Source organism: Staphylococcus succinus, from assembly GCF_029024945.1.
GTDB lineage: Bacteria > Bacillota > Bacilli > Staphylococcales > Staphylococcaceae > Staphylococcus > Staphylococcus succinus.
Map to the genome: position 1 here is coordinate 2,305,417 of NZ_CP118976.1, position 452,567 is coordinate 2,757,983.

Genomic DNA, 452,567 nt, shown 5'->3' on the forward strand with positions numbered 1-452,567 from the left:
TTCACCTTTTTCAATTTTACTTCCAATAAAATTACATAATATTCTTCTGAAATATTCATGTCGCGTATAGGAAATCATGCTTCGCGAGTCTGTTAACATACCTACGAATTGTGACAACAATCCTATATTTCCATAATCTATGAGATGTTGTTCCATGCCCTCTTTAGTATCATTAAACCACCATGCTGCACCTAATTGAATTTTATGTTCACTATTTGTAAAATTACCTGCAGTCGCTTGAACCATCAAATGGTCGTTACCATTATTAGGATAAATAATGGTGTTAGATAATGCGCGATGGTGTTCAAGATGGTTTAACATTGCGTTTAATGCTTTCGCACTCAACTGCTCACCAACACTATCAAAACCACTATCTGCACCAACGAGTTGAAACATTTTCGAATTATTATTTCTAATTGGTCCTAAATGGAATTGTACAACCCAGTCCAGTTCTTTATAGACTTTACTAATTTCTGTTAAAATGTATCCTGCAAGTTCGTATTGCTGTGTTTCTGATATGCTTTGTCCATTTACTAAATCTTCAAAGGCTTGGTTCGCTTTTTCACTTGTCATGCTCATTAATGGGATTTTTTCAAAACTCTGATCAGCACTTTTAGCACCCTGTCTGTCAAAATAATATACTCGTGATTTAAGTGCATTAATATAGCTTTCTAAATTATTAATCGTACAATCTGTTACCTTGTCTAGTTGTTCAACTTTATCCTTAACGGATGTGTCGTTTAAAAATATATAACTATCTGGCCTAAATGTAGGACACACTTTAAATGTTACTTTTTTATCTTGATTTAACAATTGATGGTATTTCAATTCATCACATGGATCGTCAGTGGTACATACTACAGAAACATTACTCCGCTTAATCAATGCTTGTGGTGTATGTGTCGACTTTGCTAATGTGCGATTCAAAGATTTATATAGCTTTTTAATATTTACTTGATCTAGATTTGTATCTTGATTAAAATAACGTTTTAATTCTAGCGAACACCAATGGTACATCGGATTACTAGCAGCATAAGGTAACATTTGCATAAATGCTTTAAATTTATCATAATCGTCTGCATTTCCAGTAATATAATCCTCTTCAATACCGTATGCTCTCATTAGACGCCACTTATAATGATCTCCTCCTAACCATAATTGTGTGATATTATCATAATTTTTATTTTCATAAATTTCTTTTGGGTCTAAATGACAGTGAAAATCACAAATCGGTATCTCTTTTACTTTTTTATACAATTTAATAGCTGTTTTACTGTTCAATAAAAAATTATCATTAATTAACGCCATAATTTTTCTCCTTACTATTACTTATTTTAAAATTTATTAGGTGCTACTTTCTTCGTTAGTGTATGCGCTTACAAAATATACCAAAAAATTTTTTCTATCTTCTACACTATTTTATGCCATCACTTTATCGTTTTAATTCCCCAAAATGTGAGGATAATTTTAACACATCATTTTCACTAACAGACAACGCATCTTCAGTTGTTGTATGTTGCATTACAGAACATTTTGTCGCAAAGTCTATCGTTTCTTTCAACCCCCATCGATGAATCAAACCGTGTAAGACCCCTGCCATAAATGCATCGCCTGCACCTATGCGATTAAGTACTGTATAAGTATATGCTTGTCCTTGAATGTAATTTTCATCAGATAATATAATACCTTGGAGCGTACTCTCTTCAATGTCCCTATTACTAGAAGCGATGATTGGTATCTCATATTGATCTTGGATTGTTTTCGCACAAACTTTAATATCATCATCCATTGAATTAATTTCTAATAAATGTGTAGCGTCTTTTTCCCCGAAAAATAATATATCAACTAACGGTAACACTGATTGAATAACTGATACTGCTTCAGATTTTGACCATAAATTACTTCTATAGTTAATATCAAAGACAATGAAAACACCTTGTTGTTTTAATGTTGTAAGTATTTGTACAATTTGATTACGAAAACTCTCATTTACTGCAAGTGTAACACCTGTAAATACAAAATGATCACCACTTTGTATATTGCTATTTAATTCGTTTAATGCTAAGTCCCCGTGTTGGGCAAAGGTAGAATTTTCGCGATCATAAATTATATTGCCACTTCTGAAACCAAAACTTTCTTCCATGTAGTAAGTTCCTATACGTCCGTCCATTTTTTTTACAAATTGCGCACCAACATTTGATTGAACTATTTTTTGTGAAGCAATATTTCCCAATGCATGAGGGGGTAATACTGTAACGATTTCAGTTTGATGACCAAATTGGGCCAATGTTACGAGTGCATTCAGCTCTGTACCACCCACCTTCACACTAAAGTTGTGTGCATCTTTTAATTGTTCATACTGCGGTGGCGTATAGCGTAATAATATTTCACCAAATCCATATATTGTCATTGTTATACCTCACTTTTCAATCCTGAAATATATTGTTCTAATGCTAATTTTCCTTCTTGTGTATAAATTTTAGTGATTTCACTTCCTATTCCTACAGCAAAGCTACCCGCATCTAACCATGCTTTATGGTTATTTTTGCCAATACCGCCTGTTGGTATAATTTCAATTTGAGGTAATGGCCCCTTAAAGTCTTTAAGCGCATTAGGTGAAAACTGTGTTGCTGGGAACAATTTCAATACTTTACAACCAAATTGTAACGATTCAACCATTTCTTTAACTGTCATACAGCCAGGAATATAGGGTACATCATATAAATTAGCGATTTTTGCTGTTTCTTCATCAAAGGAAGGACTGACAATAAACTTAGCGCCGTTTAATATAGCTGTTCTCGCAGATACGCTATCAAGTACAGTGCCTACACCTATTAAAGCATCTTCTCTTTTCGATAATTGTGCAATGATATGCATCGCGTCTGGCGTTGTTAGGGTAACTTCAATAATATTAAGCCCCTGGTCGATAATGATATTAGCAATATCTAAGAATGATTCAGCATGATCTGTACGCATAACTGCAATATGCTGACCTTCATGAATCATTTTCAAGACTTTCGTGGATTTCATATCTTCATCCCCTTATGAGTTATAGTAGTATCTAATTACATTTTTAAAAATAACAACGTTGTTATTTTTAGTCAAAAAAATATTGTATGACTTATCACTATGGTATAATTAATTCTAAATTAAATCAATTAATATCAAGGAGAAGTTTTATGGCTGTGACTTTAAAAGATGTTGCCGAAGCCTGTGGTGTCAGCTATTCCACAGTCAGTAAAGCATTGAAAAATTCTCAACTCGTTAAACCTGAAACGAAACAAATGATTCAACAAAAGGCACTAGAAATGAATTATATTGCCAATCAATCTGCAAGAGCGCTTGTTTCTAAGAAAAGTGGTACCATTGGATTAATATGGCCTTCTGTAGATCGTGTAGCCGTAACACATCTAATATCAGAGATCAATCATGCTATTAAAGCCTTAGGTTATGTCATGTTTGTATCTATTGATGATGTGTCAGTTGCATCAAAGAAATTTGTAGAATTCGGCTGCGATGGTATTGTTATTTTTGATGAAGGAGATCATACAAATTTGCCACCTGAAATTTACAATAATATACCTGTTGTCGCTTATGGTGTAGATAGAGTAACACCTTATCCCATCATTAATGTCAATCACGCTGAAGCGATGATTATGGCTATTAAACGTTTATTAGCGCATGGTGTACAACAAATTGATTATATTGGCGCGGTTGATACTACAGATGTGCGCCAAATCGCTAAAAAAGATGCCGTTTTGCAATATTGTAAGCAACAAAATATCAACCATAGGATTATTGCTTCAAATGGCTTAAACGCCATAGAAGCTGAAGCATCGATTAAAAAATTCCTACAACACGACACACTTGCACCAGGCGTTATTTGTGGGAGCTATGACATTACAGTAGGTACAATTAATGCGATGGGCACAACACAACGACCAATCATTTACTCATATGACAATATACCTCAAATAAAAAAATTGGATTACCCTGTTCACGCAATTGGTGTACCAACAAGTGTTATAGCGCAAGCCATTGTGGATACTTTAGATAAAGTCATTAATGACTTACCAACAGAACAGACTTACCATTTACATCCTACATTACAAGATACGCACTAATCACATTATACACTTGTTTACAATTCAACAAAGCGACTATAACTACATTGGACGGTGTAGTTATAGTCGCTTTATTTGAGAGAGATATTTATCTAGAGGGTTAGTCTAATATCTTATTGTTCTACTTGATTTATAAGTATTTAAAAACATTACATAGAATCATTTAATTATTGTCTTTCACTCATAGCCAACTGACTTTCAAGGCTTATATAGTGTTACTACCTATAATCATGATTCATCTATAGCTCTGAGGTTATCAATATATCATCAACGCGCAAAGGTTCAATGCACCATCTCTAACCTGTGCGTATTTCTAAATATATTGCTTCTTCTCTAAAAGACTCCTTTAGTATCATTCAAATGTTTCAGTTATGAGTCCTGATAGTTAACTTATGTTTGCGATATAAACACACGTATTTACTCTACTATGATATTAATATGCCTCGAAATACTTACTTCATCAATATCTAATGACAATGCATCAGCACTCATAACCCTCTACATTATCTATTATATTACTGTATATTGTATGATTAAAATACATAGTTGGAATATTTTAAATTCCTCAGAGGAATACTTCGAAGCTCTATAATTTTCATATCCATGCTATCGTCTTATGTCATTTAAGAATTTAATCCATTCATCAGTGACATAATTAATATAACTTTCCTTCTTCCAAATCACGCCTAAATTCCACGATACATCTGCTCCATGAAGCGGAACACCAACAACATCTTCACTCAATACGTTCACGATACTTTCCGGTAGTATACTCACGCCTATGCCATCACGTATCATGTTTTCTATGAAAGTGATTTGAGACATCTTAGCTACAGTTTTAGGATGAAACCCCACTTTTCTACAACTTTCTATAATTTGATCTTTTAAATAATAATCATCATGAAACATAACGAAACTTTCTCTCTTTAAATCACCGAGATACACAGATGTATGACTTGCTAATTCAGTATTTTTAGCTACAACAAGCAGTAAATTTTCTTTGTACAATGGAATGGCATGATATATGTCATCATCAACTGGCAATGTCGTGATACCTACATCGATTTCATCATTATTCAAATAAAATTCCACTGCTTTACCACCACCTTCAATCACTTCATAAGTAACATTCGGAAATCTATGATGAAATTGGTTTAGGCTTTCAGTAAATAACCTGACATTCATAATAGCAGAGATACCTATTCGAATATGCCCTCTTTCCAGATTGGTAACGTCACCCATCTCAAGAGACAAATCATCGAGCGCTGCCATGGCTTTTTGACATTTTTCATAAAAAACACGTCCTACATCTGTCAAGACAATACGTTTTTTACTTCGATCAAATAACGTAATATTAAATTCATCTTCTATACTTTTAATATTTTTACTGATTGTAGATTGTGCTATAAATAAGTGTTCTGAAGCTTGAGTCATTCCACCGTTTTTAACGACTTCTACAAAATATTTCATTTGTTTTATTTCCATATGATGCTCCTCAGAATTACTCCATAATCTTCAAATCGAATTTTAAGTAGTGCGTGTTCAAATGTAATCATATTATGCAGCTAACAATTTATTCTATTTGTTTAATCGCAATTTGTGCTGCTTTTGCTATGACTTTATCGTCTGGTGTTCCTTCTTTATCATCTTTTTTAGTATATACTGCGAGGATGATAGGTTTATCGCCTTTTTTAGGATAAATAAATGCAATATCATTTCGAGTCGCATAGGTTGTGCCTTGCCCACTTTTATCTCCTACTAAGTAGTGATTAGGCACACCAGCTTTAATTAATTGGTCTCCCGTCTCATTCTCTATCATCACACGTTTAAGTAATTTTAAATTTTTAGTATCCATTTGATTACTTGTTAACAATTCATTTAATGTGTGGGCTGCCGCTCTTGGTGTTGTTGTATCTGCCGTATTTGTCGGGTCATAGTTGTTTAGGTTAGGTTCCAGTCGTTGCGGGTCTGAGACATGGTCACCCAAATGTTGTAAAGCTGCTTTAAAGGACGAAATGCCACCTATCTCTCCTATAATATAATTATTAGCAGTATTATCACTTTTTAACATCGCTGCTTCTATTAATGCTTTAAGAGTCATTTGCTTCCCTACATATTTTTCCGTTACTGGTGAATATGCCACAATATCTTTTTGCTGAATTTGTATTTTTTTATTTATTTCTTTCTCAGTATAATTATTTAATAAGACGCCGCTAGCTATCGCTTTAAATGTAGATGCATATCCAAACCTTTCATCCGAATGATGCTTAATTTCTTTTCCGCTTTCAGTATTAATCCCATAGACCCCTACTGTCGTGCTATTTTCTTTTTCCAACTGATCGAATTCATTGGCTGAAGCAACTTTAGTACTTAAAGTAGCAACGGATAAACAAATTAATGCACTATATAATATTTTTTTCATGGTACATCCCCTTTTATTTTATTTCCTTCAAAAATAATTTCTTGATTTAAATTCATTATAGTTATCACTACGATAGATTACAATGAATGTTATGTCTTTTTTATCATAGCAAAACCTCCACATTAACTATGATCAATAGTGGAGGTTCAAGCATTGCTATTCACTTTTTGTCGCTTCACTTATTAAGCAATTGTTACTTCCATCAAATTTCCTTTTGGATTAAAGAATGCTGTGTAATTGCCATCATTTGTCTCATAAGTTACATATGTGCCGTCTTCATTACCGAGTTTACCTTCTTCGATGATTTTATTTGAACTGTGTGCATCCTTAAATGTTGCTTTGGATACAGTATTAGGTTTAGTAAAGAAAGTGATTTGTACTACTTCATCATCACTATTAAAACTGACTGAAGTATCATATAGTTCCTTAGTATGATCGAATTCTTTTTTAGCGTCTTGATCTACTTTATAACCATTCATTGTGACATTATCGTATTTTAATGCTCTTACAAAATTATAATCTTGTGTAAATGCTGCATTATAAGTTGTATAACCTTCATATTTATACCACGGAATTTCTGCTTTCAGACTCATACCACTCTTACCGTAACCCCAAGTTGCTTCTTTATTTACTTTTTGCTCCGCTTGCGCCTCATGACCATTCGTTGATACATACGCTGCGGAAGAACCTACGACAAGTGCTGATACAATGGCTGTTGAAGACAATACTTTAACAATTTTGTTCATAGTAAATCACTCCCCATTTTGTAGTATCCCTATTGACTATAAAAACAGCTTATTTAATGCGCTCATTATCTACAAATATGTTACTTTTATTATGAAAATATTTCATTCCCCTTTAATGTATCCGACAAAATCTACTTATCTCATACAGTCCACATGCTTATTGTCATTACACTTACTTTGTACTTTAATTATCTTGGTAAAATAACTAGATTCAATATAATTTTAACAAATTCATGGAAATAGCTATTTTTTGGGGGATTTGATAACTAAATATAGTTGTGTAATATTTCATCTTAATCATACTCCTATTTAGGACAATTGCAAGTTTTTCTTATCTTATTACATCGTTTATATGAAACCGCTTTATTGATTTAAAATATAATTTACTCTAAAATTGATGATTATATCATTTTTTAGGAAGGATGTTTATTTTGATATATATTTTACAAGTAGATTTTTCTATGGAAGGACCTTTTAGTGAAGAAATGGCTCATCAATTTTCAGATTTAGCTAAGTCCATTAATAAAGAACCTGGTTTTTTATGGAAAATATGGACCGAAAATGAATATAGCAAAGAGGCTGGTGGTATCTATGCATTTGAAACTGAGAACGATGCTCAAAACTATCTGACAATGCATTCTAAGCGTCTCGCATCAATAGGTGTAAACGAAGTCAATGCTAAGATATTTACAATTAACGAGACATTAACAAAAATCACGCATGGCCCTATCTTCTAATTTGACCTATTCGATTACTCAAAAATAAGCCTTTCAATAAATCACATTTGCTGATGATTTTGAAAGGCTTATTTCAGTACCAGTTATATCATGTTTTAGATGACTTCATTAGTTTTATTAGATCTATCTAAATAATATCCCCTAGTGATTCTAAGACCTGTACTTTAGTGGAGGTCTTAGAATCATTTTTATCCATATTTAGTATTTATTTCCTCTTAAAAATTCTTCACTTTATTAAATGACTTCCACATAAGCAATATATCTGTAAACTATATCTCTAACTACGTTTGCTGTAATTTTGTCATACGTTCCCCAAACGTTTCAAAGGATATTTTATTTTGAGAAAATTCAGCAACAAGCTGATACATCTTTTCATTTTTAGTATATTCATGTTTATATAAAAGTTGCTCTGCGTATGCTTCTTCTGGCAATGGTACAGTCACATCTCGTTCTTTCGAAAAGGCTACGAAATATCTCATGCCTAATAATCGTTGAGATTGCGCGTTAATATGTATACCATCAGCATTGGCTAACAATTGCTCTCCTGTTACGTAATAACAATTAGACTGTTTTGTCGCTACAGCTATAATTTGCGCGTTAATTTGTGCAAATTCTGTAGCACTTTGACCAAAACCTTCACGCCCTAAATAATCGCCTAATAATCCCATGACAAAAGGTACAGTTGGTACATTTAATCTATCTCTGAAATGTTGTATTAATCGGCTAAGTTTAGGGGCATAATCTTGATACTTACCATCCATACTATCACTTTCACCTTGATGCCATAATATTCCTATAAGTTCACTTGTTTCCATCGCAAACTTTGCTTCTGAAATTGCATGTCTAGTTAAGGGTTGTTCCTCTGCCCAATCGTCTATAGATGTCCCACCATCTGCACATGGAATTAATCCAATCGTTTCCTCTGGGTGTTCATCTAACCATAATTTGGCAAAAGAAGCTGCCGGTCCAATACCTGCTACTGTACGATCACTATGAATAGGTTCATCCATCATTTGCCATCGACCATTTTTCAATACTTGAATTCGCTCATCAATAATCGGCTTCACGTTATCAATAAACCCACGTCCAGCCATATTAGACTGCCCTATAAGTAATATAGATTTCATGCTATGTCCCCCTTTATAAAAACAATAACTTACTAATAATTTAAAAATAACACAACCTATATGATATAGCTATACATAGACTAAATAAAAAAGAGGGCTTACGCTCCCTCTTTTTAGCTTTAAATTATTTATCCTGCTTAACGTCTTTTGTGTCAGGATCAAAATATTGTATTGATTGTCTGCGTAATTGATCTTTATATGTATCTGACTTGCTAAAATCATTTTCATACAGTGTAGACTCCCAACTACCATACATTGGATTTGGGAAAATAATATATTTCTTACCGAAATCTTTACTATGTTTGTTTACTAATGCTTCTCGGGATAGTTGCGTCGGCTGCTTAGGATCATCAAAGTCTAATAAATTATCTCCAAATAACATGATCAATCTATGGTCCTTTTTAACCGCTTCTCTTCGTGATGCTTTATTTTCATCATTTTTATCTTTAAGCATAATATGTTTATCACTAGCTTGTGGCAAACCTTCTGATTTAAGGTTATGTTTCGTCGCTTTAAAATCTTTTTCTTTATCTCTATCAGAAATATAGTAAATATCAATGCCTTTCTTATCTGCATATTCTAAAAATGATTTCGCTCCGTATACAGGCTTAGCTTGAGCGGATTGAATCCATTCATGCCAACCTTCAGGATAAGGTTGATTATGTAATGCTGCGTATCCTTGATATGGTGAATTATCTAAGACTGTTTCATCAATATCAAGTGCAATGGCTAACTTTTCTTTTCCTTTATGTTTTTTGAGTGCTTCATCTAAATTAGTCTTTGCATTATTATAGCCTTGTAAGTAAAGGGCTTTAGCCTCTGCCGAATTCTGATACCATGCCACTGCCATAATATTTTCAGAACCCAGATTTACCTGTTGTGGTGTTTGTTGAGATGCTTGTGTTAGCGCCTCAGTAGTTGCTTGAGCAGTTGATGTGGACGCGAAAGTCATAGCACTAGCTAATGTTAATACTGCTGTATATTTTGTGATTTTATTCAAACATATCACTCCTATTCATTTTTACATCTTAACACTATATTACTACGCTACTTATCAATTTCAATAGCTATTTTTTATTTAAAAAATATAATGTTACTATCTATTTTCAACATATTTTTATTTATCCTTAAATTCAAAAAAACGTTAGGACTTTTTAAATAAGCCCTAACCTATGTTTTATATTTACTTTTGTTGTTCTAGCACTTTTTGATAGAAATAATTGGCAACTGCAATGTCTACAATCGCTACACCTACTGATTTAAATACAGTGATTTCTGATTCAGTTAAACGCCCTTCTATTTTAGATGCTACAATATTTCCTAATTCCCCATGTAAATCTGCTTTAGTGAATAGACCTTCTGACACTGGTGTAATGAGGTCACCTGTTTCTTCCATTGCTACATCTACCGCTTCAACTACGACTTTATCTGCCTTGGCAATCGCATGTGATGGCAACTCTTGCATGTCAGGTTTAAATGATCCAACAGCGTTAACATGGACCCCTGGTTCTAATGCGCGATTAAATACGGGGTGCGTAGCATTCGTCGCAGTAACAATCACATCTGCATGCTCAATAGCTTTATCGACATGATTAAATACCTCTACATCTATATTTGTATATTCGCTTTGAACTTGCTTCGCAAAACGAATTGCCTTTTCATATGTGCGATTATAAAATTGGATACGTTTAATATCTCTGACCGCTAATACTGCTTTTATTATGCCTTGGGCTTGATCGCCAGTGCCTATCACACATAATGTTTCGGCATTTTGTCGTGCGAGATATTGCGTTGCTACGCCTGTAATAGCCCCTGTTCGAATTTTAGTTAGATAAGAACCTTCAAGCACCGCTAAAGTTTCTCCTGTTTCATAATCTGATAAAATGACAGAACCTACTATGGTATTTTTACCTGATTTAGCATTATTAGGCGCAACTGTTACTGTTTTTAATCCTACAACTTTTAATTCATCTGATAAGGCCGGCATGACTAAATAACGATTTGCTTCGTTAAATGGTAAAACATATCTCAAAGGCGTATCCGTCTTACCTTCTGAATATGCGCGTAATGATTCTGCAACTACTTCGACAACTTCTTCCATATTTAATAAAGCAGCTTGTTCCTTTTCATCTATAAATAGCATAAGTAGCACCTCTATTCATCATTAGTTTCTTTAAACATATCAGCCATAACATACTTTAAGTTCACTTATGATTGTCTGTTCATAATTATTCTATGCGTTCATTATTGAGCTGTATAACCACCGTCAATTAAGATTGCTTGCCCTGTCACACTTTTTGCGCCATCACTACATAAGAATAACGCATAGTCTGCAACATCTTGTATGTCGATGAGTTGTTTTTGTGGGATTAATGGAAATAATACTTCTTCTAATACCTGTTCAGAAGACACGCCTCTATGGCTGGCCAAATCTTCCATCTGATTGCGTACAAGTGGTGTATCGATGTATCCTGGACAAAGGGCATTAACAGTAATGCCTTCTGTTGCTGTTTCCAGTGCTGCTACTTTCGTCAATCCAATGATTCCATGTTTTGCACTATTATAAGCAGCTTTGCCAGCGAAACCGATGACTCCATTAATAGATGACATATTTAATATTCGACCATATCCTTGTTCTTTCATAATAGGTAAAACATGTTTTGTCCCGATAAAGCTGCCAGTAAGCATGATATCAACCATTTGTCGAAATTTTTCTGTAGAAAATGATTCGATAGGAGTCACATGTTGTAAACCAGCATTATTAAATAGTATATCTAAACGGCCATAGTGCCTCATTGTTTCTTCTATCATTTGTGCCATTTCATTTTCCTCTGTAACGTCAACGTGTATAGCTATACAATCAAAACCTTGTATCTTTAATTGCGCTACTTCTTGGTTTAACTTATCTTTATCTAGATCCGCTAAGACTACTTTTGCACCTTTATTTAAAAAGGCTTTTGCTATCCCTAAACCTATCCCACTTGCAGCTCCAGTCATAATCATTACCTTATCTTCTACCATTATTCCACCTACTTTAAATGATTTTCAAAGCGTGCATTTGTATGTGCTTCAACTTGTTCTAACGTTACACCAGGTTGTAATTCTACAAGCTTCATCACTCTATTTTCAAATTGAAATACAGCTAAATCTGTAATTAGTGTGTTTACTACGCCTACTCCTGTTAGAGGAAGTTCACATTGCGATTTAATTTTAGAATCACCATGCTTATTCATATGATCCATGATTACTACAACTTTCTTGGCTCCAACAACTAAATCCATAGCGCCTCCCATACCCTTAACTAATTTACCTGGAATCATGTAATTAGCTAAATCTGCTGTTTCTGATACTTCCATTCCACCTAAAATAGCTAAATCAATATGTCCGCCACGAATCATAGCAAAGGATTCAGCATTATCAAAATAAGAAGCGCCTTTCGCTGCTGTTACAGTTTCTTTTCCTGCATTAATAAGGTTTGGATCTACTTCTGCATCAGTAGGATATGGACCGATACCTAACAAACCATTTTCAGATTGAAAGAATACATTTTCTACATGGTCGTTCATCTCATTAGCTACAAGAGTGGGCATTCCAATACCTAAATTAATTACCATATTACTTTTAATCTCTTGTGCTGCACGCTGAATAATATTTTTACGCTTTATATGTTTATCCATGAACATCCTCCTTAACCGTACGCTTTTCAATTCTTTTTTCAAATTTTTCTCCTAAATAGATATAGTCTACATATACACCTGACATATGTACTTCATCTGGATCAATATCGCCTAATTCCACTAATTCTTCAACTTCAACTACTGTAGTTTTAGCAGCCATCGCACATAATGGATTGAAATTGCGTGCTGTTTTTTCAAATACTAAATTACCAAAAGTGTCTGCCTTCTGTGCTTTAACTATTCCAAAATCTCCCTTAATAGCCCGTTCCATAATATACATTTCACCATCAAATTCACGTGCTTCTTTGCCTTCAGCAATAAGCGTTCCCACACCAGTTTGTGTATAAAAGGCCGGAATACCTGCACCACCCGCACGTAATTTTTCAGCTAAAGTTCCTTGAGGCGTTAACTCTACATCTAACGTTCCATTTATTAATTGTTGTTCAAATATTTTATTTTCACCTACATAAGAACTTATCATTTTATTAATCTGTTGTTTCTCTAATAAACGTCCTAAACCAAAATCATCTACGCCACAGTTATTACTAACAACAGTAAGGTATTTCGTACCTTTCATACGTATCGCTTCTATCGCATGTTCAGGTATGCCACATAAGCCAAACCCCCCAGCTAATACTGTCATACCATCATTTAAACCATCAAACGCCATATTTATATCTTCTATTACTTTCGACATAATAACCCTCGTTTCATCTTAAGTTTTTAATACCTAGTACTAAATCTGATTATACTTGAAAACGGAATTGAATTCTTTAAATCATACTTTTGCTTATTTCCACAAAAGTGGTTAGGACGATGTATCACTATCTATTTTGCTGATAATGTGCCAATCGAGGAATAGTATCAAGGATTACAAGACTTGAGTCTTTTAACTAAGAGAGTAAATGCTCAAACACATTCTCAAAATCGCTCTACTTTGAAAATAACCATAAAAAAGCACACCTCCCTTTTAAAGGGAGGTGTGCTTTTTAAGTGCAGTACTTTATGTCACAATCTTTATATCATGTTAACGCCATCATAAGCATTGCTATCAATGATTTAAGCTATTTCAATTTGGAAACGGCGTATTACTGTACCATCTTCTAATGTAGATGGCTCAATTTCTTCTCCACCATTATGCTTAATTACTGCTGCTGAAGCTTCATTCTCTTTATCACATGTGACTAATGCTTCTTGAACACCTATTCTTGATAGATAGTCTAGTGATTTTTTTAAAAGTTTATTACCATAACCTTTGCCACGATATTTCTTTCGAATGCCGTAGCCAACATGGCCGCCTACTGTTTTTAGTTTGTCATTTAAATTATGACGAATATTTGCAGCACCAATGATTTCATCATCATCGATTAAAAATAACGTCGTATTATCCACGGTTTCATCATGTGATTTATTATCTGCTAATTCATGTACTAATTCTTCAAAATCATTATACTTAGTAATGTTTGTTATAGCAGGAACTATTTTTTCATCGTGATCAATCCACTCACCCATATAATCACAATATAACGATTCGTCACCCATTGTTAATTCTCTAAATTCAACCATGTTGACACTCCTTTCCTTTACAAATACTCATTTAATGTATTGTTGTGTGTATTAAGATAGTATACATATTGATCCGTCCACGAACCATTTTCAAATATAAATCCTTTTCGTATACATTCAAATTGAAAGCCTAATTTCTCTATTAAATGTAACGACTGTGGATTATCTAAATTGATATGCGCTTCAATCCTATGAAATTGCAAAGTATCTCGTGCTTGTTTAACTAATTCTGTTAATGCTTCAAAAGCATATCCTTGGCGCCAAAATTGATTGTGTATAAAGTATCCCATTTCGCCCCATTGAAAGTTATCTCTGCTCAAGTTCTTAATATCTAACATGCCTATATGCTGCTTTGATACTTTATCAAATATACCAAAGATGTATAAATCATCTGCTTTAATCTCTTGTCGTTGACGTTCTACAAGCGCAGCAAACCACGGCTCTGTTGCTTCGGACATATCAATGTGACCTCTGTCATGTTTGTGTTGCGATGGCTTACGGTTTACAAAACCACCAAGCCATGATTCGTAATCATTTTCTTCCAACGGTCTAATGATAAGACGTTGTGTAGTGAAATGCAACCTTAAATTTTTAGTCATTTAAAATCCCCTTCAAGCACAAACTTATTATACAAACTATAACACCATTTATTAGTAAATTATAGGCTTTAACATATCCTTCATCTCTCTTCGTAGAATTTTACATAGCTATATTTTATGTATTTATACGTCTTGTTCCGCTTTGCGTTAAATTTATGTATATGGGTATATATTATATGAAAGCATTATCATTTGAAGCTCGTACTTCTTTATTTAGATTTTGCCTTTAGCATAAAATCACCTCTATTAAACGTAGGATGAGCGGATTTTTATATTAAGGAGGTTGTTACTATGAATAGTAATACATCTAAATTACTCTTCACCTTTTTCGGAATTTTAGCATGGTTATCAACGATGATATTATTTATTTTGCCTATTTTAACACCTTACCAAAAGCATATCGAAAGTCAAAGTGGTTTATCTACAAATTGGGTTGTTGTATTACTGGTATTAATTACACTTTTTTATATTGGGATTTTAGTACTTGATATTTATAGTACAACGGCTACTCAAATCATGCAGTTTGTGCTATTAACTGTAGTTGTTGTATGTGCCCTGCCTTCTATTGCAGCGTTTATAATCATTTCATTTGTTGTTAATATTAGCATCATCGAAATATTTATACCAATTATACTGCTGATTTTAGCAATCATGATTCATATCTTATGGTTTGCTATTCCATTTATGCAAAATAAAGAAAAACAAGAAGACTTAAAAAACAAACGCAAAAAGTTAACAAGCTAGTTAGTGTATCATAACTAAGTCATTATCAAGCATGCTATATCTAGGTTAGGCATTCATACTTTCAAAACCATGTTGGCCATTTTATGCCTCATGGTTTTTGTTTATCGTTTTTACTATTTATTTTTATATCATTTTGAATTTTCAAGATAATATCCTCTTCACTCATTTCTGATGTAATAACTTTTTCATGATTTAAGCCTAAAAAGTCGTTAGCAACAAACCACTCAGCCAGTTTTTCTTCATCAAAATCAGTTTCTTTTTTCATTAGATGCCTGCGTACAGTTTCTTTGAAAGACAAATCAAAATAGTAAGCATATGTTTCTATACCTTCATATTCTATTAATCCCCTTAACATATCTCCATATTTTTTCTTATTTAGAATTCCTTCTAAAATCACATAATCACAATGTATAAAACCGTATAAAGTTATTGTCTCAATTAATTGAATAGCCATATTGTTTGGTCTATCACGCACATTTAACATGTGTCTGCGAACCATATCTTGCTCTATTAATAAGACACGTCCTCCTACTACATTGCGTAAATTTCTTGCAATAACCGTCTTGCCACTGCCAGAATTACCTCTAATAATAATGAATTTCGTCATTAATACACTCCCACTATTATGAAAAAAAGCCCGAAGACAGTTAAGCCTCGAACTTTTTTGTATTTAAATTGGTCTTTTCATATAAGCATTATATGCTCTATGCTTATATTGTACCTAACTCTTTTCCAACTCTTTCAAAAGCAGTGATAGCTTGATCTAACATTTCTTTCGTATGCGCTGCAGTTGGCATGTTACGCACGCGCCCTGTGCCTTTAGGAACTGTTGGGAATACGATAGATTTCACGTATACGCCTTCATCTTTTAAGCGACGGCTAAATTCTTGAGTTTCTTTCTCATCACCAATAATAACAGGCGTGATTGGTGATTCTGAGTTACCGATATCAAACCCTAATGATTTTAGTCCAGCTTTTAAATAATTGCCATTTTCCCAAAGTTTATCATGTAACTCTGTAGAAGCCATTAATTTTTTAACTGCTTCTGTAATAGCTTTAGTATCTCCAGGAGCTAATGATGTTGAAAATAAGAACGGTCTTGATTGGGCTTTTAACCAATCAATTAATGATTGTGTACCTGCTACATAACCTCCAACAACACCAATTGCTTTAGATAAAGTACCAATTTGGAAATCAATTTTATCTTGTAAACCAAAGTGTTTTACAGTGCCTGCACCGTTACCCATAACACCTGAACCATGTGCATCATCTACATATGTTATCAAACCAAATTCTTCAGCAATTTCAACGATTTCTGGTAATTTAGCAATATCTCCATCCATACTAAATACACCATCTGTGATATACATAACTTTATTATATTCACCTGATTCTACTGCTGCTTTTGCTTTAGCTCTCAAATCTTCCATATCAGAATGATTCACACGAATAATTTTTGCTTTAGATAAACGGCACCCATCAATAATTGAAGCATGGTTAAGTTCATCAGAAAGAATAGCATCATTTTTATTCATTACCGCAGAAATTGCGGCCATATTACAATTAAAACCTGATTGATACGCTACTGCTGCTTCTGTACCTTTAAATTTCGCAAGTGTTTCTTCTAATTCATCATGTAAATCTAAAGTACCATTAATTGAGCGTACTGCACCTGCGCCTACACCATGCGTATCAATTGCGTCTTTAGCAGCTTGCTTTAAATCTTCATCTGTTGCTAGTCCTAAATAATTATTTGATGACAAGTTAATATAACTTTTCCCGTTGATTTTAATTTCAGCGCTATTTGCGCCTTCAATCGTATCAATTTCATTATATAAACCGTTATCTTTTAAATATTGAATATTTTCATCTAAAAAGCCATGTAGTGATTGAACCACTGCAAGTCCCCCTTTGAATTGTCTTTGTGTTTAATCTAATCATAACCTATTTTGATATTTGAGGAAAGTAGAATAACATTTGAGAAGAAAGCCTTTCCTTTGATTCTATTTAAGAATCCGATTTGTCTCTACAGTTAAGTAATTTTAAATGGTATACTAATTAAAAAGTATAAGGAAGAAGGGTTGACGTTGTTTGATTGGTTTCAACTAGCAAATGACAAAGAAAATACAATGGTGCAAGTACGCCGTTATTTACATCAATATCCTGAATTATCATTTGAAGAACATCATACACACGACTACATTATGAATCAATTGAGTCAATTGTCATGCGAAGTGCGCTCGCCTGTTGGACGCAATGGAATAGTAGCAACTTTTACAGGTCGTGGCGATGGACCAACAATCGCTTTACGTGCTGATTTTGATGCACTACCTATTGATGAATTGAATGATGTTTCATACAAATCTAAAAATGCTGGTGTAATGCATGCTTGTGGACATGATGGTCATACTGCTATCTTACTTGGCGTCGCAGAAATTATAGAATCCCACTTACAATCACTAAATGGCAATGTAGTACTTATATTCCAATATGGTGAAGAAATTATGCCTGGTGGCTCACAAGAAATGATTGATGACGGCTGTTTGCAAGATGTAGATAGAATATATGGTAATCACCTGTGGAGCGGTTATCCAACTGGTACGATTTATTCGCGCTCAGGCCCAATGATGGCATCACCAGATGAATTTAACATTACCATACATGGTAAGGGCGGACACGGTGCAAAACCTCATGAAACCATCGATCCGGTCGTAATTATGGCTGAATTTATTATGAGTGCACAAAAAATCGTTTCACGTACGATTGACCCTGTAAAACAAGCAGTAGTAAGTTTTGGTATGATTCAAGCAGGCTCTGCAGATAATGTTATACCAGATTCAGCAATTTGTAGAGGTACTGTGCGTACATTTGATACAGAAATTCAAAATCACGTTATGACGAAACTCGATAAAATATTACAAGGCTTATCACTCGCAAATGATATCACATATTCTATGGACTATATTAAAGGTTACTTACCTGTAAACAATAATCCTTATTGTTCAGATGTCATTAAACAAGCAGCGAATGATATTAACCTTCGCTACAATGAATCAGAACTAATGATGGTTGGTGAAGACTTTTCACATTATTTGAAAGTACGTCCAGGCGCGTTCTTTTTAACGGGTTGTGGCAATTCAGAAAAAGGCACAGACTATCCTCACCATAGTCCTAAGTTTGATATTGATGAAAAAGCGATGAAATATGCAGTAAGTGAATTTTTAAAAATATTAGAATTAGAGAACGTTTTTATAGAACCTAAACAATAAAAATTTCATCATATTTTAATTTAAAAAAGCAAAGCGCTCAATGAGTGCTTTGCTTTTTTATTCAAGTTATTTTAATCACTCATCTGTAAAGATGACCTAACATCCTTGTTTTAAACTTACATATTGCTTTCGCTATTTCATTATTAAAACTAAGTTCTATAGTTTTTTGGCTTGGGTTTACAATAGCCTTTGCTATTGCATTAAGGGCACCTAACCTCTATAGAACTCTCATTTTATTAAAGCAGAGTTCTATAGATTTCTTACTTTGGTTTACAATAGCTTTGCTATTGCATTAAGGGCACCTAACCTCTATAGAACTCTCATTTTATTAAAGCAGAGTTCTATAGATTTCTTACTTTGGTTTACAATAGCCTTTGCTATTGCATTAAGGGCACCTAATCTCTATAGAACTCTCACTATCATTTTATTAAAGCAGAGTTCTATAGAGATAAGGTGCCCTATAAAAAAAGGAGTCCCCCAAAGGAGACTCCAAAAATTCTATTTAGAATAGAGATTATTTAATGATTTCAGTTACAACGCCTGATCCAACAGTACGTCCACCCTCACGGATAGAGAAACGAGTACCATCTTCAATAGCGATTGGTGAAATTAATTCAACTTCCATTTCAACGTTATCGCCAGGCATAACCATTTCAGTACCTTCTGGTAAACTTACAACACCAGTTACATCAGTAGTACGGAAATAGAATTGTGGGCGGTAGTTAGTGAAGAATGGAGTATGACGTCCACCTTCATCTTTTGATAAAACGTAAACTTCAGATTTGAATTTTGTATGTGGTGTAATAGTACCAGGAGCAGCTAAAACTTGACCACGTTGTACATCGTCACGTGAAACCCCACGTAATAACGCACCAATGTTGTCACCAGCTTCAGCGTAGTCTAGTAATTTACGGAACATTTCTACACCAGTAACAGTTGTTTTACTTGATTCTTCAGTGATACCGATAATTTCGATTTCTTCACCGACTTTGATTTGACCACGTTCAACACGGCCTGTAGCAACAGTACCACGACCAGTGATTGAGAATACGTCCTCAACTGGCATCATGAATGGTTTGTCAGAATCACGTTCTGGTGTTGGGATGAAATCATCAACAGCTTGCATTAAGTCTAAGATTTTTTGCTCATAGTCAGCGTCGCCTTCTAAAGCTTTTAATGCAGAACCAGAGATTACAGGTACATCGTCACCTGGGAAGTCATATTCGCTTAATAAGTCACGAACTTCCATTTCTACTAATTCTAATAATTCTTCATCGTCAACCATGTCAACTTTGTTTAAGAATACTACTAATGCTGGAACACCAACGTTACGTGATAAAAGAATGTGTTCACGAGTTTGTGGCATTGGACCATCTGCAGCAGATACTACTAAGATAGCTCCGTCCATTTGAGCAGCACCAGTGATCATGTTTTTAACATAGTCAGCGTGTCCTGGGCAGTCTACGTGAGCATAGTGACGTTTTTCAGTTGTATACTCGATGTGTGAAGTATTAATTGTAATACCACGTTCTTTTTCTTCTGGAGCGTTGTCAATCATGTCATATGATTGAGCAAGTGAGTCACCATGTTTTGCTAATACAGTTGCAATTGCAGCTGTTAAAGTCGTTTTACCATGGTCAACGTGACCGATAGTACCAATATTGGCATGTTCTTTTGAGCGATCAAATTTTTCTTTAGCCATTATAAAATCTCTCCTATTCTGTTAGAAAATTAATTTTTGAATTTATCTCTCATGACAGTTTCTCACCATCATGAGAAGATCTTTCATTTTTTGGAATAAAGGACCATATAGTACCTTTATAATGCATTTTTCCCAAAAAATCAATTGATAAACTGTAAGCTACATAACTAAGCTTTAAATGTATTGTACAGACAGATGTCGTACGACACAAGTTTAATTATTCGCCTTTATTTCCACTGTTTTTCTTAACAATTTCTTCAGCAATTGATTTTGGAACTTCAGCATAGTGATCAAAGTACATAGTATACGTACCGCGACCTTGAGTGTTAGAACGTAATGATGTAGCATAACCGAACATTTCTGAAAGTGGTACAAAAGCATTTACAACTTGTGCATTACCACGAGGTTCCATACCATCAACACGTCCACGACGAGATGTTACGTCACCCATGATGTCACCCATGTACTCTTCAGGCATTTCGATTGTTACTTTCATCATTGGTTCTAAGATAACTGGTTCACATTTTTTAGCTGCTTCTTTAAGTGCTAATGATGCTGCAACTTTGAAGGCCATTTCTGATGAATCGACATCATGGTATGAACCATCATAAAGTTTAGCTTTAACATCAATTAATGGGTAACCAGCTAATACACCGTTTTCCATTGAATCTTTAAGACCTGCTTCAACTGATGGAATGTATTCACGAGGAACTACACCACCAACGATAGCGTTTTCGAATTCGAAACCGCCACCTGTTTCATTAGGTGAGAATTCAATTTTAACGTCACCATACTGACCACGACCACCAGATTGACGAGCGAATTTACCTTGAACTTGAGCTGATTGCTTGAATGTTTCACGGTATGAAACCATTGGAGCACCAACATTACATTCAACGTTAAATTCTTTCTTCATACGGTCTACTAAGATATCCAAGTGAAGCTCACCCATACCACCAATGATAACTTGTCCAGTTTCATCGTCTGTGTGTGCATGGAAAGTTGGGTCTTCTTCTTGTAATTTAACTAACGCTGTAGTCATTTTATCTTGGTCGGCTTTAGATTTTGGTTCAACAGATAAGTGAATAACAGGCTCTGGGAAATCCATAGATTCCAAGATAATGTCATTTTTCTCACCACATAAAGTATCACCTGTTCCAGTATCTTTAAGACCTACCGCAGCTGCGATATCTCCTGCATATACTGTATCAAGCTCTTGACGAGAGTTAGCGTGCATTTGTAGTAAACGACCTACACGTTCACGTTTACCTTTCGTTGAGTTCTTAACATATGAACCTGATGATAATGTACCTGAATAAACACGGAAGAATGTTAATTTACCAACATAAGGGTCAGTCATAACTTTGAACGCTAAAGCAGCGAACTCAGCATTGTCATCAGCTTTTGCGATAACTTCTTCTTCTGGGTTTTCAGCACGATGACCAATAATTGGTTTAACATCTAATGGTGATGGTAAGTAGTCAATTACTGCATTAAGCATTAATTGAACACCTTTGTTTTTGAAAGCAGTACCAACAAGAACTGGGTAGAATTCTACGTCGTTAGTTGCTTGACGAATAGCATTTTTCAATTCATCAATACTAATTGCTTCGTCACCAAGATATTTTTCCATTAATTCATCATTAGATTCAGCTACAGCTTCAATTAATGCTGAACGAGCTTCTTCAGCTCTTTCTTTATGATCTTCAGGAATTTCAATTTCTTCAATTTCAGTTCCTAAGTCATTTGTGTATTTGAAACATTTCATTTCAACTAAGTCGATGATTGCTTCAAACTCATCTTCCGCACCAATTGGTAATTGGATTGGTTGTGCATTCGCTTGTAAACGGTCATGAATAGTACTTACTGAATACTCAAAGTTAGCACCTAATTTGTCCATTTTGTTTACGAATACGATACGAGGTACACCATAAGTTGTTGCTTGACGCCAAACTGTTTCAGTTTGAGGCTCAACACCTGATTGTGCATCAAGTACTGTTACCGCACCATCAAGTACACGTAATGAACGTTCAACTTCAACAGTGAAGTCTACGTGTCCTGGTGTATCAATGATGTTTACACGGTGGTCATCCCACTGCGCTGTAGTAGCGGCAGAAGTAATTGTAATACCACGGTCTTGCTCCTGTTCCATCCAGTCCATTTGTGAAGCTCCTTCATGAGTTTCACCAATTTTGTGGATACGTCCAGTGTAGTAAAGAATACGTTCAGTCGTAGTTGTTTTACCAGCGTCGATATGAGCCATGATACCAATATTACGAGTTCTTTCTAAACTAAAATCTCTAGCCATGTATTTTTCTCCTTCCAGTATAACTGCGAATAAATACTATAAATATGGCGATACCCTAAACATGCGCCAATGATAGTAATCTACCAATACGGAACATGCTCAGGGAGAAAGCTTCTATCCTACCAACGATAGTGAGCGAATGCTTTATTTGCTTCAGCCATTTTGTGAGTGTCTTCACGTTTCTTAACTGCACCACCAGTGTTGTTAGCTGCATCTAAGATTTCGTTAGCTAAACGTTCTTCCATAGTTTTTTCACCACGAAGACGCGCATAGTTAACTAACCAACGAAGACCTAATGTTGTACGACGTTCTGGACGAACTTCAACTGGTACTTGATAGTTAGAACCACCTACACGGCGAGCTTTAACTTCTAATACAGGCATGATGTTGTCGATAGCTTCTTCAAATACTTCTACAGCTTCACGACCACTACGTTCTTGAACTAGGTCGAAGGCAGAATAAAGAATTCTTTGAGCTGTTCCACGTTTACCATCTAACATGATTTTGTTAATCAATTTTGTAACTAATTTTGAGTTATGAATTGGATCTGGTAATACGTCTCTTTTTGGTACTGATCCTTTACGAGGCATAATGTAAATCCTCCCTTCCTATTATAATATATTTTCAATTTTCAATGCGAAAATTTACGCAATCTTAACCTTATTTTTTAGGTCTTTTAGTTCCGTATAATGAACGACCTTGTCTACGTCCATCAACACCTGAAGTATCAAGTGCACCACGTACGATGTGGTAACGTACACCAGGTAAATCTTTTACACGTCCACCACGTACAAGTACAACACTGTGTTCTTGTAAGTTATGTCCGATACCAGGGATATACGCATTGATTTCGATATTGTTAGACAAACGTACACGAGCATATTTACGTAACGCTGAGTTAGGTTTTTTAGGTGTCATTGTACCTACACGAGTACAAACGCCACGTTTTTGTGGAGAATTCAAAGTAGTAAATTTCTTCTGTTTACTATTGAAATTTCTGTTTAATGCTGGTGAATCAGATTTTTTTGATTTGCTTTGTCTTGGTTTACGTACCAATTGATTAATAGTTGGCATTGAATGTTCCTCCTCTCTTGATTTATAATCCCACACATCCAGGTGGTTCATTTTAAGGGTAAATAAAATTTAGTAAGAAGAATTCTTACTAATCTCATTTCAATAATGCAACAATTGTTGCACTAACGTTTATACCTACGTATTCTCCTAAAGCTTTCTTGCTTTCGAAAAATGAAACAGGTATGGGTTTGTGATTGATTTGGCTTAACACGCGAGTCAATAAATGAACTTCAACGTCCTCAGCGATAATCAATGATGTAACTTGATCTTTATTCAAAGCTTTGAGCGTTTGTTTAAGACCAATAACATGATGTTGTTTGTTAAAGCGTGCAACTTTTTCATTAGACATCAAAATATCCTCCAAAGCTCTGCTTGCATCAACCTTAACAATAATAACATCTTAGTTACCTTTGAGTCAACTTCTATTGCTATTATTTTTGAAAAAAAATTAAAAAAACAAGTGACCGAAATATATTATTTCGATCACATTGTTTGAGCACTTACTAAAATTATACTTCAGTTGTTTGAACTTCTTCAGTAACTGTTTGTTCAGGTGCTTTTTTATCGTATTTAACGTCGCTATAACGTCTCATACCAGTACCAGCTGGAATTAATTTACCGATGATAACATTCTCTTTAAGACCGAGTAAGTCATCACGCTTACCTTTAATTGCAGCATCAGTAAGTACACGTGTTGTTTCTTGGAACGAAGCTGCTGATAAGAAACTTTCTGTTTCAAGAGACGCTTTTGTAATACCTAATAATACTGGTTTAGCTGTTGCAGGGCGTTTACGCTCTTTAAATGCTTCACGGTTTGCATCAGTAAAGTTATGAATATCTACTAATGAACCTGGAAGTAACTTAGTATCTCCAGCTTCAATGATACGTACTTTACGTAACATTTGTCTTACCATAACCTCAACGTGTTTATCATCAATTTCTACACCTTGCATACGGTAAACTTTTTGTACTTCTTTTAGTAAATAACTTTCTGTTGCATTCAAACCTGAAACAGATAAATAGTTCTTAGGCTCGATAGAACCTTCAGTTAGAACTTCACCGCGTTCAACGCTTTGACCAATTTCAACTTTCAATCTTGATGTACCTGAAGCAAGGTATGATCTTGATTCATTTGCACCTTTAATTACGATTTCTTGTTGACGGTCTTTCGCAAGTTTGATGTCATCTACGACACCTTCGATTTCAGTAATCACTGCTTGACCTTTAGGGTTACGTGCTTCGAAAATCTCTTGGATACGTGGAAGACCTTGTGTGATATCACTACCAGCTACACCACCTGTATGGAATGTACGCATTGTAAGCTGTGTACCTGGTTCACCAATTGATTGGGCAGCAATTGTACCAACTGCTTCACCAACTTCAACTTTTTCACCAGTTGCAAGGTTTTTACCATAACATTTTTCACATACACCATGACGTGTATTACATGTAAATGCTGAGCGGATATACATTTGTTCAAAACCAGCATCCGTAATTTGTTTCGCTATTTCTGCAGTAATTAATTCATCTGGTTTGATGATAATTTCATCAGTTTCTGGATGACGAACTGTTTCTTTAGAATAACGACCTTCGATACGCTCGATAAATGGCTCAATCATTTCTGTACCCTCTTTGATATCAGAAACTAATAAACCACGGTCAGTTCCACAATCTTCTTCACGTACGATAACATCTTGTGCAACATCAACAAGACGACGAGTAAGGTAACCAGAATCGGCAGTTTTAAGTGCTGTATCGGCAAGTCCTTTACGCGCACCATGGGTAGAGATGAAGTACTCTAATACCGTTAAACCTTCACGGAAAGAAGATGTGATTGGTAATTCTATAATCTTACCTGATGGTGCTGCCATTAGTCCACGCATACCAGCTAACTGTGTAAAGTTAGATGCGTTACCACGGGCACCGGAATCACTCATCATAAAGATTGGGTTGGTTTTATCAAGTGATTGCATTAATTCACCTTGAATTTGATCTTTAGCAGCTGTCCAAGTTTCAACTACTGCGTTATAACGTTCAAATTCAGTGATTAAACCACGGTTAAATTGTTTAGTTATATTATCAACAATTTTTTCATGCTCATCTAAGATATCTTTTTTATCTGGTAAAACCACGATATCAGATACACCAACAGTGATACCTGCTTTAGATGAGAATTTGAAACCTAAGTCTTTCATTCTGTCTAACATCATAGAAGTATCTGTAATGCTGAAACGGTTAAATACTTCAGCAATGATATTACCTAAGAATTTTTTATTAAATGGTTCAATTAACGGCGCTTGATCGAAGTAGGCTTTCAATCCATCTTCCCCAAGTTCAGTAGCAGTAACAAAATATTTATCAGGTGTTACGCCTTCTAAATTAGCTTGAGTTGGTTCGTTAATATAAGCAAATGAATCTGGAATGATTTCATTGAATATCACTTTACCAACAGAAGTTAATAAGATCTTTTTGTTTTGCTCTTCAGTGAACGTTGGATTGTTGAATGAACCAGCATGAACACCAATACGAGAATGTAAGTGAACATAACCATTGGCATAAGCTTTTAATACTTCGTTCGTATCATTGTAAATTGTACCAGTATTGACTGAATCTTTACGCTCTAAAGTAAGGTAATAGTTACCAAGTACCATATCTTGTGATGGTGTAACAACTGGTTTACCATCTTTAGGGTTCAAGATGTTTTGTGCAGCTAACATTAACATACGTGCTTCAGCTTGCGCTTCTTTAGATAACGGTACATGGACAGCCATTTGGTCACCATCAAAGTCCGCGTTGTAAGCTGTTGTTACAAGTGGATGTAGACGTATTGCACGCCCTTCAACTAATGTTGGTTCAAATGCTTGGATACCTAATCTGTGAAGTGTAGGTGCACGGTTTAAAAGTACTGGGTGCTCACGAATAACATCTTCTAATACATCCCAAACTTCATCATCCATACGCTCTATCTTACTCTTAGCATTTTTAATGTTAGTAGCAATTTCACGTTGTACAAGTTCTTTCATAATGAAAGGTTTGAACAATTCAAGCGCCATTTCTTTAGGTAGACCACATTGATACATTTTCAAGCTCGGTCCAACTGCAATAACTGAACGTCCTGAGTAGTCAACACGTTTACCTAATAAGTTTTGACGGAAACGTCCTTGTTTACCTTTTAACATATGTGAAAGTGATTTTAACGGACGGTTACCTGGTCCTGTTACCGGACGGCCACGACGACCATTATCGATAAGTGCATCAACAGCTTCTTGTAACATACGTTTTTCATTTTGAACTATGATGCCAGGAGCACCTAAGTCTAATAAACGTTTTAAACGATTGTTACGGTTAATAACACGACGATATAAATCATTTAAATCACTTGTAGCAAAACGTCCACCATCTAACTGAACCATTGGTCTGATTTCAGGCGGGATAATTGGAAGTACATCTAAAATCATCCACGCTGGATTATTTCCAGAATGTCTGAATGACTCAACTACCTCTAAACGTTTGATTGCACGAGTAAGTCTTTGACCTGTTGCTGACTCTAACTCATCACGTAGTGATTTAAGTTCAGCATCTAAGTCTATTTCTTCAAGTAATTCTTTAATACCTTCAGCACCCATTTTAGCCGTGAATTGGCCTGGGAACTTGTCGTAATAGTCTCTGAATTCTGCTTCAGATAACAATGTCTTTTGTTCTAATCCAGTTGGACCTGGCTTAACAACAACATAAGAAGCGAAATAAATAACTTCTTCTAATGCTCTTGGAGACATATCTAATAATAGACCCATACGACTTGGAATACCTTTGAAGTACCAAATGTGTGATACTGGTGCAGCTAATTCAATGTGGCCCATTCTTTCACGGCGCACTTTAGATTTAGTTACCTCAACTCCACATCTGTCACAAACCATACCTTTATAACGTACACGTTTGTATTTACCACAACTACATTCCCAATCTTTTGTAGGTCCGAATATTCTTTCACAGAAAAGACCATCTTTTTCTGGTTTTAAAGTACGATAGTTAATTGTTTCTGGCTTTTTAACCTCACCAAAAGACCATGAACGGATTTTTTCAGGTGAAGCAAGTCCTATTTTCATATAATGGAAATTATTTACATCAATCAAGGAGCCTACCTCCTTCAATTTAGATTAGCTGTGCAAATTGATTGATTGCTCTATATCAATAAATGGAATAACCAATATTGAGATGATTACAGTCATGTAACACACCTCAATTTGGTTTATACCCTTATAAACTTAAATGCGATTAGTCAGTGATTTCTTTTTGTGATTCTGGAGCTTCTTTTTGTTGAAGATCTACTTTACGTTCAACAACTTCTTCTTCTTCTGTATCGTGCATGTCAATTTCATTGTCATGCTCGTCCATAATCTTAACGTCTAATCCTAAACTTTGTAATTCTTTCATCAATACTCTGAATGATTCTGGAACGCCAGGCTTAGCAATATTTTCACCTTTAACAATAGCTTCGTATGTCTTAACACGACCTACTGTATCATCAGATTTATAAGTTAAGATTTCTTGAAGTGTATATGCGGCACCGTAAGCTTCAAGCGCCCATACTTCCATCTCACCGAAACGTTGTCCACCAAATTGCGCTTTACCACCAAGTGGTTGTTGCGTAACAAGTGAGTATGGTCCAGTTGAACGTGCATGTAATTTATCATCAACCATGTGTGCAAGTTTCAGCATGTACATAACGCCGACTGAAATTCGGTTATCGAATGGTTCACCCGTACGACCGTCATATAATACTGTCTTACCATCACGAGCCATACCAGCTTCTTCAATAGTTGACCATACATCTTCATCACTAGCACCATCAAATACTGGAGATGCTACATGAATACCTAAGTTCTTAGCAGCCATACCTAAGTGTAGCTCTAATACTTGTCCGATATTCATACGTGATGGAACACCAAGTGGATTCAACATGATGTCAATTGGTGTACCGTCTGGTAAATAAGGCATATCTTCTTCTGGAACAATCTTAGAAATGACACCTTTGTTACCATGACGACCACACATTTTGTCACCAACGTGTATTTTACGTTTTTGAACAATATATACACGTACGAGTTGGTTAACACCTGGAGATAATGTATCGTCTCCTTCTTCACGGTTAAAGACTTTAACATCTAGAACAATTCCGCCTGCACCATGTGGTACACGTAATGATGTATCGCGAACTTCACGTGCTTTTTCACCGAAGATTGCGTGTAATAAACGTTCTTCTGCAGTTAATTCAGTTACACCTTTAGGTGTTACTTTACCAACTAAGATATCGCCATCATTAACTTCGGCACCGACGTATATAATACCACGGTCATCCAAGTTTTTAAGTGCACTATCTGAAACATTAGGGATATCACGAGTAATTTCTTCAGGCCCTAGTTTAGTATCACGTGCTTCAGATTCATATTCTTCGATATGAATAGAAGTATAAACATCATCCTTAACTAAGCGCTCACTCATGATTACAGCATCCTCATAGTTATAACCGTCCCAAGTCATGAAACCAACAACTACGTTTCTACCTAGAGCCATTTCACCAAGTTCCATAGACGGACCATCAGCTAAAATTTCGCCTTTAGTCACTACGTCTCCAGCACTTACAATTGGTCTTTGGTTATAACAAGTACCAGTATTTGAACGTTTGAATTTCGCTAATGGATAACGATCCAATTCGCCTTCATATTCTTGACCGTCTTCTTCAATAAGTTGACGAACAAGGATTTCATTAGATTCAACGTGTTCAACACGGCCTTTGCGTTTAACTACTACTGCTGCACCAGAATCACGTGCTGCCACGTGTTCCATTCCAGTACCTACAAAAGGTGATTCTGGGTTCATCAATGGCACCGCTTGACGTTGCATGTTTGCACCCATTAAAGCACGGTTAGAGTCATCATTTTCTAAGAAAGGAATACATGCTGTCGCAGCTGAAACAACTTGTTTAGGCGATACATCCATATAATCCATTTTTTCTTTAGCCATAACAGTATTATTACCACGGAAACGACATACAACTTCATCATCTACGAAACGACCATTTTCATCTAAAACAGAGTTTGCTTGTGCTACTACATAGCTGTCTTCTTCGTCAGCAGTTAAGTAATCAATTTTGTCTGTGATGGAATGCGTTTCAAGATCAACTTTACGGTATGGTGTTTCAATGAAACCAAATTCATTTACACGCGCATAACTTGATAAAGAGTTGATAAGTCCAATGTTTGGTCCCTCTGGTGTTTCAATTGGACACATACGGCCATAGTGAGAGTAGTGAACGTCACGTACTTCCATTTGGGCACGTTCACGTGTTAAACCACCCGGTCCTAATGCTGATAAACGACGTTTATGTGTTAACTCAGCTAATGGATTCGCTTGGTCCATGAATTGTGATAATTGAGAACTACCAAAGAATTCTTTGATTGATGCAATAACAGGACGAATATTGATTAATTGTTGTGGCGTGATTGATTCTGTATCTTGAATTGACATTCTTTCACGTACAACACGTTCCATTCTTGATAAACCAATACGGAATTGATTTTGTAACAATTCACCTACTGAACGTAAACGACGGTTACCTAAATGGTCAATATCATCTGTAAAGCCAATACCGCTTAATAAGTTAAAGAAGTAAGACATAGACGCAATGATATCTGCTGGTGTAATGCATTTCACTTCTGTATCTGGAAGCGCATTACCAATCACTGTTGTTGTACGTTCTTCTTCGTCATTCGGAACGTAAACTTTAATTGATTGTATTTCAACAGGTTCGTCAATAACACTGCCTTCTAACTCAAACACTTCACTGTTAGCATTAGCTTCTAATACGTCCATAATTTCATCTAAGTTACGACGGTCTAGGACTGTACCTTCTTCTGCAACAATTTCGCCTGTCTCAGTATTAACAATAGGTTCTGCTAATTTTTGATTAAATAAGCGATGTTTTAAATGAAGTTTTTTATTAGCTTTATAACGACCTACACTTGCTAAGTCATAACGTTTCGGATCAAAGAAACGTGAATATAAAAGACTTTTAGCATTTTCAACTGTAGGTGGTTCACCAGGGCGTAAACGCTCATAGATTTCTAATAATGCTTGATCAGTAGTTTCTGTACCATCTTTTTCTAATGTATTACGTAAATATTCACTTTCACCTAATAAATCAACAATTTCTTGATCAGTAGAGAAACCTAAAGCACGTAACAATACAGTTAATGGTAATTTTCTTGTTCTATCAATACGTACATAAACAACATCTTTAGCATCAGTTTCATATTCTAACCATGCACCACGGTTAGGAATGATTGTTGCATCGAAGTTTGTACGACCGTTTTTATCTAGTTTTTCATTGAAGTATACGGATGGTGAACGAACTAATTGTGATACGATAACACGTTCAGCACCGTTAATTACGAATGTACCTGTATCTGTCATTAATGGGAAATCACCCATAAACACTTCTTGCTCTTTCACTTCGCCAGTTTCTTTGATGATTAGACGTACTTTCACACGTAAAGGCGCAGCATACGTTGTATCACGGTTTTTCGATTCTTCTAAATCATATTTCGGTTCTCCGAGTCTATAATCTACAAACTCTAAAGAAAGATTGCCTGTGAAATCTTCAATCGGAGAAATGTCTCTAAACATTTCTAATAAACCTTCTTCTAAGAACCAATCGTAAGACTTAGTCTGAATCTCAATTAAATTCGGTAATTCTAATACCTCTGAAATTCTCGCATAGTTTCTACGTTTACGATGTCTTCCATATTGGACAAATTGACCTGCCAAACAGATTCACCCCTCAAAAATTGTGTGTTTACTTTTACTGAAATACCAAATATAATTAGACAAAAAGAAAACGGTAGCACACCTGATGACACCATTTTCTATTCTATCTTATATACTATGTTAATTCGTACGTAAAAGTACACACTTATTGAACATAAATTTTTACATTCTATAACTATATCAGAAGCCAGCACTTAATTCAACCTTTTACACTTCTTAAAATGTAATAGCCTTTACTTTTTTCTAATACTTCCACGTTATTAAATGTGTCTTGCATTTTTTGTTTTGCAGACGGCATACCTTGTTTTTTTTGAATTACAACACAAAGTGCACCACCATCTTTCAACTTTTCATAAGCATCTACTAAAATGCTATGAACAACTGTTTTTCCTGCTCTAATCGGTGGATTAGTAAGCACAAAATCATAAGCTTTATCTTCTACCTGTGATAAACCATCACTTTCTTTGATTTCCACATTTTCTATTCGGTTCTTTTTTTTGTTTTTTCTAGATAATGATAATGCACGTTGGTTAATATCAACCATCATTACTTCGTGATGTGGGGAAACTTTAGCAATCATTAAACCAATAGGACCATAGCCACAACCAACATCTATGATATTTTTCGTAGGACCTGGGGGATATGTTTTCAAAAAAGTTTTCACTAATAAATCGGACCCAAAGTCTATTTTCCCTTTCGAAAATACACCCGCATCTGATATTAGTTCTAAATTATGGTTATCGTAGGAGTATGTAAAAAGCGACTCATCACTTTCTACTTCAGGATTCTCATCATAATAGTGACTCATGACTACACCTCTTTTAATCTTATTCGTTTCAGATTAATACTATACCCAATTTGATAAGTAAAATAGTTATAAAACTAGGACTTGCTTTACTAGATATAGATCAAATAAGATAAAACCCCGTTATAGTGATAACGGGGTTTTCATTTCTCAAAGATTTCAGGTATTCTCGACTTAAGATTAACGTACCGAAGCAGTTAATGTGTTAAATCACTTAAATAACCTTCAATATATAATTATTAACTGTTAGCCAGCAAGAATTATTTTAATTCTACTGTAGCGCCAACTTCTTCTAATTGTTCTTTAAGTGCTTCAGCATCTTCTTTAGATAAACCTTCTTTAACTACTTTAGGAGCTCCGTCTACTAATTCTTTAGCGTCTTTTAATCCTAAACCAGTTGCTTCTTTAACTGCTTTAACAACTTTGATTTTAGAAGATCCAGCTGAAGTTAATTCAACATCGAATTCAGTTTGTTCTGCTGCCGCGTCTGCGCCGCCAGCTGCACCTGCTGCTGCTACTGGAGCTGCTGCAGTTACACCAAATTCTTCTTCAATTGCTTTTACTAAGTCGTTTAATTCTAAAACTGACATTTCTTTAATTGCTTCAATGATTTGTTCATGATTAGCCATTTTAATATTCCTCCATTAATTTTTAATAGTTACGCGCAATTATTCAGCGCTTTCTTCGTTTTGTTCTTTTTCTTCTCCAACAGCTTTAACCGCATAAGCGAAATTGCGTACTGGAGCTTGTAATACTGATAAAAGCATAGAAACAAGACCGTCATGTGATGGTAATGTACCAACAGTATTAACTTCTTCTGCTGAGATAGCACTGCCTTCCATAACACCAACTTTAATTTCTAAAGCTTGATGTTCTTTTGCAAATCCTGCAATAACTTTTGCTGGAGCAACAACATCTTCACTTGATGTTGCAACCGCTGTAGGACCTACTAAGAATTCATCTAATCCGTCAATACCAGCTTTTTCAGCTGCACGGCGAACCATTGTGTTTTTGTATACTTTATACTCAACACCAGCTTCACGTAATTGTGAACGTAATTCAGTTACTTCAGCAACGCTAAGACCACGATAGTCAACGATAACTGTAGATACTGAGTTTTTAAGTTGTTCAGCAATAATATCAACTTCTTGTTTTTTTGCATCGATGATAGCAGACATTTAGACACCTCCATTGATTTTAATTTGGTGCTTTTAATCTTGAAACATTGCCATGCAGTGTAAACTATATGCTCAACGCTCAATAAAAAAAGCACTTTCTACCCGTGGCAAAAAGTGCTTGAAAGATCTGAAATCTTCACGTTCAAGTCAATTTTAGCCTCGGCAGGATTTTACTTTTTAAGTTATTTCTAACTCCTACTGTCTTAGGTAAAATAATACATTAACCAATATAACTGGTCTCATGTATTATGTCAATATTTTATTTAAAGACTGAAGCATTAAATCTTCAGTCTTTAGTTTTAATTTTTAAAAAATTAAAGTTTGAAACTTGAAGTATCAACTTTAACTCCAGGACCCATTGTTGTTGTAACAGTAACGGATTTGAAGTAAGTACCTTTAGCTGATGATGGTTTCGCTTTTAATAAAACGTCTTGTAACGTTCTGAAGTTTTCAACAAGTTTGTCTGTATCAAATGATGTTTTACCAATTGACGCGTGAACAATACCTGATTTTTCAGCACGGTACTCAACTTTACCAGCTTTAATTTCTTCAACAGCTTTTTTAACGTCCATTGTAACTGTTCCAGTTTTAGGGTTTGGCATTAAACCTTTAGGTCCTAATACTCTACCTAATTTACCAACTTCGCCCATCATATCTGGTGTAGCTACTACGACATCAAAGTCGAACCAACCTTGTTGAATTTTTTCTACATATTCACCTTCACCGACAAAATCTGCACCTGCTGCTTCTGCTTCAGCTGCTTTGTCACCTTTTGCGAATACTAATACACGTTGTGATTTACCAGTACCATTTGGAAGCACTACTGCTCCACGGATTTGTTGGTCATTTTTACGAGTATCAATACCTAAACGGAATGCTACTTCAACTGAAGCGTCAAAGTTAGCAATGCTTGTTTCTTTAGCTAGTGCAACTGCTTCTTCAACATCATATTGTTTTGTGCGGTCGATTTTACTAGCTACTTCTTGATATCTTTTGCTTTTTTTAGCCATTTCATGTTCCTCCTTTAGTGGTTTTAGCGGAATTTCCTCCCACGTTTACTTGTTTTCACAAGTTAAGAGCAGATGACAGTGAGGTATAAAATTGTATTTTATCATAGGAATAAATCCTAAATAAATGACATTTTCCCTCATACTACGACAATATTGAACGCTGTCATCATGTTTGTCATTTCCGTCATCTGCTACTTCGTCTATCTATGATTTCATTACTGTTATAATTATTGAACTGTGATTCCCATACTACGTGCAGTACCTTCGATAATACGCATAGCTGCTTCTTCGTCTGCAGCATTTAAATCTTGCATTTTTTGGTTTGCAATTTCACGTACTTGATCTTTAGTTACTGAAGCAACTTTGTTTTTATTAGGTTCGCCTGAACCTTTTTCAACGCCTGCTGCTTTTTTAAGTAATACTGGAGCCGGTGGTGTTTTTGTAATAAATGTAAATGAACGATCTTCATAAACACTGATTTCTACCGGAATGATTAAACCTGCGTCTTCTTGTGTACGTGCGTTGAATTCCTTACAGAATCCCATAATATTCACACCTGCTTGACCTAATGCTGGTCCAACTGGTGGTGCTGGGTTCGCTTTACCTGCAGGAATTTGTAATTTAACTACTTTTTCTACTTTTTTAGCCACGATGTGCACCTCCTTGATATCGTGATGTGGTCACAGGACTAAGTTTTGCCCTCCCACTCTTCTACATTTCGTGACGAAATGAACGCTCTAAAAGCGCGACCACAGTATTATAACACTAATTCGAGTTATAAATCAATAGTTGATTTGTTATTTTCGAACTAATATTATATTTTTATTTCCTTTTTATTATTATAATTTTTCTACTTGATCAAATTCAACTTCTACTGGCGTTTCTCTACCAAACATGTCTACAAGAACTGTAAGTTTGAATTTTTCTACTTCAATTTCTTGAATTTCGCCTACTTGATTTGCAAAAGGACCTGATTTAATTCTAACTTGTTCACCTAAATCTAGTTGAACATCAATAGTTTTTTCTTTCATGCCCATTTGTTTAAGGATGAAACGTGCCTCATCAGGAAGTAGTGGATTAGGTTTAGAACCAGCGCCTGCTGAGCCAACAAATCCAGTAACACCAGGTGTATTTCTTACTATATACCATGATTCGTCAGTCATTACTAATTCAACCAAGACGTAACCAGGGAATGTTTTTTTAGTTAAAGTTTTAGACTTACCATCTTTAACTTGTGTCTCTTCCTCTTCAGGTATTACAACTCTGAATATTTGTTCAGTCATATTCATAGATTCAACACGTTTTTCTAAATTCTTTTTAACTTTATTCTCATAACCAGAATAAGTATGCACAGCATACCAACGCTTTGCGCCAACTTCTTCAGACATGTCGTCACTCCTAACTATTTAATTAACTCTATAATTCTACCAATTCCTAAGTCTAAGGCATAGAAGAATACTAAGAAAAATACTACCGTAGCTACAACAATGACTGTGTATTTAAACAATTCTTCTTTCGTTGGCCAACTTGTCTTTTCCATTTCTGACTTAACGCCTTGGAAGAAATTTTCTTTTTTAGCCATTAACAAGACCTCCGTATTATTTCGTTATTCCTTATTTGCTTATTCCATACAACAAATCAAGCAAATACAATACTCTCAACTTAGTTGGAATGATATATTTACTCAACCGATCACACTAAATATGTCGTCTTAATTACTTCGATTCCTTATGCAACGTATGTGCATTACATCTCGGACAGTATTTTTTTAATTCCAATCTCGATGTAAGATTGCTTTGTTTCGGAATATTGTAATTTCTACTGCCACACACTTCACAATTCATTGGTACTTTTTTCATTTGTCTTCACCTTACTCATTATAATACCAATCTACTATACATAACTTTGAAGTCAATTGTCAATCTTCGCTCGTATAGTAAAGTACACTGTTTTGTAATCATAGTACGTCGTTTTTCATGTTTCGTGGATGTGTGTATCACTTCAAATAATGTCTTATTTTCATTTTACAACGCTGTATCGTATTGTAAACTACTTTGATTTTTACATTTAATATTTGGGCGATTTCTTGTGGTTTATATTCTCTAAAAATATAAACCATCACACTTTGTTCAAGTTCAGTCAACTTTTCTAACCCACGGTATAAGTCATTAGAAATTTCATCAGCTATAATCTGTTGTTCTGTTAAATATATAGTTGTCGCATATTGATACTTAACTTTGAACTCGTTCACTAATAATTCATGTCGTTGCTGTGTGTACACTTTTTTACGAAGATAGTCGTTTTTTACCGTTGTAATAATTCGATTCACATAATGCTCAAATGGCGTACTTTTAGTGAAATCAAAATCACTCAGTATTCTTAATAATTTTAATAGCACTTCTTGACACAAATCTTCTTTATCATTCGGATGAATAGTAAAATGATTTAGCCTTTGCTTTATCATAGGTAAGACAGGCTCAATCATTTTAAGTGTTACTTGTGTATTTTTAAAATCGCATGGTGTTTGTGAGGTAAGTTCGTTGTTGTGTAAACTTTCAAACATGACTTGTATCCTTTCCTTAAAAGTAAACATAGGATACATAGTTGCACACCAAAAATCAAGACTTCAATACTAGTGTTTATGATTGTTACCGCGTCTTAATTTTTCAAATTCTTCAAGTATCTCATTTGACAGTTCTATGCGTGTACGTGGTTTTTGTTCATTAAAACCATCTAGCTCTTTTGATACTGATATTTCATTTTCTCTCAAATCTCTCCACATTTCTCTTGAAGAAACACGGTAAGCCCCCGCGCCAAATATTGCATGTTGCTCACTCATATCACTCGTTACAACCGTTATGTGTCGCGTATGTTTATCATATAAATCATAAACATATCGTTCAATGTAACTGTCGGCAGTTTCTTTTTCTTTCGTAAATATCGTTTTAACCCCATGGTACATATATTCTGAATGAGCGCCGGATTGCTCATAAGCATCAAATACGCAAACAACTTCATCTGCTATAACAGCATTGTAGTTTGCGATTGCAGTAAGTAATTGATCGCGCGCTTCTTCAAGATTATCTTTAGCTATGCGACTGAGCTCCTGCGACTGTCCAATCATATTATAACCATCAATGATTAAGTAACGATCTTTCATGTCTTATCTCCAATCTGGTGACGTTTACGATATACTTCGTACATCATTAAGCTAGCAGCTACAGAAGCGTTAAGGCTATTCACATGTCCAACCATTGGAATTTTAATATAGAAATCGCATTTATCTTTAACTAAACGACTCATGCCTTGCCCTTCACTTCCTATAACTATCGCTAGAGGCATTGCCGCATCCATTTCTCTATAATCTGTAGCATTTTCCGCTTCTGTACCAACTACCCAGTACCCGTTGTCTTTTAATTCTTCAATAGTTTGAGCAAGGTTAGTTACCCGAATAACTGGCACATGTTCAATTGCACCAGTGGAAGCTTTAACAACCGTTTGCGTCAGCGCTACTGAACGTCTTTTAGGTATAATCACTCCATCGACACCAGAAGCATCTGCAGTTCTCAAAATAGACCCTAAATTATGAGGATCTTCTAAGCCATCTAATATCAAGACCGTGGACAAGTCGTCTTTCGTCTTTTGTGAAGCTAAAAAATCATCAAATTCCGTATATTCATACGGGGCAATATACGCCGCGATGCCTTGATGTGGCGCATCTGACAAATTATCTATTTTTGATTTTGGTACTGATTGAACGATGATTTTATGACTATTTGCCAATTTTAAAATTTCATTTATTTGTCCCTTTTTAATAGTATCTTGTATTAAAATTTTATTAATAGTATGCCCTGAGACAATCGCCTCTTTTACTGCATGACGACCAACTATAACTATATCTTCCACAGGATCACTTCCTCTCATTTACATTTTGTATAATAGTCTCTAACAACGCTGATAGGCGGTCGTACTCTTTTTCTAAATATAAGAATCCAATGACCGCTTCTAGCCCTGAACTTTTTCTATATGTTTGTATGTCTGTATTTTTAGCTTTGGTATAACTTTTAGCATTTCTACCACGTCTAACAATATCCTGTTCACTTTCACTGAACCAATTGTGCTCCATAAGATATTCAAGTGTTTGTGCCTGGCTTTTAGCTGAAACATAGCGCTTCGCTTCTTGGTGTAATCGATTAGGTTTCGCCTTTAGCTTCAACACGATATATTCTCTTACATGTTGATCTAATACAGCATCGCCCATATATGCTAATGTCAAAGGGTTTAATAATTTATTATCCATATTAACCACGTTTAAATCTCACGCCTTGTGCCGTATCTTCTAAAATGATATTCTGCGCTTTTAGTTCTTCACGGATTTCGTCAGCTCGTGCAAAATCTTTTTGCTTTCTAGCATTATTTCTTTCTTCTATAAGCGCTTCGATATCTGCATCTAACAGAACGTCACTTTCTTTGCCTTTTAATGGCACACCTAGTACATCACTGAAAATTTTGTATACTTCTTTGAAACGACTTATCACTTCTGTAGATGTTGTGTTCTCTAACACATATTTATTAGCTAATTTCGCTAAATCATACCATGCAGTTATAGCATTAGCAGTATTAAAATCATCATCCATGACAGTTTCAAATTGTTCTAATACAGCATTAATGTCATCGATATATGCTGATTGTTCTGCAATATCTGTCGCAATTGCTTCACGATCTTCAATCGCTTTATAACTGTTACGTATACGCTCTAAGCCACTTTTTGCTGCTTCAACTAATTCCACATTATAGTTGATTGGACTTCTATAATGCACACTAATCATAAAGAAACGTAAAACATCTGGATCTATCTGCTTAATGATGTCATGAACTAATACAAAGTTACCTAATGATTTACTCATTTTTTCATTATCAATATTGATAAAGCCATTATGCATCCAATAATGAGCAAACGGAGCGTGGTTGTGTGCTTCTGATTGCGCAATTTCATTTTCATGGTGTGGGAATTGTAAGTCAGCACCACCTGCATGAATATCAATCGTTGCTCCTAATTCATGATAAGCCATTACTGAACATTCGATATGCCATCCAGGTCTACCTTCACCAAATGGACTATCCCAACTGATTTCACCCGGCTTCGCCTTTTTCCATAACGTGAAATCTAATGCATCTTCTTTCTGTTCGCCTTGTTCTATACGTGCACCGACTTTTAAATCATTCAAAGATTGATGACTTAACTTGCCGTATTCTTTAAATTTACGTGTTCTAAAATAAACATCTCCGCCACTTTCATACGCATTACCTTCATTTACTAAATCCTCAATAAACTTAATAATGTCATCCATATGATTCATTACACGTGGATTAGAAGTTGCTTTCTTTACATTTAGTGCGCCAACATCTTCATAAAATGCTTCAATATATCTATCGGCAATATCTGATACAGATTCATTTAATTCTTTAGAACGTTTGATTAATTTATCATCAACATCTGTGAAATTTGATACAAAGATCACTTCGTAACCTTGATATTCAAAGTATCTTCTTACTACGTCGTAATTGATAGCTGGTCTTGCGTTACCTATATGAATGTAATTGTACACAGTAGGTCCACAAACATACATTTTAACCTTTCCTGGTTCAATAGGCTCAAACGTCTCTTTTTGACGTGTTAGCGTATTATATAATGTAATCATCTTGTATCTCTCCATTTCTTGTTTTCTCAAGTTGTTTCTCTAATTCTTTTAATTGCTCGAAAAGCGGATCTGGTAAATTGCGGTGGTCAAATGTTTTACCTATGCGTCTGCCATCTTGTTTAACAATATGACCTGGTATGCCAACTACAGTAGAATAGCTTGGTACTGAACTTAATACTACAGAATTAGCGCCTATATTTACGTCAGATTCAATTTTAATATTGCCTAATACTTTGGCACCAGCAGCGATTAAAACATTGTCGCCAATGTCAGGATGACGTTTACCTTTTTCTTTACCCGTACCACCTAATGTGACACCTTGATAAATTGTGACATTATCTCCAATTCTACACGTTTCCCCAATAACTACACCCATACCATGATCAATAAATAAACGTCTACCAACCTGAGCACCTGGATGTATTTCAATTCCAGTGAAAAAGCGAGTGACTTGAGAAATCAACCTCGCTAGAACATATTTCTTTTTTTTATATAATTCGTGTGCGATGAGGTGGCTCCACACTGCATGTATGCCTGCATATGAAGTAATAACTTCCAATGTCGTACGTGCGGCTGGATCTTGTTCGAACACCATATTTACATCATCTTTTACTCTTTTCAAAATCTTAAACAAGGTTGCTACCTCCTTATTAAAAAAAGCGCCCCTAACTCACTTGTTAGAGGCGCTTTTGCACGGTTCCACTCTTATTTTTATATACAAGTCCTCACTATAAACCATATCTATGATTTAATCATTGCTTCCCAACTCATATTCACTCATCAAAGTTATTTAATTGATATTCATACAAAGGTGCATTCCGTAATTTCTGTGGTGTGCTCACAGCATCCGCACACTCTCTTGACACAATCCATTACCTACTAATCCTTTGCTATTTTCAGTTTTAATAATAGGTGGTTTGTTGTAATTTTTCAAGTATTAACTCCCCAATACTTTTACGTTACATACCGAAATTATTTAAACGTATTTTTTCAAACGTGACAACACTTTGTCTTTGCCTAATACTTCGATAGTATTAGGTAGTTCTGGCCCATGCATTTGGCCAGTAACAGCAACACGTATCGGCATAAATAATTGCTTACCTTTAATACCTGTTTCTTTTTGAACTTCTTTAATTGTTTTCTTAATTTCTGCCGCTTCAAATGGTTCAAGCGCTTCTAGTTTGCTATACAGGTGCGTCATTAGTTCAGGTACTTGCTCACCTTCAATGACTTCTTGCTCATCTTCTCCTAATATTTGTTCATCACGGAAGAATAACTCTGAAAGTGGAACAATTTCTCCAGCATAACTCATCTCTTTTTGATACAGTGCAACTAGTTTACGACCCCACTCTAATTCTGCTTCACTAGGATTTTCAGGAAGTAGTTCTGCTTTAATAAGATGTGGTAATGCTAAATCAAATACCGTTTCAGTATCTTTTTGTTTCATATATTGGTTGTTAACCCATGCTAATTTTTGTTTGTCGAAAAACGCTGGTGATTTTGATAAACGTTTTTCATCAAAGATTTTAATAAATTCTTCTTGAGAATAAATTTCATCTTCACCCTCTGGTGACCACCCTAATAGCGTAATGAAATTAAATAAAGCTTCTGGTAAGTATCCTAAATCGCGATATTGCTCGATAAATTGTAAGATTTGTCCATCACGTTTACTTAGCTTTTTACGTTCTTCGTTAACAATAAGTGACATGTGCGCGAATCTTGGCACTTCCCAACCAAATGTTTCAAAAATCATCAATTGTTTTGGCGTGTTCGAAATATGGTCATCTCCACGAATAACATCCGAAATTTCCATATAATGATCGTCAATTGCTACTGCGAAGTTATACGTTGGAACGCCATCTTTTTTAACAATAACCCAATCACCAATGTTATTTGAATCAAATGAAATTTCACCTTTAACCATGTCGTCAAATGAGAATGTAGTATCTTTAGGGACACGGAAACGGATCGAAGGTTGACGTCCTTCAGCTTCAAACTGTTGGCGTTCTTCTTCTGTTAAGTGTGCATGTTTACCGCCATAACGAGGCATTTCTCCACGTTCAATTTGTTGTTGGCGTTCTTCTTCTAATTCGTCTTCAGTCATATAACATTTATAAGCTTTATCTTCATCTAATAATTGTTGAATTAACGGATTATATATTTCAGCACGTTCAGACTGACGGTATGGACCATAACCTTTATCTTTATCGATAGATTCATCCCATTCAATACCTAACCATTTTAAATTTTCAAATTGAGAAGACTCACCATCCGTTAAATTACGCTTACTATCCGTATCTTCAATGCGAATTACGAAATCCCCATCATAATGTTTAGCAAATAAATAGTTGAATAATGCAGTTCTTGCATTACCAATATGCAAGTAGCCTGTTGGACTTGGTGCATATCTAACTCTTACACGATCACTCATTATGTTCACTCCTGTTTAATAATATTATTAGTAATTTTAATAGCATATTGCGTTTTGAAACTCATTACATATTCTGGTTTGTTAAGTTAAATGATTTTTAACATAAAACATTGAAAATTTATAATAAATTTAGTACTAACGCTTCATAAAGTTGTTATCTTGCCGCCTATTAATAATACCATAGCTTATATTTTTTTAAAGCACTACTATACAATCTATTAACACTTCATTTTATGATTTCAACACATCATATAGTAATACAATTTCGCTATCTATTGTAGCACTTTAAGGCCTATTATGATATCACTGTGCTTAAATTCACTCTTTCTCAATAATAAAAAGGTTTCAAATGAATTTATAGTAACCAATTCATTTGAAACCTTAATAACTCATCTAGTTTAGCTTTTTAGCAAAAATAATTCTTCCTGATGAAGTTTGTAATAAGCTGATAACTTCAATATCAATATGCTCCCCAATATGTTTCTTAGCGTTATCCACTACTACCATTGTCCCATCATCCAAGTATCCTACAGCTTGTCCCGATTCTTTACCCATTTTCGTAAGTAATAGACTAAAACGATCACCTTGGTGTACAGACGGTTTAATAGCTTCAGATAAATCATTAACATTTAGTGCTTGAATCCCTTGCACATGGCACACTTTATTAAGATTAAAGTCTGTGGTAATAATGTGCGCTCTATAGTGTTGCGCTAACTTAATTAACATTGCGTCAATGTCGCTATGTGACTTAGTCGGATGTATAATTCTCGTAGGGTGATTTGTATCATAAAGTTCATTTAAAATATCTAACCCACGCTGACCTTTTTCACGTTTCACACTATCATTCGCATCTGCAACAACTTGTAATTCGTTAATAACACCTTGCGGAATCAATATCTCTCCATCAATAAATCCGCATTCAATAATATCTAAAATACGACCATCTATAATAGCACTTGTATCGATAATTTTAGGCACTGCATTTCTAGCATTAATAGACATTGAGCGCGCCATATTTTCTGGTAAAAATAGCAACATTTCATCACGCTTGCGTAAGCCAAATTGGAATCCTAGATAACCTAGAATAATTGTAATTATAATGGGTACAAAGTGATTTAATACAGTGTTGCCGATTATTTGAAAAATGAAAGATATCATAACAGAAATAAGCAAACCAATAATCAGCCCAATTGTAGCAAATAAAATTTCTACAGCACTTTGACGCATAATTGTTTGTTCTAATTCTTTAAATGCTAAAGTTGCTCTTTTTATAAACCATCCAAAGATTAAAAAGAATATTAAAATCCCTAGTAGACCATTGAAATAGTTATTCGTTAATAGTGTATAGTCAGCTAAACCAGCATCAATTGTGATTTCAGGGATGAAATATACACCTAAACTTGCACCTAAAATAATATAGCACAAGATTACAATGAGTCTTAACATATTCAAGTTTTAATTCTCCCTTCTCAAGCAAACTAGCCAGACTTAACTTGAGTCATCTGTAAGCTCTTAAATTTATTATATGCCTTATTATTTAGCTAAAGCGTATCTCAAAGCGTCGTTTACACTTTTGACACCTATAACTTTAATATCGCTTGGGAATTGCCAACCGCCTATATTTGTTTCTGGAATAATGACACGTTTAAAACCTAATTTTGCCGCCTCTTGTACACGTTGTTCAATACGTGATACACGTCTTACTTCGCCGGTCAGACCGACCTCACCGATAAAGCAGTCTAAACCATCTACGGCTTGATCTTTAAAGCTTGAAGCTGTGGCTACAACGATTCCTAAGTCGACTGCAGGTTCGGTTAATCTTACACCGCCAGCAACTTTAATATAAGCATCTTGCTGTTGAAGTAAATAATTTTCTTTCTTTTCTAATACAGCCATGAGTAAACTCAAGCGATTATGATCAATACCTGTAGCCATACGTCGTGGATTATTAAAAGTAGTAGGAGTGACTAACGCTTGTACTTCTATCAATAACGGTCTCGTACCTTCCATAGTAGAAACAATTGTAGAACCTGGCACGTTAGTTGAACGTTCTTCTAAAAACATTTCAGAAGGGTTTGCAACGCCTTTTAATCCACTTTGCTTCATTTCAAAAATACCCATTTCATTTGTAGAACCAAAACGGTTTTTTACCGCTCTTAAAATACGATAGGCATGATGCTCATCGCCTTCAAAATAAAGAACAGTATCAACCATGTGTTCTAATAAGCGCGGACCAGCAATTTGACCTTCTTTTGTAACATGCCCGACAATAAATGTTGCGATATTCATTTGCTTAGCAATATTCATAAGGCTTTGGGTGCTTTCTCTGACTTGCGAAACGGAACCAGGCGCTGAGTTAATTTCAGGATGAAATATAGTTTGGATAGAATCGACAACAAGCAAATCTGGTTTTAATTGTTTTACGGTTTCATGTATAATTTCCAAATCTGTTTCAGCAAACACATTTAACTGACTTGAATCCTCATCCAATCTTTCTGCTCTCAATTTCGTTTGGTTTAATGATTCTTCACCAGTGATGTATAAAACATTATGTGACTGCGATAACGCTGCACAAATTTGTAGTAATAATGTGGATTTCCCTATACCAGGGTCTCCACCAATCAAGACTAATGAACCATTCACAATCCCGCCACCTAACACGCGATTAAATTCATCTGACTTACTCTTAACACGCGGTGTAGTTTCTTGTTTGATGTCATTTAACTTCTGCACTTTAGAAACATTATCGCGAGTTCGTACGCCGTGCTTCGGACTCGCTGTCTTTTGCTCGACAACTTCTTCCATTTGATTCCAACCACCACAGTTTGGACATTTTCCCATCCATTTTGGTGACTGATAACCACAAGCCATACATTCGAAAATCACTTTCTTTTTGGCCAAAATTGCACCTCCATCTTTCTTTGAACAAATCTATTTTATACTTCTCTTTGATTAAAAACAAATTTTAATCATGTACATATTATTTTTGTTTTTAATTTACGCGCTTTTATCGTGAGATATATTTGCACTTTGTTGATGTATGACTATCTACAATAACTATTTAAATAAAATATCACGCTTTCCTTAATAGTACCAACAATATTATATATATTTACCGGGAAATATAGCATACTCTTCTTTATAAAGTGTACATATTAATAGCACACTAACATACACATTTTCTAAATAATTATTCTCAAAATACGCATAATAAAATACGCTCCCCAAATGAATTTTATACATTTGAGAAGCGCACTTTTTCACATATTTTAATATTATGATTCTGTTATTTCTTTATCTTTTGATGGTGCTTGTCTTTCTTGAATATCATATTTATATTCTTTACCATCATGATCAATTTTAACTGCTTTGCCCTCGATTTGGTTACCATCTAAAATTAATTCACTCAAGTTATCTTCTACTGTTTTTTGAATTGCACGAATTAATGGTCTAGCACCATATTCTGGGTCATAGCCTTCTTCTGCAATTTTTTCTTTAGCCGCTTCTGAAACCTCGATGTTTATATCTTGCTCAGATAAACGTTTAGTAAGTTTATTAACCATCATTGTAACAATTTCTTTCAATTCATCTTTAGAAAGTTTGTGGAATACAATGATATCGTCTACACGGTTTAAGAATTCAGGGCGGAAAGCATTTTTCAATTCTTTCATCATTGTTTTACGGATTGTTTCGTAGTCTTCGCCTTCTGAAGCTCCACCAAATCCTGCAAAACGCTGATCTTGTAACTCTTGTGCACCAACATTTGATGTCATAATAATTACAGTATTACGGAAATCAACACGACGTCCTTTCGTATCAGTCAAATGCCCATCATCTAATACTTGTAAAAGTATATTAAAGACATCGGGATGCGCTTTTTCAATTTCATCAAATAAGATTACTGAATATGGTTTACGTCTTACTTTTTCAGTTAATTGTCCACCATCATCATGACCTACATAGCCTGGAGGGGCACCAACTAAACGACTGACTGCATGTTTTTCCATGAATTCACTCATATCAACACGAATCATTGCATCATCTTCACCAAACATAGATTCTGCTAAAGCACGTGCTAATTCAGTTTTACCTACACCTGTAGGACCTAAGAAAATAAAGCTGCCAATTGGGCGCTTAGGATCTTTTAATCCAGCACGTGCACGTCTTACTGCTTTACTTATTGAAGTTACCGCAGCTTGTTGACCAATGACTCTATGATGAAGTGTATCTTCTAAATTAAGTAGACGATCTGATTCTGTTTCATTAATTTTAGTTAATGGTATACCAGTCCATCCTGCAATAACTTCACCGATATCATCTTCAGATAAAGAAGTATTTTCACCGTTTTTCGTGTTCTTCCATTTGTCATTTGCTTCTTCGTATTGTTTTTCTAATTTAGTTTGTTTATCACGAAGGTTAGCTGCATTTTCAAATTCTTGTGCATGTACTGCAGCATCTTTTTCATTTTTAACTTGTTCGATTTCTTGTTCGATTTCTTTCAAGTTTGGCGGTGTTGTATGACTTTTCAATCTCACTTTAGAACTAGCTTCATCAATTAAATCGATAGCTTTATCAGGTAAGAAACGATCTGATACATAACGGTCACTTAATTTTGCAGCTGAAATTAATGCTTGATCAGAAATATTAATACGGTGATGTGCCTCATAACGGTCACGCAACCCTTTTAAAATTTCAATAGTATCTTCAACTGTTGGTTCAGCAACTTGAACGGGTTGGAAACGACGTTCTAACGCAGCGTCTTTTTCAATGTTCTTACGATATTCATCTAAAGTTGTTGCACCGATACATTGTAATTCTCCACGTGCAAGCGCTGGTTTTAAAATATTGGATGCATCAATAGCACCTTCAGCTCCACCAGCACCTACTAATGTGTGTAATTCATCAATAAATAGAATCACATTTCCTGCTTGATGGATTTCTTCCATTACTTTTTTAAGACGTTCTTCAAATTCGCCTCGATATTTAGTTCCAGCTACTACTGTACCCATATCAAGTGACATCACACGTTTACCTTTTAACGTTTCAGGCACTTCATTGTTCACAATTGACTGAGCTAAACCTTCTGCAATTGCAGTTTTACCTACACCAGGTTCACCGATTAACACTGGGTTGTTCTTAGTACGACGGCTTAATACTTCAATAACTCTAGTGATCTCTTTGTCTCTACCAATCACAGGATCTAACGTGCCATCTTTTGCAATAACAGTTAAATCACGTGCAAGACCATCTAATGTTGGTGTGTTATTTGATTTATTCGCTTGCGCATTTTTATTACTCATTTCAGGACTGCCTAAAGCTTTAACTACTTGTGCGCGTGCTTTGGTGATATTTAAATCTAAATTAGCAAATACACGTGCAGCTACGCCTTCATTTTCACGAATCAAGCCAAGTAAAATGTGTTCTGTACCTACAAAATTATGATGTAATTTTCTTGCTTCATCCATTGATAATTCGATTACTTTCTTCGCTCTAGGTGTGTAATGTAATGCACCCATTTGCTCTTGTCCATGACCGATTAACTTTTCTACTTCTTCTACTACTTTTTCTTCTGTAATATCGAATTGCTCTAATACTTTTGCTGCAATACCTTCAGGTTCTTTCATCAATCCTAAAAGTAAATGTTCTGTTCCAATATTTGAATGATTTAAGCGAATTGCTTCTTCTTGAGCATGTGCTAGTACGCGCTGCGCACGTTCTGTCAGTCTACCAAATAGCATAATAGCATGACCTCCTAATTTATATGTTCTCTTAAAATATCTGCTCTTTTTTCATTTACTACTCTTTCATCTTCATCATCTAATAAGAATGGTGACTGTATCGCAATCATCAACTCATTAAATTTGAAATCTTCTAATTCAATATAGCCTAAATCAATGCCAAGTTTAACTTCACTTAACCTCAGAGAAGCTTCCTCCATAGATATTAGTCTACTATATTTTAATATTCCTAACGAACGATATACTCTGTCTAACGTTTCGGTATGATTGTGTTCATTTAAACGTTCACGAATTTGCATTTCTTCGTTAATAATTTGCTGAACAACTTCGGTTAAACTTTCTATAATATTTTCTTCCGTTTTACCTAAAGTCAGTTGATTTGAAATTTGATATATATGACCATAAACTTGCGATCCTTCACCATATATACCCCTTATTGTAAAACCAAATCGGTTAATTGTTTGAGCAATACGATTCATACGCTTCATAATTGTTAGACCAGGTAAATGTAACATCACACTCGCTCGCATTCCTGTACCAATATTAGTTGGACACGTCGTTAAATAACCTAAATGTTCATCAAAGCTAATGTCTAACTCACTATCTAAAGTATCATCTAATGTAGAAGCTTTTTCAAATAAGGTTTGTAATGATAAATCATTGCCCATTGCTTGTATACGAATATGATCTTCTTCATTGACCATGAGGCTTAAAGATTCATCTTCATTTAATAACACTGCAGAAGCAGGTTGTCTAATAAGTTCTGGGCTGATAAGATGTTTGGCTACCAGTTTGTATTTGCTTTGTTGATCCATAGTGTCTAAACGTTGTATAAACAAATCTGGAAGTGCATCTTGAACCTCGTTAATTACTCTAAAACCTTCTTGCTCGGACGGAAACATGAGCGGATGAACATGATTTTCTAAATTTCTAGCTAATCGTATTCTTGAAGACATTACGATTGGGCTTTCATCTTTATCGCGCATCCATTCACTCATATATGCGCTGATATTATTTTCACTCATCACTACTCACCTCGCTGTCTTCTTTTAATGCTTTGATTTCGTCTCGAACAACGGCTGCCTCTTCAAAGTTTTGATCTTCTATAAGTTGGTTTAAATGTGTTGTTTTTTCTTCGATTTTCTTTTTTAAAGCTAACTTTCTATATGAAGATCGAGGTGTCTTACCAATGTGCTCAATTTGGCCACCTTGCACGCGTCGTACAATATCGATAATGTCATCTTTAAATGTAGCATAGCAATCTGCACATCCAAATTTACCGACATGTGCAATATCTTTCAAAGTCATGCGGCAAGTAGGACATCTTTTTTCTTCTTTAAAAGCAATTTCATCAAAATCAATACCATGTTTAGCAGCTAAGTGCTGTAATATTTGTTTTACAACAAAAGCACCTTCAATGTCATCTTGGGACTGTATATGTTGATTCTGTGTCCAAGGGTTACCTCCTTGCGCACATGTTGGACAGACCCATTTTTCATTAACGCCTTCTTGTCCTTTCACAGCTACTTTTACTTCTGCTTCGTTTAAATGACAATTTTCGCATAGCACGACTAAACACCTCACTTTTTAATAATAATTTATTACAGGCAATAATCTTTTTAAAATATTAGCCCGTATAATATCTCTCGATAATACATCCATTTTTAATGTTTCTCTATCAATCACAGCCGAAATCATTTTCGCTTCTCTTTCGTTGATATATTCTTTATCCAGTAAACCATCTATAATATAGTACGCTTGTTGCTGAGATATTGATGGTCCTATAAGTTGAAGTAAGTGATTAATGTAACCTGTTTCGTCTCTATTTTCAATTTTCGTGATTCTAATATAGCCACCGCCACCTCTTTTACTTTCAATCTCGTAGCCATGTTCATTTGTAAATCGTGTTTTAATTACATAATTCAATTGTGAAGGCACACAGTCAAAGCGTTGTGCTATATTTGCACGCTGAATTTCTACAACGTCTTCATTGGCGTCTTCAAATAATTTCTTAATGTACTGTTCTATGATGTCAGACATGTTGTGCATGATTATCACCTCTTTTGACCTTCTTTGACTATATTATATGACCAACTTTGACCTTTTTCAACCAATATGTTTCAAAAATTTTTAATTATGGATGTTAGACGTCCTTAATTTGTTGTATTATAGGTATTAAGAAAAAATAAAAGGGATGAAGTAATTATGCATATTATCATAGGTTTGATCGGTATTGCAGTATTTCTCGGCCTAGCGTTTCTTTTTAGTTCCGACAGAAAAAATATTCGCTGGCAATACGTAGGACTTTTACTCGTAATACAGCTTGTTTTTGCCTTTATTTTGCTAAAAACAAAATTTGGTATCACTGTCATTGGTGGAATTTCAGAAGGATTTAATTATTTGTTAGCAAAAGCAGCAGAAGGTGTAAATTTTGTGTTTGGCGGATTTGAATTTGTCGATCCGAAAAACCCACCGTTTTTCTTTAATGTATTACTACCAATTGTTTTCATTTCAGCGTTAATTGGTATCTTACAATATACACGTATTCTTCCATGGATTATCAATGTATTAGGTTTAGCAATATCTAAAATTAACGGCATGGGCCGTTTAGAATCATACAATGCTGTTGCAGCAGTTATTTTGGGACAATCAGAAGTGTTCATTTCATTGAAAAAAGAATTAGCACATATACCAAGACAACGTCTTTACACATTAACTGCTTCAGCTATGTCTACTGTTTCTGCTTCAATTATTGGTGCATACTTCACGTTAATTGAGCCTCGTTACGTCGTGACAGCAGTAGCTTTAAATCTCTTTGGTGGCTTTATTATCGCTTCTATCATTAATCCTTATAAAGTAGAAGCAAAAGAAGATAAGTTAATTGTTGAAGAAAGTGAATCTGGGAAACAATCTTTCTTCGAAATGTTAGGCGAATACATTTTAGATGGATTTAAAGTCGCAATCATTGTCGGGGCAATGTTAATAGGATACATTGCCATTATCGCATTACTTAATGGCGTAGTAAGTGCTATTTTTACAGGCATTTCGGGAGGAAGCATTACTTGGGATTTCCAAACGCTTATTGGTTTTGTATTTGCACCATTCGCATTCTTAATAGGTATACCTTGGAACGATGCGGTACAAGCAGGTTCAATTATGGCAACGAAATTATTATCAAATGAATTTGTGGCGATGCAAAGTCTTAGCACTGTTAAAGATATGAGTGATCACGCAAAAGGTGTTATTTCAGTGTTCGTAGTTTCATTTGCAAACTTTAGTTCAATCGGTATTATTTCGGGGGCAATCAAATCACTTAATAATGAAAAAGGCGATATGGTTGCACGCTTTGGTTTAAAACTATTGTTCGGCGCTACACTCGTTTCATTTATTTCAGCAGCAATTGCTGGATTCTTTATTTAATACAAAACAGAGCATGTAAGGTTTATAACCCTTACATGCTCTGTTTATGTTTACTATTAAAAGTACTAAAAGTATATTAAACTAAAGCCTTATACATATACCATACATTCAAGTACTTCTGAATCTTTATTACACTGTTTCAGTGAGCGCTGATTTTACAATATGATCTATAAAATATTGTGTCACTCTATAATCATCAGTCAACTCTGGATGGAATGATACACCTAAATACTGCCCTTCTTGCACAGCAACGATTTTTTCACCAACTGTACTAAGTAATTCTACACCTTCATGTATTTCGGCAATATGTGGGGCTCTAATAAACACACCTTCAATATCCTTAGCAATCCCTTTAACATCTAGTTCACTTTCGAAGCTATCTACTTGTCTACCAAACGAATTCCTTTCGACAGTGATATTTAATTTGTCTAAATACCCTTCTTCTCCAGCAATATGCTTAGCCATTACAATAAGTCCAGCACAGGTGCCAAACATAGGTAATGTAGATTGTTGTAATGCCTCTTTAAAGCCATAAAGATTCATCAAGCGACGTAAAGTCGTTGATTCTCCACCAGGTAATATTAAACCATCGATTTCATTTAGTTGTTCCACGCGTTTAACTGCTACGCCTTCATGACCACTAAGTTCGATATGACGTATATGTTCTCTGACAGCACCTTGTAATGCTAAAACACCAATTTTCATATTACCATCCACGCTCTTGCATACGATCTTCTAATGATAATTCATTGATATCTAAACCTTTCATAGCAGAACCAAGTTCTTTAGCTAAACGGCCAATTAATTCATAATCTTGATAATGTGTTGTCGCTTGCACAATTGCTTTCGCAAATTTTTCAGGATCTTCTGATTTAAAGATACCAGACCCTACGAATACGCCATCTGCTCCTAATTCCATCATTAATGCTGCATCTTGAGGTGTTGCCACACCGCCAGCAGCAAAATTAACAACTGGTAAACGTCCATTTTCTTTTATACCTTTTAATACTTCATATGGAGCACCGATATTTTTAGCCTCAGTCATAATTTCATCATCATTCATAACAGTTAAACGACTTACTTCTGAATTGACTTGACGCATATGTCTCACAGCTTCTACAATATTACCTGTACCTGGTTCACCTTTGGTACGTAACATCGCAGCACCTTCACCAATACGTCTCGCAGCTTCACCTAAATTACGACAACCACATACAAATGGAACTGTAAAAGTATCTTTACGTAAATGGTATTCTTCATCAGCCGGCGTCAATACTTCTGACTCATCAATATAGTCAACACCCATCGATTCTAAAACACGTGCTTCAGTAATATGGCCGATACGTCCTTTAGCCATTACAGGTATAGACACTGCATTCATAACTTCCTCTACGATTTTAGGGTTGGCCATTCTTGCAACACCGCCAGCTGCTCTTATGTCAGATGGTACACGTTCTAATGCCATTACAGCAACAGCTCCTGCTTCTTCAGCAATCTTAGCTTGTTCTGCATTAACAACGTCCATGATAACGCCGCCCTTTTGCATTTCTGCCATTCCTCTTTTAACTCTTTCGGATCCAGTAACTTTAGACATATTTATTTTACCCCTTTACTTAGTTGATTAAATTCATTTTAAAAGATAAACTGGTATTTAAAAAGGGACAATTTCAAAATAATTTAAGGGGTCAGAATAAAATGGCTAAAAAACATCTCTATATTGATTTATATGAAAATTTAAAAAGACAAATCATCGAAGGACAATATAATTCTGGGGATAAATTCCCTTCAAAACGTGCGCTAAGCGAACATCTTTCAGTCAGTAATACAACAATTGAGCATGCATACCAATTTCTATTAGATGAGGGTTACATATATTCTAAACCGCGTTCTGGCTATTTTGTATCAGACATAGAAACCTTACCTATTATTAATAGAAATAGACACACTTCAAATCTATCTAATTCTGATTATTTCGAAAATAATGTTAATCATACATATGATTTTGCATTTAATTTATCAGAAATAGACGCTGAGTACTTTCCAATGCAACAATTTAGAAAATATGCACGAGACGCTTTTGAAGACAATCAATTAAATCTCTTACAGCACACAAACCCTAAAGGACAATGGGGACTAAGACAAGAAATTGCACGTTATTTATTTAATAGTCGTGGTGTATCTTGTCATCCAGACCAAATTATCATTGGGTCATCCACAGAGCAACTCATTAATTTATTAACTGATATCCTAAATGATGCTCAGTTTTATATTGAAAATCCAAGCTACCCCCCAATTAAACAAGTCTTAGATAAAAAACAATTTAAATATCAACAAATACCTGTAAATCAAACTGGTATTGAATTGCATTACTTTAATGAATTTGATAACAACATTGCCTATGTCACACCATCACATCAGTTTCCTACTGGCTATGTAATGAATTTGAAAAAACGTACGCAACTTATAAATTGGGCACAGCAAAGTAAAGATAGATATATTATAGAAGATGATTATGATTCAGAGTTTCGTTACTTTGGTAAACCTATTCCTGCATTACAAAGTTTAGATACTCAAGATAAGGTTATCTATATCAGTACCTTTTCTAAATCTTTATTTCCAAGTTGTAGAATTGCGTATCTTGTACTGCCTCAAAATTTATTAGCGCTTTATAATATATTACCTAACAAAGAAGGCAATACTGTTCCTGCACATATACAAAAGATGGTTGCAAACTTTATGGAGTCAGGAAGCTTCGAGAGACATTTGAATAAAATGAGAAATGTTTATAGTGAAAAATTAAAATTTATTTTAAATGAACTTAAACCCTTTCAAAACCAACTAGAAATTGATGGTGCCTTAGCTGGAATGCATTTTACATTAACAGTTACAAATGGTTTAACTCTAGAACAATGCCTCAAAAATGCTGAGAAATACAATCTAAAAATTACACCCTTCACCAAATATGATCCGACAGAACAATCAGCAAAATTCATACTCGGATTTGGAGGTATCCCTCTTTCCAAACTCAAACCCCATATTGATGTACTCATTAAGTCATTAACTTTTTAGAACCACTTCTCAATTTATTGAGATTAGTGGTTCTTATGCATGAGCTTTAGCTCAGGTATTCCCTAAAGTTACACTTCTCAATTTATTGAGATTAGTGGTTCTTATGCATGAGCTTTAGCTCAGGTATTCCCTAAAGTTACACTTCTCAATTATTAGTTTATTCATTGTAGGTAATAATTCTTCTTTTATTGAACAGACTTAGTCGGATAAAAAAGAGTTGTATTTATATTTTATGATAAATAAAAAGAGACTCCTAAGAGTCTCAAATGATATTAAATTACTTTTTTATAATAAAAAAAAGAGACCCTCTAAGGTCTCAAACTGCCTGGCAACGTCCTACTCTCGCGGAACGTAAGTCCGACTACCATCGGCGCTAAAGAGCTTAACTTCTGTGTTCGGCATGGGAACAGGTGTGACCTCTTTGCCATTGTCACCAGACAATGAAATGTATGAAATTATACATTCAAAACTAGATAGTAAGTAAAATTTAAAAGTTACCAATCAAAACTGGTTTAATATTTGATTAAGTCTTCGATCGATTAGTATTCGTCAGCTCCACATATCGCTATGCTTCCACCTCGAACCTATTAACCTCATCATCTTTGAGGGATCTTATAACCGAAGTTGGGAAATCTCATCTTGAGGGGGGCTTCATGCTTAGATGCTTTCAGCACTTATCCCGTCCATACATAGCTACCCAGCGATGCCGTTGGCACGACAACTGGTACACCAGAGGTATGTCCATCCCGGTCCTCTCGTACTAAGGACAGCTCCTCTCAAATTTCCTACGCCCACGACGGATAGGGACCGAACTGTCTCACGACGTTCTGAACCCAGCTCGCGTACCGCTTTAATGGGCGAACAGCCCAACCCTTGGGACCGACTACAGCCCCAGGATGCGATGAGCCGACATCGAGGTGCCAAACCTCCCCGTCGATGTGAACTCTTGGGGGAGATAAGCCTGTTATCCCCGGGGTAGCTTTTATCCGTTGAGCGATGGCCCTTCCATGCGGAACCACCGGATCACTAAGTCCGTCTTTCGACCCTGCTCGACTTGTAAGTCTCGCAGTCAAGCTTCCTTATGCCTTTACACTCTATGAATGATTTCCAACCATTCTGAGGAAACCTTTGAGCGCCTCCGTTACTCTTTAGGAGGCGACCGCCCCAGTCAAACTGCCCATCTGACACTGTCTCCCACCATGATAAATGGTGCGGGTTAGAAATCCAACACAGCGAGGGTAGTATCCCAACAACGCCTCCACGTAAGCTAGCGCTCACGTATCAAAGGCTCCTACCTATCCTGTACAAGCTGTGACGAATTTCAATATCAGACTACAGTAAAGCTCCACGGGGTCTTTCCGTCCTGTCGCGGGTAACCTGCATCTTCACAGGTACTATGATTTCACCGAGTCTCTCGTTGAGACAGTGCCCAAATCGTTACGCCTTTCGTGCGGGTCGGAACTTACCCGACAAGGAATTTCGCTACCTTAGGACCGTTATAGTTACGGCCGCCGTTTACTGGGGCTTCGATTCGTAGCTTCGCCGAAGCTAACCACTCCTCTTAACCTTCCAGCACCGGGCAGGCGTCAGCCCCTATACATCACCTTACGGTTTAGCAGAGACCTGTGTTTTTGATAAACAGTCGCTTGGGCCTATTCACTGCGGCTCTCCTGGGCGTTAACCCTAAAGAGCACCCCTTCTCCCGAAGTTACGGGGTCATTTTGCCGAGTTCCTTAACGAGAGTTCGCTCGCTCACCTTAGAATTCTCATCTTGACTACCTGTGTCGGTTTGCGGTACGGGCACCAAAATTCTAGCTAGAGGCTTTTCTTGGCAGTGTGAAATCAACGACTCGAGGAAAAAATTTCCTCTCCCCATCACAACTTGACCTTAAGAGTACCGGATTTGCCTAATACTCAGTCTTATTGCTTGGACGTGCACTCCAACAGCACGCTTCGCCTATCCTACTGCGTCCCCCCATCGCTCAAAACGAATTTTGGTGGTACAGGAATATCAACCTGTTATCCATCGCCTACGCCTATCGGCCTCAGCTTAGGACCCGACTAACCCAGAGCGGACGAGCCTTCCTCTGGAAACCTTAGTCAATCGGTGGACGGGATTCTCACCCGTCTTTCGCTACTCACACCGGCATTCTCACTTCTAAGCGCTCCACATGTCCTTGCGATCATGCTTCAACGCCCTTAGAACGCTCTCCTACCATTGTCCTACGGACAATCCACAGCTTCGGTAATATGTTTAGCCCCGGTACATTTTCGGCGCAGTGTCACTCGACTAGTGAGCTATTACGCACTCTTTAAATGATGGCTGCTTCTAAGCCAACATCCTAGTTGTCTGGGCAACGCCACATCCTTTTCCACTTAACATATATTTTGGGACCTTAGCTGGTGGTCTGGGCTGTTTCCCTCTCGAACACGGACCTTATCACCCGCGTTCTGACTCCCAAGTTAAATTGATTGGCATTCGGAGTTTGTCTGAATTCGGTAACCCGATAAGGGCCCCTCGTCCAAACAGTGCTCTACCTCCAATAATCATCACTTGAGGCTAGCCCTAAAGCTATTTCGGAGAGAACCAGCTATCTCCAGGTTCGATTGGAATTTCTCCGCTACCCACAACTCATCCGCTCACTTTTCAACGTAAGTCGGTTCGGCCCTCCATTCAGTGTTACCTGAACTTCAGCCTGGTCATGGGTAGATCACCTGGTTTCGGGTCTACGACCAAATACTCAACGCCCTATTCAGACTCGCTTTCGCTACGGCTCCACATTTACTGCTTAACCTTGCATCAAATCGTAACTCGCCGGTTCATTCTACAAAAGGCACGCCATCACCCATTAACGGGCTCTGACTACTTGTAAGCACACGGTTTCAAGTTCTATTTCACTCCCCTTCCGGGGTACTTTTCACCTTTCCCTCACGGTACTGGTTCACTATCGGTCACTAGAGAGTATTTAGCCTTGGGAGATGGTCCTCCCGGATTCCGACGGAATTTCTCGTGTTCCGCCGTACTCAGGATCCACTCAAGAGTGAACAAACTTTCGACTACAGGATTATTACCTTCTTTGATTCATCTTTCCAGATGATTCGTCTAATTTGTTCTTTTGTAACTCCGTATAGAGTGTCCTACAACCCCAACAAGCAAGCTCGTTGGTTTGGGCTCTTCCCGTTTCGCTCGCCGCTACTCAGGGAATCGATTTTTCTTTCTCTTCCTGCGGGTACTAAGATGTTTCAGTTCTCCGCGTCTGCCTTCGAATATGCTATGTATTCACATATCGATAACACGACATAACTCGTGCTGGGTTTCCCCATTCGGAAATCTCTGGATCAAAGCTTACTTACAGCTCCCCAAAGCATATCGTCGTTAGTAACGTCCTTCATAGGCTTCTAGTGCCAAGGTATCCACCGTGCGCCCTTAATAACTTAATCTTTTTTGACTTTTAACACGACGAAGTCGGTTAAAAACCCAAAATGTTATTAATCTGTGAGTGTTCTTTCGAACACTAGCGATTATTTCTTTTTGAATTCAAGCTTATTTAAAACTCTAATTCACTCGGTTTTTCTTGGTAAAATCTATATATTTTACTTACTTATCTAGTTTTCAATGTACAAATAAAAAAATGGTGGGCCTAAGTGGACTCGAACCACCGACCTCACGCTTATCAGGCGTGCGCTCTAACCAGCTGAGCTATAGGCCCATTCTTTTGTTGAATACTCCGATGAGCATTCAAAACTGAATACAATATGTCAATGTTATTCCTCTGTCATCTTCTAAAGAAGATGTTCCGAATATATCCTTAGAAAGGAGGTGATCCAGCCGCACCTTCCGATACGGCTACCTTGTTACGACTTCACCCCAATCATTTGTCCCACCTTCGACGGCTAGCTCCATAAATGGTTACTCCACCGGCTTCGGGTGTTACAAACTCTCGTGGTGTGACGGGCGGTGTGTACAAGACCCGGGAACGTATTCACCGTAGCATGCTGATCTACGATTACTAGCGATTCCAGCTTCATGTAGTCGAGTTGCAGACTACAATCCGAACTGAGAACAACTTTATGGGATTTGCATGACCTCACGGTTTAGCTGCCCTTTGTATTGTCCATTGTAGCACGTGTGTAGCCCAAATCATAAGGGGCATGATGATTTGACGTCATCCCCACCTTCCTCCGGTTTATCACCGGCAGTCAACCTAGAGTGCCCAACTTAATGATGGCAACTAAGCTTAAGGGTTGCGCTCGTTGCGGGACTTAACCCAACATCTCACGACACGAGCTGACGACAACCATGCACCACCTGTCACTTTGTCCCCCGAAGGGGAAGGCTCTATCTCTAGAGTTTTCAAAGGATGTCAAGATTTGGTAAGGTTCTTCGCGTTGCTTCGAATTAAACCACATGCTCCACCGCTTGTGCGGGTCCCCGTCAATTCCTTTGAGTTTCAACCTTGCGGTCGTACTCCCCAGGCGGAGTGCTTAATGCGTTAGCTGCAGCACTAAGGGGCGGAAACCCCCTAACACTTAGCACTCATCGTTTACGGCGTGGACTACCAGGGTATCTAATCCTGTTTGATCCCCACGCTTTCGCACATCAGCGTCAGTTACAGACCAGAAAGTCGCCTTCGCCACTGGTGTTCCTCCATATCTCTGCGCATTTCACCGCTACACATGGAATTCCACTTTCCTCTTCTGCACTCAAGTTTCCCAGTTTCCAATGACCCTCCACGGTTGAGCCGTGGGCTTTCACATCAGACTTAAGAAACCGCCTACGCGCGCTTTACGCCCAATAATTCCGGATAACGCTTGCCACCTACGTATTACCGCGGCTGCTGGCACGTAGTTAGCCGTGGCTTTCTGATTAGGTACCGTCAAGATGCGCACAGTTACTTACGCATTTGTTCTTCCCTAATAACAGAGTTTTACGATCCGAAAACCTTCATCACTCACGCGGCGTTGCTCCGTCAGGCTTTCGCCCATTGCGGAAGATTCCCTACTGCTGCCTCCCGTAGGAGTCTGGACCGTGTCTCAGTTCCAGTGTGGCCGATCACCCTCTCAGGTCGGCTACGTATCGTCGCCTTGGTAAGCCATTACCTTACCAACTAGCTAATACGGCGCGGGTCCATCTATAAGTGATAGCAAAACCATCTTTCACTATAGAACCATGCGGTTCTATATGTTATCCGGCATTAGCTCCGGTTTCCCGAAGTTATTCCAGTCTTATAGGTAGGTTACCCACGTGTTACTCACCCGTCCGCCGCTAACTTCAAAGGAGCAAGCTCCTTATCCGTTCGCTCGACTTGCATGTATTAGGCACGCCGCCAGCGTTCATCCTGAGCCAGGATCAAACTCTCCATAAATAATTATGATGTTTGATTAGCTCATAAAATACTAATTTGTGTGTTATCTCTAACACGTTTGAACCAACAATTTAATGTTGTGTTCGGAATTAACGTTGACATATTGCGATTCAGTTTTCAATGTTCATTTCTTCAACACAAGAATTAATTTTACAGGTTTTGACTTAGAAAGTCAATAACTTTTTTAAATTAAATTGTATAAGGGTAAAACTTCCATAAAAAAACGACCCGAAGGTCAAAATGGACTGCCTGGCAACGTCCTACTCTCGCGGAACGTAAGTCCGACTACCATCGGCGCTAAAGAGCTTAACTTCTGTGTTCGGCATGGGAACAGGTGTGACCTCTTTGCCATTGTCACCAGACAATGAAATGTATGAAATTATACATTCAAAACTAGATAGTAAGTAAAATTTAAAAAGTTACCAATCAAAACTGGTTTAATATTTGATTAAGTCTTCGATCGATTAGTATTCGTCAGCTCCACATATCGCTATGCTTCCACCTCGAACCTATTAACCTCATCATCTTTGAGGGATCTTATAACCGAAGTTGGGAAATCTCATCTTGAGGGGGGCTTCATGCTTAGATGCTTTCAGCACTTATCCCGTCCATACATAGCTACCCAGCGATGCCGTTGGCACGACAACTGGTACACCAGAGGTATGTCCATCCCGGTCCTCTCGTACTAAGGACAGCTCCTCTCAAATTTCCTACGCCCACGACGGATAGGGACCGAACTGTCTCACGACGTTCTGAACCCAGCTCGCGTACCGCTTTAATGGGCGAACAGCCCAACCCTTGGGACCGACTACAGCCCCAGGATGCGATGAGCCGACATCGAGGTGCCAAACCTCCCCGTCGATGTGAACTCTTGGGGGAGATAAGCCTGTTATCCCCGGGGTAGCTTTTATCCGTTGAGCGATGGCCCTTCCATGCGGAACCACCGGATCACTAAGTCCGTCTTTCGACCCTGCTCGACTTGTAAGTCTCGCAGTCAAGCTTCCTTATGCCTTTACACTCTATGAATGATTTCCAACCATTCTGAGGAAACCTTTGAGCGCCTCCGTTACTCTTTAGGAGGCGACCGCCCCAGTCAAACTGCCCATCTGACACTGTCTCCCACCATGATAAATGGTGCGGGTTAGAAATCCAACACAGCGAGGGTAGTATCCCAACAACGCCTCCACGTAAGCTAGCGCTCACGTATCAAAGGCTCCTACCTATCCTGTACAAGCTGTGACGAATTTCAATATCAGACTACAGTAAAGCTCCACGGGGTCTTTCCGTCCTGTCGCGGGTAACCTGCATCTTCACAGGTACTATGATTTCACCGAGTCTCTCGTTGAGACAGTGCCCAAATCGTTACGCCTTTCGTGCGGGTCGGAACTTACCCGACAAGGAATTTCGCTACCTTAGGACCGTTATAGTTACGGCCGCCGTTTACTGGGGCTTCGATTCGTAGCTTCGCCGAAGCTAACCACTCCTCTTAACCTTCCAGCACCGGGCAGGCGTCAGCCCCTATACATCACCTTACGGTTTAGCAGAGACCTGTGTTTTTGATAAACAGTCGCTTGGGCCTATTCACTGCGGCTCTCCTGGGCGTTAACCCTAAAGAGCACCCCTTCTCCCGAAGTTACGGGGTCATTTTGCCGAGTTCCTTAACGAGAGTTCGCTCGCTCACCTTAGAATTCTCATCTTGACTACCTGTGTCGGTTTGCGGTACGGGCACCAAAATTCTAGCTAGAGGCTTTTCTTGGCAGTGTGAAATCAACGACTCGAGGAAAAAATTTCCTCTCCCCATCACAACTTGACCTTAAGAGTACCGGATTTGCCTAATACTCAGTCTTATTGCTTGGACGTGCACTCCAACAGCACGCTTCGCCTATCCTACTGCGTCCCCCCATCGCTCAAAACGAATTTTGGTGGTACAGGAATATCAACCTGTTATCCATCGCCTACGCCTATCGGCCTCAGCTTAGGACCCGACTAACCCAGAGCGGACGAGCCTTCCTCTGGAAACCTTAGTCAATCGGTGGACGGGATTCTCACCCGTCTTTCGCTACTCACACCGGCATTCTCACTTCTAAGCGCTCCACATGTCCTTGCGATCATGCTTCAACGCCCTTAGAACGCTCTCCTACCATTGTCCTACGGACAATCCACAGCTTCGGTAATATGTTTAGCCCCGGTACATTTTCGGCGCAGTGTCACTCGACTAGTGAGCTATTACGCACTCTTTAAATGATGGCTGCTTCTAAGCCAACATCCTAGTTGTCTGGGCAACGCCACATCCTTTTCCACTTAACATATATTTTGGGACCTTAGCTGGTGGTCTGGGCTGTTTCCCTCTCGAACACGGACCTTATCACCCGCGTTCTGACTCCCAAGTTAAATTGATTGGCATTCGGAGTTTGTCTGAATTCGGTAACCCGATAAGGGCCCCTCGTCCAAACAGTGCTCTACCTCCAATAATCATCACTTGAGGCTAGCCCTAAAGCTATTTCGGAGAGAACCAGCTATCTCCAGGTTCGATTGGAATTTCTCCGCTACCCACAACTCATCCGCTCACTTTTCAACGTAAGTCGGTTCGGCCCTCCATTCAGTGTTACCTGAACTTCAGCCTGGTCATGGGTAGATCACCTGGTTTCGGGTCTACGACCAAATACTCAACGCCCTATTCAGACTCGCTTTCGCTACGGCTCCACATTTACTGCTTAACCTTGCATCAAATCGTAACTCGCCGGTTCATTCTACAAAAGGCACGCCATCACCCATTAACGGGCTCTGACTACTTGTAAGCACACGGTTTCAAGTTCTATTTCACTCCCCTTCCGGGGTACTTTTCACCTTTCCCTCACGGTACTGGTTCACTATCGGTCACTAGAGAGTATTTAGCCTTGGGAGATGGTCCTCCCGGATTCCGACGGAATTTCTCGTGTTCCGCCGTACTCAGGATCCACTCAAGAGTGAACAAACTTTCGACTACAGGATTATTACCTTCTTTGATTCATCTTTCCAGATGATTCGTCTAATTTGTTCTTTTGTAACTCCGTATAGAGTGTCCTACAACCCCAACAAGCAAGCTCGTTGGTTTGGGCTCTTCCCGTTTCGCTCGCCGCTACTCAGGGAATCGATTTTTCTTTCTCTTCCTGCGGGTACTAAGATGTTTCAGTTCTCCGCGTCTGCCTTCGAATATGCTATGTATTCACATATCGATAACACGACATAACTCGTGCTGGGTTTCCCCATTCGGAAATCTCTGGATCAAAGCTTACTTACAGCTCCCCAAAGCATATCGTCGTTAGTAACGTCCTTCATAGGCTTCTAGTGCCAAGGTATCCACCGTGCGCCCTTAATAACTTAATCTTTTTTGACTTTTAACACGACGAAGTCGGTTAAAAACCCAAAATGTTATTAATCTGTGAGTGTTCTTTCGAACACTAGCGATTATTTCTTTTTGAATTCAAGCTTATTTAAAACTCTAATTCACTCGGTTTTTCTTGGTAAAATCTATATATTTTACTTACTTATCTAGTTTTCAATGTACAAATTATGCACTGAATACTCCAATGAGCATTCAAAACTGAATACAATATGTCAATGTTATCCCTCTGTCATCTTCTAAAGAAGATGTTCCGAATATATCCTTAGAAAGGAGGTGATCCAGCCGCACCTTCCGATACGGCTACCTTGTTACGACTTCACCCCAATCATTTGTCCCACCTTCGACGGCTAGCTCCATAAATGGTTACTCCACCGGCTTCGGGTGTTACAAACTCTCGTGGTGTGACGGGCGGTGTGTACAAGACCCGGGAACGTATTCACCGTAGCATGCTGATCTACGATTACTAGCGATTCCAGCTTCATGTAGTCGAGTTGCAGACTACAATCCGAACTGAGAACAACTTTATGGGATTTGCATGACCTCGCGGTTTAGCTGCCCTTTGTATTGTCCATTGTAGCACGTGTGTAGCCCAAATCATAAGGGGCATGATGATTTGACGTCATCCCCACCTTCCTCCGGTTTGTCACCGGCAGTCAACCTAGAGTGCCCAACTTAATGATGGCAACTAAGCTTAAGGGTTGCGCTCGTTGCGGGACTTAACCCAACATCTCACGACACGAGCTGACGACAACCATGCACCACCTGTCACTTTGTCCCCCGAAGGGGAAGGCTCTATCTCTAGAGTTTTCAAAGGATGTCAAGATTTGGTAAGGTTCTTCGCGTTGCTTCGAATTAAACCACATGCTCCACCGCTTGTGCGGGTCCCCGTCAATTCCTTTGAGTTTCAACCTTGCGGTCGTACTCCCCAGGCGGAGTGCTTAATGCGTTAGCTGCAGCACTAAGGGGCGGAAACCCCCTAACACTTAGCACTCATCGTTTACGGCGTGGACTACCAGGGTATCTAATCCTGTTTGATCCCCACGCTTTCGCACATCAGCGTCAGTTACAGACCAGAAAGTCGCCTTCGCCACTGGTGTTCCTCCATATCTCTGCGCATTTCACCGCTACACATGGAATTCCACTTTCCTCTTCTGCACTCAAGTTTCCCAGTTTCCAATGACCCTCCACGGTTGAGCCGTGGGCTTTCACATCAGACTTAAGAAACCGCCTACGCGCGCTTTACGCCCAATAATTCCGGATAACGCTTGCCACCTACGTATTACCGCGGCTGCTGGCACGTAGTTAGCCGTGGCTTTCTGATTAGGTACCGTCAAGATGCGCACAGTTACTTACGCATTTGTTCTTCCCTAATAACAGAGTTTTACGATCCGAAAACCTTCATCACTCACGCGGCGTTGCTCCGTCAGGCTTTCGCCCATTGCGGAAGATTCCCTACTGCTGCCTCCCGTAGGAGTCTGGACCGTGTCTCAGTTCCAGTGTGGCCGATCACCCTCTCAGGTCGGCTACGTATCGTCGCCTTGGTAAGCCATTACCTTACCAACTAGCTAATACGGCGCGGGTCCATCTATAAGTGATAGCAAAACCATCTTTCACTATAGAACCATGCGGTTCTATATGTTATCCGGCATTAGCTCCGGTTTCCCGAAGTTATTCCAGTCTTATAGGTAGGTTACCCACGTGTTACTCACCCGTCCGCCGCTAACTTCAAAGGAGCAAGCTCCTTATCCGTTCGCTCGACTTGCATGTATTAGGCACGCCGCCAGCGTTCATCCTGAGCCAGGATCAAACTCTCCATAAATGATTATGATGTTTGATTAGCTCATAAAATACTAATTTGTGTGTTATCTCTAACACGTTTGAACCAACAATTTAATGTTGTGTTCGGAATTAACGTTGACATATTGCGATTCAGTTTTCAATGTTCATTTCTTCAATGTTTATTATATTATTAATGGTGGAGACTAGCGGGTTCGAACCGCTGACCTCCTGCGTGCAAAGCAGGCGCTCTCCCAGCTGAGCTAAGCCCCCATATAATTTTTAAAAGAGTCGGGAAGACAGGATTCGAACCTGCGACCCCTTGGTCCCAAACCAAGTGCTCTACCAAGCTGAGCTACTTCCCGTACAAAATTCAGTTTAACTACATTAATTTTAATAATGGTGCGCCCGATAGGGGTCGAACCTATAACCTCTTGATTCGTAGTCAAGTACTCTATCCAGTTGAGCTACGGGCGCTTTATTAAAATAATGGTGCCGAGGACCGGAATCGAACCGGTACGGTAATCACTTACCGCAGGATTTTAAGTCCTGTGCGTCTGCCAGTTCCGCCACCCCGGCAAAATAATGGAGCAGAAGACGGGATTCGAACCCGCGACCCCGACCTTGGCAAGGTCGTATTCTACCGCTGAACTACTTCTGCAACATGGAACTGAATGAGCCATAGAGGATTCGAACCTCTGACCCTCTGATTAAAAGTCAGATGCTCTACCAACTGAGCTAATGGCTCATGAAATGGTGCCGGCCAGAGGACTTGAACCCCCAACCTACTGATTACAAGTCAGTTGCTCTACCAGTTGAGCTAGGCCGGCTATTAAATTGAAATGGTGGAGGATGACGGGTTCGAACCGCCGACCCTCTGCTTGTAAGGCAGATGCTCTCCCAGCTGAGCTAATCCTCCGAATTAAATTATGTATAAAGCCTGGCAACGTCCTACTCTCGCGGAACGTAAGTCCGACTACCATCGGCGCTAAAGAGCTTAACTTCTGTGTTCGGCATGGGAACAGGTGTGACCTCTTTGCCATTGTCACCAGACAAAATAACTTACTCAACTAATGATACAATGTTTAATGATCATTTGCAATAGTCAATTTTACACTATGTTAATGTTTTTTACATTGCGTTTACATTGAGTGTTGCGTTTGTCACCACTTGTTTTTGACGACTTTATTATGATAATTCATTTTCTCTTTTAAGTCAATACCTTTTATTAATTTTCTAAATTAATATTAGATTAATGATTCATCGTACTTGCCTTGTTTCGTTTCCTTAACTCGACTTGAATAAGTTTATCATATAGAAAGACCATATGCCATACCTTTTTTGGTATATTTTTATATTTTATTAGTACTATATTGCCAAATTGTATCTTATTACTAAATTAAATCGCTTGTTACTTGTATACTACTCATAATTCCTCACTTTCTCGAAGATATTTAGCTATTAAAAAGTTAAAAACAGATCAATTGCTTTATCCCGACATCACGGAACATTCAGCATTTGATCTGTTCAAGTTTAGTTATATTATTAAGATTCTATTTTTGTCTCATATAAGGGAAAAGTAATACATCGCGTATAGAAGCTGAATCAGTAAGTAACATTACTAATCTATCGATTCCGATACCTAAACCACCTGTTGGCGGCATTCCATATTCTAAAGCTTCAATAAAGTCTTCGTCCATTTCGTGTGCTTCATCATTGCCCTGTTCTTTTTCTACTAATTGAGCTTCAAATCTTTCTTTTTGATCAATCGGGTCATTTAATTCAGTAAAGGCATTACCATGTTCTCTGCCTACAATAAATAATTCGAAACGATCAGTGAATCTAGGGTCCTCTGGGTTTTTCTTAGCTAATGGTGATATTTCAATTGGATGTCCATAAACAAATGTCGGTTGAATTAATGTTTCTTCAACTTTTTGTTCAAAGAATTCATTTAATATATGACCATATTTCATGGTACTAGTTATTTCTATACCATGTTCTTTAGCTAACGTTTTAGCTTCTTCATCGCTTTGTACCTCAAAGAAGTCTACACCTGTAGCTTCTTTAACAGCATCAGCCATGTGGATTCGTTTCCAATCGGATTCTAAGTCTATTGTTTCTTCTCCATAACTTACTTTGGCAGAACCAAGTACTTTTTCAGATATATGTCTAATCATATTCTCAGTTAAATCCATAATATCATGGTAATCAGCATAAGCTTCATATAATTCAATCATAGTAAATTCAGGATTATGTCTTGTTGATACACCTTCATTTCTAAATACACGTCCAATTTCATAGACTTTTTCTAATCCACCAACTATTAAACGTTTAAGATGTAATTCAATCGCAATACGCATATATAATGTAGCATCAAGTGCGTTATGATGTGTAACAAATGGACGAGCAGCAGCTCCACCAGCAATTTGGTGCATCATTGGTGTTTCTACTTCTAAGAATCCCGCTTCATTTAAGTAACTTCTCATTTCCTGTAATATTTTACTACGATTAATAAATGTCTGCGTACTATCTTGGTTTGTGATTAAATCAAGGTAACGTTGGCGATAACGCTGTTCAATATCTTGCAAACCATGGAATTTATCTGGTAACGGACGTAAGGATTTAGTTAACAATGTAAATGATTTAGCTTTAACAGATAATTCACCTGTATTCGTTTTGAACATTACGCCTTCTATACCAACGATGTCCCCAAGATCAGAAGCATTCCACAATTCAAATTGCTCATCGCCTACTTGATCTTTTCTCACATATATTTGAATTTGACCAGATAAATCTTGAACATGTGCAAACCCAGCTTTACCTTTACCACGCTTAGTCATTAAACGACCTGCTATACTTACATGACTTTCTTCTTCTTTCTCATGTAATTCTTCTTTTGTAAATTGATCCCAGTCCTCATGTAATAATACTGCAGTTGAGGTACGTTCAAACTTTTGTCCAAATGGATCGATTCCTAAATCGTATAATTCTTGTAATTTTTGACGGCGGACTTGCATTTGGTCATTCATTTCTTCTGACATAACTGTCTCTCCTTTATGCTTCTTGTTCTACTTTTTTATTATCTTTTGCATTTATTTCTTTTGAAATTCTTGAAGTATATCTATCATTCATTGTTCTGTTTCAGATTAGTTTAAAGCTTTTTAGGCTTACCGTTACCACGAACGTCTTTAAGATATCATGAAGCATATTTACGCATTGTCATTGTGCCAACCATTTCACACTTCAATTCTACTAGACGAAGCAAATGTAATAAAGCAATTTCAACTTTAACTTCTACTATAGTTTCACCGATAAGTTCTCCAGTTTTCAAGTAATATACTGATAAATCATCCATGGATTCCCTTAACACTTTTCTACCAATCATAACTAATATGGATCTTGGACGTTGCTGGTTTGTTCAAACGTTCCACAACTGCAGACACCAACTATAGGAGCAAGAACTACACTATTATTTATCTCTACACCTCCAATTTCCCACATATTTATTACCTCTCAACCTTTATACTTCCTTACTGAATTATCTGTCATCACTATATTTCCAATTTTATTATTAGAATGAGGTTCAATAACATCTGCTGCTATATCATTTAAAGGAATTAATACAAATGCACGTTCCAACATACGTGGGTGCGGCACAATTAAATCTTCTTCTTCAATAATCTGATTACCATATAATAGAATATCAACATCTAAAGTCCTTGGTCCCCACCGTATGTCTCTCACACGATATAATTGCTGTTCAGTATTGAGACATACTTGTAATAAGTCGTGTGGTTTTAAATTGGTTTGAATCTCAACACATTGATTTAAAAATTGTGGCTGATCCACATAACCTACTGGCTCTGTTTCATAAATTGGTGATTTTTGTGTAACTTGAACACCTTCATAAGTATCTAAAATACGAATAGCTTCTTCAAGTTGTACCTCTCTATCTCCAATGTTACTTCCTAATCCTAAATATGCGTATATCATTATCGATTCTCCCTCACTATTTCAACCCCAACACCATCATAATGACCTGGTATAGGCGGATTTTCTTTAGTGATTCTAACTTTCGTTTCCATTACACGATTATAGTGTGAATTTATACGTTTTGCAATACGTTCAGCTAGATGCTCTAATAAATTTACAGGAGGCCCCTCCATAATATCTTTTACATCATTAAAGACTTCTCCATAATGTACTGTATCTGTTACATCATCAGAATGGCCTGCAGTATGCAATTCTACTTTCATAGTTATATCTACAATAAAAATTTGCCCGATTTCGTTTTCAGCTTTAAGGGCACCATGATAACAGTAAAATCTCATACCATTAAGAAAAATCGTGTCGCTCATTATCATTCTCCTTTAAATAATCCATACTTTGTCCTAAACGAACATTTAACGCGACATTGTGTACTCTGACCGCTTTTATGCCTTTCATTATACCATATGCCGTAGTTGCAGCAGTTGCTTCGTCTCTTTCAATAGGTGTTGTTTCTGCATTTATCATTTCTTTAATAAACCTTTTTCTACTCGTCGCTAATAGTACAGGATATTCCGTGGCAACAAGTTCATCTAATCGCGCCATAACTTCCTTCTCTTCATCGCGTGTCTTAGCAAAGCCAATACCAGGATCAATCCACACTTTGTCCTTAGGTATTCCCTTCATCTCAGCTATATTAGCTTGTTTTAATAAGTAAACTAACATCTCATCCACTACAGGTTCTGACCTTTCACCATTTCCATTATGCATTAAGACAATTTCAGCTTCATACTCGGCAACGACATCAAAAATACGTTCATCATATAGCCCTGCCCATTGATCATTAATCATCTTAGCCCCAAGCTTCAATGCAGCTTCAGCTACTTCACTTCTATATGTATCAACTGATAGCGTGATATCAAGATCTTTCAATGCTTTAACAACAGGAATAACTCGATTCATTTCTTCCTCCACACTAATTTCAGCATAACCAGGACGTGTGGATATACCACCGATGTCAATAATATCAACGCCTTCATTAACCATTGATTTCGCTCTCTTAACAGCACTTTCCACAGTATTATATTTACCACCATCTGAGAAGGAGTCCGGAGTTATATTTAATATCCCCATAATTTTTGTGTGCGCCATGTCCACTCTTCTTCCTTTCATTTTATAAAATGATTTTCGCCCAATCACTCTTATTACTATTCTATAATAACGTTATTTATTATTTTTTTCAGTAACCAATACTTAAAATCATTGTCTGCCACGTTATTCATACTATTGTAATGCTTGGAATTTTAAAAATACCAAAATAAATACCGGCCACACAATAAAAATGTGACCGGTATTTATTGAATTATCATATTTTAGTCTTCGAAAGAGTATAATGGAGTTGAAAGATAACGTTCACCATTACTTGGTAATACAGTAACAACTGTTTTACCTTTACCAAGTGATTTGGCTTTTTCAATCGCCGCATAAATTGCCGCTCCTGAAGAAATACCACCTAAGATACCTTCTTCTTTAGCTACTTTACGTGACATATCCATAGCAGTTTCATTACCTACTTTGATAATTTCGTCATAAATATTTGTATTTAATGTGTCTGGAATAAACCCTGCACCTAAACCTTGTAATTTATGCGGACCTGGTTCTCCACCACTTAAAACAGGTGAATCTTCAGGTTCAATTGCTACAAGATTAATATCTGGATATTTTTCTTTTAAAACTTTTCCAGCGCCACTTAATGTTCCACCAGTACCTACACCAGCTAAGAATGCATCAATTGTTTGGCCATCAAATTGTTCCACTAATTCAGGACCTGTTGTTAATTCGTGTACACGAGGATTAGCAGGATTTTCGAATTGTTGTGGTTCATAGTAACCAAATTCTTCTTTTAGTTCTTTAGCTTTTTTGATAGCACCTTTCATCGCTTCCGAGCCAGGCGTTAACACAACTTCAGCGCCATATGCTTTTAATAAGTTACGGCGTTCTTGACTCATCGTTTCAGGCATAGTGAATACAGCTTTGTATCCTTTAGCCGCACATACAAAAGCAAGACCGATACCTGTGTTACCACTTGTAGGTTCAACAATCGTATCACCTGGTTTAATCTTACCTGCTTGTTCAGCTTCTTCAATCATTGCTAAAGCGATACGATCTTTTACAGAACCGCCTGGATTTTGATATTCAAGTTTTACATATACGTCTGCAGCATCTTCTCCCACAACGTTGTTTAACTTAACTACCGGTGTATTACCGATTACTTTCACGATATTATCTACTGGTTTACTTGTCATAAGTATTGCTCCTTTTCATTAAAAAGTTTAAAAAACCTACTTTTTCTATCGGATATACTTTTATTTTATCAGATTTTTCTGTAAATACAACTATGAAAACCGAATTTATATATATTACTTAAATTAGAAGTTTATTCCCATTCATTGTAACCGTTTTACTTTAATTTTTCTAATAATTCCTGTAGTTCATTTTCAGAAAATTGATATTTCGTTCTACAGAAGTGACATTCTGCTTCAGCACCTTTATCTTCATCAATCATACTTTGAATTTCAGCTTCTCCCAATCCTTTAATTGCGTTCAAGAATTTTTCATGTCCACAGTTACACTCGAATTTTGAAGATAATTCATCTAAAATTTGTACATTTTCTTCTCCCAAAATTTCAAAAAGAATTTCTTCTGGAGATAAACCTTGTTCAATTAATTTTGAAACTGGCTTCATGTTATTAATTGCATCTTCCAATTTGCTAATTGTTTCTTCCCCTGCTCCTGGCATCACTTGTATGATAAACCCACCTGCAGCTTTAATTGTATTATCTGGATTCACAAGTACACCTAAACCAACTGAGGATGGCACTTGTTCACTTTTAGCGAAATAATAAGTGAAGTCATCACCTAATTCACCCGATACCAATTCACTAGAACCAGAAAAATAGTCTTTCATACCTACATCTTTAACTACAGTCAATGATCCACCGTTGCCTACAGCACGACTTACGTCTAATTTGCCCATATCATTTAATGGGAAGTGGGTTTGAGGATGTGTCACATAACCCCTGATATTGCCTTGTGCATCTGCGTCAGCAATAATCTTTCCGATAGGTCCATGCCCATCAACCGTTACCGTAAGTTTTTGGTTGTCATTTAACATAGCACCCATCATAACCGTTGCTGTCATCGTACGTCCTAGTGCAGCTGAGGCAGTTGGCCAGGTATAATGTTTTGTTTGTGCTTCTTGAACACTGTCTGTTGTCCATGCGCTATAAGCACGAATTTGCCCTCCAAATGCTAATGCTTTAACTATATAATCATTCGTCATTTTAATTTCTCCTTTTAAAGTTATCTCATTTAAATTTAAGTGGTTATTTCGCATTGAATACTTTCCATTATTTCAATTCAATTTATTGTACTGGTTACTATACGAAAATGCTAAACATTTGTTTGATAAAACTTAATGGGGTGTAATCAGCAGAAAAAAACTCTTCCTACTATCAATATGATAGCAGAAAGAGCAATTTATGTTCAGTCATTAATTTCTATTACTTGGATCATTTGGGTTGCTTGGATCACTTGGTTTATCGATATTAGGCGGTTGTTCATGACCAGTTTGTTCAGTGTCATTGCCCTGTTTATCTTCATCTTGTGAATCTTCACGACCTTCTTGTCTATCTTTATTTGATTGTTCTTGACGAACATCTTCATAAGATTTACCGTATTTTCCTTCTTCGAAGTTATCATCTTTGTTTTGCACGACTTCTGCGCCATCGTAATCAACTTCTGGTAATACGCCATCATAGAATAATGAATGGATTTGTTCAGCTACTAATGTTTCTTCTGTCAATAATGACTCAGCTATTAGTATCAGTTGTGATTTATGTTCTGTAAGGATGTTTTTACAACGCTCATATTGTTCTTTAATAATACGTTGCACTTCTTTATCAATTTCATATGCAATCTGACCAGAATATTCTGGGTCACCTTGCATATCTTTACCTAAGAAGACTTGTCCATTACTACTGCTGGCAAATTGAATTGGGCCAAGTTTTTTACTCATACCATATTCTGTAACCATCTGACGTGCAATTTGTGTTGCACGTTCAAAGTCGTTAGATGCGCCTGTTGATACTTCATTAAAGTTAATATCTTCAGAAACACGTCCACCAAGCAGACCACAAATTTTATCTAATAATTCTGGTTCAGTCATTAAGAAGCGATCTTGTTTTGGTAACATCATAGCATAACCGCCAGCTTGTCCACGTGGCACGATTGTAACTTTATGCACAATTTCTGCTTCATCAAGTACCATACCGATAATCGTATGACCAGCTTCATGATGTGCCACAATATTACGTTCTTTTTCTGAAATAACACGTGATTTTTTAGCTGGACCTGCAATTACTCTATCTGTCGCTTCTTCTATATCACGCATGTCGATTTTCTTCTTACCTTCACGAACAGCTACTAATGATGCTTCGTTAAGAAGATTTTCTAAATCGGCACCAGAGAAACCAGGTGTTCTTTGAGAAACAGCTTTTAAGTCAACTGTTTCGTCAAGTGGTTTGTTCTTAGAATGAACATGAAGAATAGCTTCACGCCCTTTTACATCTGGACGACCTACTTGGATTTGTCTATCGAAACGACCCGGACGTAATAAAGCTGGGTCTAAAATATCAGGACGGTTAGTAGCAGCTATCATAATGATACCTTCATTTTCACCAAATCCATCCATTTCAACAAGTAATTGGTTTAACGTTTGCTCACGTTCATCATGACCGCCACCAACACCAGCGCCACGTTGACGACCAACTGCATCAATTTCATCTATAAAGATGATACATGGTGCATTTTTCTTAGCGTTTTCGAACAAGTCACGTACACGACTTGCACCGACACCAACAAACATCTCAACAAAGTCTGAACCACTGATTGAGAAGAAAGGTGTACCTGCTTCACCAGCAACCGCACGTGCTAATAACGTTTTCCCTGTACCTGGAGGGCCAACTAATAGCACACCTTTTGGAATTCTTGATCCCATTTGTTTAAATTGCTTATTGTCTTTTAAGAAATCTACTATTTCAATTAATTCTTGTTTTTCTTCATCTGCACCAGCTACATCTGAGAAGCGTACACGTTTTTTCTGACTGTCGTACATTTTTGCTTTGGATTTACCAAAGTTCATCATACGACCGCCACCGCCGCCGCCACCTTGAGCTTGGCTAAGGAAGAATATAAATAATAGAGCAATAATTAATACTGGAATTAATGTTGTTAAAATACTAACGAACACACTTTGTTTTTCTTCTTCTTTAACTGTAAAATTCAATCCATCTTGACTTTGTGCTTTATCCGTTATTTTTTCGAGCTCTTTATCGTTGTTATATAAAATTGTTGAAGAATAATCTTCACCTTTTTTCGTTTTTCCACTTACCATATACACATTTTGTTCAGGTTGGATTTCAAGTGATTTTAAATCACCTTTATCTAATTGCTTCACAAATTGGTTATATGTAAGTTGCTTTGGCATATTCCCATTTCCGTTGAGCCACGAAAACAAACCAAAGATAATAACGCCAATGATTGCGATAACTAGCACATTACGAAAGGCCTTCTGCATGCGTCGTTTCCTCCTACTTCAATAATAAAACTAACAAAAATTGTAACACAAAGCGCCGGTTTTGGGCTAGTATTTCAACTTTTGCGTTGTGTTTACAATTCTTTATGTTTTATATTTAATTTTAGTTTTCATTTTACTTTAAATATGATTAAAAAGCGCCCATTAAGTTAAAGTATTTTGACATTTTAAAGCCTACCTAAGTTTATGTATTAAATTTAAAATGTTTTTAGTATATTTGTACTATTTTCATTTAACCATTTAAACTGACTTGAACTTATAGTATATAACAACTTTTCCCACGAATAAATTGTATTGCTTTAGTTTGAATAGATTTCTGGTTTCAATGTGCCAATATAAGGTAAATTTCTATAATTTTCAGCGTAATCTAAACCATAACCAACTACAAATTCGTCTGGAATTTTTTTGCCTACGTATTTAGCTTCGATATTAGCTTTACGACGATTAGGTTTATCAAGTAGCGTAACAATTTCAAGTGAATTTACGCCACGAGATTCAAGTAATTTAGTAATCGACTTCAAAGTAGTACCTGTTTCCAAGATATCTTCAATTATTAATACATCTTTATTTTCAATAGATGAACTTAAATCTTTTAAAATTTGAACTTCTCCTGTTGATTCAGTCCCACCGTGATAACTTGAAACATCCATGAAATCTATAGCTAAATGCGTATCAATATGTTTAATTAAATCTGCCATAAACATTACAGAACCTTTTAAAATCCCAATACAAACTAACGGCTTTCCACTATACGACGCTGTAATTTCAGCACCTAAATCCTTACAAATTTGTTCAATATCTTCTTCTGATAATAACACTTCTTTTAAATCATCTCTCATAATTCCATTCCTCTCCCGTATTTCTTATAAAAATTAATTGCTCATATTTTTGCTTTAAAAACAACGTTCCAATAGCAATGATTTCATTATGTGCATTTACAATAATAGGCATTTCATCACGTTCAGATTGTATCACCTTTTCATCAATAAACAATCGGCTCACTTTCTTGTGTCCGGCCCTGCCATTGAGTGCAAATTTGTCTCCATCTTTTCTTGTTCGCACTACAAGTGGAAAACAATCTAAAGGAACATGTTTAGTCACTTGGATAGTATAGTGACCAAAATTGTAAATCCCTTGCTGATTGATCTTTGTTGGTTGAAGCTTTGCTTCATAATTTGCCATTATGATAAATTTATCATAAGCTATATGAATTATCCATTTATCTGTTGTATATAATGTAGTTTGTGCTATATTTTCAGCCAGTTGTTTGAACCATTCATCATATGTTTTTTCAGTGATTGGTCTATCGAGCGACACTTTTTCAAAGATTTTATCTAATACCGCCATCTTCACAGCATGACGTAAATTCAAAAATTGACTCCTCGAAATCAAAATTTTAGTATTCTGTTGACAAAACTCTATTGAATTATCAATAAATTGATATGCTTCATTTCTAATAACTTCTAATTGTTCGTCATGCCAGTCCTTTAATTTTAGTAATTGTTCTGTCGAGAGATGTTGATTCGCTTCAATTTCGGGTAAAATTCGATTGCGAATGTCATTTCTAACATAATGGTTTTCAGCATTAGTTTCATCTTCATAATAGGGGATTTGATATCGTTTTTGATAATTATGGATTTCACTTTTAGCGATGGTTAACAGTGGTCTGTATAAACTATAATGACCTCTCAGTGCATGTTGTGACATACCTAAACTACTTCTAGTAGAACGACCAGTCATGAGTCTATAAAATATCGTTTCGATTTGATCATCTAAATGATGTGCAGTGAGCAATACATCTGCATTTAACTCCAACATCATCTCATCAAACCATTGATATCGTGCGTGTCTAGCTTCACTCTCTATACTGTTTCCTTTTGCAACCACACTAGATAAATCAAGATGATGAACATATAATGGTATGTCGTGTGTAGTGCAAAATGCTTTAATAAAAGCTTCTTCTTCTGATGCAACGGAACGTATCTGATGATTCACATGCAAACAAGTTAACTTCGCATATGAATGCTTTAAGTGTGAAATGAGTTGATGTAACAGCGTCATACTGTCAATACCAGTAGAAACTGCTAATACGACGTGATTATTTTCAGACCATCCTTCAGTGTTAACTTTCAAGACCTCTACCTCCCATACAAAACACTACTTTAGCTTTTTCCTATTATTAAAGTACTATTCCTAATATACAATAAAAAAGAGACTGTTTCCTTAAGAAAGAAAACAGCCTTAGATTGTTATGCACTCGCTCAATTTTAAAACATATATGGGTTATGCTTATTAGCGTTTAGCGCCTTTTCCACCACGTCTAGATTCTGTTTGACGTTTAATAGAAGTTAATTTATCTTCACTATCTTTCAAGAAATTTGTTAATTTCTTTTCAAAATCTTCACCTTTTGGTTGAGGTGGTTTGTGGCTCGGTTTACTTTGAGGTTTACGTGGACGATCTTTTGCTTTCTTAATTGATAAACTAATTTTTCCATCATCAGCAATTGAAAGCACTTTAACTTCTACTTCATCACCAACAGATAAGTGGTCTTCTACGTTTTCTACGTAATTATCTGCAACTTCACTTATGTGAACTAAGCCACTTTTTCCTTCAGGAAGTTCGACAAAAGCGCCAAACTTTTTGATTCCTGTGACTTTACCTTTAAGCTTGTTTCCTATTTCGATTGACATATTGTAAATAAATCCTCCCGATTTGTTTCGATTTTAACCTTATTATATGCCTGTTTGCATAATTTAACAATGGTATTATGATTCAAAAAAATAAATTTTGTTATTTATCTTGTTTGGCAGATTTGGATTCTGCTTTCGACTTATCCTCTGGTAGTTTAAAAACTACTTCTCCATCATTACTTAAATAGTAATCATCTCGAGCAACTTTTTCTATATAACTCTTATCATTAAGGTTGTTCAATTGTTCTTTTAACGCAAGTTCTTCATCTTGTTGTTTTTGATATTTTTCTTCTTTGTGTTGACGCTCGACTGCATCTTCACTATTACTTTGCTTTTGAGTGACAAGCATTATGGATAAAATGATAATAATAGCTAGTAAAATACCACCAAATAACGTGATACGTTTACGTACAACACGTCTTCTCATTCTCTGCTTTTGTTTCTTTTTATTCTCGGCAGAAGTAAACGTATTCCCTATGTTTTCTACTTTTTTACTCATAGCTTGTCACCTCCTGTTTAATTTTCACTAACTTTTTCTTCTTTAACTAATTCGTACATGCCTTTCGCATTTTCTTTCGTTGCATGTTCACTTAATCCAGTTACGTTTATAGTTACAATTTTCTGTCCAAATCTAATTGTAAGTTCATCAGTCACTTTGACGTCTGTTCCCGCTTTTGCAACCGAACCATTTACAGTCACACGCCCTTGATCACTGATTTCTTTAGCTAATGTGCGACGTTTCACTAATCTCGATACTTTGAGGTATTTATCTAATCTCATATTCCTTCTCCTCCTTGCTCCAAAAGACGCTTTAAAGCATCCTCGTCTAACGACATATTTTTTGTTTTATCATACAACTTCAAGAAATGCTCTGCAAATACTTTTTCGAATTTCACTCTTTGTGTTTTACCCTCTTTTGCTTTTGCATCTGCCCAAATATTTTTCAAATCATCCATACCTTTCGCATCTGCGTCACCAAAAATATGAGGGTGTCTACGTATCATTTTAGCTGAAAGACTTTCAATGACCTCATTAATATCAAGGTAGCCTTCTTTTTTACCAATACTTGTATGCAATAATACTTGTAAGAGTATGTCACCTAATTCTTCAATAATGTGCCAATCGTCTTCATTATCTATGGCTTCAAATAATTCAAACGACTCTTCCAATAAATAACGTTTCAATGTATGATGTGTTTGCACTTTATCCCACGGACAACCTTGTTCTTCATCCACAAGCTGGTCTATGATATTGGCAGCAAAATAGAAATCACTGTAGTAGAACACTTCTTGCTCAACTTTAGGAATCAGTACGCTAGTTAAGTTACTAAAAATTGATGCATAATGATCTAATTCAAATAATGGCGTCTCTATAACATTGGCGTCATTGTGTTTTGCGCCATCTACAATATACACGATTTGTTCATCGTCATACCTTTCCATTAAGGTAACTTTTAAATCGCCTGCCGTCATGGGGCTATATACTTGCGTTATGAGTGTATGGGTACGAATATTTAATTGATTCGCTTTTATTGCTGTTGCATCTAGCATTGTAAAACCATCATTGGGATCTATTTTAACCGCTTCAAAAATATCATCAATAAAGCTTTTGCCACCTAAAACTTCAATTTGAATATCGTTATGCGCCTTTGCATATGCTTCTAATTTCACAGTCGTTGTTTCAGCCACTCGAGGATGACCAGGCACTGTATAAACAACATTTTCATGCTCTGAAGCTGCTATTAAATTTTTTACAATACTCTCATAAACATCATCAAACGATTTGTGTGCTTCATATTGAGCATCAAAACTTCTGAATTCTATATCTTCTTTCAATTCATTAATTACAGGGTGGTCTAACGTTCGCGTATATACTGTCGATTGTTTTTTCAAGTATTTATATATACCTAAAGGTAAATCATCGAGACCATAGTTCCCTAAACCTACAATTGTAATATGACGTGCCATTAGTGTTTCCCTCTTTTCATATGATATAGCTTATTACCAAAAGGCAAATGCTTTAACTCTCTATAACTTAATAATTGTAAATGAATTGTAGCAAATAGGATGACCAACACGCCTATAGATGCTGCTATCAATAATTCTATCAAACCACCTATACGCCCATGTGTTGGAATAAGCCACATCGTCACTTGTACAGCTATAGATAACATAAGCATAGTTAATATCAATTTAAAGACAAATTTTCGCATAGTTTGAAATTTATAATGTTTTAATACGTTAAAATGCAAAATAAGTGTAAATAAGACTAACGATATTACTGTACTCAAACTACCACCTAGCATCAATAAATGAGGTATTAATATAACATTAAGTAAAACTTTACTGATAACACCCATCATAAAAGCAAATAAGACCACGCGCACTTGCTGTTTCACTTGTAGCAATGCAATATCCATCATTATAAGCGAGACACATATCACCGTAAGCATATAGATAGCTAATGTCCCTGTTAAACTATCATTTTTAAAAAACACAGTGTTCATGACCGGCAATAAGTTAATCAATCCCACTCCTGCAGCTACACTAAACATAACCGTAATCTTAATAGACGCATTTGCATAACGATTAGTTAGGATATCGTGCTTCTCTTTTATTGCTTCTGTCAGTAAGGGAATAAGCACGAAACTAAATGTAGTCGTTACAATCAACCCCATTTGTATAAAGGAAGCACCTCTATCATATATCCCTTTTTGGGTCGTTGCTTGTTGAAAATCCAAGCCTGTACTTTTTAATGCATGTAATACAGTGAAACTATCTACAACTTGCCAGACAATAACAATAAGTTGGCTGACTGCAAAAACGATAATTGCCAATGCTAATTTTCGCCATTCAATATTTGACTGAGCGTCTGGTCTTGTCAGTTTAAACGGCTTTTGTTTTATTAGAAATAGACTAGAAGCTAAAAACCCTGCTGCCGAACCAGCAATTGCTAAAGTTCCTGCTGCATATATCGACCATTGGTACGTCATAAATAATACAACAGCTACCATTATAATCGACACACGTACAAATTGCTCAATCACTTGTGATAGTGCAGGTGCATTCATCATTTTTTGTGCTTGATAGTAGCCTCTATATACGCCTAGTATTCCAATAAATAAAAAACTAAAACTTGCCGCTCTAAGCATTGGGGTCAAGTTGGCATCACCCATTAACGACGCGACCCATTTAGCACTTACAAGTAAAATCAAGAAAAACACAGCACTAATCATTTGTAAGTTTATCAATACTTTCGTATATTGTCTTACTTGACCTACAGTATCAAATGATTGTGTAATTGCACTCGGAATCGCATTCATTGTCAAAATAACACCTAAAGCAACAATGGGATATATTTGTTGATATGCGTATAACCCTTCATCACCCAATATATTTTGATATGGGACGCGATAAATAGCACTTAAAATTTTAACAATAACAAGGGCTAAAGTAAGTGCAACTACGCCATTAAAGGCCGTATTTTTATCAGACTTAGACTTCATCTACTATAACCATACTTTCTTCTAAACATTTAGCTAAAAATTTCAAATTATCCAACCATGCACCTGTTTTATTTAATGTTAATTTCATTTTACCATCTTGTACGCCAACTTTCATTGCACGACCAAGTGGTTGCGTTTGTTTGAACAATGTTTCTCCATTAATATCTGTCGTTCCTTTTTCAGATAAATAAATTTCTACTTGTTTATTAACATCTTTAATTGCAGTGACACCCGCATGTAATGCATGTACTTTAATTTCCATCATATCTAACAATCTCTCAACTTCTACAGGATAATCATTGAAACGATCTATTAATTCATCTTTGACATCCATCAGTTGATCTTGTGTCTCGATTTTACGTAATTTTTTATAAATTTCAATTTTCGCTTGTTCATTTTGAATATATTCAGCTGGTAAATAAGCATCGATATTAAGTTCTATTTCGACTTCTGGCGCATCTTCAGTTTCTACTGTTACACCACGTTTTTCATTAACTGCTTCTTCAAGCATTTGAGAGTATAAATCAAAACCAACAGAGTCGATAAATCCATGTTGCTGCTTTCCTAATAGATTACCTGCACCACGAATATTCAAATCTCTCATAGCAATTTTAAATCCTGAACCTAATTCAGTGAATTCTTTAATTGCTTGCAAACGATCTTCTGCAGTTTCAGTCAATACTTTATTAGTTGGATGCAAGAAATATGCATAGCCGATACGACTAGAACGACCTACGCGTCCTCTCAATTGATACAGTTGGCTAAGTCCAAAACGATCTGCATCTTCAATGATAAGCGTGTTTGCATTAGGGACATCTACCCCCGTTTCAATGATAGTGGTCGTTACAAGAATATCGTATTCATGATTGATAAATCCTAGCATCGTTTCCTCTAGATCGCCCTCACTCATTTGCCCGTGTGCTACACCAATGTTAGCATCAGGCATTAACATTTGTAACTGTTCACGTTTCTCATATATAGACTGCACTTTATTATACAGATAAAAAACTTGTCCTTCACGTGATACTTCTCTTTCGAGCGCTTCTTTTATAAAGTTAGTATTTTGTTCTAACACATAGGTTTGTACTGGAAATCGATTTTCTGGCGGTGTTTCAATAACAGATAAATCACGTACGCCTAACATACTCATATGCAATGTGCGGGGAATAGGGGTCGCTGTCAACGTCAAGACATCCACATTTGTTTTAAGTGATTTAATTCTTTCTTTATGACGGACACCAAAACGCTGTTCTTCATCCACAATAAGTAGACCTAAATCTTTATAGTGGATGTCTTTGCCAAGTAATTTATGTGTACCTACTACGATATCAACAAAGCCTGATTTCAAACCTTCTTTTGTCTCTTTAACTTCTTTAGTCGTTCTAAAGCGACTTATCAGTTGAACTTCAATTGGAAAATCTTGCATGCGCTCTATTAATGTTTCGTAATGCTGTTGGGCAAGAATTGTCGTTGGAACTAAGAAAGCAACTTGCTTACCTTCCATTACAGCTTTAAATGCAGCTCGAACAGCTACTTCTGTCTTGCCATAACCAACGTCACCACATAACAATCTATCCATTGGACGTTCTATTTCCATATCCTGTTTAATTTCATCAATGGATTTACTTTGGTCAGGTGTTAGTTCATATGGGAAATCCAATTCAAAATCATTTTGTTCGGCCGTATCTGGTCCATACTTATAACCAACAGACATTTCACGCTCTTTATATAAATCAATAAGTTCATCTGCAATGTCCTCAACACTTTGTTGTACTTTAGCTTTTGTTTTTTTCCAATCTGTACCACCAAGTTTGTTTAATTTTGGTGATTTATCTTCTGAGGCCACATATTTCTGCACTTGATCCATTTGATCTACAGGTACAAATAATTGATCAGTACCTTTGTATTGCAATTTGATATAATCTTTATGAACGCCACTTACTTCTAAAGTTTCGACCCCTAAATATCTACTCACACCATGATGGACATGTACAACATAATCTCCAACTTTTAAATCCTGATAAGACTTAATCTTCTCAGCATTTGTGAGTGCTTTTTGCTGTTTTGGCTTTTTCTTCTGCTTAGATTTAAAAAGTTCACGTTCTGTAACGACAACAAGTTGCATATAAGGCAATTCAAAACCTTCAGACAAACTACCTTCTGTAATAATCGCACTTCCGCCATTGCTACGATGACTTGGGGTATCGATAAATGTCGGTATATGCATTTCATTTAGCATCTCTTGTATACGTTCTTTTTTCACTTCAGTTTCTGCTAAGACTACTACTGTATAATCATTCTGTATATAGCGCTGAAATTCCGAACGCATAATATCATATTGCCCATAAAATTGTTGTACAGGTTTACACGAAAATTTAATAATTTCATTTAATTGAACCGGCATAGTTGCTGTAAATAATGTGAAATAAGTTAGTGGGTGAGATTTGAGTAATGTCTCGAATCCATCATATTGTAAAAAACTTTGCCCGATAAATCCCTTACCACTTTCTATTAAATTCTGTATAAAGTCATCCGCTTCCGTTAAAAGTGACGCTTCGCTTTCTTTAACTCTATTATATTCATCAATCGCTACGATAGCATCATTTTTAAAATAATCTATAATTGTAGCTGGTTGTTCATACATAAATGCCACTAGGCGACGCAAAACTTGATGGTCCAATATTGATGATTCATAGAGTTGGAAACTATCATAAGTTTCTTTTAATTCCTGACGGACGGATTTATCTATTTTAGGGCGTGTATGTTCATATGCTTCTTTAAGTTTTAACTTTGTATGTTTTAAGACATTATCAGTAATAATATAATCACTAGCTGTAGTTATATTTACCGAATCTATATTTCCCTCTGACCTTTGGGTTTCCACATCAAAATCACGTATTGAATCTACTTCAGTATCAAATAATTCAATTCTTACTGGTTTACCAATAAGTGGATAGATATCTATAATTCCACCTCTTAATGAAAATTCTCCTATGTGTGAAACGACACTTTCTCTACGATATCCCATATTTACCAGTTTGTTTAATAGGGTATCCGTATCAATATCGTCACCTACTGATAATGACAATTGATGGGATTTCCACATTTCTACAGGTGTAAGCCATTTTTTCAGGCCATTTAATGGTACGATAAATAACCCTCTCTTTTCTTGAGCAAGTGCCGTCAGTGTACGTACACGCTCACTCATAAATTGAGGGCTTTGCGTTGAAAATTCTTCAGTCATGATATCTTGCATTGGATATTTATATATATCTTCTGCCTTTACAAATTGTGATAAATCACTTTCCAACTTATCTGCTTGATATAAATTATTAGTCACAACTAATAATTGCTTTGAAGTATGCAAAAACTTTTCAGATATAATCGTTGCCTTAGCCGCCGAAGACAACCCAGTTACTAAAACATTCTCTTTGCCAAATACTGCGTCTAATTCTTGATAACGCTTATCTCCATTTATATATTCTGTAATTATTGATTTCAATTGACTTCACCATTATATTCATTCATCACACGATCAAATCTAGAACTTTCTATAAAAGCTTCAACCGCACGTGCAGAATGGTCTATTACTTTATCCATCGTTTCCATTTCTTGTTTTGAAAATTTTTGCAATACATAGTCAACAATTGCCATACCATTTGATGGACGGTCTACCCCAATGCGAATACGCTTAAATTCATCTGTTCCCAATACTTGAATAATTGATTTCATACCATTATGACCACCAGCACTACCTTTTTGTCTTAAACGTATTTCGCCTTGTGGTAAATCTAAGTCATCATACAACACTAATAATTCATCAATTTCAATATTGTAATATTTCATCAATGGACCTACTGCTTCTCCGGATAGATTCATCATTGTCATCGGTTCGATAAACATCACTTTCTCTCCTGCAATATGTTCAATAGTATAGGCACCTTTAAACTTTTGCTTATCTAACTTGAATTGGTTTTGGTCTAACATATAATCTATAACCTCAAAACCAATATTATGTCTTGTTTGTTCAAAGCGTTTACCTATATTGCCTAGACCTACAATACATTTCATTATGTTACCTCCAATTGTTGTTCTCACTTTTATAGCGCTTTTTTTATAAAAAGCTTGTACATTCGTATGTACACACACAAATTATTTTCCGTATCATTCACTATAATAACATAAAAAAGCACCTGCTTAACGTATTAAGCACGGTGCTTTTTTATAAGATGCTATAACATTGACAGCGTCAATGCGCAAGAAAATTTAAAGAGTAGAAATATTATTCTTCTTCTTTTTCTTTGCCTACAACTTCAGGCTCAGCAGTTTCTGAATCGCCTTCCATTGCTTCGATTTCTTCTTCAGTTGGTTCTTCAGTTGGAGCAACTACAGTTACTACTGAATCAGTGCCTTCATTTTCGATTGTAAAGTCGCCTGATACTTTAATATCTGCTACTGAAATACTATCGTTAATGTTTAATTCACTAATTTCAACTTCAATTGTTTCAGGAATGTTATCAGGAGTAGCTGTAACTTCAAGGTTGAATAATGGTTGTTCAACAACGCCACCTTCTTTAGTTCCTGCTGCTTCTCCTACTAATTGAACTGGTACTTCAACAGTACGTTCTTCAGTCATATTGATTGCTAAGAAATCAATGTGAGTGATTTGGTTTTTAAGTGGATCGAATTGGTAGTCTGAAACCATTACTTTAATAGTTTTAGAACCTACGCCTAAATCGATAACACCGTTACGTCCAACTTCACGGATAACTTTGATAAATTCTACTTCGTCTACTTTAACAGAAGTATTTTTTGTACCGAAACCATAAACGATTGCAGGTACTTTACCAGTGTTTCTTAATGTTTTAAGGTCAGAACGTGTTTGTTTACCTTGACGAATAATTGACTTTAATGCAGTCATATTCATTTCCACCTTTCATCTTTGCTCTTTAAAAGAGCCCCTCACTTACCCATCAACTTATCGTTGCTTGCAAGTGTTTATTTTCAGTGCTCGCTAAATCACGAACGAAACCATTATACATTCGTTATGTTTTTTAGTCAAATAGCACACTAACAGATTCACTTTCATATACGCGAATGATTGCCTGTGATAATAAACCTGCTACCGATAATTCTTTTGTGTTATTTGGTTTACGACTATCTTCTAATTGAATTGAATTCGTTACTACTAACTCTTTAATTGCTGAATTTTCGATACGTTCTCTTGCTGGACCAGATAGGACAGGGTGAGTACAACATGCATATACGTCTTTTGCCCCTTTATCTTTTAATGCTTGTGCTGCCAATGTAATTGTACCTGCTGTATCGATAATATCATCGATAATAATAGCTGTACGCCCATCGATATCACCAACAATATTCATAACCTCTGCTACGTTTGGTTTTGGACGACGTTTATCAATAATAGCAATTGGGGTTTTAAGGATGTCTGCGAGTTTACGTGCTCTTGTCACACCACCATGGTCTGGAGAAACTACAACACACTCTTCAAGATCAAGATTTGTATCATTTTTGAAGTATTCCGCTAAGATTGGCACACCCATTAAATGATCAATTGGAATATCAAAGAACCCTTGAATTTGTGGCGCATGTAAATCTAATGCAATCATACGATCTGCCCCAGCCGTTTCGATTAAGTTTGCTACTAATTTAGCAGTAATCGGCTCACGACTACGCGCTTTTCTATCTTGACGTGCATATCCATAATAAGGTACAACGATATTAATATTCGCTGCTGATGCACGTTTACAAGCATCTATCATTATCAATAATTCCATTAAATGCAAGTTGACTGGATTTGAAGTAGGTTGAATAATAAATACATCGCAACCACGAATGCTTTCTTCTATATTGATTTGAATTTCTCCATCGCTGAAACGTTTTACAGAACACTTTCCAAGTTCAATTCCAACATGATCTGCTACTTCTTGGGCTAACGGTTCATTTCCTTTCAAAGAAAATATTTTCAAAGCAGAGTTCTTGTACTCATTGTTTAACATTTATAGTCCTCCAATTAATTCATTCAATTAGTTTAATTTATATATACAAGGCAACATTATATTATTTATCAACATAAAAGCTTCCAAGTTCGTAACAAATTTAGTTACATTGAGTTTAACAGTTGTAGCTTAATTATCTAAACGTTGTGCATTTTATTTTTTCAAATAACCTTCTTTAGTCGTTTGTCTGGCTCTTCCTAATGCCAGACTATCATTTGGCACGTTATCAGTTATAGTAGAGCCTGCCGCTACAAAAGCACGATTTCCTAACGTTACAGGCGCAACAAGATTTGTATTACAACCTATAAATACATCATCACCGATACTCGTCTTGAATTTATTAATGCCATCATAGTTAACTGTAATTGAGCCACAGCCAATATTTGTACGTTCACCTATTTCAGCATCACCAATATAACTTAAATGAGGTACTTTAGCACCGTCTTTAATTATCGATTTTTTAACTTCAACGAAATTACCGACTTTCACTTTCTTACCAAGATCAGCGCCTGGTCGTAATTGAGCAAACGGTCCAACTGTTGCATAATCATCCACATTGGATTCATTGATGACTGACTGCTTAATTGTAACATTAGATCCGATACTACTGTTTGTAATTTCTGTATATTGTCCAATGATAACGTCTTCACCAATTTCACTATAACCTACAAGCTTCACGCCTGGTTCAATTACAGTATCCTCACCAATCTTCACGTTTACACCAATATAAGTAGTTGCTGGGTCAATAATCGTTACACCATTTTTCATATGATATTCATTGATGCGCTGTCTAAATGCACTTTCAGCTTCGCTCAACATCAATCTGTCATTCACACCCATAATTTCATCAAAATCGTCTGTATGATATACTTCAACGCTACCTTTATCTTCTAAAATTAATGAAAGTACATCTGGCAAATAGTATTCACTTTGTACATTATCATTTTTCACATGATTTAATTTATCAAATAGTACTTGATTATCAAAAGCAAAAATACCAGAACTAATTTCATTAATTTCTCTTTCATTCTCTGTTGCGTCTTTTTGTTCAACGATTTTAACTAAATGGTTATCTGAATCACGAAGAATGCGCCCATATCCAAATGGATTTGGTGCTGTAGCAGATAATACTGTAGCTTGTGCTTGATTTTGCTCGTGGTGATCAACTAAAGCTTTTAATGTTTCTGTAGTAATTAATGGTGTATCACCACAGACAACAAGCGTTGTGCCTTGTTTATCTTGTAAATGTTCACTCGCCATTTTCACAGCATGTGCAGTTCCTAATTGCTCTTCTTGAAAACTATAAAGTGACGCGTCACCTAAAGTTTCTTTCACGCTTTCTGCGCCATGACCAACAATTGTTACAAGTTGTTCTACTCCAGATCGCTTAACGTTATCAACAACATGTTCAATCATCGATTTGCCTGCAACTTCATGTAGTACTTTGTATTTCTTTGATTTCATACGTGTACCCTTGCCAGCTGCGAGTACTATTGCACGTCTTTGCATGTATGTTAACCCTCCATTAAAATATACACTTCCTCCTTATTATAATTTAACGCTAGCCCCACTTTCAAGGCTCAAAGCGTCAATATTAAATAATAAGAAAATTGAGATCGTCATAAACCAAATTATTCCATTTACTATTTGTCATCTTTATAAGTATTAGAAAACGCTTCATTAATGTACAATATTTTTCTCATTCTGCTATAATCATTTACTACATTTTATCAATATATGCTTTAATATGTATTTCTATTCATTATTTAGAAATGAATAAATCCAAATTTATAATTGTTTTGTCGGACATATTAAATATAATTATATAACAGATAATTTTTGTCACCTTTACACGTTTACATTAAATTAAAAAAATTATAATTCACTTTACTTTTCCACAAAAAAGAAGATTGAATTTCTGTCAAACAGAAGTTCAATCTTCTTTTTATATAATATTTGAATTATAATGATTATCACAAATTTTATTAAGCTTCTTCGCCAGAGTCTTCTGATGGTTGTGCATTTCTATCAGGAATAACCTCATCAGTTTCTTCATATACTTTCATCACTGCATCTTGTATTTCTTGTCTCATTTCTGAGTTAATTGGATGCGCGATGTCTCGGAATTCACCATCTGGTGTACGTTTACTTGGCATTGCGACGAATAGACCTGTGTTGCCTTCAATGACACGTAAATCATGAACCACAAATGATTCATCTAAAGTGATTGAAACGAGCGCTTTCATTCTTCCATCTGTTTGTATCTTTCTAAGTCTTACATCTGTCACTTTCATGTAGTGAGCCCCCCTAGTATCTCTTTGTTAGAAGCTTAACAATTTCATCAAAAATTATAAATCCTTACTTAACTTCTGCTATTACTTCGATTTCTACTTTAACATCTTTAGGTAACCTTGCTACCTCAACACAACTTCTTGCTGGTTGATGATTGTCAAAGTATTTGCCATAAACTTCGTTTATATTTTGAAATTCATTCATATCAGCAATAAAAATAGTAGCTTTAATAACTGAATCTATGTCAGATCCAGCTTCATCTAAAACAACCTTTAAATTCTCTAAGACTTGTTTTGTCTGTTCTTTTACATCATCACTGACAATTTCGCCATCTAAATTTAATGGGATTTGTCCAGATGTGAACACTAGACCATTAATTTGTGTTGCATGTGAGTATGGACCTAACGCTTCAGGCGCCTTGTTTGTATTAATTGTTTTCATGGTGCCGTTAATCGCTCCTTTAAGTAAATTTATTTAAACTGTTACCTTTTTCTACCTTAAATTCCTGATTGTATTCGTCTACATCAGATAATCTCACTAAGGAAGTATAATCTTCAATTAACCTTTGCTTAACTTCTTTTGATTCTACTAGTACCGATACCCCTTTCACATGAGCTTTAAACTCATTCATTAAATTCATTACGCCGTTGATAGAGCCACCAGCTCTCATGAAATCATCGACCACAAGTACGTTTGAATTTTCAGGTAAAGTTCTCTTTGAAAGAACCATTGTCTCAATTTTTCGTGAAGAACCAGATACGTAATTTATTGATACTGTTGAACCTTCAGTCACTTTATTATCTTTTCTAATGACCACGACTGGTATATTCAATACATTAGCTACTGCATTAGCAAGAGAAATCCCCTTCGTAGCAATCGTTACGATAGCATCTAGCTCTTCATCCATATACAATGTAGCAATCAATTTACCCACTCTATTGAGCAAAGTCGGGTTTCCCATTAAATCTGATAAGAATAAATACCCTCCTGGTAACAAGCGGTCTTTTTCTTGAAGCTGCTCAATAATGTCTTCTACAACTTCACTTGCTTCTTCTTTGCTCATCTCAGGTTTATATGTAACTCCACCACTCGCTCCAGCTGTCGTAATAACTGTCCCAAGTTTTTCCATTTGAAAAGTCGTTTTAATAATTTGGACGTCTTCACTTATTGACGATTTCGCCTGTTTAAATTTTTGAACAAAATAAGTTAAAGGTATCAATTTATTTGGATTATTCATTAAATATTGAGTCATATATACAATTCGTTCACTTCTTTTATAGCGCATTAAACTCATCCCTTCTCTTATCCTAATAATCTTACTATATATACTTCATTACAACAGCCATTGACAGCATTGTATACATGTCTTGCTTGTCGTTCTTTTTGTGTGAGACCATAAACAGTCGGACCGCTTCCACTCATCATAGCACCATCTGCACCGTTATCTAACATATTCTCTTTTATTTTTAAAATCTCAGGACACAGCTGATTCGAGATAGGTTCCAATCGATTTGAAAGACTCTTACATAGCAGTTCATAATCTCCTGTATTTAAAGCTGATTCGCACGCTTTAGTATCGACATTATGTGTTTGTTTTAAATCTAACATTTTAAAAATCTCAGGTGATGATATTCCTATATTGGGTTTGGCCACAACCACCCACGCTGAAGGCGGCTTATTCAGAAAGTTAATTTGTTCACCTTTCCCTTTACACAATGCCGTTTTCCCAAAAACACAAAATGGAATATCCGTACCTATGGTAACTCCAAGTTCACACAATTCTTCTAATGGACGATTCAAATTATATAGGCGATTCATCCCTCTCATTGTCGCTGCAGCATCTGTTGAACCACCAGCAAGACCAGCTGATACCGGTATATTTTTATCTATGCTGATTGTAACACCTTGTTCTAAATTATAATTCTGCTTCATTAATTCTGCAGCTTTATATGCTAAATTTTTACTATTGGAGGGAACATAAGTTTGCTCTACATCGACAACAATTTTATTGTCTTTACGTAGTTCAAATGACAAACGATCATTTAAATCTATTGTTGTCATAATCATTTCAACTTCATGAAAACCATCATCTCGTTTAAAGAGTGTGTCCAGCGTGAAATTAATCTTAGCCGGAGCTGTTTCATAAATCATATGCCCACCCTCTTTCAATTTCGATATGGTAATAAAATGATTTTAACATATTGTTATAGTTGATTTGTCAGTTTTTTAAAACTAAATCTGTTACAACATCATTCTTAGTAATTTATATTGCTATATAATTATAAATTATGAAGGATTGTAAAATCATTTCTTAATTTATTATTCTACAACATACTTAGTTTTCAATAAAATTATAACCACTTGATAAATCAGGGCAAAGAAAAAGGTATGTCAGCGTAATTGCGCCAACATACCTTTTTATCTATCATTATAATATTAAAGTTAAAATTAAAAAGTTCGACTTTGTAGCCAAACTTTACTTTATATCACTATTATTTAGTGTGCAACTGCTTCATGATGATTATCTTCTTCGAAAGAAACTTGTACGTTTTCAGTCAAAACATCAGTGTATGTATATGACACACGCTCAAAATTATGTTTATCTTGATCTAGCTCAACAACAAATACTGAAGGATATGTTTCTTTTAACACACCACTACGTTCAATAGTTTTTTTGCGTCCACCATTCGCTTTTAGTACAATACGATTTCCTAATTGACAATCAAGTTTATTTTTGATGTCTCCAATAGATTTTGGCATATTGCTCCACCTCGCTACAAGATGTATAATAACACAAATAGCGTGTTTTTGTCAAACAAAACATCAATTTTAGCAAGGTAAAGCGTACTTGTCAATAATTTAAAATTCTAATTCTGGGAAATTTTTCAATTCATTATATAAATTTGCAAATTCTTTTATTGAAAGCGTTTCTCCACGACGTCTTGGATCTATACCACTTGTTTCTAACCATTTTAAAATAACTTCTTTCTTGTTTTTTCCTTCAACGAACAAACTTTGGTAGTTATTATTTATCGTTTTTCGTCTTTGGCTAAAGGCAGATTTAGTCATTTTGAAAAATTTATCCTCATTGTCTACTTCAACTTGTGGCACATCCCGTTTCATTAGTTTCACAACAATTGAGTCTACATTGGGTGGTGGTAAAAATACTGATTTCGGCACAGTCAATACTTGACTTGTTTCTGTATAGTATTGTGCAACAATTGATAATGATCCATATGCTTTCGTTCCTACCTGTGCATTTAATCTTTCGCCTACTTCTTTTTGCATCATCACGACATAACCATCAATCGGTAAGCGCTGTTGCATTAAATTAAGTAATATAGGCGTTGTAATGTAATACGGCAAGTTTGCAACAACCATAATCTTGTCACAATCTGCAAGATTATCAGATACATACTGCGCAATGTTAGCCTTTAATATATCTTCATTAATAACTGTCACATTATCATAAGGGGACATGGTATCTTTAAGCACAGGAATCAAACGTTGATCAATCTCAAATGCAATAACTTTTTTCGCACTTTTAGCCAATTGTTCAGTTAACGATCCCATTCCAGGTCCAATCTCTATTACACCAGTATTTTCATCTATATCACTTGCGTCAATAATGTTATGAATAATATTAACATCAATTAAAAAGTTTTGACCTAAACTTTTTTTGAAGTTAAAACCATATTGATTAAGCAGTGCTTTTGTGCGGGATGGCGTAGCAATATCTTTAATATCCATTTACATTTCACTTCCTTCATTATCACTTAATGCATTTCTAACGTCCATTTCTGTATAACCAAATGCATTGAGTTTATTTATTAACTGTTTACCATTAGAATGTCCGATATGTAGCTTGCGTCCAAGGATTTCTCTCTTTCTTCGCGCATCTTTTCCAACTATTAATCCTAAATCAACTAACACTTCTTTACTAATCGTTTCGGATCCTTCTTCAAAAGGCGTACTTACATTCATTAGCGCTTCTTTGATATCGGAAAGTTTTGCATTTTCTACGCCAATTTTACCACGTTTGTTCTTTGCTTTTTCTTTATCTATATACGCATGTTTCACACCAGGTATATTTTTCTGAATCGTGTTTCGTATTTTATCACCCGGGAAATCTGGATCAGTAAAAACGATAACACCTCTCGTCTCAAAAGCCTGTGCGATTACATCTAAAATCTCTTTATTAATTGCGCTGCCGTTTGTTTCAATCGTGTCACATTCGACAGCTCTTTTAACTCGCTCGGTATCGTCTCTACCTTCTACTACAATAAATTCATTTATCTTCATTTATTGTTTCACCTTTCATAAATTTCATTCGATTTTGGTAAAAATAAAAAGACGCCGGTGCCAATAATGGTTTCCACTTAGTATTCGCTCTAAAAACTAAGCCACATCTCAGACCGACATCTTTCTTGTTCTATCTCTATGCCTTTAATTTAAACAATTGTTCTGCATTTTTAGTTGTTTGTTGGCAAACTTCCTCATAACTCACACCACGTAATTCAGCGATTTGCTCAGCTACAAGCGTCACACGTACAGGTTCATTTCTTTTACCTCTATATGGATGTGGTGATAGAAATGGTGCGTCTGTTTCAACTAATAGTCTATCGAACGGGACATGCTTTGCTACCTCTTTTGGTTGCTTCGCATTTTTAAATGTAACAGGACCGCCTAATGATACATAGAAATTCAATTTATTAATTACATCATCTGCAATTTCAGGAGAACCACTAAAGCTATGCATAATACCACCAATTTCTTCTGCGTGCTCTTCTTTTAATATATCAACACAATCTTGCGTTGCTTCTCTATTGTGTATGATAATTGGCAGATTAACACGTTTAGCTAAAGCAATTTGCTTTCTGAATAAAGCTTGTTGTATATCTTTAGGAGACTTATCCCAATGATAGTCCAATCCTGTCTCACCTATACCGATTACTTTAGGATGGGAAGCAAGTTGTTCTATCCATTCTAAACGCTCTTCTGTACAATCAATTGCATCTACAGGGTGCCATCCGATTATGCCATAGATAAATTCATATTGATCAATAAGTTCCATCGTACGTTCAATTGTAGGTGTGTCAAAGCCCACCACAAACATACGATCTACCCCATTTTCTCTAGCTCGCTCAATGACCGCTTCTAAATCCTCGTCATATTGCTCGGCGTTTAAATGAACATGTGTATCAATTAGCATACTATATCGCTCCCTTAAATTTTAATTACTTAATTATTGAACCATTAGGAATGGCATTAGGTAAACTCACAAGTGTTAGTACACCATCTTTTTCAGCAGATAAAATCATACCTTCTGATTTTCTACCCATTAATTTCGCAGGTTTTAAGTTTGTTACGACCGCAACTTTTTTACCGATGATATCTTCTGGTTGGTAGAATTTTGCGATCCCCGACACGATTTGGCGTTGCTCACTGTCTAAATCAACTTGTATTTTTAATAATTTATCAGATTTTTTCACCTGCTCTGCATCAATTATCGTTGCGGCTTTGATTTCAACTTTATCAAAATCTTTAATATCGATTTGTTCTTTGCTCGGCACTTCTACAGCTGTTTCTTCTGCTTTTGGTGGTTGCATTGATTGTTTAATATAATCAATTTCAACGTCACTATCTAAACGCGGGAAGATTGGTTGTGGCTTACCTATCACTATAATTGGTGCCGTTAAAGCACCGTATTGTTCTACACTATTCAATTCAGCCAGTTCAGGAGAATTAATATTTAATTGTTCGAAGATTTGTTTTGGCGCATGTGTAAGGAATGGGCGTAATAATACCGCTGCAATACGTATATTCTCAACTAAATGTGCCATTACATTTCCTAACATCTCTTTTTGGCTTTCATCTTTGGCTAACACCCATGGGGATGTTTCATCGATATATTTATTTGTACGGCTAATCAATTTCCAAATTGTAGAAAGTGCTACAGAGAATTGTAAATCATCCATATTTTCATGGAATGTTTTCACAGTATCTAACGCCATTTGTTCCATTTCTTCGTCTAATTCATGTTTTGGACCTTGATATGCAGGTAATTCACCATCAAAGTATTTATTAATCATAGAAATCGTACGGTTGACTAAGTTTCCTAAATCATTAGCTAAATCATAATTTGTACGTTCTACAAAGCCTTCTGGGGTAAACACACCATCTGAACCAAATGGTAACTCGCGCATTAAATAGTAGCGTGTTGCATCTAGACCATAACGATCGATAAGGACATTAGGGTCAACAACATTTCCTTTAGATTTACTCATTTTACCATCTTTCATTAGAATCCAACCGTGTGCAAATACTTTCTTTGGAAGCGGGATATCTAATGCCATTAAGAGGATTGGCCATATAATTGAATGGAATCTTACAATTTCTTTTGCCATGATATGAATATCTGCTGGCCAATATTTTTTAAATAATCCATCATCGTCTGATAAATAACCTAATGATGATATATAATTAACAAGTGCATCAATCCAAACATAAACAACATGCTTAGGATTAGATTTAACACGAATGCCCCAGTCGAATGAAGTACGTGATACAGCTAAGTCTTCTAAACCTGGCTTAATAAAGTTGTTAATCATTTCATTTTTTCTTGAAGGAGGTTGTATAAATTCAGGATTTTCATCATAAAATTCTAATAATCTGTCAGTGTATTTAGATAGATTAAAGAAATAACTCTCTTCTTTAACTAGCTCTACTTCATGACCAGAATCTGGACTTTTACCACCAATAATTTGCCCATTTTCATAAATAGGATCCACTAACTGTGTTTCAGTATAGTAAGTTTCATCTGGAACTGAATACCAACCTTCATATTCCCCTAAATAAATATCTCCTTGTGACAATAACCGTTCAAATATTTGCTCTACAACTTCTTTATGACGATTTTCTGTAGTGCGTATAAAGTCGTCATTAGAAATTTCTAACTTACTCCATAATTCTTTTATACCAGATATCATTTCATCTAAATATTCTAATTCAGATTTTCCTGCTTTATGTGCTTTTTCTTGAATTTTTTGCCCGTGTTCATCCGTTCCTGTTAAATAACGAACATCATAGCCTTGCATTCTTTTATAACGTGCGATTACATCACCAGCAGTTGTTGTATATGCATGTCCGATATGCAAATTCCCACTCGGATAATATATTGGTGTAGTGATATAAAATGTTTCTTTCGCCATCAATGTTCCTCCTCGATTCTTATGCTTTAAATTTACCTAAATTGATTCTCTTTTTCAATGAAACAGACGTTTGTTTTCATTATATTTTATTAATTCATCACTGTAATTGTCTATGATAGTATACTATTCACATTGAAGTTTTTTCATTAGTCAAATCAGCTTATATTTAAATATGATTAATAATCTCTATCCTATCTACATTACCATAAATCACACGAGTTATGGGAGTTTTTCACATCATTTTTTCTTGCTTTAATCGCTTTTTAGTTAATATAAACATTTCATACTATTTGTCTTGATTTGTTAATGTAACAAATCAAACAGTCTTGTTTTTCATTATTAAACATTATGATAAACATCATATACTTCGCCTGTTTTCATATGACGAATTTCAGCGACTTGTTTAATAGCTGCTTTGGTTTTCATATCTTGATCTATATAATAGTTAACATGCTCAACTATCGTCATTTCTTCGAACCATGAGGTATCTTCAACTGCTACAGCACCTTCTATTAACACTACAAACTCCCCCTTTGTTGGGATAAGTCCTTCTTGTAATTGATTTAACAAATCATCTACGTTACTCGTTGTGATTTGTTCGAATTTTTTGGTTAATTCTCTCCCCAATGAAACTTTTCTATTTTTATCTACTTTTTGGATAGTTTTTAATGTGTCTTTTACTCTATGTGGCGACTCATAAATAATAAGCGTACTATCTTCATACATGCGCTTTTCTAAAATTTCTTGTTTTTGCTTTTCCTTACGTGGTAAAAACCCAAGAAATGTATAAGTGAAGGAAGGTAACCCACTAGCCATAAGTGCTGTTAGACCTGCATTAGGACCTGGTACAGTTTCAACTTTAATTTGATGTTCTCTCGCAGCAACTACAAGTTCATATCCTGGGTCACTTATGAGTGGGAGCCCAGCATCTGATACTAAGGCTATACTAATGCCTTCTCGCAATTGTTCTATCAAGTATTCTGTTTGCTGTGCTTTGTTATGTTCATGATATGATTTAAGTGGTGTTGATATCTCATAATGTGCACACAATTTTTTACTTACTCTAGTATCTTCACAAGCAATCAAATCCACTTCCTTTAAAATTTTTACCGCTCTATATGTAATATCCGCTAAGTTTCCAATCGGTGTTCCTACCAAATACAATGTCCCCATATGTTACCCCTCACTTATTAATTCTAATTTTTTTGTTCTTGAATATGTTTTAATTTCATACTCTCTTTTTAGCGCTTCCGATTTAGTATCAAACATTTCTTGATAAACTAACTCTACTGGACGTCTTATTTTAGTGTATTTGGCGCCTTGCCCACGATTATGTTTAGCAACTCTCTGCACAATATCTTTTGCATACCCCGTATATAAACTTCCGTCTTTGCACTTAACAATATATATATAATGTTTATCCATAATATATTTCTCTCATTTCTTTCGTATAAGTTCCATCTTCATTGTAAATATAAAAAGGTGTTTGTATATCGAGTCCTTGATTACCACCTTTTCTACCTTCAACAACTATTGTTTGTGCAACCTTCCCTTGCTTACTATAAATAAAATGAAGTTTTTTTGGTTCAATTTGATACTGTCTCATACTACTTAAGACATCCATTAGACGTTCCGCTCTATGTACTATCAAGCAACGTCCTCCCTGTTTCAATAAATGTCTTGCTGCAAAACAACAATCTTCTAATGTACACATGATTTCATGTCGCGCTATCTTATGTGCATCTTTTTGATGTTGATGTTGCTGATTTACTTTGAAATACGGTGGATTGCATGTCACCACATTATATTGTGAAGGTTTAAAATGTTTATGCGCCTGTTTAAGATCCATATGATATACATGAATCCTCTCTTCTAGATCATTAAAACTGATACTTCTTTCAGCCATATCTACTAATTGTTCTTGAATCTCAATCGCTTCAATATTTTGTAGACCTTTAGCTGATAACAGCAAAGGGATTACACCATTGCCGGAACATAAATCTAATATCTTATCTCGATTCTTTACTTTGGTAAAATGTGCAAGTAATAATGCGTCTGTTGAAAAAGAAAAAACCTCATCATTTTGTATGATTTTAAGATTTTCTTTCATCAAACAATCAAATCTTTCACCATTTTTTAACATGTTCATACTAACCTCCAAAAAAAAGGATAAGCGAGCGATGCTTAATAATCAAGCCTATCACTACACCTTATCCTCACACACTTTCCATTTATTTTATTATAAAGTCCCTATCAGTCTTATTCACTTAAAACTTCTAAGCAAAATAAACAATCGTCACCTTTTCTATGTTTACCAAACAATTCACCATTACAGATATGAAAACCTTCTTTATACAACATTGCTAAATTATCTTTACTGCGTAGTGGTTGTTTATATTGTCCTTTTTTCCCACTTTCCACTTTTTTAGGTTTTTCTTCTTTATCTATTAAAGTTTTTAAATTTTCATTTTCTATTTGTAAGGCAACATTTTCTTCGATCAATTCGACCGTGAGATTTTTCAAATTAAACATATCACTATTAATTTGATTAATATTTTCTTCTAAATGTGCTAGCTTTTCAAATATATCACTACGGTTCAATGTCGTTAAAGCCTCCTAATTTAATGCTTCTAATTCTTCCATTTTATATTCTAGTGGTTGTTCCAAACCTTCTACTTTAATTTGCATAGAAATATCTAAAATGTTTAATCCTATTACTTTGCCATTACCTTCTGGTGTCTCAATCGCATCGCCAACGTCTGGTAATTGCGCACGTGCTTCTTCATAATAGTCATTTTCATATTTCAAACAACACATTAAACGGCCACAAGCACCAGAAATTTTAGTTGGATTTAATGATAAATTTTGATCTTTAGCCATTTTGATAGATACGGGTTCAAAATCACCTAAAAATGTGGAACAACATAACGAACGGCCACATGGACCAATACCACCCAATAGCTTTGCTTCGTCTCTCACGCCAATTTGTCTTAATTCAATACGCGTTCTTAATTTTTGAGCTAGTACCTTCACTAGTTTTCTAAAATCTACTCGGTCATCAGAAGTGAAATTAAATATTACTTTAGATTTATCTAAAGTAAATTCACAATTCACTAAACGCATATCTAAACTTTGCTGTTGAATGGTATCTTTACATAAATTCATAGCTTCTTCAGCGTCTAATTCATTTTGCTCATATTTCATCTTATCTTCTTCTGTCGCAAGACGTACAATTTGTTTTAATGGCAACATCACATCTTCGTCAGCTACATCTAATGGTTCATACTTTACACGTCCCATTTCTATGCCTCTTTTAGACTCAACAACGACCCAATCACCAACTTTTAAATCGAATTGTTTAGGCGCGTAATACTCCATTTTACCTGATTTTTGAAAATCAATACCCACTACATTTTGCATAGTTATTTCACCCCTTTTATAACAATCTGTTCGAATACCAATGTTGGATTCACATTTTGATTCAACTTTTTATGTGCTTCAGTTATTTGATCATACATCAAAATAATCTGATTATATGTTAATTTCTTAGTATACCCTTTTATATCTTCTTGTAAATCTTGATAGATCACATCATCTATAATACCTACTTTAGCATGCATAACATCTTCAAAGAAACCATTAACTGCTGCCAATGTAAGTAATTGTAACCGTCTGTTTTTAGCTTGCTTTAATAAATCTACAATAGCAATAAGTGCCATTGATCGATTTGTCAGTAATAACTGACACCATTTAACAATGCTTTTACGAAGTGCTGTTAAATCTGTTTCTTCATTAAGCGCAACTGCTATTTCTGTTTGCGTCGTATATGTACTTAGTAACTCAGCTACAGGTCTTGAAATATCACGTTCAACTAATCTATCAATAAAATGCAATTTATTAATCGGCTTAAAGTATACATGTTGGCACCTTGAGTGGATGGTATCTAAAATTTGTTCTGGCTTCGTAGATAATAAAATAGCGATGGTATTTTCAGGAGGTTCTTCTAAAAATTTTAAAATACTATTTTCACCTTGTACAGTCAGTTTCTCAAAGGATTCTATAATATACACTTTATAGTCTCCTTCGATTGGAAGTTGATTCATATGATGTACCAATTGCTCTACTTGATCTTTTTTTATTGTTGTTTCTTCAGAAGATACATACATAAAGTCCGGATGGTTTAATGATTCTACTTTCAACTGACATTGGTTGTTCTCGTTGCATAAGATAAGTTTGGCAAAATCAATTGCTACTTGTTGCATTTTCTGACCATCATCACCCTCAAATAAATAAGCATGTGATAGTTTATTTGAATAGTATGCTTTTGTCAGTCTTTCTCGTTCATCCATCATAAAGATACTCCTTTATATAAAAAGGCTGCTTATACATAATCACCCTACAAAGCACATTTCAAAAGAGTATCACTCGTATCTCCTTTGATTTAAGTGCAATTTGAGAGGCAACTATATATAGCAACCATGATTTTAGAATTGATGGAAAGCTTCAACTGGCATTACAAATACCGTTGCTCCTCCAACTTCTACTTCAACTGGATAAGGGATATAAGAATCCGCGCTGCCACCCATTGGTGTAATAGGTGAAACAAGCTGTTCTCTATTTCCACATGTGTCATCAATTACCTTTAGCATTTCATCTACACGATCATCTTCAACACCAGATAAGAACGTTGTATTTCCTGCTCTTAAAAATCCACCTGTTGTTGCGAGTTTTGTTGCTCTAAAATTATGTTTAACAAGTTTATCCGAAAGTTCTTGGCTATCCTGATCTTGTACGATTGCTATAATCATTTTCATAACTAAACACCTCTTCCCAATATTATATCATAATTTTTCTAAATATTTACTGATAGATTCATACGCTGCACTTACAACTTCTTCGATACTTCTATCAGCATCGATTACGATAAAGCGTTCAGACTCATTATGAATAATTTTTTTATAACCTTCAACTACTTTTTCGTGAAAATTTACACTCTCTTGATCTAAACGATTTTGCACACGCTGATTTTTCAGGATGCGTTTTCGTCCTATATCAACACTTACATCAAGGTAAATCGTAATATCAGGATACAATCCATCGATAGCAAATTCATTAATTGATTTAACTTCTGCTAATCCTATACCCCGTGCGTAGCCTTGATAAGCTAACGAACTATCAATATAACGGTCACATAATACAATCTTACCTTCATTTAATGATGGTATCACTTTACCTACAAGGTGTTCGCGTCTAGAGGCTGCGAATAACAAGGCTTCCGTGCGTTCATCCATACCATCTCCTTCAAGCAAAAGTTCGCGTATCTGCTCTCCAGTTTTTACACCACCAGGTTCTCTAGTCATTACAATATTGTATTCTGATTCTAGTTTTTGTGCTACTTGTTGTATAACTGTCGTTTTCCCTGAACCCTCTGGCCCTTCAAATGTTATAAAAGCTGACATATATTATTCATCCTTAATTTCTATTTTATGATTTTTTATTCCTTCTACTCTCAAATTACTATCTTGCCAATAATTCATTAATTTTACCATATTTTCAGTTATTTTTTCTCCTTTAAACATGAGAGGAATCCCTGGAGGATATGGAACAATATGTGTTGCCAATATTTTATTCACTGATTTATTAATGTTTATGTTACGTATCTTATCTATTTCACCAGAATAATATACACCTTTTTCAGTAAGGTATTCTATTTCAGTTTTATTATTTGCTTTTCTTTTTTCAAAATTAATATTTTTTAATCTTTCTAACAGTAATTCAAATGGATACATATCTTCTTCATGCCATAAAGGTAGTACCAATAATATTTGATTATTGTCAGCAAGTTCAATATATATTTTTTCCATTTCAAAAAGCTTTTGAAGTTCAAAACCTGTATAGCCGTTCCCACTTATATTTAATTTTAACGGATCATCCACTTCAATAACTTCCAAACCAATCTGCTTCAATGTACTTATCAATTCGTATCTCTTTTCAAAAAACAAAGCACTATCATATTTTTTATAAAAGTCATGTGCTAATTCCAAACTTGTCATCAATAAATATGACGGACTAGAAGATTGAAAATAAGTTAAATATTTAATGACATTTTTACGTTGTGGGGCATTTTTATGTATAAAAAGTATAGAACTCATTGTAAGTGAAGGCAATGACTTATGATAAGACTGCACAACATAATCAGCTCCAGTATTTAATGAAGAACTCGGAAAACCTTCTAAACCAAAATGTGCTCCATGTGCTTCATCTATTAAAACTGGAACACCCGCCTCTTTTAATTTCATTATAGTATATGATATGTCAAAACATTCACCATAATAATTAGGATATGTAAAGATTGCTAATTTAGTGTCTTGCATCTCGTCAGGTAATTTGGATAAGTTAGGTCCTAAATATTGATTTGTCTTTAAACTTATATCCATTTCTAGTAATAGCGCATTTTGACAGGTTAGCTCCAATGCATGAAAGACTGACTTATGTGCATTTCGCACCATAGTATATTTTCCCTTTTGGGCTGAAAAGCCTTGAATTACTGATAAAATACCCGAAGTAGTACCATTTACTAAATAGTAAGCCTCATAGTCAGGATGCTTTGATATGCCTTCCATGCTCTTTAATATAACGTCTTCTGGCTGATGTAGATCATCTAACCCCGTGATTTCTGTCATATCCATTTTAAAATCTAATTGCTCTAATTGACCAATTGTCATATTTTTATGACCAGGTACATGAAGAGAAATTGGCGATTGTCGCAATAATTTATTAAACTTATTAGTTAAAGGCTTTGACATCACATATTCCCACTTTCTATTACTAAATACAAGATTTGATTTTTATAACTGTTCATAATAGTTAACATTCTAACATAGTTTATAACAATATTAGTCGAACATTTTATATGCTCAAAAAAAGAGACTCATGAAATAAGCCTCTTCTTTTTTATATTATGTTAACTGTCAAAGTCTCAATAAAAAATTGCATAAAAAAAGAGACCTCTCGGTCTCGGCTCATCGCATCCTATAATGCTGCCTGGCAACGTCCTACTCTCGCGGAACGTAAGTCCGACTACCATCGGCGCTAAAGAGCTTAACTTCTGTGTTCGGCATGGGAACAGGTGTGACCTCTTTGCCATTGTCACCAGACAATGAAATGTATGAAATTATACATTCAAAACTAGATAGTAAGTAAAATTTAAAAAGTTACCAATCAAAACTGGTTTAATATTTGATTAAGTCTTCGATCGATTAGTATTCGTCAGCTCCACATATCGCTATGCTTCCACCTCGAACCTATTAACCTCATCATCTTTGAGGGATCTTATAACCGAAGTTGGGAAATCTCATCTTGAGGGGGGCTTCATGCTTAGATGCTTTCAGCACTTATCCCGTCCATACATAGCTACCCAGCGATGCCGTTGGCACGACAACTGGTACACCAGAGGTATGTCCATCCCGGTCCTCTCGTACTAAGGACAGCTCCTCTCAAATTTCCTACGCCCACGACGGATAGGGACCGAACTGTCTCACGACGTTCTGAACCCAGCTCGCGTACCGCTTTAATGGGCGAACAGCCCAACCCTTGGGACCGACTACAGCCCCAGGATGCGATGAGCCGACATCGAGGTGCCAAACCTCCCCGTCGATGTGAACTCTTGGGGGAGATAAGCCTGTTATCCCCGGGGTAGCTTTTATCCGTTGAGCGATGGCCCTTCCATGCGGAACCACCGGATCACTAAGTCCGTCTTTCGACCCTGCTCGACTTGTAAGTCTCGCAGTCAAGCTTCCTTATGCCTTTACACTCTATGAATGATTTCCAACCATTCTGAGGAAACCTTTGAGCGCCTCCGTTACTCTTTAGGAGGCGACCGCCCCAGTCAAACTGCCCATCTGACACTGTCTCCCACCATGATAAATGGTGCGGGTTAGAAATCCAACACAGCGAGGGTAGTATCCCAACAACGCCTCCACGTAAGCTAGCGCTCACGTATCAAAGGCTCCTACCTATCCTGTACAAGCTGTGACGAATTTCAATATCAGACTACAGTAAAGCTCCACGGGGTCTTTCCGTCCTGTCGCGGGTAACCTGCATCTTCACAGGTACTATGATTTCACCGAGTCTCTCGTTGAGACAGTGCCCAAATCGTTACGCCTTTCGTGCGGGTCGGAACTTACCCGACAAGGAATTTCGCTACCTTAGGACCGTTATAGTTACGGCCGCCGTTTACTGGGGCTTCGATTCGTAGCTTCGCCGAAGCTAACCACTCCTCTTAACCTTCCAGCACCGGGCAGGCGTCAGCCCCTATACATCACCTTACGGTTTAGCAGAGACCTGTGTTTTTGATAAACAGTCGCTTGGGCCTATTCACTGCGGCTCTCCTGGGCGTTAACCCTAAAGAGCACCCCTTCTCCCGAAGTTACGGGGTCATTTTGCCGAGTTCCTTAACGAGAGTTCGCTCGCTCACCTTAGAATTCTCATCTTGACTACCTGTGTCGGTTTGCGGTACGGGCACCAAAATTCTAGCTAGAGGCTTTTCTTGGCAGTGTGAAATCAACGACTCGAGGAAAAAATTCCCTCTCCCCATCACAACTTGACCTTAAGAGTACCGGATTTGCCTAATACTCAGTCTTATTGCTTGGACGTGCACTCCAACAGCACGCTTCGCCTATCCTACTGCGTCCCCCCATCGCTCAAAACGAATTTTGGTGGTACAGGAATATCAACCTGTTATCCATCGCCTACGCCTATCGGCCTCAGCTTAGGACCCGACTAACCCAGAGCGGACGAGCCTTCCTCTGGAAACCTTAGTCAATCGGTGGACGGGATTCTCACCCGTCTTTCGCTACTCACACCGGCATTCTCACTTCTAAGCGCTCCACATGTCCTTGCGATCATGCTTCAACGCCCTTAGAACGCTCTCCTACCATTGTCCTACGGACAATCCACAGCTTCGGTAATATGTTTAGCCCCGGTACATTTTCGGCGCAGTGTCACTCGACTAGTGAGCTATTACGCACTCTTTAAATGATGGCTGCTTCTAAGCCAACATCCTAGTTGTCTGGGCAACGCCACATCCTTTTCCACTTAACATATATTTTGGGACCTTAGCTGGTGGTCTGGGCTGTTTCCCTCTCGAACACGGACCTTATCACCCGCGTTCTGACTCCCAAGTTAAATTGATTGGCATTCGGAGTTTGTCTGAATTCGGTAACCCGATAAGGGCCCCTCGTCCAAACAGTGCTCTACCTCCAATAATCATCACTTGAGGCTAGCCCTAAAGCTATTTCGGAGAGAACCAGCTATCTCCAGGTTCGATTGGAATTTCTCCGCTACCCACAACTCATCCGCTCACTTTTCAACGTAAGTCGGTTCGGCCCTCCATTCAGTGTTACCTGAACTTCAGCCTGGTCATGGGTAGATCACCTGGTTTCGGGTCTACGACCAAATACTCAACGCCCTATTCAGACTCGCTTTCGCTACGGCTCCACATTTACTGCTTAACCTTGCATCAAATCGTAACTCGCCGGTTCATTCTACAAAAGGCACGCCATCACCCATTAACGGGCTCTGACTACTTGTAAGCACACGGTTTCAAGTTCTATTTCACTCCCCTTCCGGGGTACTTTTCACCTTTCCCTCACGGTACTGGTTCACTATCGGTCACTAGAGAGTATTTAGCCTTGGGAGATGGTCCTCCCGGATTCCGACGGAATTTCTCGTGTTCCGCCGTACTCAGGATCCACTCAAGAGTGAACAAACTTTCGACTACAGGATTATTACCTTCTTTGATTCATCTTTCCAGATGATTCGTCTAATTTGTTCTTTTGTAACTCCGTATAGAGTGTCCTACAACCCCAACAAGCAAGCTCGTTGGTTTGGGCTCTTCCCGTTTCGCTCGCCGCTACTCAGGGAATCGATTTTTCTTTCTCTTCCTGCGGGTACTAAGATGTTTCAGTTCTCCGCGTCTGCCTTCGAATATGCTATGTATTCACATATCGATAACACGACATAACTCGTGCTGGGTTTCCCCATTCGGAAATCTCTGGATCAAAGCTTACTTACAGCTCCCCAAAGCATATCGTCGTTAGTAACGTCCTTCATAGGCTTCTAGTGCCAAGGTATCCACCGTGCGCCCTTAATAACTTAATCTTTTTTGACTTTTAACACGACGAAGTCGGTTAAAAACCCAAAATGTTATTAATCTGTGAGTGTTCTTTCGAACACTAGCGATTATTTCTTTTTGAATTCAAGCTTATTTAAAACTCTAATTCACTCGGTTTTTCTTGGTAAAATCTATATATTTTACTTACTTATCTAGTTTTCAATGTACAAATTATGCACTGAATACTCCAATGAGCATTCAAAACTGAATACAATATGTCAATGTTATCCCTCTGTCATCTTCTAAAGAAGATGTTCCGAATATATCCTTAGAAAGGAGGTGATCCAGCCGCACCTTCCGATACGGCTACCTTGTTACGACTTCACCCCAATCATTTGTCCCACCTTCGACGGCTAGCTCCATAAATGGTTACTCCACCGGCTTCGGGTGTTACAAACTCTCGTGGTGTGACGGGCGGTGTGTACAAGACCCGGGAACGTATTCACCGTAGCATGCTGATCTACGATTACTAGCGATTCCAGCTTCATGTAGTCGAGTTGCAGACTACAATCCGAACTGAGAACAACTTTATGGGATTTGCATGACCTCGCGGTTTAGCTGCCCTTTGTATTGTCCATTGTAGCACGTGTGTAGCCCAAATCATAAGGGGCATGATGATTTGACGTCATCCCCACCTTCCTCCGGTTTGTCACCGGCAGTCAACCTAGAGTGCCCAACTTAATGATGGCAACTAAGCTTAAGGGTTGCGCTCGTTGCGGGACTTAACCCAACATCTCACGACACGAGCTGACGACAACCATGCACCACCTGTCACTTTGTCCCCCGAAGGGGAAGGCTCTATCTCTAGAGTTTTCAAAGGATGTCAAGATTTGGTAAGGTTCTTCGCGTTGCTTCGAATTAAACCACATGCTCCACCGCTTGTGCGGGTCCCCGTCAATTCCTTTGAGTTTCAACCTTGCGGTCGTACTCCCCAGGCGGAGTGCTTAATGCGTTAGCTGCAGCACTAAGGGGCGGAAACCCCCTAACACTTAGCACTCATCGTTTACGGCGTGGACTACCAGGGTATCTAATCCTGTTTGATCCCCACGCTTTCGCACATCAGCGTCAGTTACAGACCAGAAAGTCGCCTTCGCCACTGGTGTTCCTCCATATCTCTGCGCATTTCACCGCTACACATGGAATTCCACTTTCCTCTTCTGCACTCAAGTTTCCCAGTTTCCAATGACCCTCCACGGTTGAGCCGTGGGCTTTCACATCAGACTTAAGAAACCGCCTACGCGCGCTTTACGCCCAATAATTCCGGATAACGCTTGCCACCTACGTATTACCGCGGCTGCTGGCACGTAGTTAGCCGTGGCTTTCTGATTAGGTACCGTCAAGATGCGCACAGTTACTTACGCATTTGTTCTTCCCTAATAACAGAGTTTTACGATCCGAAAACCTTCATCACTCACGCGGCGTTGCTCCGTCAGGCTTTCGCCCATTGCGGAAGATTCCCTACTGCTGCCTCCCGTAGGAGTCTGGACCGTGTCTCAGTTCCAGTGTGGCCGATCACCCTCTCAGGTCGGCTACGTATCGTCGCCTTGGTAAGCCATTACCTTACCAACTAGCTAATACGGCGCGGGTCCATCTATAAGTGATAGCAAAACCATCTTTCACTATAGAACCATGCGGTTCTATATGTTATCCGGCATTAGCTCCGGTTTCCCGAAGTTATTCCAGTCTTATAGGTAGGTTACCCACGTGTTACTCACCCGTCCGCCGCTAACTTCAAAGGAGCAAGCTCCTTATCCGTTCGCTCGACTTGCATGTATTAGGCACGCCGCCAGCGTTCATCCTGAGCCAGGATCAAACTCTCCATAAATAATTATGATGTTTGATTAGCTCATAAAATACTAATTTGTGTGTTATCTCTAACACGTTTGAACCAACAATTTAATGTTGTGTTCGGAATTAACGTTGACATATTGCGATTCAGTTTTCAATGTTCATTTCTTCAACACAAGAATTAATTTTTACAGGTTTTGACTTAGAAAGTCAATAACTTTTTTAAATTAAATTGTATAAGGGTAAAACTTCCATAAAAAAACGACCCGAAGGTCAAAATGGACTGCCTGGCAACGTCCTACTCTCGCGGAACGTAAGTCCGACTACCATCGGCGCTAAAGAGCTTAACTTCTGTGTTCGGCATGGGAACAGGTGTGACCTCTTTGCCATTGTCACCAGACAATGAAATGTATGAAATTATACATTCAAAACTAGATAGTAAGTAAAATTTAAAAAGTTACCAATCAAACTGGTTTAATATTTGATTAAGTCTTCGATCGATTAGTATTCGTCAGCTCCACATATCGCTATGCTTCCACCTCGAACCTATTAACCTCATCATCTTTGAGGGATCTTATAACCGAAGTTGGGAAATCTCATCTTGAGGGGGGCTTCATGCTTAGATGCTTTCAGCACTTATCCCGTCCATACATAGCTACCCAGCGATGCCGTTGGCACGACAACTGGTACACCAGAGGTATGTCCATCCCGGTCCTCTCGTACTAAGGACAGCTCCTCTCAAATTTCCTACGCCCACGACGGATAGGGACCGAACTGTCTCACGACGTTCTGAACCCAGCTCGCGTACCGCTTTAATGGGCGAACAGCCCAACCCTTGGGACCGACTACAGCCCCAGGATGCGATGAGCCGACATCGAGGTGCCAAACCTCCCCGTCGATGTGAACTCTTGGGGGAGATAAGCCTGTTATCCCCGGGGTAGCTTTTATCCGTTGAGCGATGGCCCTTCCATGCGGAACCACCGGATCACTAAGTCCGTCTTTCGACCCTGCTCGACTTGTAAGTCTCGCAGTCAAGCTTCCTTATGCCTTTACACTCTATGAATGATTTCCAACCATTCTGAGGAAACCTTTGAGCGCCTCCGTTACTCTTTAGGAGGCGACCGCCCCAGTCAAACTGCCCATCTGACACTGTCTCCCACCATGATAAATGGTGCGGGTTAGAAATCCAACACAGCGAGGGTAGTATCCCAACAACGCCTCCACGTAAGCTAGCGCTCACGTATCAAAGGCTCCTACCTATCCTGTACAAGCTGTGACGAATTTCAATATCAGACTACAGTAAAGCTCCACGGGGTCTTTCCGTCCTGTCGCGGGTAACCTGCATCTTCACAGGTACTATGATTTCACCGAGTCTCTCGTTGAGACAGTGCCCAAATCGTTACGCCTTTCGTGCGGGTCGGAACTTACCCGACAAGGAATTTCGCTACCTTAGGACCGTTATAGTTACGGCCGCCGTTTACTGGGGCTTCGATTCGTAGCTTCGCCGAAGCTAACCACTCCTCTTAACCTTCCAGCACCGGGCAGGCGTCAGCCCCTATACATCACCTTACGGTTTAGCAGAGACCTGTGTTTTTGATAAACAGTCGCTTGGGCCTATTCACTGCGGCTCTCCTGGGCGTTAACCCTAAAGAGCACCCCTTCTCCCGAAGTTACGGGGTCATTTTGCCGAGTTCCTTAACGAGAGTTCGCTCGCTCACCTTAGAATTCTCATCTTGACTACCTGTGTCGGTTTGCGGTACGGGCACCAAAATTCTAGCTAGAGGCTTTTCTTGGCAGTGTGAAATCAACGACTCGAGGAAAAAATTCCCTCTCCCCATCACAACTTGACCTTAAGAGTACCGGATTTGCCTAATACTCAGTCTTATTGCTTGGACGTGCACTCCAACAGCACGCTTCGCCTATCCTACTGCGTCCCCCCATCGCTCAAAACGAATTTTGGTGGTACAGGAATATCAACCTGTTATCCATCGCCTACGCCTATCGGCCTCAGCTTAGGACCCGACTAACCCAGAGCGGACGAGCCTTCCTCTGGAAACCTTAGTCAATCGGTGGACGGGATTCTCACCCGTCTTTCGCTACTCACACCGGCATTCTCACTTCTAAGCGCTCCACATGTCCTTGCGATCATGCTTCAACGCCCTTAGAACGCTCTCCTACCATTGTCCTACGGACAATCCACAGCTTCGGTAATATGTTTAGCCCCGGTACATTTTCGGCGCAGTGTCACTCGACTAGTGAGCTATTACGCACTCTTTAAATGATGGCTGCTTCTAAGCCAACATCCTAGTTGTCTGGGCAACGCCACATCCTTTTCCACTTAACATATATTTTGGGACCTTAGCTGGTGGTCTGGGCTGTTTCCCTCTCGAACACGGACCTTATCACCCGCGTTCTGACTCCCAAGTTAAATTGATTGGCATTCGGAGTTTGTCTGAATTCGGTAACCCGATAAGGGCCCCTCGTCCAAACAGTGCTCTACCTCCAATAATCATCACTTGAGGCTAGCCCTAAAGCTATTTCGGAGAGAACCAGCTATCTCCAGGTTCGATTGGAATTTCTCCGCTACCCACAACTCATCCGCTCACTTTTCAACGTAAGTCGGTTCGGCCCTCCATTCAGTGTTACCTGAACTTCAGCCTGGTCATGGGTAGATCACCTGGTTTCGGGTCTACGACCAAATACTCAACGCCCTATTCAGACTCGCTTTCGCTACGGCTCCACATTTACTGCTTAACCTTGCATCAAATCGTAACTCGCCGGTTCATTCTACAAAAGGCACGCCATCACCCATTAACGGGCTCTGACTACTTGTAAGCACACGGTTTCAAGTTCTATTTCACTCCCCTTCCGGGGTACTTTTCACCTTTCCCTCACGGTACTGGTTCACTATCGGTCACTAGAGAGTATTTAGCCTTGGGAGATGGTCCTCCCGGATTCCGACGGAATTTCTCGTGTTCCGCCGTACTCAGGATCCACTCAAGAGTGAACAAACTTTCGACTACAGGATTATTACCTTCTTTGATTCATCTTTCCAGATGATTCGTCTAATTTGTTCTTTTGTAACTCCGTATAGAGTGTCCTACAACCCCAACAAGCAAGCTCGTTGGTTTGGGCTCTTCCCGTTTCGCTCGCCGCTACTCAGGGAATCGATTTTTCTTTCTCTTCCTGCGGGTACTAAGATGTTTCAGTTCTCCGCGTCTGCCTTCGAATATGCTATGTATTCACATATCGATAACACGACATAACTCGTGCTGGGTTTCCCCATTCGGAAATCTCTGGATCAAAGCTTACTTACAGCTCCCCAAAGCATATCGTCGTTAGTAACGTCCTTCATAGGCTTCTAGTGCCAAGGTATCCACCGTGCGCCCTTAATAACTTAATCTTTTTTGACTTTTAACACGACGAAGTCGGTTAAAAACCCAAAATGTTATTAATCTGTGAGTGTTCTTTCGAACACTAGCGATTATTTCTTTTTGAATTCAAGCTTATTTAAAACTCTAATTCACTCGGTTTTTCTTGGTAAAATCTATATATTTTACTTACTTATCTAGTTTTCAATGTACAAATTATGCACTGAATACTCCAATGAGCATTCAAAACTGAATACAATATGTCAATGTTATCCCTCTGTCATCTTCTAAAGAAGATGTTCCGAATATATCCTTAGAAAGGAGGTGATCCAGCCGCACCTTCCGATACGGCTACCTTGTTACGACTTCACCCCAATCATTTGTCCCACCTTCGACGGCTAGCTCCATAAATGGTTACTCCACCGGCTTCGGGTGTTACAAACTCTCGTGGTGTGACGGGCGGTGTGTACAAGACCCGGGAACGTATTCACCGTAGCATGCTGATCTACGATTACTAGCGATTCCAGCTTCATGTAGTCGAGTTGCAGACTACAATCCGAACTGAGAACAACTTTATGGGATTTGCATGACCTCGCGGTTTAGCTGCCCTTTGTATTGTCCATTGTAGCACGTGTGTAGCCCAAATCATAAGGGGCATGATGATTTGACGTCATCCCCACCTTCCTCCGGTTTGTCACCGGCAGTCAACCTAGAGTGCCCAACTTAATGATGGCAACTAAGCTTAAGGGTTGCGCTCGTTGCGGGACTTAACCCAACATCTCACGACACGAGCTGACGACAACCATGCACCACCTGTCACTTTGTCCCCCGAAGGGGAAGGCTCTATCTCTAGAGTTTTCAAAGGATGTCAAGATTTGGTAAGGTTCTTCGCGTTGCTTCGAATTAAACCACATGCTCCACCGCTTGTGCGGGTCCCCGTCAATTCCTTTGAGTTTCAACCTTGCGGTCGTACTCCCCAGGCGGAGTGCTTAATGCGTTAGCTGCAGCACTAAGGGGCGGAAACCCCCTAACACTTAGCACTCATCGTTTACGGCGTGGACTACCAGGGTATCTAATCCTGTTTGATCCCCACGCTTTCGCACATCAGCGTCAGTTACAGACCAGAAAGTCGCCTTCGCCACTGGTGTTCCTCCATATCTCTGCGCATTTCACCGCTACACATGGAATTCCACTTTCCTCTTCTGCACTCAAGTTTCCCAGTTTCCAATGACCCTCCACGGTTGAGCCGTGGGCTTTCACATCAGACTTAAGAAACCGCCTACGCGCGCTTTACGCCCAATAATTCCGGATAACGCTTGCCACCTACGTATTACCGCGGCTGCTGGCACGTAGTTAGCCGTGGCTTTCTGATTAGGTACCGTCAAGATGCGCACAGTTACTTACGCATTTGTTCTTCCCTAATAACAGAGTTTTACGATCCGAAAACCTTCATCACTCACGCGGCGTTGCTCCGTCAGGCTTTCGCCCATTGCGGAAGATTCCCTACTGCTGCCTCCCGTAGGAGTCTGGACCGTGTCTCAGTTCCAGTGTGGCCGATCACCCTCTCAGGTCGGCTACGTATCGTCGCCTTGGTAAGCCATTACCTTACCAACTAGCTAATACGGCGCGGGTCCATCTATAAGTGATAGCAAAACCATCTTTCACTATAGAACCATGCGGTTCTATATGTTATCCGGCATTAGCTCCGGTTTCCCGAAGTTATTCCAGTCTTATAGGTAGGTTACCCACGTGTTACTCACCCGTCCGCCGCTAACTTCAAAGGAGCAAGCTCCTTATCCGTTCGCTCGACTTGCATGTATTAGGCACGCCGCCAGCGTTCATCCTGAGCCAGGATCAAACTCTCCATAAATAATTATGATGTTTGATTAGCTCATAAAATACTAATTTGTGTGTTATCTCTAACACGTTTGAACCAACAATTTAATGTTGTGTTCGGAATTAACGTTGACATATTGCGATTCAGTTTTCAATGTTCATTTCTTCAACACAAGAATTAATTTTACAGGTTTTGACTTAGAAAGTCAATAACTTTTTTAAATTAAATTGTATAAGGGTAAAACTTCCATAAAAAAACGACCCGAAGGTCAAAATGGACTGCCTGGCAACGTCCTACTCTCGCGGAACGTAAGTCCGACTACCATCGGCGCTAAAGAGCTTAACTTCTGTGTTCGGCATGGGAACAGGTGTGACCTCTTTGCCATTGTCACCAGACAATGAAATGTATGAAATTATACATTCAAAACTAGATAGTAAGTAAAATTTAAAAAGTTACCAATCAAAACTGGTTTAATATTTGATTAAGTCTTCGATCGATTAGTATTCGTCAGCTCCACATATCGCTATGCTTCCACCTCGAACCTATTAACCTCATCATCTTTGAGGGATCTTATAACCGAAGTTGGGAAATCTCATCTTGAGGGGGGCTTCATGCTTAGATGCTTTCAGCACTTATCCCGTCCATACATAGCTACCCAGCGATGCCGTTGGCACGACAACTGGTACACCAGAGGTATGTCCATCCCGGTCCTCTCGTACTAAGGACAGCTCCTCTCAAATTTCCTACGCCCACGACGGATAGGGACCGAACTGTCTCACGACGTTCTGAACCCAGCTCGCGTACCGCTTTAATGGGCGAACAGCCCAACCCTTGGGACCGACTACAGCCCCAGGATGCGATGAGCCGACATCGAGGTGCCAAACCTCCCCGTCGATGTGAACTCTTGGGGGAGATAAGCCTGTTATCCCCGGGGTAGCTTTTATCCGTTGAGCGATGGCCCTTCCATGCGGAACCACCGGATCACTAAGTCCGTCTTTCGACCCTGCTCGACTTGTAAGTCTCGCAGTCAAGCTTCCTTATGCCTTTACACTCTATGAATGATTTCCAACCATTCTGAGGAAACCTTTGAGCGCCTCCGTTACTCTTTAGGAGGCGACCGCCCCAGTCAAACTGCCCATCTGACACTGTCTCCCACCATGATAAATGGTGCGGGTTAGAAATCCAACACAGCGAGGGTAGTATCCCAACAACGCCTCCACGTAAGCTAGCGCTCACGTATCAAAGGCTCCTACCTATCCTGTACAAGCTGTGACGAATTTCAATATCAGACTACAGTAAAGCTCCACGGGGTCTTTCCGTCCTGTCGCGGGTAACCTGCATCTTCACAGGTACTATGATTTCACCGAGTCTCTCGTTGAGACAGTGCCCAAATCGTTACGCCTTTCGTGCGGGTCGGAACTTACCCGACAAGGAATTTCGCTACCTTAGGACCGTTATAGTTACGGCCGCCGTTTACTGGGGCTTCGATTCGTAGCTTCGCCGAAGCTAACCACTCCTCTTAACCTTCCAGCACCGGGCAGGCGTCAGCCCCTATACATCACCTTACGGTTTAGCAGAGACCTGTGTTTTTGATAAAACAGTCGCTTGGGCCTATTCACTGCGGCTCTCCTGGGCGTTAACCCTAAAGAGCACCCCTTCTCCCGAAGTTACGGGGTCATTTTGCCGAGTTCCTTAACGAGAGTTCGCTCGCTCACCTTAGAATTCTCATCTTGACTACCTGTGTCGGTTTGCGGTACGGGCACCAAAATTCTAGCTAGAGGCTTTTCTTGGCAGTGTGAAATCAACGACTCGAGGAAAAAATTTCCTCTCCCCATCACAACTTGACCTTAAGAGTACCGGATTTGCCTAATACTCAGTCTTATTGCTTGGACGTGCACTCCAACAGCACGCTTCGCCTATCCTACTGCGTCCCCCCATCGCTCAAAAACGAATTTTGGTGGTACAGGAATATCAACCTGTTATCCATCGCCTACGCCTATCGGCCTCAGCTTAGGACCCGACTAACCCAGAGCGGACGAGCCTTCCTCTGGAAACCTTAGTCAATCGGTGGACGGGATTCTCACCCGTCTTTCGCTACTCACACCGGCATTCTCACTTCTAAGCGCTCCACATGTCCTTGCGATCATGCTTCAACGCCCTTAGAACGCTCTCCTACCATTGTCCTACGGACAATCCACAGCTTCGGTAATATGTTTAGCCCCGGGTACATTTTCGGCGCAGTGTCACTCGACTAGTGAGCTATTACGCCACTCTTTAAATGATGGCTGCTTCTAAGCCAACATCCTAGTTGTCTGGGCAACGCCACATCCTTTTCCACTTAACATATATTTTGGGACCTTAGCTGGTGGTCTGGGCTGTTTCCCTCTCGAACACGGACCTTATCACCCGCGTTCTGACTCCCAAGTTAAATTGATTGGCATTCGGAGTTTGTCTGAATTCGGTAACCCGATAAGGGCCCCTCGTCCAAAACAGTGCTCTACCTCCAATAATCATCACTTGAGGCTAGCCCTAAAGCTATTTCGGAGAGAACCAGCTATCTCCAGGTTCGATTGGAATTTCTCCGCTACCCCACAACTCATCCGCTCACTTTTCAACGTAAGTCGGTTCGGCCCTCCATTCAGTGTTACCTGAACTTCAGCCTGGTCATGGGTAGATCACCTGGTTTCGGGTCTACGACCAAATACTCAACGCCCTATTCAGACTCGCTTTCGCTACGGCTCCACATTTACTGCTTAACCTTGCATCAAATCGTAACTCGCCGGTTCATTCTACAAAAGGCACGCCATCACCCATTAACGGGCTCTGACTACTTGTAAGCACACGGTTTCAAGTTCTATTTCACTCCCCTTCCGGGGTACTTTTCACCTTTCCCTCACGGTACTGGTTCACTATCGGTCACTAGAGAGTATTTAGCCTTGGGAGATGGTCCTCCCGGATTCCGACGGAATTTCTCGTGTTCCGCCGTACTCAGGATCCACTCAAGAGTGAACAAACTTTCGACTACAGGATTATTACCTTCTTTGATTCATCTTTCCAGATGATTCGTCCTAATTTGTTCTTTTGTAACTCCGTATAGAGTGTCCTACAACCCCAACAAGCAAGCTCGTTGGTTTGGGCTCTTCCCGTTTCGCTCGCCGCTACTCAGGGAATCGATTTTTCTTTCTCTTCCTGCGGGTACTAAGATGTTTCAGTTCTCCGCGTCTGCCTTCGAATATGCTATGTATTCACATATCGATAACACGACATAACTCGTGCTGGGTTTCCCCATTCGGAAATCTCTGGATCAAAGCTTACTTACAGCTCCCCAAAGCATATCGTCGTTAGTAACGTCCTTCATAGGCTTCTAGTGCCAAGGTATCCACCGTGCGCCCTTAATAACTTAATCTTTTTTGACTTTTAACACGACGAAGTCGGTTAAAAACCCAAAATGTTATTAATCTGTGAGTGTTCTTTCGAACACTAGCGATTATTTCTTTTTGAATTCAAGCTTATTTAAAACTCTAATTCACTCGGTTTTTCTTGGTAAAATCTATATATTTTACTTACTTATCTAGTTTTCAATGTACAAATTATGCACTGAATACTCCAATGAGCATTCAAAACTGAATACAATATGTCAATGTTATCCCTCTGTCATCTTCTAAAGAAGATGTTCCGAATATATCCTTAGAAAGGAGGTGATCCAGCCGCACCTTCCGATACGGCTACCTTGTTACGACTTCACCCCAATCATTTGTCCCACCTTCGACGGCTAGCTCCATAAATGGTTACTCCACCGGCTTCGGGTGTTACAAACTCTCGTGGTGTGACGGGCGGTGTGTACAAGACCCGGGAACGTATTCACCGTAGCATGCTGATCTACGATTACTAGCGATTCCAGCTTCATGTAGTCGAGTTGCAGACTACAATCCGAACTGAGAACAACTTTATGGGATTTGCATGACCTCGCGGTTTAGCTGCCCTTTGTATTGTCCATTGTAGCACGTGTGTAGCCCAAATCATAAGGGGCATGATGATTTGACGTCATCCCCACCTTCCTCCGGTTTGTCACCGGCAGTCAACCTAGAGTGCCCAACTTAATGATGGCAACTAAGCTTAAGGGTTGCGCTCGTTGCGGGACTTAACCCAACATCTCACGACACGAGCTGACGACAACCATGCACCACCTGTCACTTTGTCCCCCGAAGGGGAAGGCTCTATCTCTAGAGTTTTCAAAGGATGTCAAGATTTGGTAAGGTTCTTCGCGTTGCTTCGAATTAAACCACATGCTCCACCGCTTGTGCGGGTCCCCGTCAATTCCTTTGAGTTTCAACCTTGCGGTCGTACTCCCCAGGCGGAGTGCTTAATGCGTTAGCTGCAGCACTAAGGGGCGGAAACCCCCTAACACTTAGCACTCATCGTTTACGGCGTGGACTACCAGGGTATCTAATCCTGTTTGATCCCCACGCTTTCGCACATCAGCGTCAGTTACAGACCAGAAAGTCGCCTTCGCCACTGGTGTTCCTCCATATCTCTGCGCATTTCACCGCTACACATGGAATTCCACTTTCCTCTTCTGCACTCAAGTTTCCCAGTTTCCAATGACCCTCCACGGTTGAGCCGTGGGCTTTCACATCAGACTTAAGAAACCGCCTACGCGCGCTTTACGCCCAATAATTCCGGATAACGCTTGCCACCTACGTATTACCGCGGCTGCTGGCACGTAGTTAGCCGTGGCTTTCTGATTAGGTACCGTCAAGATGCGCACAGTTACTTACGCATTTGTTCTTCCCTAATAACAGAGTTTTACGATCCGAAAACCTTCATCACTCACGCGGCGTTGCTCCGTCAGGCTTTCGCCCATTGCGGAAGATTCCCTACTGCTGCCTCCCGTAGGAGTCTGGACCGTGTCTCAGTTCCAGTGTGGCCGATCACCCTCTCAGGTCGGCTACGTATCGTCGCCTTGGTAAGCCATTACCTTACCAACTAGCTAATACGGCGCGGGTCCATCTATAAGTGATAGCAAAACCATCTTTCACTATAGAACCATGCGGTTCTATATGTTATCCGGCATTAGCTCCGGTTTCCCGAAGTTATTCCAGTCTTATAGGTAGGTTACCCACGTGTTACTCACCCGTCCGCCGCTAACTTCAAAGGAGCAAGCTCCTTATCCGTTCGCTCGACTTGCATGTATTAGGCACGCCGCCAGCGTTCATCCTGAGCCAGGATCAAACTCTCCATAAATAATTATGATGTTTGATTAGCTCATAAAATACTAATTTGTGTGTTATCTCTAACACGTTTGAACCAACAATTTAATGTTGTGTTCGGAATTAACGTTGACATATTGCGATTCAGTTTTCAATGTTCATTTCTTCAACACAAGAATTAATTTTACAGGTTTTGACTTAGAAAGTCAATAACTTTTTTAAATTAAATTGTATAAGGGTAAAACTTCCATAAAAAAACGACCCGAAGGTCAAAATGGACTGCCTGGCAACGTCCTACTCTCGCGGAACGTAAGTCCGACTACCATCGGCGCTAAAGAGCTTAACTTCTGTGTTCGGCATGGGAACAGGTGTGACCTCTTTGCCATTGTCACCAGACAATGAAATGTATGAAATTATACATTCAAAACTAGATAGTAAGTAAAATTTAAAAAGTTACCAATCAAAACTGGTTTAATATTTGATTAAGTCTTCGATCGATTAGTATTCGTCAGCTCCACATATCGCTATGCTTCCACCTCGAACCTATTAACCTCATCATCTTTGAGGGATCTTATAACCGAAGTTGGGAAATCTCATCTTGAGGGGGGCTTCATGCTTAGATGCTTTCAGCACTTATCCCGTCCATACATAGCTACCCAGCGATGCCGTTGGCACGACAACTGGTACACCAGAGGTATGTCCATCCCGGTCCTCTCGTACTAAGGACAGCTCCTCTCAAATTTCCTACGCCCACGACGGATAGGGACCGAACTGTCTCACGACGTTCTGAACCCAGCTCGCGTACCGCTTTAATGGGCGAACAGCCCAACCCTTGGGACCGACTACAGCCCCAGGATGCGATGAGCCGACATCGAGGTGCCAAACCTCCCCGTCGATGTGAACTCTTGGGGGAGATAAGCCTGTTATCCCCGGGGTAGCTTTTATCCGTTGAGCGATGGCCCTTCCATGCGGAACCACCGGATCACTAAGTCCGTCTTTCGACCCTGCTCGACTTGTAAGTCTCGCAGTCAAGCTTCCTTATGCCTTTACACTCTATGAATGATTTCCAACCATTCTGAGGAAACCTTTGAGCGCCTCCGTTACTCTTTAGGAGGCGACCGCCCCAGTCAAACTGCCCATCTGACACTGTCTCCCACCATGATAAATGGTGCGGGTTAGAAATCCAACACAGCGAGGGTAGTATCCCAACAACGCCTCCACGTAAGCTAGCGCTCACGTATCAAAGGCTCCTACCTATCCTGTACAAGCTGTGACGAATTTCAATATCAGACTACAGTAAAGCTCCACGGGGTCTTTCCGTCCTGTCGCGGGTAACCTGCATCTTCACAGGTACTATGATTTCACCGAGTCTCTCGTTGAGACAGTGCCCAAATCGTTACGCCTTTCGTGCGGGTCGGAACTTACCCGACAAGGAATTTCGCTACCTTAGGACCGTTATAGTTACGGCCGCCGTTTACTGGGGCTTCGATTCGTAGCTTCGCCGAAGCTAACCACTCCTCTTAACCTTCCAGCACCGGGCAGGCGTCAGCCCCTATACATCACCTTACGGTTTAGCAGAGACCTGTGTTTTTGATAAACAGTCGCTTGGGCCTATTCACTGCGGCTCTCCTGGGCGTTAACCCTAAAGAGCACCCCTTCTCCCGAAGTTACGGGGTCATTTTGCCGAGTTCCTTAACGAGAGTTCGCTCGCTCACCTTAGAATTCTCATCTTGACTACCTGTGTCGGTTTGCGGTACGGGCACCAAAATTCTAGCTAGAGGCTTTTCTTGGCAGTGTGAAATCAACGACTCGAGGAAAAAATTCCCTCTCCCCATCACAACTTGACCTTAAGAGTACCGGATTTGCCTAATACTCAGTCTTATTGCTTGGACGTGCACTCCAACAGCACGCTTCGCCTATCCTACTGCGTCCCCCCATCGCTCAAAACGAATTTTGGTGGTACAGGAATATCAACCTGTTATCCATCGCCTACGCCTATCGGCCTCAGCTTAGGACCCGACTAACCCAGAGCGGACGAGCCTTCCTCTGGAAACCTTAGTCAATCGGTGGACGGGATTCTCACCCGTCTTTCGCTACTCACACCGGCATTCTCACTTCTAAGCGCTCCACATGTCCTTGCGATCATGCTTCAACGCCCTTAGAACGCTCTCCTACCATTGTCCTACGGACAATCCACAGCTTCGGTAATATGTTTAGCCCCGGTACATTTTCGGCGCAGTGTCACTCGACTAGTGAGCTATTACGCACTCTTTAAATGATGGCTGCTTCTAAGCCAACATCCTAGTTGTCTGGGCAACGCCACATCCTTTTCCACTTAACATATATTTTGGGACCTTAGCTGGTGGTCTGGGCTGTTTCCCTCTCGAACACGGACCTTATCACCCGCGTTCTGACTCCCAAGTTAAATTGATTGGCATTCGGAGTTTGTCTGAATTCGGTAACCCGATAAGGGCCCCTCGTCCAAACAGTGCTCTACCTCCAATAATCATCACTTGAGGCTAGCCCTAAAGCTATTTCGGAGAGAACCAGCTATCTCCAGGTTCGATTGGAATTTCTCCGCTACCCACAACTCATCCGCTCACTTTTCAACGTAAGTCGGTTCGGCCCTCCATTCAGTGTTACCTGAACTTCAGCCTGGTCATGGGTAGATCACCTGGTTTCGGGTCTACGACCAAATACTCAACGCCCTATTCAGACTCGCTTTCGCTACGGCTCCACATTTACTGCTTAACCTTGCATCAAATCGTAACTCGCCGGTTCATTCTACAAAAGGCACGCCATCACCCATTAACGGGCTCTGACTACTTGTAAGCACACGGTTTCAAGTTCTATTTCACTCCCCTTCCGGGGTACTTTTCACCTTTCCCTCACGGTACTGGTTCACTATCGGTCACTAGAGAGTATTTAGCCTTGGGAGATGGTCCTCCCGGATTCCGACGGAATTTCTCGTGTTCCGCCGTACTCAGGATCCACTCAAGAGTGAACAAACTTTCGACTACAGGATTATTACCTTCTTTGATTCATCTTTCCAGATGATTCGTCTAATTTGTTCTTTTGTAACTCCGTATAGAGTGTCCTACAACCCCAACAAGCAAGCTCGTTGGTTTGGGCTCTTCCCGTTTCGCTCGCCGCTACTCAGGGAATCGATTTTTCTTTCTCTTCCTGCGGGTACTAAGATGTTTCAGTTCTCCGCGTCTGCCTTCGAATATGCTATGTATTCACATATCGATAACACGACATAACTCGTGCTGGGTTTCCCCATTCGGAAATCTCTGGATCAAAGCTTACTTACAGCTCCCCAAAGCATATCGTCGTTAGTAACGTCCTTCATAGGCTTCTAGTGCCAAGGTATCCACCGTGCGCCCTTAATAACTTAATCTTTTTTGACTTTTAACACGACGAAGTCGGTTAAAAACCCAAAATGTTATTAATCTGTGAGTGTTCTTTCGAACACTAGCGATTATTTCTTTTTGAATTCAAGCTTATTTAAAACTCTAATTCACTCGGTTTTTCTTGGTAAAATCTATATATTTTACTTACTTATCTAGTTTTCAATGTACAAATTATGCACTGAATACTCCAATGAGCATTCAAAACTGAATACAATATGTCAATGTTATCCCTCTGTCATCTTCTAAAGAAGATGTTCCGAATATATCCTTAGAAAGGAGGTGATCCAGCCGCACCTTCCGATACGGCTACCTTGTTACGACTTCACCCCAATCATTTGTCCCACCTTCGACGGCTAGCTCCATAAATGGTTACTCCACCGGCTTCGGGTGTTACAAACTCTCGTGGTGTGACGGGCGGTGTGTACAAGACCCGGGAACGTATTCACCGTAGCATGCTGATCTACGATTACTAGCGATTCCAGCTTCATGTAGTCGAGTTGCAGACTACAATCCGAACTGAGAACAACTTTATGGGATTTGCATGACCTCGCGGTTTAGCTGCCCTTTGTATTGTCCATTGTAGCACGTGTGTAGCCCAAATCATAAGGGGCATGATGATTTGACGTCATCCCCACCTTCCTCCGGTTTGTCACCGGCAGTCAACCTAGAGTGCCCAACTTAATGATGGCAACTAAGCTTAAGGGTTGCGCTCGTTGCGGGACTTAACCCAACATCTCACGACACGAGCTGACGACAACCATGCACCACCTGTCACTTTGTCCCCCGAAGGGGAAGGCTCTATCTCTAGAGTTTTCAAAGGATGTCAAGATTTGGTAAGGTTCTTCGCGTTGCTTCGAATTAAACCACATGCTCCACCGCTTGTGCGGGTCCCCGTCAATTCCTTTGAGTTTCAACCTTGCGGTCGTACTCCCCAGGCGGAGTGCTTAATGCGTTAGCTGCAGCACTAAGGGGCGGAAACCCCCTAACACTTAGCACTCATCGTTTACGGCGTGGACTACCAGGGTATCTAATCCTGTTTGATCCCCACGCTTTCGCACATCAGCGTCAGTTACAGACCAGAAAGTCGCCTTCGCCACTGGTGTTCCTCCATATCTCTGCGCATTTCACCGCTACACATGGAATTCCACTTTCCTCTTCTGCACTCAAGTTTCCCAGTTTCCAATGACCCTCCACGGTTGAGCCGTGGGCTTTCACATCAGACTTAAGAAACCGCCTACGCGCGCTTTACGCCCAATAATTCCGGATAACGCTTGCCACCTACGTATTACCGCGGCTGCTGGCACGTAGTTAGCCGTGGCTTTCTGATTAGGTACCGTCAAGATGCGCACAGTTACTTACGCATTTGTTCTTCCCTAATAACAGAGTTTTACGATCCGAAAACCTTCATCACTCACGCGGCGTTGCTCCGTCAGGCTTTCGCCCATTGCGGAAGATTCCCTACTGCTGCCTCCCGTAGGAGTCTGGACCGTGTCTCAGTTCCAGTGTGGCCGATCACCCTCTCAGGTCGGCTACGTATCGTCGCCTTGGTAAGCCATTACCTTACCAACTAGCTAATACGGCGCGGGTCCATCTATAAGTGATAGCAAAACCATCTTTCACTATAGAACCATGCGGTTCTATATGTTATCCGGCATTAGCTCCGGTTTCCCGAAGTTATTCCAGTCTTATAGGTAGGTTACCCACGTGTTACTCACCCGTCCGCCGCTAACTTCAAAGGAGCAAGCTCCTTATCCGTTCGCTCGACTTGCATGTATTAGGCACGCCGCCAGCGTTCATCCTGAGCCAGGATCAAACTCTCCATAAATAATTATGATGTTTGATTAGCTCATAAAATACTAATTTGTGTGTTATCTCTAACACGTTTGAACCAACAATTTAATGTTGTGTTCGGAATTAACGTTGACATATTGCGATTCAGTTTTCAATGTTCATTTCTTCAGTCACAAGAATTAATTATACATGTTATCGAAATGAAAGTCAATAACTTTTTCGAATTAATTTTCAGTGAATCATTTGTAAAGTTTGTTTGCGTTTGTCGTTTTGTTTCGTCCGACAAGTAAATACTATACACGCATTAAAAGCTTTTAACAACGCTAAAAATTACACTTTTTCACACTGTTCAATATGAGTTATAGTCATTTCACAAACTTTTATTATTTTGAAGTATATATAGTTCGTTTTTATGACGTTTTAATGTAAGTAAGACTATTGCCTCTTTATTTTATAGCTGTATATACATACTTTAATGTTTTTTACATTTTTTTAATATTATTTACAAAAGAACAGAGCTACCTATATAGATAGCTCTGTTCCTACTTGAAATATACGATTAACACATTGCTACATCTCGGTTCTTCCCATAATCGCTTTTGATAGAGTCACTTCGTCAGCGTATTCTAAATCCCCACCAACAGAGAGCCCTTGCGCCAATCTAGTTACAGTAATCCCAATAGGTTTCACTAGCCTAGAGATATACATGGCTGTTGATTCACCTTCTAAATTCGGATTCATAGCCAAGATGAGCTCTTTGACTTCCTCATTTTTCAAACGATTTATCAAACTTGGTATATTGATATCTTCTGGACCGATACCATCCATAGGTGATATAGAGCCGTGCAACACATGATACAATCCTTTGTATTCACGCATTTTTTCCATAGCAATAACATCTTTATCATCTTCCACTACGCAAATAACAGATCGATCTCTTTGCTTATCCTGACAAATATAACATGGGTCTTGTTCAGTTATATGTCCACACTCACTACAATAGGTAAGTTCTCTTTTGACATCCACTAATGATTTAGCAAATTGAACAACATCGTCTTCTTTCATATCTAATACATGAAACGCCAGACGTTGTGCCGTTTTCGGCCCAATGCCTGGCAGTTTCATGAAACTGTCAATTAGTTTAGAAATTGGTTCTGGATAATGCATATGATCACATTCCAGGGATGTTTAAGCCTTGAGTATGTTTACCTAAGCGTTCTTGTGAAAGCTCATCCGCTTTGTTCATTGCTTCATTAGTTGCAGCTATTACTAAATCTTGTAACATTTCGATATCATCTGGATCTACAGCTTCTTCTTTGATTTCTACATCAAGCACTTCTTTATGACCAGATACTGTTACAGTTACCATACCGCCACCAGCAGTACCTTGAACTTTCTCTTCTTTTAACTTTTCTTGTTCTTCGCCCATTTTCTTTTGCATTTTTTGCATTTGCTTCATCATTTGTTGCATATTTCCGCCACCGCGCATAATAAATCCTCCTTAAATCTTCTATATCATTGAATATAATGAATCTTTCGTTTCATTATACATGCCTTTTTATTCATTGTCATGTATCATTCTTCATCAAGCACATTCACTGTACTCTCTCCGAAAAGATCTTTAGCTTTTTGTACAACATCAACTTCTTCAGTGGAATTAGAAGCAACTTGATTCTCACTTCCACCTTCCACTTTCTCATTATTACTTCTAGTTTGTAAATATTCAGTTCTGACTCGCATCCATTGATCATCAGGAACACCCACTACTTTAACTGTTTTATCAATGATATTACAAACCACATTCTCGATATTTTCTCGTTTTTCATCATCTTTATTAACAATTTCACAATGTATTTCTTCATCAAATTTGATAAGTACATGTGTTTCACTCGCTGCAACAGGTTCAGAATTTTGTAAAAGACTTACTAAAGGTTTCATATCATTATCTTTAGCATGATTAACAACTTCTTGCCAATGATCTTTCAATAACTTTATATCATCTTTATTAGCTTTATCTAGTACTTTGGCAATTTGTTGCATAGAGAATGCATTCTTAGATTGTCCGCTTCTACTTGCTGAAGAACGTTTAGTTTGTTGAGCTGCATTGGCAGTTGTAACACCTTGTGTCTTCAGTGTTTTTAATTCACTTTCTAATTGTTCCATCCTTTGTAGTAATACATCATTATTAGGTTCTGCTGCAATGCTTGTAGTAGCTACAGTTTGTACATTTTGTGGTTGCCCTTTAATCATCTCTGCAATTTTCACTAATAATACTTCAAAATGCACGCCCTGATTCACACTAAATCTAATAGATACAAGTGTATCGTTAATAACATCAATCGTTTTATATAACATCTCTAAATCAAAGTGCAGCAAGGCATCAAATTCAACTTCTGTATTAGAGGTTTTATTCATAATAGTATCTCTGACAAAGTAAATCATATCATTGATTAGTCGGTTCACTTCTTTACCTTCTGAAATAAATTGATGATATGTAGAGAAAGCAGATTTCACATCTCCTGAAACAACCTCTTTGAATAAATCATTGAGTGCACGTTCATCCACACTCCCAGTTACATTCAAAGCATCCTGGATGGTAAGATGATCATCACCAAAGGCGATTGCTTGGTCCATAATGCTAAGTGCATCACGCATACCACCTTCTGAAGCTTTCGCTATAAATTCTAACGCTGCGTCATCGTATTTAATTTCTTGGGTATCAGCAACAAATTTTAAACGCTCAACGATTTCATCTTGACTGATTGCTTTAAAATCAAATCGTTGTGCTCTCGATATAATCGTTGGAGGTATCTTATGAGGTTCTGTAGTTGCCAATATGAATATAGCGTGTGCTGGAGGTTCTTCTAATGTTTTCAGTAAAGCATTAAAGGCTCCTGTCGTTAACATATGTACCTCATCAATAATATAAACTTTATATTTCGATTCACTCGGTGCATATTTAACTTTATCTCTAATATTACGAATTTCGTCTACACCATTATTACTTGCAGCATCAATTTCAATGACATCAGAATTTGTGCCTCGCGTGATTCCTTTACAAATCTCACATTCATTACAGGGCTCACCATCTGTACGCTCTAAGCAGTTTAAGGCTTTTGCAAAAACTTTTGCAATACTCGTCTTCCCCGTCCCTCTTGGGCCACTAAATATATACGCATGTGATTGTTTACTTTTTGAAATTGCATTACGTAAAGTTTTAGTTACATGTTCTTGTCCTACAACATCTTCAAAACTTTGCGGTCGGAACATTCTGTATAAAGCTTGATAATTCACTTTCGCACCTCCAATAGCATTCACCAATTATTATAGCATTGTACTTGATACTTGAATATTAATTAAAAGATTCAGGATAAATCACTTTACCATTAGGTTGGTCTGCTAGTTGCTCCCATAAGAATTTAACCATGAAATTTTTCGAAGGCACGTCAAAAGGACTATATATATCAAATTGCGCCGCTTCTTTATAATCAAACTTGCCGTAATATTCTGGATCTCCTAACACGATAATCGTTGTATAATCTTGTGCTTTCACACGTTCTTCCGCCGCTTGGATCAACGCTTTACCGAGACCCATATTTCTGTATTCTGGTATAACCGATAGAGGTGCTAACGCTAAAGCAATATAACTTCGCTTATCGTTAATTATCTCTATTTCAGACAACATTATATGTCCCACAACTTCACCATCGCCATTTTTCGCGACAACTTCTAATTCATAATTGTATTCTGGCGCTTCTCTCAACCTCACTACCAAGTCTTGTTCATCATGGTTTGACTCCATTACGTTTTCAAACGCTGCTTTAATTGCTTGTAGGCTCGTGTCATAATCATTTTCAGTTAAAGAACTTAAATAAATTTGCATTGGCGCCTCCTATAGCATTTCATTTTAAACTTTGCTTTAACTACTTCGTTTTTACATCAGTTTTTCCAAACGATATCTTTATTACACCAAAGTAAAGTATTGCTTATATTTTAATATAAAAAAAGAGTGACTGCTATCAAAAGATAAGTCACTCCACATTTATATGTCTTTATTACATTATTTAAAAATTAAAGCCGTGCACCTTCGCTTCGAATGCGTATCATAAACGTAACCAAAGTCGACAGCTAAACCTCAGCAACCCTACGGCACATACGATGATCCACTTAATGCTGCTTCCGTCAGGACCTGACATGATTCGTGGGTTCATATTGCATAGGACCGAAATCTTCAAACACTACGTGCTTTGGGCAGACTTTACAAAAACGCACCCTTAGCAAAGGAATTCAGTCTCGCATAAAGCGGATTTCGAATACAGGGAACCGCTACCTCCCCACCTAGCACGGCAAAATATATCATACTATAATATCAGACCTGAATGCAAGTGTTACATATCGTTGATTTTATAATTTATCTATATAAGTCATTCAAAATACACTCATCGCCCATCACATTTCACACCTTATGCCGCCTTGAAAAGTCATTAAACTTAAATTCCGTAGCTAGATGCTTAGAGATATTATATTGAAATTTCGTAGTATCTTTTAAGTGTACAATACCACGAACTGTTGCAGTATAAGGTGGTGTAACCTCGCCAAATGCTTCATATTCCAAATCTCCAAAATGTTCAAAAGTAATAGACTTATTAGAATAACTAATTTCTAACCGTAATTCTTGTTCAATATATTGATATAATGATTGTTTTGCCTTATCAATAGTCACGTTCGGAATAATATCAGCGACGAAATAATCTTCATCTATAATTTTCACCTTATTATTAATTACTCTCGTGCGGATAATATGCCACAACTTCGTACTTTGACGAACATTTAATATGTCCTTTACTAGAGGTACATCACCCGCAAAGATACTTTCTAATACTTTAACTTCCGTTTCATATGGAAGCCCTAAGCCATGTTGCACTTCTCTAAAACTCTTTAAATCTGCAAAAGGAAACTCGGTCAAGCCTTGATAAATTACAACAGAGCCTTTACCACGAATTTTTTGTATCATACCATCCCTAACCAATAAATTCAGCGCTTTACGCACAGTTTCTCGGGAAGCTTCATACGTTTCTACTAATTCATGCTCTGATGGCAATTGAGTACCATACGATAATCGTGTTTCTAGGATGTCTTTACGTATCGTTTCATATATCGTAATAAATTTTTTCTGTACCATTCGCACTCACTCTCTACCTTTTAATTATTGGGCAACTACAATTGCACTATATGCTCCAATCGCACCATTTTCAATATGACCATTTTGTATCATGACTTCTCCAGTTAAATTTATATCTGCTGGAAGGTCTACAGGTTCATTTGAGAAATTCGCAATAATTAACCATGTTTCATCATTAAGATGACGCTTATATACAAATAACGCTTCATGATTCATATATAATGGTTCGACACTTCCATATGTGATAATGTCATACTCGTGACGTAACTGTATGAGTCTTCTATATGTTTGCAATATAGATTGCTCATCTTGCATAGCTGCTTCAACATTGATTTTATCAAAATTATTTGGTATATCAATCCATGATTCACCAGAAGTAAATCCAGCTTGCGTTCCACTAGTCCACTGCACAGGCGTTCTAGCATTATCTCTAGACTTTTGACTTAATATTTTAAGTATCTCTTGTTCATCATACCCCGCATTTTTCATATTATGATAGGCATTTAATGATTCGATATCTCTATATTGGTTGATATCTGTGAAATGAGGATCTGTCATGCCAATTTCTTCGCCTTGATATATATAAGGTGTACCTTGCAACATATGCAACACTGTAGCTAGCATTTTAGCACTCTGTTGTCTTGATTCTTCTGTAGAATCGTCACCAAACCTTGAAACAACACGTGGCTGATCATGATTACACCAAAATATTGCATTCCATCCTTTACCATTGTATATACCAAGTTGCCATTCCATAAGTATCTGTTTCAATTTATGAAAATCAAGTTTGGCATTCGTCCATTTTTCTCCATTAATATAATCTACTTTTAAGTGGTGGAAGTTGAATACACTACTTAACTCTTGGCGGTGTTCGTTAGAATATTTAATGCAATCTCCTATTGTAGTCGAAGACATTTCACCTACCGTCATCATATCTTTATCTCCAAATGTATGACGATTCATCTCATGCAAATATTCATGAACACGAGGACCATCAGTATAAAATTCTTTACCTATTTTTTCAGAATCTTTAAATTCACCTTTAGAAATTAAATTAATAACATCGAAACGGAATCCATCTACGCCAAAATCAATCCAATAATTGATGACGTCATATAAAGCATGACGTACTTCAGGATTATCCCAATTCAAATCTGCTTGTGTTACATCAAATAAATGTAAATAATATTCATCAGTCGACGCATCATATTTCCATGCGTTCCCACCAAATTTAGATTCCCAATTGGTCGGTGGACATTCATTTGCTGACCTTCTGAAAAAATAATAATCTCTATAAGGGCTATTTTTATTTTTATAGGCCTCTTTAAACCATTCATGTTCTGTAGAAGTGTGATTAATAACGATATCTAACATCACCTTTAATCCACGCTTATGTGCTTCAAAAACTAATGTTTCTAAATCCTCAATTGTTCCAAATGCTTCATTTATCTTATAATAATTGCTAATGTCATAACCGTTGTCATTCATCGGAGACTCATATACAGGCGTTAGCCAAATGTAATCCACGCCTAAATATTGTAAGTAATCCATTTTTTCTATAATACCTTGTAAGTCACCTTCGCCATTTCCCGTCGTATCATTAAAAGACTTAGGATAAATTTGATAAACAACTGATTTTCTCCAATCATTCTGAGCCATACAATTACCACCTTTAATTCACTGTTTTTTCTATAAAGAAACTCACTAATTAATTTTAGCGAGTTTAATTGTAGTTATCTATATTATTTATTCTTTCACAAGTGTTTTTGTTTCTTCTTTACTAAATCGTGATAAGAATATTGTAAGAAGAAATGGCACAATGATACCAATTAAAATACAAATGCTATACACTACCCAATATTCTTTTTGAATCGAAATAATTGCTGGGACACCACCAACACCGACATTGCCAAGTACACGACTCGCACCAATAATTGCACCTAAGATACATGATGTCGAGATAGCGGCTATAAACGGGTACTTCAATGGTAAATTAACACCAAACATCGCTGGTTCTGTGACCCCTAAAAACCCTGAAATACCTGAAGTCATTGCTAAACCTTGTTCTTTTCTCATTTTACGTTTTTTATAAACAAACCATGCACCAAAAGCTGCAGACCCTTGACAAATGTTAGAAATCGCAAGTATTGGCCATAAATAGGTTCCACCTAATTGACTGCCCATGAGTTGGAAGTCTACCGCTAAGAACATGTGATGTAATCCTGTTATGACGAGCGGTGCATAGAGTAAACCATAAATCGCGCCGCCTAACCATCCAGCATGTTCAAATACAAATGTTACTCCATTCGTAATACCTGTACCAAGCCCTAAGGCTATTGGCCCTATGATAATAAATGCTAAAAATCCTGTAATAAGTAATGCTACTGGTCCTACGACCAACATCTTAATTGAATCATGTACGAATTTGTTTAAACCTTTTTCAATTTGAGCTAGTACATATGAAGCTAATAATATAGGTAATACTTGTCCTTGATAATTAAGCTGCTTAATTTCCAAGCCTAAAATATTCCATGTCGGAATATTCCCTTTAGCTATATCATATTGCGATACTAATTGAGGGTTCATCAGAATTAAACCAAGTACTAAACCCAATATTTGACTCCCACCGAACACTCGCATACTACTCCAACCAATTAATGCTGGCAAGAATATAAAGGCAGTACTCGCAATTACATTGATAATATTAGAAATATCACCCAACTGTGGAAATTGCTCTACTAATGGTTTCGGACCAAAAAGACCTTCCATAGTTAGTAAATTATTGATACCCATTAACAAACCTGCTGTAACGATTGCAGGTAATATAGGTATGAAGATATCTCCCAATAATTTAATGAGTCTCTGAATAGGGTTCCCCTTTTTAGCAGCTACAGCTTTAGCATCATCTTTAGATGCTTCACTCATTCCCGTCTCATCTATAAACTGCTTATAGACTTCATCTACCGTTCCAGGACCAATCACAATTTGATACTGATTATCTGCTTTAAATTGACCTTTCACTAAATCGTTGTCAGCCAGTCTTTCTTTATCTACCTTATCATCCTCTTTTAAAACCAACCTCAACCTCGTCACACAGTGTGTTGCAGTTTCTAAGTTATCCTTGCCCCCAATAGCTTCGACGATATCTTGTACATCTTTCTTTTTTACAGCCATGACGACCCACTCCCTTTTGTTCTTTTAATGTTATTAAAATTATAACTTGTCTATACAAGTTTTGTAAAGGCTTACATTAAAGAAAGAGAATCTTAATATTATCTACCTAGGCTTTAGCAATCCAATTTTTCGAGAACTTCGGTATTTTTCTTTTTTAAAGAGAGCGAACTATAAAAAAGAAAATAAAAAAGGCAAGTAATCAATACACGATTGAATACTTGCCTACTCTATTTATATTAGTCTTGGTATTTAAAAATAATGGCGGAGGAAGAGGGATTCGAACCCCCGCGGGCCGTTAAGCCCCTGTCGGTTTTCAAGACCGATCCCTTCAGCCGGACTTGGGTATTCCTCCAAACGAACACAATATTTATAATATTATAGCTCGCTATAAAAGTCAATAATTTTTATTATGTTAAACAAGTGTTTTTTCTTTCAAGTATTGATCTACAGAATCTGCAACTGCTCTACCTTCCTGAATCGCCCATACAACAAGACTTTGCCCTCTTCTAGCGTCACCCGCTGCAAAAATGTGTGGCTGGTTGGTTCTAAAATCTTTATTGTCCGCTACAATTTTATTACGTTCAGTTTGAATATTAAAAGCATGCGGAACTGTCGTTTCAGTACCAATAAAACCGATAGATAATAGCACTAAATCAGCTGGCCAATGACGCTCAGTACCATCAACCACAACCATGCCTTCATCTGTCTCTTCAAGAATTTGCGTATAAACACCCTTAACATTACCGATATGATCTACATCGTAACGCATCGTTTGTACGCCATAAGCACGTGGCTCAAAACCGAAACGTGATTTATATTCTTTATGTGCATAATCCATTTTAAATACTGGCATAGCAAGCGGCCAATACGTATTCTCATCAAATTCAATTTCTTCTGGCTGTTTTGTATATTTATTAAATTGAACAATAGATTTACAATTTTCTCGAAGTGCCGTCGCTACACAGTCAGCACCTGTATCACCAGCACCAATAACAATAACATTTTTACCTTCTGCTGAAATTGTTGGCTCACTGATTTCACCATTTAAAAGTTGCCCTTGTTCCGTTAGATAATCCATCGCAAAATGAATACCAAACCCCATACGTCCTTCTAATGGTAAATCTCTCGCATTTTGTGAACCTGTACATAAGATAATCGCATCGTGTTTTTCATCTAGTTCTTCATGGCTTATATCGACACCAATTTCTGTATCCGTTACAAATACTATACCGGATTGTTCCATTATACTGATTCGACGACGTACGACATCATTATCTAGTTTCATATTAGGAATACCATACATTAATAGCCCACCTGGTTCATGCGCACGTTCATATACCGTCACATTATACCCCAATTTATTCAATTCCTCTGCAGCAGTTAAACCAGCTGGACCGCTTCCTACGATGGCTACTGATTCAGCTTTACGCTCACTAGGAATCGTAGGTTGAACCCAGCCATTTTCATAAGCTTCATCTATAATTGTTCTCTCAATCCCTTTGATAGCAACAGATTCTCGATTGATTTTCATTACACATGATTGTTCACAAGGCGCTGGACAAACGCGCCCCGTAAATTCAGGGAAGTTGTTTGTTTCGCTCAAACGTTCATATGCCGTTTTAAAATCTTGTCTATATACAAGCTCGTTCCATTCTGGAATATAATTCCCTATAGGACAACCTATTGTTTCTCTACCAAATGGTTCACCTGTTTGGCAAAATGGTGTGCCACAATCCATACAACGCGCGCCTTGTTGCGCTGCTTCGTCATTAGTAAATCTTTGTTGGAACGCCTCATGGTTATTTAGGCGTTCAACTAATGATAATTCATGTAGTTGTTGTTTGTCATAATTCATAAATCCTTTGAATTCGCCCATGACAAATCCCCCCTCTATGTTTAATATACAGCAGTCAGTTGTTGTTCTGGTTCTATGTGCGTACGCTTATCATTAAAGGCATTTAATAATGCTTCATCTAATTCGCTTGACTCACGTTTTTGTAAATCTATTTTTTGCATCATAAGTTTGTAATCTTTTGGTATAACTTTTACGACTTTATTAGCCACATTTTCAAAATCTGCTAATATCGCTTTAGCTTTTGTGCTGTCTGTATATTTCACATGTTCTTCTAACATTTCTTTGAGTACAGCACGTTCTTCATCAACTGTAATCGCATCAAAATCCAATGTATCAAGACTATTTTCTTCTTTAAATTGTGCAATGTCTGAAGGGAAGATATAACTTACGCCACCACTCATACCTTGGCCAAAGTTTTTACCTACATCGCCTAGTACAACGATACGACCTCCAGTCATATATTCAAGCCCATGATCTCCAATGCCTTCAACTACTGCGTGGACACCACTATTACGGATACAGAAACGTTCACCTGCTTTACCATTAATAAATGCTTTACCATGTGAAGCTCCATAGAAACAAACATTACCAGCAATAATTTCACGTTCACGTTGTTCATTTGGCGCATTTACAATAACTTTACCACCAGACAAACCTTTACCAACGTAGTCATTTGCATCTCCTGTATGATGAATTGTTAATCCACTTGGTGTATATGCTGCCAAACTTTGTCCAGCATGACCAATCGTCTTAGCATAAATTGTATCTTCAGGTAAACCATCTCGACCGTGTACACGCGTAATGGCACTACCTGTAATTACGCCTACATCTCGTTGTTCATTATTTAAACGGTATTCACCTTTGAATGACTTACCTTGTTCAATAGCAGATTGCGCTTCAGGATAAAATTCTGTAAGGTCAAAACCAATATCTAAATGATGATTTTGTTCAATTTTTTTGAAGCGGTCACCTTCATGTTGATATAATAATGCTTCGATATCCATTGAAGCGGCTTTCGGACGACGCGAAGCCAAGTTTGTTGTACGTTGCAATAAGTCCGTTCTACCTATTAATTCATCAACAGATTTCAATCCTAATTCAGCTAATATTTCTCTAAGTTCTTCTGCAACAAAGTGCATAAAGTTAACAACATGATCTGCTCTACCTCTATATAATGCACGTAGGTCTTGGTTTTGTGTCGCAATACCTACTGGGCAAGTATCTTTATGACAAACACGCATCATGATACAACCTAAAACAACTAATGGAGCAGTCGCAAACCCAAATTCTTCAGCTCCTAAAGCACAAGCATAGGCAACGTCTTTACCTGTAAGTAATTTACCATCAGTTTCAACTTTAACTCTTGATCTCAAATCGTTTAACATTAATGTTTGATGCGTTTCAGCCAAACCAATTTCCCAAGGTACTCCTGCATGTTGAATACTTGTTTTCGGTGAAGCACCTGTTCCGCCATCATAACCACTGATAACAATCTTATCTGCATATGCTTTAGCGACTCCAGCTGCAATCGTACCGACACCTGTTTTAGAAACAAGCTTCACCGTAATGTTTGCATCTTTGTTAGCATTTTTTAAATCATGGATTAATTGAGCTAAATCTTCAATAGAATAAATATCATGATGTGGCGGCGGCGAAATCAATCCAATACCTGGCGTAGAGCCCCTTACTTCTGCAATCCATGGATACACTTTCGTGCCCGGTAGTTGTCCACCTTCACCCGGTTTAGCGCCTTGTGCAACTTTAATTTGAATTTCTTTTGCATGTTGCAAGTAATCACTTGTTACACCAAAACGTCCTGATGCTACCTGTTTAATCGCACTTGAATGATTACGCCCTTCTTCGTCGATAGTAAAACGTTCAGGGTTTTCACCACCTTCACCGCTATTACTCTTGCCACCCATTCTATTCATAGCTTCTGCAAGTGTCTGATGCGCTTCTTCAGAAATAGAACCGTAACTCATTGCACCTGTATTAAATCGTTGAACAATTGCACTCGCTGGTTCAACTTCACTGATATCAATCGCTTCACGTTTCTTAAACTCCATGAGGTGTCGAATGTGATCCGTACGTTTATGATTTACTTCTGTTGAAAATTGCTTGAATTTTGCATAGTCATTCGCACGACAAGCATGCTGTAACAAATGAATCGATGTTGGGTTAAAGGTATGATGTTGACCTTGTTGACGCCATTGGAATGTACTACCTGATTCTAAATATTCACTTTTAGGTGTTTGTCTTCCTTTATTCTCTTTATCAATCATATCTATAGATATACCTGACAATTTTGACTGTGTACCTGTGAAATATTTTTCTACAACTTCATCCGAAAGACCAATTGCTTCAAATATTTGTGCCCCTTGATAACTTTGCACAGTAGAGATACCCATTTTAGCCATGACTTTAATGACGCCCTCTGATAATGTATCTGTATAGGTTTGAACATTTTCATAAACATCCCCATCTATACGCCCTTCTAACACTAATTGTTCAATCGTACGTTGTGCTAAATAAGGTACTACGGCATTCGCGCCATATCCTAGTAAACACGCCACATGATGCACTTCTCTCGTTTCACCTGATAAAGCGACAATACTCGTACGCATACGTAAATCTTCTCTAATTAACAACTGATGAATATGACTCACTGCAAGTAAAATAGGCATTGCATAGCCCTCTTCAGTAGCTAACATACGATCATTTAGCACCAATATTTCATTTCCTTCTTTTACAGCACGAATCGCTTGATCACCCAATGCTTCTAATGCAACTTCTAAATCATCTTTATATAATGTTGAAAGATGCTTCACACTAAATCTACTATTTTCAATAGCATCTAGTTGCCCTTCAGTGATGACAGGACGTTTCAGTTGAATTCTATTCAATACATCTTCGTTTGGATTTAATAAATTACCTTCACTACCAAGATAAGTCAATTCACTCGTAACAATCTTCTCACGATACGCGTCGATAGGCGGATTAGTTACTTGCGCAAATAATTGTTTGAAGTAATTGAATAGTGTTTCATCTTTTTCATTCAAGGCTGCTACGGGCACATCATAACCCATGGCACCAATTGGATCTTTCTTACTTTCTACCAACTCTGTCATATATTTGTCCATTTCTTCTCTAGTATAGACAAATTGTTTTTGCAAACGCTCAAGTGTAGATTTATCCCATTGCGACGGTTGATAAGTAACATGATCTAAGTCCAAATCAACTGTAAATTGTTTTAACCAACTTTCATATGGAAGTTCATCTGCAATACGTGCTTTCAATTCATTATTTTCAATGACTTTATTTTCTTTAAAATCAACCAATAATAATTTACCAGGATTCAATTGTCCTTTATAGGCCACATTTTCCTCTGGCACATCAATGACGCCGACCTCAGATGAAAAAACTATATAATTATCATTAGTAATCGTATAACGTCCTGGTCTTAAACCATTTCTGTCAGTTAATGCCCCTATTTTGTCTCCATTACAGAACGAAATCATTGTTGGACCATCCCAAGGTTCCATAAGATAACTATAGAATTCATAAAATGCACGGACATTCGCATCATTCGCTTTATTATATAACCATGGTTCAGGAATCATTAACATAGCTGCTCTTTCTGGTTCCATCGCTAAAGATAAAAATTCCAAAGCATTATCAACAATTGCAGAATCACTTCCGTCTTCATCGACAACCTCTTTTACTTTATCTTTATCATCACCAAAAATAGTTTCAATAAGTTCTGCTTGACGTGCTCTCATCCAATTCACATTACCTTTAATGGTATTGATTTCACCATTGTGCATTAACAGCCTATTGGGATGCGCACGTTTCCAACTTGGGAACGTATTTGTACTAAAACGAGAATGTACAAGTCCTAATTTAGATACATATGTTTCATGATTCAAATCTTTATATAATGCTTTGATTTGATCAGAACGTAACCATCCTTTATAAACAATCGTTCTATTAGATAAACTTGTAAAATATAAATCTAAATGTTGTTGATTTGCGTAGTTTTCTATTTGTTTACGCGCTAAAAATAACTTGCGTTCTATATGTGAAACATCGTTTAATGCAACGAATACTTGTTGAATATGAGGCATTGTTTCAGCAACATGTGCAGCAATTGCATTGACGTCTACTGGCACATCTCTATAACCAATAACAGTTAATCCTTCAACTTCAAAATGCGCATTAAATTGAGCTTCATGTTGAGAACCCGCAATTTTCTCATTTGTAAAAAACATTCCAACTGCATATTGCCCTTCTTCTGGTAAATCCCAATCAGTTTGTTCAGCAAAATAAGCATAAGGTACTTCAGTCATAATACCTGCACCATCACCGGTAATACCGTCTGCGCCAATACCACCACGGTGATCTAATCTACGTAACATTTCTAATGATTTTTCAACTATATCATGATTTCTTTGATTATCCATATTGGCATAAAATCCAATACCACATGCATCATGTTCTTCACGACTATCATATAAGCCCAATTTTTTATTATATTCGAGCATGATGTTCACCTCTTTTAAGAAAATTCTGAATATTAAATAAGTAAGTAAACTATATAGCAGTTAATTAATCTGTTCAATATATAAAATAGATGATATCATTCTAATTATTAGAACAGTTGCAATGTTAGGAGGATGAATCATTGGAAATTAAACAATTAAAGTATTTTATAGAAGTTGCCAAGAGAGAACATTTATCTGAAGCAGCGCTTGAATTGGATATTGCACAATCTGCAATCAGTCGCCAAATCACACAATTGGAAAAAGAATTACAAGTTACTTTATTCAAACGCGAAGGAAGAAACATTTATCTTACCGAGGAAGGAAAACAATTATTTTCAGAAGCTACTAAAATCATCGAACAATTAGATGAAACAATTCGTTTATTCCACAACCAATCAGAGTCTAATCATTTTGTAATTCATATTGGCTATGTTGAAAGCTATATCTCTCAAGTTCTCACCTTACTCATTCAATCATTTGAAAACGAAAGTGATTCTATAGTCGAACCTATTCTAATGGAGGAAAGCGAAATTTTAAACGCATTACTTACTGATCAAATCGATATTGCCTTTACAGAATTATCACATGAAATTAAACAAAATCACACATTAAAAGTAAATCCATTATTTGAAGAAAATTATCATATTTACGCACCAAAAGATGACCCTATCACAATGGCTACCAATCCGCCATTAGCACAATTTTCAAATACATTGATTTATGAACTTTATGCTTTACCTCAGAGCATGAAACAGATATTAGGTAAAGTGATTGAATCGCCAATTCGTACAGTCACCCATCCTCAATTAGCTCAATATTTATTAAATCATCAACGCGCCTATATTATCACCGCTTCTTATCATTTATTAGATAAAAACCCTGGAAAATGGGTAGATATTTCACTAGAACATACAGAACTCAAACGTACTATTTGCAGTGTCACTCGTAAAGATAATAAAAAACATGATATACAGCTAATGAATGCAACTATCGATCAATTACTTAGTCGAAGTGCAACTTATCATTAATTTATTATTAAAACCAATAAACATATAAATCTTTGAATTCGTTATATTAGGGGCGTATAATCACATTGTCTATAAAGAGAGAGGACTGAATTAAGACAATGGCAGTGAAATCAGCATTCAACCGCCCATTTAATTGGGTCATCTTATTATTTTGTATCATCTTTGTAGGTTTATTTATTTTCACATTTGTAAATGAAAAGTTTTATCAAACGCCAATCGGGCAAATTACACATATTGAAAATAAATCAACTTCCCAAATTACAGATGAACATCATAATAAAGATATTAAGCATAAAGAAACTTTTAAAATCAAAATTTTAAACGGTAAATTTGAAGGAAAAACGGCAACGATTCAACATGATTATGTAGAATCTCAAGCAGATAGCGAAGCTTTTTCAAAAAATAACAAAGTACTCTTACATATAGATAAACATCCAAATGATGCTTATATTACCGAGAAAAAACGCGACAGTCTTGTGGTCGCTGTGACCGGCTTATTTTTATTAACTGTATTGCTCGTTGGTAGAAAAATCGGCTTACAATCCATTTTATCTTTAATTATTAATACTCTAATAGTTATATTAGCCATTTATATCCATAATCAATCACCCACAGTTAGTTTGTTTGCTTTAATGAGCGTAGGTATTGTTATTTCTACGACATTAACGCTATTATTAGTCACCGGTTGGCAATGGCGTACACTCATCACGATTATCAGTACCTTACTCGGAACTTTTCTTTGTATCGGGCTTACGCAACTAGTTATTCAACTGACAGGTGGCCAAGGCTTAAAATTTGAAACAATGACTTTCTTAACATTACCACCTAAAGAAGTGTTCCTCTCTTCAGTGATGATCGGTTCACTTGGTGCTGTTATGGACGTTGCTATTACGATTGCCAGTGGTATGAATGAAATATTACGTCGTACACCTAACATTAGCATGGCCAGATGGGCATTAGCTGGGCGTAATATCGGCCAAGATATCATGGGAACAATGACCAATATCTTACTCTTCTCATATCTATCTGGAAGTTTACCGATGATACTTCTATATTTAAAAAATGAAAATACCATTACATACACCATTTCCATGAATTGGTCATTAGAAATTTCCCGGGCAATCACAGGCGGTATAGGTATCGTCTTAACTATCCCCATCACAATTTTATTAATGCAATTATGGTTTAAATTGCGAGGTGTCAGACAATGAGTGCAATAACAATTTTAGCTATCCTACTCTTCATTTTAATGATTGCTTTTGGCGGTAAAAAAGGGTTAATTTCTTATTTGACGTTATTTTTGAATTTCGTCATCTTACTCATCGCCATTGTTATTATTATATTCGGTGCGCCTATTTACGTTGTGACAATCATTTTTTGTATCGTCATTGCATCGTGTAACTTATTTGTATTAAATAGTTATAATACTAAGACTAAAGCAGCGTTTTACGCTACTCTATTAACTACGATTATTTTGATTGCTGCCATCTATCTTTCTGTTGCCATCGGGCATTTACAAGGTTTCACTACCGAGCAACAAGATGAGACCTATATCTTTTCCATGAATATTGGTATAGATATGGTGAAATTTATGGTCTTCACTGTAGTTTTAGCAGTAATAGCAGTGGTTATCGATTTAGCAATCACAATAAGTTCTCCAATGTATGAATTAAATGAAGCCAATCCTAATTTAAGCCAAAAAGAATTATTTCATTCAGGTATGAGAGTAGGCAGAGAAATTTTAGCAACATCGGCAAATACGATTTATCTCGCATATTTCGGAGGCCAATTAACTTTGTTTTTCTGGTTCTTTAAGTTAAATTATTCTTTTGGTCACATCATTAATTCTAAGATTTTTGTGCAAGAATTCATTTCTATCTTATTAGGTGGTATCGCTGTTGCCATCAGTATTCCAATAACAGCTTGGTTATCTTCATTATTAATTAAAAATGAAAAGCCCATCGATAAAAAATCAGAACATACAGTAGATTAATAAACGACCACCAACACTATCATTTCACAATAGCGTTGGTGGTTTTTTAATTTAAAAGTAGTTCACTTCACTATTATTAATGTTTAATAGAAAGTTTTAAACAAAGCATTGTCCCTATAAATACTAACTTTTGTTATTAAACGGCTTTGTTTAGATAACTATCGTCACGGACGTCTATTAAATTTATTTAATTCTCCGCTAAAATATGCACGCTCGCCGTGGACCACATAATCCAAACCATGTTCTTCTTCTTTTTTATCTGTACCTAGTGCACTAAATAATCCAATGACCCTTGCAATAATATAAGTCAACACACCGCTAAAAATGATTGTGACGACCACAGCAATGATTTGTACAGTGATTGTTTGTATGCCGCCTCCAAAGATCAAACCATTGGTAACCCCTTCATTCACTTTATGGGATTGGAAAATACCTGTTAAAATTGCACCTACAACGCCTCCAATACCATGTATACCAAACGCATCTAATGCATCATTATATTTCAACTTCACTTTGATATAATTGATTGCAAAATAACAACAAATACCACCTATAAGCGCAATAATTATTGCACTCATATAGCCAACGAAACCAGCTGCCGGAGTAATTGCAACTAATCCAGCCAGCACGCCTGATAACATCCCAATCAAACTCGTTGTCTTTTTCATTAGATGCTCCATCACTGACCAACCTAATGCGCCAGCACTTGCTGCTAAGACTGTATTTACAAATGACGTCATTGCAATACCATCAAATGTCAAAGCACTACCAACGTTAAAACCATACCAACCTACCCAGACTAGTATAGCGCCAATAAGCGTAATGATTAGATTATGCGGTGGACGTTTATCAAAATTCTTTCCAGCTCCAATCATAATTGCTAGCACTAAGCCAGACACACCTGAAGTAATATGTACGACTGTACCTCCAGCGTAATCAATTGCGCCTATCTGATCAATCCAACCGCCGCCCCAAACCCAATGAGCTACTGGACTATATACAAGAATCACCCAAAAAAACACAAATACCAAATATGGTATAAACTTCATTTTTTCAGCAATTGAACCCGACAAAATAGAAACTGCAATTGTACAAAACATTAATTGAAATAGCATAAATAAAGCTAAAGGAATATTTGGAGAAATATCCGCTTGAGTACCGAAACCAACATGTTGCAGGCCTAAATATGTAAAATCACCTAAAAATGTATTTCCAGACCCAAAGCTAAGACTAAAACCCAAAATCACCCAAGCAAATGTCACCACTACGATTGCAGACATACTCTGCATAACAGTATTTAAAACATTTTTCGATTGTACGAGTCCACCATAGAATAAGCTTAATCCAGGCGTCATCAACCAAACGAGTAGCGTACATAAAAATAGAAATAGCGTATCATTCATATTCAATTCTCTCACCCCTTTGAAAAAAATCATACGATGCCTCAATTAAAATAGCAAAAACGCGTCATGTAAAATAACACTATGTGTTAACTTTCATGACGCGTTTTACGATTGATTTATATTCTATAACGCATAATATACACGGGTCGATCTTCTAATAAACTTTCTCCTACATATTCATACTGACAATGTTTATACAACTGTTGCGCCTTTTCATTATCATCATTAACTGTGAGATAAATCTCATTAATACTTGGAAAATATTGTTTCACATAATGTGGTAATTGTTGAATAACTTGCTTTCCGTATCCTTGGCCACGATAATCAACGCCTATACTAAATGATCTGAAAAATATCGCATTCGGATTAGCAGTATACGCTTCTACGCCTTGGCCTTCGTGTAAAGTAAAGAATCCAATACATTGCTGTTGCTGGTTGTATATTAAAGTCGGATGTCGATCTAAATCCTCTTTTGCAAGTTTGATATTTTCTTGAGGTGTTTTAGTAAATTGAAGGTCTGACTCTGCAATATTAATTCCTAGTACATCATCAAAAAGTGATGCACCATAGGGTTCGAATTCAAGTCTATCTTCTAACTTACAGTTAAAATCGTTATCTAACCATGTTAGAACGGCTGGTGCTATTATTTCACGATCTGTTTTATAGATCCATTTTAAATCCGTAATCTCTTGAGCAGGTTTTATATTGGACCAATCTATTTTTTCTGTTGTATAAAAACAATTAAGTTCAGTCTTTGTATTTTTTTGAGGGTAAGCATCGCCAACCACAGTTGTAATATAATGTAAGCTTGTTTCTGGTATATGAATTTGCAGTTCTTCTTGTAGCTCTCTATGTAAAGCTTGTTTATGTGTTTCACCCTCGTCTATTTTGCCACCTGGAAAGTAATACTTTTGCCGATGTCTCGCTTGTACAAGCAATATTCTCTCTTCCTCTTGCACTACTAAACAAACGCATTTAATCATGCTTGATTCACCTCACACGTATCAGTAATTTTATCTCACGAATTGAGCGTACTATTGTTTTAAATTCATAGCTTTATGGTATCATATTTTATTATTCAATCTCACCTTTACGTGCAATACAAGCATAGATTTAACTACTTCTCCCTAAATAAATGTTATAATATTGTACGATACACTTAACATGGAGGTTCTAAAGTAATGGCTAAAAAATCAAAACTCAATCGTGTTTCTAACACTATCAACTTTGTAGGTATAGCAGTAGAAGGATTTAACTGGTATGCTTATCAATCTAAAAATAAGAAATTAATGTATGCAAGCATGACTATATCAAGCGTGGGAGCTATACTTGATTTTTATACTGCCTTGAAATCACCACGTAAATTTACTAAAGTTTTCTCAACATTTACATTAGCAAGTACGTTATATACAACTGCTAAACGAGTGAAATCTTTGCGCAGCCAATCTAAATAGATGTTCAAATGATTTAGTAAACACTATCAAGGCTTCTGATATATAATAAAACACGTATAGAATACATTGGTTCTTCAATGTATTCTATACGTGTTTTTTATCTATAAAATGAATTAATGAATATATTTATATGAACTTACTTGTGATGCTGGTATTGTTCTCGTCGTAGCAATACCTGGAGAAGCACTATAGTTCATCTCAGAAACTGTAATACTACCATTTGAGTTAACTGATTCTACGAAAGCTACGTGGCCATAATACCCTGCGTCTGATTGCAATATAGATCCAACTGTCGCTCTATGATCTACAGTATAACCGTCTGCTGCTGATGCAGTATCCCAGTTATTAGCGTTCCACCAATAGGTACTGATTCCTTTACCAATTTGTGCACGTTTGTTAAATACATGCCACGTACATTGTCCCCAATCATACAAATTAGAATGATTAAATTTCGGTGTATAATATCCTGACGAACCTGAAGTACCTGAACCACTCGTTGAAGTCGAACCTGATACTTTTAACTTTTGTCCAGGATATATATTGAAGCTTGTTAAATTATTCAAACTCATAATTTTTTGGTATGTCGTTCCATATTTAGCTGCAATTGCCGATAAAGAATCACCTGATTTTACTGTATAAGTAGTTGTACTACCACTACTTGTGTTACTTGAACCACTTGTTGAAGTCGAACCTGACACTTTTAACTTTTGTCCAGGATATATATTATAACTAGACAAACCATTTAAGCTCATAATCTTTTCATAGCTTGTACCATATTTAGCCGCAATACCAGATAAAGTATCACCTGATTTTACTGTGTATGTTGAAGTTGATGACGTATTAGAAGCTGTATTAGAACTTGTTGTCCCAGATACCTTCAATGACTGATTTGGAAAAATAACATTAGATGTCAAATTATTTAATGATTTTAATTTAGCTACTGAAACATTAAATTTATTCGCTATTGACCAAAGTGAGTCACCACTTTTAACTTTGTATGTTGAAGCAGCTTCTGCATTCGTTGAAGTAGCAGCTGCCAACGCACTCGTCCCTATTACAGTTGCAATTATTTTTTTACGCAATTATGTAAACCTCCCAAAATTGTATTGTACGCTATGTACACATGATCACTACCCCATTATACATCTTAAAGCCACAATTTAGTATATTATTTATATGACATTATTATTACAATAGCAAGCAATTCTATAACACATAAGACAATATATTTCTCTTTCTCTTTATATACTGCACATTATATATTATTTCCAGTTCAATCCCCTTTGACCTATGCGTTAAAATGTACATCATATAGCATCATATTACGTTTTTTATTTTAATTATCGTTAGGTATAGCGTAGTATAATCAATATTTAGCATTGACATGTGAACGATATGTCTATACTGTGGGTACCGATATGGTATTGAAATTATTTTGGTATTTTACGTCTGAAATTGAATTTGTAATGGATATCAATAGCTATAGAAACGTATCCCAACACAGACGACTAATATCACACATCATTTTTACACATTTCCATAATATTTGTAGTTTTTAAATTATCAGAGTATTCTAACAATAATTAATTCGTATTACTGGAGGTAATCATTTGACTAAAGAAATAGAAAATAACGAAAATCATCAAGACTTGCGTATCCGAAGCAAAGTTATTAGTGAAGGTGTGAGCCGTACACCAAATCGCGCTTATTTACGTGCCCTTGGTTTTGAAGATGAAGATTTCAAGAAACCAATGATTGGAATTGCTAGTACCTGGAGTGAAGTTACACCATGTAATATGCATATCGATGGTTTGGCACGCGCCTCTAAACAAGGTGTTAGCGAAGCAGGCGCCTCACCATTAATTTTTAACACAATAACTGTTTCGGATGGTATTTCAATGGGAACTGATGGAATGCGCTTTTCTCTACCGAGTCGTGAAATTATTGCCGACTCTATAGAAACCGTTGTAAGCGCAGAAAACCTCGATGCAGTCGTAGCTATCGGAGGTTGCGATAAAAATATGCCTGGTTGCATGATTGGTATCGCACGCCTGAATTTACCAGCTGTATTTGTTTATGGGGGCACAATATTGCCTGGTAATTTAGATGGAAAGGATCTCGATGCCGTATCCGCGTTTGAAGGGGTTGGACAGTATAACAATGGAGAAATTGATGATGAAGCATTGCACAAAGTAGAATGTGCTGCTTGTCCAGGTGCTGGCGCATGTGGAGGCATGTTCACTGCCAATACGATGTCTTCAGCAATTGAAGCAATGGGTATGAGTCTACCTGGCAGCGCCTCTCATCCTGCTGTATCAGCTAATAAAGCTAAAGATAGTCGTGCCGCAGGTAAAGCAGTATATAAATTATTAGAACAAGGTATTTATCCAAAAGATATTATGACTAAAAATGCTTTTGAAAATGCAATTACAGTGGTTATGGCTTTAGGTGGTTCTACAAATGCCATTTTACATTTACTTGCCATTGCACACACTATAGAAGTTGACCTTACATTAGATGACTTTGAAAAAATTCGTAAGCGTGTCCCACATATCGCAGATTTGCGACCAAGCGGTAAATATGTGATGGCACACCTTGATGAAGTAGGCGGCATACCAGCTGTAATGAAACTTTTACATGACAAAGGATTGCTTCATGGTGACTGTCTTACTGTAACAGGTAAAACTGTTGCTGAAAATCTAGAACATCAAGCAGACCTTACAGATAATAAAGAAATAATTAATTTTGAGCAACCCAAACATGAAACAGGACCACTCGTAATTTTAAAAGGTAACCTTGCTCCCGAGGGTGCAGTTGCTAAAATTTCAGGGCTTAGTGTGACTTATATCAATGGACCAGCACGTGTCTTTGACTCTGAATCTGCAGCAACAAAAGCGATTCTTAATAATCAAATCAAACCTGGTGATGTTGTAGTCATACGATATGCCGGTCCTAAAGGGGCACCTGGAATGCCAGAGATGCTTTCAGCCTCTTCAATTTTAGTTGGTAAAGGACTTGGGGAATCCGTGGCCTTACTTACCGATGGCCGTTTTTCAGGTGGTTCTCATGGTCTCGTAATTGGTCATGCAGCACCTGAGTCACAAGTTGGTGGCCCTATGGCTTTATTGGAAGAAGATGATAAAATCACTATCGATGCCGACAATCTAGAAATTAGTTTCGATGTTTCTGAGAAAGAGTTAGAACGTCGTCGTGCACAATGGCAATGCCCTCCTTTAAAAGCGACCAAAGGAACCCTTGCGAAATATGCAAAACTTGTTTCATCAGCTTCTAAAGGTGCTATCACTGATTAAATTAAATTTATAATAATTAAACGATTTAAAAGCACAATCATAAAAACGCTTAGTATAAAGCTTATGATTGTGCTTTTATCTGTGTATTTAAAGACACTTAAGGATGCGCAATTGTTTTTAAAATTTATTTAAATTCATATAAGCATATTCCATTACTATTTAGGGATTGCAAAACAAAATGACGCACAATTATATTATTATGTAATTAACAAAACAAAGCGAGGTGAAAAACTATGTCATTTATCATCGACATCATCAAAAAAATCATCGGTTTATTCACAGGTAAATAATGCTTAAGGCTTATACAAGCTCTCAATATTATAATATTGAGAGCTTGTTTTAATTCCACTAAACACAAATGTTTGCGCTAACATACAAAAAAATATATTTACACACAAAAATAAAAACTTCTCGTACAAAATGCACGAGAAGTTTTTACTATATGAACTGAACGACAAAAATCAGAACTATAACTATTGGCAAAACAAACTTGATTAAATAATACCATGGCATAAATAACTTAAATTTATCTTTACCAAAATGCGCTTTCAAATCTTTTTTGTTTAATAACTGTCCTACTACCAACGTTGTGCCTAAAGCACCCAAAGGCATTAATATATTAGAAACTAAAAAGTCCATATTATCAAAAATTGTACCGGCTCCAAATTGTATACCGCTCAAACTACCGAACGATAATGTCGCTGGTATACTAATAATAAATACTAGAACGCTAGCACAAAATGCAACAGGTTTTCGTTTAGCATTATCATTCTTAGTGAAATTCGACACATTTAACTCTAATAGTGAAATTGAAGATGTCAGTGCTGCAAACAAGAATAATATTAAAAAGATTAAATAAAACCCTGAACCAAAGGCCATTTGATCAAATACTTTTGGCAATACTTTAAATAACAACCCTGGACCTTCTGTCGGTTTATAGCCGAAAGCAGTGATTGCTGGAAATATCGCTAAGCCTGCTAAAATAGAAACTAATATATTCATAGCTACTATAGAAACGGCTGAGGTCTTAATTGTCATTTCCTTAGAGGCATAACTTGCATAAGTAATCATACCCGTAGTACCTAATGATAATGTGAAAAAGGATTGTCCTAATGCAAATAATATACCTTGCATGGAAATATCTTCTAAACGAGGTTGTAATATATATTTTAGCCCTTCCATAGAACCATCAAGTGTGAGTGATTTAATAACTATGACAATTAAAAAGATGAATAGCAATGGCATCATAAATTTAGAGGCTTTTTCTAACCCTTTTTCTACACCCATCATCACAATAATCATCGTTAATAATATAAAAACACCTTGCCCTATTATTGTTAAAAATGGATTGCCAATAATTGCTTCAAATTGTATATTTCCTAGTTTATTATCACTAAACGTTACTATTTGTAACGCTACATTAAATATATATATGATAATCCATCCACCAATAACACTGTAAAAACCAAATAGTACAAATACTGCTAAATTACCATTCCATCCAATAATATTGAGCCATTTTTTCTTTGTTAATTTTTCATATATTTTTGTTGTATAAGTCTTCCCCATTTTACCTACAGTAAATTCCATCATAAGCAACGGCAAACCAACAAATATCGTAAATACTAAAAACATTAATAAAAATGCGCCACCACCATATATACCTGCCATATATGGAAATTTCCACATAGCGCCTAGTCCTATTGCAGAGCCTGCACTTGCTAAAATAAAGCCGGTCGACGACTTCCATTGTGATTGTTTATTCATAACGTTACATCCTTTATATTTTGCAAAACTTTATTGCGTTAAAGCGTTTGTGTGAGATAGCATATACTATACCATTTTTCGCACTTGCACTCAATAGTAATTTCAAGATATGTTCTACAGCAATAAAATTTCCTTCAAAATAGGTACTGTTAAGTTAAATTGTATATTCTGTGTCAATTCATAAAACACAATACTTTCAATATTATAAATTGTCAGAAATTTTATTGAATTAGGTTGTATTCTATGTTAAAGTTGCTTGTGTTTTGTGCAAGTAAATCTCCTTGAAATTGAGGTATATGAAATGAATAGACTCGTATTAATATCTGGTCTCATGCTCTTCTCATTTTTCTTTGGAGCAGGTAACTTAATATTCCCACCAATGTTAGGTTATACAGCTCAAGAAAATATGTGGATTTCTATGACTGGATTCGCTATAACTGGCATCTTATTGCCATATATTACAGTCGTTGTCGTAGCCTATATGAACGGCGGCGTCGAAAGTATTGGGAACAAAGTTCATCCTATTTTTGGAACAATATTTGCTATTTGTATATATTTATCTATCGGTGCATTATATGGTATCCCTCGAGCTGCTAATGTTGCTTACGAAATCGGGACAAATCATATTTTACCAGTACACAATCATTTAACATTACTTATTTTCTCTATTATCTTTTTCATTATTGTTTATTTTATCGCTTTATATCCAAGCCGTATTATAGATAACTTAGGAAAATATTTAACACCAATTTTAATTATTATCATAGCCGTTTTATGTATTCTTGTAATTATTAATCCTGATGGATCTATTGGTCATGCCAATGGAGAATACGCCAAGACACCTATTGTCTCTGGTATATTGCAAGGCTATTTCACAATGGATTTAGTCGCTGCTTTAGCATTCTCAGTAGTAATAGTACAAATGTTTAAGCTCAGTGGTGTAAATGATCATAAGACACTTGTGAAAAATGTTATCAAGTCTGGATTTATTTCCGCTATCTTATTACTTATCATTTATTTTGCTTTAGCATATGTAGGCGCCACAACAAGTCATGCAGGGCTACAAGATGGTACAGGTATTTTGACTTATAATGCCTTACGCGTATTCGGACCAGTTGGTAACTTAATATTTGGCGTAATCGTTATACTTGCGTGTTTAACAACATGTGTAGGTCTTGTAAATGCGTGCGCGGCTTTTGCTATGAAAAAATTGCCGAAGATATCTTATAAGATGTTCGTTCTTATCTTTTCTTTGCTCGGCTTCTTAGTTTCAATATTAGGTCTAGACCTAATATTACAAATCGCCGAACCATTATTAACGTTTATTTATCCAACTTCTATTGTTTTGGTCATTATTTCGTTGATTAGTATCTTTATTCCCTTTGAACTGAAATACGCATTTATCATACCAACGATAGTAACTTTAATAATTTCAATATTACAGATATTTAATGATTTCAACTTATTTACGCTTTTAGTACATCTGTACCAAGCCTTGCCATTAGCTAATATACAACTTGCTTGGCTTCTGCCATTCATTGTATTACTACTACTCGGTTTAGTCATAGATTTTTCCATTAAAAATCATAATAAAACTACACCATAAAATAAAAAAGTCCAACGAAGCTTAAATGCTTGGTTGGACTTTTTCGTCTACTTCCTATTATTAATATTATTAAACAAATACCTATTAACATGTTTTATATTATATAAATTTGCTATGATGAACATAATCAATATTATTTAATATTGAAGTATTATTATGTATCAAACCTGACCTGAGCACATTGCAATTTCAAAATTTTATTGTAGGAGAAATGATAAATGAGCCAATTTAACGACTTTTTACAATCTTTTGAGAATGATAAACATAAAGAAATTATGACAGACGTCTTAAAATGGGTTGTAGAAACATTTCCTGAACTTGAAACAACTATTAAATGGAATCAACCCATGTTTACACACCACGGCACTTTTATCATCGCATTCAGTAAATCCAAGCAACATTTTTCAATTGCCCCTGAAGCTAAATGTTTGAATGCATTTAATGAGCGTATCAATGTCGCGGGTTATTCACAAACCAATAATTTATTTCGTATAAAGTGGACACAAGAAATCGACTTCAATCTTCTTAAAGACATGATTCATTACAATATTGAAGACAAGGTAAACTGTACTACTTTTTGGAGATCTTAATTATTAATAAAAAAGCTGTGACAACGTCTCGAAATGTTGTCACAGCTTTACAGTTCAACCTGCAAAAACCTTAGTTTAAATATTATTCATAATCTTCAAAAAAGGCTATGATATCTTGTTCAACTTCAATATGACCTTCACCATAGGTCATCAAATGTTTGCATAACTTATATCCTTGAATCTCTTTTTGTTCATGTGAAATATGTTCATATATGTATTGCGCACTTGTTTCATATGACGCATCATCTTGTTCACCGTATTTTATCGTAATAGGTGCACTAATTTGGTTAACCTTTGACATGATATCTTCTACCATTAGCTGGAACTTGTTTAATTCAGGAGTATAGTCTTCAATTTGGTTTAGTTGATTAGTTATTTCCTGTTGCTCTAACCCAATTAAATCCCCCATACGCTGCCCATAATATTTTAATCTATCAGCAAGCCCAGCGTCGTCTTTTCTATACGGTGTGGACATGATTGCAACTGAATCAATCGGTTTGTGCTCTGCTAATTTCAATGCTAATAATCCACCTAAAGATAGACCACAGACACTAATTTTCGAATATCCTTTTTCTACTAAAAACTGATACCCCTCTAATACGTCTTGCCACCATTGATCTGTATCATAAGTCATAAGCGCTTCAAGCATTAACCCATGACCTTTGTATGAAGGCACGTAGCACGTAAATCCTGCAGTGTTTAATTGAGTTGCCAATAGCTTCATATCACGTACAGTACCTGTGAATGAATGTAATAATAATATAGCATGTTCTGATTGGTTGCTTTCCAAAAATATTGGACTTGGTGCTTTAACTTTGATCATTAATTGTCACTCCAAAATTCAAATTCATTACTCATTCTAATAGATATCAAAGAAACATACAAAATCCTATAGTTAACAACTGACTTTAATACTTTTTAACTAAGTCATTAACAATTAAAATGAAGTTACCTATAATGGCAACTTCATTTTAATTATATTGCTTTTTATCAAAAAATTGTAACTCATAGACAGATTTTTCATCATAAGTATTAAAACTATCTATTTTTCCATTAAGATGTAGTTCTTGTGTTTTTCTACTAACGTTATGTTTATAAGTGATTTTCACGTTTAAATCTGATTGATATCCGTTATTTTGAATGGTATTTTCTATTTCAGTAAATACATCTTTATTTATAGGAAGTAAATAACCTTCTTTACTTGGTAAAATGTTTACATATTTTTCTTGTAGTACATCCTCCGAGCCAATGTATATTTCAATTTTTATATTCTTAGCTGCCCCGCCACCCAAGTTATATAATTTCATATAATCTTGTTCAGATTCACTATCAATACCTGTATTTTTCAACTGTAATTGATTATGGTCACGCGTAATCAATATTTGATTAAAACTAAGCGCTGGCAGAAAGCTAATCTTCATTTGATACAATTGGATACTTACAGACACAAAATAAAATAGCGCCATGATAAATGTTCCCAGTGAACCGATTGCCGATATAATATTTATCATAATTTTACACCTCCAATATTTTAATTTATAAGGAAAGATATGTAGTGTAACATATAATCTATTGTTAAAATATAGCAATCACCTTTTCAAAAACAACTTATCAAATTCAATGATAAGCATTCACATAAATATACTACTAATTAATTTTATAACATGCATCCTTTTTTATGAAGTGTTTTTAAAAACAAAAATTTACTTAAAGTTATTATATATTTAATTTATAATAACTCAAATTATATGATATTATAAAATGTATAAATTACTTTTTAAAATTAAGAGGAGTCCTATATGATAATCAAAAATGAATACACACAGCGTTTTACTAAATTGAATATATGTATCATTACGCTCTTACTCTCATTCTTTTACCTGTTTATGTCCTCTTTCAAACCTATTTATGCTGCAGATACCTATGCTTCTATGTCAGAATTAATGGAAAATACCGAAGAGGGCTCCGACTGGATTATCTCAACGGATGAAACATATAGCGCAAACATTATTGCTGCCATACACGGAGGTAGTATTGAAGCTGGTACTACTGAGCTGTCAAAGATAATTGCTGACGATGGCAATTATAATTACTATAGTTTCGAAGGTATTCGCTCAGTTAATAATTCCGAATTACATGTAACTTCAACTCATTACGACGAACCTATTATTGAAAATATGCAAGCTCAAATGTCAAATTCTGTAATGATACACGGTGCTGGCGGGAATGAACCTGCTGTTTACCTTGGAGGCAGTGATGATACATTACGTGAAGCTATCAAAGAACAATTAGAACGTAGAAACTTTAATGTGGCACCAACGCCAAGCTATCTACAAGGCACATCATCTCAAAATATTGCAAATAGAAATGCCAAAGGGGCTGGAGTTCAATTAGAGTTAACAACTGCTCTACGCCAATCATTTTTTATTAATGGCAACCTCTCAAGTTACTCCCGAAATGATCCAAGTAATTGGAGTGATCAAATGTATGCATTTGCTAGCGCTGTAGATGCTGCTCTACAAGAAGTAAACTCATAAACATATCTAAGTATATAAAATCATTTCTTTTTAATTTTTGTAATATTCACACAAATTAGTGTATAAATTTCATCAATTTCAACAAATATTCGCTTTCTGTAATAAGGTATAATATATTATGACGTAATTTATAGAAAATGAGGTAATAAAAATGGATGCATTGAAAATTAATAAGCGCTTAATTATGACACCTGGCCCTGTAAGCGTGGACCCCCGCGTTTCTCAGGCTATGTCTAACTCTATTTTAGGTCAATTTGATTATGAATTTGTAGATATTATGAATCAAACAATGGCACTTATTCGCCAGTCATTTTTGACACAAAACAAATGGTCATTTCCTATTGATGGCACAAGTCGTGCTGGTTTAGAAGCAGTCATTGCAAGTATCGTGAAACCAGGAGATGATGTGCTCGTACCAATTATTGGTCGCTTCGGTTACTTGTTTACAGAACTTGTAACACGCGCTGGCGGAGTTGTACATAATATAAAAAAACCAATGGGAGAAGTTTTTGATCAAGATGAAATCATAGAAGCTTTAGATCGCATTAATCCAAAAGTTCTTGCAATCGTACACGGTGAAACATCTACTGGTCGTTTACAGCCTATTGATAAAATTGGCCACGCTTGTAAAACTCGTGGTATTTTTTCAGTTGTAGATGCTGTAGCTACATATCAAGGCATGGTCATCCCTGTTGATGATTGGGAATTAGATGCCGTAATCGGTGGTGCTCAAAAGTGTTTATCTATCCCTTCTGGTATCACCCCTATTACATTCAATGATAGATTTAGCGAAGAAATCAACCGTCGTAAACGTGTAGAACTCGGTATACGCTCTAATGAAATCACTGAACAAGATGATTTCATCAGAAGTAACTATTTAGATTTAACTCAGTTACAAGACTATTGGAGCCCTAAACGTTTAAATCATCACACTGAATCTACTACATCAATTTACGCTTTATATACCGGTTTAAAATTAGCACTCGCAGAAGGTATTGAAAATCGTGCCCATCGCCATAGCTATCATCAAGAAGGGTTAAAGTTAGCCTTAAAAGCATTAGGCCTTGAAATTTTTGGCGACGAATCTAATGAAATGAAAATGGTTATTTGCGTGAAAATACCACAAGGTGTAGATGACAATGCTTTTAGATTAGGATTACTCAAAAACTATGGTATCGAAATTGCAGGTTCTTTCGGCGAATTACAAGGAAAAATTTGGCGAATTGGAATCATGGGTTACGCCATAGAGAAGCAAAACATTTTAACTTTCTTATCTGCTTTTTCAATTTATCTCGCATATCAAGGCGTAGATAACCTTAACCTAGAACAAGCTGTAAGCACTTTGCTCAAATATTATGAAACAAGCGAATAATCTCCATACACAAAAAAGCAGCCGTTGACTCATAGCGGCTGCTTTTTATTTTTAAATAAGATGTAGTTAATTATCTTCAATCACGTTTTGTTTCGAGGCAGGATAACCAAAGATAAAGAATAGTATAGACATTATAATTAAAGCTATAATACCTGAAACCCAATTTCCTGTAGCATCATGTAGATAACCAATCAAGAATGGGCCGATAGCTGCTATTAAATAACCCACTGATTGCCCAAAACCAGACAATGCAATACTACCTTCACTCGTGCGCGCACGTATAGAAAAAAACGTCATACATAAGCTGAAGCATGCCCCCATCGCCAATCCAGCAATAATAATACCTACTACAAGCAATACGAGTGATTGAGTAAAGAATAAACTAAACCCTAGTAAAAATAAAATCGTGATAATCACTATTAAAATACGTTGGTCTTTCAACTTAGATGCGATAATTGGAAATGTGAACGTCATTGGCACTTGGGAAAATTGATTTAACATTAGTAAATAGCCAGCAGTTGATGGATCTAATCCTCTATCAACGAGTATTGATGGCACCCATGCCACAACGGTATAAAATATCATTGACTGAAAACCCATTGTCAAAGCAACCATCCATGCTAATTTTGATTTTACAATACTCACCTTTTTAGTTTTCTTTGCCTGATATTGAGTGGCAGTAGCTTTCTCCATTTCAGTACCTTTACGCGCTTTGGGCAACCAAAGTATAATGGCAATTACTGCAAGAATAATCCAAAATGCTAAAGATAGTCTAAAACCTATTGGCGTTATTTCTGAAAGGGGGAAACTTAATCCACCTCCTAATCCAGCAGTAAAGTTCATCGTCCCACTATAAATACCTGTAGCTAATCCGATCTGCATTGGAAAATACCATTTAACATAACTCGGTAGCATAACGTTACCAAATGCAATAGCGACACCGAGTAATATTGTCCCAATCAAAAACACATTAAAATCTCCAGCTACTCTTAAATATAAAGCTATAATTAACAGTATAGTAGAATATAATATCGTTCGAGACATTGTTAAACGAGATGTGACCTTTGATACCAGCGGAGAGACAATAGCAAAAATAATTAGCGGTATAGTAGTTAGAATGCCAGCAATACTATTATTAATATCCATGACTTGTTTAATTTCATCTACTACTGGACCCACTGAAGTAAGTGGTGCACGTAAAGTAGAAGCAATGAATATAATAGCTAATACCACGCCCCAATTTTCTTTAATTCTATGTATACGAACCGGTTCTGTCATCTTATACCACCTTTCTTTTTCATCTTTAGTTATAATAATAGAACGAATCGATCAAACATATCTTATTTGAACGATTCGTATATAAACAATTCTCTTTAATTAACTATTTCTGTCGCTTTTTCTAAGACAATACGTGTGCCGGCTTTACCATTAAGTGCATCAATTGCATCATCTAATGAACAGATAATAGATTCTTTACCCAATTCAGCAAATTGAATCGCAGCTTCTATCTTAGGTAACATACTCCCTGCTGGAAATTGTCCTTCCACAACATAATTTTTAGCTTGCTCAACAGAAATGGTTTCTAACTTTTGTTCATTAGCTTTACCAAAATTCACATATACATTTGGAACATCTGTCAGCATCATGAACGTATCTGCTTCAACTTGTTGCGCCAACTTTAACCCTGAGCGATCTTTATCGATAACAGCTTCTACACCATGGATTGTTCCATTTTCGTCTCTATAAACTGGTATACCGCCACCGCCAGAAGAAATTACAATCGCTTGATTAATTAACGACTTAATCTGCTCTACGCCATGAATCACTAAAGGTTCTGGAGATGGAACGACACGACGGTACCCTCTACCTGCATCTTCGACCATTACAAAACCGTGTGTTTCCTCTAAACGTTTAGCTTCTAATTCGTTAAAAAATACGCCAATAGGTTTTGATGGATTTTTAAATGCTGGATCATCTTTATCTACTTCTACCATTGTAAGTAAGGTTACAACACTGCTATCAATATTTAAAGATTCCAAGTGGTTTTTTAAGGCTTCTTCCATCATATACCCAATAAAGCCTTGTGATTCAGCATTACATGCGTTAATAGGTAACGGTTCTACAATTTCTTTCGCCGCTTCATTTTGCGCTATAATATTCCCCACTTGCGGACCATTACCGTGTGTGACTACAACATTGTAGCCTTTCTCTTTTAACTCTGCCATTTTACGTGTAGCAGCATATACATTGTTATATTGATTTTCATATGATGCTTCTTGTTTAGGTTGTAATATTGCATTCCCGCCTAAGGCAAGTACAACTCGCTTACCCATATGTTTCACTCCTTAAAGTTAGTGCTACATACATACCATACAATGTATCTTTTCCCGAAGTTGATCCAACTTCTAACAATTGGTTCATGTGATATAATGATGGATCATGTTGTAGCACTGAAATTTTCGAACTAAATTGTCCTTTTTGTGCACATTTCAAAAAAGTTTCACCGACTAGCGTAGTAAGCGGCTTTTCAAGTATATGTGCTAATATTTCTAAATTTCGATTCGTTATATATGGATGAATAAAATGAACAAATAACATACCTGTTAATATATCATCACCTGAAGGCGTGAGTCCTTGTCCTCTACCTATAATATGGCGATAATAAGTTTCAACTGTTTCCCCGTTTTCGTACTCTAATAAGTGCATAAACTTTTTCATTTTTTCGTAATCAAAGTCTGTTTGATGATACTCTGAAAAATCGTAGTGCTTTATGTTACATTCAAATTGCTTAATATGTGTAGTGCTATTCCAGTCATTAATTGGTAATTGTTCAACTTGCCATACAAGTTGATATGATGCATTAAGATAAATTGCATTAGGGCCTAATTTGATAGTTTGGCCCTTATCAATCACCTTAAGTAATTGAGCTTTTGTTTGTTGATCAATGACAATACCAAACGGAAAAGTTCCATTTTCATCACTTCCTACAAATATAAGCTCTTGTTTCTCACTTACAATATTAAATCCTTTTTTAAAAATACTATGCACGTAGAACGATTTTCTCTTTTCCAATATTTCCTGGGCAATCTTGCCTATCGCTGTAGCGTGAAAAATCACGCTTTAAAGCCTAATTTCTCAGCGTAAGCTGTAATTGCTTTTTCAAAACATTCTATTGGAGGATGGACAGTACCAGCACCAATTTGACCATAACCAGCTATTTTATGCGCAATACCTGTATTAATTACAGGTGTAATACCTGTTTCTACAACTTTACGTGCATCTATGCCTAGACAAGCGCCCTTAAAGTTCCATGTCGGAATCGCAAAGTTAGGATTTTCACCAATACAAATCTCTGTCATTTCATTACTGATTTTTAAGGCATCATCAAAACCGCCCGTTCCAACAAATCTCGTAACAGCAGGTGCAGCAATCATTGCCATACCACCTACACCAATCGTTTCCGTAATTGCAGAATCTCCAATATCCGTATTAGCATCATCCGCAGAATAACCAGTGAAATATAAGCCTTGTGGTGTATTAACGGGTGCAGTAAACCATTGATCGCCCATACCTGCAATACGTACGCCAAAATTTTCACCATTACGACACATAGCAGTCACTACGGTTCCATGTTCGATTTGACGCGCAGCATCCATCATTGCTTTTCCAGTAGCCATAGCAATATTTAAGAAAAATTGGTCTGTATCAGCTAAGAATTGAATAACTTCTGTACGCTGTGCTTGTTCAACATCTTCTAAGTCGCTAATAATTGGCGTCACTTCTTTAAGAAACGCTAATGAAGCTGCAATATTACGTTGATGGAATTCGTCACCCATGGCAATCGCTTTAGCAATTAACACATTTACATTCAAACCATCTTTCATTTGGTGCAAGGCTTTACTTAATACTGGACCTAATACATCTTTCATCCAATGCAGACGATTGACTACTGTTTCATTATAAGCACCAAAACGTAGCACCGCACCGATACCTTCATTCATTTGGCAATAAGCTTCATTACCACTTTCTCTATTTTCAACTACGAGTACAGGCATATTTGCAGATGTTATACCTCCCATAGGCCCCACAGCATTCACATGATGGCAAGGTATTAGAGTGATCTTTCCATTTTCTAATAATTCACGTGCACCTTGTTCGTTACTCGCCCAACCTTCAAAAAGAATGGCACCTACACAAGAACCTTGCATCGGATCAGTCATATTTTCATATTCAATTGGCGGTCCAGCATGTAGCAAGACATGGTCTGTAAGTTCAGGAATTTTAGATTTGGCAGGTACCACATCTACTAAAAATGGCGCTGCTGCAATCATTTTGTCAATAACCGCTTGGTTAGCTTCATCTATTGTTTTGTAACCCATGTTATACTGTCTCTCCTTCGTAGTTATTTAAAAATTGTAGTACTTTCATTAATTTTTCATCACCACCAGCAATTGGGCGCCAATTAAATTGAACCACTTGCGCTTCATTAGATTGAATAGCTTCAGTAAAACTTTGCAATCCAATATTAATGACACTTGGTTTATGATTTATCAAATTCATTATTTTATCATCTATAGTTAAATCCACTGGTTCCACATCAAAGTTCTGTACTTCTCGTTCTGGTTGTGCAACCGTACCACCAATTAAATTAATTGCCGTACGAACCATCTGATCATTGGTATCACAAACGATAGCGCCTGCTGCTTTTAAAGTATTAATTTGTGCATGATAGTCTTGATGATCATGTTCTGTCCCAACCACTGTAACAAGTATTGCTAGAGAACGACCATCTTCACTCACTTTAGCGCGTATATTTTGAATTGTTGGCGCAAGCTCACTCGCCATATCATCATGACTACCATAGCCGATGACATTATCTAACATAATCACTGCTGTTGATGGATCTTCTGCAGATTTTTCTAACATTTCAATACGCTTAGTCGGATCAATCATTGGATGTGGTCTACCTTGTGTATAGATATCATCACCTAAATCAATGATTTCATGATTACCACCTTTATAAGAAAATCCTTCCGGTGTTTCGCTATCTGAGTCATCTCCCAATGTATCTTTCACTAACATTGCCGCTTCGGAAGCTAATGTACCACCTGAATAATATCCTTTAATACCATCTTGTTTAGCAGTTAAGTTGACTGAAATATTATCCAAAACTTTTGGCTTGAAGTTTGGTGTATCTCCATTAGATAGTTGTACTGACACACGCGCCGCTTCTTCTAACGTATAAGCATGATAAATATTAGGTTCTGTATAGGTAGGTTTAGCGCCTAAGAACAATGCTACTACTGGTTTATCAATATTTCGTAATACATTAAGTACTTTTTCTTCAACTGCTTTAGCTGGTGGTTTAGAAATCACAGTGATCACTTTCACTTTAGGATCTTGATTTAAGGCTTTAATACTATCGAGCATTGTTATTGCGCCGACTTCTGTAGACAAATCTCTGCCACCAGTTCCAATCGCATTTGTCACGCCTTTACCTTCGCGATCAATAATTGTCGTTACTTCTTGAATACCTGTTCCAGAAGCACCTACCACGCCTATGTCACCTGCATTGACAGTATTAGTAAATGCAAGTGGCAAACCATGTATAATTCCAGTTCCACAGTCTGGCCCCATAACTAAAAGACCTTTATCATGCGCCATTTCTTTTAAACGTACTTCATCTTCTTTTGCAACGTTATCGCTAAACATAAATACATTCAAATTATGGTTAAGTGCATTTTCTGCTTCCATTGCCGCATATTGACCTGGTATAGAAATAAGTGCAAGGTTAGGATTTTCTGCTAGTTCTAATGCACGCTTCCAATTCGAAGCTTCATCTTGTTTGTGTGTCTGACTATCACTTTCTGCTTTTCCTTTTAATTCAGCTTCTACCTCTTGGTCAACTTCATCTATTTTCGTTTCATCATCTGTATCAATGACAATTAAAATATCATTAGGTTTAGCATTTTCTAATTCTGCAGTACCTAATCCCGAAGATTTGAAGATATCCTTGTTTGCAGGTGTGCCCATCATAATAGATACTTGATTCACACCTTCAATAGCAGATAATTTATTCGATAATAACATTAATACAATCGAATCTTGATACGTATTTTCTTTAATTATTGTGTATAGCATACTATTCCTCCGTTATTATTCAGCAAATCGATTTTTTCCGTGGTAACGATCATAGTGCACATTATCTGACACTAAATAGTTATATATTTCATCAACAATTTCAATACCATCACTGTCATATTTATCACTACGCAAGCGTCCGCGTTCGCCTGGATAGAATATTTCACCAAATCCTTCTGCAGCCGGCTGTGCTTTAAGTTCGTCTAACATTGTTGAAATTCTAACCTTAAATTGCTCTAAATCAGTAAAGAATGCTGGATTAATGACAATATGAAGCTGTCCTAAATCTCGCCCTTTCGTCAAATCTTTATACATAGATGAAACATGGACACCATGTGGCACACCTAGTAGACTTCCTGCCAAAATATCAACCATCATCATGAGCCCATAACCTTTAGGCCCCGCTACAGGCACAAGTGCATGTACATCTCTAGCATTTGTTGTTGGTTCGCCTTGCGCATTAACAGCCCATGTATCTGGAATGGATTGATTTTTTGCACGTGCATCAAGTACTTTACCCCAAGCTTGTACAGTTGTAGCCATATCAAATGTAATCATACGTTCATCATTTGAAGGTGCACTAAACGCAATTGGATTTGTACCAAAGTATGGTTCAGTTCCACCAAAAGGCACTACCATTGGGTCAGATTGGCACATACTTAAACCAACCATATCTTGCTGTGCTGCCATCTCTACGAAATAACCTAAAGCACCGCTATGAGAAATATGCTTCACACCTACTACAGCCACTCCGTTTTCTTTAGCCATATCAATCGCTTTGTCCATAGCTTCTTTTGCAGCTTGATGTCCCGGACCGTTATCTCCTTCAAACACACCTGTAGAAGGTCCAGTACGTTCAAATTGATAATTAGGTTTCGTAGTAATACCACCCTTAGCAATACGTTCTGCATAATATTCTACTCTTACCGCTCCATGCGAATGAATACCTCTATAATCTGCGAAAGTAAGTACATCAGCAACATCACTCGCAGCATCTTCATTCAACCCAGCTTTAACTAATTTATTTTTCATTAAGTCAAATAATTTTTCTTTTGATATACGCATCTTCATACCTCCTTATTTTTATCATTCTGTAACAATTCACTTTTTATCGATATTGTTGGATTTATACTTTATCCAATGTTAAAAATAATTTTTTCATAAATTAAATATTCAAATAATATGTGCATTAAAAAGAAGCTACTGAGAACAAATCGTCATTTATTATTTATACATACAATTGCCCTGTTCACTTCTTCAATGTATTTAATAACTAGCGTCAGAGATTAAGTAGTCATAGATACTGCGCGCTACTGGAATACCACTTTCAGCATAATTCTTTTTAACTTCTTCTTGAATTTCACCTGGATAGTAGACCTGATCGAATGCTTTCGCAGGTTCGATATCATGTAACTCATCTACCATGTCAGAAACTTGCCTTAAAAACTGTGCCTCATCCCCAAAGTAAGCAGGATTAATGACAATATGAAATTGCCCTAACCTACGATATTGACTTAAGTCTTCATACATTGAGGTAACATGTTTACCAAAGGGTAATCCTAATAAACTACCAGCTAAAATATCCACCATCATCATGAGCCCATAACCTTTAGGTCCCGCTACAGGCAATAAAGCAGCTACTTCAAATGGATCTGTCGTTGGTTCACCTTGTGCATCAACAGCCCATGTATCTGGAATAGCTTTTTGCTTTGAACGGGCATCTAAAATTTTCCCCCATGCTTGTACAGTTGTAGCCATATCAAATAGTATTGGATCCCCAGATTCTCGTGGCGAAGCAAAAGCTATTGGGTTGGTACCGAAGTACGGTTCGGTACCACCAAAAGGAACAACCATTGGGTCTGATTGACATACCGTTAGTGCAACCATTCCTTGTTGTGCAGCATGTTCTACAAAATAACCAATCGCACCACTATGTCCCATTTCTTGAACGCCCACCATGCCAATACCACTAGATTGCGCTAATGCTATTGCTTCTTCCATAGCCTCAAAAGCGACATAATGACCGATTGCATTATCTCCAAAATATGTCCCTGATGATGGTCCTTGTTGTGTAAATTTTAGTTTAGGTTGGAGATTATACCCCTTTTTCACTATACGTTCTGCGTAATACTGCATGCGTACAGAACCATGCGAATGTATGCCTCGAGCATCTGCAAATATTAATAAATCAGCTGTCTTATCAGCCTGTACTTCAGGCAAACCAACATTCATGAGTTTCTCTTTAAATAAATGTCGTAATTTACCTTTTTCGACATACACTAATCCTTCTGCGTCCATACTTAACAACCTTTCTTAAATTTCTATATCTCTATTGGCATCTTTTGAATAGATGTATGTAAAAGGTTCATCTAAACCAACCGCATAGGTCGCTTGAGGAGAATAAGCCCCCATAAATATATAATCTCCTTTATCTACAGGTAGCCAGTCATTATCAAGGTTGTACATACCGCGGCCACTTAATACATATGCACCATGCTCTTGCACATGTGTTTCAACGTAGCCATGTGAGGCACCGGGTTTAAATGAAAGAATATGGATATTCATATCATATGCTAACTCTTTTGGTAATAAATCGAGAATTTTCACTTCCTCCATACCTTCATACGGTTCTTGAGTCATATCATTTACATTTCCTGTGACGATGTCTGGCGTATACCCTTCGATAGGTTGGTAACGTTTTTTATATAAGAAAATGCGGCTATCATTGTTTTGATTACTATTTTCAAAAGTCATTACTAAATGTGGCGGTACATACAAATATCCACCTGCATTTAATTCATATTTTTTATCATCTGCATATGCGTTTATATTTCCATATTCTACATATATAAATGTTTGAACACCGTTACCACCAAATCCTTGTGTGTTGCCACCTTGATTTTTTAATGTCACTAAATAATCTACAAAATGCGCTCCAATTCTTGGTGATCCTAAAATTGTCACATCGCAGTCCTCGAAGCCAGGAACAACATTATTCACTAAACCATCTGGTGTAATTACCGCATAGTTATCTTTCTTAATCACTGAACGTGTTTCTAATAAACCTTCTCTGTAACCTTGATTATGATTTAAGTAACCCATAAATATAAAATCTCCTTTACCTTATCTATTTTTGTATATTTAGATATGCTCAATAGCACATTTGATGAAAAATTTAGCTTGATGATTGATATTATTCTTTGTAAGCCAGTTGATACAATACTTGTTTCAAGACTTCTATGCCTTTAACCAAATCCTCTATATCAGTTTCTTCTTCAACATTATGACTGACGCCGTTAATCGAAGGTACAAATATCATCGCTGTCGGTATATATTTAGCAAATATTTGAGAATCATGTCCTGCACCTGATGGCATTACTTTACAATCTGATGATCCAACAACGTGTTCTGCAGCCTTTTTGACTTCGCTTACCAGTTGTTCATCCATTAACGTTGGTGCTTCATCCATCCACAAGTCAATATCATATTCTACCGCTTCTTCTTCTGACACACGCTTGATGCATGCATCAATTTTTTCGGCAAATTGATTTAACTCAACTTGGTTAATATGACGACAATCTATAGAAAATGTAACTTCACCTGGAACCACGTTCACCGTGTTTGGTACTGGGTCCACACGACCAAACGTAATCACTAATGGATCCCCAAATGCGCGGGCTTGATCAGTTAATTCGTTTGCTATTTTACTAAAAGCAACGACCGCATCTTTCCTTAATCCCATAGGCGTTGTTCCCGCGTGATTAGCTTCGCCTTTGAGGTTAACTGTGTAGCGCTTCTGTCCTACAATTCCATTAACAATACCAATTGCTTTTTGTTCACTTTCTAGTACTTTACCTTGTTCGATATGCACTTCAACAAATGATTTTATATAACTAAAATCGTTGTCTACTGTACGATAATCAAATCCTGCTTCATGCATTGCGTCTTCAAAGTTGACACCTTCACCATCAGCGATAGATGATACGTCAGCTTTATTGGCTAAATTGAAGAAGTTTTTGCTCCCCCAAAACGCATAAGGAAAACGACTCCCCTCTTCTTCAGCCAATGCTAACAATTCCAATGACCGTAAAGGTTGGCCATGTTCAGCTTTTAATGATTGCATTGCAACCAAAGCAGCTAACACACCAAACTGGCCATCTAAATGTCCACCTTCTACTACCGTATCAATATGTGACCCAGACATAACTGTCTCATCAGGATATTTACTGCCTTCGATACGTCCTTTTAAATTACCTACACTATCAAAACGCGCTTCGAATCCTTCGTTTTCTAATGTACTTTTTAATGTATGTATTGCATTTGACCATGCTTCTGAATAAAGTAAGCGTGTAATACCGCCACCGTTTAAACCACCACATGATGTAAGTTTGTTATCTAAAGCTTCAAAAGAAGATCTGATGTCCATACAATTCAACTCCTTTTCTATTTCATAATTAATTATAAGCGTTTACATTTTAGTTATCATTCACATTTCTCACAATAATACTTAATACTTTTATTCGATTTATACAAATACTTCTTTTCATTTTTTTGAGATACTATATTTAGCAAAATGTATCTATAGGAGGATTGTCATAATGATTGAAACCACGACAAATTGCACAACCATAGATGGCTTTACATTACCATATACAATTATTGAGGCCAAAAACCCCTCAGCTAAAGGGGTTATTCTTTATTTTCATGGAGGTGGTCTCATATTTGGTCAATCCAATGATCTACCCCAAGATTATATTGATATACTCACAGAAAATTATCACCTTGTACTTGTATCGTATCGTCTAGCACCCGAGAGCAATATCGATGTGATTATTAACGATGCCTTGACCCAATACGATACAATACAACAACTATATCCAACATTTCCCATATTCACATTTGGCCGTTCAGCTGGCGCTTTTTTAGCAATGTTAACAGCACATCATCGTAACGTGGATGGTGTTATTGATTTCTATGGTTATTGTCGTATACACGTACCAGCATTTCTACGTCCAAACAAACAATATCAAGCGTTATCGTCACAAATTACACCAGCTATATTAAATCAACTCATTCAGTCGAAACCTTTGATATCTGGACCGATTCAAACAAGATATCCCATTTATTTATATGTCCGAGGACAAGCTCAATGGATGGCTTACTTAGGCATTCAATCTTCGACACAAAGTGATTACAATATTTCACCGAAACAACTCAAAGCATTTCCACCAACATTTATTGTTCATTGTACTGGAGATCCTGATGTCCCATATAGTGAAAGCGAGCATATTCATCGATATATTAACCACAGTCATTTCAAATCACTTTCCTTAGAAAGCCATGATTTTGATAGAGACGTAAATGAAACAGCCCAATCAATTTACAGACAAGCAGTACAATTTTTAGATCAAATTGTCCAAAGTAATGGAGGAGAGGCGTAATGCATTTACAAAATGTAATTGAAAATTTTCAGACCTTTAATAACTTTGCACGTAATGAAGCCAATGGCGGTATTAATCGTATTGCCTTTACACATCCTGAACGTTTAGCCGCATTGAAATTTTCTATGCTATGCCAAAAAGCAGGTTTAGATGTATATTTTGATTTCTTTGGAAATGTGATTGCACGTCGAGAAGGAAAATATCCATCCTTAAAACCCATCGTTTTAGGTTCTCATATTGATACAGTAAAAGATGGAGGCCAATATGACGGCTTGCTCGGCGTATTAGGGGCACTAGAAGTAGTCGAACATTTAAATACTCATAACATTGAAACTGACCACCCCATTATTATTATCGCTTTTGCTTGTGAAGAATCGACTCGTTTTAACGAAGCAACCTTAGGTAGTAAATATCTTACTGGTAAGATGACAAAAGAAGATATGAAATTTATTAAAGATAATGAGGGCAATATACTTTATGATATAGTGGCACCGCTCGCCCAAGATATGCACGGTAAGACAGCTTTATTTGAACGCAATAAAATCAAAGCATTTTTAGAATTACACATTGAACAAGGACCCATACTTGAAAATAATCATAAAGATATAGGCATTGTAACTGATATTGCTGCGCCACATCGTTTCAAACTAAAAGTGCAGGGTGTAACGAGTCATTCTGGTTCTACACCTATGCCTATGAGAGCAGATGCCCTCACAACCGCTGCTGAAATTATTTTGAAAATCGAAGCATTGGGACAAGCTTATCATGATAAAGGCATCGTCACTACTGTTGGCTATGCTCAAGTTTATCCCAATACCATGAATGCCATTCCAGGTGAAGTGACGTTACTCATAGATATTCGCGGAAAAGATAAAACTATTCGTGAACAAGTAGTTTCAGAAATGCATCAATCTATTGATGCAATTACTAAACATCGCCGTAGCAATTATCATATAGAGGATTTAGGTCAAGACACTCCTCGCAGTTTCAATAAAACGATTGCTCAAATTTCTGAAGAAAAATGTCAACATTTAAATTATAAATACCGTTATATGTATAGTGGTGCCGGTCATGATGCCATGAATTTTGCACCAATTTGTCCAACAAGTATGATTTTCATCCCTTGCAAAGATGGTATCAGTCATTCTCCAAAAGAATCCGTTACTTATGAACAAGTTGAAAAAGGTGTTAATCTCTTGATACACACAACGATTGAATTGGCAAAATCAGACATAATATTAGAAGATTAACATATTATAAAAATCTTTTTTAAAGCAAGTGCTTCCCAAGCGGTGCACTTGCTTTTATTGTTAAATGCATCACTCATATTTACTTCACCTTTTGAAAAATATTGCTATCCATGAGAAACTTATCTCTAGAAAATATAATGATTTACTTTTAAAATGAATGCAGATTTAGCAAACACATCGATTGATAACATTCAAATACGGATAAACGTATCACTATATAATAATTAGATGAAGGTTGGTTATAATGACTGAAATTTGTTTTGTAAGACATGGGGAAACTGATTGGAATACAATTGGAAAATTACAAGGTCGCACGGATGTTCCTTTAAACCAGTTTGGCATTAAGCAAGCCGAAGCATGTTCAGAGTTTCTCTCACAATCATCATGGGATGTAATTATCACAAGCCCTTTGCAGCGTGCTAAACATACCGCTACGATTATTCAACAAAAATTGGATATTCCACTCATTGAACGAGAAGCATTTATTGAAATAGCTTTTGGTGAGGCTGAAGGCTTAGCTCAACATGAAAGAGATATTTTATATCCAGATCGACAGTATCCTAATAAGGAAGCAGCTGATATTGTCACTGACCGTTTTCTTAAAGGAATCCAAACAGTAACTCAGGAATATCATAATCAACGTATTTTAATTGTCTCTCATGGCGCTTTTATAAGCGCTATACTTTATCATTATTCTAATGGAACAATAGGTACTGGCCTGACGAAGCTTGCAAACGGTGGATTAAATACCATTCGCTTAACATCAAAAGATAGTGATGTGGTAAGTTATAATCAAACTTCTCATTTACCTACGAGAAGTTCCACCCACTGATTATAAACAATACCCCCTCAAAATAGAGCCGCGCATTCGCGTAGCAATTTGAGGGGGTATTGTATAGAATTAAGAAAATCTTTAAAACAGCATACAATTTATAATGAATTGATTGATAGGCTGGTTTCACTTCATGTAAACCAGAATCTTTCATGTTAATCATCCACTAAATAAAACGACCAATTTTCACATCTGAAATGCCAGTTTGTTGATTATAAATTTCTTGACCTCTTAAAATAGTACGTGTTACTTGTGCGCCAATTTCACGGCCGATATAAGGACTCATTTTATTTCGATAAGCTAAATCTTCAGCAGATAACGTGTAAGAGGCATTAGGTTTAATAAATACAAAATCAGCATCTTTCCCAATAGCAATACTACCTTTTGATTCCATACCAAAACGTTGTGCTGGAGCTGTAGCGATGATTTCGGCAAACTTTTGTAATGACATTTGACGTTTTTGAACACCTTCATCAAATAGAATATCGACATTATTTTGTAAACCTGCGATACCACCCCATGCTTCAAAAGCATTATCTGTATCTTTTAAATCAGGCGTACATGGCGAATGGTCTGATGTGACAAAGCTAATATCACCCTCAATCACACGTTCCCACATACCCTCTAAACGTGATTGTTCCCGAATTGGAGGAGAACATTTTACTACTGCACCAATATCATCTAATTCTTCTTTATAGAAATATAAATAATGCGTACAAGTTTCACAAGTAATATCAACACCTTCTTGTTGTGCCTTAACCACCTCATCGACGCCTTCTTCACAAGCAACGTGTACAATATGTACGCGACATCCAGTTTCTTTAGCAAATAAGATAATTTTGCGAATAGGTTCTACTTCAGTAAATACAGGACGACTATCTACGTAAGCACGCATCGTTGTTTCACCATTTGCTTTTGCAATTTCACCTAAACGGTCTGTAATTGTCGCATTTTCAGAATGGATGGATAAAATTTTGCCAGTTTTTGCAATTTGTTTCATCCCCTCATACAATGAATAGTCATCTACATTTTCAAAATCACCTTCGATTGAACGATCTCCACAAGTTGCTAAGAAAGCTTTATATGCCACTACACCTGCTTCGTCTAGTTCTTGAATACCCCCATTTAAATTATAAGGTACCAGACCACCATAGCTCGCTACATCAACTGATAACTCACCTTCTCCAGCATCAAATTTCGCTTGAATAGATGCTTGATCTGTTGTTGCGGGCACTTGATTTAAAGGCATTTCAATAAATGAAGTAACGCCTCCTTTTGCAGCTGCGTTTGTACCAGTTACATACCCTTCCCAACCATCACGGTAACCGCCTCCAGGTTCAGTGATATGTACGTGTGCATCAACCATACCTGGTGAAACAATTTGGTTTTGCGCATCAATAATTTGTTCTGCTTCGCCAAGCGCTTGACCGATTGCAGCAATTTTTCCATCTTTTACAGCCACTTCTACATTGTGTTCACCATTTTCTAAAATTACCAAACCATTTTTAATAATCAAATCATACTTCATTATACTTCACTCCTTCTTTTTCCTTTGAGAATACTTTCGTTGTGTAGTGCAAAACAATGTAAATTGCACTAGATATCATAAATCCAATAAACCATGAGAAATCTGCTATTACAGCAAACGATGGTAAGAAACCAAGTAAAGAAATAACAACACCTATGATTGTGGCAATATAAGCTGAGACATTGATACGTTGTATTTTGATGTCTTTGTCATACAAATCAAAATATAGTTTATCAATATCGATATGACATCTAGATACGAAATAGAAATGAACAATCATTACACCTGCTACTGGCCCTAAAATTGCACCAATGGCATTTAAGAATAAAAATATACTGCCTTCATTTTCCATCATTTTCCAAGGCATAATAACTACACTTAAAACTGATGCAATGACTACACCACGGCGATAATTTATCCATTTAGGTAATAAGGCACTCAACTGATATGCAGCCGGGATAATGTTACTCGTTGCATTAGTAGAAATCGTCGTCATTAATAGTACGCCCGTAGAAATCAAAATAGCCCAGAAATTTCCCCATTCATTAATAATAGTTAGTATATTCCATTCTTGATGACCTAAATAGATAGAGCCACCAATAATAATAAATACGCTTGCAATAGCGAAGAGAATATGAGCAACAACAATTCCTGAAATTTGTCCTATAATTTGTGATTTCGTAGATTTAGCATTTTGTGTAAAATCAGCAACACTAGACCCCGGACCAGCCCATACGCCTAATAATGAATTAAATATTAAGATAAATGATAGCACGGCTGGGTAGATGATGCCGTCTGTTTTTGTTGCAATTTCATAGTTCATAATATTGCTTAATCCACCTGCTACTGTTACACCCCAAATAGCCATACCGCCGAATACGATATAAATCAATGGATTTAAAATAGCAGTAAATTTATTTAGTATTTCACCGCCACCAAAACCAATTGCAAAACTAATAGCCCAAAAAATTAAAAATGCTATAAGTCCTGGAATGGAAATACCTAATATATTTATGCCATGACCAACATCGCTGAATCCTGGAAAAATTTTATTTAATAAAATAAGTAGTGCTTGGGATCCTGCAAATGTTTGTAAACCAAACCATGCGATACCAGCGACAACACCACGTAATACGCCTGGTAATTTTGCACCAACATCTCCATATGTTGCACGGAGTTGCATCGCAAACGGTATACCATATTTGGATCCTGCATAACCATTAGCGACTAATAAAAGCGCAATAACAAATGAACTTAATATCAATGCAAAAATGACTTGAAGTGGAGATAATCCAATTAATAAGAATCCTCCAACAGCCGTGTAGTTAGGTATATTATGTACAGCACCCATCCATAATGTGAAAAAGTTAAACGCAGAATTATTTCTCTGCATTGGTGATTTCGGCATAATATCTTTATTATAACCACGCTTTTCAAAAAAGGTATGGTCATATACCGTTTCGTTCCCCTGTCTTCCCATCTATATGTCTCCTTTGCTTTAATAAGCTTATAACTTTATGTATCATGCTTAACTATTAGTTTAGTACTTATGAAAGCGTTTTTCTTTGTTTAGAATGACATATCTATATGTTGAAATTATATATTTCGAACAAAATATGTGTATAATTTATTATGTATAATATATAACTTAGGTCATTTCATACAATTATAAATAAACATTCCATGTTTATAAAAATACCATTTAACTAATAATTTTGCAGCTAAAAATTTGATTATTTTAATTTTTCTGATAATAATAAAGCTATAGACTCGGAGGACTGAATTATGACAACACTTAACGAAATTTTATCCGTTCCTCAATTTAAAGGACTAGAACTGATTAACAAGAACGGAGATTTATCATCGGAGGTCACAAATTTAGATATAACAGAGAATAATGATATCAAGCATTTTACTTCTGAAAATTCATTTATTCTAACAACTGGCGTACTTTTTCAAGACAATCAAGAAAACTTAAAAAAATTAATCAAAGACTTAAGCGATATTCATACAGCTGGTCTTGGAATCAAAACGTCTAGATTTTTACATGAAATTGATCAGGACGTTATTGATTTTGCTGATGCTTTAGCATTTCCATTAATTGAGATTCCTGAAAGTTGGAATTTAGGAGAAATCACACATCAAATATCTTCTTATATTTCAGATTCAGAAACTGGAAAATTAAATTATGCTTTACACATTCAACAAGAATTAAATCAGTTATTGATTAAAGGGTTTAGTATTAATTCTATGATTGAGCGTATGAGTAAGTTACTAGGCGTGCCTATTATACTTTTCGATCCATTCAAATCACCAGAAGCAATGAGTCATCAATATAAACAAAATAAAGTATTAGCCACTGACCATATAAGATACTTTCATAATCATTATCAAGAGGCACTCGTTTATGATAAAAACAAACAAGTTTTCGAAGATAAAGATCACGTAATTTTTAAAGTTCTAGGATATACTTATTTCCCATACTATCTTATGGTCTCCCAAGTTAATAAACTCTCCTACCCATTTAGTTTATTAACTATCGAACAAGTGGTCAGTGTCCTAAGTTTTGCACTATATAAAAACACTAAAATTGAAGAAGCAGAACAAAATGACATTAATCGTTTTTTTGAATCACTCGTTCATAATCAAACAGATCAAGCATTATCAATCAATAAGCATACTGAATTACTCAAGCAATACAATATTTTCAAATCAGATTATTATCAAATTATTATTTGTAATATCGATACTCAAAGTACTTTAGAAAATAGTTATTATCTTAATGAACGTCAACAGCTCACATTCCATTGGTTAAAGCATATGTTGACTGACATTGATCCTTATATAAGTATTTATAAACTACCAAGTAATAATCGATTCGCTATTTTATTACAAAATCATCATCAGCATTATTTTGATTATTTAAAACGTATTCAAGACGATTACGGCAACACTTTTGAAGGTAGTGTTTCTTTTGGCATTGGCAATGAAGTTACAGAATTTTCTCAGTTACCTTCATCGTTCTTTGAAGCAAATGAGGCTTATGAAAATGCCTTATTCAGTAATGAAAAATCATTTATTTCACAATATCATTCAAAAGATATCAAGGAACTGTTGCAACTTATTCCAAATGAAAAACTACAGCCCTTTATCAAACATACATTAGGGCCCCTAAGTTATCCTAAAACCAAAAAAGATTTGGAACTCAAACAAACGTTACAAGTTTATATGGATAATCAATGTGATATAACAAAAACAGCTGAAAAAATTTACATCCACCGTAATACAGTTAAATATAGAATTAATAAATGTAGCAATATGATAGGTACAAATATAGAAGATCCATTACATTCACTCAATATCCGGATCGCTTTATATGTCTCAGATATCATTGATTTCGATTCATAAAACTAAACACACCATACTAGACTTATTCTTTAGTATGGTGTGTTTACGTATATTAAGCTCTATTGCATATATTGACTCTATTATTCATTTTCTCTAACGCTTCAGATCCCACTCTAGCGCTTTTTGCTCTAATTGCTTTAGAAAATGGGCTTTGCCATTGCAATATCCTGTTCTATCATTTGGAAATTGCTGCGCTAATTTTACCTTTAATTCACCGTATTCATTCGCCACATCATGATGGTAAATCAAATAGTTTCTCACTGCTAAATGACGATTAATATCCAAACTATTGTCTTTTTGAAATACATGAATGTGATGTGTTCTTGGTTTTGCTCCCTTTATAAAAAATCTTCTACCTTTAATGCCATTTTCCCCTAAGACTTCATAACCTAAGCCTTCTATCCTTTTATTAAATTTATTTACTTTTTCTATATTTTCAACCACTAATAATATGTCTATTATTGGTTTTGCTTTCAAACCAGGCACTGCAGTACTCCCTATATGATGTATACTTAACATTTCTTTTTCAAAGAGCTTTTCAAGTTTAATTTTTTCAATTTCAAACACTTGTTGCCATTCATGATGAGGATTGTGAATTTCAATTTCCATTAAAAACATCCTTTCCTATTACTCCTATATTGTAGCTTAATGAATAAAATAAAACATTTTCCTATATCTTATACTTAATAATTTATTTCATTTAAATAACCACATAAATAGATTCCGACCAACCTTATAAAAATAATAACTTCAATAAAAAATAGTTTCAAATTTATTTAGTTTTTTAAACCTAATGGTTTGCTTTGCTAACTTAAATTTATTAAAATTTACTGTTGGGATGAAGTAAAAGGAGATGTAATTGTAATGTCGCAGAAAGTTTTATCGAGCAAAAAAAGAAATACTATTATTTTAGTTATGTTAAGTAGTGCATTTGTTGCCATGCTGAATCAAACACTACTTAACACAGCGCTACCTGCAATTATCACAGGGTTGCAAATAACTGAAACAACCGCCCAATGGCTTATTACGGGATTTATGTTAGTTAATGGAATAATGATTCCACTAACTGCATTTCTTATGGATAGATTCCATACCAAACCACTTTATATTTTCTCTATGAGTGCATTTTTACTTGGCTCAATTATCGCAGCATTATCACCTACTTTTGGTTTACTGATGTTTGCACGAGTCATCCAAGCGATAGGTGCAGGTATACTATTACCGTTAATGCAATTCACTGTATTCACATTATTTCCAACTGAAAAACGTGGATTTGCAATGGGACTTACAGGTATTGTGGCACAGTCTGCACCAGCAATTGGCCCTACACTAACTGGTTTCTTAATTGATTCCTATAGTTGGAGAGCTCCATTTTTAGTCGTTGCTGCTATAGCACTTATTGCATTTATTATTGGTGCAATTTTTGTAGAAAGTAACAATGAAACAAAACATACAAAATTAGATAAATCATCAGTAATTTATTCTACTTTTGGTTTTGGACTTATGCTTTACGCCTTTAGTAGTGCGGGTAACCTTGGTTTCACGTCACCAATCGTTATCATTTCATTAATTCTCGGACTAATTATCGTCGCTGTTTTTGTTACAAGACAAATTAAAATCGACAATCCTTTATTAAATATGCGTGTATTTGCAAATAGAACATTTTCACTATCTGCATTTGCATCAATGGTGTTATTTATTGGAATCGTAGGTCCTGCTTTATTAATTCCTATGTATATTCAATCTGGTCTAGGATTATCTGCAATCCTATCAGGATTCGTCATTTTACCAGGTGCAGTAGTCAATGCATTTATGTCAGTATATACTGGTAAAATTTTCGATAAATATGGGTTGAAAGTATTAGCGATACCAGGATTTATCTTATTAATTGTTATGACCATCTTACATTGTTTCTTAACAACAGATACGCCTTATTGGTATATTGTTATTATTTACGCTGTCAGAATGTTTGCCGTAGCATTAATCATTATGCCTTTAAACACAATTGGTATTAATGCTTTAGATAATAAAGATATCTCTCATGGTACTGCAATCATGAACTCTTTAAGAATTATTGCTGGTGCAATTGGTACTGCAATCATGATTACCATACTTTCTATAGTTCGTTCACATTATGTTGAATCTGGTAACAGTCACTCTATACAACACGCTACTGTACTTGGCGTAGATGCTGCCTTTGGATTTACAACAGTACTGTTGATTATCGGATTTATCCTAACATTGATGATTCGTACGAAAAAAGAAATCACAAACAGTCGTGAAGTATAATAAAAAACCCCCTCATCCATAGTGATGGGGGGCTTTTTATTTGAATTATAGCACTACACTTGTTTAGTACTTAAAAATCCCCTGTTCGAATCGCTTTACTCACAAACATCTTTTGCTCGGTCTAAAAACAATTGTGCTGCTTTTGAAAAAGTATGATCTTTTCTCCAAACAATATTATGTTTTGCAATTAATTGTGGTTTTAATGGTATAAAGCATAAGTTATTTTCAACAGATGCTTCAATGATACTGTCTAAAGTAATGGCATAACCCACATCTTCTTTGACCATCAATCCGGCATTATAAGCTAGGTTAAATGTTGCTACAATATTCAATTGGTCAAAAGCATCGCCAAACCACCCTGCAAACTCATTATTTGAAAGTGACCTATCTAGTACTTGTCTCGAACATATCAGTGGCATGTGGAGAAGCTCTTTTTTTTCAATAAATGATTTTTTGGATAAAGGGTGATCCCGCTTTACGACTATACCCCATTCATCATAAGAAGGTAAATTTAAAGCTTTATATTTATTTAAATTTGCTGGTTGAATTAAGATTCCAAAATCTAATAACCCTTTATCCAATCTACTTGTAATATCTTCCGCATTACCACTATAGACATGAAAATGTATATTAGGGTGTTGTACTTGAATGCGCCTAAAGATATCCGCAATAATTCTAATACCTTTTGTTTCTCCACAACCAATATAGACATTACCTTCTACTTGTTTATCTAAAAATTTAAATTCATCTTGTATTTTTTGCGACATTTCAAGCAATTCTTCTGCTCTTTTCTTTAATAAAATGCCTTCTTCCGTAATGTGAATATTGTGATTGCTTCTTTTAAATAATTTAACGCCCATTTCACTCTCCAAGTCTTTAATTTGGCGTGATAATGTTGGTTGCGTAATATGTAAGGCGTTTGCTGCACGTGTGATACTTTCTTCTTTTGCTACAGTGACAAAATAATATAAGGTTCTCAATTCCATTTAATACCCACCTTTGTTATTCATTTTTTGTATATCTGGAGATAATAATTAGGTATTTGTTATATCTTATTATACCCTTTACACTTTATGTATCAAACTTTGTATCATTTATTGAGGAGTGTATCGACTTTGAACAACAATAAATTAATCGTACTCATATTAACTATTGGTGTTTTTGGTATTTTAAATACTGAGATGGGATTTATAGGGTTAATCCCTCAAATTGCCAAACAATTTAATGTGACTACTGCTACTGCTGGCTGGTTAGTCTCAGTTTTCGCAATTGGTATTGCTTTATCTGGACCAATTACTCCATTACTACTGTCTAAAATAGAAAGAAAAAAAGTAATGTTATTCGTTTTAACCATCTTCGTAATAAGTAATTTGATATCTGTATTTACATCAAGTTTTGCTGTCTTATTACTTGCACGAATTATTCCAGCTATTTTCCACCCAGTATATACTGCTTTAGCTTTTTCAGTTGCAGCTGATTCAGTAGATAAAAAAGATGCACCTAAGGCTGTATCACGTGTATTTATTGGTGTATCAGCTGGCATGGTTGTGGGCGTTCCTATCGTTAATTTTTTAGCTACTCAATTTAACTTACAAATCGCCTTATTGTTCTTTGCACTAATAAATCTCATTGTTCTTATTTTGACTTTATGCTTTGTACCTACCATGCCAAGCGAATCATCTCACTCGTATGGTTCACAATTAAAAGTATTAAAACGACCATTGACTTGGATTTCAATCATTGCAGCTATATTTTTTAATGCAGCCATTTTTGGTGTTTATAGTTATTTGACTGATTACTTAAATATCGTTACAGAAATTCATGGAAACCTCGTTTCAATTACACTTTTCTTATATGGTTTTTCAAATATATTAGGTAATATTATTGCTGGAAAATTATTAACGATGATTCCTAAAAAAGCAATGTTATTATTACCTTTTGCTTTAATTATAGTATATGGATTTATGTTTAGTTTAGGATCATTTTTTATTCCTATGATGGTTATTACAATGGTATGGGGAATTTTAGCAGGCCTTACCGCAAATACAACTCAGTTTATGATTACTTCATCAGCGCCTGATGCACCTGATTTATCTAATGGAATCTTTTTATCCGCTGTTAATACAGGAACAACAATTGGTACGTTTATAGGCGGTTTATTCATCGCTACGTTAGGTTCGAATTATGTTTTGATGATTGGTATATTAGCTAGTATCGTCAATGTTCTATTAATTGTAATTAGAAATAAAAAGTTGACGACAGTTTTTAACTAAATAATATAAACAACCTCTATATTCATTATATAGAGGTTGTTTATATTATTAAAAAAAGACATAAAAAAAAGACGAGTTAGACTCGTCTTTTAACCGTTATTATAATTTAACAACGTTTGCTGCTTGAGGACCGCGGTCGCCGTCAACGATTTCGAATTCAACAGCTTGTCCTTCTTCTAATGATTTGTAACCGTCTTGAGTGATAGCTGAGAAGTGAACGAATACGTCGTTTCCACCTTCAACTTCGATGAAACCAAAACCTTTTTCTGCGTTAAACCATTTAACTGTACCGTTATTCATATTAAATTCCTCCATGTGCTTTTGCACGAATATTTGTAATCTGTCTAAAAAAATCAAAAGGAGTAAATTCAAAAGAATAAAACTACAAATCAATTTCACGAACTAAATTACTTAATACCTATTATAACTGTAATACTTGTGTTTGTATACCCCTTTTTGTAATTTAATTTAAATATTTAATCTGTAGCTTAAATATATTGTATTAAACTACATATTATTTTATATATAAATCCTTATGATTGTATGTATTTCATCATGAACAAGTAATTACTTCTCTTAATATTCATTGACTCAATGCGGTGAATAGTTTCAACAATTTCATGTATATATAAACTTTAATAAATACTTTTAAATTATGATTTTCACCCATTAGAATAAAAGTATCAGCACAAACCCCCCTTTAGCCTATGCCTAAGGGGGTTGATTCATTCTATACTATTATTCCCACTCGATTGTGCTTGGTGGCTTAGAAGTAATGTCATAGACAACGCGGTTAACGTGGTCCACTTCATTTACAATACGACTTGAAATCTTTTGTAAGACTTCCCAGTCAATACGTGCAAAGTCACTTGTCATACCATCAATAGAAGTTACTGCACGAATACCTACTGTATGATCATACGTACGGTAGTCTCCCATAACACCTACAGATTGGATGCCTGGTAATACTGTGAAATACTGCCAAATCTCGCGTTCAAGCCCTTCCTCACGGATAACTTGTCTTAAAATTGCGTCAGATTCACGTACGACCTCTAGTTTATCTTCTGTAATTTCACCTAAGACACGAATACCTAGACCTGGTCCTGGGAATGGTTGTCTCCATACTAAATGTTCTGGAATACCTAATTCGATACCTAATTCACGTACTTCGTCTTTAAACAATGTATTAATTGGTTCTATAAGTTGGAAGTCCATATCTTCTGGCAATCCGCCCACATTGTGATGTGATTTAATCGTTTGAGCAGTCTTCGTACCTGATTCAATAACATCTGTATACAGCGTACCTTGTGCTAGGAAATCTACGCCTTCTAATTTAGATGCTTCATCATCAAATACATACACAAACTCGTTACCGATAATTTTACGTTTTTGTTCAGGATCTGAAATACCTTTTAATTTACTCATGAATCGTTCTTGTGCATTGACACGAATAATATTCATGTTAAAGCCTTCACCGAACTGATCCATAACCATATCGCCTTCGCCTTTACGTAATAAACCGTGGTCTACGAAGATACACGTTAATTGATCACCAATTGCTTTGTGTAGTAATACTGCTACAACAGATGAGTCTACGCCACCACTCATGGCACATAATACTCTGCGATCTCCAACCAGGTTACGAATTTTTTCAATTTCAATTTCAATGAAATTTTCCATTGACCATTCTCCTGTACAATCACAGACACGGCGAACAAAGTTACGTAATAAATCATTGCCGAATTCAGTGTGACGTACTTCTGGATGGAATTGTACGCCATAAATGCGACGTGCTTTATCTTCAATTGCTGCATAATTTGTACTTGGACTATCAGCAATCACTTCGAAACCTTCTGGGATTTCGATTACTTTATCTGAATGGCTCATCCAAACATTTTGTTCTTCAGGTAAACCGAAGAATAACTCGTCTGTCTTAGCATTTATAACTGCTTTACCGTATTCACGTTCGTTGGCACGTTCAACTTTACCACCTAGTAATTTAGTTGTTAGTTGCATACCATAACAAATTCCTAAAATAGGAATGCCTAGATTATAAATTTCTGGATCAATCGTAAATGAATCCTCTTCATATACTGAGTTTGGTCCACCAGAAAGAATAATACCTTTAGGATTTAATTGCTTAATCTCATCAATACTTATTTCGTGGTCGTGTAATTCGCTATATACACCCATTTCACGAATACGACGTGTAATTAGCTGGTTGTATTGGCTACCAAAGTCTAAAACAAGTATGAGCTCTTGCTCTTTCGCCATTTCCATAACTTTAAATCTCCTTTAACTTAGAATGAATAATTTGGTGATTCTTTTGTGATTTGAATGTCATGTGGGTGACTTTCTGCTAAACCAGCAGGTCCCATGCGTGTAAATTGAGCTTCTTCTCTTAAAGCTTCCAAATTACGTGAACCAGTATAACCCATACCAGATCTTACGCCGCCCATAAGTTGATAAACTGTATCTTGCAGTTGTCCTTTAAAAGCAATACGTCCTTCAATACCTTCTGGAACGAATTTTTTAGGCGTTTTATCTTCTTGGAAATAACGATCGTTAGAACCACTTTCCATAGCGCCTAAAGAACCCATGCCACGATAAACTTTATACTGTCTACCTTGGAATACTTCAGTTTCTCCTGGGCTTTCTTCTGTACCAGCAAGTAAGCTACCTAACATAACTGCATGTCCACCAGCAGCTAATGCTTTAATGATGTCTCCTGAGAATTTAATACCGCCATCAGCAATAATCGCTTTACCATGTTTACGTGCTTCAGTTGCACAATCATAAACAGCTGTGATTTGTGGAACACCAACACCTGCTACTACACGTGTAGTACAAATTGAACCAGGACCTATACCAACTTTAACAACATCAGCGCCTGCTTCGTATAATGCTTTTGTACCTTCAGCTGTAGCAACATTACCAGCAATTAAAGTAACTTGTGGGAATTTCTCTTTAATGTGTTTAACTTGTTGTAATACGCCTTTAGAATGACCGTGCGCTGTATCGATAACTAATGCATCTACGCCAGCTTCTACTAATTTTTCAGCACGGATATCAGTATCTTTCGCAATACCAATTGCTGCTCCAACTAATAATCTACCATGAGCATCTTTAGCAGAATTCGGGAATTCAAGTACTTTTTCGATATCTTTAATTGTGATTAAACCTTCTAAACGACCTTCTTTTACTAATGGAAGTTTCTCGATTTTATGCTGTTGTAATAAATGTTCAGCTTCATCCAAAGTTGTACCAACTGGAGCAGTCACTAAATTATCTTTTGTCATAACATCAGAAATTTTAATAGAAAAGTCTTCAATAAAACGTAAATCACGGTTAGTAATAATACCTACAAACTGTCTATCTGATGTATTATTAACAATCGGCACACCTGAGATACGATATTTGCCCATTAATGCTTCCGCTTCATAAACACTTTCTTCAGGCGTTAAGTAGAATGGATTCGAAATAACACCATTTTCAGAGCGTTTTACTTTTTGAACTTCATCTGCTTGATCTTCAATGTTCATATTTTTGTGAATAACACCAAGACCACCTTGTCTCGCCATTGCTATAGCCATTTTTGATTCAGTCACTGTGTCCATACCTGCCGAAAGGATTGGTATGTTCAATTTAACACCTTCTGATAATTGAACACTTAAATCTACTTCTTTCGGTAAAACATCTGATTCTGCTGGTAACAATAACACATCGTCAAAAGTTAAAGATTCTTTTTCAAACTTATTTTCCCACATACTCGTACAGCCTCCTATTATTTGTTTGATAGTTACATTATTTCATAACTTCCGTTTTTTGTTGATACTTAATTCCATTAAAAAAGAAATTTAAAATAATTGCCGAAATTGCTCCAAGGACAATACCATTTTGCGTTAACCATGCAAACTGCTCACCTAAGGCTTTAAATGCTTGAGGTACTGCACTTATACCCGTTCCTAGTCCAACTGATACAGCAATAATCAACAAATTATTTTGATTCTTAAAATTAATATTACCTAATATACTAACACCATATGCCATAACCATGCCAAACATTGCTATCATAGCGCCACCTAAAACTGGAAGTGGGATCATATTTGCTAAGGCGCCTAATTTAGGAATACAGCCACAAATAAGCAATAATATAACCATGCCATAAATAACATTATTCTTTTTAGCGCCTGACAATGATACTAAACCAACATTTTGCGAATATGCTGTATAAGGAAACGCATTAAATATTGATCCTAATATGATGGCAATTCCTTCCGCAGTATAACCCTTGCGAAAATCTTTACGTTCAAGCTTTTTCCCAGTAATTTCACTTAAAGCGTGATATACACCTGTGGATTCAATTAAACTGACTAATGCAACAATAAAGAATACAAGTGTTGCACCGAAATCAAAACTAAACGTAGCAAATCTAAATGGTTGCGGTAGCGCAAACCAATGCGCAGACCCGATTTGATTTACATCTACGATACCTAAGAATGATGCTAGAACTGTGCCAACAATCAATCCTATTAAGATAGCAATGGATTTTAAAAATCCCGTCGTTAGTCGTTGTACTATAAGAATAACAATTAATGTCGTTACTCCAAGTATAATATTCTTAGCATCACCATAATCTTTTGCGCCTTCACCACCCGCTAAGTAATTCATTGCAACAGGCATTAAGTTAATACCAATAATTGTTACAACGCTTCCTGTAACTACTGGCGGGAAGAACTTCACTAGATGTGAAAAAAATGGCGCAATGATTACGACTAAAATTCCCGATAAGAATAAAGAACCGTACAAATCACTAATGCCTTTCGTTTGTCCAATTAAGATCATCGGTGCAACAGCTGTAAAAGTACACCCTAATACAATAGGAAGACCGGTACCCGTGCCTTTCCAAACTTGTAAGAATGTTGCTAAACCGCACATAAATATATCCACAGTAACTAAGAAAGCAATTTGTTCTGGCGTAAAATCTAAACTTGTTCCTACTATTATTGGTACAAGTATAGCCCCTGCATACATTGCTAACAGATGCTGTAAACTTAAAATGAAGGTTTTCATACTTCTTCTCCTACAAATGTTACCTTATTACCACTTAAAGAAGCCACTTTACATAATGATGAAACCTTAAGACCTGCTTGCTCTAATCGTTCTCTACCTGGTTGGAAACTCTTCTCTACTACTATACCCACGCCCACAGTTGTTGCCTGCGCTTGTTGTACTATCTCATTTAATCCAAGTGAAGCATCACCATTTGCTAAAAAATCATCGATGATTAATACACGGTCATGCGCTCCAAGAAACTCCTTAGCGACGATGACAGTGCTTGTTGTGTTTTTTGTGAATGAATGAATATCTGCTTGATAGGCCTCTTTTGTTAAAGTGCTAGGTTTTGCCTTTTTAGCAAATAAACATGGCACATCAAAATGCATGGCCGCCATAATTGCCGGCGCAATACCTGAAGCTTCTATCGTTAATATTTTAGTAATACCTGCTTCTTTAAATTGTTCATAAAAAGTCTGTCCCACGCTATGCATTAACTTTGCATCAATTTGATGATTTAAAAATCCGTCCACTTTTAAAATCTTTTCATCAATCACTACACCATCTGCTTCGACTTTCTGTTTCAACAAATCCACTCGAAAAAACCTCCTCATTTTGTGTACAAAAAAAACCCTAAACTAACTTAGTTTCAGGATCTATGAGTGAACTTGCAATACCAAAATCAGTGATTCTCCAACTTATAACTTGTGCTGTTGTAATTAAACCTTCTACATTCATTTCCCAATTATATGTATAAAAGTTATACTAACATCAACGTTGGTATATATGTCCTATATAAGGGTTTAAAGTCCAAACACCTTAAAGAACGGCTGAATACGAATTACTTGTGTATTGTATAGGTTACTCATAGTCACATCGTTAATGGCGACATGGTAGAAACTTCTAAAGCCGTATCCTTTAGATTATATGAGTTAGATAAATTATTAACTGATGATAGCAAACTTCGGCCTTCTTTTCAATATGAACTTTATATGTAATCGCTTTACACCAATGTTTATTTAACCTCATTCTCAACATGTAATCGCTTTAAATACTGTTAAATTCATATTTGTCTTGTCCAAAACTTCGTTATATAATAAAGTTATATTCGTTTTACATCATATTTATAAGGGTAAGTATTAATTATTCACAGAACAACGGATGGAGGGGCTTTAAATGTCAGATTTCACTATTGTAGAAAACAACGAAGACGCATTATTAAAAACGATTAGAACTAAGCTTTCTGAGGGCTATAAAGAATCAGAACTATCAGTAGTTAGTAAGTCTAAACTTCATATTGAAGAATTAAATGATTCTGAAGTGAGTTTAACTTCGACGAGTGGCACATTTAGTGATAAAATGGCACGACTTTTAGTTGGAGAAGATGGAGAAGATATTGTCTTGTCTTATTTCAATCTTTCCGAAAGTGATAAAGAAAGATATAAAAAAGAGATTTTAGATCATAAATATATTGTAATAGCGACAAAAGATACTTCTTCTCATGAAGAAGTAGAAGAAGCTAACGCTGCTTATGATCCGAATGAAGAACTTAATCACTATGCTGAAGAATCAAGAGGACCTAAATCTTAAGTAGATCAATCACTTTGTGGACATTAACGACCTAAGTTAATGTCCACTTTTAAGTTACATACATAACTATTCAAAGATTAGATTAATGATATAAAATTGACTATGTTATAATGAACGCAATAATTTTTGGGGGAGGATCATCTATGGAGTTTAAAACCATCACATCAATTGACGATCCATTGTTTGATTTAGCTATCAAACTATATGATGGAAAATTTGATATCGGTTTATCAGAAGAAGAACATATATTCAAACAATCTTTAAAGAATGTACATACAAAGGATGATTATGTATTTTTAGTAGGTATAGAAGATGGTGCCCCTGTAAGTCTAGCGACTGCACACTACGAAGCTACCACAAATTCTGCCTTTTTAATCTATTTAATCGCCAATGACCAGCCAAACCATGACGAATTAATCACTTTAACACTAGAACGTATCCAAGCTGAAATCAACACTTTATCTAACCAATTACATTCACATGATGTCAATTTCATTATGTTAGAAGTAGAAAAAGAACCAGATGAAATTTCTGAAGTTGATGTACAGGTCTTGGATAACAGACGTCAATTTCTCTTCGAACATGGTTTCGAAAGACAATTTGATATTGATTATTTATCACCGGGCATTCATGGAAACTCAAATGGTATACCAAAAGACTTGTTTATAAAATCGAATATCGAATTGACTAAAGACATCTTTGGTCCAAGCATTAAATCAAATTACATTTTGAAATATGTGTTTGCTAATAGAATCTCTAGGAGTATTATTTATCCATTACTTGAAGAAATGGATTTGCGCAAACGATTGTGAGAACCACTTGAAATCACTATTAAAAGAGGTTAAACTAACGTAGAGGTAAGACTGACGTTTCACTAACCGAAGACAAACGTCCGTATACATAAACCAATTATGAAAGGACTTATTTCTATGTTAACCAAAGAATTTGCACAACGCGTTGAGCTAAGTGAAAAACAAGTCCGTAAAATCGTTCAACATTTAGAAGAACGCGGTTACCAGCTTAGTAAAACAGAATACCGTGGCCGTGAAGCTACTGATTTCCAAGAAGAGGATATCGAACTTTTCCAAGATATTGCGGAAAAAGTTAAACAAACGAATAGTTATGACTTAGCTTTCGATGAGCTAGAAAAAGAAAAAGATTTTTTACAAGTACTTGTAAAAGAAGACAATAACCATTTACCAACTGATCAAAATGTTTCTCAACTCGTAGATGATTTACGTTCTGAAATTCAGAAGATGCGTGATGAACGTCAAATGCTTGGTCAAATGATTAACCAAGTACATCAACAGCAAACTGAATTACGTGAAATGCAGGAGCAAATCACAACTAAATTAGATTCAAATACAGAATCATTGAAAGCCATTCAAACATCAACAGACGAAATCAAAACAACACAAAATGCAATCCAAGATTCACAACAAGAACAAACAAGTATTGCACAAGCAAATGTTGAAACAAATCATATCAGTGCTGACCAAAGTACTACAACAGCTAGTACTAAAGACATACTGACTGACACTACAACAGAACAAACACATGCACACACTAACGAAATTACTAATAACACTTCTGAAGATAAAGACAATACTTCAGCCCAAGTACAAACAGAAGATACTGAAATTACAGCAGTAAGCGAACAACCATCTGTATCACCTATTACTGAAACGAAAACAGATGATACGCATACACCTAATGATTCAACTAGCAGCAATGAATCAAAAGATGTAACGATAGATGATCAAACAACAACTGATACTGCAACAATTCAAAGTGATAGCGTATCGGAAGATGACCAAACATACACATCAAATGAAGACGTTGCGACGGCTACATCAGATAATCAAACATACACATCACCTGTTACAAATGAACAACCAAAAGAAGAACGTAAGGGCTTCTTCGCTAAATTATTTAATTTATAATATCAATCACTCTATATAAACCATTCCATTTTATTGGGATGGTTTTTTTATCTACTCAATTAACCTCATCAAACATCGTCTTAAATAAGGTCCCCCCCACTCTATTTCGTCAATGTGAAGCATTTAAACGCACGCAATTATTGTCAGAAAATAAAGTCATTTTAATTTTATAAATTTATTGAGTAATAAGCTTGAATATTATTGAATTTGCTACTATCCTTAGTAGGCGTATCGGATTACAAAAATATTAAAAAGAAAGTGTGGGTCCTTATTTATGTTATTAACTATTCTAAACATTATTATTTTCGTGGCCTTCCTCATCGTATTATATGCAATGAATAAAAGACATGTTTCATTTCCAAAACGTGTCTTTACTGCATTAGGTATCGGTATCGTTTACGGTATTGTCATCCATCTTATTTACGGTGTGGACTCTAGCATAACTAAACAGACAACAGACTGGTTTAGCATCGTTGGAGATGGCTACATCGCATTACTACAAATGATAGTCATGCCATTAATCTTTATTTCTATCGTGTCAGCATTCACTAAAATTAAAATTGGCGATAAATTTGCTAAAATTGGTATTTATATTTTCACATTTTTAATTGGTACAGTTGCCATTGCGGCAATTGTAGGTATTATTTCAGCACTTGTATTTGGCTTAGATGCTTCAACAATCGATTTAGGAAATGCTGAAAGTTCACGTGGTAGTGAAATCGCAAGCCAAGCTAAAGATATGTCAGCCAATACATTACCTCAACAAATCTTAGAATTATTGCCAAGTAATCCATTCTTAGATTTCACAGGTCAACGTACGACATCAACCATTGCAGTCGTTATCTTTGCCGCATTCATTGGTTTCGCCTTTTTACGTGTTATGCGTAAACAACCAGAAAGTGGTAATTTATTAAAACGTGGTATAGATGCTCTATATGCCTTAGTGATGGCAATTGTAACGTTTGTCTTACGCTTAACACCTTATGGTATTTTAGCTATTATGACATCAACTATTGCGACAAGCGACTTCGCCGCCATATGGACGCTAGGTAAATTTGTAATAGCATCTTATGTAGCGTTAATCGTTATGTATATTATTCATCTCGTGATTATTTCTGGTATTGGATTAAATCCTGTTACATTCGTTAAGAAAACTGGGGAAGTCTTACTTTTCGCCTTTACTTCTCGTTCAAGTGCAGGTTCTTTACCACTTAATGTACAAACACAGACAAATCGTTTAGGCGTCCCAGATGGCATTGCAAACTTCGCCGCTTCATTCGGTTTATCTATTGGTCAAAATGGCTGTGCTGGTATTTATCCAGCAATGCTAGCTGTTATGGTCGCTCCAGCAGCTGGTGTTGAGGTTAATCTACAATTTATATTAACGGTCATCGGCGTCGTTGTGATTAGTTCATTCGGAGTTGCTGGCGTAGGTGGCGGTGCAACATTTGCATCTATCTTAGTACTTTCAACATTGAATTTACCAGTTGCACTTGCAGGTGTACTTATCTCTGTAGAACCATTAATTGATATGGGACGTACGGCGTTAAATGTAAATGATTCTATGCTAGCAGGTACAGGTACTGCAAAACTCACAAATAATTTAGACAAAGAGACTTACAATTCAAATGAATACGGTGAAATTACTGCCAATAGTTAATTTGATTTACAAAATATCAACTGCTTAAACTATTGTCCTCTAATTACTTCGCTGATTATAAATAAAAGGTTGGAACCCATCGCGCACACTTAACGTAACATTACGTCAGGTCGTTGCAGAGGGTTCCAGCTTTTTTTATTTCAAAATATCTTCAAATCATTTGATCTCTATAACACTTTTATACATGAACACAGAAAACATTGATTTACTTAACACAGTTAGCACTCACCTGCTTGTCTAATGCCCATTTTATCTATACATAAAAAACTTCTGGAGTGTTTATTAATCGTTAAATTAACAAACACTCCAGAAGCCAACGTAAATTATTCACTTAAAAGCCAACTTATTATACAGGCTTGAACGGCCCCCACGTTATTTTTTGCTTGCTGTCTAACGGGAGCCCATCAATATCTTTGGATACATCATCGAACCACTTCAAAAATGCAGGATCTTTATCTAATTGTGCTTCAACACTATCCTGTGTTATATCATGTAAATACCACGCTTTACTTTCAAACTCAAATTGAATTTGTGAATAAGCTATTCTTGTCATATCTACACTATCATATAAGCAATTTACTTGTTTTACTATATTAGGCGCTTGAGAAATCAAGTTATGTGAAATTTCTCTTTTATGATCTTCATCATCTAAATCATTCCACATTCTAAGCTGCCCATCCATTTGGAAAAAAATATCCATACTAGACGCTTTTTCTTCAAAAGACAGCAAAATAAAAATGCGCTCGGCTGTGTGATCCACGGAATTCATCGTACCAACCACAAGCTTTTGAGCCACCTTCACCCAATAATCCTGCACTTCATCAGGGGTTAGTTTGCTAGTAGAAGAATAGATGTATCTATCACTTGAATTCCGATGATCTATCGCATGTACCTTTTTACTAAATAACCTATTAAACATACTCAACAGAACCAACCCCTTCCTTTTGTAAATTAACTAAATAACCTTATATTTTAAATAATAACAACGAGACGTTCAAACCTTAATCGCCTATTTTTTAATAAAGCCGGCCTTATTTAATTGTTCCAACATATCTAATCTTTGTTTAGAACTCATAAAGTTAGAAATTTGATTAGACCATGTTTCAGAACGTTCACCATTCGTACGTGCCTGATAGTATTCACTTACTGTTTGGTCATATAATTTTAACGCTTCTCGTTGTTGCTCTTTGTCAGTATTATATCTATCTTGATGGAAAACGTGTTCAAACGGTAAACGTGGTTTAGGACTACCATCTTCATCATCTTCTGGTACACCCAGTGCCATACCAAAAAGTGGGAAAGTATGCTCAGGTAAATTTAATACTTCTCTAACTCTTTCTATATCATTTCTTAAAGAACCTAAATAAACGATTCCATAGCCCATGTCTTCAGCTGTAGCTGCAATATTTTGTGCTACTAAAGTTGCATCAATTGTTCCTACAAGTAAACCTTCTGCTGATTCAAATGATGTTTCCATATTACTTTTTGATTCTTCATTAATGATAGAATGTCTGTAATAATCCATTACAAAAACAAATAAGTAACCATTTTCCACAACATATGGTTGACCCGAAACTTCTTTTAAATCTTCTTTAATTTCAGGATCCTGTACACCAACGATAGAATAAGTTTGTAAATAGCTAGATGTAGATGCGCTTTGCCCTGCTTCTACAAGTTGTTTAATATGCTCTTCTGAAATTGGCTCTTTTTTAAAACTTCTCACCGAATGATGTTTTTTTAATAAGTTATAAACATGTTCAGACATGAAATCCTCTCCTCTTTACGTAGAAATTATATTCATATCTTAACAGACACACACATCGATTGCTTATATTATGTTTACCCATTTTTCCCCACCATTAAAAGAAAAACAGTAAATTAAATTTTAATAATACAGCACAAAATATTAATCGGAATTTCGAAAACGCTTCCTCACAAGGTGCGTATATAGATAACAATTTTATTTACTGAAAATAATAATTATCTATAGAAATAGTATCGCTAAATACAACTATATAGTTCCAGCTCAATTAAGTGTAAATGTTTCCTTTTAGTTTTTTGTGGAAAACAAAAATTGTGATAACTAAAAATTTAAATGTGGGGGGATTTTTTTGAGTAATAAAAAACAAAATCAATTAAATGAAGTTACGAAAAGCAATGACGATAAAGCAATGACAACAAATAATGGCGTTAAAGTTAGCGAAGACGAAAACACCTTAACAATTGGAGAACGTGGACCTAGTCTATTAGAGGACTTTCATTTCAGAGAGAAAATAATGCACTTCGACCATGAACGTATTCCTGAACGCATCGTCCACGCAAGAGGATTTGGCGCACACGGTGAATTCCAAGTTTACAAAGATTTATCCGAATATACTTCTGCCGATTTTCTTACTCAACCTAATAAAACGACACCCGTGTTCGTTCGCTTTTCCACTGTACAAGGTTCAAAAGGTTCACCAGATACCGTTAGAGATGTACGTGGTTTTGCAACTAAATTTTATACTGATGAAGGTATCTTTGATTTAGTTGGTAACGACATCCCTGTATTTTTCATTCAAGATGCTATTAAATTCCCAGATTTAATCCATGCAGTTAAGCCTGAACCACATAACGAAATGCCCCAAGGTGGTTCTGCTCATGATACCTTTTGGGATTTCTTCGCACAAAATCCTGAAACAACACACACAACAATGTGGGCAATGAGTGATCGTGGTATTCCTAAAAATTTTAGACAGATCGAAGGATTCGGCGTACACACTTTTCGTCTTGTTAATAGTCAAGGACAGTCTCATTTTGTTAAATTCCATTGGAAGCCACTGCATGGTTTGGAATCACTCGTTTGGGATGAAGCGCAAATATTACATGGCAAAGATGTCGATTTCCATCGTAAAGACTTATATGAATCTATTGAAAAAGGGGATTACCCTGAGTGGGAATTTGGTATCCAAGTGATTCGTCCTGAACAAGAATTTGATTTTGATTTCGACATTTTAGATCCTACAAAGATTTGGCCGGAAGATCAAGTACCGGTTCAAAAAATAGGGAAAATGACACTTAATAAAAACGTCACTAATGTCTTTGATGAAACAGAACAAGCCGCTTTCCATCCTGGACATATTGTTCCTGGCATTGACTTTTCAAACGATCCATTATTACAAGGTAGATTATTCTCATACACTGACACACAAATTTCAAGATTAGGTGGTCCAAACTTTAACCAAATACCTATTAATCGACCAGTAAACGAAGTGCACAACAATCAAAGAGATGCAATGCATCAAACGAATATCAATAAAGGCCAAGTTGCTTATCATAAAAATGCACTAAACAATAATGATCCTCATACTACAGCTAAAGAAGATGGTGGTTATGAGCATTATCAAGAAAAAGTTGAAGGCCATAAAATTCGTCAACGTAGTGAGAGTTTTAAAGACTATTATAGCCAACCTAAGCTTTATTTGAATAGCTTAAGTAAAGATGAATACGACCATACTGTCGATGGTTTTTCATTCGAAATTGGTATGTGCAATTCTATTATGGTCAAACAAAATGCAGTGAACCAACTCAATAAAGTGGATCGCGAACTAGCTGAACGTGTCGCCAAAAATGTCGGCGTAGAAGTCCCAGAGTCAAACGAGGAAGTTGACTCTAACGCTAAAGACAGTCAATTGACTATGGAAAAATATGACATACCTTTACCAGGTCATTCAGTCGCTGTCTTAATTAATGGGAACATTGATATAGAAACTTTAAAATTATATGCCCAAACATTCACAGAAAATAAATTGAACTATGCCTTTGTAGGGCAACACCCTAAAAATATCAGTGAATCATTCGGTATAACTGAAACATTTGATACAGCTCATCCAACGTTATTCGACAGCATTATAGTATTATCAGATGGTAGCGATATCCTTCCATCTGTAGAAGAATTTACAGAGCTCACATATAAGCACAATAAACCATTAATTTTAAATCAAAATGCAGCTCAAGTGTTATCTAAGTCTAATGCTAAAATATCATTAGAGGCTGCAGGTGTCTTTGTTTCAGACCGCCCTCAAACAATTTCTCAAGCTTTTAATAGAGCAAGATATTGGGACAGATAAGTTGAATTCACATCACTCAGCTGACTAAGTATCATACTTAGTCAGCTTTTTTACTGCGTCCAGATTACTACATCTCATACCCAATGACGGATTTACGCCCTATTTTAATAACAATCGTGTCCAATCTTCTCAATTTCATATGTTTAGTTGAGAATTAAACGGATATTCAATATGTAGTAAGCCTACATGTTTCATGTAAATGCTTTCTTAATTATATATAGATTAAATAACCTATTATGCCGTATACTCTAAATATATGGCGTTATTTTGTCGTTTCTATTATGTGAGTTTCCATTGTTGACGAATCATTCTGGAAATGTGATAATAGAAAACGAAAGATTAGAATTATTATAATTAAGTAATTATGATAATCTAATTTAATTTAACTTAAAAATCAGGAGGATGTTTTTATGTCTTTAATTAATAAAGAAATTGTACCATTCACAGCTAATGCTTATGATCCAAAGAAAGATGAGTTTTTTGAAATCTCAGATGAAAATCTAAAAGGTTCATGGAGTGTTGTTTGTTTTTACCCAGCAGACTTTTCATTCGTATGCCCTACTGAATTAGAAGATTTACAAGGTCAATATGACAAATTACAAGAATTAGGTGTAAATGTATATTCAGTTTCAACTGATACACACTTCGTACACAAAGCTTGGCACGACCATTCAGAAGCTATCAACAAAATTCAATACACTATGATTGGTGATCCTTCACAAGCTATTACTCGTAATTTCGATGTATTAGATGAAGAAGCTGGTCTTGCACAACGTGGTACTTTCATTGTAGACCCAGATGGTATTGTACAAGCAGCTGAAGTTAACGCTGACGGTATCGGCCGTGATGCTAGCACGCTAGTACACAAAATTAAAGCAGCACAATATGTACGTCAACACCCAGGCGAAGTTTGCCCAGCAAAATGGGAAGAAGGTTCAGAAACATTACAACCTGGTCTTGACTTAGTAGGTAAAATCTAAGGAGGCATTGATTTAAATGCTTGATGATCAGCTAAAATCACAACTAAAACAATTATTACAATTAATGGAAGGTGACGTTGTCTTAAACGCTAGCATTGGCTCAGATGACAAATCTAAAGAATTAAAAGAATTATTAGATGAAGTATCTGCCATGTCACCTCACATTACTATAGAAGAAACTAAGCTAAAACGTACACCTAGCTTCTCAGTTAATACACCTGACACAGAAACAGGTATTACGTTCGCTGGTTTACCAATGGGTCACGAATTCAACTCACTTGTCCTTGCTTTATTACAAGTAAGTGGACGTGCGCCTAAAGAAGAACAATCTGTAATCGATCAAATTAAAGCATTAGACCGCCCGCTACATTTTGAAACTTATATTAGTTTGACTTGCCAAAAATGTCCCGATGTGGTTCAAGCTTTAAACTTGATGAGTTTATTAAATCCTAATATTACTCATTCTATGATTGATGGTTCTATTTTCAGAGAAGAATCTGAAGATATCATGGCTGTCCCAGCTATTTTCCTTGATGGAGAAGAGTTTGGTAATGGACGTATGACTATTCAAGATATTTTAACTCAGTTAGGTAGTCAAGCAGACCCAGCAGAATTTAACGACAAAGATCCGTATGACGTACTTATTGTCGGTGGGGGTCCAGCAAGTGGTAGTGCAGCAATTTATACTGCGCGTAAAGGATTACGTACAGGTATTGTAGCTGATCGTATTGGCGGCCAAGTTAATGATACTGCTGCGATTGAAAACTTTATCACGGTCAAAGAAACAGATGGTCCTAAATTCTCATCTGCGCTTGAAGACCATATCAATCAATACAATGTCGACGTAATGACAGGTATTCGTGCGAGTGATATCGAAAAAACTGATAATGGCATTGTTGTCACTTTAGACAATGGTGCTCAATTACAAAGTAAAACCGTTATTATTTCTACAGGTGCACGCTGGCGCAAGCTAGAAGTTCCTGGTGAAGAGGCTTTAATTAATAAAGGGGTAGCATTCTGTCCACATTGTGACGGACCTTTATTTGAAAATAAAAACGTTGCTGTTGTCGGTGGTGGAAATTCTGGCGTAGAAGCTGCAATTGATCTTGCCGGTATTGTAAAACATGTTACTTTACTTGAACGTAATGCAAACCTTAAAGCAGATAACGTGTTACAAGAGCGTTTAAATTCGTTACCTAACGTAACAGTAATTAAAAATGCTCAAACAACTGAAGTACTTGGAGACGATGCAGTTACTGGCATTAATTATCAGGATAAGGCAACCGGCGAAGATCATACTTTAGAACTTGAGGGTATTTTTGTTCAAATTGGTTTATTACCGAATACAGAATGGTTAAATAACTATGTAGAATTAAACCAAGGTAATGAGATTATGATTGATCGTAAAAATGCAACAAGCATCCCTGGCATTTTCGCAGCAGGTGATGTTACTGATGATCGTAATAAACAAATCATTATATCTATGGGTGCCGGCGCAAACGCAGCCTTAAATGCATTTGATTATATCATTAGACATTAATCATTCCCTATCTTTACCGTGATGATTTATAGCAACTATAAATACATTGCTTCTTAAGCTACCACCAAGTCATAAGACTTGATGGTAGCTTTTTTGTGTATACTTTCATATGAACATAGATGATGACACGTCAGCATCTTAATTAGTTTCTTGATTCTATAAAAGAATGTATTTTGTTCAAAAGATTGTGCGTTTATTATTTAATAGAGCATTCAAATCGATAGCGCTACATGATACGCTTAAGTTATAATTTTTAAGAACGCGTTTAAACATTTAACATGGCAGTGTTATATTCGCATAACTATGACTAAAGGAGCAATAGTAATTTATGAAGAAAAGTATACTTTTAACGTTGGTATTGGTACTAAGCGTTATTCTATCAGCGTGTTCAAATAGCGATCCAGACGACGACAATCAAGATCACAATGAAAAACATGCACCAAAAAATGTGAAAAAAGTAACGGAAAAAGATATCTTTAAATCAGATAAACAAGGCGAAACAATTAGCGAAGCCGAAATGAACAAAGCAATCAAGAAATATTTAGATGTCAATTCAGATATCATCGATAATAAATATCTTATGCAATACAAATTAGATAAACAGTCCGCTTCAGATACTAAAATAACGGATAAACAAGCAAAATATCTATCAGAACTATCACACAATGCGATTAAGAATGACGTACGTTTTAAAAAGTTCGTAAAAAACAACAAATTACCAAAGGGCTATAAAGAAAATGTTGATCGTATTATCACCTACTTCACTTCTTTAAATACCACAATTAAAAATGCAGATGAAGATGTAGAACAATTAGACTATCAACCTCAGAATGAATTAAATGTCGTTGATGTTTCTACAAAATACGCTGGAGATGTTAACGGAAAACAACAAGATAAAATCAAAAAATTCTTAAAAGATAAAGGTATTAAATCAGATGCTGTAGATAAATAAACCTCAGCCGTCCTTTGGAGCATTATCATTTAACTGACATATTACAAAATGATGACATGCCAATTTACGCTATTAACACAGCGTTGACGCAATTCATCATTAAATAAGTCACCTATGTTGACTTATTTTCGTAAAAAACCTTACATAATTGTAAGGTTTTTTAATATGATATCTCTGTTTTTTTCAAAGTTAGATTTGTTATGATAAATACAAGTTAAATAACAAATCAATAGAAGCACAGCCACTCGTTAATCATTTTAAGGAGGCTCCCCCTATGGTACTCACAATTCTGTTAGGTGCAATGGCTGCTGTCTTCATAGCTTATAATCTCTTTGAGAAGCAAGAAAAGGATGGCGTCGTTTCTTTTAAAACGATTGCGCTAAGTGTTACCTACGTCATACTAGCCGTTATTGTTGGCAGCTTTTTAGACAATATCAATACTTTATTTCAAGGATTTCATGAAAGCTTAACAGCAGCTAAAAGATACTAACCTGAACTTACATATTTTGTAGTTCAGGTTTTTTTATTAATAAAATCTATTAAGTTCTTAAAAATCATTTTTCAACTTCGATAGGCACGCAATTTTCAACCTTTTTATCAACTGCGGTCTCCTCTGTTTCATATCCTAAATATACTAGGATACAACGGATAACCACTTGATGTGCAACAATAGCAATAGATTCTAACGACGTATCAATCTCTTCTTCAAAAAATTGCGCTACCCGATTTAGAACATCTCTATAACTTTCCCCTTCTGGCGCCTTTTGTGTAAAACTATGACGAAATGAACGATAATTATCATCATTAAAGTAAAGTTCATAATCCGGATTATGCTCTATCTCTTTTACTTTTACACCCTCAAATGCCCCTAAAGAACGCTCTCTTAACAATGACGTTACATGTGCAGGTATATCCTTATCAAATATTGCATTATATGTCTGTCTTGTTCGTGTTAAATCAGATAGATAAATATAATCAATTTTCTTTTTTTCAAAGTAATGTTGTAATAGTTGCGCAGAATGTGTACCTTTCTCGGTTAAAGATACATCTAATTGTCCACAAAAATAATCATTCCCATTTTTCTTATCATAGTTCGATTGTGATTCCCCGTGCCTTATCAAATAAATTTTCATATGTTTATGCCTCTTTTCTTTAATATATACGTGGTTTAATACATATCTTATATCTTTTCAAACACACTAAGCAATACATAACAATACTGTCATATGAAGCGATCAACCTTTATCTTAATTTATACTCTTGTTACTATTATATATGAGGTGATAAATATGAATGAACAAAACTTTCATAATGATACACAAGGCGGACGTGTATTAGCTGCAATCAGTTATTTTAGTATATTCTTCGCACCAATTATCGTTCCAATTATTATATGGATTTTAGCAGATAAACCCGCTGCCACACATGCTGCTAAATCATTGCTCTATCATATTATAACGTATGTAGGACCAATCGTATTAGTTATTGGTGTTGCATCAGGTTCAATGATGTTCGATCAACAGAACACAGCCATTGCGATTGTTACATTAATAATAGCCATTATTTTAATAATCATCACAATTTGGTATACTATCAAAAATGTTTATCGCGGTGTTAAAGTGCTTATATCTGAAAAAGCATACTTCCGTCCTTAATGATTAGCTATATTTTAGCAGTTAACACCAATCGATTACTTTGGCTAAGCATCTTTTTCAATCGATATAGAGGGTCTTTATTAATATAATTATGACAATATCGGTAACTTTAAATATCTGGGTATACGAATGCCATGTTATCACTTATGCTTATGAAAAGGAGAGATAACAATGAAGAAGAAATTAACAGTATCTTTAATTAGTGCATTAGTTATCATTGGTGTTGTCGTAACTGTAATGATGCTACTCTCTAGTCAAAAAAGTACATACTATGGTTACATGGCGAACGCTACAACTGCTGAAAAAGTAGTGAGTGAAAAAGATGGGCTTGTCACTGACAATATCAAATTAAAACACGACGAAAGCTTCAAACCTAAAAAAGGTGATTTTGTTAAATTGGTATCTAAAGATGATGGAGAAACCTTTTACAAAAAAGAAGTCGTTAGCCACGATGATATTCCTCATGGATTAATGATGAAAATCCATGAGATGGATATGTAAGGCATTTCAATCTAAAAAAGAACTGGAAAATCCACACGTTGAGTGTGTTTCCAGTTCTTTTTTTATTACATTATACAATTACAAATTTATAACGACTTAAGCCGCTCAAACTTAATGTTAATCACGTGTCTTTTTATCCCTAAAATATAGTAGCGCTTCTATTATAAATACGACGAGGATAGATAATCCAAATAATGGCATTAACAGACCTAGTATGACAAGTACGATAATTAATGAAATAGACATTGGTTTTTGAACTCTTACAGGTACTTTAACTTTACGATTCCCCATACGTTTAATCCACGACGTTAATCCTAGTCCAATTGCAACCAACAACGCTACACAAATAAGTAGGTTAATAACTTTATTGGCAACACCAAATAAATGCCCTTCATGTAATGGAATACCCCATGTAAACCATTTGCCTATCACACCATATTCTTGGTACTTCACTTCCCCTAAATTTTCCCCGCTATATTGGTCTAAATACAGCGTTTTTTCATCATAAGGTGATACATCCAATCCTGTTACGCCGGTGTTACTACCTTTAGATACTGTAAACGCTGCTTCTGCTTTTGCTGGATAAACTATCGAATAAGGTTTGGTTATATGTTCTTTTTTAGCTTGTGCTATTACTTTATCAATCGTAATTTGGTGTTGGATTTTTGTATTTGGTATCTCACCGCTACCATGGTGCGCTGACGTTTCTTTAGATGCCGGTTGTTGGTTACTACGTGTAGCCCATGGTATTTCATTCACATCGGACTTAGGAGGGTTTACAGCCAGCTCTGATTGTCCTAACGTACCAGAGTTATCCATAATACCAGCTATTTTAGCCCCCATAAAACCTGACCACGGTAAGCCAGTAAGCACTAAAATAAATAATGGTATTGCTATAATTAGACCTAATATACCATGCCATTTCTGAAATTTTAATTTTTTACTTTTATTTGAAATTAGCTTTTTCTTAATAAGCATATAGCTTCCAGATATAATCATGAAAATTGTCCAACATGCAGTAAGCTCTACTAAATAATTAATAAAAGTATTTTCAGTAAATAGTGAACTATGAATATTTCTCATTACATTTGCATATGTATGTTTAGCATTTTGATCGACTACGATTTGATTATGCTCATCTAGAAATACATACCTTTGATTTCCAGCCATGTCATCCAAAGTAATTCTATTATTATACGGTTCTTCCAATATACTGACTTTACTAATATAAAACCCTTCAAACTTCTCCTCTACTTGTTCCACAGCTTGATTCATTGTTTGGTGTTGTTGGTTAGAACTGTTGCCAAAGAACTCTGTCTTATACACATTATTTTCCACCTCTTGAAAGAACAGAAAACCAATCCCCGATATTGTTAATGTAATTAATAACGGTGTTATAAATAATGCTGCATAAAAATGAAGCCTTTGCATTGGGTTAAATATATTTTTCAAATTGTCTCTCCCCTTTCTCTTTTATTATTATAAATAAATAAAAAATTTAATATGTAGATAAATTATGACTATTAGTTCAAAAATCGAAATAAATCATCGTTCTTTTTATAGTTATTGACACTTAACATGAGTATTTATAAATTTTAAACATAGTAAAGAAGTTTATTAAAAATAGAAAAAGGCACCTCCCAACGTGAGGCACCTCTTTCTATTTAACATTACAAAGTAACAAGCTAAGTATATTAGCTGTTTTTACTGAACAATAAATTTATTGATAAACCGATCAAAACTGCACCTATGGTATAATCGAAAGCTGCTTTTACTTTGCGATTAGCAAATAATAATTTAATATATTGAAATATGAATACACAAAAAATAAACCATAGTAAAATAACAGTTGTCACAATTGCCGACAGTATTGCAACTTGAGATGATACGCCATCACCCGTTGTTATAAATTGTGGCAAGATACTTATATAATATAATAATGCTTTAGGGTTTAATACTGTACTAAAGAAACCTTGACGATAAGAATTCAAATAGCTCAATTGTCTTGACTGCAATTGAGTTGTAGAAAAATTCATGCCTTGGCGCGCAGCAATGATACTTTTTACGCCTAAATAAATAAGATAACATGCGCCTAAAATTTTAATTGTGACAAACACATAGTACATATTTGCTAAAATAAATATAATTCCAAATACTGCAAGTAATGAATAAAAAACATGCGCGGTTGTAATACCTAACGCAGCCATGGCACCATTACCTTTTCCTGCTACAATAGAATTCTTCATAACTACGAAAAAATCTGGACCAGGAACAATAATAATTATTAATGTAATTGTTATAAATGCAGCGAGCCCTTCCATCATACACACCTCCAGATTGATTTAATAATATCAATTCATTCATATTATCACAATACTCCTTCGGCAATCTATGTGGTAATGAAAACCAATTCGTACAACACTTTCATTGAACACGACTGTGAAACTTGTTATATTATAGATGTAGTTGAAAATCAACTACTAGTCTTTTATATTCATGAACATATTACTCTTAGGCGACACAAATGTGTCGTCTTTTTTTAACTCATTTTATATTCATAAATCAGCTTAGCTAAGTAGTTTTAAGCCGATTGTACTACCTAGTATTACTGCGATACATGCAATTCTTTTGATATCCTTTGATTCTTTATATAAAATCATTCCTAATACTGCACCACCAACAGCCCCTATACCTGTCCACACTGCATAAGCTGTACTCATCGGCAGTTGATCCATAGCCATAGACAATGCTATAAAACTTAAAGTAAAACTTCCTATAAGCCCTAATAGCGCTAACTTTCTTTGCGTATTTACAAATGCATTCAAGAATGTAATTCCAATCATTTCAAAAAGTCCTGCAAATATAAGAACAATCCAAGCCATTATGCTTCTCCTCCTTCTTTTGATGTAACTAATTTCAAGCAAATCACGCCTCCTAAAAGTGTCAAAATCAATATAATTTGCCCGTAATTCACTGCTTTACCAAATACAACAAAATCTAATAAAGTTACACCCGTTGTCCCTAAACCAACAAATATTGCATATGCTGTACCAACCGGTAATATTTTTGAAGCCTTAATTAACAAATAAAAGCTCATAAATATAGCGATTATTGTTAAAATCCATTCTAAATTCGTAGTCGCATGGTTTAGACCAACCACCCAAGCTACTTCAAAAATAGATGCAATGATAATTTTCAACCAATTCATTATAATGTCCTCCTTCATAACAAAAAGCCTGAGAGATAGCTATTACTACTATCTCCCAGGCTTTTATCCTTCCGTGTCACATATAAGATGTGGCTTTCTCTCGGACCAGACCAATCATTAACGTCGCGGAACCCTAGAAAGCATTTATTTAATTCCTTGTATCATATCAAAGTACATCGTCAATATCAATCCAAACCTTTATATTGTAATAATTATTATTTATAGATATTCATTTTATACTTTCCGCTTTAAAAATCCGCTCTAAATTATAATTATTTTAAAAAGATTAAGCATAATGCTCCACATTTTACTTATTTTATTGTATAATTAGCATTACATTATAATAATTACAATGTAATAAATGAGAGTGTGAAATACATTCTCAACTAAATAAAAATTAAAAGTGAGGGATTCCTATGCAACTATTAAATTATAAAATGCATAATGACGAATTAATTGCTACTGTCCTTTCCGATAAAAAGCAACTATTCAAATATACTTTCGATGTCACAACGCCAGAGTACGAAATTTTAGATGTACTAGAAGAAATAAATGACTACGTGGATAATGGTCACCATCCTCTAGGTTGCTCATTATTGAAAAATTATACGTATGAGGACGTGAGTCACCATTCTTTACAAATTTAATACCACACCAAAAAACTGAGTATAACTGTTCACTTTTAAACAGTATACTCAGTTTTTAATTTCTTATTCGAATACATAACCATGCCCGTTTTCAATTTGCGAAACCCTAACGATTCGTAAAATTTTTCGCTGCTATACATTGAAATTAAATGTATACACGACAATTCTCCTAGTCGTTTAATCATTAATTCCATAATATTTTTCCCTATCCCTTGTGATTGATACTTCACATCTACGACCACATCATATATCGCTGCATTAAAAACATCATCTGATAACGCTCTTGCAAAACCTACAACATTACCATCTTTTTTCGCTATAATGACGTGTGTGCTCATATTAAATATCGTTATAATGTCTTCTTGTGTATGTCCTTCCCAACCGTTCGAATGATATACATGCATCATTTCATCAACGTCATTGATATTGAATTGATATTCATATACTATATCCATATCAAATGCCCCCTTAAAAAGTCTACTATTTCAATATAACTTCAATAATATTGACTAACTCTATTGGCTTTCATCATAATCATTTTCCTGTCTACCAAGTTTAACATGTTTAATTTCGAAAAAATATTTTATATTTAATTTCACTATTATAATGCTCGTTTCTAAAATTCCTATATTAATCATTTTAGAAATATCCCTATCATGTTACAGCGTTAGTATGTACTACGTAACGGGTATTGATATAACACAAGGGTTTTTACCATGCAATGATGGCTAAGGAGGGACGCAAAATGTGGTTTGTCGCAGTGTTACTCATTCTCATTGGCGTCGTGTTGCTTGTATTAAATAAATTAACTCCCAAAAAGGAAGGCGTAAGTAAAAAGCAAAGTTATATCAGTATTGGTGTAGTATGTTTAATTGTAGGTGCTTTCCAACTTGTAGGGCAGATTATTAAATCTTTATTGTAATAAAGATCAACATATAAAAAGACTGGGATATAATTGTTTTCCCAAAACAATTATATCCCAGTCTTTTTTCATGAAACGATTATAGTTAGTTCATGTACAATTATAAATTAAATAAATCATTGAATGACTCAATCATCGTCGGATGCGTATAAATGCTATCTTTTAAAATTTTATATGATATCTTTTGATCTATTGCCAATTTTATTAAATTAATTATTTCTTCCGATTGTTGACCATAGAGGGACACACCTAAAATCTCTTCTGTATCTTTGTCTACCACCGCTTTGAACAATCCTCGAGTATCGTTATTAATTTTATGTCTTGGAATTGTATTAACAGGAATCGCATTCTCCAATATATTATACCCTTGCGCTTTCGCTTCAACCGCTGTCAACCCTACACGTGATAAGGGAGGATCTATAAATACGGTATAAGGAATAACACCTCGATTTTCAGTAGAGCGCTGACTGTCACCAAATAACTGATCTTTAACGATTCTGAAATCATCTAAAGAAACATAAGTAAACTGCATGCCACCTTTAACATCACCTATTGCATATACATGCGGTACGTCTGTTAGCAGATATTCATTCACACTAATTTCTCCATGTTGTCCAAGAACGATATCTGTGTTTTCAAGTCCCAAATCGACGTTTGGCTTACGTCCTGTAGCCAAGAGTACTGCTTCTGCTTCATATTCTCCCTTAGTAGTATGAACCATGGTGCTATTTTCACCGTCTTCAAAGCGTTCTGTATTTACATCAAGCACGACATCAATACCTTTATTTTTTAAATCTGATTTCACCTGCTCAACAATATCTTCATCTTCTTTAGGCATAATGTCTTCACCACGTTCAAGTACAGTTACTTTCGTACCAAAGTTTGCAAACATTGCTGCAAACTCAAGTGCAATATACCCCCCGCCAACTATCACTAAATGTTTCGGTTGTTTAGCGAGATTCATAATACCCGTAGAATCATATAAATTTTTTGAAGTTTCTACGCCTTCAATTTTTGGAATAACTGATTCAGCACCTGTATTAATAACAATATTTTCTGCCGTAATTGTTTCTATACTTTCTCCACGTTCATCGAATAAGGCAATTTCATTATTAGATTTAAATCTGGCCGTATAATCTAATACTTCTATATTTTTATCATCTGCAAGGTTCTTGTAATTTTTATTGTTTAGAGCAGTTACAACTTCTTTTTTTCTACTAAATGCTTCTTCAAAAGAACCATGCACAAGACCTTCATGAACGAGCGTTTTCGATGGAATACATCCGATATTGATACAAGTTCCACCATACATTGCTTTAGATTTTTCAATCACTGCCACTTTTTGACCTTGTGATGATGCATATTTAGCTAATGTTTTACCGCCTTTACCAAAACCCAGAATAATTAAATCAAATTTTTTCATATTAATTCTCCTTTATGCATCAATTTTTGATAAAATATTAGTTATTTTAGCATACTTAGTATAAAGCTCTTCATTTATATACTACGTTAAATATATGCCCTATTTCTTTAGAATCTAACATTCTTCACTTTTATTTAATTATATGATTACGCTAAATTTATAAATGCTAATGACATCATTATTTATGGGATAATGATGTTTATAGGTTATAATAGTGCCGCTCTTATTTTCACATTATGTTCTAAGTACGCTTTTAAACAGCTCAACATATATACCCAACCTTCTTTTTGCATAATGATTGAATCAATATCTTTTTCGTCAAATGCTTTCTCTATAGTGGTAACAATGGTACCCATTTCTGAAGCTTCAAATTGAATTGAGACAGATCGCTCTCCCCACGTGAATTCAATTTGGCTATTTAAATGCACCGCCTTCACTTGTATATCTAATACAGCATCATATTCTTTATATTCCAAGGTAATTGTTTTCCCAGCTTCCCATCTAGAAGAACTGGAAGAAAACCAAAATCCTCCTATTTCATTTGGATTAACGAAAGCTTCAAAGACTTTTTCTATTGGCACATCAACTTGCATTTTCGTAATAATATCCACATTATACCCTCCATTTAATTCATGTTATAAATTGTAGTTTACATGTCTTTTATAATTTTTTCGCAAAAACATAATAAATATGTTGATAAAGTTATTTAACTTTGAGTAATAGACTTAGATTTCATACTAAATAACTACCCAGGTATGTAGCAAAAATAACACCCAAAGATGTCATACAAAGTTTAAGGGAAACTTCATTGCAAACTTAAAACAGAGCCATTCTAAGGATGCCTCTGTTTTTACATATATTTACAAAAAATTCCTACTGTTTTAATTATATAGACAACAACATGGATTGATGGTAATCTAAGTAAATTGTTACATTTTATACTATAATAGTAGTTAAATGCTTAAAAGATGATACAACTCATTTCACCAAATTTCGTGCAATAAAGATTCATTCAAAATCAATATATCAGGAGACTATAATGAAACATTCTTTTCACCCTTATTTATATTACATCATTATGTTAACGCTCGTAGGCATCTTGTTATTAGCGTTATATTTTTTGTATGTATGGAAAACTGATGTGCCCGCCAATCAAGACTATTATAGGGATTTTACAGCCCTTAAATCAGACACTCAAGAACATCGTGACTGGCAAATTAACACAAAGACAACTAGCAATAAAGATATACTTATTACTGCGATTCACGGTGGTGGTATCGAGCCAGGCACTTCCGAATTAGCTAAAATCATCTCTAAAAAAGGCGACTATAATCTATATAGTTTCGAAGGCCTACTAAAATCAAATAATTCTAAATTACACATTACTTCTACACATTTTGACGATCCTAAGTTAAAAGAAATGAACAATAAGTCAGAAGAATCTATATCTATACATGGCGTTCAAGAACAAGAGAAAGTTGTTTATATTGGTGGTAAAGATAAAGCTATGGCTAAATCTATTCGTAAAGCATTGGAAAAAGCTGGTTTCAATGTCGAAAAGAGCCCACACCATATAGATGGTGACTCAGCACAAAATATCATTAACCAGAATGATACAGGTTCTGGTGTGCAAATAGAAATTTCTACTAAATATCGAAAACAATTTTTCGAAGATGGCCGACTCGATCGTGCATCAAGAGAACAAACACATCATTATAATCATTCCATCTATAGCTTCGCTGAAGCAGTAACTAAAGGCATTAAATCGCAGACCATAAAAAAATAAATGATTCATTCATATATTAAAAAAGCGGATAATACCGCTTTTCTAAATTCCTCTAATATTTCCAGTCATGCAGAAATAAATCATTTACTTTCACAAAAAAAATCCCGTAAGCTTATGCTTACGGGATTTTTCAGATACAATAAATATTATTGTTCTTCTTTAACATATGGTAATAATGCCATATGACGAGAACGTTTAATAGCTAAAGTCAACATACGTTGGTATTTAGCTGAAGTACCTGTTACACGACGTGGTAAAATTTTACCGCGTTCTGAGATAAAACGTTTTAATAATTCTGTGTCTTTATAGTCGATGTGTGTAATACCGTTTGCTGTAAAATAACAAACTTTTTTACGACGACGTCCGCCTCTTCTAGGTCCACCTGCCATGGTTAACTGCCTCCCTTTAAGTTATTATTTTTTCATAATACGATCATTTAAGAATTTTCATTAATCATTTTGGACATGATTAATCATTTATACATTTCTATTTTTAAAAGATTTATAATATGTGTGAAATATTGTATTAAATCTTGTGTGTGTGTATATGTGCACCATTAATAGTATAAAATTATTCAGCATTTGTCAATATGTTCCGACATACAAAACACATTTACTTTAAAATAATTTATATTTTTGCTTTACCATTATTTTGATTTAAAACGACATTAACGGCCTTACTAAAGCCTTCATAGTGATTGCTAATAAAGAAATGACCACCTTCAAAAAACTGATAATCTACATTACCTTTTGTTAAATCAGACCATTTATATATATTCTCATCGCAAATCACGTCTTGCTTACCAACAAATACAGATAAATCTACGCCGACCTCGTGTGCTTTCGGCTCATTTTCATAGCGATCTACAGCTAAAAAGTCATTTTTTAAAGATGGCTTAACAAGGTCCCATAATTCCTTATGGTTTAGTACTTCTTCTGATGTACCACCTTTATTTTTAATAAACTGTTTAAATTCTTCATCCGACATATTTTCAATGTCATTATTTTTATCTGACACACCGATAGGCTCATTTGCACACAGAATTAAATGTTCTGGTAATTGGTGACCCATCATTTCAAGTTTATAGTAAATTTCATAAGCCAAAATTGTCCCTAAACTATAACCAAGTAAAATGAATTTTTCAGGTTTTTCTTTAATAATTTGTTGTGTTAAGTCCTCAACCATATCTTCCACACTATCTAAAGGTGTTTCGATTAACCTTTCACCACGACCCGGTAGCTCTAACGGTTTAAATTCGATGTAACTTGGTAATTTACTTTTCATTGGATAATATAATGTTTTATTACCCCCTGCAAAAGGAATACAAAATAACGTTATTTTTGACATATACTCGCCCCTTAAAGTATACATTGTGTATTAAATGTATTAGTAATATCTGTTAGTTCTACAATTAAATTATCATTATTACTTGCTTCCATAATGACCGATAGTGCATATTTCCCAAAAATTATATCATGGAAACATGAAAAACTTCGATTCATCTTTGCTGTACAGTCAACGATACTATAATGATTTTGTTCCGGTGTAATAGAAAATGAATCTAATTCTTTATATATCCCTGTACCTAGCAATTTTAAATAACATTCTTTCATAGTCCAAACTTCAAAAAAACGATTTAACTGATTATTATTATGCTTTCCCTTCATAATATACTGATATTCTGCTGAAGCAAAGTACTTTTTAGCAATATCCAAATCAATCATCTCAATTTTTTCTATATCAATGCCAATATTATCTTCACTGACTACACACACAGAATAGCCTTCAGTATGGGAAATATTAAAAAATAAATCACTTGGGTTTTGTAATATGGGCTTACCATATTCCCCTTTTTCTATTTGTATATCATCAAAATGACAACCTGTATGCTGTTTTATACAAAAATACTTAAACAGTTCGGAATATTTAGCATTCCTTGGCTTATTTTTATAAAAGGAAGCATTTGTATCTAATAAGTATACAGTAATTTCCACAGTTACACTTCCACATCATTGATTAAATAAAGACAAATGAAGCAGCAAATAATTATTTTGCTGCCTCAATATTGTCTAGAAATTATTTTTTGGATGAGTAATCATTTTAGATAATAATTCATTATCTGTTACTTTCCATTCAAAATCTAATTTTTTAAGAATAAAGTTGGTTTTGAAATCCATTACTTCAAAATGAGATTTATTGAACATATTATTGTCTAGTATACCTGTGTGTAATAAGAAATCATTGATTTCATCACTCTTCACACCATTTTCAATACATTCCATTAAATAGTCCATTAATTCATTCCATTGTATTTTTTCAATATTATAATCATGTTGATTATATACACCCATTAACTGTTTAAGTGTTAAGTGATGTGTATTGTATATATGGTGTATTTCATTACTCAATTGATTATTTTTAATCAACTTACTACATGCTTCGGCTGCTTGATCAACTGGTGTAAATTCTAAACTATCATGCGGAAGATCCGGGAATTTTTGTAGTGACTTAAATGATTTTATAACACTGTAAAAGGCGTTATTTTCTTCATTTTTCTGGAATAAACCAGTTCGAGAATCACATTGTAAATTACCTAATCTGTAGATATTTGTATTTACGCCTTTGTCTCTACTAGCAATTAATAGTTTCTCGGCAGCAATCTTACTATCTAAATAAACATTATTAGGTTTTTGACCGATATCAATGTCATGTTCAGTGAACGTAAGTTGCGCTTTGTTTTCTACTTTACCAGAAGCAATAGAAATTGTAGACATATGATGTATTTCTTTTGGATTATCATCTTGAGCAAATTGTAATAGTTGTTCAATACCTACAACGTTAGCACCATATGAAGCACCTTTTGTGGCGAAGTGATTAACGTTAGCGGCAGCATTTACGATAATATCAATATCATGTGCTAATGCTTGGTACGTGTCGTCAGCTATACCTAAATGATCAGCTTCAATATTACCTTCGACGATGTGAATTCTATTCGCATATTCATCACTCATTTGAGATTCAAAGTAATAAATCCAGTTATTATTCAACTTAGTTTCGCCAGTTATCTCTTTGTTACTTCTCACCATTACATAAATATTAAAGTCTGTATCCTCTAATAAATAATTTAGTAAGTAAACACCAAAGAATCCTGTAGCACCCGTAAGCAGAACATTTTTGCCATGTTTCTCGGCATCCGAAGCAATCACTTCATATTCACGCGCACTATTATCTTTGTAATCATTGATTTCTTTCATAAATTCACTGCTAAACTGATGTGTTTGATCTAAGTTCATTTCTTTGAGTGACGCTAACTTAGTCAACAAGTTAGTATCTGCACTATCATCAAGCGCTTCACTTATGCGTTCAATCGTTTGTAATTCAAAGATATCTTTAATCGAGATATTATACGTTTTTGAAAGTTCTGATGTCAGCTTAATTGCCTTAATTGAATCGCCACCAATTTCGAAGAAGTTATCATAAACGCCTACGCTTTCAGTATTTAACACATTTTCAACTGCTTCTATAATTGTAGCTTCGACTGCATTTCTTGGGCCAACATATGCTTTACTTTCAATTTCTATTTCTGGTAATGCACGTTTGTTAAGTTTTCCATTTGCAGTAAGTGGTAACTGATCAATTTGCATCATATAAGCTGGAACCATATAGTCTGGCACTTTTTGAGTCAGCTCAGCTTTCACATCACTAAATGAAATATCAGTGTCTGAAACTAAGTAGGCACAAATTGATAAATCGTCGCCTACCATTGGTCTAACAATGACACCCACGTCTGAAATATAATCAATCTGACGTAAATGACTGGCAATTTCACCAAGTTCGATACGATAACCACGTATTTTAACTTGTTCATCAATACGACCGATATATTCAATCTCACCGTCTGATCTCCATTTCGCTAAATCACCTGAACGGTATAATTTACCTTCTCCAAATGGGTTGTCGATAAATTGTTGTTCTGATAATTCTGGGCGATTGAGATAACCATGTGTGACAGCAATACCGCCAATACACAATTCTCCTGGTACACCAATTCCAAGTAACTTATGTTTTTCATTTAAAATGTAAATTTGAACATTTGAAATTGGGCGACCGATAGGAATGATATCGTAAACTTTACTTGCAGGTAGCGGATTACACACAACCTCAATAGAAGCTTCTGTCGGTCCATATAAGTCGATTAACACTGTATCATTTGGTCCACCTATTAAATCATTAAAGCGATTGACTTGTTCTGGTTTCAACGCTTCACCACTTGCTGGGATATAGTTAATTGTAGCAATATCATTCACTCTATCCGCTGATTTAACATAATCTATGAATACACCAAGCATCGAAGGTACAAAGTGAACCATCGTAACTTGTTCTTTCTCAATCAGTGTAGCAATCGCATCTGGATTACCTTCTTCACCTGATGGTAATAGCACAGCTTGTGCACCAACCATTGCAAAGCCAAAGATTTCCCAAACCGATACATCAAAAGTATATAACGTTTTAAATAACACGATATCTTTACTATCGATATTAAATTCGTCAATCATCCAGTTAATTCGGTTCATGACACCTTCGTAAGATACGATTACACCTTTAGGTTTACCAGTGGTACCTGATGTATAAATGATGTACATCAAATCATCAGCATTTGTAACTTGTTCTAAGTTCTCTTCTGAGGACTCAGTGAAGATAGATTCAGCTGTTAAGTCTATCACTTCATTGTCGAATTGAATGGCCGTATCTAATGGGCTATCTGTCAGCAAGAGACTTGGTTGACTATCCTCTAACATAAAGTTAATGCGGTCAGTAGGATTATTAGGATCAACTGGAACATATGCCCCGCCTGCTTTCAAGATGCCGTAAATACCAACCATCATATCTAAAGTACGGTTTGTTAACATACCGACCAAGGTATTTGGTTTCACACCTTTGCCTCTTAAATAATGACCTAATTGATTAGCTTTAGCATTCAATTCGGCGTATGTCATACTTTCACCATCGTAAGTTATTGCCTTACGATCTGGTGTACGTTTAACTTGCGCTTCAAAATGATCAATAAATGTACGTCTATTATCCATATCTTTATACGTGTCATTAAACGTTTCAAGTACCTGAGTTCTTTCATCAGCTGTTGTGATGTCAATATCGCCAATATTTTTTTCTGGTTGTTGGGCAATATCATTCAATATTTCCATATAATGCGTTAACATACGTTCGATTGTTTGATCATCAAACAATTCTGCGCCGTACTCTAACGTCACTTTATAAGCACCATCATCTTCAATCATCATGTTCAAGTCAAACTTAGCGTTAGCGCTTGCCGCTTCTTTAGGCTCAACCGTCCAATCTTCAATCTGAATGCTTTCTCTTTCATTATTTTGTAATGTAAAGAGTACATCAAATAATGGATTACGTGTTAAATCACGTTTTTCAACAATTTCATCCACTAATTCCTCTAATGGGTATTCTTGATGGTCGTAAGCTTTCAATGAAACATCTTTGACTTCACTTAATAATTGTTTGAATGATTTGTTCGTTTCAGGATAAGCACGCATTGGTAATGTATTTACGAACATACCTAAGATATTTTCAGTATCTTGGTGCGTACGACCTGCAATTGAACTACCGACAACGACATCTTCTTGTCTACTATATTTATGCAGTAAGACCATAAATGAAGATAATAGAATCATATAATCTGTACTACCCGTTGTTTGTGTTAATTGATGTAATGCATTTCTAGTTTCTTCTGACATTTCAGCAGTCACCGTTTTAGCTGTGAAACTTTGTGATTTTGGTCTTATATAATCATAAGGTAAATCTAACACAGGTGCTTCTTCTTTGAATTGAGATAACCAGAACTCACGTTGATCGTTTAAATCACGAGAATGCATCCATTCACTATAATCTTTATATTGAACTTTCAATGTTTCTAGAGTTTGATCATGGTATAAAGAAGTAAATTCTTTAATAATCAAATTAATAGAGAAACCGTCAGAGATAATGTGGTGCATATCAAAGAGTAATGCATAATGTTTCTCAGCCAGTTTAACTATCTTAACTCTTAGCAATGGCGCTTGACTTAAATCGAACGGTTGTACAAAGTCATTAATTAATGTTTCATAATCATCTGTCGCAACTTCTTCAAATGCTACAGTAATAGGAGCTGTTTCATTAACAATTTGTACAGGATCGCCATCCACGTTTTCAAAATGTGTTCTCAATGTTTCGTGACGTGCAATCAATGATTGGAATACATTTTGCACACGGTCAAGATCTACTTCGCCTTGTATTTCTAACATACTTGGCATGTTATATGCCGTTTGACCTTTAGCCATCTCATTTAATACATAGAGACGTTTTTGAGGAGAAGATGTTAAATAGTAAGGCTTTGGTTGTGCTTTAGGAATAGTTTGGCCACTAAAATCGTTCGCCTGATCGTCGACAACTTTTGCAAGTTGTGCCACTGTAGGACTCTCAAACATTACTTTTAATGGTAAACGCACGCCCACGGCACCTTCAATTTTATTAATAACGCCAATTGCTTTTAGTGAATGTCCACCAATTTCAAAGAAGTTATCGTTAATACTCACTTGATCGATGTTCAATACATTTTCATAAATCGAAGCAAGTACGGCTTCTGTTTCATTTGTAGGTTCAACATAAGCTTTACTTTCAACTTTGATATCAGGTAGTTTTTTCTTGTCTAACTTACCGTTTGAAGTCACTGGTAATTGCTCAATTTGAGTCATATACGCTGGAACCATATAATCAGGCAGTTTTTGACCAAGTGTCGATTTAATCTCATCATTGTCGATTCCTTCATCAGACACCATGTAAGCACATATCGCTAATTCTTCGCCTGCCATTGGTTTAGCAACCACTGCAACATCTGAAATGTGGTCAATTTGACGTAATAAGCTTTCAATTTCGCCAAGCTCAATACGATAACCACGTATCTTCACTTGTTCATCAATACGACCAAGGTATTCCACGTTACCTTCTGTACTCCATTTCGCTAAATCGCCTGTACGATACAATTTACCTTCGCCAAACGGATTATCAATGAATTTTTCATCCGTTAAATCAGGTCGATTTAAGTAACCTTTCGTGACACCTACGCCCCCGATACATAATTCTCCAGGAACACCGATACCCATAAGATTATTATCTTCATTCATAATATAAGCTTGAATATTCGCGATTGGACGCCCAATTGGAATCGTGTCATACGTTTGATCCGCTGTACATGGATAATAGATAACCTCAATTGAAGCTTCTGTAGGTCCATATAAATCAATTAATAGTGAGTTATTTGGTTCACCAATCAAATCATTAAATTGATTTACTTGTTCTGCTTTTAATGCTTCACCACTTGCCAGTACATAGTTGACAGTTGCGATATCATTTACTTTATTTGTTGATTTAATAAAGTCGATAAACACACCTAACATAGATGGTACAAAGTGAACCATTGAAATCTTGTGCTGTTCAATAAGCGATGTTATTTTTTCTGGATTACTTTCTTCACCAGAAGGTAATAATATTGCTTGGCCACCAACCATTGATAGGCCAAAAATTTCCCAAACAGAAACATCAAACGTAAATGGTGTTTTAAATAGAATCGTATCCTCACTACTGATGTAATATTTATCAATCATCCAATGTAGACGGTTCATGACACCTTTATACGGAACCATAACACCTTTTGGTTTACCTGTCGTACCAGATGTATAAATAACATACATCAAATCTGTAACATCTGTAACTTGAGACAAGTTATCTGTAGATTGTGTCGCTACGATAGAGTCATCTGTTAAATCCAACACTGCTTGATTGAAGTCAATCGTTGCATCTAAAGTTTGATCCGTTAATAACACGCTCGGTTTACTATCTCCTAAAATGTAATTAATACGATCACTTGGATAATTTGGATCTATAGGAACATAAGCGCCACCTGCTTTAAGAATACCGTAGATACCAATCATCATTTCTAATCGACGATTTGTCATCAAGCCAACTAGTGTGTTGGGTTTTACACCTTCAATACGTAAATAATTCGCAAGTTGATTGGCTTTAGCGTTCAATGCTTCATAAGTTAAGCTTTCACCTTCATACGTAATAGCAGTTTGATCCGGTGTTTTAGCTACTTGTGCTTCAAATATTTCTACAAATGTTTTTGTATTATTAAATGCAACTGTTGTGTCATTAAAATCATTAAATATTGTTTCTTTTTCCTGTTTAGTAATCATTTCAAGTTCACTGATTTTTTGTTCAGGGTGTTGAACACTATTTGTTAGAATTTCGATGTAATGTGCTAACATGCGCTCCACTGTATCTCGATTAAACAATTCTTCTGCAAACTCTAATGAAATTTTATAACCATCGTCCTCAAAGATTGTCATACTTAAATCGAATTTGGCATTTGTTGTTTCAGGTTCTTTCTGTTCAACTGACCAGTCTTCAATTTGTAAGCTTTCTTTTTCATTATTTTGTAATGTGAATAACACATCGAATAATGGGTTACGTGTTAGGTCACGTGTTTCAACAATTTCATCCACAAGCGCTTCTAGTGGGTATTCTTGATTATCATATGCTTTCAATGATGTATCCTTCACTTCAGAAAGTAACTGACTAAATGTTTTACTTCTTTCAGGATACGAACGCATAGCTAGCGTGTTTACAAACATACCCATCATATTTTCTGTATCTTTGTGTGTTCTTCCAGAAATTGGACTACCTACCACAATATCTTCTTGACGACTATATTTGTGTAACAACACGTTAAATGAAGATAAGAGAATCATGTAATCTGTACTGCCCGTTGCTTGAGATAATTTATGAATGTCATGACGTAGCGCTTCTGGTACTTCTACACTAACCGTCTTACCTGTATAGCTCTGCTGAACAGAACGTGAATAATCATATGGTAAGTCTAACACTGGTGCTTCATCTTCAAATTGAGATAACCAGAACTCACGTTGATCCTCTAAATCACGCGTATGCATCCATTCACTATAATCTTTATATTGAACTTGCAATGCTTCCAATGCTTGACCATGATATAAAGAAGTAAATTCTTTAATAATCAAATTGATAGAAAAACCGTCAGATATAATATGATGCATATCGAACAACAATACATAACGCTGTTCAGCACATTTAACGACTTTAACTCTTAATAAAGGTGCATGAGCTAAATTAAATGGTCTAATAAAGTTATTTAAAAGTGTCTCATAATCATCCGTCGACGCTTCTTCATAATCAACCTCGATATTTGCATGCTCATCTATGATTTGTACTGGCTCACTGTCCACCGTATCAAAATGTGTTCTTAACGCTTCGTGACGATCTACTAAACTTTGGAAAGCATGTTGCACGCGTTCTACATCTACTTCTCCACGAACCTCTAACATGCTCGGCATATTATAAGCTGTTTGACCATCCATCATTTCATTTAATACATATAAGCGTTTTTGTGGCGATGATGCTAAATAATGATCTTTAGTTTCGGCTAATGGTATTTCTTGGCTGCTTACATCGTTCGCATGATTACCAATTGCTTTAGCTAATTGAGACACTGTTGGGTTTTCAAAAATTGTTTTCAATGGTATGCGCACTGATAACTTGCTTTCAATTTCATTGATAACACTAATCGCTCTCAATGAATGTCCGCCTATTTCAAAGAAATTATCTAAAGCACTTACGCGATCAAGATTTAATACATTACTATAAACTTCTGCAATCGTTGCTTCTGTTTCATCTCTTGGCTCAACATATGTTTTATTTTCCAGTTTGATTTCTGGCAATCCTTTTTTATCTAGTTTGCCGTTTGCTGTTACTGGTAAACTCTCAATTTGCATCATTAATGTTGGAATCATATATTCCGGCAATTTCTTACCAAGTGTTGCTTTAATTGCGTCGAAATCAACTGATGCTTCTGATACAACGTATGCTGCAATCATTAAATCTGCATTAGTTTCGCCTGATTGCGTAACAACTGCTACTTCTGAAATGTAATCGATTTGGGCGATTAAACTTTCAATTTCTCCCAACTCAATACGATAACCTCTGATTTTAACTTGTTCATCAATACGTCCAATATAGTCGATTTGGCCATCGTTACTCCATTTAACTAAATCACCAGTTCGATACATTTTACCTTCACCAAATGGATTGTCCACAAATTTTTCAGCAGTTAATTCTGGTCGATTTAAGTAACCATCTGTTACAGCTATACCGCCAATACAAAGTTCTCCTGGCACACCGATGCCCAATAAATTATTATCTTCATTCATCACATATGCTTGCGCATTCGCAATAGGTTTACCGATTGGAATTTCATGATATGTTTCATTTGCAAAGCATGGATAATATGTCACTTCAACCGTTGTTTCTGTTGGTCCATATAAGTTATATAATGATGTATTATTTTCAGCACCAATGAGTTGGTTGAATTGATTCACTTGCTCAGCTTTTAATGCTTCACCACTTGTAATGACATGATTCAATGATGCAATAGCTTTGTCATTAGTTGTTGTTTTAATAAAGTCGATAAATACACTTAGCATTGAAGGTACAAAATGGACCATAGAAATGTTTTCTGCTTCTATTAGTGATGTAATCTTCGCAGGATTACTTTCTTCTCCAGAAGGTAGTAAGACTGCTTGACCACCCATTACTGCCCAACCGAATACTTCCCAAATAGACACATCAAATGTGAACGGTGTTTTGAATAAGATTTTATCTTGATGTCCAAGATTAAACTCATCAATCATCCAGTTCAAACGGTTCATAACACTTCTATAAGGGACCATTACACCTTTTGGTTTGCCCGTCGTACCTGATGTATAAATCACATACATTAAGTTTGAAACATTCGTCACATGCGGCAAGTTTTCAGTTGGTAAATTATCAAGGAATGAATTATTAGTTATTTTAATAATTTCACCTTCATATTTAATACCATAGTCAACATTATCATCAGACAATAATACACGCGGTTGGCTATCACTTAATATGAAGTTTGTACGCTCATTCGGATGTTCTGGATCAAGTGGTACATATGCACCGCCAGCTTTGAGAATACCGTATATAGCTACCATCATATCTAAGTGACGACGTGACATTAATCCTACAAGACTATTCGGTTTAACACCTTCGTTACGCAATTGATGAGCTAACTGATTTGCACGTTCATTCAACGCTAGATATGTTAAGCTCTCACCTTCATATGAGATTGCAATTTGATGCGGTGTTTTTTCAACTTGCTTTTCAAAACGTTCTACAAATGTCACTGAATTATTAAGCGCTAACTCAGTATTATTAAATTGTTTCAGAATTGTTTCTCTTTCTGTATCAGTAATGATTTCAATATCACTAATGTTTTGCTCTGGACGACGAACAACATTAGAAATTATCTCTACAAAGTGGGCTAACATACGTTCTACAGTATCTTCACTGAATAATTCTTGTGCATATTCTAATGAAACTTTGTAACCATCATTTTCATGAATTGTCATACTCAAATCAAATTTTGCATTTGTATCTGAAGTTTCTTTTTGTTCTATAGACCAATCTTCAATCTGTAGATTTTGTTTTTCATTATTTTGTAATGTGAATAACACATCAAATAATGGATTACGTGTTAAATCACGTTTTTCCACCACTTCATCTAATAACTCTTCTAATGGATACTCTTGATTGTCATAAGCTTTTAACGCTACGTCTTTTACTTCAGACAACAATTGATTAAACGATTTATTTCTTTCTGGGTATGCGCGCATTGCTAGTGTATTTACAAACATACCTAACATATCCTCAGTATCCTTATGTGTACGTCCTGAAATCGGACTACCCACAACGACATCTTCTTGTCTGCTATATTTATGCAATAAGACCATAAATGATGATAATAAAATCATATAATCTGTGCTACCTGTTGTTTGTGACAATTGATGGATTGCGCTTTGAACGTCTTCAGGCATCTCGACACTTACTGTTTTACCAGTAAAGCTTTGTTGATTTGTTCTAGAGTAATCATATGGCAAGTCTAATACTGGTGCCTCATTTTCAAATTGAGATAACCAAAATTCACGTTGATCATTTAAATCACGAGAACGCATCCACTCACTGTAATCTTTATATTGTACTTTTATTGGTTCTAAAGCTTGTTCATGATATAAAGCAGAGAATTCTTTCGTGATTAAATTAATCGAGAATCCATCTGAAATTATATGATGCATATCATATAGCAATACATAACGTTGTTCAGCTATCTTAACTATTTTAACTTTTAATAATGGTGCTTTACTTAAATCAAATGGCTGTACAAATTCATTTAATAACGTTGCTTCATCTTCTGTCTCAGTTTCTTGATAATCTACAATGATATTTGCAGTTTCATTAATAACTTGAACTGGTTCACCTTTGATTGTTTCAAAGTGTGTTCTTAACGCTTCGTGACGATCCACTAGTTTTTGGAATGCGCTTTGAACACGTTCTACATCAACGTTACCTTTAATTTCTAACATACTCGGCATATTATATGCAGTTTGACCCTCTACCATTTCATTTAAAACGTATAGACGTTTCTGAGGCGATGAAGCTAAATAATATGGTTGTACTTCAGCTTGAGGAATGCTTTGACCCGCACCATTTTCAGTATATTCGTCGACTACTTTTGCAAGTTGAGCAATTGTAGGACTTTCAAATACTAATTTTAATGGTAGGCGTTTACCAACTTCACTCTCAATTTTATTAATGATACCAATTGCTTTTAGTGAGTGACCACCAATTTCAAAGAAATTGTCATTTGTACTTACCTGTTCGATATTTAAAACTGACTCAAAAATAGAAGCTAACATTGACTCTGTTTCTGTTTCAGGTGCCACATAAACTTTACTTTCAACTTTAATTTCTGGTAATGCTCTTCTATTTAACTTACCACTAGAAGACACAGGCAGTTCATCTATTTGAGTCATATAAGATGGAACCATATAGTCTGGTAATTTTTGATTTAATTCTGTTTTCACTGTTTCAAAGTCAATCTCTTGATCTGACACAATATAAACGCAAATCGCTAATTCGTCATCAACCATAGGTTTCGTAATGACTGCTACATCTAAAACGGCATTGTTTTGACGTAATACACTTTCAATTTCACCTAATTCGATACGGTAGCCACGAATTTTAACTTGTTCATCAATACGACCAGAATAAGAAATATTACCGTCAGCATTCCAACGAGCTAAATCTCCAGTGCGATACAATCTGCCTTCACCAAATGGATTGTCGATGAATTTTTCTTGAGTTAATTCTGGACGGTTTAAGTAACCATTTGAAACGTTTACCCCACCAATCACAAGCTCTCCAGAAACACCAATACCCATTACATGGTTATCTTCGTCTAAAATATAGGCTTGTGTATTCGCAATTGGTTTACCAATTGGTATTGCTCTATAGTGGACATCACTGTCCGTTTCAAAACTAGTTACATCAATAGTTGTTTCTGTAGGACCATATAAATTAATCAGTTGTGTATTATTTTTACCACCAATATATTCATTAAATTGATTTACTAATTCTGGTTTTAGTGCTTCACCACTAGCTAAAACGTATCTTAAGCTAGAAACCAAGTGCGCTTGTTTTGTCGCCTTAATGTAGTTGATAAATACATTAAACATAGATGGCACAAAGTGAACCATTGTTGCTTCAGATGTTTGGATTAGAGAAGTGATTTGTTCTGGATTACCTTCTTCACCTGATGGTAATAACACAGCTTGTGCACCAACCATTGCAAATCCGAAAATTTCCCACACTGATACATCAAATGTAAATGGTGTTTTGAAGCAAATAATATCATCGCTATCGATATTATATTTATCGTACACCCAGTTCAATCTATTCATTACACTTTCACCAGCAACAAGCACTCCCTTAGGTCGTCCTGTTGTACCAGATGTATAGATGACATACATTAAGTTAGAGACATCTGTAATGTGTTCTAAATTATTTGTTGGTAATGTTTTCAGCGTTTGGTTCTTAGTTAAATCAATCACTGTATTATCATAAGCGATATCACTGTCTGGTGTTCTATCAGTGAGTAATACCGTTGCTTGACTATCTTCTAAAATATAGTTGATGCGATCTTTTGGATAATTTGGATCTACTGGAACATACGCACCACCGGCTTTAAGGATACCGTATATACCAATCATCATTTCTAATCGACGATTTGTCATCAAGGCAACAAGAGAATCTGCTTTTACGCCTTCATTGCGTAATTGATGCGCTAGTTGATTCGCACGATCATTTAATGCTTGATAACTTAGACTTTCACCTTCATATGTGATGGCTGTTTTCTCTGGCGTTTTAGCTACTTGATTTTCAAAACGTTCTACAAATGTTTGCGTGTTATTAAATGGCACTGTCGTATTATTAAAGTCATTAAATATGACATCTTTTTCATCTTGAGTCACCATTTCAATATCACTAATTTTCAACTCTGGTTCTTCTGCTATGTTTGAAAGAAGTTCCATAAAGTGCGTTAACATACGCTCGATTGTATCTTGATCAAATAGTTCTTGCGCATACTCTAAAGCAATTTTGTATCCATCGTTATCGTGAATCGTCATACTTAAATCAAATTTAGCATTTGTAAATGATGCTTCTTTTTGTTCTGTTGACCAATCATCGATTTGGAAACTTTCATTTTCATTATTTTGGAATGTGAATAACACATCAAATAATGGATTACGTGTTAAGTCACGTTTCTCTACGATTTCATCCACAAGCGCCTCTAATGGATATTCTTGATTATCAAATGCTCTCAAAGATGTATCTTTAACTTCAGAAAGCAATTGGTTAAACGATTTGTTACGCTCTGGATTAGAACGCATTGCTAGTGTGTTTACAAACATACCTAACATGTTTTCTGTATCTTTATGTGTTCTTCCAGAAATCGGACTACCAACAACAATATCTTCTTGTCGACTATATTTGTGCAATAATACCATAAATGAAGATAGTAATATCATGTAATCTGTACTACCTGTCGCTTGCGATAATTGGTTAATTGCATTTCTTGTTTTTTCAGGCATTTCCATGCTAACTGTTCTACCTGTAAAGCTTTGTTGGTTTGGTCTAGCATAATCGTATGGTAAGTCTAATACTGGCGCTTCTTCTTCAAATTGAGATACCCAGAATTCACGTTGTTCATTTAAATCACGAGAACGCATCCACTCACTATAATCTTTATATTGTACTTTTAATTCCTCTAATGCACGACCTTTATACAATGCTGTAAATTCTTTAATAATTAGATTAATTGAAAAACCATCAGAGATAATATGATGCATATCAAATAATAAGATATATTGTTTTTCAGCACACTTCACTACTTTGACTCTTAATAAAGGCGCATGCGCTAAATCAAATGGTTCAACAAAATCACTTAATAGTGAATCATAATCATCTGTTTGGGCTTCTTCATAGTCGATATGAATGCTACCTTCTTCATCAATAATTTGAACTGGTTCCCCATCTACAGTATCAAAGTGTGTTCTCAATGCTTCATGACGGTTCACTAATGCTTGGAAAGTGCTTCTAACACGGTCTACATCAACATCACCGCGAATTTCTAACATACTCGCCATGTTATAAGCAGTTTGACCCTCCACCATTTCATTTAACACATACAAGCGTTTTTGAGGTGAAGAAGTTAAATAATATGGTTTAGTTTCTGCTAAAGGAATGCGACGTTCGATAGCATCGCTCACTTCATTATCGATTACTTTTGTAAGAAGTGCTGCTGTTGGATTATCAAAAATCTTCTTAAGTGGTAAACGTTTTGAAGTCTTACTTTCAATTTCATTTATCACACTAATAGCTTTCAGTGAATGACCACCAATTTCAAAGAAATTATCAAAAATACTCACACGCTCTACATTCAATACAGTACTAAATATTTCAACAATCATTGTTTCCATATCGTTTCTAGGTGCAACATATTCTAAGTTACCTACTTTGATTTCTGGTAAGGCTTTTTTATTCAATTTACCACTTGAAGATACAGGTAATTCATCTACTTGCATCATATAACTTGGAACCATATATTCTGGCAATTGTTGACTCAAATCAGCTTTTAATGATTCAAAATCTATGTCTTGATTTGAAACAATGTAAGTACAAATAGATAACTCGTCATCGATAATAGGTTTCGCAACAACTGCTACGTTTAAAATAGCATCATTTTTACGGAGCACGCTCTCGATTTCGCCTAATTCGATACGGTAACCACGTATTTTCACTTGCTCATCTATACGTCCTAGATAAGAAATGTTCCCGTCTTCATTCCATTGAGCCAAATCACCTGTGCGGTATATTTTGCCTTCTCCAAATGGATTATCAACGAACTTTTCTTGTGTTAACTCTGGACGATTGAGATAACCTCTTGTGACATTAATACCGCCGATACATAATTCTCCTGGGACACCGATTCCCATTAAATTATTATCTTCGTTCAAAATATATGCTTGCGTATTTGCAATCGGTTTTCCGATTGGCACGACATCATATTTAACATTGCTATCAAAATCAAAGCTTGTCACATCGATTGTCGCTTCCGTTGGACCATATAAATTAATTAATTGTGTATCATTTTTACTACCGATAAGCTCATTAAATTGGTTTACGATAGTTGGTTTTAATGCCTCACCACTTGCTAAGACATATCTTAAACTTGAAATCATCTGTGTTTGATTTGTGGATTTAATGAAATTGATAAACACATTAAACATAGAAGGTACAAAATGGACCATCGTTGGCGCATAGTTTTGTATAACTGAAGTAATTTTTTCCGGATTTCCTTCTTCGCCTGATGGTAACAATACCGCTTGGGCACCAATCATTCCGAAACCAAATACTTCCCATACAGATACATCAAACGTAAATGGTGTTTTAAAGAATACAACATCTTCATTACCAATATCATATTTATCTATCAACCAATTTAAGCGGTTCATAAGGCTTTCACCTGAAACAAGAACCCCTTTAGGTTTACCTGTTGTACCTGACGTATAAATGACATACATTAAATTCGATACATCTGTAATGTGTTCTAAATTGTCAGAAGGTAATGATGCTATTGTTTCATTATCTGAAATATCAATTACTTTTTTATCGTATACAATCTCTTCTTGAAGTGCATTATCTGTTAATAGCACTGTTGGTTGACTATCTTCTAAGATATAGTTGATACGATCTGCTGGATAGTTTGGGTCGATTGGTACATATGCACCACCCGCTTTAATAATCCCATAGATGCCGACTAACATTTCTAAACTACGATTAGCCATAATAGCGACAAGAGAATCAGCCTTCACACCTTCAGAACGTAAACGATACGCCATTTGATTGACCTTAGCATTTAATGCTTTATAAGTCAGACTTTCCCCTTCGTACTTAATAGCTGTTTTGTTCGGATATTTAGATACTTGTTCTTCAAATCGTTCAATGAATGATTGTGTATTATTCAACGCTAAATCTGTATTATTAAAGTCATTTAAAATGATTTCTCTTTCTTCTCCAGAAACAATTTCAATATCTTTAATTTTTCGTTCAGGGTCTTCAATCATACTATTTAATACATTTAAGATAGTCTCGTGTAATTGATAAACGCCTGCTTCATCCAATACATCAATTTGATAGTCATAATCAATGTCTAAACCATTTTTACTACTTCTATTACTAATATTCACACTCAATGGCGCGTTGTTTGTTCCATTATCTAACCATTCGTCTGTAAAGCCATCATTCATAAATTCTGAATCATATTGTGCGTTCTGGAAGGACACGAAACAATCTACTAATCCCTTTTTATTTCCACTATTTTCTACAATGTAGTCATAAGGGTATTTTCTGTGCTTCAGTACGTTAAGACTTTCTAATTTTATTTTGTTCAAATAAGATTTAATAGATAAATTTTTATCCATTTCTACAATCATTGGTAAAACTCTTGAAAATATACCTGTTGACGTTTTTTCTTTTCGATTATTCCTATTATGTATGAGCAATCCAACTGAATTAGTCTTAGAAAGCGTTTTTTTATGTTTAATAACATGCATTATCGCCGAAAACAGGTTACTTATACTTACTTCATTTTCTTCACAAAAGCGCTTAATATTATCTGTATCTTTATCAAGCAAGTGAATACTGATTCTTTTGCCTACTGCACTATCTAATGTTGTCTTTTCAAAAAGGATGTTATCTTCGAAATTTTCTAATTTTTCTAACCAGAATTCTTTATCTTTTGTAAATCTTTTTGAAGTTTCGTAGTCATTCTCTGAAGCAATTGCTTCAAAGTAAGTCGCGCTTTCTGTCTCCTCATCTTCTTTATCAACTAATTTTTTAACGAGGTTATCTACAATGATCGTTACACCCCACGCATCACTAATCAAATGGTGTTGTAACAAGAATATACCTAAATGACCATCTGGGCATTTCGCTATAATGACCCTATACAGATCTTCATCCAAGGCAAAGATATTCATACTCGCAGTTTCTTTAACCCATTTTTCATAGCCAACTTCATCTTGATAAAAATCTACAAATTCAAAATCTTGATGTTCATAATCTACTAAATATTGCTTGTAATCCCCATCTTCTTTGGTAATTCTAATTCTAAGTGTGTCATGTTGTTCTATCACTTTATTGAAGGATTCGTTTATTTTTTCGTATCCTAATCCATTTTCTACATGAACCACACCAGCTATATTGTTAATACTTGTGTTTTCATAAAATTGTTCGATTTGTAATATTTCTTTTTGTGCATAAGATAATAATTTTGTTTTTATCAATTAAAGCGAACCTCCTATCGATATACAGTACATAACTTATAATAATATTATTTAAAGTATAATTCAATCATATTATACGTATTATATTTTGCATATAGTAAAATAAATTCCCATTTATCAATTTCTCAAACATTGTTAATAAAATTTTAACAATGTTAAAAATATGTAAATTATAGATTATTATAAAATGCATATAAGAATTAAATTTTATTCGCAAGTAAAGAAATAATACACGTTTGAATTACGCAAAATTCTATATAAATAAAACTGAATTTTTAGATAATTAATTTCATATTTTTTCTCTTCCCTATAACTATTTAAAATCTTTTATCATATAGTTATAGTATTAAAAAAGTACATCTTCAATAAATTGAAGATGTACTTTTTATCGTATTATATTTCACACATTCACACACATATATAATACAATCACACATATTAAATTAAATCTTTTACATTTACAGTAACATTCACACAATGTTTGTAAATTTAGAATGGTAAGTCATCATCGCTAATATCAATCGGTCCGTTTGCATTAGCAAATGGATTGTTTGATTGAGCATTATTATTCGATGAATTATTGTTGTTGTTTTGATAAGATGACGTATTTTGACCTGATTGTTGACCACCAAAACTTTGTCCATAATCTTGAGAATTGTTATTCCCTTCTTGAGCATGGCGTTGGTTTTGATTTTTAGGTTCAAGGAATTGAACGCTATCACAAACAACTTCTGTTACAAAAATACGACGTCCTTCTTGGTTTTCATAGCTACGTGATTGAATGCGACCGTCAACGCCAGCCAAACTACCTTTTGATAAGTAGTTATTCACATTATCTGCTTGCTTTCTAAAAACAACACAGTTTATGAAATCTGCTTCGCGTTCCCCTTGCGCATTTGTAAACGTACGGTTTACCGCTAAGGTAAAAGTCGCAACACTCACGCCTGAGGGTGTTGTTCTATATTCTGGATCTTTCGTTAAACGACCAACTAAAACAACTCTATTTATCATTTAAACGACCCCCAATTATTATTTTCTAGTCTTATCTTCGTCTTCACGAATTACGATGTAACGGATGATATCGTCTGAAATTTTAGCTAAACGTTGGAATTCGTCAGTAGCTTCATTGTCTTCAGTTTGGATACGTACGATATTGTAGTAACCTTCGCTGAAATCATTAATTTCATAAGCTAAACGGCGTTTGCCCCAATCTTTAGCTTCTAATACCTCTGAACCATTAGTACCTAAAATTCCGTTGAAACGTTCAACAACAGCTTTTTTAGCATCTTCCTCAATGTTCGGACGAACGATGTACATAACTTCATATGTTCTCATTTTATAATTGCACCTCCTTGTGGTCTATGCGGCTCGTCATCAATTGCGACAAGCAAGGAATAATTTTCATTACTCACAATCAAGAATTATAGCATAGGGTATTACATTTTACAATGATTATCGACACACCAAAAAACAAATATTTTATAATGTTTCATATGAAACATTATAATTTGCAATCCAAAATACTTTTCCTTTTACAACCTTAAATTTAGAACTATGAATACATTTATACTTCTATAATAGTAGAGAATGTATTTTTATTTATTTTTTACACCATTTAAATTAAATAAAAATTTAATATCTTTCAAGGCAAGGTTGCTAAATCACTTTAATTCTAATAGCATATCAACTATGTTCAGTTTTTATATTTTTCTTTATTTCGTCATTAGCCACATTCGCATAATATCAAACATATCAAAGGAGTAAATTATGGTTTCTACAATTAAAAAAAGTTTAGTCTCATTGAGTGTTATTCTCGCTTCAACTTTCACTTTCCACTCAGCCCAAGCTGCTGAAAATACTACAAGCGAAAAAGGTACCATGGGTTACGGTTATCAGAAGTACATAGAGAAACATCCTGAAAAATTTTCAAAACAAAAAGCAACAGGTGATTCGAATAACATCAAACCTGAAGCAGGAGCAACATCAAATGGCGAACGTATCCTGGATATCTCTGAATGGCAAGGTGATTTAACTGCTAATCAAGTCAAAGACCTAAAAGCCAATTATGATTTTATTATTATTCGTGCTCAATATGGTTCAGAAAAAGTCGATGCAACTTTAGAACATAACTCTGCTTTATTAGATGAATACAATATGAAATTCGGCGTCTATTCTTATAGTATGTATGAAAACCCAGATGATGCGCGCTATGAGGCACAAACTTTATATAATCGTGCTCCAAAAGCGAGCTTCTACATTAATGACTTTGAGCAAAATTTTGTAACATCTGGCACTACAGATGAAAGTACATCTGCATGGTATGATGAAATGAAGGGATTAGCAGGAAATAAGAAAGTCCTATTTTATTCTTACGAAAACTTCATGACTCAACATGCTTCCAATTCTGTGGGCGACTATGATGGTTTTTGGATTGCAAATTACAATCCAGATGAACCAACTCGCGAACACGTATTATGGCAGTATACAGATTCCTATCATTCACCTGAATTAGACCAAAATGTAGATGCAAATTATACAGGGCCAGGTGTAAACCCAGACTGGTTTACTTCTTAAAACTCATAAAAAAGAATGCATTCTAAAATAAAAAAAGTCCTATCCGATTTTGAAAATCGGATAGGACTTTTTTATCAATCATACTACTTAGGTTAGAAATAAAACCATATCATCTCAATTAATCTTATTGGTTAAACATTAAATCTAAAGTGTACGACGTCTCCATCTTTCATAATGTACTCTTTACCTTCCAAGCGTTGTTTACCCGCTTCTTTGGCACCATTTTCACCATCATATGCTACATAATCCTCATAGCTCGTCACTTCGGCACGTATAAAGCCTCTCTCAAAGTCTGTATGGATGATACCAGCACATTGTGGGGCTGTCATACCTTTTATAAATGTCCACGCACGTACTTCTTGTACGCCAGCTGTGAAATAGGTTGCTAAACCTAATAAATCATATGTTGTACGAATTAAACGGTCTAACCCTGGTTCTTCAATACCTAAATCTTCTAAGAACATTTCTCTATCTTCGTCATCTAAGGTAGCAATTTCTTCTTCTATTTTCGCACTAATAACGATAACTTCAGATTCTTCCGCATCTGCATATTCGCGGATTTTTTTAACTTTTTCATTATCTTCATCGCCAATTTCATCTTCTCCAACATTAGCTATATAGAGCATTTCTTTAGATGTTAATAATTGTGCTTGATTTACATATTTTTGGTCTTCTTCCGTAAATTCTAATCCTCTCACAGGTTGACCTTCTTCTAATGCTTCTTTGATTCTAGTTAAAATGCGCACTTCATTAACTGAATCTGGATCTTTTTGTCTTGCCATTTTTTCAACTTTAGGTAATCTTTTTTCTACAGATTCTAAGTCGGCTAATACTAATTCCATATTAATCACTTCGATATCATCAATCGGATCTACACGTCCAGAAACATGTGTGACATTGTCATCTTCGAATGCACGCACGACCTGACAAATCGCATCTACTTCACGGATATGGGACAAGAATTTATTTCCTAGCCCTTCACCTTTAGATGCACCCTTTACTATTCCTGCAATATCAGTAAACTCAAATGTTGTCGGGAGTGTTTTCTTTGGTTGTACCATTTCAGTTAGAACATTCAATCTGCTATCCGGTACTTCCACGATACCTACGTTTGGATCAATTGTTGCGAATGGGTAGTTTGCTGCAAGCGCACCTGCTTTTGTAATTGCATTGAAAAGTGTAGATTTACCTACGTTAGGTAAACCGACAATACCTGCTGTTAAAGCCATTTATTCATTCTCCTTATTTTCAGTATCTTGATGTGATACTAATATTTTTTTTAATTTTTTATTAAATGTTTGTCTTGGAATCATAATACTTCTTTGACAATTTTCACATTTTATCCGGATGTCTGCACCTACGCGAATGATTTTAAAACGATTCGTACCACATGCATGTTGTTTTTTCATCTCTACAATATCATTTAAACCGTAATTAGATGTCATTCTATCACACCTCCGAAACCCTATACGTTATTTTGTTGGTTAGGATCATATTGTACCATCATAGGTTGTGGCACTTTGATTTCTTCCAATTTGAATAATTTTAAAATTTCTTTCCTTAAAATCCTTGCACCAGCTGCACCTTCACCAGGTATTGTTTCTGCAGATATACTCAACATGATCTCATCTCTCGTAATTGAATTAATACCAATGACTTGTGGATTTGATATAAATAAATAGTATTTAGAGCGTAATGCTTCAAAGTGTGGGTTTAAAATACTTTCAACTTGTTCCACATCTTCATTCACAGAAATAGGAATTTCTACAATAGCTTCGCCATTCGTTACCGAATAGTTTGTAATCTCACCCATACTACCGTTCGGCAATGTCGTTAATTCACCTGTAATTGTATTAATTCGAGTAGACCTTAAACCTATTGATTTCACAGTACCTTCTGCCACTGTTGTACCAGCGCTATTAATTTTAACATAATCACCTACGTCAAATTGATTCTCAAAAATAATAAAGAAACCTGTAATGATATCCTTCACAACTGTCTGTGCACCAAACCCAACAGCTAAACCTACAACACCAGCACTTGCAATGATACCTTCAACACTGATACCAAATTTACTTAACACTGTTGTCAACACTATAAACCATACTACATATGATACTACATTTTGAATGAGTGATACTAATGTTTTTGAACGTTTTTTATTTGCCTTTTTACCCTTATTTTGAATTTTAAAGAATTGCTCTATTCCCTTATTAATAAAACGCAAGACTATCCACGCAACTATGATATATACAACAATCATAACGATGTTAGAAACTAGCGTTTGATATGTTTCCGGCTTCATTAAAGGTTCTATTAATGAATAAAAGATACTTTTAACTTGATTCAATTCTATTTCCTCCTTAAAACGAGACACATTATTATTCTATGATAACTATTTTTTCTATGAAACAAATCCAACTTTAGCTCTAATTGTTCTATAATAAAAGGATATCCTTATCAAACTATCTCACTAGATTCTATAAATTTCAAACGTTCATTATTTTATATTAATTATGCACATTGAGCAACAAATTTAAGTGTTTATTTTAAAATCAACACCATAAACTATTGTAATTTATAAATTCTCTCACACAGCGCTTCTTACAATATGCTATATGACCTCAAATAAAAAAGACAAAAGAAAAAGAACCATAATTAAAAATTATGATTCTTTAACACCCAGTCAGTAATATTACTATATATAACAACTAGAACACAAGTGTTTACAAAATCATATTATTTATCATTTATGAACAAACTTCTTAAAACTAAATGATAGACAAGTTACTTTTAACATTCTAATCAATTTATTTATATTGTATATTTAGTTAATTATTTTAATACAAAATTATATTTTGATTAATTAAAAATATTAACAGTTTGGCATAAAATATAAACATCCAGGGATTTTCCAACACATTCCCTCTCAATAGTTGTAATATTCTGATAAAGGAGATGTGACATACGATTCACTATAGATAGTATGCCTTTAAATATCTTGATCATTTTCAAGCTACATCTTCAATATAGTTCTAAACGCCAAAGGAGGGAAACCAACATGGAATTATTATCATTAGTATCATTATTACTTAAATTATTAGGATAGTATATCCAATAGTGTTTATATCATAGTATTAAATACCTCAACGTTTGCATTACATAAATACTGATACAACATACTATGACGTTCTATAAACAAACACTTAAATTCAAACGTTTCATCATTATAAATAAACGCACGCACTAAGAGCTCTAATTAAAAATTATGATTCTTTAACACCCTATTATTTATATAACATTAGTCTTTTTAGTACATAACGTTTCCTAATACCTATAAGTAACAAGCACTTACTGACCCTTACATCGGTAAGTGCATTTTTTATACAGCATTTATCTTTAACGCTTCAAAAATTAATGGTACTTAACTATTGTATCGTTTTTAATATGTAAAAATATCCCTCAGTTTATTGAAGCAACTTCAATAAACTGAGGGATATTATTTTATAATGACTTATGTTCTTCTGAGAATTGTTTTTCTAAATCATTGTAAAGTTTAAAAATCATTACACGTTCACCTGTGCGTGAACTTAAGTCTGTATGGAAACTTTTAACTTGTTCACCTGTGACGGATAGTACGATATCATTAAGCGCTTCTATACCCGACTCCACTAATTTGGAACGTGTTTTTTTAATTGTTAATAAGCCTTCATTTGTTTCACAAACTTTGTATTCTGCTTGTGTTAATACGCCTTGTAAACTTACGATTATCATATCGCGCAATATATCTGTTTTTACAGAAAGAGATCCGCGGCCTAGGAAGTCTTTTTCCCATTGTGTAATTGCTTTGCTGATTTCAGACTCATAAGTGCCTTTAGTTGTTTTCATATCGTATGCATCTCCTGTAGAAGCAAATTTAATTTTACATAAGTTAGAAAAGTGTTATCAACAAAGATAACATTATCATTTATATATATTTTTCTCCACACTTCTTTACTAAATATTTAGAAGTAATGTTGCGCTTTTTAATTTTAAATGTATTTAATATTAGCTTGATTACTTTTTCTTAGTCATTACCAATCTTGCCATTGGCCAAATTCATCTACACTCGCAAGTCTGATCCATCCATTTTTGACTTTTTGTTGAAATGCTTGATTCTCTTCTAAAATCTGTGCAATCATTTGCTGAGGTGCTTGCACTATTACCAATAGTCTAATCGGCGAATGATACATTTTGTTATCAGACGACATAACCGATTGCCATGGTAAGCCAGTCATCAAATCACTTGCATTACCTTGCATTACCCCTATACCAGATGTTACAGTCTGTGTCGCTTTACTACCACTACCATAATAATGTGGTGCAACTGTAGAGGCATAATATTGCAAGTTAATCCACTGCGCCACGGTAGCTGGTCCACTGATAATAGTAGCTAAAATACTGCCATCTTTATCGTGCTGCCAATCGTAATTATGCAAAAACACCCGCCCTTGTAAATCACTATTTTTTGTTAATTCTCGTTGTCCAATAACAAATGCTGCATTTTTAGCAAGACCCCATTCTGGTCTCACCTCACTCCAATCATTCGTTAGGTTATGGACTTCGCTTACAGGATGCTTACGCGATGATGTATTGTGTGGTAATGTTGCCAAGCGTTTTTTGTTTGCTGAATAGCTAATAGCAGGCATAGCTGCTTTTATCATTTCAAATGACGACTGCGCCGCTTCATTTAATTCTGGTACATAAATCCAATCTAAATCATCTACAGAAGTCTTATGTTCTGCAGCTGTAAATACTGTAGATTCCGGAATAACAATACCTTCTTGCGCTAAACTATACCTCACCTCAGGCAAGTTACATAGTTGTGCTAATACTTTAGCATTAAAGCCACTTGCTGCCCCGCCACAAGCACCACAATCTAAGGCAGCGGCATACGGGTTGTTTGCACTGTGACTTCCGTGTCCACAAAATACAACTAAAGGCGCAAAATTGGATGTCAAATCCATTAATCGTAAGGCATCTCTCGTATAGGTTACCTTTTCTTCCTCAGTAAATCCCACAGGCAATCCATCTTCATAATGGTGTTTATGGTTAAGCGTTAACGTTGTATCATCTGGTTTATGTAACCATCTAGCGTAAAATTTACGCATCAAATGACCTGCATGCTTTGGCATAAAACTGCGTGAAAACATTTGTAACGTTAGCCAAGGACCACTGAGTTCAGGTAATAACAAACTTGGCAATGCATTTTGTTTCATTTTCTTGAATGTATAAGTAACTGATTCAAGTGTATGTTTACGCTGTTGAAATGCGGTTGGCTCTCGTTTTAAAGTGTATTCCTTAATTTTGTGAAGCGGCTGATTCATAATTGGAAGTGACGGGTGACTATGGTGGTTACCCAACTCACATTTCTCAATAGGTAGACCAAAGAATCCAGCTATACCTATTGTTTCAAAAGGTCCTGCGTGTTCAATTTGACGACGAAATGGTTCGGACCTCACGTCTATACAAAATGCCATTTGTACTTGGGTATGTTCATTTTGTTGCTGCTCTAATTGCTGTGGAACAATCATTTCTTTCATTTGATGATTATAAGTTGCTTCCCAAGCTTCTAACCAAAGTTTACGACAATCTCGCTGATTAAACTGCGTTGCAAACATAATATATTGCTTTTGTTCATATGAGTTAAGCATGCTCCATTCTTTTAGCGAAATGCCCCCCCACCTTAACCATGATAAGATACAGTCCTCTATTTGTATCGATGAACGTGTATCAGGTTGACTCACAGGTAAATACGGCTCTACCAAAGACCATTCCATACCTAAACGAATAGCTAGATAGGATAATAACAAACTATCTACATGCGTATTATTTTCTTCTTCCCACAATATCATACCCGCCCAACCTGGTAATGACAGTAAGTGGTTTTCGAGATATGTTTGTGTTTGTTCTTCGTTAATTTGTAATTTTGATAATACAACTTTAATTAATGCTTCTGGATGACTAGGCAAGTTTTTTAACCGTAGTCGTTGCGATTTCGTCAATGCTGGATCATGTTTAACCAACCGTTTCCATGCCGAGAACAATCCCCTCTCTCTATTTGGCATCGTCCAGCCTGATTGAGCATCATCAAAATAGAGTTTACACCATTTGATAATATGATAATCTACTGTATCAATGACTTTCTTGTTGTCTTTATCTAACACATAACTACTTACTAATGGGATTATAGTTTCAGATTCATTATTATCTATAAAGGATTCACTCAACTCACTTGATAATGCTTCAAGTTGGTGTCGCTCTGCTTTCGTCGCAATCAAAGGCTCTAACTTTAATGCGTTACGTCCAAACTGTTCTGCTTTTGCCTTAGGTATGACAATATTTGTCGCTTCTAACCATTGTGTAAATAGACCTGTTAACACACCTTCATCTATTTCACCTTGTTTTTTAGCTTCTAATATCGTTGCTACTGCTGGGTACATATCTACATCACGCGCTTTTTTCAAACCTTTTGCTACTTCGTCAAATGTCTTGTGTTCTAATTTTGACCAAGGGCTACGTGCCGCAAACACCGAAATGGGCGATAAAGGCACAATAACCTTACTTGCATTGCTAACACATGAAATAATATCAAAACTATCCATAGCCTGTTGTTGTGTCGTTTCTCTTGTTTCTCCCATTTTAGTGTCCTCCTTTTGAAATATATTTTTTTAAATAATTGGGATGACGTTCGACTGTCTCTGGTTTGGCATCACCTAAGCGCACAAGCCACAGATACATGATTGAAAAAGCAGTAGAAGAACGATGACGTGCCACCCAAGTACTCATTACACTACCGAGTAAGAGGATAATTGCAACAACTATAATTACAAATGTCGGTGGTTGCACGCTTTGGAACGAAATCGTATGCAATTCGACTGAGAAATAATGATGCACGAGATAATAAACCGAACCAACAACAATTAAGAGTACTAGGCCTATGATACGTCCAAATTTACCTTCACCAAATGCGACGAGTTGTGTCCAAGATACGGATAGTGACCAAGCCAATATCAATCCACTAACGATACGGTAACCTTCTTCTGGAGCACTTAACCAAAAACCTAAACCTATGAGCAATGCTAATACACGTCCGGATATTATCCACAGATAAGACATTCTTTCGTTAGCACGATTCGGCACACTAAAGTGACGGACTGCTGAACCTGAACGTAAAAAGAGCGTTGCTTTAAACAAACCATGTAAAATCAGATGGATAATCGCTGGTATATACGCCCCTAACGCACATTGGATTAACATGAAGCCCATTTGCCCTATCGTTGATCCAACTAAAAGACGTTTATAATCGGCATGCACTAAACTAATACCTGCTCCCATCAATACAGAAACACTTGCAAAAAATAGTAGGATGAGTGTAGCGATATCACCATTAAATAATGGTGAAAAACGTGTCAGCATAATCCCACCTGCATTTACAATACCTGCATGCATTATTGCTGATACTGGCGTAGGCGCAGCCACAGATTCTATCAACCATCTTTGAAATGGCCATTGCGCCGCTGGAATCATCACCGCCAATATGATGAGTAAATTAATGCCAAATCGTTCCCATCCATTTATTTGGCCTAAATTTGTATTGGTAAAGATGTCTATATACTGCCATTCTCCAGTAAGGCTAGCTATCCAAAGCACTGCAATTAATAAAGCTATCCAACTTAACAAGAATAGGTTTCTAGTAACCCTGGCAGCTGCCTTCGTCACTTTCCAAGCACTTGTCAAACTAATAAGTATAGTTAAACACGCTAATGTTAATCCCCAACTTATGACCATGATGCGTAAGTCTCCTGTTAACCATGCAATTGCTGCAAAACTTGTAGTCAAAGTAAATAAAGTGAAATATTTTCTATAACTACGATCTCCCATCAAATAACGCACACAATAACGCTGGATAATGACACCAATAATTAACACAAAGAATGACATTAACCAAGAGAGTACATCCGAATACCAAATACCGACCGCCATATTTTTATGGGCGAAGATAAGTCCAATAAATGCCACAAGTGGAGGAAGTGCTATGAACCAAATATGTATACGTACGTATAAAAGTGGTATACGTGAATTTAAAAAAACAAGTCCACTTATAATAGACATTAAAAGTGTGATAAAAAATATGATGAATAATATGGATACATTGAACGATGTAAGCATGTTGGCTTCCTCCTGTCTAAGAAATGATAATTTATTTAAGTCGGTACTAGTATTTAGTCCATTTGAACGTTAGGTTCATTAAAAAAAGCCAACAATACATAATAAATCATAGTTGATTTATTATCATTGTCGGCTTCATTACAACGCATTTCTATGCAAAATGTTTTGCTTTGCTACCCTATATTTACTTTTAAGCATTATATTTAAAGTTATGTTTTACATCATTAGCCGTATGATTTTTACTTTCTATGTTATATCGTCCACTTTTTCAAATTGCCAATATTTCTATTAACACTTTGCTAAAGCTCCAAACTCATAAAAAACAATACTCACTGACTATAATATTTTTTATTGAATGTTTATAATTTATAATTAATATTCGTGATTGTCAAGAATTTCACTTATCAAAGCCTAACTTGTTTACGTCAAAATTTCTGACGTATCACTACCATAAACACTTTAACGCATTAGTGTGATGGCTTTTTAGCATAATTTTTTTCTGTATAAAAGATTAAGCAAAGCGCCAAAATCCCAATAATTTCTATAATCGTTACTAAATAGATGTTTGTAATTAATAAACCAATGATTGTTGCGACGAAAATAAGTCCAATGTAGCGAATTTTATGTTTAATGACTGAACTGTGCAACATAGTATCTACAAATATCGCTAACAAAAATACACAAAAAGCAATTGTATAAACGTAAATTTCTGTTTCACTTAGTGGGTGACCTGCCAACACTTTATTCATCACTAAGAATATAAAATCTAATGTAAAGATAAGTACTAAGTGAAGGTAAGCACTTGCAAATCCAGTTGCAGCTTTATGTTGACAATTCAGGCTTTTTTTATAATGTAATGTGTAAATCATAAATAGACTAATGACCAAAATAAAATATACTAAATCTAATATTTCTATATGCTGTATATGAATATTATTAACAATCTGAACTATGCCCTCACCAAATAACAAAATGATAAATAAGCTTAAACGTTCTGAAAAATGGTCAAAGAATACCGGATTATCTTTTGATACTTTAAGGAATAATATTGGAAAAACAGCCATTATAACGATACCAATAAAATATATCCAAAAATTGACACCTTTCGGTAAATATAACGCTACTAATGATATAAAAATCATCATCACAGGCCCCGTTACATAAACCTTTACCAATTTGAATGTTACTGTTGTCGGATTCAGTTTATAGTTCATAAGATATTGAATAGCAATACTTAAAAAGATAACTGCTGAAATAATCACAAAGGGTTTAAATGTAACTTGAAAGTTTTCATTAATCGATTTAGAGAGTAATAGTATTAAAAACATATCTATAAACACAAATAAATATTGATACCACTTTTGTTCAAAAAAGCGATTTACCAATAATGTTCTATAAACCCATATCGCAAAAAATATCAGAAACATCATAAAGTTTTTTCCAAGACTTTCAATAGATGCTAGATTTTCAGACACACCTTCTACTGTTTGATTAATAGATGTAAACACAAATACAAATACAAGATCAAAGAACAGTTCTGACATACTAACTTCTTTCTTTTTCATAAACACACCTCTTACACTATTATTATAATCAACATAATTCACGTCATAGTTTACATATCCAAAATACTTATTTGGCTTCATTATGAGGTCAATTATATTATTGGTTTAACCTTTTCAAAATGACATTCCACTTAATTTAAACGTTGTGTAGAGAATGGCTTATCTAACGAAAAATAAGTAATTTCCTTCTTATTTAATAGCACTTCATTTAAATCCACTTGGAATACATCACTACTATTATATGGTTTGATGAAATACGAACGATGTTTACAATCCATCACACATTGGTATTGCGTATAATGTGCAATGCCATTTTCTGTTACAGCGCCTCTTGGTATGCTCACATTATCGAGGACTTTAAAGCAGTTATTTAAATTTTTAAATTCCTGCTCTGTATCTAATTCTAAATGATGACGTAAATAGGCGGCTCTTACAAAACGTTCTTCCGAAGTGAAACCACCAGGTAAACCATGCGTGCCCCCTTCTACACCAAGCGTACTGAATACTTTTTCGCCAAATTGCTTTTGTTGTCCGCTTACTGGTGATAAATGTACATGATTTCTTAAATTTTCTAAATGCCATTCTAATTTGGGATTATTAGTTAGTACATGCACTGGATTATCTTTGACTACAAGTAATCCATGATGAGGTTCAATTGAAATCGTCGCTCCAGTTTCATCAGTGATAATAAAGTGCAACGGTGGCACCTTACCTAATGCTTTATTTTCCAACGCCACAATATTGACTTGATCGACTTTTTCTTTCAACATGGCTATAGAATCATTGAAACCCAACACCCATAATATAAATTCCTCTGGAGCCATATTAAAATAATCTTTACGCAGTTCTTCAGCATAACTCGCCTCACCAGTAAAGTAATGATTTGATACTGCTAAACCATGTTCATTCACCCCATCACCAAAACGATACTTACCTACCATTACACCTGTACCTATAAAGCCATATTGCATTTGATGGATTCCTGCGATATCAAATTCCCAATGATAATGGGAAGGAACAGCAATAGGAATCCCATTAAATTCAAAATCAAAATCCATTGTCCTCGCTAAATAATTAACTTTCTGCGGAGATAATATAGAAAATCCTGTGCACATAAAACTGCCTCCAATATCTTCAATCTATTTAAATTATGTAATATCATTTTACGTTATCTCGAATTTTAGCACACACCATTCGCTACGACTATAGATACTCTTTGAGTAAAAAATTATAATGATTGCAATGATTTACTATAAATTTAGAAACCCTTTCTAATTCCTTATTATTCAAACCATAAATCATGATAATATTAGCAATAAACATTGGAGGTATACTAAGTTGGGAAAATTAATAAAACACAACTCATATGGCTTTAGATTCAAAGGAGATTATCAAGACAAGGTCGCTGGATTAAACGCCGTAGGTTACGAGTTGAGAAAAACACATGATTATTGTTGGCATGGTTGCAAACGTGGTGAAAAAGATATATACATTTTTCAATACACATTAAAAGGTAAAGGATCTATTCAAATCGAACACGAAACATTCAATTTAGAACCTGAAGATGCATTTTTAGTACATGTGCCAAGTAACCATTGCTACTATTTACCCAAAGATTCAAATGAATGGGAGTTTTTGTATTTTACAATATATGGCAAAGTAGCTGCTGAATTATTCCATCGTATCATGGATACCTATGGTCAAATATTAAAATTATCTATACATTCTGAACCAATCAAACATATCATAGATACTTTGGAAAAATTAGAGACCTTCGGTATCAATCATGGCTATGAAGCTTCGTCCTGTGCCTATACATTTATTATGAAATGCTTAGAACATGTGGAGTATGGTCATCAACAAGCCAATGACTTTCCTCTTCCAATCGTCAAAGCAATACAATTTATCGAAAAATATTATCACGAAGATATTTCATTAGATGATATTGTAAAGGCCTCCGACTTATCGAAATACCATTTCACTCGCCAATTTGGAATCATAGTGAAAGAAACACCTATTCATTACTTAACAAAAACTAGAATAAAACAGGCACTGCTTTTATTATCATCTAATGAGAAAAATATCGAATGTATTTCTCGTGAAGTTGGATATACTTCAAGCAATTATTTTAGTAAAGTTTTCAAAAAAATTGTTGGCGTCTCACCAAATCGTTATCGCAAAGAGAAAACAATTATGTCAGTAAATAAAATATTTATCGACTGATAGACAGCAATATATTACCCTTTTTTAATTTATTTACGATTGAATGTTACTTATAAAGCCACTAACCTATAGATAAGCTATAGCCGTTTGAAAAGGTGCAGATTCATTTATCTGAATTTTCAAATAAAAAATCATTTTCATTTATAACAATCATTCATTTAATTTTAGGAGGGGTTTATATGAATAAAATTACATTTCTAGGTGCTGGCAGTACAGTATTCGCAAAAAATGTTTTAGGAGATTGCATGACTGTAGCATCTTTACAAGATTTTGAATTTGCTTTATTTGATATAGATGACGAACGTTTAAAAGACTCAGAACGCATGTTAAATAATCTAAAAGAAAATCTTAACTCAACTGTTAGAATCAAAGCTTACCACAATCGTAAAGAAGCTTTGAGAGGAGCAAAATATGTCATAAATGCAGTCCAAGTTGGAGGTTATGATCCTTCTACAATTATAGATTTTGAAGTTCCTAAACAATATCATTTACGCCAAACGATTGCTGATACATTGGGCATCGGGGGTATCTTCCGTAACCTTAGAACAATTCCTGTCATACAAGATTTTGCTCGTGACATCAAAGCGGTTTGTCCAGATGCTTGGTTTTTAAATTACACTAATCCCATGGCGGTATTAACAAACATCATGCTACAAGAAGGTATTAAGACTGTTGGTTTATGTCATAGTGTTCAAGTCTGTGCACATGACCTACTTGAATCATTAGAAATGCCTACTGATCATATTCAATGGAAAATTGCAGGTATCAATCACATGGCATGGTTGCTTGAAATCAAGCGAGACGGTATGGATCTCTATCCTGAGATTAAAAAGCGTGCGAAAGCAAAACAACAAACTACACATGATGATATGGTACGTTTTGAGTTGATGGATAAATTTGGCTACTACGTTACTGAATCATCTGAACACAATGCAGAATATCATCCTTATTTTATTAAAAGTAACTATCCTGAACTCATTGAAAATTTCAATATTCCTTTAGATGAATACCCACGTCGTTGCGTAAAGCAAATTGAGGATTGGAAACAAATGCGTGATGATATTGTTAATGATAAGCATCTCACACATGAACGTTCACATGAATACGGTTCATATATTATTGAAGCTATGGAAACCAATAAACCCTTTAAAATTGGTGGAAATGTCTTGAATACAGGTGGTTTAATTAGTAATCTACCTGAAAACGCCGTCGTTGAAGTGCCTTGTTTAGTTGATGCAAGTGGCATCTCACCAACTTATATAGGTAACCTTCCTGAACAACTTGCTGCCCTTAATAGGACCAATATAAATACACAATTATTGACGATTGAAGCTGCTTTAACATTACAAAAAGACAAAATCTATCAAGCAGCATTACTAGATCCACACACCGCCTCTGAATTATCTATCAACGACATCATCTCATTATGCGATGATTTAATAGAAGCACATGGGGATTGGTTACCAAAATATAAATAATTATCCCCTTCAGATGTGCAATAACCAGATTGACGCTATCAAATGATAGAAGGCGAAAATGCGATGATTACTATAAACATTAAATTAAATCGTTCGCCAATATACATCAATGAATAAAAATACTGTGTTCAAAATTGATAGTTTAATTAAGTCTAGACCAATTTAGATAAGGGCATCGTGCCATCAAATATAAACACTTACAATATTGGTTGGAATGACTCAAGAGGTGATAGCATTGCAAAAACAATTAACACAGAAAGAAAAATATTCATTTGGCTTTGGTGCATTTGGTAAAGATCTAGTGGTTAACTTAATCGGAATTTATCTCATGTATTATCTCACTGATATATTAGGCATTGCAGCAAGTTTTGTTGGTACTTTGTATTTTGTTGCTCGTATTTGGGACGCCATTAACGACCCTATTATGGGGATGATAGTAGATAAGACCAAAACAAAATGGGGAAAATTCAGACCATGGTTAATTATTGGAACACTGATAAACTCAGTAATCACACTTATTTTATTTACTAACTTTGACTTAACTGGCACGACTTTATATGTATTTATTTCGATTATGTATATTTTGTGGGGCATGACGTATACCATGATGGATGTGCCTTACTGGTCTTGGCTACCAAACCTCACAAACAATCCTACCGAACGTGAAGAAGTGTCAGTCATACCACGTATCTTTGCAAGTTTAGCAAACCTGATTCTTGGATCTATTGGGTTATCTGCTGTTATTTACCTAGATAAATGGTTCGGTAATGGAAATCAGTCAGTTGGATTTTTTATTTTAACTATTATTATCATATTATTTTTCAATTTAACAATTGGTATTACTGTTAAAAACGTCAAAGAAGCACCTACTAATATTGAAAGTGGTATTACACTTAGGTTCAAAGATATATGGAGAATCTTATTTACGAATAAAGAACTACTGGCTTATATCGGTATTATTGTAACTTTTTTCTTAAGCACACAATTTATCGGCAATGTACTTATTTATTATTTCAGCTATGTGGCTGAATCAAAGTTTTTATTTGCGCTTTACAATGGTATGGGATTCATGGAAATCATTGCACTCTTCTTATTTCCTAAAGTATCAAAACTACTTACAAGAGAACGGGTTTTTCCTCTGGCGACAAGTAGTCTAATTTTTGGATTAATCATCTTGCTTATTGCCAGTTATACTACCCCTAAAGCTATATTACCAGTAGTGCTAGGTACAATATTCATTAAAATAGGTTCTGGTTTGATTATGGGAATTATTACTGTTTCAATTGCGGATGTTATAGACTACAGTGAATTAAAGTTCGGACAAAGAAACGAAAGCGTCATTACTTCAACTCAAACATTCTTAATGAAAACAGCTATGGCCGTCTCTGGGTTAGTCACTGGATGGAGTCTAACCATATTCGGTTATGAGCCTGGGGGTCAGCAAAGTGATCTTACAAAAAATGGACTACGTTTTATTATGATTGTCCTTCCCATCATTTGTATTTTAGCAAGTTATGCTATTTATAGATGGAGCTATCATTTAAAGGGCTCCTATATTAAAGATGTAGTAAATGTTTTAAATTTAAGAAAAAGCAAAAAAGGATAAACAAAGACACAAGTCATGACTTGTGTCTTTCTATTCAGATAATCAAGAAATTTGGATTAGATACAACTCCTCATAAACCTCCTATTTTAAATTATCCTTATATGCTTTCATTTTTTGCTGTTTATCATTTATATCTGGTTCAAAATACCAAATACCATCATCTTCCACTTCATTTTCACCATTTATAGAAATTTTATCTATCATTTGAGTCGCGCCTTTATATTGACTATACAGCGATTTTAAATCAGCCACATTAAAGTTTGTTTTAACATTGTTTTCACTTACTTTAAGTATTTTGTTTAATTTTATGAGACTTTTCGAGTCACTCAAAGACTGAGAGACTGCAGCGATAACTTGTCTTTGACGCGCGGTCCTACCTTCATCGCCTCCAGCACCTTCTTCTTTACGACTTCTAACATAATCTAATGCAGCTTTGCCGTTAAGATGTAATGAGTCACCTTTTTGAAACTTAGATCCATTATATTCGAATGTTGCATTACTTTTAACATTTACACCATCTAAGATATCTATGACCTTTTCAAAACCATCCATATCAACAGTGACATAAGCGTCTATTGGTACATCAAAATTATTTTCAATTGTGTCTATCGCTGTTTTAGGGCCACCATAAGCATATGCATGCGCGATTTTTTCACGGTCTCCATACCCAGTAATCTTACTATTTGTATCTCTAGGTATACTAATTAATTTTGTTTTTTTATTTTTAGGATTCACTGCAGCGATAAGCAATGTATCCGTTCTTTGTCCCATATTTACTTTGGCTCTTTTAACATCAGAATCAACCCCAAATATCGCTATTGAAATAGGGTCCTTATTCTTAATTTTTTTCTGGACTTGCTTTAATGCTTTGCTATTGTCACTTGAATCATGAATAGCATTATTAAAATGCAATATTTTATATGTTAAAAATGCACATATAACTATTACAACTATTAATAAAGCCAAAACGACTTTACCTTTCTTCGATAATTTCATCGAGTTTCCTTCTCTCTATTTATATATTTCATCATCGTGGTACTATCGCTTTATTCATTTTGCAATACTTTCTCTTTTTATATTTCTTATAACTGCTATCATAGCTCCTAATGCAATACTAATACTCATTATAGAAGACCCCCCGTAACTCAGCATCGGTAAAGTTACTCCGGTTAGTGGAATCATGCCAGAAATCCCAGCTAAATTTATAAATACTTGCATAAATAAATAACTTACAACACCTATACAAATCAATTTATAAAAATGATTGTTCGTCTTATTTGCATAAGTAAGACCTTTGAATAATATAAAACCATAAATCATTAAAATAAATAGTACTCCAACCAATCCAGTTTCTTCAGAAATAACGGTAAAAATAAAATCAGTATGTGGCTCAGGCAAATATCCTAATTTTGAAATACCATTTCCTAAACCCCGACCAAACAATCCACCGTTGCTAATAGATGTCAAAGCATTGGTTAATTGGTATCCGTCACCATTTTCATATTTAAATGGATCTAACACTACTTTGATACGTTTCATTCTATATAGATTTTTAGCATCAAAAATTAGTGTATAAAGTATGTATAAAACTGTTGGAACAGAAGTTATAGTGAATATTTGCACCTTTATTTTATTTTTAATATCAGAATACATTAACATCGATGCAATAATGGCAACTGTAAGTAAAGTTCCACCTAAATCACCTTGCATTAACACCAGTAGTAACCCTATGCCCAAAACACCTAATGGAGGAATCAAATTTTTCAATTTATAGTCTCTTTTAATAGAAAGCCACCTATCAATAATGTAAGAGAGATAAAATATAGAAGTTAATTTTAAAAATTCTGAGGACTGTAAACTAAATATACCTAAATTAATCCAGTTTTTTGAGCCATTGACTTCTTTACCAACCAAAAGCGTTAACACTAATAAAGCTAATGTGGCTAGCACTATGAATTTCTGGACGCTCACTTTTTTTAACACGTTAATGTTAAGCAACATACTAATAAATAAAATAATAATAAATCCCATCATAAAGAATAAAAATTGTCTTTTCATAAAGTAGTTTGCTGCGATGGGTACTCCATTGGTTAATGTGCCTTTAGAAGCAGAAACCATACTCGCGCTATAGACCATGACAACGCCAATAATACCGAGCAATGCATAGCACATAATTAAACTTAAATCTAAATTTCTACTCCTTTCTTTCAAATATTTTATGAATTTTTTCATGTTGTTTACCCCCTCTAAGCATCTAAATTCCAATTAAACATACTTGTTATTTACACACAATCATACTTTAGGCTCACCTAAACATTTTTTTAATAATTAGATATTAAAAATTTCATAAATATAAATAATATCCATGAAATTTAATCTCACTTCCTCGTTTTTACATTATCGGTTTGTATCAATATAAAGACTTAGCATATTAGACAATAATAAAAGCCTGAGATGTAAAATAGCATTACATCTCAGGCTTTATTTCGTTCTATTAGTATCAACTTCATCTTGCTTACGTTGATGATTTCATATCACTTATGATTTTTTCTTTTTTCCGCTTCTCTTAACTCAATACGTCTAATTTTCCCAGAGTTTGTCTTCGGAAGGTCTTCCACAAATTCAATTGCTCTTGGATATTTATACGGAGCGACGTCTTGTTTCACATAATTTTGCAGTGTCTTAATCGTTGTTTCATCAGCTGCAACATCATCTTGAAGAATGACGAATGCCTTAACAATGTTCCCTCTGATTTCATGTGGACTAGCAACTACAGCACATTCTTTAACATAATTGTGTTTAGTAAGCGAGTCTTCGACTTCAAATGGCCCAATGGTGTATCCTGAACTGATGATAATATCATCTTTACGTCCTTCAAACCAAAAGTATCCATCTTTATCTAACTTTGCTAAGTCACCCGTAGTAAAATATTCACCTATTTTAGGTTCTTCTGTACGTTCAGAATCTTTATAATACCCTTTAAATAGTGCAGGTAAATCTACTGGTACTGCAATATTACCTACTTCACCAGTTTTAGCAAAATCACCATTATCATCAATCACTGTCACATGACTGCCTGGTATTGCTTTACCCATTGAACCCGGACGACTTTCTGTATCTTTTAAGAACCCAATTAATAACGTACTTTCAGTTTGTCCGTAACCGTCTCTAACTGTAAGGTCAAAGTTATCTTGGAACTTTTCAACAACTTCTTTATTGAGAGGTTCCCCTGCAGAAACCGCACTATGCAAATGTTTTAAGTTGTAATCAGTTAAATTAGGTAACTTTGCCATTAAACGATATTCAGTAGGTGTACAACACAGCACATTTATTTTGTATGCTTGTAGTAATTCTAAATATTTCTCAGCATTGAACTTACCATTATATACAAATGCAGTAGCGCCTGAGCCCATTATTGATAAGAATGGGCTCCACACCCATTTTTGCCAACCTGGGGCAGCTGTAGCCCATACAAGATCATCCGCTTCAATACTCAACCAATGTTTTGGTGCCATTTGCATGTGGGCATAACCCCAACCATGCGAATGTACAACAGCTTTAGGATTGCCTGTTGTACCAGATGTATATGAAAGCAGTGCTATGTCATCACGCGATGTTTCAACAATATCTAATTGATCTGTTGTTGTAGCCATTTCATCTTCTACTGTGAACCACTGCTCTTCCTTACCACCAACGATAAACTTCGTTAAAGCATCATATTCTTTGACTGCTTTAAATTCGTTAATACCATCTGCTGTGACAACAATAGCTTTGACTTCACCATGTGTAATTCTATATTGTAAATCTTTAGTACGTAACATTTCAGAACTAGGAATAACTATAATACCTAATTTTAATGCCGCAAGATAGATTTCATAAGTTTCGATGCAACGCGGCATCATTATGAGTACCTTGTCGCCTTTTTTTAAGCCATGATTTAAAAACATATTCCCTACTTTATTTGCATTTTTTATAAGGGATTCATATGTCACTTCTTTTTTGTCACCTGCTTCATCTTCAAAAATGACAGCTTTCTTCGTTGGATCTACTGCAAATTTTTCGATTTCGCTAACAATATTATATTGTTCTGGTGCAATCAAATCTTTTTTATCCATTTCTTACGCTCCTTAAATCATATATCTTTGATTCTGTTTTTTCTCGATGTACTTATATTACACAAAGATATTTCAGTTTAATTTTTCAAAATATTACAACGCATTTTCATGATAATTTTAAACTTTTCATGTGTAAAAAGATATGATTTTGACTTCACAGCATTTCCTATTTTATTAATAACATTTAAAGTATATTATCTTTTCTTAATTACTAATGTATATATAAGGATTACTTTAAAAATTTATCATTTAACTCTAAATATAAAGGTGAAACAAAGAGTTTATTCATATCTCTATGCACCTACAAATCTGCTAAGATAACATTATATAAACTTAAAAAATAAGTTTCAGAAAATTTAAATATCAATCGTTTTTTAGTATTTTAAATATTAAATCATTGAATTTCAATATATAAATATTAAAATTCACAAACAGAAAACTTTTTTATTTCCTGTCTAAATGGTACAATGTCTTAATGTGTAATTTGTTATGAAAGAAGTGAGTCTATTGACCGAAAACGGAACATTTCATGTAGAAAAAAGAGTTCCCTTGTTTATCGTACTGTTATCAGGGGCCTTTATTACGATCTTGAACCAAACATTGCTTGGTACAGCGTTACCACCAATTATGAAAGATCTTCAAGTATCAGAAAGTACAGTACAATGGTTACAATCTATTTTCATGTTAGTTAACGGAATAATGATTCCAGTTACTGCATTTTTAATTCAACGCTTCACCTCGAGACAGTTATTTTTAACCGCAATGGGTATATTCGCCATAGGTACATTACTTTGTGCTGTGGGACCTGAGTTCTCAACATTATTAATTGGACGTGTATTACAAGCTGCAGGCGCTGGTATTATGATGCCACTTATGCAGACAATCTTATTCTTACTATTTCCAGTAGAAAAACGCGGGACAGCAATGGGACTATTTGGATTAGTCATAGCTTTTGCCCCAGCGATTGGACCAACCTTGTCAGGTGTTTTAGTAGAGCATCTATCATGGAGAAGTGTCTTCTACGTTGTACTTCCTATAGCCATCGTTATTATCATCACATCATTTTTCCTTTTGAAAAACGTTACAGAGACAACAAATCCAAAACTAGATATCACTTCAGTCATCCTATCCACATTAGGTTTTGGCGGCCTCTTATACAGTTTTAGTACTGTTGGAGAAGCAGGATGGGCAAGTATTAGTTTTATCGCCCCACTCGTAATCGGAATAATTTCACTAGTGATATTTATTCGTCGTCAATTAAAACTTAAAGAACCAATGCTTGAATTTAGAGTATTTAGTTATGGCATTTATACATTAGGTACAGTACTAAGTATGTTTGTATTTGGCGTATTAATCGCTACAAATATTATTTTGCCGTTATATATGCAAAATATGTTACATTTTTCCGCTCTAGAATCTGGTTTAGTGTTATTACCAGGCGCTATTATTATGGGAGCTATGAATCCTATAACAGGTTATTTATTTGATAGATTCGGTGGTAAATGGCTTGCACGTATAGGTCTGGTCGTCTTAGTGGCTTCTACAGTACCTTTCGCATTCCTTACGACACACACGAGCTTCACTTACCTTGCAACAGGTAATGCATTGCGTATGATATCCATTTCAATGGTTATGATGCCTATGACAACGTTAGCGATTAACCAATTACCTAACCATCTCATTGCGCACGGAACTGCAATGAACAATACTTTTAGACAAATGGCAGGTGCTATTGGTACAGCTGTATTTATTACTTTAATGTCAGTATCGGCAATTCCTAATAAAGGTATTGAGGGTATTATTCATGGTGTTAACGTAACATTTATGGTTGCAACAGGTATTTCAGTCATAGCATTGTTATTATCAATCAAACTATCAGACGAAACCAAACCAGCACGTCGAACAATATAATTATAAAAAAGAAGCCTTACGACATATATGTTGTAAGGCTTCTTTTTATATTTCGAGTTATATCATTATTTAAAAACAAAAGAAGTAAATTCAGTTATTTGAATTTACTTCCTTTGTTAATCTACAAGTGATTTATTCTCTAGCAGCTAATCGATTTAAAGCAATCTCGCCTAATGATTTTGCTGCAACTAGCAATGCATCTTCATTCACTTCAAATTTAGGATGATGGTTCATATATGGTTCTTCTACTTCTTCTGGTTTACAGCCGACAATATAAAAAGTTCCTGGGATTTCTTTTAAATAATATGCGAAATCTTCTGATCCAGTCACTGGTGGAATTTCTACTAAATGCTCAAAATAATCACCCGCACTTGTACTTAACACATCTGCAACATTTTGCGTTTGTTCAGGGTGATTGTATAGTACTGGGTAGCCAAATTGATAGTCTAAATCATATGTGATATCAAACCCAACAGCTACGCTTTTCGCCACTTTTTCAATTTCATCGTACATAAATTGCTCTAAATCATTATTTAAATAACGTGCCGTCCCTTTAATTGTCACGGTATCTTGGATAACATTTGAGCCACCTGGAGCATCAAATGCACCAACTGTAATGACACCCATTTCTAATGGATCGATTCTTCTAGAAACAATAGTTTGTAACGTATTGACAAAATTGGTACCTGCAACTAATGCATCACGTGTTTTATGAGGACTAGCAGCATGACCACCTAACCCTTTAATTGTTAATGTGAATGTAGAACTACCTGAGAATGCATTTCCTTTATTATAAGCAATGACTTCTGGTCCTACTATTGGAGCTACGTGGATACCATAAATTTCATCGATATCACTTAATGCGCCAGATTCTACGATTTGTTTTGCACCGCCTGGAGGCATTTCTTCAGCATGTTGATGAATAATTTTTATGTTACCAGCAAGTTGGTCTTTAATATCAATTAAAGCATCTGCTAAACCTAATAAATAAGCTGTATGTGCATCATGACCACATGCATGCATCACGCCTTCATTTAATGATTTAAATGGCACGTCAGCTTCTTCATTAATTGGTAAAGCATCAAAGTCAGCGCGTAGACCAATTGTTTTTCCTGATTTACCACCTTTGATTTCTACAATGACAGCATTACTTTCAGCAACAGGTTGCGTCACGGTCACATCTTTGCCCTTATAAAAGTCTTTAATATATTGTGCAGTATGCTCTTCTTCAAATGATAATTCAGGATGTTGATGCAAATAGCGTCTATGTTTGACCATATCACTCTCTTTGCTTTCTAGTTTTTCAAACAATGCATCTCTTACATTCATAAACATTCACTTCTCTCATTAGTTTTAAATATATATTTCACAATTTCAATTTTAAGTTTTTTCTCGAATTAATTCAAAGATAATTAATTGTGAAAAGGTATTCATGTTGATTGATAATTGATATTTCAAAGCAAATATATATTATAAATATATAACAGAAGAAAAATAACTCTATATTATCCATTTGATACCTTTAATTGTGTTTCATTTTCTTTTTTATAAATCACATACATCATCGCACTTGCTACTACGACCATTATGAACCCGAAGTAAGGCGTCATTGTAATAGTAAATTGATTTAGTACATAACCTCCAATGACAGATCCCAATGTAATCCCGATATTAAAGGAGGCTATATTTAAACTTGATGCAAAGTTAACTGTCGCTTTATTTTCTCGTTCAGCAAACAATACTACGATTAGTTGCAACCCTGGCACATTCATAAATGCGAATAATCCCATGATTAAAATGGCTATAGTACCTAATATGTGATGTGTGACTGTTATACCAACGAATAGTAATACGATAGCTTGAATGGAAAATATACTAATCAGTGCTTTGGTTGGATGATGATTTGTTAACTTTCCACCCATTGTATTGCCTACAGCAACCATAACCCCATAAATCACTAATAATATGACAACTGCATCATCACTATAATGTAAAGCGTCTGTTAGCAATGTTGTCAGATAAGTATAAACCACAAATGTACCACCATATCCCAAAGCAGTAATCAAATACACCATCATTAATGATTTATTTTTAAAAACTTTTAATTGTTCTAACATCGGTGCTTGATCATATTCATTCAAATCATTGGGCACCACAAATATATTTGCAATTAAGCTGATGAGTCCTATAACAGCAATGGTAATAAATGACATTTCCCAACCAAATTGTTGACCAATCCATGTTCCAATCGGCACACCTGTAATTGTCGCTACTGTTAATCCAGTAAACATCATTGCTATTGCACTCGAACGTTTATCTGGTGTAACTAAATCACTGGCAATAGCTGTTGCTATAGACATGAATACACCATGCATTAATGCTGATAAAATACGCATAGCTAATAACATAGTAAAAGTTGTAGATAATGCCGCTAATGTATTAGCAATAATAAATACTAGCATAATAGCTATTAATAAATGTTTTCTTTTTATTTTGTTCGTTAACGGCGTAAGTAATGGCGCGCCAAGCGTGACCCCAACGGCGTATAATGATACAGTCAATCCTGCAAGTGGAATTGTCGTGTTAAATGCTGTTTTAATAAGTGGTAATAAGCCAACGCTAATAAATTCTGTCATTCCAATTGCAAAAGCAGACATTGCTAAAGCTAGTATGGCAAATTTGTTTTTATTCATAATAATTTTACTCCTTTTATTTTTGTATATGTGTTAATATAAGCTACACATATAACAATAGGAAGTACGCACTTTAAAGTGCTATAGGTACTATTTAGTACCCACAAGGAGGTAGAGTTATGAATAAGACTTATAATATAGGCGTAGAAGCAACGATTGATGTTATCGGAGGCAAATGGAAACCTGTCATCCTATGTCATTTACAAAATAATGGCCTAATGCGAACATCTGCATTAAAACGCGCTATTCCCACAATTACACAAAAGATGTTAACACAGCAATTAAGAGAATTAGAAAAAGATGGTATCATCAATCGTATTGTTTACGATCAAGTACCACCAAAAGTAGAATATGAACTATCAGAATATGGGCAATCGCTTGGCAAAATTCTTTCGTCACTTTGTTATTGGGGCGAGTTTCATGTTGAAAAAATGCATCAACAAGGTGAATCTGTTTCTTTGGCACAACAAGACTATATCAATATACCTCATTAACATGCTTCTTGAAATTATGAAAAATTTCAGGTTAAGGCGCTCATTACCTTTCAAATGAATCTTCAAACCATCATTATATAGCCTAAACGGCTACTAAAGACTACAGACACCACGCTTGTAATATAAGTGTGGTGTCTACGTTTCTCATGCTCCTAGACTAAGATAATTTGACTCATCCATGTACTAATATGTGATAGCTAATTCACTGACGTGCCCTTTTTATTTTTAGTATGTTTTACGTGACTACTAATATACATCACCACAAGTAACACAATTAAAAGCACTGACAAATTATACATTCCTCTGTATCCAGTTAAATTTGCAACACTACCCAGAACAGGCGCACCTTATGCCATACCTAAGTCCATTGCACTAAGAACCATCGCATTAGCTGTACCCCTTTTCTCAGCTGAGACTCTATTAATTGCCCAAGCTTGAAAGGATGGTTGCATGATACTATATGCGATTCCATAAAAGATTGCAGCAATGAAAAAAACAACCAATCCATGAGTAGCGGAAATTAATACTAGTCCAATCACACTACATATACTCGCTGGATAAATTAAGTATTTATGTCCTAATTGGTCGTATACTTTACCAGATATAGGTCTAATTAAAATAATAACAATAGCAAGTATTAAAAAGAAAAATGATACTTTAGCTCCTAAATGCGCCTCAGCTCCTAATCCATTAATAAAATTAACAATTCCTGAATAAGTACAATAAAAAAGCATTACTAAAAAGCATGGAAGTAATGCTTTTTTATCTAAAATAGAATCTAATATAGATTTATTTTGACTGATATATACATCTAATGTCTCAGATTTTTCATACTTTATGAATAAAGTGGCAACTATCGAAAATAGAATTAAAAACATAGTAATAATCAGTAAATATTGAAATGAAAATGTATGTAATATAGAAATTGCAATCATAGGCCCAAGTGTAGTTCCTAAACTTGTTGCCATTCCAAAATAACCTATGCCTTCTCCCATTCTTTCAAGCGGTATTAAATTTGTGGCAAGCGTAGCTAAAAGTGTAGTTGTAACTCCAAATCCAACACCTTCTAATACTCTTATAGTAATTAATAGAGGCATTGCTTCTTGATCGTAACTGGCTACAATACATATAAATACAAAAATAAGCGAAAAACACAGTAATTTTTTGATATTTATTTTGTACAGTAGCATCCCTATCATAGGACGAGTAACTATTGCTGCAAACATAAAAGCTGTGGTCATCACACCTCCCATTGTAGGATTATGACTAATATTAGTAACAAAAATCGAAAATCCTCCGGTAAGCATTTGTAAACACAAATAAAAACCTATCGTGATTAAAACAGTAAGTGAGAATTGCCAAGTCCATAATTTAGATACTGATGATGACAATGATAAGCCCTTCTTTCAAAATAATTCGCATCAATCATTTTCACAATTAAAAATAAATAATTAATACTGTGCTTCTACTTTACAATCGCCTAATTAATATGTCTAATATATATTTATACACTGATTAATATGTATAAAGTATCACTAAAATTAAGAAGGAGTTAGAAAATGGAATTACGTCACTTGAAATATTTTAAAACTGTAGCAGAAGAGTTACACTTTGGAAAAGCTGCAAAACGTTTGAATATGGCACAACCACCGTTAAGCCTTCAAATTCGTCAACTCGAGGAAGAACTAGGAGTACCTCTTTTTCGTAGAACGAAAAGAAGTGTTACATTAACCCAAGAAGGACATGTGTTTTTAGAAAAAGTTTATCAGTTACTTGAAAACTTAAACGAATCTATCGAAACAGTACGCTTGGTGAATAGAGGCGAAAGCGGTGAAATCGTAATAGGCTTCTTAGCTTCTGCAGCTTATGATGTATTACCAAGTATAATTAAAAGTTACAGACATCATTATCCATCTATTCACGTAACCTTAAAACAACTTACCACTGCTGAACAATTAAAAGCATTACAAGATGAAACTATTGATATTGGTATCATTAGTGAACCAATTGAAACAACGCTATTTAATTACGAAATCATTAGACAAGAGCCAATGGTAGTAGCTTTACCTAGCAATCATTCATTAACTAGAACGCAACACCCTATTACGCTAAGCGATTTAGCGTCTGAGGCTTTTATTTTAACTGGAAGAAAAGAGAATCAACTTCACTATGATAAAGTCATTAATAGTTGTGGCTTAGCTGGATTTAGCCCTCATATCCTACAGGAGACTAAAGAAATGTCTACATTAATATCTTTAGTTTCTGCAGGTATCGGTATAGCTATCGTTCCATCTTCTATTCAATCCCTACTACAAAATGAGGTCGTTTATCGAGAAATTTCAGACAGCCACATTAAGACTGTTACTGCACTCGTATGGGATAGTAAAAATGACTCTCCAATAGTAAATGCTTTTGTGGAATTAGTAAAATCGTCTGTGATTCCTATGTTTCAAAGTAATCACAATTAATAATACTCACAACTAAAAATGGTATGTGATAATCTATTATTCCTAATTATAGAAATGTACTTATAATTTCTGTATTTTCAATGTAAATCGTCACTCGCTTATATACGTCATTTAGATACTTTTGTGATACACACTTTAATTTCATCACTTCCCCTATGGTTAATATTTTACATTAAGGCTATATATAAACTAATTAGGAAGATATCTGTTTGAATTACTGGAGGCGTGCTTATGAAATCTATCAAAGAAAATCATCCGCTTGATATCGCAACACAATTAATTCGTAAAGAAGACCATTACTTGGGTCACACTTCAGATCATTATGCTAATATGGTAGGTCCTTTTGGTGGCATCACTGCGGCGACAATGCTTAACGCAGTCTTACAACACACTGAACATATTGGAGATCCTGTGTCTTTAACCATCAATTATGCTGCACCTGTTTCTGATGGTAGTTTTGAAATCAAAGCTACCCCAGCTCGAACAAATCGAGCTACACAACATTGGTTTATTGAACTATTTCAAGATGATGAAATTGTCATTACGGGGACTGCAGTATTTGCAAAAAGAAGAGAAACTTGGTCTTCAACAGAGCTAAAATTCCCTGCTGTGCCCAATCCTGAAGAGGCATATCCAATTTCTTCAAAAGGGCTGCCATCTTGGGTACGACAATACGACATTAAAATTATTCAAGGGTTGCCATCAGCATTTTCACATCATGTACAAACAGAAGTACCTTCATCTACGACTTTACAATGGATTCATGATGAGCCTAAACGTAATATCGATTTCCTATCACTTACTGCTATTTGTGACGCATTTTTTCCGAGGATTTATGTACGTCGTAAGCAAATTGTGCCTATAGGAACAATTTCGCTCACGATTTATTTCCATGTTGATTCCAAGCAACTTCAAACATATGGCGATGAAGTCGTGTTAGGACATGCAACTGCGAATCAATTCCATAATGGCTTTTTTGATCAAACTGCGGAAATATGGTCTCCTAAAGGTGACTTACTCGCTACCTCATCTCAATTTGTCTATTACAAAGAATAAAGGCACATAAACCAATCATATTTTCCTTTTTAGCTTTTTTACTCTTACAATACAAATTTTGAATAATATCCATAACCTCCAAATATTTTACAATCTATGGCACAAACTTGAAGATTTAAGCTAATATTATGTGCTGCCTCTATCAAAGAAGCATGTCCGCAACAAACATATTCAAAAACTGTCACAAAGTTGTAGAACTCGCTGATAACATCAACACAGTTCCTTTTAACCTAAGGCTCTGTGTTTTTTATTAATGTATCAATTATATAAATGCTAATACTTCTATCATAAAGTTACCCGGTGCTTTGATATAAAATGTATATCCATGTGGTGTTACTTTAGGATCTGGAACCTTATAACCAGCTACCTTGAGCGACGTATGAATATTATCTACATCTTCTTTTGACTTTTGTGGGAATCCAATATGAAAAGTCTTAGGATAGCTCACGTCTTTGCCCTGCATTAAAGTTAATATAAAACCGTCTTTCCCGAGCAATACTTCTGGATTTTTTCCCGCTTCTGTCTTTAACGTAAAATCAAAATAAGTCTGTAAAAATTCACGTGTTTCTCCTATATTATCTACTGTTAAATTGATATGTTTTAGTTCCATCATCACATCTCCTTTTTATCTATATAGCTCACACTATAGCACTTCCAATGATTATACAACCAACTCAAAATCACTACTTATATAATCAATTTCATATAAATATTATTTCTAAACGACGATTTCAAAGTTATTTATCGCCCTAAATGTAAACTTATTTTAAAAATAAGTTTACATTTAGGGTGAAAAAGCTTTATTATAAATATAGAAATTCTTAAATTAGCGAGGTCATTTATGAAAATATTTATAACAAGTACAAATACAGATATCGGAAAAACTTACATAACGATTCACCTATATCACTTATTAAAAATGGAGGGTTATAACGTTTGTATATTTAAACCACTTCAAACCGAAGAACTTGATGACGGCACATATCCAGATTTAGAAATATACAAACGGGAATGTCATTTAGATTATCAAGTCACATCACTATATAAGTTTAAAGATCCTATTTCTCCACACCTCGCATTTAAACGTGAAAATGATCAAAAATTTGATAAAACGAAAATATTATCAAAGCTCAATGTTTTAGAACATCAATTTGATGTCATCTTAATTGAAGGCGCTGGTGGAATTGCCGTCCCTATACATGAAAATGAAAATAGCTTTTATATGACGGCTGATTTAATACGTGATACTGCTGATATGGTTTTGAGCGTTTTACCATCTCAACTCGGAGCTATTAGTGATGCCATTGTCCATCAACATTTTCTAAGTCATATGCATTTACCGTCTAATATATTAATCATGAATCAATATACCGATAGTTCAGTTGAACAAGATAACAAACATACAATTGAAAAACTTACACAGAAAGATGTTTATACTTTCTCAAAAAACGCTACTTATAATGATTTTTCTAAAACATTTATTACTACTTTAAAAGGAGCTATAAACCATGAATAACCACGATTTAGTAAATAAAGATTTAGCATACGTTTGGCACCCATTCACTCAAATGGGCGTATATAGTAAAACTGATCCTATCATTATAGAAAAAGGTAAAGGTAGCTATTTATATGACACAAAAGGAAATAGATACTTAGATGGCTATGCTTCTCTCTGGGTTAATGCCCATGGTCATCGCAATAAGCAATTAAATAAAGCGATTCAAAAACAATTAAATAAAATTTCTCATTCAACACTTTTAGGGTCATCGAATATCCCCTCTATTGAGTTAGCTGAGAAATTAATAGACATAACGCCACAAAAATTAACCAAAGTATTTTATTCCGATACTGGGAGCGCTTCTGTAGAAATCGCTATTAAAATGGCTTACCAGTATTGGAAAAATATAGATAAACATAAATATTCAAAGAAAAATAAATTTTTAACCTTGCACAATGGTTATCATGGCGATACATTGGGTGCGGTAAGTGTAGGCGGCATTGATAGTTTTCATAAAATTTTTAAGGACCTAATTTTTGAAAATATACAAGTAGAGAGTCCTTCTTTATATCAAAGTAACTATAAAAATGAAGATGAAATGATGCAAGCTATATTAAAACAAATTGAAACTATTTTAATATCTAGAGCTGATGAAATTGCAGGATTTGTCATTGAACCACTCATACAAGGTGCGACAGGTCTATTTGTGCACCCACAAGGTTTTTTAAAAGCAGTTGAACGTTTATGTAGACAATATGACATCTTGCTTATTTGTGATGAAGTAGCCGTAGGATTTGGAAGAACTGGTGAGATGTTTGCATGTAACCATGAAGATGTTCAACCAGACATTATGTGTCTAGGCAAAGCAATTACAGGTGGCTACTTACCTTTAGCTGCTACATTAACGTCACAACGCATTTATAATGCTTTTTTAAGTGATAGACATGAAGAGAAAACATTTTTCCATGGTCATACCTATACAGGAAATCAAATCGTATGTTCCGTGGCCTTGGAAAGTATTAAACTCTTTGAACAACAGAAATTGATTAGCCATATTCAAAAAACGTCGAAAATACTATCTGAAAAACTTTTTGAATTAAAAGACCATAAACACGTGGGAGATATTAGAGGGAGAGGATTAATGTTTGGCGTTGAATTAGTATCAGATAAAGCATATAAAACCCCCTTAGATATAGAGCGCGTTGAAGAAATCATTAGTCAGTGTAAATCAAAGGGCTTAATGATACGAAATTTAGAAAATGTTATCACCTTCGTGCCAGTTCTCAATATGTCTGTGAAAGAGATCAAAAAAATGACCAATATTTTCAAAAAAGTCCTGATATCAACGTTAAGTAAAACAAATGATACTCAGCATTAGGAGTAATTGAGCATGGATACCCAAAAAATCATAAACGACATTAAAGCAGATGGCACATATAGAACTTTAAAAAATATAACTCAAGTTTCTGGAAAATACATTACCATAAACAAGACAAATTACATCAACTTCACTTCAAACGATTATTTAGGAATTGGACAATTCAACTTAAATTTAGAGGATTTTCAAACATTTTCGAAACAATTTAGTAATACTTTATCTAGTTCCCGATTAATTAGTGGTAATTCTGTTGTCTATTCAAACTTAGAAAAATCTATAAGCCAGTCATTTGGTTTTGAAGATTGTTTCATTACTAATAGTGGATATGATGCAAACTTAGCAGTCTTTAATATTTTTAAAGATGAAGATGTGGTTGTGTTTTCAGATCAAAAAAATCATGCGAGTATTATAGATGGGATTAAACTCAGTGACTTAAACAAGGTTATTTATCAACATCTAGATTACACTGCATTGGAAATGCAATTGAAACAATACCCATTCCATACTAAACTCATCGTTTCAGATAGTGTCTTCTCAACCAACGGTAACATCATAGATTTACAACATTTAATTAACCTTAAAAACAAATATAGTAATACTTTACTTATCATTGATGACTCACATGGATTGGGGTTAAAGCTTTTTGATAGTTATCAAGGGATTGATATACTCACTTCAAGTTTGTCTAAAACTTGGGGTGCTCATGGAGGGATGATTTTAAGTTCTGAAAACATTAAAACACTTATCATCAACAAAGGGCGCGCTGTAATTTATTCAAGTGGTTTACCAATATTCAATTTATATCAGCTTATGACAAATTTTCAATATGTTATAACCTGTAACACTAGAAGGGAAAAGTTGTTAGATTTAAGCCGTTATTTTAATGAGCAATATCAGGTACTTTTCAATCATCAAGTAGACTCCCTTTCACCGATAAAAAATATTATTTTACCCTGTCTTAAATCTACAGAGCAAGTACATACATATTTATATGATAACGGCTTATTTACAAGCCTTTTGAGATACCCAACAGTTGAAGTCCCAACCCTACGTATCTCACTTTCTTATTTCCATAGTAAGAAAGATATAGATGTACTTTTAAAATTAATTAAAAATTATATCCAGGGAGTGGTTTGAATGTACAGCATTAAAATGAGGGCTAGTTATCAACAAAACCATATCAGTGGTGGCGAAACAATGTGTGAAGCAGAAAATATTGCGGCAACGATTCAAAGGTTTTTTGAAAAAGGATTTTACCATGAGAATGGTGAGGTTGATTTCCTAAATTTGAAAATAGAAAAAATCACTCAACCCTTAACACACTTACACTCATTGGTACGACATAATGAAGTCAAAACAAACTTGGAAGATATTGTAGCACAAAGCAATGTCTCTTCATTAGCTTTGAAAAAAGGATTATCTTATATTTTTAACGATGTGCTATACACAGGTGCGATTATACTATCTGCACAGTCTGGAAAAAGATTAGATACTACTGGGCAAAGAGGTGTGCGAGTTACAAACTTTTCTTTCCCTTCTATACACTCTAGTGAATTAAGCGAAAGAATTAAAGATGCCATTTCTATCGCAACATGTACAACACACTTTAAAGGCGTATATGGTGAATTGTGCGTTTCTGACGATGTACATTATACGACTGGCTACTACGCGACAAAGCAATTAGGCTATCATCGTATATTTAATATAAAAGAAGCAGGTACACGCCATGGTGGCAGAATTATCTTTGTGGATGACAATTTAAATATGAGTGACTATATACATTTTCTAGAATGTACGCCAAAACGCATTCTTGCTTGATTTAAAATTATTTTTATTCTTCACATTCAGGCACCACGATACTCAACCAAGTGACAACATTAGATAGATAATCTTGTCTCTTGGTTGAGTATTTTCATACTTTCCTATCTGTAAACTTTTTTATGTCATATATTTATAGAGAACTTCATTAAATTTACTAATTTTATACCTTGATTGTATGACTGTTATTATTTTTTGCTGGATGCATTGCTTTAATCCTTTGATTACCTTTACCATAGAGATGTTCTCTAAGCGTTTCACCTTCATAGTCTAATCTATACAATCCCCTACTTTGTAAAATAGGTACCACCTCATCTATTAATTCTTCAAAAGTTCCCGGACTATAGCCTTGCGTAATATTAAATCCAGCTGCTCCTCCTTCAATAGCCCATTTTTCAAATTGATCTGCGACATGTTCTTTTGTACCAATAAATTTTACTGCTCCATTTCCAATACAATGGTTTTGTAATGCTTCTTTAAAAGTCCATTTATGTGTAGGATCCTTCGCATAGTAATCAAGGTCGACTTGTATCGCTCCGGTTTCTATATTCTCAACGTATTCATCCGGATCAATACTAGAAAAATCAATTCCTGTATGGCCACTTAACAGTGTAGCAACGCCTTCATGACTCACATAACTTTTTAATTTTTCATATTTTTCATAGGCTTCGGCTTCTGTTTTTCCAATAATAGGCAAAACCATAGGGTATACTAAGATATCTCCTTTTTTACGGCCGTATTGTATTGTTCTTTTTTCCATATCTTTAATATACGTTTTCAATTCATTTAAAGAACTATGTTTTGTAAATACTGCTTCAGCATGTTTAGCAGCAAATGCTTTTCCCTTTTCAGAAGCTCCTGCTTGAAAAAGGACAGGCGTACGTTGTCTGGAGGGTTCTACTAGGTGTGGACCTGATATATCAAAATATTCGCCTTGATGGTGAATATCATGTACCTTATTAGGTTCAGCATATGTGTCATTTACTTTATCTTTCACAACCGCTCCTTCTTCCCAGCTGTCTTCCCATAGTTTATAGGCAACTTCTAAAAATTCATCAGCACGATTATACCGTTCTTCTTTAGACAAACGCTGTTTAAACCCTAAGTTTACCGCTTCACTTTCTAAGTATGAAGTCACTACATTCCAACCCATACGCCCTTGCGTCAAATGGTCTAATGTAGATAGTTGCCTTGCTAGACTATAAGGGTGTGCATATGTCGTCGAAATTGTAGGTGTAAATCCAATATGCTCTGTAAAAGCAGCCATAGCGGAAATGATAGCTGTTGGTTCATGTGAGGGTAATTGAACTGCATGTTTAACCGCCGTATCATAAGAGTTATTATAAACATTATACGCACCCAGTACATCTGCAATAAATACTGAATCAAATTTCCCACGTTCTAGGGTTTGAGCAATATTAATCCAATATTTCAAACCATTATGATTAGTGCCCGTATCTCTCTCATGTTTCCATAAGCCTGAAGAATAAGGTGATGGTGAATTTTGTATAAAACCATTAAAATGTATTTGTTTTTTTGTCATATATACTTCCCCCTTTAATTGAATGACGATTCATCAAATATATAGTGCTAAATGACTCTTAAATCCAAAATAAAAAGTCAGAATTTTCAGATTTTATAGCCTGTATTTAAATTTCTTTCAGGTTGATCTAGTATAATTCACTGAAATTATTTTCTACTATCTTACATTTCTTTATTATCGTTACGTAACACTTTAAAGAAAGAGAATATCATTAAAATAATAATTACGGAAAACGGTAACGCTGTAATAATCATTAAATTTTGAATTGACTGTAACCCACCAGTATAAAACATGATAATTGCAAATAATGCTAGTATAATACCCCAACTTACTTTAACAATTCCAGAAGGTGTAATAGAGCCTTTAGAGGTTAACATTCCTAATACATACGTTGCCGAATCTGCAGAAGTAATAAAAAATATCGCTACAACAATAATGGTAAGTATACTTAATATGAAACCCATTGGATAGTGTTCAAGCACGCCAAACGTTGCAGTTTCAGTGTCAAACTTAGATATCTTGGCTATATGATTTTCTTGTAAATAAATTGCCGATGCACCAAATACAGCAAAGAATATAAAGCATATCATTGAAGGTACAAGTAAGACCCCTAAAATAAAAGACTTTATTGTGCGTCCCTTTGAAATTCGAGCAATAAAAATACCCACAAAAGGTGACCAAGATATCCACCATGCCCAATAAAATATCGTCCAATTTTTCATCCAAGAAAATTGTTTATCTTCTGAATTCGTGGATAATTTAAAACTCATTTCAATAAAATGAGACAAATAATTACCTAATGAATTGGTAAACATATTAAGTATGTAAAGTGTCGGACCTACTGTAAACACTGCAATTAAAATCATGATTGCCAAAATCATATTGATGTTACTCAAATGCTTAATACCTTTATTAATTCCTGACCAAGCTGATATTGTAAAGATTATCGTAGCAAGAATGATAATGAGTGTTTGTATAAATAAATTGGATGGTACGTTAAATAAAAAATTTAATCCTTTATTAATTTGTGCTGTACCAAAACCTAATGTAGCAGCAACACCAGTAACTGTAGCTATGACTGCTAATATATCACTTAAATTACCTACATATTTTTGTAAATTTCCTTCGCCTAATAATGGCTTTAACATGGCACTCACTAAACCCGGATATCCTTTATGGAAACTGAAATAAGCGAAAATCAATGCTACCATACAGTATACTGCCCAAGCATGTATACCCCAATGAAAAAATGAATATTGTAACGCTGCTTCAATTGCCCCTTTACTACCTTCCTTATGTTCAGGTGATAATAGGAAAGCATCACTAATTGGTTCGGTCGTTGTCCAAAATACTAATCCCATGCCCATACCAGCACAAAATAACATTGAGAACCATGAAACTAAAGAAAACTCTGGTTGCTCACCTTCTTGTCCTAACGTGATGTTACTATATTTAGAACATAATAAAATGAGACATAAAATTAAAAATATTACTACTAAGATGAGATAATACCAACTAAACTGTATAGAGATAGAATTGGTTAACGCTGTTGTAATTGCTTCAAATTGCCTCGTAAATAATGCTCCAAATATTATAAACACAACACAGATACTAATGGATGTTATAAAAACAAAATTGTACTTTATGATGTTCACATTGTCCCCTTTCACACGTTTATGGCATTTTAAAATAGACATACTACTCATTCAACAATATAATGCATATTCACATAGAAAGACCAACAATCTAAGTATTCCGATTGATTTACTATGTTTTAAAAAGAATACAATACATATATATACGTGTCAACACATTTTAGTATTAAAAGTGATTTAATGTATAAAACGTAACTAACTTAAGCTATACCTATATCGGTAGCTGCATTTTAATTAGTCATCCAACGAAGTAATATTACACTTAAATTTATGAAAATAATTAATTTTAAATAATTATTAATTAAAACAGCATTTCAATAAAATAAATATTAGTTAAAATTTGCAATATGCTGACAATTCAAATAATATGGACAATAAACATTAGCATCTTTGCAAACAAAGGGAGTCATTTCATGTCAAATCAACTTCAAAGGGGATTAAGTAATAGACATATTCAGTTAATTGCAATTGGGGGCGCTATTGGTACTGGACTATTCTTAGGTTCAGGTCAAACGATTTCTTTAACTGGTTCATCTATTATCATTACTTATTTAATTATCGGTGTAGTGTTATTTATGTTCATGCGTGGTCTAGGTGAACTCTTACTTAGTAATACAAGGTATAAATCTTTCGTAGATATTGCGAATGACCAATTAGGACCATATGCAGGATTTCTCATTGGTTGGACTTATTGGATGAGTTGGATTACTTCAAGTATGTCAGACCTAACTGCCATGGGCTCTTACGTGAGTTATTGGTCTTCAGCAATACCTAACTGGCTAACGATACTATTTATCGTGCTATTGTTAATGGCGTTTAATTCATTAGGTGCCAAATTGTTTGGTGAAATAGAATTTTGGTTCTCAATGATTAAAATTATCACTATCGTTCTCTTAATCATCGTAGGTTTAGCCTTTATTTTCCTAGGTATTAAAAGTGATAATACTACAGCAAGCTTCTCTAATTTATATGAAAATGGCGTGTTTACACATGGTACACATGGTTTTCTAATGTCATTCCAAATGGCCGTCTATTCATTTATTGGTATTGAATTAATCGGAGTTACAGCAGGCGAAACGAAGGACCCACAAAAATCAATTCCACGTGCTGTTAACAGTGTACCTATCAGAATATTACTGTTTTATGTAGGTTCATTAATTATCATCATGTCGATTACACCATGGAACCGTATTTCGCCTGATCACAGTCCATTTGTACAAGTGTTTGCGCTCATTGGTATTCCATTTGCGGCTAGCGCTATTAACTTTGTCGTCTTAACAGCAGCGGCGTCAGCTACCAATAGTGGTATCTTTTCAGATAGCCGTATGTTATATGGTCTAGCCCATGATAAACAAGCACCGTCTATTATGAAAAAAACAAATAAACATGGTGTTCCACATATTGCCATGTTCATTTCAACTTCTATACTGCTTATTGCAGTAATGTTGAATTTTATTTTTCCAAATACTATGCAATTATTCATTTATATCACAAGTATTTCCACAGTATTATATTTAGTCGTATGGGTTCTAATCGTTATATCTTACATTAAATATGCACGTTCTAATAAAAAAGAACATCAACACAACAAATTCAAATTAAAAGGTGGCCATTATTCTGGCTACTTGGTTCTAGCCTTTTTCTTTTTTGTATTTGTCTTATTGTTCTTTTCATCTGATACAAGAAAAGCAGTATACTTCTTACCTATTTGGCTCATTGCTACTGCCTTGATGTATTTACGTTTTAAAAGAAAAAAGAACAATCTTAAAAACTTAGCCTTAGAAACAAATAAGGAACTGACTTCTAATCAAACAATCGATTAATCATTCACCTATCATTATACGTATACTAAAACATAAGCAAACAGCTAAAATCTGATGATCATTTTAGCTGTTTTTTATTATGAATGATTACTTTTCAATCGACACTTCCGCGCATATATACACACGCTAAAATGGTTTAGCCTTATTTAATTACTATAGCGGAAATGTATATGTTTCTGACATTCTAGGGTACATTAAATATGAACATATATTAAGGTGGTTAAAATAATGATAAACAGAATACAAATCTTTGATTTAGCTAAAGCCAGTTATAATATACTTCCTGACTATCCTTGGGAAAAATACCCAAATTATGCTGTACTAAGACATCATAATAACGGTAAATGGTTTGGTTTAATTATGGATATTTCAAAGAATAAATTAAACTTAGTTGGCAATGAAAAAATTGATATATTGAATTTAAAAGCACCTAAAGAATTTATTGGACCTTTACGCAAGAAAAAAGGTATTTATCCTGCTTATCATATGGATAAATCTAATTGGATTAGCATTAATTTAAGCGAAATAGATAACTTACATGAAATTCAAGATTTGATAGCAGAAAGCTTTGCATTAACTTCCTAATTCCTCATTCTATTAAAAAAACTAAAAAGTTAAGATTTTAAAAACTTTAATTTGACATTTCGAATATTATCGAATAGTATACGTGTATGGAAAATTTAGTAGATATTTTTAAAGCTTTGAGTAATCGCACACGGATTGATATATTAGTTTGGCTTAAAAATCCATTAGAGCATTTCGAAAAACCTAGTTCGCATTTAAATAAAAATTTAAGTGAAAAAGGTGGCGTATGTGTCGGAGATATTCAAGAAAAAGCAAATATGTCAGCGTCAACAGTCTCTCATTATTTAAAAATGATGCAACAAGCGGGTCTATTAGAATCAGAAAGACATGGTCAATGGACATATTATCGTAGAAATGAATCTACTTTAAATGAGTTAGCCGAATTAATAAAAAAAGACTTTTAGAAGTCTTTTTTTATGTTTAGTAATTCGTTAATTCGCGAAATGAAGAATTAAAGAAATGAGGGTATTCAGTGAACAAGTTTGTGTTTTATATTATCGCAATTATAGCAGGTGTATTTTTAAGTACAGAAGGTGCCATTTATGCAGTTTTAGGTGACCACATCGGAAAGTTAGAAAGTAGTTTATATAATTTTTCAATTGGCTCTATTATATTAGGCATCGCTTTATTGTTTTTAGGCAAAGGCTCACTTTCTTATACTATTAAAGCCCCAAAATGGGAATTAACAGGCGGTGCTCTAGGCGTCATATACTTAACTGTATTAGTCATTAGCATCCCCCTAATCGGTGTCGGATTAGCGATGGGCAGTGTTGTTGTTGGGCAAATGATTATGAGTGCTATTATAGAACATTTCGGATTATTAGGTAGCGAAAAACGTCCACTAAGAATCGAAAAAATAGTAGCTATCATATTAATGATTATCGCGCTCACATTAATTTATTAGGAGGATCAAACATGCAGTTTATTTTAGTAATCGTAACACTCATTGCTGGTATTACACTGAGTACACAGTCAGCAGTTAATGGATCATTTAGTAAAAAAGCAGGCACTTTAGAAAGTGCATTTTTAACATTTGTTACTGGTGGCATTATTTTATTTATTATTACATTATTTTTTGGACAAGGTAGCTTTTTAGATTTCTTCCATGCACCCAAATGGCAATTAAGCGCAGTATGGTTTGGGGTAGGTTATCTATTTTTAACTATTGTAGCTATCCCTAAAATAGGAATTATAGCAGCTAATATCTCTGCAGTTATCGGACAGTTAACAATGGGTATGGTTATCGACCATTTCGGTTGGTTTGAAGGCATGACAATCCATTTTGATTTAAAAAGAATTATAGCACTTATTATTATGATTATTGCATTGCGTCTAATATATAAAGCAGATATAAAAAATAGTGCAGAAGAAAAGCTTATCAATTAACTTCATTACACAGCCAGCGCACAATTTTCTACAACGTCAAAAACACAGTAACGCTACTATGCGTTACTGTGTTTTAATTTAATTATTTTTATTATATTTTTGCAGGGTCAACACCTGTCGTTTTTTCTCTTAAATCATATTCTATTTCTTCTAAACTACGTCCTCGTGTTTCAGGTAAATATCTAATTACAAAGATCATCGCTAACACGCCGATAAATGCAAAGATTAAAAATACCCACTCAGTACTTAAAGCACTGTTTAAAACTGGGAAGAGTTGCGCAACTAATAATGTACCAAAGTTCAATACAAGCGTTGCTAAACCTGTTGCTGCACCACGTGCACGCATTGGAAACATTTCTGGTAACATTACCCAAAGAATTGGCCCCCAAGTCAGACCAAAGAATACAATAAACAATGATAGACAGGCAATAATTATACCGGCTGAAGACTCAATACCAATTGTCCATATTAAAATGGCCATTACTAATAATGATAGAACCATCCCAATATTACCAACAACTAATAATTTTTTACGGTCTACTTTATCTGCAATAAATACAGCTACAATCGTCACAAGTACGTTAATTGTACCTATCCCCACTGTTCCTAAAATAGATGTTGCTTCACCTAAACCCGCTTTACTAAAAATCGTTGGCGCATAAAATATGATGGCATTAATACCAACAATTTGTTGGAATAATGCGAATATGCACCCTATAATCAATGTTGGTCTTAACCAAGGCGACTTTAAGATAGACCATGTAGATTCTGAAATGGCTGCAATTTCTTTCATTTCTTTAATTTCAGTGTTAATTTCTTCGTCATTATTAAATGTAATTTTCATGACGTCGCGAGCAGCCTTTTCACTTCTATGTTCAAGTAGCCATCTTGGACTTTCAGGCATAAATGCAATACCCACCAATAAAATAATGGAAGGTACGATTGCTAAACCTAACATCCATCTCCAACCTTCTATATCTGCGAATGCATAATTGACTAAGTACGCCGCTAAAATACCAATTGTAATCATTAATTGATTTAATGATCCAAGGGAACCACGATATTCTGTAGGTGCCATTTCTGATAAATATACAGGTACCGTTGCCATAGAGCCTCCGACAGCTAATCCGATAATTAAACGTCCCATTACAAGTACTGGCATATTAGGTGCTAAAGCCAATAACAATGACCCCACAATATAAATAATTGCGATAATCAAAACCAATCGTCTTCTCCCAATTTTATCGGATAATGGTCCACTACCACCTGAACCGATAATCGCACCGACTAACATTGATGCCACAACTAACCCCTCTGTAAAGCTATTCAGTGGAATATCATCATGAATAAATAGCAATGCGCCTGAGATAACACCGTTGTCATATCCATACAATAATCCACCCAGTGCTCCCAATATAAAGATTAAACTTTTATTAGATTTCAAATTATTTACAACCCCTTTAAAGTTATTTGTTAATTATAATCCTAATATGTAAGCGTTTCAATTATAAATGAAAAATTTTTTCACGTTAAAGTTCAATCCATATTAAAAAGGATATCCATATGAGTGATGGATATCCTTTCTATGTTGAATCTTATTACTTTTTATTTTCCTTTAGCTATACTGTCAGTTTTATAAAAACGCAAATCACTTTGGCGGCTTAATTGTATCGCTTGGATCATTGTCCACATCACTAGTAAACTCCCTATGGTATCTGTAAAATAGTGAGCTTGTAAATATATTCTAGAGATCATAATTGAGATGATTAATACAATGCCAAAGATATAAAGTACTTTGTTGCGTTTCAAGAGAAGTATGAGACTTACCAAAAGACACACACTTAATACATGCATGCTAGGAAAACTAAAGCCATCTATATCGACGCTCGGTCTTGGGCGTTGAATGACATTTTTTAAAAATGTTCCTATTAAAAACACACTAAAACACCACAAACCATACCACCAAAATTTGAATTTACTATAGAAGAATAATACCGCTAAAATAAACAGTATCATAATTAAACAATTCAATGGTGAAAATACACTAGAAATCACATCTAGATATATTTTAACCCCTTGTGATGTAATTACATCATGTAATGTTTGATATACTAGCGTGTCTATGTTTTCTGTTAAACTCAACTGTATACAGATGAATAGTATTAAAAAGCACACACTAGCAATAATCATTTTCAAATAATTTTGCACTTGAATGATGTTCCTTTCTTTATTTACTCTTAGTTGTAGGGGTAAAGCGTCTGCGCGATATGTACAAGAATATTCTTTTAAATGTTTTTTTAATAACTTTAAATTCTTGTATTTACCTTTTCATGAAATAAATGCACGTCTATATGTATATCATGAATTTCGACTATTAAATTCTAGTTAATCAAATTATTCGTTTCAGCTCAATCATACTTTAGGACTACCTAATAAGCGCTTGCTTTCAAATCTAGCACATACAAATATATCTTGTTAGATGTCACTCTTCCATTTCACACAAGATATCATAATTGTTTATACTCATATCCTGTGCTAATATCTATTATAGATATAAAATGTCTATAATAACTCATTAATAATGATTGCACTTTTATTTAATAACGCAACCTAAACTATCAAAGGAGTTTTAACGTGAACAAAGACCGTTTTGACCAAATTGCTGAAAAATATGATGGCCCTGATAGAATACATCTTGCTGAGATTATTTCGAGCGAAGTGAGTAAGCTATTCGAAAATAAAAAATATCATTCACTATTGGATTACGGTGGTGGCACAGGTTTAGTTACATTCAACATTGAGCATTATTTTGATTCTATCACTTTAATGGATTCCTCTCCTAAAATGATTGAGGTCTTTGAACATAAATGCGCTGAACTTGGCATTCCCCATATTCACACGCAAACCGGTAATATTTTGTTAGATACATCACTTTTAAATCAAAAATATGATGTTATCTTTTTATCGCTTGTATTGCTTCACAGTGGTGATTATGAATCCTTATTGCGTCAATTATACACTCACTTAAATCCAAATGGCATGTTAGTCATTGTCGACTTTAATAAAAATGAACAGGTATTTCATCCAAATGTGTATAATGGATTTAATCAAAGTGATATTAAACATGCTTATACACAACTCGGATTAACAAATATTGATACACACACATTTTATAGTGGGAAAAATTTGTTTATGAATCGCGATGCCAGCCTTTTTATTGCAACAGGAATTAAAAATAACCCCAAATCGTACTAAGCTACATGTGTCACTTTAGAATCATTTAATTAATTAAGACTAACCTACGCTTTAATATAAAAATAAGAGGATCATCAGATAAAAATCGGATGATCCTCTTTATGTTATAAGCTTTATAACGTTTAAAAATAATTACTTCATTTTATCTTTTAATTGTTGTTGTTCATCATCAGCTAAAAATGCATAACGCACAGCTCTCTGATTAATATATTCAATTTGATCTAAAGTAATCATTTGATTTTCCATCAGTAGTTCATATTCTGCATTTAATGATGTCTGTGTAACCGTACGATTATCTGTGTTTATAAGGAATGGAATATCATTTTTAATTAAATAAGGAATATTTAATGCTTTAAGATTAGGAATTGCCTTTGTTTGAATATTACTTTTAGGGCACATTTCTAAAAGTACATCGTTCACCTTAACTTCTTGCAAAGCCGTTTCATCTTGATTAATTGCAACGCCATGACCAATACGTTTGGCCCCTAATTTAATAGATTCCATTACATTGTGCATGCATCCACATTCACCTGCATGAAGAGTAAGATTAAAACCTTTATCTAATCCATATTGAACCGTAGAGTGAATAGCTTCAGGTGGAAATGCCGCTTCCGGGCCTGCAAAATCTATGCCACACACCACATCACTATTACGATGATATAAATCATCAAATAATTGCTCGTTTATCGTAGTATCTTGTTGTCTCATGGCACAAACTAACAAGTTCACTTTAATATCAAACTTCGCTATCGCTGCTTTAACCCCAGCTTCTACAGCATCAAAAACATCAGTTATTGTCAATCCTTGCTCCATATGTAATAAAGGCGCAAAACGAATTTCAATATATTTTACATTATCCTCGTTTGCTTGTTGCACAACATCAATAACAGCTCTTTGTAAAGCATCCTTTGTCTGCAACACTTTTAATATTTCATCAAAACACTTCAAATATTCATCTAAGCTGTCGCATGATTCACTAACTAGCAAATTTCGTTCATCTAACACTATATTTTGTTCGTTAGCAAGTTGTTTTATTAAACCTAGACTGGTAGAACCATCTAAATGGCAATGAAGCTCCACTTTAGATATATCTTCTATGCACTTCTTCATGTTTGAAACCTTCCTTACTTCAAAGCCATCATCTATAAATTTCATCATAAATGGCAGTACTTATCCAAAATTTTATTGCTTTACTATAACATTTTGAAAACTATTTATCTATACCAATCATATGCGATTGTAATTCTAATTTTTAACTTAAGCTAAAAAGTTAGATGTACCGATTAATGCAGCAATAGCTACCAATGACACAACCACCAATATCACAATGATTTTTAATTCTACCTTAAATCGACGACGTTGTTGTCCTTTATTGATGAGCATTATACCTATGAACACACTGATAACCAAAATAATCAAAAAGATAAAAGCAATTTGATTTAATATATCCACACAACTCCCCCCTCACAACAAATAACTTATTTTGTTTTCCATAGCACAAAGTATGAGGTAGCAACATAAGTATTCGATACTTTTGTTGCTACCTCTCATTTAAACGAATTATTTATTCTTAATATATGCATGTGATTTTAAATAAGAAATAATATAACGTACCGATTCTTCTACCGTGTTATTCTCAGTATCTAATACAATTTCTGGGTTAGATGGTGCTTCGTAAGGTGCATTGATACCAGTGAATTCTGGGATTTCACCACTTCTCGCTTTCTTATATAACCCTTTAGGATCTCTTGCTTCACATTCATCCAAGCTACATTGTGTATAAATTTCTATAAATTCATCATCTTCTAACAAGGCACGAACTGCATCACGGTCTTCTTGGTAGGGCGAAATAAATGCAGTGACAGTTATTAGTCCGGCATCCACCATTAATTTACTTACTTCACCAATACGTCGAATATTTTCTTTACGGTCTTCTGGGGTGAACCCTAGATTGTTATTAAGACCATGTCTAACATTGTCTCCATCTAAGCGATACGTATTAACTTGTTGCTTAAACAGTGCTTTTTCTAGTTCTACAGAAACCGTTGATTTACCCGAACCTGATAATCCAGTAAACCAAATAACAGCACTTTTATGTTTATTACGGTGTTGTCTCTCTTCTTTTTTCACTTCTGAATTATGCCAAGTAATATTATTAACTGTACTCATTTTTACACCTCTTAATTATTATTTCTCTTGTAATCCTTTAATTAGTACTGCTGCAACTTCCGGTCTTGAGAATTCTTTAGGTAGTGGTTCTCCATTTCTCAGTTTTTCACGTACTTTTGTTCCACTGAGGTGCAAGTGTGAAGTCGCATCATGTGGACATGTCTTAGCAGTTGCCATATTCTCACAAGCTTTACAATAAAATGCATGTTCAAATTTCAATATTTGAATACCTAATTCATCTTCATATTTTGAAATTAATTCTTGTGCTTCATAAGTACCATAGTAATCGCCCACCCCAGCATGATCACGGCCGACTATAAAGTGCGTACAACCATAATTCTTTCTAACAGTTGCATGTAGTATTGCTTCTCTTGGCCCAGCATATCTCATAGCTGCTGGATAAATAACTAAGCGTGTTCTATTTTCTGGGTAATAATTTTTAAGGATAACTTCATAACTCTCCATGCGTACCGAAGCAGGAATATCGTCTGACTTTGTTTCACCAACTAAAGGATTTAATAATAAACCATCAACTGACTCTAATGCTGCTTTTTGGATATATTCGTGCGCACGGTGCACGGGGTTACGTGTTTGGAAGCCTACGACTGTTTTCCATTCTAAATCAGCAAACAATTGTCTCGTTTCTGCAGGATCTAAATGGTAATCAACAAATTCATCATGTTTAGGACGATCAAGCAAATGGATAGGACCTGCAAGATAAACATTACCTTTTTCATAAACTTTCTTTACACCTGGGTGATCTACATCTGTTGTTCCGTATACTAATTCTGCTTCTTTCTCTTTGTCATATGTATACTTTTCTTCTAAATCAAGTACACCATATAGATGTGCATCCTCCCCGTATAAAGCGACACGTGAGCCTATTTCAAGTTGGTTTGCTTCATCTTCAGTTACAGGTAGTGTAATTGGAATACTCCATACTAGCCCATTACTTAGGTGTACATTTTCTACAACGCTTGTATAATCTGCTTTATTCATAAATCCTGTTAATGGACTAAAACCGCCAATAGCGATAAGCTCTAAATCTGATAAGCTCCAAGGGTTTAACGTAATCGAAGGTAAAGATTTGGCTTCTGCAATATATGTTTCTTTTTCTGATTGATCTACTTGTCTATTAATTAATTCTCCACCGTGTGGCTTAATTGTATTTTCAATAATTTTATTTGTTACTGTCATGTTTACACTTCCTTCTTAAGTTTTTAATCTAGTTCATTAACGTTAGCTTTTTTTTTAGATAATGAAAAAGGTAGTTTTTTATTTTGATAGAGCGCAAAAGTGATTAACCCTAACCAAATGATAATAAGTGCTATTTTTATCGTTACTGATAATGTTGTACTTGTACTAAATACACTTAGTAGTGAACTGCTGTTAGTAAAAATAATTAACCCACTCACACATACAGCTAAGATATTCATAGGCAATATTTTGACAAACCATGCCGCTATTGGTGCTGCAAGCATGCCACCTACACTTAACGACACTACAAGTCCCCAATTAATTTGGCTCCAACCTAAAAATATAATGAAGCCAAGAGAAGCAGAAAGCGTTACAAAGAATTCACTTGCAGATACAGTACCAATGGCATATCTAGGCTCTAACTTTTTCTGAGCAAGTAAGAGTGGTGTGTTGACTGGACCCCAACCACCGCCGCCAACTGCATCTAAAAATCCAGCTACCGCACCTTGAGGTACCATAGAAAAACGACCGCCTTTGTCGGGATTTATATCGTCTGAAAGCTGCTCATTTCTTTTAAATAAGAATTGATACAAGATATAAAGCCCCATAGTTAACAAGAACACAGCAATAAAGGGTTTGATTAAATTGCTGTGGATATTACTTAGGAACGCTGCGCCTATAAATGCTGTTATTGCACCTGGAATAGCTAACTTAATTAAAGTCGGCTTATGCACATTTTCAAATTTCAAGTGTGATGTACCTGATGCTGCAGTTGTCGCAATTTCAGAGAAATGAATTGTCGCTGAAGCAATCGCTGGTGCAACACCAAATGTTAATAATATTGATGAAGATGATGCACCAAAGCCCATACCAAGAGATCCATCAATCAATTGTGCAAGAAAACCAGCAAGTGCAAATATAAATAATTTATGCATGCATCGTACTCCTTTCTATTAATTTAGATTACCGAATCTAACCAATTTCTAACTTCACGTTGTTTATGGTGAGATAAATAATCATCTGCTAAAATTTCTTTTAAAAAGCGCTTTTGCTTTAAAGATGATAATTCACTACGCTTTATACGTTGTCTGCATTCATATAAAAAATCGACATAGGTTTCATAATCACGATCAAACCTTTGATTAAATTCTTCTAAAAGTTGCGCAGTTAAACCGGGACTTGCTCCGTTTGTAGATATGCTAATCGTTAATTTTCCTCGCTGAAATATACTTGGAAATATGACATCTCCTGTCATAGCTTCACTAGCCATATTAATCATTGCGTGGCTTGGTTTGGATTGTAAAACGCATTGGTTTGTAGCATCATCGTTTGTAGCTACTACAATCAAATCAGCATATTGTACATCTTTAGCTTCAAATGTTTTTTCAGACCACTTTATATCAGAATATTCAATTAATTGTTGTAATTGCTCAGTCACTGTTGGACTGATAACATGTATATCTTTTGAGTAAGTCATCAATGTCTTTATTCTACGTTCAGCAACCCGTCCTCCACCAACGACGACAATATGCTTCTTTGATATATCAATCATTAATGGCATCAATGGCATCTGTCATTTCCCCTTTAACTATAGCGATTTTAATTATTACGAAACATATTCAAAGGTTTCTTCTACGCGTTCTTTCAATGCTTGTTGCAAGTGTTCATGATGTCCTAATCTATGACAAAGAATGATATCACTGTCTACTTGATAACGCTCTACTGTTGTTGCAATATGTCTTTCTAAAATGCCAGTGAACCAAAGATATGGCACGATGAAAATTTGAGAATGGCCTGCATTTACTGCCGCTTCAAGTGCATCTTCAAATGAAGGTTTACAAGCTGCTAAATAACAAACATCAATATCAGATAAATGACTCGCTTCGTATAACTGTGTCTTTATTGTCTCCAAATCTTTCTGAGTTTGGGGATTATAACTTCCTCTACCAACGACTAATATTTTTGCATCTTCGTTCGGTGTTTTGTTAGTTTCATCAATCCTCTGCTTAAGGATTTCAGTTAACCGGTGTTGTACACCCAATGGTTCCCCATATGTCACAGTGACATATGGATACTTTAATTGGTTTGCTTCAATTTCAGCTGGAATATCTCTAAAATAGTGTCCTGCGCTTAACAAGAGAACCGGTATTACCGAAATTTCAGTCGCGCCTTTGTCTACCAATCGTTGAAAACCTTGAGATACGTTAGGACTTGTCAATTCCAAGAAACACGTTTCTTGCAAAGGGACATCTACCTGCGCTTTGACTAATTCGATAAAGGATACGGCTTCTGTAACGGCTTCTGCGACCCTACTTCCATGGCTCACATATAAGACACCTCTCATATTAAATCCTCCTATTACTGATAAGTTAATTTAGCAACTGCTTCTTCAACTGGCATTTCTTCAAACCAGCTGATACGTTCTCTAAGTCTAACAACTTCTCCAACCACAATCATCGCTGGGTTCTCAATATCCTTTGCAACTTCAACGATATTATCTAACGTGCCAACGACGGTCTTTTGATACTCTGATGTACCAAGATGGACTAAAGCTACCGGTGTATCTTTAGGACGTCCATGTCTAGTCAACAATGCACTGATTTCAGGCAGTTTTTTGACGCCCATATATATACATAGTGTTTCGGGTCCGAGCGCAAGATGTTTCCAATACGAATCTTCGTCTATGCCTTTATTAATAACACCTGTAACAAATGCAACTGATGAACTATAATCACGATGAGTAACTGGAATACCTGCATAGGCTGGTGCTGCAACGCCAGATGTAATACCTGGTACAATTTCAAAAGGAATATGGTTTTCTGCCAATATTTCCGCTTCTTCTCCACCTCTACCAAAGATAAAAGGATCTCCACCTTTCAAACGCGTAACAGTAAGTCCCTTTTTAGCTAAACTTACAAGTAACTTATTTGTATCTTCTTGGGGTAAGGAATGACGGTTAGGGTCTTTACCACAATACATAAACTTTGTTGTTGGTGATGCATGATCTAATAACGCTTTATTTACCAAACGATCATATAAAATAACATCGGCTTGTTCAATAGCTTTCAAGCCTTTCACTGTAATCAAATCAGGATCACCAGGCCCTGCGCCTACTAAAAATACTTTGCCCATCCTGTCACCACTTTCTCAATTTTTAACTGTGGAACACTTGGCCATCTGTAACTTTATCAACGATACCTGCACGTACAACAAAGTCTCCAAAGTGCTCTCCTTCATTTCTTTCTTTTGCATATTGTAATAATATAGGTCTTAAACTTTCTAAGATTTCTTCTTCACCAATATTTTCTTTATATATTTTATTTAAACGATCACCTGTAAAGCTAGCGCCTAAATACATATTATATTTTCCAGGTGCTTTACCAATAAATGCAATCTCTGCTAATGCCGGTCTTGCACATCCATTAGGGCACCCTGTCATACGAATTGTAATTTCTTCATCATTTAATCCAGCTTCGTCTAATAGCTCTTCAATTTTAGTAATAAGTGAAGGTAAATAACGTTCGGATTCAGCCATTGCTAGACCACAAGTAGGGAATGCAACACAAGCCATAGAATTACGTCTTAATCCAGTATAGTGCTTGCCATCTGTAAGACCGTATTCGTCAATAATAGCTTCTATTTCAGGTTTTTTCGTTTCATCTACACTAGCAATAACTAAGTTTTGGTTTGGAGTTAGTCTAAAATCACCTGTGTGTATTTCAGCAATTTTTCTTAACGCTGTTTTTAATTTATAATCTTCTGTATCTTTTACACGTCCATTTTGAACGAATAGTGTATAGTGCCATTTGCCACTGCCCTCAGTCCAACCATAACGATCTCCATTATGATCAAAGTGGTATGGCTGTGATGCTTCTAATTCCCAACCTAAGCGCTTGTTAAGCTCATTTGTAACCCACTCCGTACCGTAACGGTCAACTGTGTATTTAAAGCGGGCATTTTTACGCTCTTGTCGATTACCATAATCCCTTTGAATTGTTAATATTTTTTCACAAACATCTATCACATGTTCTTTCGGGAAATAACCGATAAGTCGTCCAACTTGTGGATAAGTATTTGTATTACCATGCGTCATTCCCATTCCACCACCGACTGTGATGTTAAATCCAATAAGCTTTTCATCTTTAAGAATCGATATTAACCCGATATCTTGAGAATACACATCAATATCGTTTGACGGTGGCACCGCAATACCTATTTTAAATTTACGTGGTAGATACGTTTTTCCATAAAGTGGTTCTTCTGTTTCACTCGTATCCAATACCTTTTCACCATCAAGCCAAATTTCATGATACGCTTGCGTTTGTGGTGACAAGTGTCGACTAATATCACTAGCAATTTGATTAACTTCAGCGTGAACTTCTGATTGATAAGGGTTAGGATTACTCATGACATTACGGTTAACGTCGCCGCATGCTGCCAATGTATCTAATAAAGATTGGTTAATATCAAACATCGTTTGTTTTAAATTTCTTTTTAAAATGCCGTGAAATTGAAATGCTTGTCTCGTTGTTAATTTAATTGTTTCATTCGCATACGTATTGGCAATATCATCCATCGCAATCCACTGTTCTGCAGTTGAAGCGCCTCCTGGAGCACGCACTCTTATCATAAAGCTATATGCTGGCTCTAACTTTTGCTTACGACGTTCATCACGAAGATCTCTATCGTCTTGCATATAACTACCATGGAATTTTAAAAGTTTAGTATCCTCTTCAGCAATTGCACCTGTAATTCTATCTGCTAAACCTTCTTCAATAGTACCTCGAAGATAGTTACTTTCCGTTTTGATTCGTTCCATTTCATCCAATTTTTCTGAAAAATTTAAATTCGGATCAGCCATACTATCATTCCTTTCTCTTAATATACATCCCGTTGATAACGTTTTTCTTTTTTCATTTCTGTAAGATACGCTTCTGCGTCTACTTCAGACATGCCACCTTCTTGCTCCAATATATAGCGAATCGTTTGGTGAACATCTTTCGCCATTTGTTTTTCATCGCCACATACGTATAATTTAGCGCCATTCATCAACCATTCATAAAATGTTGCACTTTGTTCAGCAATTCTATGCTGCACATATACTTTTTCATCTGTATCCCTAGAAAAGGCTAAATCTAGTTTGCTAAGTACTTCATCTTTAAGCCACGTTTGCCATTCTGTTTGGTATAAGAAATCGGTTGTAAAATGCTGTTCTCCGAAGAATAGCCAAGTTTGACCCGTTAATCCTAATTCCTCACGTTCTTGTAGATAAGATCTAAATGGTGCCACCCCAGTACCTGGACCAATCATAATCACTGGTGTTTCTTCATCAAACGGAAATTTAAAGTTTGGATTTTTCTTCAAATAAATCTGGATTGTATCGCCTGGTTGCACTCTCTCTGCAAGCTGTACTGAACAAACACCTTTACGGTCTCTATCATGAGCTTGGTACCTTACCGCGCCTACAGTAATATGCACTTCATCTGGGTTTGCTTTGTAACTACTCGCAATAGAATATTCTCTTGGCGGCAATTTTCTCAATAGTTGATGCAACGCTTCAGGTTTAAATGACTCCGAAGGGAAATCCGTGAATAAATCTACTAAATCTCTACCGTCAATATATGCTTGAATCCATTCATCATCGTTAATTTTTGCTGTTAACTGTTCATTATTTAGTAAGTCTACTGCTTTTTGTAATAACGGTTTTGTTAACTTAGTGATTTCAAAATGTTCTATCAAAGCTTTTTGTAAAGGCAATGTATCCCCATCATCATTTATTGTGACTTCTACTGTTTCATCAAATCCTAATGTTTCAATTAACTGTGATACTACTTCAGGATCATTTTGTGGTAATACTACTAAGCAATCACCTGGTTCATATTCTTCGCCATAATTATCAAGCAGTAATTCAACATGTCTAACCTCTTTATTTGAACCTCGACCATTGAGGTTAATATTTTCTAATACTTCTGCCTCATACGGATTTGATTTAGAGTAACGTTTCTCTTTTGCAGATTGTACTGTTTCAGTAGATGTCACCGTTTGCGTAACTCCCGAGCTACTATTTAACTTTTCTATATTCGTGTTCATCCATTTTTCAGCAATGTCATCATAATCTATATCACAATCTTGTCGCTCTATGATACGTTCGGCTCCAAGCTCTTCTAAACGTTTATCGAAATCTTTACCTGTCTGACAGAAGAATTCATAAGACTCATCACCTAAAGCAAGTACAGAGAATCTCACGCCCTCTAATTTAGGCGCTTTTCTGCCGTGTAAAAATTCATGGAAAGACAATGCGTTATCAGGTGGATCTCCTTCACCGTGAGTAGATGAAATAACAAATAAATCCTCTACTTTTTTCAGTTCTTTTGGTTTAAAATCATCCATCGCACTAAGTTTGACTGTATAATTATGCTCTACTAGTCGATCTGCAAATATTTCACCTAAACTTTGTGCATTTCCTGTTTCAGAACCATATAATATTGTAATATGTCTATCACTCATAGCTTGCGGTTCATTATTCAATACATTTTCCGCTACTTGTTGTGACGGTGCTGAACTATTAGCCAGTGCTTGTTGATTAGCAGTTAAATAACCACTAAGCCACGTCTGTTGTTCAGGAGTAAGATTTTGGATGATTTGATTCAGTTGTGTTGCTTGTTCTTCGTTGAATGGACTGTTTGTTACAGATAAATTCACAGCAAGTTCACCTCATATAGTCTATTTTCATTTCTTAATTATTTAATACTTAATCATTGAATTGACGGGTTTAACCTTTCCCGTTAAAAGGTATACTTTTGAAGTATCATATGCACATCAAAACGGTTAGTAACTCTATATAACTGATTAGTTTACTAAGGTTTATATTTAAAAAAATATGCGTGTATTACTTTATGGTCGTGTCGTATGCAAACCACACTCGGTTTTACTTGAATTGTTCCATCTTCCTTCACGTGAATCTCCAGAACCTGAAACAGCAGCTGTACAAGGAATACAACCAATACTTGGATAATTAAAATCATGTAATTCGTTGTAATGTAAGTCATGCTTCTTAATGTAATCCCATACATCATCCCACGTCCAGTGAATCAATGGACACACTTTTACTGATTGAAATCTTTCATCTTTATTTATAAAGTTTGTGTTTTGACGACTTGGTGACTGTTCTCTACGTAAGCCTGAAACCCAAGCGGTTGCACCAGATAACACTTCTTCAAGTGGCTTGATTTTTCGAATATAACAACATTGGTTCGGATCATTCTTCCAAAGCGCCGGGTTATATTGTTCTGACTGTTCTTCCAAAGTAAGGTCAGGTTTCTTAAGTTTAATATTCAATTCCGGATATCGTGCTTTTACTCTATCTATTAAATCATACGTTTCTTGAAAATGAAGATCTGTATCTAAAAATACTATTTCCGCATCTTTTTTAACGCTATAAATCAAATCTATGAGTATCATACCTTCTGCACCAAAGCTACATGAGTAAATAATTGAATCTCCATATGTTTCATATGCCCAAGCTATAACTTCTCGCGCTCCTTTTGTTTCATCAGAAATATCCAATGAATCAAAAACCTCTGCATTAAAATGTTCATACGTAATTTTTCCCTGTGACATTAATGGGTTCATCCCCTTCTCTTTAATGTACTCTTTAATTGCCCACGCTACATTTTCGTTATTAGAATTATTAGAAAATAATTATGATACACACTTTACTGATTGTAAAATTTTATGTCAAGTGCATATTTAAAACTAAACACTTCTAAAAAAAGCTTCAAAAATCTATCACTAAAGCGCTTTAAACGCTTATTTTCAAGCGTTCTTAATAATAATTTCTAAAAAATAATAACAATAAACTAGAATTACTTCAAACTCTTTAAACCCCGTGGTTACGCTATTCACAAAAAATTCTAAAATTTTTGTATTTTTTATAATAATTCTAATTATGTCTACGATGTTATATATAATCATAACAAAAAAGCGCCGACAAACAATATTAATTGTTTGTGGCGCTTTATATTGTATACAAACTCTTAAGCTGAAAAGCTTAATCTTGGAATGAATGTTTCGAAATGCACGTTATCCATAGATACACCGAGTGTGCGTAATTCCTTAATAATTGATTTTAGGAATGTATCTCCTCCACAGATATAAATCTCTGTATCATCATCAATATATTGTTTTAGCTGTTCTCCATCAATGTGTGCATCTTGATCACGATAATGGTTAATGACTTCGGCTTGTGAGGATTGGCTAGCTATAGCTTTAATTTTTTCTTCAAAGGCTATATTTTTGGCGTTAGCTGTAGACTGGATAAATGTCGCTTGTAACCCTACATCTACCGCTTCTTTGTACATAGACACGAGTGGTGTCACGCCTACCCCAGAACCTAAAAATAGCTGTTTGTTTGCTTTATGCTCTAGTTTAAATCCACCTACTGGGGCAGATAAATACAAGGTATCTCCAATCGCTACATCATCATGTAGTATGGTTGATACTTCTCCTTCATGCTCATCTGTAACATCTCTTTTAACACCAAAAGTCAAGAAGTCCTTATTTCCATCTACAATAGAATAATGTCTTTTAGCTTTGTAAGGTAATTTTTCACTGTCAATATCTACAGTAATATATTGACCTGGAATAAATTGACTCAAGTCAACGTCATCTGATGTGATAGTAAATGATTTAATCTCTTCAGTTTCTTCTGTGATATCAACCACTTCAAATGGTCTAAAACCATCCCACGCCATTTGGTTATAGACTTCACGTTCTAATCCAATAAACGCGTCTGCAATTTCACCGTAAGCTTTTACCCATGTTTGGATGACTGGGTCTTCATCTTTAAGGCCCGTAACTTCTTCAATCGCCCAAATTAAATTTTCACCTACAACTGCATATTGTTCAGGCTTAACTTGTAGTGCGCAATGTTTATACACGACTGGCATAATGGCTGGGACAATCGGTGATAAATCTTGAATATTTTCTGCTGCAGCTAGTACTGCCATAGCAAGTGCTGAAGATTGTAATCCTTTGTTCTGGTTCGTTTGATTAAATACATTTTTCAATTCTGGATGTTGTTCAAACAAGCGCTTGTAAAAAACAGCTGTAATTGTTTGTCCTTTTTCTTTTAGTAATGGAACAGTTTCTCTTATTGTTTGTATCTCTTCTTGAGTTAACATATAACCCCTCCTATTTACTCGTTCACCACCATTATTGTCCCCGCTACCAATAGTTACAATCACTTCGCCTTAATTTCACAAAATCATCACAATACGTTTTCTCAAAATTGTAATATTTTTTCCTACACAACTTAAATTATGTAGAATAATTCGAATTTTTATAATCATGAACAGAACTTCATTCCAAAGGTAAATGAACCCCTATCGCCCTGATATGCAATCAATAAGACCCTGCAATAATAAAATTGCAAGGTACTTAACGCGTGTCGATATTATTTATTATACTTATCATTTAACTGATGTATTAGCCTCTTAAATTCAGCTTCAGACTTGAATTCAAATGTAATCTGTCCCTTTTTATTATTTGTAGTGATGGATATATTTGTTCCATATTGCTCTTTTAATTGACGCTCTTGCTGTTGAATCATTTTAGGTTTCATTTTAGGTTCAGTTGGATTAGTCTTTTTAACTTTATTTCCAAATTGTTCATTTACGTATGCTTCTAAGTATCGTACACTCCAAGATTCTTTGACGGTTTGCTTTGCAATGTCACGCATCTTTTGCGTATCTTTTACAGTTAATAATGTCCTTCCGTGCGCCCCTGATATAGTGCCTGCTTTAACCAGATCTGCCACATCTTTCGGTAAATGTAATAAGCGAAGCATATTCGCAATATAAGGTCTTGATTTACTCAAACGCTGGGCCACTTCTTGTTGTGTTAGATTTAAATCATCCATAAGTTTACGATAACTTTCTGCTTCTTCTATTGCATTTAAATCTTCTCTTTGCAAATTTTCAATAATTGCTAATTCCATCATATCTTCGTCTGTTAATGATTTTATAATTGCAGGTATTGCTTTTAATCCTGCAATTTGAGCAGCGCGAAACCTTCTCTCACCCACGACAATGGTATAACCATTAATTGTTTTTCTCAGAACAATAGGTTGGAGAATACCATGGACTCTAATCGAACCCGCTAAATCTTCCAAACGTGCTTCATCAAACGTTTTACGTGGTTGGTAAGGATTGGCTTTTATTAAATTCACTTTAATATTTTGGACTTGTGCATTTGGTTCTAATTGTAATCTTTGATCTTCAGAATTTGTGATTTTAGACACCTACTTCCAGTATTCATTATAGATTTGCAAATTAATTTTTATGATTTTATTATATCATCCTTGCTGTGACAGATAATACAAACACCAAATAATTAGTTAAATCTAAATTTTCAGAAAAGTTATTGACAAACTAAATTCTAGTGTGTAATCTTAGGTATATCAAATTAAGAAATTGCAAATACGAAACACAGTAATAAGGAAAGTAAAACTTACACTGCTGACACAGAGAGTCTTTGATACGCTGAAAGAAGACGCGGAAAGAAAGTTCGAAAATGGCCTTTGAGTGTTGATGCCAATATGAGGTATCAACGGGATCGCCCGTTATAGCGATACAGTATTAACATTTTGTTCAATGGCGTACTGGATTTATCCACGCGTCGTATACTTCGTTAATACTCATTTTATTTCACTTTAAGATGAGTTTTATTTTTAACGAGGCTGCGATGACATGATTCAGTTTACGTTATAAAGTTAACATTTTGGCGTACTGGGTAAGGTTACTTTAGTGATAACGTAACAAACAAAGGTGGTACCGCGAGCTAAGCTTTCGTCCTTTACATCCGATATATTCGGGTTTAAAGGACGGAAGCTTTTTTATTTTTAACAAGGAGGTTATCTATTATGAAAAATACTGAACTAGCACAAATTGCTTTATCACAAGATCATACCGGAGCGATTGCGAATCCAATTTATTTATCAACAGCATACCAACACCCTCATTTAGGTGAATCAACAGGCTATGATTATACAAGAACTAAAAATCCTACACGCTCAGCATTTGAAGAATCATTTGCAAAATTAGAACGTGGGGTCGCATCTTTTGCAACTGCTAGTGGCATGGCAGCCATTCAACTTATTTGTAACTTGTTTAAATCAGGTGATGAAATATTAGTGTCTTTCGATTTATACGGCGGCACATTTAGACTCTTTGATTTCTATGAGCAACAATACGGCATCCAATTTAAGTATGTAGACTTCCTAAATTATGAAGAAGTAAAACAAAGTGTTTCAGAGCATACAAAAGCATTGTTTATCGAACCTATTTCAAACCCACAAATGATTGAAGTCGATGTAGATCCATACTACATCTTAAGTAAGGAATACAACTTATTAACCATAATAGACAACACATTCTTAACACCTTATCTTTCAACACCACTAGAAGAAGGCGCTGACATCGTTTTACATTCAGCTACTAAATACATCGGCGGCCACAACGATGTATTGGCAGGTGTTGTAACAGTTAAAGACGAATCTTTAGCAACACAATTTGCAGACTTACACAACATGATTGGTGCTACACTATCGCCTTTCGATAGCTACTTATTACAACGTGGATTAAAGACATTACACCTTAGAATGGATCGTTCAGAATATAATGCCAAATTATTAGCAGAGCGATGTAAGCATTTAGAGGCTATTGATCAAGTCCTATATAGCGGACGTACTGGCATGCTAAGCTTACGCCTAAACAAATCTTATAAAGCTAATCGCTTTTTAGAAAACTTAGACGTCTGCATTTTCGCTGAAAGTCTTGGTGGCACTGAAACATTTATCACCTTCCCTTATACACAAACACATGTTGATATGCCGGATGAAGAAAAAGACAAACGTGGTATCGACGAACATTTACTTAGATTATCCATTGGTATAGAAAACTATGAAGATATTGAAAAAGATATTATTCAAGCATTAGAAAAATCTAAAGAAGGAGTGATTTCATGAGTTTATCCAAAGAAACAGAATTGATATTTGATGCACACAGAGGGAAAGATTATGATTCAGCCAATCCTCCTTTGTACGATTCTTCTACATTCCACCAAAAAGTTTTAGGTGGCGATGCTGCATATGATTACGCTAGAAGTGGTAATCCGAACCGTGCATTACTAGAAGAGAAATTAGCCAAACTTGAAGATGCAGATTATGCTTTCGCTTATGCTTCAGGTATTGCAGCCATTTCAGCAGTATTACTTACTTTAAATGCTGGAGATCATGTTATCTTACCCGATGATGTGTATGGCGGTACTTTCAGGTTAACTGAGCAAATTTTAACACGCTTTAACATTCAATTTACGACAGTAGATACAACAGAATTAAATGAAATCGAGCAAGCCATCCAAAAGAACACTAAATTAATTTATGTTGAAACACCTTCTAACCCACTGTTTAAAATCACAGATATTAAAGGTGTGGCAAACATTGCCAAACAACATAAACTTTTAGTAGCCGTTGATAATACATTTATGACACCACTGGGACAGTCACCCCTAGCGCTTGGTGCAGATATTGTTGTACATAGTGCAACGAAGTTCTTAGGTGGCCACAGCGATATTATTGCTGGTGTAGCTATTACAAACAATGAAACAGTTGCAAACGCACTTTACTTATTACAAAACGGGACAGGTACTGCATTATCAGCCCAAGATAGTTGGACATTAGCAAAACATTTAAAAACTTTACCTGTTAGATTTAATCAATCTGTTGAAAATGCGCAAAAACTTTATACCTTTTTATCTCAACGCGAAGAAATTGCTGAAGTATATTACCCAGGTAATGATAAGTTACACTTATCTCAAGCACGTCATGGTGGTGCAGTTTTAGGTTTCAGATTAAAAGATGAAACAAAAGCACAAGCATTTGTAGATGCGTTATCTCTTCCGCTTGTATCCGTAAGTCTTGGAGGAGTAGAGACGATACTTTCTCATCCAGCTACAATGTCTCATGCCGCAGTACCTAAGGCAGTAAGAGAAACACGTAATATTACGTTCGGTTTATTCAGACTTAGCGTTGGCCTAGAACAACCTGAAGAATTAATTGCAGATATAAATTATGCATTAAAGGAGGCTTTCAATGAGTCAACTACTCAACAAACTGAAGAACAACATACTCGTCGCTGACGGTGCTATTGGGACCATCCTCTATTCTGAAGGTTTAGATACTTGTCCAGAAGCATACAACCTGACACATCCTGACAAAGTTCAACGCATTCACCAATCTTATATTGAAGCTGGTGCTGATATCATTCAGACCAATACGTATGGTGCAAATTTTGAAAAATTAAAAGTGTTTGGGTTAGAACATAAAGTCAAAGATATCCACCAAGCTGCCGTTCAAATTGCTAAACAAGCTGCAAATAACGATACATTTATACTCGGCACTGTAGGTGGCTTTAGAGGAATTAAACAAGAAGACTTAGGCTTATCTGCAATACAATACCACACTGAAATACAAGTTGATACTTTAGTAGAAGCTGGTGTTGATGGTCTACTGTTCGAAACCTATTATGACTTAGAAGAACTTACTAATATTATTAAAGCAACAAGACGCAAATATGATATCCCTATCATTGCACAATTAACAGCTTTAAATACCAATTATCTCAGAGATGGATCAGAAATTAATACTGCATTAAAGCAAGTCGCAGCAAGTGGTGCTGACATTATTGGGTTAAATTGTCATCATGGCCCACACCATATGCAGCAATCATTTTCACATATTGAATTACCTGAAGGTGCTTATCTCTCTTGCTATCCTAATGCAAGTTTACTCGATATTGAAAATAGTGAGTTTAGATATAGTGATAATGCTGCCTACTTTGGCAAAGTTGCACAACAACTCATTAACGAAGGTGTTCGCTTAATTGGCGGCTGTTGTGGTACTACACCTGAACACATTCAATTTATCAAATCGTCTATAAAAGATTTAAAACCCGTTTCAAATAAGAAAGTTATACCCATTACCAAACAAAGTAGTCGTTCCAATACAACTTCCCAACAACAAACTTTAACATCAAAAGTCAAACAGCATCCAACAATTATTGTGGAATTGGACACGCCGAAGCACCTAGACACAGACAAATTTTTCAGAAATATCAAAAAACTTGATGACGCTAATATTGATGCAGTGACGTTAGCCGACAATTCATTAGCAACCGTCAGAATCAGTAATATTGCAGCAGCTAGCATCATTAAACAGCAATACGCTATAGAGCCTCTCGTACATATTACGTGTCGAGATCGCAACCTTATCGGATTACAATCTCATTTATTAGGATTATCACTACTTGGAGTCAATGAAATCCTAACCATTACTGGTGATCCTTCTAAAATTGGTCATTTACCCGGTGCATCTAACGTATACGATGTGAATTCCAAAGGGTTAACCGAAATTGCACTACGCTTCAATAAAGGAATCAACACTGATGGTGATGCGCTGAAGACAAAGACAAACTTCAACATCGCAGGTGCTTTCGACCCTAATGTAAAAAAATTAGATGGCGCAGTCAGACGATTAGAAAAGAAATTAGAAAGTGGCATGAACTATTTTATTACGCAGCCAGTCTATAGTGCTGAAAAAATCAAAGAGGTTTATGAAGCAACGAAACATTTAGATGCTCCATTTTTTATCGGTATTATGCCAGTAACCAGTTATAAAAATGCACTGTTTTTACATAACGAAGTGCCTGGCATCAAATTATCAGATGAAATTTTAGAGCAATTCGAAGCTGTTAAAAATGATAAAGCAAAAACAAAAGCATTAAGCCTTGAACTTTCAAAAGACTTAATCGACACTGTACACGAATATTTTAATGGTTTGTATTTAATCACACCATTCCAAAGTGTCGAATACACATTAGAACTTGCATCATACTCTAAACAAATTACTTCAAATAAACAGGAGGCAATATTATGACAATTAAAACATCAAACTTAGGATTCCCAAGATTAGGTAGAAAAAGAGAATGGAAAAAAGCAATCGAAGGTTACTGGTCAAACAAAGTAGATTTAGACACTTTACACCAACAGTTAACAGATTTGCATAAAGAAAATTTATTGCTACAAAAAAACTATAACTTATCAAGTATCCCAGTCGGTGATTTCTCACTTTATGACCATATTCTTGATACTTCTTTACTATTTAACATTATCCCTGAACGTTTCCAAGGTAGAGAAATAGATGATGATTTATTGTTTGATATCGCTAGAGGGAATAAAGAACATGTTGCAAGTGCTTTAATAAAATGGTTCAACACAAATTATCACTACATCGTACCAGAATGGGATAATGCAGAACCAAAATTAAATCGTAATGTATTGTTAGAACGTTTTAACTATGCAAAATCTTTAAATGTTAATGCACATCCTGTGATTGTTGGCCCTGTTACGTTTGTGAAATTATCTAAAGGTGGCAACCAATCATTCGAAGAAAAAGTAAATACATTATTACCTTTATATAAAGAAGTATTGCAATCATTAGTAGATGCTGGTGCAGAATATATTCAAGTTGATGAACCTGTACTTGTTGAAGATGATAGTTCAGATTATGAAAATATCACAAAAGCTGTATACGACTATTTCGCTGAAGCTGGTTTAGGTGAACATCTTGTCATTCAAACTTATTTTGAACGCGTTAATTTAAAATTCTTAAACAGCTTACCTGTAAAAGGTTTAGGTCTAGACTTTGTTCATGACCGTAACTTTAACTTAGAACAAATTAAAGCTGGAGATTTGGATAACTCTAAAACGCTTTATGCAGGTATTATTGATGGACGTAATGTTTGGGCAGCCGATATTGAAGCTAAAAAATCACTTATTGAAACATTATCAGAAAATACAAATGACCTTGTCATCCAACCTTCATCATCATTATTACACGTACCAGTTTCATTAGATGACGAATCACTTGATGAATCTATTGCAGAAGGTCTGAGTTTCGCAACTGAAAAACTGGATGAATTAGATGCATTAAGACGTTTATTTAATGAAAATGATGATACTAAATACAATGAACTTAAAGCCCGTTATGAGCGTTTCCAAAATCAATCATTCAAAAACCTTGAATATGATTTCGATAGTGTCCGCACTTCAAGACAATCTGTATTTGCTGAACGTAAAAAAGCACAAGATGCACTTTTAAACTTACCTGATTTACCAACAACTACGATTGGTTCATTCCCACAATCTCAAGAAGTACGTAAACAACGTGCAGATTGGAAGAACAGCCGTATTACAGATGAAGATTACAAAACATTCTTAAAAAATGAGATTGCTCGTTGGATTAAAATCCAAGAAGATATAGGCTTAGACGTCTTAGTACACGGAGAGTTCGAACGTAATGACATGGTAGAATTCTTTGGTGAGAAACTACAAGGATTCTTAGTGACTAAGTTTGGTTGGGTTCAATCATATGGCTCTCGTGCCGTTAAGCCGCCAATTATTTATGGAGATGTTAAATGGACTGAACCACTTACAGTTAAAGAAACATTGTATGCCCAAAGTTTAACAGACAAACCTGTAAAAGGTATGTTAACTGGTCCAGTAACCATCTTAAACTGGTCATTTGAACGCGTAGACTTACTCCGTGAAGAAGTACAAGATCAAATCGCCTTAGCAATCAATGAAGAAGTGCTCGCTTTAGAAGAAGCTGGCATTCAAATTATTCAAGTAGATGAACCAGCATTAAGAGAAGGATTACCACTTCGTTCAGAGTATCATGCTGACTATTTAGATAAAGCTGTACATTCCTTTAAGCTCGCTACATCTTCAGTGGCGGATGCAACACAAATTCATACACATATGTGTTACTCTCAGTTTGGACAAATCATCCATGCTATCTATGACTTAGACGCAGACGTGATTTCCATTGAAACTTCGCGTAGTCACGGTGACTTAATCCAAGACTTCGAAGATATCACATATGACTTAGGTATCGGTTTAGGTGTTTATGATATACACAGTCCACGTATTCCGACTGAAGAAGAAATTACAGCAGCTATTAACCGCGCTTTACAAGAAATTGACCGCTCTCTTTTCTGGGTAAACCCAGACTGTGGTCTAAAAACACGTAAAGAAGACGAAGTAAAAGAAGCCTTAACTGTATTAGTCAATTCAGTTGATAAATTACGTAAGACGACAAACTCAGCAACTGTTCAATAATAACTGAATTCAGGTGATAGACATGAGTTATCCATTATGGAATCAATTAGAACAATTAAAATCATCAACGTGGGTTGATTTGACCCACACTTTTGATGAAACCATCCCATGCTTCAGTGAATTTGAGCGTGCGAAAGTCTCGACATTATTTAACGTAGCAGATGATGGATTTTATGTACAGAATTGGAATATTGTCAGTCAATATGGTACACATATTGATGCCCCAATCCACTTTGTAGAACATAAACGGTATTTACATGAACTCGATTTAAAAGAACTTGCCCTACCACTTATTGTTTTAAATTTTTCACAAGAAGTAGCTAAAGATGCTGATTTCATATTAACGCGCAAACATGTTGAACAATGGGAAGCAGCTCATGGCAAGATAGAATCTGGTACTTTTGTTGCTTTGCGCAGCGATTGGTCCAAACGTTGGCCTGACATCGAACAGTTTGAAAATAGAGATAGCAAGGGTAACCTTCATTTACCAGGTTGGGGTTTAGATGCCCTACAATATCTCCTTGAAGAGCGTCAGGTTAAAGCCATAGGTCATGAAACCTTTGATACAGACGCTTCTATAGATGTAGCTAAAAACGGTGATATTGTTGGTGAACGCTATATATTAGGTCAAGATACGTTTCAGGTTGAATTACTCACTCATTTAGACCTATTACCAACGCGAGGTGCTATCATTTACACTATTAGCCCTAAACCAAAAGATGCACCTGGATTTCCGGTACGCGCTTTTGCTATTAAACCTTAAAAGTCACTCTAGAATGACTTCAAAAAATTGCAATTCAGCAACAAACATAACTCTAGCCATTAAATATTATTAATTTATAAGAAGTTGAGCCCTTCTTGTAAATAATCATCTTCTTTCTAAATATACGAACCCCAAATCTTCTTTAACTCAGAACGATTTGGGGTTTTTCTATATTAAAATTATAAAGATAGCCTATACATTCAAACATTACATAAATCACAAATAATTAATAAACATATTCAATAATGTTATAATTTTTATAAATTTCAAATAGTAATGATATGAAATTTTCACCATCTTTCTTAAGAAAAAATAAAACGAGGTGACTGCTTTGGAACTTAATGAAAAAAACACCCCTTTTGATCAAACACAATTGGGTCTTATAAATCAACTTTTACCAACGCTTACGACAAATCAACAACATTGGTTAAGTAGTTATTTACTTCATTCCGATGATCAAGATACAACAATCACTCCTACATCTTCAAATATTAGCGAAACTGATACCTCTGCCAAAGCATCGGGTACTCATTCTGATGAACCGTTAGAAATCAACATTTTATTTGGAACCGAAACAGGCAATGCTGAAGAAATTGCAGACCAATTCGAAGCAACCTTAAAATCACATCATTTCAATGTTCACTTGTGGGATATGGATGACTTTCCACAAAATGAGCTACCAAATACAACTTATCTGTTCATTATCTGTTCAACTCAAGGTGTAGGAGAGCCTCCAATCAATGCTATAGATTTTCACGAATTCCTACACAGTGATCAAGCACCTATGTTAACGCATTTGAAATTCTCGGTGTTAGCACTTGGAGACCAAGATTTCCCAGACTTTTGCCAAGCAGGTAAAGAATTTGATGAAATCCTGGGTAAACTTGGCGGACAGCGTTTAGCTGATAGAGTAGATTGTGACTTCGATTATGAAGATGACGCTGAAAAATGGATGACAGATATGGTGAACTTACTTTCTCAAAATGCTCCTAATCATTCTGCTATCGATGATTCAGTGGAGTCACATGTCACGATTGAAACGTCTGATGAGGAGGCATACTCTAAAGCCAATCCGTTTCACGCTGAAGTCCTAGTAAATGCTGTACTAACAGATTCGAATGCCACAAGAGAGGTCAGACATCTTGAATTATCACTCGAGGGATACAACGAATCTTATGAGCCGGGTGATAGTTTAGTTATCATTCCTGAAAACCACCCCGCTCTCGTTGAGCATGTGCTAGAAACTCTAAGATGGCAACCCGATACGGTTATTCACATTGGAAAAGACGCACAACCCTGGACAGTCAGAGCAGCATTAACACACTACTTTGAGATTTCAAAGTTAACACCTTCATTGGTAAATCAAGCTGCTGAGTTATTTAGAAACCCAATGTTAAATGCAAATGTACAAAAAAGTGATTGGGTTCAAAGCTATATTGATGGCCGAGACTTTATTGATTTAATTAAAGATTTTTCACCAGTATCACTTGAACCCAATATGTTAAACCAATTATTAAGAAAACTACCACCTAGAGAATATTCTATTGCAAGCAGTAACCAAGTCAATCCTCATAGCGTTCATATTACTGTACGAGTAGTTCGATATGAATCACATCATCGTGAACGTTTAGGTGTTTGCTCTGTACAACTTGCTGAACGCGTGAACACTGGAGATACGGTTCCTGTCTTCATCAAGAAAAATGCACATTTCAAATTCCCCTACGATGAATCGACACCGGTTATTATGATAGGCGCTGGCACAGGAATTGCGCCATATAGAGCCTATCTCCAACAAAGAGCACAATTAGGATTAAAAGGGTCTCAATGGTTAATCTTTGGAAATCAAAATTACTATGCTGATTACCTATATCAAAGTGATTTAGAGGCTTGGCTCAATGACGGTGTACTCAGTAAATTAGATTTAGCTTTTTCACGTGATACTGAGAATAAAATTTACGTTCAGCATCGTATAGAAGAAAACGGCGCAGAGTTTTATCGTTGGTTATCGCAAGGTGCAACCATTTATCTGTGCGGTGATAAAGATGAAATGGCTAAGGGCGTACACAACGCCTTAATAAATGTACTAACCCACCACGGAAATTATGATGAAATCGAAGCTGAGCACTATTTAAGTGACTTAATTAAAAATCAACGTTACCTGCGTGATGTTTATTAATCATATTTCTGCAATGCGATACTTTCCGTTACGTCCCAATTATTTAGATTAAATTAAAAAGCATCATAAAAAAACACCTTAAAGGAACGGGTTTTCCCTCTATCCCTTAAGGTGTTTTCTAATTATGAGTTGTTGTTAACTTAACATATCGCTATATTAGTTCCCTACATATTCAAAAATACCTGCAGCACCCATACCGACACCAATACACATCGTGACCATACCATACTTGGAACCTGGTCTTTTCTTCATCTCTGAAAGTAATCTACCCACGAGCATTGCGCCGGTGGCTCCAAGTGGATGACCTAAAGCTATTGCACCGCCATTGACATTAGTCTTAGCCATATCTAAGCCTGTTTCTCTAATTGAAGCGAGTGTTTGTGAAGCAAAGGCTTCATTTAGTTCTACAAGATCCATGTCATCTATATTTAACTCTGCATCTTTCAGTACTTCCGGAATAGCATACGCCGGTCCTATGCCCATTAATTTAGGATCGACACCTACTGCTTTAAATCCAACAAAGCGTGCAATAGGTTTTACACCTAGCGCTTTCATTTTTTCACCAGACATCACTACTACAAAACCAGCGCCATCTGTCAACGGGGCTGAAGACCCTGCCGTCACTGTGCCGTCAGCCTTAAACACTGTTGGCAATTGAGCTAACGCTTCTGTAGTAGTATCTGGACGAATTAATTCATCTTCTTTAAATACCGCTTTATTAACTACAGGCCCGTTTTGATTATAAGAGACTTTATTAACATCAATGGGAATGATTTCCTCTGTGAATTTACCAGCTAACTGCGCTTCTTTCGCGCGTTGGTGACTTTGTACAGCATAGGCATCTTGATCTTCTCTAGATACATTATAAGTATCTGCCACCATTTCAGCAGTAAGGCCCATTGGATATGAGACACCTGAATCTTTATCTTGAAGAATAGGACTATTCGTTGGTTCATTGCCTCCCATCGGTACTGCACTCATCAATTCGACGCCTCCTGCTACAAGTACATCTGCTTGGTCAGCAATGATTTGATTCGCTGCATGAGCAATAGTTTGAAGACCTGATGAACAATAACGATTCACTGTTTGACCAGGCACTTCTTTGGGCATTCCTGCTAAGAGTGCTATTGCTCTTGCGATATTTTGTCCTTGTAACCCTTCTGGAAACGAATTTCCAACGATAACATCTTCTACCATACTTGAATCGAATGTGCCCCCTACTCTTTCCAATACACCTTTTAATACTTTAGCGGCAACCTCATCTGGTCTTTCATGAGCCATTGCTCCATTTAACTTCGCCTTACCAGCTGCTGAGCGACCATAAGCTACTATATATGCTTCTCGCATTTCACTTCATCCTTCCTTGTTTACAATTCTATGATTAATTACGTAGCGGCTTCCCTTTTTCTAACATGTGAGAAATTCTGTCATACGTTTTTTTATTTTGTAGAAGTTCTAAGAATCTTTCTTTTTCAAGTGTTTGTAAATAACGTTGGTTGACGTATGTGTTTCGAGGTATATCTCCACCTGATAACACCTCCGCTACTTTTAACGTAATTTCATAATCGTAGTCACTGATAAAGTTTCCTTGACGTTGAGCATCAAGCTGACCTTCAGCTAATGCTTTAAAATCACGTCCTAAAGCAATATACTGTGATTTTGGTGTTGGAATATAGTTTGTTGCTGCTTCGTAACGTGCGCGATCCAAAGCAACTTCAACCCGTTTTTCCATATTTAATATCACGGTATCTGTGTCTCGCAAATAGCCATATCTGATTGCTTCGTATGCATTCGTTGATACTTTAGCAAATCCTACATTCATTAGTATTTTTGTTACTTGTGCTTGTTTATCATCATTTTTATGATTTGTGCGTAATACGCGATCCGTCAATTCAGCAAGGCCGCCACCAGCTGGTAGTAGACCCACACCTGTTTCTACAAGACCAATATATGATTCACTTGCAGCTACAACAAATGGAGAGTGTAATACTAATTCACAGCCCCCGCCTAGTGCTCTACCTTGAACAGCAGTAACAACTGGTTTCAATGCATGTTTTAGTCTAGCGAAAATATAATGTAATTTTTCGACCATTACTCCTACTTCTGATACCACTTGGTTTTCTTCATGTGCTTTTTTCATTTGGTACAAATTCGCACCGACACTAAAGTTATTTCCCTCTGCGTAGATAACCATACTGCTAAAGTCTTCATCTTCTAACTTATTAATGGATTCTAATAAGTCATCAAGAAATCCTCCAGTAATCACATTATTTTTACTTTGTAATTTTAATAACAACTGATCTTTATGTGCTACAGACAAATTAGAATCTGATTTATCCCATATTTCACTATCTACATATTGTGACACAGGTGTAATGCGTTCAATCGTTTCATCTTCATTATAGAATGGTTTATTGCGCTGTTCTATCCATTCTGGCAATTGTCCTAACTCTTGCTTCATACGTGTTTTCACACGATCAAAACCAATTAAATCCCATAATTGGAATGGTCCTTTTTTCCAGTTAAAGCCCCAAATTAGAGCGCGATCAATATCTTTAAAATCTACAGCAGCTTTAGGAACGTTTATTGCAGAATAATAGAAATTATTTCTCAACGTCTCCCATAAAAACACCCCTGCGTCATCTTGTGCATTAAATATGATATCTAAATTTGATGCCAAATCTTTACTAAACTTATTTAAAATTTCAAGTTGTGGTGGTTGTGGTTTTACATAATCACCTTGTCCAGGATCAAACACAAGCCTTTTTTTATTTTCTTTTTTATAAAAACCTTGTTTTGTTTTATTACCTAAGGCGCCACGATCTACTAACATTTCAGCAATTTTTGTATCATGGAAGAAATGTTGTTCTTCTGGTACTTGTTGTAAACCACTAATCACTGCTGTAGCAATGTCTAATCCAACTAAATCTGACAAACCATAGGTGCCCATCTTCGGACGGCCGATACTACGTCCGGTTAAAGCATCTATTTCTGTAATAGAAAAACCTTGTGCCTCTCCTCTATACATAATGTCATTCATTGTTTGGGTCCCTACGCGATTAGCTACAAACCCCGGAACATCATTTGCGACAATAACACCTTTACCCAGAACATCTTCCGCAAACGCTTGAACCCGTTCTAACACTCCTGGGGACGTCTTTGCGTTAGGAATAATTTCAACCAATTTCATAATACGCGGTGGATTAAAGAAATGCATACCGAAAAATCTCTCTTTATCGCTATCGTTAAATACGTTTGCAATTGCTTCAATTGGTATGCCTGATGTATTAGTTGCAAAGATCGCTTTATCTTTTGCTATAGCTTTCACTTCATCCCAAATCTGATGTTTAATACTCACTTCTTCTTTAACCGCTTCAATATATATATCTGCATCATCTTGTGAATTTAAGTCATCTTTAAAGTTTCCATACGTTAAATTTGATGCAAATGATAAATCGAATAATTGTGGGCGTTTCGGATTAGTGATTATTTCATATGCTTTCTTCGAAATTTTATTAGGCTCATTATCATCTATCACCATGTCCAGCAACTTCACTTTCAAGCCTGCATTGACAAGGAGTGCGGCGATTTGACTACCCATCGTTCCTGCGCCTAGCACTGTCGCTTTTCTTATCGTCATATAAAACCCTCCAAATTGATTATTTCTATAGTTATTGTTTATATTCACCTGATTAGATAAACGCAGAATCTCCAGTGATGAATCTACCAATCACAAGTGCATTAATTTCATGTGTGCCTTCATAAGTGAATACTGCTTCGGCATCTGAGAAAAATCTAGCGATATCATATTCAGCAGCTAATATACCATTGCCACCTGTGATACCACGTCCCATAGCTACAGATTCCCTTAATCTTAAAGCGTTCATCATTTTAGCAGTAGATGTTGCAACTTCATCGTATTCACCTTTAGCCTGCATACGTGCGAGTTGAGCACATGTTGCCATAGCCTGAGCTAAGTTTCCTTGCATCATGGCTAGCTTTTCTTGGATTAATTGATATTTACTAATTTCTTTACCAAATTGTTTACGCTTAGTGACATAATCTTTTGTTGCACGTAATGCTCCAGCCATTGCACCTGTAGCCATATATGCAACACCTGCACGCGTAGAGTATAAGACTTTTGCTATATCTTTAAAACTATTAATATTCTGTAGTCTTTTATCTTCTGTGACCACCACATTATTCAATTTAATATTGGTGTTCGGCACAATACGTAATGCAATTTTGTGCTGAATGACATCAATATCCACACCTTCTTGGTTGGGTTCAATAATAAAACCTTTAGGCTTTCCTGTTTCAACATCTACTGCAAATACCGGAATAACATCTGCTACATTAGCGCCGCCAATCCATTTTTTAGCACCATTGATAATCCATTTATCTCCTTCTTTTTTAGCAGTTGTTTCTAATCCTCCGGCAACATCTGAGCCATGTTCAGGTTCAGTTAAAGCAAAACATGTTCTTAATTCATGAGATTGTAACTTAGGAATATAGTAAGCCACTTGTTCTTTGCTACCTCCGAATAGGAAGGCATTATGCCCTAACCCTTGATGCACGCCTAAAAGCGTTGCTAATGATACATCAAACTTAGCGACCGTATAAGACATAAAGAATTGGAATAATTGACTCGGTGTGCGTGCATCTTCACGTCCTTCAAACAGTAAGGGATTATTAAAATAATTTAATTTACCCAATTCTTCAAAATAATCTTCCGGCTCAGTAGCGTTAATCCAATGCTCATTAATAGAATCTCGGTATTTTTCTTCTAGTAAATCATTCAACTGTTTTAATAACTTTACTTCTCCTTCTGTTAAATCCTTTGCAACGCTTAAAATATCTTCTGGATATAGTGCTTGAATAAGCTCTTCTTTTGTTGACATAAATAAAACCTCCGTCTCTATTTGATATCGCTTACATTTTCTTGCAAAAAAATTTGAACTGTCTTTTCATTTTTGAGAATTTATACTAGTTCATCATCTTGTTGATGTTCATCATGCGCTTTTTTATTCATAACTTGCTTTAACTCTAATTTATCAGGTTTAGATGTTGAATTAAGTGGCATGTGTGTGACTTTTAAATACATTCTTGGAATTTTGTAACCTGCTAATCGCTCTCTCATATGAGCATCGAGTTTTTGTTCATAATCTGAATCATTTTCTGTCAATACGATTGCTGCGGAAACAGATTCGCCAAATTTAGGACTCTCATAACCAAGTACGACACATTGTGCAATCAATGGGTGTTCTGATAATACTGCTTCAACTTCAGATGGGAGCACATTCTCACCACCAGTAATAATAAGCTCTTTACGACGGTCAACAATAAATACATCCCCATCTTCATCAATTTTAGCTAAATCACCTGTTAGGAAATATCCATCTTTAAAGGATTTGGCTGTTTCTTCTGGTTTGTTCCAATATCCTGGCGTTACATTTTTACCTCTCACAGCTAATTCGCCAATTTCACCAACTTGAACATCTTCATAATGTTCATCGAATATTCGAATATCGATAAACATTACAGGTTTACCAATACTACCAGGTTTTTTCACGCCGTTTTCTGGTGTGTTGACCATGACAAGTGGCGCTTCTGTTAAACCATATCCATTAATAATTGAGTGTCCCATGGCATTAAATTTTTTCTGTACGCCAGGCAATGGCGCTGATCCCCCTTGAATCAAAAAGTCTAGATTTTCAAAATTATGAGGATTAAAATTATCTGCTACAAGCATGGCATAATACATTGTTGGTATTAAAATTAAATAGTTGGGTTGATATGCCTCCATCAAGTTATTCAATGCCTCTCCATTGAAGTAGCGTTGTAGAATCACAGTACCACCTGCCATCAATAAGGGTAAGGTTAAATCATTAAACCCTAACACGTGGAACATGGGCGTAGCGATAATTGTTCTATAATCCGCATCTATTCTATAAGTTAATACTAAATTAATAGGATTATTAACAAATGAGTCGTACGTAAACATAACACCTTTGGGTAACCCTGTTGTGCCACTGGTATACATTAATACTGCTAAATCATCGCTCTCTAAATCTGCTGCTTTAAAGGGACTATGCTGTTTCGGGTCTACTATGGCATCATATTCTTGTGAGTCAATATCCATATGCACCAAATCATCTGCGATACCTTGCAAACTTGATAGATGCTTCGCTGCATAGAAAATCATTTTGACTTGTGAATCATCAATGACACTTTCAATTTCTTGTGGCTTTAGTCTCCAATTTATTGGTAAATATACGGCACCTAATTTGAACGAAGCAAACAACAAATCTAGAATTGCAACATCATTAGGTGCAAATATACCTACTACATCTCCACGTTCAATACCTTGATTGTGTAAATAGTTAGCTAGATTATCTGCGCGTGCATTCATATCTTGATACGACCATTCTGTACCTTTCATCGGATCGATAACTGCTGCTTTTACTTCATCAAAATCTGCCCTAGTTCTTATCCAGTCATAGTTCATATTTTCTCCCCCTTATTTATAGACGATACTCCGATCTAATCTCGTGAGCCAAACCTCCCCATTGCTGGAGATAAATAGCTTTGTCCATAACCTTAAGTTCTTCGGAAATTAACGGTTTAAAATCCATATTTGCTAAAATATCTCTTTCTAAATCTAGTCCAGCTGCAATTTCAATTAATTTTAAGCCTTGCTCTGTTAATTCAAACACTGCGCGCTCAGTGACAAAATATACTTCTTGCCCTAACTCTTGGGCATATTCAGTATTAAAGTCCATGCTACCCACTGTTTCAACAAATTTAGTGGCATGACCTTGCGCTGTTATATGCACACCATCATCGTCGTAATTAAGTTGACCCCCCACAACCATTGCACCTGAAAAGACTATTGTTTTTACCGTTTGACTAATATCAATAAACCCTCCACAACCGTTCATTTTATCTCCAAATTTAGAGACATTCACATTACCATGTTGGTCGACTTCTGCAAAGCTTAAAAAAGCAATATCAAGACCACTGTTGTATATAAAATCCCACGTCTGGTCATGTCTCATGCGGGCACTTAAATTGTAATTCATTCCAAAGTAATCTCTACTTCCGATAATGCCACCGAATACGCCAGTATCAATATTGAGTTGAACCAAATGATCTGCCTCTTCCTCAATTAATACATTGGATAATTCATTATTTATGCCAAAACCAATACTTACCACATCACCTTCGAGTAATAGTTGAGCAGATCGCCTCAAAATAACTTTACGGGTGTTTAAATCTAGATAAGGTTCTCGCATCTCAGTAATTTGATAATGTCCTGAAAGTGCCGGATCATAATAAGATTGAATCGCCTGTCTATGATAGTTTGAATCTTCATTCACTACTACATAATCTACAAGTTCTCCCGGAATAAATACTTCACTTGGATTAAATTTTCCGCTCTGAATAATTTCTTTAACCTGCACAATTACCTTACCTTTATTTTTATGCGTGGTGGCTGCTACACTATATCCTTCACCCAGATGAGATTCATGGGTCATAAAAATATTACCTTGAGTATCGGCATATGTTCCTCTAAGTAATGCCACATCTACTTCTGGAAAATGATACTTCAAATAATCTTGATTTCCAATTTCAATTAAAGATACTAAATCCTCGGTGGTCTTTGCATTGACCTTGCCGCCAGAATATCTCGGGTCTACATTTGTATTGAGTCCGATCTTGGTTATTGTTCCTGGAGAAGCATCAGTCTGACTTCGATAATGTGTTGCAATAACACCTTGTGGTAAATAATATGCCTCAATTTCATTATTACGCATAGCACGAATCGTTTCAGGGGCAGCAGTAATAATACTTGTAATCAGTCGCTTTACCATGCCCCGCGTCACAAAAGAATCTAAATCATAACTATCCCCCTGATAATCACTAATATCATTCGTTAGCATTATTGTCAGGTCTTGAGGTGTGTTAAAGTTATCGTGTTGGTCAACAATTGCTTTAAGTATTTCAGTTGGTAAATTACCAGATGATAAAGCTGCTATTGATATGACATCACCCGAATTAATGATATCTTTCAAATTAGAAAATGAAATAATTTTCATACAGTAATCTCCTATCTTTGTATAATCCAACCTAGGTTATTTTTATGGTTTTATCTCTCCTTTTAATAATGTAAGCCCTTACATGTAATATACCATTATTTTTGAAAATTATGCAAAAATTTAAAATTTTACAAAAACATAACAAATAGATTTATTCTTTATATAATTCAATAATTTTTACAGAAAAAAAGAACACAAATGATAAATTCATTCGTGTTCATATTAATTACTTTTTCGATAATTTACGAAATCACTTCAATTTCTCCATTTTTATATTTTACATGGGCGCCTTTTTGAATAGTGTCGTAATCTTTTTTTGTAACTACTAATACATGGTCTTTGTTATCTTTACCTTTTATTGTAATCGTATATAGCTTTTCTTTCGGACGCATATTTTGTTTCAATATTTGCTGTTGTTTATGCATGCTCATACTATGATTATTCATAACAATCCAGTAAAACAGTGAATTATTAAAATACATAGCAGCACGACGTTGCTCTTGATACGAACCGCCCGCACTATATATAGCATGTGGCCTTGCAAGTGAGCTTGATTTACTCAACAAGGAATTTGCTCGCTGTGATGATAAACTTCTAGCATTGTTCATACTTGCTCTCACACTTGTACGTGCTGCACTTGAATTCATACTACTTCTAGCACCTGAAGCTGATGTACTACTCGAAGCACTACTTGAAGAAGATGTACTCGCTCCACTACTTGTTCCAATCGCTTCTGTTATTGGTGAAAGTAAAATACTCATAGAGACTAAAATAATCAATATTAAACTAAGTCGTTTAATCATGGCTATCTACTTCGCCTTTGTCTTTAACTTCACCTTCTATTTCTTTATTATCATATGTCATATAGGGTGTTCTATAAACATGGTATTTCTTTCCATCTTTAACGACATAAGGAGATTTGTTTTTGCCTTTTAAAATATGTTCATAAACTTTATCGCCTGCCGCCGTATATGTATGTGTTTTGCCATTATTATCCTTATATGCCATTTCAACTCTAGGATAATCTTCATCACCATTTGCTAGCTGTTCAAAATAAACAAGCTCATGCTTATTTTTATCCAGTGCCTCTTTTTTAGGTGTTTTCTCTTCCCCATCTTCACATCCAGCAAGTGCGAATGCGCCTATCAAAACTAATGCAACTATTCTTTTTAATTTCATTTTATTCCTCCTTCTATATAACATTGTACCAAACTTTTATTTTAAAAAAGTTAATAAATAAGAATCTTATTTATAAAATTAATATAGCGTTCTTTATTTTATGTTTGCCATTAAAACAATTGTATATTTAAAAAAAGCGTCTAGGATATCATCGCTATGATTTCTTCCCAAACGCTTTCTATATTCATGTTTACTATTTAACGCAATGCGCTCATATATTTCGAGCCTATGCTTTTATGTTTTTCGGGATAATTATTTGAGTCAATATTACGCCTAAGATCATAATACTCATCATTATTAAAAATGTGCATGTTGCAGCAATGCTTATATTGTATGAACTTTGTAATATCGCAAAAACAGTCGTACTAAGTGCGATACCAAAGGCACTACCAAGTGTTGCAAACATTTTATAAATGCCTGAAGCAAGTCCTACTTTTTCATCAGGTATGGTCAATATCGCAATCGTTAATCCTGGCGTAGCACATAAGCCATTTCCTATCGCACAAATAACAAAGCCAAATACTGCAGCTGCTACATACCAATGTGATGGTAATATCGTTAAACTAATAAATATAATCCCTATTGCTGGAAATAGTGGCCCCATCAGTAACATAGGTTTCCCTCCATAACGCAATGATAACCTTTCTCCTAAACGAACCATTAATATAGCCATAATGACATACGGCACGGTTACTAATCCTGTTTGAAATGCATTTAGCCCCACTTTTGTTTGTGCGTATATATTAAATACCGTCATTGTACCCATACCAGAATTTAATACCGCATTACTCATCGATGAACCTACAAAACCTCGATGCTGAAATAAGGAAAAATCGATAAATGGCGCATTTTTATGTCGTTCATATATAATAAATGAAACAGTCGCTATGATGAACACAAGCAAACATAAAATAGAAAATAAACTAAGCCAACCTTGTTCAAATCCTTGCGTCGCAAATAAAGTGATACTACCTATGAGCAATGCAAAAAGGAACATCCCCATATAATCAAACGGTCTTTTATCAATAATTTCCTTTGCTTCTTCTTTCGTTCCTAATAAAAGGATAAAGGCGATGATGGCTACAATGATTGAAACTATAAAGTTAGCTTGCCAATTGATATACGTCGCTATAAGACCACCTATGACAGACGCAAACCCTACGCCGCCCACACTGCCAATCATTAAATAACTAAAAGCTCTGCGCAACGCCTTTCCTTTAAATTGATCATTTAATACCCCTACGGTTGCTGGTAATAATATTGCTGCAGATAAACCTTGAAAGATTCGACCTACGATTAATAATGCAGTAACACTAGATATGATAATCAACAATGATCCAATAATACTTAAAATGATGCCTATATAAGTCATTCTTAATTTACCTATTTTATCTGACACGTCTCCTGCACCAACCATAAATAGGCCTGTTGCAAAAGATGTAAGACTCACAGATAAGTTAACTATACCAGTTGTAGTTTGGTATGTTTGTTGAACTTGAGTCGATATATTAATAAACGATTGGGCAAAAAGCCAATACGTTAATATACTTAATACTATAGCTAAAATCAATTTATTTTCTGAATGTTGCTTCGTACTCATGGTGTATAACGCCTCCTAATCTATATTGGCGCATAATTTAACATATATGATACGGCTCGGTATAACTATTATTGCGTAGACTTTTACCACACATCTTGTCAGCGTAAGAATAGATACTTAATAGAGTGATAGGCTTAACAATTAAAATATTGCTTATATCACCTTATCTTTCTTTACAAGCACGTAACTATTGGAAAAATACGCACTAGATAGATATTATCACATCAGCGATATTTTATAGTACTTGATTTTATAATTATTTAAAATAACATTAAAAAAATCACCTACTCAAATGTAAGTGATCGCTACATCGTAACTTATATAGATGAAAACAAGTTCGCATCGTATGGTTTATTTTCTAAGTAACTGATTTTGTTATCTTTATCTAGCTTAGCGATATCAATACCTTCTTGTGTATAGACACCCGTAGCATATCTTTTACCACAAATCGCCCATTTCGCTTCATAACTGCCATCATCTTTTTGATACCAGCCATTGCTCATATGTTTTAAATCTTCATTCATTTCAAATACTTTTTTCACAAAGTTAACCCATGCCTCTTTACCATGATACGCATGGCCATTAAGTACAAATGTTATATTTTCACTAAATAATGCAACCAAAGCATCAAAACTCGTTTCGCTATATCTTGCCTCATCAAATAATTTAAAATATGCATCTAATGTATCCATTTTTTCATCCTCCTTTACTAAAATACGATTCGCATTTATGTTCGATTATCATAACGTACTATACAAAGTGCATTAAATTAATAACGACAATAAAGTAATGATAGGTAGACCACCTTGTTTGAGCATAATACTTTTATCACTCGTTAGGCCTCCATAAATTGCTACTATTATAATATAAATTAAAAGTAAAGCCACCATCTCTTTAGGATGACTCGCAAAGGTAACACCATATAACAATAATAATCCAATCACACCATTATATACGCCTTGATTTTTTAATAAGACGTTAACATTTTCATCTTTTAATTTTTCCTCACTAATATTAAACACCTTGCTTGTTCTTTTAGAATGTGTCGCAATGGTCTCTAAATACATAATAAAGAAGAATTCAATTGCCACTAATACTGTTAATATAATAGAAATAACACTCACTTTAGACTCCCCTTTATAATTACACTTGTTTTACATATTTTACTGCACTTTCCCTATACCTGCCAGTAGGTTGAATCGTAATATGCTAACAAACATTATAAAGCAGTTTATCTTCTATAATTTAATCCAAAACACATCTTTTCATTGCTTTAGCTACCTTGTTATTTAAGTCATCTTCAGAACTTTCCAGCGCCTCAATGATATTACTTTTATCTTGGTCACTACGTTTTTGACTTAATTTATAAGCAGCGTTAATTTCTAAAACTTTTATTTGAAAGCCAACAATACCTTGAATTTGTTTTCGTGTCTTCTCTGACATATTACCCCAAGTCATCCCATTATAACGATGCTTCTCGTATTTATCTAATAGTAATGATAGATCATGCTTTAATGCTTGCTCGGTTAAAATTTTGCCTCTACCATACACATGAACACTTTGATAATTCCATGTAGGGACGTCTTCTTCTTCATACCACGTAGCGGAAATATAACTATGTGGACCTTGGAATATGACTAATATTTGATCTGCTTGCTCTATGGTTTTCCACTGTGTATTAGATTTTGCAAAATGGCCTGAAATATAAATAGATTCCTCGTCCTCAGTTATATTAATAGGCACATGTGTTGCTAATGGCTTACCATTATCTGTAGAGACGACAGTTACAAACTGGTGTTGCATCATAAACCTTTTAATTTCTTGTATATCATTTTCTTTATAATGGTTTGGTATGTACATACTTTTCCCCCTTAATGACTTGATCATGATATTTATCTTCTTTAATAAATTCTCTTGTTTCCTTTTTTAACGTATGACCAATCATTAGAAATATTCTCTTTAACCCTTTTTAGCATATCCGTTAGCGCTTTAATTTCTTCTTCAGAAAAATCTTTTAACGCAACTGCATTAGAATATTCATTTTCTCTTATAATGAATGGATATAACGTTTCTCCTTTGTCTGTGGCAAACAGTAGTTTATTTTTTTTGTTATTTTCACCAGACTTTTTAATAATTAAACCGTTTTTTTCTAAGTTACTAATCGCTCTTGAAGCTGTGGCACGATCAATTTTCAACATTTCAACTAACTGTTCTTGTATGATGCCTGGATTTTCATAGATTCTAACCAAATAAACAAACTGTCCTTTAGCTAAATCTATTTCTTTAAATTCAATATTACTTATAGAGTCTAATGCTCTAGAAATAACCCCAATATCTCTTAATATATCTTTCATCAACACACTCCTTTTGTTGCATTTGCAATATATTACCACTATAACATATTACTCATTTACCCACTTAATAAATCTATAAAAAAGCACCCATCTATGTGATAGGTGCTTAAAATGATACTATTTTATCTTTTTTTAAAGCTACTTTTTAAAATGTAAAACAAATAATAAATGATTCCTATAATGAACCAGAGCATCGTATAGAATTTCGCTTGTCCACTTAATCCCCAAAACACTGCAAATACACATATAAATATGATTATTGGCATAACTGGATATAATGGCAATTTAAAAGCCGGTTTCGGTAAATCTTTACCTTCTCTACGACGTAAAGCATATAGACCAATAGTAACAAACATAAATGCTACAAGTGTACCTGCAGAAATCAGTTGCGCTAAGAAGCCAAAAGGAAATACAGAACCTACTATAACAGCTACTATTGTCAATATAAATAAAGCACGGTTTGGTAAGTTCTTCTTGTTTAATTTACCTAACCAAGAAGGTAAAATACCGTCACGCCCAAATGAATACAATAAGCGTGATCCTGCAAGCATCATACCAATTAAAGCAGTAAACATACCAATAACTGACACAGCCTGAACAATGACAGCAACAGTTTCATGACCACTCGTACGTAATGCCCAGCCCACGGGCTCTGCATTATCTTTATATGCTGTATAATCAAACATACCTACTAATACAAGAGAAACTGCTACAAATAACCCTACAGCAATACCCAATGAACCTAAAATTCCTAATGGCATTGTTTTTTGTGGATTAATTGCTTCTCCTGAATTAGCAGCAATAGAATCAAATCCAATATAGGCAATAAATATTACAGAACTACCTGCGTATATACCTTGCCAGCCGCCAAATGATCCAGCAGCTGTAGCTTTATATTCAGGAATAAATGGTACATAGTGCCCAATATTGATGACACTTATGCCTACTATTATAAAGAGAAAAATTGCTAATACTTTTAATACTACTAAAGTATTTTGAACACGTGCTGTTTCTGAAGCGCCCCTAGCTAATAACAAAGCCGTAATAACTACAACGATAGCTGCAATCACATCAATCATGCCACCATTAGTACCTAAAGAGTTCGACAGTGCATTCGGTAGCGAAACATCGAAGGGCTTTAATAATCCTTGTAAATTTGCTGAGAATCCTGATGCCACGAAAGACACTGCAATCATATATTCTGCAATAAGTGCCCATCCTACAATCCATCCAAAAAACTCACCAAACAATATGCTAATCCATGTATATGCAGATCCTGCAAATGGCATTACTGAAGCCATTTCAGCATAGACAAATGCTACAAGTGCGGCAACAATTGCTGAAACTAAAAACGACAAACTCACAGAAGGTCCCGTATGATCCGCTGCAACAACGCCTGGCAAAGTAAAAATTGCTGTCGAAACAATGGTTCCGACACCTAAAGCTAAAAAGTCCCTAACTCGTAGTGTACGTTCTAAATGCGCATCTTTATTTTGATAACGCGATACTTCTTCTTTTCGAAATATTCTACTCATTATATTCATTTCGTATTACTCCTTGTGTATTAAAAACAAACATGTTTTTAAGTATAATCATTTTTAAATATAATGTACATATTAGTTTGAATTAACTTCTAAATTATACTTATGCTTCCCAAGCTCAAATACCTATATAAATTTTTAATGATTACTTGCTATTTCCTATGATAACGGTTGGTGAGTGATCATATTTATCATGCAAAACAAAAAATATATTTATACTTTCTTAGGTACTTAAAAGTGCGTACTTTCATTTCCTTTCTATAATGCTTACAATAGTGAATATAAAATTTATTTAGATGCACGTACATCTATCTAATACAAAGGAGTGTAATTATGCAAAATATCAAATTTTATAATGGCAACACAATGCCACAATTAGGTTTAGGCGTATTTAGAGTCGAAAATGATGACACAGCTAAAGATGCAGTCAAACATGCAATCGTAAATGGTTATCGTAGTATCGATGCAGCATTGGTTTATGGCAACGAAGAAATGGTAGGTCTTGGCATTCAAGAAGGTATGGCGGAAGCTGGTATCCAAAGAGAAGATTTATTTATCACTTCTAAACTTTGGTTAGATCAATATGGTAAAGACAATGTAATCAAAGGTTACCAAACTTCTATTGATAACTTAGGCCTTGATTATTTAGACCTATATCTTATTCACTGGCCAGGTACAGATGAAGCATTAACTATCGATACTTGGAAAGGTATGGAAGCACTATATGAAGCTGGTAAAGTTAAAAATATTGGTGTAAGTAATTTCAACATCGAGCATTTAGAAGCGTTAAAAAATCAAACTTCTATTAAACCAGTGATTAACCAAGTTGAATTTCACCCTTACTTCACACAAGAATCATTAAGAAATTATTTAGCAACAACAGACATTCACATGGAATCTTGGTCTCCACTGATGAATGCTGAAATTTTAACTGATGAAACAATTAATGCTATTGCTGAAGAAGTTGGAAAATCAGCTGCACAAGTAGTCATTAGATGGAATATTGAACATGGTGTCGTAACAATTCCAAAATCTGTAACACCACATAGAATAGAAGAAAATATAAATGTATTTGATTTTTCATTAACTGAAGAACAGATTGCACGCATCGATGCCTTGAACCAAAATAAACGCATCGGACCTAATCCATTAGAATTTAATGGCTAATTTTCAATATCTAATTAAGGCATATCAGTTTTATCAAAACTGATATGCCTTTTATTTATGATTACTTTATTTTATTAAATGGTACTTAATTTCTTTTCTTATATAATCTAAAGAGTAAGGATCATTAAACCAATACGTCTCTGCTTTAACGTTGATTACATGATTATTTTTAACAGCGGGGATATTTTTCCAAATATTATTCTTTTCAAATTCAGGTTTAGATTTCCCCTCACTCATTGTAATAATATAGTCTCCCGAGTATTGAGGTAATTTTTCTTGAGATAATTCTTTCCATCCATCTTTTTTAACAACTTTCTCTAAAGCATTGGGCATTTTCAGATTAAAAGCTTGATAAACCACTTCACCTCCGCGCCCCCAAGATTTACCAAATGCATAAATTGTTTTACTAAAATCATCAAAAATAGAAATCGTTGCGTTTTCACCAATTTGTTGTTTGATTTCTTTAGAATCTTTTGAGGTTTGATCTTTCCATTCCTTCACCCATTGTCTCGATTTTTCTTCTTTTCCAATCATTTTCCCTAATTCAATTTGTGTATCTAAATAATCTTTTTTTCCATACTCAATGGGGATTGTAGATGCTATTTTTTGATACTTTTTAATATTTTTATCTGTAGTATCTACAATAATTAAGTCAGGTTTGAGCTTTGCAACCTTTTCTACATCATTTTCACTGAATTTCTCGGTGTTTTTAAATTTATCTTTAAGTACTTTACTCTTATCAATATCTTTAGTCACGCCCACAATGTTCCCGCCTAAATATTTCAATCCACCAGCATATGTATTTGCTATGACTGCAATGCGTTTAGGTTTTTTAGGTATGTCTATTTTTTTACCACTATCTAATTCATAACTCCTTGTATCTTCACTTTTCTCTGCCTCACTCTGGTGGCTACAAGAAGCTAATAATAATGTTACTAAAATAATAAAAGCTATAAATTTTTTCATAAATATTCCCCTTCGAATTTTGAAAATGATTATCAATATCATTTATATTTTATTCTTTTTATTATTAATCAGCAATAGCTTTTAATAAATTCATCAATTTAAAGCTCACGCTCTCATTATTGAAGTCGACTAATACCTGTATTAATTTCTTTCTTATGTTAATCATGTCCCCAATCAACAACTTTACAACCTAAAAAAGCTGTTACTAAAGTCCTTGGTTTACTTTAGTAACAGCCTATTGTTTGGGATAATATTTATAACACAGATACTTTCTGTCTAATTGCTATTGATTTTCATGATTCCATGCGATGTAACACTTCTAACTGGATTGCTTTTAAAGCTTCACTATAGTCCTTATTCGTACTTTCTTGGGCATTTACAGTCAATAAATCAATTAATCCAACATTAGTCATTTCTGTTAACTCATGTTCAAACTGATGTAAGTGTTCTTCTGATGTTTTCGCATTTTGCTTTTCAATTTGATAATATTGATCGGCTCCTAAACCGCCTTCTTCAATCATAACAGAGATACCACTTGAACGAGTTTCATTGAGTCGTTTGACTTTGATACGTTTATTATCACGAACAACCATTTGAATCCCTCCTAATTTATGCGCATTATACAAGACCTTACTGCTACTACATATAAAGCTTGGCTGTCATTAGTTTATGGATTGAAATTAAATGATCTGGATGACTTTGATTATATGTATCAAGATTCGATTAATAATTTTTTATTTATGATAATAAATCACAAGGATTGATATTGATTTAAGTGTAATATTACATATCGATAAATACAAGCTCTTTGCTCATTATTTTTCTAAATATTAAACCATAAACACTGAAATTCTACCTCTATAATAACTATGTAATCATGTTTGTAATTGTAGTCTCCCAAAGTAAAAAAATTTACATTTCAATTCTAAATTATATTCTTTCAAAATATAATTGCTATTAATATATTTTTTGATGCGTTATTTTTTCAAAATCAGTTAAAAGTTAATAAAAAATACTTTTGAATTAGAATTTTAAAATTAATAATGTAAATAAATGTTTTCTTTCTAATTTTTAATATTATATATTGTATTAATATGTTATTATAAACATCTGATAATTAGGAATTGTCAGTTATTAAATAGATATTTACACACAAAAACAATAATTAAACTAATTATTATTTTACTTCCTGAAAACACGATTAAATATAATATGAAACAATACAGTATATTCATAGCATTTTAAACAATAACCGAATGGAAGGATGACATGTAATGGGCAATAACGTTTTAGATATTAGTTCTTTAGATATGGACCATGTACTCGCAGGAGAGACGGACATTTATATTGTACCAATCGCTGCGCCCGCACTAAGAGAAGGATTTTCAAAAGGTAATGCCGTAGAGTGTTTTAAACAAATCTTATGTTCTTCTAAAATAGTACAGTCTTTTGATGTAACAATAGACCATAAAGATGAGAAAGAACCTTTCAAGATATTTGAAGATCATGAATATTGCATTACAGATTTAACTTCTTTACTCAATATAAAGGAAAATAAACGACTTGACTGTAATTTTGGACTTAGAGTTTACATACCTTCAGAAGATCAATTCAAGTTAAAAGTTATTAATAATAATATTTTAAAAGAAGCAAACATGCCTGATTTTGGTATTTCTGATATGAGTAAGGGCTTATCCTTAGATACTTTAGGACCACTTAAAGATGCAATTATTAAGCTGATTCAAGAAAGAGATAAAAAAGACGTTAATCAAAATACCGCTCTTACAAACAAACAAAAACATATTAAATCTATTAAAACAATTAATAATGGCGAAGACCTTTCCGATATTAAGCTATTAAAAGATAATTTATATAACACACTTAATTCCCTTATAGATAAAGTGTATTTAGATAATGAAGAGTTAGAATTCAGAAGTATCGTTGATAATAAAGACTATGATGAAAAAGTACTACCAACATATAAAAAACTTGAACAATTAACGCAAGATGATTTCAATCAAGCGAAAAATGACAAGTTATTTGTCTTACAAAAAAAGAGAGAAGATGTTATCAATAGTATCTTCAATCAACTCGTTACTGATTTATGGAGCAAAAGTATTGAAGCAGATAAAATGCGCAACTATAAATCTGTAGACTCAAAATACAATAAATACTATAAAGAAATAGAAAGTAAATTAGATGATGCATTAAGCGTTATTCCAAATAAAGTTAAAGAGCACACTCAAAAGTTAGAAAAGAGTTTTGAAGCAGATAAAAATGACCGTGCTGATAAAGCCCGTCGAGATATGATTGAAAGAATAGAACGAGAAGAACGACCACTTCTAAATAATCGTATTCGTGAATATGAAAAATCACTAACTGATAAAGCGAATAACGTATATCATAACCAGATTAAAGTATTAAATGCAGACGTGAAAAATAATTACGAATTGCATATTTCTAAAATCGTTGATGATATTATTCAACAGCATCAAGAAACAATTGACACGAAGAAATCAGAGCTTAAAAATATTATGGATCAAGATGCAGCAACCTTAATCCAAAAACGAACTGAAGATGTCGATAAACTAAGAAGTGAAATTAGTAAGCTAGAACAAGACTTAATTCACAACGAAAAAACCTTCAACGAACGCTTAGAACTAGCAGTCGATAAAAAAGTAAATGACTATGAATTAAAAGATTCACAAATGACAGATGAAATTAATTATCTAAGAGTCGAATTAGAAAAAGCCAAACGTGAAAACACTGATAAAAATGAATCTATACGTTCAAAAGAATTGGAACTACAAAATAATAGAACTCATTTAGACCGTTTAAATCAACAACTTGAACAGAGTAACCAAACGAGCTTAAGTATTTCTGCACGTGCGATGGAAATCAAACAACAAGCATTGAGTTTCGCTAACAATGAAACAAACCAATCAAATTTTAATCAAGTTGTCTCACCGCAAAATATTGATGTTGGCAACTTATTAGATGACGATGCTGATATGGCGAAACGTTATGAAAGACGCAAAAAGCCAACATTCTTTACTTGGTTAGGTGGCCTTTTCTTATGTGCAGTATTAGGTTCTGCCACTTTATTTGGTAGTCATGTTGCTAATGCACAAGACAGTCACGAAGATACACCTACGAGTGTTCAAAGTTCACACAAAGCAGAAACTCCAAAAGATAAATAACACTGTTTAGAAAACCTATTGTTAACAATATAGTGTATTCATATCACACTAACTTAATAACTAAAATGCATATTAAATAAACAATATGGGAGTGGGAAACAATGAACCAAAAAAAATTAGACGAATTAAACCGTCTAGCAAAAGGTACGGAGAAAGAAAAAAAAATTGCTCTAACATTTGGCTATCAACCCATCATTGATCAATTGAAACAAGATGAAAATAAAGAAGTCTCAGATTTTGCACAAGCCATTGATGCCAACGAAGATTTAAAGTTACATAAAAATAATCTTCACTATAATCAACACAAAGAAGTGTTTAGGAACGATTTAAAACAAGCGACACGTTATATGTATGCAACTTTAATATTAATTGCAATCGCTGTAATATCAACGCTTATCGCTTCCATCATTTTCTTTGTAAATCCAACTAGTATGGTGTCACCATTTATTATTGTTACAGTCATCGCCTTAATCGGTTCTGTTGTGCTCGTAGTACTATCTAAACGTACTGAGCTATCTTATAACAGTAGCAAGCAATCGCTAGCTAAAGCTAAATACTTGCTTAGTATATCGCAATCTAATACCCAATCATTACAAGCACAGATTAATAACGACACTAAATAATAATCAATACAAAAGCCATCACTATATAATGTAGTGATGGCTTTTATATCCATTTATGATTGAAACATTTTAATTTTACACTATCAAACAACTACTTGCTTTAAGGCGGCAATCGATGCATCGACACCATCTTCTGCAGACATTGTTAAGTCTTCCATTTCTAACGACACAAAATCATCATAACCTACCATGCGTATTACTGAGAAAAAGGTCTTCCACCATTGTAAATCTTGACCATAACCCACAGCTACGTAATTCCAAGATCGGTTTTTAATATCTTCTATTTCTTTAGTTTCTAACACAGTATTAATATCAGCTAAACCTTTTTCAATGTGTACATCTTTACCGTGTACATGATGAATCGCACCTTCTAATGCACGTGCACATTGTATTGGATCTGCGCCCATCCAAAGTAAGTGACTTGGGTCTAAATTCATTCCAATGATTGGATCTACTGCGTTTCTTAATTTAAGTAACGTTTCAGCATTATACACTAATTGCATGCTGAAATTTTCCAATGCTATTTTCTCTACACCATGATTTTTTGCAATTCCAACTAAATTTTTCCAATATGGAATCGCTACTTCATTCCATTGATATTCAAGTGCATCTTTTAATTGGGGCGGCCAACTCACTGTAGTCGTAATCCAATTTGGCATCTCATCATTCGGAGAAGCTGGTGGTAACCCGCTCATCATCACAATTTTTTTCACACCTAATCGTTCTGCTAACTCAAATGTTTGTTCAGTGATTTTTCTATGCTCATCACCTAATGCACCTGGATCTAACGGATTACCCGAACAATTTAACGCTACCACTTGAACATGATACTTCGATAATAAATCTTTAAGTGCACTTAATTCTCTCTTATCATTTAATAAGTTCTCTATATTCAAATGTGGTGCTGGAGACCACCCTCCAGTAGCCAGTTCAATATGATAAATATCTTGTTGTGTTATTTTCTGCAGTACTTCCTCAAGTGACAAATGTGCGAGACTATCTGTAACATATGATAAATTCATATAACCATCCTTATTCTATTTATAGAGTTCTGGTTTGCTTTCAAATTTAATATCAACAATTTTACCGCTATCTCTTGCTTCTGAACATGCATTTGTTGTAACTGACGCCATGTAACCATCCCAAGCTGAAGGTCCTGTAATATGATCTTGTTTTACGCCATCTATCCATAGCTGTAATTCTCTATCATAAGCTGAAATGAATCTTTCTTTCCAATCACTTGGGACACGTGTAGAATCTTTTCGCTCTGTTTTAACACTGTAGTATGTTGGATTCGTCAATCCAATTTCACCTTGCTCACACACTACTTTACAATTAATATCATAGCCAAATTGACAGTTTACAAATACTTCCAAATCAATCACAGTACCTGATTCTGTTTCTAATAAAATTAATTGTGGATCGTGTAAATCTGGATGTGTACGTGTCGTTTGTTTTTTAGGTAAACGTACTTCGGCAGTGACAAAATCTTCTTCTAACAACCATCTCAAAGCATCTACTTCATGAACCGCAGTATTTTCAACTGCCATTGGTGTATTATAACTCTCATCAACAGATTCATTTCTATGTGTGCAATGTACGAGCAACGTTTCTCCTAGAGATCCCGTTTGTAATTCGCGCTTAATTTCTTCATAACCTCTATCATATCTACGCATAAATCCCACTTGTACAAAACGTTTATTTTTTTCTACTTCTGCATTTACGATATTTGTACACCCTGATGACTCAAGCGCTAAGGGCTTTTCACAAAATACATGCTTATTATGTTTAATCGTTTCAAGCACATAACCTTCATGTGTTGGATCCCATGATGTAACAAGTACTGCATCAACATCTTCTGATGCAATTAAATCTTCTGCATTTTCAAAAAATGTTGCATTGATTTCTTTCGCATATGCGGTAGCAACATCTTTATTGATGTCACTAATTGCCGTAACATTTGCTCCATTTACACGTTCGTTTATACGTTCAACATGATCTCTACCCATAGCGCCTATACCAATTACACCTATTTTCAATTCCATAACTATTTCATCTCCAGTCATTTATCTTTGAGTAAATACTTTATTTTGTTGATTTGCACCACATATATTGATAATTCTTTCAGCCGTTTTTTCTATAGCTCCAATACTGGGTTTTAAAATTTTCTGTGGATTAAATAATTCTTCCGATTCATTTAAAGTGTCTCTTAATTGATTGCTCCAAGAGATATTAATTTCTGTATTGAAATTAATCTTTGCATGACCTAATTCTATTGCATGTTGCAAGTCTGAATTTGATATACCAGATGCTCCATGTAGAACCAGTGGGATGTCTATTTTCTGACCTAGAATTTCCATTTCTTCAAATCCTAGATTAGGTTCTCCCTGATATTTACCATGTACAGAACCTAGTGCAGGTGCAAGTGTATCGATATTTGCTTGCTCAACTAGTGCAATACAGTCATCTATATCTGCATATCTCACTTGTCCAATTAAACCGTCTTCCTCACCACCAACTGCACCGACTTCCCCTTCAACTATGACACCTTTAGCGTGCGCATAATCTACTACTTCTTTAGTCAGTTTGATATTTTCTTCAATTGATAACTTTGAACCATCAAACATGACCGAATCGTAACCAGCATCTACAGCGCTTTTACAATTTTCTACTGTTAGTCCATGGTCTAGATGAATTGAGACAGGCACTGTAATCTGCATCGCTTTTATTTTATTTTTAATTGTTTGATAGATAAAATCATATCCGCCTAAATATTCAATATTCTTATCTGTTGTACCAATAATAATAGGCGCATTTAATTTTTCAGCTGCGCTTAACACACCTTCAATCCATATCAGACCATTTATATTCATCTGTGGCACGGCAAAACTTTGATCTTTTGCGTAATGAATCATATGATTTTCCAAAAAATTCCCCCTCTTAGGAAATGTATTTTTCTTCACGATTCTGTTGAATGTTATTTAAATAGTCTTTTGCTTTTTTGGCATATATAAATGGATTAGCTTTTTCAGGATCTTGTTCGGCTTCCACTACAATCCATCCTTGATAGTTATCATTTTCTATTGCCTTTAGAATGGGTGCAAAATCTATGTAGCCATCACCTGGAACTGTAAATATTCCTTTTTTAATACTTGTTAAAAAGCTATCATTTTGTAACTTTGCCTCTTGTGCTATATGCTTCCTAATATCTTTAAAGTGGATATGATGAATTCTGTTTTTATATTTATTAAAAATATCTATCGCCGTTTCACCAGATAGTGCCAAGTGTCCTGTATCATAAAGTAACGACACCTTATTTTCATCTGTATTATCCATTAACCTCTGTATCTCTATATCTGTTTGGACCCCCGTCCCCATGTGGGGATGATAAACAAGTGTCATATCCTTTTCATTCGCTAGTGTCCCTAATTTTTCTAAACCTTCGAGTAATTTATGCCATTCGTCATTTGTGAAATCAGGTTTATCTGTAAATATAGATTTATGCAAATCCTTTTGAATGCTGTTACCTTGTTCACATACAACAATGACTTTTGCACCTACTTCATATAAAAAATCTCTATGTTGAATAAAGGCCGCTTCCGTCACTTCAAATTTTTCTGTCGTTAGAAATAAGCTTAGCCATGCACTGGCTACATTCAATCCTCTTGGCTCTAAGTATTCACGTAATACCGAAGGATTTTTAGGATATTTATTACCAATTTCAGTGCCTTCATATCCAGCTAAAGCCATTTCACTAATACATTGTTCAAACGTGTTTGCACTTCCTAATTCGGGTAAATCATCGTTCGTCCACGCGATAGGTGCACATCCATAACGTATATTTTGAATCATAAAATCATCCACCTTTTAGAAATCGCTTACATTTTATCGAAAATTTTTAACTCTCATGCTCACTAATATAGTTTTCTAAAGTCTCACTTGTTGGCATAGCTTCTGATGAGCTGTGGCTACTTACGACAATAGCTGCAGAAGCAGCGCCATATTTCAATGCTTCATCAATAGATTTACCTTTTACTAGCGCGTATAAAAACGCGGCTGCATAGGAATCACCTGCACCAAATGTTTTAATCACTTTTGCTTTGAATGCTTTCCCTTCAAAATATTCACCTGTTTTAGTGTAGGCTTTTGAACCTTGAACGCCATGTTTGATAACGACAAGCTCAGGATGATTTTCAAATAATGTTTCGCCAATTTCTTGATCGGTTTTATCTTGATAACATTGAATCATATCGTATTCATCTCTTGTACCAATAACAATATCGGCTTGTTGCGCGACCAATTCATAATAAATCGAAGTCTCTTCAAAAGTCTTCCATGTGTATGGTCTATAGTCAATTTCAAACACAACTTTAACAGCATTCGCATTAGCAATTGCTAATGCCTTTAACACAGCTTCTCTTGATGGGGATTGGGCTAATGCAGTACCTGATATTAATAGATATTCACTTTCTTTAATATAAGTTTCTGATACATGCTCCGGTTCCAAGTATAAATCTGATGCTTCTTCTCGATACATTAAAATATTAGATTCTGAAGGACTTTTAATTTCTGTAAATGTTAGACCTGTTTTATGGCCATTTTCATCGATATGAATTTGTGAAGTATCTACACCTAGTTTATCGAGATAGCTCGTAATATAACGTCCATGTTGATCGTCTGATACGTTTGCTATAAGGCCTACATTTAACCCTAATTTAGAAGCTCCAATACTAATATTGACTGGTGAGCCACCTACATACTTGCGAAATGTTTCAGTTTCTTCCATTGGTCTATTTATTTCTACAGCATTCAAATCAATTGCAGCACGTCCGATAGCTACGATATCTTTTTTAGTTGTCATGCCTCTCCCTACTTTCTATCAATAATCCATTCATGGTCTTTTTGATTGTTAAATTTCCATACTTTTTTAGGTCCAGCCATTATATTTAAGTAATATCCATTATATCCATCTGGTACAGCTACTGGATGATAACCTTTAGGCACTATGACAACATCTCCATTCTGCGCAGTCATTGTCTCGTCTAATGAAAGATCATCCGTATAAACACGTTGGAACACAAATCCTTTCTCTGGGTTCATTTCATGATAATAAATTTCCTCAAGAAACGATTCATCCGGCAAGTTGTCCTCGTCGTGCTTATGTGGTGGATAACTTGACCAGTTACCTTGATCTGTATAAACTTCGACAACCAATAATTTTTCACTGGCCGTGTGCGTATCTGGTAAGATATTGTGGACATGACGTTGGTTAGCATACTTACCTCTATCTTCAACACCGTTGCTACTGGCTGGAATAAGTTCTGTTGGTCTACCTTCATCACACGGTGCATAACAAATAATAATCCTAGCATCTTTAACTGCTGATATTTGAATATGATGGTCCTTTGAAATATAAATACTATCTGTAGGGATTTTTTCAAATACTGAGTCTCTTGTTCCTAAATCTTTGTAAATATTTTTTCCATCAGATACATCAATTTTTCCAGTCAACGCAACAATACAAATTTCAAATCCTTGAGTCATTTCTTCGTAAACACCTGATGCTTGAATGTCTAAAATTTTAATCCCCGTATATTTTAAGTTAACGTCTTCTGGTTTAAAGTCTTGTATGATTTGTACAGCATCATTTAAAGGATGCTGTACAGGTTTTTTCAATAATTGAGCCATATTTATATCCACTCCTTAATATTGAGGTTCTCCATGACGTGCTGTCACAACTTTACGATGCGTGTAAAAATCGATACTATCTTTACCATTGGCATGTAGTGAACCGAAGAATGATGATTTCCATCCAGAGAATGGAAAGACAGCCATAGGTGCTGGAACGCCTAAATTGATACCTAACATACCTGCATCAATATTTTCTCTAAAATGTCTAATTGATGAAGCGCTATCTGTAAACAAACATGCACCGTTAGCAAATTCTGATTGGTTTGCTAATGCAATACCTTCTTTTAAGTCTGTTACTTTCACAAGTGATAATACGGGTGCAAAGATTTCATCTTGCCATAACTTCATATCCGTAGTTACGTCTTCAAATATAGTCGGTTTTACAAAGTATCCCTCGTCTTTGTTACCTTCTCTACCGTCTAGGACAAGTGTGGCACCTTCTTCAACGCCTTGATCAACATAACTTAATGTACGCGCTTTATTTTCTTCTCTAATTACAGGACCAAGGAACACATTATCTTCCAATCCATTGCCTATAACAATATCTTTGGCTGCATTCACTAATTTTTCTTTGAACTCATCGTAAACATTTTCTTGCACTGCAACAACAGCTGCAGCCATGCAACGTTCTCCTGCTGATCCAAAAGCCGCACCAATGACATCCTTAACAGCTGAATCAATATCTGCATCATTTAAAATGATAGTATGATTCTTAGCGCCTGTCAGACATTGTGCACGTTTTAGATTTTCAGTCGCTTTTTTATATACATATTCACCTACTGGTTTAGATCCTACAAAAGAAACTGCTTTAATATATTCATTTTCTACAATGCCATTTACAACATCATGTGCGCCATGTACTACGTTGAATACACCTTTTGGAAAACCTGCTTCTTCTACGAATTCAGCTAATTTGTTAACAAGTAATGGTGTTTTTTCAGAAGGTTTCATTACAAATGTATTTCCTAAAGAAATAGCCATTGGGAACATCCAACAAGGTACCATCATTGGGAAATTAAATGGTGTAATACCTCCCACGACACCTACTGGATATTTATAACTCGTTCCTTCAATGTTTGTTGCAATGCTTGATAAGGAATCTCCCATCATTAATGATGGTGTACCAGCTGCAAATTCAACATTCTCAATACCTCTTTGTACTTCTCCTAATGCTTCACCTATACTCTTACCATTTTCTTTAGTAATTATTTCTGCTAATTCTTCTTTATTATCGATTAAAATTTGTTGAAGTTTAAATAATATACGTGCACGTTTAGGTACAGCGACTTCCTTCCATTCTTGGAACGCATTATGTGCAATTTCCGCTGCATCATCTAATTCTGCTCTTGTAGATACAGGAACTTTTGCAATAACCTCTTTTGTCGCCGGGTTATAAACATCGATTGTTTCCTTCGAATCTGATTCAATCCATTCACCATTAATATAATTCTTCAAAACTTCTGCCATTATAATTCCTCCTATTGGAAAGCGCTTCCATTTTTTAGTATAATCTTGGTAACATATTGATTACTTATTGGTTATTTTATATAAATGGTTATTTTATATAAATGGTTATTTTTTGTCAAATTTTTATCATTTTTTAATCAACTGTTGAGTAATATGAGAATGTTGTATATTATATAATTATCGGAGGTATAAATATGAAAACCAAAAGAATACATGCAATTGAATCTTACATTAACGAGAATAAAGCAGCATCAATCGACGAACTCAGCGACTATTTCAATGTCTCAATCAATACAATACGTCGTGACATAGCCGTTCTAGCTGATACAAATAAAGTGAAAAAAGTTTATGGTGGTGTGAAATCTATAGAAAGTTCAATTTCTCAGGCCGTTGACTACTCTAAAAGAAATATCGAACATTATGATGAAAAGATCCACATTGCTAAAGCTACTGCTAAACACATTCAAGCTAACGATGTCATCTATATTGATACCGGGACAACAACTGTGCATATCTTAGACTATGTTGATACAGATTTACCTTTCACTGTCATTTCTAATAGTCTAGATGTCATCAATAAAGCTGCTCTTTTCGAAAATGTTTCTTTACTTGTTATTGGTGAGAAGTATAAGTATAGAACACGTTCATTTATAGGTATTGAATCTAATACACTTATTGAAAAGCTCAATATCGATAAAGCTTTTATGGCTGCCACAGGTGTCGACATTCATAATGGATTAACAAATGCAGAACTAGAAGAAAATATCATCAAAAAACTTATCGTATCTCGTTCTAGACTTGTATATGCACTCGCAGATCATACAAAAATGGGCAAATCTACATTGTTAACATTCATGGAATGCGATGAACTTGATACATTAATCACAGATAAATTACCTTCTAAAGATTTTACTGCATACTTTAAATCTAAAAAGATAACAATTGAAACATAAAAATTCAGTAGCTTTGCTACTGAATTTTTGTTTTTACAATGTAAAATATGGTTGAACACTTTCTATCATGGTCTCTTTAGATTTTTTAATCACATCTTCCGCAGGCATCTGATAATATTCTGGGCGGAACAATTCTATAGATATATATTTACCCTGAAACGCCATATCTTTCAACGTAGATAATATACCTGGAATATCAATAACACCTAATCCAGGAAAGCATCTATCCTCGTCTGTTAAAATACCTATCGGATAGTCATCGACATCATTAATATGCAATAAAAATATATTATCAATATCTCCATTTTTTAAGTCATCTAAGCGTGAACCCATAGCATGAAAATGAAAGAAATCTAATACTATCCCTACATTGGGATCGTTAATCTCCTCAATAATGGCATGCGCTTGATTAAAAGTATTAACTGTAGCATATGGCGCACCAAGAAATTCTAGAGCGAGTTTAATATCATATTCTGCCGCCATCAAAGCCAATTGTTTCAACACGTTTACACAGCTTTTATGAATATCTGCTTTTAATATTTTTTCTTCAGTAACTAACGGAACTGCAACAATATATTGAGCACCTAAATATTCAGCAATTTCTAACCATTCTTTAAATGTATCTAAAACGACTTTATAATCCGCTTCATTTCTATTATTAAAAAATTGTAACGCATTTAAACTTAAAGGCTTAATCTGATGCGTATCAAAAAATTGTTTCATATCTTCTAAAGAATGTTCTTGTAAATATTCAGGGAGCTTATCCATCTGTATTTCAATAAAATCATAGCCATGCTTCTCGCATAATTCCAACTCTTGTTGTAAAGTAGCATTTTCTTTTGTAGTCGCAACATTATATCCTAACTTCATAAATCACCTCAACTATAATTATGGTATTAAAATAATTCTTTCTTTAATTTATTCAACATAAAAGTGGCTGATTCATCAGCTTTATCTACCCAAGCAAAGACTGAATTCGTAGCGATACCATCAAATTTCATTTCTTTTAATTTTCTAAATATCGTATCGAAATCTACTTCACCTTCACCAATATTAAGGTGCTGATGTACGGTCACTTCAGCATCAGGCGGATTCACAATATAACGTAAACCATTCGCAACAGTGTGATTTAATGTATCAGAGAATAGCACATGCTGTAATTTATCCCCTGCATCATCAAACATTGTGGCTATATCACCTGTACCGTCGTCATGAAAGAATGTATGTGAAGTAGAATACACTAAATTTATCCACTCTTTATTTAATCCTCTAATCATTCTTAAGGCTTCATCATTACGCTCAATAAAATCATAAGGATGTGCTTGTAAATTTAAATTTATTCCTTCTTTTTCAAATATTGGTAATAGCTCATCCATAGATTTAATAAATTTTTCCTCACAAATCTGAGGTTCATATTTATTTCCATTAAATTCTGTATTCATGACTTCTACATTTAAATCACTCGCTATCTCTATAGCACGTTTCCAATTACGGACTGCACCTTGACGTCTTTCTTCATCAGGACCCGACCAAGCCATCACTGGTAAGACCGATGATAATTGAACCCCCGCATCACTACACCATTTCTTAACGTTTTTAATCATACTATTATCAACTTTTGGGTATTTATAAAAAGGTATAAAATCTTCTCTAGGAGAAAGCTCAATATATTCATATCCTAAGCTTGCCGCTTTATCTATCACTTCTTTCATTGATAAGTCTGTGTACATTGCTGGATCTAATGCTAATTTCATATCATATTCTCCTCTATTAATTAGTATTGTTTAGCTTTCTTTAACTTTCCCACTTTCAAATCATGTGCAGCTTGTATGTCTTTCGAATTAGAAACTTCTGGTATACCTACATGCCACCAGCTCTCATAACCATCTGTCATTGTCTTAGGCAATACTTTTATTTCAATCAAAGTACTAATATCTTGTTGTTCTGCATCTTTAAGCGCTTCTTCTAATGCTTCTAATGAATACACTTTATATACTTTGGCACCATAACCTTCAGCTACTTTTGCGTAATCAATATTTAATATTTCATTGTCCGAAGTTCTAAATTCGGTGTGATAACTATTAACACCATTTTCCATCTGCAAATTATTAATACACCCATATCCCGAATTATCAAATAGCAATATATTCACTTTCTTCTTGTATTGCAGTGAGGTGATAAATTCAGAATGTAACATAAGGAAACTTCCATCTCCTACAAATGAATATACTTCGTTAGCCGGATCAGCTAATTTCACACCTAATGCACCAGAAATTTCATAACCCATACATGAATATCCATATTCAACCCCATATGTGTTTGGTTGTGTTGCATTCCACAGACGTTGCATGTCACCAGGAAGTGAACCTGCTGAGGTAATTACATTACTTTTAGGATTAACGACATCATTGATTTTCAACACGACTGAACTCTGAGTTAATTCGGTATTCAAAGCATCGGCATATTCATTTAATACTTCTTGGTTAAACTGATTTTTTATTTCTGGATCGAAATGATTTCTATCATATTTAATGGTACTTAAACGTTCCCGTTCTTTTTCCCATTCTTGCTTAGCATCAACAATTTCATGTTCATATTCAGTTTTATAATTATCTAGATGTTTTAATAACTGCTGAAGTGTGGCTTTCGCATCAGCAATAACTTGTATTGCATCTAACTTATATGCCTGCATTCTATTAATGTTTATATTCAAAAATTTCGTTTCCTCAAAGTTAAACGCAGTTTTTGACGATGTAGCAAAATCAGTATATCTAGTTCCAATACCTATGACTAAATCCGCTTTATAAGCAATTTTATTGGCAGCTAATGTTCCAGTAATACCCATGCCACCCAAGTTATTTTTAAATGTCGCCTCTACAGTGGATTTACCAGCTTGCGTCTCAACCAAAGGAATATTGTATTTTTCAGAAATTTCAATTAATTCATCGCGTGCACCAGCGTATTTTGCACCGCCACCTACAAGGATTACAGGTTTTTTGCTTTGTTTAATCGTTTCAGTCATTAATGCTATTTCTCGTTGAACCGGTTCCGGACGATCGATATAGTGTACACGTTTTTTAAAGAACGTAGCGTCAAAATCAAACGCTTCGCCTTGTACATCTTGAGAAATACAAACTGTTGCTGGTCCTGCTTGTGCTGGATTCGTCATAACTTCAAACGCCCTAATCAAGCTTGACATTAATTGTTCAGGACGTGTGACTCTGTCCCAATATCTAGAAACCGCCTTTAAAGCGTCATTTGTTGTGGTAGTTAAATTAGATTCATGTTCAACTTGTTGTAATACTGGATCCGGTTGTCTTGTAGCGAATGTATCACTTGGCAGCAATAATACAGGAATATTATTTGCAAGCGCCGTCCCTGCTGCCGCGGTTAAATTAGCCGATCCGGGACCGACCGATGTAGTCACTGCATAAATGTTACGTCTCAAACGTTGTTTACTAAAACCAATTGCTGCATGAGCCATACCTTGTTCATTTTTACCCTGAATAATATTTAAATGTCCTGGGTCTTCTTCTAATGCTTGCCCAATACCCATTACATTGCCATGGCCAAAAATGTCAAACACACCTTCAACAAAAGGCTTTTCTTCACCATCGATACATATATATTGTTGTTTCAAAAATTTAACCAAAGCTTGTCCAGTTGTTAATCTTAATTTCTCTTTCATATAATCATCCTTCCATAAATGAAGATAAAATGCCAAAACATAATCAACTTATTATCATAATATAATTGTTACCGCTTTCAGTCAATCGATATTATTCATCTTTTTATTTTATTTAGCTTCTTCAATCAATTTCTCACTTACAACCTTGTTATTTTTCTTTGCTGATTTAAAATGCTCTTCTATTTCTTCTAACGATTTATCTTTCGTCTCTGGTAGTACTTTTTTAACAAAAACGATTGCTAAAATATTTAAAGCAACAAACACTGTAAATGTTGATGCTAGACCGAAATGTCCTAGTAATACTGGGAATGATAAACTAACTAAGAAATTCGTAATCCAGCAAAAGAATACACTAGCGCCCATACCTACACCTCTAATTTTCATTGGAAATATCTCAGAAAGCATTAGCCATGTTACCGGAGATACACACCCTTGTTGAAAAGCTAAAAATGTTACAGTGAGCAACAATATAACAAATGGTAGTATAGGCGTCCCTGCTAAAAATATAGGAAATATACTTAATAAAATAAGCGTAAACACTATCCCAATCTGGCCCGTTAATAACATGGTGCGGCGCCCTATCTTACCTAATAACCAAATACCTACAAAGGTCGCTAACACAGATATAACGCCATTAGCGATATTTCCAATTAACGCTGCCTTAGTCCCAAAACCAGCATTCCTTAATATTTCTGTGCCATAATACATGATTGAATTCACCCCAGTGATTTGCTGTACCACGCCAAGTCCTATACCAATAAATAATATTTTACGAACCCAAGACTTTGTGAATTCATTTTTGGATTTTTCTTTTATTAATTTTTCTTTATCAATAACTGTTTTAATTTCTTTTATTTCTTCTGCTGCTGTTTTTTCATCTCTAAGTGTTCTTAAAATCGTATAAGCTGGCCAATACTTACTTTTACTGGCATGCCATCTTGGACTTTCAGGTACTCTTAGCATACCAAACCATAGTATGATTGCTGGTATCGTAGCGACGAGTAGCATGATTCTCCATATACCAGGATTATCTACTAAATTTCCTAAAATACCATTGATAACATAAGCCATTAATTGTCCTGAAACAATCATCAATTCATTTTGAGTTACCATTCGTCCTCTCTTTTCTTTCGAAGACATTTCAGAAAGGAACGTCGGAACAATAACTGATGCACCACCAACCGCCAATCCTAGTATTAAACGAAAGGCCACCATAGAACTTACATTAGGTGCAAGTCCACAACCTAATGTTGCAAAGAAGAAAATAATTGCTAAGACCATAATCATTTTCTTTCTTCCTAATGCATCAGATAACCTACCACCAGCTATAGCTCCAAATGCAGCCCCAAATACTAAAGAACTTGACACTAATCCTTCAGTAGCAGGGCTTAAATCCAATTGATTAGACAATGACATATACGGTAAGGCACCGTTTATAACGCCAGTATCAAAACCAAACAGTAATCCCCCAAACGTTGCAATGATTGTAATCTTCTTCATTTTGCTATTTTTTATGTCAACTTCTGATTTTCCCATGTGAAACACCTCTTATTTACGGAATATAAATCCAAAACAACACTAAAACATTACCAACATTTAATAACATAGTAATACTGTTAGCGCTTACAGTCAATTATTTTTTGTGGTTACACATGCTCAAAAATAGCATTTCCAGCTACACTGAATACAAAAAAACCCCTACAATTAAAGTGATTTGTAGGAGCTTCACATCAATATATTTAATTATTAAAAATCCGTAAAATATAATAGTCGTAAAAACTTATTTAGTTATGTTTATATGTTAACTTTTACTGAGATATAAAGTCATTTTCCTTTTTAATTCGAACTATTTTTATTTCCATTCCGGTTTATCCGAGCCTCTAAACATGAGTACAGTATCATACTCACCTGGTGTCTCAGACATGACTACTTGATCTGTTACTCCTACATATGTGCCTAATGGAGTTTCAGCTTCAAATTGATCTGGCGCTATAATTTTATGTTCATCGTCACTATCTGAATCTGCTCGTACATAATCCTTCTCAAAAATGCCTAATGATAATAGATATGCTGATACTTTACTTAACGACACACTTATACTATAACTTCCACCTTCTTTGGCGCGAAGTTCCAATGCTTTAATTGTACCTAGTTCTAATAACCAAGATACTACATAGTCATTAACCACCACAATTGGGGGTAACTTAGGCTCAGCTTCTGTTCCCTCCAATGTCATGACTCCAGTCACACTGCCCGCAGTTTGATCAAAGCCATTACGGTTGGACCACGGACCTGTATGACCATGTAAATTTACCGAAGCATGAATAATACCAGGACGTTGCTTAGCCAAATCTTCTGGAGTAAGTTGATATGACTCCATAAAACCATGTCTCTTATTAATAAAAAAGACATCTGCATCTTGCAATAACTGATCAAATTTTGCTCGATGTTCCGCTTTTTCATCTAAATCTAAATATGTCGAACGCATACCCACATTAGATGTTAAATACATCGTTTCTACTTCTAATTCAGTAGGTCTCCATATATTTAATACATCTGCGCCGTGTAATGCTAATCCTCTACCTAATCCAGCCCCAGCTATTACATGTCCCATCCCTAACGCTCTAATACCACTTAAGGGTTGGCTTGGGTTCTCAGTAAACTGTTCTGGTTCAGACTCCCCTATTTTTTTAATTTCAATAAGTTCTGTTTCTGCAATATGACGAAATTGTGGCTCTTCAACAAATTCTTCAATTGTACGAACCATTGGCATGACGATACCTTTATCTGCAGCAGCTTTTTCTAAATCTAATCCTTTCCATTGTTTAATTGCTTCAGCAACAGCTTCTTTAGTTGAACGACTATCTAATAATTCTAAGACATGTGCTTTAGCATTTGGGTATGGATTAAGCGGCATCATCCATCTTTGATCACGTGTTTGATAAAAATCAAACCTAAATGGCGTATGTGGATCTTCTTGGCTTTTAGCCGGAAAACCGTTTAAAGTTTCCCATTTTCTTTCATAAAATGGAGACAGGCGTTTTACAGATTTTCTAATATCTACATGAATATCTTGACCATTACCACCTCTTACTTGCCACAAATGTGCTAAAGCAACCGATTTAGCTGCTAAACCAAGTCCAGCTAAACTAGCAATTCTCAGCGTACTTGGCATTATCGGATCCTTTCCATAAAAAGAAACTTCGCCACCGCTATCAGATGTTGTATATCCAACTGAATTTAATATATCTTCTAAAGCAGCTTCGATATTAAAATCATCGTTACTGATACGTTTTTCCTTATTTTCCAATAATACTTTTTTTAATGTTTCACTATTATTAATCAACATTTTTGCCTCCTTATACATTCAATTCACACAAGTTTCTATATCATCTGATCTGTTTGAAGATAGGTTAATAACATAGCTAGCTTACATCTAAAAATCACTTCTATACATGTATTATATGGATAATAGACTTGTTAAAACAATAGGTGTAAAATCAAAAAAGCAACACATATTTAGAATGTGTTGCTTTTGAGGAGGTATTCTATATGGCAAACTTAAAATCTAAAACTAAAATTCAAAATGCACTTGTAGATTGTCTCAATAAAACACGCATGTCCTCAATGAGCGTTAAAATGATATGTGATGAAGCACAAGTTAACAGATCCACATTTTACCGACACTATGACTCAATAGACTCAGCCATTTCTATAACAATCAGTGCTTATTTTCGCTTATTATTTGGTGAGCCATATAAATTTTACCTTAAACATCAAAGCATCGATGAATCACAATATTATATTTCAAATAATATTTTTAGTCATGTTTATCACGATGCTTATTTTTATAAAACGATGTTCCAACAATACTCTAATTTTGAATTATTGTTTAAAAACCATATACAACAACGGTATATTACATTTTTTAAAGACACAGGACTCGAAAATGATATGTTACTCACTAAAGAAATTGTTGCAGATTATATTGCTTCTGCTTATGTAGGTATGATTCACAGTTGGATTTTACGTGATTTTCAAGAAACACCAGAAACAATGGCTCGCCAACTTATTATCCTAAACTCTAATGGGCCCATCCGTTTACTTGTCGAAGCAAAAAAACGACAAAGAGATTGAGACATTAATAGCTTACGATTTAGCCAGCACTCTGCTGCTCACTAAAACGCCTTTTGTCTCAACCTCATAATTTATTTATTGAATTTTCAATTCTGTACCTTTAGTCATTTCAGGTATATCCACATTTTCTAAATATAATGTACCTGATTGATCCGCAGTATTACTACCATCAAATTTAAGTGTGATATGGCCTAGGTTAGATAAATTGTCTTGTACCGCTGAGCCAACCTTCGTAATATCAAAAACATGATGATCTATATACAATTTTTGTTTTTCGGTAATGGTACCTTCAACTGCATTGATATCAATAATATAGCAATAATCAACTAACTCATCTGGTGCATTATCACCGAATAATATAACCATTTTTTCTTCTTCAAATGCTTTAGCATCTTGTCCGATCTCTTTTACAATTGTTTTATACATTTTATCTCTCCTTTATTTATATAACCCAAAACTTGCTAGCCACGCTATGAATACCCGAGGCACACCATTTAAAAATCTGGAGTAGAGAACTGAAGGCACACCGATTTCTATTGTTTTAGTTTCAGCTTCTGCTAAACCGAGCCCAACAGGTATGAAATCAGCAGCATTTTGAGTGTTAATTGCGAATAATGCTGGCAATGCCAAGTGTGGTGGGATATTGCCTTTTCCAATTTCTACACCAATCAATGTACCTAACACTTGACCAATCACTCCCCCTGGACCTAATAAGGGACTTAAAAATGGCAATGAACAAATCAATCCGATAGCTAATAATCCCCATATATTACCTGCAAGTGGTGACATCACTTGAGCAAACAGTTTACCGATACCTGAACCTTGAATAATTCCAATTAATAGTGCTACAAATCCCATAAAAGGAATAATTGTATGCAACATTGTATCTACAGCATCCCTTGCCGCTTGATAAAATGTATTAATAATTTTTCCGGCTCCAAGTCCAATTTTAGTTAAAATACCTACATGTTCTTGTTCAGCTCGCGTTTCCATAAGTTTTTTATCTTTTGAGTACATGCTATTAGTCGCTTCTTTATTTTGTGTCGCTGTTGAACTACTAACCATGGTTGTTTCCTCTTCTGTACCTAATTCTGAAACCTGACTGACATCAACGTTTGAAACATATATGTCTTCCGTAATGTATTGTCTAAGCGGACCACTTTTGCCGGTGGCCATAATATTAATAGTTGGAATCCCTTTTTTAGGATAAATACCACATCTTAATGTTCCTCCACAATCAATAATAATAGCCATGATTTCTTCTTCAGGGACTGATGTTTCAAAGCCGTTTACAGGATCTGCACCTGTAATTTCAGAAATTTTATCCACAATCTCAGGTTTATGTCCTCCTGTGATATAAACTAACTTCTTCTTGTCTCCTTCAACACCAAATGTTAACGGTCCTCCAAATCCTCCAGAACCTTTGACCACTTTTACTTTTTTATTCATTTATTTCACCTCATCCCTCTAATTTAATCTCTTTACTTAATTTTACTTTTTGTTGCTTTTCTACAAAGCTTGTTGTGAAGTCTGTAACCCAACCACCGATAAAGTTCACTAACAAACCAACTAATAGGTAACGTACAGCTAGATCTGTAGTTGGTAGTCCTAATTTTTGAATACCATTAGCTATCCCTAAGAAAATAAATAATTCCGCTGGATTAATGTGAGGAAATAATCCATTACTCGTGTGTGCAAATTGTGAAGCTGATGCAAAATAACTTGGTTTATATTTTTCTGGCATAAATCTTCCTAATGAATGAACCATCGGATTGGCTAACATAAATGATCCCAAAAATGGTAAGACTAAATAGCGCATTAACGGATTTTTAGCAGATTTTTGTGCAACAAAATTGATACGCTCTTCTCCAATTAATTGAATGAGTGTGTTCATAGCTATAAGCAACATAAGTACTAACGGTACAATCGTACCCATCCAATCTATAAATGTATCTGCACCAGTCTGAAATAATTTTATAAACGCTTCGGCAAATTTAACGACGTACTCCATGTTTCATACCCCTTTCACTTTTAAAAATATTATTCACTTTCTTTACTGCTTTCATCATTGGGGAAGGTATTTTCTCAATTTCCCCACCGCTTTCTACAACTTTTAGCGTGTGTTGAGCATCTAAGATTGCTTTGACTAATAGTTTGTTGAAATTAGTTAAATCTTTTCCTGTAATTTTATTGAGTTTCAGATTTTCTAAACCTTCTATTGGTTTGAACTTACTAAACACTGTTACCCCTTGCATGTATCGAGCATCTTCAATTTCATTTTTACCATTTAGCTGTAATAAGACGAGCGTTCCAGATTTGAATACTGATGGACGTCTACCAATAGCTACTTTCCCCTTATAACGTAATTCTGTATAATTTTTAGTAAAATTTTTTATTTGCAACCATCCTAGTAAATGTTGTACGACAAATCCGATAGCCGCTAATACAATTAGCAAAATAAAAAACATAATTTATCCCTTCATTTCTTGATTTAATAGTGTTTTAAATTCATAAAAGTTCGTATTGTGTGAAAATTTACTGATTAAAAACGTGTTTGTTGATAATGCTAAAACTTCTTCGTATATCCGAATTAATAATGCTTCATTAATTGCTTCTTCAGGTGTAGCAATAAGAACTATGATTTTTAAGTCGTGATAATCAGCACAACCATTTTCTAAAAGTATGACTTTTATACAAATACTGCTTTTTTTATGGCTTGCATGTGGAAATCCTAATTTCTTATTTATCGTAGACTTACTTTTTTCTCTATTGATAATGCATTTTTTAAAATCTTTATCTACTTTATTTTGCTCGTACAGCTCATCAGCCATCATCGCTATCATTTCTTGATATGTGTACTTATTATCCAAATAGTACAAATCATTTTCAGTCATACAGTCCGCAATCACACTTTTATTGAAGATATTTTTGCGATTTAAATCTTTATAAATTAAAAATTGTTCCACCTTTAGTTTAAGTATCTGTTCGTCAAAAGCATCTTCTATATATATAATTCGATTAAATAACCTATTTTCTTTAACTGTTGATATTACAATTTCATAATTATCTAGATCTTCTTCGTTAAAATCCGCTTTTTCAATCATAGTGATTTCAACTTGCTGACCAAATAATTTAATCACATTATTTTTTAATAATTTATAAACACTTAACCCATAATCAGTTAATATAGCTACTTTAGAAATATCTTTAACTTCTTGTTCTAATTTTTCTAAATATATACTAAAATATATCGTTAAATACCCCAGTTCTTCTTCAGAAACTTTTAAGTTTAAAGCTTTTGTAATATTTTCACCTAGTACTTTAGATAACTCAAATGCAAACGGAAATCTTTTTTTCATTTCAATTGCACTTTCGTTATGTAGCCTAATATCAAAAATAATCCGATTAATTAAATATTTAATGTGTAACCTGATATCTTTTGTAAATAATCCATCGTCTATTTCGATGCCAAAATATTTAATAACATCATCAATCGTGTGCGCAATAATATCATCAATTAAAGCTGCTTCAGAAGATGAAATTAATTCGTCCAAAATGGTAGCTCTTCTTCCCATTAATTGAATAACAACCAGTATCAGTTCTTTATTAATCTCTAAATTTTCATAATTTTCGGTTAAATATCTTTTCACAAAATCGATGGCTTTATAATCATTAGATACAAATACGTTATTATCTATTGCAAGATCACTATCCATAAATGCTTTTTCATCTACTCGATCAATTGTCACTTGAACTGCTACCACTAACCGTTGATAGGTTTGCTCATCTAATTTAAGCGACTTTTTTAATTCGAGTAATTGCTCACGCAGTTGTAAATCTATTTCTATACTCAAATATTTATTGGAAAATTTTTCTATAATTAGTTTTCTAATATCATATTCTCTACCGCTAATATATAATCCTACGTTAGGTTTACCAATAATTGAAACATCATATACTTCTAACTCCGCTTTCATATCTTTCAATAAATTACTCACACTCGTCTTACTCATGAAAGTATATTCTGCTATATCATCTATGGTGCATATTTTGTTTTTCAAAATTTGAAAAAATATGATTTCCATCTTATTATCATGTTCAGAATGTGCATTTTCTGTAAGTTCGATCACCTCATCAAGTTGGTTTAAGAATTGGTGTTCATTTTCAATATATATCGTTAAATTTTGTTGAATCTTTGTAATAGCAATCCTATTATCAAAGTAATCATTAATTTGTTTAACATAATTTAATAGTGTGCGCTCTGAAACTTCCACAAGAAATGATAATCTTTCTATTGAAGTATGATTATTAAGCAGTAATTGTATTATTTTTATATGCTTTCTATTTAACTTCATTGTACTCCCCTAACTTGATGGGATTATCCTCTGGATTTACCTCCTGAAATGTTAATTGTAGTTCCTGTAATATAGCTTGATTTATTTGAACTCAAGTAACATACTAAATCCGAAATTTCTTTCAATTTCCCTACTCTTCTTAAAGGAATTGATTTAGAATAATCTCCATTCAATTGATCTACAGTAATATTTCTACTATATGCCAATGCTTCTTCATATTGTTTGGTTCTTAAGCCCGTTTCTTCAATAATCCCTGGAGCTATTGCCACAACATTAATATTATATTTACCTAATTCTTTGGCCCAACTTCTTGTTAACCCAATTAATGCCGCTTTTGTAGCAGAATATAAGCTCTGCCCTTCGGAACCTTCTTGACCTGCTTCACTTGAAATATTGATGATTTTACCTGCATTTTGTTCGATAAAGTATTTAGTAACCGCTTGGCTAAACCATATAGGTCCTTTTAAATTTACATCAAACATAAAATTTAAATCTTTATCATTGATTTCATATTCTGGATGGCTACCAGCTGAATCCAGTAATAATCTTGGTAAATTTATACCCGCATTGTTAATTAAAACATCGATTTTCCCCTCTTTGTTATGAACTTCATTTACAGCCTTTTGTACATTGTCTCTATTGGTTACATCTACTTGTAAGAAGTGATAATTCTTTTTATTTAAATTGCTATCTTTTAAATCCGCATTATATACAATAGCACCATTTTCTAATAAATTAATTACGATTTCATTTCCTATTCCAGAACTTCCACCTGTTACAATTACAACTTTACTTTCAATTTCTAACCAGTTAGTCATCTAAAAATCCTCCTAATTTGTAATAAGCTTGTTACCATTGTATTTGTATTCGCTTACATAATTAATACAAACATTTATGTAAGTTTTGGAAAAAGTACAAATAATTGGCTGTAAGTTGATTATTACTGTTAGAATTCATGCAAAATAATTAGGATAATGCTTAAAGCAATACACTCCTCTGAAAGAAAACAAATCTTATTCTCAAATTAGTTATAATATCACTTTACTGTCCTATTTTTGATATACGTTGTATCATAGAGACATACACATTCATGTATTTTGCTTATTTAAATTATTATTTTATAATGAATTTTTATGAATAACGTTTGATTATCAAATGATTGGGAATTTGATAATCAATTAATGTTTAATTTTACATCTTTGATATTTCATTATTAATAGATATAAAACATTTTCTGATGAAATACCCACTTCTTAAGATCTTCCAAAATACCCTAATATTCGTAACTGTATCACTCGTATATTTGGCCCCGTTAAAATTTGTATTTTCACTAATCTCTATAGCGGTTAGCGTGTCCTTGTCCCTTCTAACTAGCGATTTATTATATCTTTTTAACTCTATCATCTATGCAAGCACTTTTTATTCAGTTGAATTTTATCAATGTAACATACACTTTTATTCACAAATGACTCATTTAATAAATATAGCACTGTAAAAACTTGATAGCTTATGCCTGTATATTTTTTTAAATCAGCGAAATATGTTTGAATTTTTTACCAAAGGAAACTATATAGGGTGCAACATTAATCTGATAACTAAATTGCCTTTAGTTTTATAATTTTGCAACGTTTTGTTTTTTAAAAATAATATTGAGATGAAACCTAATGGATATATTTTTAATACCATTGGTTCGTATTAATAATAAAGGGTGATAAAAATGAACAATAAAATCAATACGAGTGCACTGCTAACACTGAGCAACCTTCACGGGACAGGGGTCGCATACACATCAAGACCTTCTTATGACTCCAACCCATGGTTATCAAATGAAGAACATCAATCCAATTATTTAACAGGTCGTGAAATTCTAATTGCTGATCAACTCCCTATGCTTGTTCACCAAGCTAGTGTTACTGACAAACTCACTTCTTTGTTTGAGCTCGTTGGTTTAGAAATCCCTGATAATATTTTTACCTTTGATGATAAATATAGTTATGAATGTTTAATTCAACAGTTAGCTTATAAGGACGGAAATAAAATTTTATTTCAGTATCCACATAGCGAAGACGTTTTGAGTAATCATCATTATGGTGTAGATAAAGACCTTTTTATTGCTTTAAATAATAAATCTAGACTTGCAGAATGGACAAACAATAAATACTTGCCTGATAGAGAGGTTATCAATATAGAAGACTTTTCAAGTGCTATGTCTAGATGGTCATTTCCTTTTGTATTAAAAATTGGGGATGATTTACCAACATCTGGTGGGAATGGGGTTATGATTTGCGATAATAATAATGACCTTGAACTTGCTAAAATGAAAATTTCAAATGATCAAAATATATCTAAGACAATAATCATAGAAAGAAAAATAGAGGCTAGAATGAATTATTCGGTTCAATATGCTTATTCAAAATCTAAAGGTCTGATATTTTTAGGCGCTACTGAACAACTCACTGATACAGCCGGACACTATCAAGGAAATCATAAATTAGAACATATTCCTCAAGCAGTTGTTCAAGCTGGCAAAGAGATTATGCAAACAGCCGTTGATAAAGGCTATTTAGGTGTCGCTGGTTTTGACTTATTGGTTGATAAAAATGAAAACATATATGCAATAGATCTGAATTTTAGACAAAATGCTTCAACAAGTCTATTAATGTTAGCACCTATGTTGAAAAGCGGTCATCATAAATTTTTCACTTATATCTCTCCTTGTGATAATAAATTATTTTTTAATACTATTTTTAAATATGTTCAAAAAGGGATTTTATTTCCAATCGCATATTATGACGGGGATTGGCATAGCGATGATGGTATTAAATCAAGATTTTGTGGTATTTGGCATGGAGGCAGCAAGGACTACCTGGAAAAATCCGAGATACAATTCTTAAAAGAAATAGATACAAGTTTAATAAATAACTGATATCTTTCCCTTAACATTTATACTCTCCAGTATGTATTTACAATATTACAATACCCCCCACGCATTTTACATGGCGTGGGGGGTGTTAATGTATTTGAACACTAGTGAAACTCACTTGAACTCGTCAACATTTCACTCTGTTTTTTCTTTAGACTTATCCTCAACAATGTTTTGTTTAACTGCTAATTCATGCGCAATCTTAGGTGCCGTCCAAACCACGGGTAGCATAATAATTGATATAGGCACTGCTGTGACAATAATAAAGGATTGTATCGCATCAATACTACCTTCTCCGATATTAATTAAAATGATCGAAATAACTGCCATAATAACAACCCAAAACAACCTGATTACTTTAGGCGGATCTCCCTCACCTGTCACTGACATCGAAATAGAATACGACATCGTATCTGCAGTAGTTATAACAAATATTAGTGTTAAAAGTAGTAAAGCAACCACTAACATCGTACCTAAAGGTAAATTTGTGGCTATTGAAATAACTGCTGCTGGTAATCCATTATCAGATAATGGCCCACTGATGGCACCACTATTTTTAGTTTCATAAAATAGACCGCTTCCCCCTAAGATAGAAAACCATAAGTGAGAAACTACAGCTGCAACGATTGAAACAAGTATGAAAATTTCTCTGATTGTACGCCCTCTTGATACACGTGCTACTAACATGCCCATCAAAGGACCATAACCTATAAACCAACCAAAGAAGAAAAGCATCCATGATCCGGCCCATTTGTCGTCACCTCTAAATGTACTAATTTCTAAAAAGTGTGTAAGGTAAACGCCGTATGAATTTAAAAATGTATCGATAATAAATCGTCCTGGACCAATTAATAAAATAAATGCTGCAACAGCAAGTGCGAGCCACACATTTAATTTACTTAAAAATTGAATGCCTTTATCTATACCTGTCGTAGCAGAAATCGTCACAATAATCATAAGCCCACCGACCGATAATACTTGTGTAATTAAGCTATCAGGTATACCGAAAATACTATGTAACCAGTAACTAAATTGGAATCCAAAGAATCCAATCGTCCCAATCGTTCCAGCTACAGCTCCTAAAATACAAAATACGTCTATAATTGAACCTGTTTTATTATTTTCAATTTTCTGTCCAAATACAGGATATAGTAATGTTCTTGGTCTCATTTTCATGCCTTTATTATAATGTGCATACATGATAATAATACCACTTACTGCACCGTATACTGCCCAAGCAGTAAAGCCCCATGACGTAAAACTTTGTGCCATCGCAGCAGGAATCGCTGCTGTGCTTTTATCTTGAATGCTTGAATCCATTGTAGGCGGTACATCCATAAAGTAATACATTGGTTCAGCTGCAGCCCAAAATATAGCCCCTGCGCCTAGCCCTGATGTAATAACAATAGCTGCCCATCTGAAGTAACCCATTTCTGGTTCAGAAACGTTACCTAGTCTTACACGACCATACTTAGAAAAAGCTAAAAATAGACCTACAGCAAATGTCGCAAGTAATAACACTTGCCAAAATGCTCCAAAATAAGTTATCGAAAGCTCAAAACCTTTGTGTACAAAGTTCGAAGTTGCTTTAGTGAATAGCGATGACATAATGACAAATAACACAAGTATGCCACCGCTAATAAGAAATACAGGCCAATCTAATTTATCTTTCCAATAAGAATCTTTAATATTATTCTACCTCTCTTTTTAAACGTTCTCTCAAAGTTAATTCTTTATATTCTGTTCTAAATAATCCACGTTCTTGTAAAATTGGAATGACCTTATCTATAAATGCTTCAAACATATCTGGATATGTTGGAGGCATAAGTATAAATCCATCACAGCAATCCTCTTCAAACCACGCCTGCATTGTATCTGCAATACTTGTAGGATCACCAATGATTGTTTTATGACCCATCCATGTATCTACACGTTTAATTAAATCACGCAATGTGAGATGTTCAGTCTCTACTGCATTACGTATCGCTTCATAGCGTGCCTTTGAACCAACTTTTACTGTTAAGCTATCATAAGGGGATAACTCTGGTACTTTTTTATCCATTGCCCAATGTGAAACATCTTGACCAATACTACGCTCAATTTGTTTCAGTTTGTGTTCTATGTTGATAAATTGATCTAATTCATCAGCTTTACTCTGTGCTTCTTCGACTGTATCGCCCACATAAACTGTTAATCCAGGTAATATAAGTGGTTTTTCTTTAATGCTTCGATATGTCTCCGTGCGTTCACTCAAATCCTCAGAAAAAGATTGAGCATCCATTTTATTCCATGCAATAGAAAAAATAACATCTACATGTTTGGCGGCAAGGTCTCTTCCAGGTAGTGAAGTACCTGCCTGACATAACACTGGAAATACTTGAGGACTCGAAGGTAAATTAATAGGACCTTTGACTTGAAAATGTTTGCCCTGATGATTAATTTCTTTAACGAATGAAAAATCTATCCCTTGCCCTGTTGTTCTATCGTGAATCAAAGCCTTTGAATCAAATGATTTCCACAATTGCTTAAGTACACTCACAAACTCATCAGCTCTATCATATCGCTCACTAAGGTCAGGTAATTTTTCTAACGAATGATTTTGACCTTCTATATCTAATTGTGACGTGACAATATTCATACCTACTCTGCCATGACTAATATGATCCAAACTCCCTAACAGGCGTGCCACATTATATGGATCATAGAATGTGGAAGATATCGTAGCAATGAGACCAATATACTGAGTCTTTTGAGAAATGGCTGTTAATGTCGTAATTGGTTCTAAAAAATAAGATATATTCCCTGTATGTTCACCTGAGACATACTGACCATCTGCTAAAAATATCGCATCTAAACATCCACGTTCAGCAATCTGTGCGATTTCTTGTTGGTATTCAATCGTTCCAATTTTTTCAATTTGAGATTGGGGTAGCCTCCAAGATGCTTGGTGTAAACCAGTACTATAAATAAGCGCAGCTAAATGCATTTGTTTTGTCATAATAACCTCCATGAGTCTATTATCAAATTAAAAACTTATTTATAAGCCTACCAAAGATAAATTATAAATAAAGTTTTATTTTCAAAAATTTAAGCTTTAAGCATAAAAATATACATCATTTTACATTATAGAACTTTACCACCATGAACTAATACAACAAAAAACAGCTAAATATTGATTAGAGTGACAAGAAAACAACGATTGTCACTGACAAAATACTTGAAGTAAAGATTATAGCCCACTTTTTCCTTGCACGCAATTCGCTTTCTTAAAGCAACATACTTTTCATAAATTCATATGTACTTTTCAAATCGCTGTTTCATTCATAAAAATAGTCAAAATGCTCATATTTATTAAGCATTTTGACTTCTCTTCTTTTTATTTAATATCATATGTGAAAATAAGTTCTATATAGATAGAATTTTTTCATATGTCATATACATTACTTATTCTTTTAATAGATCGGTATATAAGTATATACTCAAATATCAATATCACACTATAAATATTCAGCTCATTCACGCAATATGACTTAAAATAAAAAGTTACGTGCTCACCCCAAAAAACACAACATATATTTTTAAAAGATTAATAAAAAATTATATAGACTCATCATACATTTAATAGTAATGTTTAATTATATATAAAATTCGTTAAATACAAATGAAATGAGGCCTCTTTCTTATGAAGAAAAATATTACAGAATGGGTAGTATCCATCATAGTCGGTGTAGCCATTGCTTGGATTGTAACCACCTTTATGTTCACGAGTTATACTGTGAAAGGTAGCTCAATGGCACCCACATTCCAGGAAGATGACAAGTTAATTATCAATAAAATGTCTAAATCCCTAAATACGATAAAGCGCGGGGATGTCATTATTTTTCATGCAACAAAAAATTCAGATTACATAAAAAGACTTATCGGTAAGCCCGGTGATACTGTGGAAAGTAAAAAAGATAAGTTATATATTAATGGAAAATATATTAAAGAACCTTATTTAAAACTAAACAAACAAAACAAAATGACTAAATATCTTACTAAAGATTTTGATGTAGCAGATACAAAATATTCTGACGGTAAAAAAGTGATTCCTAAAGGAAAGTATTTAGTTTTAGGAGACAATAGATTTATAAGCAATGATAGCCGTAGAACTTTAGGATTATTATCTACAGACAAAGTTGTAGGTAAAGTAGCATTGAGATGGTTGCCATTGAGTAATCTTAAATTTAATTTTTACCCTGACAGTTTTAATAAAATAAATAAATAGTATTACTATTATGTTCCCTCTCAAATAAACAACCGACATACTTATTTAACCTCACTCGTAAAGCATCCCAGTATAAACCCCCATCCTCGTTTGTTAAGGATGGGGGTTTATACTGCATATATTAGTAATGTGATATTTTTTTCTCTCTTGTATTTAAAAATATTATTAAAAGTATAGTAGCTATCAATGCCAGACTACCAATCATAATAATGAGTGAAAAGGAATGATCGAATGCCACCTTACCAGCAGAAATTAATTGTTTACTTACTTCTGGTGATAGCTGTTCAGCCTGCATAATCGTCTCATCTAAACTTCCTTTAGCCTTAGATAAATTTATAGCGCTTCCAGTGAATTCAAACGATAAGCTATATAAAGCAGAAAACAATCCTCCTAAAATCGCTATCCCTAAAGATCCTCCAAATTCGAATGACACTTCTTCTATAGAAGCTGCCATGCCAGACTCTTTATCATCTACATTAGTCATAATCGCATTTGACGCTAAAGTCATCGCACCACCTAAGCCGCCACCTAATATCATTAAGATGATGATTTGGATAAGTAAGTTCATATCTAAGACCCAGTAGAACAAAAAGATTCCTATAAATGAAATTATTAATGTTATGCACTGTAATTTAAACAAACCATATTGAGGCAGTATCATACCGACCACAATGGCACCTACAAGTGAAGCTGCCGCCATCGCCATAATAGACAATCCTGATTGTAACGGGGTTAAGTCTAATACCAATTGAAGTCTTTGCGATAAAATATACTCGAATCCTATAAGTACAAATGACGTTACAATGGCTACAAGCGTGCCACTTGTGAAATTTAAATTTTTAAATATCTTTAAATTAATCAAAGGATTTTCTAAATTATTTTGTCTCTTAATAAACCATGTAATTGCCAACACGCCTATTACAAATGCTAATATACTGATCAGTACCGTGTTATGTTGCTGTGTTACTGCTTTGATTCCGTATACTAAACTAATTAAGCCAACCATAATTTGTAAAGAACTTACAAAATCCCAACGTCCTGTTTTCTTAACTTGATTATTTGGTATAAACATTATTGAAAGCACTAGTACAACAATAACTACAGGAATGTTAATTATAAATACTGATGGCCATGAGAAAGATCTTAATAGTAATCCACCAATAACTGGTCCTAAACCGGCTCCTGCTGCAGTGATCGCAGACCATATACCTAATGCTAATGTACGTTCTTGAGCATCTATGAATGTCAATTTAATAATTGAGAGTGTCGGGGGCATCATTGAAGCGGCTCCTATCGCCAAAAAGACCCTCGCTAAAATTAGTATATTCGGTGTAGTTGCGTAGGCTGCTAATAATGACGCTCCCCCAAAAATAGTCAATCCTAGAAGAAACATCTTTTTATAACCTACATAATCGCCTAAAGTTCCTAATCCTGGTAGCAAGCCTGCTACCACTAATGCATATGCGTTAACGATCCATAACTTTTGATTTGCTGTTGCTTGTAAATCCTGAGTCAATAATGGTAATGCTGTATATAAAACTGTCATATCTATGACTATTAAAAATAATGCACTCGAAACGAGCATTAAGATAAGGTATTTTTTGATATTCATATTGTCACCTACTTCCTAATCAAAAATATAAACTATACGGTAACCATATAGTCAAGTAGGCGTTGAAAATTTTTTAATACTTTACTACCTCCATCGATATCTTAGTTACATATTTATCAGGACCGTCTGTACTAATCTCATCAACAGCATATTCTTCAAAGCTATCTCCAACTATTTCATATCCCGCCGTCTGTAAATATGCGTCAATTTTTCTATGCGTTTGATATAATAAATCATCATGTCCTTCATGATAAGCAATAACATATTGTCCTGCAGCTCTAACTAAATGTGGGGCATGTCTATTCTTTTCTATTTGTGTATAAAAATTAGCTAAATGATCATTATTTTCATTTTTAATATCTTCTTTTTTTATGATAACGCCGATAGGATAGCCAAAATCTAAATGATGTTTTTTAATAAAATTCATCAACAGCTGCGAAGAAGATTTAATATTACTCTGACTCAAATCCTCACTAATTAAATAATACGTTTGAGGTAACTCAACTATTTTAATAGTAGAAAAGTCAGCTTCAGATGATTCCTTCAAATAATTCCTCTTATTTTTTATTGATTCTTTTAATTGTTCCATTTGTTTTATTTTCAAATCTATTTCGTGTTCTTTAGTATTTAACAACTGTACTGATTCAGCTATTGACCTAGAGGCTAAAAAGTCTTTGATTTCAATTAACGATAACTCTAAACTCTTTAACATTTCAATAACATTAAAGATTTCCATTTGTTTTAAAGAGTAAAATCGATACCCTTTTTCATTTCTATGTTCCGGTTTTAATATACCCACTTCATCATAATGGAAGAGTGTCTGTTTTTTTACGTCACATAGTTTGGCAAATTCTCCTGTAGTAAATAGTGTTTCTGTTAAATTCATATTTACCCTCGTTCTATTTATTTGTCATAAAGCATTTTAAGTTACTTAACTTCCTATTCAATGCTCACTCACATTTTACCTTTTTCCTAAACTGAAACAAATTATTTTTACGTACTATAGTCACATTCATTTATAGTTTTATTTTGACTTCGCCTTAGACGAACCTAGTATATTACAGCTATATCATTATAGGAGGTATATTATATATGGATACAAATCAAAAAGTAACACTCATTACTGGGGCAAATCGTGGTATGGGCTTTCAAATTGCACAAGAACTTGGTCATGCAGGTCAACATGTTTTAGTTGGTACTCGAAGTATTGAAGAAGGAAATTTTGCTGTAAATAAACTTAAAGATAGTGGCATTGAGGCCGAATATATTTTATTAGATGTGACGCAGCAAGCAACTATTGTGTCAGCAGCAAAATATATTGAAACACACTATGGCTATCTCTCTATACTCATTAATAATGCTGGAATAGCTTTAGATAATTTTGAAAATCCTTCACAATTATCAACTGATATTATGCGTAAAGATTTTGATGTAAACTTTTTTGGAGTAGTCGATGTGACACAAGCGATGCTGCCTTTGCTAAGCCAAAGTCCTCAAGCTAAAATCATTAATATCTCTAGCACAATGGGTTCATTAAGTGCTGCAACTACAGTAGGTTCAGAAGTTTATGATGCGAGTGCAGTCGGTTACCAAGCTTCCAAAGCCGCCCTCAATATGCTAACAATTCGATTAGCAAAAGAACTACAAACATGGGAAGGTTCAAATATCACTGTAAATGCTGTATGCCCAGGCATGGTGGCTACAGAATTTGGCGGCGCAACACCAGAATTATCCAAAGCAATGGGCGGCAGACCTGTTGAAGAAGGCGTAATACGTACAGTAGAGTTAGCTCAAAGTAAAGACAATTCTATTAACATGACCTTTAGCAATAAAGAAGGTAACATTGCTTGGTAGTATAAAAAGACGAACCCGCATGATAAAGATACGGGTTCGTCTTTATTTATTTTTTAATAAATTTTCTAGTCTTGAAACTTTTTTCTGGATCTTTACTTTTTGATTTTCAATTTCATTAATATTTCGTGTTAATCTGCTATCAAGTTCACCCAAAAATTTAATTAAATCTTCAATCATCCTATCATTTATATTATTTTCATCATGATCATATAATAGGCTTTTAATCTCTTTAATTGTAGCTCCCATAGCACGTAGATGCACGATTTTATATATCATTTCAATATCTTGAGTACTATACTGTCTAATACCATTTGCATCTCGATCAATCGGACCAATTAATTCCTCTTTTTCATAATAGCGTAATGCATTTTTAGATACCTCTAACTCCGTAGCTACAGATTTAATCGACTGCATCATTTACATTGCTCCTTCAGTAATTAAAAACTATATTTTCATATTTATACCCTATTTTAACTACAGTATCCTTTCTTATTTATCAATAACATATACTTAATAACGTGATGCAGATGATCTATTAAAGCAACAAAATGATAGAATATTCCGAACATGGCTTGTAAAATTATATTTTTAATATATTCTTAGCTAGAAGACTCAAATATTCATATATTAAAAATGTAAGAAACACATTAATAGACATACGCCGTATCAAATAAGGAAGGTAACTATTTTGCGAAAAAGACAATTGAAACTTAGTACTATTATTATTATTTTTGTCTGTTTAGTAGTCATCTTGTCATTAGTCATTACAAGTTTGCTTATTGGTAATACTGTGAGAAATGCCATACATAAAACTGCAGAAGAAAAAGCAGAAGTGATTTCACGTACCATAGCGCATTCTGAAATTGTAGAATCAGGATTCAAGCATCAAAAAAACGCTTATAAAATTCAATCATATACTTCCGAAATACAATCAGTGACTGGCGTTAGTTTCATAGTTGTTATGGATATGCATGGCATACGCAAATCTCATCCAAACCCTGACCTCATAGGAAAAAGATTCCAAGGTGGAGACGAAATGCTAGCACTAAATGGTAAGTCATCTATGTCTGAAGCTGAAGGAACATTAGGTAAATCACTACGCTCATTTACACCTGTGTATGATAATAATCATAAACAAATTGGTGTTGTGGCGGTAGGTGTTCCGATGAAAAGTGTAGATGATGCTATGTCAGAAGGCAAAAGAGAAGTACTCATCGGCACATTGCTAGGCATTCTTGTTGGTATATTAGGCGCATACCTATTATCACGCTATATTAAAAGGATTCTATATGGATTAGAGCCTTCAGCAATAGCTAAATTACTAGAAGAACGTAATACGATGCTACAATCTGTTCATGAAGGTATTGTCGCTGTCGATCAAGAAGGCAAAATTAATTTAGTAAATAAGTCAGCAAAAGAAATATTTAAAAAAGCTGGCTTAGCTGACCGTGCCGTAGGAATGAAAATCGATGACTACATGCAATCTACGCAACTACCTCATGTGTTAGCATTTGGTAAACCAGAGTTAGATGAAGAACAAAACATCAATGGTGTTAAAATTTTAGTGAACCGCGTACCACTTTTTGTGAATAACGAAATCGTGGGTGCCATTTCTACATTTAGGGATAAAACAGAAATGGCTCAACTTTCAGAACAATTAGTTGGTGTGAAGACCTATGCCGAGACGTTACGTGCACAATCTCATGAATTTAGTAATAGATTACATGTTATCCTTGGTCTGATACAAATGGAAAATTATAAGGACTTAGAAAAATATATTCATGAAATTGTAGATCATGGCACTCAAGAAAATGAAACAATCGCTTCCAACATTAAAGACCCTGCACTAGCTGGTTTTTTAATTGGCAAACTTAGCCTAGCGAGAGAAAAGGATATTGAATTATCCATAATTAATGAGAGCATGATTCGCGAACCAGAATATGCATACTTAACTCATGAAACGATTACTATTATTGGGAACTTAATCGATAATAGCATGGATGCCCTATCTTCATCGTCTAGTATCTATCCAACCATCGAAGTATATTTAAAATATTTAGATAAACAATTATATATAGATGTTATGGATTCTGGTATCGGGTTAAATGATGAATTACAACAAAAAATATTTGATAAAGGGTATTCAACTAAAGGGAATCATAGAGGGTATGGACTGTATCTTGTTAAACAAAGTGTCGAAAAGCTTGAAGGTACAATCACTATCGATACGCACGTTAAAGGGAAAACACAGTTTTCAGTCGTCATACCATATGAAGAAAAGGGGAATCATCAATGATACGTGTATTGATCGTGGAAGACGATCCGATGGTAGCGCAATTAAACAAACAATTTATAGAAAAAATAGATGGCTATGATTTAGTGGCAATTACGCATAATGTGCCAGCAGCGATTACAACAATAGAGCAAACACATGTTGATTTAATTTTGCTCGATGTTTATATGCCAGAACAAAACGGCCTGTCACTTTTAACTTATATACGGGAACATCACTTGAAGATTGATGCGATACTGATTACCGCAGCATCTGATGTAGATCAAATTCAAAAAGCTTTCCGTTATGGCGCTATGGATTATTTAATCAAGCCATTCGAATTTGAACGTTTTAAAAAATCATTGCTTCAATATAAAGAGAAACTTAAATTTTATAATGATAATCAGAGCGTTAGCCAATCTGCCTTAGATAATGAGTTATTTAATAAAAAAAGTACGTCCTCAGATTCCAATGGCAATTTACCTAAAGGACTAACTAAAGGAACGCTCCAATCTATTGTAAATAAAGTCGACCATTCCGGTAAAATGGAATTTTCAACTGATGAAATTGCAGAAATCGCAAATATTTCAAGAGTATCTGTCCGAAAATATTTGAAATTTTTAGCTGATATTGACGTATTGGAAGAAACCCTTACCTATGGCATAGGAAGACCTGTTTATTTATATCATTTCAAACAAGAAAATCTACATTTTCTAAATGAATATGTGCAATAAAAATACAAAAATTATCGATATTTAAAGGGGGCTGCTACGCCCCCTTTTTTTAATTACAAAAAGATTATAAAACTTTCATAAACTAGGCTTTATTCCCTTAAAGCACTAAGATGTACTTAAGATTAATAAGGGGGATTATTATGATTTCAAAGAATAAAATGAAAGCGCTTTCTTTGTCGGGGGGAGAATCAGAAGAAACAGCTAAAGGTTTTTGGTCAAAATTATTAAATGTAAAGGTTGGCGTTGTGCCTCTACCACTATATATTACGTTAGCTATTATTATCTATGCCGCTTCTGTATATAATACTTTACCACCAGATATGATTGGTGGATTTGCTGTCATTATGATTATGGGTATATTACTAGGTGATTTAGGGATGAAAATTCCTATTTTAAAAGATATTGGTGGTCCAGCCATACTTGCATTACTTATACCATCTATATTAGTATTTTTAAATTTAATGAATCCAGCTTCTGTTAAAGCAGTCACAACCTTAATGAAGACATCAAACTTCTTATATCTGTATATTTCATGTTTGGTGGTAGGTAGTATTTTAGGCATGAATAGTAAGATGTTAATTCAAGGCTTCACGCGTATGTTCGTGCCTTTGTTAGTAGGTACTGCTAGTTCTGTAGGCGTAGGCATATTAGTCGGCCTATTATTTGGCTATGATGTCATGCATACAGTATTTTATATTATTGTTCCAATTATTGGTGGAGGTATCGGAGAAGGTATCCTACCATTATCAATTGCTTATTCATCGATTTTGGGAGACTCTGCAGAATCTTTTGTTGGTCAAATGATTCCAGCTGCAGTTATCGGTAATATTATCGCAGTTGTTTCTGCAGGGTTAATGATGCGTTTAGGGGAAAAGAAAACAGCCCTTTCAGGCAATGGCACATTGGTAAAATCTAAAGACGGAGACAAGATTTCAGAAGGTGAAAATTCTAAAGATACTCAATCTGATCATAAAACAATTGATTTTTCATTAATGGGCGCCGGCTTACTAATTGCGTGTAGTTTCTTTATTGTCGGTACACTGGGACATAAATTTACTGGTATGCCAGGCCCCGTGATTATGATACTTTTTGCCACATTGATTAAATGCTTAAAATGGATGCCTAGCAAAATGGAACAGGGTGCACACCATTTATACAAGTTTGTTTCAACAAGCCTTACGTGGCCACTTATGGTTGGTTTAGGTATGCTTTATATTCCATTAGGTGATGTCGTTAAAATTGTCACACCAGCCTATATTATTGTTTGCGCCTCTGTGGTAATCACAATGATTAGTTCAGGATACTTTGTAGGTAAATTAATGAACATGTATCCTGTTGATGCAGCCATTGTCACAGGTTGCCACAGTGGCTTAGGTGGTACAGGCGATGTAGCTATCTTATCAGCTTCTAGACGTATGTCGCTGATGCCTTTTGCTCAGGTAGCAACTAGAATTGGTGGCGTTTCAACTGTTATTTTTGCAACTTTGCTCTTGAAATTATTAAACTAACATACATTCAAAACATATTAAAAACAAGGAGTTCTAAACATGTCCAGAGAAAATGAGAAAATAGATTCGGTAACGTTTCACCAACAGCATGCTGGGAAAATTGCAGTTACGAGTAAGGTTAATATCACTTCTGAAGAAGATTTAAGTGTTGTCTATACCCCAGGTGTGTCTGAAGTATGTAAAGCGATCGCCAACGATGAAAATAAAGTTAATACCTTAACTGCTAGAGGTAATATGATTGCTGTAGTAACTGATGGTACAGCAGTACTTGGCCTCGGAGATATTGGTCCTAAGGCTGCATTACCTGTAATGGAAGGGAAAAGCATTTTATTTAAACAAATGGCAGGATTAGATGCATTTCCAATTTGTTTAGATACCACACATACAGAAGAAATTATTGCTATTACTAAAGCACTTCAACCTAACTTTGCTGGTATTAATTTAGAAGATATATCAGCACCACGTTGCTTTGAAATAGAAGCGCGTTTAAAAGAAGAATTAGACATCCCTGTATTTCACGATGACCAACACGGAACGGCTATCGTTGTTCTCGCTGCCTTAACGAACGCACTAAAACTTGTAGAAAAAATGCATTATGATGTGAAGATTGTCATTAACGGCGCAGGCTCAGCAGGCATTGCTATTGCTAAATTGTTACTAGAAGCTGGCTACTCTAACATATCTCTAGTCAGTCTGGAGGGTGTCTTGTGTAGAGGAGAATCATGGCTCAATGCTATACAAAATGATATTGCAACTCGTACCAATTTAACAGAGCAACGCGGTACTTTAGATGATGTTATTGAACACGCAGATGTATTTATCGGGGTGTCGGGTCCTTTAGCATTAACACAAGCACATATCAAGACAATGCGTGCTAACCCTATCATTTTTGCTTTAGCCAACCCTGTGCCAGAAATTTATCCAGAAGATGCAATTGCTGCAGGTGCTGCTGTCGTCGGTACAGGGCGTTCAGACTATCCAAACCAAATCAATAATTTATTAGCCTTTCCAGGAATATTCAAAGGTATATTAAATGCACAATCTAAACATATTACAATGGAAACGAAAGTAGCAGCTGCTCATGCAATCGCAAGTGTCATTCCAGAAAGCGAATTAAATGAAAGTTTTATTATTCCAAGTGCCTTAAACCCTAATGTCACAACTGCGGTAGCACAAGCAGTAGAAATGCATGCTCGTCAAGAATTAGCATTACTCACTAACTAAGTCGCTTTTAACATTCTATTTAAATAAAAAATCAAAAAAGAGAAGTACAAAGCATATGTACTTCTCTTTTTATTTTACCTATTATCGTCATCACATTAACGGGATTTTAATTCATCAGCTGTCATCCATTTATGATTTTTAACCAATTTACCATTGTCTGTAGATTTATAATCAACGATATAAACCGTTGTATGCTTAACATTATCTATTGTGGCTTTAGCACCTTTCATTCCAGGCATATGATCTGCTTTTAATTTTGCAGTGTCGCCTTTTTCAAATCCTTTTTGAGGCGCATCTGCTAATTCTTCATTAACAACCCATTTATGATTTTCAACTTCTTTTTTACCATTAGTTGGTTTATAGCTGACAACATAAGCATGCGTTTTATATGCGCCCTTCACTGTTCCTTTGGCGTTTTTCATACCAGCCATATGTCCCATGGTAATCGTTACTTTATCACCTTTTTTAAATTCGCCGTCTTTTGTCTGTTTCATATTATCTGGCAACTGCTGTGTATCTTTATGTTGCATATGGTCTTCGTGTTGCTGATTGTTAGCATGTTCTTTACCTTCATGATTATTTGAACAAGCTGACAACATTAAACCTGATGCTATAATTATAAAGCTCACTTTTTTTATCATCACAAAACACCCCTTTATTTTATATCAAAATATTTAATATCATCATAACATATACCCTGTATGGGTATATAGTGTTTTGAATATTTTCTATTTCAAATATCTGATTTATGATCTTCTATAAAAAATTATAATAAAAGCCTCGTAACTGATTGGTAGTTACGAGGCTTTTAGCTATTACGAACAACTTATTATTTACTAGATTTCTTCACAAGCGATGACTTTAAGCCTACTTGTCCAATACCTGCAATTTTACAATCGATATCATGTCCATCTTCTGGCTCTACTAAGCGAATACTTTTGACTTTTGTACCCTGCTTAATTACTGATGACGTGCCTTTAACTTTTAAATCTTTGATAACAGTGACCGCATCTCCATCATTGAGTTCTTGACCATTAACATCTTTAATAATCTCTTCTTCTGTATTACTTTCATCTGCATTTGATGACCATTCATGGTTGCACATTGGGCAAACATATAAGTTGCCATCTTCGTATGTATATTCTGATTCACATTTTGGGCAATTTGGTAAAGTTGCTTCCATATTTATACCTCCTATAATATAACTTTTCCTACATAACATAACACAATTCATGAATAAAGGTATGATTTAATTCTAAAAAATATGTGAACTTTATATGTTATGACGACGTCGCTTATTACCTGAGTCTATACAACTTTTTAATATAGTTATTGCTTACTACTTTGATTTAAAATATATTATCAAAGTTCTTTTATTCATAAGCAATATCATCAACTCATATGTCAACCGGTTGACATAAAAAGAAAAGTACTCTACAATTCTAAGAAAGCGTTTTCAATACATGTGTTGCGAAAGGAGAAAAGCATTTGAATATTACTAAACATTTACAACCTTTTAAAAATGTCTCTTATGTACAAAGTTCTTTAACTATGTTTTTATACTTTGCTTCTTGGTCCATATGGTGGTCTCTTTTTCAAATTTGGCTTGCTTCAAAAAGTAATGGATTAGGTTTGTCCGGTACTGAAATTGGAACCATTTATTCTGTAAATTCCTTTGTAACGATTATTTTTCTTTTTAGTTATGGTTTAATTCAAGACAAGTTGGTTATTAAAAGAACACTTATCATCTCTTGTGCTTCAATTTCTGTTTTAGTTGGACCTTTTTTCACTTTAGTATACAAAGATTTAATTCAAAATCATTTTTTTGTTGGTGTCATTGCAGGTTCAATTTTTTTATCAGCAGGTTTTCTTTCTGCTTCTGGTGTCTATGAAACAGTTGCTGAAAAATTAAGTCGTTTCTTTAATTTTAAATATGGACAAGCCAGAGCATGGGGTTCTATTGGATTTGCATTATCCGCTTTGATTGCGGGTCACTTATTTGTGATCAATCCAGATTTTAATTTCTGGCTTGGTTCGCTATTAAGTCTATTTCTTTTATTAAATCTCATTTTATTAAAGTCTAAAAATGAAAAGAAAATGATAAAAACCTTACGTAATCATCCGGATGATGAATCTATACCCACTGCCAAAGACATGATTGAAACGCTTAAAATGAAGCATTTATGGGTCGTAATGTTATTTATCATGTTTACGGGCACCTTCTATGGTATTTACGATGGGCAAATGTTTCCTGATTTTTATACCAAATTATTTGATAATCCAAAGACAGGCCAAACGATGTATGGAAATTTAAACTCATTGCAGGTATTTTGCGAGGCCATCATGATGGGTATTGTTCCTATTATTATGATGAAAATTGGGGTGAAGCCCACGTTAATGTTAGGCGTATCTGTTATGTTTTTACGCATTGGGTTAAGTGCTTCTACCGACAGTCCCATTTTAATGTCTTTAATTAAAATGATGCATGCTTTAGAAGTCCCCTTATTCATGTTACCAACCTTTAGATATCTGACTCTGCACTTTGATCCTAAATTATCTGCAACACTTTATCTTGTCGGCTTACAAATATCAGGTCAAATTGGTTCTGTTTTACTTTCAACACCATTAGGCATACTCCGAGATAACATAGGATACAATTATACATTTATTCTCATTTCAATCATTGTCATGATAGCAGCCGTATTCGGTTTTATTTTATTGAAAAATGATGATGAAATGGTAGATGGTGATCCTTTCCTTAAAAATGCACAACTAACAAATTAAAATTAATTATAGAAAGTAGGCATATATTTTATGAATCCAGTTCAGTTAAAATCACACAAATATCGTTTAGGCTATCACGTTATGGCACCTTCAGGATGGATAAATGATCCAAATGGCTTTTGTTACTTCAAGGGATATTATCATATCTTTTATCAATATTACCCTTATAGTGAAAAAGGCGGTAGCCCCATGCATTGGGGACATGCTCGCAGTAAAGATTTAGTGCATTGGGAAACCCTCCCTATTGCATTAACGCCAGGAGATCCCGAAGATACGGATGGTTGTTTCTCAGGGAGCGCAATTGTCAAAGATGATACACTTTACCTTATCTACACTGGTCATCATTTTAATGATAGTAATCAGCCTGAAGATTTCTGGGAAAATCAAAATATGGCGTATAGCCAAGATGGCATACATTTTACTAAGTATGAGCACAATCCAATCATTGCCACACCACCAGCAGATAATACTCAGCATTTCAGAGACCCTAAAGTGTGGCAATACGAAGATGGATTTTACATGATTTTAGGTAGCCAAGGTCATGACGGTTTAGGACGTGCCCTATTATATAAATCTTCTGATCTCAAAAAATGGGAATATCAAGGGGCTATTGATAAATCTAAACAAGTCTCTAAAGAAGGCTTCATGTGGGAATGTCCAGACCTTTTCGAATTAAAGCACAAGCATATTTTGCTCTTTTCTCCACAAGGTATTGAAGCTGAACATAAAAAATTTCTCAACTTATTCCAAACAGGTTATTTTATAGGCCATTTAGATTATACGCAATCCACTTTCAATAGAGATAGCTCATTTATAGAATTAGATAATGGTCATGATTTTTATGCGGCACAAACTACCTTAACACCAGATGGTAGAACTGTTGTTATCGGTTGGATGGACATGTGGGAAAATGAAATAATCGAACAAGAAGATGGATGGGCAGGTGCTTTAACTTTACCTAGAACGCTCAATTTAAAAAATAACAAAGTATTTATGAACCCTGTGGAAGAAGTTAAAAACCTTCGTACAGGAGAATGTCGCTCACTATCATTAGATAATCGCCAAGTATTGTTATCTAATGATAGTGCACATGTTGAAGTAAATCTATCCTTGAAAACAAATAAATTCGAAAACGATACTATTAAATTGACACTAAACACTCAACAAGATGATACTATAATGTCACTCACTTACAATACACAAAGTCATTCATTTACGTTATTCCGCAAAGACCATGATGATTGTCGTTATGCTGATATTGCAGCATCTCATGAAGTGAATTTACGTATTTTTATAGATAAGAGTTCCGTAGAAATTTTTATTAATGATGGTGAAAAATGCTTTACAGAACGTTATTATTACCCGCATACGCCAATATTAAGTATTGAAAATACATCAAATCGTTCTTTATCAGGTCAAGCTCTCGTTTATAACCTTAAGGATGAAGCTATACAATTCTAGTTCAAAGGTCTGCATATGAATCATATGTGGGCCTTTGTTTCCTTTCACTTTCTCAATATATTTATTAAACTAGAGATAATTAAGAATTATTGAGGAGGTTTATATGAAACCTAAATTAGAAGATGTTGCTAAATTAGCCAATGTATCCAAGACTACGGTGTCGAGGGTTTTAAATAATCGTGGTTATCTCAGCCAAGCTACAATTGATAAAGTAAATTCGGCTATGAAGACTTTGAACTATAAACCCAATACGGTGGCACGACAGTTATATAAAAAACAAACACACATTATCGGCTTACTCTTTCCCACTGTAGCAAATCCCTTTTTCGGTGAACTCGTCGAAGCATTAGAAATAAAGTTATATAACCAAGGCTATAAAGTTATTATTGGTAACTCTATGAATGATCCAGAAAAAGAAATGCATTACCTAGATCAATTATTATCGAATCAGATTGATGGCTTAATTGTTGGAACCCATAACCAAAATATTAAACAATACGAAAACGCTCAATTACCTATTGTCGCTATAGATCGTATTATGAATGAGGATATTCCAATTATCGAATCTGATAATTATAATGGCGGTAAAATGGCTACAGAAAGATTAATTCAGCAAGGATTAACAAAAATATTGCATTTACATGGCCCAACCGATTTAGAAACACCAGCAAACAGAAGAAAATCAGCCTATGTAGATACAATGAACGCTCATCACTTAGAACCGATGTGTTATGAAGTAGATTTTAGTTTGAATGATATTAATAAAAAAGAAACTTTTCGTCGAATTCTTAAAGAATATACTGAAATTGAAGGCATTTTTGTATCCAATGACATCGACGCTGCAATGATATTGCAACTCGCCTATGAATTCGGAAAAAAGGTGCCTGATAACTTCAAAATTATTGGCTATGATGGTACACAAATGATGAGAAACATTCAACCTGACTTAACAACAATCATTCAACCTATTGATGATATGGCTACAACAGCATTATCAGTTTTAACAAAACGCCTAATGAATGATCCTACGAAAAATGAATATGTGTTACCTGTTAAACTGTGGGAAGGTACAACAGGTTAATATATTTCCAATCTAAAGAATCTCGAGAACTCTTGCTGTAGTTGTCGGGATTCTTTTTATTTTATAATCATACCGAATATATATAATGATAGTGCTAATTCAAAAAAGGCCTTCAATACGTCCTCATTACAGTATTTGACAATAAAATTTTACGTTCATCAAATTTTGCGCACCGAGACATTCTACCACTTTTGGTTAGCAAAGCAAACTATTTTTGCTTATGAAGGAAAATACAGTTTTTTGTCTTGAAAAATTATATAAAAGGAATAAGATATTTAAGTATGGCAAGATTTTAAAAGCTTTTAAAATTCTTAAATATCTAATTTAAAACAATTTAAAATAGTAAAGGATTTTAAAGATGCAAGCGTGGAGGATGAAAAAAAGTGCTTAAAGAAACAGATTTTAAAGGCAATGGAAGACTTCTTACAGGTATCGTTCTTGGTGTTATAACTTTCTGGTTATTCTCAAGCTCACTCGTCAATATCGTTCCAACATTAAAAGAAGAATTTGGCGCAAATGCCGGAATCATTAACGCCGCAGTCAGTATTACAGCGTTATTCTCTGGTATGTTTGTTGTAGGTGCAGGTAGTTTAGCTGATAAGTTTGGTTACGTAAAAATGACTTATATTGGATTAGCATTAAATATTCTAGGGTCATTATTAATTATTATTTCATCTGCTGTCCCTTTATTCATAACAGGTCGCATTATACAAGGGTTTTCAGCAGCAATAGTTATGCCAGCGACACTCTCATTGGTCAAAGCTTATTATAATGGCAGACATCGCCAAGCAGCTTTAAGTTATTGGTCTATTGGATCATGGGGTGGTGGCGGTATCGCCTCATTCTTCGGTGGTATTGTTTCAACAGCGATTGGATGGAAATGGATTTTTATCATATCAATCATTGTGTCCTTAATTTCTATCTTACTTATTAAAGGCACGCCCGAAGTACGTGCTCAATCTAAAGCAAATAAAAAATTCGACATTGCCGGATTAGTTATTTTCGTTATATTTGTATTTAGCATTAACCTTATTATTACTCAAAGTTCAGATTATGGTCTATTTTCTCCGTTAATATTAACAATGATAGCTATATTTATTGTTTCACTTATTGTATTTATTATTGTTGAAAGAAGAATAAACAATCCATTAATTGATTTTAAAATCTTTAAAGATATGGGTTATACCGGTTCAACACTATCTAACTTTTTAATGAATGCCGTTGCAGGAACATTAATAGTCGGCAATACATTTGTTCAAGAATCACTAGGTTTTAATGCATTCCAATCAGGTGCGCTGACAATTACTTACCTCGTTACAGTAATTGCTACGATTCGTATTGGAGAAAAAATATTACAGCATTTAGGTGCTAAAAAACCTATGGTTATAGGTAGTTTACTTAATATGATTGGTATTATTTTAATATCATTTACATTCTTACCTAATACACTATACGTGGTATTTTGTATCATCGGTTATTTCATTTATGGTCTAGGTTTAGGTTTCTATGCTACACCTTCTATGGATACAGCTATTGCAAATGCTTCAGAAGATCAAATAGGTATGGCCTCAGGTGTATACAAAATGTCTTCATCACTAGGTAATGCTTTTGGTGTCGCATTGTCCGGTACAATTTATGCTATTGGTAAAACAGCATTAAGTTTAGAAACTAGTGCAATGCTTGGCTTTGGGTTAAACGTATTATTAGCCCTATTATCGTTTATTATCGTTCTATTTGCTATTCCAAGAAAACAAGGTATCGAAAGTTAACGCCTTTTTCTATTTATGAAGTTATTTTTATTTCAAATAAAAATTTACAACTAAAAACGCCTCCGTATAAATTTATTTAAATTTGAATTTATACGGAGGTGTTTTTCTATGAAAGATAATAAATTCCTATGGAAAAACAATATAAATATAGCAAGTTGTTTTTAGTATGTTATAAAATATTATTCCAACATATATTGACATCGCTTACAATTCACTCTATCTTAATATTAAGTTAATTATTTTTTAAATTAAAATTAATAAAGGAGGGAATTAGCTTTATGTTCAACTTTTTAAAACCTGCGAAGCATATCAAATCGCTTCCATCAGAAAAAGTAGATGATACATACAAACGTTTAAGGTTACAAGTGTTCCTTGGTATTTTCTTAGGCTATGCTGGTTATTATTTATTACGTAAAAACTTCTCATTAGCGATGCCCTACTTAATTGACGAAGGTTTTAGTAAAACTGGTTTAGGTGTCGCTTTATCTGCTATATCGATTGCCTATGGTATCAGTAAGTTTGTAATGGGAACAGTAAGTGACCGGAGTAACGCCCGTATATTTTTAACATTAGGCTTAATTTTAACGGCTATCGTTAATTTATTATTAGGTTTTATTCCTGTACTTACATCGAGCATTTTCATTATGTTTGTGATGATGTTTTTAAATGGATGGTTTCAAGGTATGGGATGGCCTCCTTCTGGACGTGTCCTCGTACATTGGTATAGTGTGAGCGAACGTGGTAGTAAGACTGCAATTTGGAATGTAGCACACAATGTAGGCGGCGGTTTAATGGCACCACTAGCGCTCGTTGGTGTAACGCTAATTAGCACTTGGTCTTTTGGTTATTTAAAAGGATTTGAAGGTACTTTTATTCTTCCAGCCATTGTGGCAATAATTATTGCACTAATTTCCTATAGTTTGATTAGAGACACACCTCAATCAGAGGGTTTACCTCCAATTGAAGCATATAAAGATGATTATGATACAAATTCAAAACATACCATTGAAACTGAATTGACTACAAAAGAAATTCTTTTTAAGTATGTGTTAAATAATAAATGGGTATGGGCCATTGCGATTGCCAATATATTTGTATATTTTGTACGTTATGGCGTTCTAGACTGGGCTCCTACCTATTTAAGTGAAGAAAAGGACTTTAATTTAAAAGCATCAGGTTGGGCTTACTTCCTATATGAATGGGCAGGTATACCTGGTACATTATTGTGCGGTTACATTTCTGATAAAGTATTTAAAGGTCGTCGAGGCCCTGCCGGCTTTATATTTATGCTCGGTGTTACAATTGCGGTTATCGTTTATTGGTTAAATCCAGCTGGTAATCCATTAATTGATAACATTGCGCTCATTTCCATCGGGTTTTTAATTTATGGACCAGTCATGTTAATTGGCTTACAAGCCTTAGATTATGTTCCGAAAAAAGCAGCTGGAACTGCAGCTGGCTTAACAGGTTTATTTGGTTATTTAGGAGGCGCAGTAATGGCTAATATCATTATGGGACTCTTAGTGGATCATTTAGGTTGGGATGCTGGTTTCTTACTCCTTACAATTATTAGTATATTAGCAATGTTAAGTTTCACATTAACGTGGCACAAACGTGGACAATCAAGTATTTAAAGAATAGCAATGGTTAAAAGCTCTATATTTTTATTCTTGGCACAATTGTTGAATATCTGATTGTACCAATCATAGCATTTATATAAGATAACCCCCTCACTTCAAACGATTGTGAGGGGGTTATACTATACACTTCTGTAAGCCTATTATTTTTATAAGATTCAAAGTGCAAATAATATTCACACAGCATACCACACTATTTTTCTTGTATGTTCTCTAATAGTAATGGTAATTCTGTTATATCATTCAATACGTAATGAGCCCCATGAGCTAAGAATTTTTGTTTTGCCTCCTCTATAATTTTTTTCTTGTCATCATTATTCAAATTAATCCATTCACTTTCGCTTAGCCCAATAATCGAGCTACCTTTAATAACGCCTACAGCTATAACTCCACTATTAAGCGCCTCTTTTATATCAGACAATGTGTCACCTACTTTAATTACTTCATGAACTGATTGTAATTCGAGTTGACGCATATTTTCAAAAACTAAGGCTATCAAATATGAGCCTTTTAAATTATGTTATCTTCCCTCTCATCATTCCTCACCTTAGCTACTAACTTAGCGCGAGAAAAGGCTATTTTATACATGTTTTAGCTTATGAGAAGTAAATATTAACATTTTACAATAACAAACTGGTACCAAGTAAAAAACAAACTGGTTCTTTACTTTTTATATTTGTTAAACTAGCATTTATGAAAGCGCATTCAAAAGCATTTAAAATTAAAGGAGTGGATTTATATGTTTAAGCCAAAAGATTCATCTATGTCGCCAAGATTTGTTGGACCAAGAACTTTTATGAGATTACCATTGGAAAACGCTTTAGAGAACGTAGATTTTTTAATTATGGGTGTACCATTTGATACTGCTGCTTCAAATAGAACTGGTCAAAGATATGGCCCTCAAAGTATACGAGATTTTTCAGTTTTATTGAGACCGTATAATCCAGATCAAGATATAAATATTTTCGATTATTGTTCAGGTATAGATTACGGGGACGTCGATGTTATACCAGGTAATGTGTTGAAAACTTATGATAAAATCACTGAAAAATTAGCACCTATTTTAAACAAAGGGATTATTCCTATTATGATGGGAGGAGACCACTCAATAACATTAGGCCATCTACGTGCTTTCGCCAAAAAATATGGTCCTGTATCACTTGTTCATTTTGATTCTCATAGCGATACCTGGGAAGATTATTTTGGTGAAAAATATGTTCATGGAACGCCATTTAGAAGAGCGGTAGAAGAAGGGTTAGTTGATACAAAAAAATCAATTCAAGTCGGTATTAGAGGACCATTATATGGACCTGAAGATATACAAAATGCAAGAGATTTAGGATATCAAGTCATTCCAATGAGAGAAGCACGTGAACTAGGTATTGAAAACGTAATAGATAAAATCCACAAACGAGTGGGAGACAACCCAGTTTTCGTTTCCTTCGATATTGATTTTTTAGATCCTGCGTATGCTCCAGGAACTGGAACACCAGAAGTTGGAGGACCAACAAGCTTTGAAGCATTAGAATATGTAAGGAAACTTGATGGTCTAAATATTAAAGGATTCGATTTAGTAGAAGTATTGCCAACATATGATTCTAATGAAATAACAGCTGTAGCTGCATCTTCAGTCATATTTGAAATGGTAACATTAATAGCATTAGCAAAACGGAGAAGTGAAAACCAATAAATTTATTTTATATTAAAGAAAGTTGGTAAAGCTTATGACGAATATAGACTTTATAATATTTGCAGTATATTTTTTCGTGTTGATATCAATTGGTGTTTTAGGTGTAGTGAAAGCGAAGTCTTCAAAGAAATATATGCTTGCTGATAGTAACTTAGGTGTGTTTATGTTATTTGGTTGTTTGACAGCTGTATTTTTAGGTGGTTCTTCCACAATTGGTTCATCGCAACTAGGTTACGAAATTGGTTTTTCTGGATTTTGGTTTGTATTTGCATTAGGTGCTGGTATCACAATTTTTGGATTGCTTTTTTTAAGTAGAATTTTAAATATGGAAATTATTACAATAAATGAATTGTTGTATAAATTATTTGGTTCTAAGGTCCGTATTATAGGCGCTATTGTTACAGCAATATACACATTAATGATAAGTGTTACGCAAGTAATAGCCATTGGTTCATTAGTATCTGTTATATTCCACTGGGATATGGAAGTAGCTATTCTTGTGGGTGGTAGTGTGGTTTTTATTTACACAATACTTGGCGGCATGTGGACACTATCTATTACTGATTTTATTCAGTTTTCTGTTATGACAATTGGAATGTTTTTCATTATGTTACCAGTAAGCGTACATAGTGTTGGTGGATTCGAAGAATTATTTAGTTCATTGCCCTCTTCACATTTAAGTTTCACCAATATTGGAATGAATGAAATTTTTAATTACTTTATAACATATACACTTGGAGTTATGGTAGGCCAAGATATATGGCAACGTTTCTTTACAGGGAAAACAAAACGAATTGCTAAAACTTCTGGTGTTTTAGTAGGTATTTATAGTGCATTATATTCAATAATTATGGTAATTATAGGAATGTGTGCGTATATTTTATTTCCAAATATTCAAAACACGCAAAATGTTTTTACACATATGGCGTTTGAGACATTACAGCCCGGTTTATTAGGTATTGTATTTGCTGCTTTAGCAGCTGCAATAATGTCCACGGCTTCAGGTACATTACTCGCCTCATCAACAATTATTTCAAATGATATATTAAAACCATTTTTCTTTAAAAATATCAATGACGATAGATTTTTATTATTAACCCGTTTAACGACTTTATGCTTAGCTATTATTGCAATTATTATTGCAATTTCGATTAAACAGGTCCTTGTTGCAATAGATATCGCTTATGCTATATTAACGGGAGCTATTTTTATGCCAGTTATACTAGGATTATTTATTAAATGGATTACAGAGAGAGCAGCATTTTTAGCGATTCTAGTGAGTATCATTACAGTCTTCTTAAGTTTAATTATTGTTGGCCCGAGTTCAAATGTAACGATTATTTATGCTATTGTTTTAAATACAATTACATTACTTGGTGTATCCTATTATGATAATCATTTAGCAAAGAAAAAAAAATAACTTTTAATTCAATGTGAACCGTCTATTAAATTAAAGGAGGTTTCTCAATGAAATCATTAAACCAATATATTTATGATATTGAAGTTCCTGGTACACGTCAGTTTGCAAATAAAGTGGATCAATACGCCAATAGTATTGATTTAACTTTAGGGCAATCGGGTTTTGAACCAGCTGAATATATTAAAGAAGCTATGATCACAGCAATACAAGATAATAAATTACGCTATACACATAATAAAGGGCTACTAGAGTTAAGAGAAGCTATTTCAAAATACACATTTGATAGACATCAAACATATTATAATCCTGAAAATGAAATTGTAGTGACAAATGGTGGGTCCGAGGGTATCGATGACATATTGAGGACAATATTAAATCCAGGAGATGAAGTTATTTTGCCCTCTCCTACGTATTTAGGTTATGAACCTATCATAAAATTAGCAGGTTGTAATGTTAAACTTGTAGATACTACAAGTACAAAGTTTAAGCCTACAGCTACAAACGTTAAACAGGCTATTACCGAAGATACAAAAGCAATTATATTTAATTATCCAACAAATCCAACGGGAACGACGTTAACATATGAAGAGATAGCATCTATTGTAAATGTGCTTGAAGATACAGGTGTTTATATTATTACTGATGAAATATACAGTGAAAATGTTTATGACCATAAACATCATTCGTTTATGGAATTTCCATCAATTCGAAATCAATTATTTGTAGTAAATGGTTTATCCAAATCTCACGCATTAACAGGTGCAAGAGTAGGCTATGTATTATCCACACCGCGTTTAATCGAAGAAGTAACAACAGTACATTTATACAATTCGATATGTGTTGCTACGCCAAGTCAATATGGAGCAATAAGTGCGTTAAAAAATGGAAATGAAGATATAAAAAAAATGAATCAAGCTTATTTAGAACGACGTAACTATATATATAGTCGGATTCAAAAAATGGGCTTACCTGTTGAAAAACCTGAAGGCGCCTTTTATATTTTTCCAGATGTTAGTCAATATAATAAAGACTCATTTGCATTTTGTACACAACTTTTAGAATCAGAACAATTGGCCGTAGTGCCTGGAAAATCCTTTTCAGAATTTGGCGAAGGTCATATTAGATTATCGTTTGCTTGTACGATGCAAGAAATAAAAGAAGCATGTAATAGATTACAACGTTTTTTAGAAAATTATAAAAACAAAGAATCTAATATGGAATAGTATATTTAAACTCTAAATTATTTTAATTAAACGATATTTAATTTATTGGAAGTGCATCTGCTTCAAAAGATACAGATGGTATAATTGTGAAGTCGTTTTTTTACTTCTGTGCTGTGATTATCATGGAAGAAGATGACATCATATTTGTAGCTTTAATAGCTCCTATTATAGTAAGGAATGTACTCACGTGGTTTTCTTATTGGCTGAATAAGCGTGATAAATAATTAGACGACATAGTCAATACACCAAAAAGCCCGATAACTACTATGAATAGTTATCGGGCTCAGTGTTTTTCATGCTTAACATCATAGTAAGTGAGAATGTAAAATAGTGTTCTTGAAAGGAGGTGTAATTTGAAGAAATTTATTTACGCTAGCGTGATTTTAATACTATTAATCACTATATATTTATCTGTGAATTTTTTGTTTTTTGATAAGTGGACTTTATATCAAAGTGAAAACCAATTAAATAATTATGTTGAGAACCATAAAGACAATAATTTAAAACAAATTTCTAGAGATGATAAAACTTATAATTTTTTAAGGAAAAAGCAAAAGATATCTATTATAAGTAAAAGTGATAACCAAGGTAGTGGAAGTATGAACTATTATCGAGTAACTATCAATAATAATTCAGCTGAAATATATATTAAGCCTAGTCATACTTTTATTCCTGAAAAAACTACTATCCAACATGTTAGGATACTTTAACTTTTTTAATCTAAATACTTTATTTTACATAATAGAAGATATTTAAATCAATACGATTATCATCCAACCATGACGATAGCTCGATTAACTGTTTTGTTATACGTTCAAGAGAATCTAGTTTATAGTTAACTAAAATATCGTCTTCACGTAAATACTAACATCTCCCCTAAGATAAATAAGATCATAGCGATATTAACTATTGAATACACTTGCATACAGACAGAATAGTAAAAAGTAGAATTTACGTTGTTTTGAGTAAAGTTGGTTTAATAATATTGAAGTTGACCTGATATAATTCGACTTATTGAAAATTTATCTATATTGTTGATTAAATAAGCCAAAAATTGAAAATGCAAAAATTTATTATATGCCTCACGAAAAGGAATGATTATTTGAAAATCCCCTTAATATTATTAAAATTTTTCTACCCTTTATTTATTATCTTCCAAATTTCTAATTTCTCTATAAAAAACAACGAAGAAAAATACGAGCGTTTACAAAAAAACAAATATATTATTAATAGTTTGTTGCTTCCTTTAATATGGATAATAGTGAATATGATTTCGAGTGTTACTCTTACGCTTTCACATTCATACTATAAAAAAATTTTCTTTTTAGCTTATAACGTCCAATTAATAGCACAGAGCTTTTGGTATTTAATCTTTTTCAAACATCAATCATTTTTGCTCTCACTTGTAATCAAAATAGTTCAATTTCTATTTATGATAGTGAGTATTAAATCAGTCACCAAAAAGAAAAATTTTATCCGTTTACTTTTAGGAATACATTTATCCTGGATTATCTATGAAATATATTTAAATATACATTTTTGGTCATTAAATAAAAAACTATATAAAAGGTGATTATATGAAAAAATTCGTTCTAGCTGTAGCTATTTTTACTACAATCTATTCATTTAAAAATAAGAAAAAAGAAAAACGTAATACTGTTATGAAAAGGAATGGCGCATATTATGTAAATAATCAAATTATTGTAAACAGAGATTATAAAGTTTGCCCATTTTATATACCTTTTCCAAAATTAAAGGCAAGAAACGCTTTAAAACTTATGATTAAAGACGCCCGAAACCAAGGGTTCCAACTAATTATTATTAGTGGTTTTCGATCATATTTAAAACAAATGCGGTTATTCAATATGTATGTTCGTCGTGATGGTCTAGAAAAAGCGAAAACTTATAGCGCTGAGCCAGGATATTCTGAACATCAAACAGGTTTAGCTTTTGACGTTGCCTCTCCCGGATTAGATGAATCAATAAAAGAACAGTTTCAATTTACAAAAGAAAGCAAGTGGCTTCAAGATAACGCACATTTCTATGGGTTTATTATCCGATACCCCAAAGGTAAAGAAGACATTACAGAATTTATGTATGAACCTTGGCATATAAGATATGTAGGTAAAGAAGATGCCATGGAAATAGTAAATAAAAATCTCACCCTTGAAGAATACTTTGACTTAATTTAAAACAATTTTTTATAAAAAGTAAACTTAACAAGACAAAAATACGTATATTTTAATGTAAGACGTAAGATTAAAAGAATCTAATTGTTTTTATTCGTGAGTTTTAACAATGGTTAGGAAACAAGAGTGATTCATAAAATATTAAAAAGGGGTGAAGATTTATGAATAACAAATTATTAGTATTTTCATCATCAGTATTAGCTACAGGTTTATTGTTAGGAGCAAGTAATGGATTAGGTGGCAGTAATACAGCACACGCGAATACTACAAACAACAATATGAACGGCAATATGAATCAAGAAGATATGCCTATGAATCACAACATGGATAACATGAACGGCAATATGAACCAAGAAGATATGCCTATGAATCACAACATGGATGATATGAACGGCGATATGAACCAAGAAGATATGCCTATGAATCACAACATGGATAATGCGGCACAAAAAACAATGATGCCATATTATAATTACACTGGTTATACAACATATGATGGACATTTTACCCAAAATTATGATTTTGTAAGAGCACTAAAACACGATAATGTGATGATTGACGGGTACAAAGTTAATACAGCAGCTAATGATAAAGATGTTGCTACAAGTAAAAAAGTTAATGACACAATGATAGATATGAATAAAGATGGACAAGTCGTTCACATCACTTTCGATACAAAAGAAAATACAATAAGTAAAGATATGTTCAAAAAAGAACACATGTCTAACCATATGGCTGATGAAGGCCAAACAAATGATGGCTCTTATTTAACTTATACAACAAATAATGGTATGTATAAAGCATTCTTCGATAACCAAGGTTATTTAATGAAAGTAATGATTAGTTAATCTTCAATAACTCCATAAAAAAAGGCCTCAACTGAGGCTTTTTTTTATGATTTTTTATAGTTAAAACAATAAAATCGATTCTAATTTAAGGTTATATTATATAAATAAGCCTCTCACCTATTTATATAATCACAATGCTTTAAGATTTATGTTTCTGTAATAATGTTTTAATGTATGTCTGGTCATCATGATCATATTTTTTCCCTTTATAGTTTTGTGGTTCATTAATACCCGTAAGTAAAATTACCTCATTATTTTTATTTGTTTCATGCAGAAGTGTTCGTATCCCTTCTTTTCGTGAGGAACACTTTAACACACTATTTTTTTTATAACTATGCGGTAAATGTTCAGTCATAAAATCAACAATCACTTTAGGGTCTTCATATCCTACTTGTTCAGCAGCAAGCATCAACTTATGAACACCTTGAGGTAACTCGGCTACAGTCATTCCTATTTTGTCAAAACCTCTTAAACCTATTCCTGTGACCATTGTATTTAATTTTTTCCCTATACTTTCAGTATACTGCAAAGCATTATTAATTGACTCTTTAATTGCTAAAGCTGTATGTGCAAAATCTAATATAATCGTATAATCCTCTATTTCAATAACTTGGAAACGATGTAATGGCGAGCCAATAACAGTCGAAGCTTTAATAATTTCTCTAATATCAAAACCTAATTTATGCAAACTAAAAATACTTGTAGCTAAATTAATATAGTTATGCCCTCCTTTAAAGTTTGGTTTAATACAAAAACTATCTTTATCAATTGTCATATCTATATGACTATCACCGATATTATATTGATAATAGGCTTGCTGTTTATTCGAAAAATGCCATTTATCTTTCACAATAGTGTTATATTCAGGCGTGTCTAAATTAACTAAATTTAATTGGCTCAACTCATTTAATCTCAATTTAGCTTTTAAATAATTATTCATAGTACCATGGTATTCGAGATGTTCAGGACTAAAATTAGTGAATACTGCTAAAGCATTCTGAATAAAATCTGTACGTTGTTGGTCTAAGGCTATCGATGTTGCTTCGTATATAATATAGTCATAATTTTTGTAATAAAAATATTCTATAATTTCACCCATTTCAAAATACATTGGCGTGGTTTGAGTTGTGTGATTAAATTTCATCTTTTCATAATTACAGTCAAACACCCCTAACGTTCCAATAATAGCAACCTTTTTACCCAACTGTGTTAATAAATTCCCAATCATATGACTCGTCGTTGTCTTACCATTGGTCCCTGTAACCGCAATAAAGTTTAGTCCATCAATGGCTGTTCTGTAGAATAATTTTACTAGATTGTTGGCTACGCTAGGAAAATCATTTATATATACAATAGGAACGTTAAATTCTAGGTGGTTAAGTTTAGTTGGAGAGGAATTGGTAATCATAATCAAAGGTTTCATTTCATTAGCGCATTGAGCATAATAGGCCGCATTATCTGAATCTTTCAACATAAAAATAGTATTTTGTTGTATATCTTGGTACATTGATGTAATCTTTTGACAAATTTTATCCATATTAAAATTAATACACTTAGTATTTGTAATTGTGTTTTTTTCAATTGATAATAGAATATCTTTAATAGTAATTTGCATTAATTTTCACCCAACATCTTCAGTTATTTTGTAATATTAGTTAAAACTTCAGTTTATTTATCAAAAAGTAATTACAAAATATACGTATAAATATAAAAAAAGGATCACATGGATTTGTGATCCTTTTCAATAAATTTAAAATATCATAATAATAAGATTAAATCTCACTACTCGCCATAACCATTTGTCCTTTAGGTTCAGTATTATTAGGAGAAGGTTCCAATGTAAGAGCAATTTTATCATTCTTATCAATGTCTATATTACTCAAGTCAAAAACAACCATCCCTTTATTGTTTTCACTAGAAAACGCGCCTGCTGGGTAAGGTTTATTATCTTTTAATACCCAGACTTGGTACACTTGGTTGCCTTTTGTAGTTTCAATATCTTTGGCTTCAACTATTAATTTTCTATCTGTTTTATTATTCGTATTCGAAAGGTAGGCTTGACCTTGCGTTTTGTCATTACTCATAGATTTTAGGTTGATGGCTTTAGCGTCGCCGGTGTTTATCATTGAAGTAGATTGATTTTTTGGTTCTTTATTCCCCCAAAATTGGACGCCATTGCCAATAAGAGATAACAACAACATCGCCGCTATAATACCTACAGAAAAACGCTTAATAACAGCACTTTTATGCTTTTTATTATCCTGTGTCGATACATTTATATGTTGTTGAAATTGGTTATTGGTTTCTGAATTAGTAGAATTAAAACCCTCTTCTTGATTTTCATTTTTTATATCTTTATCTGAAGTTTTTTCTTCATTTAAAACTGATTCTAAAATTCTTTGTTTCATTCCTATCGGAGGTTCAACCTGTTTATTTTTATAAGGAAGTGTATCGTGAAGAATTTCGATATCTTTCAAAGTCTTATGGCTTTCAGATGATAAATTCAATTCTTCTTCAACGCGCTCTTTTTCGCTTTCGCTCAATTTATCATTGAAATAATCATATATTTCATCAACTTTGTTATCCTTCATTTTCTTCACTCTCCTTTCTCAAAACCTTTTTAAAGTAGCTATTTAAATGTTGGATTGACAGCCTTAGACGACTTTTTACAGTACCTAAAGGTATATCTAATTTATTGGCAATTTCTTGCTGACTTAAGCCTTTATAATAAAATAAAGAAATAATTTTTTGTTGATCTATATTTAAAAATGTAATCCGTTTATTAATTTCTTCTGAGGTTTCTTTATTTAACAAATCATATTCAGGTAGACTATTAGTTTGTATACCTTGGAAGTCCTCATCAAATTGACTTTCTATGTTTTTTTTCTTCCTTATAGCATCAATAGCTCTATTACGACATAATGTAATAAGCCAAGTTGATAATTTCCCCTTTTCAGGATTGAAAATTGCTTTTTGCTTCCAAATTTTCATAAAAACATCCTGTAAAACCTCTTCGCTAGATTGCACATCTTGTGTTATTTTATAAGCCAAATTAAATAATAGCGACTCGTATCGGTCATATAGGATTTCTAGACTTTTACTATCATTTGTTTCTACTATCATTTTATATAAATCATTTTCATCTACCATTTTGTCCCCTCCTTGTTTTAAAAATAAAACAATTAGAAATATCCATCCTATATCTTTATTTTTTTAGTTTGCACTAAATATACGTAATATAAATATAAAAAGTTCAGTTCTATAGATAAACATTTTATATTTAGGTGTATTCTAAAAAATAAAAATTATTTTATTAAGTGTAAGTCTATTAATCACTTTATCATTAGAAGTTATATATAGCTATTTTAATTAAAATAGTTATAATTAAAAAATTCATAAACACTTATTTATTAAGTAAAGGTTTAAAACAGTCTATTCTAGTGTAGCTTTCATTATTTTAAAAATTGTAGTTATAACTATTGGGATTGAAAATACCAAGGATGTTTTGATAACTATAATATGGTGAAATATATAATTGTATTCACCAAGGAGGTAAAATAATGAATAATGTAAAAGATAAAGTAGTCGTTATAACTGGTGCGTCTAGTGGAATTGGAGAGGAAACAGTAAGTTTACTATCTGAAAATGGAGCTAAACTTGTTTTAGGAGCAAGACGTTTAGATCGCTTAGAAAAAATACAACAAAAAATAGGTCATCATAATGTAAGCATTAAAAAAACTGACGTAACGCAGCCAGATGAAGTAAATGCATTAATTGAAACAGCGTATAATGATTTTGGACGTGTAGATGTATTAATTAATAACGCTGGTCTTATGCCTCAATCGTTTTTAGAAAAGAATAAACAAGATGAATGGAACCAAATGATCGATGTGAATATTAAAGGGGTACTTTACGGCATTGGTGCAGTATTGCCCTACATGAGAAAACAAAAATCAGGTCATATTATTAATTTGGCTTCTGTAGCGGGTCATGTCGTTTTCCCAGGTAGCGCTGTTTATAGTGGTACCAAATATGCAGTAAGAGCGATAACTGAAGGATTAAGACAAGAAGAAGCTGCAGTAGGTTCAAATATTAGAACTACAATCCTTTCTCCAGGCGCTATTGATACTGAATTAACAGACCATATTAGCGATAAAGAGATGAAACAAGGTATTGATGAAGTATATAAAGATGCAATTAAACCAGATGCTATTGCAAGAGCTATTAATTACGCAATTAACGAACCCGAGGAATCATCTGTAAATGAATTTATAATTCGTCCTAGTAGTCAAAATCTATAATTGGGAAGTGATAAATTATGACAAATATTCTTGATAATTATAATTATAGCGAATCTCAAAAAGTTAAAATATTTAGTGTACTAACGCATTACGATAATAAAATCAAATCAAATGTTAGTGATTTTAGTGTTACTAATATTGTTGACGAATTGAAGGAAGAACAAATTGAGATAACTGATCAAAATATTTTTGATATTGTAAATAAATATAATGATGAAGAACAATTTACAAACTTATATCTTTATTTAAATTAAATAACTTTCTTATTATGATAGTTAAAACAGCCTAAATGTAGAGTGTACATGAAGTGAATCGATTTCTGTACACTCTTGTTTTATTGAATAAAGTTAGTCTTATTATACTTAGCTTTTACATAATTCAACTTATTGGAAGTGCATATGCTTGTATATTCACAGGTGGTATAATAATGGCGTCGCCTACCCCTCAAGCGTCTAGCTGATGTAGAGATGAAGGGCTAATTTATACTAAAAAATCCTTGTTCACATTACGACCACGGCAGCAAGTGGTTGCATTATTGCGTTATTTACGCATTGGCTGCGTAAACGTAATGAAAAATAGGCGACAATAGCCACACCTACAAAAATCCCCTCACTACTGGCATAGCAAGGGGATTGGTGTATAAGTGAATACTTATTTTCGTTACACATATTATAAAACCATAGTAAGTGTGGCTGCAAAATAGTGTTCTTGAAAGGAGGTGTAATTTGAAGAAATTTATTTACGCTAGCGTGATTTTAATACTATTAATCACTATATATTTATCTGTGAATTTTTTGTTTTTTGATAAGTGGACTTTATATCAAAGTGAAAACCAATTAAATAATTATGTTGAGAACCATAAAGACAATAATTTAAAACAAATTTCTAGAGATGATAAAACTTATAATTTTTTAAGGAAAAAGCAAAAGATATCTATTATAAGTAAAAGTGATAACCAAGGTAGTGGAAGTATGAATTATTATCGAGTAACTATCAATAATAAACCAGCTGAAATATATATTAAGCCTAGTCATACTTTTATTCCTGAAAAGCCTACTATCCAAAGCGTTAGGATACTTTAACTTTTTTTAATTTAAATACTTTATTTTACATAATAGAAAACTGATTTATTAAGGTACATTTCAATAATACATAAAATTTAAATAAACTTAACTTAGGATATTGACTATTACTCGAGGTAATAGCTTATAAACAAGATAGGAGGTGAAAATATGTCTATATATTTAACTGGAGAGTTAGCTAAGATTTTTTCTATAACAACTAGAACACTTCAATATTATGATAAAAAAGGTGTACTCAAACCGGCTTATGTTAATGATAATAATTACAGGATTTATACTGAAAAGGAAGTTAAAAAGTTAAAACTTATCATAGTTTTGAGAAATATGAAGTTTAACTTGAAGGATATAGATAAGTTAATGAATAGTGAGAAAGATATGAAAGCAATACATTTATTATTAGATCAAAAAATAAAAGATGATGAACAACGCATTGAAGAAGAACAGAAAAAGCTTAATAATATGAAAAATATTAAAAGTATGATTTCTGAAACATCTAATTCTCCAATACAAAAACTACTAGACATAGAAGACGTTATGAATAAAAATAAAAGTCTAAGTAGATTATATAAAAAATTGTTTTTAATTGGTGGATTAGGGACCTTTATTCAGTTAATAGGGATATCAATGAGTTTTGCTATAAAAAGCTACTTTCCCTTTTTAATATCATTTGTCCTAGCAAGTATTTGCGCTATTATCATGACAAGTAAATACTTTAATTCAGTATTATATATGTGCCCTAATTGTCATTTTAAATTCAAACCTCGAAAACTAAAATGGATGTTAGCAGCTCATACACCAAAAACCAGAAAGTTAAACTGTCCAAACTGTAATGAAAAACATCATTGCATAGAGACAGTTAAAAGCCCAATATAAAATTAATGTTCATAAAATGCTTTAGATAATACTTATAAACGGTATATTTATTGTAAGGATAAATATACGATATTGATGAATTTAAAGGAGGATCTATGAATAAGAAGAATGCACCAAAAATACGGTGCATTCTTCTTTTTCTATAAAAAACTTCTAATGTAATATATTCTACAATTTTTTCTCTTTAACGATTGGTTTAGAGATATTAATAATGATACGCTTTAACGAGATTTTAGTTCGTCAGTTGTCATCCATTTATGATTTTTAACCATCTCCTCGTTTTCTGTTGATTTATAATCGACCATATATTTTCTACATCAATTAATTTGAGCTTCTGCACCTTTCATACCAGACATGTGATCAGTTGTAATATTAACTTCATCACCTTTTTTATATTTACTATCGTCTGTACTCTTCATATCATCTGGAGCCTTGCTTTCACTTTTATGTCCAATGTGTTCTTATTGTTTTTGATCTTTAGTGTCTTTATCTTCTTCGCTTCCATTTGAACGAGCTGATAATACTAATCCTGATGCCAATATAATAAAGCTTAATTTCTAAATCATACTTAAAAGCTCCTATCTTTTATTTTAATTTTAATGTGAAAGCATTAATTGCTACGATAACCGTACTTAAAGACATTAACACTGCGCCTACAGCTGGCGATAATATTATACCAATAAAAGCTAATATTCCAGCTGCTAGCGGAACGGCGATAATGTTATACCCTGCGCCCCACCATAAATTTTGAACCATTTTTCTCATTGTATTTTTTGAAAGGGACAAGAAATTGATAATATCAGAAGGATTACTTTTAACGAGTATGACATCCCCCGATTCAACAGCTACATCTGTCCCTGCGCCAATTGCCATACCAATATCTGCCCTAATAAGGCTAGGCGCATCATTAATACCATCTCCGACCATCATAACTTTGCTACCATCATTTTGATAATCTTGGATAATGCTTTCTTTATCTTCAGGCATCAGCTGTGCGTGGACGCTACTAATACCTAATTCTTCAGCCACTGTTTGTGCCACTTCTTTATTATCGCCTGTAAGCATAACTGGTGTAATGTTTCTCGATAATAAATCCAAAACCATTTGTTTTGAACTTTCTTTAATTTTGTCGCCTTGTGCGATAATACCAATAACTTGTCGGTCATGAATTAGATAACTAATAGAGTTACCTTGTTCAGCGAGATTCTTAAATTGTTCTTTATTATAGTCAAAATTGCTTTTATCGAGATAAGAAACATTCACTATTTTGAGTTTTTTATTATCAACTGTTCCTTCTAATCCTATACCTGGAATATTATTAACTTCTTGAGGAATAGCATATGAAATATTTTTACCTTTAACAAAATCAACAATACCAGTGGCAAGGGGATGATTAGAGTTACTTTCTAATGAAGCGAATAGACTCAATATTTCTTCTTTATTTAACTCGTCTGTAAAACTTTCATAGTGATTCACTGAAAAGTTACCTTCAGTTAGTGTCCCAGTTTTATCCATCATGATGTAATCAATGTGTTGTGCAATTTCTACAGATTCTCTATTTTTAATGATTAAACCATTATGTGCGCCTATAGAGGTAGAACGTGCTGTAACTAAAGGTATTGCTAATCCTAATGCATGTGGACAAGCAATTACTAATACGGTTACTAACCGTTCAAGTGCGAAATCGACATTTTTTTGAATAAGCATCCATACAATAAATGAAATCAGCCCAATACCTACTGCAAAGTAAAACAAATAACCTGCGACTTTATCTGAGAGGAGTTCAGCTTTTGACTTATCGTTTTGAGCTTGGTTAACAAGACCCATAACTTGAGATAAGTAGCCATTTTCACCCGTAGCAGTCACTTTAACTTGTACTGTGCCTGAACCATTAATTGAACCTCCAATAACATTATCATTATGAGTTTTATGGACTTTTTTTGATTCACCAGTAACTAATGATTCATCAATCGAAGTTTCTCCTTGAACAATGATCCCGTCTGTGGGTATACTTTCGCCTGCTCTAACTTCCACAATATCGTCAATATGAATATCTGATATTTTAACCTCTTCTCGTTGATTATTATTAATCAGTTTCACTGCAGTATTAGGTAAAAGTTCTGCCATTTTCTTCAGTGCATTTCCTGCATTACCTACTGCGTTCATTTCAATCCAATGACCTAATAACATGATTAAAATTAAAGTCGCTAATTCCCAGAAAAAGTCCATTGTATGCGTGAATGAACCACTGAAGTTATTCATATAAAAGGCATATAAACTATAAATATAAGCTACTGAAATACCTAGAGCAACAAGCATCATCATTCCAGGTTTTTTAGTTGAAATTTCATCTTTAGCCCCTGATAAAAATGGCTTTCCTCCATAAAAGAACAAAATTGTAGCAAGAATTAATACAATCCAATCTGACCCTGTAAATGAAAATTGAAACGGTAATTTAACTCCCATCATGGGCGATAAAATAATAATCGGTATCGCAAAAATCAAAGAAATAAAGAATTTACTTTTAAAATTTCCATGATTGTGATGTGCATGGTCACCATAACTAGCGTGATTCTCATGTTCTTGATGCTCATGATTTTGGTGTTTTTCATTATTCGACAAAATAAAACCTCCTAAATTGATATTTTTAGAGATAGTAATAAGATAATGCGAGTATAACATATACGGTAGGGGGGTATAAACTTTTTGTTCTTTCTTATATTTCTCAGAATAAAAATACTGAAGTTTTTATATCATAGCTTTAATTATTGATATTACATCATCCAAGGTTATCAGAAGGTATATCAAAAGAGACTCCTTATTCTAATATGGAGTCTCTTAATAGTTTCAATATCAAATTTTGTCGTAATAATGATTATTTTAGGTGCCGGTGATTTAAAAAGATTATAAGAATTGGCGCTTAGTAATATCTATCATAAAATGAAGAGCCCCGTTAAAATCACGTTATTATAAATTGTCTTTCAAGAGAATTTTTATACCACAAAGTAAATTATAAATAACAAAATAAATTGCCAAAAAAGCTCCTAAAGCAGCTAATATCATTAGTATTACATATAGAAATTGATTTGTTACAGACCCAGTAGTACCCAGAATTACTGAACTTATAACTATTAATATATATGGTAATAAATGGAATAAAAGAGATTTTTTGGCATGAGTAGAGACAGGTTTATCAGCTAAAATCCACACAACAACCGGGAAAATGACTGGTGCAAAGAAAACACTAAAATATGACAACGCAGATAATATTTTTTCTGATTGAGTATATCTAGTAACCATAATTAACGCCTCCAATTTAATAGTGGGTTTAAACATATAGTTTTAAAAATGCTTTTATTCATTAAACAATTCAGAATGGATGGCTTGTAATTCATGTTCAACGTTTGTAATATCTATAGCGTTTTTCTTTAGCTTTTCTTTATAAATTTCTGCGATTTCACTGTTTTTATAACGTAATTTATGTTCTAAACTTGCCCACATATCCATTCCTATTGTACGAATTTGTACTTCTACCGGGACCACTTCTACATAATCAGCTAAAAATACAGGTACCGTAATTACAATATGAAGGCTACGGTAACCATTTTCTTTAGGATTTTTTAAATAATCTTTACGTTTCAATAAATTTACATCTTCTTGTTTAAGCAATAAGCTTTCAACAACATAAATATCTTCTATATAATTACATACTACCCGGATTCCTGCGATATCATTCAAATTTTCACGAGCAGATTGCGCTGATATTTCTAAATTCCTTTTTTCTAATTTTTTAACTAAACTACGTAATTTTTTCACCCGTCTTTCTATGTGATGGATAGGGTTATGTTTGTGTGTTTGTTGAAAATTATCGTCAAGAATTTCCAATTTTGTACTAATCTCTTTTAGTGCTGAAGAATATATTTGATTTAATTCTACAAATTCAAAAAGCGACATGAAAACTTGTTCTGGATTTTCAAATTTACTATAGCTGTCTTTAAACTCCTCTTTTAAACTTTCTAAATCCAAAGATGACTTTCGTTTTATGTACATATTAACACCCTCCACATGACTTTTTGTTTGAAATTTTTAAAAAAATTTGCCATGAACATCCCAAGTTCCATTTTCTTTAGCTTGTTTTAAAACTTTCATTCTTCTAAATCCAACTGGATGATCAGATAGAAAATTACTTAATTTTAGCCAAATTGATTCATCATGCAAATCAATACTATTAAAATATTCCTCCAAATCAATTTTTGATCCCATGTACTTTCCCGAAAATAAATAAATCATGCTCATAGCTCCTTCAGGAGCGTAATATAAAGCCACTCTATCTGCTGTATATTCTTGTGTTCGTGTAAGACTTTTATCTAGATATAGAGGTTTTAAAAACGGTGCAAGTATCATTCTCCAGATATTAGTATGCCCACATTTATGATGACCCAGCTCATGAGCTAGTATAAACTTAATTAAATCAATTTCATCAAATTTATAAGCTAAGTCCAATAAATCACTATGAATAACAATATATCTTCTTTTTAAACTACATTTTGATGCAAAGGCGTTCATAACGCCATTACCATTCACAAGATAAAGTTTTGGCAATTTCAATCTTTTAGTATTAAACCCCATTTCTATGGCTAACTCATAATAAATGGTATAAATTTCAGGCAATTGCTCATTAGTAATCTCAACACCTTCTGATATCGAACTCCAATACATGAAACGAACCATAAAAAAACCAAATACAGGAATCATTAACCCGACTAATCCGCCATAAATCCACTCAGGAACTCCAGCCCCTAGAAAAAACAAAAGAAATAATATTAAAGCACATAAAAACAAAAATATTACGATTAGAGCGATAAATATCATCGTAAGCTCATATTTATACCTCAAATTTGAAATACTTACTCTTTTACTGTCATAATCGTTCATAGTCTACCCCCTTTTATGAGATATTACTGAAACCTAATGTTCTTACCTTTAACTTTTTTAATTTCCAATTACCTTGCAAATTAAATATTTAGTTCTCAGCAGATATTTGAATCATTTATTTTATGTTTTTATACCCTTTTAGGTTCGCGATAATCAGACAGTCAAAATAACTTTCTAGTTCTGTGTTATAGTATTTTTAATATTCGTTAATGGAGGCAGGTATGTTATGAAAAAACTTAATTTAGTATATGAATTGTGTATGTTTACTTTAGCTGTTATATCTTTCTTCTTAATGTGGACACAACCAATGAAATTTTTTTATATAGGTGAAATCGTTTGGTTAATATTTTTAATTGATGTTCTCACAAGATTTTTATTATCTAAAAATAAGAAAACATGGATTAAAACAAACTATCTTGACTTAGTAGCTGTAATTCCTCTTAACACTGTATTTCAATTAGCTAGATTCGCGAGGTTATTTAGAATAGTAAAGTTATTTTTGATAACAAAACATTATTTCATGCCTTTCTTCCAATTCATACAAACAAATGGGTTAACGAAAGTTTTTAGTATCACATTTATTAGCATTCTTTTCGCAGCTATTCCTATTACCCTGTCTGAACCAACTATAGAATCTTATAATGATGGTATCTGGTTGGCTATAGTTACGATAACTACTGTAGGTTATGGTGATATGAGTCCTGAAACATTAATTGGGCGTATAGCAACCGTCTATTTAATGTTTGTCGGTATTGGTTTAGTAAGTATGATAACCGGCACTATAGCTACTTATTTTATAAAAAACAAGAGCAGCTCCAACATTAAAGAATCAATTAAAAAAGAGATTGATAATATAGAAAATCTCTCAAATGATGAAATAGAGCAATTAGTTAAAATTATTCGTACATATCACAATTGAGCACGATCAGTTAAAATGAAGTATATATCTATAGTCCTTTAATGATATTTATATAAATATCAAACAGTAATAAACTTATTATCAATAACACAAATAGTTTCTATATCACTCTGTGTGCTTTGGTTTCTGTGTTTCAGTATTTGCCCCACGCCAGTGCCGATAAGAAATCCAAGTTGAAAGCAAAACTGTTATCCAAGCAATAATTAATACTACTCCATGAAAGATTGAAGGGTTTACTGCAAAAGCACCTAAAGTCACTATAGAAGCTTGCCCAGGAATAGAAGCTAAAAAGCTAGCAGATATGAAACTCCATTGCTTTACCCCTAAAGCACCCGCACCATAATTTACTGGCCAATATGGTAAACCAGGCGTCAATTTCACTGTACACATAGCCCAAAAACCAGCATTATTAAGGTGTTTTTCTACTACAAAACTATATCGCCCGAGAAGTTTAAAAGTTATACGTCTACCTACAATACGTGCCAGCCAATACCCGATCCAAGATCCAATCATAATCCCAGATAAAGAGAGTAGTGTTCCTCCGACTACACCATAGAGAGAGCCAGCCACTAATGTAGGAATTGTTATAGGGATAGGAGTAATAGCAATTATTATAGTAATGCCAATAAAAACAAAACAGCCGGCCGCCCCATAGCTAAGGATAATCTTACGCATTTCCTCTGGTGACGGTAAATTTAGATGAAAGCTCATCCACAATAACAATGCCCCTATTACAACTAGAACAATCAAAGAGCCTATAGAGCGTAAAGAAAACATATTATGATGATTCTTATTTAATTTGATCCCCCACATTGTGATCACCACTTTCTTTACTTTGGAATTATTTTGTATAAATGCACAAAGAATTATAAAACACATACAAGGAAAAGAAGGCACTTTAACCCTTTAATATTCCTACTTATACCCTATTTATATTAAATATAAATGCATATAATTCAAAACATTATATGCGTTTGAATTATTCTCATTGATAACGTCCAAGCCATTAGAAAAAGTAGACCTGCCTATCTCTCAAGCGTCCAGCTGACGTAGAGATGATGTGCTAATCTATACTAAAAACCATTGTTCACATCACGACCAAAGTCATCAGTGGTTGCGTTATTGCGCTGTTTACACATTGACTACGTAGCGTAATGATAAATAGGCGACTAGCCACACCGAAAAAATCCCTCACTATTTGCGAGTAGTGAGGGATTTAGTGCATCTAAGCTAGTTCCTTGTTAAGTGCATTATTACATCATAGTGCGGTGGAATCGCAAAATAATCATTAATATAGATTTAGTCTAAATAAAGAGAAATTTAGTTAGCTTTACCTTCAGTTAATTCATTCACTGCTAGTATAGCTTGTGCTACGTCTTCAGCAGTGAATTCATCACTTAAATTAGAAAAAGTGTCATTAGGATCTTTTGCTAATTCTCCTACTTTTACTAAATCCTCAAAAGAAGCGTCGTGTAAATGCATATTATTTAAATTTGTTGGCATTTCTAAGAAATTATAAAAATCAATATATTTTTTAATTTCTTCATAAGGTCTATTTTCTAAAACCATTTGAACCAGCGTCCCGTATGCCACTTTTTCACCGTGTCCAAGTTTATGAATATCTCCTGATAAAGCTGTAAATCCATTGTGTATTGCATGTGCTGCAGCAAGACCGCCATTTTCAAAACCAAGTCCTGAGAGTAAAGTGTTTGCCTCGATAATAGACTCCACTTGAGGTGTTACAATACCTTGTGCCGCCGCTAAATAGGCACTTTTACCATATTTAAATAAGGTTTCTTCTGCTTTTTCAGCAATGGCTAACGAAGCTAATGTTGGTTTTCCATCTACCATAGTCTTCCCTCTACGATTTAAAGTTGCTTTAACTTCTACTAAAGTTGCTAAAGCATCACTCATGCCCGCCGCAAACAATTTGACTGGTGCTTGGACTATAATTTGTGAATCTGCTAATACTACATTGGGATTTTTATAATAAAATCTGTAACCTGTAAAAACACCTTCATCTGAATAGATAACCGATAAAGCACTCGTAGGCGCATCTGTAGAAGCAGTTGTTGGGACAATAACAACCGGGGAATTAAGATCATCAGAAATTGCTTTTGCTGTATCTAATGTCTTCCCTCCTCCAACGCCAACAATTACATTTATATTATTATCTTTAGCTATTTGGCTAAGTCTTGCTATTTCATTTTCAGAGGCTTCCCCATTAAATTCTTCGTATTTATAACTAATCTCGCTAGAGTTAAAACTCTCGTTTATGTCTTTATTTGTTAATGACCAAACTAAACTATCTGAAATAATCAAGGGTGCGTCACCTAATTTATTAACTTCATTAGCTAAACTTTTTATTTCTCCTTTTCCTTGTATATATCTACTTGGCGATTGAAAAATGTATCTTGACATACAAACCCCTCCTCATTATTTGATATTCACTTATTTTATCCCCTGTATTTATAGGTATAAATCATAAATATTTGTAAATGTGAAAGGCTATACGTAAAACAATTACTTAATGGATGAAGCTGTAAAAATGTTAGCAAATGAAATCATACATCTACAGAAATTTTGTATGATCAACAAAAACAAACTTTTTTTAGAATTATATGGATATTATTAAATATTGTAATATGGAAACTTATGTTTTATGTTACACCAACGTGGAATATTAGTTATAAAAGCAATCAAGGAGGTAATTATGATGACATTTGAATTTAAACATGATGCAGGGACTACTGAGTTGCCTGAAATTATTAATTCAGCAGTAGCATTAGAATTATCGTTTGTTGAGGCATTAGTTACTTTAGATATAGATGTGAAAGGTATTGCTGATGATGGTGACAGTACAAATTTGATATCACCACTTAACAAAGAAGTTGGTAATTACATTTCAGTTGGTACACGTATAGATCCAGATTTTGAATCAATTAGATCTTCTGTTCCACAACTCATTATTGGAGATGCTGATCGTCACAAAGATATTTATAACGAATTAAATGATATAGCGCCTACTATTTTATTCAAAAGTTTTGAGTCAGGTTATCAAGAATCATTAGAGGTATTCCAACGTATTGGAACTGCCGTATCTAAATCAAAAGAAGCGAAAGAACGCTTAGATAAACATCGTGAATTAATTAATGATTTTAATGAACAAATCTCAATAGATAAGAATAAAGAAACATTAGCAATAGTAGTTTCTGAACAAGGTTTAACTGCGCATTCACATAAAACTTATATAGGTGAATTTTTAAGTAAATTAGGCTTTAAAAATGCTCTTAATGATAAAATAGCAAAAAAATTACCTGCTTATAAAGAATCATACTATTTAGAACTCTCATACGAACAATTAGCAAATATTAACCCTGAAAGATTAATTGTGATGATAAATGACAACAATAATAATGATTTAAGTAAATTACAAAATAGTAATCAATGGGATGATTTGGATGCAGTTAAAAATGACCGGGTACATTTTGTGAATAGAGATGAATGGGCTAAATTACGTAGTCCAATTGCTTCCGAAGATATCGTTGAAACTTTAGCAAATCTTAAAGAATAACTAACACTTTCTTTTATATTCATAGTTCTCTTGCAAATAGCATAGCTGTTTTTATATGAACGCTAAATTTAATTTTGAAATAATTAAGAGACTCCTTATTAATAAGGAGTCTCTTAATCGTTTGAAAATCTTATATTCCCTTAATAACAAAAGTTTAAGAACTTTATTTAAATAATTCATTTTCTAATTAACTCGACGTTCATTTGCAGAAGTGCTATACAAAATGAATTTTATCTAAACTTTGATTAGGATTTTCTGCGAATTCATTAAGCATATTCAATATATTTCCATGCAATTCATTAATTTCTTCAGAACTAAAGACTTCATCTTGATAATCGTAATGCAATAAATAACCTTCTTCATTGTTCTTACTGAAAATTTGAATTATTAAAGGAATACCAATAGCATCAATTTCAAGTTTTCTTTCTGAAAATTCATTTTCTATAAATGCGGGACTATAACTTGCAGTTTGGAAAGAGATAAGACAATCTAATATATTACCATTAATATTGAGTTCTGTTACTAAATTATCAATTGGATATCTTCTATGTTTCAATACATTAAATGATTCTCTCTTCACCTTTTTTATATATTCATTTAATAATAAATCTCTATTTGAATCTAAGATGAGTGGCAAAGGTTTTGTATAATTGCCGGTTGTAAATTTATCATTTTTATTTATCCTATTATGAATTAATAAACCAAGCTTATTAATTTTATTTACTGCTTTTTTATCAATAAGGGCAAACATAATGCTAGCGAATAAATTACTAACACTAACTTCATTATTTAAACAAAAATAATTTATACGTTCTGTTAATATAGGGTCTAACTTAATAGTATGTCTTTTACAAGATGGATGTTCTAAGTGAAGCTTCTCAAACTTTGTTTGGAATTTATCATGCTTTAACTTATTTCTCCAATATAATTCGTCTTTTTCAAACTTTTTAGATTCTAAATATTTTTCTTCATCTTTAACGTTATCAATAAATGATAAGTTGGAAATAGCTTCTATGTCACCATTAGTCAAATACGTTATAAAGTAATTTATCGATAATGCCATACTCCAACCATCAGCTATGATGTGATTTTGTATTGTAAACAACCCCAAATGGCCATTAGGCATTTTTAATATATAAAATTTGTATAAATTTTCGTCATAAGCAAAGATGTTTATATTTGCTTGTTCATTCAACCAAGTATCAAAATTCACTTGATCTTGATAAAAATCTAAAAATGGATATGCTGTTTCTTCATATTCTTTAATATATTGTGAATGCTCTTCGTTTTTAATTGTTATTTGTATTCTATGGCTATCATGATTAAATACTAATTGGTTTAAAGCTTGATTTATCTGATCGTAATTAAACTTTGTACCTAATTTCAGTAAACCTGCAATATTATTAATGCTAGAGTTTTCATTAATTATTTCACTTTTTAGAAATTTCGTTTGTGCAATAGATAGCGGATGTGTATTCAAGTTGAGTTTCTCCTTAATTTATATATTGATATAGTTATTGTATATTTCAAAAATTATTCTATGACATTAGAAGCAAATTGTTCACCTTTTCTTCTTTGCGTTTCAAGTTATCAATATTTTTTTATAATCTCTTATTCCCTAAAAATCATCTTTATTTAAAACTTTTGGGTCAATATCTGCACTTATTTTTTGTGCGAAATATCCATTTTATTCCTCCTAAAAAACGCGTAAACATCCTTAGTCTAAAAAGACGTTCACGCGCGGTACCCTCATTTTAATAGCCTTAACTATTCAGTAATTTTTTAAACTACATTGACCATTTACTAATATCACTTGTCACAAAATATAAACTTTTTAATAATATTTGTCAAATTATATTTTCAAACTTTATTTTATATACTAAAAATATATTTTACCTATGAATAAGAAAGTGACATTCTTACTTTTATAGGTAAGAAGATTTGTGGCAAAAATAAACGTTTTGAAACTTACTTTTGTTTTTTAAAAGACTCATTTACTTGAATTAATGTTTATAAGTTTAAACTTATGGATAGTTTAATAGTGTTATCCATTGTTAAATAATAGTTTAAACGATAAAGGAGACTTATTATGAATAATAAAGTAGTTTTAGAATCAGCTGCACAAAAATTTAGTGAAGCCAATAAGCCTCATCCACGCATCTATGAATTAGATCCTCATGAGGGCCGTAATTTACTTGAGGAAGTTCAATCTTCTTCCGTTGATAAGTATAATGTAGATATTGAAGATACAACTTTTTCAACAGAAAACTGGGGAACTATACCAGTACGTTTCATTCGCCCAAGAGAGAATAAGGAAAAGCTTCCAGTAATATACTATATACATGGCGCTGGTTGGGTATTTGGTAGTGCAAAAACACATGACAAATTAGTAAGAGAATTGGCTGTAAGAACAAATTCTGTAGTGGTCTTTCCAGAATATACACTATCCCCCGAGGCTAAATACCCAACAGCAATTGAACAAAATTATGATGTGTTGCAACAATTAAAAAATGTATCTGAAGAGCAAAATTTTGATATCAACAAGTTAACAGTTGCTGGTGATTCCGTTGGGGGTAATATGGCTACTGTGATGACTATAATGACTAAACAACGCGCTGGGTTACCAATAAACCAACAATTATTATACTATCCTGTTACAAATGCAGAATTTGATACAGAATCATATAATCAATTTGCAGAAAATTACTACCTTACTAAAGAAGGTATGCAATGGTTTTGGAATCAGTATACAACGGATTCTAAAGAAAGAGCAGAAATCACTGCATCTCCGCTACGTGCTTCTATTGAAAACCTTAAGGGATTACCTCCTGCTATGATTTTAAATGCAGAAGCTGATGTATTACGCGACGAAGGCGAAGCCTATGCCAATAAATTAAGAGAAGCTGGGGTTGAAATTGCTCAAATACGTTTCCAAGGAACCATTCATGATTTTGTTATGGTGAATGACTTGGATCAAACCAACGCCACCCGTGAAGCTATGGACATTTCAACATCTTGGATTAATAAGAAAAATAACCATTAATATTACAACGTATAATTAACACATAACTCTTATCGTTAAGTGAATCAACAATGTGTTGGTTCACTTTTTTTATAGGCCAGTAAGATATTAAAGGAGGGAATATATAGTGCAAACAATATTAGGTAGTAATGGTCAAATAGGACAAGAAATTGCAAAAGAAATTTATAATAAATATACTAAAAACATACGCTTAGTAAGTAGAAATCCTCAGAAAATTCATGATACTGATGAATTAGTCCCAGCTGATTTAATGAAATATGATGACACTTATAAAGCTATTGAGGGTAGTAATATCGTTTACTTTGCTGTTGGTTTACCGGCTGATTCAGAAATGTGGGAACGACGATTTCCAACGATTCTGGCTAATATCATCAAAGCTTGTCAAGAAACAAATAGTAAATTAGCTTTTTTTGACAATACTTATATGTATGAAAAGAACTCTAACATTCAAGTTGAAAACAGTCCATTCATACCTGTAGGACGCAAATCACAAGTGCGTGCAGACATGGCTGACATGTTATTGGAAGCTATGAAGGATCAAACAATTGATGCAGTCATTGGACGTGCACCAGAATTTTATGGGCCAGATTTGACTCAAAGTATTACAAACGCTATGGTCTTTAATCGTGTTAAAAATGGTAAACGAGCAATTGTTCCATTAAGTGATTCTGTTTTGCGTACACTTATTTGGACGCCTGATGCTAGTCGCGCATTAGTATTACTTGGTAATACACCTGATGTTTATGGAGAAACATGGCATTTACCTACAGATTCCAGTATTACTTATAGAACCCTTATAGATAAAGTTGAGAAGATTATCGGTAAAAAAGTCAGCTATACTGTGATTCCAATGTGGGTGTTTAAAGTAGGCAGTTTATTCAACAAACAAGTTAAAGAACTTATGGAACTTCTACCTCGTTATAAATCTGATAATATATTTAATTCTAATAAATTTAAAGAACACTTTCCCGATTTTGAAATCACAACATTTGAAGAAGGCATCAACAAAGTATTTTCCCAAAAATAGTTCTATCTATTTTAAATATATTCTATAAATTTGGTGTTTTTAAAATAACTATAAGGGGTTAATAATGAAAAAAATAATGATTGTAAATACAAGTACTGGTTATTTTGGAGAAAGTGACAAACCTACAGGTTTATGGTTAGGTGAGCTTGTTCATTTTTATGATTACTTTGATATTGATGGCTATCAAATTGATTTATTCAATATTAAAGGTGGCAATACACCAATTGATCCAGTAAGCTTAAACACATTTATGTTGGATTGTATAACCAAAAAGTATTATAAAGATGAAAAATTTATGGAGTTGTTAAAAAATTCCAAATCTATAAATTATGCAAATCCTAAAGAATATGATGTGCTTTATTTTACCGGTGGTCACGGTGTTATGTTTGATTTTCCTGACAACCAATATATACAAGCAGCAATAAATGAAGTATACAATCACGGTGGTGTAGTTGCTGCCGTATGCCATGGAATTGCAGCTTTATTAAATGTAAAAAATGAAACAGGAAGGTTCTTTATTGATAACAAGTTAATCACTGGTTTTTCAAATACAGAAGAAGTTTTAGCTAATCGCAAGAAGAATGTTCCATTTATGTTGGAAAACCACCTAAAAGAACATGGTGCAAATTATAGTAAATCAAAAATACCATTTAGACCTTATGTAAAAACTACTAATCGACTAGTTACAGGGCAAAACCCCCAGTCACCAAAACAAGTAGCGCAAGCTGTATCAAATTTGTTGAGATAACATAATAATTGAAGACATATTAAAATAGACTCCTTTTTAAAAAGGAGTCTATTAATTGTTTCAAATACTAAAGTAATATCAATAATGAATTAGAATTTAAAGCAGCTATAAAAACATCGTATATAATATAGATAAGTAATTTTATATACGGAAAAAACTTTATTTTCTTCCTGATAATTTGGATTAGTTACTTAAAAAGAATTGCTTTTATATTTCTAACTCCTACAGTGTTATTGTATATGTAGCAAAGAGAATTCTATAGTACTTTCACATAAGAAGGTTAAGACATTTCCAGTATTTCCCCTGCCTGTTAATGTATAAGCATCTACAGTTCTTAGAGGTGGAGATAAATTAAATAGAATATACAACTTCACTATTGCATATAGTCATTTCAATCAAACTGTCATTCAATACTACTTGGGTATCAAGTGGGTTTTGATTTAAAATTACAAAATCAGCTACATTGCCTTTTTGGATAGACCCTTCATAGGCATAAGTATTATTCAATTTAGCAGCATCTATAGTCATTTTTTTATATGCTTCACTACGTGTTAAACGTTGATTTTCGCCTAAAACTTTCCCATTTTTTGTGATCCTATTAACTGCAATTTGAATTGATTCTAAAGGAGAAATAGGTGTAACAGGTGCATCTGTATGAATCGTAAACGTCATATGCGCATCTTCAGCCCATCTTAATGGATCTAAATTTTGTGCTTTCTCTTCACCTAAAAATACATCACGGTGTAAATCTCCAAAATAATATACATGGTTGATAAAGAAAGAACCACCAATGTTATTTTCAGTCATTTCTTTAATATCATCCTGTGTGACTGTTTGTAGATGTTCAATACGATTTAATAAAGGTGTTTTTTTATAATCAGCTGTAGCTTTATAAGCTTCAATAACTGACTTAGCAGCAAAGTCTCCATTAGCATGCGTCACGATATTAAAACCTAGCTTTTGAAAATGCTTAAATGTATCAATTAATTTGTTGTTATCCATTAATGGACTAGGTGCTTCACTGCCATCTAAATACTTATTACGGATTGATGCAGTTTGTAATTGTATAGAACCATCACTAAAACATTTAACGCCTCCTAAATGTCCCATACCATTACTTATATTATTTAACTTTTCTTCAATTTCGTTAGCATGAATATTTTTTAAATTGTGATTTTGCTCTAATAACTCATGACTTAACATCCAACGTGTGCGAATTCTCTGAGGAGACTCCAAAAATTTAAGCACTCCCTCATAATCTATATATCCTCTACTACCAATTAATAAATCAGATGTACTAGTTATACCACTTCTAACATAGTCATCTACAGCTAAATTCATTGTATAGATAGTATCTTCTGGTTTAGCCTCAGGTAAAGCACGTTGTAATTTTGCAGTTGCAGGTAATTCAATTAAAACGCCATTAACCTTGCCATGTTGGTCACGCTCATAGTAGCCACCCTCAGGATCTGGGTCATCCAAACTAACTCCCATATACTCTAAAGCTTTTGTATTAACAGTAGCCATATGCCCCGAATAGTGCATTACGCATATAGCAACATCTTCTGAAATTTTATCTAAATCAAAGCGATTAGGATGTCTTTGTTCTTCTAATGATTTTTCATTATAACCGAATCCCATAACCCAACCTTTTTTGTACAAATTTTCTTTTTGTACTTTGAATTGCTGAATTAACTCATCTATATTCGAAATTTTATTTGCAGAACAATCTACCATTGTTTTTGTAGTACCATATGCTGTTGGATGACTATGTGTATCAATAAAACCAGGCGCAATCCATTTCTGTTCTAAATCAAGTGCTTCATTATCTTTTACAATTGAATCTTGAGTAACAATTTGGTCAATATATCCCTCTTTTAAATATAACGTAGCAAGATAAGGCTTATTATCTATCATATCTAAAATATTGGCGTTAATTATTTTTGAAATTTTCATTTAAAAACCTCCTATTTTACTATTAGAAACCTATTGAACACCTTATTCCTAAAGTACTAAATTTTCAACGATTTATAATTTACTATTTACACCGATGTTTATTATAATAAATAAATTATTTTTATCGAATTATTCTTTTTTCATAGTTATTCATCTTTCATCAAAGAAATTATTATCTAGAAATTAACATAAAAGAAGATTATCAGAAGTGGCGATAATTATGTATTTACACGTGTAAAATAGTGCCGTTTCCACCTCTTAGGTGTTAATTGGCATAGGAGAACTGTGCTACTTATGTTGTTTACTTGTTCGCATTTTTGCACAAATGGTTCATGAAGGCGCATTACAATGAGTTAATAGTAATAGCTTGATGGAGAAAGAATCATTAGCTAAGAAAATTGCATCATTTATAATTGGAAGATTTTAATTTTTAGGGATTATGAAGGCATTTGGTTTTAAATATAATAAAGGGCTAACCCGTTTTCATACGGATTAGCCCTTTTGTTTTGAGGATGAAATTTATATCTCAGCTTCTTAGTGTATCACGCTTAGTAACTTGTAAAGTGAATTATAATATCATAGTGGACGAACATGCAAAATCATTGAGTTGATATACTAATATACTTTAAAATCATTCTTTACTTGATATCTTTGGACTCTCCTGCTAAATCTTTTAATTTTCTTCTTGCTTTTAACGGCGACATATTTTTAGACAACTTATAAGTAAAAACTTCATTATTATCAGTTTTCACTATATATTCAATTTTAAAAACGCCAACTTTATATCCAACTATTCTCATAAGCAGCCTCCTCACTTTATACATTAAGTTACCAATAATTGAGTTTTTAGTTTTTATTTTGTATTAGATGATAATAATTTATTGTATCTGTCTTTAGTTATATAAAAAAGCGTATGATCAATAAGATGATTAAACACTTTATCTTTTTCTATTTTATGAGGAAGTTCGCAATTAACTTCAACCTTTTCTTCAGAATAATGGGAAACATATTTAATTTTATCTTTTTCTACTTCAAGATCTTTACGGCCAAAAATCAAAATAACATAAGAGCCTTTCTCTTTAATTTCTTTTATGTTTTCTACTTTATAGTCGTTGCATATAATTTTTTTATCAAAATGCTCTGATTTTCTAAGGGCTTTTCTGTTTTTATATTTTTCATTATAAAGTTTTTTTATAACGAAAAATATCACTATAATAATTAATAGAAATAAAATAAAAAGAAATGTGGATATAGAAATTCCTCCTCCCTATTCTCTTTAACACCTATAATATTTGCTTTTATTACTATTCCTCATTTATATTTTTTTAAACAGTTACATGATTACATCATTTGAGCTATGAAGGTAACTTATAGAAACAATAATATCCAAATACTATTTAGATTTAATAATTTTTTTATAGTTTTGAAATTATTTTGCGTGGTATTGTTTAAATAAAGCGATTTGTATTAAAGGGAGGATTTATTATGAAACCTGTCGTTAAGAAATATGTAAATGATGAAGAATTGGAAATAGAGATAAATACTTTAAAAGACCAAAGTATAAGCCCTAAAGATATATACATTTTATCGCATGATTCTGATCGTACCAGTCGCATAGTAAGAAATACGGAAGTAACAGGGATTAACTATAATAGTTATGAAACTCAAGAAAATTATGAGAAGCAAGGTGATGAATTAAGATATAAATTGAAATCTCTAGGTATTACACAAGAAGAATCTGAAAAATATGAAGAAGAAATGGATCAAGGGAAGGTACTATTGATTGTTACAGACGAACGAGTAAAAGGTGAATTATAAATGTCATTATCACTTAAAAAGACCAATTTGGCTAAATAAACAAGTTGGTCTTTTAAACGATGAAAAATTATAGAATTGGTTCATTTATTGTATAGCATCGTAAATAAAATGAACAATATTTTTCAAAAGTTAATTGCATAACTTTAAACTCTAGCCATAGTAGCTTTTAACATAAATATATGAAGAATTCCAGCTATTTAAAAAATGATATAGAGAAATAATACAAATTAAAAGAAACGTCTACAAGGATGGGGAAATATTTGCTAGAAATTACATTAATAATAAGTTGTCTTTTATTATTAATCATGTCTTACACGCATATCATACAAATATTGATAGATGAGTGGCAAGCAGGGTTTAAAAAAGAAACATTTGTATGTTTAGCAATAATTGCAAGCTTCATTATTATTTTTTTAATTATAGTACTAATACTCTATAAGCTATTGAACCTCTTTCTCCTTTAATATCTTTATGCTATTTATCCAAAAAATTATATTTTTAGCGCTTCACCATAAACTGTTTAAAGCTAACTTGATATGTGCCTAAATTAATCCAATCCTTCCACCTCATCTTTAACTATAAACCCCCTTATAGCTTAAAAATTCCTCGAATTTTAACCATCCAAATCTTTCTCGATATAACTATTATTAATCAAACCCGTCAACTTTTTAACATACAATATTTGTCATACTCTGACTGAAATATTCATATGTTTCTCTATATAAATGCTACTTGCCTATGTTTCAGCTATTGAATATTATGGTAAAAGTACATATCTCCTTAAGTAAACAATGATGTAACAAAAGTGATAATCTCTATTAGTAACAGTGAATGACCAAGTTTAATATATGCAACACTCTAGATTAATTTATTCCTTTAATTTACTTGAAAATAAACCCATATTCATTAAAGTTATTTAAAAAGTCAGAAGTATACGGAGGTTTAAAATGAAGAACAAACAACGAATAGAACCTATTTTAACACTCAGCGACCTGTATGGAACTGATATTGTTTATACATCTAGACCATCATATGCTTCAAATCCTTGGTTAGCAATTGCAGAACATCAATGCAATTTTTCAACAGGTAGAGAACTAATTATCTCAGGTCAAATACCTGTCATAGTCCATAAAGCAAGCGTGACAAATAAATTAATTACTCTCTTTAACGCTGTCGGAATAGAAAAACCCACTAATATATTAAAATTTGAAGATCAGACTACTTATGAACAATTAATTAAAAAATTAGCGTATGAAAATGGTAAAAAAATTTATTTTCAGTTTGCTCATGAATCTGATTTTTTAGAAAACGTGCACTATGCTCTAGATAAAGATGTCCTTATTGCTTTGAATAATAAATCACGCCTTCCCGAATGGACAGGACATAAATATTTACCTAAAAGAGAAAGTGTCACGGTAGAGAATTTCGAGAAATCGCTTTCTAATTGGGAATTTCCATTTGTATTAAAACCAGGTGGCGATTTTCCTACAGCTGGAGGGTATGGCGTGATGATTTGCCATAATAATAAAGAGTTGATAAAAGCGAAACAAGCCATTTCAAAGGCAAGCCATATGACTAACACACTAATTATTGAACAAAAAATAGAAGCAATAGCTAATTATTCTGTGCAATACGCATACTCCAAAAAAGAAGGCATACGTTATTTAGGCGCAACTGAACAATTGACAGACCAATACGGATATTATAAAGGTAACCATAATGCCCATGATGTTCCTGATAAAGTTATACAAGCAGGTAGAGAAATCATGGAAAACGGTGCAAAAAACGGCTATTTTGGTATCGCAGGATTTGATTTTCTCGTCGATACAAACCATGACATATATGCCATTGATTTAAATTTTAGACAAAACGGTTCAACAAGTATGTTGCTTTTAGATTCTTTTTTTCAAGATGGTTACCATAAGTTTTATAATTATATTTCGTCCGGTGATAATGAACGTTTTTTCAAAATAATTTTAAAATATGTTCAAAAAGGGGTGTTATTCCCAATCGCCTATTATGATGGCGATTGGTTTAGTAGCAAAACAGTTAAATCAAGATTCTGTGGCGTTTGGCACGGCAGTAATAAAAATGATATAGAACGTATAGAACAGGAATTTTCAAAAGATCTCCAGTCGAAATAATAACAAAACCGATAGTTGTTAGACATATAAGACGAAGTTATCCCAAGTAACTTTTTATTTAAGTCTCAAGAAAAATCTATCCCTATATAATTAAATAAAGCTATGACGAATGTTATTTTTTAACTTAAATGCTATAAATATTTGGAATATTTTTTATGCTAACATTTAAATCATTATTGAAAGAGACTCCTTTTTAAAAGGAGTCTCTTAATAGTTTCAAAATTAAATTTAGTATTAATCATGGTTATTTTATATCTCGAAAATAAGATGCACCTGTGTTTGATTCTCTATTTTTAACAATATCGTAAAATATACAATTCATTATTTTATAACTCTTGCTTTACTATCTATAGCTTCTTTCAAAACTTGAGCAATATCTCCTTGAATTGCTAATGATTGATGTTCTATTTCTGGAGGAACAATAGCATGTTTAGGATTAATTGTTATATATGTTGATTCAGGATTTTGAAGCGTTAAATTCATAAAGGGCTCTTTTATAAACATTGGTGTCATCATTCCTACACCTAACTCTAAAAAAACTGTTTTTTTACCAGTTGCTTGTTTTGCAAAATGTTGATATTTCGCATACTGCTTATGATAAAAGCTTCCTTCCAAAAACGTTCTACCTCTAATCCATCCTTCAAGTTCAGCGCCACACTTTGGACACCTTGGAATTAAATGATGTGGTATCTCTGTTCCTTGTAATTGTTTGTATAAGTCTTCAATAATTTTATGACTTTCATACACTTTATCGTGACATCTAGAACTACATTGCAAATAGTCCCATGAACCTTGGATTATTGCTATATCTTTTTCAGGGAACGCTCTAGTAAATTGTGTATCTTGATTAGTTGTGACAATATCATATGCTTTATCTTCTATCAATTTTTTTAAATCATCATATGGTTCTAAAATGTCTACATTCTTTATCCAATGTATCAAAGAAACTAAAAATCCCCAATATGAGCTTCTTGATTCCCAAGTAGGATTATAAAATAAATTCCAAAGACTCCCCGTATGATATTTTTCTTCAAATTCATTAAAATTAATTTGATAAGATTGATCGTTTTCATACCAATTTGCTCCACCGCCGGCCATCGACATACCAGCCGCTCCGCCTACCAAAATATAATCTGCTTCTTCGATTTTATTTACTAATTCTATTATTTGCTGTTGATTATAACCCGCTTGTTCTATTGTCATTTTAACAACTCCTTCAACGTTTTATTTATCTCTCCTTCTATAGCAATTGATTGGTTCTCAATGTTTTTATTGATATAAATTTCCTGTGGTAAATTAAAAGTAATATATCTATAGAACGCTTCGTTGTATACTAAATCCATTATTGGCGCTTTTATTAATGTATTTCGCTTCCCAATACCAAGTTCAAGTATCACTAATTTTTTATTGCGATACGTCTCCAAAAATTGCTTGAATAATAATTGCTGGTTTTCAATACTTTTAAAATCTCTATATAATCCGTTATAAAAATTCCCTTCAATTTCGAAAATTTTATCTTTATCAAATTTGTTAATTTGGAAATGTGTATCACCATTAGAAGTTAATATAAAATAGTCTTTGGTTCCTATAATTTTCTTTAAATTATAGAATACAGAACTCCCACTATAATCGGTTATCATATATTTTATTAAAGTTTGATAGAACAATATCCTCATGCCTTCGCTTGGGTAATTATAAAATAATCCTTGTACAATATTTTGAATGCCCAATTGTTCATTGAATAATTTAAACTTTTCTTTAAAGTCATTGTTGTTAGCAAAAATATGATAGCCTTCAGATATCGACAATCCATTACTCGCAGTGATTAAAATAGCGTCTGCATGCTCAATCCATGCTTTAGCTCTCTCTATGTTATTTGTGTCATTCATTGGCTCCAATCACCTACCGACCTAGATTTTAAACATCAAGTTTGGCGTTAATATGTTGAAATACTCAGTTAAACTAAGTGATGCTGTACATATACTTTCATTTCTTAAACAAAGAAAAAGCATTTGTCACAGATACTGCATGTATTCTAAAAACAAATTCCTTCTATATATAAGATAATTCATTTACATTCTAAAATGTCATTATGATTAATTATCAAAGAAAAACTAATCCAACATGAATAAGATCTTCAGAAAACATAAATTTATTTTTGACAATTACAAACATCTTATTAACAACCTATAACGCTACAACAACTGTTATAGGCTTATTGTATAAGGTATATATTCTTCATTAAATATAATTTTGAAAAACATTTTAACAAAATACTTGGATTTTGAAAGTGAGTAAGATATGGAAAATTTAGACAGAAAAATAAAGGGGCGAATTAAAGAAGGTTTATTTAGCAGTAAAACAGAGCAATTTAATGATTTAGATTGCTCTGTTTTACTAAAGTAGAATGCAGAAGTATAGCTATTTTTCATTATATTTTTTAAATAACAAGACAGCATTATGTCCACCAAAACCAAGACTGTTACTCATTGCATACGTTACGTCTAAATTTTCATATTCATTAGCTATCAAGTTAAGATCACAATCTAGATCAGGGTTTGTAGCATTAATAGTTGGAGGAACTTTACTATCTTTAATAGATAAAATAGAAAATATCGCTTCTATAGCTCCAGTCGCTCCAAATGAATGTCCCGTCATCGACTTAGTAGAACTTACTTTTAAAGATTTAAAATCATCACCGAAAACTTTCTTTATCGCTTGCACTTCCGTAAAATCTCCTAATGGTGTACTTGTACCGTGCGCATTTAAGTATTGAATCTCTTTAGATTCTATTTGTGCATCTTCTATTGCTGCTTGTATTGCACGTGCCCCTCCTTCTCCTTCAATAGCTGGAGCAGTAATGTGATAACCATCGCCAGTTGAACCATAACCAACCACTTCTGCATAGACTTTAGCATTTCTTGATTGTGCTGATTTTAAAGATTCAAGAACTAAAATTCCTGATCCTTCTCCCATAATAAACCCGTCTCTTTCTTGCTGAAATGGACGGCATGCACTTTCAGCATCATTATTTATGGATAAAGCATGACTTGCACTAAAACCAGCAATGCCAATTTCGGTAATTGGTGCTTCTGCTCCACCTGTGATCATAGCTTCAGCATCACCACGTTGAATAATTTTAAATGCTTCACCTATAGAATTTGTACCTGTAGCACACGCAGTGATAGTAGCACCGTTTGGTCCTTTGGTACCTAAATCAATTGAAACTTGACCTGTTGCCATATCAGGTATAAGCATGGGTATAAAAAACGGACTCACACGCTTTACGCCTTTATACTTTAAAGTACTGTGTGCATTCTCAAAAGTTTCTACACCACCCATACCAGAACCAATCCATACGCCTATATTATTTGCAGTATCTTCATTAATATGTAACTTGGAATCTTTAACAGCTTCTCTAGCTGCTACCACTGCATATTGTGTAAAGCGATCCATACGCCTAGACTCTTTCTTAGATATATAATTTTCTATATTAAAATCTTTCAATTCACCAGCTATATGTACATTATACGGTTGGGTATTAAATCGAGTTATCTTATCAATACCATTAACTCCTTTTAATGCATTTGTCCAAGAGGTCTCAGCATCATTACCTATAGGCGTAAGGGCACCAATACCTGTAACTACTACACGTTGTTTTTTATTCATAAAAATCCTCCTTACGAATTTTTAAAATATGTAATTCAATATATAAAAACTTCAATTACAACTAATCATTCCAATATCATTTTTTATTTAATATTACTTAATAATCATCACTGGAACAGGGCTTCTTTTAGCAATTTTATGTGTCACATCTCCTAAAATATGCTTAATATTTAAGTTAACTCTGTGATTACTCATAATTACTAAGTCAACATCGTCGTTATTAATTTTTTCTAATATTGTATCTTTAATAACTCCAAATTCTATTTCTACATTATATTGAATCTCTTTTTTATCCAATTCATGTAAAAATGGAGAGAGCATTTCTTCTTTCTCTCTGATAAGATTATTTTTATGTTCAATATAATCTTGTAAATTCATTGCGAAATTATTATCTGTAACAACATGATAAATAGTAACAGTTGAACCTTTACCTACTATTTTTTCTAAATAACTTGGAACAGAACTAAAATCATTTTCAAAATCATAAGGTAATAATATATTTTTAAACATATAAGCTAACCTCCTAATATAATAAATATATTTCACTTTTACTAAATGAAAATGCCATAAAAATAATCTAACTTTACAATGAATACTTCACTGTATTTTTACACCCCTCTCTTTATATAATATAAATACATAGTTTTCCCACAATAAACATATACCCTGTTTTAAATTATTATATTAATATATAACTAAAAAATATATAATTAATTTCTTTAAATTTTTATTATTATCGAAAGTTTGAATCATTTTTAATTATTTCAAAAGCAAAATTTCCCTCTAATAAAAATCCGATTATTTATATAAAATATTGTAATAAAAAACAACATACAATAGAAATTGTATGTTGTTGCTTTCGATTATCAGATAAAATCACTTTCACATAACAAGTCAAACAAGCTCCAAAAGACAGTATATTTTTAATTCTAATTTTTTACCTTCATCTTTTTAAAACCTTTAATAATCAGTGGATAAAATAATGCTATAATTGTCATTAATGTTAAAACAATACTTAGTGGTGACCCTAAAAATATATCTACTACATTATTATTACTAACTATTAAACTTTTACGAAAGTTTTGTTCCATATCTGAACCTATGATTGCTGCCAAAATCAAAGGTGCTAGTGGGAAATCCAATAACTTCATAATTAAACCAATAATACCAAAAACAATTAGAATATAGAAATCAGTAATACTATAACCTAATGTATATGTACCAATAAATGCCAATACCAATATAATTGGATATAACACTTTTGGTGGTGTTCGTAATATTTTCAATAGTAATCCTATTAAAGCAATATTCAAAATGACTAAAAATATATTACCGATAAACATACTGTTAACGAGTGTCCAAATCGTTTCAGGTTCATTTGCGAATAATAATGGACCAGGTTGTAAACCTAACATGACGACCGCACCTAAAATAACAGCTGTTGTTCCTGACCCTGGCACACCCATCGTTAATAATGGAATTAAAGCACCTACTGCAGCCGCATTATTAGAAGCTTCTGGTGCAGCTACCCCTTCTATTTCACCTTTTCCAAAATTCTTGCCATTTTTAGATATCTGTTTTTCCGTAGAATAGCTTAACATTGCCGCAATAGAACCACCTGCGCCTGGTAATACACCAATCAGAAAGCCAATAGGACTTTGCCTAAACATAGCTCCTCGTGTTTTTTTCCAATCTTCTTTAGATAGCTTCATCGAACCTACCTCCGCTTTAGGTGGTTTCAATGCGTGTAAGTGCAAATAGTTATATAGTACTTCTGCTACGGCATACACTCCAATAATAACGACTAAGAAATTAATACCTTCACTTAAGTGGGGTAAATCAAATGTAAAGCGATAAATACTCGTTTGTAGATCCACACCTACAGTACTAATAATTAAGCCAATACTTGTAGCAATAAAACCTTTTATCATCTTACCAGATGATAAAGTAACAATAGCTGAAAGTGTAAATAAGAATAATAAAAAATATTCTTGCGGGCCAAATTTCAAAGCAAAATCAGATAACGGTTTAGCTAAAATGATAAAACCGATAACAGCTACAATACCTCCAATTAATGAAGCAACCGCTGATATTGTTAGCGCTTTACCAGCCTCTCCTTTTTTAGTCATTGGATAACCATCGAATGTTGCCGCAATCGCTGATCCATCACCTGGTGTATTAAGTAAAATTGAACTTCTTGAACCACCATACATGGCACCATAATAAATTGAAACCATTAAAATTAACGCACTGACTGGCTCCATGCCAAATGTTACAGGTATGAGTACTGCCACCGCAGTCGCAGGCCCTAATCCAGGTAGCATACCTACCACAGTACCAAGGAAACCACCAATAAGAACCCATAAAAGGTTCATTGGATGAAACGCAGTGGTTAACCCTTCTAAAAAGCTGCCTGTATCAATTCCCATTTAAATCCCCCTCCTTAAGGTAAACTGACATTCAATAATTGTGCGAATGTATACCATGCAATGCCAGAAAAAATCACAGTAACTAAAATATTTTGTAGCCATCGCTTATATCCATTAATTAAAAACATAATAGCGCCTAAGAATATGATTGTTGAAATTAAAAAGCCGAGACTTTCAAATGTTAAAGCATAAATAATTGTAAGGACGATGGTTATTACAATTCGCATAAATGTTCTTCTTTCAAATAATTGTGAAAATGCTGTAAATGTTTCGTGGCGTTTCTTAAACTCTTGAAAGAAATAGATGATACTCATTATAAGAAGCAATAGACCAACTAACATTGGAAAATACATTGGACTATTAGGATCGCCAATGTTCGATTTGGGTATATTAAGAGTTAATACTAAATAAATTACACCAAATAATATTAATAATATTGGAAAGACAAGTCGTGACATATACACTCCCCCTTATTTCAGACCTGAATCTTTGACTAGTTTTTTATATTTCTTACGTTGTTCTTTTAAAAATTTTTCACTCTCTTCACTATCTTTATAAAAATTTTCCCAATCATTATTCTTTCTTATTTCTTGCCATCTATCTGATTTCACTACATCTTGCATCGTTTTATCCCAATAGGCAATTTGTTCTGGTGACATGTCTTTCGGTCCCATCACGCCGCGCCAATGTGGAAATACAACATCAACGCCCTGTTCTTTCCAAGTAGGTACATCTTTAATACCTTCAACAGGCTTATCAGAAGTAACTGCTAACATTTTCAATTTCCCAGTTTGGTGTTGTTCTTTTACTTCAGATACAGCAGTAGAAGCAACGTCAACATGTCCTCCTAATAAAGATGTTTGTAAATCTCCTCCACTTTTATATACCAGGAAATCTATCTTATCTACATCAACACCATATTCCTTTGCTGCTTGAACAAATGCAAGATGATCATTATTCCCTAAACCTGGTGCGACGCCTATCGTTAAAGATTCAGGATCGTCTTTTAATTTTTCCATTACTTCCTTACCAGAATTTAAATTTGAATGATTTGATGCTGTTAAACTAATCCACTCCGTTGCTAAGATAGCAATGGGCGTGAAATCATCAGTACTTAAATCACTTAATCCTAATTCATGGTTAGATAATAATAAACTTGAATTAATAGCAATAGTATTAGGCGAACGTGAATTTAAATATTGCCATCCTACTTCTCCACCACCTCCAGGTTTGTTTATTACATTAACGTTTTGCTTAGTTAAATGCTCATCAATCATAATTTTTTGAACTGCACGCGCTGTAGTATCCCAACCGCCTCCTGGAGAAGCTGGTGCAACAATTTCTACTGTTTCATTAGGAAATTGTTTATTTGACGCGCTCGAATCTTTTTCTTTACCACAGCTTGCTAGTACAATTGAAAAAATGATTATTAAAATCCCCCATCTTTTCATCTTATTCCCCCTATTTGAAATCGCTTACAAACTATTTTAATATTAACAGAATATTCTGATTAAATAAATCATAAATTATATTGCAAAAATGTTATATCAATCAGATATCTTATTATTGTAAGAAAATATGCTTACTAATTCGTAGATGTTCTAATAATGGATTCACCTTAAATTCAGGTATTATTCTCTACAGAACGGCACCTTACTCTCTTTATAACTTTCATTCACATCATGTCACCTCTACAGTTGCTTATTTTACTTAATGTCTTATTAGTAAATACAATAAAGTCATATCAAAAACCCCTCACTACCATAAATAATGAGGGGATTGATATAAATCTTATTCGTTTTTCATCTTGTCTTTCTTTGTCTTTTACACATAAATGAGATGAGAGTTGTCATGATAGCCACTGCGATTAAAATATATAAAGTAACCATACTAGGCCCTGTAACTTTAAAGCCCAATTCAGAACTTCCATTAGGCTCTATATTCATATAAAAATGAAGAGCCATTATGATTAGGATACCTATAGTAACAAAAATTCCTATCATATCATTTACTAATTTGACATAGCGTTTGGTTTTTTCACTTAACATATACGCACTCCTTGATTTAAATTCTCTTAACAATACAAACTATCATTAAAACTATAACGGACAATGTTAACATCACATAAATGAAGAATTCTAATTTATTAATTCAGTTTGCTTCATATTCCATACAACGTCTTTCGAGTAAAATACATTCATTGATTTACTTGTTTTCTTCCAAGGAGCTATAACTATCCCGCTTTTTCTTGTTTTTTACTTTAATCAAAATAGGATAAAAAAGTAATAAAAAAACTACTAATATTTTAGCTGACATATATAAACACCTCCGACTTTGTTTAGTTATTTTTTGTCCGTTTCATTATGCTTTTTAGGAGCGATAACATCTCTTACAATAAGTACTCCAAAAAACAAGACTGAATAAATCACTGATCCAAGCACATTAATATCAATAATCCATATGAGTGATATATAACAAAAAGAGATGATTGCTAATAAAATATTAAAAACAAGTCTTAATTTCGCTCTATTCATATGTTATCAACCTTTCTAAAAAACACTCTCTTAGTAGCATAAGAGAGCGTTTAGTTATACTAGATATTGTAATAAAACTTAGACATTTTTCTTTTTGAAAACAAAGATCACTAAAGCTAAGAAGATAATAATATAAACGCTATTACCGATAAATAGCTCATGTAATTCTAGCTTAGTTAGTGCCTTAAATACTTCATTATCTGTAATTTGGGAACTCAAATTCAACATATTAATCGGTAACCATTTTAACCATTCCCATTGATCAATCAATGCGAACAAGATGCCTGAAACGATAGAAATTGCAAAATAGAAAATAATACCTATCGCTATAGAAACACCTGGACTCTTGAATATACAAGAGATAAGCAGCGTTAAACTTAATAATAACCACATGCCGACATAATTACTTAATGCAGTTAACAACATATCTTGTAAAAGTGAAAGATGATCACCCGATTGTTTTAAAATATTTACATCAGAGAAGAATGTTAAGTTAAGAATTAAACTAATCACAATACTAATCACAAATATGATGAGTGAATAAATAACTAATGAGATAATCTTACTTATAATAATGCTTGTTCTAGAATAGTTTCTGTATAATAAATTTTTAATCGTTCCATAATGGAATTCCATCGTTATAATCGTACTAGCCTGAATAATCATAAGGAAGAAAATCCATGAAAATGCACTATAACCTTGTTTAAATAATGCTTTAGATCCCATGATATCAGGATATTTTTTACTTAATATCGCTAACCCAATCATTAAAATAAAAATAAGAATGGGAATAATAATAGACGATTTTTTCTTGAACATTTTGAATAATTCTTGTTTTATAAGTGTTGTCATTATTACGCTTCCTCCTTACCTTCAATAATATTAAGGAGTACATTCTCTAGGTCGCTTTCACCTGTTTGATGCAATTGCTCCATAGTTGTTTCTCTTACGATTTCGCCCTTATCAATAATGAGAAGTGAATCTGTTACTTTGACAAGCTCACTTAGTATATGACTAGATATAAGGAAGGTAACGCCTTGTTCACGCAAGCTAATGATGGCTTCCCTCACATCTTTAACTGCTCTTGGATCTAGACCATTCATCGGTTCATCTAAAATGACGAGTTTAGGATGATTTAAGAAAGCGAGCGCTATGCCTAATTTTTGTTTCATACCTAAAGAATAAGTTTTGGCCTTGCTATGTATAAAGTCTTCCATTTTTAATTGCTCAATAATAAGATCGATATGCTTATTATCTGCGTCTTCATCGATTAATTTCATGTTTTCATAACCAGTTAAAAAAGGATAAAGACCAGGCGCTTCAATTAATGCACCTATATCATTATGTGTTGTGCTAATATTTTTTTTGAAAGTACCCGATTGATAGTTAGAAAGTCCTAAAATAACTTTCATCAGCGTAGTTTTACCAGCACCATTGCCTCCAACTAAACCTATAATATGGCCTTCTTCAAGCGAAAACGTGATATCTTTCAAAACATGTTTCCGTTTAATTTTCTTATTAATATTTTCCATGGATAAAATTTCCAATTTGCATCCTCCTAATTTTCGACACAAAATTTAGTTTAACAAAATTATTATGTTATTGAAATACTATTGTGATAATAATAGTATTTTTTATGTTTTATTGTATTGACAGGTAATACATGATTGAATATATAATTAATATGCTATATGCTCGATAAAAATTATATTGTGGTGAGGAGTTTGAACTATGAAATTGATAAAATACACATCAGTTATTGCGTTAGCTTTATTATTAACTGCCTGTAGTCATGGAGAATCTGAAAACAAAGGGTCAGACCAAAAAGCGAAAGCAACAGAAATTCCCAAAGAGGTGTTTTCTAGTCAAAAAAAGAATGAAAATATTAGTGTAAATGAAATGGACTCAAGCATTAAAAAGTATTTAAATACATTTGATGCACTAGATGATAATACTTCAAAAATTCGAAGTAACGCTGAATTAAATGAAACAGATCAAATGAAATTAAATAAGCTGACAAAACTGACAAATAAGAATGATGGCAATTTCAAACAGTTTATAGAAAGCAATAAACTGCCGAAGGAATATAAAAAGGGAAGTTTAAAAGTAAGTACATATGTAACTTCTGCGAATGAATTCATAAATCAGTTGAACGATAAAGTGGATGAAACAATGGAAGATTCTAATTCTGATAACAAAAAATTAAAAAATGTTAAAGCAATACATAAAATCAATGATAAATACAAAGCGCATGTGAACGGTAATAAACAGCAAGAAGTTGAACAATTTTTAGATAAGCATGAGATTAATACAACAGCATTTGAATAAACTAGAAAAAGAGGCACAATGACTTATTGTGCCTCTTTTTCTAGTTTATTCAATTAAGTTGCTCTTTCCATGAAGGGATTACTTTTCATTATAAATTTTTCTGTTCAAATTCACTGTGTCTTCATGAGTGAAATCAGGGGAAAAGTTTTCTATAATTTTATCTCTTAGTGTTGGAGCCTTTGCCTTGTTAGCTTTTTCCAATGCGAGAGCTAATTCCGCTTTCGTTAATTCTGTACAATACGCAGGCGTGCCTGGTTGGTGTTTCCATGAATCTGTTAATTCCCCATTGTCTACTACATCAAAGCCTATTTCATTTATTAAAGTAGCTACTTTTTCTTTTGCTGAACTATGATTTCCTGAGATAGCCATTGCAATACGATTTTTAGATTCTTGAGAAGCACCTTTATTTTCTAACGTATATGCGAGTAAATTGTTAAATGCTTTAACTACTTCTCGACCTATTTGCTGTGATACCCAGACGCTTTCAGGAGTTCCATGTTCAATAGCTTCGATTTGATTATCTCGAAATGGATAATAATTAGCAGTATCGACCACAATAACATCTTTAGAAACAAGTGCTATGATGTTATTAATGTCTGGAATAATATTTGTAGGAATCGAAAGAATTAAAATGTCTATATCTGTTATCACGTTTTCTATATCTACAGCCTGTCCACTGAATGTTTTGTTATTTAAATGTTCTATGCTACGTACATCTGCAATTTTTACTGTATGTCCGTTATCAACAAATTTATTAGATAGTGTTGATCCTATTGGACCAGCTCCGATAATACCGACTTTCATATTTATATCATCCTTATAATTTAGACTTAATTAGATTTGTGTACTGCTTTGTTGGTAATGATATACCCTATATATTTATTTTAAAAGTAGGCAATAAAAATAGCACAAGTACTAAAATTAGTACTTATGCTACTTAACAATGTTCTACAATTATTTATAGAAAGTATTAAAGCTATTCTTTATTACTTTTAGGTTGTTCACCGTGATATTTTCCGAAGGTTTCCATCATATCAATAATAGGTAAAAGGTCATTGCCTTTTTCTGTTAACCCATAAATAACTTTAGGTGGTACTTCTGGATATACTGTTCGACTGATGATACCATCATATTCAACCTATGCTCAATGTTATAGCTGGAATTGGTGAACTATTGTGAACTTTTAAATGTATAAATCACTAATAGCGTATAGGACTACATTTCCAGATAATGTTACTTTACTATTTTCAAATGGAGTATATAATTTACCTCCACGCGAAGAAGCTTGATATGCTATGATACTATCTTTATTTAACTTTTCTGCCCAGTAAGGAACAATATGGCAATGACCTGATCCACATACAGGGTCTTCATCTACGTTTAATTTTGGAGCAAAAGTTCTTGAAACACAGTCTACATCAGAACCCTGTGCTGTTACTTGTAAAAGCAAACCGTCTAGTTCTTTTACTTTATCCATATCAGGATCCAAATCAATAACTTGTTGTTCACTTTCTAAAATACATAATAAATCTCTACCCAAATATACTTCTTTAGGCTTTATTCCTATAGCTTGAGTAAGCTTATTTTCAATTTCAACTGGTTTTAAATCATACGCTGGAAAAACCATTTCAAATAACCCATTCTTTTTAGTGACGATTAAGTCACCACTAAGTGTTGAAAAAGTAACATTTTCTTTTGTTGTATCAATGTAATTTATTAAAACAAAAGCGGTTGCCAATGTGGCATGTCCGCACAACTCAATTTCTCCACCAGGGGTAAACCAACGTAATTTTTTAAAACAATCTGCTTTAGAAATAAAAGCTGTTTCTGAAAGATTATTTTCTTTGGCAATATTTAATAATAGCAAGTCATCTGGCCACTTTTCTAAAATACATACCGCCGCAGGATTGCCTTCAAAATTTTTGTCTGCAAATGTATCCACAATATACTGTTTCATTTTCCCCAATCCTAAAATTTGTTATATTAATTCTTAATATTTCTAATGCCCTTTTTAATGTTTCTATACACTTCGTATCTACTAAAGTCTACATGTTTCACAATTGATTCATTCGTAAACTTTAGGCTGTTATTTGAATATTTAAGTTCCTTTTTCTTATTTTTTAATAATGAAAATTTCTACCTTTCTCATTACTAGTCCTTCAGTCTTCAGACATTTTTTATACCCTTCACTTCATAAGTTGTCTAAAAGATATGGGCTTTCCTACAATTCTACAACTATCATTACGTCACTAATTATCATCAAACATATTAAAAGAGACTCCTCATTAAAAGAAGAGTCTCTTAATCTTTTCAGCATAAATTCAAACATTATTATCATATTCTATTCGTCAAATATAATTCAAGCACGCAATATCTATCATCCCATCAAAAAGTTAAAAATATAAGTCATTATATTTCGTTATGACTCATTAATTTCTTTATATACTTCTCTAGCTCACTTGCACCTGCTTCATCATAAATCTTAGTGATTTCACTTCCTATACCTACTGCGTAACTACCAGCTGCCAGCCATTCCTCGCTATTATTTATACCAATGCCACCTGTTGGGATAAACTCCAATTGAGGTAATGGACCTTTAAAATCTTGAATTGCCTTTGAATTAAATTGATTAGCAGGAAATAGTTTAATAATATTGCATCCAAATCGACTTGCATGAATCATTTCGGTTACCGTCATACATCCTGGAATATAAGGTATATCATACGTATTAGCGAATTGGGCTGAGGCTTTATCAAACCCTGGACTCACTATAAACCTTGCACCCGCTTCTATAGATGCTTGCGCCGATGCTTTATCTAAGACTGTCCCAGCGCCAATGATTGCATCTTGATAGTGATGAGATAATTCTTTAATAATCTCAGTGGCATTTGGCGTTGTTAAGGTGACCTCAATCGTCTTTAGTCCATTATCCAATAGTACGTGTGCAATATTAATAAACTTTTGTTTATTATTTGTTCTAATAACAGCAATAAACCGATTGTCTTTCACTTCTGCTAATACATGTAACGATTTCACTTTAAATCACCTTCTTTTACTATATTCCACACTATTTAAATACTTCATTCTACATTTGTGTGCTGCGCATTGGCACTTTGATTTGACGTATTATCACGTTCGGCTAATTTTTGATTTAATACATCCAAGCTAATATGCACTGTTTGGTCAAATAACGAAGATAGCAATTGTGTCGACTCCACTCCCGTGTTCATTTTTGTGGCTCCGGGTACGATAATCGATTTATCAGCAACTTGTGCCAATTTAGAGTTAGCATCACTTGTTAACGCAATAACATGGACCCCTAATTTCTTTACCTTTTCTGTTTGTGTTACTATGCTTTCAGTGGTTCCTGACCCTGATATTGCAACCCAGACGTCATCTTTTTGAACTGAAGGGGTGATTGTCTCTCCAACTACATAACTTTGATAGCCAATGTGCATTAACCTCATTGCAAAACCTTTGCCTTGAAAGCCACTTCGTCCCGCTCCCACGACAAATATTCTTTTGTCTTTAGTTAAAACTGTTGCTACATCATCAATTTCTTGTTCATCTACTAAGTGCATCACTTCTTGAATTTCATTTAAAATGATTTCTATTGTATTCATACTTTTAGTACCTCCATAAATTTTTTAGCGGTGTCTATAGGACTTTCAGAATTCGTAATTTTAGAACCTACAACAACAGTTTCAACGATACCTTGAGCTGCTAACGCTTGCGTTGCATTGTAATCTACACCTCCAGCAATTGCCAGATGCTGTATATGTCCATATAATTGCTTAAAATCCATAATTTCACTAACTGCTTGATTACTTTGCTGTTTATCTACTGAACTGTGTAACAAGTATATTGCTTGTGGGAAATCAGTGATACTTGCTATATAAGTAGGATCTAAATTAAGCAAATCAATCATCATTGTGCTACCCTGTTGTTGTGTCACTTCATAACATGCTAACAGCGTTTCATAACTTGCCGCACCCATAACCGTTACAATATCCGCGCCATATTTAAAAGCTTGATTAAATTCATATGTCCCTTCATCAATTGTTTTACTATCTACGAGTATTTGACTACCTGTTACAACTTCTTTAATTTTTTCTATAGCAACATTGCCATAATCTTTAATCAATGATGTACCAATTTCAATAATGTCAACATGTCCATTAAGCGCTCTCGCAAGCCCTACTGCTTCTTCTAATGCGATCCGATCTATTGCCACTTGTAATTTCATTTTAAAGCTCCTTCAATACAAGATCTAAACCTTTTTTAGTGGGGTAACCATCATTATCACCTGCTGATTGGACAGCAAGCGCACCTATGATGTTTCCTCTTTGTACTGCTTCTTCTATACTAATTTTTTCCAACAATCCTGTAATAATTCCTACTGCAAAGCCGTCCCCTGCGCCCACAGTATCAATAACTTGTTCTACCTTCTGTCCTGCTATTTTCTTACCACTTTTTGTGCCTTTTTCTTTTAAATACGCCCCATCTTTTCCTAGTTTCACAATAACTGTACTTGTTTTGTCACTTTGGTTTAAATAAAAATCCGCAATGACTTCAGGGTCATCACTACCAATCAGTACCTTTCCTTCATTGATACCTGGCAAAATAATATCTGCATGCTTGGCTAAATCATTAATAGTCTCACACATTTGCTTTTCAGAGTCCCACAATTGAGGGCGTAAATTAGGATCAAATGTTGATGTTATTTTATTTTGATCTAAAAGTTCAATCAGCAGTCTAAACGTAGATAATGCTTCTGATGAAATAGCTGGAAAGATACCAGATAAATGTACATGTTCTATATCTGTCCAATCGATGGTGTTTAATATTGCTTTATCAAAATGTGCTGCAGCAGATCCTTTTCTAAAGTAATGTATATCTGGATCTCCCTTACTCACACGATTTTTTAATTGGTACGCTGTCCAATAATCATCTGTACTTTCAATGTAATTCGTTCCAATGTTATTTTTTTTTAATGATTTAGCAATAAATTTACCGAAAGGGTCATTGCCAAGTCGTGTAATATATTGCGTACTATGTCCTAGACGTGATACGCCAACTGCAACGTTAACTTCTGCACCTGCCAAATATTTCGTGAATGTTGTAGCATCTTCTAAACTTTTATCCATATCATCTGCACCAAATAATGCGATGGGTTCACCAATTGTAATAAATTTGCTCATGTGTCATCTCTCCTCATAATATAAAGTACGCTAAGAACAAGTTAATTGCCGTTGCTATCCATATCCAAGGTAAACCTGTAATTAGAAACGTTTTCGTATCTAATTCATTGTATTGAACCGCCCAAAGATTCCACGATTGTGTAATACAAGCTGAAATACCGACCATGGAAGGTACAACGAGTAATCCATATAAAAAATACTGATCAAATAAACCCGTACTAACAAAAATACTTGCAGTAGCAGCACCCGCGCCATACAAGAATAGCGGCCCTCTAAAATATGCTAATGGTGCTAGGAAAATCATAATTATTGTTAACAATAATGTATTATTGGGAATGATTGATTTAAATACATCATTGAAATCTGCCATTGCATGAACCGCAGAGGCTTGGAACATATTTAACACAAATAGCATAATAATTAATCCTGCAATATCACTAATTGCGTTATATGCTGTATTGTTAATCATTTTAATTAAACCTGTATAAGTGCGCATGTTACCTGTAACTAACAAGGCAATTAATATTGAAATAAACAACGCGGGAATTGCGTCCCAACCTAAAGTAATATTTAAAGCTACTGGTAATATCGGAAGTAAGTATGTCCATGGTGACACTTCTTTCACTTCAGAGGATTCGTCTTCTGAAATAACTAACTTAGATTTACCATCTTGAATTTTCTTGCGATTAAATAAGATAAATATAATGGTAATAGCCATTTGTACAAGCATCGCTATAAAACCAAATTTTTGATATCTCCATCCCCATTCTATTTTTGGAAAAAAGACTTGGAATTGCACAAACAAAACATTGTTTATATACATCGCTGCACCAATCGACAAAGTAAACACTAAAACCGCTATATGTTTAGGTACGCCAATTGAATACATGATTGGAAAAATAATAACACCAATAGCTATAGCTGAACCAACACCATAAGAACTCGAAAAAATTAAAGCAAGTACACAGGATATAAGTATTGTCGCTACTACAGGATATCTATTACCAACTGTTTGTGTACGTCTACTAATACTCCCAGCTATACCTGTATCAACTAATACACGTCCAAACCATGACCCAAATATAATATTCACAATTGTACTCCCATATTTAAGAACAGGTTCTGTATATATTTCTTTTATAGCAACGTTTAATGGCACAAGGCCGATAATTGTCCAAAATATAGCCATAACCAAAAATCCTAAGGTTAATTTCCCGCCACGCATAACAAAAATTACAAATAATACAAACGTTATTAATAATAATATGCCAGTGATTGCTGCACCCATATCCCCACCACCTAGTATTTATTTAACTCACTTAATATTCTTTGATATGTTGATATATTTCTTTTTTTCTTTTCTTCATAAAAAAATGAATTTTCAAGATTGTTGAAATCTAACGCCACATAGTATGCAGTGAGATACGCTGCCAATGCTTCTTTTGCTGATTTTTCGATATCTTCAGAATTACTCACTTTTCTCTGAATAGATTCCATAAATTTATAAGCAAATTTTTCTGCATCTACGTTTGTTTTCTTAATTTCCATATCCAAACACCTCGATTAACTGTTTATCTGTTAAAATTTCTACTTTTTGGTTCGAAGGATATTCCAATGCAACCGGTACATCTTTAGGTAAACGTGACAGTACTTGTTTCCAATCGATATCGCCCCGATCTAATGATGTTGCAACTAATTTATCATGCACTTGTGACACATTCTTTAAATGGATATAGCTAATATAAGGTTTCAAAACTTCTGCACCTGTGACTTCACTCTCACCAACATAGCGAAAATTCCCTAAATCGTATGTGTAACCAATATTGAGACCTATCGCAGTCGTATCATTTAAAAAAGATAAAATGTTGTTTATCTTTCCTGACTGTTGCGTTTGATCATTTTCAACCATAAAATTAAATGCTTGTTGATTAATCATCTTTAAATTCCGTAACTGTGATTTCTCTTGGTAATTACCAATCGTCATTTTTACATGTGTCGCTTTAAGCTTTTTTGCTTCATCAAAATATTGTGAAATAGCAGGATTCAATTTCCCACTGTCTAAAAAAATAGCATCTGGTACGCTATAAAAAATTGTAATTTTATTTCTCTCACAAAATTTAGTAATAGCTGTAATTTCGCTATCAATATCCTTAAAATACTCTCTCCTAAGTTCAATATTGTTAAAACCCATGTCGACAATATAGTCGAATAATTCAAGTTGTGTTAATCCAAAATTTATTTTCTCTTGAGCAACAAGCATGTTAAAAACTAAACCATTACTATTCATATCATCAGCCCTTTATCTCGAATTTGGTAAACCGGTTTTCTAAACTCAATTATCATAGTAAACCGGTTTACTATTAATGTCAACGCTTACATTTAGTCTTTTTCAAACAACAATGTTAAAATTTGATATGATTAATAGAGATTCCATTGGAAGGATTGAACGTATAATGGAGAAAAAAACAACTATTTCTGACGTGGCAAAATTTGTAGGCGTTTCGAAATCAACTGTGTCCCAATACATTAACGGCAACCATCAAAAGATGTCAGCAGACACGAGAGAGAAAATCAGAAAAGCAATTCGAACTTTAAATTATCGTCCGAGTAAGCAAGCACAATTTCTAACTACTAGAAAAAGCAACTTAATTGGCGTCGTCGTCGCTGATATTTCTAATATGTATTCATCATTACTGCTTAAGGGTATCAGCCAATATTTTGAACATACCAATTACCATTTAATTATTGTGGAAGCAGCAAATTCAGAGATAAAAGAACAGAAAATACTTCAAAAATTAGTGGATCAAAATGTGGAAGGTATTATTATTCAACCATCTAATGATAATTCTACAAATTACCAATTTATCGCTAATAATCAAATACCTATGGTCTTAGTAGATCGTGAAATAGAAGATAGTCCTTGGGCATCAATCACAACAGATAACGAGTCAATTGTTACAAAAGTCATGTCATCCATAGTTGAAAAACATTATAAAAATGTCATTGTCGTTTCCCAACCAATCCATCGCGTGAATACTAGGGAAAAACGCTACAACACTATAGTCGATGTCGCTAGGTTAAATCAACTCAACGTAAAGCTCATAGAAATAGACGAATCGCATTATTTAGATATCGACCAAATTACAAAAATATCTAAAACGGGTAAGACAGTAATCTTTGCACTAAATGGTACTGTGTTAATGGACACAATCAAACTACTGAATGACAATCATTTAACTATACCTGATGATATAGGCATGACTGGATTTGACGACTTTAATGTTACTGAAATCATTAGTCCAGGTATTACGAGTATCAATCAACCTTCTAAATTGATTGGGGAAACCGTAGCAAAATGTCTTGACCAAATATTGAATGGAACTCCACTTGTTGATTTAAAGGTTCAAACAGTTATTAAATCTGAAATTCATTGGAGAAATTCATTATAAAAACCTTCTCTGTGTTTATACTTCTTAATTACATAAATATCTTATACTTTTATTTATAGGCATACTTAAATCTTCTTCAGTTATGACTGAATGATTAACTTTATATTTCACAAACCAAGTTAATCATTCACTGCGTTTATTAATGTTATTCAATCCATTACAGACACGTGCGAGTAAAAGAAAACATAACTAAAGTTTTTTGTAACGCTCCGTTTTATACTATATAGTAGTTGAACATTAAAGTGGTAAATATAAATAAAACTATACTTATCGAAATATATAGTGTATAGTTAATCTAACGTAATAAAAGCTCGTGAATTTAATTGTAGTGTATTTTTTTCAGAATATCCTCTTTTTTAATTATGAATTTGTTACAAATATTATGTGCAAAAGCACGTGGAGGTATTCTATTATGAATAACGGTACAGTAAAATGGTTTAATGCAGAAAAAGGTTTTGGTTTCATCGAAAGAGAAAACGGAAGCGATCTTTTCGTTCATTTCTCAGGCATAGCTGCTGAAGGTTACAAATCTTTAGAAGAAGGTCAAAAAGTAGAATTTGACATCACTGAAGGACAACGTGGCGAACAAGCTACTAACGTTGTTACTGTTTAAATCACTATCATAAAAAGCACCAAACTACGCTTTGTAGTTTGGTGCTTTTTTTAATTATAATTCTCTTATAAAAATTATTATTTGTATAGCTGTGTCTACATGAATGTTTTAGTAAGTCCCTCTTATAAAATCTGCTACTTTTTCTTTATAAAAGTTTTCAATCTCTAATTTTTCGCTTTCTGTGAAGGATTTAGTGTCTAATGTAGCTAAGTTCTGTTTCACCTGCTTTATATTTCTAAATCCTGGATTAATGCAAGAGATTTCTTTATAGTCTAAAATCCATTTTAATGCCGCGCTTGCCATAGAAGGACGATCTTCTCCAATCCATTGTAACTGGTTAGCTAGTTCAACACCTTTTTGCAATCCTAACCCTGAGAATGTTTCACCTACATTAAAGGATTCACCATTTTCATTGAATTTACGATGATCATCCTCAGAAAATTTAGTTTCAGATGTAAACTTACCTGTTAATAAACCACTCGCAAGTGGTACTCTCGCAATGATACCTACCCCCTGTTGATAAGCTTTAGGAATTAACTTTTCCAATGGCTTTTGTCGGAACATATTAAAGATAATCTGTAAGCTTGCTACATTAGGATATTCTAAACAAATTAACCCTTCTTCAACTGACTCCACACTGACTCCATAATGTCGTATTAGCCCTTCTTCTGTTAATTGATCTAACACTTTAAAGACACTGCCATCTTTTAAAATGTCAGTAGCAGGACAATGGATTTGAAATAAATCAATTGAATCTCTATTTAATCGTTTTAGACTATCTTCACAGTATGCTTTTACTGTTTCGTAGCTGTAATTTTGTGGATCAGCAATATCTCCTTGCCTACAAAATTTAGTTGCAATATAGATTTCATCTTCTTTGCCTTCAGTAGCCTTAGCTAGTAATGCTTCACTATGTCCATCGCCATATACGTCAGCGGTATCAAAGAAGTTAACGCCTTGATCAATTGCATATGATAAAGCTTTTAAAGCTTCTTCATCATTCGTTTCACCCCATGCGCCTCCAATTGCCCACGTACCAAAACTCACTTCACTAATCATCATGCCAGTATTGCCTAATTCACGATATTTCATAATGTACTCATCCCCTTATGTTATAAAAAATATATATTCTCTTTACCCTTTATTGATAAAATTATAAAGTTTATTTTTAATTTTTATTCCTCAATCAAAATAACTATAATTACGCTTAAAAATAACTTTAAATTTAAATTGTGATATAAGTTCTCATTAATAATGTGTATCTTTTTGCATTTATAAGAAATAGGCGTATGCTTAAGGTGAATAATTACACTTTTACTAATAAGGAACTACAAAAACGAGGAGTGGTCAGTCAAATACTACTAATCACATGACTCTCTTTTCTATAATTGTATTAACAAGCTTCATCAGCCCTTTTCACAGTTCATAATCTTCTAACAGGACATTTGTTTATAAATAATATGTAATACACTTGCGAATATGGATCATGTTGATAGTTATAAATATCAGTTTGAACTGTGTAAAACATTTATAATTACTTAGCCAAGAGGGACTCAAAAAATTGAGGAGTGATTTATTATGCGTAAAGTAGGGAAATTCCTTTCAGCAACTGTCGTAGTATCAACGCTTGTCTTAGGCTCTTCTGCAGCATATCTTACGACTGGTAGCCCAGATGTACAAGCAGCTGAGCAAGTTCAAAAATGGGGTCACGGTGAAGGTGGTGCCAGTGGCGCAAGTAACGAAAGTGGTGCAAATTTAAAAGCTGAAACACCATGGTATAACTATGAAGGCTATACAACATACGACCCTTCATTCACACAAGATTATAACTTCGTACGTGCTTTAAAATATGATAATGTCTCAATCAATGGATATAAAGTAGACACAAACAGTGACGATGATTATGATCATATGAAACAGGTTTATGATACAACTGTAGAGTTTAATAGTGATAATGAAGTGATTCGAATTTCTTTCGCAACTAAACCAGACTCAGTGTCTAAAGCAACATTTAAAAAAGCACATACGTCTAATAAAATAATTGATGAAGGTGTCACTAACGGGGGCGAGCATGGTAATGGCACATTCGTAAAATACGCGACAAATGATGGTTCATACACAGCGTACTTTGACAAAGATAAAAAATTGATGCAAATAAACATTGGATAATAAATTTGAGCAACAAATATAAGTAGTTACCTTAAAAGTGTGGATTTAAGCCTCTATTATCGATATGGATAATAGAGGCTTTAAAATTATAAACAACAGTCTCTTCTTTAATACAAAGAGGAGATTTGTCATTTTTAAGTTTATTTATAAAAATTTTTGTACTTAAACCGGCAAAATGTTCTAATGTATTGTTGTGTTTATTTTTGTTCCTATATAAGGTTTGTCTTGTAATACCGCTACTTTAAATATTATAACAATTAATACACTTTTTATTTTACTACTTTAATTCCATAAGTTTGTCGACATTTACTTTCCCCTTCTGAAAATATTCAAAAATAATAATTGAAAAAGTGAATTTCATATTAGATTGATAACGATATTTTTCATATTATTAGAACTAGTTATTTCATTTATTTTTTACCTATTTACTTATCAAAAAAATATATCTATCATTTAAATTGTATAGTTTTTTAAAATATATTTTATATTCTAGGAGGGCATATGAATAAATCATCAAATCTTATTAGCAGCTATTTTAATTTTTGGAAACGTTGCTTAGATATTAATGGGAGGTCCACTCGTTCTGAATTTTGGCATCCTTTTTGGATTAATTTTTTAATCACTTCTCTTTTGGGAGTTTTTTCTGTAGGTACTTTAAGTAGTATCTTTGGTCTTATAACGCTTATACCATACTTTACTGTCATGACCAGACGTTTACACGATTCAAATCGTTCAATGATTTTTGCGATACTATACTATATTGGCGGGTTTATCACTAAAGCTGCAGCAGTAATATTTGTTTTAGGTATTATATTTGCGACTATTAGTTTTGAAGAATTTGGTCTATTAGGTACTACATTTATTGCTAGCATATTTGGTGTAGTTATTACAGGCGTAGTTTCATTGTATATTTTATATTTATTAATTAAGCCTGGTAATAAAAAAATGAATAGATATGGTTCTGGAGGCAGTTGCAGAACGCTAAGTGACTAGTAGGCGAATAGTGTTTTACAATTTCTAATAGAAGAGGTTTTTCAACATGTTCTGACAATATTAGAATGATGAAAATATCGAGTGAATCTAGGATGTATTAGAAGAAATACATATACATAAAGTAATTAAAGGGGATTTCTATAACTTCATACAAATAGATATTCTAAGAGAAGAGGGTAATAATGGAAACTATAAAACAATATTGGGAAAATTTTAGAGAAAAATATAACTTATCAGATAATCTACCTGAAGCATGGATGTTTGGAGATGGATCAGAAGTAATGGGAAATGAATTAGTAGAATTGGTTATTCGAGGTGTGAAAAGAGCAACTTGTTCAGCTAAATGTCTACATGATATTGAAGGTGAAGATATACCTGCTGAAGGACAATATAACATTGTTTTAAATGGTAAAAATGAACCAGCATGTATTATACAATACACCCAAATTGATATTACGCCAATGAATGAAGTGACTGAAACATTTGCAGCTTTAGAAGGTGAAGGAGATTTAAGTTATCAGTATTGGTATGATGAGCATGAGAGGTTCTTTCGTAAGGAACTCAGTTCATTTAATTTAGATTTTTCAGTTGATATTGATTTAGTTTGTCAGCAGTTTAGAGTAGTAGATGTAAACCAATAACTTAATCCATAATTAAATGTTAAGAAATACATTACATATAACCAAATTATAATTAACTACTCCCTTTTAATCGTTATCATTGATGGGTGGAAGATTATATTAGAAAAGACTCCTTATTCAATAAGGAGTCTTTAAAATGTTTCAAAAGGTCATTTTGTACTAGTAACAAAGGGGTTAAGTATCCTCGTACTTTTCGGTAATTCTCGCTTTAGTTTTTCAATGTTATCAATAAACTAGATTCTAACTTATCTTATTTTTTCCAAAGGATATTCATAATAATCACATAAAATTTCTAAATCTTGTTGTGGTATTCGCTTATGCCCGTTTTCCCAGTTAAAAATTTGATAATTTTGATAGCATTTTCCATATTTTTCATTCAATAAAATCACAAGTTTTGAAATACTTAGTTTTTTCTTTTCACGTAAGTCGGTTAATATCTTCATATTTATTCCTACTTTCATAATATATTTCAGTACAGGAAGTATTTTTTCGAAAGTAACATGATAATATTTTCAATACTAATTTACGTTAATTAACCTCACATCATTAAAATATTTTTTAATAAAAATACACAAAGTCCTTAGTTATAAAATTAACTAATTTTATATAATGATAGTTATCGGAAATATATCAAAATTAAACCTTGTAGCAATAATAGTCGTTTTAAATTTTACGACTAATAGAATTTATCGTGTGTAATTACTGTAGTAAGACGTATATACTATTAACATATAAAGAGGGTGTATATATGAATGAGATAACAATAAAAATTGATGAAATTGAGAAAAAAGAATTAGAAGATAAATTAAAAGCTACACGTTGGCCTCAGAGATTAAGTCGAAATAAGGATGTAGGATTAGAAGTAGAAACAGTAAAAAGAATAGTGGATTTTTGGTTAAATGATTATGATTGGAATGCTTTAGAAAAACACTTGAATCAATTTAGAAATTTTTCAACATATATAAACAAACAAAAAATCCATTTTATTTATGAAAAAGGAAAGGCGAATATCACAATTCCATTGATATTATTACATGGGTGGCCAGATAGCATTTTACGATATACAAAAGTTATAGAAAATTTGAAAGAAGGATTTGAATACAATGGAAAAAATATTTCTTTCGACATTATAATTCCTTCTATACCTGGATTTGGATTTTCTGAATTTAATAAAGGATTAAATAACGAAGAAATTGCTAATATAATGTATTTATTAATGCACAGTGAATTGAATTATGATGAATTTATTGTGTCAGGGGGAGATATTGGATCAGGCATTGCACGCTATATGGCTAAAAAATATCCGAATTCTATTAAAGGTCTTCATTTAACGGATATAGGAATAGTTAAGGACGTATTACAAAAGAATAAGGGCGTAACTGAAGATGAACTTAAATATAAAAAGAGAGCTAGTGAGTTCTTTGATAAAGAAGCTGGATATATGAATATACAGTCAACTAAGCCTCAGACCTTAGCTTATGGACTTAACGATTCTCCTGTTGCCTTAATTTCATGGATAGGTGAGAAGTATTATTCTTGGAGTGGTTATAATTTATTAAGTATGAAAGATATTATTAATAATATTTATCTTTATTGGCACACCAAAAGTATTGGAACTTCAATGAATATATATCTTGAAAATGCAACTAGATTACCGCAACTAGGTGCTATAGATTCTAAAACAGGCGTATCTATTTTCACTGAAGATATAATGATACCGCCTTACTCTTACATCCAAAGTCAATATAATTTAGTCTATTTTAATGAAATTGGACAAGGAGGGCATTTTACCGCTATAGAATCTCCAGATTTATTTACGAATGAAATTATTAATTTTGTTAAACGCATTATCTAAATAATACTGTGATGAAATTATTTTATGATTTTATCTAGTAATACGGTTCCAATCACTGCATTTAGGTAAGCTCTAAATGCACAAAGAGTCCCCTTAGTTAAGGGGACTCTTTGTATCAACTATCTTTTTTAACACTGATAGAAAATTATTTTTCATTTATTAAGAAAACCTGACGGCTTCTAACTTTTTAGTGATATCTTGCATAACATCAGCAAGTGTGATGCTACGCATTTCATTTTCCATACTTTGTTGAATTTTATCTAACTTTGAGTCCATTGCCATATGAATATTACTTCCGATTGGACAGTCTGGACTAGGATTTTCATGGAAATTAAACAAACTATCTTCGTTTACTAATTCCACTGCTTTATAAATATCATAAAATGTAATCTCACAGGGTTTTCTTGAAAGAGTAATACCAGTTTTCCCTTGGCTAATACTGATAATACCAGCTGCTTTAAGATTTCCCATAACATTTCTTACAATAACAGGATTTACACCAATACTTCCAGCCAAAATGTTACTGGTAACTTTTTCACTTTCACCTAAATAATTAACTACCGATAAAAGATGAACCCCTATCGTAAATTTACTTGAAATCTGCATTACAACAACCTCCTTCTTGTAATGTATTCTCTTACAAGAAATCTGTCAATGCAGATTAGTATTGTTATTCGCTAACAACACTAATTCTTTCTTTAATATGACTACCTGACTCAATCTCGTCAATCATTGCAATTGCATAATCTGCGTAAGAAATGACACTCTCACCTTGACTGTTGAGAATCAATTCTTCGCCACCTAGCGTATATTTTCCAGTTCTCTCACCATCTGCTTGGAAATCTCCTGCGGGACTGATATAAGTCCATTTAACATCATCATACTCACGAAGATCATCAAGAGCTTTCTGATGTGCATTAAGTACTTGTATGACTTCATCTGGGAAAGGTGTAACATCTGCAACAGTCTGAGTATGTTCTGCATTAACAAATAAACTTCCCGCTCCACCAACTACTAATAATCTTGTTTCTGATTCTTTCAAAAGTTTAGCTAAATGGTTAGCTGCATCAGGAACAATATTAACCGTTTCCGGAGTCCAACCTCCCACTGCGTCAACAATTACGTCATATTCTTCTATATCTTTCTTTTTAATATCAAAGACATCTTTGATAATTGCATCATTTGCACGTGTTTTGTTTTCCCCTCTAACAATGGCAGTAATATCCATACCGCGATTCAATCCTTCTTCTACAATTAATTGACCTGCTTTACCATTTGCTGCTACAACTGCTATTTTCATTATAATATCCTCCTTTGATAATGCCTTCTCCAAAACTTGTAAATAATTTATTACAAGTTCATCTTAACACCAACCACTAAACTTGTAAACCAACAAGTTACAAGTTTTGAATTAAAAAGACAAACTTAAAATGTGCCTTTGAGGTAATTAATTCTGTTTTATAATAAGGTCTATTCTAATGCTTAAATCAGCTTTTATATCATTATTTTACAAAATGCAATTTAGTATCAATAACAATAGCTTTCTAGATACTCATTTTTTTACTAAGGAAGATACTATAGAGAAAACACTAGAACATAATAGAATATATAAACATGATTTAACTCAAATATTTTATGAAGATGCTTTAAAATCTAATTAGATGCCGACTAAAGATAAATATAAGAATCAAATAAATGATGAGAAGAAGACATATACAAAGAATATAAATAAAATTTATGAGTTTCTAAAAGAAATTTAATTTTTATGTTGGCCAGTTTATCCACTGAAATTATAGTAGCCACGTTATTAGAGTGCATATACTATTGTATGAAGAACAAAGTTCAATTGCACATGTATTACTTTTCTAATTTAATGTATCTTCAAATCTTTCTATTGAATTTTAGATTCTAGAATTAGAGATAATAGTTTTTAATATGAATAATCCTTTTTCCACCTTTTCTATATTTTCTTAAGTAATTAATGAAATTCTAATATATTTTGGATTCTCCAAATTCATTAAACTGAACCTAGAATATTCATATACCTTAACTCCATGTCTATTTGCTATTTCTTCAAAATTCTCAATGTTGTGGGGGATTTCTACCCACTTATAAAAAGAGTGTTGATTTGTATTTTGGTTATCTTCCTGAAAATATTTCTCAAAAATTTTGTTTCTTGTTTTTATAATATTTAATCTTTCTTCAAGAACCTTATTTATTTTTAAATTTATTATCATTTCTATAGATATCTCTACATTTAATGAAGACGTTTTAATATTACTGTTTAAAATTGTATTATTTATACTTTTGGCAAATTTAGGAGAACATGCTAAAAAGCAAACACGTAAGCCTGTATTTAAAATCTTAGATAAGCTAGCTATATACATATTTTTGTGTAGCATATTTTGATATTGCGGGGTAGTTATCTGGAGCGATGAAAGAAAAAATATCGTCTTCTATTAATATTAATCCCTTATCATTAATTACTTTTGCAAGTAACAGCAAAAGGGTCAAAGGTAGATTGTGTTTCAAGAAGCTTTGCACCAAAATTAAATGTAAAAGAAGACCCCGTTTGTGGATCAGGGCATTGTCATATTATTCCATATTGGTCAGATAAATTAAAAAAAGATAATATAGTAGCATACCAAGCTTCCTCACGTGATGGCATAATATATGATACATATAAAAATGAGAAATTATTATTATATGGTAATGTAGCTTTATATTCTATAAGTAATTTATATATATAAGAAAAGCGAGTACAAAATATTGTACTCGCTTTTCTTATTTGGCTTTAATATCAAATTCCATCTCATTTAGCCTTGTTTTAAATATGTTTCACCTTTTATATAGCCCATCTAATTAAAGTGGAAGCATAGGCCAAGCCTCCCCCAAATCCTACCATTAAAATTAAATCACCTTTTTTAAGTTTCTGTTCTTTTACTGCTAAATCTATAGATAGTGGAATAGTTGCAGAAGACGTATTCCCGTAATATTTAAGACTCATCAATGCTTTGTCTCTTTTTATACCTGATCTATCACATATAGATTCAATCATTCTAGCATTGGCACTATGAGGCGCAAACCAAGATAAATCTTCTTTTTTATAGTTAGCTTTATTTAAAGTTGCTTCAATAATTTTTGGTACATTTCCAACAGCCCATTTGTATACGCCTCGACCATTTTGAACAATATAACCCGGATTTTCTAAATCCTCACCAAACATTGTTTCCGATAATTCCGAGCTATATAAGTTATGCCCTTTATCGCCATCTGACCCAGCACTACTGGCTATAAAGCTAGTCTCATCTTCACTATACTCTACTAAAAATGCACCTGCACCATCCCCAAATAAGATACAAGTACCTCGATCGGTGTAATCAGTAATTTTTGATAATGTTTCTGCGCCTATAACTAATACTTTCTTATTTTGTCCAGAAGTAATCAGTCCATTCGCTATATTCAGACCATATGTAAATCCAGCACAAGCAGCATTAATATCAAGGGCTCCTGCATTTTTCAAACCTAATTTAGCTTGTACGTATGATGCAACACTTGGCGTTTTATAATCTGGTGTTAACGTGGCATTGATAATCATATCTACATCATTTATATCTACTTGATACTTTTCTTGTAAATCAAGAACGGCTTTATAACTGATATCACTTGTATACTCATCTTCATTTGCAATTCTTCTTTCTTCAATACCAGTTCTTTGTTGTATCCATTCATCTGAAGTCTCTACAATTTTTTCAAAATCTTGATTATTCATAATTTTTTCTGGTACATATGAACCATGTGCAGTTATTTTGGCTAGCGAATTCATTTTATCAGTCCCCTTAATTAACTTGTTTACCTCATTCAATCATATTCTAGTACGTATATTACGCTTTTTATTTACCTAATTAAATCATAACACCCCGATTACAGTAAGTTGAATAAAAACCCTACTCTTTTTCTTTGTTCCCTTAATATTTTAAATAACTTTGCTACCATTTCATGAGCTTTAACTTGACAATATTAATGTATCTGCTATATTTGTATTTGAATCAGATACAAATACAAATATAGCAGAATAAAAAGGAGTATAAAATGACAACTTCAAAAACAATTATTATAACAGGATCAACAGATGGTATCGGTAAGCATTTAGCAACAAAATTAGCAGGTGAAGGTCATAAAATGATTATCCATGGCCGTAATCATTTAAAATTAAAACAAGCAATTAAAGATATTCAAACTCAGTCAGGCAATGATGATATCCATGCATATCAAGCAGATTTTGCAAAAAAAGAAGACGTTTATCAATTTGCACAAAACATTAAGAATGATTTCGATAAAATTGATGTATTAATTAATAATGCAGGTGCTTATTTTGGTAGTGAACGTGTAGCCACAGAAGATGACGTTGAAATGACTTTTATGTTATCAGTACAAGTCCCTTTCATTCTCACAAACGCATTGATGCCGTTACTTGAAAACGCAGACCAAGGGCGCGTGATTCATACATCCTCTTATATGCATCATTTTGCAAAGGCTTCTAATCTTGACTTTGGGTTAAAACATGACTATTCTGCAGGTAAAGCCTATAATAACTCGAAACTTTATACGATTTGGTTAACACGTTACCAAAATAAAGCATTGCGTCAAAACAACTCTAAAGTAACAATTAATAGTTATCATCCTGGTTTAATTTCAACAAATCTTAATAATAATGATATAAAGAAAAATTTAAAAAGTATGATGTTATCAGGAATAATGAAACCTTTTTCTAAAAATTTAGATGAAGGCATTGAGACAGGCTATTACTTAGCGCTATCACCTAATGTGAATCATGTATCTGGAGAATATTTTGACAATAAAAAAATAAAAAGAGTGAGCAAAAAAGGTTATAATAGTCTGAATGAAACGTTACTAATTAAATATTGTGAGGAAAAAGCATAAATTTAATTAGTATAGAGAGGTAGGTAGCAAATTTATGGACACAAAATTTTCAGTGGCGGTGCACATATTAATTATGTTTTCAGAAGCTAAAAACAACATAACTTCTGAAACGATTGCCCAGAGTGTTAACACAAATGCGAGTTATATTAGAAAGGTGATTGCATTATTAAAAGATGATGCGCTTCTCATCCGTCACCAAGGTAGTTTTAGTTATTCTTTAGGAAAGCCAAATGATGAGATGACCTTGCTTGATATTTACCAAGCTGTTAAACCTCCAAAACTTTTGCATACACATCAAAATTCTAACCCTGATTGTCCAGTCGGCGGTCCGATCAATAGTGTACTTGATCCTATTGTTTCACATGCAGAATCTCAGCTTGAACGTGACCTAGAAACACAGACATTATTTCAAGTCATTGAAAAAATTAAAGCACAACATAAAAATCACCTTACTCTATAATAGAGACTAAGGTGATTTTTATTGTTTATTAAATGGCGTATTATTACTCTCTAAGACGCGTTACTGCGACTTTTCCATGTTTACTTAAACTTGATAGTAACGGATACCATGCATTTTCCTTTATGACTACACTCTTATTATTGCCTATTCTTTTCATTTGTTGGTTATAGTAGCTATTAGCAAGAACTGGACCTAGTGTTTTATCCATAGCTTTAATACCTGTCGTTAATCTAGGGAGCTTAATATCTGAAAAAGTGTTTTTATATATATAATTAACAATATTAGGGCTTACAACAAATGGTCGTGCCATTCCTATGAAATCAGTATTATTTTGAGTAATAGCATCTTCCATAGATACTACAGAGCGAAATCCACCGGTTACGACAATCGGCGTGCTCACTTCTTTTTTTAATAAGGATGCATAACTAATAAAATAAGGTACTGCTTCTTTGTCACTCCCAGCCATTTTAGGATCTTCATAGTTACCACCAGATATCTCTATCAAGTCTATCTTTAACTCATTTAGCTTTTTAGCAACGTCAACAAAATCTTCTTTTGAAAATCCTCCAACTTTAAAGTCTTCAGAATTAAGTTTTAAGCCTATATTAAACTCTTCACCTAATTGAGTTCTTATTCCTTCATAAATTTCAACTAATACTCTCATTCTATTTTGGATGGAACCGCCATACTTATCCGTTCGTTGGTTTTCGATAGGTGATAGAAATTGATTTACTAAGTATCCATGTGCTGCATGTATTTGAACACCAGTAAACCCTGCTTCTTTAGCAAGGACAGCGCTTGTTACAAATTGCTGAACTATAGCTTTAATTTCCACTTCATGTAATGCTCTTGACTGGTTAAATCCTTTTGCGATTGACCCTTTCATTGCTACACCACTTGGTGAAACAGGTTGTTTAGTCAAAGATTTAGGTGACTGCTTTCCTGGATGATTCAATTGCATCCAAATTTCAGTATCATTTACTTTCCCAGCTCGTGCCCATGCTTTAAATTTTTCTAAATGTGATGCACTTTCTAAAACCACATTGCCAGGTTCACCAATATGATTACTATCCACCATCACATTACCAGTTACTAAAATACCTGCGCCACCCTGTGCCCATTTTTTATACAAATTAATCAATGTAGGCGTTGGAACACCTGTTTTAGAAGCTAACGTCTCACTCATTGCTGATTTAAAAAACCTATTCTTAATAGTATTACCGTTAGGCAATGTTTTTTCTTGAAATAAAACAGACAAACCATCACTCTCCTATAAATTCATTTACACTTTTACAAAAATCTATTGGCTCTTGGAATAAAGAACCGTGTCCAGCATTTTGATATATCTTTATCTCGGAATATGAAATTTCATCTGCCAACACAAAGCTATTTTGAGTAGGCACCATCTTATCATTGTCTCCGTTGACAATGAGCGTAGGCATGTCAATATAAGTTAAAGCCTCTCTATTCGCATTACCCCATTTTTTTATGGCCTTTAATTGTTTGATGTATGCAGGTAACGTTATTTTTTTATCTCTGTTTATTTTTCTTTCTTTTAACCTTTTAAGATATTCAGTTGCTTTAGTTTTTCCAACATCATCTTGGTTGAAAAATAAATAATACTTAGGATCTTTAGCGTGAAGTATCGCTTTGAAGGTTAATTTATTAGAAATTGGAATGATTTTTTCTATACCTTCTCCACCTCTTGGTCCTGTCCCTACTAAAATGAGCTTATCTATCTTTTCAGAAGCAATTTTCACTAGCTCTTGAGCAACCATTCCACCCATAGAAAGTCCTAGAACATTAATGGCATTCAATTGCATTGCATCTATAAATTCTAAAACACCTTCTGCCATTTCTTCTATCGTATTAGGAACTTTTCCTTTAGATAATCCGACGCCTTTGTTGTCAAATACAATCACTCTATATTTTTCACTTAAAGTATTAATAAGTTTCGGATCCCAATTATCCATCGTCGCAGCTAGATGTGTCAGTAATAGTAGTGTTTTATTATTATCTTGTCCTAAAATTCTGTAGGCGAATTGCGTATTTTTTTTAGACGTTACAAATTCATTAGGCACATTTTGATATGTTAATGGTTTCATCATTAGATATCTCCTTGTGTCTCATCAATTTTTAATAAAACTTTACCATTTGTATGATGATTAAATGTGTAGTCTAACGCTTGATTGATTTCATTTATTGTAAATACTTGATCATCTACATCTGGGATGATGTGGTCGCTTTCGATAATTTTACTTAGTTCTTTCAGTTGTTCACCATCAGAACGTACAAAAATGAAGCGATAATCTATAGATTTTTGTTTGGCTTTTTTATCAAATTTTTTACCTGCAATTGTAAATAACGTCTTCTTAAACATTGAGAAATCATTTTTTTCAGCAAAATGCTTATTGGGCGCATTAATTAAACTTACTATTGTTCCTCCTGGTTTCATTACGGATAATTCTTTATCAAATTCCTTAGCACCTAGGGTATCAATCACATAATCCACATTCGATAAAGTGTCCCAATAATTTTCACTCTTATAATCTATATATTGATCTACACCTTTTGCGATAAATTGTTCTCTTAACCTTGGACTACCAGAAACAATTACTTTTAAGCCTAAATTTTTCGCTATTGGAACAGCCATTTGACCAAAACTACCCGATCCACCTGGAATAAATAACGTCTTTCCAGATTCAGCCTGTAATTCTTCTGTAATTGCTTGATATGCTGTTAAACCTGTTAATGGCGCTGCTGCTCCTGTTTTAAGACTTAAATTGTTTGGTAATTTAGAAATTGCATCGGCATCCACTGCAACATATTCTGCAAATGCACCTATCTTATAAATTGGTAGTCGACTATAGATTTCATCTCCTAGATTATAATCTTTTACTTCACTACCAAGTTTAGTAACAACACCTGTCAATTCATTTCCCAAAGTTACAGGCATTTTATAATCTTGTATTAATTTTACACTTCCAGTTATAATCAACTTTTCTAAAGGATTAATAGCTGCATAAGCAACTTTCACTAATACTTCATTAGACTTAATTTCTGGAACCTCTATGTCTCTAACCTTTACTTCTAAATTTTTATTGTATTTTTCAATTTGTACAGCTTTCATTTAGACACACCTCTCTATATTTTAATAATATGCGTTACTATAAAATAACTCACTGTTTCATCACTGATACTGTTCATTTACGCATTCAAAAAACTCGAACGTTCGAAGTATCTCATCTCTTTCTAAAATCACTTCACCATTACCAAATTACTCATCCAGCAATTTATGAGCCTTTAAAAAATAAACAAGTGCTTGGGCTTAATGAATATTATCATTAGAAACAATAAAATAGACCATTTATATAAGATGGAAGGCAATTTTAAGCATTTTAGATGTTTGTCGTTCCAATATTTAAAAAACATGGTGTCATCTAGGAGAAAATAAGCGATGATTAATAATCATCGCTTATTTTATTATTCATTTAAAAATGTATTTACATGACTCGCAAACCTTACAGGATGTTGAAATAGATGTCCGTGCCCTGCATTAGGATATATAATTAACTGCGCATCTGGTATATTTTGACTTAACATAAAACTATTTTCAGTAGGAACCATAATATCATTGTCTCCGTTAATCACTAACGTAGGATTTTCTATATTATGCAGTTGTATTTTAGCTTGATCAAACTTCTCATTTGTCCATTGGGCAATTGCCGCTAACTGCGCATCTCTTACTTGTAACGTACTGTCCTTGGTTTTTTGAGAAAAAATTCTATTTAGTGATTGTTTACCCAATTCACGTCCTTTTTCTGTTTCTGGATAAAAAAGAAATAAAAACGTTTCAATCGCATCTTCTTCAGATCCCTCTGCTTTATACATCATTTCCTCCATTTTAGGATGTGATGGGCCAATTCCACCAGCAGGACCAGTACCTGATAATATTAACTTTCTTACTAAATCTGGATGATGAATGGCTAGCGATTGCGCAACCATACCTCCAATTGAAAATCCTAATATATCAACTTGTTGATATCCAAGACCATTTATAAATTGATACGTATCTTCCGCCATCGTATCAATAGTGCTCGGCGTTTCTCCATTTGTATATCCTACGCCAACATTATCAAACAAAATCACTGGGCGTTCTTTAGCAATATTTTCTAACATTAAGGGATCCCAATTTTCCATCGTTCCTCTAAAGTGAATAATAAAAACAAGTGGTATGCCTTCTTCTGTTCCCAATTTTTTATATGCAAATTCAGTGCTTCCGACTTTTAAATATTCATTTTCAGGTAATTTAAACTGTGTCATCAAACTCCTCCTTTAGGTTACAAAATAGTTATTTTGTAACCTAAATATAAAAGATTCTTCCCCATATTTCAACTATTAAGCCTAAATAATATGATTCATATCTTCTAACTATTAATTAATATTAACGTTTTCCCTTTTATAACATATACACAATCACCTAGAATGATCATTGTAGAAATTATTTCTTAGGTGAAAAAAATAGAACCTCAACGATGATGTTGAGGTTCTATTTTGCATTGTCTAAACCATCATTCTCTATAAATTTATGATTGGTTTTGAGTTGGTGCACAGAAATATTGAGCGAATAATTACCATAAGTTAATAGTTTCTGTAATAAATCATTTAATTGTACTTTTGTTTTCACTCTGAATTTTAAATGATAGCATCCTTCACCTGAGATTCTATGTGCCTCTAAGATATCATGGCTCATATTTATGAAATCAATAAAATTCCCATGATGTGCTGAATTCATATACATAGTTAAAAAGCCTAATATACCATCATTCAATTTGTCCTCATCGATGTTTAATGTATAGGATTTAATAATCCCTTCTTCTTCCATTCGTCGAATCCGATTTCCTACAGCTTGTCCTGACATGTGAATCGTTTCACCGATATCTTTCCATTGCATTCGTGCATTATCAGTCAAAAGATTTAAAATTTGAATGTCTATGTTATCTAATTTCATTTTAATATCCTTTCATGAATAAAGTTTTAAGCACTAAGTTGTTTCACGGCTATATTGATAATAGGTTGTTTTTACTCTAACATGACAACTGTACTATAAATTATAAGGTGGGTGTATAAATATGAATACAGCTTTAATTATTGTAGATATTCAAGAAGATTATTTTCCAAATGGGAAAAATCCGTTAAATAATCCTGAAAATGCAGCTAATAACGCGAAAAAAGTTTTAACGTGGTTTAGATCAAATCATAGTGAAAATATTTTCCATATTCAACATATTGCTCCTGATGACTCATTTGGTTTCTTTGCTCCAAATACTAAAGGCATCGAAATTCACGAGGCAGTGAAACCTATTGATGGTGAAACAATCATTAATAAACAGTTACCGAATAGCTTCGTTAACACGGACTTACAAGAAAAATTGCAAGAGAAAAATATAGATCATGTTGTCGTTGTAGGTATGATGACACATATGTGTATTGATGCTACAGTCAGAGCTGCAGCAGATTTAGGTTATGGCGTCACATTAATTGAAGATGCATGTGCTTCAAGTGAACTCACATATAACGATCACATCATCAGTGCACAAGATGTACATTATTCATTTATAAGTGCGTTAGGCTTCGGGTATGCTGAAGTTACTACAGCAGAAGATTTTGTTAAGTAATATTAGAAAAATAAAAAAGCTGCCTGAATGGTAGCTTTTTTATTTTGCGTCTAGCTTTCTAAAATGCATTAAATTAAAGTATAGCCGCTTCTCCTAATACACTATTTTGTAGTGTATTACTTTCCGTAATCCTAGATTTGACCATAATTTCACTATGTCGTTTTATTGCTTCACCTTGAGTAATATAAATATTGTCACCTTGTATATTAACTAAATCAAATAACTCTAAATATATACCTAACGCTGAAGCTGCAACACCTGTCGCTGGGTCTTCATTATAACCCGTGCTATTAGGAAACTGTCTTGCCGAAAAGGTATTTTTCTTATGCGTAGATTGAGTAAAGGGATAGAACCCTGTCGATTGATATTGATCACAGAGTTTCCAAAGTTTCTCAAAGTCAGGGCACAATGCTTGTAATACATCGTTAGACTTCAATTTCACTAACGTTTTATAACGTGAAGTTGAAATACTTTTAATTGGAAAATCATCAATATCTTCAATATTAATATTTAATACATTCGCTACTTCAGCTTTTGTTGGATTTACTGTCGCAATTTTAGGTAAAAGTTGTTCTACCTCTACCATTATTCTGCCATTGTTTTTATGTATCACTAACAGAATCTTTCCAGCCAAAGTTTCAATTAGCAATTTATTTTTATGAACCTTATGTTGTTGAACTAATACCGTCGCACACGCTATCGTAGCATGTACGCACATTTCCATTTCATTATTCGGCACAAAATATCTAAATTGAAAATCACAGTCATCATGTTCTGACGCTGTTATAAAACCAATTTCAACACCCTGTGCTTTTGCTATAGACTTCATTTGCTGAGCTGATAAGTCATCTGCATTTAAGACAACAGGACAAGGGTTACCCCCATTTTTAGTCAATGCGAATACCGTTGTTTCTACTATTGAGATATCCATAAATATCGCCTCTTTTATAATTATTATCTTTCTAGTTCATTAATGAGAATACTTTAATAATGTTACAAATGGTATTAATAATAATCACTTTATGAATCACTAGGCTTTGTTAAATGAAGTAATTTTATAGTAACTGAAAAACAGATTTTATTGAAATATAGAAATCTATTTCATCCCAATTGATTATACTTTTCCTATATCCAACAGGGCATATAAATGTTTAAATAATACATATAACTATAAAGTTTTTTGAATCATCAAATAACTCTATCAATTATATGTTATATCTCAAGACTACTAGCGTAAAATGTGTTCAAATAATGATATTTAGTGTGTGGTATGGACAATAATTTATATACGCTATCGTCTAAATGGACAAATGAATAAAATTAATATATAGGAGAGATAATAATGGATTTTTATTCCAGAGATTTAAAAGATACAGATATAAACGACATCAATGAATTACATTCACTTCCTGAAGTTACACAGTACCAAACCTGGGATGTTCAAAGTTATGAGGATACGGAAGGATTTATCAAAAAGGTTCTAGATAAGGATTCTCACTGGATTTATAATGTCATCGTCAATCCTGATACTGATAAAGTGATTGGAACTTTTCAGCTTTTAATCGATAAGGCGAATAATAGTGCTGAAATTGGCTATATTGTACATCCTAAATATTGGAATCATGGCATTGCTACAGATATGGTAGCAACAATCGTAAAATATGGTTTTAAAGTCTTAAAACTTAATAGAATATGGGGCGCTATGGACTCAAAAAATATTGCTGCACGTATTGTATTACAAAAAGCAGGCATGGAACATGAAGCTGTATTACGCCAAGATACATTATTGAAAGATGGTAGCTATAGAGATACATTAATTTTTGGCATTTTAAAAAGTGAATATTAAATGTGTACCGTTTAATTTTAACCTTTTGTAATAGTGTACCCTATCCATGTGTGGCAAATTCATCAATGCTCACAATTTAATGACAACTTTTCAAAAGCAATGACAATATCCTCACCATGATAAATAAATTATAAGGAGCGCATTAATGGTTAATTATCTACATATTTTTATGGTTTCTTTAAAATTAGGTTTAATGTCTTTTGGTGGCCCAACAGCTCACTTAGGTTACTTTTATGATGAGTACGTCAAAAAAAGACAATGGCTTGATGAAAAAGAGTACTCTGATTTAGTAGCTTTATGTCAATTTTTACCTGGTCCAGCAAGTAGCCAAGTTGGCATTGGTATAGGAACCGTGCGTGGCGGGGTAATGGGTGGAATTATATCATTTATTGGATTTACTTTTCCTTCTATTATTATACTCATGCTATTTTCACTCATCTTTACAAATAGTGAGGCGGATTTTAGCTGGCTCCAAGGTTTAAAACTGGTAGCTGTAGCTATTGTTGCTCAAGCTATTCTCGGCATGGGTAAAAAATTAACAAACTCAAAACCTACAATTACATTAGCTATTTTTGTATTATTCATGTCTTTATTAATTGATCACATATTCATACAAGTTATTTCATTAGTCATCACAGGAATTTATGGCCTTCTATTCTTAAAGCCTAATTCTATTCAACCTGCTGGTCGTCGTGAAAAGTTATTTCATTTACCTAAACGACTTGGGGTAATTTCTATCACACTTTTCATAACACTTTTAATTATGTTACCAATAGCCAGTTCGCTGACTAACAATATTTGGATCAAAATGTTTGATAGCTTTTATCGCTCTGGTTCTTTAGTATTTGGCGGAGGACATGTCGTTTTACCACTTTTAGAAAAAGAATTTGTACCGCAAGCACTTATATCTCCAGATCATTTCATTGCTGGTTATGCTGCGGCACAAGCTGTTCCAGGTCCATTATTTACATTTGCCTCTTATATAGGGACATCTATTACAGGCATTTCAGGCGGTTTATTAGCTACCGTTGCTATATTTTTACCGGCATTTCTTTTATTATTTGGTATTTTGCCGTTTTGGGACACTATTAAATCTAATGTATATGCTGATGGATTTTTAAAAGGGATTAGTGCAGGCGTAGTCGGCATTTTAATTGCAGCATTCTATAATCCTATATGGACGTCAACAATTAATAAAGAATTGGATTTTGTATTAGCAACTGCATTGTTTGTGTTATTAATGTTTTTTAAATGCCCATCATGGGCTATTGTATTAATTGGATTGCTCTTAGGTATCGTCTTTTATTAAAACATATAAAAACAACCCACTATAATTTGATTGTAGTGGGTTGTACTTATGTGTAAAGCAATATAAATATGTCTCTATTATTCTAAATTAGCATGATTGTCTTGCATTGTAGTTTCATTTACTTTTACTATTTCTTGCATCGTTAGTACCATGCTATCTAAATAAATTTGACTACTTTGTTCAAACAAGCTTCCTAGTGGTTGTTGAGACCCTTTGACCTCATATTTCGTGCCAGCAGGCAATACAATTGTTAAATCTGCAATTGTAGCAATTGGAGATTTTGGTGTTGTTGACAATAATAAAACATATGCCTGCTTGTCTTTGGCTGTTTGAGCAAGTAATTTTAAATGCGCTGTAGAACCCGAACCTGATGCTATTACAAATACATCATTTGGTTGGATAGATGGCGTAGTCGTTTCACCAATGACATATGCTTGTTTACCTAATTGATTTAATCTCATGGCAAAGCTATTCATTACTAGACCTGAACGTCCTTTACCCGCTACAAAAATGGCTGAGTCATCCATCAGCACTTTCAAAAATTTATCTGTTTCTGATTCACTGATATTAGCTAATGTTTGTTTAATCTCATCTAATATTAAGTGAAAATGACTATGCATTTGCATCTACGATATCACGACATTGTTTAGCAGCAGCTTTTGGATCATCAGCGTTTGCGATACCGCCACCAACAATAATTAAATCTGGTTGTTCAGCTGCCACTGTTTCAATTGTATCTGGTTTGATTCCACCTGCTACAGCTACTTTTGAATTTGAAATAACTGATTTAACAGTACGTAAACTTTCTAAAGGTGATACACCTTCAGCTTGTAAATCATAACCAGTATGTACTGCAATATAGTCAGTACCCATTTTATCTAATTCAGCTGCGCGCTGTTCTAAATTTTGAACTGCGATCATATCAACTAACAATTCTTTACCACTGTTGTGCGCTTCTTCGATAGCACTTTTAATTGAAGCATCTTCAGAAACACCAAGAATTGTTACGATATCAGCTCCGAATTTTACAGCTTGGCTTACTTCATATCCGGCAGCATCCATAATTTTTAAATCTGCTAATACTTGTGTGTTATTAACTGACTTACTCATATGTTCAACGGCAGATAGCCCTTCATTTATAACAATTGGTGTTCCAATTTCTACGATATCAATAAATTCCTCTACTTCTTGAGCCAGCTTTGCTGCCTCTTTTTGGTCTAATAGATCGATTGCTAATTGTAATTTCATTAAAATTTCCCCTCTCTATCTTTTGTAACCCCATTATGGTATTATTTATAATTAATGACAATACTGACATTGTTGTCACTATATAAAATGGAGGCATCTCTTTGTTAATTGAATATAATAATAAAGAATTTTATACATCGAAAGATTTAGCTTTGTCTGTAATTGGTGGAAGATGGAAAATCGCTATTATTTACCATCTGTTGCAAAGTAATCGTTTAAGATTAAGTGAATTACAAAATAAACTTCCTGATATCAATCAGCGCATGTTAATCAGACAACTTCGAGAATTGGAACAAGATAAAATCATTGAAAGAACCGTTTATCCAGTAGTACCACCAAAAGTGGATTACATATTAACTGACATTGGTCTAAGTCTTGATAAAGTCGTCTATGCGATTTGTGATTGGGGCGACGATTATTTGAAAGTAATTGAAAAATAAGCCTTGCTCATTCCAATACAAACCAAACCCCCTCCCTTAAAAAAGGAAGAGGGTTTTTTGACATTAATTTGGTTTAAATTAGAATGCTTTAAATTAAACATCTATTGTTACCTATGCATCTTCGATTACTTTATCCTTAGATGCACCATAACCAAAAATTAAGAAACATATTGGCATAATCAATAAAAATATTATACCTGCGTTCCAATTACCTGTAGCATCAAATAAGAATCCCATAAATATAGGACCAATGGCTCCTATTAAATAACCTACCGATTGACCAAAACCCGATAAAGAGATACTGCCATCACTTGTCCGTGCTCTAATAGAAAAAAATGTCATACATAAACTAAAACAAGCACCCATTGCTAGTCCTGCAATGATAATACCAATAATTAATAAAACAAGATTATGTGCAAACAAAAAACTAAATCCAATTAAGAATAAAGCTGTTATAATAACCACTAAAATACGTTGCTCTTTTAATCTAGCAGCAATGATTGGAAAGATAAATGTCATAGGTACTTGAGCAAACTGATTAATCATGAATAAATAACCCGCAGTAGTTGGATCTAAACCTCTATTAATTAATATGGCTGGTACCCAAGCCACCACCGAGTAAACCATCATAGATTGAAAGCCCATAGTCAGTGCAATCATCCAAGCCAGTTTAGAATTGAATACTTTTATTTTACAATGTGACTTTATTCGCGCATCACTCAAAGAAGATTTTTCGAGTTTTACACTTTTTTTCATTTTAGGTAGCCATAGTAACATTGCTAAAGCCGCTAATATAATCCATATCGATAGGGATAGTCGGAAATTAAACAGTGTTAGTGTAGATAATGGAACACTTAACCCACCGCCTAATCCACCAGTAAAGTGCATCATTGCACTATACATACCTGTAGCTATACCAATTTGCGTAGGAAAATACCATTTAACATAACTGGGTAAAAGTACGTTACCGAAGGCAATCGCAACACCCAAAAGTATGGTGCCAATAAGAAAGATATTAAAATCACCTGCTACACGCACGATTAATGCAATACCTAGTAAAATGGTTAATAATAAGAGTGTTCGTGAAATAGTTAAATATGAAGTGACCTTTGAAACTAGGGGTGAAATAATAGCAAAAATAATTAATGGAATTGTTGTTAAGGAACCCGCAATGCTGTCGTTAATTTTTAATTCTTTTATAATCTCATTGACAACTGGTCCTACTGATGTAAGTGGCGCACGTAGCGTTGAAGCAATAAACATTATTGCAATCACCACGCTCCAATTTTCTTGTATCTTATTTATACGATAGGGTTCACTCATCCGATGCAACCTTTCTTTTTATAGTTTAAAATAGGTTTTCGCTTTCTGTTTGAATGTGTGAATTCAAAACGACATTCAAGGTAGCATACATTTCTGACTTTTTATAAATTTTCTTTTTCAATATGACTCATCTTCATCAGTTCTGTTTACTTACTAAGTTTGAATCACCCCCCTAAAACTCAGAACCTCGCTCCTCAACGACTCGTATCCCAAATATTATTTATTTAAATCTACAATTAAAAAATTTGAATTTTCTGTAAAAAATTGTTATTTAAAATCTTACATTAAAAGAATTTAATTTACAACTGAAATTAGTTTGTGTTATCTTTTGATTTATTAATGATAAATCATTAAATTTTCTTTTGTTAAGTTTTTATATATTATATTTCCATTTATTTGATGGTGTGTAAATTTTTAAAGTTCAAACATGAAAAACCTTCCAAGATGGTTAACTTGGAAGGCATTAAGACTACATAATTTTTTATTTTAAAAACGCGCTATTGTATGTTTTGTAGATGACAATTTTATTTTATCTCATCATCATAGTCACAATCACAACTCATATCCATAAGAAAATAAATCACTATCCACTATTTTTCAAAAGAAATAGTGTTTAACAAAATAAAGCTGGGGTAATAAATATCTGAGACGAAAAAACGTACTATGCTTTAAATCTATTTATAGATGAGATAAATTTAAACATTATGCTAATTACGTGGTGAATGCTCTACTTGTTTTTTTTGAATACGGTTAAATAATTTTGTAGGAAGTATCGCATGCATCAATATAATTATTTTTGCTGAGAATCCCACAATATAACGTGGTTTTGCCTTAGGTCGCTCTATCGATTTAACAATCGTCTTTGCCACTGCAGATGGCGCAAGTAAAAAGTCAGATTTAAATTGTTTATCCATTAAGTTTGCCATATTTTGAGACTGTTCTTCATAAACACTACCTCGTGAAGAAGCTTGAAGATGATTAATTGCAATAGGGCCCCAATTTGTTTTTATGCCACCAGGCGCAATTACAATGACATCAATTCCAAAATCAGATAATTCTAAGCGCAAACTTTCACTGTATCCTTCTAATGCATGCTTTGAGGCATGATACCATACGCCAAAACAACTTGGCACGCGTCCACTTATAGAAGATATATTGATAATTTTACCAAAATTTTGTTCACGCATTGAAGGTATAATTGCTTTAGTTAGCTCTGATAAGCCAAATAAGTTAACTTCAAATTGTTTTTTGGCTTCTTCAATTGATACATCTTCAACAGCACCAAATGACCCATAACCAGCGCTATTAACTAAAATATCGATATGGCCTTCCACTTCAATAATATGATTAACCACATTTTGAATTAACGAATGATTTGTAATATCCAGTTTAATTAATTTCACATTGTATGCACGCAAAGCGCTCATACTTTCTATGTTTCTTGCTGCTGCATACACATGATAATCTTTTTTAGCTAAGGCTTTTGCTGTTTCGTATCCTATGCCGCTACTTGCTCCTGTAACTAAAGCCACTTTCATTTTCCCAATCTCCCTTGCACTATATTTTGTAAATGTAAGTATCGATTTATCTGCTTAATTAATCACTAAATTTACCCACTGAATCAATGCCATGATCTTATCTCTAAATTGATTTATAGGACATTCCATGAGCATCAGAATCCTTACTACGCTGACTGTTTGCATTTTGTTTTGCTAATATATCACATATCCCATTAATTTTAAAAAATAAGCATGATTATTTCCTAGGAAATGTAGGTAATACTTGTTCATATATCAATGCATACCTCGTAGTGTTTTTTTTTAAGCATGAAGAAAACATTTTGAGTTTATTATTAGAATTTTATATGTAAACGTAATATAATTTTCACACTTACAAAAATAGGGGTGTGTTTCATGAATATAAAAAATAATACGATTCTTATTACTGGCGGTGCTTCAGGTATAGGATTGCAATTCACTAAAAAGTTTTATGAAAACAATAATAAAATCATTATCTGTGGACGTAATACAGAAAAATTAGAGAACATCAAATCCCAATTTCCCGAAATCATCACTATGCAGTGTGACATCAGTAGCACTGAAGATCGCTTAAATTTATACCATTGGGTTATTAAAAATTATCCAGATATTAATATGTTAGTAAATAATGCTGGTATACAGAACCGCTTCAATATTTTAACTGCTAATGCTGAAAATCATTGGTCTGATCTCAATACTGAAATTCAATCTAACTTTGAAGCGACTGTTCAATTATCCATTTTATTTAGTCAGCATTTTGCAAATCACAACACAGATTCAAGTATCATCAATGTTTCTTCAGGATTAGCTTTTGCTCCAATGGCTATTGCACCGATATACTCTGCAACTAAAGCTGCTGTACACGCATTTACATCTAGTTTAAGACACCAATTATCCGAGACTCAGACAAATGTTTATGAAGTCATTCCACCTGCTGTAAATACAGATTTAGGTGGCAAAGGCATCCATACTTTTGGTGCTGATCCTACTGATTTTATAAATGAGATTTTTGAAGGCTTACTCAATGATAAAAAGGAAATCGGTTACGGTTCATCAAATGATCGTCTTAAAATGTCAAAAACTGAACTAGATCAATTTACTGAAGCTATGTATCATCAACAAAAAGATACTATTTAAGTATTTATCCTATGAAAAAAGACTTAGAACTTGTTCTAGGTCTTTTTTATTTATCTCATTATATGCTCTTAGCTTATTTTAATTTCTACATAAATTGGTATGCTGTCACACCATATTGATATTTAAAAATAAGCAAGGCTCAAAATAATTGAACCTCGCTTTTCATTTAAGCCTTATATTTTATTATTATTCCTAGCACAGTCAAAGATGCTAATAATACTATTAATATTGTGTATAGCTTACTGATTTTTTGTTGATTTTGTTCTAATTCAGCAATTCTTAGTTCTTGTATCTCTAATTCTTCCCTAGATTCACTATCGCTTTGTTTAATAATATTGAGTTGATCTTGCTTCTTCATAAATACATCCCCTTTAATACTTTGTATTTACATTATACAATTTAAATACATATATATCATATTTTATCAACTTTTATTAATAGATTTCTAAATAATTGATAATATCCTCCTCTCATAATTTATGAAAGAAGGATACTGATTAATGTGCCAACATGTAATTGCGGGCTTCTTGTTCTTCTAAAAGTGTTAATTGTGTTGTTGCATCTTTAAGTGCACTGAGTGATTTCTCAAAATATATAAAAGTTACTTGATAGTAACCATTTCCAGCATCTGTAAGTGTTGCTCTTGTATTTTCATCTCCAATAATTTCCTTTGTCTCTTTCGATGTTTTAAAAAAAGTAGTAAGATGCTCAAAAGACAATATTTCGCTTTGCTCTATGCAAAAATAAAATACTTGACTGCTTTGCTTCTCTAATCTTTTTAAATAATGTTTATCGACAGACTGCACTTCATATTTATCATTTACCGTGTTACTTTGTCTAGCTTTAATCATTTTTATACCTCTACTTTCGATTTAAGGTATTAAGTTTGATATAGTATGAGCAGTGCTTTGAATACATAAATTCAAATAAGTGTTAAAGGAATAACTTTTATTTTAATACATACAGAATGTCCCAGTTCGAATAAGACAATACTGTATTTTAATTAACGTTTGGCTTGAATAAAATACATATCTTAATTCAATCATGCTATCTAAAATTGCAATGCTTACAATACTTGGGCTATATCCTAATAAATATACGGCACCAATATTTATTCTTATTCCTTTAAACAATACTATTCTACTTAATCACTTACGATTTAACATCATACCAATAATTTTTGAAAAAATCACGAATTAATACTCAAAATAATGATATACAATGAAATTGTAATTGGTTAGAAATTTGAATGTAATACATTTGTAAAAAAATTTATTTATATATATAAATTTACCCTTTACACATTAGCGTTTTAAAAATGATATCTTATTCATTTTTAAATTAATCTTCAATTTTTGGTATACGCACTTTAAAGTGCGTACTTTTTTTTTGAGCTGTTATATTTCATAATTGATTGCATAAACTTTATAAGGGTAATTAGCATTGAGAAAGTATTATTTTTAGAAATACGCTCCGCGCAATATTATATCAACGGTTATTATAATGTTTACGTTGTTCAGTTATTTGAACTTATAAGTTACAAGGAGGAAATTTAAATGAAAAAAATACTACAAAGTAATTTAGGTTTTGGTAGTGCTCCATTAGGCAATATGTATCGTGATATTCCGGAAGACGAGGCCATTGCAACAGTAAATACAGCATGGGATAGTGGGATACGTTATTTTGACACTGCACCAATATACGGAGCAGGGCTGTCTGAGAGCCGTCTTGGTGAAGCGTTGTCTACTAAGAACCGTGATGAATATATATTAAGTACAAAAGTAGGAAGAATCGTATCTAATGAAATAGATGAGTCATCTTCCCGCAATATTGAGGAAAAAGGCGGGATTTTCAAACATGGTCGTAAGAATAAAATAATTAATGACTATAGTGCAGATGCAACACTACAATCTATTGAAGACAGTTTAAAACGCTTAAAAACTGATCATATTGATTTTGTCTTTATCCATGATCTGGCACAAGACGTATATGGAGATGAATGGATTGGTCAATTTGAAATTGCACGTACGGGCGCATTTCGTGCGTTAACTCGTTTACGTGATGAAGGGGTCATTAAAGGCTGGGGTCTTGGTGTTAATAGAACTGAAGCTATTGAACTAATGCTAGGTTTAGACGAACCTAAGCCAGATGTTTCACTATTAGCCGGACGTTATACATTGTTAGATCATGAGCGTGCTTTACAAAACGTTATGCCAGCAGCGCAGCAACAGGGCATGGATATCATTGTAGGTGGTCCATATAGCTCCGGTGTACTTGTAGGCGGCAAAACTTTTGAATACCAAGAAGCTTCTCCCGAAATACTTGATAGAGTCGCAAAAATTAAATCTATTACAGATAGCTATCATATTAGTATTAAAGCTGCGGCGTTACAATTTTCGTTAGCTAACCCAGCAGTTGCAGCTGTGATACCAGGTGCTAGTAAGCCGAGTCGTATCGCTGAAGATAATGAAGCTCTAAATACCGAAATTCCAGCATCATTTTGGAAAGAAATGCGTGAACACAATCTAGTCTCTCCTCATGCACCACTGCCAATTGATTTTAAATCATAAATAAATCTTATGCCATGCTCTAATCACTTAAATAGAGCATGGCATTTTTAATTTGTATTTGTCATTATTTCTATATTTACGTTAATAACATCATCTATAACTGCATCAAACAATCAACTTAATGTTAATAAGTGATGGGTATCCAGGTAGTTTCTATCAGTTTCTCAATGAGTAATTGTTTGTCGTGAAACAAGTAAACCTTCTAGAGAGTATTTCTTGCGTCATTTACACCATATAATTTGCATAGCTAAATTTAGTTGTCTCTCACCATCGATTAGAACATCATATAGGATATAAATTCATACGCTTAAACTTTATACATAATTACGTACTGCTTATATAAAATTACTTTAAAACTTATATTATATTTTTAGACCACCTTTAGACATATTAAAAGAGAACACATACAACTACATGCGTTCTCTCCTGTTACTTTATTATGAAATAGGTTGTTGTTGTTGAATGGGATGATCTAGTTCAAATTTAACGCCAGCTGTCATTTTCTTATATTGATAAGTAAAGTAACCTATCCATAAGATTGTAAGTATAAATGCTATACCATAACTTAAATTTAAATCTAAACCTAATCCAATCTTTTGGCTCAGTATATACGTGAAAATATTCCAAGTCATAAACACGGCTGGCACTGCTGCAACCCAAAAATTCTTTTTAGCAATTAAGAGATACATAGCTCCAACCCATAAAGCAATAACAGCAGTAGTTTGGTTAGCCCAAGAAAAATATCTCCACAATACCGTGAAATCAACCTGTGTCAAACCAAAGCTGATTACAAACAATGGGATTGCCGCAATAATCCTTTTTACCATACTGCGTTGTCCATAATTTAAATAATCCGCTATAATCATTCTAGCGCTTCGGAATGAAGTGTCTCCACTTGTAATTGGTAGTACGATCACACCTAGAACTGCCATAGTACCAAATACTGAACCTAATAACAGGTGCGATGCTTGGCTAACAACTAATGCCGCTTCTCCACGTGCTAAAACTTCATTAAGTCCACTATAACCATTAAAGAGACTCATTCCTGCTGCTGCCCAAATCATAGCAATAATACCTTCTGCAATCATCATGCCATAAAAGATAAAACGACCATTCTTCTCTTTATTTGTCGTTCTAGAAATAATCGGTGTTTGCGTAGCATGAAAACCTGATAATGCTCCACATGTAATTGTAAAGAATAATAATGGGAATATCGGTGCCCCATCAGGGTGCATATTCTTTAAATTAATTTCAGGTATCGGTGCGCCAGTTTGAATAAGACGGAAACCTATACCGACCGCACTGATTAAAAGTAATGCCCCAAAAATTGGATAAATTCTCCCAATAATTTTATCGATAGGTAAAATTGTAGATAAGATATAATATACAAAAATCACAAAAATGATAATTCCCAATGCAATACGACCATCAACTAAATTATGTAACAATAGTGCCGGGCTCGTTACAAAAACTGTGCCAGTTAGAAGTAATAATAAAATAGAAAAGATATTTACAAAATGCTTCATAAACTGACCTAAAAATTTCCCAGCTAGTTCAGGTAAATGTGCCCCTTTATTACGTATTGAAATCATACCAGTAAGATAATCGTGAACTGCCCCTGCAAAAATACATCCCACAACAATCCATATAAATGCAACCGGACCATATAATGCCCCCATAATCGGACCGAAAATAGGGCCAACCCCTGCAATATTCAATAATTGAATCATTGAATTGGATGATGTTTTCATTGGTAGATAATCGACATCATCTCTTTGATGATATGCTGGTGTTGGACGATCTGATTTTGTGCCAAACATTTTATCGATATACTTACCATAAGTAAAATAACCTACAACTAGTAAAATAATGGCTACGATAAACGTAATCATATTACTCCCCCCTTAGTTAATATGTAAGCGTTTTCTTAATTTAACCATAGTTGGTATTATTACACAATAACCAATACGAATTTATTTATCTTTTATACTTTGGGATACAAATCTCCTTTGTATTCAAAAAAACTCTCATCTCAAAGGAGATTCCTCTCGGATTACAATAGCGCTTGCTATTGCATTAAGAAGCTCTAATCTCCTTTGTATTCAAAAAACTCTCATCTCAAAGGAGATTCCTCTCGGATTACAATAGCGCTTGCTATTGTATTAAGAAGCTCTAATCTCCTTTGTATTCAAAAAAAAGCTCTCATCTCAAAGGAGATTCCTCTCGGATTACAATAGCGCTTGCTATTGCATTAAGAAGCTCTATTCTCCTTTGTATTCAAAAAAAAGCTCTCATCTCAAAGGAGATTCCTCTCGGATTACAATAGCGCTTGCTATTGCATTAAGAAGCTCTATTCTCCTTTGTATTCAAAAAAACTCTCATCTCAAAGGAGATAAGAGCTTCTATAACATTTAGCGTTTGTATAATTTTATCTTTATTTCATAATAATCATCATGGTCTTTAGTTTGATGTTCAACATAGACGCCACTTTTTTCGATTGTTTCTAAGCTTTTCCCAACTGTTTCTCTGGCATCAGTTAGATCTTTAGCAAATTCAAATCTTTGAGCCTTCACTTTTTCAGGACCAACTTTTTGTTTCACGCGTGCTTCTGTTTGTTTTACATTCAACTTTTGACTAATTACCGTCTCAACCAATATCTCTTGATCTTCTTCTGATAAACTTAACATAGCACGTGCATGACGTTCAGTAATTTTTCCTTCACGTAAACGTTCAATGACTTTTGGCGTTAATTTCAATAAACGTAATTTATTAGCAATGAAACTTTGACTTTTTCCTACACTTTTTGCTAAATCACTCTGTGTCGTATCTCCAATTTCCAATAACTTTTTATAGGCTTCCGCTTCTTCAATCACTGATAAATTTTCGCGTTGAATATTCTCAATCAATGCAACAACTGCGGTTTCTTCATCATCTAAAAATCTAATGATTACATCTGCATAAGTTTTACCTAAAGTCTGTAAAGCTCTGAATCTACGCTCACCAGCAATAATTTCAAACATATCTTCTTCGATTGGACGTACGACAATCGGTTGTAACAAACCATGCTCTTCTATTGATTCTGCGAGTTCTTTAATCTTATTTGGCTCAAATACTTGTCTTGGTTGATAACGGTTTGGCACAATGCGCTCAATATGAATAGATTCAACGTTATTATTATAATCTTCTTCAATATAACCAACAATGTCATCTTTATTTTTTAAACCAAATAATTTAGAAAAAGGTTTTTTCATACATTCCACGCGCTCCCTCTAAATTAATTGTATTGAATAACTTCTACTTTTCTAGTAATGGAGCCTTATTGGGCGTTCCAGGTTTTCTAGGATACTTTTTCGGTGTCTGACTTCTTTTTTCGATAATAATCATCTGTCTTTCACCTGCATCTTCTGGTAATTCATATGAAATAGTATCCTGTACTTTTCCACCGAATACTCCAATACCAAAGCCCGCTTCAGCTAATTCTTCCTCACCTTTAGATGATTTTAAAGCGATGAACTGTCCACTCTTTTTAACTAAAGGTAAGCACAATTCACTTAATACGGAAAGTCTCGCAACAGCACGTGCAGTAACAATATCATAAGACTCCCTGTAGGCTCCCTTTCCGTAAGTTTCGGCACGATCATGTACGAAACTTACATTTTCTAATCCCAACGCCTCGGCTAATTGGTTTAAAAAATGAATACGTTTATTTAAAGAATCTACAATTGTAACATGCAAATTTGGAAAAATAATCTTTAAAGGAATGCTAGGAAAACCAGCACCAGCACCTATGTCACAAATTGTTAATGGCTGAGTCAAATCCGTATAAAAACTTGGAGCAATTGAATCATAAAAATGTTTCAAATATACTTCATGTTCTTCAGTTATACTTGTTAAATTCATTTTTTCATTCCATTCAACAAGCATTTGATAATACGTTTGAAATTGTTGTCGTTGTTCATTAGATAATTCTATACCATGTGTACTGAGTTGCTTAGTTAACCATTCTACACTCATCTTAATTATTCACCCTTTGAATTTTACCTTGTTCTAGATACACAAGCAAAATTGAGATGTCCGCTGGATTTACGCCAGAAATACGAGAAGCTTGAGCAATGTTTAACGGCTTAACTTCTGTTAATTTTTCTCGTGCTTCAGTCGCTAAACTTTCTACTTTACTATAATCTAAGTCTTCTGGAATTTTTTTCTCTTCCATGCGTTTTACTTTTTCAACTTGTTGTAAAGACTTGTTGATGTATCCTTCATATTTTGTTTGAATTTCTACTTGTTCTTCCACATCTTCTGGTAGATGATGTGCTTCATCTAAAATGTCTATAATTAAATCATATGTCATTTCTGGACGACGTAATAACTCTAAAGCCAATATACCATCTTTTAAGCGGGAACCGCCTTGTGCTTCGATAATTTCTTGAACACGTTCTTGCGGTTTAATACGAATACTATTCAAACGTGCTTGTTCTGATTTTATCATTTCTCGTTTCTTATTAAAACGTTCATAACGCTCTTCTGAAATCATTCCTAATTCATAACCTAAGTCAGTTAGACGTAAATCTGCATTATCATGTCTTAATAATAAGCGATATTCTGCACGTGAAGTCAATAAACGATAAGGTTCGTTTGTACCTTTAGTAACAAGGTCATCGATTAATACGCCAATATATGCGTCAGAACGACTTAAGATGACTTCATCTTTGTCTTGTACTCTAGCTGCTGCATTAATTCCAGCCATAATACCTTGACCAGCCGCTTCTTCATAACCTGATGTGCCATTAATTTGACCCGCAGTATAAAGATTTTTAATTTTTTTAGTTTCTAATGTTGGCCATAATTGTGTAGGTACAATTGCATCATATTCAATAGCATAGCCCGCACGCATCATATCTGCTTTTTCTAAACCAGGGATCGTTTCTAACATTTGACGTTGTACATGTTCAGGAAGACTTGTAGATAGACCTTGTACATATACTTCATTTGTATTTCTTCCTTCTGGTTCTAAGAATAACTGATGACGTGGTTTATCATTAAATCTTACAAATTTATCTTCGATTGAAGGACAATATCTTGGACCTGTACCTTTAATCATTCCAGAATACATTGCAGATAGATGTAAATTATCGTCAATGACTTGATGCGTATCACCATTTGTATATGTTAGCCAACATGGTAATTGATCTAAGATATATTCAGTAGTTTCAAAACTGAATGCTCTACCAACGTCATCGCCAGGTTGAATTTCAGTTTTTGAATAGTCTATTGTTTTTGCATTTACACGTGGCGGTGTACCTGTCTTAAATCTCACAACATCAAAACCTAAACCTCGTAAGTTATCAGCAAGTGAAACAGATGGTAATTGATGATTAGGGCCACTTGAATATTTCATATTGCCTAAGATAATTTCTCCACGTAAAAACGTACCTGTTGTAATGATTACTGCCTCTGCCCAGTATTCTGTACCAATATTTGTACGCACGCCTTTAATGACATCATCTTCAATAATTAATTCGTCTACCATACCTTGCATGATATCGAGATTATCTTCATCTTCAATCACTTTTTTCATTTCTTGTTGATATAACACTTTGTCTGCTTGTGCACGTAATGCTCTTACAGCTGGGCCTTTACCAGTGTTCAACATACGCATTTGTATGTGCGTTTTATCAATTGTTTTCGCCATTTGACCGCCTAAGGCATCTATTTCACGTACAACAATACCTTTTGCCGGTCCACCAACGGACGGGTTACATGGCATAAATGCGATATTATCTAAGTTAATTGTTAACATTAACGTTTTCGCACCACGTCGAGCTGAAGCAAGTCCCGCTTCGACACCAGCATGCCCAGCTCCTATTACTACTACATCATATTCTTGAGCCATACTTTTTCCTCCTTATTATTTCCCTAAACAGAATTGACTAAATAATTGATCAATCAATTCATCACTTGCTGATTCTCCGATGATTTCGCCTAAAAGTTCCCAAGTTCTCGTCAAATCAATTTGAATCATATCCATCGGTATACCTGTTTCTGCAGCATCTATAGCATCTTGAATGGCATTTCTAGCTTGTTTTAACAGTGAAATATGTCTTGAATTAGAAACATATGTCATGTCCTGGCTTTGAACGTCGCCACCAAAGAATAAATCTCTTATTTGAATTTCTAGTTGATCAATACCTTCTTGTTTTAACATTGATGTTTGAATTAGTGGCATATCACCGACCATTGCTTTAACTTCATCTATATCTAATTGACGCTCTAAATCCATCTTATTAATGATGACGATAGCATCTTCATTTTTAATTACTTCATAAAGTTTACGGTCTTCTTCTGAAAGTGATTCGTTATAATTTAATACAAATAAAATTAAATCTGCCTCGCCCAACGCCTTTCTAGAACGTTCAACGCCTATACGTTCAACAATATCTTCAGTTTCACGTATACCAGCAGTATCTACTAACCTTAAAGGTACACCTCTAACATTGACATATTCTTCAAGCGTATCGCGTGTTGTACCTGCGACTTCAGTTACAATTGCTTTATTATCCTGGATAAGGTTGTTTAACATTGATGATTTCCCAACATTCGGCTTTCCTACAATAACGGTAGATAGTCCTTCTCTCATAATCTTACCTTGAGTTCCGGTGTCTAATAGTTGGTTAATTTCTGTTTTAATTTCATTTGACTTACCCAGTAAGAATTCTGTAGTTGCGTCTTCTACATCATCATATTCTGGATAATCTATATTTACTTCGACTTGAGCAAGAATTTCGAGAATGGACTGTCGCTGTCGCTTAATCATATCACTTAAACGACCTTCTATTTGATTCATTGCAACTTTAGATGCACGATCGGTTTTAGAACGAATAAAATCCATCACTGCCTCAGCTTGAGACAAATCAATACGCCCATTTAAGAATGCACGTTTCGTATACTCACCAGGATCTGCAATTCGAGCCCCATAAGTCATCGTCAATTCCAATACTCTATTAATTGTTAAAATACCACCGTGACAGTTAATTTCAACAATATCTTCACGGGTAAATGTCTTTGGTGCACGCAATACAGAAACCATTACTTCCTCTATAACTTCTTTTGATTCAGGATCAATAATATGACCATAGTTTATCGTATGTGATTTAACATGTTCGAGTTTGTCTTTACCCTTATATAATTTGTCTACGATATTTACTGCATCAACACCTGATAAACGCACGATACCTATAGCGCCCTCGCCCATTGGTGTGGATATACTCGTTATTGTATCTAAATCCATCATCACATCTCGCCTCCTTCTCGACTTAAAAATTATCATTATAATATTGTAAATAGTTTAACATTAAAAAGCGAACATCTTGATTGAAAACTAGGTGAGTTAGTCTTAGGTTTGTCTGATGTAAGACTAACGGTAGTCTTAATTCATTACTCCCCTACCCTGCTTACACACGTTTATTAAAAACTTTTGCTATTTTCAAAACATGTTCTAAACTTGCTTGTATTTGTAAAGTATCCATATCTTTAGCAGGATGTCTTGCAATAACAATAATATCAATTGGTATAATATCTTCTTTATGGATTTTGAAGTTTTCGCGAATCGCTCGTTTGATACGATTTCTTACAACAGCGTTACCTAATTTCTTAGAAACACTTATGCCTAAACGAAAATGTTTTAAATCTTTGTTAGGTTTTGTATATACTACAAATTGTCTATTAGCTACTGATTTTCCTTTTTTATAAATAAATTGGAAATCACTATTCTTTTTGATTCGGTATGCTTTCTCCAACAAACATCACTCGCTTATCTTCTTCATTACATATATTCTATCTTAATATATGCCTTAAACTCTAACTAAGCTACTATTATATAGTAAAAACTACTACTATGCTTAAGTCATTTTCCCTCATTAAAACCAAAAAAAAGACCACTGATGAGTCAGTGATCTTATGCTGATAAAACTTTACGGCCTTTACGACGACGGCGCGCCAACACTTTACGGCCATTTTTTGTGCTCATGCGTTTTCTGAAACCATGAACTTTACTATGTTTACGTTTATTTGGTTGATAAGTACGTTTTACCATGTAAAAACACCTCCATGTTTATTCGGTTATCTAACTATTATAATAGATAAATTAATATACGCTTCTGCTTTAAGTCTTGATTTAACTTAATTAATTTCTAGTCTTGATTCAAGCAACTATTTCAATATAACAAAATATATTTTATAAAGCAAGCACCAATTTAAGAGATCTTAGTAATATAGATTAAATTAATTATACCTTCAAAATCATCAAAAATCATCATTATAATGAAAGATTTATATTAAGAACTGCTTTAAACGCCTCTGCCACAACATTTAGAACTTTTCCAAATAATAACATTCCTCTTTATACATTTTTCATACAGTTTTATAAATTATTTCCCAAGACCCACAAATGTTTCTTTTTTTGGTATACTATTTATTCTTCAAAGTTATCCACTTATACACATATAGAACGTTCGATTTTGTGGATAATTTTCACACTATTCACAACTTCTCCTACGATTTAACAACATATGCACACCCATTTGACAGAGGTCTATGTTAAAAAGTATAATTGTGTGGATAAGTCATGTAATTGTTGATACATAAAGGGTTTGATTTATTAAATTATATACAAAAGTCCTGTGCATAATTCATAGTACTGTATGAGTTATCCACTGACTGTGTGTAACTTGTGGATAATTATCAACAGGCTGTGATTCTATTTATCCACTGCTGTTATTTTTGTGTATAACTATTAAAATTTACAAAATATGGAGTTTGTTAAT

Annotated in this window: 378 protein-coding genes, 10 tRNA genes, 19 rRNA genes, 1 other RNA gene, 2 pseudogenes, 2 riboswitches and 2 other annotated features (1 of these 414 running past the window's edge); of the genes and pseudogenes, 113 read left to right on the forward strand and 297 right to left on the reverse strand. The window is 34.5% G+C overall.

Annotated elements, in window-relative coordinates; translation table 11 throughout:
• The 3 genes from uxaC to eda (PYW31_RS11240) form a co-directional block, all read right to left on the reverse strand.
• Window positions 1-1,308: the 5' portion of a glucuronate isomerase gene (gene uxaC / locus PYW31_RS11230; RefSeq protein WP_046837729.1), read on the reverse strand. 99 nt of this gene lie to the left of the window's left edge; only the first 1,308 of its 1,407 coding nucleotides appear in the window; it begins with the start codon at window positions 1,306-1,308; its stop codon lies beyond the left edge, outside the window.
• A gap of 124 nt (window positions 1,309-1,432) precedes the next feature.
• A complete protein-coding gene (locus PYW31_RS11235; RefSeq protein ID WP_046837728.1) occupies window positions 1,433-2,410 on the reverse strand; it encodes a sugar kinase in 978 nt (325 codons plus the stop codon).
• A gap of 2 nt (window positions 2,411-2,412) precedes the next feature.
• Entirely contained in the window at window positions 2,413-3,030 is a 618-nt protein-coding gene (gene eda, locus PYW31_RS11240; protein WP_046837727.1) for a bifunctional 4-hydroxy-2-oxoglutarate aldolase/2-dehydro-3-deoxy-phosphogluconate aldolase, read from the reverse strand.
• Between the two features lie 149 nt (window positions 3,031-3,179).
• Between eda (PYW31_RS11240) and PYW31_RS11245 the strand changes: the two genes are divergently transcribed.
• Window positions 3,180-4,124, forward strand: coding sequence for a LacI family DNA-binding transcriptional regulator (locus tag PYW31_RS11245; protein WP_046837726.1), 945 nt, complete (start codon window positions 3,180-3,182; stop codon window positions 4,122-4,124).
• Window positions 4,125-4,730: 606 nt separating this feature from the next.
• On the opposite strand, the gene cidR is transcribed toward PYW31_RS11245, so the two are convergent.
• The 3 genes from cidR to isaB (PYW31_RS11260) all read right to left on the reverse strand — a co-directional run bounded on the left by cidR (window position 4,731) and on the right by isaB (PYW31_RS11260) (window position 7,292).
• Complete coding sequence (gene cidR / locus PYW31_RS11250) at window positions 4,731-5,609, reverse strand: cidABC operon transcriptional activator CidR (RefSeq protein WP_046837725.1); 879 nt, start codon at window positions 5,607-5,609, stop codon at window positions 4,731-4,733.
• 88 nt (window positions 5,610-5,697) lie between these two features.
• The gene (gene bla, locus PYW31_RS11255) at window positions 5,698-6,546 is read right to left on the reverse strand and encodes a class A beta-lactamase (RefSeq protein ID WP_046837724.1); all 849 of its coding nucleotides are present in this window, start codon (window positions 6,544-6,546) and stop codon (window positions 5,698-5,700) included.
• Between the two features lie 182 nt (window positions 6,547-6,728).
• Window positions 6,729-7,292: an immunodominant staphylococcal antigen IsaB family protein gene (gene isaB, locus PYW31_RS11260; RefSeq protein ID WP_046837723.1), complete on the reverse strand. Its 564-nt coding sequence runs from the start codon at window positions 7,290-7,292 to the stop codon at window positions 6,729-6,731.
• A 431-nt stretch (window positions 7,293-7,723) separates the two neighbouring features.
• On the opposite strand from isaB (PYW31_RS11260), the gene PYW31_RS11265 reads away from it, so the two are divergent.
• Window positions 7,724-8,029, forward strand: coding sequence for a monooxygenase (locus PYW31_RS11265; protein ID WP_046837722.1), 306 nt, complete (start codon window positions 7,724-7,726; stop codon window positions 8,027-8,029).
• 281 nt (window positions 8,030-8,310) lie between these two features.
• Here the strand turns inward: PYW31_RS11265 and PYW31_RS11270 are convergent, their stop codons facing one another.
• From PYW31_RS11270 to PYW31_RS11305, 8 genes are all read right to left on the reverse strand, one after another.
• Window positions 8,311-9,156: a sialate O-acetylesterase gene (locus PYW31_RS11270; protein WP_046837721.1), complete on the reverse strand. Its 846-nt coding sequence runs from the start codon at window positions 9,154-9,156 to the stop codon at window positions 8,311-8,313.
• Between the two features lie 124 nt (window positions 9,157-9,280).
• Window positions 9,281-10,156, reverse strand: coding sequence for a 5'-nucleotidase, lipoprotein e(P4) family (locus tag PYW31_RS11275; RefSeq protein ID WP_046837720.1), 876 nt, complete (start codon window positions 10,154-10,156; stop codon window positions 9,281-9,283).
• A 183-nt stretch (window positions 10,157-10,339) separates the two neighbouring features.
• Complete coding sequence (locus PYW31_RS11280) at window positions 10,340-11,299, reverse strand: ornithine cyclodeaminase family protein (protein ID WP_046837719.1); 960 nt, start codon at window positions 11,297-11,299, stop codon at window positions 10,340-10,342.
• Window positions 11,300-11,400: 101 nt separating this feature from the next.
• Window positions 11,401-12,177 (reverse strand): 3-hydroxybutyrate dehydrogenase, encoded by a 777-nt coding sequence (locus PYW31_RS11285; RefSeq protein WP_046837718.1) that lies wholly within the window; start codon window positions 12,175-12,177, stop codon window positions 11,401-11,403.
• Window positions 12,178-12,185: 8 nt separating this feature from the next.
• Window positions 12,186-12,833: a 3-oxoacid CoA-transferase subunit B gene (locus tag PYW31_RS11290; protein ID WP_046837717.1), complete on the reverse strand. Its 648-nt coding sequence runs from the start codon at window positions 12,831-12,833 to the stop codon at window positions 12,186-12,188.
• Window positions 12,826-13,530, reverse strand: coding sequence for a CoA transferase subunit A (locus PYW31_RS11295; protein ID WP_046837716.1), 705 nt, complete (start codon window positions 13,528-13,530; stop codon window positions 12,826-12,828). Before PYW31_RS11295 ends, PYW31_RS11290 begins: the two co-directional genes overlap by 8 nt.
• A 362-nt stretch (window positions 13,531-13,892) precedes the next feature.
• Window positions 13,893-14,399 carry a GNAT family N-acetyltransferase gene (locus PYW31_RS11300; protein ID WP_046837715.1) on the reverse strand — a complete coding sequence of 169 codons (507 nt, stop codon included), beginning with the start codon at window positions 14,397-14,399 and terminating at the stop codon, window positions 13,893-13,895.
• 17 nt (window positions 14,400-14,416) lie between these two features.
• A complete protein-coding gene (locus PYW31_RS11305; protein WP_046837714.1) occupies window positions 14,417-14,998 on the reverse strand; it encodes a GNAT family N-acetyltransferase in 582 nt (193 codons plus the stop codon).
• A gap of 291 nt (window positions 14,999-15,289) precedes the next feature.
• Here PYW31_RS11305 and PYW31_RS11310 point away from each other — a divergent pair, with 291 nt between their 5' ends.
• On the forward strand, window positions 15,290-15,742 hold the full coding sequence (locus PYW31_RS11310; RefSeq protein ID WP_046837713.1) for a hypothetical protein: 453 nt from the start codon (window positions 15,290-15,292) through the stop codon (window positions 15,740-15,742).
• Window positions 15,743-15,830: 88 nt separating this feature from the next.
• On the opposite strand, the gene PYW31_RS11315 is transcribed toward PYW31_RS11310, so the two are convergent.
• Window positions 15,831-16,349, reverse strand: a complete 519-nt coding sequence (locus PYW31_RS11315) for a P-loop NTPase family protein (RefSeq protein ID WP_046837712.1) — start codon at window positions 16,347-16,349, stop codon at window positions 15,831-15,833.
• A 103-nt stretch (window positions 16,350-16,452) separates the two neighbouring features.
• Window positions 16,453-17,640, reverse strand: coding sequence for a glycine C-acetyltransferase (locus tag PYW31_RS11320; RefSeq protein ID WP_046837711.1), 1,188 nt, complete (start codon window positions 17,638-17,640; stop codon window positions 16,453-16,455).
• 189 nt (window positions 17,641-17,829) lie between these two features.
• Here PYW31_RS11320 and PYW31_RS11325 point away from each other — a divergent pair, with 189 nt between their 5' ends.
• Window positions 17,830-19,011 carry a M20 family metallopeptidase gene (locus tag PYW31_RS11325; protein ID WP_046837710.1) on the forward strand — a complete coding sequence of 394 codons (1,182 nt, stop codon included), beginning with the start codon at window positions 17,830-17,832 and terminating at the stop codon, window positions 19,009-19,011.
• Between the two features lie 514 nt (window positions 19,012-19,525).
• On the opposite strand, the gene tuf is transcribed toward PYW31_RS11325, so the two are convergent.
• The 28 genes from tuf to PYW31_RS11465 all read right to left on the reverse strand — a co-directional run bounded on the left by tuf (window position 19,526) and on the right by PYW31_RS11465 (window position 50,835).
• Window positions 19,526-20,713, reverse strand: coding sequence for an elongation factor Tu (gene tuf, locus PYW31_RS11330; RefSeq protein ID WP_046837709.1), 1,188 nt, complete (start codon window positions 20,711-20,713; stop codon window positions 19,526-19,528).
• Between the two features lie 217 nt (window positions 20,714-20,930).
• Window positions 20,931-23,021, reverse strand: coding sequence for an elongation factor G (fusA, locus tag PYW31_RS11335; RefSeq protein WP_046837708.1), 2,091 nt, complete (start codon window positions 23,019-23,021; stop codon window positions 20,931-20,933).
• Window positions 23,022-23,140: 119 nt separating this feature from the next.
• Window positions 23,141-23,611: a 30S ribosomal protein S7 gene (rpsG, locus tag PYW31_RS11340; RefSeq protein ID WP_042737969.1), complete on the reverse strand. Its 471-nt coding sequence runs from the start codon at window positions 23,609-23,611 to the stop codon at window positions 23,141-23,143.
• A gap of 70 nt (window positions 23,612-23,681) precedes the next feature.
• Window positions 23,682-24,095: a 30S ribosomal protein S12 gene (gene rpsL / locus PYW31_RS11345; RefSeq protein WP_046837707.1), complete on the reverse strand. Its 414-nt coding sequence runs from the start codon at window positions 24,093-24,095 to the stop codon at window positions 23,682-23,684.
• A 94-nt stretch (window positions 24,096-24,189) separates the two neighbouring features.
• Entirely contained in the window at window positions 24,190-24,444 is a 255-nt protein-coding gene (locus tag PYW31_RS11350) for a ribosomal L7Ae/L30e/S12e/Gadd45 family protein (protein ID WP_046837706.1), read from the reverse strand.
• A 160-nt stretch (window positions 24,445-24,604) separates the two neighbouring features.
• Window positions 24,605-28,201: a DNA-directed RNA polymerase subunit beta' gene (rpoC, locus tag PYW31_RS11355; protein WP_161939125.1), complete on the reverse strand. Its 3,597-nt coding sequence runs from the start codon at window positions 28,199-28,201 to the stop codon at window positions 24,605-24,607.
• A 169-nt stretch (window positions 28,202-28,370) separates the two neighbouring features.
• Entirely contained in the window at window positions 28,371-31,922 is a 3,552-nt protein-coding gene (gene rpoB, locus PYW31_RS11360; protein ID WP_046837704.1) for a DNA-directed RNA polymerase subunit beta, read from the reverse strand.
• Window positions 31,923-32,121: 199 nt separating this feature from the next.
• Complete coding sequence (locus tag PYW31_RS11365; protein ID WP_046837703.1) at window positions 32,122-32,730, reverse strand: class I SAM-dependent methyltransferase; 609 nt, start codon at window positions 32,728-32,730, stop codon at window positions 32,122-32,124.
• 257 nt (window positions 32,731-32,987) lie between these two features.
• The gene (gene rplL, locus PYW31_RS11370) at window positions 32,988-33,356 is read right to left on the reverse strand and encodes a 50S ribosomal protein L7/L12 (protein ID WP_046837702.1); all 369 of its coding nucleotides are present in this window, start codon (window positions 33,354-33,356) and stop codon (window positions 32,988-32,990) included.
• 39 nt (window positions 33,357-33,395) lie between these two features.
• Window positions 33,396-33,905, reverse strand: coding sequence for a 50S ribosomal protein L10 (gene rplJ / locus PYW31_RS11375; protein WP_046837701.1), 510 nt, complete (start codon window positions 33,903-33,905; stop codon window positions 33,396-33,398).
• Window positions 33,906-33,981: 76 nt separating this feature from the next.
• Window positions 33,982-34,131 (reverse strand) — a sequence feature (ribosomal protein L10 leader region).
• 88 nt (window positions 34,132-34,219) lie between these two features.
• Window positions 34,220-34,915, reverse strand: coding sequence for a 50S ribosomal protein L1 (gene rplA / locus PYW31_RS11380; RefSeq protein WP_046837700.1), 696 nt, complete (start codon window positions 34,913-34,915; stop codon window positions 34,220-34,222).
• Window positions 34,916-35,142: 227 nt separating this feature from the next.
• Window positions 35,143-35,565, reverse strand: a complete 423-nt coding sequence (gene rplK, locus PYW31_RS11385) for a 50S ribosomal protein L11 (RefSeq protein ID WP_046837699.1) — start codon at window positions 35,563-35,565, stop codon at window positions 35,143-35,145.
• 189 nt (window positions 35,566-35,754) lie between these two features.
• Window positions 35,755-36,303, reverse strand: coding sequence for a transcription termination/antitermination protein NusG (gene nusG / locus PYW31_RS11390; RefSeq protein WP_046837698.1), 549 nt, complete (start codon window positions 36,301-36,303; stop codon window positions 35,755-35,757).
• Window positions 36,304-36,317: 14 nt separating this feature from the next.
• Entirely contained in the window at window positions 36,318-36,497 is a 180-nt protein-coding gene (secE, locus tag PYW31_RS11395; protein WP_002484168.1) for a preprotein translocase subunit SecE, read from the reverse strand.
• 133 nt (window positions 36,498-36,630) lie between these two features.
• Window positions 36,631-36,774: a 50S ribosomal protein L33 gene (gene rpmG, locus PYW31_RS11400; protein ID WP_073505020.1), complete on the reverse strand. Its 144-nt coding sequence runs from the start codon at window positions 36,772-36,774 to the stop codon at window positions 36,631-36,633.
• A 137-nt stretch (window positions 36,775-36,911) separates the two neighbouring features.
• Window positions 36,912-37,478, reverse strand: a complete 567-nt coding sequence (locus tag PYW31_RS11405; RefSeq protein WP_046837764.1) for a sigma-70 family RNA polymerase sigma factor — start codon at window positions 37,476-37,478, stop codon at window positions 36,912-36,914.
• 69 nt (window positions 37,479-37,547) lie between these two features.
• Complete coding sequence (locus PYW31_RS11410) at window positions 37,548-38,075, reverse strand: NYN domain-containing protein (protein WP_046837697.1); 528 nt, start codon at window positions 38,073-38,075, stop codon at window positions 37,548-37,550.
• Window positions 38,072-38,821 (reverse strand): 23S rRNA (guanosine(2251)-2'-O)-methyltransferase RlmB, encoded by a 750-nt coding sequence (rlmB, locus tag PYW31_RS11415; protein WP_046837696.1) that lies wholly within the window; start codon window positions 38,819-38,821, stop codon window positions 38,072-38,074. Before rlmB ends, PYW31_RS11410 begins: the two co-directional genes overlap by 4 nt.
• 4 nt (window positions 38,822-38,825) lie before the next feature.
• Entirely contained in the window at window positions 38,826-39,215 is a 390-nt protein-coding gene (locus PYW31_RS11420; RefSeq protein ID WP_046837695.1) for a Mini-ribonuclease 3, read from the reverse strand.
• 1 nt (window position 39,216) lies between these two features.
• Window positions 39,217-40,617: a cysteine--tRNA ligase gene (gene cysS, locus PYW31_RS11425; protein ID WP_046837694.1), complete on the reverse strand. Its 1,401-nt coding sequence runs from the start codon at window positions 40,615-40,617 to the stop codon at window positions 39,217-39,219.
• Entirely contained in the window at window positions 40,601-41,242 is a 642-nt protein-coding gene (gene cysE / locus PYW31_RS11430; protein WP_046837763.1) for a serine O-acetyltransferase, read from the reverse strand. Before cysE ends, cysS begins: the two co-directional genes overlap by 17 nt.
• A gap of 351 nt (window positions 41,243-41,593) precedes the next feature.
• Window positions 41,594-43,048 (reverse strand): glutamate--tRNA ligase, encoded by a 1,455-nt coding sequence (gltX, locus tag PYW31_RS11435; protein WP_046837693.1) that lies wholly within the window; start codon window positions 43,046-43,048, stop codon window positions 41,594-41,596.
• A gap of 393 nt (window positions 43,049-43,441) precedes the next feature.
• On the reverse strand, window positions 43,442-44,500 hold the full coding sequence (locus tag PYW31_RS11440; protein WP_046837692.1) for a PIN/TRAM domain-containing protein: 1,059 nt from the start codon (window positions 44,498-44,500) through the stop codon (window positions 43,442-43,444).
• Window positions 44,501-44,581: 81 nt separating this feature from the next.
• Window positions 44,582-45,949, reverse strand: a complete 1,368-nt coding sequence (gene radA, locus PYW31_RS11445) for a DNA repair protein RadA (protein WP_046837691.1) — start codon at window positions 45,947-45,949, stop codon at window positions 44,582-44,584.
• 374 nt (window positions 45,950-46,323) lie between these two features.
• Window positions 46,324-48,786 (reverse strand): ATP-dependent Clp protease ATP-binding subunit, encoded by a 2,463-nt coding sequence (locus PYW31_RS11450; RefSeq protein ID WP_046837690.1) that lies wholly within the window; start codon window positions 48,784-48,786, stop codon window positions 46,324-46,326.
• Window positions 48,787-48,800: 14 nt separating this feature from the next.
• On the reverse strand, window positions 48,801-49,811 hold the full coding sequence (locus PYW31_RS11455) for a protein arginine kinase (protein ID WP_046837689.1): 1,011 nt from the start codon (window positions 49,809-49,811) through the stop codon (window positions 48,801-48,803).
• Window positions 49,804-50,355, reverse strand: coding sequence for a UvrB/UvrC motif-containing protein (locus PYW31_RS11460; protein ID WP_046837688.1), 552 nt, complete (start codon window positions 50,353-50,355; stop codon window positions 49,804-49,806). Before PYW31_RS11460 ends, PYW31_RS11455 begins: the two co-directional genes overlap by 8 nt.
• 18 nt (window positions 50,356-50,373) lie before the next feature.
• The gene (locus PYW31_RS11465; RefSeq protein ID WP_046837687.1) at window positions 50,374-50,835 is read right to left on the reverse strand and encodes a CtsR family transcriptional regulator; all 462 of its coding nucleotides are present in this window, start codon (window positions 50,833-50,835) and stop codon (window positions 50,374-50,376) included.
• A gap of 156 nt (window positions 50,836-50,991) precedes the next feature.
• Between PYW31_RS11465 and PYW31_RS11470 the strand changes: the two genes are divergently transcribed.
• Window positions 50,992-52,206 carry a NupC/NupG family nucleoside CNT transporter gene (locus PYW31_RS11470; RefSeq protein ID WP_046837686.1) on the forward strand — a complete coding sequence of 405 codons (1,215 nt, stop codon included), beginning with the start codon at window positions 50,992-50,994 and terminating at the stop codon, window positions 52,204-52,206.
• 129 nt (window positions 52,207-52,335) lie between these two features.
• On the opposite strand, the gene pdxT is transcribed toward PYW31_RS11470, so the two are convergent.
• Both pdxT and pdxS read right to left on the reverse strand, forming a co-directional pair.
• The gene (gene pdxT / locus PYW31_RS11475; RefSeq protein WP_046837685.1) at window positions 52,336-52,911 is read right to left on the reverse strand and encodes a pyridoxal 5'-phosphate synthase glutaminase subunit PdxT; all 576 of its coding nucleotides are present in this window, start codon (window positions 52,909-52,911) and stop codon (window positions 52,336-52,338) included.
• A 1-nt stretch (window position 52,912) separates the two neighbouring features.
• On the reverse strand, window positions 52,913-53,800 hold the full coding sequence (pdxS, locus tag PYW31_RS11480; protein WP_046837684.1) for a pyridoxal 5'-phosphate synthase lyase subunit PdxS: 888 nt from the start codon (window positions 53,798-53,800) through the stop codon (window positions 52,913-52,915).
• A 101-nt stretch (window positions 53,801-53,901) separates the two neighbouring features.
• On the opposite strand from pdxS, the gene pdxR reads away from it, so the two are divergent.
• A complete protein-coding gene (gene pdxR, locus PYW31_RS11485) occupies window positions 53,902-55,275 on the forward strand; it encodes a MocR-like pyridoxine biosynthesis transcription factor PdxR (protein WP_046837683.1) in 1,374 nt (457 codons plus the stop codon).
• A 323-nt stretch (window positions 55,276-55,598) separates the two neighbouring features.
• On the opposite strand, the gene rrf (PYW31_RS11490) is transcribed toward pdxR, so the two are convergent.
• The 77 genes from rrf (PYW31_RS11490) to gltB all read right to left on the reverse strand — a co-directional run bounded on the left by rrf (PYW31_RS11490) (window position 55,599) and on the right by gltB (window position 139,500).
• Window positions 55,599-55,713, reverse strand: a 5S ribosomal RNA gene (rrf, locus tag PYW31_RS11490).
• A gap of 81 nt (window positions 55,714-55,794) precedes the next feature.
• Window positions 55,795-58,716, reverse strand: a 23S ribosomal RNA gene (locus PYW31_RS11495).
• Between the two features lie 192 nt (window positions 58,717-58,908).
• Window positions 58,909-58,985 (reverse strand) — tRNA-Ile (locus tag PYW31_RS11500).
• A 103-nt stretch (window positions 58,986-59,088) separates the two neighbouring features.
• Window positions 59,089-60,641 (reverse strand): 16S ribosomal RNA (locus tag PYW31_RS11505).
• Window positions 60,642-60,888: 247 nt separating this feature from the next.
• Window positions 60,889-61,003 (reverse strand): 5S ribosomal RNA (rrf, locus tag PYW31_RS11510).
• Window positions 61,004-61,085: 82 nt separating this feature from the next.
• Window positions 61,086-64,007: ribosomal RNA gene (locus PYW31_RS11515) — 23S ribosomal RNA — on the reverse strand.
• Between the two features lie 285 nt (window positions 64,008-64,292).
• A 16S ribosomal RNA gene (locus PYW31_RS11520) occupies window positions 64,293-65,845 on the reverse strand.
• Between the two features lie 154 nt (window positions 65,846-65,999).
• Window positions 66,000-66,075, reverse strand: a tRNA-Ala gene (locus PYW31_RS11525).
• Window positions 66,076-66,093: 18 nt separating this feature from the next.
• A tRNA-Pro gene (locus tag PYW31_RS11530) sits at window positions 66,094-66,167 on the reverse strand.
• Between the two features lie 35 nt (window positions 66,168-66,202).
• Window positions 66,203-66,279, reverse strand: a tRNA-Arg gene (locus tag PYW31_RS11535).
• 13 nt (window positions 66,280-66,292) lie between these two features.
• Window positions 66,293-66,381, reverse strand: a tRNA-Leu gene (locus tag PYW31_RS11540).
• A 7-nt stretch (window positions 66,382-66,388) separates the two neighbouring features.
• Window positions 66,389-66,463: transfer RNA gene (locus tag PYW31_RS11545), tRNA-Gly, on the reverse strand.
• 14 nt (window positions 66,464-66,477) lie between these two features.
• A tRNA-Lys gene (locus PYW31_RS11550) sits at window positions 66,478-66,550 on the reverse strand.
• A 6-nt stretch (window positions 66,551-66,556) separates the two neighbouring features.
• A tRNA-Thr gene (locus PYW31_RS11555) sits at window positions 66,557-66,632 on the reverse strand.
• A 13-nt stretch (window positions 66,633-66,645) separates the two neighbouring features.
• A tRNA-Val gene (locus PYW31_RS11560) sits at window positions 66,646-66,721 on the reverse strand.
• Between the two features lie 19 nt (window positions 66,722-66,740).
• Window positions 66,741-66,855, reverse strand: a 5S ribosomal RNA gene (gene rrf, locus PYW31_RS11565).
• The 16S, 23S and 5S rRNA genes sit together here with 9 tRNA genes alongside, the layout of an rRNA operon.
• Window positions 66,856-67,355: 500 nt before the next feature.
• Entirely contained in the window at window positions 67,356-68,843 is a 1,488-nt protein-coding gene (lysS, locus tag PYW31_RS11570; RefSeq protein WP_046837978.1) for a lysine--tRNA ligase, read from the reverse strand.
• A gap of 155 nt (window positions 68,844-68,998) precedes the next feature.
• The gene (locus tag PYW31_RS11575; protein ID WP_235602290.1) at window positions 68,999-69,187 is read right to left on the reverse strand and encodes a hypothetical protein; all 189 of its coding nucleotides are present in this window, start codon (window positions 69,185-69,187) and stop codon (window positions 68,999-69,001) included.
• Between the two features lie 128 nt (window positions 69,188-69,315).
• On the reverse strand, window positions 69,316-69,795 hold the full coding sequence (gene folK, locus PYW31_RS11580; protein WP_046837977.1) for a 2-amino-4-hydroxy-6-hydroxymethyldihydropteridine diphosphokinase: 480 nt from the start codon (window positions 69,793-69,795) through the stop codon (window positions 69,316-69,318).
• Window positions 69,795-70,160, reverse strand: a complete 366-nt coding sequence (folB, locus tag PYW31_RS11585; protein ID WP_046837976.1) for a dihydroneopterin aldolase — start codon at window positions 70,158-70,160, stop codon at window positions 69,795-69,797. Before folB ends, folK begins: the two co-directional genes overlap by 1 nt.
• On the reverse strand, window positions 70,138-70,941 hold the full coding sequence (folP, locus tag PYW31_RS11590) for a dihydropteroate synthase (protein ID WP_046837975.1): 804 nt from the start codon (window positions 70,939-70,941) through the stop codon (window positions 70,138-70,140). The genes folB and folP overlap by 23 nt, the downstream gene beginning before the upstream one ends.
• 221 nt (window positions 70,942-71,162) lie before the next feature.
• Complete coding sequence (gene cysK / locus PYW31_RS11595) at window positions 71,163-72,095, reverse strand: cysteine synthase A (RefSeq protein WP_046837974.1); 933 nt, start codon at window positions 72,093-72,095, stop codon at window positions 71,163-71,165.
• 155 nt (window positions 72,096-72,250) lie between these two features.
• A complete protein-coding gene (gene hslO / locus PYW31_RS11600; protein ID WP_046837973.1) occupies window positions 72,251-73,132 on the reverse strand; it encodes an Hsp33 family molecular chaperone HslO in 882 nt (293 codons plus the stop codon).
• A 210-nt stretch (window positions 73,133-73,342) separates the two neighbouring features.
• Window positions 73,343-75,427 (reverse strand): ATP-dependent zinc metalloprotease FtsH, encoded by a 2,085-nt coding sequence (gene ftsH / locus PYW31_RS11605; RefSeq protein WP_046837972.1) that lies wholly within the window; start codon window positions 75,425-75,427, stop codon window positions 73,343-73,345.
• A 317-nt stretch (window positions 75,428-75,744) separates the two neighbouring features.
• Window positions 75,745-76,284 carry a hypoxanthine phosphoribosyltransferase gene (gene hpt / locus PYW31_RS11610; protein ID WP_046837971.1) on the reverse strand — a complete coding sequence of 180 codons (540 nt, stop codon included), beginning with the start codon at window positions 76,282-76,284 and terminating at the stop codon, window positions 75,745-75,747.
• Window positions 76,274-77,578: a tRNA lysidine(34) synthetase TilS gene (gene tilS / locus PYW31_RS11615; RefSeq protein WP_046837970.1), complete on the reverse strand. Its 1,305-nt coding sequence runs from the start codon at window positions 77,576-77,578 to the stop codon at window positions 76,274-76,276. Before tilS ends, hpt begins: the two co-directional genes overlap by 11 nt.
• Window positions 77,579-77,737: 159 nt before the next feature.
• The gene (locus tag PYW31_RS11620; protein WP_046837969.1) at window positions 77,738-78,136 is read right to left on the reverse strand and encodes a S1 domain-containing RNA-binding protein; all 399 of its coding nucleotides are present in this window, start codon (window positions 78,134-78,136) and stop codon (window positions 77,738-77,740) included.
• A gap of 100 nt (window positions 78,137-78,236) precedes the next feature.
• The gene (locus tag PYW31_RS11625; protein WP_046837968.1) at window positions 78,237-78,635 is read right to left on the reverse strand and encodes an FtsB family cell division protein; all 399 of its coding nucleotides are present in this window, start codon (window positions 78,633-78,635) and stop codon (window positions 78,237-78,239) included.
• A 17-nt stretch (window positions 78,636-78,652) separates the two neighbouring features.
• A complete protein-coding gene (locus PYW31_RS11630; protein WP_046837967.1) occupies window positions 78,653-78,916 on the reverse strand; it encodes an RNA-binding S4 domain-containing protein in 264 nt (87 codons plus the stop codon).
• Window positions 78,913-80,103, reverse strand: coding sequence for a MazG nucleotide pyrophosphohydrolase domain-containing protein (locus PYW31_RS11635; RefSeq protein ID WP_046837966.1), 1,191 nt, complete (start codon window positions 80,101-80,103; stop codon window positions 78,913-78,915). The genes PYW31_RS11630 and PYW31_RS11635 overlap by 4 nt, the downstream gene beginning before the upstream one ends.
• Window positions 80,103-81,641, reverse strand: coding sequence for a polysaccharide biosynthesis protein (locus tag PYW31_RS11640; RefSeq protein ID WP_046837965.1), 1,539 nt, complete (start codon window positions 81,639-81,641; stop codon window positions 80,103-80,105). The genes PYW31_RS11635 and PYW31_RS11640 overlap by 1 nt, the downstream gene beginning before the upstream one ends.
• Window positions 81,631-85,134, reverse strand: coding sequence for a transcription-repair coupling factor (mfd, locus tag PYW31_RS11645; RefSeq protein ID WP_394298763.1), 3,504 nt, complete (start codon window positions 85,132-85,134; stop codon window positions 81,631-81,633). Before mfd ends, PYW31_RS11640 begins: the two co-directional genes overlap by 11 nt.
• Before the next feature lie 5 nt (window positions 85,135-85,139).
• Entirely contained in the window at window positions 85,140-85,712 is a 573-nt protein-coding gene (gene pth, locus PYW31_RS11650) for an aminoacyl-tRNA hydrolase (protein ID WP_046837963.1), read from the reverse strand.
• Between the two features lie 211 nt (window positions 85,713-85,923).
• Window positions 85,924-86,562: a 50S ribosomal protein L25/general stress protein Ctc gene (locus PYW31_RS11655; RefSeq protein ID WP_046837962.1), complete on the reverse strand. Its 639-nt coding sequence runs from the start codon at window positions 86,560-86,562 to the stop codon at window positions 85,924-85,926.
• A 133-nt stretch (window positions 86,563-86,695) separates the two neighbouring features.
• Window positions 86,696-87,661, reverse strand: coding sequence for a ribose-phosphate diphosphokinase (locus PYW31_RS11660; protein ID WP_046837961.1), 966 nt, complete (start codon window positions 87,659-87,661; stop codon window positions 86,696-86,698).
• 153 nt (window positions 87,662-87,814) lie between these two features.
• Entirely contained in the window at window positions 87,815-89,170 is a 1,356-nt protein-coding gene (gene glmU / locus PYW31_RS11665) for a bifunctional UDP-N-acetylglucosamine diphosphorylase/glucosamine-1-phosphate N-acetyltransferase GlmU (protein ID WP_046837960.1), read from the reverse strand.
• A 476-nt stretch (window positions 89,171-89,646) separates the two neighbouring features.
• Complete coding sequence (gene spoVG, locus PYW31_RS11670) at window positions 89,647-89,955, reverse strand: septation regulator SpoVG (protein ID WP_046837959.1); 309 nt, start codon at window positions 89,953-89,955, stop codon at window positions 89,647-89,649.
• Between the two features lie 64 nt (window positions 89,956-90,019).
• The gene (locus tag PYW31_RS11675) at window positions 90,020-90,394 is read right to left on the reverse strand and encodes a RidA family protein (protein ID WP_046837958.1); all 375 of its coding nucleotides are present in this window, start codon (window positions 90,392-90,394) and stop codon (window positions 90,020-90,022) included.
• A gap of 19 nt (window positions 90,395-90,413) precedes the next feature.
• Complete coding sequence (gene purR / locus PYW31_RS11680; RefSeq protein ID WP_046837957.1) at window positions 90,414-91,238, reverse strand: pur operon repressor; 825 nt, start codon at window positions 91,236-91,238, stop codon at window positions 90,414-90,416.
• Between the two features lie 17 nt (window positions 91,239-91,255).
• Window positions 91,256-92,104, reverse strand: coding sequence for a 4-(cytidine 5'-diphospho)-2-C-methyl-D-erythritol kinase (ispE, locus tag PYW31_RS11685; RefSeq protein ID WP_046837956.1), 849 nt, complete (start codon window positions 92,102-92,104; stop codon window positions 91,256-91,258).
• Window positions 92,105-92,449: 345 nt separating this feature from the next.
• Entirely contained in the window at window positions 92,450-92,713 is a 264-nt protein-coding gene (gene veg, locus PYW31_RS11690; RefSeq protein ID WP_046837955.1) for a biofilm formation stimulator Veg, read from the reverse strand.
• A gap of 99 nt (window positions 92,714-92,812) precedes the next feature.
• Entirely contained in the window at window positions 92,813-93,703 is an 891-nt protein-coding gene (rsmA, locus tag PYW31_RS11695) for a 16S rRNA (adenine(1518)-N(6)/adenine(1519)-N(6))-dimethyltransferase RsmA (protein ID WP_046837954.1), read from the reverse strand.
• Window positions 93,704-94,255: a ribonuclease M5 gene (rnmV, locus tag PYW31_RS11700; RefSeq protein ID WP_046837953.1), complete on the reverse strand. Its 552-nt coding sequence runs from the start codon at window positions 94,253-94,255 to the stop codon at window positions 93,704-93,706. It abuts the gene before it with no gap.
• A gap of 136 nt (window positions 94,256-94,391) precedes the next feature.
• Complete coding sequence (locus PYW31_RS11705) at window positions 94,392-95,165, reverse strand: TatD family hydrolase (RefSeq protein ID WP_046837952.1); 774 nt, start codon at window positions 95,163-95,165, stop codon at window positions 94,392-94,394.
• 25 nt (window positions 95,166-95,190) lie between these two features.
• Window positions 95,191-97,164 (reverse strand): methionine--tRNA ligase, encoded by a 1,974-nt coding sequence (gene metG / locus PYW31_RS11710; RefSeq protein WP_046837951.1) that lies wholly within the window; start codon window positions 97,162-97,164, stop codon window positions 95,191-95,193.
• A gap of 339 nt (window positions 97,165-97,503) precedes the next feature.
• The gene (gene rsmI, locus PYW31_RS11715) at window positions 97,504-98,337 is read right to left on the reverse strand and encodes a 16S rRNA (cytidine(1402)-2'-O)-methyltransferase (protein ID WP_046837950.1); all 834 of its coding nucleotides are present in this window, start codon (window positions 98,335-98,337) and stop codon (window positions 97,504-97,506) included.
• A 3-nt stretch (window positions 98,338-98,340) separates the two neighbouring features.
• Window positions 98,341-98,589, reverse strand: coding sequence for a GIY-YIG nuclease family protein (locus PYW31_RS11720; protein ID WP_046837949.1), 249 nt, complete (start codon window positions 98,587-98,589; stop codon window positions 98,341-98,343).
• Window positions 98,582-99,307 carry a tRNA1(Val) (adenine(37)-N6)-methyltransferase gene (locus tag PYW31_RS11725; RefSeq protein ID WP_046837979.1) on the reverse strand — a complete coding sequence of 242 codons (726 nt, stop codon included), beginning with the start codon at window positions 99,305-99,307 and terminating at the stop codon, window positions 98,582-98,584. The genes PYW31_RS11720 and PYW31_RS11725 overlap by 8 nt, the downstream gene beginning before the upstream one ends.
• 116 nt (window positions 99,308-99,423) lie before the next feature.
• Window positions 99,424-99,765, reverse strand: coding sequence for a DNA replication initiation control protein YabA (gene yabA / locus PYW31_RS11730; RefSeq protein ID WP_046837948.1), 342 nt, complete (start codon window positions 99,763-99,765; stop codon window positions 99,424-99,426).
• A gap of 15 nt (window positions 99,766-99,780) precedes the next feature.
• Window positions 99,781-100,584: a PSP1 domain-containing protein gene (locus PYW31_RS11735; RefSeq protein WP_046837947.1), complete on the reverse strand. Its 804-nt coding sequence runs from the start codon at window positions 100,582-100,584 to the stop codon at window positions 99,781-99,783.
• A 2-nt stretch (window positions 100,585-100,586) separates the two neighbouring features.
• Window positions 100,587-101,513: a DNA polymerase III subunit delta' C-terminal domain-containing protein gene (locus PYW31_RS11740; RefSeq protein WP_046837946.1), complete on the reverse strand. Its 927-nt coding sequence runs from the start codon at window positions 101,511-101,513 to the stop codon at window positions 100,587-100,589.
• A 135-nt stretch (window positions 101,514-101,648) separates the two neighbouring features.
• The gene (locus PYW31_RS11745; protein ID WP_046837945.1) at window positions 101,649-101,978 is read right to left on the reverse strand and encodes a cyclic-di-AMP receptor; all 330 of its coding nucleotides are present in this window, start codon (window positions 101,976-101,978) and stop codon (window positions 101,649-101,651) included.
• A 27-nt stretch (window positions 101,979-102,005) separates the two neighbouring features.
• On the reverse strand, window positions 102,006-102,623 hold the full coding sequence (tmk, locus tag PYW31_RS11750; protein ID WP_046837944.1) for a dTMP kinase: 618 nt from the start codon (window positions 102,621-102,623) through the stop codon (window positions 102,006-102,008).
• A gap of 3 nt (window positions 102,624-102,626) precedes the next feature.
• Entirely contained in the window at window positions 102,627-103,970 is a 1,344-nt protein-coding gene (locus tag PYW31_RS11755; RefSeq protein ID WP_046837943.1) for an Orn/Lys/Arg family decarboxylase, read from the reverse strand.
• A gap of 236 nt (window positions 103,971-104,206) precedes the next feature.
• A 5S ribosomal RNA gene (gene rrf, locus PYW31_RS11760) occupies window positions 104,207-104,321 on the reverse strand.
• A gap of 82 nt (window positions 104,322-104,403) precedes the next feature.
• Window positions 104,404-107,325 (reverse strand): 23S ribosomal RNA (locus PYW31_RS11765).
• A gap of 285 nt (window positions 107,326-107,610) precedes the next feature.
• A 16S ribosomal RNA gene (locus tag PYW31_RS11770) occupies window positions 107,611-109,163 on the reverse strand.
• A gap of 248 nt (window positions 109,164-109,411) precedes the next feature.
• Window positions 109,412-109,526, reverse strand: a 5S ribosomal RNA gene (gene rrf / locus PYW31_RS11775).
• An 81-nt stretch (window positions 109,527-109,607) separates the two neighbouring features.
• Window positions 109,608-112,529 (reverse strand): 23S ribosomal RNA (locus PYW31_RS11780).
• Between the two features lie 285 nt (window positions 112,530-112,814).
• Window positions 112,815-114,367 (reverse strand): 16S ribosomal RNA (locus PYW31_RS11785).
• A gap of 247 nt (window positions 114,368-114,614) precedes the next feature.
• A 5S ribosomal RNA gene (gene rrf, locus PYW31_RS11790) occupies window positions 114,615-114,729 on the reverse strand.
• 82 nt (window positions 114,730-114,811) lie between these two features.
• Window positions 114,812-117,740: ribosomal RNA gene (locus tag PYW31_RS11795) — 23S ribosomal RNA — on the reverse strand.
• A 285-nt stretch (window positions 117,741-118,025) separates the two neighbouring features.
• Window positions 118,026-119,578, reverse strand: a 16S ribosomal RNA gene (locus PYW31_RS11800).
• 247 nt (window positions 119,579-119,825) lie between these two features.
• Window positions 119,826-119,940 (reverse strand): 5S ribosomal RNA (gene rrf, locus PYW31_RS11805).
• Window positions 119,941-120,022: 82 nt separating this feature from the next.
• Window positions 120,023-122,944: ribosomal RNA gene (locus PYW31_RS11810) — 23S ribosomal RNA — on the reverse strand.
• Window positions 122,945-123,229: 285 nt separating this feature from the next.
• Window positions 123,230-124,782, reverse strand: a 16S ribosomal RNA gene (locus PYW31_RS11815).
• 536 nt (window positions 124,783-125,318) lie between these two features.
• A complete protein-coding gene (gene recR / locus PYW31_RS11820; RefSeq protein ID WP_046836847.1) occupies window positions 125,319-125,915 on the reverse strand; it encodes a recombination mediator RecR in 597 nt (198 codons plus the stop codon).
• 4 nt (window positions 125,916-125,919) lie between these two features.
• Window positions 125,920-126,237: a YbaB/EbfC family nucleoid-associated protein gene (locus tag PYW31_RS11825; RefSeq protein WP_046836848.1), complete on the reverse strand. Its 318-nt coding sequence runs from the start codon at window positions 126,235-126,237 to the stop codon at window positions 125,920-125,922.
• 86 nt (window positions 126,238-126,323) lie between these two features.
• Complete coding sequence (dnaX, locus tag PYW31_RS11830) at window positions 126,324-128,042, reverse strand: DNA polymerase III subunit gamma/tau (RefSeq protein WP_046836849.1); 1,719 nt, start codon at window positions 128,040-128,042, stop codon at window positions 126,324-126,326.
• 58 nt (window positions 128,043-128,100) lie between these two features.
• Window positions 128,101-128,631 (reverse strand): GNAT family N-acetyltransferase, encoded by a 531-nt coding sequence (locus PYW31_RS11835; RefSeq protein ID WP_046836850.1) that lies wholly within the window; start codon window positions 128,629-128,631, stop codon window positions 128,101-128,103.
• A gap of 194 nt (window positions 128,632-128,825) precedes the next feature.
• Window positions 128,826-129,095, reverse strand: an RNA gene (gene ffs, locus PYW31_RS11840) — signal recognition particle sRNA large type.
• A 109-nt stretch (window positions 129,096-129,204) separates the two neighbouring features.
• A complete protein-coding gene (gene treR, locus PYW31_RS11845; RefSeq protein ID WP_046836851.1) occupies window positions 129,205-129,930 on the reverse strand; it encodes a trehalose operon repressor in 726 nt (241 codons plus the stop codon).
• Between the two features lie 24 nt (window positions 129,931-129,954).
• Complete coding sequence (treC, locus tag PYW31_RS11850) at window positions 129,955-131,589, reverse strand: alpha,alpha-phosphotrehalase (protein WP_046836852.1); 1,635 nt, start codon at window positions 131,587-131,589, stop codon at window positions 129,955-129,957.
• A gap of 87 nt (window positions 131,590-131,676) precedes the next feature.
• The gene (treP, locus tag PYW31_RS11855) at window positions 131,677-133,104 is read right to left on the reverse strand and encodes a PTS system trehalose-specific EIIBC component (protein WP_046836853.1); all 1,428 of its coding nucleotides are present in this window, start codon (window positions 133,102-133,104) and stop codon (window positions 131,677-131,679) included.
• Between the two features lie 259 nt (window positions 133,105-133,363).
• A tRNA-Ser gene (locus PYW31_RS11860) sits at window positions 133,364-133,456 on the reverse strand.
• Between the two features lie 60 nt (window positions 133,457-133,516).
• The gene (locus PYW31_RS11865; RefSeq protein ID WP_046836854.1) at window positions 133,517-134,980 is read right to left on the reverse strand and encodes a glutamate synthase subunit beta; all 1,464 of its coding nucleotides are present in this window, start codon (window positions 134,978-134,980) and stop codon (window positions 133,517-133,519) included.
• A 20-nt stretch (window positions 134,981-135,000) separates the two neighbouring features.
• Window positions 135,001-139,500 carry a glutamate synthase large subunit gene (gltB, locus tag PYW31_RS11870; protein WP_046836855.1) on the reverse strand — a complete coding sequence of 1,500 codons (4,500 nt, stop codon included), beginning with the start codon at window positions 139,498-139,500 and terminating at the stop codon, window positions 135,001-135,003.
• Window positions 139,501-139,640: 140 nt separating this feature from the next.
• On the opposite strand from gltB, the gene gltC reads away from it, so the two are divergent.
• The 3 genes from gltC to PYW31_RS11885 all read left to right on the forward strand — a co-directional run bounded on the left by gltC (window position 139,641) and on the right by PYW31_RS11885 (window position 142,521).
• The gene (gltC, locus tag PYW31_RS11875; protein ID WP_046836856.1) at window positions 139,641-140,528 is read left to right on the forward strand and encodes a glutamate biosynthesis transcriptional regulator GltC; all 888 of its coding nucleotides are present in this window, start codon (window positions 139,641-139,643) and stop codon (window positions 140,526-140,528) included.
• A 98-nt stretch (window positions 140,529-140,626) separates the two neighbouring features.
• Window positions 140,627-141,739 (forward strand): YibE/F family protein, encoded by a 1,113-nt coding sequence (locus tag PYW31_RS11880; RefSeq protein ID WP_046836857.1) that lies wholly within the window; start codon window positions 140,627-140,629, stop codon window positions 141,737-141,739.
• Window positions 141,736-142,521: a YibE/F family protein gene (locus PYW31_RS11885; protein WP_046836858.1), complete on the forward strand. Its 786-nt coding sequence runs from the start codon at window positions 141,736-141,738 to the stop codon at window positions 142,519-142,521. The genes PYW31_RS11880 and PYW31_RS11885 overlap by 4 nt, the downstream gene beginning before the upstream one ends.
• Window positions 142,522-142,685: 164 nt before the next feature.
• Here the strand turns inward: PYW31_RS11885 and PYW31_RS11890 are convergent, their stop codons facing one another.
• Window positions 142,686-143,930 carry an ammonium transporter gene (locus tag PYW31_RS11890; RefSeq protein WP_046836859.1) on the reverse strand — a complete coding sequence of 415 codons (1,245 nt, stop codon included), beginning with the start codon at window positions 143,928-143,930 and terminating at the stop codon, window positions 142,686-142,688.
• A 110-nt stretch (window positions 143,931-144,040) separates the two neighbouring features.
• Complete coding sequence (locus tag PYW31_RS11895) at window positions 144,041-144,907, reverse strand: GNAT family N-acetyltransferase (protein WP_046836860.1); 867 nt, start codon at window positions 144,905-144,907, stop codon at window positions 144,041-144,043.
• Between the two features lie 198 nt (window positions 144,908-145,105).
• Here PYW31_RS11895 and PYW31_RS11900 point away from each other — a divergent pair, with 198 nt between their 5' ends.
• Complete coding sequence (locus tag PYW31_RS11900; protein WP_046836861.1) at window positions 145,106-145,378, forward strand: hypothetical protein; 273 nt, start codon at window positions 145,106-145,108, stop codon at window positions 145,376-145,378.
• A 113-nt stretch (window positions 145,379-145,491) separates the two neighbouring features.
• Here the strand turns inward: PYW31_RS11900 and PYW31_RS11905 are convergent, their stop codons facing one another.
• Complete coding sequence (locus tag PYW31_RS11905) at window positions 145,492-146,460, reverse strand: LysM peptidoglycan-binding domain-containing protein (protein WP_046836862.1); 969 nt, start codon at window positions 146,458-146,460, stop codon at window positions 145,492-145,494.
• Between the two features lie 528 nt (window positions 146,461-146,988).
• Here PYW31_RS11905 and ilvD point away from each other — a divergent pair.
• The gene (gene ilvD, locus PYW31_RS11910; protein WP_046836863.1) at window positions 146,989-148,689 is read left to right on the forward strand and encodes a dihydroxy-acid dehydratase; all 1,701 of its coding nucleotides are present in this window, start codon (window positions 146,989-146,991) and stop codon (window positions 148,687-148,689) included.
• A gap of 438 nt (window positions 148,690-149,127) precedes the next feature.
• Here ilvD and PYW31_RS11915 read toward each other — a convergent pair whose 3' ends face one another.
• Complete coding sequence (locus PYW31_RS11915) at window positions 149,128-150,456, reverse strand: sodium-dependent transporter (protein ID WP_046836864.1); 1,329 nt, start codon at window positions 150,454-150,456, stop codon at window positions 149,128-149,130.
• Between the two features lie 301 nt (window positions 150,457-150,757).
• Here PYW31_RS11915 and brnQ point away from each other — a divergent pair, with 301 nt between their 5' ends.
• Both brnQ and PYW31_RS11925 read left to right on the forward strand, forming a co-directional pair.
• Window positions 150,758-152,062, forward strand: a complete 1,305-nt coding sequence (gene brnQ, locus PYW31_RS11920; RefSeq protein WP_046836865.1) for a branched-chain amino acid transport system II carrier protein — start codon at window positions 150,758-150,760, stop codon at window positions 152,060-152,062.
• 218 nt (window positions 152,063-152,280) lie between these two features.
• The gene (locus PYW31_RS11925; RefSeq protein WP_046836866.1) at window positions 152,281-152,652 is read left to right on the forward strand and encodes an iron chaperone; all 372 of its coding nucleotides are present in this window, start codon (window positions 152,281-152,283) and stop codon (window positions 152,650-152,652) included.
• An 82-nt stretch (window positions 152,653-152,734) separates the two neighbouring features.
• Here PYW31_RS11925 and PYW31_RS11930 read toward each other — a convergent pair whose 3' ends face one another.
• Window positions 152,735-153,475 (reverse strand): alpha/beta hydrolase, encoded by a 741-nt coding sequence (locus PYW31_RS11930; RefSeq protein WP_046836867.1) that lies wholly within the window; start codon window positions 153,473-153,475, stop codon window positions 152,735-152,737.
• Window positions 153,476-153,623: 148 nt separating this feature from the next.
• Window positions 153,624-154,163, reverse strand: coding sequence for a hypothetical protein (locus PYW31_RS11935; RefSeq protein WP_046836868.1), 540 nt, complete (start codon window positions 154,161-154,163; stop codon window positions 153,624-153,626).
• A gap of 288 nt (window positions 154,164-154,451) precedes the next feature.
• Here PYW31_RS11935 and PYW31_RS11940 point away from each other — a divergent pair, with 288 nt between their 5' ends.
• Both PYW31_RS11940 and PYW31_RS11945 read left to right on the forward strand, forming a co-directional pair.
• Entirely contained in the window at window positions 154,452-155,189 is a 738-nt protein-coding gene (locus tag PYW31_RS11940; RefSeq protein ID WP_053042475.1) for a poly-gamma-glutamate hydrolase family protein, read from the forward strand.
• 151 nt (window positions 155,190-155,340) lie between these two features.
• On the forward strand, window positions 155,341-156,561 hold the full coding sequence (locus PYW31_RS11945) for a pyridoxal-phosphate-dependent aminotransferase family protein (protein ID WP_046836869.1): 1,221 nt from the start codon (window positions 155,341-155,343) through the stop codon (window positions 156,559-156,561).
• Between the two features lie 66 nt (window positions 156,562-156,627).
• On the opposite strand, the gene PYW31_RS11950 is transcribed toward PYW31_RS11945, so the two are convergent.
• The 9 genes from PYW31_RS11950 to allC form a co-directional block, all read right to left on the reverse strand.
• Window positions 156,628-157,839, reverse strand: coding sequence for a CynX/NimT family MFS transporter (locus tag PYW31_RS11950; RefSeq protein WP_046836870.1), 1,212 nt, complete (start codon window positions 157,837-157,839; stop codon window positions 156,628-156,630).
• 95 nt (window positions 157,840-157,934) lie between these two features.
• Entirely contained in the window at window positions 157,935-158,894 is a 960-nt protein-coding gene (arcC, locus tag PYW31_RS11955) for a carbamate kinase (protein WP_046836871.1), read from the reverse strand.
• Window positions 158,887-159,633, reverse strand: coding sequence for an oxamate carbamoyltransferase subunit AllH family protein (locus PYW31_RS11960; RefSeq protein ID WP_235602246.1), 747 nt, complete (start codon window positions 159,631-159,633; stop codon window positions 158,887-158,889). The genes arcC and PYW31_RS11960 overlap by 8 nt, the downstream gene beginning before the upstream one ends.
• 41 nt (window positions 159,634-159,674) lie before the next feature.
• The gene (locus PYW31_RS11965) at window positions 159,675-160,940 is read right to left on the reverse strand and encodes a YlbE family protein (RefSeq protein WP_046836873.1); all 1,266 of its coding nucleotides are present in this window, start codon (window positions 160,938-160,940) and stop codon (window positions 159,675-159,677) included.
• Window position 160,941: 1 nt separating this feature from the next.
• Window positions 160,942-162,702 carry an acyl-CoA synthetase FdrA gene (locus PYW31_RS11970; RefSeq protein ID WP_046836874.1) on the reverse strand — a complete coding sequence of 587 codons (1,761 nt, stop codon included), beginning with the start codon at window positions 162,700-162,702 and terminating at the stop codon, window positions 160,942-160,944.
• Window positions 162,703-162,717: 15 nt separating this feature from the next.
• Window positions 162,718-163,767, reverse strand: coding sequence for an ureidoglycolate dehydrogenase (allD, locus tag PYW31_RS11975; RefSeq protein ID WP_046836875.1), 1,050 nt, complete (start codon window positions 163,765-163,767; stop codon window positions 162,718-162,720).
• Window positions 163,768-163,968: 201 nt separating this feature from the next.
• On the reverse strand, window positions 163,969-165,000 hold the full coding sequence (gene allD, locus PYW31_RS11980) for an ureidoglycolate dehydrogenase (protein ID WP_046836876.1): 1,032 nt from the start codon (window positions 164,998-165,000) through the stop codon (window positions 163,969-163,971).
• Between the two features lie 15 nt (window positions 165,001-165,015).
• A complete protein-coding gene (allE, locus tag PYW31_RS11985) occupies window positions 165,016-165,804 on the reverse strand; it encodes a (S)-ureidoglycine aminohydrolase (RefSeq protein WP_046836877.1) in 789 nt (262 codons plus the stop codon).
• 91 nt (window positions 165,805-165,895) lie between these two features.
• Window positions 165,896-167,128: an allantoate deiminase gene (gene allC, locus PYW31_RS11990; protein ID WP_046836878.1), complete on the reverse strand. Its 1,233-nt coding sequence runs from the start codon at window positions 167,126-167,128 to the stop codon at window positions 165,896-165,898.
• Between the two features lie 172 nt (window positions 167,129-167,300).
• Here allC and PYW31_RS11995 point away from each other — a divergent pair, with 172 nt between their 5' ends.
• The 3 genes from PYW31_RS11995 to PYW31_RS12005 all read left to right on the forward strand — a co-directional run bounded on the left by PYW31_RS11995 (window position 167,301) and on the right by PYW31_RS12005 (window position 170,225).
• Complete coding sequence (locus PYW31_RS11995; RefSeq protein WP_046836879.1) at window positions 167,301-168,143, forward strand: alpha/beta hydrolase; 843 nt, start codon at window positions 167,301-167,303, stop codon at window positions 168,141-168,143.
• Complete coding sequence (locus PYW31_RS12000; protein ID WP_046836880.1) at window positions 168,143-169,393, forward strand: M20 family metallo-hydrolase; 1,251 nt, start codon at window positions 168,143-168,145, stop codon at window positions 169,391-169,393. The genes PYW31_RS11995 and PYW31_RS12000 overlap by 1 nt, the downstream gene beginning before the upstream one ends.
• A gap of 244 nt (window positions 169,394-169,637) precedes the next feature.
• On the forward strand, window positions 169,638-170,225 hold the full coding sequence (locus PYW31_RS12005; protein WP_046836881.1) for a histidine phosphatase family protein: 588 nt from the start codon (window positions 169,638-169,640) through the stop codon (window positions 170,223-170,225).
• A gap of 166 nt (window positions 170,226-170,391) precedes the next feature.
• Here PYW31_RS12005 and allB read toward each other — a convergent pair whose 3' ends face one another.
• A complete protein-coding gene (allB, locus tag PYW31_RS12010) occupies window positions 170,392-171,753 on the reverse strand; it encodes an allantoinase AllB (protein ID WP_046836882.1) in 1,362 nt (453 codons plus the stop codon).
• Window positions 171,743-173,233 (reverse strand): allantoin permease, encoded by a 1,491-nt coding sequence (allW, locus tag PYW31_RS12015; RefSeq protein WP_046836883.1) that lies wholly within the window; start codon window positions 173,231-173,233, stop codon window positions 171,743-171,745. Before allW ends, allB begins: the two co-directional genes overlap by 11 nt.
• A gap of 305 nt (window positions 173,234-173,538) precedes the next feature.
• Here allW and PYW31_RS12020 point away from each other — a divergent pair, with 305 nt between their 5' ends.
• A complete protein-coding gene (locus PYW31_RS12020) occupies window positions 173,539-175,161 on the forward strand; it encodes a PucR family transcriptional regulator (protein ID WP_046836884.1) in 1,623 nt (540 codons plus the stop codon).
• A gap of 93 nt (window positions 175,162-175,254) precedes the next feature.
• On the opposite strand, the gene PYW31_RS12025 is transcribed toward PYW31_RS12020, so the two are convergent.
• Entirely contained in the window at window positions 175,255-175,770 is a 516-nt protein-coding gene (locus PYW31_RS12025) for a GrpB family protein (RefSeq protein ID WP_046837025.1), read from the reverse strand.
• A gap of 255 nt (window positions 175,771-176,025) precedes the next feature.
• Between PYW31_RS12025 and PYW31_RS12030 the strand changes: the two genes are divergently transcribed.
• Window positions 176,026-177,450, forward strand: coding sequence for an MDR family MFS transporter (locus tag PYW31_RS12030; RefSeq protein WP_046836885.1), 1,425 nt, complete (start codon window positions 176,026-176,028; stop codon window positions 177,448-177,450).
• A gap of 95 nt (window positions 177,451-177,545) precedes the next feature.
• On the opposite strand, the gene PYW31_RS12035 is transcribed toward PYW31_RS12030, so the two are convergent.
• A complete protein-coding gene (locus PYW31_RS12035; RefSeq protein ID WP_046836886.1) occupies window positions 177,546-178,436 on the reverse strand; it encodes a LysR family transcriptional regulator in 891 nt (296 codons plus the stop codon).
• 129 nt (window positions 178,437-178,565) lie between these two features.
• Here PYW31_RS12035 and PYW31_RS12040 point away from each other — a divergent pair, with 129 nt between their 5' ends.
• On the forward strand, window positions 178,566-179,723 hold the full coding sequence (locus PYW31_RS12040) for an MFS transporter (RefSeq protein ID WP_046836887.1): 1,158 nt from the start codon (window positions 178,566-178,568) through the stop codon (window positions 179,721-179,723).
• A gap of 99 nt (window positions 179,724-179,822) precedes the next feature.
• Here PYW31_RS12040 and cspD read toward each other — a convergent pair whose 3' ends face one another.
• From cspD to xpt, 5 genes are all read right to left on the reverse strand, one after another.
• Entirely contained in the window at window positions 179,823-180,023 is a 201-nt protein-coding gene (gene cspD, locus PYW31_RS12045; protein WP_046836888.1) for a cold-shock protein CspD, read from the reverse strand.
• Between the two features lie 438 nt (window positions 180,024-180,461).
• Window positions 180,462-182,003 carry a glutamine-hydrolyzing GMP synthase gene (gene guaA, locus PYW31_RS12050; protein WP_046836889.1) on the reverse strand — a complete coding sequence of 514 codons (1,542 nt, stop codon included), beginning with the start codon at window positions 182,001-182,003 and terminating at the stop codon, window positions 180,462-180,464.
• A 20-nt stretch (window positions 182,004-182,023) separates the two neighbouring features.
• On the reverse strand, window positions 182,024-183,490 hold the full coding sequence (gene guaB / locus PYW31_RS12055) for an IMP dehydrogenase (protein ID WP_046836890.1): 1,467 nt from the start codon (window positions 183,488-183,490) through the stop codon (window positions 182,024-182,026).
• 37 nt (window positions 183,491-183,527) lie between these two features.
• Window positions 183,528-184,796, reverse strand: coding sequence for a xanthine permease PbuX (gene pbuX / locus PYW31_RS12060; protein WP_046836891.1), 1,269 nt, complete (start codon window positions 184,794-184,796; stop codon window positions 183,528-183,530).
• Window positions 184,793-185,374 (reverse strand): xanthine phosphoribosyltransferase, encoded by a 582-nt coding sequence (gene xpt / locus PYW31_RS12065; protein ID WP_046836892.1) that lies wholly within the window; start codon window positions 185,372-185,374, stop codon window positions 184,793-184,795. Before xpt ends, pbuX begins: the two co-directional genes overlap by 4 nt.
• A 252-nt stretch (window positions 185,375-185,626) precedes the next feature.
• Window positions 185,627-185,729: riboswitch (purine riboswitch) on the reverse strand.
• A 225-nt stretch (window positions 185,730-185,954) separates the two neighbouring features.
• Here xpt and PYW31_RS12070 point away from each other — a divergent pair.
• The 4 genes from PYW31_RS12070 (at window position 185,955) to PYW31_RS12085 (ending at window position 189,971) form a co-directional block, all read left to right on the forward strand.
• On the forward strand, window positions 185,955-186,368 hold the full coding sequence (locus PYW31_RS12070) for a general stress protein (protein ID WP_046836893.1): 414 nt from the start codon (window positions 185,955-185,957) through the stop codon (window positions 186,366-186,368).
• A gap of 143 nt (window positions 186,369-186,511) precedes the next feature.
• The gene (locus tag PYW31_RS12075; protein ID WP_046836894.1) at window positions 186,512-187,180 is read left to right on the forward strand and encodes a hypothetical protein; all 669 of its coding nucleotides are present in this window, start codon (window positions 186,512-186,514) and stop codon (window positions 187,178-187,180) included.
• Window positions 187,181-187,297: 117 nt separating this feature from the next.
• Window positions 187,298-188,311 (forward strand): hypothetical protein, encoded by a 1,014-nt coding sequence (locus tag PYW31_RS12080; RefSeq protein ID WP_046836895.1) that lies wholly within the window; start codon window positions 187,298-187,300, stop codon window positions 188,309-188,311.
• A gap of 274 nt (window positions 188,312-188,585) precedes the next feature.
• Window positions 188,586-189,971 carry an L-cystine transporter gene (locus tag PYW31_RS12085; RefSeq protein ID WP_046836896.1) on the forward strand — a complete coding sequence of 462 codons (1,386 nt, stop codon included), beginning with the start codon at window positions 188,586-188,588 and terminating at the stop codon, window positions 189,969-189,971.
• Between the two features lie 346 nt (window positions 189,972-190,317).
• Here the strand turns inward: PYW31_RS12085 and PYW31_RS12090 are convergent, their stop codons facing one another.
• Both PYW31_RS12090 and nfsA read right to left on the reverse strand, forming a co-directional pair.
• Window positions 190,318-190,890 (reverse strand): hypothetical protein, encoded by a 573-nt coding sequence (locus PYW31_RS12090; RefSeq protein WP_046837026.1) that lies wholly within the window; start codon window positions 190,888-190,890, stop codon window positions 190,318-190,320.
• A 90-nt stretch (window positions 190,891-190,980) separates the two neighbouring features.
• Window positions 190,981-191,736 (reverse strand): oxygen-insensitive NADPH nitroreductase, encoded by a 756-nt coding sequence (gene nfsA / locus PYW31_RS12095; protein WP_046836897.1) that lies wholly within the window; start codon window positions 191,734-191,736, stop codon window positions 190,981-190,983.
• A 346-nt stretch (window positions 191,737-192,082) separates the two neighbouring features.
• Here nfsA and PYW31_RS12100 point away from each other — a divergent pair, with 346 nt between their 5' ends.
• From PYW31_RS12100 to PYW31_RS12120, 5 genes are all read left to right on the forward strand, one after another.
• On the forward strand, window positions 192,083-194,080 hold the full coding sequence (locus PYW31_RS12100) for a catalase (RefSeq protein WP_046836898.1): 1,998 nt from the start codon (window positions 192,083-192,085) through the stop codon (window positions 194,078-194,080).
• 410 nt (window positions 194,081-194,490) lie between these two features.
• A complete protein-coding gene (gene ahpC, locus PYW31_RS12105) occupies window positions 194,491-195,060 on the forward strand; it encodes an alkyl hydroperoxide reductase subunit C (protein WP_046836899.1) in 570 nt (189 codons plus the stop codon).
• A 16-nt stretch (window positions 195,061-195,076) separates the two neighbouring features.
• Window positions 195,077-196,600, forward strand: coding sequence for an alkyl hydroperoxide reductase subunit F (gene ahpF / locus PYW31_RS12110; protein ID WP_046836900.1), 1,524 nt, complete (start codon window positions 195,077-195,079; stop codon window positions 196,598-196,600).
• A 328-nt stretch (window positions 196,601-196,928) separates the two neighbouring features.
• A complete protein-coding gene (locus tag PYW31_RS12115) occupies window positions 196,929-197,552 on the forward strand; it encodes an NDxxF motif lipoprotein (protein ID WP_046836901.1) in 624 nt (207 codons plus the stop codon).
• A 274-nt stretch (window positions 197,553-197,826) separates the two neighbouring features.
• Complete coding sequence (locus tag PYW31_RS12120) at window positions 197,827-198,042, forward strand: hypothetical protein (RefSeq protein WP_046836902.1); 216 nt, start codon at window positions 197,827-197,829, stop codon at window positions 198,040-198,042.
• Between the two features lie 64 nt (window positions 198,043-198,106).
• Here PYW31_RS12120 and PYW31_RS12125 read toward each other — a convergent pair whose 3' ends face one another.
• On the reverse strand, window positions 198,107-198,685 hold the full coding sequence (locus PYW31_RS12125; protein WP_046836903.1) for a histidine phosphatase family protein: 579 nt from the start codon (window positions 198,683-198,685) through the stop codon (window positions 198,107-198,109).
• Window positions 198,686-198,841: 156 nt separating this feature from the next.
• Between PYW31_RS12125 and PYW31_RS12130 the strand changes: the two genes are divergently transcribed.
• Both PYW31_RS12130 and PYW31_RS12135 read left to right on the forward strand, forming a co-directional pair.
• Window positions 198,842-199,207, forward strand: a complete 366-nt coding sequence (locus tag PYW31_RS12130; RefSeq protein ID WP_046836904.1) for a magnetosome magnetite crystal formation protein family — start codon at window positions 198,842-198,844, stop codon at window positions 199,205-199,207.
• Between the two features lie 171 nt (window positions 199,208-199,378).
• Complete coding sequence (locus PYW31_RS12135) at window positions 199,379-199,708, forward strand: DUF4889 domain-containing protein (protein WP_046836905.1); 330 nt, start codon at window positions 199,379-199,381, stop codon at window positions 199,706-199,708.
• A gap of 117 nt (window positions 199,709-199,825) precedes the next feature.
• On the opposite strand, the gene PYW31_RS12140 is transcribed toward PYW31_RS12135, so the two are convergent.
• The 4 genes from PYW31_RS12140 to PYW31_RS12155 all read right to left on the reverse strand — a co-directional run bounded on the left by PYW31_RS12140 (window position 199,826) and on the right by PYW31_RS12155 (window position 202,916).
• Window positions 199,826-201,160, reverse strand: coding sequence for a PepSY-associated TM helix domain-containing protein (locus tag PYW31_RS12140; protein WP_046836906.1), 1,335 nt, complete (start codon window positions 201,158-201,160; stop codon window positions 199,826-199,828).
• Between the two features lie 242 nt (window positions 201,161-201,402).
• Window positions 201,403-202,029 (reverse strand): LysE family translocator, encoded by a 627-nt coding sequence (locus PYW31_RS12145; RefSeq protein ID WP_046836907.1) that lies wholly within the window; start codon window positions 202,027-202,029, stop codon window positions 201,403-201,405.
• Window positions 202,030-202,275: 246 nt separating this feature from the next.
• Complete coding sequence (locus PYW31_RS12150; protein ID WP_046836908.1) at window positions 202,276-202,590, reverse strand: DMT family transporter; 315 nt, start codon at window positions 202,588-202,590, stop codon at window positions 202,276-202,278.
• Window positions 202,590-202,916 (reverse strand): DMT family transporter, encoded by a 327-nt coding sequence (locus PYW31_RS12155; RefSeq protein ID WP_046836909.1) that lies wholly within the window; start codon window positions 202,914-202,916, stop codon window positions 202,590-202,592. The genes PYW31_RS12150 and PYW31_RS12155 overlap by 1 nt, the downstream gene beginning before the upstream one ends.
• 50 nt (window positions 202,917-202,966) lie before the next feature.
• A riboswitch (guanidine-I (ykkC/yxkD leader) is annotated at window positions 202,967-203,064 on the reverse strand.
• Between the two features lie 268 nt (window positions 203,065-203,332).
• Here PYW31_RS12155 and PYW31_RS12160 point away from each other — a divergent pair.
• Entirely contained in the window at window positions 203,333-203,563 is a 231-nt protein-coding gene (locus PYW31_RS12160) for a hypothetical protein (protein ID WP_046836910.1), read from the forward strand.
• A gap of 35 nt (window positions 203,564-203,598) precedes the next feature.
• Here the strand turns inward: PYW31_RS12160 and PYW31_RS12165 are convergent, their stop codons facing one another.
• Entirely contained in the window at window positions 203,599-204,018 is a 420-nt protein-coding gene (locus tag PYW31_RS12165) for a GNAT family N-acetyltransferase (protein ID WP_046836911.1), read from the reverse strand.
• A gap of 290 nt (window positions 204,019-204,308) precedes the next feature.
• Between PYW31_RS12165 and PYW31_RS12170 the strand changes: the two genes are divergently transcribed.
• Window positions 204,309-204,485, forward strand: a complete 177-nt coding sequence (locus PYW31_RS12170) for a hypothetical protein (RefSeq protein WP_169746239.1) — start codon at window positions 204,309-204,311, stop codon at window positions 204,483-204,485.
• Between the two features lie 100 nt (window positions 204,486-204,585).
• On the opposite strand, the gene merA is transcribed toward PYW31_RS12170, so the two are convergent.
• A complete protein-coding gene (gene merA, locus PYW31_RS12175; protein ID WP_046836912.1) occupies window positions 204,586-205,908 on the reverse strand; it encodes a hypothiocyanous acid reductase MerA in 1,323 nt (440 codons plus the stop codon).
• A 206-nt stretch (window positions 205,909-206,114) separates the two neighbouring features.
• Window positions 206,115-206,519, reverse strand: a complete 405-nt coding sequence (locus PYW31_RS12180) for an SRPBCC domain-containing protein (RefSeq protein WP_046836913.1) — start codon at window positions 206,517-206,519, stop codon at window positions 206,115-206,117.
• Between the two features lie 428 nt (window positions 206,520-206,947).
• On the opposite strand from PYW31_RS12180, the gene PYW31_RS12185 reads away from it, so the two are divergent.
• Window positions 206,948-207,694 carry a poly-gamma-glutamate hydrolase family protein gene (locus PYW31_RS12185; protein ID WP_046836914.1) on the forward strand — a complete coding sequence of 249 codons (747 nt, stop codon included), beginning with the start codon at window positions 206,948-206,950 and terminating at the stop codon, window positions 207,692-207,694.
• Between the two features lie 146 nt (window positions 207,695-207,840).
• Here the strand turns inward: PYW31_RS12185 and rpsR are convergent, their stop codons facing one another.
• From rpsR to rpsF, 6 genes are all read right to left on the reverse strand, one after another.
• Window positions 207,841-208,083: a 30S ribosomal protein S18 gene (gene rpsR, locus PYW31_RS12190; RefSeq protein ID WP_002484306.1), complete on the reverse strand. Its 243-nt coding sequence runs from the start codon at window positions 208,081-208,083 to the stop codon at window positions 207,841-207,843.
• Window positions 208,084-208,321: 238 nt separating this feature from the next.
• Complete coding sequence (locus PYW31_RS12195; RefSeq protein WP_046836915.1) at window positions 208,322-209,041, reverse strand: thioesterase II family protein; 720 nt, start codon at window positions 209,039-209,041, stop codon at window positions 208,322-208,324.
• 11 nt (window positions 209,042-209,052) lie between these two features.
• Window positions 209,053-209,688, reverse strand: a complete 636-nt coding sequence (locus PYW31_RS12200) for a 4'-phosphopantetheinyl transferase family protein (RefSeq protein WP_053042476.1) — start codon at window positions 209,686-209,688, stop codon at window positions 209,053-209,055.
• 75 nt (window positions 209,689-209,763) lie between these two features.
• Complete coding sequence (locus tag PYW31_RS12205; RefSeq protein ID WP_053042477.1) at window positions 209,764-226,560, reverse strand: non-ribosomal peptide synthase/polyketide synthase; 16,797 nt, start codon at window positions 226,558-226,560, stop codon at window positions 209,764-209,766.
• A gap of 489 nt (window positions 226,561-227,049) precedes the next feature.
• Window positions 227,050-227,571, reverse strand: a complete 522-nt coding sequence (gene ssb, locus PYW31_RS12210; protein ID WP_046836916.1) for a single-stranded DNA-binding protein — start codon at window positions 227,569-227,571, stop codon at window positions 227,050-227,052.
• 18 nt (window positions 227,572-227,589) lie between these two features.
• A complete protein-coding gene (gene rpsF, locus PYW31_RS12215) occupies window positions 227,590-227,895 on the reverse strand; it encodes a 30S ribosomal protein S6 (RefSeq protein WP_046836917.1) in 306 nt (101 codons plus the stop codon).
• Window positions 227,896-228,327: 432 nt separating this feature from the next.
• On the opposite strand from rpsF, the gene PYW31_RS12220 reads away from it, so the two are divergent.
• The gene (locus PYW31_RS12220) at window positions 228,328-229,134 is read left to right on the forward strand and encodes a GH25 family lysozyme (RefSeq protein WP_046836918.1); all 807 of its coding nucleotides are present in this window, start codon (window positions 228,328-228,330) and stop codon (window positions 229,132-229,134) included.
• A 131-nt stretch (window positions 229,135-229,265) separates the two neighbouring features.
• Here the strand turns inward: PYW31_RS12220 and ychF are convergent, their stop codons facing one another.
• From ychF to PYW31_RS12260, 8 genes are all read right to left on the reverse strand, one after another.
• A complete protein-coding gene (gene ychF, locus PYW31_RS12225) occupies window positions 229,266-230,363 on the reverse strand; it encodes a redox-regulated ATPase YchF (RefSeq protein ID WP_046836919.1) in 1,098 nt (365 codons plus the stop codon).
• Window positions 230,364-230,579, reverse strand: a complete 216-nt coding sequence (locus PYW31_RS12230; protein ID WP_046836920.1) for a DUF951 domain-containing protein — start codon at window positions 230,577-230,579, stop codon at window positions 230,364-230,366.
• A gap of 20 nt (window positions 230,580-230,599) precedes the next feature.
• Window positions 230,600-231,484 (reverse strand): mechanosensitive ion channel family protein, encoded by an 885-nt coding sequence (locus PYW31_RS12235; RefSeq protein WP_046836921.1) that lies wholly within the window; start codon window positions 231,482-231,484, stop codon window positions 230,600-230,602.
• A gap of 1,154 nt (window positions 231,485-232,638) precedes the next feature.
• Window positions 232,639-233,022: a Na-translocating system protein MpsC family protein gene (locus tag PYW31_RS12240; protein WP_046836922.1), complete on the reverse strand. Its 384-nt coding sequence runs from the start codon at window positions 233,020-233,022 to the stop codon at window positions 232,639-232,641.
• A gap of 185 nt (window positions 233,023-233,207) precedes the next feature.
• Entirely contained in the window at window positions 233,208-235,814 is a 2,607-nt protein-coding gene (locus PYW31_RS12245; RefSeq protein WP_046836923.1) for a DUF2309 domain-containing protein, read from the reverse strand.
• Window position 235,815: 1 nt separating this feature from the next.
• Window positions 235,816-237,345, reverse strand: a complete 1,530-nt coding sequence (locus PYW31_RS12250; protein WP_046836924.1) for an NADH dehydrogenase subunit 5 — start codon at window positions 237,343-237,345, stop codon at window positions 235,816-235,818.
• A 467-nt stretch (window positions 237,346-237,812) separates the two neighbouring features.
• Window positions 237,813-238,910, reverse strand: coding sequence for a low temperature requirement protein A (locus PYW31_RS12255; protein ID WP_046836925.1), 1,098 nt, complete (start codon window positions 238,908-238,910; stop codon window positions 237,813-237,815).
• A gap of 131 nt (window positions 238,911-239,041) precedes the next feature.
• Window positions 239,042-240,025, reverse strand: coding sequence for a choloylglycine hydrolase family protein (locus tag PYW31_RS12260; protein ID WP_046836926.1), 984 nt, complete (start codon window positions 240,023-240,025; stop codon window positions 239,042-239,044).
• A 223-nt stretch (window positions 240,026-240,248) separates the two neighbouring features.
• Here PYW31_RS12260 and PYW31_RS12265 point away from each other — a divergent pair, with 223 nt between their 5' ends.
• The 3 genes from PYW31_RS12265 (at window position 240,249) to melB (ending at window position 244,217) form a co-directional block, all read left to right on the forward strand.
• The gene (locus PYW31_RS12265; protein WP_046836927.1) at window positions 240,249-241,133 is read left to right on the forward strand and encodes a helix-turn-helix domain-containing protein; all 885 of its coding nucleotides are present in this window, start codon (window positions 240,249-240,251) and stop codon (window positions 241,131-241,133) included.
• A 179-nt stretch (window positions 241,134-241,312) separates the two neighbouring features.
• A complete protein-coding gene (gene melA / locus PYW31_RS12270; protein ID WP_046836928.1) occupies window positions 241,313-242,611 on the forward strand; it encodes an alpha-glucosidase/alpha-galactosidase in 1,299 nt (432 codons plus the stop codon).
• Window positions 242,612-242,846: 235 nt separating this feature from the next.
• Entirely contained in the window at window positions 242,847-244,217 is a 1,371-nt protein-coding gene (gene melB, locus PYW31_RS12275; RefSeq protein WP_046836929.1) for a melibiose:sodium transporter MelB, read from the forward strand.
• Between the two features lie 81 nt (window positions 244,218-244,298).
• Here melB and PYW31_RS12280 read toward each other — a convergent pair whose 3' ends face one another.
• From PYW31_RS12280 to mbcS, 3 genes are all read right to left on the reverse strand, one after another.
• Complete coding sequence (locus PYW31_RS12280; protein ID WP_046836930.1) at window positions 244,299-245,213, reverse strand: LCP family protein; 915 nt, start codon at window positions 245,211-245,213, stop codon at window positions 244,299-244,301.
• 54 nt (window positions 245,214-245,267) lie between these two features.
• Window positions 245,268-246,449: an FtsW/RodA/SpoVE family cell cycle protein gene (locus PYW31_RS12285; RefSeq protein WP_046836931.1), complete on the reverse strand. Its 1,182-nt coding sequence runs from the start codon at window positions 246,447-246,449 to the stop codon at window positions 245,268-245,270.
• Window positions 246,450-246,751: 302 nt separating this feature from the next.
• Window positions 246,752-248,332, reverse strand: a complete 1,581-nt coding sequence (gene mbcS, locus PYW31_RS12290; RefSeq protein WP_046836932.1) for an acyl-CoA synthetase MbcS — start codon at window positions 248,330-248,332, stop codon at window positions 246,752-246,754.
• A 489-nt stretch (window positions 248,333-248,821) separates the two neighbouring features.
• On the opposite strand from mbcS, the gene PYW31_RS12295 reads away from it, so the two are divergent.
• Window positions 248,822-250,243 (forward strand): MDR family MFS transporter, encoded by a 1,422-nt coding sequence (locus PYW31_RS12295; protein ID WP_235602247.1) that lies wholly within the window; start codon window positions 248,822-248,824, stop codon window positions 250,241-250,243.
• 132 nt (window positions 250,244-250,375) lie between these two features.
• Here the strand turns inward: PYW31_RS12295 and PYW31_RS12300 are convergent, their stop codons facing one another.
• Window positions 250,376-251,572 carry an amidohydrolase gene (locus tag PYW31_RS12300; RefSeq protein WP_046837030.1) on the reverse strand — a complete coding sequence of 399 codons (1,197 nt, stop codon included), beginning with the start codon at window positions 251,570-251,572 and terminating at the stop codon, window positions 250,376-250,378.
• Between the two features lie 176 nt (window positions 251,573-251,748).
• Window positions 251,749-252,936 (reverse strand): MFS transporter, encoded by a 1,188-nt coding sequence (locus tag PYW31_RS12305; protein WP_046836933.1) that lies wholly within the window; start codon window positions 252,934-252,936, stop codon window positions 251,749-251,751.
• 119 nt (window positions 252,937-253,055) lie between these two features.
• Here PYW31_RS12305 and PYW31_RS12310 point away from each other — a divergent pair, with 119 nt between their 5' ends.
• On the forward strand, window positions 253,056-253,430 hold the full coding sequence (locus PYW31_RS12310; RefSeq protein ID WP_046836934.1) for a winged helix-turn-helix transcriptional regulator: 375 nt from the start codon (window positions 253,056-253,058) through the stop codon (window positions 253,428-253,430).
• Between the two features lie 347 nt (window positions 253,431-253,777).
• Here the strand turns inward: PYW31_RS12310 and PYW31_RS12315 are convergent, their stop codons facing one another.
• Window positions 253,778-254,821 (reverse strand): MFS transporter, encoded by a 1,044-nt coding sequence (locus PYW31_RS12315; protein WP_235602248.1) that lies wholly within the window; start codon window positions 254,819-254,821, stop codon window positions 253,778-253,780.
• A gap of 168 nt (window positions 254,822-254,989) precedes the next feature.
• Here PYW31_RS12315 and PYW31_RS12320 point away from each other — a divergent pair, with 168 nt between their 5' ends.
• Both PYW31_RS12320 and PYW31_RS12325 read left to right on the forward strand, forming a co-directional pair.
• Window positions 254,990-255,898, forward strand: a complete 909-nt coding sequence (locus tag PYW31_RS12320; RefSeq protein WP_046836935.1) for a LysR family transcriptional regulator — start codon at window positions 254,990-254,992, stop codon at window positions 255,896-255,898.
• Window positions 255,899-256,129: 231 nt separating this feature from the next.
• On the forward strand, window positions 256,130-256,954 hold the full coding sequence (locus PYW31_RS12325; protein WP_046836936.1) for an acyl-CoA thioesterase: 825 nt from the start codon (window positions 256,130-256,132) through the stop codon (window positions 256,952-256,954).
• Window positions 256,955-257,216: 262 nt separating this feature from the next.
• Here PYW31_RS12325 and PYW31_RS12330 read toward each other — a convergent pair whose 3' ends face one another.
• A complete protein-coding gene (locus PYW31_RS12330) occupies window positions 257,217-257,564 on the reverse strand; it encodes a VOC family protein (RefSeq protein WP_046836937.1) in 348 nt (115 codons plus the stop codon).
• Window positions 257,565-257,795: 231 nt separating this feature from the next.
• Between PYW31_RS12330 and bioD the strand changes: the two genes are divergently transcribed.
• The 4 genes from bioD to PYW31_RS12350 are packed head-to-tail and all read left to right on the forward strand — an operon-like array spanning window position 257,796 to window position 261,648.
• Complete coding sequence (gene bioD, locus PYW31_RS12335; RefSeq protein WP_046836938.1) at window positions 257,796-258,470, forward strand: dethiobiotin synthase; 675 nt, start codon at window positions 257,796-257,798, stop codon at window positions 258,468-258,470.
• Complete coding sequence (gene bioA / locus PYW31_RS12340; protein WP_046836939.1) at window positions 258,463-259,830, forward strand: adenosylmethionine--8-amino-7-oxononanoate transaminase; 1,368 nt, start codon at window positions 258,463-258,465, stop codon at window positions 259,828-259,830. The genes bioD and bioA overlap by 8 nt, the downstream gene beginning before the upstream one ends.
• Before the next feature lie 12 nt (window positions 259,831-259,842).
• Window positions 259,843-260,967, forward strand: coding sequence for an aminotransferase class I/II-fold pyridoxal phosphate-dependent enzyme (locus PYW31_RS12345; RefSeq protein ID WP_046836940.1), 1,125 nt, complete (start codon window positions 259,843-259,845; stop codon window positions 260,965-260,967).
• A complete protein-coding gene (locus PYW31_RS12350) occupies window positions 260,968-261,648 on the forward strand; it encodes a 6-carboxyhexanoate--CoA ligase (protein ID WP_046836941.1) in 681 nt (226 codons plus the stop codon).
• Window positions 261,649-261,811: 163 nt separating this feature from the next.
• Here PYW31_RS12350 and PYW31_RS12355 read toward each other — a convergent pair whose 3' ends face one another.
• On the reverse strand, window positions 261,812-263,191 hold the full coding sequence (locus PYW31_RS12355; protein WP_046836942.1) for an LLM class flavin-dependent oxidoreductase: 1,380 nt from the start codon (window positions 263,189-263,191) through the stop codon (window positions 261,812-261,814).
• Between the two features lie 161 nt (window positions 263,192-263,352).
• Window positions 263,353-264,888 (reverse strand): BCCT family transporter, encoded by a 1,536-nt coding sequence (locus PYW31_RS12360; protein ID WP_103356924.1) that lies wholly within the window; start codon window positions 264,886-264,888, stop codon window positions 263,353-263,355.
• A 371-nt stretch (window positions 264,889-265,259) separates the two neighbouring features.
• Between PYW31_RS12360 and PYW31_RS12365 the strand changes: the two genes are divergently transcribed.
• The 5 genes from PYW31_RS12365 (at window position 265,260) to PYW31_RS12385 (ending at window position 268,640) form a co-directional block, all read left to right on the forward strand.
• Entirely contained in the window at window positions 265,260-266,669 is a 1,410-nt protein-coding gene (locus tag PYW31_RS12365) for an amino acid permease (RefSeq protein WP_046836943.1), read from the forward strand.
• A gap of 228 nt (window positions 266,670-266,897) precedes the next feature.
• Window positions 266,898-267,254 (forward strand): MmcQ/YjbR family DNA-binding protein, encoded by a 357-nt coding sequence (locus PYW31_RS12370; RefSeq protein ID WP_046836944.1) that lies wholly within the window; start codon window positions 266,898-266,900, stop codon window positions 267,252-267,254.
• Window positions 267,255-267,340: 86 nt separating this feature from the next.
• Entirely contained in the window at window positions 267,341-267,658 is a 318-nt protein-coding gene (locus PYW31_RS12375; protein WP_046836945.1) for an ArsR/SmtB family transcription factor, read from the forward strand.
• Window positions 267,659-267,726: 68 nt separating this feature from the next.
• Window positions 267,727-268,158 carry a DMT family transporter gene (locus PYW31_RS12380; RefSeq protein ID WP_046836946.1) on the forward strand — a complete coding sequence of 144 codons (432 nt, stop codon included), beginning with the start codon at window positions 267,727-267,729 and terminating at the stop codon, window positions 268,156-268,158.
• An 11-nt stretch (window positions 268,159-268,169) separates the two neighbouring features.
• A complete protein-coding gene (locus PYW31_RS12385; RefSeq protein WP_046836947.1) occupies window positions 268,170-268,640 on the forward strand; it encodes a DMT family transporter in 471 nt (156 codons plus the stop codon).
• Between the two features lie 91 nt (window positions 268,641-268,731).
• Here the strand turns inward: PYW31_RS12385 and glcP are convergent, their stop codons facing one another.
• Window positions 268,732-270,084 carry a glucose transporter GlcP gene (gene glcP, locus PYW31_RS12390; protein WP_046836948.1) on the reverse strand — a complete coding sequence of 451 codons (1,353 nt, stop codon included), beginning with the start codon at window positions 270,082-270,084 and terminating at the stop codon, window positions 268,732-268,734.
• Between the two features lie 161 nt (window positions 270,085-270,245).
• The gene (locus PYW31_RS12395; RefSeq protein ID WP_248827331.1) at window positions 270,246-270,848 is read right to left on the reverse strand and encodes a phosphatase PAP2 family protein; all 603 of its coding nucleotides are present in this window, start codon (window positions 270,846-270,848) and stop codon (window positions 270,246-270,248) included.
• A 426-nt stretch (window positions 270,849-271,274) separates the two neighbouring features.
• Here PYW31_RS12395 and PYW31_RS12400 point away from each other — a divergent pair, with 426 nt between their 5' ends.
• Complete coding sequence (locus PYW31_RS12400) at window positions 271,275-271,895, forward strand: class I SAM-dependent methyltransferase (RefSeq protein ID WP_046836949.1); 621 nt, start codon at window positions 271,275-271,277, stop codon at window positions 271,893-271,895.
• Between the two features lie 132 nt (window positions 271,896-272,027).
• On the opposite strand, the gene add is transcribed toward PYW31_RS12400, so the two are convergent.
• The 13 genes from add to PYW31_RS12465 form a co-directional block, all read right to left on the reverse strand.
• Window positions 272,028-273,005, reverse strand: coding sequence for an adenosine deaminase (gene add / locus PYW31_RS12405; protein ID WP_046836950.1), 978 nt, complete (start codon window positions 273,003-273,005; stop codon window positions 272,028-272,030).
• 147 nt (window positions 273,006-273,152) lie between these two features.
• A complete protein-coding gene (locus PYW31_RS12410; RefSeq protein WP_046836951.1) occupies window positions 273,153-273,347 on the reverse strand; it encodes a hypothetical protein in 195 nt (64 codons plus the stop codon).
• Window positions 273,348-273,455: 108 nt separating this feature from the next.
• Entirely contained in the window at window positions 273,456-274,064 is a 609-nt protein-coding gene (gene cysC, locus PYW31_RS12415; RefSeq protein ID WP_046836952.1) for an adenylyl-sulfate kinase, read from the reverse strand.
• An 18-nt stretch (window positions 274,065-274,082) separates the two neighbouring features.
• Window positions 274,083-275,261: a sulfate adenylyltransferase gene (gene sat, locus PYW31_RS12420; protein WP_046836953.1), complete on the reverse strand. Its 1,179-nt coding sequence runs from the start codon at window positions 275,259-275,261 to the stop codon at window positions 274,083-274,085.
• Between the two features lie 23 nt (window positions 275,262-275,284).
• The gene (locus tag PYW31_RS12425; protein ID WP_046836954.1) at window positions 275,285-276,196 is read right to left on the reverse strand and encodes a sulfite exporter TauE/SafE family protein; all 912 of its coding nucleotides are present in this window, start codon (window positions 276,194-276,196) and stop codon (window positions 275,285-275,287) included.
• Window positions 276,197-276,219: 23 nt separating this feature from the next.
• Window positions 276,220-276,831, reverse strand: coding sequence for an NAD(P)-binding protein (locus PYW31_RS12430; RefSeq protein ID WP_046836955.1), 612 nt, complete (start codon window positions 276,829-276,831; stop codon window positions 276,220-276,222).
• Between the two features lie 36 nt (window positions 276,832-276,867).
• Window positions 276,868-277,605, reverse strand: coding sequence for a sirohydrochlorin chelatase (locus PYW31_RS12435; RefSeq protein ID WP_046836956.1), 738 nt, complete (start codon window positions 277,603-277,605; stop codon window positions 276,868-276,870).
• A 14-nt stretch (window positions 277,606-277,619) separates the two neighbouring features.
• A complete protein-coding gene (cobA, locus tag PYW31_RS12440; RefSeq protein ID WP_046836957.1) occupies window positions 277,620-278,393 on the reverse strand; it encodes a uroporphyrinogen-III C-methyltransferase in 774 nt (257 codons plus the stop codon).
• 22 nt (window positions 278,394-278,415) lie between these two features.
• Complete coding sequence (locus PYW31_RS12445) at window positions 278,416-280,122, reverse strand: NADPH-dependent assimilatory sulfite reductase hemoprotein subunit (protein WP_046836958.1); 1,707 nt, start codon at window positions 280,120-280,122, stop codon at window positions 278,416-278,418.
• A gap of 17 nt (window positions 280,123-280,139) precedes the next feature.
• Window positions 280,140-281,963 (reverse strand): assimilatory sulfite reductase (NADPH) flavoprotein subunit, encoded by a 1,824-nt coding sequence (locus PYW31_RS12450; RefSeq protein WP_046836959.1) that lies wholly within the window; start codon window positions 281,961-281,963, stop codon window positions 280,140-280,142.
• A 192-nt stretch (window positions 281,964-282,155) separates the two neighbouring features.
• On the reverse strand, window positions 282,156-282,881 hold the full coding sequence (locus tag PYW31_RS12455; RefSeq protein ID WP_046836960.1) for a phosphoadenylyl-sulfate reductase: 726 nt from the start codon (window positions 282,879-282,881) through the stop codon (window positions 282,156-282,158).
• Window positions 282,882-283,297: 416 nt separating this feature from the next.
• On the reverse strand, window positions 283,298-284,443 hold the full coding sequence (locus tag PYW31_RS12460; protein WP_046836961.1) for a globin domain-containing protein: 1,146 nt from the start codon (window positions 284,441-284,443) through the stop codon (window positions 283,298-283,300).
• Window positions 284,444-284,715: 272 nt separating this feature from the next.
• Window positions 284,716-285,552 (reverse strand): ParB/RepB/Spo0J family partition protein, encoded by an 837-nt coding sequence (locus PYW31_RS12465; protein WP_046837033.1) that lies wholly within the window; start codon window positions 285,550-285,552, stop codon window positions 284,716-284,718.
• A gap of 190 nt (window positions 285,553-285,742) precedes the next feature.
• Window positions 285,743-286,119, forward strand: a binding site (T-box leader).
• Window positions 286,120-286,182: 63 nt separating this feature from the next.
• Between PYW31_RS12465 and PYW31_RS12470 the strand changes: the two genes are divergently transcribed.
• From PYW31_RS12470 to PYW31_RS12495, 6 genes are all read left to right on the forward strand, one after another.
• Window positions 286,183-287,286, forward strand: coding sequence for a PLP-dependent transferase (locus PYW31_RS12470; RefSeq protein WP_046836962.1), 1,104 nt, complete (start codon window positions 286,183-286,185; stop codon window positions 287,284-287,286).
• A complete protein-coding gene (gene metC / locus PYW31_RS12475; RefSeq protein WP_046836963.1) occupies window positions 287,283-288,458 on the forward strand; it encodes a cystathionine beta-lyase MetC in 1,176 nt (391 codons plus the stop codon). Before PYW31_RS12470 ends, metC begins: the two co-directional genes overlap by 4 nt.
• Window positions 288,412-290,253: a bifunctional homocysteine S-methyltransferase/methylenetetrahydrofolate reductase gene (locus PYW31_RS12480; RefSeq protein ID WP_046836964.1), complete on the forward strand. Its 1,842-nt coding sequence runs from the start codon at window positions 288,412-288,414 to the stop codon at window positions 290,251-290,253. Before metC ends, PYW31_RS12480 begins: the two co-directional genes overlap by 47 nt.
• Window positions 290,247-292,496: a 5-methyltetrahydropteroyltriglutamate--homocysteine S-methyltransferase gene (gene metE / locus PYW31_RS12485; protein ID WP_103356902.1), complete on the forward strand. Its 2,250-nt coding sequence runs from the start codon at window positions 290,247-290,249 to the stop codon at window positions 292,494-292,496. Before PYW31_RS12480 ends, metE begins: the two co-directional genes overlap by 7 nt.
• Before the next feature lie 22 nt (window positions 292,497-292,518).
• Entirely contained in the window at window positions 292,519-293,259 is a 741-nt protein-coding gene (locus PYW31_RS12490; RefSeq protein ID WP_046836966.1) for a cyclase family protein, read from the forward strand.
• A gap of 322 nt (window positions 293,260-293,581) precedes the next feature.
• Entirely contained in the window at window positions 293,582-295,435 is a 1,854-nt protein-coding gene (locus PYW31_RS12495; protein WP_327083365.1) for an assimilatory sulfite reductase (NADPH) flavoprotein subunit, read from the forward strand.
• Between the two features lie 156 nt (window positions 295,436-295,591).
• Here PYW31_RS12495 and PYW31_RS12500 read toward each other — a convergent pair whose 3' ends face one another.
• From PYW31_RS12500 to PYW31_RS12560, 13 genes are all read right to left on the reverse strand, one after another.
• Window positions 295,592-296,782 carry a thiolase family protein gene (locus tag PYW31_RS12500; RefSeq protein WP_046836968.1) on the reverse strand — a complete coding sequence of 397 codons (1,191 nt, stop codon included), beginning with the start codon at window positions 296,780-296,782 and terminating at the stop codon, window positions 295,592-295,594.
• Between the two features lie 34 nt (window positions 296,783-296,816).
• Window positions 296,817-299,075, reverse strand: coding sequence for a 3-hydroxyacyl-CoA dehydrogenase/crotonase FadB (gene fadB, locus PYW31_RS12505; protein ID WP_046836969.1), 2,259 nt, complete (start codon window positions 299,073-299,075; stop codon window positions 296,817-296,819).
• 52 nt (window positions 299,076-299,127) lie between these two features.
• Window positions 299,128-300,336: an acyl-CoA dehydrogenase FadE gene (gene fadE / locus PYW31_RS12510; protein ID WP_046836970.1), complete on the reverse strand. Its 1,209-nt coding sequence runs from the start codon at window positions 300,334-300,336 to the stop codon at window positions 299,128-299,130.
• 80 nt (window positions 300,337-300,416) lie between these two features.
• Window positions 300,417-301,943, reverse strand: coding sequence for a long-chain-fatty-acid--CoA ligase FadD (fadD, locus tag PYW31_RS12515; protein WP_046836971.1), 1,527 nt, complete (start codon window positions 301,941-301,943; stop codon window positions 300,417-300,419).
• Between the two features lie 16 nt (window positions 301,944-301,959).
• Entirely contained in the window at window positions 301,960-303,534 is a 1,575-nt protein-coding gene (fadX, locus tag PYW31_RS12520) for a fatty acid degradation protein FadX (RefSeq protein ID WP_046836972.1), read from the reverse strand.
• A gap of 242 nt (window positions 303,535-303,776) precedes the next feature.
• A complete protein-coding gene (locus PYW31_RS12525; protein WP_046836973.1) occupies window positions 303,777-304,337 on the reverse strand; it encodes a hypothetical protein in 561 nt (186 codons plus the stop codon).
• Entirely contained in the window at window positions 304,330-304,713 is a 384-nt protein-coding gene (locus PYW31_RS12530) for a hypothetical protein (protein ID WP_046836974.1), read from the reverse strand. The genes PYW31_RS12525 and PYW31_RS12530 overlap by 8 nt, the downstream gene beginning before the upstream one ends.
• Window positions 304,714-304,939: 226 nt before the next feature.
• Complete coding sequence (locus PYW31_RS12535; RefSeq protein WP_046836975.1) at window positions 304,940-306,313, reverse strand: MFS transporter; 1,374 nt, start codon at window positions 306,311-306,313, stop codon at window positions 304,940-304,942.
• A gap of 317 nt (window positions 306,314-306,630) precedes the next feature.
• Entirely contained in the window at window positions 306,631-307,005 is a 375-nt protein-coding gene (locus PYW31_RS12540) for a nuclear transport factor 2 family protein (protein ID WP_046836976.1), read from the reverse strand.
• 72 nt (window positions 307,006-307,077) lie between these two features.
• Entirely contained in the window at window positions 307,078-307,437 is a 360-nt protein-coding gene (locus tag PYW31_RS12545; RefSeq protein ID WP_046836977.1) for a DUF1304 domain-containing protein, read from the reverse strand.
• 121 nt (window positions 307,438-307,558) lie between these two features.
• Window positions 307,559-308,173 (reverse strand): FMN-binding negative transcriptional regulator, encoded by a 615-nt coding sequence (locus PYW31_RS12550; RefSeq protein ID WP_046836978.1) that lies wholly within the window; start codon window positions 308,171-308,173, stop codon window positions 307,559-307,561.
• 41 nt (window positions 308,174-308,214) lie between these two features.
• Window positions 308,215-308,667 (reverse strand): MarR family winged helix-turn-helix transcriptional regulator, encoded by a 453-nt coding sequence (locus PYW31_RS12555; protein ID WP_046836979.1) that lies wholly within the window; start codon window positions 308,665-308,667, stop codon window positions 308,215-308,217.
• Between the two features lie 122 nt (window positions 308,668-308,789).
• Window positions 308,790-310,211 (reverse strand): APC family permease, encoded by a 1,422-nt coding sequence (locus PYW31_RS12560; protein ID WP_046836980.1) that lies wholly within the window; start codon window positions 310,209-310,211, stop codon window positions 308,790-308,792.
• 330 nt (window positions 310,212-310,541) lie between these two features.
• Between PYW31_RS12560 and PYW31_RS12565 the strand changes: the two genes are divergently transcribed.
• Window positions 310,542-311,375, forward strand: a complete 834-nt coding sequence (locus tag PYW31_RS12565) for an aldo/keto reductase (RefSeq protein WP_046836981.1) — start codon at window positions 310,542-310,544, stop codon at window positions 311,373-311,375.
• Between the two features lie 66 nt (window positions 311,376-311,441).
• Here PYW31_RS12565 and PYW31_RS12570 read toward each other — a convergent pair whose 3' ends face one another.
• Window positions 311,442-312,341, reverse strand: a complete 900-nt coding sequence (locus tag PYW31_RS12570; protein WP_046836982.1) for an ABC transporter substrate-binding protein — start codon at window positions 312,339-312,341, stop codon at window positions 311,442-311,444.
• Between the two features lie 293 nt (window positions 312,342-312,634).
• Window positions 312,635-312,934 carry a hypothetical protein gene (locus PYW31_RS12575; RefSeq protein WP_046836983.1) on the reverse strand — a complete coding sequence of 100 codons (300 nt, stop codon included), beginning with the start codon at window positions 312,932-312,934 and terminating at the stop codon, window positions 312,635-312,637.
• Between the two features lie 681 nt (window positions 312,935-313,615).
• On the opposite strand from PYW31_RS12575, the gene PYW31_RS12580 reads away from it, so the two are divergent.
• Together PYW31_RS12580 and PYW31_RS12585 are read left to right on the forward strand one after the other, a co-directional pair.
• Window positions 313,616-315,541 (forward strand): hypothetical protein, encoded by a 1,926-nt coding sequence (locus tag PYW31_RS12580; protein WP_046836984.1) that lies wholly within the window; start codon window positions 313,616-313,618, stop codon window positions 315,539-315,541.
• A gap of 101 nt (window positions 315,542-315,642) precedes the next feature.
• Window positions 315,643-316,164 (forward strand): hypothetical protein, encoded by a 522-nt coding sequence (locus PYW31_RS12585; RefSeq protein ID WP_046836985.1) that lies wholly within the window; start codon window positions 315,643-315,645, stop codon window positions 316,162-316,164.
• An 83-nt stretch (window positions 316,165-316,247) separates the two neighbouring features.
• On the opposite strand, the gene PYW31_RS12590 is transcribed toward PYW31_RS12585, so the two are convergent.
• Genes PYW31_RS12590 through PYW31_RS12620 form a run of 7 tightly spaced genes read right to left on the reverse strand, consistent with a single transcriptional unit; the run spans window position 316,248 to window position 323,322 of the window.
• Window positions 316,248-317,186, reverse strand: a complete 939-nt coding sequence (locus tag PYW31_RS12590) for a sugar phosphate isomerase/epimerase family protein (RefSeq protein ID WP_046836986.1) — start codon at window positions 317,184-317,186, stop codon at window positions 316,248-316,250.
• Window positions 317,187-317,201: 15 nt separating this feature from the next.
• On the reverse strand, window positions 317,202-318,209 hold the full coding sequence (locus PYW31_RS12595) for a Gfo/Idh/MocA family protein (RefSeq protein WP_046836987.1): 1,008 nt from the start codon (window positions 318,207-318,209) through the stop codon (window positions 317,202-317,204).
• Between the two features lie 21 nt (window positions 318,210-318,230).
• A complete protein-coding gene (locus PYW31_RS12600; protein WP_235602250.1) occupies window positions 318,231-319,091 on the reverse strand; it encodes a ketose-bisphosphate aldolase in 861 nt (286 codons plus the stop codon).
• 13 nt (window positions 319,092-319,104) lie between these two features.
• On the reverse strand, window positions 319,105-320,016 hold the full coding sequence (iolE, locus tag PYW31_RS12605; RefSeq protein WP_046836988.1) for a myo-inosose-2 dehydratase: 912 nt from the start codon (window positions 320,014-320,016) through the stop codon (window positions 319,105-319,107).
• A 46-nt stretch (window positions 320,017-320,062) separates the two neighbouring features.
• Window positions 320,063-321,025, reverse strand: a complete 963-nt coding sequence (iolC, locus tag PYW31_RS12610) for a 5-dehydro-2-deoxygluconokinase (protein WP_046836989.1) — start codon at window positions 321,023-321,025, stop codon at window positions 320,063-320,065.
• Between the two features lie 8 nt (window positions 321,026-321,033).
• Complete coding sequence (gene iolB / locus PYW31_RS12615) at window positions 321,034-321,852, reverse strand: 5-deoxy-glucuronate isomerase (protein ID WP_046836990.1); 819 nt, start codon at window positions 321,850-321,852, stop codon at window positions 321,034-321,036.
• A gap of 15 nt (window positions 321,853-321,867) precedes the next feature.
• Window positions 321,868-323,322 (reverse strand): CoA-acylating methylmalonate-semialdehyde dehydrogenase, encoded by a 1,455-nt coding sequence (locus tag PYW31_RS12620; RefSeq protein WP_046836991.1) that lies wholly within the window; start codon window positions 323,320-323,322, stop codon window positions 321,868-321,870.
• Between the two features lie 194 nt (window positions 323,323-323,516).
• Between PYW31_RS12620 and PYW31_RS12625 the strand changes: the two genes are divergently transcribed.
• Window positions 323,517-324,275: a DeoR/GlpR family DNA-binding transcription regulator gene (locus PYW31_RS12625; protein WP_046836992.1), complete on the forward strand. Its 759-nt coding sequence runs from the start codon at window positions 323,517-323,519 to the stop codon at window positions 324,273-324,275.
• Window positions 324,276-324,308: 33 nt separating this feature from the next.
• Here PYW31_RS12625 and PYW31_RS12630 read toward each other — a convergent pair whose 3' ends face one another.
• The 5 genes from PYW31_RS12630 to PYW31_RS12650 all read right to left on the reverse strand — a co-directional run bounded on the left by PYW31_RS12630 (window position 324,309) and on the right by PYW31_RS12650 (window position 331,312).
• Window positions 324,309-325,145: a sugar phosphate isomerase/epimerase family protein gene (locus PYW31_RS12630; protein ID WP_046836993.1), complete on the reverse strand. Its 837-nt coding sequence runs from the start codon at window positions 325,143-325,145 to the stop codon at window positions 324,309-324,311.
• 26 nt (window positions 325,146-325,171) lie between these two features.
• Complete coding sequence (locus tag PYW31_RS12635) at window positions 325,172-326,029, reverse strand: sugar phosphate isomerase/epimerase family protein (protein WP_046836994.1); 858 nt, start codon at window positions 326,027-326,029, stop codon at window positions 325,172-325,174.
• 20 nt (window positions 326,030-326,049) lie between these two features.
• Window positions 326,050-327,963: a 3D-(3,5/4)-trihydroxycyclohexane-1,2-dione acylhydrolase (decyclizing) gene (gene iolD, locus PYW31_RS12640; protein WP_046836995.1), complete on the reverse strand. Its 1,914-nt coding sequence runs from the start codon at window positions 327,961-327,963 to the stop codon at window positions 326,050-326,052.
• A gap of 108 nt (window positions 327,964-328,071) precedes the next feature.
• On the reverse strand, window positions 328,072-329,499 hold the full coding sequence (locus tag PYW31_RS12645; protein WP_046836996.1) for a sugar porter family MFS transporter: 1,428 nt from the start codon (window positions 329,497-329,499) through the stop codon (window positions 328,072-328,074).
• A 316-nt stretch (window positions 329,500-329,815) separates the two neighbouring features.
• Window positions 329,816-331,312, reverse strand: a complete 1,497-nt coding sequence (locus PYW31_RS12650; RefSeq protein WP_082104715.1) for a CoA transferase — start codon at window positions 331,310-331,312, stop codon at window positions 329,816-329,818.
• Between the two features lie 203 nt (window positions 331,313-331,515).
• Between PYW31_RS12650 and PYW31_RS12655 the strand changes: the two genes are divergently transcribed.
• The gene (locus tag PYW31_RS12655) at window positions 331,516-332,100 is read left to right on the forward strand and encodes a TetR/AcrR family transcriptional regulator (protein ID WP_046836997.1); all 585 of its coding nucleotides are present in this window, start codon (window positions 331,516-331,518) and stop codon (window positions 332,098-332,100) included.
• A gap of 75 nt (window positions 332,101-332,175) precedes the next feature.
• Here the strand turns inward: PYW31_RS12655 and PYW31_RS12660 are convergent, their stop codons facing one another.
• The 6 genes from PYW31_RS12660 to PYW31_RS12685 are packed head-to-tail and all read right to left on the reverse strand — an operon-like array spanning window position 332,176 to window position 337,273.
• Window positions 332,176-332,526 (reverse strand): PTS glucitol/sorbitol transporter subunit IIA, encoded by a 351-nt coding sequence (locus PYW31_RS12660; protein WP_046836998.1) that lies wholly within the window; start codon window positions 332,524-332,526, stop codon window positions 332,176-332,178.
• Window positions 332,527-332,538: 12 nt separating this feature from the next.
• Complete coding sequence (gene srlE / locus PYW31_RS12665) at window positions 332,539-333,549, reverse strand: PTS glucitol/sorbitol transporter subunit IIB (protein WP_046836999.1); 1,011 nt, start codon at window positions 333,547-333,549, stop codon at window positions 332,539-332,541.
• Between the two features lie 10 nt (window positions 333,550-333,559).
• A complete protein-coding gene (gene srlA, locus PYW31_RS12670; protein WP_046837000.1) occupies window positions 333,560-334,111 on the reverse strand; it encodes a PTS glucitol/sorbitol transporter subunit IIC in 552 nt (183 codons plus the stop codon).
• A complete protein-coding gene (locus PYW31_RS12675) occupies window positions 334,095-334,568 on the reverse strand; it encodes a transcriptional regulator GutM (protein WP_046837001.1) in 474 nt (157 codons plus the stop codon). The genes srlA and PYW31_RS12675 overlap by 17 nt, the downstream gene beginning before the upstream one ends.
• 3 nt (window positions 334,569-334,571) lie before the next feature.
• Window positions 334,572-336,455 (reverse strand): BglG family transcription antiterminator, encoded by a 1,884-nt coding sequence (locus PYW31_RS12680; RefSeq protein WP_046837002.1) that lies wholly within the window; start codon window positions 336,453-336,455, stop codon window positions 334,572-334,574.
• A 23-nt stretch (window positions 336,456-336,478) separates the two neighbouring features.
• Window positions 336,479-337,273, reverse strand: a complete 795-nt coding sequence (locus tag PYW31_RS12685; RefSeq protein ID WP_046837003.1) for an SDR family oxidoreductase — start codon at window positions 337,271-337,273, stop codon at window positions 336,479-336,481.
• Between the two features lie 899 nt (window positions 337,274-338,172).
• On the opposite strand from PYW31_RS12685, the gene ldmS (PYW31_RS12690) reads away from it, so the two are divergent.
• Window positions 338,173-339,381 carry an L-aspartate--L-methionine ligase LdmS gene (gene ldmS, locus PYW31_RS12690; protein ID WP_046837004.1) on the forward strand — a complete coding sequence of 403 codons (1,209 nt, stop codon included), beginning with the start codon at window positions 338,173-338,175 and terminating at the stop codon, window positions 339,379-339,381.
• A gap of 132 nt (window positions 339,382-339,513) precedes the next feature.
• On the opposite strand, the gene PYW31_RS12695 is transcribed toward ldmS (PYW31_RS12690), so the two are convergent.
• The gene (locus PYW31_RS12695) at window positions 339,514-341,067 is read right to left on the reverse strand and encodes a BCCT family transporter (protein ID WP_046837005.1); all 1,554 of its coding nucleotides are present in this window, start codon (window positions 341,065-341,067) and stop codon (window positions 339,514-339,516) included.
• 1 nt (window position 341,068) lies between these two features.
• Window positions 341,069-342,376, reverse strand: coding sequence for an NtaA/DmoA family FMN-dependent monooxygenase (locus PYW31_RS12700; RefSeq protein ID WP_046837006.1), 1,308 nt, complete (start codon window positions 342,374-342,376; stop codon window positions 341,069-341,071).
• Window positions 342,377-343,060: 684 nt separating this feature from the next.
• Between PYW31_RS12700 and lepB the strand changes: the two genes are divergently transcribed.
• Entirely contained in the window at window positions 343,061-343,645 is a 585-nt protein-coding gene (gene lepB, locus PYW31_RS12705; protein WP_046837007.1) for a signal peptidase I, read from the forward strand.
• Window positions 343,646-343,766: 121 nt separating this feature from the next.
• Here lepB and PYW31_RS12710 read toward each other — a convergent pair whose 3' ends face one another.
• On the reverse strand, window positions 343,767-345,257 hold the full coding sequence (locus PYW31_RS12710; protein ID WP_046837008.1) for an MFS transporter: 1,491 nt from the start codon (window positions 345,255-345,257) through the stop codon (window positions 343,767-343,769).
• Between the two features lie 73 nt (window positions 345,258-345,330).
• Window positions 345,331-346,143, reverse strand: a complete 813-nt coding sequence (locus PYW31_RS12715) for a MerR family transcriptional regulator (protein WP_046837009.1) — start codon at window positions 346,141-346,143, stop codon at window positions 345,331-345,333.
• 206 nt (window positions 346,144-346,349) lie between these two features.
• Between PYW31_RS12715 and PYW31_RS12720 the strand changes: the two genes are divergently transcribed.
• Window positions 346,350-347,111, forward strand: coding sequence for an SDR family oxidoreductase (locus tag PYW31_RS12720; RefSeq protein ID WP_046837010.1), 762 nt, complete (start codon window positions 346,350-346,352; stop codon window positions 347,109-347,111).
• Between the two features lie 42 nt (window positions 347,112-347,153).
• Here the strand turns inward: PYW31_RS12720 and PYW31_RS12725 are convergent, their stop codons facing one another.
• Window positions 347,154-347,528 (reverse strand): MerR family transcriptional regulator, encoded by a 375-nt coding sequence (locus PYW31_RS12725; protein WP_082104716.1) that lies wholly within the window; start codon window positions 347,526-347,528, stop codon window positions 347,154-347,156.
• A gap of 271 nt (window positions 347,529-347,799) precedes the next feature.
• On the opposite strand from PYW31_RS12725, the gene dcuS reads away from it, so the two are divergent.
• The 4 genes from dcuS (at window position 347,800) to PYW31_RS12745 (ending at window position 352,849) form a co-directional block, all read left to right on the forward strand.
• Window positions 347,800-349,407, forward strand: a complete 1,608-nt coding sequence (gene dcuS / locus PYW31_RS12730) for a DcuS/MalK family sensor histidine kinase (RefSeq protein ID WP_046837011.1) — start codon at window positions 347,800-347,802, stop codon at window positions 349,405-349,407.
• Window positions 349,404-350,117, forward strand: a complete 714-nt coding sequence (locus PYW31_RS12735) for a response regulator (protein ID WP_046837012.1) — start codon at window positions 349,404-349,406, stop codon at window positions 350,115-350,117. Before dcuS ends, PYW31_RS12735 begins: the two co-directional genes overlap by 4 nt.
• A gap of 140 nt (window positions 350,118-350,257) precedes the next feature.
• Window positions 350,258-351,625 (forward strand): 2-hydroxycarboxylate transporter family protein, encoded by a 1,368-nt coding sequence (locus PYW31_RS12740; protein ID WP_046837013.1) that lies wholly within the window; start codon window positions 350,258-350,260, stop codon window positions 351,623-351,625.
• A gap of 39 nt (window positions 351,626-351,664) precedes the next feature.
• Window positions 351,665-352,849, forward strand: coding sequence for an NAD(P)-dependent malic enzyme (locus PYW31_RS12745; RefSeq protein ID WP_046837014.1), 1,185 nt, complete (start codon window positions 351,665-351,667; stop codon window positions 352,847-352,849).
• 95 nt (window positions 352,850-352,944) lie between these two features.
• Here the strand turns inward: PYW31_RS12745 and PYW31_RS12750 are convergent, their stop codons facing one another.
• Window positions 352,945-353,490 carry a YdhK family protein gene (locus PYW31_RS12750; protein WP_046837015.1) on the reverse strand — a complete coding sequence of 182 codons (546 nt, stop codon included), beginning with the start codon at window positions 353,488-353,490 and terminating at the stop codon, window positions 352,945-352,947.
• A 188-nt stretch (window positions 353,491-353,678) separates the two neighbouring features.
• Window positions 353,679-354,032 (reverse strand): zinc ribbon domain-containing protein YjdM, encoded by a 354-nt coding sequence (locus PYW31_RS12755; RefSeq protein ID WP_046837016.1) that lies wholly within the window; start codon window positions 354,030-354,032, stop codon window positions 353,679-353,681.
• A 305-nt stretch (window positions 354,033-354,337) separates the two neighbouring features.
• On the opposite strand from PYW31_RS12755, the gene PYW31_RS12760 reads away from it, so the two are divergent.
• The 5 genes from PYW31_RS12760 (at window position 354,338) to glpT (ending at window position 361,578) form a co-directional block, all read left to right on the forward strand.
• Entirely contained in the window at window positions 354,338-355,633 is a 1,296-nt protein-coding gene (locus PYW31_RS12760) for an oligosaccharide MFS transporter (RefSeq protein ID WP_346172385.1), read from the forward strand.
• A gap of 30 nt (window positions 355,634-355,663) precedes the next feature.
• A complete protein-coding gene (locus PYW31_RS12765; RefSeq protein WP_046837017.1) occupies window positions 355,664-357,094 on the forward strand; it encodes a glycoside hydrolase family 32 protein in 1,431 nt (476 codons plus the stop codon).
• A gap of 103 nt (window positions 357,095-357,197) precedes the next feature.
• A complete protein-coding gene (locus tag PYW31_RS12770) occupies window positions 357,198-358,175 on the forward strand; it encodes a LacI family DNA-binding transcriptional regulator (protein WP_046837018.1) in 978 nt (325 codons plus the stop codon).
• A 383-nt stretch (window positions 358,176-358,558) separates the two neighbouring features.
• Complete coding sequence (locus tag PYW31_RS12775) at window positions 358,559-359,944, forward strand: MFS transporter (RefSeq protein ID WP_046837019.1); 1,386 nt, start codon at window positions 358,559-358,561, stop codon at window positions 359,942-359,944.
• Window positions 359,945-360,222: 278 nt separating this feature from the next.
• On the forward strand, window positions 360,223-361,578 hold the full coding sequence (gene glpT / locus PYW31_RS12780) for a glycerol-3-phosphate transporter (protein WP_046837020.1): 1,356 nt from the start codon (window positions 360,223-360,225) through the stop codon (window positions 361,576-361,578).
• 196 nt (window positions 361,579-361,774) lie between these two features.
• Here the strand turns inward: glpT and PYW31_RS12785 are convergent, their stop codons facing one another.
• Window positions 361,775-362,056: a hypothetical protein gene (locus tag PYW31_RS12785; RefSeq protein ID WP_156168128.1), complete on the reverse strand. Its 282-nt coding sequence runs from the start codon at window positions 362,054-362,056 to the stop codon at window positions 361,775-361,777.
• Window positions 362,057-362,320: 264 nt separating this feature from the next.
• Between PYW31_RS12785 and speB the strand changes: the two genes are divergently transcribed.
• From speB to PYW31_RS12810, 5 genes are all read left to right on the forward strand, one after another.
• On the forward strand, window positions 362,321-363,271 hold the full coding sequence (gene speB, locus PYW31_RS12790; RefSeq protein WP_046837021.1) for an agmatinase: 951 nt from the start codon (window positions 362,321-362,323) through the stop codon (window positions 363,269-363,271).
• A 34-nt stretch (window positions 363,272-363,305) separates the two neighbouring features.
• Complete coding sequence (locus PYW31_RS12795) at window positions 363,306-364,691, forward strand: sodium:solute symporter family protein (protein WP_046837022.1); 1,386 nt, start codon at window positions 363,306-363,308, stop codon at window positions 364,689-364,691.
• A gap of 47 nt (window positions 364,692-364,738) precedes the next feature.
• The gene (locus tag PYW31_RS12800; protein ID WP_046837023.1) at window positions 364,739-365,914 is read left to right on the forward strand and encodes an aminotransferase class I/II-fold pyridoxal phosphate-dependent enzyme; all 1,176 of its coding nucleotides are present in this window, start codon (window positions 364,739-364,741) and stop codon (window positions 365,912-365,914) included.
• Between the two features lie 122 nt (window positions 365,915-366,036).
• Window positions 366,037-366,138 carry a type I toxin-antitoxin system Fst family toxin gene (locus tag PYW31_RS12805; RefSeq protein WP_142382626.1) on the forward strand — a complete coding sequence of 34 codons (102 nt, stop codon included), beginning with the start codon at window positions 366,037-366,039 and terminating at the stop codon, window positions 366,136-366,138.
• 129 nt (window positions 366,139-366,267) lie between these two features.
• The gene (locus PYW31_RS12810; RefSeq protein WP_063410212.1) at window positions 366,268-366,624 is read left to right on the forward strand and encodes a hypothetical protein; all 357 of its coding nucleotides are present in this window, start codon (window positions 366,268-366,270) and stop codon (window positions 366,622-366,624) included.
• 37 nt (window positions 366,625-366,661) lie between these two features.
• Here the strand turns inward: PYW31_RS12810 and PYW31_RS12815 are convergent.
• Window positions 366,662-366,778, reverse strand: a pseudogene (locus PYW31_RS12815) (recombinase family protein); the annotation flags it as partial.
• A 196-nt stretch (window positions 366,779-366,974) separates the two neighbouring features.
• Here PYW31_RS12815 and PYW31_RS13755 point away from each other — a divergent pair.
• The 3 genes from PYW31_RS13755 (at window position 366,975) to isaB (PYW31_RS12825) (ending at window position 368,951) form a co-directional block, all read left to right on the forward strand.
• Window positions 366,975-367,487, forward strand: a complete 513-nt coding sequence (locus PYW31_RS13755) for a tryptophan-rich sensory protein (protein WP_119604601.1) — start codon at window positions 366,975-366,977, stop codon at window positions 367,485-367,487.
• A 4-nt stretch (window positions 367,488-367,491) separates the two neighbouring features.
• Window positions 367,492-368,106, forward strand: coding sequence for a M15 family metallopeptidase (locus tag PYW31_RS12820; protein WP_046837582.1), 615 nt, complete (start codon window positions 367,492-367,494; stop codon window positions 368,104-368,106).
• 158 nt (window positions 368,107-368,264) lie between these two features.
• Window positions 368,265-368,951: an immunodominant staphylococcal antigen IsaB family protein gene (isaB, locus tag PYW31_RS12825; protein ID WP_046837583.1), complete on the forward strand. Its 687-nt coding sequence runs from the start codon at window positions 368,265-368,267 to the stop codon at window positions 368,949-368,951.
• 139 nt (window positions 368,952-369,090) lie between these two features.
• On the opposite strand, the gene PYW31_RS12830 is transcribed toward isaB (PYW31_RS12825), so the two are convergent.
• From PYW31_RS12830 to PYW31_RS12840, 3 genes are all read right to left on the reverse strand, one after another.
• The gene (locus tag PYW31_RS12830; protein WP_046837584.1) at window positions 369,091-370,566 is read right to left on the reverse strand and encodes a Mur ligase family protein; all 1,476 of its coding nucleotides are present in this window, start codon (window positions 370,564-370,566) and stop codon (window positions 369,091-369,093) included.
• Between the two features lie 157 nt (window positions 370,567-370,723).
• Window positions 370,724-371,542: an anti-sigma factor gene (locus PYW31_RS12835; RefSeq protein ID WP_046837585.1), complete on the reverse strand. Its 819-nt coding sequence runs from the start codon at window positions 371,540-371,542 to the stop codon at window positions 370,724-370,726.
• Complete coding sequence (locus PYW31_RS12840; RefSeq protein ID WP_046837586.1) at window positions 371,532-372,101, reverse strand: RNA polymerase sigma factor; 570 nt, start codon at window positions 372,099-372,101, stop codon at window positions 371,532-371,534. The genes PYW31_RS12835 and PYW31_RS12840 overlap by 11 nt, the downstream gene beginning before the upstream one ends.
• 410 nt (window positions 372,102-372,511) lie before the next feature.
• Here PYW31_RS12840 and PYW31_RS12845 point away from each other — a divergent pair, with 410 nt between their 5' ends.
• The 5 genes from PYW31_RS12845 (at window position 372,512) to PYW31_RS12865 (ending at window position 375,207) form a co-directional block, all read left to right on the forward strand.
• On the forward strand, window positions 372,512-373,252 hold the full coding sequence (locus PYW31_RS12845) for an SDR family oxidoreductase (protein WP_046837587.1): 741 nt from the start codon (window positions 372,512-372,514) through the stop codon (window positions 373,250-373,252).
• A 17-nt stretch (window positions 373,253-373,269) separates the two neighbouring features.
• Window positions 373,270-373,506 carry a hypothetical protein gene (locus PYW31_RS12850; RefSeq protein ID WP_046837588.1) on the forward strand — a complete coding sequence of 79 codons (237 nt, stop codon included), beginning with the start codon at window positions 373,270-373,272 and terminating at the stop codon, window positions 373,504-373,506.
• Between the two features lie 238 nt (window positions 373,507-373,744).
• The gene (locus PYW31_RS12855) at window positions 373,745-373,831 is read left to right on the forward strand and encodes a type I toxin-antitoxin system Fst family toxin (protein ID WP_142382637.1); all 87 of its coding nucleotides are present in this window, start codon (window positions 373,745-373,747) and stop codon (window positions 373,829-373,831) included.
• Window positions 373,832-373,977: 146 nt separating this feature from the next.
• Window positions 373,978-374,334: a hypothetical protein gene (locus PYW31_RS12860; protein WP_063410213.1), complete on the forward strand. Its 357-nt coding sequence runs from the start codon at window positions 373,978-373,980 to the stop codon at window positions 374,332-374,334.
• A gap of 150 nt (window positions 374,335-374,484) precedes the next feature.
• The gene (locus PYW31_RS12865) at window positions 374,485-375,207 is read left to right on the forward strand and encodes a MerR family transcriptional regulator (protein WP_046835985.1); all 723 of its coding nucleotides are present in this window, start codon (window positions 374,485-374,487) and stop codon (window positions 375,205-375,207) included.
• Window positions 375,208-375,428: 221 nt separating this feature from the next.
• Here the strand turns inward: PYW31_RS12865 and PYW31_RS13720 are convergent.
• From PYW31_RS13720 to PYW31_RS12890, 5 genes and pseudogenes are all read right to left on the reverse strand, one after another.
• A pseudogene (locus PYW31_RS13720) lies at window positions 375,429-375,662 on the reverse strand (DUF1541 domain-containing protein).
• A 130-nt stretch (window positions 375,663-375,792) separates the two neighbouring features.
• The gene (gene copB, locus PYW31_RS12875; RefSeq protein ID WP_082104693.1) at window positions 375,793-377,829 is read right to left on the reverse strand and encodes a copper-translocating P-type ATPase CopB; all 2,037 of its coding nucleotides are present in this window, start codon (window positions 377,827-377,829) and stop codon (window positions 375,793-375,795) included.
• Window positions 377,830-378,174: 345 nt separating this feature from the next.
• The gene (locus PYW31_RS12880; RefSeq protein ID WP_046835987.1) at window positions 378,175-378,507 is read right to left on the reverse strand and encodes a magnetosome magnetite crystal formation protein family; all 333 of its coding nucleotides are present in this window, start codon (window positions 378,505-378,507) and stop codon (window positions 378,175-378,177) included.
• Between the two features lie 54 nt (window positions 378,508-378,561).
• Entirely contained in the window at window positions 378,562-379,257 is a 696-nt protein-coding gene (locus PYW31_RS12885; RefSeq protein WP_046835988.1) for a GTP pyrophosphokinase, read from the reverse strand.
• A gap of 36 nt (window positions 379,258-379,293) precedes the next feature.
• Window positions 379,294-380,142 carry a M48 family metallopeptidase gene (locus PYW31_RS12890; protein WP_046835989.1) on the reverse strand — a complete coding sequence of 283 codons (849 nt, stop codon included), beginning with the start codon at window positions 380,140-380,142 and terminating at the stop codon, window positions 379,294-379,296.
• A 226-nt stretch (window positions 380,143-380,368) separates the two neighbouring features.
• On the opposite strand from PYW31_RS12890, the gene PYW31_RS12895 reads away from it, so the two are divergent.
• Entirely contained in the window at window positions 380,369-381,061 is a 693-nt protein-coding gene (locus PYW31_RS12895; protein ID WP_046835990.1) for a potassium channel family protein, read from the forward strand.
• A gap of 105 nt (window positions 381,062-381,166) precedes the next feature.
• Here PYW31_RS12895 and PYW31_RS12900 read toward each other — a convergent pair whose 3' ends face one another.
• The gene (locus PYW31_RS12900) at window positions 381,167-381,940 is read right to left on the reverse strand and encodes a TVP38/TMEM64 family protein (protein WP_275115342.1); all 774 of its coding nucleotides are present in this window, start codon (window positions 381,938-381,940) and stop codon (window positions 381,167-381,169) included.
• Window positions 381,941-382,131: 191 nt separating this feature from the next.
• Between PYW31_RS12900 and PYW31_RS13760 the strand changes: the two genes are divergently transcribed.
• Complete coding sequence (locus PYW31_RS13760) at window positions 382,132-382,203, forward strand: type I toxin-antitoxin system Fst family toxin (RefSeq protein WP_425385571.1); 72 nt, start codon at window positions 382,132-382,134, stop codon at window positions 382,201-382,203.
• 178 nt (window positions 382,204-382,381) lie between these two features.
• Here PYW31_RS13760 and PYW31_RS12905 read toward each other — a convergent pair whose 3' ends face one another.
• A complete protein-coding gene (locus tag PYW31_RS12905; protein WP_046835991.1) occupies window positions 382,382-383,482 on the reverse strand; it encodes a glycerol dehydrogenase in 1,101 nt (366 codons plus the stop codon).
• Window positions 383,483-383,774: 292 nt separating this feature from the next.
• Here PYW31_RS12905 and PYW31_RS12910 point away from each other — a divergent pair, with 292 nt between their 5' ends.
• Complete coding sequence (locus PYW31_RS12910) at window positions 383,775-384,635, forward strand: ABC transporter substrate-binding protein (protein WP_053042463.1); 861 nt, start codon at window positions 383,775-383,777, stop codon at window positions 384,633-384,635.
• Between the two features lie 214 nt (window positions 384,636-384,849).
• Here PYW31_RS12910 and PYW31_RS12915 read toward each other — a convergent pair whose 3' ends face one another.
• The gene (locus PYW31_RS12915) at window positions 384,850-386,115 is read right to left on the reverse strand and encodes a condensation domain-containing protein (protein ID WP_046835993.1); all 1,266 of its coding nucleotides are present in this window, start codon (window positions 386,113-386,115) and stop codon (window positions 384,850-384,852) included.
• A gap of 609 nt (window positions 386,116-386,724) precedes the next feature.
• Here PYW31_RS12915 and PYW31_RS12920 point away from each other — a divergent pair.
• The 3 genes from PYW31_RS12920 to PYW31_RS12930 all read left to right on the forward strand — a co-directional run bounded on the left by PYW31_RS12920 (window position 386,725) and on the right by PYW31_RS12930 (window position 389,453).
• The gene (locus PYW31_RS12920; RefSeq protein WP_046835994.1) at window positions 386,725-387,678 is read left to right on the forward strand and encodes an alpha/beta hydrolase; all 954 of its coding nucleotides are present in this window, start codon (window positions 386,725-386,727) and stop codon (window positions 387,676-387,678) included.
• Window positions 387,679-387,784: 106 nt separating this feature from the next.
• Entirely contained in the window at window positions 387,785-388,705 is a 921-nt protein-coding gene (locus tag PYW31_RS12925; RefSeq protein WP_046835995.1) for an NAD-dependent epimerase/dehydratase family protein, read from the forward strand.
• 64 nt (window positions 388,706-388,769) lie between these two features.
• Entirely contained in the window at window positions 388,770-389,453 is a 684-nt protein-coding gene (locus tag PYW31_RS12930; RefSeq protein ID WP_046835996.1) for a type 1 glutamine amidotransferase domain-containing protein, read from the forward strand.
• 351 nt (window positions 389,454-389,804) lie between these two features.
• Here PYW31_RS12930 and PYW31_RS12935 read toward each other — a convergent pair whose 3' ends face one another.
• The 3 genes from PYW31_RS12935 to PYW31_RS12945 form a co-directional block, all read right to left on the reverse strand.
• Window positions 389,805-391,409: an amidohydrolase gene (locus PYW31_RS12935; protein ID WP_046835997.1), complete on the reverse strand. Its 1,605-nt coding sequence runs from the start codon at window positions 391,407-391,409 to the stop codon at window positions 389,805-389,807.
• Between the two features lie 638 nt (window positions 391,410-392,047).
• Window positions 392,048-392,209, reverse strand: a complete 162-nt coding sequence (locus PYW31_RS12940) for a hypothetical protein (protein ID WP_156168122.1) — start codon at window positions 392,207-392,209, stop codon at window positions 392,048-392,050.
• Window positions 392,210-392,262: 53 nt separating this feature from the next.
• A complete protein-coding gene (locus PYW31_RS12945; protein WP_046835998.1) occupies window positions 392,263-392,619 on the reverse strand; it encodes a hypothetical protein in 357 nt (118 codons plus the stop codon).
• Window positions 392,620-392,894: 275 nt separating this feature from the next.
• On the opposite strand from PYW31_RS12945, the gene PYW31_RS12950 reads away from it, so the two are divergent.
• A complete protein-coding gene (locus PYW31_RS12950) occupies window positions 392,895-393,227 on the forward strand; it encodes a YflT domain-containing protein (RefSeq protein WP_046835999.1) in 333 nt (110 codons plus the stop codon).
• A gap of 947 nt (window positions 393,228-394,174) precedes the next feature.
• Window positions 394,175-395,371 (forward strand): L-aspartate--L-methionine ligase LdmS, encoded by a 1,197-nt coding sequence (ldmS, locus tag PYW31_RS12955; RefSeq protein WP_046836000.1) that lies wholly within the window; start codon window positions 394,175-394,177, stop codon window positions 395,369-395,371.
• 321 nt (window positions 395,372-395,692) lie between these two features.
• On the opposite strand, the gene PYW31_RS12960 is transcribed toward ldmS (PYW31_RS12955), so the two are convergent.
• From PYW31_RS12960 to PYW31_RS13010, 11 genes are all read right to left on the reverse strand, one after another.
• Window positions 395,693-396,574: an SIR2 family NAD-dependent protein deacylase gene (locus PYW31_RS12960; RefSeq protein WP_046836001.1), complete on the reverse strand. Its 882-nt coding sequence runs from the start codon at window positions 396,572-396,574 to the stop codon at window positions 395,693-395,695.
• Window positions 396,571-397,260: a hypothetical protein gene (locus PYW31_RS12965; RefSeq protein ID WP_046836002.1), complete on the reverse strand. Its 690-nt coding sequence runs from the start codon at window positions 397,258-397,260 to the stop codon at window positions 396,571-396,573. Before PYW31_RS12965 ends, PYW31_RS12960 begins: the two co-directional genes overlap by 4 nt.
• Window positions 397,261-397,792: 532 nt before the next feature.
• On the reverse strand, window positions 397,793-399,040 hold the full coding sequence (fabF, locus tag PYW31_RS12970) for a beta-ketoacyl-ACP synthase II (RefSeq protein ID WP_046836003.1): 1,248 nt from the start codon (window positions 399,038-399,040) through the stop codon (window positions 397,793-397,795).
• A 93-nt stretch (window positions 399,041-399,133) separates the two neighbouring features.
• On the reverse strand, window positions 399,134-399,550 hold the full coding sequence (locus PYW31_RS12975) for a universal stress protein (protein WP_046836004.1): 417 nt from the start codon (window positions 399,548-399,550) through the stop codon (window positions 399,134-399,136).
• Between the two features lie 419 nt (window positions 399,551-399,969).
• Window positions 399,970-401,469: a tripartite tricarboxylate transporter permease gene (locus tag PYW31_RS12980; RefSeq protein ID WP_046836005.1), complete on the reverse strand. Its 1,500-nt coding sequence runs from the start codon at window positions 401,467-401,469 to the stop codon at window positions 399,970-399,972.
• Between the two features lie 14 nt (window positions 401,470-401,483).
• Window positions 401,484-401,927 (reverse strand): tripartite tricarboxylate transporter TctB family protein, encoded by a 444-nt coding sequence (locus tag PYW31_RS12985; protein ID WP_046836006.1) that lies wholly within the window; start codon window positions 401,925-401,927, stop codon window positions 401,484-401,486.
• Between the two features lie 12 nt (window positions 401,928-401,939).
• Window positions 401,940-402,920, reverse strand: a complete 981-nt coding sequence (locus tag PYW31_RS12990) for a tripartite tricarboxylate transporter substrate binding protein (RefSeq protein ID WP_046836007.1) — start codon at window positions 402,918-402,920, stop codon at window positions 401,940-401,942.
• Window positions 402,921-403,271: 351 nt separating this feature from the next.
• Complete coding sequence (locus tag PYW31_RS12995; RefSeq protein ID WP_046836008.1) at window positions 403,272-403,517, reverse strand: hypothetical protein; 246 nt, start codon at window positions 403,515-403,517, stop codon at window positions 403,272-403,274.
• Window positions 403,518-403,811: 294 nt separating this feature from the next.
• The gene (locus PYW31_RS13000; protein WP_046836009.1) at window positions 403,812-404,003 is read right to left on the reverse strand and encodes a hypothetical protein; all 192 of its coding nucleotides are present in this window, start codon (window positions 404,001-404,003) and stop codon (window positions 403,812-403,814) included.
• 78 nt (window positions 404,004-404,081) lie between these two features.
• Entirely contained in the window at window positions 404,082-404,855 is a 774-nt protein-coding gene (locus PYW31_RS13005) for a DUF2705 family protein (protein WP_046836010.1), read from the reverse strand.
• A 2-nt stretch (window positions 404,856-404,857) separates the two neighbouring features.
• The gene (locus PYW31_RS13010) at window positions 404,858-405,550 is read right to left on the reverse strand and encodes an ABC transporter ATP-binding protein (protein WP_046836011.1); all 693 of its coding nucleotides are present in this window, start codon (window positions 405,548-405,550) and stop codon (window positions 404,858-404,860) included.
• Between the two features lie 184 nt (window positions 405,551-405,734).
• On the opposite strand from PYW31_RS13010, the gene PYW31_RS13015 reads away from it, so the two are divergent.
• Window positions 405,735-406,331 (forward strand): NDxxF motif lipoprotein, encoded by a 597-nt coding sequence (locus PYW31_RS13015; protein WP_046836012.1) that lies wholly within the window; start codon window positions 405,735-405,737, stop codon window positions 406,329-406,331.
• 78 nt (window positions 406,332-406,409) lie between these two features.
• Here PYW31_RS13015 and PYW31_RS13020 read toward each other — a convergent pair whose 3' ends face one another.
• The 10 genes from PYW31_RS13020 to PYW31_RS13065 form a co-directional block, all read right to left on the reverse strand.
• The gene (locus PYW31_RS13020) at window positions 406,410-407,135 is read right to left on the reverse strand and encodes an NADPH-dependent F420 reductase (RefSeq protein WP_046836013.1); all 726 of its coding nucleotides are present in this window, start codon (window positions 407,133-407,135) and stop codon (window positions 406,410-406,412) included.
• Between the two features lie 172 nt (window positions 407,136-407,307).
• Window positions 407,308-407,454, reverse strand: a complete 147-nt coding sequence (locus PYW31_RS13025; RefSeq protein WP_082104697.1) for a winged helix-turn-helix transcriptional regulator — start codon at window positions 407,452-407,454, stop codon at window positions 407,308-407,310.
• Between the two features lie 60 nt (window positions 407,455-407,514).
• Complete coding sequence (locus PYW31_RS13030; RefSeq protein WP_046836014.1) at window positions 407,515-408,288, reverse strand: PhzF family phenazine biosynthesis protein; 774 nt, start codon at window positions 408,286-408,288, stop codon at window positions 407,515-407,517.
• Window positions 408,289-408,740: 452 nt separating this feature from the next.
• Window positions 408,741-409,367 (reverse strand): bifunctional 4-hydroxy-2-oxoglutarate aldolase/2-dehydro-3-deoxy-phosphogluconate aldolase, encoded by a 627-nt coding sequence (gene eda / locus PYW31_RS13035; protein ID WP_046836015.1) that lies wholly within the window; start codon window positions 409,365-409,367, stop codon window positions 408,741-408,743.
• A gap of 44 nt (window positions 409,368-409,411) precedes the next feature.
• Window positions 409,412-409,954, reverse strand: a complete 543-nt coding sequence (gene hxlB / locus PYW31_RS13040) for a 6-phospho-3-hexuloisomerase (protein WP_046836016.1) — start codon at window positions 409,952-409,954, stop codon at window positions 409,412-409,414.
• Window positions 409,951-410,577, reverse strand: a complete 627-nt coding sequence (locus tag PYW31_RS13045; protein ID WP_046836017.1) for an orotidine 5'-phosphate decarboxylase / HUMPS family protein — start codon at window positions 410,575-410,577, stop codon at window positions 409,951-409,953. Before PYW31_RS13045 ends, hxlB (PYW31_RS13040) begins: the two co-directional genes overlap by 4 nt.
• Window position 410,578: 1 nt before the next feature.
• Entirely contained in the window at window positions 410,579-411,532 is a 954-nt protein-coding gene (locus tag PYW31_RS13050) for a sugar kinase (RefSeq protein ID WP_046836018.1), read from the reverse strand.
• A 13-nt stretch (window positions 411,533-411,545) separates the two neighbouring features.
• The gene (locus PYW31_RS13055) at window positions 411,546-412,820 is read right to left on the reverse strand and encodes a gluconate:proton symporter (RefSeq protein ID WP_046836019.1); all 1,275 of its coding nucleotides are present in this window, start codon (window positions 412,818-412,820) and stop codon (window positions 411,546-411,548) included.
• An 11-nt stretch (window positions 412,821-412,831) separates the two neighbouring features.
• Window positions 412,832-413,080, reverse strand: coding sequence for a hypothetical protein (locus PYW31_RS13060; RefSeq protein WP_046836020.1), 249 nt, complete (start codon window positions 413,078-413,080; stop codon window positions 412,832-412,834).
• The gene (locus PYW31_RS13065; RefSeq protein ID WP_046836021.1) at window positions 413,070-413,819 is read right to left on the reverse strand and encodes a sugar phosphate isomerase/epimerase family protein; all 750 of its coding nucleotides are present in this window, start codon (window positions 413,817-413,819) and stop codon (window positions 413,070-413,072) included. The genes PYW31_RS13060 and PYW31_RS13065 overlap by 11 nt, the downstream gene beginning before the upstream one ends.
• 166 nt (window positions 413,820-413,985) lie before the next feature.
• Between PYW31_RS13065 and PYW31_RS13070 the strand changes: the two genes are divergently transcribed.
• Together PYW31_RS13070 and PYW31_RS13075 are read left to right on the forward strand one after the other, a co-directional pair.
• Window positions 413,986-414,981, forward strand: coding sequence for a LacI family DNA-binding transcriptional regulator (locus PYW31_RS13070; protein ID WP_046836022.1), 996 nt, complete (start codon window positions 413,986-413,988; stop codon window positions 414,979-414,981).
• A 412-nt stretch (window positions 414,982-415,393) separates the two neighbouring features.
• Window positions 415,394-415,594, forward strand: a complete 201-nt coding sequence (locus tag PYW31_RS13075) for a cold-shock protein (RefSeq protein ID WP_046836023.1) — start codon at window positions 415,394-415,396, stop codon at window positions 415,592-415,594.
• Window positions 415,595-415,702: 108 nt separating this feature from the next.
• Here PYW31_RS13075 and PYW31_RS13080 read toward each other — a convergent pair whose 3' ends face one another.
• Complete coding sequence (locus PYW31_RS13080) at window positions 415,703-416,686, reverse strand: aldo/keto reductase (RefSeq protein ID WP_046836024.1); 984 nt, start codon at window positions 416,684-416,686, stop codon at window positions 415,703-415,705.
• A 486-nt stretch (window positions 416,687-417,172) separates the two neighbouring features.
• Between PYW31_RS13080 and isaB (PYW31_RS13085) the strand changes: the two genes are divergently transcribed.
• The 3 genes from isaB (PYW31_RS13085) (at window position 417,173) to PYW31_RS13095 (ending at window position 419,397) form a co-directional block, all read left to right on the forward strand.
• Window positions 417,173-417,763, forward strand: coding sequence for an immunodominant staphylococcal antigen IsaB family protein (gene isaB, locus PYW31_RS13085; RefSeq protein WP_046836025.1), 591 nt, complete (start codon window positions 417,173-417,175; stop codon window positions 417,761-417,763).
• Between the two features lie 501 nt (window positions 417,764-418,264).
• Complete coding sequence (locus tag PYW31_RS13090) at window positions 418,265-418,756, forward strand: DUF805 domain-containing protein (protein WP_046836026.1); 492 nt, start codon at window positions 418,265-418,267, stop codon at window positions 418,754-418,756.
• A gap of 182 nt (window positions 418,757-418,938) precedes the next feature.
• Entirely contained in the window at window positions 418,939-419,397 is a 459-nt protein-coding gene (locus tag PYW31_RS13095; protein WP_046836027.1) for an ASCH domain-containing protein, read from the forward strand.
• A 245-nt stretch (window positions 419,398-419,642) separates the two neighbouring features.
• On the opposite strand, the gene PYW31_RS13100 is transcribed toward PYW31_RS13095, so the two are convergent.
• Entirely contained in the window at window positions 419,643-419,858 is a 216-nt protein-coding gene (locus PYW31_RS13100) for a helix-turn-helix domain-containing protein (RefSeq protein WP_235602253.1), read from the reverse strand.
• Between the two features lie 287 nt (window positions 419,859-420,145).
• Between PYW31_RS13100 and PYW31_RS13105 the strand changes: the two genes are divergently transcribed.
• Window positions 420,146-421,252 (forward strand): epoxide hydrolase, encoded by a 1,107-nt coding sequence (locus PYW31_RS13105; protein ID WP_046836028.1) that lies wholly within the window; start codon window positions 420,146-420,148, stop codon window positions 421,250-421,252.
• 159 nt (window positions 421,253-421,411) lie between these two features.
• Here PYW31_RS13105 and PYW31_RS13110 read toward each other — a convergent pair whose 3' ends face one another.
• From PYW31_RS13110 to PYW31_RS13120, 3 genes are all read right to left on the reverse strand, one after another.
• Window positions 421,412-421,858: an Rrf2 family transcriptional regulator gene (locus tag PYW31_RS13110; protein ID WP_046836029.1), complete on the reverse strand. Its 447-nt coding sequence runs from the start codon at window positions 421,856-421,858 to the stop codon at window positions 421,412-421,414.
• A gap of 64 nt (window positions 421,859-421,922) precedes the next feature.
• Entirely contained in the window at window positions 421,923-422,552 is a 630-nt protein-coding gene (locus tag PYW31_RS13115) for an NAD(P)-dependent oxidoreductase (protein ID WP_046836030.1), read from the reverse strand.
• A gap of 670 nt (window positions 422,553-423,222) precedes the next feature.
• Window positions 423,223-423,654: an aminotransferase class I/II-fold pyridoxal phosphate-dependent enzyme gene (locus tag PYW31_RS13120; RefSeq protein WP_153019305.1), complete on the reverse strand. Its 432-nt coding sequence runs from the start codon at window positions 423,652-423,654 to the stop codon at window positions 423,223-423,225.
• Between the two features lie 87 nt (window positions 423,655-423,741).
• Between PYW31_RS13120 and PYW31_RS13125 the strand changes: the two genes are divergently transcribed.
• Window positions 423,742-424,002 carry a PhzF family phenazine biosynthesis protein gene (locus PYW31_RS13125; RefSeq protein WP_082104696.1) on the forward strand — a complete coding sequence of 87 codons (261 nt, stop codon included), beginning with the start codon at window positions 423,742-423,744 and terminating at the stop codon, window positions 424,000-424,002.
• 95 nt (window positions 424,003-424,097) lie between these two features.
• Here PYW31_RS13125 and PYW31_RS13130 read toward each other — a convergent pair whose 3' ends face one another.
• Window positions 424,098-425,078 carry a ketoacyl-ACP synthase III gene (locus PYW31_RS13130; protein WP_046836033.1) on the reverse strand — a complete coding sequence of 327 codons (981 nt, stop codon included), beginning with the start codon at window positions 425,076-425,078 and terminating at the stop codon, window positions 424,098-424,100.
• A 266-nt stretch (window positions 425,079-425,344) separates the two neighbouring features.
• Between PYW31_RS13130 and PYW31_RS13135 the strand changes: the two genes are divergently transcribed.
• Complete coding sequence (locus PYW31_RS13135) at window positions 425,345-426,196, forward strand: SDR family NAD(P)-dependent oxidoreductase (RefSeq protein ID WP_046836034.1); 852 nt, start codon at window positions 425,345-425,347, stop codon at window positions 426,194-426,196.
• Window positions 426,197-426,230: 34 nt separating this feature from the next.
• On the forward strand, window positions 426,231-426,656 hold the full coding sequence (locus tag PYW31_RS13140) for an Rrf2 family transcriptional regulator (RefSeq protein WP_046836035.1): 426 nt from the start codon (window positions 426,231-426,233) through the stop codon (window positions 426,654-426,656).
• A 43-nt stretch (window positions 426,657-426,699) separates the two neighbouring features.
• Here PYW31_RS13140 and PYW31_RS13145 read toward each other — a convergent pair whose 3' ends face one another.
• The 5 genes from PYW31_RS13145 to PYW31_RS13165 all read right to left on the reverse strand — a co-directional run bounded on the left by PYW31_RS13145 (window position 426,700) and on the right by PYW31_RS13165 (window position 431,667).
• A complete protein-coding gene (locus PYW31_RS13145) occupies window positions 426,700-427,914 on the reverse strand; it encodes an NADH:flavin oxidoreductase/NADH oxidase family protein (protein ID WP_046836036.1) in 1,215 nt (404 codons plus the stop codon).
• A 4-nt stretch (window positions 427,915-427,918) separates the two neighbouring features.
• Complete coding sequence (locus PYW31_RS13150) at window positions 427,919-428,764, reverse strand: alpha/beta fold hydrolase (RefSeq protein WP_201035629.1); 846 nt, start codon at window positions 428,762-428,764, stop codon at window positions 427,919-427,921.
• A complete protein-coding gene (locus PYW31_RS13155) occupies window positions 428,764-429,786 on the reverse strand; it encodes an NADP-dependent oxidoreductase (protein ID WP_046836037.1) in 1,023 nt (340 codons plus the stop codon). The genes PYW31_RS13150 and PYW31_RS13155 overlap by 1 nt, the downstream gene beginning before the upstream one ends.
• A gap of 353 nt (window positions 429,787-430,139) precedes the next feature.
• Entirely contained in the window at window positions 430,140-430,979 is an 840-nt protein-coding gene (locus PYW31_RS13160) for an alpha/beta fold hydrolase (protein WP_046836038.1), read from the reverse strand.
• 226 nt (window positions 430,980-431,205) lie between these two features.
• Window positions 431,206-431,667, reverse strand: coding sequence for an Lrp/AsnC family transcriptional regulator (locus PYW31_RS13165; protein ID WP_046836039.1), 462 nt, complete (start codon window positions 431,665-431,667; stop codon window positions 431,206-431,208).
• Between the two features lie 121 nt (window positions 431,668-431,788).
• Here PYW31_RS13165 and PYW31_RS13170 point away from each other — a divergent pair, with 121 nt between their 5' ends.
• Window positions 431,789-432,334: a cysteine hydrolase family protein gene (locus PYW31_RS13170; protein ID WP_046836040.1), complete on the forward strand. Its 546-nt coding sequence runs from the start codon at window positions 431,789-431,791 to the stop codon at window positions 432,332-432,334.
• Between the two features lie 73 nt (window positions 432,335-432,407).
• Here the strand turns inward: PYW31_RS13170 and PYW31_RS13175 are convergent, their stop codons facing one another.
• Complete coding sequence (locus tag PYW31_RS13175; RefSeq protein ID WP_235602254.1) at window positions 432,408-433,265, reverse strand: PhzF family phenazine biosynthesis protein; 858 nt, start codon at window positions 433,263-433,265, stop codon at window positions 432,408-432,410.
• 411 nt (window positions 433,266-433,676) lie between these two features.
• Here PYW31_RS13175 and PYW31_RS13180 point away from each other — a divergent pair, with 411 nt between their 5' ends.
• Complete coding sequence (locus tag PYW31_RS13180; RefSeq protein ID WP_046836041.1) at window positions 433,677-434,180, forward strand: GNAT family N-acetyltransferase; 504 nt, start codon at window positions 433,677-433,679, stop codon at window positions 434,178-434,180.
• A 145-nt stretch (window positions 434,181-434,325) separates the two neighbouring features.
• Window positions 434,326-435,489, forward strand: a complete 1,164-nt coding sequence (gene chrA, locus PYW31_RS13185) for a chromate efflux transporter (RefSeq protein ID WP_046836042.1) — start codon at window positions 434,326-434,328, stop codon at window positions 435,487-435,489.
• A 77-nt stretch (window positions 435,490-435,566) separates the two neighbouring features.
• Here the strand turns inward: chrA and hxlB (PYW31_RS13190) are convergent, their stop codons facing one another.
• A complete protein-coding gene (hxlB, locus tag PYW31_RS13190) occupies window positions 435,567-436,115 on the reverse strand; it encodes a 6-phospho-3-hexuloisomerase (protein WP_046836043.1) in 549 nt (182 codons plus the stop codon).
• The gene (hxlA, locus tag PYW31_RS13195) at window positions 436,102-436,737 is read right to left on the reverse strand and encodes a 3-hexulose-6-phosphate synthase (RefSeq protein ID WP_046836044.1); all 636 of its coding nucleotides are present in this window, start codon (window positions 436,735-436,737) and stop codon (window positions 436,102-436,104) included. The genes hxlB (PYW31_RS13190) and hxlA overlap by 14 nt, the downstream gene beginning before the upstream one ends.
• Before the next feature lie 101 nt (window positions 436,738-436,838).
• Between hxlA and PYW31_RS13200 the strand changes: the two genes are divergently transcribed.
• Window positions 436,839-437,177: a winged helix-turn-helix transcriptional regulator gene (locus PYW31_RS13200; protein ID WP_046836045.1), complete on the forward strand. Its 339-nt coding sequence runs from the start codon at window positions 436,839-436,841 to the stop codon at window positions 437,175-437,177.
• 111 nt (window positions 437,178-437,288) lie between these two features.
• Here PYW31_RS13200 and PYW31_RS13205 read toward each other — a convergent pair whose 3' ends face one another.
• Window positions 437,289-438,500: a CynX/NimT family MFS transporter gene (locus PYW31_RS13205; protein ID WP_046836046.1), complete on the reverse strand. Its 1,212-nt coding sequence runs from the start codon at window positions 438,498-438,500 to the stop codon at window positions 437,289-437,291.
• A 707-nt stretch (window positions 438,501-439,207) separates the two neighbouring features.
• Entirely contained in the window at window positions 439,208-440,038 is an 831-nt protein-coding gene (locus tag PYW31_RS13210) for an oxidoreductase (RefSeq protein ID WP_046836047.1), read from the reverse strand.
• A 375-nt stretch (window positions 440,039-440,413) separates the two neighbouring features.
• Here PYW31_RS13210 and PYW31_RS13215 point away from each other — a divergent pair, with 375 nt between their 5' ends.
• Window positions 440,414-441,175 carry an SDR family oxidoreductase gene (locus PYW31_RS13215; protein ID WP_046836048.1) on the forward strand — a complete coding sequence of 254 codons (762 nt, stop codon included), beginning with the start codon at window positions 440,414-440,416 and terminating at the stop codon, window positions 441,173-441,175.
• Window positions 441,176-441,341: 166 nt separating this feature from the next.
• Here the strand turns inward: PYW31_RS13215 and PYW31_RS13220 are convergent, their stop codons facing one another.
• Both PYW31_RS13220 and PYW31_RS13225 read right to left on the reverse strand, forming a co-directional pair.
• Window positions 441,342-441,533, reverse strand: a complete 192-nt coding sequence (locus tag PYW31_RS13220) for a hypothetical protein (RefSeq protein ID WP_046836049.1) — start codon at window positions 441,531-441,533, stop codon at window positions 441,342-441,344.
• Between the two features lie 139 nt (window positions 441,534-441,672).
• On the reverse strand, window positions 441,673-442,026 hold the full coding sequence (locus PYW31_RS13225) for a hypothetical protein (RefSeq protein ID WP_046836050.1): 354 nt from the start codon (window positions 442,024-442,026) through the stop codon (window positions 441,673-441,675).
• 705 nt (window positions 442,027-442,731) lie between these two features.
• Between PYW31_RS13225 and PYW31_RS13230 the strand changes: the two genes are divergently transcribed.
• Window positions 442,732-443,745: an aldo/keto reductase gene (locus PYW31_RS13230; protein WP_046836051.1), complete on the forward strand. Its 1,014-nt coding sequence runs from the start codon at window positions 442,732-442,734 to the stop codon at window positions 443,743-443,745.
• A gap of 437 nt (window positions 443,746-444,182) precedes the next feature.
• Here PYW31_RS13230 and PYW31_RS13235 read toward each other — a convergent pair whose 3' ends face one another.
• The 7 genes from PYW31_RS13235 to rpmH all read right to left on the reverse strand — a co-directional run bounded on the left by PYW31_RS13235 (window position 444,183) and on the right by rpmH (window position 451,837).
• On the reverse strand, window positions 444,183-445,637 hold the full coding sequence (locus PYW31_RS13235; protein ID WP_046836052.1) for a carbon starvation CstA family protein: 1,455 nt from the start codon (window positions 445,635-445,637) through the stop codon (window positions 444,183-444,185).
• A gap of 519 nt (window positions 445,638-446,156) precedes the next feature.
• A complete protein-coding gene (gene noc / locus PYW31_RS13240) occupies window positions 446,157-446,996 on the reverse strand; it encodes a nucleoid occlusion protein (RefSeq protein ID WP_046837914.1) in 840 nt (279 codons plus the stop codon).
• A 43-nt stretch (window positions 446,997-447,039) separates the two neighbouring features.
• A complete protein-coding gene (gene rsmG, locus PYW31_RS13245) occupies window positions 447,040-447,759 on the reverse strand; it encodes a 16S rRNA (guanine(527)-N(7))-methyltransferase RsmG (protein ID WP_046837915.1) in 720 nt (239 codons plus the stop codon).
• Window position 447,760: 1 nt separating this feature from the next.
• Window positions 447,761-449,638, reverse strand: coding sequence for a tRNA uridine-5-carboxymethylaminomethyl(34) synthesis enzyme MnmG (mnmG, locus tag PYW31_RS13250; protein WP_046837916.1), 1,878 nt, complete (start codon window positions 449,636-449,638; stop codon window positions 447,761-447,763).
• 15 nt (window positions 449,639-449,653) lie between these two features.
• Window positions 449,654-451,033 carry a tRNA uridine-5-carboxymethylaminomethyl(34) synthesis GTPase MnmE gene (gene mnmE / locus PYW31_RS13255; protein ID WP_103356892.1) on the reverse strand — a complete coding sequence of 460 codons (1,380 nt, stop codon included), beginning with the start codon at window positions 451,031-451,033 and terminating at the stop codon, window positions 449,654-449,656.
• A 163-nt stretch (window positions 451,034-451,196) separates the two neighbouring features.
• The gene (gene rnpA, locus PYW31_RS13260) at window positions 451,197-451,541 is read right to left on the reverse strand and encodes a ribonuclease P protein component (RefSeq protein WP_046837918.1); all 345 of its coding nucleotides are present in this window, start codon (window positions 451,539-451,541) and stop codon (window positions 451,197-451,199) included.
• Window positions 451,542-451,699: 158 nt separating this feature from the next.
• A complete protein-coding gene (rpmH, locus tag PYW31_RS13265) occupies window positions 451,700-451,837 on the reverse strand; it encodes a 50S ribosomal protein L34 (protein WP_000240855.1) in 138 nt (45 codons plus the stop codon).
• Window positions 451,838-452,567: the final 730 nt, after the last annotated feature.

Bases quoted from the DNA above. Each gene is read 5' to 3' on its own strand.
- PYW31_RS12830 (WP_046837584.1), bottom strand. From the start codon at position 370,566: ATGCAAATTACTATTAAAGATATTCTATTATCAATTGAAAAAAACACA.
- PYW31_RS11705 (WP_046837952.1), bottom strand. From the start codon at position 95,165: ATGCTAATTGATACACATGTTCATTTAAACGCCGAGCAATATGACGAG.
- PYW31_RS11410 (WP_046837697.1), bottom strand. From the start codon at position 38,075: ATGAAAGATCGTTACTTAATCATTGATGGTTATAATATGATTGGACAG.
- PYW31_RS13095 (WP_046836027.1), top strand. From the start codon at position 418,939: ATGGAAACTATAAAACAATATTGGGAAAATTTTAGAGAAAAATATAAC.
- PYW31_RS12165 (WP_046836911.1), bottom strand. From the start codon at position 204,018: ATGGATATAGTATATGAATATCAATTCAATATCAATGACGTTGATGAA.
- PYW31_RS12590 (WP_046836986.1), bottom strand. From the start codon at position 317,186: ATGAATTTATCATATGTTACAGATAGTCTCGCACATTTGTCACTTGAG.
- PYW31_RS12680 (WP_046837002.1), bottom strand. From the start codon at position 336,455: ATGAAGTTAAATAGAAAGCATATAAAAATAATACAATTACTGCTTAAT.
- PYW31_RS13135 (WP_046836034.1), top strand. From the start codon at position 425,345: ATGACAACTTCAAAAACAATTATTATAACAGGATCAACAGATGGTATC.
- PYW31_RS12310 (WP_046836934.1), top strand. From the start codon at position 253,056: ATGAATAAGACTTATAATATAGGCGTAGAAGCAACGATTGATGTTATC.
- PYW31_RS12795 (WP_046837022.1), top strand. From the start codon at position 363,306: ATGACGAATATAGACTTTATAATATTTGCAGTATATTTTTTCGTGTTG.
- PYW31_RS12930 (WP_046835996.1), top strand. From the start codon at position 388,770: ATGAAAAAAATAATGATTGTAAATACAAGTACTGGTTATTTTGGAGAA.
- PYW31_RS11625 (WP_046837968.1), bottom strand. From the start codon at position 78,635: ATGAGTAAAAAAGTAGAAAACATAGGGAATACGTTTACTTCTGCCGAG.
- srlA (WP_046837000.1), bottom strand. From the start codon at position 334,111: ATGGAGTACGTCGTTAAATTTGCCGAAGCGTTTATAAAATTATTTCAG.
- ahpF (WP_046836900.1), top strand. From the start codon at position 195,077: ATGCTTGATGATCAGCTAAAATCACAACTAAAACAATTATTACAATTA.
- PYW31_RS11865 (WP_046836854.1), bottom strand. From the start codon at position 134,980: ATGGGCGAATTCAAAGGATTTATGAATTATGACAAACAACAACTACAT.
- PYW31_RS13160 (WP_046836038.1), bottom strand. From the start codon at position 430,979: ATGACACAGTTTAAATTACCTGAAAATGAATATTTAAAAGTCGGAAGC.
- PYW31_RS11245 (WP_046837726.1), top strand. From the start codon at position 3,180: ATGGCTGTGACTTTAAAAGATGTTGCCGAAGCCTGTGGTGTCAGCTAT.
- rplA (WP_046837700.1), bottom strand. From the start codon at position 34,915: ATGGCTAAAAAAAGCAAAAGATATCAAGAAGTAGCTAGTAAAATCGAC.
- cobA (WP_046836957.1), bottom strand. From the start codon at position 278,393: ATGGGCAAAGTATTTTTAGTAGGCGCAGGGCCTGGTGATCCTGATTTG.
- PYW31_RS11930 (WP_046836867.1), bottom strand. From the start codon at position 153,475: ATGATCAAAGTTAAAGCACCAAGTCCAATATTTTTGGAAAGCAACCAA.
- PYW31_RS12230 (WP_046836920.1), bottom strand. From the start codon at position 230,579: ATGACATCTAATTACGGTTTAAATGATATTGTAGAGATGAAAAAACAA.
- PYW31_RS12295 (WP_235602247.1), top strand. From the start codon at position 248,822: ATGAAAGAAGTGAGTCTATTGACCGAAAACGGAACATTTCATGTAGAA.
- pdxT (WP_046837685.1), bottom strand. From the start codon at position 52,911: ATGAAAATTGGTGTTTTAGCATTACAAGGTGCTGTCAGAGAACATATA.
- PYW31_RS12560 (WP_046836980.1), bottom strand. From the start codon at position 310,211: ATGAATATAATGAGTAGAATATTTCGAAAAGAAGAAGTATCGCGTTAT.
- rpoC (WP_161939125.1), bottom strand. From the start codon at position 28,201: ATGAAAATAGGACTTGCTTCACCTGAAAAAATCCGTTCATGGTCTTTT.
- PYW31_RS13030 (WP_046836014.1), bottom strand. From the start codon at position 408,288: ATGAAACAGTATATTGTGGATACATTTGCAGACAAAAATTTTGAAGGC.
- PYW31_RS12525 (WP_046836973.1), bottom strand. From the start codon at position 304,337: ATGATTAAACGACTTAGTTTAATATTGATTATTTTAGTCTCTATGAGT.
- PYW31_RS12820 (WP_046837582.1), top strand. From the start codon at position 367,492: ATGAAAAAATTCGTTCTAGCTGTAGCTATTTTTACTACAATCTATTCA.
- PYW31_RS12385 (WP_046836947.1), top strand. From the start codon at position 268,170: ATGCAGTTTATTTTAGTAATCGTAACACTCATTGCTGGTATTACACTG.
- PYW31_RS12755 (WP_046837016.1), bottom strand. From the start codon at position 354,032: ATGGAAGCAACTTTACCAAATTGCCCAAAATGTGAATCAGAATATACA.
- nusG (WP_046837698.1), bottom strand. From the start codon at position 36,303: ATGTCTGAAGAAGTTGGCGCAAAGCGTTGGTATGCTGTGCATACTTAT.
- merA (WP_046836912.1), bottom strand. From the start codon at position 205,908: ATGAAAAAATTTGATTTAATTATTCTGGGTTTTGGTAAAGGCGGTAAA.
- PYW31_RS11755 (WP_046837943.1), bottom strand. From the start codon at position 103,970: ATGTCAAAGCCTTTAACTAATAAGTTTAATAAATTATTGCGACAATCG.
- rplL (WP_046837702.1), bottom strand. From the start codon at position 33,356: ATGGCTAATCATGAACAAATCATTGAAGCAATTAAAGAAATGTCAGTT.
- PYW31_RS12150 (WP_046836908.1), bottom strand. From the start codon at position 202,590: ATGGCTTGGATTGTTCTTATATTTGCAGGACTTTTTGAAATGATTGGA.
- mnmG (WP_046837916.1), bottom strand. From the start codon at position 449,638: ATGGCTCAAGAATATGATGTAGTAGTAATAGGAGCTGGGCATGCTGGT.
- PYW31_RS13060 (WP_046836020.1), bottom strand. From the start codon at position 413,080: ATGGAAATTAAGAAAACAAACGTAGATGCAGAAAAATTTGCTTATAAA.
- nfsA (WP_046836897.1), bottom strand. From the start codon at position 191,736: ATGTCTGAACATGTTTATAACTTATTAAAAAAACATCATTCGGTGAGA.
- PYW31_RS12155 (WP_046836909.1), bottom strand. From the start codon at position 202,916: ATGAATTGGTTGAAAATTATCATTGCATCTATTTTTGAAGTAGCTTGG.
- PYW31_RS13115 (WP_046836030.1), bottom strand. From the start codon at position 422,552: ATGAAAATAGCAGTTGTAGCAGCAAATGGTAAAGCAGGTCAATTAATT.
- rsmI (WP_046837950.1), bottom strand. From the start codon at position 98,337: ATGGGGACATTGTATTTGGTAGGAACACCGATTGGAAACTTAGCGGAT.
- PYW31_RS12125 (WP_046836903.1), bottom strand. From the start codon at position 198,685: ATGAAAATTTATTTGATAAGGCACGGGGAATCACAATCGAACTATGAT.
- guaA (WP_046836889.1), bottom strand. From the start codon at position 182,003: ATGGAAATGGCGAAAGAGCAAGAGCTCATACTTGTTTTAGACTTTGGT.
- PYW31_RS13120 (WP_153019305.1), bottom strand. From the start codon at position 423,654: ATGCTACACAAAAATATGTATATAGCTAGCTTATCTAAGATTTTAAAT.
- fadB (WP_046836969.1), bottom strand. From the start codon at position 299,075: ATGACGATAAGAAAAGCGACAGTGCTAGGCGCAGGAACGATGGGTAGT.
- isaB (WP_046837723.1), bottom strand. From the start codon at position 7,292: ATGAACAAAATTGTTAAAGTATTGTCTTCAACAGCCATTGTATCAGCA.
- mnmE (WP_103356892.1), bottom strand. From the start codon at position 451,033: ATGGATTTAGATACAATAACGAGTATATCCACACCAATGGGCGAGGGC.
- treP (WP_046836853.1), bottom strand. From the start codon at position 133,104: ATGGCTGTAAAAAAGAAAGATGTACAAGATATCGTCGAAGCTATTGGG.
- PYW31_RS12350 (WP_046836941.1), top strand. From the start codon at position 260,968: ATGTACAGCATTAAAATGAGGGCTAGTTATCAACAAAACCATATCAGT.
- PYW31_RS11915 (WP_046836864.1), bottom strand. From the start codon at position 150,456: ATGAATAAACAATCACAATGGAAGTCGTCGACCGGCTTTATTTTAGCA.
- PYW31_RS13100 (WP_235602253.1), bottom strand. From the start codon at position 419,858: ATGAAAGTAGGAATAAATATGAAGATATTAACCGACTTACGTGAAAAG.
- PYW31_RS12490 (WP_046836966.1), top strand. From the start codon at position 292,519: ATGAGTTATCCATTATGGAATCAATTAGAACAATTAAAATCATCAACG.
- PYW31_RS12005 (WP_046836881.1), top strand. From the start codon at position 169,638: ATGACTGAAATTTGTTTTGTAAGACATGGGGAAACTGATTGGAATACA.
- gltX (WP_046837693.1), bottom strand. From the start codon at position 43,048: ATGAGTGATCGTGTAAGAGTTAGATATGCACCAAGTCCAACAGGCTAC.
- PYW31_RS12000 (WP_046836880.1), top strand. From the start codon at position 168,143: ATGCATTTACAAAATGTAATTGAAAATTTTCAGACCTTTAATAACTTT.
- glpT (WP_046837020.1), top strand. From the start codon at position 360,223: ATGTTCAACTTTTTAAAACCTGCGAAGCATATCAAATCGCTTCCATCA.
- PYW31_RS13215 (WP_046836048.1), top strand. From the start codon at position 440,414: ATGAATATAAAAAATAATACGATTCTTATTACTGGCGGTGCTTCAGGT.
- PYW31_RS13140 (WP_046836035.1), top strand. From the start codon at position 426,231: ATGGACACAAAATTTTCAGTGGCGGTGCACATATTAATTATGTTTTCA.
- PYW31_RS12080 (WP_046836895.1), top strand. From the start codon at position 187,298: ATGTTAACCAAAGAATTTGCACAACGCGTTGAGCTAAGTGAAAAACAA.
- PYW31_RS12575 (WP_046836983.1), bottom strand. From the start codon at position 312,934: ATGGTTGTTCGTGATAATAAACGTATCAAAGTCAAACGACTCAATGAA.
- iolB (WP_046836990.1), bottom strand. From the start codon at position 321,852: ATGGCTCAATTATTGAAAAAACCTGTACAGCATCCTTTAAATGATGCT.
- PYW31_RS13175 (WP_235602254.1), bottom strand. From the start codon at position 433,265: ATGGATATCTCAATAGTAGAAACAACGGTATTCGCATTGACTAAAAAT.
- spoVG (WP_046837959.1), bottom strand. From the start codon at position 89,955: ATGAAAGTGACAGATGTAAGACTTAGAAAGATACAAACAGATGGAAGA.
- ispE (WP_046837956.1), bottom strand. From the start codon at position 92,104: ATGATTTATGAAACAGCTCCGGCTAAGATTAATTTCACGCTGGACACA.
- PYW31_RS12835 (WP_046837585.1), bottom strand. From the start codon at position 371,542: ATGAAGGATAACAAAGTTGATGAAATATATGATTATTTCAATGATAAA.
- PYW31_RS12890 (WP_046835989.1), bottom strand. From the start codon at position 380,142: ATGAACGATTATGACAGTAAAAGAGTAAGTATTTCAAATTTGAGGTAT.
- PYW31_RS12990 (WP_046836007.1), bottom strand. From the start codon at position 402,920: ATGAAAAGATGGGGGATTTTAATAATCATTTTTTCAATTGTACTAGCA.
- PYW31_RS13130 (WP_046836033.1), bottom strand. From the start codon at position 425,078: ATGAATTCGCTAGCCAAAATAACTGCACATGGTTCATATGTACCAGAA.
- lepB (WP_046837007.1), top strand. From the start codon at position 343,061: ATGAAGAAAAATATTACAGAATGGGTAGTATCCATCATAGTCGGTGTA.
- PYW31_RS12130 (WP_046836904.1), top strand. From the start codon at position 198,842: ATGAATGAACAAAACTTTCATAATGATACACAAGGCGGACGTGTATTA.
- PYW31_RS12170 (WP_169746239.1), top strand. From the start codon at position 204,309: ATGTGGTTTGTCGCAGTGTTACTCATTCTCATTGGCGTCGTGTTGCTT.
- PYW31_RS12020 (WP_046836884.1), top strand. From the start codon at position 173,539: ATGACAACACTTAACGAAATTTTATCCGTTCCTCAATTTAAAGGACTA.
- folK (WP_046837977.1), bottom strand. From the start codon at position 69,795: ATGATATACGCATATTTAGGATTAGGAAGTAACATTGGAGATAGAGAG.
- mbcS (WP_046836932.1), bottom strand. From the start codon at position 248,332: ATGGATAAAAAAGATTTGATTGCACCAGAACAATATAATATTGTTAGC.
- PYW31_RS12635 (WP_046836994.1), bottom strand. From the start codon at position 326,029: ATGAAATTAGCATTAGATCCAGCAATGTACACAGACTTATCAATGAAA.
- tmk (WP_046837944.1), bottom strand. From the start codon at position 102,623: ATGTCAGCTTTTATAACATTTGAAGGGCCAGAGGGTTCAGGGAAAACG.
- PYW31_RS12625 (WP_046836992.1), top strand. From the start codon at position 323,517: ATGAAAACCAAAAGAATACATGCAATTGAATCTTACATTAACGAGAAT.
- PYW31_RS13015 (WP_046836012.1), top strand. From the start codon at position 405,735: ATGAAATTGATAAAATACACATCAGTTATTGCGTTAGCTTTATTATTA.
- PYW31_RS12920 (WP_046835994.1), top strand. From the start codon at position 386,725: ATGAATAATAAAGTAGTTTTAGAATCAGCTGCACAAAAATTTAGTGAA.
- add (WP_046836950.1), bottom strand. From the start codon at position 273,005: ATGAAGAAGTGCATAGAAGATATATCTAAAGTGGAGCTTCATTGCCAT.
- PYW31_RS12370 (WP_046836944.1), top strand. From the start codon at position 266,898: ATGATAAACAGAATACAAATCTTTGATTTAGCTAAAGCCAGTTATAAT.
- PYW31_RS11895 (WP_046836860.1), bottom strand. From the start codon at position 144,907: ATGATTAAATGCGTTTGTTTAGTAGTGCAAGAGGAAGAGAGAATATTG.
- metC (WP_046836963.1), top strand. From the start codon at position 287,283: ATGAGTTTATCCAAAGAAACAGAATTGATATTTGATGCACACAGAGGG.
- PYW31_RS12285 (WP_046836931.1), bottom strand. From the start codon at position 246,449: ATGAAAAAATTCATAAAATATTTGAAAGAAAGGAGTAGAAATTTAGAT.
- fadD (WP_046836971.1), bottom strand. From the start codon at position 301,943: ATGAACTATGACTGGATAAGAACTAGGGCAGATTTTGATGAAGTAAAA.
- PYW31_RS12675 (WP_046837001.1), bottom strand. From the start codon at position 334,568: ATGTTTTTTATTTTGCTAATTGTATTAGCGGCTATCGGATTTGTCGTA.
- cysC (WP_046836952.1), bottom strand. From the start codon at position 274,064: ATGAGTACAGTTAATAATATTACTTGGCATAATTCAGAAGTGAAAAAA.
- PYW31_RS11885 (WP_046836858.1), top strand. From the start codon at position 141,736: ATGAGTGCAATAACAATTTTAGCTATCCTACTCTTCATTTTAATGATT.
- hxlB (WP_046836043.1), bottom strand. From the start codon at position 436,115: ATGCAAATGCATAGTCATTTTCACTTAATATTAGATGAGATTAAACAA.
- PYW31_RS11655 (WP_046837962.1), bottom strand. From the start codon at position 86,562: ATGACTGCATTAAAGTCAATTATTCGTCAAGGTAAACAAACACGTTCT.
- PYW31_RS12895 (WP_046835990.1), top strand. From the start codon at position 380,369: ATGAAAAAACTTAATTTAGTATATGAATTGTGTATGTTTACTTTAGCT.
- PYW31_RS12530 (WP_046836974.1), bottom strand. From the start codon at position 304,713: ATGAAATTAAAAAGAATAGTTGCATTAGTTTTGATAGGCGCATTCGCA.
- PYW31_RS12565 (WP_046836981.1), top strand. From the start codon at position 310,542: ATGCAAAATATCAAATTTTATAATGGCAACACAATGCCACAATTAGGT.
- cspD (WP_046836888.1), bottom strand. From the start codon at position 180,023: ATGAATAACGGTACAGTTAAATGGTTTAACGCAGAAAAAGGTTTTGGT.
- PYW31_RS13050 (WP_046836018.1), bottom strand. From the start codon at position 411,532: ATGAGCAAATTTATTACAATTGGTGAACCCATCGCATTATTTGGTGCA.
- PYW31_RS12305 (WP_046836933.1), bottom strand. From the start codon at position 252,936: ATGAATAAAAACAAATTTGCCATACTAGCTTTAGCAATGTCTGCTTTT.
- PYW31_RS12965 (WP_046836002.1), bottom strand. From the start codon at position 397,260: ATGAATGACACAAATAACATAGAGAGAGCTAAAGCATGGATTGAGCAT.
- PYW31_RS12960 (WP_046836001.1), bottom strand. From the start codon at position 396,574: ATGACAATAGAACAAGCGGGTTATAATCAACAGCAAATAATAGAATTA.
- PYW31_RS11940 (WP_053042475.1), top strand. From the start codon at position 154,452: ATGATAATCAAAAATGAATACACACAGCGTTTTACTAAATTGAATATA.
- PYW31_RS13205 (WP_046836046.1), bottom strand. From the start codon at position 438,500: ATGAGTGAACCCTATCGTATAAATAAGATACAAGAAAATTGGAGCGTG.
- rpsR (WP_002484306.1), bottom strand. From the start codon at position 208,083: ATGGCAGGTGGACCTAGAAGAGGCGGACGTCGTCGTAAAAAAGTTTGT.
- PYW31_RS12580 (WP_046836984.1), top strand. From the start codon at position 313,616: ATGGGCAATAACGTTTTAGATATTAGTTCTTTAGATATGGACCATGTA.
- PYW31_RS12135 (WP_046836905.1), top strand. From the start codon at position 199,379: ATGAAGAAGAAATTAACAGTATCTTTAATTAGTGCATTAGTTATCATT.
- PYW31_RS11640 (WP_046837965.1), bottom strand. From the start codon at position 81,641: ATGAAGTCTAAGTCTGATAAAAATACGGCCTTTAATGGCGTAGTTGCA.
- PYW31_RS12845 (WP_046837587.1), top strand. From the start codon at position 372,512: ATGAATAATGTAAAAGATAAAGTAGTCGTTATAACTGGTGCGTCTAGT.
- PYW31_RS12430 (WP_046836955.1), bottom strand. From the start codon at position 276,831: ATGCCATTGATGCCATTAATGATTGATATATCAAAGAAGCATATTGTC.
- brnQ (WP_046836865.1), top strand. From the start codon at position 150,758: ATGAATAGACTCGTATTAATATCTGGTCTCATGCTCTTCTCATTTTTC.
- PYW31_RS11935 (WP_046836868.1), bottom strand. From the start codon at position 154,163: ATGATAAATATTATATCGGCAATCGGTTCACTGGGAACATTTATCATG.
- PYW31_RS13220 (WP_046836049.1), bottom strand. From the start codon at position 441,533: ATGAAGAAGCAAGATCAACTCAATATTATTAAACAAAGCGATAGTGAA.
- PYW31_RS12770 (WP_046837018.1), top strand. From the start codon at position 357,198: ATGAAACCTAAATTAGAAGATGTTGCTAAATTAGCCAATGTATCCAAG.
- secE (WP_002484168.1), bottom strand. From the start codon at position 36,497: ATGGCTAAAAAAGAAAATTTCTTCCAAGGCGTTAAGTCAGAAATGGAA.
- PYW31_RS12425 (WP_046836954.1), bottom strand. From the start codon at position 276,196: ATGCATAAATTATTTATATTTGCACTTGCTGGTTTTCTTGCACAATTG.
- PYW31_RS13080 (WP_046836024.1), bottom strand. From the start codon at position 416,686: ATGAAATATCGTGAATTAGGCAATACTGGCATGATGATTAGTGAAGTG.
- PYW31_RS11305 (WP_046837714.1), bottom strand. From the start codon at position 14,998: ATGACTAAAAATTTAAGGTTGCATTTCACTACACAACGTCTTATCATT.
- treC (WP_046836852.1), bottom strand. From the start codon at position 131,589: ATGGCTCAGAATGATTGGAGAAAATCAGTTGTTTATCAAATTTATCCT.
- glmU (WP_046837960.1), bottom strand. From the start codon at position 89,170: ATGCAAAGACGTGCAATAGTACTCGCAGCTGGCAAGGGTACACGTATG.
- ychF (WP_046836919.1), bottom strand. From the start codon at position 230,363: ATGGCTTTAACAGCAGGTATTGTCGGTTTACCTAACGTAGGTAAATCT.
- PYW31_RS13230 (WP_046836051.1), top strand. From the start codon at position 442,732: ATGAAAAAAATACTACAAAGTAATTTAGGTTTTGGTAGTGCTCCATTA.
- hxlB (WP_046836016.1), bottom strand. From the start codon at position 409,954: ATGAATACAATAGAAATCATTTTAAATGAAATTCAAGAAGTGATGCAC.
- PYW31_RS12070 (WP_046836893.1), top strand. From the start codon at position 185,955: ATGTCAGATTTCACTATTGTAGAAAACAACGAAGACGCATTATTAAAA.
- PYW31_RS12750 (WP_046837015.1), bottom strand. From the start codon at position 353,490: ATGATAAAAAAAGTGAGCTTTATAATTATAGCATCAGGTTTAATGTTG.
- PYW31_RS12805 (WP_142382626.1), top strand. From the start codon at position 366,037: ATGGAAGAAGATGACATCATATTTGTAGCTTTAATAGCTCCTATTATA.
- PYW31_RS13170 (WP_046836040.1), top strand. From the start codon at position 431,789: ATGAATACAGCTTTAATTATTGTAGATATTCAAGAAGATTATTTTCCA.
- PYW31_RS11285 (WP_046837718.1), bottom strand. From the start codon at position 12,177: ATGGTAGAAGATAAGGTAATGATTATGACTGGAGCTGCAAGTGGGATA.
- gltB (WP_046836855.1), bottom strand. From the start codon at position 139,500: ATGCTCGAATATAATAAAAAATTGGGCTTATATGATAGTCGTGAAGAA.
- PYW31_RS11620 (WP_046837969.1), bottom strand. From the start codon at position 78,136: ATGTCAATCGAAATAGGAAACAAGCTTAAAGGTAAAGTCACAGGAATC.
- guaB (WP_046836890.1), bottom strand. From the start codon at position 183,490: ATGTGGGAAAATAAGTTTGAAAAAGAATCTTTAACTTTTGACGATGTG.
- PYW31_RS12365 (WP_046836943.1), top strand. From the start codon at position 265,260: ATGTCAAATCAACTTCAAAGGGGATTAAGTAATAGACATATTCAGTTA.
- fusA (WP_046837708.1), bottom strand. From the start codon at position 23,021: ATGGCTAGAGATTTTAGTTTAGAAAGAACTCGTAATATTGGTATCATG.
- rpmH (WP_000240855.1), bottom strand. From the start codon at position 451,837: ATGGTAAAACGTACTTATCAACCAAATAAACGTAAACATAGTAAAGTT.
- PYW31_RS12325 (WP_046836936.1), top strand. From the start codon at position 256,130: ATGAAATCTATCAAAGAAAATCATCCGCTTGATATCGCAACACAATTA.
- PYW31_RS11450 (WP_046837690.1), bottom strand. From the start codon at position 48,786: ATGCTATTTGGTAGACTGACAGAACGTGCGCAGCGCGTACTAGCACAT.
- eda (WP_046837727.1), bottom strand. From the start codon at position 3,030: ATGAAATCCACGAAAGTCTTGAAAATGATTCATGAAGGTCAGCATATT.
- fabF (WP_046836003.1), bottom strand. From the start codon at position 399,040: ATGAATAAAAAACAACGTGTAGTAGTTACAGGTATTGGTGCCCTTACG.
- PYW31_RS11635 (WP_046837966.1), bottom strand. From the start codon at position 80,103: ATGGCACGTCATATTACAATTGTAGGTTTAGGGAACTATGGTCTCGAT.
- PYW31_RS12240 (WP_046836922.1), bottom strand. From the start codon at position 233,022: ATGAAAACAACTAAAGGCACTTATGAGTCTGAAATCAGCAAAGCAATT.
- PYW31_RS12650 (WP_082104715.1), bottom strand. From the start codon at position 331,312: ATGTTGATTAATAATAGTGAAACATTAAAAAAAGTATTATTGGAAAAT.
- PYW31_RS12375 (WP_046836945.1), top strand. From the start codon at position 267,341: ATGGAAAATTTAGTAGATATTTTTAAAGCTTTGAGTAATCGCACACGG.
- veg (WP_046837955.1), bottom strand. From the start codon at position 92,713: ATGCCAAAATCTATTGGAGACATCAAAAATAAACTTGATTGTCAATTA.
- PYW31_RS13225 (WP_046836050.1), bottom strand. From the start codon at position 442,026: ATGATTAAAGCTAGACAAAGTAACACGGTAAATGATAAATATGAAGTG.
- PYW31_RS12595 (WP_046836987.1), bottom strand. From the start codon at position 318,209: ATGGAATTGAAAATAGGTGTAATTGGTATAGGCGCTATGGGTAGAGAT.
- ssb (WP_046836916.1), bottom strand. From the start codon at position 227,571: ATGATAAATAGAGTTGTTTTAGTTGGTCGTTTAACGAAAGATCCAGAA.
- noc (WP_046837914.1), bottom strand. From the start codon at position 446,996: ATGAAAAAACCTTTTTCTAAATTATTTGGTTTAAAAAATAAAGATGAC.
- rsmA (WP_046837954.1), bottom strand. From the start codon at position 93,703: ATGGATATTAAAGATATTGCTACGCCATCCCGCACAAAAGCACTGCTT.
- rplJ (WP_046837701.1), bottom strand. From the start codon at position 33,905: ATGTCTGCTATCATCGATGCAAAAAAACAAGAAGTTGATATTATTGCT.
- cysK (WP_046837974.1), bottom strand. From the start codon at position 72,095: ATGACAAGTAAACCAGTAGATAATATCGTGAAAGTAATCGGTAATACA.
- PYW31_RS11300 (WP_046837715.1), bottom strand. From the start codon at position 14,399: ATGGTTGAATTTAGAGAATTAACAATGGGTGACGAATCGTTATATTGT.
- PYW31_RS11575 (WP_235602290.1), bottom strand. From the start codon at position 69,187: ATGATTGGTAGAAAAGTGTTAAGGGAATCCATGGATGATTTATCAGTA.
- PYW31_RS12630 (WP_046836993.1), bottom strand. From the start codon at position 325,145: ATGAAGTTAGGATATAATGTTGCGACTACAAAAGAAAATGCTACTTTA.
- PYW31_RS11735 (WP_046837947.1), bottom strand. From the start codon at position 100,584: ATGCAAAATGTAGTGGGTATTGATTTTCAAAAATCAGGTAAAATGGAG.
- speB (WP_046837021.1), top strand. From the start codon at position 362,321: ATGTTTAAGCCAAAAGATTCATCTATGTCGCCAAGATTTGTTGGACCA.
- isaB (WP_046837583.1), top strand. From the start codon at position 368,265: ATGAATAACAAATTATTAGTATTTTCATCATCAGTATTAGCTACAGGT.
- PYW31_RS12800 (WP_046837023.1), top strand. From the start codon at position 364,739: ATGAAATCATTAAACCAATATATTTATGATATTGAAGTTCCTGGTACA.
- pdxS (WP_046837684.1), bottom strand. From the start codon at position 53,800: ATGTCTAAAGTTACTGGATCCGAAAGAGTTAAAAGAGGAATGGCAGAA.
- PYW31_RS12030 (WP_046836885.1), top strand. From the start codon at position 176,026: ATGTCGCAGAAAGTTTTATCGAGCAAAAAAAGAAATACTATTATTTTA.
- PYW31_RS12935 (WP_046835997.1), bottom strand. From the start codon at position 391,409: ATGAAAATTTCAAAAATAATTAACGCCAATATTTTAGATATGATAGAT.
- iolE (WP_046836988.1), bottom strand. From the start codon at position 320,016: ATGATTCAAAATATACGTTATGGATGTGCACCTATCGCGTGGACGAAC.
- PYW31_RS12300 (WP_046837030.1), bottom strand. From the start codon at position 251,572: ATGAATGTAAGAGATGCATTGTTTGAAAAACTAGAAAGCAAAGAGAGT.
- PYW31_RS12245 (WP_046836923.1), bottom strand. From the start codon at position 235,814: ATGGGAGAAACAAGAGAAACGACACAACAACAGGCTATGGATAGTTTT.
- rpsF (WP_046836917.1), bottom strand. From the start codon at position 227,895: ATGAGAACATATGAAGTTATGTACATCGTTCGTCCGAACATTGAGGAA.
- srlE (WP_046836999.1), bottom strand. From the start codon at position 333,549: ATGAATAAAAAAGTAAAAGTGGTCAAAGGTTCTGGAGGATTTGGAGGA.
- PYW31_RS12260 (WP_046836926.1), bottom strand. From the start codon at position 240,025: ATGTGCACAGGATTTTCTATATTATCTCCGCAGAAAGTTAATTATTTA.
- chrA (WP_046836042.1), top strand. From the start codon at position 434,326: ATGGTTAATTATCTACATATTTTTATGGTTTCTTTAAAATTAGGTTTA.
- PYW31_RS12345 (WP_046836940.1), top strand. From the start codon at position 259,843: ATGGATACCCAAAAAATCATAAACGACATTAAAGCAGATGGCACATAT.
- PYW31_RS11950 (WP_046836870.1), bottom strand. From the start codon at position 157,839: ATGACAGAACCGGTTCGTATACATAGAATTAAAGAAAATTGGGGCGTG.
- allB (WP_046836882.1), bottom strand. From the start codon at position 171,753: ATGAAGTATGATTTGATTATTAAAAATGGTTTGGTAATTTTAGAAAAT.
- PYW31_RS13105 (WP_046836028.1), top strand. From the start codon at position 420,146: ATGAATGAGATAACAATAAAAATTGATGAAATTGAGAAAAAAGAATTA.
- allD (WP_046836876.1), bottom strand. From the start codon at position 165,000: ATGGACGCAGAAGGATTAGTGTATGTCGAAAAAGGTAAATTACGACAT.
- PYW31_RS12435 (WP_046836956.1), bottom strand. From the start codon at position 277,605: ATGAGAGGTGTCTTATATGTGAGCCATGGAAGTAGGGTCGCAGAAGCC.
- bioA (WP_046836939.1), top strand. From the start codon at position 258,463: ATGAATAACCACGATTTAGTAAATAAAGATTTAGCATACGTTTGGCAC.
- rpsG (WP_042737969.1), bottom strand. From the start codon at position 23,611: ATGCCTCGTAAAGGATCAGTACCAAAAAGAGACGTATTACCAGATCCA.
- PYW31_RS13070 (WP_046836022.1), top strand. From the start codon at position 413,986: ATGGAGAAAAAAACAACTATTTCTGACGTGGCAAAATTTGTAGGCGTT.
- sat (WP_046836953.1), bottom strand. From the start codon at position 275,261: ATGACAGTAACAAATAAAATTATTGAAAATACAATTAAGCCACACGGT.
- PYW31_RS12715 (WP_046837009.1), bottom strand. From the start codon at position 346,143: ATGAATTTAACAGAAACACTATTTACTACAGGAGAATTTGCCAAACTA.
- PYW31_RS12025 (WP_046837025.1), bottom strand. From the start codon at position 175,770: ATGGAAATTGAAATTCACAATCCTCATCATGAATGGCAACAAGTGTTT.
- hpt (WP_046837971.1), bottom strand. From the start codon at position 76,284: ATGAGAGATGATTTAAAAGAAGTGTTATTATCAGAAGAAGATATTGAA.
- metG (WP_046837951.1), bottom strand. From the start codon at position 97,164: ATGGCGAAAGAAACATTTTATATCACTACACCAATATATTATCCGAGT.
- PYW31_RS12280 (WP_046836930.1), bottom strand. From the start codon at position 245,213: ATGAAATTATCGAAGAAAGGTAAAGTCGTTTTGGCTTTATTAATAGTT.
- PYW31_RS11925 (WP_046836866.1), top strand. From the start codon at position 152,281: ATGAGCCAATTTAACGACTTTTTACAATCTTTTGAGAATGATAAACAT.
- PYW31_RS11675 (WP_046837958.1), bottom strand. From the start codon at position 90,394: ATGAAAACAATTAATACAAACAAGGCGCCTGAAGCGTTAGGTCCATAC.
- PYW31_RS11995 (WP_046836879.1), top strand. From the start codon at position 167,301: ATGATTGAAACCACGACAAATTGCACAACCATAGATGGCTTTACATTA.
- PYW31_RS12660 (WP_046836998.1), bottom strand. From the start codon at position 332,526: ATGTATAAAACAATTGTAAAAGAGATCGGACAAGATGCTAAAGCATTT.
- PYW31_RS13075 (WP_046836023.1), top strand. From the start codon at position 415,394: ATGAATAACGGTACAGTAAAATGGTTTAATGCAGAAAAAGGTTTTGGT.
- PYW31_RS11745 (WP_046837945.1), bottom strand. From the start codon at position 101,978: ATGAAAATGATTATAGCAATCGTACAAGATCAGGATAGCCAAGAACTT.
- PYW31_RS12940 (WP_156168122.1), bottom strand. From the start codon at position 392,209: ATGAGAATAGTTGGATATAAAGTTGGCGTTTTTAAAATTGAATATATA.
- PYW31_RS12725 (WP_082104716.1), bottom strand. From the start codon at position 347,528: ATGATGCAGTCGATTAAATCTGTAGCTACGGAGTTAGAGGTATCTAAA.
- PYW31_RS11310 (WP_046837713.1), top strand. From the start codon at position 15,290: ATGAATAGTAATACATCTAAATTACTCTTCACCTTTTTCGGAATTTTA.
- pth (WP_046837963.1), bottom strand. From the start codon at position 85,712: ATGAAATGTATTGTAGGTCTAGGCAATATAGGTAAACGCTTTGAACAA.
- PYW31_RS12880 (WP_046835987.1), bottom strand. From the start codon at position 378,507: ATGGTTACTAGATATACTCAATCAGAAAAAATATTATCTGCGTTGTCA.
- PYW31_RS12995 (WP_046836008.1), bottom strand. From the start codon at position 403,517: ATGTTAAGTGAAAAAACCAAACGCTATGTCAAATTAGTAAATGATATG.
- PYW31_RS12075 (WP_046836894.1), top strand. From the start codon at position 186,512: ATGGAGTTTAAAACCATCACATCAATTGACGATCCATTGTTTGATTTA.
- PYW31_RS12865 (WP_046835985.1), top strand. From the start codon at position 374,485: ATGTCTATATATTTAACTGGAGAGTTAGCTAAGATTTTTTCTATAACA.
- rsmG (WP_046837915.1), bottom strand. From the start codon at position 447,759: ATGAGTGTAGAATGGTTAACTAAGCAACTCAGTACACATGGTATAGAA.
- PYW31_RS12975 (WP_046836004.1), bottom strand. From the start codon at position 399,550: ATGTTTAAAAATATATTATTACCTTATGATTTTGAAAATGATTTTAGT.
- arcC (WP_046836871.1), bottom strand. From the start codon at position 158,894: ATGGGTAAGCGAGTTGTACTTGCCTTAGGCGGGAATGCAATATTACAA.
- hxlA (WP_046836044.1), bottom strand. From the start codon at position 436,737: ATGAAATTACAATTAGCAATCGATCTATTAGACCAAAAAGAGGCAGCA.
- recR (WP_046836847.1), bottom strand. From the start codon at position 125,915: ATGCATTATCCAGAACCAATTTCTAAACTAATTGACAGTTTCATGAAA.
- PYW31_RS12620 (WP_046836991.1), bottom strand. From the start codon at position 323,322: ATGGCAGAAGTTTTGAAGAATTATATTAATGGTGAATGGATTGAATCA.
- fadE (WP_046836970.1), bottom strand. From the start codon at position 300,336: ATGTCAACAAAAGAAGAGCTTATTCAAGCACTATATCCAGAAGATATT.
- PYW31_RS12850 (WP_046837588.1), top strand. From the start codon at position 373,270: ATGACAAATATTCTTGATAATTATAATTATAGCGAATCTCAAAAAGTT.
- PYW31_RS12500 (WP_046836968.1), bottom strand. From the start codon at position 296,782: ATGCGAGAAGCATATATAGTAGCTTATGGTCGCTCAGCAGCTGGTAAG.
- PYW31_RS11660 (WP_046837961.1), bottom strand. From the start codon at position 87,661: ATGTTAAACAATGAGTACAAGAACTCTGCTTTGAAAATATTTTCTTTG.
- PYW31_RS11945 (WP_046836869.1), top strand. From the start codon at position 155,341: ATGGATGCATTGAAAATTAATAAGCGCTTAATTATGACACCTGGCCCT.
- PYW31_RS12900 (WP_275115342.1), bottom strand. From the start codon at position 381,940: ATGTGTTTTATAATTCTTTGTGCATTTATACAAAATAATTCCAAAGTA.
- PYW31_RS13000 (WP_046836009.1), bottom strand. From the start codon at position 404,003: ATGAATAGAGCGAAATTAAGACTTGTTTTTAATATTTTATTAGCAATC.
- cysS (WP_046837694.1), bottom strand. From the start codon at position 40,617: ATGATTACATTATATAATACGCTAACACGTCAAAAAGAGACGTTTGAG.
- PYW31_RS12700 (WP_046837006.1), bottom strand. From the start codon at position 342,376: ATGACAAAACAAATGCATTTAGCTGCGCTTATTTATAGTACTGGTTTA.
- PYW31_RS13155 (WP_046836037.1), bottom strand. From the start codon at position 429,786: ATGAAAGCTGTACAAATTGAAAAATACAATAAAAATTTAGAAGTAAAG.
- PYW31_RS13180 (WP_046836041.1), top strand. From the start codon at position 433,677: ATGGATTTTTATTCCAGAGATTTAAAAGATACAGATATAAACGACATC.
- PYW31_RS12765 (WP_046837017.1), top strand. From the start codon at position 355,664: ATGAATCCAGTTCAGTTAAAATCACACAAATATCGTTTAGGCTATCAC.
- rpmG (WP_073505020.1), bottom strand. From the start codon at position 36,774: ATGAAAAAAGTACCAATGAATTGTGAAGTGTGTGGCAGTAGAAATTAC.
- lysS (WP_046837978.1), bottom strand. From the start codon at position 68,843: ATGTCAGAAGAAATGAATGACCAAATGCAAGTCCGCCGTCAAAAATTA.
- PYW31_RS12360 (WP_103356924.1), bottom strand. From the start codon at position 264,888: ATGTCTATTTTAAAATGCCATAAACGTGTGAAAGGGGACAATGTGAAC.
- PYW31_RS12480 (WP_046836964.1), top strand. From the start codon at position 288,412: ATGAGTCAACTACTCAACAAACTGAAGAACAACATACTCGTCGCTGAC.
- ldmS (WP_046836000.1), top strand. From the start codon at position 394,175: ATGAAGAACAAACAACGAATAGAACCTATTTTAACACTCAGCGACCTG.
- PYW31_RS13150 (WP_201035629.1), bottom strand. From the start codon at position 428,764: ATGATGAAACCATTAACATATCAAAATGTGCCTAATGAATTTGTAACG.
- PYW31_RS12910 (WP_053042463.1), top strand. From the start codon at position 383,775: ATGATGACATTTGAATTTAAACATGATGCAGGGACTACTGAGTTGCCT.
- PYW31_RS12555 (WP_046836979.1), bottom strand. From the start codon at position 308,667: ATGAAAGATATATTAAGAGATATTGGGGTTATTTCTAGAGCATTAGAC.
- fadX (WP_046836972.1), bottom strand. From the start codon at position 303,534: ATGAAAATTATTTCATTTTCTAATTTGAAAGATATCATTAATTCGGGT.
- iolD (WP_046836995.1), bottom strand. From the start codon at position 327,963: ATGAAAGAGAAATTAAGATTAACAACTGGACAAGCTTTGGTTAAATTT.
- PYW31_RS11740 (WP_046837946.1), bottom strand. From the start codon at position 101,513: ATGGATGAACGAGAAAGACTGACAAAAGCATACTATTCAAATAAACTA.
- PYW31_RS11880 (WP_046836857.1), top strand. From the start codon at position 140,627: ATGGCAGTGAAATCAGCATTCAACCGCCCATTTAATTGGGTCATCTTA.
- PYW31_RS12120 (WP_046836902.1), top strand. From the start codon at position 197,827: ATGGTACTCACAATTCTGTTAGGTGCAATGGCTGCTGTCTTCATAGCT.
- PYW31_RS12840 (WP_046837586.1), bottom strand. From the start codon at position 372,101: ATGGTAGATGAAAATGATTTATATAAAATGATAGTAGAAACAAATGAT.
- PYW31_RS12535 (WP_046836975.1), bottom strand. From the start codon at position 306,313: ATGAGTACGAAGCAACATTCAGAAAATAAATTGATTTTAGCTATAGTA.
- PYW31_RS12655 (WP_046836997.1), top strand. From the start codon at position 331,516: ATGGCAAACTTAAAATCTAAAACTAAAATTCAAAATGCACTTGTAGAT.
- ahpC (WP_046836899.1), top strand. From the start codon at position 194,491: ATGTCTTTAATTAATAAAGAAATTGTACCATTCACAGCTAATGCTTAT.
- rpsL (WP_046837707.1), bottom strand. From the start codon at position 24,095: ATGCCAACTATTAATCAATTGGTACGTAAACCAAGACAAAGCAAATCA.
- PYW31_RS12455 (WP_046836960.1), bottom strand. From the start codon at position 282,881: ATGTCACAGGGAAAAATTACGTATGAACATTTTAATGCAGAGGTTTTT.
- PYW31_RS11405 (WP_046837764.1), bottom strand. From the start codon at position 37,478: ATGTTTGAAAGTTTACACAACAACGAACTTACCTCACAAACACCATGC.
- PYW31_RS13755 (WP_119604601.1), top strand. From the start codon at position 366,975: ATGCAAAAATTTATTATATGCCTCACGAAAAGGAATGATTATTTGAAA.
- PYW31_RS12735 (WP_046837012.1), top strand. From the start codon at position 349,404: ATGATACGTGTATTGATCGTGGAAGACGATCCGATGGTAGCGCAATTA.
- PYW31_RS12785 (WP_156168128.1), bottom strand. From the start codon at position 362,056: ATGCGTCAACTCGAATTACAATCAGTTCATGAAGTAATTAAAGTAGGT.
- allD (WP_046836875.1), bottom strand. From the start codon at position 163,767: ATGCGTATATCAAAAGAAAAATTATTTGACTTAATGAAAAATAAATTA.
- ftsH (WP_046837972.1), bottom strand. From the start codon at position 75,427: ATGCAGAAGGCCTTTCGTAATGTGCTAGTTATCGCAATCATTGGCGTT.
- PYW31_RS11835 (WP_046836850.1), bottom strand. From the start codon at position 128,631: ATGCAAATTTATTTAAGTTCTTTAACTGAAAATGATTATGACACGAGC.
- PYW31_RS12145 (WP_046836907.1), bottom strand. From the start codon at position 202,029: ATGGAAGGGCTCGCTGCATTTATAACAATTACATTAATAATTATTATT.
- PYW31_RS12950 (WP_046835999.1), top strand. From the start codon at position 392,895: ATGAAACCTGTCGTTAAGAAATATGTAAATGATGAAGAATTGGAAATA.
- PYW31_RS11295 (WP_046837716.1), bottom strand. From the start codon at position 13,530: ATGTCGAAAGTAATAGAAGATATAAATATGGCGTTTGATGGTTTAAAT.
- purR (WP_046837957.1), bottom strand. From the start codon at position 91,238: ATGCGCTATAAAAGAAGTGAACGAATTGTATATATGACTCAATATTTA.
- PYW31_RS12740 (WP_046837013.1), top strand. From the start codon at position 350,258: ATGATTTCAAAGAATAAAATGAAAGCGCTTTCTTTGTCGGGGGGAGAA.
- melA (WP_046836928.1), top strand. From the start codon at position 241,313: ATGAATAAAATTACATTTCTAGGTGCTGGCAGTACAGTATTCGCAAAA.
- PYW31_RS12570 (WP_046836982.1), bottom strand. From the start codon at position 312,341: ATGAAAAAATTTATAGCTTTTATTATTTTAGTAACATTATTATTAGCT.
- PYW31_RS12720 (WP_046837010.1), top strand. From the start codon at position 346,350: ATGGATACAAATCAAAAAGTAACACTCATTACTGGGGCAAATCGTGGT.
- isaB (WP_046836025.1), top strand. From the start codon at position 417,173: ATGCGTAAAGTAGGGAAATTCCTTTCAGCAACTGTCGTAGTATCAACG.
- PYW31_RS11465 (WP_046837687.1), bottom strand. From the start codon at position 50,835: ATGCACAACATGTCTGACATCATAGAACAGTACATTAAGAAATTATTT.
- pbuX (WP_046836891.1), bottom strand. From the start codon at position 184,796: ATGAAAACCTTCATTTTAAGTTTACAGCATCTGTTAGCAATGTATGCA.
- PYW31_RS12250 (WP_046836924.1), bottom strand. From the start codon at position 237,345: ATGCTTACATCGTTCAATGTATCCATATTATTCATCATATTTTTTATC.
- PYW31_RS12185 (WP_046836914.1), top strand. From the start codon at position 206,948: ATGAAACATTCTTTTCACCCTTATTTATATTACATCATTATGTTAACG.
- PYW31_RS12585 (WP_046836985.1), top strand. From the start codon at position 315,643: ATGAACCAAAAAAAATTAGACGAATTAAACCGTCTAGCAAAAGGTACG.
- cidR (WP_046837725.1), bottom strand. From the start codon at position 5,609: ATGGAAATAAAACAAATGAAATATTTTGTAGAAGTCGTTAAAAACGGT.
- PYW31_RS11825 (WP_046836848.1), bottom strand. From the start codon at position 126,237: ATGCGCGGTGGCGGAAATATGCAACAAATGATGAAGCAAATGCAAAAA.
- PYW31_RS13210 (WP_046836047.1), bottom strand. From the start codon at position 440,038: ATGAAAGTGGCTTTAGTTACAGGAGCAAGTAGCGGCATAGGATACGAA.
- PYW31_RS12980 (WP_046836005.1), bottom strand. From the start codon at position 401,469: ATGGGAATTGATACAGGCAGCTTTTTAGAAGGGTTAACCACTGCGTTT.
- PYW31_RS12160 (WP_046836910.1), top strand. From the start codon at position 203,333: ATGCAACTATTAAATTATAAAATGCATAATGACGAATTAATTGCTACT.
- PYW31_RS13110 (WP_046836029.1), bottom strand. From the start codon at position 421,858: ATGCAGATTTCAAGTAAATTTACGATAGGGGTTCATCTTTTATCGGTA.
- PYW31_RS11455 (WP_046837689.1), bottom strand. From the start codon at position 49,811: ATGAGTGAAAATAATATCAGCGCATATATGAGTGAATGGATGCGCGAT.
- PYW31_RS11270 (WP_046837721.1), bottom strand. From the start codon at position 9,156: ATGAAATCTATATTACTTATAGGGCAGTCTAATATGGCTGGACGTGGG.
- PYW31_RS13165 (WP_046836039.1), bottom strand. From the start codon at position 431,667: ATGAAATTAGATAACATAGACATTCAAATTTTAAATCTTTTGACTGAT.
- PYW31_RS11280 (WP_046837719.1), bottom strand. From the start codon at position 11,299: ATGCTATTTATAGATGAAAAGGAACAAGCTGCTTTATTAAATATGGAA.
- bla (WP_046837724.1), bottom strand. From the start codon at position 6,546: ATGAAAAAAATATTATATAGTGCATTAATTTGTTTATCCGTTGCTACT.
- PYW31_RS12885 (WP_046835988.1), bottom strand. From the start codon at position 379,257: ATGTACATAAAACGAAAGTCATCTTTGGATTTAGAAAGTTTAAAAGAG.
- PYW31_RS12035 (WP_046836886.1), bottom strand. From the start codon at position 178,436: ATGGAATTGAGAACCTTATATTATTTTGTCACTGTAGCAAAAGAAGAA.
- PYW31_RS12905 (WP_046835991.1), bottom strand. From the start codon at position 383,482: ATGTCAAGATACATTTTTCAATCGCCAAGTAGATATATACAAGGAAAA.
- PYW31_RS11725 (WP_046837979.1), bottom strand. From the start codon at position 99,307: ATGTTAAAAAATGGTGAAAGATTTGATTGTTTGATGAAAGAAAATCTT.
- PYW31_RS11970 (WP_046836874.1), bottom strand. From the start codon at position 162,702: ATGCTATACACAATAATTAAAGAAAATACGTATCAAGATTCGATTGTA.
- PYW31_RS11470 (WP_046837686.1), top strand. From the start codon at position 50,992: ATGCATATTATCATAGGTTTGATCGGTATTGCAGTATTTCTCGGCCTA.
- PYW31_RS12550 (WP_046836978.1), bottom strand. From the start codon at position 308,173: ATGTACATACCAAACCATTATAAAGAAAATGATATACAAGAAATTAAA.
- PYW31_RS13020 (WP_046836013.1), bottom strand. From the start codon at position 407,135: ATGAAAGTCGGTATTATCGGAGCTGGTCCAATAGGATCAACACTATCT.
- folP (WP_046837975.1), bottom strand. From the start codon at position 70,941: ATGGCGCACACAAAAATTATGGGGATATTAAATATAACTCCGGACTCC.
- PYW31_RS11900 (WP_046836861.1), top strand. From the start codon at position 145,106: ATGGCTAAAAAATCAAAACTCAATCGTGTTTCTAACACTATCAACTTT.
- PYW31_RS11365 (WP_046837703.1), bottom strand. From the start codon at position 32,730: ATGAGTCACTATTATGATGAGAATCCTGAAGTAGAAAGTGATGAGTCG.
- allC (WP_046836878.1), bottom strand. From the start codon at position 167,128: ATGGACATCAGATCTTCTTTTGAAGCTTTAGATAACAAACTTACATCA.
- PYW31_RS13090 (WP_046836026.1), top strand. From the start codon at position 418,265: ATGAATAAATCATCAAATCTTATTAGCAGCTATTTTAATTTTTGGAAA.
- PYW31_RS13055 (WP_046836019.1), bottom strand. From the start codon at position 412,820: ATGGGTGCAGCAATCACTGGCATATTATTATTAATAACGTTTGTATTA.
- PYW31_RS12445 (WP_046836958.1), bottom strand. From the start codon at position 280,122: ATGGCTGATCCGAATTTAAATTTTTCAGAAAAATTGGATGAAATGGAA.
- PYW31_RS12460 (WP_046836961.1), bottom strand. From the start codon at position 284,443: ATGTTAACTCAAGAAGAGATACAAACAATAAGAGAAACTGTTCCATTA.
- PYW31_RS12985 (WP_046836006.1), bottom strand. From the start codon at position 401,927: ATGTCACGACTTGTCTTTCCAATATTATTAATATTATTTGGTGTAATT.
- iolC (WP_046836989.1), bottom strand. From the start codon at position 321,025: ATGACAACTAAAAAAGATATCGTAGCTATCGGACGTGCTGCAATTGAT.
- PYW31_RS11315 (WP_046837712.1), bottom strand. From the start codon at position 16,349: ATGACGAAATTCATTATTATTAGAGGTAATTCTGGCAGTGGCAAGACG.
- PYW31_RS13065 (WP_046836021.1), bottom strand. From the start codon at position 413,819: ATGAATAGTAATGGTTTAGTTTTTAACATGCTTGTTGCTCAAGAGAAA.
- bioD (WP_046836938.1), top strand. From the start codon at position 257,796: ATGAAAATATTTATAACAAGTACAAATACAGATATCGGAAAAACTTAC.
- PYW31_RS11420 (WP_046837695.1), bottom strand. From the start codon at position 39,215: ATGGATAATAAATTATTAAACCCTTTGACATTAGCATATATGGGCGAT.
- PYW31_RS12330 (WP_046836937.1), bottom strand. From the start codon at position 257,564: ATGGAACTAAAACATATCAATTTAACAGTAGATAATATAGGAGAAACA.
- PYW31_RS11965 (WP_046836873.1), bottom strand. From the start codon at position 160,940: ATGGGTTACAAAACAATAGATGAAGCTAACCAAGCGGTTATTGACAAA.
- PYW31_RS11350 (WP_046837706.1), bottom strand. From the start codon at position 24,444: ATGTCTAATGAAAAAGTTGCACGCTTTAACAAACAACATCATGTTATT.
- PYW31_RS12710 (WP_046837008.1), bottom strand. From the start codon at position 345,257: ATGAATATCAAAAAATACCTTATCTTAATGCTCGTTTCGAGTGCATTA.
- rnmV (WP_046837953.1), bottom strand. From the start codon at position 94,255: ATGAAGATAAATGAATTTATTGTAGTAGAAGGTAGAGACGATACCGAG.
- PYW31_RS11235 (WP_046837728.1), bottom strand. From the start codon at position 2,410: ATGACAATATATGGATTTGGTGAAATATTATTACGCTATACGCCACCG.
- folB (WP_046837976.1), bottom strand. From the start codon at position 70,160: ATGAGCGACACGATTTTTCTTAATGGTATGAGATTTTACTGTTATCAT.
- PYW31_RS12645 (WP_046836996.1), bottom strand. From the start codon at position 329,499: ATGGGAAAATCAGAAGTTGACATAAAAAATAGCAAAATGAAGAAGATT.
- PYW31_RS13235 (WP_046836052.1), bottom strand. From the start codon at position 445,637: ATGATTACGTTTATCGTAGCCATTATTTTACTAGTTGTAGGTTATTTT.
- tuf (WP_046837709.1), bottom strand. From the start codon at position 20,713: ATGGCTAAAGAAAAATTTGATCGCTCAAAAGAACATGCCAATATTGGT.
- PYW31_RS11630 (WP_046837967.1), bottom strand. From the start codon at position 78,916: ATGAGATTAGATAAATACCTCAAAGTATCGAGATTAGTGAAACGTCGC.
- PYW31_RS12115 (WP_046836901.1), top strand. From the start codon at position 196,929: ATGAAGAAAAGTATACTTTTAACGTTGGTATTGGTACTAAGCGTTATT.
- PYW31_RS12085 (WP_046836896.1), top strand. From the start codon at position 188,586: ATGTTATTAACTATTCTAAACATTATTATTTTCGTGGCCTTCCTCATC.
- PYW31_RS11720 (WP_046837949.1), bottom strand. From the start codon at position 98,589: ATGGATAAACATTATATATATATTGTTAAGTGCAAAGACGGAAGTTTA.
- PYW31_RS12540 (WP_046836976.1), bottom strand. From the start codon at position 307,005: ATGGATACATTAGATGCATATTTTAAATTATTTGATGAGGCAAGATAT.
- PYW31_RS12195 (WP_046836915.1), bottom strand. From the start codon at position 209,041: ATGTCAAAAATAACGTTATTTTGTATTCCTTTTGCAGGGGGTAATAAA.
- PYW31_RS12220 (WP_046836918.1), top strand. From the start codon at position 228,328: ATGGTTTCTACAATTAAAAAAAGTTTAGTCTCATTGAGTGTTATTCTC.
- hslO (WP_046837973.1), bottom strand. From the start codon at position 73,132: ATGACGAATGATTATATAGTTAAAGCATTAGCATTTGGAGGGCAAATT.
- PYW31_RS12685 (WP_046837003.1), bottom strand. From the start codon at position 337,273: ATGACTAACTGGTTAGAAATTGAAAGTAAAGTTGTAATTGTAACAGGT.
- treR (WP_046836851.1), bottom strand. From the start codon at position 129,930: ATGGTACAGAAAAAATTTATTACGATATATGAAACGATACGTAAAGAC.
- pdxR (WP_046837683.1), top strand. From the start codon at position 53,902: ATGGCTAAAAAACATCTCTATATTGATTTATATGAAAATTTAAAAAGA.
- PYW31_RS13045 (WP_046836017.1), bottom strand. From the start codon at position 410,577: ATGAAATTACAAGTGGCAATAGATCGGATCGCATTAGAAGAAGCAGTA.
- PYW31_RS12470 (WP_046836962.1), top strand. From the start codon at position 286,183: ATGAAAAATACTGAACTAGCACAAATTGCTTTATCACAAGATCATACC.
- PYW31_RS12090 (WP_046837026.1), bottom strand. From the start codon at position 190,890: ATGTTTAATAGGTTATTTAGTAAAAAGGTACATGCGATAGATCATCGG.
- PYW31_RS12320 (WP_046836935.1), top strand. From the start codon at position 254,990: ATGGAATTACGTCACTTGAAATATTTTAAAACTGTAGCAGAAGAGTTA.
- PYW31_RS12255 (WP_046836925.1), bottom strand. From the start codon at position 238,910: ATGAAAAAGAAAGAAGTTAGTATGTCAGAACTGTTCTTTGATCTTGTA.
- allE (WP_046836877.1), bottom strand. From the start codon at position 165,804: ATGGGTTACTTAAATCATAATCAAGGTTACAGAGAAGGTTTATTAGAA.
- ldmS (WP_046837004.1), top strand. From the start codon at position 338,173: ATGAACAATAAAATCAATACGAGTGCACTGCTAACACTGAGCAACCTT.
- PYW31_RS13005 (WP_046836010.1), bottom strand. From the start codon at position 404,855: ATGACAACACTTATAAAACAAGAATTATTCAAAATGTTCAAGAAAAAA.
- PYW31_RS11290 (WP_046837717.1), bottom strand. From the start codon at position 12,833: ATGGATAAACATATAAAGCGTAAAAATATTATTCAGCGTGCAGCACAA.
- allW (WP_046836883.1), bottom strand. From the start codon at position 173,233: ATGGGAAGACAGGGGAACGAAACGGTATATGACCATACCTTTTTTGAA.
- PYW31_RS12355 (WP_046836942.1), bottom strand. From the start codon at position 263,191: ATGACAAAAAAACAAATACATTTTAATGGTTTTATACAAAATTCACCA.
- PYW31_RS12745 (WP_046837014.1), top strand. From the start codon at position 351,665: ATGTCCAGAGAAAATGAGAAAATAGATTCGGTAACGTTTCACCAACAG.